Source organism: Acinetobacter sp. 789_lipA, from assembly GCF_058242845.1.
Genome location: NZ_JBZAYS010000001.1, coordinates 518828 through 980200, shown reverse-complemented (window position 1 = coordinate 980200; position 461373 = coordinate 518828). Strand labels below are relative to the sequence as shown.

Sequence of the window (461373 nt, the reverse complement as noted above, 5' to 3'; positions counted from 1 at the left end):
GTACACCTCGTTCTAACCCTGCAACCTATACGGGTTTGTTTACCCCGATTCGTGAATTATTTGCACAAACACCTGAAGCCAAAGCACGTGGTTATGCTGCGGGACGTTTCTCTTTTAACGTGAAAGGTGGTCGTTGTGAAGCCTGTGAAGGTGACGGTATGATCAAAGTGGCAATGCACTTTTTACCTGATATGTATGTGCCTTGTGATAATTGTCATGGTGAACGTTATAACCGTGAAACTTTAGAAGTGGGTTATAAAGGTAAGAATATTTCCGATGTTCTCAATATGACTGTTGAAGATGCCATGCATTTCTTTGATGCTATTCCAGTGATTCATCGCCGTTTGGAAACACTGAATCAAGTCGGTTTGGGCTATATTCGTTTAGGTCAGTCAGCAACGACACTGTCAGGTGGTGAAGCGCAGCGTGTGAAATTGGCACGTGAACTTGCGAAACGTGATACAGGCAAAACACTGTACATTTTGGATGAACCAACTACTGGTCTACATTTCCATGACATTGCTAAACTGTTAGATATCCTTCATGAGCTGCGCAATAAGGGCAATACCATTGTGGTGATTGAGCATAATTTGGATGTGATTAAAACTGCTGACTGGGTAATTGATTTAGGCCCTGAAGGTGGTGCAGGTGGCGGAATGATTATTGCGGAAGGTACACCTGAGCATGTGGTGAAATCTAAAGTTTCACATACAGCGAAGTTTTTGAAGCCGTTGTTGAAGTAACATTCACTTTTATGCAAACACATGATAAAACGGTAATAAATATATTGCCGTTTTTATTTATATGTCTAAAAAAATTAAAGATAATGAATCTATACAACCTTTAATCAACTTATTACAACTAGGAGAACTCAGCTTTTTTGTATTAGATAAAATTCCTTTTATTTATAAACTAAGTCCTAAAATAAAATCTTTTAAAGAACAATTTATAGAGATTCAGAATCAAAGTTCTATCCTTACTCTTCCTGATCAATTTAATGAATTATTTTCAAAAGAGGGTTGGATTTGTTACGGAGCTTTAAATAGATCAATTCTAGAAGAGTCAGTCAAACTGGGCTTAGAAAATAGAATTGAAGAAGCTAAAATACTCTTAATAGACTCAATTAATGAAGAATCTATAAATCAAATATTATTAAAATGCGAAACACGTAAACATTTTGAATCAAGAGTTACTTTGCTTGAATTATTAAAACTCGATTATCAAGCAGGTCGCTATCATGCATGCATTCCCCTTTTACTTGCACTTATCGATGGTCTAGCAAATGATATTTCAGCACATGTTGGTTTTTTTGCGGGAAAAACTGATTTAGAACTATTTGATAGCATAACTGCTCATGAAACGGGTTTACCTTTTCTAAAAACAATTATGAATAGCTCTAGAACGACTACAACTACTAAAGAAATATCTATTCCATATAGAAATGGAATACTTCACGGACGTGATTTAAATTTCGCTAACAAAGAAGTAGCATCTAAATGTTGGTGGGTTTTAGCTTCACTGATTGAGTGGTCTGATGAAAAACAATTAAATAAGCAAGCTAAAGAGCCTATGTCGTTCCAAGAAAGTTTTAAAAAGTATCAAAGAACACAAGATCTTTCTAAACGAATAGATTCATGGCAAAAAAGGCCAAATAAATCTGAAAGTTATTGGATAGAAAACACACTAGAGGCTATTGAAACTGACTCTCCTGAATATTTTCTACTTGTATTCTTAGAGGCATGGAAGGCTCAACAATGGGGGAAAATGACTCCATTACTTTTACATAACATTAGCAAGCATGTAGGAAAAGCAACAAAAGAAGTTGTAAATGATTATAAAAAAATTGAGTTACGAAGTTATCAAATTAAGTATTTAGAAGATCAAACACCATCTAGCACCAGAATTTTAACTCTTCTAGAGTTTATGAAAAATGAAGTACTCCACTCAATCGAAATAAATATTAGCCTGAATTATGCAGATTCAACCAATGGACTACCTGAATTACGAGGAGAAGCAAATGGTCAGTGGTATATTTTACAAGCATCATTAATTGATATTTTATTTTCATAATTCTTTTAATCACATGACAGGCGACATGGATGTCGCCCGTTTGACTGTGCACAAGGGACTGAGCATCAGTCAAACAAGTGGGTTTTGTCACTTTTACCCAGTCAAAAGTGAGGAAACACCTACTCAATGAAAAAATAAACCAACGATAAAATATTGAAATGCGCTAAAAACAAAGAATTTAAATATTCATTACGTATGAATGCGAGTAATTCATTTATATTCTTACTTATTATGTGGATGTGAATTTCATCAACTCGCCACTTTATTTTTACCCTGCTCTTTAGCTTGAAACAGAGCACGATCTGCTTTTTCTAACAGTGCCATCCAACTGGTCGCACCAATTGCCACCCCAATACTAATACTGACTTTCAAATCAGGGCAGCGTACATTATCAACTGACTTCGCTTCATAAATCTCAGAACGAATCTTTTCCGCAATTTTTAAAGCGCGCTCCATTCCAACATTTTCAATCAGTACGATAAATTCATCGCCACCGTAACGTACCAACAAGTCAGATGTCCGAATATTTTCTTTTAATTTTTCAGCCACAAACTGAATCACCTGATCCCCCATCAGGTGCCCATACACATCGTTGACCTGTTTAAAATGATCAATGTCGATCACCATTAAACAAGTCTCCGAAAACTGAGTCGGCTGATTTTCCAAAAGTTTAATGTATTCATTCAACGCATAACGGTTTGCAACCCCGGTTAATGAATCCAAATGTGCAATATTCTTGAGTCGAAACTCCAACGCATCTCGCTGCTGAAGTGTCTGTTTTAACTGCTGAATCGCTGTAAATAAAGAATACATATTGGCGGGTTGATCTTTGGTATCCATGGGGTTAGGCCGAATACTGGAATGGGATAAATCAAACAGAATTTTACGCGCTTGAATGAGTGGACTAAACACTCTCTTACGCGCATAGATCATGGTAAACAGTGCCGCAAAAATTGAAATGAGTGAAATACCCACCGTTGTGAGCAAAATATTTTGTGCTTTATGCTTTTCGATAATGGCTTTTTCAACGCTATATTTGAGTAAATAATTTTGCAATTCCACCACGGTCGAAAATTTATCAACGATTGCTTCGGTTAACTGTGTCCCCGTTAAATAGTACGGTCGATGGTAAATACTTTCATTCATCAAGCGCTCAACAATCAATAGCCCTTTGGCTAAAAACTCGTTATAAACCGCTTGATGCAGCACTTTAAATTCTTCGGTTTTATCACGCTCGGGCTGTAAGGTATCAATGAGTTCCCACAAATACATCACTTGCCTCCGAGTCTGTAAAGAACGCGCTAAATTGGTTTCAGGAATCGGTTGTTTAAAAGCTACATGCGCCATCACATTGGATACAGCACGACCAGCCTGATCGCGTAAATCCGCTAATAATAAAATTTGGACATAGAAGTTTGAAACAGCGGTGTCTTTGCCTTCAGATACAGCGATTACGTCTTTTAAAACATCATGACTACGATCCCAAGCACTAAACATTTTTAGGATGGCTTGATCCATGTTCTCGGCATTACGTTGCTCACGTGGTAGAGCTGCATAGGCATCTACCTGTTGTCTGCCTTGCGTTAAAGCTTCATCTAAACGGTCAACTAAACTTAAATCTAAATTTGGGAGGTTCGAGTGCTTTAAAACTTCTAAAGTCTTTTTCATCTGCTCATCCACCGTGAGCCGATATAGTTTTAACTCAAGCACGTGTTTGGCAAAGTCTTGTTGATTACTCGACATGAGTTTGTTGGCTGGCGCACGCTCTCGTGAAATCTTATTGGCCAAGTCTGCAACAGCCTGTAAGGCTTGTATTTCAGTTAAAGCTTGGTTGGTTTTGTTGTAATCACGATAACTTTTAACTATCAACGGAATGGATAAGCTGCACAATGACAAAATAATAATGCTCATTGCAATATACAGCTTTTGACTCAAATACTCAGAGCGTATTTCTCGCATACTTCAACCACGCCCCCATTCCCAAATAAAAGAAAACTAAATTAACTGTTTATTATACGAACAGTATATCGTGTATTTAAGTGATTAATTCTTTGTTTTGCATCGTTTTAAGATTTCATCATCCCCAAATGATCACAGCTAAACTTTCACTCACCTATGAAAGCTGAGTCAATCCATCCTTAATAATATTCATGTTTAGTGTGAATTTCATTCAATATTTTTAATTCCCATTTTTTAAACTGCCTATATTTACACATGCAACATTTAAGTGCATAATGCACAGTATTGGGGCGAATTAGAGTATATCCTCAGCAAATATTCTAATTTTCCCACAAATTTTGGCGGAAAAAACCAACTTCTCTTAGAAGTTGGTTTTTTTTTGCTCGAATAAAAGTTTTTAATGAAAAATACAGCCTCACATTTGCACCATTATTGTGCATTAAATTCCAATAGATTTTTATTAGAAAAAAGAAGATCTCGAAAATTTAAATAAAAAAAAGCCCAACCTTGGGGAAAGTTGGGCAGATAAACAAAAACTGTTTGAGGAGAATTAGCTTCTCACAAAACAACAATATTGTTAAATGATTCGCTAAAATCATTATGAAATAAATCCGTTCACTTGTAAAGCCAACTAAAGCACTATGGATTAACACAACGCTATAATTATCGTGAAAATTATCACAAATACTCAGAGGATATGTACATTATGCAAGCAAAAAACGAGCTTTTTGCGCTAATTTTAGGCGTTTTTTAGATTTAGGACACAAAAACGCCTATATTTGAGGTACCTTATTTAACTTTTTTACCGTTTATATCTATATATTCAATCTAATTTACCAATGAAAAATCAAGTTCAGTACAATTCATTTTCCTGCATTCTCTGTTTTCTAAATAGGTATACCCTATTGTTCTGCTGTAAGTTTTTTTTGGTTGACATGGATACACTCAATTGAGCACTTTTTAACCTCTAACACATCTAGAGTAATTACTCAATAATATAATACCATTAGAGCTCATTGACTTAATAAATTGTTACAATAGAATAGCATTAGTTTAATCCAATGTTAACAATCTGGTAAATATCATGAAAAAACTCGGTTTAGCCACTGCTTTATTATTAGCCATGACCGGTGCTCAAGCATACCAATTCGAAGTACAAGGTCAATCTGAATACATCGATGCATCTGATGCAAATGACAAAGATTTTACTGGCGGTTTACAAGGTACTTTCTACTTTAAAGATGTTGATTCATCTAAAGGTCCTTTAGCTGAAGCTGCTTTTTTAAACCAAGCTTCAAATGTTTCTTTGGCATATAACTATGCTGAATTAGGCACTGACGGTACTGATTTCATCGCACACAACTACGGCGCTAAAGCAGAAGCGTATATTCCTACTAAATTCGTTCCAGCATATGCAAGTGCGTCTTATAGCCACACACATTTCGATGGTAAAAACAGCGAAACGCCTGATGGCAATGGCGACCGTTATGCACTTGAAGTGGGTGCTTTAGCTGCTCCAAACTTCTTGGTTGCTGTAGGTTATACTAGCGTTGCTGACCAATTTGCTCTTGATGCGTTCAACGTAATGGGCAATGGTGTTGTTAAAGCTGTTGGTGAAGCTGCTACGATCGGTGAAGATCAAGACGCGGTTACTGCACGTACTAAATACGTAGGTAACATCGACGGTACAAACATGGCGCTCGGCTTAGAAGCTGGTCTTGTTTACGGTGAAGACACCGCTTACCAACTTAAAACTGACCTTTACTTAACACCTGCGTTAAGTGTTGGTGCTTCTTATGTTGAATCAAGCTTTGCTGGTACTCCAGATTCAGCTTGGGGTGCAAACGTTAACTACTTCATCACTCCAGCAGTTGCTGTAGGCGCAAGCTATGTAAATGCTAACGCTAAAGACAATACTGAGAATCTCGATACACAAACTGTTGGCGTAAACGCTAAATTCCGCTTCTAATTCAATTTAGAAACTGAATAGAAAAAAGGACGCTTTAAGCGTCCTTTTTTTAGTTTGTGGCTCTGACTAAATTTAAAAAATGTAAATGACGCTCATATTGGTCAATAATATCTTGCAAGAGATCATCTAAAGTCCAATCCATTACATCATAATTCTGCCCACCTTCTCTTAAGAAAACTTCAGCTTGATAAAACTGCTGTTCTTCAAGTCGATCTGCCAAAAACTAGGTGGCTGGGTTTCACGGGCAACCACCTGATAGATGAAGTTAATTTCATTATGGTGATCTACGCGTAACTGTAAGCCATGCTCAATCGGTTGGATGGTCACGTCTAGCTGACGGCGCTGAAATTCCTTTTGCACCGCTGAAAATGCATGTTGTACTTGCTGACCAATGAATTCTTCAACCTCAGACTGAGTATGTGGATAATGCATAATCAGACCTAGACGCTGTTGCCAACTGCGTGGATTTTGAATCGCACGTGGCGTGATTCGCGCATCTTGTAGTGCACGCATTTTGGTGACATCCAAACGCAGTGCTTTCACTAAGCCCCAACAGACCAGTAACATAATCAAAGTAAATGGTAAGGCACTCATAATTGTGGCCGATTGTAAGGCCGAAAGTCCGCCTGCCATCAGTAAGATAATCGACAGTAACGCAATCAAAATGGTCCAAAACAATCGTTGCCATAAGGGTGAATTTTCTGTTTCTGCGGTTAAGTAATCAATCACCAATGAGCCTGAGTCGGCAGAAGTCACAAAGAATAGCACCACCAGAACGGTCGCAATCAGGCTCGATATTTGAGAGAAAGGTAAATGGGTCAAAAATTCAAACAGTGCGACGGATGAATCTTGTTGTACCGCTGAGATTAAAGAAGTGTGCCCATCTTGAATAATACTGAACAGCGCTGCATTCCCCATGAAGCCCATCCAAATCAGGGTAAAACCTGTAGGAATAAACAACACCCCGACAATGAACTCGCGAATGGTTCGACCTTTAGACACTCGGGCAATAAACATTCCAACAAAAGGCGACCACGAAATCCACCAGGCCCAATACATAATGGTCCAACCACCAATCCAACCATTGGGTTGATAGGCATAGAGGTTGAAAGTCATCGTGAACAGATTGGATACGTATTGCCCTGCATTTTGAATGCTGGTTTGTAAGATATAAATGGAAGAACTGGCAAAAAACACAAATAACAGTAGAACCACTGCCAGCACCAAGTTCAATTCAGACAGCCGTTTAATGCCTTTGTCCAAACCAAACCCGACTGAGAGCGAAGCTAAAAAAGTGACAAAAATGATTAGCCCGACCTGAATACCAATACTTTGCTGGATACCAAAAAGATAATTCAGTCCCGAATTAATTTGGGTCACCCCAAAACCAAGTGTGGTCGCAACCCCGAAAATGGTGCCTAAGGTTGCAAAGGTATCAACTGCATCTCCCGTTGCACCATAGATTTTTTTGCCCACCAAAGGATATAAAGCAGAGCGAACCTTTAAAGGCAAATTATGTCGGAAAGAGAAATAGGCCAGTGACAATCCCACAAGTGCATAAATGGCCCATGCATGTAATCCCCAGTGGAAAAAGGTGATCCGCATCGCTTGTTGTGCGGCATCTACGGTTTGCCCGTCTCCCGTGGGCGGGTTGACATAGTGCATCACGGGTTCAGCGACACCGAAGAACATCAAACCAATCCCCATCCCTGCGGTAAACAGCATGGCGAACCAAGAACCACTGCTATATTCAGGCAGACTATGATCAGGGCCGAGTTTGATTTTCCCCATATCGGAGAGTGCAATAAAGATCAGTAAGATCAGAAATAACGCGACAGATAAAACGTAAAACCAGCTAAATGAGTCAATAATCCATTGATTTAAATGTTTGGTTAAAGCCTCAAAACCACTTGGGTCAAAAAGAATCAAGGCCAGAAAAAGCACCAGAATCACGACAGTGCTGAGAAATACATTCCGTTTGATGTTTGCAAACAGCGATGGCTTTATGGAAGGCATAATTCCCCCAGAAAATTATTTTTAGTACAAAGATATAACCAAAATGGTTAATTAGACGAGTCTAATAAAGAGTGAAGAATGAATAGCTTAAAATTTAACGATTCTGTTCCATCATAATTTATGTTGAAAAATAAGGCAGTGCGAATCCTGTAACAGTTTAATTTTCTTTATGATCATTGGGCCGATGCTGAATATACTGCAAGGCAATCAAGCGTGAGACGACTAAAGCCAAATACATCACCCCACAAAACATCTGTAACATCGCAATCATACGAGCCAGCGGTGTCAGTGGCATTAGATCGGACAAACCTGTCGCCGACTGCAAACTAAAACTTAAAAAAAGTAAATCGAGCCATGACTGTGCGCCCACCACATTAGGATTTAAAAAGCTATTGGGTTCTAAAATCTGGCAAATGCTATATAAAAAGGCAAAACCCCATGCAATAAGCGTAAACACTGCCCCTGCAGCAAATAGCTCATCTTTGGTCAAATAACGGTCTGCAAACATATAGCGCAGCAAGCCATAGGCCGCAATAAAATAGGCCATCGCCTCAAAGGCATGGCTAATCACCAACAGCATCGGATCTCGCGCACCCAGCAAAATCAGTAAGGAAAAGAACAATGCCCCACCAACAAAACTCAAGCCGAGGATGGTAAACACGGGAGTTTGACGAATGACCTTGGCAATGAGTAACAGGACCAAAACACCTAAGCCCCAAACCAATACACGTAAGGACAAGCTATGGCCGCTCAACAGCGCCAAAATCAGCATAATAAATTGCAACAGCAGTAACCATGCTGAAGGCAGTAGACGGAAGCCTTTCCAAAATTCGACAAATACTTGCATATGCAGCCTGTTATTTTTAAAGCCAAGTTTGATTGGTTCTTGTTCTCGCTTTTTAAACTTAGCATGAATAGCCACTGAAACCGATGCTTTTTATTCGTGTCAGTCGATTCATTTTGCCCAATAATTTGAGTACTGCTTGAGTACTGAATATCACAATCTAGGTCTTTCAGCATTCAAAGCCAACACAGTTAGGAGCGTCAACACCATAAAAAAAGCCCCAATGAATGGGGCTTTTTTTATTTCAGGTTCAGATTAGTGATCTGAAGCGCCTGAAATACCAATACCTGTTTGCGAACGTACATACTGCGCATCAAATGCTTTACGTTCTGCTTGTGCACGTGCTGAGTTATCAGTCACAGAGAACAACCAGCAGCAGAAGAACGCCAATGGCATTGCAAAGATTGCTGGACCATTGAATGGGTTCACTGGCGTTTCAGAAATACCCAATGTATCGACCCAAACGGCTTTAGATAAGATAATTAGTGTTACTGCAGTCACTAGACCAATCACACCACCAATCACCGCACCACGTGTGGTTAAACCTTTCCAGAACATTGACAGTACAAGCACTGGGAAGTTGGCACATGCTGCTACAGAGAATGCTAAACCGACCATGAAGGCAACGTTTTGTTTCTCGAACAGAATCCCTAAAATCATTGCAAAAATAGCAAGACCTAAAGTCGCGATTTTAGACATACGAAGTTCAGATTCAGGAGTCGTTTGACCTTTCTTGAATACGTTTGCGTACAAGTCATGCGAAATTGCTGAAGCACCTGACAAGGTCAGACCTGCAACAACAGCAAGAATCGTTGCGAACGCCACTGCTGAAATGAAGCCCATGAACAAGTCACCGCCCAATGCATCAGACAAGTGAACCGCTGCCATGTTGTTACCACCAACAAGCTCTAGCTTGCCAGTTACTGCCATTTTCGCGACATCAATGAACTGTGGGTTGTTCGATACATAAAGGATCGCACCAAAACCAATGATGAAAGTTAAAAGGTAGAAGTAACCAATGAAACCTGTTGCTACAACCACTGATTTACGTGCTTCTTTAGCATCTTTAACGGTAAAGAAACGCATTAAGATGTGTGGTAGACCCGCTGTACCGAACATTAAAGCCAAACCTAAAGAAATGGCATCAATTGGGTTCGCTGCAAGTTTACCTGGACCCATGATATTGCCCGCTTCTGCTAAAGAAATGTCATGTACTTTAGAGAAAACTTGAATTGACTGTGTGAACATTTCAGAGAAGCTGAAGCCTACGCCTTTCATGACCATGAATGCCATAAAAGTTGCACCAGACAAAAGCATCACAGCTTTAATAATCTGTACCCAAGTCGTTGCCAACATTCCACCGAAGATCACGTAAGCCATCATCAGAAGACCGACAATCACCACAGCAATGTTGTAGTTCAAACCGAATAATAGTTTGATCAACTGACCTGCACCCACCATCTGAGCGATCAGATAGAATGCAACCACCACCAACGAGCTCACTGCTGCAAGCGTACGTACCGGCTTTTCAGCTAAACGGAACGACACCACATCAGATAAGTTGAACTTACCTAAGTTACGTAGACGTTCAGCCACCAAGAACAATACGATCGGCCAACCCACCATGAAACCCAGCGAATACAGCAAGCCGTCAAAGCCTGAGCTAAATACTAATGCAGAAATGCCCAAGAATGATGCCGCGGACATATAATCACCCGCAATCGCTAAACCATTTTGGAAACCTGAAATACCACCACCCGCTGTATAGAAATCAGCCGTACTGGTGGTTTGCTTAGCTGCCCATTTGGTGATAAGCAAAGTAAACCCGACAAAGATACCGAACATGATAATGGCATGCCAGTTTGTTGCTTGCTGTTGAGCCTCACCTAGGTCTGGGCCTGCAAGTGCTAGGCTCGAAGCTAACAGTGCTGTAGCAGCGACTGCAAGCGCTTTCAATGAATTCCATTTCATTAGTGCTGTCCTTTCTCTTGCGCAATGGCTTCGACTTCACGCATTGCTTCTTCATTTAATGCGTCGAGTTTGTTATTCGAGATATACGAATAAACACCACACAAAACAAAAGATAGTACAATAATGCTTAGGCCCAATGGCATGCCAATCGTGGTCACCCCACCACTGACTGAAGTCATTAAAAATTCTTTGTTGTAGCCGACCAATAACATGAAACCAACGTACACGACTAACATAATAGCCGTCAGTGTCCAGCTCAATTTACTTTTACGACTAACCATTTCCTTGAATTTGGGATTTTGTAGAATCTGTTCTACTTGTCTCTCATCCATAACCATACTCCTGTCCGTATCCAACCGTAGATACCATTTTTAATTCGAATTATTACATTTGCTAAAGTAGCAAGCTTCTGTATTGGTTGTAATTTAGACTTTGGTCTGTAAATTTTAAACAAGCCAGCCGTCTCTGGCAGAGATACGTTATGATGGCAGGATAAAGGAAAAACTTTAGGTAAAATGAACAGCTGGCTCATTATCGGGGTATTGGCCCTCTACATCGTCTTACTCTTTATCTGCGCCTTTTTTGGTGAGAAACACGCCAGCCGCCTGAGCACGCGTGGGCGCATGCTATTGTTTAGTTTAACTTTAGGCGTCTACTGTTCGTCTTGGACCTTTTATGGCGCAACAGGTGCAGCGGTTCGTGAAGGGATTATTTTTCTCCCGATCTACCTTGGCCCACTGCTCTTCGTCGCACTGGGTTATGACATTTGGCGCCGTTTAGGTCGCGTTCGTCAGCACCATGCTATTTCATCGATTGCCGATTTTGTCGCTGCTCGCTACGGAAAAAGTGGGCCTTTGGCCTCCATGGTCACCATCCTTGCCGTCATTGCCATTATTCCTTATCTAGCCCTGCAATTACGTGCCATTGCACTCAGCGCCGCAGTAATTTTAGAGCCGACCGCAGGCAGTATCGCCTCAACCACAAATGGTGTGCTATTCCTCACGGGTATTTTGGCCATTTTAGCCATGATTTTTGGAACCAGACAGATTGCCAATACAGAACAACATGGCGGTCTGATGTTAGCGGTTGCCTTCGAATCTTTTGTCAAATTGTTCGCCTTGCTGTGTGTCGCAATCTTTTTTGTATTTGCAGCACCTGAAAATATTCATCAAATTTCCAAAGATGTCGCAGAGACTTTCCATCAAGTACAACTCATTGGGGTGCCCGATACATTTTGGATTCAAACCTTGTTGGCTGGACTCGCGATCATTTGCTTACCGCGTCAGTTCCACGTCGCTGTGGTCGAATTGCGTGATGAAAAGCATATTCGCGGGGCACGGCGCTGGTTCGCAGTCTATTTAGTTTTAACCATCATTGCTATTATCCCGATTGCCAGTTGGGCGCTGCATGCAACGCCAGGTTACTTAGCGATTCCCGATGTAGCGGTTTTGTCTTTACCTTTAAGTTATGGCCAAGACTGGTTAACCCTATTGGCCTTTTTAGGCGGCTTCTCTGCCTCTACGGGTATGCTGTTGGTGTCTTCAGTGGCACTATCGATCATGCTCAGTAATGACTTGATCATGCCTGCCTTATGGCGTACTAATTTACTGTCCCGCCACGATAAACGCTTACCTTTGGTGCTTAAATTTACCCGTCGGGTCTGTATTTTAGCCGTAATGTTATTGGGCTTTTTGTTCTTCCATTTTTTCAATGACATTGACCAACTTTCAGTCTTTGGCTTGTTGGCCTTTAGTGCGGTGGCTCAGTTCTCACCTGCCCTCATAGGTGGTCTGTACTGGCGTGGCGGCAGTAAACAAGGCGTCTATGCAGGTTTATTGGCTGGTTTTGGTATGTGGGCCTACACCCTACTGTTACCCACTGTACTGCGCAGTTTGCCTGCTGAATATTCACACTTTACCGAAAGCTTTCTCAATTTCGGGCCAATGGGCATTAACTGGTTACGTCCTGAAGCCCTGCTCGGTTTTGAATCCTTTGCCGCACTTACCCATGGGGTGGTGTGGGCACTGGGTCTGAATATTATTTTATACATTTGGATTTCCCGAATTTTCCGCCCCAGCGTGGCCGAACAAATTCAAGCAGAAAGCTTTTTCTATTATGAAACTAAGCCACTGCCAACACAGAGCACGTCAACAGACATCAACTACATTCATCACGATGTTGCACGCTTAAAAGTTGGTGATTTAATCACCTTAGCCAAACGGATTACTGGCGATGGCGCAACTATGCGCGCTTTCCAACAGTTCTGTGCCCAGAACAATGTGGTGCTGAATGAAAACAGCAATGCCAACGGCATGTGGTGGCGTTTTACCGAACAATATTTAGCAGGCACGATTGGCGCTGCATCGGCACGTACCCTGCTCACCACCGCAATGGTCAACAATGGCCTCGCTTTGGGGCAAGTGGCAAACATTCTAGACCAAGCCTCACAGTGGCAACGTTTTAATCAAAACCTGATCATGACCATGATTGACCACATGACCCAAGGGGTGAGTGTGGTCGATGAAAATATGTGTTTGGTGGCATGGAATAACCAATATTTAAAACTGTTTGATTATCCGAAGGACATTGTCTATGTCGGTTGTCCAATTTCCGATTTGATTCGGTATAACGCAGAGCGCGGCGAATGTGGCCCGGGTTCGGTCGAAGAACATGTACGGAAACGGATGCACTGGATGCAAGTCGGTAGCGCACACGAGTTTGAACGGATTCGTAAAGATGGTCGTGTCATTCAGATGCGCGGCAATCCAATTGAAGGCGGTGGCTTCGTCACCACCTTCGCCGACATTACCGCCTTCCGTGAAAACGAAGCCATGCTGGAGGCGCGTGTCCAAGACCGAACTCAACAGCTAGCAGATGCATTAACTGAACAACAACTAGCACGTGAGCAAGCCGATAAAGCCAATATGTCGAAAAGCCGCTTTATTGCCGCGGCCAGTCATGACTTATTGCAACCCATGCATGCCGCGCGTCTGTTCAGTACGGCTTTAGAACAAAGCGTACAAAGTGAAGAAGACCGTAAAACCCTACAACAGCTTGATCGTGCCTTACACGGTGCAGAAAGTATGTTGTCTGCCCTGCTGGATATTGCACGTCTTGAAGGTGGTACCATTCAACCGAACCGTCAGGCTTATCCGCTGCATGATTTACTCAGTGACCTCGAATTGCAGTTTAAATCCATTGCAGCACAGCGCAGTATTCGTTTCAGCGTACATGATGCTCAGTTCTGGATTGATACTGACCCACAGTGGATTCGCCGTATTATTCAAAACTTTGTCAGTAATGCCCTACGCTATACCGCCAAAGGCAAAGTGGTGGTGGGGGTACTCCGCTCCACGGACAAGCCACGCCATATTCGGATTGGGGTGTGGGATACAGGACCTGGGATTGCAGAAGAACAACGGATTAAACTATTCCAAGAGTTTGAGCGCTGTGGCCATACCTCACCGTGGGGTGAGCAAGGGCTTGGCTTGGGCTTGGCCATCGTACAACGGATGACCAGCCTGCTCGACTACCCAGTGCATGTCTATTCAGAGTATGGCAAAGGTTCATGCTTTATGATTGAAGTACCAATCATTGACCCACCAAAAGTCGTAGCAGCGCCTGTACAAGCAGTTCCACTCAAAACCAAAGCCTATAAGATTTTGTGTTTGGACAATGACGAAACCATTTTAGAAGGGATGTCGACTCTCCTGACCAAATGGGGCTATCAAGTGTTTAAGGCAACCGAACCTGAGCAAGCTTTTGAGATGATTCAACAAGAAAACATTCAGGTCTGGTTGGTCGATCAGCACTTAAATCATGACAAAATTGGTTTGGACTTTATTTTGGCCAATCGCCAAGAAAATGTCCCTGTCGCTTTGATCACCGCAGACTCAGATCCTGAACTGCCACAACGGGTCAAAGATATGAATATCGTGCTGTTGAAAAAACCATTAAAACCAGCCTCTCTAAGGGCATGGTTATCAGGTTTAAAAATTTCAAATCCTGAATAAATTCACTACATTTACTCACAAAACTCAAGTCATCTGACTTGGGTTTTTGTCTTTTTTAGGCCCTGTATATACGCAAACTGACTAAAGTTTTAAAGGTTTCGACCAAAGTGCTCATTTCCAGCTCTTTGAAGCCCCACAGTATTGGCTAAAAATTACACATCCATTTTTACTATGGCAAAATACACCACTTACATTAGTGAACACTTGTATACTTAGTTACAATTTTTCAAGTATTTGTTTTATTTAAACTAAATATACACAAAAACACAAACTACGACTTTAGTCGTATTCATCTCCACAGGGGATTGGCAGATAACTAGGACTAAGAAAAGATCAGTTTTTCTACCTATATACCCCCTCCTTCGCTGAAGAAACTGATCATCCTTCTCTTGGAGTTTTATGATGAACATTTCTAAAGCAATGCCACATGGCTCAGATCAGTCACAACAATTTTTGCGCCAGTATAGTGCCAATGCCTTTTTACCCAGTATTGACTGGGTCGAACTCTTTAAACAAAGTAGACTCAACGAGACTCATGTTCAGGCCTTAGATACGTTGTATCACACCGCTATTCCCCTCGCATTACAAGTGTTTGAACAACTCGACTTTGATGTGTTTCGCCCCGCGGCTTACCAACCGCAAGGTTTAGGTCTCTTTGAAAAACTTCAACAACAAGAAGACCCGTTCTTGCTGGCATTGGAAGCCGAATCCAGCGGACTCAGTGAAGATGTGCGCCATCAAATTTGGAGCATGCTCCTTCGCGGCGGTGCAGTTTTGGTGTTTAAAGCATGGCTCGGTAAAGTCAAAACCGATCAGGATCAACTCGACACCACCCAGTTTGACCATTTGTCGGATCTGCTCTTTATTAAAACACCACCGCAAGTCTTGGCGGATCGCTTAAGTATTGATGCCCAAGGAACACAAGACCATATTTTCCTCATGTATGACAACGAAATCTACTTAGACCGTTTCAACAGCTTGGAAACGGCGGCTTTATTTGTCGATCTTGGCGTGTATGATGCGGCCTTTTTAAGTCTGCGCGATGACCGCGTTGCTGCTTATTTGAAACAACAGGGCTATGTCTCTGAAGAGCAAATTGATGACTTGCAATGTGCTTTAAATCCTTTATTTTGTACCGATGTCACCAGCAAACAAAACTGCTTGGCTTAAACTGTCTTGTCCTGAAATAGATTGACAGTATTCCACTTCAAACCGAGTTAAGCAATTAGCTCGGTTTTAGTTTGCTCATACATCTGATTCGGGGTGTTCATATTTAAACTTAAATGTGGTCTATAGTAATTATAAATCATGATAGATTCCGTAATTAAGTGATCTAACTCCTTCATGGTTTGACATCGTGTAGTTAAAAACTCCTGCTTTAATATTCCATTAATCCGCTCTGCTAATGCATTTTGATATGAGAAACACTGTTTCGCAAGGTATCCATCTGTCATGGAAGGACATATCCCATAATGGTGCAATGCCGATTGATATAGCTCAGAGCAATACTGAGAGCCTCTGTCTGAATGATGAATCATCCTAGTCGCTCGATCCGTCACATGCTGCATCGCCATATGTAGAGCCTGCATAACATTCTCCGCACGCATATCATTCGATAACTTATAACCTTTAATCTGACGGGTATAAGCATCTGTCACCAATGATAAATAATGTACGCCTTCAGCACTCTCAACATAAGTAATATCACTAACAAAGACTTCGTTGGCTTGCACTGCTGAATAATCCTTTAATAAATTTGGATGCTTCTTCATCCAATGCTTGCTATCCGTAGTTTTTGTATAGCGACGCTTGGGGCGAATCAATAAATTATGCTCTTTCAATATTTTAAATAACTGATCCCGTCCACACTTTAAACCACGCTGCAACAATTTGCCTTTAATAAGCCAATACAACTTACGTGTTCCGATACTTGGCATGAGACAACGATATTCCATAACCAACTCAAGTATTTGTTCAGTTGCTTGTGCAGTCATTTGAGCACGTTTTTCTGCTTGATAATAAGCTTGTCGGGTGATTCCCAACCACTGACAATAACGTGAAACGCTTAGTCCTCTTTGGCTTTGCCAATCTTTGAAACGTGCTCGGTATACTTTTTTCCAAGATCAGTCCCACATTCTTTATCAATGTGATAAATCACATCCTGAATAAATTCAGTTTTAAGCTTTTCTGCGGCTAACTGCTTTTCTAATTGGCGGATTCGTTGTTGGGGTGTTAATTGGCGTTTAGAAGAAGGCGGCATATTCGAAGTCCAGTCCTGTTGTCCGTGCTTGCGTAACCATACCAGCACAGTTGATCTTCCTTGAATACCATATTTTGCCTGAGCTTGTTTATAAGTAATTTGCCCTTTTTCTACTTCATGTACAACCATCATTTTAAAGGCAAAGCTATAATCACCTTGTGTACGTTTAACTCTTTGTTCTCGTTCATGTTCCATAAAATAAGCCTCTTAAAGGTGTAAACTTATTTCAGGACGGGACAAACTTAAGACCGAAAAAAAGCGCTGATGATTCAGCGCTTTTTTTTAATTCAATAGATCAGCTTACATTCGTTTTTCTTCAATATTTAAAGCATTGATAGCAAGGACCGCTTGAGTTCGGTTTTGTACCCCGAGCTTACGGAAAATCGCAGTCACGTGTGCTTTAATTGTCGCTTCTGAAACATCAAGTTCATAGGCAATCTGCTTGTTCAACAAACCTTCTGCCACCATCATCAATACACGGAACTGCTGCGGCGTTAAGGATTGAATGCGCTCAGCCAGTGCAGTTTCATCGGCGGCACGTGGATCAAAGTTCATGTTAGCAGGTAAATTTGGCGGCAACCAAATTTCACCATCTAAGACTTCGCGAATTGCTTCGCCAATATGACTTGGATGTGCCGACTTTGGAATATAACCCATCGCACCATGTGCAATTGAACGCTGAATGATTGACGTCTCTTCATGCGCTGAAACGACAATGATCGGTAATGATGGATACTGGGCACGAACGTGTACCAATGCAGAAAAACCTGAAGCACCTGGTAAGTTTAAGTCCAATAGCACCAAATCAGGTTCAGGACCTTTTTCAAGGCGTTCATAAAACTCGTTTACTGCAGCTGTTTCATGAATTTGAGCTTGCGGTAAGCTATAACGAACAGCTTGGATTAACGCATGGCGAAACAGCGGATGGTCATCAACGATTAATATATTCATAAGCAACGAGAGATTTCGAGTGCACTAGTCTTGACTATTCTAACCATACAAGTGCCGATAAGGATATGCAAAGTCTAACTTTTTTTCACTTTATCACGCTTTAGGTAGGAAAATAGCCTCAATTCCAAGTCGATATTGAAATATAAATAACTAATCACATTTTGATATAAAATTTATCAGCACATCGAAAAAGGTTATTTAATTTAAATATATATAAAAAATACAACTATTTAATAAAAATTTTAGCAGCCTTTTTCAAGCTCAACAGATATATCTTAAAATCAGATAACTTAACGCTATTTCTTTATTTTACAGCCTTCGTTCAGATATTAGATAAATAAGCCCATTCCGAGATACAACACTTTAGGGCTTTCCTTATGTCTACTTTACTGCAAAAACCACTCAATATTGTCGCTGTGTCAGGCGGTTTAAATACCCCGTCTAAAACTGAGGCTCTAGTACAAGAAATATTAAATGAACTGGGCGATGCAACCCCAATCAATGTACATTTCATTAAATTCAGCGAAATTGGCCATTTACTCGGTGGCGCGATTTACCGCAACCAACTGCCACAACGTGTGCAAGATGACTTAGCCGCGGTCGAAGCTGCCGATGCGTTGATTGTTGGAACACCAGTTTATCGCGCCTCTTTTACGGGCTTGTTTAAACACTTTTTCGACTTTGTTGAGCAAACGGCGCTGGTCGATGTACCGGTACTGCTTGCAGCTTCAGGTGGCAGTGAACGCCATGCGTTGGTACTGGAGCATCAACTTCGCCCACTATTCAGCTTCTTCCAAGCGCAAACTTTACCTATTGGAGTCTATGCCACAGACAAAGACTTTACACCCGCGTATACCATCCACAGTGAATTATTACGAGATCGCATCACCCTTGCTGTGGCCCGTGCTTTACCCATTCTAGAATGGGCACCTGCCAAAGGTCAGCGTGCAGAAGTGGTGAAAGAAAAAACCCAACTTGCCAATCAGAACTTGGGTATCAACACACAAATCGAACAAGACGATGTACTGCCTTCAGCAGCAGTACCAAATTTAGATGCAGCCGAGTCTCGCTTGCATCAGAAAAAAGCCAAACCACAGGTCGCTTAACGCAAAAAGCATTGAGAGGGTTTTCACATGTCACAACAGAATAAAAATATTACGTTTGCTTATTGGGTTCCCAATGTCAGCGGTGGCTTAGTGGTGAGTAATATTGAGCAGCGCACAGACTGGAGTTACGACTATAACGTCCGTTTAGCGCAGGCTGCGGAAAAAAATGGCTTTGATTATGCTCTGACTCAGATTCGTTTTACTGCGGGTTATAACGCAGAAAACCAACATGAATCGGTCAGTTTTAGTCACGGTATCTTAGCTAAAACCAGCAAACTCAAAGTCATTGCCGCTATTTTACCTGGCCCGTGGAAACCCGTGCTTGCCGCAAAACAGCTTGCAACCATCGACCACTTAACCCAAGGACGTATTGCGATTAATGTGGTCAGTGGTTGGTTCCGTGGCGAATTTGATGCTATTGGTGAAGTATGGCCTGAACATGACCAACGCTATGCCCGCTCGGAAGAGTTTATTCGTGCATTAAAAGGCGTTTGGACCCAAGACAACTATAGTTTCAATGGAAAGTACTACCAGTTCAAAGACTACACCTTGTCACCCAAACCTGTGCAAAAGCCGCATATTGAAATTTTCCAAGGCGGCAGTTCACGCGCTGCACGGGATATGGCTGCACGGGTTTCAGACTGGTATTTTACCAATGGTAATACCCCTGCGGAACTCAAAAAACAGATTGATGATATTCATGCAAAAGCCCAACAGAATGGCCATCAGGTCAAAATTGGGGTCAATGCTTTCATCATTGCCCGAGATACAGAGGAAGAAGCGAAAACGGTTCTGCAAGAAATTATTGATAAAGCCAATATTCAAGCGGTTCATGCCTTTGGTGAGGCTACCTGTGAAGCGGGAGCAGCAACACTTGAAGGTGAAGGCAACTGGTCCAAATCGACCTTTGAAGACTTGGTTCAATACAATGATGGCTTTAAAACCAATTTGATTGGTACACCACGCCAAATTGCGGAACGTATTGTGGAATTAAAAGCCGTTGGTGTGGATTTAATCCTTTCAGGTTTTTTACATTTTATCGAAGAGGTTGAATACTTCGGTGCCAAAGTGTTGCCATTGGTTCGTGAGTTGGAAGCTCAGCAGCAATCCGTTGAGACTGCCAAATCTGCTTAGCTCGGTAAGCAGCAGACACGAACTAAAAAATAATAATCATAGGTGACTCTATTCTTCCCTCAAGGCTCGGCTTGAGGGTTTTTTTATTGGTGTATAATCCACACAAAGTAAAAAATAACCACTTTATATGAACAACAGCCAACCCTCTAAATTCATTAATCTCTCTTTGGCCTTTTTATGGGGCTATCAAGGTCTAATTCCTAAAATCCTTTTTATCAATCCCGATGAGATTGCCATTTGGCAAACTTTTGGGCTTTCCTACGCACAGGCCCAACTGGCAGGTCAGGGCTCAGGTGTGCTTGAGTGTGTTTTTGCTTTATTTTTACTTTTTAATTCCAGTAAATATCTGCATTACCTCAGTATTTTCAGCTTAGTGTTTTTATTCGCACTGGTCGCTTTTCTGATCCCAGATAGTCTCATTCGTGCTTTTAATCCTGTGGTTATGAACCTTGCAATGATCAGTCTATCCATTTGTTATTGTATGCTTCACAGTCAAAAAGCGACTTCCTTTAGTTCACAAAGTAAAGGATCCATATGAATTCAAAATCAGGTTGCATTGTCATTACAGGCAGTTCTAAAGGTATCGGCTTGGGTTTAGCTCAAGCCTTCTTAGAACAACAACAAGCCGTCGTGATTTCTGGCCGAAATAGCACAGATTTACAGCGCACCCTGCAACAGTTGCGACATCACTTTCCCACTGCGCTGATTCATGCCGTCACTTGTGATGTCACGCAGATCCATGAAGTACAAATGCTTTGGGATGAAGCCATTCAACAATTTGGTGCTGTTCAGATTTGGATTAATAATGCAGGCAGTTGTACAGCGACACTAGACTTTAAAGATCTCGCAGCAGCAGACATACAGACTGTGGTGCAAACCAATATTCTAGGCAGTATGTTCGGCTCACAAGTGGCCTTAAACGGCATGCTAGCACAAGGCTATGGTCAAATTTTCAATATGGAAGGTTGGGGTACTCGAGGTGAATGGAGTGCAGGCATGACCGCCTATGCCACCACCAAACGTGCCGTAGGGTACTTTAGTCAAGCACTGTTTAAAGAAACCAAACAGACCCACATTCAAGTCGGTACACTCAGTCCCGGAATGGTAGCAACTGACCTACTGGTATCCTCTTGGCAAAATGGCAATGTTCAGCACTGGAACAAAATGAAACGGCTTTTTTTGTTTATTATCGATCCTCCCGAAGTGGTCTGTCGCTATTTGGCTCAACGTATTTTAGAGAATAAACGTCGCCATACTCGAATCGTATGGATGACGCCCTTGCGTCTGTTGCTCCGATTTTTGCGGCCCTATTATTGGCGTCGCAATCCCATTAAAGATACAGCTTTAGCACACCTCAGCTCAAAATAATGCCACATCAAGTTGTAGATCATTTACATTAAACATAACCCCCGAATTAGGAAGACTTCTGATGTACACAGGTATCGTACAAGGCTTAGAAAAAATTCTAGATGTCCGTCAAGGTGACGGTTTTAGCACCCTTGTGGTTTCAAATACACACAACTTTTTCCACGATGTCTTCATCGGTGCAAGTGTAGCCATCAATGGCACCTGCTTAACTGCAACGCACATCGACCTTGCTGCCAACCAAGTCCATTTTGATGTCTCAGATTTGACTCGACGCCTGACCACTTTAGGGACTTTACAGACAGGTGATGAGGTGAATATCGAACGTTCAGCCAAAGTCGGGATGGAAAATGGGGGGCATAACCTGTATGGACATATCGAAGGAACGGCTACAGTAAAGCAGCTGAGCCGTCACGGCGAGACTCTACATGTGGATCTCCACATACCCGAGGGTAATATCAAATACTTTTTCTTAAAAGGTTTTATTGGTCTGAATGGTTGTAGCCTCACCGTCAACCGTGTTGATCGTAACAGCCATGAAATTTCAGTTGATTTGATTCCTGAAACCTTGCGTCTAACCACGTGGGGATCGGTACAAGTCGGCGATGCCGTCAATTATGAAATTGATCAGATGACACGGACCATGGTGGATACCTTAGAAAGCATCCATCAGCGTTAGAACTATTTAATTTCTAAACGTCTCGTACTTACAAATTTGTATACAGCAACCTGATATAGTCCATCAATATGTCAAAATAAAAATACCGTCTGCTTAAGACGGTATTTTTTAGGTTGATTTTATCCGTTTGGATATACTTCTTTAATCAACACTTCGACCACTTGCGGTTCAGCCAGCGTCGATGTATCGCCCAAACTATCTAACTCGTTCGCCGCAATTTTTCTTAAAATACGGCGCATAATTTTACCTGAACGTGTTTTCGGTAAAGATGGTGCCCAATGTAAGGCATCTGGTGTCGCCACAGGACCGAGTACCTTTCTTACCCACTGAATCAGTTCGGCACGGAGTTCTTCCGTTTGTGCAGTGCCCGCTTGTAAAGTGACAAAGGAACAAATTCCCTGCCCTTTGATTTCATGTGGCATTCCTACTACGGCAGCCTCAGCCACCGCCTCATGTGCCACTAAAGCACTTTCCACTTCAGCCGTGCCTAAGCGGTGCCCTGACACATTCAGTACATCATCCACCCGTCCTGTGATCCAGTAATAACCATCTTTATCACGGCGTGCACCATCGCCCGTGAAATACGTTCCCGGATAGGTTGCAAAGTACGCTTCGATAAACCGCTCAGGATCCCCCCAAATGGTTCGCATTTGCCCCGGCCATGAATCCTTAATCACCAGATTCCCTTCAGCCTCTCCTTCTAACTCGTTGCCTTCTGCATCGACCAAAGCAGGTTGAATCCCAAATAAAGGACGCGTTGCAGACCCTGGTTTAAGTGGTGTCGCCCCCGGAAGTGGAGAAATCAAAATCCCGCCTGTTTCGGTTTGCCACCAAGTATCCACCACTGGGCAACGGCTTTCCCCCACCACTGTGTAGTACCAATTCCATGCTTCAGGATTGATCGGCTCTCCGACGGAACCAATTAAACGTAAACTGCTACGGTCACTCTCACGGACAAAGGCATCCCCTTCACGCATCATGGCGCGGATCGCTGTCGGGGCAGTGTATAAAATCGTCACATTGTGTTTGTCGACAATGTGCCCTGTACGTGCCCAACTTGGATACTGTGGAATCCCCTCAAACATCACCGTTGTCGTTCCATTCGACAAGGGGCCATACAGCACATAAGAATGTCCCGTAATCCAGCCCACATCGGCGGTACACCAAAACACATCATCTTGTTTTAAGTCGAATACTTCACGGAAGGTACTATTCACATAAGTTAAATAGCCCCCTGTGGTATGCAGCACCCCTTTGGGCTTACCGGTTGAACCTGAGGTATATAAAATAAATAGGGGATCTTCGGCATTCATCGGTTCAGCTGGGCAAATCTCATTGACCGTCATGATTTCCATGTGATACCACAAATCACGCCCTTCTTTCAGCGTAATCGGATTGCCTGTCCGGTGCACCACAATCACGTTTTGTACCGAGTCTGTCCCGGGTAGATTCAATGCGGCGTCTACATTTTCTTTTAGCGGAATCGGTTTCCCCCCACGCATTCCAGAGTCTGCGGTAATCACAATTTTGGCTTGACTGTCATCAATTCGGCTCGCCAATGAGTCAGGTGAAAAGCCACCAAACACCACACAATGCACGGCACCGATTCGAGCACAGGCCAACATTGAAATGGCTGCTTCTGAAATCATTGGCATATACAGCACCACACGATCGCCTTTCCCCACCCCATGCTTTTTCAGGACATTGGCAAAACGACACACTTCGTCATACAGTTCTGCAAAGGAAATGATTTTATGGCGTGAGGGATGGTCACCTTCCCAAATAATGGCGGGTTTATATGGATGCTCTTTTAAATGGCGATCGAGGCAGTTGGCACTTAGGTTTAACTGACCATCGGCAAACCATTCAATTTTAAAATTATCTTTGTCATAACTGGTATTTTTAACTTGGCTAAAAGGCTTGATCCAATCGAGTTTCAACGCTTGTTCAGCCCAATACTCGTCAGGTTGTTCGATCGATTTTTGATAACGTTCAAAATATTCTTGTTCATTGGTGCGCGCAGTTTTTTCAAATTCAGCAGGTACAGGATAGACTTCTTTCATATCATACTTCCTTATATTCTGACTCTCATCGCGAGAGTTCATGCCACAGTTATTGGTTTATTATTGGACTGCATAACCACAGTATGACGATTGTTTTTTAAACAGATCAACACGGCTTTGGTCGTATATTATTTCTACAATTTAAAACACATTTTATAGTGATCTTTCAATGAGATCCTGTGTTTAATCCGTAACATGAACAAAGCTGAACTCAGTAAAGTCGCTCCAGTTAGGCTTTTTAAAGCATATTGTTACACTTCAGGCTGCGCTATTTCATACATAGGAGCATGACTCAGCGCCTTCATTCCAAAACTCAAGCATTAAAAAAACAGAGAGATAGATTTTTATCCGTCTATCAATCACCCAGAATGCGATAATTTCATACGCTTTTCTCTATTAAATACACACAATTTTCAGGCAAAATATGCCAAATTTTCAGCGATTGGAGCACCAGTGTCAGAACAAACCAATACCTTGAGCGAAGTTGCTCAAGGTACGTCAGAGATGCTACATGACGCGACAGCGAAAACCACGCAAAGTGTAATTGCACATACGGCAAAATATAATGACGCCTATTCCACCATCGACAAATTTGTCGATAGTTTTTGGGAGCGTATGCCTTATTTTTGTATTGCGCTGATTACCTTCGTCATTTTTTATTTGCTCTCCAAACTGTTTAAACTTTTTGTTCGTAAAGCACTGTCTGATCGTTCTTATACCAAGCAAAACCTTGTCCTTGTCCTAAACCGTGTCGGCAGTTCAGCCATCGTCTTTATTGGCTTCCTGATTGCCATGGTGATTGCGATTCCGGGTTTCACCCCTGGTCAGCTGATGAGTGCTTTGGGGATTGGCTCGGTTGCCATTGGTTTTGCATTTAAAGATATCTTCCAAAACCTACTTTCAGGAATCCTAATTTTACTGGGTGAACCGTTTAAGATTGGCGATGACATTATTGTCTCGGGTATGGAAGGCAACGTTGAAGATATTCAAATTCGTGCCACTTACTTACGTGCGCCAGATGGTCGTCGTATCGTGATTCCAAATGCAACTGTGTATACCAGTGCAGTCACCGTTAACACCGCCTATCCACGTCGTCGCTGTGAATTCTTGGTCGGTATTGGTTATGAAGATGACATCAAAAAAGCCAAAGATATTATTTTAGGTATTTTAGACCGAGATACGACTATTTTAAGTCAGCCGGGTTTTAGTGTGAACGTCGCTGCACTTGCAGATTTTTCGGTGAACCTCAAAGTCCAATGGTGGGTCAACACCACAGAAACTACGGTATCTGGCTCGATCAGTTCAGTACAAGAATATGTGGTTCAGGCCTTTGCCGAGCAAGGGATTTCTATTCCTTACCCAGTCCAAGAAGTTCGCGTTGCAAAAAATGACAGTTACCCGACAGAAACTTCAGCTGCTAAATAGGCGTCCTAAAACATAAGGGATCACGGTTTCAGTCCGAATAATACGGTTGCCTAAGCTCATCGCTTGGCAGCCATTTTTTACAAGTAATTCAACTTCGTAAGGGATAAATCCTCCTTCCGGTCCGATCACAACCGTACACGGATGCTGAATCGCAAAAGGCATTTTGGCATCGCTATAGGGATGTGCCACATAGGCAGGACAATCGGCTGAAATCAGGCTTGGCAATTGATCTTCAACAAAAGGCTTAAAGCGTTTATAAATTTCAATTTTGGGTGCAACCGTATCGCCTGCCTGCTCTAGCCCCAAAGTCACATATTGATCCAACTGTTGTAAGAACGGGGTTTGCCAATAACTTTTATCGACCCGATAGCTGTGCAGCAAAATGATTTTTTCAACCCCTAAAGTCACCGCATCCATAATCAAACGACGCAGAACTTTAGGACGTGGCATCGCGACAATTAAAGTCACTGGTAGTTTGGCTGGTACAGGTTCTTCATATAAGGGTTTTATACGTACAGCTGTTTCAGAAACCTCAACCACTTGCGTAAGATGACGCTTTCCGTTTTGTATCCCGACTTTTAACGTATCACCGGCTTTCAGCTCTAAATGATGATGCAAATGTTCAAGCTGACGCTTGGCGCTAATGGACCAGAGTTCAGATTCAGTTTGTCGCGGGTCTAAGAGAACAATATTCATAATAAATAGAAAAAATCCAAACAGTAGAGGCCTCATCAGCACATGTCATCGTGAAAGGCGACAAGGATGTCGCCCGCTGTGCTGAGGTACAGGATGTACCTTCAGCACAGCAAAAGATTTTTGTTACTTTTCATCTTTGAAAAGTAGGAGCCACCTACGCAAAGCCATCCATAAAATCTACAGTATTTGTAGTAATGACAAACTCACTCAAGTTTTATAAATAAGCATCAATCACTTGAATATGCTTTTTCAAAGAGCCCGTATTTAACTGCATAATCTTTTGTGCCGCTTGATTCAGTTTATTCGCCTGCTCAGTATGCTCTAACAGTATCATCAACACCGCAGCAGCTTGTTCAGCATCCTCAACAACTTTCACCGCATCGGCTTGTACAAATTCATCGACAATGGTTTGGAAATTAAAATAGTTTTTGCCCAAAACCGTCGGCACATTTAAAGCAATTGGCTCTAAAATATTATGCCCGCCACCGGGTTCATTCAATGATCCTCCAACAAAACAGGCATCAGATAAGGCATACCATAACCACATCTCCCCCATCGAATCGGCTAAATAGACTTGGGTGTCCGCCTCTACTCTTTGTCCCGTACTTCTGCGAGTGGTGTTTAAATTTAAACTTTGCGTAATGTTAAAGACCTCATCAAAACGTTCTGGATGACGCGGCACAACAATACACAACAGTTCAAACTGCGCATCCAAATATGGCTTAAGTGCATTTAACAATTTTTGTTCTTCGGGTGCATGAGTACTGGCAATAGTGATGATCTTACGCCCAGCGAGTGACCATTCTTGCTTGAGCTGAGCTGCCTGTTTGACAAACGATTCTGGCGCATGAATATCAAACTTAATACTCCCCACCACCTGTGTTAGCGATGGTGCTGCACCGAGCTGAATAAAGCGCTCTGCAGTTGCCTGATCTTGTACCAAAAGCTGATCTAGTCCGTGTAACATCGGCTGCGTAAGGCTAGATACTTTGGCATAGCCTTTGGCTGATTTTTCAGAAAGACGGGCATTAATCAAGATACATGGCACCTGACTCTGCCCCGCTTGAGCAATTAAATTCGGCCAGAGTTCAGTTTCAACCAAAGCCAAAAGTTTGGGCTGATACAATGCGAAAAACTGACGAACTAAAGGTTTTTGATCCGCAGGTAAATATACAGCTTGGAACAGGTCTAAATAAGGTGCTTTTAAGAATAGGGATTTGGCCCGTGCCTGTCCAGTTTTGGTGGTATTGGTCACCAAGACTGGATGACCGGCTTTTAAATAATGCTCGATGAGAGGCTGCGCTGCATTGGTTTCACCCACCGACACCACATGAAACCAAATCGCTTGGCGGTTTTTAACCGGTTGAAATGGCCCGAAACGTTCGAGACATTCTTGTTGAAATTGTTCTGTAGTCTCTGCACGTTTTTTTATTTTAGACTTATACAGCGGTTTGATCAGCGCAAGTGCTGCGTTATACCAAAAAGGAGTAGCCAAATACGTGCTCCAAAAATCAATGCAAAAATAAAACAGCGCAACTCATATTATCCCATGAATTGCGCTGTTATCTTGTCGCGAATTGAACGGAAAAGCAATTTAAACCGCAGCAGTTTCCATTTCAGCTAAAGTCGGATAGTCCACATAGCCTTCAGCGACATCCGTTCCAATCATATTTTCCAGTTTCAGTTCATTCAGTGGTGCATCTTGCAGTAAACGCTCATACAAGTCTGGATTGGCAATATACGCCTTACCAAAAGACACCGCATCAGCCTTGCCTGATGCCAACAGCTGAATCGCATCTTCACGACTCAGTTGCATATTGGCAATATAAGGCACTCCACCAGAACGCTCTTTCATATATTCAGAAATACTGTCTTCAGCCAGATATTCACGGGTAAAGAAGAAGGCAATCTTGCGTTTGCCCAGCTGCTCCATGGCATAGCCAAATGTTTCACGTGGATTATCATCGCCCATGTCATGGTCATCACAACGCGGCGCAAAATGCACCCCTACACGATCTGCGCCCCATACTTCAATCAGTGCATCAGTTGCTTCTAGCAGGAACCGTGTACGATTTTCCACTGAACCGCCGTATTCATCTTCACGCTGATTGGTTTTGCTTTGCAAGAACTGGTCAATCAGATAACCATTGGCAGCATGTAATTCCACACCATCAAAACCGGCTTCTTTAGCACGAATCGCGGCTTGCTTATATTGCTCGGTAATCGCGTGAATTTCAGAAACCTCCAAAGGACGTGGCAATACATAAGGACGTTTTGGACGTAGTAAGCTGACATGACCCGCCTGTTGTACTGCACTTGCAGAGACTGGTGTTTCACCATTTAACAGATCCGGATGCGATACACGACCAACATGCCAAAGCTGGGCAATAATCAGACCGCCCTTCTCATGAACCGCTTGAGTGACCTTTTTCCAGCCTTCGACCTGAGCATCGGTAAACAATCCTGGAGTATTCAAATAGCCATTGGCTTCTTCAGAAATCACTGTAGCTTCAGAAATGATCAGGCCAGCACTTGCACGTTGCGCATAGTACTCAACCATCATTGGGGTTGGAACGCGATCAGCAGTTGCGCGGTTACGGGTCAGCGGCGCCATGATGACACGGTTTTTAAGCTCTAACGCACCGAGCGTTAAAGGAGAATTTAATTCAGCCATCGTTACTCCCACCTGTTAAAGGTGTTGTTGTAGGTGTTCGATAAATTGCTGAATCAACGCTTCATTGCGAGAAAAATAAGACCATTGTCCATATTTTTCCACTTGAATTAAACCGGCCTGCTGTAAAACGGACAAATGGTTCGACATCGTCGATTGCGATACATTTCCCAACCGTTCGATATGACCTGCACATACGCCGCGTCTAAAGTCACCACATTCGTCACTCGATAAAAATTGTTCCGGTTTTTTTAACCATTCCAAAATTTGGCGACGCGTTGGATTAGCCAAGGCTTTAAAAATTAAATCTATATCCATACTCAAGACACGTTTAATGGGCAACAAAGCGTTGTCAGCTTGTTTTACTTAATATATCGCATTTTTTCGATTTTAATATCGTTTTTTTTAGATATATTGTAAAATAACTGATAACCCTTTGCTTTCATTCATCATTTAAATTACAAACCTTGTTTTAAGCTTGCTTCAATAAACTTATCAAGGTCACCATCTAGTACTGCACCTGTGTTGGAGTTTTCAACACCCGTACGTAAGTCTTTAATACGCGAGTCATCCAATACATAAGAACGAATCTGACTGCCCCAACCAATATCCGACTTCGAGTCTTCAAGTGCTTGAGCCGCTTCGTTACGCTTGCTCATTTCCAACTCATACAACTTCGCACGTAACTGTTTCCAAGCATGGTCACGGTTGGCATGTTGTGAACGTTGGTTCTGACATGCCACCACAATGCCTGTTGGCGCGTGGGTTAAACGTACAGCAGAGTCTGTTTTGTTAATGTGCTGACCACCTGCACCCGAAGCACGATAGGTATCGGTACGCACGTCAGATGGGTTGATATCAATTTCAATGTTGTCATCGACTTCAGGCGAGACAAACACAGCAGAGAATGAGGTATGACGGCGGTTACCCGAGTCAAATGGCGATTTACGCACTAAACGATGCACACCCGATTCGGTACGTAACCAACCATAGGCATATTCACCTTCAACACGAATCGTTGCAGACTTAATCCCAGCCACATCGCCGTCTGACTCTTCCATCAATTCAGCTTTAAAACCATGACGTTCAATCCAACGCATATACATACGCAGTAGCATTGAAGCCCAGTCTTGTGCTTCTGTCCCACCTGAACCAGCTTGAATTTCCACATAACATGGATTTGGGTCCATTGGGTTGCTGAACATACGGCGGAATTCAAGCTTCGCTAACTCTTCTTCTGCAGAAGTCAATTCAGCTTGGACATCAGCCAACAGACTTTCATCATCTGCCTCGACTGCCAAATCAAGCATCGCTTGCGCATCTTCAAGCTGCGTTGCCAAACCATCTAACACATTTAAGACGTTTTCAAGTTCGCCTTTTTCTTTGGCCATGGCTTGTGCACGGCTTTGATCATTCCAAATCGCGGGGTCTTCTAATTCACGGAGAACCTCTTCTAAACGCTCTTTTTTCAGATCGTAGTCAAAGATACCCCCGTAATGTGAGACCACGGTCGTTTAAGTCTTTTAATTGGTTTAGATACGGATTAATTTCCACGTGAATTACTCTCAATCAATATAAAGCGAAAAATAGCCGCTGATTATATCACAGTCGACGGTGGGGATTATTCATCTCAAATTCGACAAAATTACGCCTTCTTTCTAGTCCTTAAAACCGTTTAGTTTCCAAAAAAGCATTCTCTTCAACCGCAATCAAGCTGCATATAAATGCGAACCATCCCACAAAATACACACCTGAGAAGTGTTCTCAACAGACAAACGGACTAAACATTTTGAGTTAAAATTGGTTAAAATGGCGTCAAAAATTATGAACTCCACAGAATCTACACAATTTTAATAAAACAAAACATTATAAATTTATAATTTATTATCAATCATTTAAATTTAAAAAATTACACGATGTAACCTTAGATACAGAGCATTAACTTTCCTTTGGTTGACGCTTTTTTATTTTGCCCTAGACTGAAGTTGTAACAAAAAGTTAATGAAATACAGTTCCACTTACGAGGGGTACATACCATGAAAAAATTAGCAATTGCTTCAGCATTACTTTCAGCTCTAGCGATCACAGGTACTGCACATGCATACCAAGCAGAGGTGGGTGCTTCAGCTGGCCTAATTGATCCAGACAACGGTAGTTCAAGCGGCTCTTTTGGCGTAGATGGCACATACTATTTCAACCCAGTTCAAACACGTAATGCGCCACTTGCAGAAGCAGCATTCTTAGACCGTGCAAGTAACGTTAACGCAAAATACCAATACGACGAAGTAGGTGATAATGAACGTCATCGTTATGGCGTCGGTGCTGAAGTCTTTGTCCCTAACTCAGATTTCTATGTGAGTGGTAATGTTGGTCGCGATGATAGGAAATTTGACCGCGGTGGCGATTTTGATGAGACCGTTTATGGCGCTGAAGTGGGTTATTTACCAGCACCAGGTTTATTAATTGCTGCGGGTCTAAAAGGCTATGACAACGATTATGACGATGGCGTAGATCCTACTCTTCGCGCTAAATATGTCACTTCTTTAAGCAATGGTAAAGACATTAACTTAGAAGCAGGCGCAGGTTTTGGTGATTTAGACGAATATAATCTTGCAGCAGATTACTTCATCGATAAAACCTTAAGCCTAGGTGTAGATTACTACAGCAAAGACCGTGACTATGGTGATACTAACGAATTTGGTATCAATGCACGTAAATTCTTTACCCCGCAAGTCAGCCTTGAAGGCCGTGTTGGTTTTGGTGAAGATGGCAACAACGACTACAACAAATTCGGTTTAGCTGCGAAATATCGTTTCTAAAACCAATTAAAAACCTTGAATACTCAAAGCCCATTTTCGAATGGGCTTTTTGCACTCTGATAAAGCATTGTTATAAATAAAGATTGACTCCCTGCTACTTTTTCGTACACTTCGTTACAACTGTCATAGAACAATCATATTTTTATAACAAAGAGAGAACCTCTAAAATGCTTAAACAACTTGCACTTACTACCGCACTTATTGCGAGCTTCGGGACTGCACATGCTTACCAAGCGGAAATCAATGCAAACTACGAAAATACAAGCTTTGATGGTGACAGTGAAGACCTTGATACTTTTGGCATCAGTGGCAAGTACTACTTAAATGGAGTGAACACTAAAAATTCGCCACTTGCAGAGGCTGCTTTTTTAAGCAAAGCAAGCAACATTGGTCTTGGTTATGCGAACTCAAGTATTGATGAAGACGGCGCCGATTTAGAAATTGACACAGTCGGTTTAAATGGTGAATTTTTCATCCCAAACTCTCAATTTTATGTTTCTGGTAGCCTCAACCGCTCTGAAGTGACGGTTGAAAGTGAATTTGGTAAAGCATCAGATGATAATGTGGGTTATGCATTAGAAGCAGGTTACCTGCCTGTCGATGGGCTACTCATTGCGGCTGGTGTAGCCAAAGAAAATCTTGATCCAATGCATGTTTCAAAAAATGGCTTCATTGATACATTCTCAAATATCTCCGCAGTAGCAGACGATACAGCTGTAACCTTACGCGCTAAATATGTGACTCAAATTGGTAACCATTTTACCAATTTTGAAGGTGCAACATACTTTGGTGATGAAACTGCTTACCGCTTAGGTGCCGATTTATATATCGATCCAACCTTAAGTGTTGGTGTTTCATTTATGGATACAACATTCGATGACTTTGACACTGTTTGGGCTGTTCGCGCGCAAAAATTCTTTACGCCTGCTATTGCTGTTGGCTTGAACTACACAACAACGGAAGATGCTGATTCATACGGTATCAATGGTACATTCCGCTTCTAATTGAAACAAAAATGTATTAAAAAACCGCTCTATAGAGCGGTTTTTTAATGTTGTTCTAAATGCAAAATGCGAAGTTGTACGCTGACATTGCCACGAAATTCATTTTTATCCAGCTCATAGACCAAACGAATTTGATGGTTCATCTCATTGAACTGGTATTTGTCTGCAGCATTAAAAGCAATGGCATCTACAACCTGTCCATTGTCTAAAGCTATACGTAATTTTAAATGCACTTCTTTCAACCAGCGGAAATCTAAAATTTGAAAGTTTCCTTCAAAAATAGGTGCTGGAAACTTTTGCCCCCATGGACTAATCTGCTGTAGAAGATCGACCGTTTCAACCTGAATATTTTCTGCTGCTAACTCACCATCGGTCCATAAAGTCGCCGTAAATAAACCTTCATCCTGAGCTGCCATCAGTACTTCAAAGGCCTGCTTAAACTCTTCAAAATGGACTTTTTGAATGGTTAAACCCGCTGCCGCAGCATGCCCACCAAAGTGGCTGACCAAATGTGGATATTGCTCAGCAACACACTCAATGGCATCGCGGATATGCACTCCTTCAATCGAACGTGCTGAACCTTTAATATGTATCCCATCTTCATCTGCGGCAAATACAATACTCGGACGATGAAACTGTTCTTTTAAGCGTCCCGCAACAATGCCAATCACCCCTTGATGCCAATGCGGCTCGAACATAATTAAAGCCGTAGGTAAGACCGTATCATCCAGTTGAATTTGATCCAAGGCTATTAAGGCCTCTTGTTTCATCGTCGCTTCAACCTGACGACGTTCCACATTCAACTGATTCAGTTGTTCTGCCAATGGATAGGCAGAGGCAAAGTCCTGTGCCAATAGACATTCAATCCCGATATCCATGGTTTCCATACGACCTGCCGCATTAATACGTGGCCCCAGTACAAACCCCAAATCTTGCGCTTTTAAAGTTGCAGCCTCTCGACCTGCAATCTCCAGTAGAGCACTGATACCAGGGCGGCATAAATGCTGTTGAATGCGCTTCAGGCCAACATCGACCAAGATGCGATTGTTATAGTCAAGACTGGCAACATCGGCATAAGTGCCTAAGGCCACCAAATCCAAATACTGACTCATGAGTGCCGAAGACTTATTTAGTTTTTTACGATAGGTCGATAAATTGGCCAAGACATAAAAGGCCACACCCACCCCAGCTAAGGCTTTACTTGGAAAATCACACCCCAACTGGTTCGGATTCACTACCGCTTCAGCACTGGGAGTCGGTTTGGTGGTCAAATGGTGATCGGTAATAATCACCTGCATGCCATGATCTTGCGCTTGTTTCACGCCGTCATGACTGGAAATACCATTATCCACCGTAATCAATAAATCAGGTGTAAAGCTGGTAAATGCTAAATCCGCAATCGCAGGCGTTAAGCCATAACCATATTTAAAGCGGTCTGGAACCAGATACTCTACCTGCGCCCCCATTTCTCGCAAAGCCAAAATCATTAAAGCGGTGCTGGTTGCACCATCTGCATCATAATCACCCACAATGACAATTTTGTGTTCCTGATCAATTGCAGCATCCATCAACCGAATTGCTTCATTTAAGCCTTTCATGCTAGGGGCCAGTAAATGCTTGAGCTTTAACTCCAGCTCCTGCGTTGACGCCACCCCACGGCGGGCTAAAATTTCTGCAATAAACGCAGGAACGTCCTGAAATAATTCAGGACAGGTCATAAAGGGTCTTTGCTTAATTTGAATGGCTGACATTTATGGCATCAAACGTTTCAGCATCCAGACATCTTGCTGTTTTTCATAACTTAAACGGTCATGTAAACGGTTCGGACGCCCTTGCCAAAACTCATAATAGTCAGGCTCAAGGCGGTAGCCACCCCAAAAGACAGGTTTATTCAGTTCTGATTTACCTTCAACTTGGCTTTGCAATTGCTCAAAACGTTGTTGCAAGACTTCACGGCTTTCAATCACACCACTTTGTGGTGTACTGATATGTGCTGCAATTTGGCTATCTCGTGGACGCTTATGATAGTAGTCCGTCGATTCTGCTTCAGAAATTTTGACTACTTTACCGCCAATGCGAATCTGACGTTCCTGCTCTTGCCAATAAAACAGTAACTCTGCATATGGGTTTTCTGCCAGATCATTGCCTTTTTGACTGTCATAATTGGTATAAAAATCATAACCTGCTTCAGTTGCACCGCGCAGCAATACCGTTCGTACATGCGGCCGACCCTGCACACTTGCTGTCGCCAATGACATAGCATAAGGTTCGTGCAGTTGTGCTTCTAAAGCATGATTAAACCAAAGTAAGAACTGAGCATGTGGATGGGTTTCTACTCGATCTTCATGCAGCTCGCCTTTTTGATAACTTAAACGAAGCTCACTGAGATCTTTAATTAAATCACTCATTTTTCACTCCTTATTAAGCTGCATTCGCACGTACAGCATCAGCCAATGTATGGGCTAAAGTGCTGACTTCATCGAGATCATCTCCTTCCACCATGACACGAATCACAGGTTCAGTACCTGATTTACGAATCAACAAACGACCACGACCTTTGAGTTGTTTCTCGGCTTTATCAAATTCAGCCACCAAAGCAGGCACCGCATAAGGGTCAAACATCGCCTCTAAACGTACATTCACCAGCACATTCGGTAGAAGCTTAAAGTCAGCAACCAATTCATGCAGCGCTTTCTTCTGCTCGACCATCACCGTAAGCACTTGAAGGGCGGCAATAATGGCATCACCTGTGGTACTTTTATCCAAGGTTAAGATGTGTCCTGATGGCTCACCACCAACGACCCAACCTTTTTCTTCTAGACCTTGTAATACATAGCGATCTCCCACTTTGGCACGTAATAACACTACACCGGCTTTTTCCAAAGCCAGCTCTAAAGCCATATTTGACATTAAGGTACCCACTATTCCAGCAGGTTTTTTAGCGCTCTGTGTCGCCAAGATATATAAAATATGGTCGCCATCAATTAGCTTGCCATCTTTATCCACCAAAATAACACGGTCTGCATCCCCATCAAAAGCGATACCCAAATCTGCACCACTTTCAACTACAGCTTGTTGCAAACTTTCAGGGTGTGTTGAACCACATTGCTCATTGATATTTACACCGTTAGGCTCATTATGAATGGCAATGACCTTGGCGCCGAGCTCACGAAAGACCGATGGACCCACGTTATATGCAGCACCATTTGCACAATCCACCACAATGGTTAAATCATTCAAGTCTAAATGGTATGGAAATGTGGATTTACAAAACTCGATGTAACGCCCATTGGCATCTTTTACGCGGACACTTTTACCCAAGTTTGCCGTGTCTTCAATCACTAATTCTTTTTCAAGTTCTTGATTAATTTCTTCTTGAATAGCATCTGGTAGTTTCTTACCTTCACTGGAAAAGAACTTGATCCCATTATCAAAATAAGGATTATGTGATGCCGAAATCACAATGCCCAAACTTGCATGTAAAGCACGGGTCAAATGTGCAATTGCTGGGGTTGGCAATGGGCCTAGTAAATGTACATACACCCCTGCTGCGTTTAAACCCGCTTGTAATGCTGACTCTAAAATATAACCCGATAAACGTGTGTCTTTACCGAGTACCACCAATGGTTTTGATTTTTTACTGTGGCGTTTTAAAACTTTCCCTGCGGCAAAGCCTAACTTAAGGGCAAATTCAGGGGTAATAGGGAGGACGCCAAACTTACCGCGAATACCATCGGTACCAAAATAACTCATATTTTACTCACTTCTTAATGGTGATCTAAATCATCACTTTTTTACTGCCAACACTTTACACCAAAACGAAAAAGCCGTCATAAAAATGACGGCTTTTACTTTGAACAATTGGTATAGCTGAATTAGCCAACGCGATAGTTCGGTGCTTCTTTGGTAATCGTCACGTCGTGAACATGTGACTCCGACATACCTGCCGAAGTGATTTTCACAAACTTCGCATTTTGACGAAGATCTTCAATCACAGATGAACCTGTATAACCCATAGAAGAACGTAAACCGCCCATCATTTGGTGCACAATGTTGCCCATTGGTCCCTTGTATGGCACACGACCTTCGATCCCTTCAGGAACAAGTTTCTCAGCACCTGCTTTAGAGTCTTGGAAATAACGATCCGCAGAACCTGTTGCGCCTGCCATCGCGCCCAATGACCCCATACCCCGATACGCTTTATAGTAACGACCTTGGAAGAATTCCACTTCACCTGGCGCTTCTTCAGTCCCAGCAAGGAGTGAACCGACCATAATCGTACTCGCACCCGCGCCAATCGCTTTCGCCATATCGCCAGAGAAACGAATACCACCATCTGCAATTAATGGAATTTGATCTTTTAGTGCATTAGCCACGCTATCAATCGCAGAAATCTGCGGCATACCAATACCCGCCACAATACGAGTGGTACAAATTGAACCTGGGCCGATACCGACTTTGACCGCATCTGCGCCTGCATCAAGGAGTGCCAATGCAGCATCACCAGTTGCAATGTTACCGCCAATCACTTGGACTTGTGGGTAATTCGCTTTCACCCAACGTACACGCTCGATCACACCCGCAGAGTGGCCATGCGCCGTATCTACGACAATTGCATCTACACCCGCTTCAACCAAAGCCTCTACACGGCTTGGTGTTTCTACACCTGTACCGACGGCAGCGCCCACACGTAAGCGACCAAGATCATCTTTACAGCTACTTGGATAACTTTCCGCTTTACGGAAGTCAGTGACTGTAATTAAACCTTTGAGTTCGTTGTGTTCACCAACAACCAAAACTTTTTCAATGCGGTGCTTTTGCAGTAAAGCTTGAATATTTTCTTTCGACTCACCTTCACGAACCGTCACGAGACGATCTTGACCGGTCATAATGTTGCTTACAGGTTGCTCAAGGTTCGTTTCAAAGCGTGTATCGCGACCTGTGACAATACCGACCACTTTGCCATCTTTCACAACAGGTACACCGCTGATGTTGTTGGCTTGAGTAATCGAGATCAATTCGCGCACTGTAGTTTCAGGTGTCACAGTGATTGGATCTTTCACCATTCCTGCTTCAAATTTTTTCACACGACGGACTTCTGCAGCTTGTGCAGCAATATCCATGTTCTTGTGCAAAATACCAATACCACCGTTTTGCGCCATCGCAATCGCCATACGTGATTCAGTCACCGTATCCATTGCTGCTGAAACAAGGGGGATATTTAAATTAATGCCGCGCGTGAATCGTGTCTTTAATGAGACATCTTTTGGGAGAACAGTAGAATAGGCAGGGAGTAATAGGACATCATCAAAAGTTAACGCGTCTTGAACGATGGTCAACATGGCAGTCTCACTGGTAATTTCCGTGCGCTATTATAAACAAATATGAACTTAAATTTCATTTCAATTGAAAATTTATTTTTTTATCTTAGAAAATAAAGTGATAAAACCCATATTTTATTTGACACCTTCATTTTCACCTTTATTTTTTATTTCTTGTTTTAAGATGAATTTGATTTACTTTCTAAAACTAAAAAAGCAGAGCCTTGACTCTGCTTTTACCGATTAACACACTTGATCAAAACCTTCATCATTGACGGCAATGCTCGCTTCCAATTGCACAAATGGAATCATATTGTGCGCACGTCGCGCTTTGTTGCATTGATCATCAGCGATTTGAACTTCTTTACATGAAGAGCTACGCTGTTCATACATCCCACAACTAACTTGCTCACCAATGGTACCTTGCAGTGCAATACAGCGTGGGCTGGCTTGATTGGTTCCAGCCATGCATGAATACACAGCCGTCACTGGCTCTGTGTAATGTTCAGGCATTGAAATGCCTTCAGCCCAGTAAAATGAGACTCTAAAAAAGGCACAACATGCCCCGCAGCTTAAACAGGCATCTTCCGTTGGAACTTGAGACAACATCCTTTATATTCTCATTTTCAAAAACTTTTTTTGGAAGAAAATATTAAAAAAATTGTGGTTGCCAAACAAGCAAAATTTACGACTATTTTATCACTTAAGTTGGACAGGTAAAAACACTCTCATCCATCAAGTCTGTACCGCACTCCAAAGTCTCAATCCAGTCTAAAAATTGATGAATCTGCTCTTGCCCAATAAACGGTGTACCATGCTGCGGTACAATCATTTCGACATCCATCGTGCGGACCATATTGACCCATAAACGAATCACTTTGTTATTGCACATATAGCGCTGATGAAACCCTTTCATTTTAGGAATATGCGCAGCAAAGTTTTCCAAAGGTTTTGAGGCATCATCCACCATCGATGCCCCCATATCGCCTGAAAATAGAATCTTGGCAATTGGGTCATAAAACTGAAAATTGCCTACCGAATGTAGAAAATGGGCAGGCACAGCAATAATCGAAGACTGCCCCAACGTAATCACCTGACCGTGGTCAGGTAATTCCACCAATCGGTCCAACCAGTTGCCTTTCATCCGCTCACTCATAAAGGCAGAGTTCAAATGCGGTAGAAAGCGTGCCCAAAGTTTAGAAGCCACCACTTTCGCTTCGGTATAGACCAACCAACGCGGCATTGAGGTAATAATGTCAGGGTCTTGGTGTGAGGCCATCACAAAATCAAGATTGGTCAAACGGGTATATTTATTCAACTCCATGGTCAACGGTACATAGGTTAAGTCCCCACCGGGATCTAAGACTGCTGCACGCTCATGGTCAATAATTAAAAACTGATTTGCCTGTACACCCTCGCCTTTGACCAAGCTGGTAAAGCTAATACACTTATGTGTGCCATCATCATATAAAACCTGTGACGTTGTGCGGTCAAATGCCATGCCCATCCCCTCAAAATGCTGTTTTTCTTAAAAGACTTTTTAATACCTACAACATATATGGATTTACACAAACTTACAATGCATTTGCGACCAATATCATTTGATATATCAATAAATTGAAGATCATTTTTCAATAAAAAATCCCGATTTTTTAAGTCGGGATTCTTATTTTCTACGGTGAATTAGAAGAAATAATGCTGGATAAGTGTTGCAACACCAATGACCAAGAAAATGGCCGCACCAATTTTATGAATTAAGGCAATTGGCAACTTGGTCGCCAACTTATCGCCAATAAAGACCGCTGGCGCATTGGCCAACATCATCCCTAAAGTCGTACCCAACATCACCCAAACAATACTGTCAAAACGTGCTGCTAAAGCCACTGTCGCAATTTGAGTTTTATCTCCAATTTCGGCCAAGAAGAACAGCACAAATGTTGCGCCAAATACCCCTAGTTTCTGCCATTTCTTAATACTGCCTGACTCATCATCCAACTGATCAGGAATCAACATCCAACCTGCCATAGCAATGAAACCAATCGAGAGAATCCAGATCAGCGCATCAGGACTTAAAACTGTGGTGATCCATTGGCCTAAAACAGCAGAGACGCCATGGTTAATAATGGTCGCCAGCAAAATAGCCAATAGAATTGGGACGGGTTTACGGAAACGTGCAGCAAGTAACAATGCGAGCAGTTGGGTCTTATCGCCCATTTCAGCTAAAGCCACGATGGCTGTAGAGAGGAGGAATTCATACATGATGTCTTTCTCTGGCTAGCATAACAAATACCAATGACTCACCTCTCCTGCTAGCCAAAAATCTGCAGAGTGGTAAATCAAAGGTCTTGCCAACAAAAGAAAGCTCTTTAGAAGCTCATTTGGTTCTTTGCTATGATGACCATGCTCGTTTTAGAGCAAATATGTTGATCATCACCTGTTCTTAGGAACAGCGGCTACTCCCCAATGAAGTAACACAATGTTAGGCGAAAATACGTTTTTTGGCAATCTCTAAATACAAAAGACCCTGCCGAAGCAGAGTCTTTATTGAAGTATTTTTGCAGTGCTTCCAGCCGCTATTTTTCTCTTTTGAGAAGAGAAACCTACAGGCCAAAAAACCAGATCATCAGATCAGCAAAGTACGGATGTCTTTCAGCAACTTGGTCAGCTTATTGGTAAAGCGCGCAGCATCGGCCCCATTGATCACACGGTGATCATAAGACAGTGACAACGGTAACATCAGTTTCGGATCAAAACCTTGACCATTCCATACGGGTTGCATCGTCGCTGGAGAAATCCCCAAAATCGCGACTTGTGGCCAGTTCACCAATGGTGTAAATGCCGTACCACCAATTGCACCTAAGCTTGAAATCGTGAAGTTTGCACCTTGTAGATCTTTCGGCGAAAGCTTCTTATCACGTGCTTTCTGACCCAATACACCGAGCTCCACCGCAATGTCTTTAATCGATTTCTGGTCTGGATTACGGAGTACAGGAACGGTTAAACCATCTGGTGTTGCTACAGCAATGCCCATATGGATTTCGTTCCGCAAGAGCACAGACTTGCCATCATCAGCCAAGTGACTGGCAAAATCACGCTCTTCTTTCAGCAAATGCGCAACAGCTTTAATAATGAAAGCCATAATGGTCAAACTAATACCATCTTTCTTAAAGTTACCTTTAAGGTCATTACGCCAAGCTTCAAGCTCAGTAATATCCGCCAAATCAAACTGAGTTACTTGCGGAATATAGTTGTTTAAAGACAACTGCGGAATAGAGACTTGTTGCAGACGTGTCAGCACTTTCTCTTCTACACCACCAAACGCTGTGAAATCCGGAAGCTTTGGCAAGCCAGAAACTTGAGCAGCAGCCTGAGCGGCTGGAGCAGCCTGAGGCGCAGTTAAACGCGCTTTGACAAATGCTTTCAGGTCTTCCTTCATGACACGCGCATGCGGGCCAGATGCGCTTACTTCAGACAATACGACGCCTAATTCACGCGCCAGCTTGCGTACAGCTGGGCCTGCATAGACTTTCGCATTGGCGTCATTCTGCGCTTTCGTCAGCTTGTCTGCACCCTGTTCTGACACAGGAGCCGCAACTGACTGTGCTGCTGGCGCAGGCTGCGCTTTAACTTCAGCTTTAGGCGCTGGAGCAGAAGCCGCCGCAGGTGCAGCAGCGGGTGCTGATGAAGATTCACCTTCAATGGTCACCAAAGCCACACCTTCCGATACATTTTGTCCCAATGCAACATGAATGGCTTTAATCACACCTGCTGTTGTACTTGGTACTTCAACCGTTGCTTTGTCTGATTCAACCACGATGATACTTTGGTCTTTTTCAACCGTATCACCTACTGACACCAAAATTTCAGCAACAGCCGCTTTGTCCACACCCAAGTCAGGCACTGCAATTTCAACTGCACCTACAGGCGCAGCAGCAACTTGTGGCGCCGCTTCAGCAGGCTGAGCTTCAGTGGTGGCTTGAGGTGTTGCAACTGGCGTAGGCTCAGCAGTCACTGGTGCAACTGAAGCTGCTGTTTTTACAGTCAGAATCACCACACCTTCTTTAACACTGTCACCAACTTGAACGCTAATTGATTCCACTGTGCCTGAAATCGTACTCGGGACTTCCACAGTCGCTTTGTCTGACTCAACCACAAGGATGCTTTGATCAACGTCAATTTGATCGCCAACCGACACCAAAATTTCACCAACGGTTGCTTTTTCCACACCAATATCTGGCACTTGCACATCAATCACTTGTGATGCTGTAGTGGCAGCGGGTGCAACCGTTTCAGCAACAGCAGCGGGTGCAGTCTTTTCTTCAGCTTGTACAACGTCAGCCTGTGCTTGTACTGCTGGCGCTTCAGTTTGTCCCTCGGCTTCCAGCTCAATCAGCGCTGCACCTTCAGCAACAGAGTCACCTAAGTTTACTAAAATGCTTTTAACAACGCCTGCTGAAGTGCTAGGCACTTCAACAGATGCTTTGTCTGATTCTAATAGAACAACACTGTCATCAACCGCAATGGTATCGCCAACTTTGATCAAAATTTCAGCAACAACGGCTTTATCTACACCAATATCAGGAGTTGTAATTTGCATACTTATTTCTCCTCTTTGTAGTCAGCTACAGCGTGTACAGATGGCGTTGCTTGAGGAGCCCAAGCTACTGGACGGTCCGTATCTAATTCAAATGTAGAGATGGCATCTTTCACTAAGCGTGCATCCACCTCACCTTCATCAGCCAATTTCTTCAGTGTGGCAACCACAATATGTGCAGCATCTACACCAAAGTAGCTACGTAATTTAGCGCGTGAATCTGAACGACCATAACCATCTGTACCCAATGCTACGAATGGACGGTTGTCTGGAAGATATGCACGAATTTGTTCGCTATAAGCACGCATATGATCTGTTGCAGAAACTACGATCCCTTCTGTGCCGCGCAGTTGCTCAGTCACCCAAGCCTCTTTCACGTTCTCGCTCATTGGATGCAAGCGGTTGTATTCTTCACATGCCATACCATCACGTGCAAGTTCATTGAAACTTGTTACGCTAAATACATTTGAATGGATTTGGTATTCATCACGTAAGATTTGAGCAGCTTTAATGACTTCACGCAGAATTACACCTGAACCCATCAACTGAACAGTGGCTTTTTCATCTTTTTGAAGTAAGTACATACCACGTTTAATGCCTTCTTCAGCACCTTGTGGCATTTCAGGATGCTCGTAGTTTTCGTTCATTACCGTTAAGTAATAGAAAATACGCTCTTGGTTCACATACATGCGTTGTAAACCATCATGCACAATAACTGCTAATTCATAACCAAAACATGGGTCATACGACACACAGTTCGGAATCGTATTGGCTAAAATATGCGAGTGACCATCTTGGTGTTGTAAACCTTCACCGTTTAGCGTGGTACGACCTGCTGTTGCACCCAATAAGAAACCTTGTGCTTGTGCATCACCTGCAGCCCATGCAATGTCGCCAATACGCTGAAAACCAAACATAGAGTAGTACATGTACATTGGAATCATGGGTAAGTTATTGGTTGAATAACTGGTTGCCAATGCTGCCCAAGCGCTCATTGCACCTGCTTCGTTAATGCCTTCTTGAAGCATATGACCATCTTTTGCTTCACGGTAATGCATCAACTGTTCTTGGTCTTCAGGCGTGTAATGCTGACCATTGGCTGCATAAATACCTAACTGACGGAACATACCTTCTAGACCGAAAGTACGTGCTTCATCAGGAACGATTGGCACAACACGGTCTTTAATTGCTTTTTCTTTTAACAATGCAGCAATTAAACGAACCATCACCATGGTGGTTGATTGTTCTTTGCCTTGTGAGCCTTTTAATACTGCATCAAAGACAGAAAGTTCTGGAATAGCCAACTGTTCACTTTCTTTGCGACGTGCAGGCAAATAACCACCTAGTGCTTCACGACGTGCCTTCATATATTTCAATTCAGGCGAGTTTTCGCTTGGACGATAGAAAGGCACTTCTTCTAATTGCTCATCGTTAAATGGCAAATTGAAGCGATCACGCACATATTTTAAAGATTCGATTTGCATCTTTTTGATTTGATGCGTTTTGTTTACTGCTTCAATTTCATCAGACAAACCATAACCTTTTACAGTTTTCGCTAAGATTACAGTTGGTTGACCTTTGGCTGTACATGCTTCTGCATAGGCTGCAAAAACTTTATACGGGTCATGACCACCACGATTTAGATTATCAATATCTTCATCGCTTAAATCTTTAATCAACTCAGCCGCTTCTGGGTATTTACCAAAGAATTTTTCGCGTGCATATGCACCGCCCTTCACTTGTAAGCGTTGGTATTCGCCATCCAGTGTTTCTTCCATAACCGCTTTTAAAGCACCAGTGCTGTCTTTAGCCAGTAGTGGGTCCCAATGACGGCCCCAAACCACTTTAATGACACGCCAGCCCGCACCACGGAATAAAGATTCTAATTCTTGAATAATTTTACCGTTACCACGTACTGGACCGTCTAGACGCTGTAAGTTACAGTTTACAACCCAAATGAGATTGTCTAATTTTTCACGACCCGCAAGTGAAATTGCACCTGTGCTTTCTGGCTCATCCATCTCACCATCACCAAGGTATGCCCAAACTTTGCGATTTTCTTCTTTAATCAAACCACGGTTCATCAAATATTTTTGAATATGTGCTTGGTAAATCGACATGATTGGGCCAAGACCCATCGATACCGTTGGGAACTGCCAATAATCAGGCATTAAGTATGGATGCGGATAAGAAGGTAAGCCAACACCGTCCACTTCGCGACGGAAATTGTTTAGATGCTCTTCAGTCAAACGACCTTCAAGGAATGAACGCGCATAGATTCCTGGCGCACAGTGACCTTGATAATAGATCATGTCACCGCCAAAGCTATCACTATTCGCGCGGAAGAAATGGTTAAAACCCACATCATATAATGTTGCTGAAGATGCAAAACTTGCCAAGTGACCACCTAAGTCATCACCCGTTTTATTGGCACGGAGTACCATCGCTAAGGCGTTCCAACGAATCAACGCACGGATACGACGCTCCATGTCTTGATCGCCTGGCATTGCAGGTTCTTCAGCCACTGAAATTGTATTTAAATAAGGCGTGTTTAAACGCTGAATAGGGACATGTTTAGCGATTGCTTGTTGATACAGTTTTTCTAGTAGAAAAGCTGCACGCTCAGTCCCCATGTGTTGTAAAACGGAGTCAAACGCATCTTGCCATTCTTGCGTTTCTTGCGCGTCAGTATCACCATAAAACGCCATAATTCACCTATTTCGATATCCTAATCTTATACGCTAATATGTATCATACTTTCGTCCTATAAGAGTATCGCTACAGCTGAATATGGCTGAGCCATACTATTTAGCAACTAAATAGTCATTGACCATTCGTTACCCAAGATAACAAAAAACCGCCAATTTAGGCGGTTTTTTATACATTTAATGCTGCTTTTTGATGCTAACTTAGATTTCGTCAGAGCTGTATTCCTTTTTCAAGCATCAGACCAACGGTAAGTTCGGATCATCGATCAAATCGGATTTAAGGCAACATTGCTAGATAAGTCGATGGGTTTTTGCGTTGACCATCTTTAACTACTTCATAGTGTAAATGTGGGCCAGTACAACGACCTGTACAACCAACATTGGCAATATGTTCACCCGCGTCTACACGGTCGCCAACACGAGCAATTAAACGTGATGCATGGGCATAGCGCGTGATGTAACCATTGTCATGGTTAATTTCAACGTATTGACCATAGCCCGTACCCCAACCTGACTTGGTCACAATCCCTGGACCTGTCGCATAAATCGGTGTACCGCTTGGCGCAGCAAGATCTAGACCTGAGTGACGCTCAGCACGACCATTCATGGTACGGCCGCCATAACTTGAGCTAACACGTGCGCTTGGAAGTGGGTGTGTCACTAACCACGAATATGGATTATTTGAAAAACTTTTTGCAGAGGATTCCGAACCGTATTTTTTCGCCAGTGAAGCATTGTTAAGTTCAACCGTCTTTTCACGGAGCTGAACCGTCATTTTCGTTTCGGCAGGAACATCAATATCATTAGATTCAGTATAAGCACCTTCTGATAAAGTGCGTGTCAATTGCTCAATTCGATCCGAAGATGCATTATTTGTATTGAGTTCTACCAAATCAGCGAAGGCTACTGAAGCAGCCGATGCCGCAAAAGAAAAAGCCAACAAAATACGTCGCATATGCATAAAAAACCTCTTAAAACTGTTCTTACGAATGTTTCTTGCGTGATCTCGTCCTTGATATCTACCGAAAGAAGCGCATAAGATTAAGACATTAACATGAAGGAAATATGTATGTCCGAACCAGTGAATCTCTTTCAACAAACCAGAAAACACATAAAAACAGGAAACTTAACGTTTCTCTCAAAGCAAGTAACTGCATGGCAGAAACTTACAAAACTGATTCAACCTATCCTACCGCAACCAGAGCAGTGGCAGGTTGTTTGTTATCAATATGGTATTTTGACGATTACCGGCGAAAATCAAGCGATGATTAGTCAACTTGGTTACCTTCAAAAACAATATATTGCACAACTGTCGGAACTTGATGAGTTTAAAGACCTACAAAAACTCCAAGTTCGTTTGAGAATCCCCTCTCAAACACCCGCAAAGATACAATCTATTTCAAGATCGTTAAGCACAGAAACTCAAGACTTAATTCGAGATGCTGCTGACTTTGTGAGCGACCCTAAGCTTAGCCAAGCAATGCGCCGTTTGGCAAGCAAAAAAAAGTAACCTCGTCTCGACCCGCTTCAGAATTGCGTTTTTAAAATGATAAATTCATCACACTTAACATTGTTACAATATAACATCACACAATAAAGACAATGACTTAAGTCACACTCACATAAGGAATTGGACACTGATCTTCGTCATTAAATGTTACAATTTCATAGCTGCTTGGATCACTTTGGACATTGCGCAATAATTGATTATTCAAAGCATGCCCAGACTTATATCCATCAAATTTGGCAATAATTTGGTGACCGAGCAAGTAAAGATCCCCCACCGCATCTAATATTTTGTGACGAACAAATTCATCTGAGAAGCGTAAACCTTCTTCATTCACCACACCGGTTTCATCGACGCCAATGGCATTGTCTAAACTTGCCCCCAAAGCGAGATTATTGGCTTTGAGATAGTCCAAATCTTTCATAAAACCAAAAGTACGGGCTTCGCTGACTTCATAAACAAAGGTTTCGGTTGAAAAATCGATAGTGGCAGACTGATATTCTTTCTTAAAAGCAGGATGATCGAAGTCAATGGTGAAATTGAGTTGAAAACCTTCATGCGGGCGGAAAATGGCGCGTTTGTCGTCAATGAGAGCTTCAACAGGTTTGAGTATTTTTATAAATTTTTTAGGGGCATCCAGTTCTTTGAGGCCACCTTGCATGAGCAAGTAAATAAACGGACCTGCACTGCCATCCATAATTGGGACTTCAGAGGCAGACACCTCAATGATCAAGTTATCAATACCTAGACCTGCAATTGCACTCATGACATGTTCAATGGTACCGACTTTGGCATCTTCTTGAACCAAGTTTGAACACATGAAGGCTTCTTGGATCAACATCGCATTTGCACGAATGTCGACGGGTGGATTGAGATCGATACGACGAAACACAATTCCTCCGTCCGCATGATGTGGTACAAAGTTAATTAAGACTTTTTGACCACTATGCAAACCAATGCCGCTTGCTTTAACGACACGTTGTAGAGTTCTTTGTTTCAACATGTTTCATATCATCTCACCACTAAACCGCTATACGTTAGCATATTTAGCCATTGATAAAAAACAAAAAGGTAGTCAGAGACTACCTTTTCTTCATCACATGTGGCTTAAGCACATAGACAAATACTACTTACGTTGTTGATTTTTCAAGTAATCTTGAATACTCATTGGTGTTGGACGTGCAGCACTCACTGTCGATGCAGAACTCGCTGCAGCAGCCACGTCTTGGTTCTGACGCTGGATTGCAGGCACATCATCATCTTCAACAACCGCTTGCGTTGCATGCCCATGTTGTGCTACCTGCACATGTGCATTTGGACGCTTCACTGGCTCAGCAGAATCTGCTGAATTTCGAGTTAAACCTGTTGCAATGACAGTGACACTGATTTCATCACGCGCATCTGGATCAAATACGGTTCCATAGAAGACTTGGCCTTCGTCTAGATCGACAATTTGGTTCACAACATCAGTAATTTCTTCAATTTCGCCAAACGTGACGTCATCACCACCCGTCACATTAATCAGAATCCCTTTGGCATTCATAATGGTGACATTATCTAGTAATGGACTACGGATCGCTTGTTCGGCTGCTTGACGTGCACGGTTTTCACCACGACCTAAACCCGCACCCATCATGGCATAACCACGTGTGCTCATCGCAGTTTTCAAGTCAGCAAAGTCAAGGTTAATATGACCTGGGCGTACCACCAAATCAAAGATACTACGGACCGCATTTAATAAGACATCATCCGCTTTTTTGTAGGCATCTTTCATTGAGATGTCACGGAAAACTTTTAACAAACGTTGGTTTGGAATGATGATTAAAGAATCTACATGCGCTTCTAATGCTTCAATGCCTTGCTCAGCAGACTGAAGACGACGTTTACCTTCAAAGTTAAACGGTGTCGTTACCACGCCTACGGTTAAAATACCCATTTCTTTGGCAATTTCAGCAACCACTGGCGCAGCACCTGTACCTGTACCACCGCCCATACCAGCAGTGACAAACACCATGTCAGTGCCTTCAAGGTGTTGACGAATCAAGTCACGACTTTCTTCAGCCGCTGCTTGACCGACATTTGGATTGGCGCCCGCACCCAAGCCACGGGTACTTTGCTCACCCAACTGGATCTTGAATTGTGCATTCATACGGTCTAGCGCTTGCTTGTCCGTATTGGCACATACAAATTTTACACCTTGAATATCTGACTCAAGCATGTGTTGTACGGCGTTACCACCTGCACCACCAACACCAAACACAGTAAAACGGGCTTGACCGTTGCTATCGGTTTGATCATCTTCTAAAAATTCAAATGAGGCCATGACCTATAGATTTCCTAATTCGTTATTGGCAGTCACTTAAGCCCGTATACTGCCTTGATCTTAATAAACAAAATTGCTTTTAAGCATGCTGTGCAAGCCATAGCTTGTCAAGTTTAAGCGATGCGTTGTACAACTTCTTAACAATATTCCAAAAAAATTCAACTTAAAAAACAGATTTCAGCTTTTCATTGAGTCCAGACCAAGCACGTCCAACGCGTTTAATCAGGGACAGTTTTTCTGTATCTTCTGGTTCCACTATGGTTTCTTGTGTTTCGCTCTGACTAAACATCAATAAACCTGCGGCAGTGGCATACTGAGAGCGACGCAGTGCGGCAATATTTTGCTCATCTGCTGTCACTTGCACAGGTGGATTACCCAAATGCGCAGACACACCCAACATACGACGAGTCAACGTCACCATCCCTTCGATTTGACTGGCATCACCAGTTAACACCACACCGTGATACAAACCATGAATCGCACCATTACGCTCTAGTTCTTGGCGAACTTGGCCTAAGATTTCTTCATAACGCGCAATCACGATTTCAGTCAGCTCAATACGACTAATCGTTTGCGGACCATCAATCCCTTGGATCTGAATCATATGATCCGGTTTAACCGACTTAATGTCGACACACCCATAGAGTAATTTAATTCGCTCAGCTTCTTCAGTGGTGGTTTGTAACACAGCAGCAATATCACGGGTGACATGTTCGCCACCACGCTGCAACGTATGCGTCAAGGCTAAACGACCATCTAAATACACCGCAATGTTGGTGGTACCTGCACCAATATCGACTAAACAAACGCCATACTCTTTTTCATCTTTGAGTAGGCTCGCTTCTGCCGTTGCCAGACAAGACACCACCAGTTTCTCCACCCCGATGTTCGCGCCTTTTAATGCCCGATCAAGGTTTTGCATGGTACTAATCGGTAACATCATCAACTGATAATGACCAATCATGCTGTGTGCAGACATCCGTATTGGGTTTTGTACCCACTCAGTGGAGTCATCCAGCTCAAAGCCCAGTGGAACAGCGCTGACCAAATAATGATCCGAGGTCATGTGGCTGGCTTTGGCCAACTCTAATGCACGAACCACTTCACTTGTTGTAATTGTATGGTCAGTATTTTCAACTGGCGTTCGTCCAGAGGCATAAAAGCTTTTTAACTCGGCACTTGGGATTGAGACCCACGCGGAATGAACACGGCATTCAGCCATATCTTCTGCTTCTTGCACGGCATTTTTTATCGCTGTAATGACTTTATCAAGACTTACAATTTTTCCTTTATTCATGCCTCGGTTACGAGCAGTTGCCATTCCTATCACTTGGATATTGTCTGGCGCATGTACCTTACCAATCAAAACTGAAACTTTGTGCGTCCCAATGTCAATCGCAACAACTGAGGGAACCGCTTCATTCATTATTTACTACTACCATCACATGTTTGTTTAATTTATGGCTTTATGCCTCTGTTTTAAAGCCAAGTATTATGGCTTTGCTGCTGCTCCACCTGCAATGCTTGTGTCATCAATCGTTACAACAAAATGACCATTTGCTATCTTTGGTGCGGCAGCACTCTTCCATTGGATGGCCAAGCCATTCCGATAACGCAAATCAATGGCAGATACTTTGGCCCAAACTGGCTTCAAATCACTTTGAGCCAAATAACTCAAACGTTGCAGCTTACTCATGGTTTGATCCTGATCTACGATAACACGTAAACCTGAATCGAACTGCATAAACCAAGTCATACGCTCCGTTAAATATAGTTCTTTTAAACGAAGGTTGACTGGCTGGAATAATTGATTAATTTCATTATAACGGCGCATCATCATTTTAGACTGACTGATTGGGCCGTGTAATAAAGGCAAATTCTGATTATTTTTCGGCGTCACTTCGCTAAATACGTCACCACTGTCACTTAAGAGACGCCCCGTCCCCCAACGTGCAATTGCATGCCGTGGCATAACACGAACGCGAATCGCATTCGGCCATGCGCGCGAAACCACCACGCGATCGACCCAACCCAACTCTAAAGTACGATCACGAATTTCTTCTAAATCTGAGGTGAAATAATTATGAGTAATGGCTGCTGAAACATGTCCCATCACCTGATTTTTTTCCGCCTCAGAACGTACGCCTACCACATCAAGTTCGGCCACACGTGCATCTGTCATGACTTGATATAAGCCATAAATACCAACCAACAGCACCGCCACGGCAACGACCAACATCACCCAACCACCAAAGTTGGTAAGCTTTTCCTTACGCGTCGGTGGTTTATCGTGTATTGAAGTAATCGCTGCGCGTTTACGGCGCATAGAAGCAGGTAATTGCGCCATTTAGTGAGCCGCACCTGTCAGTGTTTGCTCTAAAATTTGGACACAAAGCGCATCAAAACTATAACCCACTGCATTTGCTGCTTTCGGCACCAAAGAGTGACTGGTCATCCCTGGGACTGTGTTCACTTCTAATAACCAGAAATTGCCTTGCTCATCTTGCATCGCATCAATACGGCCCCAACCACTTGCACCTACCGCTTGGAATGCACGGAGGCAAAGCGCTTGCAACTTTTGCTCTTCTTCAGCGCTTAAGCCACACGGAATTCCGTATTCCACATCATTACGCTGATATTTCGCTTCGTAATCATAAAAAGCCACATCCGCAGGCGGTTGTAGACGAATCACAGGTAGTGGTTGACCACTTAAAAATGAAATCGTGAATTCACGTCCGGTAATCCATTTTTCAGCCATCACCACAGCATCGTGTTGGGTCGCTTTGGCAATTGCCGCTGCCAAATCTTCTGCTTTTTCAACTTTACTCATGCCGACACTTGAACCTTCGTGTACTGGCTTGATAATCAGTGGAAGACCCAAATTCGCCACCACTTCAGTTAAATCTGACTCTTGGCTAATAATGCGATAGGGTGCTGTCGGTAAGTCTGAACCCTGCCAAACTTGCTTGGTTTTAACTTTATCCATGCCAATAGCAGAACCCTGTACGCCTGTTCCGGTATACGGGATATTGAGCCACTCCAAGACCCCTTGGATTTGACCGTCTTCTCCACCGCGACCATGTAACACAATAAACGCACGGTCATAACCGACCAATTCGGTCACACTACGCTCTTGCGGATCAAAAGCCTCTGCATTTACACCCGAACGAACCAATGCTTCAAGTACAGCTGCACCACTATCTAGAGAAACCTCACGCTCAGCAGACTTACCACCAAGCAACACCGCTACTTTGCCGAATTTTGAAGCATTTGACACGTTGATATCCTTAAACTTTATGACTGTTTTATTCATTGAGTAATCACAAAACGTGATTATTTTAAATATAAATGATTGCTTGCAAGCTCAACCGAGATAGCCCCCACATTACCTGCGCCTTGCGTCAATAACAAGTCATCCGCTTGTAACACTTTTTTCAACGCATGCTGCAAATTACCTTCGACTGGATCGATCAAAATCGGCTCTACATCACCACGTAAACGAATACTACGCGCCAATGATCGGCTGTCTGCCCCCACAATCGGTTTTTCACCCGCAGGATAGACTTCGAGCAGCAACAACTGATCGACATGTGACAGTACATCCACAAAGTCATCGAAACAGTCACGGGTACGGCTAAAACGGTGTGGCTGAAACATCATCACTAAACGGCGGTCTGGATGGCTTGCTCGTGCCGCTTTAATGGTCGCTTCAACTTCTTTTGGATGGTGACCATAGTCATCCACCAATTTCACATTACCGCCTTCAATGTCAAATTCGCCCTGTACTTGGAAACGACGACCTACACCGCTGAAACTTTCTAACGCACGTGCAATCGCAGCATCAGAGACACCTTCATCGGTTGCAATACCGATTGCTGCAAGCGCATTTAAAATATTATGCAAACCCGGCAAATTAATGGTTAAACGTAAAGGCTCACGATCTTTACGTAATACGGTAAAGTGCGACTGCATGCCTTCTTGTTCAATATCCACTGCACGAATGTCATTGTCTTCGTTAAAACCATACGTGATCAATGGACGACCAATACGCGGCATGATTTCACGAATGTTGGCATCATCGCCACACACCACAGCCAAGCCGTAAAACGGTAGTTTTTGTAAGAACTGTACAAAGGTATCTTTTAGGACATCGAAGCTACCACCATAGGTGTCCATGTGGTCTGCATCAATATTGGTCACGATGGTGGCCATCGGTTGCAAATGTAGGAATGACGCATCTGATTCATCTGCTTCTGCCACGATAAAACGACTCGCGCCCAGCGCAGCATTCACACCAGTACGGTTCAGCAAACCACCAATCACATAGGTTGGATCTAGATTTTCTTCTGCCAACATACACGTGACAAGGCTAGTGGTCGTGGTTTTACCATGTGTTCCTGCAACAGCAATCCCATGACGGTAGCGCATCAGCTCACCCAGCATTTCTGCACGGCGCACCACAGGTGTACGCGTTTCAATGGCTGCTTTGATTTCAGGGTTTTCTGCATCAATTGCAGTCGACACCACAATCACGTTTGCCCCTTGAATGTTTTCAGCCGTATGCCCGATATAGACTTTGATGCCGTTTTCTTCAAGCTGAGCCGTGGTTTTTGATGCTTTGATATCTGAACCTGAGACTTTGTAGCCTTGGTTCTTGAGCACTTCAGCAATACCACACATACCCGCACCACCAATCCCAATAAAATGGATGTGCTTAATACGGCGCATTTCTGGCACTTTAATTAACTTTTTTGCTTGATCAGCAGGCGTAGATGGCGACATAAAATACTCGGTTTACAATGCTTGAATTAAACGAACCACATGTTGGGTTGCATCGGGTTGTGCTTGCTGACGTGCTTTCACTGCCATTTCAGACAATAACTGACGGTTCATCAAGGGTAATAATAGTTCTTTTAAACTCTCGGGCGTCATGCTTGCTTGCGGGCAAATTTTGGCTGCACCGATATTGGCTAAAAACTTTGCATTGGCCGTTTGGTGATCATCTACTGCACTTGGCAGTGGAACAAACACCGCAGCCACACCCGCAGTCTCAATCTCGGTCACGGTTAACGCCCCAGCACGGCAAATAATTAAATCGGCATCGCTATAGGCTTGGGCCATATTTTCAATAAAAGGGCGGACTTCAACCTGAAGCTGTTCAGGGGCATCGGCATAACGCGCTTGGGTCGCCTCTGCATGGTTTTGACCACATTGATGATAAACGCTTAACGGCACATTCAATTGCTTCAATGCTTCAGGAACACGCTCATTTAACGCTTGTGCACCTAATGAACCACCCACAATTAAGACCCGAAGTGGCAGACCTGCTTTTTCACGTTCTTGATAACGCCAAGACGGATTTAAAATTTCCGTAATCTCTTTGCGGACGGGATTACCCGTGGTCACAATTTTATCTTGTGTCGCAAAGGTGTTTGGAAAAGCCTGACACACTGTTTTGGCAATACGTGATAACTGCGTATTGGTAAATCCAGCAATGGCATTCTGCTCATGAATAATGACAGGAATACCCAGTGCGCGCGCAGCCAATCCACCTGGCCCAGCGACATAACCCCCAAAGCCCGCGACGGCATCGACTTTGAGCTGCTTCATGTAACGCATTGCACTTAAAGTGGCTTTTAAAATTTTAAAGGGTGCCAATACTTTGCGGACTAAGCCATTGCCGCGCACACCTTGAATATCAATTTGATAAATTGGGATATCATGATTTTTAAGCAGGCGATTTTCCATACCTGTAGGCGTAGCAAGCCACGAGACTTGACAGCCTTGTTGCTGTAATTCCTTAGCCACAGCAAGTGCTGGAAAAACATGTCCGCCCGTTCCGGCAGCCATCATCATTACATGTTTCGGCTTTGTTTGTGTTGCTTCGGTCACAGTCTAATTCTTCAATTCTAAAAATATGGAAACAAAATTCAATTTTAAGCGATCAATTGTAATCACAAACGCATAGCCGCGAAAGATTATTTACTTTTTTTCAACAGGCATTTGATTGTTTTTTTCTACTGATTTTCAAGTTTAAACTAGATTTGTTATCAGATGTGCATTTTTACTCAAACTACAGCACACAATCAGGCTCAACAGTGCAATTGGAGATATTTAAAAATAAAACAATGAAGCTGATTTGAATCAAATATTTAACATCATTCTAAAGTGTAATTCACTTCATTTTAGCGGCTAGAAATACAATCTGAGTGCATACATTTGAACAGAATGAAAATTAGTGGTGTCTAGCAACATAATCCGCTTTATTTTCAACCAAATTGATACACTTTGCAGCAAAGTACAGCTCTATTTCAAAACCGACCACAACCATGAAAGAAAAAAGGAACCATTTCAGGTTCCTTTTCTGTCGTTTTAGCTGGCTTTGCCTGCTTCTAAGATATCAAATAAAGTATCGGCAATCGAGGTACCAAATTGCGCATCAATCTCACGAATACAGGTTGGACTGGTGACATTAATCTCGGTCACATAATTGCCAATCACATCAAGTCCGACAAAAACCAAACCTTTTTCACGTAAGAAAGGTCCCACTTTTGCGGCAATCGCCTTGTCGTTTTCAGTCAACGGACGTGCTTGACCCAAACCACCTGCGGCCAAATTCCCACGCACTTCGCCGTTTTGTGGAATACGCGCCAAACAGTACGGAATAGGTTCACCATTGACCAGCAAGATACGTTTATCCCCTTCCACAATTTCAGGAATATAACGCTGCGCCATAATCGGACGTGTGCCCATTTCCGTCAACATTTCCAAAGTTGAGCCAATGTTCACACCATCTTGATATAAACGGAAAATTCCCATGCCACCCATACCATCAAGGGGCTTCACAATCACATCACCATGTTCTTTAATAAATTCACGGATCAGGCTTTGTTGTGAAGTCACCAATGTAGGGACTTGGAGTTCTGGGAACTGCGTGGCAAACAGTTTTTCATTACAGTCACGTAAGGACTGTGGTTTATTGATAATCCACGCGCCTTCACGTTCTGCTTGTTCCAAAATATAGGTGGTGTAGACAAAGTTCATGTCAAACGGTGGATCTTTACGCATCAAGATCACATCGTAATCGGCCAAGGACTCTTTTTGCTGTTCGCCCAACTCAAAATAATGATCGTAGTCTTCAAACACTTTTAAGGGAGAAATCAGACCAAAGGCTTTGCCTTGATCGATATATAAATCGTGTTGTAATGCATAACCCAGCTCATGTCCACGACGGCTTGCTGCCCATAACATGGCCATGGTGGAATCTTTTTTCAGATTCACCGTTTCAATCGGATCCATCACTACCAGTACACGCATAATTCTCACGCTCATATTTTTTAAACTTGGCAAAAAGTATAGCGAAGTTTTCAGGTTTGGGTGCAACAAGTTGTGTAATAATTAAAGATTAAAAAATCTATTTTATTCAAATAACTACAACACATTGCAGTAACAAATCAGATACTAACTGCTCAATTCAACAAAGGAAGTATGCGCCTATTACCACGCGACAGCTCCTTTCCAAACCGTCTCCATTAAGCCAAAAGGCGTTGAATATCCTTGGCAATTTTTTCAGGTTTAACAATTGGCGCATAGCGTTTCACCACCTGCCCTTTTTGGTTAATGAGAAACTTGGTGAAATTCCACTTGATGCTTTGACTACCTAAAATGCCTTTCGCCTCAGACGTTAAATACTGATACAGCGGATGCGCTGTAGGACCATTCACGTCAACTTTGGCAAACATTGGGAAAGAGACCCCATAATTACGCTGACAAAAGCTGCCGATCTCTTCATTACTCGCAGGGTCTTGCTGCGCAAATTGGTTGCAGGGAAAACCTAAAATCAGCAGACCTTGCTGTTGATAGTCCTGATATAACTTTTCCAAGCCTTCAAATTGCGGGGTTAAACCACATTGGCTGGCGGTATTCACCACCAATAAAACCTTGCCCTGATAATCGGCCAGATTCTTTTGCTCACCTTCCAACAGTTCGGCCTGAAAATCATAAATTGTGGTCATTACATCTCTTCCATTCATCAAAATGTCATTACTTAAAGTCGCTTCAAGGACTGAAACGACCTTAGCCTTAGATAAATATCGCACACAATTAACTTGTGCACAAGATTATAATGCGCAATACACTTCCATCCCTATTTCATTTATACTGCTTTACAGACATTAACACCCCAAGGACATTCAACATGGCGGACACCCCTCTTTTAGAAAACCGCGTGTGTTTTGCCATGTATTCCGCAACCAATGCCATGGTTCGTCAATATCGTCCACGCTTACAGGTTTACGATCTGACCTATCCACAATTTATTGTTTTGTTGGCTTTATACGAGCAGGACAATGTGACGCTGACCGAGATTGGACAAAAAACCTTTTTTGACTCAGGCACCTTAACCCCAATTATTAAAAAACTAGAAGAAAAACAGTTTTTGAAGCGTGTTGCCGTCAAAGAAGATGAACGTATGAAAAAAGTCGTTCTGCTGGAAAAAGCACTGTTAGCCAAAGATAAAATTATGGCCATTCCTTTTGAGCTGGCATGTTCTTTAGGCCTAGATCCCGATGATTTGGTAGCCATCCATCAACTGTGTCAGCGTTTTTTAAACGGCTTAGAACAGCCTCAACACGCCAGTGGAGATACTTAAGTGCAACAAGCGATTGTTGGTTTTCATCTCGATGAAGAACATCATTGGGTGGCGGAACTAGCCTGTGGCCACACACAACATGTCCGCCATACTCCACCGTGGCAAAACCGCCCTTGGGTACAAACTGAGCAAGGACGCCAAGAAAAAATAGGCATTCTTTTAAGCTGTAAAAAATGCATGGAAAATCCACAAAAATAATTCTTTTGCATTTTTTTTAAATTTTAATGCTTATTTATCAATTTTTTAGAAAAATTAAAAAGCCTGTACAGCTGTACTTTTCAACCCAGTAAAACTATGTAGAAAAAATGAATATTACCATAAGTCTTGTTCATTTTTAGTAAATGATTATACTTCTCATTTTTATTGGCAATTCACTCTCTCCGAGCCTTAAATCATGATGAAATTTTCACCACAGCCGCTTTGTGGTTCTAACCTATTCAAATATAGCCTTCTCAGCTTTATGATTTTAAATGCGCATGCAGCCTATGCGGATGAAGCGACGCTACAAAATAATGAGAATCCCTCCTCTCAAGCGACGACAAACAAATCGGGCACAGCAGCAGTTTTGCCTACCTTGAAAATTGAGGCGATGAGTGAACTTGATCCAATCAAAAGCTATGTTGATTACGATCAGGCCAATGTCACACGGAATGGTTTAAAGAAAAAAGATATTCCTCAAACCATCGACACCATTGATGTACAGAAATATAAAATCTATGGCTCTAACGACCTCAGTGTGATGCTACAAGGCACACCAGGGGTATCCACCAGCTACGATATGCGCGGTGATGGCATTACCCTCCGTGGTTTCTCTGCCGACTCGGGTGATATTTACCGTGATGGTATCCGTGAAAGTGGCCAAGTGCGTCGTAGTACAGCCAATATTGAACGGATCGAAATTTTAAAAGGCCCTGCCTCGGTGTTATACGGGCGTAGTGCAGGCGGTGGTGTGGTCAATATGGTGAGTAAATACGCCAACTTTGACTCGAAAAGCTCAGTCGGTACTTACGTAGGCTCATATGATAACTACGGTGCAACCGCAGATATTAACCAAGTCTTAAATGACAACTGGGCTGTCCGTTTAACAGGTGAATACGGTGAAGCGGATAGTTTCCGCTCAGGCATCAACAGTAAAATTGAGATGATCTCGCCAAGTTTCACTTATAAAAATGATGATGAAACCCTTACGTGGACCACACAATATACCTATGACAAATTAGGTCGAGTACCTGACCGTGGTCCAAGTTATAGTGTTTTACCTGCTGGCACATCGATTAAAACGAGTTTTGCACAAAAAGGCGATTACGTTGATGATGTACTACAAGTCATTCGTTCAGATTTAAATTACGAATTTGCGCCGAATTGGAAATTCCATTGGGCAACAAGTTACCGCCAAGCAGATCAAGACTTTGATCATTTTTATGGTGGTACCTACTGTGCTTCAGATGCAACCACCAGTAATGGTGAAAGCGCTTCTAGCACTCCACTTACACAACGTCGCTGCTACAACAATGTCGGAAAAATTTCGCAAAACTATTACTGGCAGCAAACATCTAATCGAACCACCACCAATACGTGGGATATTACAGGTGAGTTTGATACGGGCGCTATTAAACATAATCTTTTAGTGGGTACCGATTGGACCTATGAACAAAGAGAGCCGAAACTTTCTAATAAAAACGCCAATGGCAGTCGAATTGATGGTTTTTATGACCCAATTACAGGTCAATTAACACAGAATAATCGTGATAACGGTGCTAAAACCATTACTCAGCATAATTATAATGAAGGCACAAGCTACGGCTTTTTCATTCAAGACTTAATTAGTTTTAATGAATATTTCAAAGTAATGCTTGGTGCACGTTATGATTATTACGATACATCAACCACCAACAAATTATTAGCTTCTTCCGACATCAATTACCATCGTAGTATCAATGATGAAAGCTTTAGCCCCAACATTGGTTTCATTTGGCAACCCACAGATCAACACAGCTTCTATGCTTCATACAATAAAAGCTTTGCACCGTTTGGTGGGCGTGTAGGTGTCAGTGTTGTATCCGCAAATACCAATCTGAATACCTTTGATTCAGAACCTCAATATAATGAGCAATATGAAATTGGGGTCAAAAGTGACTGGTTTGATGACCGTTTAAATACCCAACTCTCAGTTTTTGACATTCGCAAAAATAATATTCGTTATGTACCTGATGACACTAAACCTGAAGAATGGGCAACTGCGGGCGAACATCAATCTAAAGGTCTAGAGTTTAGTTTTATTGGTCGCGTATTGGATAATGTATTTGTCCGTGGTGGATATGGTTATCTACAAGCCGAAGTTAAAAAAGACAAGCAAAATCCAGATAATGTGAATAAAGTGCTAAATAATGCGCCTGAACATACGGGTAACTTATTTGTTCGTTACTTACCTACAGAAAAACTCTATGGTGAAGTTGGTGTGACTTATGTGGGTGACTACAAAGCCTACCCTAATAGCAATTTAAGCAACCAGCCCTTGGATATGAAAGCTTTCTCACGTGTCGATGCAGCCATTGGTTATAGTGCTGATCCATGGAACCTGACCTTAGCTGTCAGTAACTTGACCAATAAAGAATACTGGCGTTCAGACTCTATGCCTGGTACACCGCGTAGCTTCCTCATGCGTTTGAACTACCAGTTCTAAACCCCTTCAGTTAAAACGCCATCTCAAGCGGAACAGGTCACTGTTCCGCTTTTTTATGCTTATCAAGGAACGACTAAGTCAATCAATGCATGCTTCGAACCTTTTCTGATAAAGCGCAAGAAACGGATTTTCAGGCCTCGCTGGATTTGTTAGTGTTTTCTTAAGTTAAATGATTTCCGCGAGTAATCATGACAGAACATAGCAATTACGCACGTGTGGCAAAGGCAATTGAATACATTGAACAAAACTTCAAACAGCAACCCAGTTTGGCTGAGATTACAGAACACGTTCATTTAAGTCCTACACATTTTCAGCGTATCTTTAGCGAATGGGCAGGCATTAGCCCGAAGAAATTTCTGCAATATATTAGTGTGGAATATGCAAAGTCGGTTTTGAACAACCACACAGAAAATAATATTTTTGCAGCAACTTTTGACACTGGCCTTTCCAGTACCAGCCGATTGCATGATTTATTTGTCCAAATCGAAGGGATAACGCCCGCAGAATATAAACAGGATGGTGAAGCACTCCACATTCACTATAGTTTTGCAGAAACCATTTTTGGCTCCGTCATTATTGCCTCGACCCCTAAAGGGATTTGTCATATGGCCTTTACCGAAGCAGATCGGGATGCATTGACCTATCTGAAAAAACAGTTCCCACGCGCGACATTTATTGAAGATCAGGATGAATTACAACGCAAAGCGCTCGCAATTTTTCAGCACGATCAAAACAGCCTATCAGAGATTAAACTGCATCTGAAAGGCACCGACTTTCAGCTCAAGGTGTGGCAAAGTCTGCTTAAAATTCCCATGGGGCAGCTCAGCAGTTATGCGCATATTGCCCAAGAGATTGGGCAAGAGCGTGCCTCACGAGCAGTCGGAACAGCAATTGGCAGCAACCCCGTTGCCTTTTTAATCCCATGCCATCGGGTCATTCAGTCTTCAGGACAACGTGGCGGCTATATGTGGGGGACGACACGTAAAACTGCGATAATTGGTTGGGAAGGTGCGCATAGCCAAACGCCAACCGAATGAGAGAGCCAATAAAAAAGGAAGCCGAAGCTTCCCTTTTTTGTTTCAACGCTTAAACGCCATATTTCACGCGATAGGCTTCCATTTTTGCTAAAGCTTCTGTCTCACCTTTAGCCTCTAAATAATTCATCAAATCTTTCATGGTCACCAATGCATGCACAGGAATTTCCAATTCTTTTTGGACTTCTTGAATCGCAGACAGTTCACCTTGACCTTTTTCTTGGCGGTCTAATGCCACCAACACACCTGCAATCTGCGCACCTGCATTTTTCAAAATGGTGACTACTTCACGGATCGCTGTACCCGCAGTAATCACGTCATCAATAATCCAGACTTTTTTGCCTGCAACAGATGCACCAACCAAGACCCCGCCTTCACCATGATCTTTGGCTTCTTTACGGTTGAAACCCCAAGGCACACTTACCCCATGATTTTGTGACAAAGCCACCGCTGTTGCAGCAACAAAAGGAATCCCTTTGTACGCAGGACCAAAGACCACCTCAACATTGTTGCATTCTGTCAGTTTGGCTGCATAGCCAGACGCCAGTAATGACAAGGCTTCACCGTCATTAAGCAGACCTGCATTAAAAAAATAAGGACTCACACGACCCGATTTTAAAGTAAACTCACCAAATTTAAGCACACCACGTGATAATGCGAGTTCGATAAAAGCTTGAGGGTTAAATGTCGCTTGCGTTGTCATGCGGTGCTCCGTATTTTCAAATTGAGGTAAGACTTGCGCATGATACCAAAGAGTAGCTATCCAAGTGATCAAAAAATTTTACGTGTGGTTTCAATTAACGTAAATGGTCTACGTTCTGCAGAAAAAAAAGGGATTTTTGATTGGATTGCCACATCAGATGCTGATGTGATTTGCATGCAAGAATCTCGCATCACCCACGAACAATGGACCGATAAATTTAAACCTGAAGGCTGGCATACCCACCTGTTCCCTGCTGAACGTCCAGGGTATGCTGGCACTGCTATTTATAGCCGTTTACCATTTGTTTCAGTTACTGATGGACTTGGTTTTGAATTGGCCGATTCTCAAGGTCGCTTTATTTCGGCTGAGTTTGACTTAGGCTTAGACCAAAACGTGCATATTTGTTCACTCTATTTACCATCGGGTTCTTCTGGTGAAGAAGCACAAGTACGTAAAGATCACTTTTTAGAAGAATACAAACAAATTTTGAAACAATGGCGTGATGAAAATAAATCCGTGATTGTCTGTGGTGACTACAACATCGTGCATAAACGCATCGACATTAAAAACTGGTCAGGCAACCAAAAAGCCTCAGGCTGCTTACCGCACGAACGCGCTTGGCTCGATCATATTTATGATGAACTTGGCTATATCGATACTTTCCGTGAAGTGCGTCCAGAGGCTGAGCTTTATTCGTGGTGGTCAAACCGAGGACAAGCTCGTGCGAAGAACGTGGGCTGGCGCATTGACTATCAAGCTTGCTCACCTGACTGGAAAGCCCGTACAGTCAATGCTTGGGTCTATAAAGAAACATGGTTTAGCGACCATGCACCTGTCATTATTGACTACAAAATCTAGAAAAATTTAAGTATTTAGCTCATATTCAGTGAACATTTGTTTACTGAATATGAGCTCTTAACCTACATTATCTGCCGTTTTTTGAGTCTTTTTCTGATCAATCAATCAGTGCATTATGTTTCCACGGCAAAGGGACGATGTCAGGATGACAGCACAAGGACAGGACGCCGTAGGATGAAATTAAAACGAACTATGGAAATAGTTGGTTTTCAAGGATGTGACAATGGACGTTGTAATGAGACCCGCATGATCAGGATGATTAAATGCGGGTTTTCTCTTTTTTAGTCTCTGCCTTTTTTAATGCTTCTTCTTTTTATATTCTATTTTTCTTTGATTTAATTCTAAAACGCTTTTATGACAAGACGATGACGCTATTGGCTTAAATCGCGACACTAGAGCTGCTCTGCTTTTTCCGTTACTCTAAACCCAGCTTAAAATTCAGAAGGGTTTTCCATGTTAAACGTGTATGGCATTAAAAATTGTAATTCAATGAAAAAAGCATTCGACCTACTGAATGAGTTAGGTTTAGCGTATGAGTTTCATGATTATAAAAAACAAGGCATTGATGCTACGACTGTCAAAACATGGCTCGATCAGATTGGGGCAGATGTGGTCCTGAATAAGAAAGGTACCACTTGGCGTAAGCTGACTGAAGCAGAACAAGAGACTGCTTTAGCTTCAGAGCAAGGACTGATAGATACTCTCACGACCCATCACAGTCTCATTAAGCGCCCCGTGATTGCAACACCCGATGGTTTTATTGTGGGTTTCAATGAAGATGCAATTCGTGCCCTAAAGGCATTGTCTTGTCCTGAAATAGATTGACAGTATTCCACTTCAAACCGAGTTAAGCAATTAGCTCGGTTTTAGTTTGCTCATACATCTGATTCGGGGTGTTCATATTTAAACTTAAATGTGGTCTATAGTAATTATAAATCATGATAGATTCCGTAATTAAGTGATCTAACTCCTTCATGGTTTGACATCGTGTAGTTAAAAACTCCTGCTTTAATATTCCATTAATCCGCTCTGCTAATGCATTTTGATATGAGAAACACTGTTTCGCAAGGTATCCATCTGTCATGGAAGGACATATCCCATAATGGTGCAATGCCGATTGATATAGCTCAGAGCAATACTGAGAGCCTCTGTCTGAATGATGAATCATCCTAGTCGCTCGATCCGTCACATGCTGCATCGCCATATGTAGAGCCTGCATAACATTCTCCGCACGCATATCATTCGATAACTTATAACCTTTAATCTGACGGGTATAAGCATCTGTCACCAATGATAAATAATGTACGCCTTCAGCACTCTCAACATAAGTAATATCACTAACAAAGACTTCGTTGGCTTGCACTGCTGAATAATCCTTTAATAAATTTGGATGCTTCTTCATCCAATGCTTGCTATCCGTAGTTTTTGTATAGCGACGCTTGGGGCGAATCAATAAATTATGCTCTTTCAATATTTTAAATAACTGATCCCGTCCACACTTTAAACCACGCTGCAACAATTTGCCTTTAATAAGCCAATACAACTTACGTGTTCCGATACTTGGCATGAGACAACGATATTCCATAACCAACTCAAGTATTTGTTCAGTTGCTTGTGCAGTCATTTGAGCACGTTTTTCTGCTTGATAATAAGCTTGTCGGGTGATTCCCAACCACTGACAATAACGTGAAACGCTTAGTCCTCTTTGGCTTTGCCAATCTTTGAAACGTGCTCGGTATACTTTTTTCCAAGATCAGTCCCACATTCTTTATCAATGTGATAAATCACATCCTGAATAAATTCAGTTTTAAGCTTTTCTGCGGCTAACTGCTTTTCTAATTGGCGGATTCGTTGTTGGGGTGTTAATTGGCGTTTAGAAGAAGGCGGCATATTCGAAGTCCAGTCCTGTTGTCCGTGCTTGCGTAACCATACCAGCACAGTTGATCTTCCTTGAATACCATATTTTGCCTGAGCTTGTTTATAAGTAATTTGCCCTTTTTCTACTTCATGTACAACCATCATTTTAAAGGCAAAGCTATAATCACCTTGTGTACGTTTAACTCTTTGTTCTCGTTCATGTTCCATAAAATAAGCCTCTTAAAGGTGTAAACTTATTTCAGGACGGGACACATAACAAAAACAAAAAAGCCGAGCAATTGCTCGGCTTTTTTTGTTGGATGAGATTAGTTCGCGCGAATCCAAGTTTGGTTACGGCCAAGTGCAGCCACACCAATATAGCCACGAAGCTCTAGTTTTTTACCACCAGCAGCAATGTTGCCTTTTAATTTATAAGTTTTACCCGTTTGCGGATCTAAAATTGATCCACCTTCATAGCTTGTACCACCCGCGTTTTTCAGACCATGTACAATCGTTAAACCTTTCAACGATTTGTTTTTGTATGGGCCTTCACACTTGGTACATGCATTTTCTTCACCTGGTGTCAAAATACCTTGAATACTCGCAGTTAAAGTTCCATTTTTTTGCTCTGTGAATTTAACCAAAGCTTTCGCTTGTTTAGTTTTGTCATCAATCGTTTTCCAAACAGTGCCATTCAGCGGATCTGCTGCATGAGCTAGAGCGGTTAATCCTAGTACGCTTAGTGCAAGTGCAATTTTTTTCATTTTTGTCATTTCCCTAGTCTAGTATAGACGACTATCATTATTAAAAAGTCACAACAATTTTTCAATTTTTCAATGTGACCAATTAGTGTAACCTTGTAAATTATGTTGGTAAATACACAAACTCAAGGTAAAACAAATAACAAAATGGAATAACTATGAAGATTGCCGATCCATGGAAACAAATTTTTACGGAGCAGTTGTTAAAAACCACGATTCGAACCCCAAGTCGCTTTAGTCTCCCACCCAGTAGTCAGCGGTTTCTTCTTGAACAAATGTGCCGTGCATTTCCGCTCAATAAATCGATTCGGATTCGCCCTCTACGTCTTGCAGGCCTGCGTGCGGAAGAATTAAAACCTGAAACTGAAGCCACTCAGCTCATTTTGCACATTCATGGTGGGGCTTTCTTTTTAGGTTCAATGAATACCCATCGCGCGTTTGTCTCAGACCTTGCAGCCAGCACACAAATGCAGGTTATTCACCTTGACTATCCTTTGTCACCTGAACATCCCTATCCTGAAGCTATTGATGCGCTGTTTGATGTTTATCAGCTGTTATTGGAACAAGGTATACAGGCCAAAGATATTATTTTATCGGGGGATTCATGTGGTGCAAATTTAGCGCTAGCCTTAGCACTACGCATTCGTGATGAGCAACGTCCTCAAGTCAGTGGATTAATTCTACTTTCGCCGTTTTTGGATTTAAGCTTAACCAGTGAGTCTATTCGCTATAACAGCAAGCTTGATGCACTATTATCCGTCGAAGCCCTTGAAACAGGCATCGACTATTATGTCCCAGAACAAATTGACCCAGCGGACCCGCTCGTTTCACCTTTATTTGATGATTTAGCAGACCTCCCGCCAACCCTTGTACAAGTCGGTTCGAAAGAAATTCTCTTGGACGATGCGCAGCGGTTTAGAGATAAAGCGACCAAGGCAGGTGTAGATGTGACATTTAAACTATACACAGGCATGTGGCATAACTTTCAAATGTTTAATGCATGGTTTCCAGAAGCTAAAATGGCATTGGATGACATCGCAACGTTTGCTCAAGCGCTTGACCAAGACTAAACAAATTCCGCATAAAAAAAGGTCAGCTGAACGCTGACCAAATGAGGAATCATGGAACTACAGTTATTGTTATTAGATCGCTTGCACCTGCGCTAAAGCTGCTGCAATGGCTTTGTCTTTCAGCTCTGGGCCCATATTCACGCCTTCAGCACGAATGATTTCAACATCGGTCACACCAGTAAAATTAAAAACAGTTTTTAAGAAGCCTTCTTGGAAGTCAACAGGACTATTTTCACCATAGACACCACCGCGACTACTGGCAATATAGGCTTTCTTGTCACCAGCCAAACCGACAGGACCATTTTCCGTATATTTAAAGGTACGACCTGCAACACTAATGCGGTCAATCCATGCTTTTAAAGTCGAAGTAATCCCGAAGTTATACATCGCCGCACCAATCACCACAACGTCCGCATCTAAGTATTGTTGAATAATACGTTCGCCCAGAGCCGATTGTTCTACATTTTGACCCATTAAAATTTCTGCGTCTAAATGTGGAATCGGCTGCGTTGCCAAGTCCAAATATTCAACCTCAACTTGTGCATGCTTTTCGCTGAGTTGCGAAACAATGGCTTGGCTCAACTGACGAGATACAGAGGCATCCGCCATAATACTTGAATCAATGTGTAAAACTTTCATGGGATGTTCCCGCATAATCTTTATTGAATAGCTGCATCTTAAAAGAATCCCGCTCTTAGAATAATTGGTTTATTTAAAACACTATGTTGCAAAAATAGAACACTTTTCCCTTTTTATAGGGATATTTTTTCTATGATTTTAGATGCTATCTTTAAATTCAATTTTAAGAATTAATTACACTATTTAAATTTAAAAGAATATGAAAGTAGAGGATAAAAAGATTGAATGAATTCACTAGCCTCCAGCTCTAAAAAATTAAATAAAAAAACTTTATTAAATAAAAATAAACTTTCTCACTATTTACTGGAAGAGGAAGTCATCATGAATTGGAGCACCTTGAAAAAGTGCATTCTGATGTTGGTTTTGGCTTGCATTATTCATGTTGCTTGGCTCGGTTGGGATAGCTTTATCCTACTGAACCCGCAATATTGGCAGGTGGTCAATCTCGATATTGTACGCATCCAATTTGTACTGAACTCTATCTTTTTACTGACCTTGTCAGGACTGATTTATCCCTGCTATGTCCTACATGATCGCGTCTGGGTACAGCGTTTTTTACCCTATGTCGCGATCGGGATTTTTGTCATTTCTCTTTGCCAAGACAGTTATTTCGTCGGCGTATTAAGCCCAATGACTATGATTACCTACATGTGCTTGCTGACCGTGGGCTTAGTCCTGTTTAAACGCAAAATCATTTATATCATGCTGATTCCCGCAACCAGTTTTTTGGTCTTTTCAGGCTATCTCAGTTTTATAGATGTCATGCCCTACTCTCCACTTTTCACCATTAACGGCAAGCTGTTTTATAATGGGTTTTGGTTATTTTCAATGCTGTATTTCATTGCCCCTATTCTTGTCACTTGTCTGATTTTATTTGAAATCTTACTCAGTCAATGGCGGCATCGTGAGCGACTAATTCAACATTTAAGTCAGATCGACCCACTGACCAATACATTTAACCGTCGCCGTATTAGGCAAAGTTTAGAGTATTTGCATCAGCAAGATCCGCATAATCCCTATGCCGTCGTCCTCTTAGATCTCGATCATTTTAAAAGCATCAATGACCAATTTGGACATCATATGGGAGATAACGTGCTCATCGCCGTGAGCCAAGAATTAAATGACCAGATACAAAAACATGACCTAGTGGGGCGCTTTGGCGGAGAGGAGTTTATCCTTATTTTAAAACATGCTTCACTCCCTAAAGCCTATCAAATTGCGGAACGTTGTCGCACTACCATCGAGGCTTTAGTCATTAGCAATGATGAAGGTCAATCTATCCACGTTACAGCTAGTTTTGGTATTGCACAATCTCACCATGGACTCAGACCTCAGCAAGTTTTGAGTCAAGCAGACAAAGCACTCTATGCCGCTAAAGCCAGTGGACGTAATCAAATCAAATGCTATCTTGAAATCAATCCCGGTGAGATCAAATATAGCGCCGCATGTGCAGACACACAGCATATTTCACCTAACTAAACTGCTTCTGCCCGTGCCGCGTCGACCCATTGTTTAACCGCAGAATGCTGCATAATGTGTTGCATATACTGCTGGCTGCATTCAGATACAGGCAGTGCATAACTCTTGAAACGCATCACCACAGGTGCATAGAAGGCGTCGGCTATAGAAAAATCACCAAATAGAAAGGTATGCTCATCCGAACGCTGTGCCCAAATTTGTTCAATTCGTTCGACATCTGCTCTTAATTCAGCATGCTGCGCACACAAAGCTAGCCCCTCAGCTATGCTGTACTGCGCTTGAATATTCATCGGGCATAATTGGCGTAGTGCCATAAAACTACTGTGCATCTCACCACTGATACTCCGTGCTTCTGCTCTCAAATAGTCAAGCTTGGGCCACAGGGCTAAATCTGGATTTTGCTCAGCCAAATATTCACAGATGGCTAAAGAGTCCCAAACTTTAAATTCACCCACGTCCAATATGGGCACTTTAGCATTGGCATGAATGTGGGACAGTTGCTGCTTAAAGGTGGGGGCTTCTGCATCAAAACGAATGAGGATTTCTTCAAAATCCAGATCAAATGCAGTCAAGACCAACCACGCTCGCATCGACCAACTGGAGTAATTTTTATTGGCAATATATAAACGTTGCATCACCCTTCTCCCTCAGGTTTAAAAACGTTGTAATTGAGCTAAAAGTTCAGCCTCAGTAAATGCACCGGTTAAACGTAAACCACGAATTTCTTGTTGTGAGGCATCTAAGAATAAATAGGTCGGTGGTCCTAAAATATCCCACTGGTTTAAGAGCAGTTGATGGGTTGCATCGTAATGACTCAAATCTAATTTGATCAAATAATACGGCGCAAGCGCTTGCTGTACCGTTGCAGACTTTAATATACGGTGTTCAATCGGCTGACAAGCAACACACCAATCAGCATAGACATCGATAATGATCTTTTGACCTTTTGGTGCTTGTGCCAAGAGCTGCTTAAACTCCGTTGCCGTCGCTGCCACATGCCAACGTGCAGATGTAGCCACTGGCGCTTCAAAGAAACGCTGACTCTGCTGATATTGGCTATAGGCAATGTACGTCCCGCCAATGATTAAAGCCACAATGTACAGCATACGCAACTGAGTTTTATGCCACATCAAACGATACAACACATAAATAATAAAGCTCAAGCCTAGCAGCAGACTCAGTGCTTGCATCCATGTTTCAGAAAGCAAAGGACGCACAAAATACAGCGCTAAAGCCAACATGATGAAAGCAAAGAATACCCGAACCTGATTCATCCACAGACCAGCACGAGGCAATACCTTAGCACCCAGCACGCTTGCCAATAACAATGGTGTCCCCATACCAAAGCCTAAGGTGAACAGCAAAATGGCCCCTTGCCACTGGCTTTGTGTCTGTGAAATAAATAGTAAAGCGCCTGCCAAAGGTGCCGTCATACACGGTCCAACCAACAGCGCAGAGATCATGCCCATAATCGCGGCACTGATCAGGCTGCCACCCTTTTGCATAGACTGGATATGATCGAGTTTATTCACCACGGCTTGCGGCAGTTTAAGTTCAAACAAACCAAATAGATTGAGCGCGAATAAAACAAAAAGAATGCTAAAAGCAATCAGGGTAGATGGCTGTTGTAACCAACGCTGGAAGTTCAAACCCGCAGATGAGGCCACCAAGCCCAAAATGGCATAGACCATGGCCATACTGCACACAAAGACCAAGGCAATCATCCATGCTTTGAGGCCTTTGCTATCGCGAATAATTAATGAGGTTAAAATCGGCAACATCGGCAAAGAACACGGCGTAAACGCGAGTAATATCCCGAGGCCAAAGAACAGTAATAAACCATAGGCCAATGAGCTTTTGGCTAACTCTTCAGACCAAATTTGATCTTGCGCAGCCATCGCATCGGAAGCTGTTACGGCGGGTTCAGCAGTGACTGTTGGGTTGATCGGCTCAAATTGCGAATTCGACTGCGCGGCTAAATCTAACAGTCGTTTTGATCCACCCGCTTGATCTTGTAGGCTGACCAAGCCATTGACATCAGTTTTAAACTCAATACTTTGCGGTGGATAGCAAATGCGATCTTTGGCACAGCCTTGCCAAGTCACCTTATAAGTTTGTGAAGCCTGTGTGTCTAAGTCAAATTGCACTTGTTGATAATAAACTTGGGTGTGTCCATAGTTTTCATCATACAAATCATGCGCAGGCGGCAGCTCAAGCTTAAGGGGCTGACCCGCCTGCTGTACTTCAAATTTGTGCTGATACAGATAATACTGTTCAGGGATATTCCAGTGCAGTTGAGCGGTATGCTCAGTCGTGGATTCCACTGTAAATGGAAAAGCATTTTCAGCTGAAAGGAGTGGAGTTTCTGCATGAACGTTTAGGATACTGGCCCAGATACACAGATTGATGATCAATACTGACAGCGCCAGATACCACGTTTTGCCGCTCATCCCCTGTTTCAGATGAAGATGCTTTTTCATAATATGTTCTTTTTTCTAATTAAAATAAGTATGAAACGCCAAGGCCTGAATAATAACTTTTATCTGCACCATTTAAGTCGACACCAACACTTGCGTCCAACTGCATCCGATTATTCACCGCATACATGACACCTGTACCGAGCGCATATTCATTGTCTTGACTTTCTGCTTTACGATAAACCAATTCAGAAAAACCACTGAGTTTATCGGTAAATTGGTACTCTAAAGTCGGAATTGCAGAAATGGCCCAATCACTATTTTGCACTTCATAACGCATGGTGATGGATGTCGACACGAGGTCGCTATAATCGTATGCCACCACAGATGACAGGCTATAAATATCATCTTCATTGGTGAAACCATCATTACCTGTGGCAATAATTGCTTCAGCCAGTACCGCCATACTCAAGCGTTCATCATCCAAGGGAATCGCCGCTTTTACACCGACACTGACATCACCCAAACCGTCTGTTTCAGACTTATGGCCAGCCACTTTCACTTGTTGCCAAGAGGGTCCAGCCCAACCCAATTGCAATTCGATATTTTCAGCTAAACCTGTGCGCAATAACATATCTGCATTTAAGCTGGTGGTTTTGAATTTTTCACCATCAGCCGTAGTCGATTCAGCATAGTGCGCATTGGCCAAGCCCTGCTCCCAAGCCAACTGCCCCACAGGCGTAATCCCTGTGCCTATACCCGAACCTGGGCGGTCAAAGGAAAAATCTGTAGCCATCGCATTCATACTGAACCCAGTGGCTACACATAAACCTAAATGTTTTAATTGCATCATGATGATCTCGCTGTTTAAGCTAATTCTTTTGTCATTTTTGCACCATGCTGGCGAAGCAACTCTAAGGTTTGCTTTTCTTCAGCCAATGCTTCGGCCCAATTAATTTCGTCAAATTCACAATCAAAGAATAAATCGCTAATGGAGGATAAAATGGTTAAACCATCTTCATCTTTGGTGTTTGGATCGACTTTTTCGTCCAACAAACGTTTGACCGCGGGCGCACATGCAGCACTTGCCGCATCCCAAAGTGGGCCATAAATTTCTTCTGTATCCCACAAATGCAAGTTTGCTTTGCCATGAATCAGTTGTTCTAAAATGTCTAAATGTACCGCTAGAGTCTGTTGTTTTTCTTGTTCTGACAGCGGTGCGCCTGCTTCATACGCTTCGCAAATCGCTTCCCACCATTTGAATAAGCCGTCTGACCAAACAGAAATCACAGGTCCTTTTTCAGGATCGATAAAATTGAGACTTAACCCATCGGTCAATAGACGTTGAACTTGTTGAAGATCTAATTCTTCAAGTGCTTGCACGAAAGCTTGTTGTTGCGCGGTTAACATGGAGATGACGCTCTTCAATTCAGTTTATTCTATTATGCCGAATAAACGGGACATTTGTTATCCGTAATGTTGGATAAAAGTGAGTGTCCAGCATTAAAAAAGCCCCTGATTGAGGGGCTTCTTTAAATTCGGTGAGGTTTAATCTTCCTCATCATCAACTAGGCCATCATCCTGATCTGCATATACAGGTTGGCCAGCACGTGGTTTATCATTTTTTTCAAAGGTATGTTCTAAACTACGTTTAAGGCGATCGATCGCGCCATGAATCGCAGTATCGACATTATGACCTTTATGATTTACAACCACGGGTTTTAAACCTGCTGGACGCGCTTCAATCATACATTGAATGTCGTCATCTCCGCCTTTATGGCTATTGGCATCACTTAGATGCACTGAAAAGTGGGTAATGCGCTCACTGTGACGTTGAAATTCTTGATTCAGCTCTTCGCGTATATAACTAATTAAACGGTCACTATTTTGAATGTTTTTATCTGTACGGATTTCTATGTTCATAAAATAACATCCTCTCTCTTTCTTTATTCGACTCTTTTTTTGTACCAAGATTTTTATCTCTTGGCACACTTGTAACTTACTGTTTTAACAGTATTCGACCATCTTCAATTGCTTTGGAATGTAACCTCCATCGATTGAATGATGAACACTTTTGAGTCTGCAGATCTGTGTCCTTCTCCTTTGAATATCGGGCCTAACTGAAAATTATGCAAGTGATATTTTTAAAAAAATATGAAAAGGATACTTATTGTGACAAGCCCTTACTTACATGGCTAAAAACAGATGGATTTGATTCCATCTTCTAACTATTCACGTGACTTCATTGGCTAGAATGAACAAAAAAATCTAATGATTATGACAACTTCAATTACGGCAGGAATGACTCCACGCATCGATCATTCATTCTTTGCAAACATCCCCCAATAAGTGCAAACCCTGTTCCATTCTAGGATTCTCTCGAGCAGTATCATGTCGATATTGCTAAATTTATTATTCAATCACCTAACATTTTTTCCAAGAAGGTCCATATCAAATTAAGTGTCATGCCTGAAAGGCAACATTAAACCATTTGGTAAAAAAAGTATAAAAAATGGCTCATTTTGATATCTATTTTCCATGACGTTCGTCAAATTTGGCTTTATTTTTGCTTAATAATCGGTATCCTGTATCCGATTTTTTGGGGAAATATTCATGAAACTGACTCAAATTGCTGCTTTCGTAGCATTATCTTCTGCTGCGGCAATTTCTCAAGCTGCGCCGATTTGGCAAGACTTTAGCTTCACTGGTTTATATGGTGAAAACTATGCTCATCCTGTAAATATGGATGACAACAACCAGCAAACGACTGCAACTGTAGAATATACTGCTAAGTTAAAATATGGTGATTTTTTCGGCTTTGCTGACCGTGCTCACAATGACTTTGAAAACAGCACATATTTCGAGCTTTCTCCTCGTTTAAGCTTAAGCGCAGTGACAGGGACTAAATTAGAAGCTGGTCCGATCAAAGATATTTTAATTGCAGGAACATGGGAAGCGAACAGCTCTAACTACCCAGGTGCAGACTTCAATAACTACCTCTATGGTATTGGTTTTGATCTTGCTATTCCTTATTTCCAATATGCTCAACTTAACTTCTACAAAGCAGACAATGAAAAAGGGACTACTGATGACTACCAAATGACTGCTGCCTACGGTATCCCAGTTAAACTTGGTTCAGAAGATTTTCTTATTGACGGCTTCCTTGACTGGTCAACAGGTGAAAATGCAACTCATGCAAGTGAGTTAAACTGGACAACTCAATGGAAATGGAATGTAGGTAAACACATTTCTCCAGATACACGTCTTTATGTGGGTGTTGAGCACTCAGTTTGGAACAACAAATACGCCATCAAAGGTTTAGACCAAAATGACGTAAGTGCATTAATCAAATACCACTTCTAATTCACTTTTGTGAATATCCAAAAGCAAGACTTCTGTCTTGCTTTTTTTTATGCAAAAGCAGCATGATACCCCTACCAACGCATACAACCTTGCCTTCATGTCTTTTCTCATTCGTCCAGCCACTGAACACGATCTGCCCGAGATCCAAAACATTTATAATGCAGAAGTCTTATATGGTATGGCCACTTGGAATGAACATACCTATGATCTAGCGCATTTCCAAAAACAGCTACAACACTTTCAACAGAATCAATTTCCATTTTGCGTGGTGGAAGACCAAGAAACACAGGCCATTGCGGGTTTTGCAGACTATGCCACTTTTCGCAATTTTTCAGGCTATCGTTATACCGTTGAGCACTCGATTTATATTTCACCCAACTATGCTCGTCAGGGCTTAGGCCAGCAGCTTTTAGCCTATTTGATTGAACAGGCGAAATTGCAGCAAATGCATGTCATGGTTGCAGGAATTGACCACGCCAATCTGGCTTCAATTGCTTTACATCAAAAGTTTGGCTTTGTACAAACTGGCTATATGCCCCAAGTCGGACGAAAGTTTGGGCAATGGCGTGATCTGGTGTTGATGCAACTGCTGTTAAATCAGTGAGATTGGCGTTAGATTGTCACTGGTGACGCTGATCACGGCATAGGTATGCTTGGCCGCATGTTCATAAAAGTTTCTGAGCTGAGCAAAGACTAAACTCAACTCGGCAAATTGCAATTCAATCGATTCGGTCTGGATGCCATGTTCCTGTTCTAAGCGTTTCAAACATGTGGTTTGCATATGTTTTTTAAAGTCATCGATAGCCAGTTTTTCTAAAGCCTCTTGGACTTCAACGACACGAACCGCGGTGTTATAACGTACCTCTGTAAGTTGTTTTTGGCGCTCTGCCAAGTGATGCTCGGCTTGTACACTCAAAGCAAGTAATGAAGTGCCAGACTTAAAACTGCCTTGCAATAAGGTCTGTAAGATTTTCCAGTTTTTACCTAAAAGCAGATGCGACTCGATGTGCTCCGAATTCAGCACATCGTCGATAGAAATAGATTCTAAAATCAATGTTTCCAAAGCATTGGGGCGAATACTTAATAATAATGTGTCCATATGGCAGCTCTTATTTTGTTGTTGCTTTGCATTAGCTTAACGCGTCTAAAAGCAGATCGCTCAATCAATTTGTATGAGTAATTTTTCATACAAAGTGAAAGACGACCAACCTTTACTTCCAACCCAAAGACCGATCAACACAGACTAAAACTTACCCCTCCTCGCAGATGTATATATTGAGACTCAAACATTCGAATCCCCAAAGGAGTTTTCGGTTTTGATTGGATGAGGACAGAACACCATTGTGATATTTTTCAGCTTGATAATGTGATAATTGAGGGTAAAATCAAAACAGTTCAGAAAAATTATGAGTTTTTAATAAGCAGACTAATGGAAAAAGAAGATTATAATGAAAAATACATGTTTTTAGCTGAGATTGCTCAAAATGAATATAATTTTGAACTAAATAGATCATCTAAATTTGACGAGAAGATAGGTCGGCAGATTACTCTTCTTAGCGTAATCATCGTTGCTTTTACTACGATGATAGCATCTACGTTTTTCGCCACTATTTTAACTAAAGCACCTATATTGGTAGGGCCTTTGATTTTAATCAACCTCTTTCTCTTAGGGATATTTCTATCAGGAGCATGGTACCAACTTTATTTAGCTAGCAACTTACATAGCTCATCAAAATTCCCTATTGCAGAAGAGTCATTAAAGAATAAAGTTAAGTCAAAAGGTGAAATACCCGCAGCCACTTATTGGCACGTATATCTAACCTACGTTAATTGTATAAGTGACAATAGAGAGGCTCTAAAACAGCGGCTTGAGTTTATTAAAAAATCACAGAATTTCATTAAAGCGGCTGCAATTTCATTCATAATTCTTTTAGCGTTAATTTTTTTCGCACAACTTTACTTATTTCTAGTTCAAGGCGGTATAAAATGACACACTCCAAAGATGATAAAAAAATACAAAAAAAAGCATCTGCACGAAGAAGAATACATACTAGATCATTACCTGGTCACTATTTAGGCCTTGTCATAAGGCCAAACCAATCATATGAGTTTGAGCCAGATCCTAATGATAAAGGATCCAAGCCAACCAAAGAATTTGATCCAAAAAGAATAAAGGATTGATTTAAAGTGGCGATGTCAAATCGCCACCAATTCTCGAATACCTTTTGCAGGCATTTCACAGCCTGCCCCTTGCGCAATCACTTGCCCACGGGCCATAACGGTATATGCATCGGCCAACTCCTCGGCAAAATCATAAAACTGCTCGACCAAAACCACCGCCATGTCGCCGCCATCCGCCAGTTTACGAATCACTCGGCCAATGTCTTTGATAATAGAAGGTTGAATGCCTTCTGTAGGCTCATCCAAAATTAACACCCGAGGCTCTGATGCTAAAGCACGCGCAATCGCCAGTTGCTGCTGCTGCCCCCCCGATAAATCCCCACCTCGGCGGTGCTTCATTTCATCTAAAATTGGGAAAATTTCATACAAATGCTCAGGCACTTTTCGAGTTTTCGCCCCCTTAAACTTGGCCATGCCAATCAGGATATTTTCTTCAACCGTTAAGGTTGAAAAAATATCACGCCCTTGCGGCACATAAGCCAAACCCGCACGCACGCGTTGCTCGGGACTCATTTTTGAGATGTCCTGACCATCAAGTAAAATCTGTCCGGACTTGATCGGTAAAATCCCCATTAAACATTTCAGTAAAGTCGTTTTCCCAACGCCATTCCGCCCCAGCACCACGGAGCACTCTCCTACAGGTGCTTGAAAGGAGACATCTCTTAAAATATGGCTGCCACCGTAAAACTGATTGACGTCTTTGACTTCTAACATGGTCGGCTCCTTAACGTCCTAAATATTTCTCAATCACATCTTCATTGGCCTGTACCTCAGCCAATGTACCTTCGGCTAAGATCGCCCCTTGAGCCAGTACCGTCACTTTTTCACTGATGGTGTCGATAAAGCTCATGTCATGTTCAACCACCACCAAGGTGTGATTTTTCTTCAGCTCTAAACATAGCTCAGCGGTTCGTTCCGTTTCGGCATCGGTCATACCGGCCACGGGTTCATCAAGTAGAATCAGCTTAGGGCGTTGCATAAGCAACATGCCGATTTCCAACCATTGCTTTTGTCCATGTGACAACAGTCCCGCTGGTTTATGTACCCATTCTTCTAGGCGAATTTGCGCCAATGACTCATCCAAAGCCAGCTGTGCGTCTGGATCTAGTTTGCTGAAGAAGCTTTTCTTCACCCGCTTATCTTTGGGTGCAGCGAGTAGCAAGTTTTCCATCACGCTAAAGTTTTCAAATACCGTTGGTTTTTGAAATTTACGCCCAATGCCTGCTTCCGCAATTTGCTCGGTACTCATCTTGGCCAAATCATAGTTTTGCCCAAAAAAAGCGGAGCCTTCAGTCGGTCGGGTTTTACCCGTAATTACATCCATCAGTGTGGTTTTACCTGCCCCATTGGGCCCAATAATGCAGCGTAGCTCCCCTTCTTGAATGTATAGAGACAGATCATTTAAGGCACGAAAGGCATCAAACCAAACACTGACTTTTTCCAAGTACAGTGCAATCCCATGGCTAAAGTCGGCACCTTGTTCTTTGGGACGTCCATAGCCGTCTGAAGCATGGCCACCATGAGGTTGTATTAGCTCACTCATTCGCTACGCTCCTTTTTAAAACGGTCAAATAGACCAATGACACCTTTGGGTAAGAAAATGGTGACCACAATAAATAGAGCACCCAAGATCAATAACCATGCTTCTGGATAAGCCACGGTGAAATAGGTTTTCACGCCATTAATTAACCCTGCACCCAAAATTGGACCAATCAAGGTACCACGCCCACCCGCAGCCACCCACACCGCCATTTCAATCGAATTGACGGGGTTCATTTCACTCGGGTTAATAATGCCAGCCTGAGGCACATACAAGGCTCCTGCAATACCTGCAATCACTGCGGACAGCACCCATGCAGAAAGCTTGTACCACAACGTGCGGTAACCCAAGTACTGCAAGCGGTTTTCACTATCCCGAATTGCCCCCAGCACACGACCGTAGGGTTTATTCATGAGATGACGCAGACCCACGAAGCACAGCATCAACACCAAAGCCGTTAAGGAACATAAGGTGGCACGCATAGGTGCAGAAGTGATATCCATGCCTAAAATAGTCTTAAAGCCTGTAAACCCATTGTTTCCGCCAAAGCCTGTTTCATTGCGGAAAAATAACAGTGCCGCAGCAAATGTCATGGCCTGCGTAATAATCGAGAAATACACGCCTTTAATTTTGGAGCGAAAGGCAAAGAAACCAAAGATGAAGGCCACCACACCGGGAACCAATACCACCAAGGCCAAAGCCCATAAGAAATGATTGCTGCCCACCCAATACCACGGTAGTTCAGTCCAGCTTAAAAAACGCATAAAGTCAGGCAGGCTGTCACCCGCTGTCTGACGCATCAGATACATACCAAACGCGTAGCCACCAAGCGCAAAGTACAAGCCATGGCCTAGGCTTAAAATGCCTGCATAACCCCAAACCAAGTCTAGTGCCAAAGCCACCAGAGCCAAGCACATGATTTTACCAATCAAGGTGACCCAATACGCAGAGAGATGAAAGGCTGAATCGACGGGTAACAAATGTAACCAAGGCAGGATCAACATCACCGTAAAGCAGACCGCAATAGCGAATGCACTATAAGGTTTATCGGAAAATAAAGAAGTGATTTTCATGCGCTTACTCCACAAAACGGCCTTTGATGGCAAACAAACCTTGTGGACGTTTTTGAATAAACAAAATCACAAGAACCAGTAGAATAATTTTTGCAAGAACAGCCCCCATCCCAATTTCAAGGACTGTACCGCTGATCCCTAAACCAAGCGCCGCCAATACCGCTCCCCAAACTTGCCCGACACCACCTACCACAACGACCAAGAAAGCATCGATAATATAGTTCTGACCCAAATCAGGCCCAACATTGCCCACCTGTGCTAAAGCACAGCCTGCTAGACCAGCCAGCCCAGAACCCAGCCCAAAGGCCAACATATCGATACGGCTAGAGCGAATACCGACAGCACGTGCCATTTGACGGTTTTGTGTCACTGCACGAACAAACAGACCAAAGCGGGTTTTATTAAGCAGGTGAACCAACAGCAGTAGCACCGCAACCGTAAACACAATAATGGCAATCCGGTTATACGGCAGCATTAAACTTGGACTCAGCGCAATACCGCCCGATAACCAAGAAATATTCGAGACTTCAACATTTTGTGCGCCAAAAATCATCCGCACCAATTGCATCAAAATCAGACTGACCCCAAAAGTGGCCAACAAGGTTTCTAGCTGACGACCGTAAAGTGGACGAATCACCGTCCGTTCAATCAACATGCCAATTAAGGCGCTCACCAAAAAGGCCGCAGGAATTGCAGCAATCAAATACCAATCGACATAGCTACCCAAGTAGGTCTTAAACAGGCTTTGCACCACATAGGTGGTATAGGCCCCAATCATAATCAACTCGCCATGCGCCATATTAATCACACCAAGCAGGCCATAGGTAATGGCCAAACCGAGCGCTGCTAGCAGTAAAATACTGGCCGTACTGAAACCTGAAAACACATGCCCTGCCCATTCACTGGCTTGGATGCGGGTTTTAATCTGACTTTTGGCATCTACCAACACAGCTTTGAGTTCGGGGTTCAAATTTGATTGAGTTAAAGCCTGCTCAACCAGTGCCAGCACCTCGGGACGGTTGGAATCGGTAAGGACTTTAGCAGCCTGAATTTGGACTAAAACATCTGGACTTTCAAAGTCGAGGCGCGCTTTGAGCTGTGCCAAGCGCTGTTTAACTTTATTATTTTGTTCATGCAGATAGAGCTGATTAATCTGCGCAACATTCAGCTCAGACAAATTATTTTCTAAAATATCAATGGCTGCTAAACGTTGGGCAGATTCTTCAGATTTTAATTTGGCCTGTGCCTGTCCAAAGTTTAAGGCTTTACGTAAGGTGTTGACCAAAGTGACCTGAGACAAATCCCCCGGCCAAGTTTCAATCACTTGCTCATCGAGATAACGCAATAATTTTTCATTATTTTTTAAAATATATGTCGTGCCTGCGCTGTCCCGATACAGCTCATCATTGTCGATCAGTGCCACCAATCGATCAAATTCTTCAATCGTCCCCGGCCATTGGTTGAGCATGGCACGGCGCTCAGCAAACTCAGCTTTGACAAAACGTTGAATCGTATCATTCGATGCTGATACGCTTTGGGTCTGAGCAGAAAGTTGAGCCTCTTCAGCCCAAATACTGCTACTCACGAGCTGTGCCATTACGCACAGCAGTGCGGCACAAAAAAAATTAAGATTCATAATATGACGTCCTTAAGCTTGTTTAAAACACCCCACATCGGGATGTGCTTACTGAAAAGCCCACAGCGATCGCAGCAGGCTCAATGCTTAAGAAAATTATTTAGGAATGTACGGACTCCAAGGTTCCGCCTTAATCACATTTGGTGTTTTATACACCACATCAAACTGACCATCACCACGAATTTCACCAATCATCACTGGTTTTTGTAGATGATGATTTTCAGCATCCATTTTTAAGGTATAGCCTGAAGGTGCTTTGAATTCTTGACCTGCCATCGCAACGCGAACTTTATCAACATCGGTACTGCCTGCCTTTTCAACCGCTTGCTTCCACATATTGATGCCCACATAGGTGGCTTCCATCGGGTCATTGGTCACGATTTTGTCTGCATTCGGCAGCTTATACTGCACTGCATACTGCTTCATTTTATTCACAAATTCAGTATTGGTCGGGTTTTTCACCGACATGAAATAGTTCCAAGCAGCCAAATGTCCAACCAATGGTTTGGTATCAATACCACGGAGTTCTTCTTCACCCACAGAGAAAGCCATGACTGGAATATCCGAAGCTTTAATGCCTTGGTTACCCAGCTCACGATAGAACGGTACGTTAGAATCGCCATTGATGGTTGAAATTACTGCAGTTTTCTTACCCGCAGCAAATTTCTTCACATTTCCAACAATGGTTTGATAGTTACTATGACCGAAGGGGGTGTACTCTTCCATGATGTCCGCATCGGCCACACCTTTGGACTTCAAGAACGCACGTAAAATTTTATTGGTGGTGCGTGGGTAGACATAGTCCGTACCGAGTAGAACAAAGCGCTCTGCTTTACCGCCCTCTTCGCTCATCAAATATTCCACCGCAGGAATCGCCTGTTGGTTCGGTGCGGCGCCTGTATAGAAAATATTTTTCGACTGTTCCTGCCCCTCATATTGCACTGGATAGAACAATAAACCATTCAACTCTTCTACCACAGGTAACACTGACTTACGCGATACCGATGTCCATGAACCAAAAATCACCGCGACTTTATCTTGGGTAATGAGTTGTCGTGCTTTTTCAGCAAATAAAGGCCAATCAGATGCTGGATCGACTACGACAGGTTCTAATTTTTTACCCAGCACCCCACCATTGGCATTAATTTCATTGATGGTCATCAAGGCCGTATCTTTGAGTGAGGTTTCAGAAATTGCCATGGTGCCTGAGAGCGAGTGCAAAATTCCGACTTTGATGGTGTCACCACTGCTCACTGCCGCTGTTGGCTCAGACGTTGCTGTTTCCGCTTTCTCCGCAGGTTTTGAACAACCTGTCAAAGCAATAGTCCCCATCATTGCAGTTGCAAGGAATGTTTTCGTGAGTAATTTTTGTTGGAACATCTTGATTTTCTCCAAACTTGAAACTTAGGGTGCATTTTGCAATGCATGATTGTTATTCGCGCTATGAGTGCCAATTCAATTTCTATGCCAAGCAGGGTTTTACTATATAAAAATCATTGTAAAAATTTTAATTATTTTAATATTTTTCAATCATTTATTTATTTTTAAATGCACTGTATTTTAGGTAGATTTTCGCCCAAATGGCTACTTTTTTGCATACAAACTTGTATACATCATTTGTTCCAAATCAATTCATTTCGCCTAATTCAATTGATTGACTGAAAAATTGTGCACAGATTAAGCGCAATCTTATGGCCCATCTGCGCAACAAAAAGCCCGCAATGTACGGGCTTTTTATTTTTAGATTAAAAGGGCTTTGTTGCACAAAGATTTGAAATGCAAAGCGCCCCTAATTGAGCCAAATTTAAGGCGTAACTTGGGTAAGTGGTCGACCTAATTCCGTAAATCTGTTAAGGACTGCTACACGTGCATGGATCTCATTCACTTGGCTATCAAAACTCCTTGCACTGAGTTTATCTCCTAATAATTTGATGCAATGCATCTTAGTTTCAACCAAACTTCGACGATGATAGCCTGACCATTTTTTCCATAGTGTCCTGCCTAAACGTTTAATTGTTCGAAGTAATTCATTTCGCTCTAGCGAGCTACTCTTTGTATCTTTCCATTGTTTCGCATTTTTTCTAGGTGGAATCACCGCATGCGCTTGCCGATCTGCAATGACCTGACGGCATTGCTTGGTGTCATAAGCTCCATCGGTATAAACAGAGTCAATCCGCTCATCTTGTGGAATCTGATTAAGTAAATCACCAAGCACCTGTGAATCACTGACATTATTGGTTGTAAGCTGAACTGCTCGTATTTGTAGGGTTTTAGCATCTATACCAATATGAAGTTTACGCCATTGGCGACGATATTCAGGTCCATGTTTCTTGCGTTTCCATTCGCCCTCACCTAGAAACTTCATGCCTGTAGAGTCCATGAGTAGATGCAGCCCATCGCTACTTTTTTGGTAGCTGATTACAATATCAATATGCTTTTGTCTTCTACAAAGCGTGGTGTAATCTGGAGCTATCCAATTTAATCCGCAAAGTTTAATCAGACTTTGCACAAAGCCAGTAACCATACGTAAAGACAGACGAAATAAGGATTTAATCATTAAGCAGCATTGGATGGCTGCGTCGGAGTAGGTTTGATTTCGCCCTTGTTTGCCTTTTGATGGCGCATACCATTGCGTAGCAGGATCAAACCAAATGGCAATATTTCCGCGACTCATGAGTGCTCGGTTATATGCGGGCCAATTGGTTGTGCGGTAGATTTTGTGTGTAGGCTTCTTCATTTGAAAATTATATCGCTGAAAAACCCTTTACAGATAGGTTTGTGCAACAAAGCCTGTTCGAATTATAAGTCTTTTTATAAGCTTATCCTACATAATTTATAGACTATTCCTACAATTTTATAAACTTATCCTACAATCTACAATTAAACCACTAACTCGGCCAAGTTACCTTTCTGCTCTAACCATTCTTTACGGTCACTCGAACGTTTTTTTGCCAGCAATTTATCCAATAAACCTGCAGTAAAATGACTGTCATCCAAATCTAATTGCACCAAACGGCGGGTGTTTGGATCCAGCGTGGTTTCACGCAGTTGGCTTGCGTTCATTTCACCCAAACCTTTAAATCGAGTAATTTGCGGGTTCTTGGTTTTGCATTTTTTTAACATGCTTTCAAGCTCATCATCGTCCAAGGCATAGTGCACATCTTTTGCATCATCAATTCGATACAGCGGTGGCATCGCCACATACAGATGTCCCTCTTCAACCAAGATCGGAAAATGTTTCACAAACAAAGCACACAGCAGCGTCGCAATGTGTAGACCATCCGAGTCAGCATCGGCCAAGATACAGATCTTGCCATAACGTAATTCTGATAAATCATCCGACCCCGGATCGACCCCGATCGCAATGGCAATGTTATGCACTTCTTGCGAAGCCAAGACTTCATCAGAAGAGACTTCCCACGTATTTAAGATTTTTCCACGAATAGGCATGATCGCTTGGAAGTTTTTATCACGCGCCTGCTTGGCTGAACCACCCGCAGAATCACCTTCCACAATGAACAGTTCAGACTCTTCTAGGGTATGTCCAACACAGTCTGACAATTTTCCGGGTAAAGTCGGACCTGCCACAATTTTCTTACGTTCAACTTTTTTCGCAGCTTTCAGACGACGACCTGCTTTCGAGATCGCCATTTCTGCCAACTGCATGGCAATATCGGAGTTTTGGTTCAACCACAGTGCAAAAGCATCTTTAGCAATGTTCTGGACAATGCCCGATGCTTCACGGCTGGATAAACGCTCTTTGGTTTGGCCTGAAAACTGTGGCTCTTGGAACTTCAACGACAAAATATAGTTCACACCATCCCAAACATCTTCAGCCGACAGCTTCATATTGCGTGGCAGCAAATTACGCAGTTCACAAAACTCGCGCATCGCATCAGTCACACCTGAGCGTAAACCATTCACATGGGTTCCGCCCTGCGCCGTTGGAATCAAGTTCACATAACTTTCTTGGACCAATTCGCCGCCATCGACATTCCAACAAATGGCAAATTCGGCACTGGCACGCTCAGCATCTCCTGTTGCCACAAAGGCTGGATGAGGCAGAATCTCACGATCCTCAATTTCATCCATCAAATAATCGACGAGGCCATTTTCAAACTGCCAAACGATTTTTTCGTCATTGATTTGGTCGACATAATTGATTTGCAAACCTGCCGCCAAAACGGCTTTGGCTTTTAAGTTGTGCTTCAGCGCTTTCAGGGCAAATTTCGGTGAATCAAAATATTTGGCTTCAGGCCAAAAGTGAACGGTGGTTCCTGTCGCACGCTTCGGAGCTTTACCTTCTAATACCACCAAGGGCGCAGTCGGTTCACCCTGCTCAAACGCCATTTGGTAGAGGTTGCCTTGACGCTGAACTTCTACTTCGACTCGGCTAGATAAGGCATTCACCACGGAAATGCCTACGCCATGCAAACCACCTGAAAACTGGTAGTTGTCAGTACTGAATTTACCACCAGCATGCAGCTTGGTCAGGATGATCTCGATCCCGCTTTGACCATATTCAGGGTGAATATCGACAGGCATACCGCGACCATTGTCTTCGACTGAGAGTGAACCATCTTTATAAATGGTGACGGTAATTTTGTTGGCATGACCAGCCAGTGCCTCATCGACTGCATTATCAATAACCTCTTGCGCCAAATGGTTTGGGCGTGTGGTATCGGTATACATGCCAGGACGACGACGTACCGGATCTAAACCAGATAATACTTCAAGCGATTGAGCCGTATATTGAGACACGTTGTACTGTTTCCTTATTTTAAGCAGTCCGATAAAAACTGTAATGCCATCGGTATTTTGTCTGCGAAATCTTCCATCGCATGATTGCCTTGCGTTTCCGAGATCACGAGCGCTGCGCCATTATAATAGCGCTGTGCTTCACGATAATCCAAAACTTCATCGCCTTGTTGCAATAACACTAAAATTTTGTCTGCATCTTGCACAAATGGCAGCTCAATCTGCTCTAAATAGTCCAATTGCGCATCATCGAGCGTCCAATGTTCATTGACTTTATAGGGCAGTTGCGTCGCACCAAATAAATCTCGGAACAAATGCCATGGTTGCATAGCCGGATTGATCAGCACAGCCGGCACTGCCAACTTCGCGACCAGTTGTGTCGCATAAAACCCACCTAAACTACTGCCTACCAGCACCACCTGATCCAACTCCTGAATCAAGGCGGCCAATTTTTCTAAGGCCAAATGTGGCGGCATGTTCAAGTCTGGCAAATGCACATGCCACTGTGGACGAGATTCGCAATAGCGTTTCAGCAATTGACCTTTAATCGATAAAGAACTGCTTTGAAAGCCATGTAAATAAATAATATTCATGCTGTACATTTACTCTTCTACATCATTTTTATTGAACTCAAAAGAGATGACATCAGCCGACTGTATTATTTTGTATGGATATAAAAATTGTCAGACAAAAAAATAAGGTCATCTGTGTATTCATCGCTATTGTAAAAGTTGTTCGAGATGAATTAGATAAGCTAGAGTGCTAAGAATTTATACCGTGATCGTTGAAAAAAATAAAGTCCCTTTGGACACAGAAACACAAGGGTAGAAAAAATGCCAAGTTTAACGCCTCTGCACGAGACCTATTGTAAATGGGATCGTACTCCTCCCAGCCAAGCCGACCTGCTTGAAGGGATTGCTCAGTTGGTGACAACCCGCTTAGGCGATGTCGTCCACGATTTAATTCAGGCCATTCAGCGTGAAATTTTAATCAGTATATTTGGGATGAATGAAACCAGTTCCAAGAAGTTTCTGTCGACACGGTCAATTGAAAAAATTTACCAGTTTTCCTTCAATACCTTGCAAAACTACGGTAGCTATTTATTGGCGCCAAGTTTGCGTCATATCATTGAAAAATTTCCAAATTTGCATCGCAAACCCTTAACCCCAACCATGCATTATTTAGTTGGGGCGCTGAATGGTGTTTTGGGCGACTATTTACTGAAATATCACAACCCTGTGGCACTACCGATGGTGCTATATGATCATTATGGCGCTGTCCAACAAGGTGAGTTATCTGGCCGCGTTGTGATTATGGTCCATGGTCTATGCATGAACCATTTGTACTGGAGCACGGCGCGTTATGGTGGTATAGGGGAAAAGCTGCTGGCGCAACGTGCACAAAACACCATGCTATATCTCAACTACAACACAGGTCGTCGTATTTCAGCCAATGGGCGTAGCTTTGCCAACTCACTACAAGATTTACTCAACCGTAACCCACGGATTAGCTCGATTGATCTGATTGGGCACAGTATGGGCGGACTGGTTTCGCGCAGTGCGCTGTTCTACGGCAAACAAAATATGCAAAGCTGGATTCATGTGGTGGAAAACATGGTCTGTATTGGTTCTCCGCATCATGGTGCGGCTTTAGAACGTTTTGGCTTTCATTTGCAGGACAAATTGGGACGTTTCCCTTTTGTCAAAATTATTGGACATATCGTCAACATTCGCAGCAACGGTATTTTAGACTTACGTCATGGCAGTGTGCGGGATGATGACTGGGAACATAATGAAGCGCGTATTGGTCATGTTGATGACAATCGTAAGCCAGCCCCTTTACCCTCCCATATCAATACCTTCTTGGTGGCAGGTACCATTGAGTTTGAACATCGCAAATATCGCGCGCTCAATGTGATTGGGGATTATTTGGTCAGTGTGAAAAGTGCCTTAGGCGAGCATATGAATCCGCGCTTTCAACTAAAAGTCCCCGATTCACATAAAGCTATTTTCTATGGCTTAAACCATTTTGAGTTACACACCCATGCCAGTGTTGCCGAACAAATTGTCAATTGGTTCTATCCAAATCCAACTGAAACTGAATATGGTCAAGTGCATGAATACATGATCGGGTTGGATGACTTAGAAGGCATTGCACTCACCTAAACCACTGATACATCAAATAAAAAAGCCAACATGACGTTGGCTTTTTTTTATCTTTATTATTTTTTCTTCGCGTGGCTTGGATATTTACGCAACAATTGCCACAGACTAATCAACGCCAGTGCCACAAAAAACACCAAAGACCACACAGGTAAAGACTGACCCAAGAAAGTCCAATCTACCAGTGCACATTCACCTGAACCTGTTAAAACTTGCTCAAACACAGCACGCAGCGGCAACGTGTCTAACCAATAATCCAAGCCTGGGCCACAGCTCGGCACTTGATCAGGTGGTAAGCTCTGTAACCAAACGTGACGTGCTGCCACACCTGCGGACCATAAGATCGAGAGGCTGCCTAAAAATGCATAAAAACGTTTAAAACCATTCGATGCGGGGTTATGCAAAAAGGCAATCAGCGAAATAATCCCCAGTCCGATCAGTCCCACACGTTGGAACACACAGAGTGGACATGGGTTTAACTGTAGCGGGCCATGCTCTAAATACAAGGCAAAGGCCATCCCGATGATACTGGCTAAAACCAAAACACCACTCACGAAGCGATAACTCCATTGCATGGTCAATCCTCTTAATTTTTTATCTAAATTGTGCAAGGTACTGTTCAAAACTCAGTTGACTGTCTTGCTCTAATTGCTGTTGTTGTTGCAGTGATTGCGTGGCTAAATCGTCAAAATAAGCCCATGTCTCTGCACTCAACTGATGACGCTCATAACTCGATGCATGTTGTGCGGCCATTTGGCTACCAAAGCCCCATGTCCCACCCGCTTCCAGAGTATCTTCGATCATCTGCGCCGACAAAGTATCATCAACTTCAGCGACTCTCTGTTGCATGACTGTCATCGCTTTGCTATAGAGTGTGGTGCCATAGCACTGATCTAACAACACAACCAGTTCTTGCATCGCCTCTAAATGAGACTGACTCCATGCTTCAATTGGGAACGATTGCTCACCCACAGTAATTGCAGCATTCGGTGCACGACCACGATTGACCACTTCCGCTTGGTTTTTCTCGATTTGATCTTGCTCTGCAGGTAATAAATCTGGGCTATCCAGCAGTAAGCAATACAGCGCCAGCACTTCTAAGAAACCTGCGGTATCTTCATTGATCCCAATTGGGCTATACGGATTCACATCCACCGCACGTAGTTCCACATAACCGACACCACGATTGCTCAGCGCTTGTGATGGCGTTTCACCTGCTTGCGGTACTTGCTTTGGCCGTACCAAACTGTAGTACTCATTTTCAATTTGCAGGACATGATCATTAATTTGAATCGGTTCGCCCTGCGCATCATTGAGGCCTAAGCGACTAAATGGCGCATAAGCGGTTTTGACTGCCTTTTGTAGGCCTTCGAGATAACCATCGATATTGTTGTAATGAATACCGAGCTGCTTTTGTGCTGAGTTTTGATAACCAAAACGTCCCATGCGCAAAGCAGTTGCATACGGTAAATACAAGGTCCCGCGCAGCAATGGCAACAGATGATGTTCACGCCCTGTCATAAAACACTGGCAGACCGATGGACTTGCCCCGACCAAAAACATGACCAACGGCGTAAGGCGAATAAAGTTGCGGATCAAACCAAAATAGCGGTGACTACGATAGTCTTGTGCAGATAAGGCTTTTAGTGCCTCATCTGTTTCATGTTGTTGTAATTGTTCAAACAGCTGATCAGGAAAAGACAAGTTATAGTGTAAACCTGAAATGGTTTGCATACGGCGACCATAACGTACCCCTAAACCATGACGGTACAAGGTCTTGAACTTCCCGATATTTGAGCTGCCATATTGGGCTAAGCGAATTTTATCGTCATTGTCATCCAACATACATGGCATCGACAGCGGCCAGAGCTTTTCACCATGTTCCAAATGACGATGCGCCACACTATGAATGTCTTTTAAATAATGCAACGCCTCAGTAATGCTAGGCTGGGGCGGTGTAATAAATTCTAATAAAGCTTCCGAATAATCCGTCGTGATATGCGGATGAGTCAGCGCAGAACCCAAAGCTTGCGGATGATCGGCTTGTGATAAAAAACCATCACTTTGCATACGCAGACTTTCACGCTCAATCCCGCGTAACATCCCTTGCAAAAGTGATGAATTGACCCAAGTCGGTAACACAGCTGTAGATTTAGATGCGGGTTGACCCATTACAATCTCACTTTTTGGAAGAAACAATACAACGACGAATAAAATAAAATCATCAGTTTATATCAGTATAACGTGATTTTAATTCGGCACATTACACCCAGTCCTATTTTCAAGTAAACCATCTGTTCTATTTTTTCGGAAAATATTTATCACAAAGTTACGCTATTAGACATGTCAAAAGTGTGATTGTATTGAAGAATAAATGCTAAAGAATTGTAAACTTTATGAATTATCAAGAAATTTTAGATTTTTGGTTCGATCCCAAAAACCAAAGCTGGTGGTTTAGCCAAAATGATGCGTTCGATAAACTCATCGAAGAAAAATTTAAGACAATTCATCAACAAGCGGCGTATGCTGAGCTATGGTCTTGGCGCAGTAGTGCTGAAGGGCGTTTGGCTGAAATTATTGTGCTCGACCAACTGTCGAGAAACCTGTATCGGAACAGTCCTTTGGCCTTTGCTCAAGATGCCTTGGCCTTAGCTTTGGCGCAAGAAGCCATCACGCTAAAACTGGATGCAGCACTGCCACCCATACAACGTAGTTTTTTATATATGCCCTTTATGCATAGTGAATCGAAACTTATTCATCAATATGCTTTAAAATTGTTCGAAGACTTAGGCAATCCGATTAACCTCGATTTTGAACAGCGTCACAAAGTGATTATCGATCGTTTTGGACGCTATCCGCACCGGAACCAAGTCCTTGGCCGCAACTCAAGCCAAGAAGAACTGGATTTTTTGACTCAGCCCAACAGCCATTTTTAACTGTTCGGCTTCTCCCTCTGTGCTAAGGAGTCTATCTCATGAAGAAAATTTTAATCGCCTGTGCACTGGCGACGGGTCTGAGTTTAGTAGGCTGTGCCTCTACCCCCTCAAAGCCCTTAACCTTCGACCAGTTAGGTCGGTTTAGTAATACGCCTTTAAACACTTCGACTTATCGCATCAGCTTCCAAGCGCGTCCAAATATGAGCTATGGCACAGCTGAAGAAATTACCCTGGTCAAAGCCGCGCAAACTACGGTGCAAAATGGTTATCACTTCTTTAAAGTACTGAATGACCCGAGCAACCAAAACCAACCACCAAGGCAAGCCGTGGTGTATTCAAACCCAATGCCTTACTACCCATATGGTTATTATTCTCGCCATCCAGCCTTTTGGCCTGATCCGTTCTACGATGTACCACGTGTAGTCGACATTGACCCCGTACAAGTGTCATACAGCATTCAATGCTTTAAAGACCAAAAATCGGCACCAAGCGATGCCTTTGATGCCACGCTGATTTTAAAATCGCTGGGTGGAAAATATGGTTTGAGTCCAACTGGTGAAGTGCTCCCACCGCCTGAACCCAGCAGTCCAGCGTCGACCAGCAAATAAAGCATAGAGCCTGCCTATGAATGAGCCTCAAGCCGTCCCATCGAGTCTGAAACGCAGCAAACGTTTTGCCACCATTGCCCTAATCACGGCAGTGGTGACATGGCTGCTGCTGATGGTCGTTGCCAAGTTTGTCCCCACAGACAAAGTCTGGGTCATTCATATTTTAATGTTATCCGCCGAAGCAGGTGTGGTCGGCGGCTTGGCTGACTGGTATGCCATTACTGTGCTGTTCCGTAATCCCTTTGGGAAAATGCCAATTCCAAAGTTTTTACGCGATCACACCGAAATTATTCCCCGTAACAAAGACCGTATTGCAGAGTCTATGGGCCGCTTTGTACAAGAGAATTTTCTTTCTCCACAAGTGGTGGAAAAAAGCCTGCAAAGTACCGACCTGTCTTTGGCGGTTGGCCAATGGCTCGCCAACCCACAAAACAATCTGCAAGTCACTCAAGTTATTCAACAAACGGTGCCTAAAGTCTTTGAGTTTGTGGGCCAAGAACAAATCGGACGCTTTATCCAAAGTAACAGTGTGCAGTGGGTGCGCAATACTCAAGTCAATCATTTGGCCAGTGAAATGCTGCGTGCAGTGCTAGAAAATGATTTCCATCAAGATGTATTACAACGCGGACTCGACTTGGCGCATGACTGGATGACCCAACACCCTGAACAAAGTCGTGAGTTAACCCGAACCTTGTTCAAAGAACTCGGGGTCTGGAAACTGGCCAAAGGGGCCAGTTGGATTGGCATCGATGTGCAGCAAAGAACCATCGACTCTCTCATTCAACGAGTCGAGTCGATGTTGGCCGATCCTGAGCATCCGTGGCGTCAAAAGATTGAAGCGATAGGGCACGCGCTCATGCTCGAACTGGCAGACACAGACAGTAAAGCCAGCCAGCGTTTAAACCAAACCAAAGATGCCCTGCTAGATAGCCCACAAGTCCTGAATTTTATTAGCGGTGCAGTGGTCATTTTATGTGATGCCATTAAGCAAGACTTACAAAAACCAGACTCTGGCATTGCTCACAACATCCGTGTATCCATTCAACAAATCGGGGAAAACATCATCTCCAATCAAGCCGTCAGAGACTTGCTTAATCAACGCCTCAGCGGCATTGCGGTCAATCTCAGTGACCAATACAGCGAAAAAGTCATTCGTTTTATCAGTGAACGTATTCACGAATGGGACTCCAGTGTAATGATTGACAAGATCGAAAATGAAGTCGGTGGCGACTTGCATATGATTCGGGTCAATGGTGTGGTAGTCGGTGCATTTATTGGCTTAGCACTGGGGATTATTCGCGCGGCAGTTGAACAGCTCTTATAAAAGCAATCCATAAAAATGCATGCTTTACCCCTGTCCTACATGCAAAATTTGCATAAGTAAAAGGGGATGAATATGCTATTTTGGGCTGATATTTAGACACTTTTAAGCATTCATGATTCAGTTGCCTTCATCTAAACTGCCTGCACAAGGCGTCACTATTTTCAGCACCATGACTGCCATGGCACAGCGCTTAAATGCCCTAAATCTATCCCAAGGTTTTCCAGACTTTGAAGCTCCTGCTGAACTGCTGGATGCTTTAGCACAGGCCACTCAAAGTGGTTTCAATCAGTATGCTCCAGGCGATGGGGTCTGGTTATTACGCGAGCAACTGGCGCAGCAATTTGCGCAGCGCGATCAGATTCAGCTCGACCCGATGACTGAAATTACCATCACCCCAGGTGCAACGATTGGCCTTTATGCCACCATTCAAGCCGTAGTCCATGCGGATGATGAAGTTATCATTTTCGACCCCAGTTATGACAGCTATGCGCCAAGTGTGGCTTTGGTTGGGGGCAAAGCCATTCATATTGCGCTCCAGCCCCCTCATTTTTCGGTCGATTGGGAGCAGGTTAAATCAGCCATCACGGCCAAAACCAAACTGATCATTATCAACACGCCACATAACCCAAGTGGTGCCATTTGGAGCAAGCAAGATTGGCTCACCCTGATTGAACTGATTCGCGACAGCAATATTTTAGTCCTGTCCGATGAAGTCTATGAACATCTGGTATTTGATGGCCAACGTCACTATTCCGCGCTGTCTTTTCCTGAACTGCGTGAGCGTAGTGTAGTGGTGGGTTCCTTTGGTAAAACCTTTCATGTGACGGGTTGGAAAACCGGCTATTGCGTCGCTACACCTGCGCTGATGCAACTGTTCCGTCAGGTCTATCAGTTTGCCAACTTCTGCGGAGTGACCCCTGTACAACTGGCTTTGGCCAATTATATGCAGCAACATCCTGAGCATATTCAAAACTTAGCGGGCTTTTATCAAGCAAAACGCGATCGTTTTATTGAGGGTTTAACTGGTTCACGCTTTCAATGGTTGCCTTCGCAAGGCACTTACTTTCAAAATGTTGACTACAGCCACATTCGTCCCGATTTAAATGATGTTGAATTTTGCCGCTTTCTGGCAGAGCAGCATGGCATTGTTGGCATTCCTGTTTCCGTGTTTTATCAGCAGGCCCCAGAGGCTTTGCGCATGATTCGTTTTTGCTTTGCCAAGACCGATCAAACCTTGGCTCAGGCAGTTGAAATTTTGCAAAGCGTATAAATTTTTTTCAGCTTTGCTTATGCACAAGAACAGGCTTCGCTTACTGAAATACATCGGCTTTTCAACACTGAACTATGCTAGGGTAAGCCTTAGAAATGTAATAAAAATAACCTCAGGATGACTTATGTCAGCACACACCCCATTGGTGCAACAGCAAAAGCTATGGAAAGCCTTTTTTATTTTCCTGATGCCTTTGATTGCCACCAATATTCTGCAAAATCTGTCGGGTACAATTAATACCATCTTTGTCGGACAGATGATGGGTGTACAGGCGATTGCAGCGGTTGCGGTGTTCTTCCCCATCCTATTTTGCTTAATGGCCTTCGTAATTGGACTATCTGCGGGTTCTACCGTCTTGGTTGGTCAAGCATGGGGCGCACAGAATATTGAAAAAGTCCGTGCGGTGGTCGGCTCCACTATTTTTATAACTCTCATTGGTGGCAGCTTTATTGCATTTTTAGGGGTAGTTTTTGCGCGACCAATTTTATCGGCTTTGGGTATCGATGAAGACGTCATGCATCTCTCGTTACCTTATGTGCAATGGATGTTGGCAGGTAGTCCCCTACTGTTTGTATATATTATTTATACCTCAATTTTACGCGGTGTCGGAGACAGTACGACACCTCTAATTGCTTCTGGCATGACCATCTTGATTGGGCTTTGTGTCACGCCAGTTCTGATTGCGGGTTATTTTGGCTTTCCTAAACTGGGGATTGTTGCGCCTGCTATTGCGACCATTTTAGGCTTTGTTTCCGTGCTGACCTTTTTGTATTTCTATTTGAACTATAAACAGCACCCACTCCGACTCGATGCACAACTGCTACGTCATATTCGCTTTGACCGTCAACTGAGTAAAATTATTCTGCGCTTAGGGGTTCCAACGGGCATTCAAATGATCACCACCTCGGTTGCAGGTCTTGTGATTGTGGGTCTAGTCAACCGCCATGGGGCCGATGCGACCGCAGCTTATGGCGCGGTCAATCAGGTTCTGAATTATATTCAATTCCCTGCTCTATCGATTGCCATTGCTGCATCGATTTTTGGTGCACAAGCCATTGGCGCAGGCAAATCCGAGTTATTGGCCAAAGTCACGCGTACGGCACTCGGCATGAACATTATCATTACGGGCTCCTTGGTGGTCTTGGCTTATCTTTTCTCCAAATACCTCATGGCACTCTTTATCACGGACTATGCGGTGGTCGAGCTAGGGCAACAGCTGTTATTTATTGTGCTGTGGTCCATTTTATTCTTTGGTGCCAGTGCCATTTTTGCCTCTATTATGCGGGCCAGCGGTACGGTCACCATGCCCATGGTGATCAATATCGTTGCGATTATTGCGATTGAAGTGCCCTGTGCCTACTTATTTAGTGAATGGTGGGGACTGCAAGGGATTTGGTATGCTTATGCGCTGGCCTTTGTCAGCTTATGCATCATGCAAGGGCTTTATTATCAATTTGTTTGGAAGAAAAAGACCATTGAAACGCTCATTTAAAGCTAAACGGATATTTGATAGAACACGTTTTTGACCATAACACTCTTTAAAATAAAGCATAAAAAAACCCACCTTGGTGGGTTTTTTACATCATGACTTTAAGACTTTCTTTGGCTTAATTTGGTCGCAAAAGCAGTCACTTTTTGGTAGCCCGTCGGTAAGATACGCTGAATCAAATCTAGCGTTTTCGCATCATTGCCAATCAACAAACGACGCTTGTCTTTTTGTACCGCCTCTAAAATTTGACGCGCTGCTTCTTCGGGTGGACAGCGTAATAATTTATTAAAGGTCTGCGCAGATTTCTCAGGGTTCATCCCGATGCTACGCAAGCTGTCATTCACTTTGGCAGCATTGGCAATATTGGTTCGAATCCCACCCGGATGCACGCACAACGCGCTCACGCCACAGTTTTCCATATCTAACTCTTGGCGTAATGACTCGGTAAAGCCACGTACCGCAAATTTAGTGGCATTGTAAGCAGACTGGGTCGGTTGAGCCGTGAGGCCAAATAAGCTGGAAATATTGATGATATGCCCATCGCCTGTTTTTTTAATATAAGGCAAAAACTCTTTGGTGCCATAGACCACACCCCAGAAATTAATCCCCACGATCCATTCCAGCTCTTCATAGGATGCACCTTCTACGGTTGAACCCAAAGCAACGCCGGCATTATTAAAAATCATATTCACAGAACCATGATTTTGTACGGTTTCTTCAGCCCACGCTTGCATCGATAAACGGTCTGAGACGTCTAATTTTTTCGTGGTGACACGTACATTGCTGCCTTGTAGCAGTTCAACTGTTTTCGCCAACCCTTGTTCATTGACATCACTCAATGATACATGACAGCCCGCCTTGGCCAATAAAAGTGCCAATTGTTGGCCAATACCCGATCCTGCACCTGTAATTGCCGCAACTTTATTTTTAAAATTCTTCATGAGATTGTGGTTGTCCTTTATCTTTGTACATCGACTGTAGATGCTTTTTTTATAATTGACAATATCAATTGTCATAAATTTAATAGCCAAAAGTGTCAAGTCTATGAAAACCAGCTAGAGATTAAAGCCTACGCATAGGTAGAGTCGTGGTTTATTGCTAAACTATGCAAAACCTTGGCTTTCAAATAGGGCGATGAAATCTAATGACGGCATCTGAACCAGTACAAAAAAACAGCGATAATAATAAAACCAAAGAAAGACAATTCAAGGGCTTATCGCTTTCTGAACGTAAACAGCTGCGTCGTGAAAAACTCATTGAAGCAGGAATTGAAGCCTACGGTACTCACGGCTTTTTTGCCGTGACGGTGAAAGATATTTGTAATGAAGCCAAACTTACTGAACGTTATTTTTATGAGTCGTTTAAAAAAAGTGAGCAGCTGTTTCAAACCATTTTTTTAAAGCTGATCGATGAGTTACAGCACAATGTCATGCAAGCCATCATGCAAGCTTCTTCAGATCCATACAAAATGATTGATGCAGGACTGCGTGCCCTGCTCACTACCTTAAAAGACAATCCCCGCATGGCGCGTATTATTTATATCGATGCGATGTTGGTCCAAGAATTACATAACCAAGCCACCATTCATGAAACCATGACCCGTTTTGACCGAATGATTCAAGCCTTTGTCATGCTAATGATGCCGCAAATTAACCGGTCCGAACGAGAAATTTCGCTGGTCGCCACAGGCCTCAATGGCTATGTTACACAAATTGCGATCCGTTGGGTGGTCAGTGGGTTTAAACAATCCTTTGAAGAAGTTTTAACCTCCAGTCGTATTGTATTTATTTCACTCCTAGAAACCTTTTCAGACCCGAATACACGGGCAAAATTGGATGTCTAAGACTTTTCACTTGGATGAGATCGGCATTTTCGAATGCAATTTAGATTAAACTTCCATTAATTTTGAATCCCAATATGACGATTTTTTGTCACATTTTTTTGCAAATTTCATCAATCGTCTGTTTTTTGCAATGATACTGTCATAATTAATCTTTGTAATAAGCCTGTCATAAAATTAAAACGGCCTGCCGTTACCTACAATAGGATATTGCGTTGTGAAAGATGACTACATTTTAATCGTCGATGATGAACTTCCCATTCGAGAAATGATTCACACCTCGTTGGATATGGCAGGCTTTCAATGCTTACAAGCCGAAGATGCAAAACAAGCCCACCAAATGATTGTGGATCAGCGTCCTGCTTTGATCTTGCTCGACTGGATGATGCCTGGTGGCGTCAGTGGTGTAGACTTATGTCGTCGCCTCAAGCGCGATGAAAATCTCTCTGAAATTCCAGTGATTATGCTCACGGCACGTGGTGAAGAAGACCATAAAGTACAAGGTCTGGACGCTGGTGCAGATGACTACATGACTAAACCGTTTTCGACCCGTGAATTGGTTTCAAGGATTAAAGCGGTTTTACGCCGCGCTAACGCGCTCAGTGGTGAAAAATCGATTGATGCCAATGGCTTAATCTTAGACCCTGTCAGCCAACGGGTCAGCTTTGGCAATAATTTCCTCGACATGGGGCCAACCGAGTATCGTTTACTAGCCTTCTTCATGACTCATCCTGAGCGTGCCTATACCCGTGCACAACTTCTTGACCAAGTCTGGGGCGGAAACGTGTATATTGAAGACCGTACCATCGACGTGCATATTCGCCGCTTACGTAAAGTGCTTGAGCCTTATGCTGCAGATCGCTTTGTGCAAACAGTTCGGGGTACAGGCTATCGATTCTCTACACGTGCGGATATCGCCCTAGGTTAATTTTGTTTTATGTATGAACCCTACCCGGTCCCTGAACTTGCACGCGAGCATAAAAAAACGCGATACAGCAGTTTATGGGGCTTTGCCAAACAGGACTTACGTCTCCTTGCCTTTTTCTTGCTGATTGCAAGCTTGATTGGCTTTGGCGTCGGTTATTTTTGGACGTGTATCTCCTTTGCTTTTGCCGTTTTTTTTATTCTGCAAATGCGCTCTTTGTATTTGGTCAATGACTGGATTTCCAATCGTCCCTACGAAGTTCCACCCAACCTTGGGGGCATTTGGGGAGCATTATTGTTCAATGTCTATCGGGCACAGCGCCAAGAACGGATTGTACAAGCGGAAATGGTCGGGTTGATTGATCGGGCGCAGTCATCATTGGTCGCTTTGCAAGAAGCCGTGGTGCTGATCGATGACATGCAACAAATTGAATGGTGGAACCCTGCCGCAGAACGGTTATTAGGCATCGAACAAAATGACCGTGGCCGTAATATTTTGACTTTATTACGCCAACCGAGTTTTGTGGATTATTACAATAATATTGATGCGGCACCAGATGGCTTAAAAATGAAGTCATCCAGTTTTGATGAACATTATGTTCAAGTCAAAATGACCCGATTTGGTGGAGAAAGTCGCTTACTGGTCGCCTATGACGTGACCCGTATGCATAATCTCGAACAAATGCGTAAAGACTTTGTTGATAATATTTCACATGAACTACGTACACCACTGACGGTACTCAGTGGTTATATTGAAACCTTTACAGACCAAGAAGACCTCAACCCACGTTGGAAGCGGGCCTTTGACCAAATGCAAGCACAGGCCAAACGCATGAATGCCTTGGTGAATGATTTGCTCTTACTGTCACGCCTAGAAAATGACAAGCAAATTGCTAAAAATCAAATCATTGACATGCCTAGCTTAATGAACCAACTTTATGACGATGCACATGCCTATAATATTGATTATGGGCATACGCTCAATCTCGACATTGACAGTCACTGCGACTTAATCGGTTCAGATATGGAATTAGCCAGTGCTTTTAGTAACCTGATTACCAATGCCATCAAATACACGCCGAAAGGCGGAACGGTGACCATGGGTTGGCATGACAATGGTGAACAGGCTTATTTTACCGTGGAAGATACTGGTATCGGTATTGATCCTAAGCACTTGCCCCGTTTAACCGAACGCTTCTACCGTGTTGACAGCGCGCGCAGTCGACAAACGGGTGGCACAGGCTTAGGACTCGCAATTGTGAAACATGTGTTAATGCAACACCAAGCTCATTTAGAAATTGAATCCAAAGAAAATCAAGGCTCTATTTTTAAAGTGATTTTCCCCAAAGAACGCACCTATAATCCTGAATAAACCTCTTTCTTCAAAAGCATGAAAAAAGCACCGATATCGGTGCTTTTTTTGTCTCTCACCGTCCGTTTAACAAGGACGGTGACCTAGAGCTGACACGATTAAACTGTATGTCCCATCGCTTCACCCATCACCACAGTCGAGTTGGCTTTAAAGGCTGCATCCCACGTCATTTTGTCTTTTTCAAACAGTACCACAGCGGTTGAGCCTAGGTAGAAACGACCGAGTTCAGCACCTTTGTCCAAGAACAAGTCATGCTGATTTAGCTCTAAACGGCCAGTAGGCTTCACTTTTCCTGTCGCAACAGTTTCAATCCCCGCCACAATCATGGCGCCAACGAGAACCACGGCCATACGGCCGATTTCCGTATCAAATAAACAAACCATACGTTCATTGCGGGCAAACAGGCCTGGAATGTTTTCAGCAGTGGTTTGATTGACCGAGAACAATTCACCCGGCACATATAAGGTTTCCGTCAATGTGCCTGCAAATGGCATATGCACACGGTGATAATCTTTAGGCGATAAATACACCGTTGCAAACTGACCATTTTTAAACGGTTCAGCCAATTGCGGATCTGCAATTAAATTATCAACGGTGAATTTTTGTCCTTTGGCTTGGAAAATATCCCCTTCCACAATTGGACCCAACTGTGAAATCGCACCATCCGCAGGCGATACAATACTGGTCACATCGGTATCAATATCACGTACACCCTCTTTTAATGCACGGGTAAAGAATTCATTAAAGGACTTAAACTTCAGTGCATTGCTCTGCTCAGCAATCGACATATCAATGCCGTACTGCGCTTTAAACGCGGTGATGACCGCATTTTTCACAATCGGATTTTCGCTGGCTGCGACTCTGCCCACGACACGTGATAACTGATGTTGGGGTACAACACGTTGAGCTTGAATGAAAATTTGTTTTTTTAAGCGTGATGTGAGGCTCAAGACGGCATCTCTCCGGTAATGATAGGACTGTCGAGGCGGTTGCCCCATTCACTCCACGCACCGTCATACGCCTGAATATTCCAACCCAATAAACGACCTAAAATATAAGCCAGTCCTGAACGGTGATGTGACTGACAGTACACCACCACAGGTTCATTTAAGTTAAAACCCAATTGTTCTAAGCGTTGCTGCGTGCGTTCTAAAGGGTGCAATCTTAAATGATTTTCACGGTTAAGGGCAGTACTCCATTCAAAATGTAGTGCATTTGGAATGTGACCGCCGCGTCGCGCTGCAAGGCGCAGGCCGGTATATTCGTCTTCTGTGCGGCAGTCCCAGAGTTGGACTTGGCTGCTTTGAACTTTCTCTAATAACTCAGCATATTCAATTCGATACTGCTGTATTTTGGCTTGATCGACCTGTACTAAAGCACTGACAGGTTCAAACTGCTCCACTTCGGAAGTGGTTGGAAGTCCTGCTGCAAGCCATGCATGAATTCCACCATTCAGCAAGCTGGTATTTTCAAAACCTAAGCAGTGTAAATTCCAAATCAAACGCCCTGCCCATGCGCCACCTTCATCATCGTAAACCACCACATGATGCTCAGGTGAAATATTCAAATAACGAATCAGCTCTTGTAAACCTTCCACATCAGGAAGTAGACCGGTGGCTTGTTCATCTTGGCGCACCAAAAATTTTGGCTTTAAATGTAAAGCATGTGGAATATGCAATTGGTCATAGACTGAAGCTCGACTTAAATCGACGATGCGTAATTTGTCATTCCCTAAATGCGGAACCAACTGCTCTGCGTCTATCAACAAGCCAAAATCAAAGGCAGAATGTGTCATATTATTTCGTATGTTTTCAGATTATGCTTTGATCTTAGCACAACTCATTTTTACAATTATTCTGATTTTTTGCATTCTTTTAGCAGAATTATAGATATCACTATTCATCAATTTTTTAATACAACAATGCCAGAACAGATTCTGGCATGGTATATATTTTGGATTAATTGGCTTCTGCTTCAGCAATCTCAAAAACCTGACGTAAATACGCTAAAAAGGTGTCGTTATCCGTCATCGTTTTACCCGGACTGTCTGAGATTTTCGCAACCGACTGGCCATTACACTCGACCAGTTTAAGCACAATATTTAAAGGAGTTTGTCCCATATCATTGGTCAAATTGGTGCCAATCCCGAAGCTGACTTGGAAACGGTCTTTGAAATAATTGTGCAGATCCCACGCTTTCTCTAAATTCAGTCCATCACTAAAGGTCAGCATTTTGGTTTTACTGTCAATTTTCAGCTTTTTATAGTGAGCATAGGCTTTATCGCCCCACTCATACGGGTCGCCACTGTCATGACGCAAACCATCGAACAGCTTGGCAAAATACAAATCAAAATCACGCAGGAATGCATCCATCCCCACCACATCCGTCAAGGCAATACCTAAATCACCACGGTACTCTTGTACCCAGGTTTCCAGTGCTGATTTTTGGAAATTACGTAAACGTACATCCAACGCTTGGAATGCTTGTAGGAATTCATGTGCCATGGTGCCAATCGGGGTTAGGCCCAATTGCTTCGCAATTAAGACATTACTGGTACCACGGAAAATATGTGGTGCAGCTTGATTAAACACCTCAATCACATGTTTTTGCCACGCCAAACTATAACGTCGCCGCGTACCAAAATCAGAAACTAAAAATGGGGGATCATTTGACGTTTGCGATGTTTCATAGTGTTTTAATAAAGCCACTTTGGCCTGTAAGCGACGTTCGCCCTCAGCCATCACCTCTTCGCTTCGAATACGGCGGAAATACAGCTCATTGACGATGGCAAGCACAAAGATTTCAAACATCATGGCTTGAACCATCGGCCCTTCAATTCGAATGTCTAAACGGCCTTGATGATCAATACTGGCCACAATAAAGCGGCGTTTGAGCTGAAACAACTCTAAATAATCGACAAAATCACTTTTGATAAAGCGCAAACCGCGCAGGTATTGCAGTTCATCGTCTTGAAAACGTAATTGGCAGAGCAAATCTAATTGGTGGTTTAAATCATCGAGAATGTCGACCAAAGGATAGACGGTGTCATCCAAATTGCGACAACGGAACTGGTACACACTATGCGCTTGGGGAAACTTATGCAGGACCACCTGTAGCATCGTAAATTTGTACAGATCAGTATCTAATAAGGATTGGATGATGGCAGACATATCATTTTCGGTTTTTAGCAACTTATTGCATTAAAGCACATTTTTTTAAGCTGCATAGCCATGTTTTGGTAATTCGGTCTTGCTATTCGACCAATTACTCGGGACATTTCTTGTTTCTCTTGATTCAGAATCCAAGTGTTGATGTCTTTATTGTATCGCTCTTGGCCTATGTTCTTTTACTTAAACATTGCTATGGATATCAACGCAACGGCCTTGTTTTTTCAATCGATATCTCTCCTGTGCTGCACTTGGTTTGCTACAATTTCAGTCTGCACAATCAAATGGTAGATAAAATCAGTCATGCGGGCCTTATTACAACGCGTTCTCGAAGCCAAAGTGGTGGTCGATGGTGAAACCACAGGCGAAATTCAACACGGTATCTTGGTTTTCTTAGGTCTTGGGAAAGAAGACACTTTAGACAAAGGCAAAAAACTGATCGATAAAATTTTAAAGTATCGTTTTTTTGACGACGAACAAGGCAAAATGGGCTGGAATGTCAGCCAAGCTGGTGGTGGAATTCTTCTGGTTTCTCAATTCACCTTGATGGCGCACACCCAAAAAGGTTTACGTCCTGACTTTGGACCAGCCATGCCACCGAATGATGCCGAGGCCTTATACGAACAACTGGTTGAATATACCAAGACTCAGTTTGAGCATGTGCAAACCGGTATTTTTGCTGCTGATATGAAAGTACATTTGGTCAATGATGGGCCCGTAACTTTCAATTTAGAAATCGAATAAAAACACCATGCATAAAAAAGCCCTCGATAGAGGGCTTTTTCGATTTCATTGCGCTCAATCTGCCTTTTATAAAGGAGACGGAATCGAGATGTTTAAAAAATCTTTTTACTTACCGGTTTTTTCTTTCAAAAACGCGCGAGCGGCTTTAATTTTTGCTTTCACAGGCTTTGGTAGCTTGGGTGGAACCAATTTTGCAACTTGGTTAAACCAAACTAAGAGACCAAAATCACCTTCCATTTTAATGCTGCCGTTTTGCATGCCCGTCATAAATGCGGTTGGGTCACCTTTGATTAAAGTTTTCACACCCTGCTCACTGTCCGCAAACTGTAAAATAAAATCGGCTTTTTCAGCATCACCTGAAACGGTATCAATCTGACCATTGTTCACAATAATTTGGCGTGCCATACCCAGATCCGTACCAATTTGAATACGGAACTGACGTTCATGAACTAATTCAATAAATTTTGGACTGGTACGCGCCAGCTGTTTCATACGAAGTGCCAAACCAGTAACCATTAAATCCAGCGGATCCGTGCTGACATCAACCAATGGAAGTTTAACCACAGGAATTGAAGATAGTTTCATGACATGAAAGCCTATTGTAATTGTTGATAAATTGACTGTTTTCAATGCTACCACAAGTTGCCATTTTTACCGCTAGGCTTTGTATAACAATCATGTAAGAACGTAAAAAAGATGCTCTAGGCATCTTCTTTTACGGTATGAGGTTATGACTTAGCGGCTAGAACACTGCTGTTGGTCATCTTCATATACAGGTGTATGTTCAATACAACGGCGCTGCGCCAGTGCACGTTCTGCGCGACGGTCTTCACGTAGAAGCAACATCGTCACAATAAGCATCGCTGAAGTTAAAGCAGTTAAGTAGCTATAAGTGATCGGCATTTCAAACACTGCTTGCACACCTAGGCGAATGACTTCCAAGATTCCCCAAAACACCATACCCGCCACCATAAAACTCAACCAGCGACGATAAGGCGAAAAGAAAACAGCAATTAACGCAGCGGCGACTAAACTTAAGCCAACGATGGTTGCTAAATTCGCTGTTACCATAAAAACCTCCGTCTAAGATAAATTCAGGCGACTGATACACTGTGCTGAACTCATCCCCGATACCGTTTAAAATTAATGGATTGTGTAGCTTTCAAACTCTATGCATGCATTATGAGCAGTTTTGAAAAGAAAAAAAGGCTTGTATTTTTAGAATGCGACATACCTTGTCGCCATATTATATTGTCATTACATTTTTTTAGATTTGAACTTTTCCAAAACAAAGACGCGCTCAGTCTTGGCGTGTCATTACAAAATAAAACCCGTATTTTCAGCGCTTAAAAATATTTTTTCCAATTCTGTTGATCGTTGTTTTTATCGACATTTTTCACTAACCGCTCATCGTTTTTCGCTTAAATTTGCAACAAAAAAACGCAGCTCAAAGGCTGCGTTTTTGATAACACCTAGATGCTTTAAGCACGATTTAGGTCTTTATCGTGCACACCCAATAAATACAACACCCCATCTAAGCCGACACTTGAAATGGCTTGATTGGCGTTTTGTCTCACCAGCGGTTTCGCACGGAAAGCTACACCTAAGCCAGCAATCGACAGCATCGGTAAATCATTTGCACCATCGCCCACTGCAATCGCCTGCTCAAGAGAAATGCCCATCTTATCGGCTAACTCACGTAATAATAATGCCTTACGTGCACCATCCACGATGTGACCTTTAACTTCGCCCGTCACCACGCCATTTTCAACGTCTAAGACATTGGCATGAACTTCATCGATGCCAAGTTTGGCTTGTAGATACTCTGCAAAGTACTGGAAACCACCCGACAAAATAGCCGTGTGGTAGCCCAACGCTTTTAAAGTCGAAATTAAGCGTTCAGCACCTTCTGTAACGGTCAGACGTTCTGCAATTTTAGGTAGGACAGAGGCGTCCATCCCTTTGAGTAGTGCGACACGTGCACGGAAGCTTTGTTGAAAATCTAGCTCACCCTGCATTGCACGTTCCGTAATTTCAGCGACTTGTGCGCCGACACCCGCTTCAATCGCCAACTCATCAATCACTTCTTGCTCGATTAAGGTCGAGTCCATGTCAAAACACACCAAACGGCGGTTACGACGGTAGGCATTGTCTTCTTGTACAGCTACATCGACATTCAGTTCATGTGACAAACGTAAACAGGCTGCACGCATGGCTGCGGCATCCAGCATTTGACCACTTAAACCGAATTGAACACAGGCGCGTTTCGGTCCATCGACTTCGCCATTTAAGACTGGACGACCTGACAAACGGGTCACGGTTTCGATGTTGAAACCTTGGTTAGACACAATATTTGTAACTGCTTGTAAGTGAGACGCCTCAAGCTCTGGCGCCAAAGCCGTGACGATATAACGCGTCCGCCCACCTTCACTCACCCACTGGTCATATTCAGTTGTAGTGATTGGTTTAAAACGTACAGTTAAACCAATATCATGTGCTAAAATTAGAATTTCCTTCATCGCCAAAGCTGTTGCAGTTTGGTCGTCTGAAGAAATAACAATACCTAAGGTCAATTGGTTATGAATAACTGCTTGTCCGACATCTAAAATTTGTAATGAATGAGTGGACAAAACCTGCATTAATCGAGTGAACTGATTAGGTTGGTCTGGTCCTAAAAATGAAATAAGAATGATTTCTCGCATGAATTGACTCGGGTCTGAGCTACGACTATTGTTAGAATCATAATCGAAATTGAATATATTTTCTTTGGAAGTTTACGTTGAATGCGCCTAGACAAGGGCTATTTGCTAGCCTATTAATTGTAAGTTTTGCTTTACATACCTTTTTATTGGTATTGGCAACGACTCATCAACTGAATGAAAACCGTGCCAACCAAGGCCAACTGATGACCTCTCAATTGGTCACAGACAGTCTTGCAGAGCTGGAGCCTGCCAACACGGTTTCCCTTGCGCTTTTGGTGGATCGCTATGCGACCAACCCAAGCGTAGCTTCCATTCGTATTTTGGATGCCAACAATCAAGTCTTGGCGACAGGTGGACAAGTTCGAACACGTGATGGTGAAGTATTTGTCCGTGATGCGCTGCAAAATGAAAAGAAAGTGGGTAGCATTGAAATCACGCTCATTAAACCAAGTATGGGTGAGATTTTACGTACTCAGTGGTTAGCGATTTTATTGTCCTTAGCGATTCATGGTTTACTGTGGTTAGCTTATCGCGCCATTGCGCGCCCAAGCCGTACCGAATATTTGGCACGGATCAATAACGAATCCCGCTTAAAACATGAAATTCAAGTTTTAACCCAAACGCTTGAACAGGAAAAACACCATACTGCGGTCGCGATTGCTCAAGCACAACAACAAATCAAAACCAGTGCGAAACCTAAAGAACAAAAACCCGTGATCGTGGATAATCATTCGGTTGCACTCAATATTCAATTCTACGACCCGAAACAGTTGATGGACTCGGTGAATACAACCGTGTCTATTCCATACTTTAATTTGTGTCAGATTTTCCTCAATAAAAGCACAGAGCTCTGTTTAAAACACTACAAACTCAACAGCTCGGACATCACTACAGTTCAATCCTTTAATGAGCATGGTGCCACCCTCAGCATGTCGACAGACACACCCAATGCAGTGCCATGTTTAATGATGATCAGCAGTGTGTTCCAACTGCTTTCTGAGGTTTTGTATAAACGTTACCGCGAAGAAAAGCGCTTTGTTTTACAAACGCGTTGTGGCATTTCAACTGCAGTCGATGCGATGCAGCTGTCTGCAAATCAAGCTGCTGAGCGTTTGGTCCAACAGTTATCGGCCAAAGAAAGTGCCGTACATTTAAGCAACGAATTATTGAAAGACATTTCTGAAAGTTACCAATTGGTGAATTTACCTAATCCAACCAATGTCTTGACCCGTCATGCCTTTATGGTCAATGGCATGGGTGCTGAGTCTGCAGAGTTGGCGCAAAGCTTAAGAACGGAAATTTTAAAAGCAAAACAATCTAAAGCCTCTTAATTAGGTCCAACCATAAAAAAGCCTGACGCATGTCAGGCTTTTTTATGACAACTGTTAAATTTTAAGTTGCTTCTGTGCAATTAAATGTTGCTGCGCACTATACCTTTGCTCTGGATCGGTACAGGCCACTTTAAGCCAATGACCATCGGCTTGTAGCTCCCAAGCATTCAAACAATCATTTAAGTAACTGATTAATCCGTCTTTATAAATCTGCTTTTTCAAAACGCGATCTAATATTGGAAAGCAGGTTTCAACACGCGAAAATAAATTACGTCCCATCCAATCTGCGCTGGCACAGTACAGCTTTTTCTCACCGCCATGCTCAAAACAATACACGCGGGTATGTTCCAGAAAACGGCCCACAATCGAACGTACTCGGATATTCTCAGACATGCCTTGGACCTGTGGAATCAAACAGCAGATCGAACGGATAATCAGATCAACCTGTACCCCCGCTTGTGACGCACGATACAGTGCAGCAATTAACTGAGGCTCTGTCAAAGCATTGACTTTAATGATGATACGCGCCTTTTGACCGACTTGCGCAAACTGAATTTCTTGCTCAATCAGTTTTAACAGTTCACTGTGTAACGTAAAAGGCGCATGTAACAACGCCTTCAATTTGGCCATTTTGCCCATCCCCGTCAGTTCTTGGAACATACGGTGTACATCTTCACAAATATCAAGCTGTGTGGTCATCAACCCATAATCGGTATACATACGCGCATTACCCGCATGATAATTGCCTGTGCCCAGATGGGCATAACGGATCAACTGGGCATTTTCACGGCGTACGATCAAAATCATTTTGGCATGGGTTTTATAACCGACAATGCCATACACCACCACCGCCCCAGCTTCTTGCAAAATATTCGCCACGATAATGTTCGACTCTTCATCAAAACGCGCCCGTAACTCAATCACGGCTGTGACTTCCTTGCCATTTCGTGCTGCTTCTGCCAAGACCTGTACAATTTCTGAGTCAGGCCCACTGCGGTAAAGGGTTTGTTTAATCGCCAGCACATTTGGGTCTTTCGCTGCTTCTTTTAATAAACCAATCACAGGCTGAAAAGAATCAAAAGGATGATGCAACAACACATCCTGTGCTTTTAAGGTATCAAAGGTACTTTTTTGTTTACGCAAAACTTTGGGAATGACTGGAATAAACACTGGATGCTTCAATTCAGGTCGGTCACAACTGGTACTGAGGCGTGAGAGATTGATCGGCCCATCAATGCGATAAAGCTCCTGCTCAGTTAAATCAAATTCCTTGAGCAGATAATCAATCACCGCTTCGGGGCAGTCATCTTCGATTTCTAAACGCACCGCGCGACCAAAACGGCGTGAAGACAACTCATCTTTGAGTGCAACCGCCAAATCATCAACATCTTCCGACAAAATCAGATCGGCATTACGCGTCACACGAAAAGCATAACAACCCGTGGCTTTCATCCCTGGAAACAGATCGCTGATGTGCTGCTGAATCATTGCGGTTAAAAAAATCTGCGTGTCGATATTGCCTGCCACGTTTTTCGGCATCTGAATTAAACGCGGTAATGAGCGCGGCGCTGGGACAATCGCCATCTCAATGCTTCGTCCAAAAGCATCTTTACCTTGTAAACTCACAATGAAATTCAGGCTTTTATTCACGAGGCGAGGAAAAGGGTGTGACGGATCTAAGCTGATTGGGGTTAAAACAGGTTGAATTTCTTTAGCAAAATATTCTGCAATCCACACTTTATGTTTTTCTAAAATGTCTTGGAACTGGATGAACTGAATACCTTGCGCTTGTAACTCAGGCAAAATCGAATGATTTAAAACTTCAAACTGTTTTTTGACGGCACGATGAATGGATTGGGACAGGTCTTGTAATATCACTTCAGTGGGAACAGCATCAGGGGTCCGTGCTATCACATTCATATCACGTTGTTTCATCAAGCCCGCAATACGAATTTCAAAAAACTCATCCAAATTACGTGAAAAAATAATTAAAAAATTTAAGCGTTCTAGCACAGGCAAACTCAAATCTAATGCTTGTGCTAAAACCCGCTGATGAAACTCAAATAACGATAGCTCTCGGTTGAAATACGTCGCCGATGAATGCTGAAAATTATCCATACCCTCTCAATGCTGTTTAAAACAGTCTGTTATGAAGTGTTTGGCAGGGATGTTAGGCAGTCTTTATGACAGTTTAGTTACAATCACAGCCCAAATAGAAAGTTCATCCTGACTTTATGCTTAAAGCTTGAACAGCGTACAGTATTTAAACCGACATCTGTTCTTTTCTACTTTTTTTCTTGGCTGTAGCGTCTGCTTTCGCGGCCCAATAGCTGGCTAATATTGGCCCTGAAATGTTATGCCACAAACTAAAGATCGCACTGGGTACCGCCGTAATTGGTGAAGCGGCAAAATGCACAGCCGCCAAAGCCACGCCTAGTCCTGAGTTTTGCATCCCGACCTCAATCGAAACCGCTTTACAGTCGGCATGTGGCAAGTGAAACATTCGTGCTGCTCCAAAGCCAAGTAAATAACCAATCGCGTTATGTAACGCCACCACAGCTAAAATCAGTAAGCCTGATTCTAAAATTTGTGCTTTTGAGCCGCCAATAATCGCCGCCACAATCAGCACAATTGCGACCACTGAAATTAAGGGCATCACCGAAATATAGCTTTCGACTTTATGTTTCAGCACGGCACGTACCACTAGCCCTAAAATAATCGGGAACAGAACCACTTGCAAAATTGAACTCAGCATCGACCATGCATTAATTTCAATCCATTGGCTGGCCAACAGATAGAAAATCGCGGGAGTCAGAACAGGTGCCAATAAGGTCGATACCGTAGTACATGCGACAGACAAAGCCGTATTGCCTTTCGCCATATAAGTAATCACATTGGATGCTGTGCCACCCGGACAGCAACCCACCAAGATCACCCCGATCGCAATTTCAGTCGGCAAGCGAAACAATAAACACAACAAATAAGCCACGCTTGGCATCACCACAAACTGAGCTGCTACCCCAATTGCAACCGCTTTAGGGCTTTGCATCACCCCTTTAAAATCATCCAATGTCATGGTCATGCCCATACCAAACATGATTAGACCCAACATCCATGTGATATAAGCTTTCATCCAAACAAAAGTTTCAGGGCTCAGGAGCGCAATGCCTGCAAATAACACGACCCATAGAGCAAAGGTTTTTTGAATCCAAGCGGTAAATTTTAAAAAAGTGCCCATGACCTTTCCCTACTGCATGTTTTTATAATGTCGATATTGGTGATTGAGGTGAGCCGATTGGCTCAGCGCATCAATTCACGGCATATTGTTGCACAATATCTTTGCAATACAGACGTTTCACACCATGGGCCAGCATCTCTTGCCATGCATGTTGTAAAGAACCGTGTAAATCAATGCCTTTGGTGGCATCGGCAATCACATAAGTTTGAAAACCGAGTTTGCAGGCATCTATTGCCGTCCATGCCACACAAAAGTCAGTTGCAATCCCAACAATAAACACGGTATCAATCCCACGCTCTCTTAAATAGCCTGCGAGTCCCGTCTGGGTCTTATGATCGGCTTCTAAAAAAGCAGAATAACTATCAATATGCGCATGACATCCTTTACGAATGATCAACTGCGCTTTGGCAAGTTCAAGATCGGGATGCAGTTCAGCATCCTGTGTGCCTTGTACACAGTGACGTGGCCAGAGCACTTGTGTGCCGTAGTCCAATTCAATGGTTTGAAAGGCCTGTTGATCGGGATGGTTGTCTGCAAAAGAAACGTGATTTTCAGGATGCCAATCTTGAGTGAGTACAATAGTGTCAAAATAATCGCCAAGCTGATTAATTTTAGGAATAATTTGATCTGATCCTGCTACCGCTAAATTTCCACCAGGCGTAAAACCATTTTGTACATCCACCACAATCAATGCCATATTCTTCTGCATTCTTCTCTGTCCTTTTTGTTCTGCGCTCGAAGGCCAAGCTTAGCTTAATTTATAAAACAGTATTCATCCTCGCGGGTCAAAATTAAATGACCACAGCCTTGAGTGCAATGGATATTGCGGCAAATTGAAGCGAAGATAGAATATAGAACAAAATACTGGACATTGATCTATAACGTTAAAAGGACATGTCATCGCTGTTTAGAGAAATCGTGTAAGCGTTAAAATCCTGACCTTATATCCCAATATTTAGTTTGATCGACGTCTAATGCTCGATTGAGATGAAGAGCCTCTTTTTTTTAAATGCGTTAATCCATGGCCATAGGTTATGCAAAACGCTCTTTTCAGATGCAAAATAAGATGCATTTCTTTGTCTACCATTTGAACAAGCTGTATTTTTGTAGCGAATGATAAAGTTTTTATACACTTTGACTAAAGCATATTGTTCTTCATGTTGTGTTCGTTCATAATTTGCATAAGCATTATTCAATGCATCAGCGCTTTGAAAATGCTATAAATTAAAATACGCACCCATCCAATCTTATGTTTTTCTGGCCTAACTGGATGGACAAATAGGATATTTTTTTAAAATGACTCAGCAAGCACAGACCATCCAAGGCTCAATTGTCGCAATCGTCACCCCTATGTTTGAAGATGGCAGCGTAGATTGGAAGGGTCTAGAGAAGCTCGTTGAGTGGCACATCGCACAAGGCACAAATAGCATTGTTGCTGTCGGTACAACGGGTGAAGCGTCTACTCTAAGCATGAAAGAGCATACACAAGTGATTAAAGAAATCATTCGTGTCGCGAACAAACGCATCCCTATTATTGCGGGGACTGGCGCGAATTCAACGCGTGAAGCCATCGAGTTGACGAAAGAAGCCAAAGAACTCGGTGCAGATGCTGCTCTTCTGGTTACCCCTTATTATAATAAACCGACTCAAGAAGGCTTATATCAACACTATAAAGCTATTGCTGAAGCTGTTGATCTTCCTCAAATTCTGTATAACGTACCTGGTCGTACAGGTGTCGATATGGCGAATGAAACGGTCATTCGTTTGGCCGATATTCCTCAAATTGTGGGCATTAAAGATGCCACAGGTGATGTCCCTCGTGGCCAAGCACTGCTCGAAGGCCTTGCTGGCAAAGCGATGACCGTCTATTCAGGTGATGATGCAACGGCTTATCAACTGATTCTGTCGGGAGCAAAAGGTAATATTTCTGTGACTGCGAACGTTGCCCCAAAAGAAATGAGCGATGTTTGTGCGGCAGCACTGGCAGGCGAAGCTGAACAAGCTGAAAACCTAAATACCCAAGTTGCAAATTTACACGAAATTCTATTTTGCGAATCAAACCCAATTCCTGTGAAATGGGCACTTCATGAAATGGAGTTAATCGAAACGGGTATTCGTTTACCATTAACACCACTTGCAGAACAATATCGCACACCGCTCCGTGAAGCACTCACAACAGCGGGTGTCATTAAATAAAGAGCACATCAATATGCAATTACGTTTAGGTCTTACTCTCGCACTTTCAGTTGTCAGTTTAGCGGGTTGTAGTTCCCTTGCAGTCAATAACGGTAGTTTGGACTATAAAGAAACAGCAACCTTAGAACCTCTTAAGTACCCTGAAGGCTCTATGGTTCGACCTGCAACGCCGTTGTATCCAGCTCCAACGGTTGAAGCGCTCGCTCTTGAACATGCACCTGTACTTGAAAATAAGCGCGGAAACCGTTTTGCAATGCCGCGCCCTCAAGCTGCTCAAGTCATGTCGAATGCAGAATCAACGGAAACAGTTGATACAGCTGTGAGCCGCCCTCAATTGATTATTGACGGAAATAAGAATCCGCTGCTCAAAATTGAGGGAAATTCTGCTACAATTTGGCAATATACGCTTGCCACCCTCAGCAGCCTCAACCATCAAATTGTTGGTCAAAGCAAAAATGGTTATGAAGCAACCATTAAAATCGATCAACAGGTCTATGTGTTAAGACTAACCGCGGTCGGCAGCAGCAATAACCTCGCTGTGTTCAATGCCGATAACAGTTTTGCAGCGCCTGAAAAAGCCACAGAATTGTTAACCCAGATTTACCAAAATTGGCCAGCCTAGTCGTACTAGGCATTTTTTTTTGAAAAAGGTTCCCTCATGTTAAAACAAACCTTGCTCTATACTGGTAAAGCGAAATCTGTCTATGAAACAGACAGTGCAGACCACCTGATTTTAGTCTTTCGTGATGATGCTTCGGCATTCAATGGTGAAAAGATCGAACAACTAGATCGTAAAGGTAAGGTGAACAACCGTTTTAACGCCTTTATCATGGATAAATTGGCTGCGGCTGGCATTGAGACTCACTTTGAAAAACTTCTTTCTCCAACTGAAGTTCTAGTGAAAAAACTCAGCATGATCCCTGTTGAATGTGTAATTCGTAATTATGCAGCAGGTTCTTTATGCCGTCGCTTAGGTGTAGAAGAAGGTAAGGAATTAACCCCGCCGACTTTTGAATTATTTTTCAAAGATGATGCGCTTGGTGACCCAATGGTCAATGAGTCTCAAGCAATTGCTTTAGGTTGGGCAACTGCCGAGCAACTTGAGCAAATGAAAGTCCTCACTTACCAAGTAAACGAAGTGCTTAAAAACTTATTTGACCAAGGTGGCATGCTACTTGTGGACTTCAAACTTGAGTTTGGTGTATTCCACGACCGAATTGTTCTTGGTGATGAGTTCTCTCCAGACGGTTGTCGTCTATGGGACAAAGAAACCAAGAAAAAGCTCGACAAAGACCGTTTCCGCCAAGGTTTAGGCGGTGTGGTTGAAGCTTATGAAGAAGTTGCTGCACGTTTAGGTATCGACCTTTCTGATATCTAATCTGTTACAGATTCAAAAACCGAGCTTAATCGCTCGGTTTTTTTATGTTTCACATTTTAGATCAATGCCTTGTTATAACTGCAATACAAGCCTATAAGTTCTTTTTTAATCCCCCTCTACAACATAAATATTAAAGTTTCATGAAATTTTATTTATTTTTTTGTAAAATAGTCATTTCAATCACATGAAATATCACATTTCTAATGATGCTTTTCTTGTATATCTCCTGATAGAAGGCCCTATGATTTATCAATTAGATGAACTGCAATGTATCGGACAAGGCTGTTCAAAAATGGTGTTTAAGCATCCTGAGGATGAAAACAAAATCATCAAAGTCATGAATCCAAATCGAGTGGATGAAGATGGTGGCTGGAAAGGACATGGCAAACTTAAACGTAGAATGTCGCAAGGCGTTTATCGCCAATTCCGCCGTGAATTATTGCAATATCTACAGCTATGTAAAAATCATTATAAAAATAATATCTTTAGCTTTCCTGTCGAAATGCCTTATGGTTTTGTGAAAACTTCTGTAGGCTTGGGTTTTGTGACTGAAAAAATTGTCTGCCCAAGTGGTGAAGGTATGACTTTATTTGAGTTATGCAAATCACATCAATTTGAGGAAAAACACGCCAAAGCTCTAGATGACTTTTTTCAGCTTTGCTGCGACTTACACATTATCTTCGGTGAGGTAAACATCGCAGGAATTATGTATACAGAGCAGCGAAATAATAAGCCCGAATTTGTCTTGGTCGATGGTATGGGTGAGAAATTATTTATTCCAATCCGGGCTATGAGCAAAAGAATTAATGCACATAATGTACGAAAAACTGAGCGAAAAATTCGCGCCCAAATGCAGCAAATGCTGAACTTAAAAGATGAGCTTCTTCCTCTAAGCTAATACCACTCCTTTAAGTTGCGTCATTCAAAAAGCCGAGCTTAAACGTTCGGTTTTTTTGTTTTCAGATCCAGTGCTATTGCAGTACTTCAGTTTATTTGTGAGCTATTCAACACTGAAAAATAGTCTTGTAAAACACTGAGCCACTGTTAAAAAATCATCAATTCTGTACGCCATAGCGCACAAGACTTCAGGTATATTTCAGCTATGTCTCACCTTCATTTTTTCATATGATAAAAACATATGAACAGGACGTTCTCAGATAAAAATTATTCCAACCGAAAAAATACCCTTATTTCCTCATCTCTCATGGCGACAAGATCCATCGATCCCCTAAGAGCAGAAAGCTGGTATAGATGTTGCTTTTATTCAAAAGTACTCAGTAGGGTAAGTTCTATCTTCGTCTTATTTCCTAGATTTGATTTTTTATGGATGACTATATTTAAAATGAAAAACTGGCAAAAAAATTACTACTTTCCACTACATTCGTAGCCGTAGCACTAAGCAGTACTGTCCAAGCAAAAGAATGGAAAACCATTCGTTTTGGCACAGAATCTGCGTATGCACCTTTTGAATATAAAACACCAGACAATAAGCTGGTCGGTTTTGACATCGACTTGGGCAATGCCATTTGTGCCAAATTAAAAGCTAAATGTGTCTGGGTAGAAAACTCCTTTGATGGGATGATTCCTGCACTCAAAGCGAAGAAATTCGACGGTATCCTGTCTTCAATGACGGTCACTACGGATCGCGCAAAACAAATCGCATTTAGTAATAAAATTTACAACACGCCTACCCGCATGGTCGCAAAGAAAGGTTCTCCTTTGCTCCCTACACCAGCATCTTTGAAAGGAAAACGTGTGGGTGTACAACAAGGCACCATTCAAGAAGGCTATGCAAAAGCCTATTGGGCACCTAAGGGTGTCAATGTGGTTCCTTATCCAAACCAAGATGTGCTTTACCAAGACATGGTTTCTGGGCGTCTAGATGCAACATTACAAGATGCGATTATGGTCGATGCAGGGTTCCTGAAATCGGCGAAAGGTAAAGGCTTTGCTTTTGCGGGCAATAATGTTGTCGATGCCAAAACACTCGGTGTAGGTGCTGCAATCGGCTTACGTAAAGAAGATGCCGATCTGAAAAAGAATATTGATAAAGCGTTAGCTGAAATTATTGCCGACGGCACCTATAAGAAACTCGAGAAAAAATACTTCTCCTTCAGCATTTATTAATTTATAGGGTGTCGGTTCAACACCGACACCCTATATATATTGCTGATTTATAAAATTTTATATTTTTACTCGGGAGAAACTGAGTATGTTTCTGTCTGGCTATGGTCCCGTATTACTCAGTGGCACTTGGATGACCATACAGCTTGCTTTGTTATCACTGGTACTTTCGATCATTATTGGATTGTTTGGGGCAAGTGCCAAACTCTCTCGTATTCAAATCTTACGTCATGTTGCAACCCTCTATACCACGCTCATTCGTAGTGTTCCTGATCTGGTAATCATGTTGTTGTTGTTCTATAGCCTGCAACTTGGATTGAACTCGATTACCGAATCGATTCATATGGAGCAAATTGACATCAATCCCTTTGTGGCAGGGGTGATTACTTTAGCCTTTATTTATGGGGCCTATTTTACGGAAACCTTCCGTGGCGCATTTCAAGCCGTCCCCAAAGGTCAACTTGAAGCTGCATATGCCTATGGCATGACACCATTTCAAGTCTTCAGGCGTGTCCTCTTTCCACAAATGATGCGTTTTGCCTTACCGGGGATTGGCAATAACTGGCAAGTCCTCATCAAAGCCACTGCCTTGGTGTCCTTAATTGGTTTGACCGACATCGTCAAAATTACCCAAGATGCAGGTCGAAGCAGCATGCAAGTGTTCTATTTCAGTATTGTTGCAGCCGTCATTTATCTGGCCATCACCACCCTTTCGAATTTGATTCTCATGTGGCTGGAACGTCGTTATTCTGCTGGTGTGAAAAAGGGACAACTATGATTGAAATTATTCAACAATACTGGCAGTCCTATCTGTGGACCGATGGTTTTCAAATGACTGGGGTCGCCATGACCGCGTGGCTACTGGTCTTATCGATTGCGATTGGTTTTGTTCTGGCTGTGCCTTTGTCAATTGCTCGAGTTTCTGAGCATGCTTTTGTACGTGGACCTGTTTGGTTTTTTACTTATATTTTCCGTGGTACCCCCTTATATGTGCAGCTACTGATTATTTATACCGGAATTTATAGCCTTGAATTTGTGCATGCCCATGAACGGCTCGATGAGTTTTTTAGAGAAGGACTTAATTGCACCATTTTAGCGTTTGCACTCAATACAGCAGCTTATACCACTGAAATTTTTGCAGGGGCGATACGTTCGATTCCCTACGGCGAAATTGAGGCAGCAAAAGCCTTTGGAATGTCGCCTTGGAAACGCTATACCCGCATTATTATTCCGTCGATGCTACGCCGAGCATTGCCGTTTTATGGCAATGAAGTCATTTTGATGCTGCACGCAACCACCATTGCCTTCACTGCAACCGTGCCTGATATTCTCAAAATTGCACGGGATGTCAATGCTGCCACTTATGCCACGTTTGATGCCTTTGGCATTGCCGCTGTGCTATATGCCTGTCTGGCATTTATCCTCATTTGGATCTTTCGTAAATTGGAACAACGCTGGTTGGCGTTTTTAAAACCATCGAATCATTAGGAAAAACAATGGAAAATTCAGCAAAACTGGTGATTCGAGACCTTTGTAAAAGTTTTGGCGATCATGAAGTCTTAAAAGGGGTTTCACTAGAGGCACGCGCAGGTGATGTGATTAGTATTATTGGTTCCTCAGGTTCAGGTAAAAGTACCTTTCTTCGTTGCATGAATTTTCTAGAACAACCAAGCCAAGGCAGCATTCAGCTCAATGGTGAACAGTTAGAGACCACTTTAGATAAAAATGGCAATCTCAAAGCCACAAATCCCAAACAACTGCAAAAAATGCGCACTCAACTGATGATGGTCTTTCAACATTTCAATTTATGGTCGCATATGACGGTATTAGAAAATATTATTGAAGGACCCATTCATGTCTTGGGGCTAAAGCGGAGTGAGGCGGAAGAGCGTGCACGAAAATACTTAAGAAAAGTTGGGCTTGCTGAAAGTGTCGAAAAGAAATATCCGTCTTTTTTGTCAGGAGGACAACAACAGCGTGTTGCAATTGCCCGTGCCTTGGCAATGGAGCCTGAAGTGATGTTGTTTGATGAGCCGACCAGTGCTCTAGACCCTGAACTGGTGGGTGAGGTATTGAAAGTGATGCAAAGTTTAGCTGAAGAAGGCCGAACCATGATTGTGGTCACCCATGAAATGGGCTTCGCGCGCCACGTGTCCAACCATGTCATTTTCTTAGATCAAGGCAAAATTGAAGAACAAGGTGATCCAAAAGAAGTTTTGATTCACCCCAAAAGTGAACGCCTGCAACAGTTTTTAGAGGGTAACTTTAAATAATTGAATAGTCTTCAAGAGCTTGTCTCAGCAATGATTCAGCATTCAATGCTCTGTTGAAAAGATAAAGCGCCTTGTTTGATCTGATCCCGCGAAACTATATGCATACAGATGAAAAACCGAGCCATTTCACTCGGTTTTTCATCTTCCCATCTAAGCATTTATAGATTGGTATATCGATTTTTAGTGGTATCCATCACCAAAAAACTGGTGATCGAGCTAATGGATGGAATCGTTCCCAAAACATCGGTATGAAACTTTTTATAAGACTTGATGTCTGCCACTTCAACCCTAAGCAAATACTCAACCGAGCCTGTAATGGTATGACACTCAGTAACTTCATCCGTTGCAGTGATCACATCCTCAAACTGACTCAAGCTTTCTTTTGAGTGACAAGACAGCCCAATGGTCACTAAACCGTTAAACCAATCCCCAAAAGCGAACGGTCAATCACCGCTTTATAGCCTCGGATCACACCAATTCTTTCTAACTCTTGCACGCGTCGTAAACAGGCCGAGGGTGACAAACCCACGCGTTCTGCCAGTTTAATATTGGTTAAATGTGCATCGCGCTCAAGCTCACACAATATTTTTCGGTCTAATCGATCTAATTCAATCATTTATTGCATAAAATTCAGTATTAACGATCAATATACAACCAAATTGTGCTAGATCAACAATAAAATGATAGTTATTTGATTAACCCATCCCCTTTATGAACGCTTCACTGTTTGTCTCTTATCTGCTGTTCTGTGTCGTAATGACCTGCACCCCAGGACCCAATAATGCACTGGTCATGCTGTCTGGTGCACGATTTGGCATCAGTAAAACCCTACCTCTGGTTTTAGGCATTGCCTTTGGTGTGGCCGTGCAACTCTTCGCCATCGGCATCGGCTTAAATCAGGTGTTTCTGGCCCTGCCCCAACTCCAATTTATTTTAAGTTTAATCGGCACAGCTTATATTCTGTGGCTCGCATGGAAAATCGCGTCCAGTGGGCCACTCAACATCGAATTAGAACAAAAACCATCGATGGGTTTTCTACAAGGGGCTCTTTTTCAGTGGGTCAATCCCAAAGCGTGGATTATCTCCATCAGCACCATTGCCACTTATTTTGCTTTAAACCATCATGTCAGCGATATTCTTTATGCGGCCCTGATATTAATGTTAGTTTCCATTCCATGTGTCGGGGTTTGGGCTGTCGGTGGTCTTTTCTTACGCCAATATCTGATGAAACCACGCTTTGCCTTGAGCTTTAACATCACGATGGCAATCGCCTTATTGGTCGCTGTGTTACCTGCGACATTAAAATTGATAAATACGCACATCGGAACTTGACATCCTCCGCGACCTAAAGGACGGGGATTCCTACTGCTAGACGCTCATGTCCGAGCGCAAGAATATTCAGTGCGGAATTTATATCCCTATCATGGAATGTACCGCATTCCATGCACTGCCATTCTCTTATTCCAAGTCCCGTTCTACCTTTCGGACTACTACAGCGTGAGCCACAGCTCGAACAAGTTTGGGTGGTATAGGCTTCATTGACTTCTTTATACCATACACTTGCGTTCTCGCATTTATACTTGAGCATGGTTCTAAGTGTTGTCCAACTTGCATCTAATACAGACTTCGCTAGTTTAGTCCGTGCTAATGCCTTTGCATTCACATTACCAACGAAGATGGCTGCATGTTTATTCACCAATTTATGACTGAATTGATGTAGCGTATTTTGACGTATGTTTCTAATCTTGGCATGAATCGCTTTAACACGCTTTTTATTTCTAGCACGTTGAGCAATGCCAAGTTTTTGTTCGTATTGCCGATAGATTTGAGGGGCTTTGAGCTTTACGCCATCTGAACAGGTTGCAAGGTCTTTTAAGCCCAAATCTATACCGATTGAGGTATTACCCTTTGATTTAACTTGTTTTGTCTTATCAACAACTAAACAAACATACCAACGTCCACGACTGTCTTCTACAAATGAGCCTGTTTTGACGTTGTATTTTGATAGTCCATAGCTATCCCATAGCTTGAATTGATGCTTGCCATACTGCACGTAGCCATCAGCATATTTGATTGCAACCTTTTTGAAGGGTATCCAACCCAAAGAACGTCTTGCAGACTTCTTATTACTCACCCGCCATTTTAGCTTTGCTTTTTTAAACTGCTTTCTTCGAGTAACCAATTCTTCTGTTATCGCTTGAACAGTTTGACTATGCAGATTGCATTCTTTAGATGTGCCTTTCGTGTATTTAGCAATATCGTAAGCTGAAAGAAATTCACCTTTTCTTTTTAGATGTTTAAATCCTAAATCATTCACATAATTCCAAACAAAATTTACTTCCAATGCGAGTTGGTCTAGTACCTTGTAATGTTTGTCTTTTATGCGTAATTTAAGTGTTTTCATGATTAAAATATATTTGGTCTATGAGCAATAGTCAAGAGATTAGAACAGGTCGCCACTGTGTTTTTAATATGCATGTACATTTAGTCTTTGTGGCTAAATACCGTAGAGATGTTTTTACCAAAGCAATGCTTGAAACAATGCGTGAAGTGTTTGAGCGTATCTGCTTAGACTTTGAAGCCGAGTTGGTAGAGTTTGATGGTGAACACGATCATGTTCATTTGCTTGTGAATTATCCACCTAAAATAGCAATTTCTAGCTTAGTGAATAGTTTAAAGGGTGCTTCAAGTCGCATTGTAAGAACCAAACACCCTGAAATTAAAAACAAGCTATGGGGCAGTGCTTTGTGGTCGCCTAGTTACTTCGCTGCTTCATGTGGCGGTGCGCCAATTGGAATTGTTAAACAATATATTCAACAACAGCAAACACCGCATTAATGGCTTACGCCACTCGCTTATATCCTCGGGCTAAACCCCGAGGTTTTACGCTCCAATGGATAAAAACGCTACAGTGCTTAAAGAAAAAACTGCTCAATGAATGTGACTAAATCCTAAGCCCCAGAAACAAAAAGCCTGATTTGTGAATCAGGCTTTTTTATTACTGCTGCTGTTGCTGCTCTTGTTGCCAACGGCGTTGCTGTAAACGCTCACCCTCAACCTCACGCTTATTGCGTGCCGACTCATACAGCTTGGCGCCTTTGAGCTCAGGGGGTAAATATTCTTGCATCACAAAATGCTCTGGATAGTTGTGCGGATACAAGTAGTCGACGCCATAGCCCTGCTCTTTCATCAACTTGGTCGGTGCATTTCTTAAATGCAGCGGCACAGGTAAATTCGCTGTTTTCTCGGCCAAGTCCAAGGCTTTATTGATCGCAAGATAAGTACTGTTACTTTTGGCACTGGTCGCCAAATATACCGCACACTGCCCAAGAATAATTCGACACTCTGGCATGCCCACCGCTTGAACAGAACGGAAACATTCTCCAGCAAGCAGCAGTGCATTGGGGTTAGAGTTACCAATGTCCTCAGAGGCTGCAATCAACATCCGACGGGCAATAAAAACAGGATCTTCACCGCCTTTGAGCATACGTGCCATCCAATATAACGTGGCATCGGGATCACTCCCCCGAATCGACTTAATAAAAGCCGACACTAAATCATAGTGCTGCTCACCCGATTTGTCATAACGGGCGATATTTTGCTGTGCAACTTTGACCACCATTGCATTGGTCACGATATTTTCAACGTCAGGCTCGAAGGTGCCCGCAATCAGTTCAATTAAATTCAAGGCTTTGCGCGCATCACCTGCGGCAAACTGCACCAGTGCTTCAAATTCTTCAATTTGAATATAACGCTCTTTTAAAAACGGATCGTTCTTAATCGCTTGCAGTAATAAAGTTTGAATCGCATCGGCATCAAGCGCATTTAAGGTATAGACCTGACAACGCGACAACAATGCACTGTTGACTTCAAAAGAAGGATTTTCAGTGGTGGCACCAATGAGGGTAATTTTGCCTTTCTCCACAGCATTCAGTAAGGCATCTTGCTGCGATTTGTTAAAACGATGAATTTCGTCAATAAACACCACAGGTGGCATTAAATCTCCGCCATCAGCAATGATCTCACGGAGCTCTTTAACCCCCGTATTGAGCGCAGATAGACTGACAAATGGTCGATCAATCGCTTGCGCCAACAGTAAAGCAATCGTGGTTTTCCCCACGCCTGGCGGCCCCCAAAAAATGATCGATGGCAAATGCCCTTGATCGATCATTTGGCGGAGCGGTGCCTGCTCACCCAATAAGTGATCCTGCCCAATAATTTCAGATAAATCACGCGGGCGTAAACGTTCAGGCAGTGGAATATTGCTATCGGACATAGGGCTAGGACTTATCATGCGTTCATCGAATGCTTATGTTATGGCAAATTCAGGCAAATGACACAAGCTTTTCATGCAATTTGATGGTGCTTTTATGGACTAGCGAACCCAACGCACAATATAGTCTTCGATGTCGTCATCCTGAATCTCTTCTTCAGAAATACAACGTCCTGCCGCAGACTTTTTCGCTTTCAGAATACTTTGACGTGAGCCCGTGTTCAGATAGTGCCATCTGGGCAAATTTTTACCTTCATGCAGACGACGGTAAGCACAGCTCGGTGGTAACCAATGAATCGTGTCTAAAAGTTCGGGCGTAAGCTGGATACAATCGGGCACATGCTGCTTTCGGTTCGGATAATCCCGACAACTGGCCGTTTGACAGTCCAGCAGTTTACAGGCCACTTTGGTATAGGCGACTTCTTGGCTTTCTTCATCTTCAAGTTTCACCAGACAGCATAGACCACAACCATCACACAACGCTTCCCACTCCGCTGAGCGTAGCTCAGTGAGCGCATAATGCTTCCAAAACTCTGGTCTTAATTCGTTGGACATAACCACTGCCAATAAAACTGAATGCACTATTATAACCTATAGTCACATGGCTTTCAGAGCTATCTAAAGTGTCAATATTTACATCATATTCATAAACTTAAAATATAAACAGAACACTTTTTAAACAAAAGCAACACAGTGTGTCCGAACGTTGTTTCTATACTAATAGAGTAATAAATAAGAACATCTATGGAGAAAAATTATGTTTCGTTGGGCGATTATCTTCGCAGTGATTGCACTGATTGCAAGTTTACTTGGTTTTGGCGGCGTAGCAGGTTTATCCAAAGACTTTGCGATTATTTTATTGGTGATTGCTGTGATTCTTGCGATTGTCGGATTTTTATCCCGTGGCAAAGTCTAAAGTACACAACTCTTAATAAAGAAAAAGAAGGATTCAGATCCTTCTTTTTTTATATGTGCCTTTAAAAAATAATTTCTCACATTTCTCATGTACATCGGAATATTTTTCAAATCCTTGTAAAAGTTTTTATGCTTTAATCAGAGCAGATCATCTATCAGGATTTGAGCATGACAATCAGTATTCAAACTCGAGAAATTCAATATAACGCAGCCGATGGACAACGCTTAGTCGGTTATTTTGCAGCACCAAGCTCTCAAACACCGCATGCAGGTATCATCGTTGCACCCGAATGGTGGGGCCGAAATGAATATACTGAACAACGTGCTCGCGAACTGGCTGAACACGGTTATGCCGCACTGGCGATTGATATGTATGGTGATAAAAATGTCACCACAGATGCGAAACAAGCCTATGAATGGATGATGCAAACTTTTGCCGATGCAGACACCATCGTCAACCGGGCTAAAGCAGGTTTAGATACGCTTGCTGCCCAGCCTGAAGTGAATGCAGATCAACTGGCGGCGATTGGTTTTTGTTATGGCGGTAAAGTGGTTTTAGACTTAGCTCGCTCAGGTGCACCACTAAAAGCAGTGGCGACTTTCCACGCAACATTAGCACCCAAAACCCCTGCGGTCGAAGGTCAAATTCAGGGTGAAATTTTAGTTTTACATGGTGAGTTAGACAGCATGGTCACTTTGGATGATGTTGCCAGCTTCCGTGAAGAAATGCATGCGGCAAAAGTGGACCATGAAGTCATCATTTTTGAAGATGCCAAGCACGGTTTTAGCAACCCATTGGCCGATGAGCGTGCCAAAGCCAATGGCGTGGACTTGGGCTATAACCCAGAAGCAGAAAGACAAGGGCTAGATGCAATGTATGACTTGCTAGAACGCAATCTCAGTGCTTAACTAGAGCTGAGAATTCAAATATTTGATTTTTCAGATCCAACAGGATACATAATTAGATTTTAGAGGAGATAACAATGACTGAGACCCACTGCCAATATTGTAATTTTGATGAATATGACGTGCTTGATAAAAATGACTTTGGGGTGATTTTGCCCGAACCCAATGCATTGTCTAAAGGTCACTGTGTCATTATCCCTCTACGTCATGTGAGCTCATTTTTTGACATTACCGACAAAGAACGTAAAAGTTTAATGTCTTTGCTAGAACTGGCACGTAATGAACTCCAATTGCGTCATCAACCTTCAGGCTTTCATATTGGTTTTAATGACGGTGAAATATTTGGGAATGTATCTGAACACTTACATATCCATATTATTCCACGCTACAAAGACCAAGAGCTAAAACTCGATGCACGTTGGGGCATGACAAAAGACTAAGTTTTTATGGTTTTAAATGGCGCGTAAGCGCCATTTTTTATGCGCAAAAACTCGGGCTCAGAAAAGACATTCAGTTATACTAAGCCGAATTTCTTGCTTGTGCCTCAGATGTCTCCTTTCTCTTTTTCAGATGCGTTACTGACTTGGTTCGATGTTCATGGTCGACATGATCTGCCATGGCAAGTAGCCGATGATCCCTACAAAGTCTGGGTGTCTGAAATTATGCTGCAACAGACCCAAGTCAAAACCGTGCTGCAATACTTCGAGTGTTTTATCGAACGCTTCCCAACGGTTGCAGCTTTAGGGACAGCATCATGGGATGAGGTCGCACCTTACTGGGCAGGTCTGGGCTACTATGCCCGTGCACGTAATCTGCATAAAGCCGCAGGGGTTGTGGCACGTCAGGGACACTTTCCTCAAACTTTAGAGGACTGGATTGAACTACCAGGTATTGGTCCATCAACTGCAGGGGCGCTGATGTCTTTGGGTTTACGTCAGTACGGCGTCATTATGGATGGCAATGTAAAACGTGTGCTCGCGCGTTTTTTTGCCATTGAGGATGATCTAAGCAAACCTGTGCATGAACGCAGCATGTGGCAACTGGCCACTGAACTCTGTCCAACTGAACGTAACCACGACTATACCCAAGCCATCATGGATTTGGGGGCAACCGTCTGTACCCCTAAAAAACCGCTGTGTTTATACTGTCCAATGCAGCAACACTGTAAGGCTCATGCACAAGGGCTAGAAACTGAACTGCCTTTTAAAAAACCCAAGAAAGCTGTGCCTGTGAAGTCAGCCCAAGTTTTGGTACTGCGTCATCACAATCAATGGCTGTGGCAACAGCGTCCCAATAGTGGAATCTGGGGCGGTTTATGGTGTTTACCTATTTTTGAAAATCGTGATGAACTTACGCAACTGTGCCAAAGTCTAGGACTGAAACAAGTCTCGCAACACGCTGAAATTTCGCATAGTTTCACCCATTTCACTTGGCAACTTGAAGCACTTTGCTTTGAAGTGGATGCCGATCAACTCGAACATTTAAGTATAGAGTTGGCCAGCACATGGCTAGACATACAAAATGTCACAGAAATGGGCATCCCAACCGCGATGAAAAAATTGATCTCGGCAATTCAACTGTGACATAGTTGGGTGATCAATTGGGTTCACCCTGAGACTTTAAAATTAGATCACTGAAATAATAAAGGATTGTTCGTGCGTAATTGTTTGCCCCGCCTTTCTGCGCTTGCCAGTTTATGTTTTGTGATTCTGTTACTCGCAGCTTGCCGTACTACGCCGCCTGCGCCGAGTGGAAGCCATTTACCCGCCTCACAAGTCCAACAACTGAAAAACATGCGTTTAGCTCAGCAGCTGCCTGTACCCGTTCAAGGCATTAAACGTCAGGGACTCACAGATACTTGGGGAGCGTCTCGCAGTAGCGGACGGACGCATGAAGGCATCGACATTCTGGCTCCACGTGGAACAAAAGTTTTTTCTGCCACAGAAGGTCTCGTTGCAGACTTACGCAATAACAATTTGGGTGGTAAAGTGGTTTGGATTATGGGGCCAGCAGGCACTTGGCATTACTACGCTCATCTTGATGACCATAAACGTGGCTTAAGTGTCGGCGACTATGTCAAAAAAGGCGACCTGATCGGCTATGTCGGCAATACAGGCAATGCCCGGCACACAGCCCCACATTTGCATTATGGACTTTATTTACAAGGTAAAGGCCGTGGTGCAGTAAATCCCTATCCTTATTTACGTTAACTTTAGGAATTTTTCATGTCAGAAGCGTTGATCAACCGTCTGGTCGAATTTGCTGAATCAGGCAATCAACAAAAAATCATCTTGGCAGGACAAAACCACCAAGGTTGGATCATGGAAATTACCGAAGATGCGCTTTTAATCAGTACTGGATTTGCTGAAAAAACAGGAAAAGATGTTTGGATTAACTTTTCCGACCTCGAACACGCCCAATTATTTTATTGGGACAATCAACACGACCAATGGGCACCTTTTACCCTATAAAAAGATCAGGAGCATGTTCATGACCACTCAACGCTGCGGATGGTGCTCCTCAGACCCACTTTACATCGACTACCATGATCATGAGTGGGGTAAACCACTACATGATGAAAACCAATTATTTGCGATGCTCTGCCTCGAAGGTCAACAAGCGGGGCTGTCATGGATTACCGTTTTGAAAAAGCGTGAACATTATCACCGCCAGTTTTTCCAACATTCCATCGAGCAGATTGCGGCTTTAAGTGATACCGACTTAGCCGAAAAAGTCCAAGATATCGGCTTAATTCGCCATATCGGGAAGCTGACCGCCATTCGTGACAATGCGATTGCATGGCAAGCCCTGAAACAACAAGGCATTAACCCCGTTGAGTGGCTCTGGAACTTTGTCGAGCAACACGCCATCAACAATGATGTCCCTGACTACCGTACAGCACCTGCACAGACATCTCAAAGCCAAAATATGTCTAAAACCCTAAAAAAACAGGGCTTTAAATTTGTCGGACCCACCACCTGCTATGCCTTTATGCAAGCGGTTGGCATGGTCAATGATCACGAAAACAGCTGTCATTTTAAGTAAAAGTACATAAAAAACAGGAAAATAAGGATATAGAATATGACGGATAATACCATTCGTGCCTATGCGGCAATGCAAGCAGGCGCAGCGTTACAACCCTATCAATTCGATGCGGGTGAACTGCAACCACATCAGGTCGAAGTCCAAGTCGAATATTGTGGATTGTGCCATTCCGATGTTTCGGTCATTAACAATGAATGGAACTCTTCGGTCTATCCCGTTGTCGCTGGTCATGAAATTATTGGCACCATCAGTCGCCTAGGCTCCGAAGCCAAAGGGCTTAAACTTGGACAGCGCGTCGGTATTGGCTGGACGGCAGAAAGCTGCCAACACTGTGACCCCTGTGTATCGGGTCAACAAGTACTCTGTACAGGTGGGTCAACAGCAACCATCGTCGGTCATGCAGGTGGCTTTGCCGATAAAGTTCGCGCCGGTTGGCAGTGGATTATTCCTTTACCTGAAGAGCTAGATCCTGAGTCAGCGGGTCCTTTATTGTGTGGCGGTATTACCGTTTTTGATCCAATTTTAAAACACCAAATTCAAGCCATTCACCATGTTGGCGTGATTGGCATCGGTGGTTTAGGGCATATGGCTATTAAGTTACTTCGAGGATGGGGCTGTGAAATTACGGCGTTTACCTCGAACCTCGACAAAACGGAAGAACTCAAGGCCATGGGTGCAGATCATGTGGTGAATAGCCGTGATGTGGATGCGCTTAAAACCCAGCGAGGCAAATTCGATCTATTGCTCAGTACGGTGAATGTCACGCTCAATTGGCCTGCCTATATCAGTACACTGGCACCGAATGGCACGATCCATCTGCTAGGCTTGCCTCTAGAGCCCATCAAGTTAAATGCAGGTAGTCTGATTGCTGGAGCAAAATCTATCACGGGTTCACCCACTGGCTCACCTGCGGCATTACGTCAGCTACTCAAATTCGCTGCACGTAAAAACATTGCGCCACAAATTGAACTGTATCCTATGTCACAGTTGAATGAAGCACTGGAACGGTTACATTCTGGAAAAGCCCGTTATCGGATCGTCCTCAAAGCCGATTTTTAATCCATAAGCGCCTCAAAAGAGGCGCTTTTTATACCGCTTGTTTGAGCAACGTCGAACTGCTGAGTTGCGCTTTCACCCAATCGGCCAACAAAGTGACCGCTGCGCGAATATCTGTTGAAATTTCATGACCTGCATTGAGGCGGATACAGTTTTTATAACGCTGCCCTTCACCAAAGACTTCGCCTGGCACAATATTAATACCGTGCTGCTGAGCAAAATAGTACATATCTAAACCGTCAATACACTCTGGCAACTGTAACCACAGTGCATAACCACCAAAGGGTTGATTGATACGTAACTCAACTCCGTTAAAGGCATGCTGAATCATGTGTCGGTATTGCTCAACTTGCTGTTTCAAAATCGGCTTTAACTGCTGTAAATGCTCCCGATAAGCACGACTATAAATGAGATCGGCCAGTGCCAACTGCAAGGGTGTATTCACTGTAATATTTTGCATCAATAACGTAGCCTTCAAATGCGCTAAGCGCTGCGGAATACAAAACCAACCTACGCGATACGCAGTTGAAAGTGACTTGGAAACCGAACCACAGAAAATCACATAACCCTGCTGATCCCAATACTTAATCGGCAGCGGACGACTCGAGCTGAAACTACATTCACCATAAATATCATCTTCAATCACATAGCAATGATAGCGCGCCGCCAGTTGTGCAATTTTTTCTTTTTCTGCATTGCTTAAGCAAAACCCCAATGGATTTTGATAATTGGCCGTGAGTAAGCACGCTTTTGCGCCTGAACTTTGCATGACCTGCTCTAAACGTTCAAGATCAAAGCCTTGAGTATCGGCTGGAATTTCAATAATTTTTCGTTTTAACCCCGCCAACATTTGCAACTGACCATTAAAATTCGGGGTCGGTACAATTACGCTGTCGCCTTCCTTGCTGAGGTGTTGGATCATCACCGACAGCGCTGGCATACAGCCATTGCTGATGTAAATATCATCCTGCGAAATATAGAAGCCATCTTCAGCCCAATGCTCAGACAAGGCCTGCCGTAAGCGAATATGGCCCTGCTTATCGCTATATAAAAAATCTTCAGGTTGGCTGTGTTTTAAGGCGCGTTGAATGGAGCGGCGAAGCGCTTCTACAGGCACATGTTTTGGCGAAAGCTGAATCGCTCCCAAATGGATGAGACGGCTATTAATGGAAGACTGTTGAATTTCCAGCTGTAGCTCTAAGTTAGAAATATCACGAGCTTGAGACTGAAAATCAGGATGCTGTGGTACGGGAATAGATGGGCTGGTATTTTTTTGATAACTGACAAAATAACCCGACTTATTTTTCACATGAATATAACCCTGTGACTCAAGTAGCTCATAACAGCTCTTGGCGGTATTCAAGCTGACCTTTTGTAAGTTGGCAAACTGGCGTAACGACAACAGCTTTTGCCCTGCGGGTAATTCAGCATTTTGAATTTTTTCAAGCAACTGTGCAGCCAAGCTTTGATACTGGAATGCCATTCATCTGTACCTATTTTTTTAATTTTTATGTATCTGTATCCATTATGCCAACAGAATTATGCTTCTGTCATTCGTTCACAACCATAAATAGGCACTTTTATGAAAAAAATAATCATATCTCTCTTTTGCTTATTAAGCTTATCGGCTTGCCAACCGCCACATGTTTCACAGCAGGTACAACAGCAGCATTTTATTTGTAAAGCCCTGATTGAAGGGTTTCTGAAAACGCAAAATTTAACTGATTATCAGTTTTTAAGTTTAGCGCCGAGCTTGACTGAAACCTCGACCCAACGGACCTATCAATATCGGTTGAACAATGAACGTGAAATGCAGATGAACTTGCCCCGCCAGAAAAATTTACAGTTCCAATGTGACCAAAGCAGTGCTGAAAACTTCAAGATCTCGCTCGCTGGTGAAGGACATGCCATGCTCAGTTTAATCCAGTTAGACCTGCCTAAGGCTTCAACCTTAGAGCTGCTGAACGCTTATCAACAGCCTTAAGTTTTAAAACATAAAAAGCCTGCATTGCAGGCTTCTTCGTCTTTAAAATTAACGTAAGGCAGCTGGTAAATGGGCAGGAGTGTCTTCTTGTTCCAGCAATTGATTTTTCATTTTTTGCAGCATTTGATAGGGTTGTTGTTGGACAAACATATTCACAAACTTCAGTGGTATCGCCCCCTCAGGGTTAGCATAACCTGAGGTCGAAACCTTGACTTTATTTGATCCCAGTTTCTGAAAGGTCCAATCGCCCTCATAATAGTTTAGGCGCACATAATCTGGATTTATAAGAATGTTTTTATCAATCGCTTTATTTTTAATGCTAATAATGCCCTGACTGTCCTTGGTCATTTTCCCCTGCACCACCAAGTCGCGGTCTTTTAAAGGAAAAGGAAAATCCAGCACCATATACAGCTGAAACTCGCCTTTTTTATCATCGCGCGACAAGACTTTCACACTGCCCATATACGGCACCCATTTCACCGCATGGTCAACATCTAAGATCAATGACACTGCTTTTTCAATCGGCACACCAAACGTGGTTTCAGCCTTATATAAAAAGACTGGGTTTTGCGCATTTTGATAGGTCCAAACTTTAATATTATTTTTATGAATACTGAGTTTGGCTTGATCCATAGGTTTGGCCTGTGCTGTCGTCATCACGGCAACAACACAAGCCATATATATGACTTTTTTCATTCTATTCTTCGTCTTATTTTAGTTTTTTATCTTGTTTTTATGGTGAATGAAGCAGGTTTTTAAACTTGAATGTCGTTAAAACCCAGTACATCTTTCATGTCATATTTACGTGCTTCACGTCCTACCACCCAAGCCGCAGCACGTACCGCACCCGAAGCAAAGTTCATCCGGTTGGTCGCTTTATGAGTAATTTCAACACGCTCACCATCGGCAATAAACATAGCCGTATGTTCACCGACAATATCGCCACCACGAATGGTTTGGAAACCAATACTTTGACGCTCACGTGGTCCTGTATGACCTTCACGGCAATACACTGCATCGGTTTTCAAGTCACGACCTAAAGCACCCGCAATCGCCTCACCCATCATCAACGCTGTGCCTGATGGTGCATCGACTTTATGACGGTGATGCGCTTCAATCACTTCAATATCCACTGTGTCGCCAAAGACTTTAGAAGCCAATTCCAACAGTTTAATCGAAACATTGACCCCCACAGAATAGTTGGCTGCATAGACCACAGGTGTTTGAGTCGCAGAGTCATCCAAATAAGCTTTTTGTTCGTCATTCATGCCCGTGGTGCCAATGACAATGGCCACCCCAGCTTCACGACAAATTTTTAAATGCTGAACGGTCGCTACTGGTGCAGTGAAATCAATGATCACATCACAATCTTTCACTACCGCTTCCAGACTACCCACCACCTTCACGCCGAGGCTGCCAATACCTGCAAGCTCACCTGCATCTGTACCAACCAGTGAGCTTTCAGGGCGTTCCACTGCCGCAGCCAGTTGATAGCCTGCTTCGTGTACCGCTTGAATAAGGATGCGACCCATACGACCGCCGGCACCTAAGACACCAATGCGTGGAGCTGCTGACATAACATATTCCTAATCTAGCTTCAAAATTGCTCTTACTATAGCAAAACTGATTGCCCAGACTAAGGTTTGTTGGCCATTTTCATCGAAAAAATCGCTTTATTTTCAGACATGCTTTCTCATGCTTTTCACAAATTTGCAATCAATCTTACGCAGACTAGGTTCGCTTTTAAAAACAACTTTAAAATGAGGAAAATAGAATGAAAACCAAGGTACTTTTTCTAGCGATGGCGTTTGGGGGCAGTTGGGCACAGGTTCAGGCTGAACCCGCTGTTCAAGCAGGCGACACCTTAGAAAGTTTGTCACAGGTCAAGATCACTACTAGCACACATCCCAAAGCACAGGCCGAGCAACAAGTACAAGCCGCTGCACCTATGGCTGAAGAAATGGTGTCGGTTGAAGAGATCGATCAACCTGAGCTGCCAACAGAAGCGCAATAACATAAAAAAAGCGGGAAAATATTCCCGCTCTTTTCAACACCGATTCACACGTACCGTATTTAATTAATCAAACAGTCGGTCAAAGAAAGACTTCTTCTTTGGTGATGATTTGTGATCATCTCCATCCAAGGTCTCTTGCAACTCTTTCAACAGTTCACGTTGACGTGCTGTTAAGTTGACTGGCGTTTCAATCACGATACGGCAGAGTAAGTCACCTTGCATACTAGTACGTACAGGTTTAACCCCTTTGCCACGTAAACGGAACATTTTACCCGTTTGTGTGCCTTCAGGAATTTTCAAACTCACACGACCTTCGAGTGTCGGGATTTCAATTTCTTTACCCAAAGCAGCATCGGCAATGCTCACAGGGACATCCATATACAGGTCTGCACCATCACGTTGGAAGATTTCGTGCTCACGCACTACTACTTCTACGTACAAGTCGCCTGACTGACCATCACGAATCGCTTCGCCTTTGCCCGTTAAACGAACGCGGTCACCGTTGTCGACGCCCGCAGGAATCGTCACTTCTAAGGTTTGTTGACGGTCTTTAACACCTGAACCATGACAGGTATTACATGGGTTCTTAATGATCTTACCCTGACCGCGACAGGTGCTACAAGTCTGCTGTACAGAGAAGAAACCTTGCTGCATGCGAACCTGACCTGCACCATGACAAGTTTTACAGGTTTCAACATCGTTCGGGTTTTTAGAGCCTTTACCGTCACAGGTTTCACACGGCGCTGGTGCGGTAAAAGTAATGGTTTTTTTCACCCCTCTTACTGCTTCTTCCAACGTCAGTTCCATCACATAACGTAAGTCAGAACCACGACGTGCACGCTGTTGACCACGACCACCGCCGCCACCAAATGCGCCACCGAAAATGTCACCGAATTGATTAAAAATGTCTTCTGCGCTGAAACCACCACCGAAGCCGCCTCCGCCGCCCATACCACCTTCAAAGGCTTGATGCCCCATACGGTCATACATGCTACGCTTTTCGCTATCCGATAAAATTTCATAAGCTTCAGCCGCTTCTTTAAACTTCTCTTCAGCTTCGGCATTGTCAGGGTTGCGGTCCGGATGATATTTCATCGCCAACTTACGGTAGGCTTTTTTAATTTCATCATCACTAGCGGTTTTAGCAACACCTAAAACCTCATAATAATCACGTTTAGCCATGTCTGGCGATGCTCCTCACGGAATTTATTTAATACTCAACTGTGGTCTGAAATTGGGTTCAAACCAAGTTTTACAAGGGGGTGTTTGAAAAAAATCAGTAGAATTAGAAAACTGCTTTATTTTTCAAAAATTTAGACAGGCCTTTAAACCACGCATTTAGAAGGAAGAGAAATGCAATACAGCTAAAAACCACACCTGCAACAGTGCATCCAGTCACCCACAATGCACTGTCCCAAGTGAAGAAAATAAGAGGAATAAACCACAACGCTGCAAATAACGCCATAATGCTATAAATTACAATATTGCGCATGACCCAAAGTGCTTGCGCTTGTAACCATACTTCAGCATGATCAATTTGCGTGACTTTTCGGGCATACCAGTAAGAAAATGCGCCGCTAATCACAGTAAACAAAGCAAAAAACATGAAGACATAAGAAATCGCGATAGAGCGGCGATACTTGGTTACATTGTCTTGCATCATGCGTTTAACCCCATTTGCTACATCGTTTATTTTTTAATGTGTAGCAAAAAACTGCTTTATAAAAATGCCATAAATTTCAGGTGCTACTATATTGAAATTTTCAACGTTTCGCACCTGATATTGGCATAAATTTAAGGCTTATGGCTAATTTTTTTTACTTTAAACCACTGCGCATACAAGGCCGGTAAAAAGAACAGGATTAATAGCGTCGCCACAATCAGTCCGCCCATGATCGCAACGGCCATAGGTCCAAAGAAAATACTTCTAGACAATGGGATCATCGCCAGAACTGCTGCCAATGCCGTCAGCACAATTGGACGACAACGTCGCACCGTCGCATCGATGATTGCATCCCATGATTCATGCCCTGCTTGAATATCTTGCTCAATCTGATCAATCAAGATCAGCGAGTTACGCATGATCATGCCCGACAAGGCAATGGTCCCCAACATCGCAACAAAGCCAAAAGGTTTATTGAACAACAGCAGGAATAACACCACGCCGATCAAACCTAAAGGCGCAGTGAGTAAGACAATCGTGGCACGAGACATACTGCGCAGTTGAATCATCAGCAAAGTCATGACCACGGCCAAGAACAAAGGCATACCCGCTGCAACCGATTTACCCCCACGTGCAGACTCTTCCACTGTACCGCCGACTTCAACCAAATAACCATTCGGCAGTTCTGCACGCAGCTGATTCATCTGCTCAGCCATTTCATCCACCACCGTGGCAGGCTGTAACTTGGTCCGAATATCTGCACGTACCGTAATGGTTGGTAGGCGGTTACGATGCCAAATCAAACCTTCTTCAAAGCTATAATCAATTTTTGCAATTTGTGCCAACGGGACTGTTCCGCCATTTGAAGTTGGAACGGCAAGGCTCGCCAGTGATGCTACTTCAACCCGCTCGGCTTGATCACCACGTAAACGGATTTCAATCAGTTCACGTTTCTCACGGTATTGGTTAATGGTGGCACCCGAAATTGAGCTGTTCAAGAAATTGGCCAAATCTAAACTCGATACCCCCATTTGGCGGGCACGGTCTTGGTCAATCTCTAAATTGATCATCTTGCTTGGTTCACCCCAGTCCAAATGCACATTGGTGGTGTTGGGGTTAGCACTCAACATCGCCGCGACTTTATCCGCCCAAGCACGCACTTGGGTTAGGTCTTCACCCGATACGCGATATTGAAGTGGATAACCGACAGGAGGGCCGTTTTCAAGTAAAGAGACACGAGTACGTACATCGGGCAATAACTGACGGATTTGGGTGTCTAAGGATTTGCGAATTTCATTGCGATCATCCAGTGAAGAAGCCAAGACCACAAACTGAGCAAAGCTGGCTTGTGGTAGCTGCTGATCGAGCGGTAAATAAAAACGTGGCGAGCCTGTGCCCACATATGCCACATAATTATCAATGCCTTCTTGCTTCGACAGGAACTGTTCAACTTTTTTCACCGCATTTTCAGTTGCGGTTAAAGATGCTCCTTCTTCAAGTTTTAAGTCGACCAAAATTTCGGCACGATTCGAAGGCGGGAAAAACTGCTGTGGTACTAACTTAAACATCAACACCGAGAGTACAAAAATAGCCACAGTCGTCGCAATGACCGTTTTACGATAGGTCACACACAGATCGACCCAACGGCGAAAACCTTGATAGAACTTGGTTTGATAAGGATCGTGATGCTCACCTGCATGATGCACCATCGGCTGAGATTCTGGCTGTTTGCGCAAACGTGCCCACAAACGGCTATACCACGGCGCTTTTTGAATCAGCTCTTTATTAAAATCGGGCAGGAGTTTGTCACCCAAATAAGGTACAAAAAGCACCGCTGCAAACCATGACACAATTAAGGCAATGGTCACCACTTGGAAAATAGAACGGGTATATTCGCCTGTACTGGACGCTGCTGTAGCAATCGGTAAGAAGCCCGCAGCGGTAATCAAGGTTCCCGTCAACATGGGGAAAGCCGTCGTTCGCCACGCATGCCCTGCTGCTTGTAGTCGACTGTAGCCTTGCTCCATTTTGATCGCCATCATTTCCACAGCAATAATAGCGTCATCGACCAAGAGCCCGAGCGCCAAAATCAACGCACCTAAGGAAATTTTATGTAGACCGACATCAAAAATATTCATGCCTGCAAAGGTCATGGCTAGGACCAATGGAATGGAGAATGCCACCACCAGTCCAGTACGGAAACCCAGCGAGAAAAAGCTAACCAGCAAGACAATAATCACCGCTTCAGCCAAAACTTTCATGAACTCGTTGACACTACGCTTCACCGCGACAGGCTGGTCTGAAACTTTCTTCAGCTCCATACCTAAAGGCAAAGTTTTTTGCAGCTTGGAAAACTCAGTTTCTAAGTTTTTACCCAAAGCCAAGATGTCGCCACCTTTACGCATCGACACCGCAATGCCAATGCCATTTTCCCCCATAAAGCGCATACGGGGTTGAGCAGGTTCACTAAAGCCACGATAGACGTCGGCAACATCGCTGAGCTGGATGGTTTTTCCATTGACCAATAAAGGCATACGTTGCAGTTCTTCAACGCTCTTAATTTGCCCTGTGACTCGAAGTTGAATACGATCCGATTCTGTTTCAAAAAAGCCTGCACTGGCCATGGTATTTTGCTGTTGCAGGGCTTGTTGCACTGCTGTCACAGGAATGCCTAACTGTGCCGACTTGGTGTTGGAAATTTCAATCCAAATCTTTTGATCTTGCAGCCCAACCAAGTTGACCTTGGCGACATCTTTGACGCGTTGCAGTTGTAACTGTAGACGGTCGGCATATTCTTTCATCACCGCATAATCAAAGTCTTTACCAGTCAGTACATAAATGTTGCCGAAAGTATCGCCAAACTCATCATTAAAGAATGGTCCTTGTACCCCATTAGGCAGCTGATGTTTGATGTCTCCAACCTTCTTGCGTACGTCATACCACACATCCGGTATCTCACTGGAGCGCATAGCATCTCGTGCCACGAAAGTCACCATCGACTCGCCAGGTCTGGAGTAGGCCATAATGCGCTCATACTTACCCGTGGTCATCAGCTCTTTTTCAATACGGTCGGTCACTTGTTCAGACACTTCACGCGCCGTTGCACCCGGCCAATAGGTCTGTACCACCATCACTTTAAAGGTAAAAGGCGGGTCTTCGCTTTGTGCAAGTTTGGAATAAGACACCACACCCACGATGCCCAGTAACAACATCAAATAAAGGACCAAGCCCTTATTTTTTAAGGCCCATTCCGACAGGTTATAGTTCATGCTTAACTCCCTGTCGCAATCTTGACCGTTTTGTTGTCACGGCTAATCGGTTGAATTTTTTGTTTTTCACGCAGTAAATGCACCCCACCCACCACGACATAGTCCTTTGGCTGTAAACCTGAACGAATGGTAACGCTGTTTCGACCATACTCCCCCACACTGACAGGGACTTTACGAATGCTGTTGTCAGCATTCACCACCCAGACATAAGCATTTTTACCTGCAGCGGAAACACTGGCTAACGGTACACTCAACACATTGCTTTCAGTTGAACTGAAAAACACCCGAGCACTCTGTCCCAGTTGAATCGTATTTTGTCCTTCACGCAAAGCCACTTTGACACTAAAAGTACGTGATTGATCTGCGGCAGGCGAAATTTCACGGACGTAGGCAGCAAAACGCTCATCGGGTTTAGACCACAAGGTGACGATTGTATCCTGTCCGACTTTAATCTGAGCAATGGCTTGTTCAGGCACACCAATCACCACTTCACGATCACCTGAAATGGCCAGTTGAAACGCGGGTTGCCCTGCTGAAATCACCTGTCCAATTTCAATATTACGCTCGGTAATCACGCCGTTTTTATTGGCGATCAGTTGGTTATAACTGGTTTGGTTTTGCGTAACGTTATAATTGGCTTGTGCTTGTTTCAAGCTCGACAGTGCGGCTTTATATTGATTTTCAACGCTGTCGTACTGTGAACGACTCACCGCATTACTCGGTAATAATTGCTTAAAGCGTTTGAGTTCATCCTGCGCATTTTTTTCAGCCGCTTGGGCACTTTCTAACTGTGCTTTGGCTGCATTGAGTTGCAACTGGGCATCTTGTACATCTAAGCGTGCTAAAACTTGTCCGACTTTGACTTGGTCACCCACATCGACCAGACGCTCCGTAACTTGTCCCCCAACACGAAAGGACAGTGCCGTTTGTTGGCGGGCTTGCACTTCGCCTGCATAGCTTTTTTGTTCTAGATGCGTGGTATTCGGTTGGCTCACCATTACCAAAGGCACCGACTCTGGTTCGGTCGTGTCTTTGCTACATCCCCACAAGGTGATACTACACACCACCATCATACTTGCCACAAGGGTCTGAATTTTGCTCATGAAGTCTGCTCTTCTTCCATAACCACCAATTAATCAGGCACAATATCCAGACTTAACTTGGTTATTTTTTAATTAATATACTGCATAGTACACTAATTAAAGATATGCTCAGATGTAAATGACTTTTTGAACTTTTTTTAGGAAAATGTGTGCAAGCTTCAGCAGGACGTCCCAAAGATTTAGAAAAACGGCAACGTATTTTGGAGGTGGCACGTCAGTTGTTTTTACAACATGGCTACCACGGCTCCAGCATGGACCATATTGCCAAGGAAGCGCACGTCACCAAACTCACGGTATATAACCATTTTCAGGACAAAGCCAATCTGTTCAGTTGTGCAATTGAGGAAACCTGTGAAAAGCTGATGCTGGGTCGTTCATTTCAATTGCAACGTGCCGAAGACTTTGTGCCCATGCTCGAACAGATTTGTGCGCTATGGATGCATATTATTAACTTGCCTGAGGCCATCAAGCTGGAGTACTTACTATTACAGCTGGCCGCTGAACAAAACCCATTGCTAGAGAACTTCTATAAAGCCTCTCACCTCAAAATGCGGGCGATTTGGGAACAGTTCTTTGACCAAGCTCAGGCCTTAGGCGTTCTTCAGTTTGAACAGGTCAACGAGGTCATCACCTTATTAATGTCTTTGCTGTTTGGATACCGTCACCAAGAAATGTTGTTGGGGATGAATGAAGTGCCCAATGCCAAACAACGCGAGCAACTGATTCAAGAAGCCATTGCGATTTTTTTATTAAAATACCCCTTACAAAAACCTTAAGATTCGGTTAATTAAACTTATATTTTTTATAATTAATTCAAATGCTTGCAATTAAAAACCCTCTTTACTTTAAAACAATTGCTTGCCCTAAGTTGTTCATTTGCTTCTAAATTCAGCAATTAATCCCCTACTTTTGTCTGCCCCTACTTGGATTGTCATCGAATCGGGGTATAGTCAAATTAAGAACAACGAGGGAATAATAATCATGATTCAACAAATTGATGCTCCACTACGTGAAGATGTCCGATTACTCGGCAACCTATTGGGTGAAACCCTCAAGGAGCATGCAGGACAAGATTTGTTTAATCAGGTCGAGCAAATTCGGGCCTTATCCAAAGGGGCACGGGATGGGCAAGTTGAAGCCGAAAAGCAGCTGGAACAACTGTTTTTCAGCCTTGAAGATGATGAAATTCTGCCGCTGACGCGTGCCTTTACCCACTTTTTGAACTTTGCCAATATTGCGGAGCAATACCATGTGGTCCGTAGCCGTCGTCAAAGTGAATTTGATGAGACCGCACCCTCTCCAAATCCGCTCGACCACCTCTTTGCTAAATTTAAAAATAACGACATTTCAACCGATACGTTGTTCCAGCAAATCTGTGATTTAAATATTGAACTGGTTCTGACCGCTCACCCTACTGAAGTCAGCCGACGTACCCTGATCCAAAAATATGATGGTATTAACGATGCCTTATTTAAAATGGATCAGCAAAAACTGACCCCTCGTGAGCGCCAAACAGTCCTTGAAGACTTAAAACAACTAATCTGTTCGGCGTGGCAGACCGATGAAATTCGTCAACACCGTCCAACCCCTGTCGATGAAGCAAAATGGGGTTTCACCACCATTGAGCAAACCTTATGGAATGCCGTACCGAAGTTCATGCGTGAACTAGACGACATGGTGATTGAACACTGTGGGCAGCGTCTGCCTTTACATGTGGCACCTGTACGTTTCGCTTCATGGATGGGTGGTGACCGTGATGGCAACCCGAATGTGACACACAACATTACGCAAGAAGTCCTGTGGCTATCGCGTTGGAAAGCAGCTGATCTTTACTTACGTGACATTGAAGACTTGCGTTGGGAACTGTCGATTCAAAGCTGTAGCGATGAACTGCGTCAAGCCTTGGGCCAAGACCATCCTGAACCGTACCGTGAATATTTACGCGATACCCGTGAACGGCTGAAAGCTACGCGCCATTGGCTCGCAGAAAAACTGCGCGGTGCCGATGCCGATGACAGCTTGGTGATTAAAACCAAAAATGAACTGCTGCAGCCTTTACTGCTGTGTTATCGCTCTTTAATTGCCAGCAACCTGCCTGAAATTGCCAATGGCAAATTGCTAGACTTTATCCATCGAGTGAACTGTTTCGGGATTGAACTGCTAAAACTGGATATTCGCCAAGAGTCAGGACGTCATCGCCAAGCGATTTCGGCCATTACTGAATATTTGGGTCTGGGTAATTTTGAAACGTGGACCGAACAAGCGCGTCAAAACTTTTTATTGCAAGAACTACAAAGCAAACGTCCACTGTTGCCGAAGCATTTAAATGAACCTGCGCAAAGCTTAATTGAACAACCTGAAGTACAAGAAGTGTTTGCCACCATGCGTACTTTGGCGGCGCAGCCTCAAGAAAGTTTAGGTGCCTACATTATTTCGATGGCTGAATATCCTAGTGATGTGCTGGCGGTACTGCTTTTGCAAAAAGAAGCAGGCATCCAACATCCACTACGTGTGGTGCCATTGTTTGAAACATTGAAAGACTTAGATGGCGCCGCAGCCACCATGAATACCTTATTCAATATGCATTGGTATAAACAGCATATTCAGGGCAAACATGAAGTGATGATTGGTTACTCAGACTCGGCAAAAGATGCAGGTTTTATGTCAGCCAATTGGGCACAGTACCGTGCGCAAGAAGAATTAACCGCAATTGCGAAAACACATGGCGTACAACTCACACTATTTCATGGTCGTGGCGGTTCCATCAGCCGCGGCGGTGCGCCAACACAACAAGCCCTGTTTTCACAGCCACCCGGCTCGATTTCAGGTGCAATTCGAGTCACTGAACAAGGTGAAATGATTCGCTTCAAGTTTGGCTTAGAAGGCATTGCGCTGCAAAACTTAGAGATTTATACCGCTGCCACTTTAGAAGCCACCTTACTTCCACCGCCCGTCCCAAAACCTGAGTGGCGCGAGTTGATGCACAGCATGACCGATTTGTCGGTACAAGTGTATCGTCAGACTGTGCGAGAAAACCCGCACTTCGTAAAGTACTTACGTACAGTCACGCCAGAGCTTGAACTGCAAATGTTACCGCTTGGCTCACGCCCTGCAAAACGTAAAGTCACTGGCGGCATTGAGTCCTTACGTGCCATTCCTTGGGTATTTGCGTGGACCCAGATTCGTTTGATGCTACCCGCTTGGTTAGGTACAGGCGCAGCAATTAACCAAGTGATTGATCAAGGGCATAAAGCCACCTTAGATGAAATGCTGGTGGCTTGGCCGTATTTCCAAACCCTGATTGATATGTTGGAAATGGTGCTCTCAAAGTCTGATGCTCATGTGGCACTGTATTATGAGTCGCACCTGACCGATGATGAAGACTTGAAAGTGCTCGGTGAACATCTACGTCAGCGCTTAAAGTATGCGGTGCAAACCCTCTTGGCGCTTAAAGGTGAGTCTAAACTCCTCAGCAGTAACGAAGTTTTAGATCAGTCGATGAGAGTGCGCAAACCGTATTTATTGCCCCTGCATTTACTCCAAGCAGAGTTAATGAAACGTCGCCGCCGTTACCTAGAAGAGCGTCAGGAAACAAATACACCTGTAGATCATGCACTTATGGTGAGTATCGCCGGTATTGCTGCGGGTCTTCGTAACACAGGATAAAGTTTTAAGCCCGCTCCATTTAAAGCACATCAGCATGATGTGCTTTTTTATTGACCGCATGGTCAAACCTTTTATAATTTTTTTTATCAATCCAATCATAAATATTTATGAATGAGCGATTGGCTAAATTTACCAATTAAACCTTGATTTATCATTATTTTTAAAAATAAAAAGTTTTACCATGCGGTAAAAAGTTCTGAAAAGTCATGAGATTAGTTTGAACAATTTTTTGTATCACTGATTAAATCTTCTAAAAAACAAGAGTATGATGTGCACAATTTATCTTTAGAGTGCTCAAAAAATGTCCAATTGGTTTCCCAAATGGCGCCCGTACGAAGGCAATATCGATGCACGTCCTGTTGGCACAAGTGAATACCTCCCTGCTTCACAAAGTGCAATTTTAGGTGTGCAGCATGCCTTTGCCATGTTTGGAGCAACGGTTCTTGCACCTTTCTTAATGGGCTTCGATCCCAACCTTGCTATTTTAATGTCCGGGATTTGTACCATCTTGTTCTTTATTATGACGGGTGGACGTGTTCCAAGTTATTTAGGTTCAAGTTTTGCCTTTATTGGGGTCGTGATTGCAGCAACGGGCTATACCGCATCGGGCACAGGCGCACTCAATCCAAATTTGGCCATGGCGGGCGGCGGTATTATTGCCTGCGGTGTGCTCTATACCTTGTTTGGTTTTATGGTCATGGCAACGGGCACCAAGTGGATTGAAAAACTGATGCCGCCTGTGGTGACAGGTGCTGTGGTGATGATTATTGGTCTCAACCTTGCCCCAGTGACGGTCAAAGGCGTTGCAGGCAATCCCTTCAATATGTGGATGGCACTGGTGACCGTGTTATGTATGGGTTCAATTGCAGTCTTTACCCGTGGTTTATTGCAACGTCTCTTATTATTAATTGGTTTGTTACTGTCTTACTTGGTCTATTTCATCGTGACCAATGTTATGGGCTATGGCACAGCGATTAATTTTACCCCGATTCAACAAGCCGCTTGGTTTGGTTTACCGACTTTCCATGCGCCTGAATTTAATGCCAATGCCATGATGATCATTGCACCAATTGCGTTAATTTTGGTGGCAGAAAACCTCGGTCATATTAAAGCCGTGAGTGCGATGACCGGTGAAAACCTTGATCCGCACATTGGTAAAGCGTTTGTTGCCGATGGTGTCGCAACGACATTAGCAGGCGGTGTCGGCGCACCAGGCATGACCACCTATGGTGAAAACATTGGAGTCATGGCAGTCACACGAGTTTACTCGACCATCATTTTTGCCATCGCAGGTGTGTTTGCCATTTTCTTGGGTCTGTCACCGAAATTTGGTGCCATCATCCATACCATTCCGACCGCGATTTTAACCGGTGCGTCGATTGTGGTGTTTGGTTTGATTACCATCGCGGGTGCAAAAATTTGGATTGAAAACAAAGTCGATTTTTCACAGAACAAAAACCTGATGGTCGCAGCAGTCACCATCATTTTAGGTACAGGTGATTTTGCCTTACAAATTGGCAACTTTAACTTGGGCGGTATTGGTACTGCTACGTTTGCAGCGTTGTTATTAAACTGGTTCTTCAGCTTAGGGCAAAAAGATTAATCTGCCTTATCTTTTGAGTGTTCATTGTTGATCGCAGCCTTCGGGCTGCTTTTTTTGCTCTGATATTCTGACTCCGCTTACACACACCGCTACGCTAAAGGATGTCTCAAAACACAAAAAGGACTAAGATAAAGCAACATTTTCCGCTTTGACCCTGCCATGCGCCTTGATTTTTTTGATCTGCAATTGTTTATCAATATCCTGAGTACAGGCAGTCTGACCAAGGGCGCAGAACGCTCCGCCATTTCTTTACAGGCCGCCAGTGAGCGAATTAAAAAATTAGAACACCATTTTGAAGTCAGTTTATTTACCCGCCATGCAACTGGGGTAAAAGCGACCCTTGCTGGACAAACCTTTGCGGAACATGCGCAGCACTTACTGCAACAACAGCAGCAATTACAACAAGCCATGCTGCCCTTTGCTCACAGTGCAACTAGCAACATTATATTGTGGTGCAACTCATCGGCGCAGAGTGAGTATTTACCTCATTTATTGCCGCAGTATTTAATGGAAAATCCGAAGATTCATATTGAATTAAAAGAAGCCGAAACCAATGACATCATTCAGGCCCTCAGTACAGGTACGGCGCAGTTGGGGCTGATCTCTGGTTTTTTTGATGCAGGGCAGCTTGAAACTCAAGAGTTTGCTGAAGACCCGTTGGTACTGATCTGCCCAAGCCAGCATCCACTTGCCACTGCGGCACAACTAGAACTGGGAGAATTACTGCAACATCCATTTGTGGGCCTCATGCAATATCACTCCTTACAACAGTCAATAGAAGCTCAAGCCAAACGCTTAGGCTGTGACATCCACTATCGTCTACGGGTGCCGAACTTTGCCGCGATTGCCCAAGTCGTTGCCAATGGCGTCGGCATTGCAATTATTCCCAAACGGGCAGCCCTGCGTTTAAAAGCACAGTATGATTTTCAGCAAATTGAACTCTTAGGCAAATGGGCCAACCGCAAGTTGCTATTAGCAGCACGGTGTTTTGATCAGCTCCCCGCAGATTATCAACGCTTTAGTCAATTCCTCTTGAACCAACATGACCAACTCATTGCGCATTAAAGCCAGCCCAGTTGATGTAAAACCATATAACTGCCAAATAAGACTAGGCCCACAAAGAACACCTTACGAAAGGCTTGCTCAGGGATGCGATAGCGAATTTTGGTGCCCAACCACATTCCGAGCAATGCAGGCAGCAGTGCGATCAACGACAGTTGATAGTCAATTGGAGTGTCTTCAACAGGATTTAGATGTAAATACACGGCCAAACACAAAGTTGAAACGGTAAAGGCAAGGCCGAGTGATTGTACCAAATCATCCCGTTTCAAATGCAAGGACTGCAAATACGGCACCACGGGGATCACCACCACCCCTGTCGCCACCGTCAAAGCACCGCCCAAATAGCCCATGATCGGTGATAAATATTTTTCATACGGGGCTAAGTTGGGCATGTTTTTGGCAAACAAACCATATAGACCATAAATGGCCAGCATCCCGCCCAACAGCGCTTCACTTTGAAATTCGCCATGTCCAAGTGTAGGAAAAATACTCCAAACTGAACCAATGATCATGCCCACCAGCAACGGCCAAAAGCGTTGTACCAATCGCAGTACACGTCCTTCTGCAAACAATTGCCAGAAGTTCGTGACCATGGAAGGGATAATCAGCAAAGTTGCCGCTTGAAATGGACTAATCACCAAAGATAAAAGTCCCATCGACACGGCGGGCAAACCCAGACCAATGGTACCCTTAATCATGCCTGCGACAGCAAAAACAAAAATAACAAAAGCAAGCATGACGCTTCTCTCCAAACACTTAGCGCCATGCTATAAAATTTAAATCTGGGCTCATATCACTGTTTTTAGAAGTAAGCCTCAATCAAAGATTGAGGCTTACTGGAAAGAATGGTCTGGACTCAACTTTTATTGATTTAGGTATGATGTAGCGTGGTTTCGCTTAGTATTTAAAATTTAAGCTGAAGCGGAAAGTACGTGGATCGCCCCAATTCACCAATTGCGCATTTGGCGTGGTGCCGACTAAATACTCTTTATCAAACAGGTTTTTTACACTGAACTTTGCGCCCCAATTTTTAGCTTCATAGCCAGCACTGACGTCATAAAGCGTATAGCTCGATAGTGGCACATAATCAGTCCCACGTTGTGCTGTACGCTCGCCTTGATAATTCGCACTGGCACCAATATTCCAGCCCAATTGCTCATCTGCAAAGAAGTACTGGGTTGATAAAGAGGCGGCATTTTTAGGCACATGGTTAATTCGCTTGCCAATATCGCTGCTGGTTTCACTTTCAGTAATTTTTGCAGTTGGAATATAACTATAGGTTGCGGTCAAGTTCCATTGATCCGTCAATGCAGCGGATAATTCCGTTTCAAAACCTTTGGTCTTTTGCTCACCAATTTGTACGTGATGAGTATTTGTTGAATCTGGCTCTGTGACATTCTGACGGGTTAAATCATAATAAGCCACATAGCCTTGCAGCCGTTGATTCAGCCCTTGGAACTTAACCCCAACCTCAAACTGCTCTCCCTCTTCAGGGTCCAATAGTGTTCCGCCAGCGCCAGTGTCGCTCACAGGAAAGAATGAGGTTGCATAACCCACATAGGGCGCGAACTTATCATTGATTTGATACATCAAGGACGCATTACCCGTAAAAGCATTATCTGAATTTTTGGTCGTTGTATTCGTTAAAATATTATCAATTTCAACTTGCGTCCAGTCATGACGACCCGATAAGCCCAAGATCCAATGATCATCAATTTTAAAATTATTACGTAGATACACACCCATATATTGGGTATCTGTAATTTGGTGAGCAATCGTTGCTGTCGCTTTTTCTATCGGGGTGTAGATCGGATTATCCGCATCAAATGGCGACAAATTGCGACGACGGCGCTCATAGTCACTGCGCTCATGCATCATGTCCAAACCAATCATCAAATCATATTGGGTTTTGCCCCAATCAAAATGACGCGACAAATTATGATCCAGCGCAAAATTCACATCATCTTTAATCTGTCTTTCCACCGTCCGTTTGAAGGTTGGTAAAGAAGCGCCACTAGCTGCCAATACAGGATTGTTATCTGCATCGGTTTTGGTGACTGCAAAATTTTGCTTAAAGGTCCAGCCATTATCAAAATAATGCGCATAGTTCGACCCTAAGCGCAGAACATCGACCGTATTGCTTAGATTCGGCGCGCCAAAAAATAAGGTCTGTGAATAGTTTTTATAAGCGCCATTGCTATAGGGAATCCCCTGCTGGCGAATAAAATCCCGATGCTGATAGCTGGCAATCACAGACAATTCGTCTTTTTCACCTAAGTCAAAATTATAAGACGGTGCAATATAATAATTTTTATAATAAACATAATCGGTTGGATCATCTTGGTCAGAGGCATGACCCACCACACGAAACGCCCCTTTTTCGCTATCATTTGGCGCATAGTTGATATCAAATGTGCCATCCACAAAGGCATTGCTGCCATAGCTCACACTGCCCCGAGAAAAAGTTTCAGCTTCAGGACGTTTGGTGGTTAAGTTAACTAAGCCGCCCGGCAAGGCAAAGCCAAAACCAGTCGATGTCGGCCCTTTGACAACCTCAATTGACTGTAAACCACTGATGTCTTCTGAACGTAGGGCATTATCAGAAGTTTGAATACGCAAGCCATCGACATAGGTCTGTGCGCTGGAAACCTGACCACGAATAATAAAGTCATCCCAACCACGGCGACCATACTGTCCTGCGGTGACCCCCGCTACCCCCTGCAAGGCTTCAGACAGTGTTTTCGCTTGTTTCTGTTCGAGTTGTTTTTCACTAATCACGCTGATCGATTGTGCGGTTTCAAAAAGTGGGGCATCTGAACGCAAAACAGCTGATGCTGTTTTTGCTGCATATGCCGCTTTGTCATCAGCACCTTGGGCTTCAAATTGCAAAGTCGGTAAAACTTGGGATGATGCTGTTTCTTGTGTCTCGCCCTGAGCAAACGCTGCTGTAGTCATCACGGCCAGAATGGATAAACTCAAAGAAGAAATATGAAAACGCATAACATCGATCAATAGATAGAAAGAATGCCAATTATAATCATTTTCATTTGTAAGCCTATTTATTAATAAAATTTAACAATGAATTTAATTGTTAAACCTCATTAACATTATTAATAAGCACTTTCTCTGTACACGACAAATTTCACAGAACCCTTATCCTATCAGGATTCTGCCTTCTTAAAATTGCCAAAATTTCCTTAAACTCTTCTTTTTTCCCAAAACCAATTAAACGCTGAATCGCCATTTGAACATAGTCTAAACCATAGCGAAATAAACTCATTGAGAGTCGTCCATGCTTCTTTATTTTTATCGCTTTTTTTTGATCATGTTGCCATTCACCCGTTAAGTAACACCAACAGAAGCTTATAGCTAACACCGCAATCAATTTTTTCACTCGTCTAGGGTCTGTCAAGCGCGTATTTTCAAGATTAAACCCGCGTCCTTTGAGACAACTGAATAAGGTTTCAATTTCCCAGCGTAATGCATAATCCTGAATAGCATTGGCATTAAACTGAGGAGAAACGACGAGTAAAAGCTCTCCATTTTCTAACTGTAGTGCACTTATATATAGTTTCACCCGACCAACCAAAATCCGTCGTTTACGACATTCAATTTGACCAACTTTAAGATGGCGAAATAAATCACTAATTTTATGATTCTTTCCTAAATGATTGGTGACAATGAAGTTTTTTTAACACGAATGCAGAAGTTGATGTCTTGTTCAATTAACCATGTAAACCACTGCTCACCGATAAACTCTCTGTCTGCGAACACATTCACAATACGGTCTTTACCAAAAATGGCTATAAAGCGTTGAATCAAAGCAATACGCTCTTTCGTATCTGAATTTCCACGTTTATTAAGCAATGTCCAAAGGATAGGTATCGCTATTCCACGATAAACGATTGCGAGCATCAGGATATTAATATTTCGTTTTCCCCATTTCCAATTGGTTCTATCTAAAGTCAGTTGCACTTGGTCGAATGAAAACATATTGAAAATCAACTGAGAAATTTGACGATAATCAAAATACTGACCTGCAAAGAAGCGCTGCATACGTCGATAAAATGATTGTGGTAAGCACTTGATGGGCAAGGCTTTAGATGCAGAAGAAAGATTACATGTTTGCTTTAAAATAATCACAAGCATGATGAGCGCAAAGCACTTTAAATGTGACTTGTTCCATTTTAGAGATTTGTTTAAGATAAGATATAACTCATTGAGATGTGTCATAGTATTCGTCGTTAGAAAACAATTATTGTGACATTATTTCAATGAGTTATCTATTTTTGTCGTGTACAGAGAAGCACTTTAATAACTCAGCCTTCGCTTTCATCCACAGGGTCGGTTTTATATTAATCTTCCAGCACATTACTGAAAATACTTTCAATCATCCAGACGCGATACAGACTATTAAAGACATAGCTCTGCCCATCCACACGCAGTTCAATCACAGGGAAATCAGGCTGGGATTTCATTTCACAGAGCATGTCATTTTCTTGAAGCTTGGCTTCCACATCTTCGGTGATCAATGCTGTGATTTCCAATTCTTGCATCAGTTGATCAAAGTGCGATTTAAAGGATAAATCTTTGCCTTGGGTCCAAACGGCTTTCAAAATCCGATACATGGCATCAACGCGCTGCTCTTCAGGCACGCTATAAAATAACTGTGCCATTGCCAAAGTGGCTGCTTGCGTCGGACGGCAAAACGGTGTGAATTTGATTTCTGTCCGTTTGGATAAACGCGTTGCCAAACTCCAATCAAACCCATCTCGACCGTGATAACTGAGCGGGTAGACATTGAGCTGAATATTATAATAATCGGCCAGTTCTTCTTTAATATAAGCCAATAACAACCATGAAATTGGATCTTCCAACGCAACGTATAGGTCTAACTCTGGATCGAGCGCCTGAATTTCATTTAACTCTTCAGCATCACTAATCAAATGCTCACGCCAATCAATATGATTGATCAAGAAAATTGGGTTATCGGTAAATAATTTTTGTTGTTTTAACCGGCGCGTTAAACGCAGCAGATCATCGACGGCATGATACTGACGGTCACCGAGCTGGAAGTAACTGGCCAGTACCGCATCATCATTAAAAATACGTTCTGGAAAATGTTGCTCTTGATGATGACGGCTGGCCATCGCATATAAGGTGCGCAGCTTACCTTCTTGTTTTTGCCACAGCATGTGAAATACGTCTTCCAGCAAATACAAAAAGTCCTGCCCTCGCAGCGGCGTATGCCGCAAGATGGTTTCCGCTTGGCTCAGCGCCTCAGGACTGGGTTGTTCTGGCGTTTCATGAAAGCTAAAACGATGTTGACGCGACAGAATTTTGGCATCATTTAAACAATAAGTTTGCCACTCCAAAGCCGACATTTGATTCGGGGGGGCAGCAGCCTGACTGGAAATGACCACCTTCAATGGTTTCAGTTCGTCCGCTAAAATTTCTTCAATTTGTGGTAACTGCTGAACCGCTAAATAGCTATATACATCGTCGAGGCGTAAATGAATACTCAAGCCTTGTTCAGTAGATACGACCGTTTGACGAATCGGTTTTTGGTAAAACCAACGCGATCGAATCGGATCGAACCATCGACGCAACAGTGACATGAGCAAAGCCTCTAAATTAAACCCTTGAAAGTACTACAAGGGTTTATATCAATTCACAGCAAAATGATCAATTAGACATCTAAATTTAGATCAGTTACCGCGCCTTTTTCCGCACCAGTGGTCAGTTTTGCAAACTTGGCCAAAGCCCCATAACGATAATTCGGTTGCGGTTTCACCCACGCGGCTTGACGCGCTGCGATCTCTTCTGCCGAAACATGCCATGTCATTTCGCGAGTTTCTGCATCAATCGAGATTTTATCGCCATTTTGCACTAAACCAATTGGCCCCCCTTCATAGGCTTCTGGGGTCACATGACCAATGACAAAGCCATGACTGCCACCAGAAAAACGACCATCGGTGATTAAAGCCACAGATTTACCCAAACCTTTACCAATAATCGCTGAAGTCGGTTTCAGCATTTCTGGCATACCCGGCCCACCTTTAGGCCCTTCACCACGAATCACCACTACCTCACCTGCTTGAACTTCGCCATCTAAAATGCCACGCATTGCGCCGATTTCACCTTCAAAGACACGTGCTGGCCCTTCAAAGTAAAGGCCTTCTTTGCCGGTAATTTTAGCTACAGCACCTGTTGGAGATAGGTTACCCTTGAGCACCACCAAGTGAGAGTCTTTTTTAATTGGCGCGTCGAACGGTAAAATAATCTGCTGACCTTCTGGATAGTCTTCAACCTCTGCCAAATTTTCCGCCAAAGTCTTTCCAGTGACCGTTAAACATGAACCATCCAGCATGCCAGCATCCAGCATGCGCTTCATCAGCGGTTGAATACCCCCAATCGCAATCAGCTCAGACATCAAATATTTGCCAGATGGGCGCACATCAGCCACCACGGGAATATCTTGCCCGATACGGACAAAATCATCCAAACTCAGTTCAACTCCAGCGGTATGTGCCATCGCCAGTAAGTGCAGCACACCATTGGTCGAACCACCCAAGGCAATCAGCACTTTAATTGAGTTTTCAAATGCAGCTTTGGTCATAATGTCGCGCGGCTTTAGGTCTAAGCGCAGCAAATTCATCACCGCTTCACCTGCTTTTTGACAGTCGATCCGCTTGTCATCCGAAACCGCCTCTTGTGCAGAGGAGCCCGGCAAACTCATGCCCAAAGCTTCAATCGCAGAAGCCATCGAGTTTGCAGTGTACATGCCACCACATGAACCCGGCCCCGGCAACGCCACTTCTTCAATCTGTTTGACCTGAATGGCACTGATTTCACCTTTGGCGTGCTGACCCACAGCTTCAAAGACAGAAATCATGTCGGTATGCCCTGCGCCCGGCTTAATTGTACCGCCATAGACAAACAACCCCGGACGGTTTAAACGGGCCAAGCCCATGATGCAACCCGGCATGTTTTTGTCACAGCCACCAATCGCGATCACCCCATCATAGGCTTGGCATCCCACCACCGCTTCTATCGAATCCGCAATAATTTCACGGCTCAACAAAGAATACTTCATACCTTCGGTGCCGTTAGAAATACCATCTGAAATGGTGATGGTATTAAAAATAATACCTTTACCACCTGCTTGATTGACCCCTTTTTCGGCCTCACGTGCCAGTTCATTAATATGCATATTACACGGCGTGACATTGGCCCACGTCGAAGCAATACCGACAAAGGGACGAGTAAAGTCTGAATCTTTAAAGCCTGTGGCACGCATCATGGAACGTGCGGGTGCATTTTCAATTCCTTCATAAACAGGAGCTGAATGTTCGCGGATATTGTCTTTACTCATTGTATTTGTCCTTAGCGATGGCTGCGTATTGCTCTACAGTCTGGGCAATTTTTTCTGTTTTTATTGTATAGAAAGCAGGCTAGACATGAAAGCGACTCGCTGGGTATTACATGAACCCATTTATTGTGGTTCTACCCAAATCAGGTCAAATGATGAAGCGACATGGATGTCGCTGTTTCACTGTATGGTAGGGACGCCATATCAGGGGAACAAAGGCATTTTGTTACTTTTGTGCCGTCAAAAGTAAAACCTCGTCTACGTAATGACAGTGCAAACCATACTGTAAAATGCGATGTACTATTTTCATCAATCAATAAAAAAGCACCCCAAATGGAGTGCTTTTTTTTTACTCAGTCAAAGACTACAGCTTAAATTTCACGTACCGCACCTTTAGAGGCACTGGTGGTATGCATCGCATAGGCTTTTAAAGCTTTAGAGACTTTACGTGGACGCTGTTCAGCAGGTTGCCAGCCTTTGGCTTCTTGTGCTTCACGGCGCGCAGCCATGGTTGCTTCATCCACCGCTAAGTGAATACTACGGTTTGGAATATCGATTTCGATACGGTCACCATCTTCCACCAAACCAATTGCACCGCCTTCAGCTGCTTCTGGAGACACGTGACCAATGGATAGACCTGATGAACCGCCCGAGAAACGACCATCGGTGAGTAAAGCGCAATCTTTACCAAGCCCTTTCGATTTTAAGTAACTGGTTGGATACAACATTTCTTGCATACCCGGACCACCACGTGGGCCTTCGTAGCGAATCACCACCACATCGCCAACGGTAATTTTTCCGCCTAGAATCGCTTCTACCGCAGCATCTTGGCTTTCAAACACACGTGCCGTGCCGTTGAATTTCAAGATGGAATCATCTACACCCGCAGTTTTTACAATACAGCCTTCAAGCGCAATGTTGCCGTACAGCACAGCCAAACCACCATCTTGAGAGAAAGCATGTTCAGCATTACGAATGACGCCATTGTTACGATCACCATCTAATCGTGAGTAGTAACGGTCTTGTGAAAATGCAGTTTGCGTCGGTACACCGCCCGGTGCTGAACGGAAGAATTGATACACGTCTTCGTCTTCAGTACGGATGATGTCCCACTTGTCCAAAGCATCTTTTAAGGTTTTTTCATGCACAGTTGGCACAGACGTATCCAACAACCCTGCACGATCCAATTCACCCAAGATCGACATGATGCCACCTGCACGGTGTATATCTTCCATGTGCACGTCTTGTTTTGCAGGGGCAACTTTACACAGCACAGGCACTTTACGTGACAAACGGTCAATGTCGGTCATGGTAAAGTCAACTTCAGCTTCATGTGCCGCTGCCAACAAGTGTAGAACGGTATTGGTTGAACCACCCATTGAAATATCCAGCGTCATAGCATTTTCAAAGGCTGCTTTGGTGGCAATTGAACGCGGCAACAAGCTGTAATCGTTTTGTTCGTAATGGCGTTTGGTAATTTCAACGATCAATTGACCCGCTTTTTCGAATAATTTTTTACGATTGGCATGGGTTGCTAAAGTTGAACCATTGCCCGGAAGCGATAGGCCCAAAGCTTCGGTTAAACAGTTCATTGAATTTGCAGTAAACATGCCTGAACATGAACCACAGGTTGGACAAGCTGAACGTTCGTATTCAGCCACTTCTTCATCAGTGAAGCTGTCATCTGCTGCGACAATCATGGCATCAACCAGGTCAATCGCGTGTTCATTACCACGGATTTTCACTTTACCCGCTTCCATCGGCCCGCCAGAGACAAACACCACTGGAATATTCAAGCGCATAGACGCCATCAACATGCCCGGGGTAATTTTGTCACAGTTTGAAATACAGACCATCGCATCAGCACAGTGCGCATTGACCATGTATTCCACTGAGTCAGCGATGAGGTCACGTGAAGGCAATGAATACAGCATGCCATCGTGTCCCATCGCGATCCCATCATCGACCGCAATGGTATTAAATTCTTTAGCTACGCCACCTGCTTTCTCAATTTGACGTGCCACAAGTTGACCTAAGTCTTTTAAATGAACGTGACCCGGTACAAATTGAGTGAATGAGTTGACTACCGCAATAATCGGCTTACCAAAGTCTTCGTCTTTCATCCCCGTTGCGCGCCATAAGCCACGCGCACCCGCCATGTTTCTTCCGTGTGTTGATGTTTTTGAACGATAGTCAGGCATTGTACTTTTCCAACATAGTTGTGCTTGAGATGAATGTCCACATTCACTCTGGCTAAAATCTGAGTTCTGAGAGTGTCAAACTGTCAAAAATTTAAACATAACATATTCACATTCTGCGTAAATCTTGTTTTTAGGTATCTCGACCTAAAATACGGACGGCAGTATATTTGCGCGCTACATTTTAACCGATGAGCTGACATTCAATTGCATATGGAAACTACTATAACCCGTTCAATCGCCTTGCAATACAAAACTTCTATGAATAATTTTTAAATTTTGCATGAGTTTTATTTATATGAATTACAAATTTTGAGCGATATGCTATCAAGGATCCTTGCGCTATTTTTTGAATAAAACTCTCGCACATCATTCAGTTAGAACTGCTCTATCGGCTTTTTATGCAGGATAAATCTGTAGCTGCTCGAGTTTTGCTATAATTGTTTTAATCTTCTCCTTTTTTCCGAGTATTTCTTGAAAATCATCTTTGCAGGCACGCCCGAATTCGCGGCTGTGGCATTAGACGCTCTCCTAAAAACAGAACATGAAATTGTAGCCGTCTATACGCAACCTGACCGTAAAGCAGGTCGTGGGCAGAAACTTACCGCTTCGGCCGTGAAGCAGTTGGCTTTAGCACATGATATTCCTGTGTATCAACCGCTGCATTTTAAGTCCTCAACTGAAGAAGGTCTGGCTGCTCAAGCTGAACTCAAAGCCTTAAATGCAGATGTGATGGTGGTGGCTGCTTATGGCCTTATTTTGCCGCAAGTGGTTTTGGATACGCCTAAATATGGCTGTTTGAACATTCACGGTTCACTGTTGCCCCGCTGGCGGGGTGCAGCGCCTATTCAACGCGCAATTTCTACTGGAGATACCGAAACCGGGGTCACCATTATGAAAATGGCGGCTGGCTTGGATACGGGCGATATGATGTATAAAACCTACTGTCCGATTGAAGCTACCGATACCTCTGCAAGCTTGCATGATAAATTGGCACAACAAGGGGCTGAAGCGACGGTCAAAGTGTTAGCCTCTGAAAGCACATTGCAGCACTATTTAGACAACCGCGAAGTGCAAGATGAAGCTTTGACACTCTATGCACACAAACTCTCTAAGGCTGAAGCGCAAATTGATTGGACTTCAACAGCGGTGCAAATTGACCGTAATATTCGCGCATTTAACCCATGGCCTGTCGCATTTATCGCACTGGATGAAAGCAATAATCTGCGCGTTTGGGGTTCGATGTTGTCTCAAGAAAATGCCCAAGCTCAAGCTGCAGGGACCATTTTAGCCATCGATAAACAAGGTGTTCATGTGGCTTGTGGCGATGAACAAGCAGTGTGTTTAAGCTCTCTGCAATGGCCTGGTGGTAAACCCCTAAATGCCGTACAAATTTTACAAACCCAAAAACTAAATATTGGACAAATTTTATAATGAAACAATCTCCCCACGCCTCAGGTAAGACTCTAAACTTACGTGCTCAGGTTGTTAAAACGTTATTGGCTGTCCAAAATGGTCAATCACTGGCATCGGTACTTCAGCAACACATGGCGATTGTGTCTGACAAAGACCGTGCCTTGTACCATGAATTAGTTCTTGGCTGTTTACGCCAATGGCATGCGCTTAAACAAGTGACTTTACCGTTGTTGACTAAGCCACTGGAAAACCAAGTCGTTGAAACTTGTTTATATGTGGGTTTATACCAATTGCTGTGTACCCGCGTTGCAGCGCATGCCGCGATTTCTGAAACGGTAGAAGCAGCCAAACAATTGGGTATGGAAAGCTTAAGCGGTGTGGTGAATGCTATTTTGCGCCGTGCAACACGTGAAACTGAGCAGTTCTATGATGTTCTGGAACAAGCCTCAAATTTGCCAAGTTGGTTATCCAAACGTTTGAAAAAGGACTGGGGCGAGCAACTGGCTGAAATTAGCTACGAGCTGAAACAAGTTGCGCCCTTAACCTTGCGCGTCAACACCTTACAAGTTAGCCGTGACGAATATCTTGAAATTTTAGAAGATGAAGGCATTGAAGCACACGCGTGTGAACTTTCAAATGTTGGCATTGTGCTGGATGACAGTCTTCATATCCCAAGCCTGCCGGGTTTTGAGGTGGGTGGTTTTTCAGTACAAGATGAACATGCGCAACTCTGTGCAACCTTGTTGCCCGACTTAAATGGCAAATTCGTAATTGATGCCTGTGCAGCACCTGGCGGCAAGACAGCGCATATTTTAGAGATGTATCAGCCAAAAAAACTGATTGTACTCGACCAAGATGAAAAACGCTTAAAACGTGTGTCTGAAAACTTAGAGCGTTTGGCTTTAAGCGAAGAGCCTGTGGAAATTATCACTGCCGATGCGGTGAAGTGGACATCACCTGAACTTGCAGATTGTATCGTTCTCGATGCACCCTGTTCTGCCATTGGAGTAATCCGTCGCCATCCCGATATTCGTTTACTGCGTCAGTCGGGCGATATTGCTAAAACAGTACAACTCCAAAAGCAAATTCTTGAAAATATGTGGCAACAACTTAAAGTCGGCGGCACATTGCTATACATCACCTGCTCGATTTTGAAAGCCGAAAATGAACAGCAAATGGTCGACTTCTTTGTTGAACATACGGATGCGAAAGAAATTAAAATTGATGCCGATTGGGGGCTTGAGCAGATTCATGGTCGCCAACTACTCCCTCAAGTAGGGCGTGGCGATGGTTTTTATTATTGTCGCATTGAAAAGATTTAAAAATTAAAGGAGCTGAAAAGCTCCTTTTTTAATCGAGAACTGGTATGGGTCCAAATTTTCCTAAACTTATACTTTGAAGTGATGCAGTAAGTATTTTTGGTGGTGTATCAAAAAGTATGCTAAAAAAAAGCAGGTTGAATTTTGATAAAATAGAGAAATGCAAATAACTCTAGAAATCAAATGTCCAACCTGCCTCAGTGACAGTATAAAGAAAAATGGCATCAAAGTAGATGGGAAACAAAACTACCAATGCAAAGACTGCAAACGTCAGTTTATTGGTGACCATGCTCTGAGCTATCTAGGATGTAATTCTGGCATTACTCGTAAAATATTACAGTTAATGGTCAGAGGCAGCGGTATACGAGATATCGCTGAAGTTGAGCGCATTAGTATCGGTAAAGTCTTACGGACTTTAACTGAATCGGCCTATCAAATTCAGCCTAAACAAAGTCATTATGAATCTCTCGAAGTAGATGAATTCTGGACTTTTGTTGGAAATAAAAATAATAAACAATGGCTTATTTACGCCTACCATCGAGAAACAGGTGAGATTGTTGCTTATGTTTGGGGTAAGAGAGATTTAGCTACAGTCCAAAGGTTGAAGACAAAGCTTAAACAATTAGGTATTCACTACACCCGAATTGCAAGTGATCATTGGGACAGTTTCATCACTGCTTTTAAAAACTGCAAGCAAAGTATTGGTAAGTTTTTTACTGTAGGAATTGAAGGTAATAATTGCAAAATAAGGCATCGAATAAGGCGTGGTTTTAGAAGAAGTTGCAATTTCTCCAAAAAGCTTGAAAACCATTTTAAAGCCTTCGACTTAACCTTCTTTTACATCAATAATGGCTTCATTTAATGTCAGCATACTTTTTAAAACACCACCGGCTGGTTTAATTGACTAAAAGAGATTTTATTATTATTCAGGAATCGCCAAACAGCCTGTGTAGTTGAGAAACTCGACTTTTGGGTAGAGGCCAGGTCTTTGATTGCGGGAGCAAGTGAAGCAAGAGGATTCATATTGAGTTTTACAAGGCTGTTATAACGTTTGACAAGACGCTGATCCAGACCAGAGATGTTAAATTGAAGAGCATGCTCTTCAATTTAACGCAAAGCTCGGAAATTGTGTAGATACCTATGGGCTAAACCCCGAGGTTTTACGCTCCAATGGATAAGTGAAGTTCTATCTATGACTGAAAAATTACCCAATTTTAAATTTGAGATATTATAAGTGCCCTCAGCATTATTTAAACCCGATACCAAGATCCGGACTTTTTGTAATCGCAAGCCACGCGTATCACTGGTACCAGAATAGAGGGGCTTTGTTGCACAAAGATTTAAAAGATAACACTCTGCTCATTTGAACAGAATTCAAGTGACAACTTGGGTATGAGGACGACCTAATTCTGTAAATTTGTTCAATACGGCTATGCGTGCATGAATCTCATTCACCTGACTAGAAAAACTCCTTGCTGTTAATTTATCACCTAATAGTTTGATGCAATGCATCTTGGTTTCAACTAAACTTCGACGATGATAACCAGACCATTTTTTCCAAAGCGTTCTTCCTAAACGTTTAACTGTTTTCAGTAACTCATTCCGCTCTAAAGATCTCAATTTCTGATCTTTCCATGGTTTTGCATTTTTTCTTGGCGGAATGAGCGCATGTGCATCTCGATCTAGAATGACTTGTCTGCAGTGCTTCGTGTCATAAGCACCATCGGTATAGACCGAATCAATTCGTTCATCTAAGGGAATTTGAGCAAGTAAATCACCGAGTACTTGCGAATCGCTCACATTATTTGTAGTAAGCTGTACTGCACGTATTTGCAAGGTTTCAGCATCGATGCCAATATGAAGCTTACGCCATTGGCGACGATATTCAGGTCCATGTTTCTTACGTTTCCACTCACCTTCACCTAGAAACTTTAAGCCAGTTGAGTCGACGAGTAGATGTAGCCCATCACTACTTTTTTGATAGCTAATCGCAATATCAATATGTTTTTGTCTTCGACAAAGCGTACTGTAATCTGGTGCGGTCCAATTTAATCCACAAAGTTTAATCAGACTTTGAACAAAACCTGTGACCATGCGTAAAGAGAGTCTAAATAAAGATTTGATCATTTTGAAATTATAGGACTGAATAAACCTTATAGGCTAGGTTTGTGCAACAAAGCCGGTCAGTGCTACAGCTCTCTTAAAGCCGTCTAATTCTTACTTAAACCTGTTAAAAGTCCATAAAAAACCGAGTGACATTCACTCGGTTTTTTATCATTCACTGATTACAAATGAAATCAATGAATTGCCTTTTTCATCCAGTATTACAACGTATGCTGGTCTTTCACTTCTTCAAGAACATCATCGAGCTCTTCTGGATTTTTCATCAAGTGAAGAATAGACAATACAAGTCCACCCCAAACAAACAACATTGAAATCACCATCATTACGATTGCTGAAGTATTCATTTTTTTCTCCTAGCGATCTTTAACTTTGCTGAGTACGATTGCGAGGACAGCACAGAAAATCACACTGCCCCAACCAAATAGCCCTTGCAGACTCATGCTATAGGTATCGTAACCATTTTTCACCAAATTAAATAACGTCATGCTCAACGTCGTTAATAACACGAGTGAAGTAATCACGGTCAAGGTAAATGCCCAACCCTTACCGAGTTGAATTGTGGAAATACGGTTTACGTGATCACGCAACTCAATCAATGCTGAACGCTTAAACCAAGTAATACAAAGAATAGAAACAAGCGCGCCACCCACAATGCCAATGTTATTGATAAAGTGATCCACGATATCTACCAATTTAATCGCATTCACACTTGAGAATAAGATCACTGAAACCAGTGCACTACCACCACCAATAATGGTAACTGCTTTTTTACGGCTCCATTTTAACTTATCCTGCATTGCTGCAATCGGCACTTCCAAGATACTGACCATGGAAGAAATACCGGCAACAAATAATGATGAGAAGAACAATAGACCGAATAAATCAGCACCTGCACCAAGACTTGAAATGATTTTCGGGAAAGCAATAAATGCCAAACCGATACCACCACTCACCACATCTTGAACTTCTTTGCCTGCGGCATGCGCCATAAAGCCCAATGCAGCAAAAATACCAATACCCGCCAAGATTTCAGTTGAAGCATTGGCAAAACCAACGATTAAACCTGAGCCTGTCAAATTGGTCTTTGGCTTTAAGTAAGATGCATAAGTCACCATGATCCCGAAACCCACAGAAAGCGAGAAGAAGGTATGACCATACGCCGCCAGCCACACTTTATAGTCCATCATCGCAGACCAGTTCGGCGTAAAGAATGCATTTAAGCCTTCTGCTGCACCTGGTAAACGAAGTGATTGCACCACTAAAATGGTGAATAAAATGAATAGCAAAGGCATGAAAATCTTATTCGATAATTCAACACCTTTTTTAACCCCGCCAAACAGAATAATTAAGGTCAGTGCCCAAATTCCCACGATTGGCCAAAATAAATGGCTTACAAACTGTAAATCGAAACCTGTTGCTTTCGAAGTTTGTAAGTAGGTATTAAAGAAGAAACTTTCAGGGTCACTGCCCCAAGTCTGACCAATCGAGAAGTAAACATAGCTTCCCGCCCACGTCAGTACGCTGGCATAGTACAAACCAATGATGATACACACACAGACTTGCCACCAACCCAGCGTTTCACCGCCTTTAAACAAAGCCCGATAGGCTTTAGGTGGTGACCCCGAACTACGATGTCCCGTTGCATAATCTAAAAATAACAGAGGTAAACCAGCGGTAATTAACGCCAATAAATAAGGAATAAGAAAGGCACCGCCACCATTTTCATAAGCAACATAAGGGAAACGCCAAATATTACCTAAACCTACAGCCGAACCTACAGCTGCAATAATAAAACCAGATCGTGATGTCCAGTTTTCACGAGTTCCTGACATAAAACACCTAAACCTAGGTCCCTTTTAATTGCTTTTTATTTGGTTATCTCGCAATAGAAAAGAACCATTTAATATTAATCTTGAGTGTTTGATTTAGCTTCGACCTTTTGGGTGCAAGGTTCTAAATGACAAACAGAGGAGTTTTCACAAAACCTTGGTTAAAGTGTGCCGATTAAACTTCCCTTTTATATGGTTCAACAATACTCACTTTTATAAAAATATTCTGTAATTTCTGCTTCAAATATTCCATTTTTATAATGTGTGCTGATTCAACCGTTCAATTAATCAGCTTATTTATTGTACAAAATTAGTTATAAATTAACAAACTTTTTGGAATGATTTATTGCGCCTATTTTCCTTCATAAAATTTCAAGATCCTGCATCGATACTCAACCTACTAAAAAAATCAATCTAAAAGACGCTAAAGCTATCAATCTCCTGCATAAAAACATTACTTTTCACATTTTTATTCAAATATTCACTCCATCTAGAAAGATTGATCATCTTTCTGATGAACATCACATGCATAAATACGGCTTTTTAATCTTGTTCTGTATTTACAGCGCAGTCATATTTTCAACTGCGCTATATCAGTGATGCTCTATATTTAAAAGAGAACCATCAAAACCAGTCATTGCGTAGAACATCATCAGTTTCACTAGATCAATCCAGCATTCATCAGACTATTTAAAAGATGCTGATCTAAAGCACTAAGCAAAAATTATAAGCCATTCACTTTTGTCAGCTTAGGCTTACAAATAGCGTGGTTAAAATGCTGTATGAACAACAGCCATCGCCATGTATATTTAAATCATCAGGAAACAGGACGTTTCCCAAACTTAAAACAACAATAATCAGTTTGAGCATCAGGATGTGAGATATGACAGAAGTTGTATCTAAACACTGAAATACAAAGAAACCTCGACAGGATGTCGGGGTTTCTTTTTATCTCTATTCCACAGTTAAAGCTGAATATAAGTCCGAAATCCTCGACTCGCATAGTACGAAGCAGCGCCATTATGATAGGTAAACGTACGACCATAGCGCTGATCACAAAAAATTGCCCCGCCTTGCTGACGTAATTCAGCTAGAGTCTCAACCCAACTGGATGTTTTCAAGTCAAAATTAAAGATCTGCTGTAAAAGATAATACTGTTGTTCCGTCACTAAGCTTAAGCCATACGCCTGTACCCAATCGAGCACTGTATTTTCAGGCGGATGATCCTTGCGACTCAATAGTGCCTCTCGGTCATAACACATGCTCCGTCGCCCCTTCGGTGACTCAATCGAACAATCAAAAAAATACACATCTTGTGTATTCGGTAAAACCACGACATCAGGCTCACCTCTACTCATTTCCATTTGTTGTAAGACGTATAATTTTTCCGGAGACTGAAAAAGTTTTTCTCGGACAAATGCCCAACTAATTTGCATATGACGTTCAGTGTACTGCTGAAAACGCTGTTCTAGGATGTTGAATAAACGTTCACTTTGCTCAGGTTCGAGTTTTTTCTGCTGCTTAATCATTGTTATTGTACTGCCCTATTTAAAGCTGCCTTTAGCATAGCACTCTCCTTCAAACACGATCAAATACCATCCAACGGTACATCTATTTTGAAAAAAATAAAGGCCCTCACAACGAGAGCCTTTTATTTATTTAAGATTTAACTAAGAAGATGCTTTGATTGAACTTGAAACTTTCACCTGAGTTTTAACTGCTTCTTCAGCACTATTTAAACGGATAAAAGAAACTGCTATCGCAGCAAGTACCGCAGGAATTGCCACAGCAATAAAATTCAACTTATGTGGTAATTCCATGCCCAACAATACACCAATGACAATTGGACCCACGATTGCACCCACACGGCCAATTCCTGATGCCCAACCCAACCCAGTTGAACGAACAGCCAATGGATAATATTGCGCCACATAGCTATATAGTAAAATACTACAACCGATTGAAGCAGCTCCTGCAAGTGCAACCAATAAATAAATTACAGGTTGTGGTGAATTAAAGCCTAAACCCACCAATGCAAATGCCCCGACAGTCAACATGCTAATAATGACAGGTTTCAAGTGGAAACGATCCGCAAGCACACCACCACCAGCAGTGCCAATCACCGCACCAATGTTCAAGGAAAGGAGGAACATTAAACTGCTGCCCATCGAATAACCCGCAGCCATCATCAGTTTTGGTAACCAGCTTCCTAGGGCATAAACCATCAATAAGCACATGAAGAAGCAGCACCAAAATAAAACTGTACCCATACCACGGCCATTTTTAAACAAGGCAGCGACAGATGCATCAGGGACTTTCGCTTCGTTCAGCACTAGAACAGTATCTGAAGTTACAGTCTCTTCAGGTACCAGACGTTGAATAATGCTGCGTGCCTTTTCTGTTTGCTGGTCTTTCACTAAAAAAGTGACTGATTCAGGTAAGAATTTCCATAAAATTGGAATAAATAGTAATGGAATACCCGCAATGAAAAACATGATCTTCCAGCCGAAGGTCGGTGTAAACGCAACACCTAGCAGTGCTGCCATAATCCCGCCCATCGCATAGCCACTAAACATCGCGGTCACCAAGGTGCTACGAAACTTCTGCGGCGCATATTCCGAAGTTAAAGCGACCAAGTTCGGTAATACACCACCAATTCCAAGACCCGCAATAAAGCGTAAAATACCAAATTCAGTCGGGTTTGATGCGAAGCCACCCGCAAAAGTGAATCCACTGAACAACGTAACACAGATAATAATGACTTTTTTACGGCCAATTTTATCAGCCAGCATTCCAAATAACATTGCACCAAACATCATGCCTGCTAAGGCAGTACTGGCTAACATTCCCGCTTGAACGGCCGTCATGCCCCACTCTTTCATTAAAAGCGGTAAAGCCACACCGTTAATTGCTAAATCATAACCGTCAAACAAGACGACGAATAAGCACCACAAAACAACCGTTAAATGAAAAGGCTTAAACTTAGCCTGATCGATTACAGCATTTACATTCATTCTTGTCGCTGTCATTTTTCCCTCACCTCCAATTGTGAGCTTTATTATAAAAAATGAATTAAAATTCACTTTTACATAAAATGAATCATAATTCAGTTTTTGTCTATAAATAAAACGATTGAAACGGCTTTTTTTGAAAAAATTAGACTAAAGTTGTATGAAAATGACGAAAAATAATTTGCACTACATCAAATTCTTTGATAAATAATAGATGTTTCACATAATTTTAATTTATATAAATGTATTTTTGTATAATTTAGCGTGTATTCTCCGCTCTAATTCTCTTCTTTCCCACTTAATATTTCGCTTTTTCTTTATTATTTAATATTTTCATCATAAAAAAATCCCCCTCTGCTTTAAGCGGAGGGGGATTTAGAATTAATGAGCTGGCGATGACTTACTCTCACATGGATAACTCCACACTACCATCAGCGCTAAGAGGTTTCACTTCTGAGTTCGGGAAGGGATCAGGTGGTTCACTCTTGCTATTGTCGCCAGCACAACTGTTTATGACTATTCGTTGGGTCTAACCTCAGAGCAGTGCTCTTCGTGCCTAACTTTCATCAAATGAGTTATTAACAGGTATATTTGAGTTGGATATTGTATCTAGCTTTATAACTAAATCAAGTTGTTTGCAGTGATTTGAACCACAACACCAACTGTTTGGGTGTTGTATAGTCAAGCCTCACGAGCAATTAGTATTGGTCAGCTTCACATATCACTATGCTTCCACATCCAACCTATCAACGTCGTAGTCTTCAACGGCTCTTTAGAGGACATAAAGTCCTAGGGAAATCTTATCTTGAGGTAGGCTTCCCGCTTAGATGCTTTCAGCGGTTATCCCTTCCGAACATAGCTACCCGGCGATGCGACTGGCGTCACAACCGGTACACCAGAGGTTCGTCCACTCTGGTCCTCTCGTACTAGGAGCAGATCCTCTCAAATTTCCAACGCCCACGGTAGATAGGGACCGAACTGTCTCACGACGTTCTAAACCCAGCTCGCGTACCTCTTTAAATGGCGAACAGCCATACCCTTGGGACCTGCTTCAGCCCCAGGATGAGATGAGCCGACATCGAGGTGCCAAACACCGCCGTCGATATGAACTCTTGGGCGGTATCAGCCTGTTATCCCCAGAGTACCTTTTATCCGTTGAGCGATGGCCCTTCCATACAGAACCACCGGATCACTAAGACCTACTTTCGTACCTGCTCGACTTGTGGGTCTCGCAGTTAAGCGCGCTTTTGCCTTTATACTCTACGCGTGATTTCCGACCACGCTGAGCGCACCTTCGTACTCCTCCGTTACTCTTTAGGAGGAGACCGCCCCAGTCAAACTACCCACCAGACATGGTCCTCGTCCCGGATAACGGGACAGAGTTAGAACCTCAATATTACCAGGGTGGTATTTCAAGATTGGCTCCACCGAAACTAGCGTCTCGGTTTCAAAGCCTCCCACCTATCCTACACAAGTAAGATCAAAGTTCAATGTCAAGCTGCAGTAAAGGTTCACGGGGTCTTTCCGTCTAGCCGCGGGTACACCGCATCTTCACGGCGAATTCGATTTCACTGAGTCTCTGCTGGAGACAGCGCCCCCATCATTATGCCATTCGTGCAGGTCGGAACTTACCCGACAAGGAATTTCGCTACCTTAGGACCGTTATAGTTACGGCCGCCGTTTACTGGGGCTTCGATCAAGAGCTTCGCTTACGCTAACCCCATCAATTAACCTTCCAGCACCGGGCAGGCATCACACCCTATACGTCCACTTTCGTGTTTGCAGAGTGCTATGTTTTTAATAAACAGTTGCAGGGGCCTGGTTTCTGTGGCTGCCAATAGCTCAAGGAGTAAATCCTATCACCGTCGGCAGCGTACCTTCTCCCGAAGTTACGGTACCATTTTGCCTAGTTCCTTCAGCAGAGTTCTCTCAAGCGCTTTGGTCTACTCGACCTGACCACCTGTGTCGGTTTCGGGTACGATTCCTATGTAACTGAAGCTTAGAGACTTTTCCTGGAAGCATGGTATCAGCCACTTCACTGTACAAGTACAGCTTGCTATCAGTTCTCAGCATACAGTACCCCGGATTTGCCTAAGATACATGCCTACAACCTTCCACCTGGACAACCAACGCCAGGCTGACTTAACCTTCTCCGTCCTCTCATCGCATTACATAGAAGTATTGGAATATTAACCAATTTCCCATCGACTACGCCTCTCGGCCTCGCCTTAGGGGTCGACTCACCCAGCCCCGATTAACGTTGGACTGGAACCCTTGGTCTTTCAGCGTGCGAGTTTTTCACTCGCATTGTCGTTACTCACGTCAGCATTCGCACTTCTGATACCTCCAGCATACTTCTCAATACACCTTCATCGGCTTACAGAACGCTCCCCTACCACTTGCAATAAATTGCAAATCCGCAGCTTCGGCATATAGTTTTAGCCCCGTTACATCTTCCGCGCAGGCCGACTCGACTAGTGAGCTATTACGCTTTCTTTAAAGGGTGGCTGCTTCTAAGCCAACCTCCTAGCTGTCTATGCCTTCCCACATCGTTTCCCACTTAACTATAATTTTGGGGCCTTAGCTGGCGGTCTGGATTGTTTTCCTCTTGACTACGGACGTTAGCACCCGCAGTCTGTCTCCCGGATAGTACTCATTGGTATTCGGAGTTTGCATCGGTTTGGTAAGTCGGGATGACCCCCTAGCCGAAACAGTGCTCTACCCCCAATGGTATTCGTCCGAGGCGCTACCTAAATAGCTTTCGGGGAGAACCAGCTATCACCGAGTTTGATTAGCCTTTCACCCCTATCCACAAGTCATCCCCTGGCTTTTCAACGACAGTGGGTTCGGTCCTCCAGTTAGTGTTACCCAACCTTCAACCTGCTCATGGATAGATCACCCGGTTTCGGGTCTACACCCAGCAACTAAACGCCCTATTAAGACTCGATTTCTCTACGGCTCCCCTATGCGGTTAACCTTGCTACTGAATGTAAGTCGCTGACCCATTATACAAAAGGTACGCAGTCACCGAACATGTCGGCTCCCACTGCTTGTATGCATGCGGTTTCAGGATCTATTTCACTCCCCTCACAGGGGTTCTTTTCGCCTTTCCCTCACGGTACTGGTTCACTATCGGTCAGTCAGGAGTATTTAGCCTTGGAGGATGGTCCCCCCATATTCAGACAAGGTTTCACGTGCCCCGCCCTACTCGACATCATCATATAAGCCCTTTCGTGTACAGGACTATCACCCACTATGGTTGCACTTCCCAGAGCATTCCACTAGAACTTATATGACTTAATGGGCTTTTCCCCGTTCGCTCGCCGCTACTGAGGGAATCTCAATTGATTTCTTTTCCTAAGGGTACTGAGATGTTTCACTTCCCCTCGTTCGCCTCGTATGACTATGTATTCATCATACGATACCTGCCTTATGACAGGTGGGTTTCCCCATTCAGAAATCTCCGGATCACAGGATATTTGCCGCCTCCCCGGAGCTTATCGCAGGCTATTACGTCTTTCATCGCCTCTGACTGCCAAGGCATCCACCACATGCACTTAATTACTTGACTATACAACCCCAAACAGTCGTTAATCCCTACAAGTAGGATTAAGACAGTCTATGATGATTTCTCATCACTTCCTTACAGTTTGTTGCTCTGTGTACTTAAACACTGTACAGCTTCAATTCAATTCACATACCAAAACGCTTGATTCAGTTAATTTCGCTAGTAACTCATTTCTTCAACCTTCATCAATCAGTAATAAATCACTGTTAATGTCGATCTTAAAAACGAGTATGAACAAATTATTTCAACTCAAATATATTCTGTTAATGATTTTTCCAGCCTTCGTCAGGTCAGGAAACTGTGATAAATCACAGAAGTTAATAAGTTATCTACTTACTAATTTCTGTAATCCAACCTATCTGCGCGAAGCATAGCTTCTTGCTTAAATTTCAAGGAAAAGCATGCTTTTCTTGTCTTGAAATTTGGTGGAGACTAGGAGAGTCGAACTCCTGACCTCCTGCGTGCAAAGCAGGCGCTCTACCAACTAAGCTAAGTCCCCAGCTTATCAATAAGTCAATGTCTCTGTTTTTCTGTATTCAGCATTTAACAATGCTTGTTAGTCAGATTTGGTGGGTCTGACAAGACTTGAACTTGTGACCCCACGCTTATCAAGCGTGTGCTCTAACCAACTGAGCTACAGACCCTCAGATACATCGTCATGAAGAACAACTTGTTGTGGATTCTTACCAATCGTCAATCTTTCGTTAAGGAGGTGATCCAGCCGCAGGTTCCCCTACGGCTACCTTGTTACGACTTCACCCCAGTCATCGGCCACACCGTGGTAAGCGTCCTCCTTGCGGTTAGACTACCTACTTCTGGTGCAACAAATTCCCATGGTGTGACGGGCGGTGTGTACAAGGCCCGGGAACGTATTCACCGCGGCATTCTGATCCGCGATTACTAGCGATTCCGACTTCATGGAGTCGAGTTGCAGACTCCAATCCGGACTACGATCGGCTTTTTGAGATTAGCATCCTATCGCTAGGTAGCAACCCTTTGTACCGACCATTGTAGCACGTGTGTAGCCCTGGTCGTAAGGGCCATGATGACTTGACGTCGTCCCCGCCTTCCTCCAGTTTGTCACTGGCAGTATCCTTAAAGTTCCCGGCTTAACCCGCTGGCAAATAAGGAAAAGGGTTGCGCTCGTTGCGGGACTTAACCCAACATCTCACGACACGAGCTGACGACAGCCATGCAGCACCTGTATGTAAGTTCCCGAAGGCACCAATCCATCTCTGGAAAGTTCTTACTATGTCAAGACCAGGTAAGGTTCTTCGCGTTGCATCGAATTAAACCACATGCTCCACCGCTTGTGCGGGCCCCCGTCAATTCATTTGAGTTTTAGTCTTGCGACCGTACTCCCCAGGCGGTCTACTTATCGCGTTAGCTGCGCCACTAAAGCCTCAAAGGCCCCAACGGCTAGTAGACATCGTTTACGGCATGGACTACCAGGGTATCTAATCCTGTTTGCTCCCCATGCTTTCGTACCTCAGCGTCAGTATTAGGCCAGATGGCTGCCTTCGCCATCGGTATTCCTCCAGATCTCTACGCATTTCACCGCTACACCTGGAATTCTACCATCCTCTCCCATACTCTAGCTTCCCAGTATCGAATGCAATTCCTAAGTTAAGCTCAGGGATTTCACATCCGACTTAAAAAGCCGCCTACGCACGCTTTACGCCCAGTAAATCCGATTAACGCTCGCACCCTCTGTATTACCGCGGCTGCTGGCACAGAGTTAGCCGGTGCTTATTCTGCGAGTAACGTCCACTATCCTAGAGTATTAATCTAAGTAGCCTCCTCCTCGCTTAAAGTGCTTTACAACCAAAAGGCCTTCTTCACACACGCGGCATGGCTGGATCAGGCTTTCGCCCATTGTCCAATATTCCCCACTGCTGCCTCCCGTAGGAGTCTGGGCCGTGTCTCAGTCCCAGTGTGGCGGATCATCCTCTCAGACCCGCTACAGATCGTCGCCTTGGTAGGCCTTTACCCCACCAACTAGCTAATCTGACTTAGGCTCATCTATTAGCGCAAGGTCCGAAGATCCCCTGCTTTCCCCCGTAGGGCGTATGCGGTATTAGCATTCCTTTCGGAATGTTGTCCCCCACTAATAGGCAGATTCCTAAGCATTACTCACCCGTCCGCCGCTAGGTCGTATAGCAAGCTATACTTCCCCGCTCGACTTGCATGTGTTAAGCCTGCCGCCAGCGTTCAATCTGAGCCATGATCAAACTCTTCAGTTAAAAATCATTAGTAGCTTATGGCTACAAATCTTGGCTCATCAATTTTCTGACAAATATTTCTCAAATAAACTTCGAGTAATTCTTACCATCAATCAATGAAATATTTTCGATCGATCAATCAGTAAAAATCCACACAAGTTGTTCTTCATAATCTCTTAATGATCTTTCTAACACCTCGTCAGTGCTAGAAGCTGGACTCAATATACTTAACAACTCAGCACTTCGTGCTTCGTTCGTTTCCGTCTATCTCGTCGGTATGGGGTGCATTCTAGAGGATTTCTAAAGCTTTGCAAGTGCTTTTAACTGGTTGTTTTATCGGGTGTTGTATTTTTATGCACTAAAAAGGTTCAAAAACATGCAGTCACACACCTAACCTAATAATTTTAAAGCAGAAATATAAATTTAATATTTCTGCTCTCTTTTTTCATTACTTTTGCACTGCTGCTGCTTTAATATTCACACTGAGAATTTTAACAGGTTGTTTCGGTACATCTTGATGTGGCCCTGCACGTCCTGTCGGTACTTTAGTGATCTTATCCACCACATCCATACCTTTAGTGACCTGACCAAAAACCGCATAACCTGCGTTATTGGTACTTCTATCTAGAAAGTTATTATCCACCACATTAATAAAGAACTGACTGGTTGCAGAATGCGGTAGGTTGGTTCGTGCCATCGCCAAAGTGCCACGTTTATTAGATAGACCATTGCTTGATTCATTTTGAATGGCTGGTCGAGTTGGCTTTTCTACAAGGTCCGCAGTCATACCCCCGCCTTGTACCATGAAACCCGGAATGACGCGATGAAAGATCGTGCCGTTATAAAACTTAGCTTTCGTATAGTCTTCAAAGTTTTTTGCTGAGATAGGTGCTTTATCATTAAACAGTTCAATTTCGATGTTGCCCATTGATGTTTTCATTTCAACAATCGTGTTATTTGCCATGACCGCCATACTCATACATGTAGCCGCCACTGCAACTAAACTCTTCTTTAACATTTCTTTACTCACAGCATTCAGATGTTATTAGATTTCGGTATATTAATCGTTCAGTTTGACATCCTCCGCGACCTAAAGGCATAGGTATCTACACAATTTCCGAGCTTTGCGTTAAATTGAAGAGCATGCTCTTCAATTTAACATCTCTGGTCTGGATCAGCGTCTTGTCAAACGTTATAACAGCCTTGTAAAACTCAATATGAATCCTCTTGCTTCACTTGCTCCCGCAATCAAAGACCTGGCCTCTACCCAAAAGTCGAGTTTCTCAACTACACAGGCTGTTTGGCGATTCCTGAATAATAATAAAATCTCTTTTAGTCAATTAAACCAGCCGATTAAGCTTCTTGCATGCGAACAGATCAAGACATCACCGCATCAGTATGCATTAATCGTTCATGACTGGTCTCAACTGCAGTATGTGAAGCACAGTCATAAGGTTCGGCGTCTTCAAAGAACAGAGGCGAATTCAGGCTATGAATTGCAAAGCAGTTTACTTGTCGATGCGTCATCAGGGCTCCCAATTGCGCCATTAGCTCAGACGCTAACAGATGCATCCGGCTGTTATTCCACATTCAGTGAACAATACAGCGAGCGCAAGTCCCATTTGGACTCACTCGCAGAACAAATCAAAACGATTGAACAGTATCCGATTGAGAAAACAAAAGTCCATATCATTGACCGTGAAGGAGACTCGATTGCCCACTTGAGGGAAATCAGCAGCCATGGTTTCAAATGGTTGATTCGGGCCAAAGAAAGCCATCGGATTGAGCATCAAGGGGAAACCTACAAAGTTGCAGAAGTCGCAGAAAAAGTAGTAACTCAGCAAGTTAAGCCGATTGCTTATAAAGGAAACAGGCATATGCTGCATGTTGGAGAAACCGATATTCGGATAACGCGTGCAGCAAAACCGAAGAGAAAAGATGATTTAGGCCAACGGGTTGCTCCCCAGCCAGGCAAGGCAGTTACAGCCAGATTAATTGTTGCTGTGGTGAAAGATGCTCAAGGTAAAACAGTCGCGAGATGGTCGCTGATCAGCAATGTTTCTTCAGAGATTGATGCGGTTGAATTAACCACCTGGTATTACTGGCGCTGGACAATTGAGTGCTATTTCAAGCTTATCAAGCAGGCAGGCCATGACGTTGAATCATGGCTTCAAACCACACCTGCAGCGATTTTAAGACGGCTCCTGATCAGCAGTATGGCGTGTGTGCTGACTTGGCGAATACAGCGTTCTGAAGATGAACAAAATCAAAAAATTCGTATATTTCTGACCCGTCTTTCAGGCCGACAGCAGAAGAGAGGTAGGTTGGAAAGTGCACCTGCGATATTAGCAGGACTTTCGATTTTACTGAACACTCTTCAACTGCTCTCAGAATATTCAATAGATGAACTGAATGAAATCGCAACAATTGCATTAAGTACCTAAAGATGTGTAGATACCTATGGGCTAAACCCCGAGGTTTTACGCTCCAATGGATAAATAAAACACTACTTCTTCTAAGAAAACGAGAATAACGATGAATGAAGCTTTAGCCCTGTCTCAATTGAGTCAATTTCCACCTTGGCATTTACAAGGTGAAGCCTTTATTTTGAATTATTGGATCAGTCCGCAATTTATCCGACAATATAAAGCGTTTCGTATCGCCCCGTCCCCGATTGGTCGTGTGGTTCAAGTCATGTTGGTGCGTTATCATCAATCCCCTGTTGGACCTTATGATGAACTGCTTTTGCTCGACCACCCTTTACTGAGCAAACGGCGATTAAGCTCGATTCCTAAAATTTATGTGTCTACACAGATTTCAGTTGAACATGGTCAACAACTTTGGGGCATTCCGAAAGAGTTCGCTCAGTTTGACTGGCATACGCAGAATGAAACTACACAATGCCAGCTTAGTACTCAAAACCAAACGCTGTGTTTAACACTCACCCAATGTAAAAAGGCACGTCCGTTTTATATTAATAGTCATCACATTCCACGTTCTATGCTCAAAATACAGCAAGCATGGCAAGGTCAACGTTATGAGTTTTCTCCCCAGTTCCGCGCAAAGCTAATGAAGCTGAAAAAATTTGAATGGCAAAACCATACCACTCTCTTTCCAGACTTTGGCCAAGCCAAGGCTCTACAAAGTTTTTATGTCCCGAGCTTTCAGCTCGTTTTTCCAGAAGCCAAAATCCGCTCTAAATAAAAAAGAATGTTCCACGTGAAACATTCTTTTGAAAATTCATGCTTTTTTATTTGGCATTCTTATCCCAAAATTTTCTAAAGTTCTTTGCCATTTCTATGGTGATTTTTTTTGCTCGACGAGAAATGATGGTGAAGTTCACAAAGCCATGCGGTTGATCTAGATAATTCTGATAATAAACCTTATTGCCCTGTTGCTTTAATTTAATGGCATAAATTTCACCTTCATCATGCAATAAATCATGACCTGCGGTGATGACAAAAGCGGGGGCGACACTTTTTAATACGCCATAGGTTGGCGAAACAATAGGATCATCCAGAGCTACTTGATGTTGTTCAGCATACAATGACGTCACCCTATCGACATCTTGCCCCGTTAAGGTCAGTCCATCTTTATAAGCAAAGAACGATGGATGGCGACTTTTGAAATCGACCACGGGGTAAATTAACAGTTGTGCACTTGGCGCATAAGCTTTTGCAGCAGTTCGCTGCGCCACCACGGCACTGATATTACCACCGGCACTATCGCCAGCCACCGCAATTCGATTTTTCAAAATTTTGAACTGACGACGGTTTTGATAGACCCAAGCCAAAGCATCTTCACAAGATTGAATTAATAAATTCGGGCCAACTTCTGGCGCCAAAGGATAATCAATACTGAGCACCTGCACTTTGGCATGGATCGCCAGTAAGCGACAGACTTCATCATGACTGTCGAGACTGCCGACCACGAAGCCGCCGCCATGATAAAACACCAGCATCGGAAGTTTCTTATTCGGTGCAGGATGATAATGCCGCGCAAACACAGTTCCACTTTGTAAAGGTAGACGTAAATCCTCCACTTGTTTTACCGTGCTGGGTTTGGCGGTCAACATTTGAATTTGATGATCAAACAATTTACGCGAACGGTGGTAGTCTTCAAAAATAAAGCCCGATTTGCCTTGCTTATATTGAGCCGCCATTAAGCATTTAATAAAGGGGTCCAGTTGTTCAAACTGGTGAGGATAACCTAGTGCTTTCACCAGGCCTTCTTGTGCTACTGTCGGTAAGCGATCAATCATACGTGCCGCAGTGCCTTGGCCTTGTTCCATCCATTGTTGTAAAGTTTGATTCAACACGCCCATATCAATAATATCCTTTTATCGTTCTTCATATTCTCTACATGATCATCACTTATGTGACCATTCTCTTATATAAGTCTTCACATCAAGATACATAGCAATACGCCCTATACGCTAATCTTCTTTTAAGAGCTTGTCATTGACAATTTTTATGCCGATTTAGGAGTGTTTTGCTACTCCGTTTTATGAAGGAGACATGCCATGACTAAAAAAATACTCTGTACACGACAAAAATAGATAACTCATTGAAATAATGTCACAATAATTGTTTTCTAACGACGAATACTATGACACATCTCAATGAGTTATATCTTATCTTAAACAAATCTCTAAAATGGAACAAGTCACATTTAAAGTGCTTTGCGCTCATCATGCTTGTGATTATTTTAAAGCAAACATGTAATCTTTCTTCTGCATCTAAAGCCTTGCCCATCAAGTGCTTACCACAATCATTTTATCGACGTATGCAGCGCTTCTTTGCAGGTCAGTATTTTGATTATCGTCAAATTTCTCAGTTGATTTTCAATATGTTTTCATTCGACCAAGTGCAACTGACTTTAGATAGAACCAATTGGAAATGGGGAAAACGAAATATTAATATCCTGATGCTCGCAATCGTTTATCGTGGAATAGCGATACCTATCCTTTGGACATTGCTTAATAAACGTGGAAATTCAGATACGAAAGAGCGTATTGCTTTGATTCAACGCTTTATAGCCATTTTTGGTAAAGACCGTATTGTGAATGTGTTCGCAGACAGAGAGTTTATCGGTGAGCAGTGGTTTACATGGTTAATTGAACAAGACATCAACTTCTGCATTCGTGTTAAAAAAACTTCATTGTCACCAATCATTTAGGAAAGAATCATAAAATTAGTGATTTATTTCGCCATCTTAAAGTTGGTCAAATTGAATGTCGTAAACGACGGATTTTGGTTGGTCGGGTGAAACTATATATAAGTGCACTACAGTTAGAAAATGGAGAGCTTTTACTCGTCGTTTCTCCTCAGTTTAATGCCAATGCTATTCAGGATTATGCATTACGCTGGGAAATTGAAACCTTATTCAGTTGTCTCAAAGGACGCGGGTTTAATCTTGAAAATACGCGCTTGACAGACCCTAGACGAGTGAAAAAATTGATTGCGGTGTTAGCTATAAGCTTCTGTTGGTGTTACTTAACGGGTGAATGGCAACATGATCAAAAAAAAGCGATAAAAATAAAGAAGCATGGACGACTCTCAATGAGTTTATTTCGCTATGGTTTAGACTATGTTCAAATGGCGATTCAGCGTTTAATTGGTTTTGGGAAAAAAGAAGAGTTTAAGGAAATTTTGGCAATTTTAAGAAGGCAGAATCCTGATAGGATAAGGGTTCTGTGAAATTTGTCGTGTACAGAGAAAAAAATAATATTCCTCTCGCTCATCAGCACTTTGTTTGTTGGCTGTGTGGCTTTTCCTGAGGATGGCTATTATGACGGACGCTACGACCACCGCTATGATTATGATGATCGACGCTACGACCAGCATGATCGCTATGAACGTGAACGAGACCGCCAACGTTGGGAATACCAACAACGACAAAACCGTATCGAGCGCGAACGTCGCGAGGCAGACCGAAACCGCCAAAGACATGCTGAATGGGAACGTCAAAACCGTGAACAAGAACGGCAACGTATTGAAGCTGAGCGCAAACGGATCGCCAATCAACGTCATCACGATTGGCAACAGAAAAAGCGTGATCAAGAGCGATTAAACCAAGAACGTAAACGTTATGATGCTGAACGTCAGCAACGACAAAATGCCGAACGCCAACGTCGCGAGCAAGAGCGTCAACGGACTGAAGATCGACGCAAACAATCCCATAACGATCGTAAGCAACATCCCGATGATCAACGCCGCGATCAAAACAAAGGTTGGGATAACTCACGTCAAGAACGAGAAAATCGTCATCGTACATCAGACTGATGAAATAACACGGCTGAGCAGCTTTAGTGATTTACCCTCTAAAAAAAGACCTTCACGGCATCCGGTGAAGGTCTTGAACAAAGCGAGTGTAAGAGAACGTTCTCTTTTAAGCTTTATTGTTGTGTTGTCGCAGGTGTAGATTGGATGGGTTCAATCTGAGCCGCAGGATCTGCTTGAACCTCGACTCCAGCACTCCCCTCAACGGTTGCTGTTGCATCCGGTGCAGTGGTCACTTGAGCGGACTCAGGCGCTGTACTGGTTTCATTTGAGCTACAGCCCACAATGGCAAATGCTGAACCTAAAAGCGCTAGAGACAATAATGCAGTTTTCTTATTTAACATTCTTTCATTTCCTTTTACGTCATACAAAAATAGCAAAGCCAAACTTTGCCCTGCCTATCTTTGTCAAATCTGAAAACTTTTACACACGTGCTGAGTTGTAGTTTTTGCAGACTCGAGTACAACTTGTGCAATTTTTTATTAATTGCGCACAAATGCCGCCTTAGCACTACATCTCCACAGCAATGCAAGTTAATGTGCTGATTCTTCATTGTTTCTCTCTTCGATTAGCAGCACAAAAGGAAATCTATACTGAGCCTCTCAACTCTTCAGCATTGCAGAACTCTTGTATGCTGATACACGATTAAATAATGTTACTTTTAAATTTTAAGCAAAAAAAAAAGCTTAACCCAAGGCGGATTAAGCTTGAAAAAGCATACAAAAATAAAGAAACCACAGCCTTAAAAATCGAATTTTGAGCGCAAAGCTCGAATCATCCTGACAGCATTATACCTTTGCACTGAATAAAGTACTTTTGGGAGACGTACTATTCAAAAACCTAAATCTCTAAATGGGAGAGTTTCCCCAAGCTATGCAAATAGGTCGCAGTCACCATACTTTGCTCTCTCCACAAAGTATGATCACCGCTGATGAACTCATTATGTGGTCAAGCGAAAAATTAGTAAAACAGATAAATTTAATTAAAATAATTCAATGTAACGATTAGCCTTTTTCAACATAAAAAAACTCAAGCAGAATTGGAAATGGACCTTCGGACAGAATAAGCACCTAGAAAGCCTGATTTCAGCAATTTTTTACCAAAAATACATGAATTAATCACTGAAGCCGCTTGAATTTTTGGCTGTTGCCCCGACCTTTGTATTAATCATGAATTTTATCACTCATGGCAGTTCAGGATTAACCCAGTTAGCACTGAAGCCAAAAGGACTGTACATGTTTAAGAACCCATTTAAACGGAGTAAATCTATGGCGGCTGAGCAAAACGAACAAGCTCAAGATCTAGGGCAAGAGCAAGCTGATCAACAAACAGCACAAACTCAAGCTGAAACGGAGCAAGCTGAAGTTTCAGTTGAAGATTTACAAGCCCAGATCACTAATCTGGAAGAAAGTTTAAAACTTGAAAAAGCCCGCACTGCAAATGCTGTATACGAAGCACAAAAAAGTGTAGAGCGTATTCAACGTGAATCAGAGAAGCATAAAGACACCGTTCTCGAAAAATTCGCAAAAGAGTTACTGGACTCAGTGGATAATTTAGAACGTGCCCTTAGCGCATCGGGTGAGGAAAAAACACCAATGTTTGAAGGTGTGGAACTGACGTTGAAATCGTTACTGACTGCACTGGAAAAATTTGGTGTGGTCGCAGTTGATACAGCAAATGGTTTCAATGCGGACTTGCATCAAGCAGTCGGGATTGATCCAAATGCGAAAGCCAACGAGATCGGAACGGTATTACAAAAAGGTTATACCTTAAATGGTCGTTTGCTTCGTCCAGCAATGGTCATGGTTGGCGCATAAACTCTATAAATTCGAGAGTTTGTAAAATTTTTTCTTGATTATCACTTGAAAAAAATTGAACGGCTCTCATATCGAATAACAAGCAAAAACATTGCAAAAAATAATTTTGAGGAAGCATCCAAATGGCTAAAATCATTGGTATTGATTTAGGTACTACAAACTCTTGCGTAGCAGTACTTGAAGGTGACAAAGTTAAAGTTATCGACAACGCTGAAGGCACTCGTACAACTCCATCAATTATTGCGTACAAAGATGGCGAAATTTTGGTGGGTCAATCTGCTAAACGTCAAGCGGTAACCAATCCTAAAAACACATTATTCGCGATCAAACGTTTGATCGGTCGTAAGTACCAAGACCAAGCAGTTCAAAAGGACATCGGTCTTGTCCCTTACAAAATCATTCAAGCGGACAATGGCGATGCTTGGGTTGAAGTAAACGACAAGAAACTTGCACCACAACAAATCTCTGCTGAAATCTTGAAAAAGATGAAGAAAACAGCAGAAGATTACTTAGGTGAAACGGTTACTGAAGCCGTGATTACGGTTCCTGCTTACTTTAACGATGCGCAGCGTCAAGCGACTAAAGATGCAGGTAAAATTGCAGGTCTTGATGTTAAACGTATCATCAACGAACCAACGGCTGCTGCACTTGCGTTCGGTATGGACAAAAAAGAAGGCGACCGTAAAATCGCGGTTTACGACTTAGGTGGTGGTACTTTTGACGTATCAATCATTGAAATCGCAGACCTTGATGGCGACCAACAAATCGAAGTGTTATCAACCAATGGTGATACCTTCCTTGGTGGTGAAGACTTTGATAACGCATTAATTGAATTCTTGGTTGAAGAATTCAAGAAAGAACAAAGTGTGAACTTGAAAAATGATCCACTTGCGTTACAACGTTTGAAAGAAGCCGCTGAGAAAGCAAAAATTGAGCTTTCTTCATCAAATGCAACTGAAATTAACCTACCGTACATTACAGCGGATGCGACTGGTCCTAAACACTTAGTGATCAACGTGACACGTGCAAAACTTGAAGGTTTAGTGGCTGATTTGGTTGAACGTACAATCGAACCTTGCCGTATTGCACTTAAAGATGCAGGTCTTTCAACTTCTGAGATTTCTGATGTGATCTTGGTGGGTGGTCAGTCTCGTATGCCACTTGTACAACAAAAAGTACAAGAGTTCTTCGGTCGTGAACCACGTAAAGACGTGAACCCTGACGAAGCGGTAGCAATGGGTGCTGCGATTCAAGGTGCGGTATTGTCTGGTGACAAAACTGACGTACTTCTTCTTGACGTTACTCCGTTGACACTTGGTATTGAAACCATGGGTGGCGTGTTAACAGCAATTATTGAGAAAAACACCACGATTCCTGCGAAGAAATCTCAAGTGTTCTCAACTGCTGCGGACAACCAACCTGCTGTAGACATTTCTGTGTTCCAAGGTGAACGTAAAATGGCACAGCAAAACAAATTGTTGGGTAACTTCCAATTGGGCGATATTCCACCTGCTCCACGTGGTGTGCCACAAATTGAAGTATCGTTCGACATTAACGCTGACGGTATATTAAAAGTATCGGCTAAAGATAAGAGCACTGGCAAAGAGCAATCCATCCAGATTAAAGCAAACTCAGGTTTGTCTGATGCTGAAATCGAAGCAATGATCAAAGATGCTGAAGCGAATGCTGAAGAAGACCGTAAGTTCGAAGAACTTGCGAAAGCACGTAACGAAGCGGATGCATTAGTATCTTCTGCTCAAAAAGCAGTGAAAGATCTAGGCGAGCAAGTAACAAGCGATGAAAAAACTGCCATTGAAACTGCAGTCGCTGAGCTTGAAACTTCGACTAAAGAAAATGATGTAGAAGACATCAAAGCGAAAACTGAAGCGCTTCAAAACATCATCATGCCGATCACGCAACGCGCTTATGAAGCTGCGCAAGGTCAAGGCGGTGCTGAAGGTTTCGACCCGAATGCATTCGGTGGTGACGCTGGTCAACAACAGAAAGCGGACGATGGCGTTGTAGATGCTGAGTTCACTGAAGTAAAAGATGACAAAAAATAATTTGTCTCTTTAATAAAAAACCGCGCGAAAGCGCGGTTTTTTATTACCTAAATATTGTTGTTTCACTTTCTACTTTTACATTAGGCTGATAAAAAATTTAGATCTTAGCCACCATGAAAACTTTACAATTTGGACTCATCGCCCTCATTACAACCTTCGGTTCTGCATGTACCACAATAAGCCCCTCAGTAGAAACAGCTAAAAATCACCAGCAACAAAGCGCGCAGCAGCAGATCCAACAGGCCTTCGATCAACTCCAAACCACTGGGGTGATTGTCATTAAGGATAAGCATGGCTTACACAGCTACGGCAATGACTTGAGCCGTGCTCAGACACCCTATGTACCCGCCTCTACCTTTAAAATGCTGAATGCCTTAATCGGACTAGAACATGGTAAAGCAACCAGAACCGAGGTGTTTAAATGGGATGGTCAAAAGCGCAGCTTCCCTGCCTGGGAAAAAGACATGACTTTAGGGCAAGCCATGCAAGCATCTGCCGTTCCCGTTTATCAGGAGCTTGCACGGCGTATTGGTCTAGACCTGATGCAAAAAGAAGTACAGCGCATTGGATATGGCAATCAACAGATTGGCACCGTTGTCGATAATTTTTGGTTAGTCGGTCCACTGCAAATTACGCCTGTTCAAGAAGTCCTTTTTGTAGAGAAGCTGGCCAATACACAACTCGCTTTTGAGCCAGATGTGCAACATACCGTACAAGACATGTTGCTGATTGAACAAAAACCGAATTATAAACTCTACGCCAAATCTGGTTGGGGCATGGACCTAGAACCGCAAGTGGGCTGGTGGACAGGCTGGGTCGAAACAGCAACAGGTGAAAAAGTGTATTTTGCTTTGAATATGCAGATGAAAACAGGAATTTCAGCCAGCGTGCGTGAGCAACTGGTCAAACAAAGTCTGATAACACTGGGGATAATTTAAGCCTACAGAGAAGACGCATTTTTTATGTTGCAAAAGTATTTTTTACGCTAAAGTGGCTAAAAATAAAGATATATGAATGAAATATGCGTCAAAGTCTCTTGTTTGCTTTACTGGGCTTTTTAGGGTTGATTCTGTATCAAAATATGCAACAGCCCCAGCTGCGTCTCAATCCACTGCTGGATCGACTCACTCATCCATTCGATCAACGTATTCGCTATCGTATTACGGAAGTCGATCCGCGTTTTGGTCTTAGTGAACATGAGTTAAAGTACATTAGCCAGCAAGCCACGGATATTTGGAAACAGGGTTTAGGCCAAGACTATTTTGTCTATGACCCCAATGCTCGGCTCAGTATTCGACTCATTTATGACCAACGTCAAGATGAGTCGGTACAACGCCGTGATCAACTGTCTAAACTGACACAAAATGAACACGGGCTGAGTCAAAAAAATACTGAACTCAAAGCCATGCAACAAAATCTGGCACGTCACTCAGGGGCTTTAGATGTGCAAAAACAGAGTCTACAAGACCTTAGTCAAAACTATAATGCCATGATCCGTCAGTATAACCAGCACGGCGGAGTCCCTGCTTCGCAGCAAGCGGCCGTACAACAGAGTTTGGTGCAGCTGCGTCAACAGCAACACGTTTTAGACCAACAAATTGCCAGCTTTAACCTGCAAGTGAATGCCTACAATCAAAAGGTAGATGAACTGAACCGCTTAGATCAAGGCCATAATCTGGCCATCGACCAGTTCAACCAACGCTTCCAACCCCGTCTATTTGATAAAGGACTGTTCAATGGGCGTGAAATTCATATTTATGAGTTTGAGTCCAAAGAAGACTTACGTCTGACTTTAGCGCATGAATTTGGCCATGCCCTCGGAATGAAACATCATAATGATCCGAAAGCCCTGATGTACCCAATGCTAGAAGAGCAAGACATGCAGCATTTTCGTTTACAAAGTGCCGATATTGCCTTGTTCAATGCTCGTTGAAGTGCTGGATTGCTAAAAACAATCCCCTAATTTCAATATGTGTATGAAATACAATCACAGTACATCTTGACTCGGGTTCGTGTTATTGTAAATAATTGAATATCCACTAGAAGCTTTGGAGACGAATGTGAGTTACTACCATATCTTAATCGAAGTAAATGACCACATCAGTACGATTGAAGAAACTCGTGATATCGAAATCTTTGATATTGTTGAGATTCAACCTTATCTCCATTCTATTCTATTGCCCTATTTTAACGAGCAGCTGTTAGAACTTGAAGATGAAAATTTAGAGTTTAAGGATGTTTTACATCTGGAAGTTAAACAGACGCTTTTACCAATCAATGACTTGATTGAAGAAGAACAGAAACTGTTACCGAGTGACACCGATGTCACCATTACTGCCTATGAAGTTTTTAATAACCGTGACTTAAGCCAAGATGTCACCACGATTATTTTTGACTTACTGGATGCGATTAAACTCGATTGAAAGCGAATGATTGCACATAAAAAAGCCCTCATCATGAGGGCTTTTTTAATCAGATCAGGTTTAGATCGAGAAAGATGAACCACAACCACAGGTCGTCGTTGCATTTGGGTTTTGCACGATGAAACGTGAACCTTCCAAACCTTCAATATAATCCACCACTGAACCGACCAAATATTGATAACTCAATGAGTCAACCAACATTTTCACATCACCATTGATAAATTCTGCGTCGTCTTCATTTTGGTTTTCAGCAAAGTTAAAACCATAAGAAAAACCTGAACAACCACCGCCCGTGACATACACACGGAGCATTAAATCTTGATTCCCTTCACTGTCACGTAATTGACGTACTTTATTTGCGGCATTGTCGCTTAGTTCAAGTGCTTGGGCATTCATCTTAGATTCCTCAGTTCGGTTCAGCTGTCTTTCAAATCAAAAAGACCATATTTCGAGTATAGCATACTCAATATATGGTCCCTATTTGAATATTTAAAGTCAAATCAGACTAATTTCCTCAAGATTGTTTGTAATTTTCATCCTGTAGTCCACATTCAAAGTTTTTCGCCGCTTGCTTACAACGGAATTGCCATAACAGTTTCATCATTCGCTTATCGTAAATACCGCGGTTGGTGAGATCAATTCGTGCTTCCCGCATCATCTTTTGATAACCCGGTTGATCTGCAGCGGGCACCTGCATCCAATATTTTTGCGGAATTTCAGCTTTCATTTTACCCAAGATACCGAATGCACGCGGTAGCTGGCCTTTGACCCATTCCCGTGATTTTTGTCCATAACCTGCAGGGAATTTATCTGGTCGAATAATGATATTACCTGTGACCTGTAAAATCGGATAATTCACAATTGCCCCTTTCGTTCCCAAGCCTTTATGTAACTCTAAGGGCTTAAAAACCGCAGCAGGCGCACCAATAATGTCGACTTGACCATTATTGAACTTTGCACCAAAGTTAGTGACATCGGCACTCACAGCTTGCGCACCAATTTGTTGAACCATGACTTTTTGCGCTTGATCATAGTCTAAAACCGCAATTTTCTTGCCTGCGGCTTTCGCTACAGTATTGATGCTACGGTCATTCACCAATAAAAAGGCGTCCCCCACAGGAATCACACCTGCCACTTCATACTTACCATTGACCATATGTTTAGCAAAAGTTGGGCTGGCCAAGCCTTGCATCACTTTAACCGCTAAATTGAGATCGGGAATCGCACCAATCGCGTCAAGTGAACCTGTAAACGAATTAAATTGACGCCCGCGCATGCCCGTAACACTAATGGCATCGCATTTTCCTGCTTTAAAATCCTCAGCAATCACGGCTTCGTTTTGTCCGACCCGCAGTTCAATATCCGCGCCCCAGTTTTTAGCCGCCAACTGATAATCTTTCATCAAGCTATATACATCACCATTTTTACCGACTAAGTCGAATACACAAACCATTTGTTTGGCCTGTGCCATCGCTGTTGCAGAAATGACTAATGTCCCGACACTGAGGCTTTTCATCCACTGTTTCATATATCTTCCTTTTGACTTATTGTTGTTTGTTGTGATGAGCCATTCACTTGTGCTCTTTGTTATTTTTAATGCCCCGACTGACACTTCAATTGGTTCAAAACCACTCATTTCTTACGCGCTATACAAATTAGCTGCGTCAAATCCATTTAAATTGGTCGATTAAAAGCAAAAAAGAAAGCCCAATTTAAACTGAGCTTTCTTTGATTACACTCGGCAAATTACTCACCGCCCAGTGAGCATTCAAAGTTGGCTTTATCCACCGAGCAACGGGCTTTTTTCAAGACCGACATCATTGCTGGATCATAAATGCCTCGTTTGGTCATATCCATCCGACCATCGCGCAGCATTTTTTGATATTTGGTTTTGTCTTCTGCTGTAAGATTCATTTTGTATTTTGCAGGAATGCCTGCTTCTAAACGACCAATCATCGCGATGCTTTTCGGTAGGTTTTTCACAAACCAATCTCGCGATTTTTGTCCAAAGCCTGCGGGAAATTGATCTGGGCGAATCACAAAGTCAGCTGTCACTTGTAGTACAGGGAAGTTAAACATTGCGCCGTTCGTGCCTAAACCTTTATAAATTTCTAAAGGTTTATAAGCATAAGCCGGTGCCCCGACCATATCAACTTGACCATTATTAAACTTCGCCACAAAGTTAGACACATCGGAAATCACCGCTTGCGCACCGACGCGTTGTACCATGATTTTTTGAGCATCGTCATAGCCCAAGACTGCAAACTTTTTACCTGCTGCTTTTTCAATGGAATTAATACTTTTATCGCGTACAAAAATAAAAGCTGAACCTAAAGGTGCAATCCCTGCCACTTCATATTTTTTACCACCAAGATTGGTCACCATTTTTGCCGCATTACGCTGATCCAATGCAAAAGTAATCGCACGTTGTGCAATGGCATTGCTTGGCGCTCCGCCCAAAGCATCAATAGAACCGACAAATTTATTGTACTGGCGCGCACGCATAGCGGTCATAAACACGCCATCACACTTGCCTGCTTTAAAGTCGTTGTCGGCAACGGCTTCATCTTGACGAGGGATTAAATTAATTTCAGCCCCCCAGCCTTTTGCCGCCAAAGCCCATTCTTGCGCCATTTGGTACGACTCACCGGATTTGCCAAGCAAGTCAAATACACAGATGTCCACTTTAGCCGCTTGTGCTGTCGACGCTACACCCAAAGCAGAAAAAGCAGCGAGTGCGAGGGTTAATTTTTTCATTCTTGTGTCCTTGTTCGTTTTGTTATTTGACAGGTGTCCATACACATGCAAAATATTAAGCAAGTTAAAATTAAAAAAATAGAGCATTTACTCAAAAATTACTGTCAATTGGGCAAATTTTTTTCTTTTCTCTAATTTTTATTTTCAAAGGATTTATAAAAGCATTTTAAATTCATTATATTAAAATAAAAAGCCTGCATCATTCGTTTTACATGAACGATGCTTAATATTACAAAGAAATATAGATTTTCGCCTTATTCACCACCCAATGAACATTCAAAGTTGGTGCGTTCGACCGTACAACGGGCTTTTTTCAGCACGCGCATCATGCCTGGGTCATAAACCCCTTGTTTGGTTAAATCAATACGCCCATCCCGTAGCAAGCGCTGATATTTTTCTTTGTCTTCCTTGCTGAGCTGCATTTTGATTTTACTGGGAATGGCAGCTTCTAGTCGTTGCACCATAGCAAAGGATTGCGGAATTTTTTGTAAAAACCATTGCCGCGATTGCTCGCCAAATTGAGCAGGAAAACGCTCGGGTCTTACAATTAAATCTGCAGTGACATTGACCACGGGAAAGTTAAGCATAGCCCCTTTAGAGCCTAGACCTTTTTCAATTTCTAAGGGTTTATAGTCATATGCAGGTGCAGCAACCACATCGACTTCGCCTGTATTAAACTTTTTTATAAAGTTGGAAATATCCGACATCACAGGTACAGCGCCCACTCGCTCTACCATCACCCGTTGTGCGCGGTCATAATGCAGGATGGCAAATTTTTTGCCTTGTGCTTTTTCGATGGTATTCAGACTTCGGTCTTTTACAAAAATATAGGCTGAACCAATCAAGCCAATACCAGCCACTTCATAGTTTTCACCTTGTAATGTGGTGGTCATACGCTTGGTATTTCTAGGATCCAACACATATTCCACCGCCTTTTGTGCAATTTTATTGCTTGGCACTCCGCCTAAGGCATCAATCGAACCTGCGAACTTGTTATAGGCGCGCGCGCGCATTGAGGTCATATACACCGCATCGCATTTACCATTTTGAAAGGCTTTATCGGCCAAGTCTTCGTCCTGAAACGAAATCAACTGTACCTGTGCACCCCATTTTTTACTGACCAAAGCTCATTCTTCTAAAAATTTATAAGACTCCCCTGCTTTACCCAGTAGGTCGAAGACACACACCTGCTGCTTCGCTAGCACTATACTGGAGAAAGCGCACAGTGCTAGCGTCGATAAAATAAAAAATCCTTTTCTTTTCATTATTATCCCTTCATATTTTTTGTTTTACTGGGGAAATATATCTGTGTGCTATTCCTCAATATAGGTCAAAAAAGGTCAACTTTTAGCTTTCCGACCAAAGGTCAAATGGTTTCATTCTCCCCTTATAAAGAAACGCTGAGAGATTTCAGTTCAGATAAATTTTGAATGTTTAGTCTTTTGCTGACGCATCCATTAGAATAGGCGCACCTTTTTCTGATATTTGATAGTTCCATGATTCAGCTTGATCAAGTTTCATTGCGCCGTGGTGGACGAGTGTTATTTCAAAAAGCCTCCATGCAAATCCATCCAGGTTGGAAAGTTGGTCTCACTGGTGTCAATGGTGCTGGAAAATCAACCCTGTTTGCTGCGCTCTTAGGCTCGATAGGTCCTGATGATGGCACCCTGAGCCGCCCTGCCGTATGGACGGTGGCACACATGGCACAGGAAGTAAAAGCCTTAGATATGGCTGCGATTGATTTCGTCCTGACCGGTGATGAAGAATATTGGAACATTCAACAACAGCTCAACCATCCTGAACAGTTAACTGACACTGAACTGGCTGATTTACATGGCCGATTCGACGAAATTAACGGTTATTCCGCGCCCGCTAAAGCCGCTCAGCTTATGGCGGGTCTGGGTTTTATGGAACATCAAAACCAACTCTTGGTTTCGAGTTTCTCTGGTGGATGGCGAATGCGTTTAAACTTAGCGCGTACTTTGATGAGCCGTTCAGATCTATTATTACTGGATGAACCGACCAACCACTTAGATCTCGATGCTATTTTATGGTTAGAAGATTGGTTAAATGCCTATACGGGCACCCTGATTTTAATTTCGCATGACCGTGATTTCTTAGATGCCATTACCAACCGTATTTTGCATATCGAAAATCAAGAACTCACCCTCTATAGCGGCAACTATTCCACCTTTGAAACCACTCGTGCTGAACGTTTAGCCCAACAACAACAAGCCTATGAAAAGCAGCTCGAAACACGGGCGCATATTCAAAAATATATTGATCGCTTTAAAGCCCAAGCCACTAAAGCGCGTCAGGCACAAAGCCGAATTAAACAACTGGAACGGATGCAGCTGCTTGCTCCTGCACATGTCGATACCCCATTTACCTTTAGCTTCCGTGAACCCACCAAAATGAGTTCACCACTGCTCACTCTAGAACAGGCTGATATTGGTTATGGCGACAAACTGATTGCCACCAATATCAACATACAAATCACCCCGACGAGCCGGATTGGCTTATTGGGGATGAATGGTGCAGGTAAATCAACTTTAATCAAATCCTTGGTCGGTGATTTACCTTTATTGGCAGGACAACGCAAAGCCTCAGAACTGCTGAATATTGGCTATTTTGCACAGCATCAAATGGATTCACTGGATGAGTCGGCCAGCCCAATGCTGCAATTGGCACGCATTGCGGATAAAAAAATCAGTGAAGCGACCTTACGTGCCTTTTTAGGCAGTTTCGGCTTTAGTGGCGAGCGAATGGATACCCCTTGCGAGAGTTTTTCTGGTGGTGAACGTGCCCGTTTGGCATTGGCTTTAATCGTGTGGTTACGTCCCAATGTCTTGATTCTAGATGAACCGACCAACCATTTAGACTTAGATATGCGCCATGCCTTAACCATGGCTTTACAAGACTATGAAGGTGCTGTGGTCTTGGTTTCACACGAACGCCAACTGATTGCCAGCGTATGTGATGACCTCATTTTAGTCCATGCTGGAAAATCGACCGAATTTGAAGGCGATCTACACGATTATGCCAACTGGTTACGCCAAGCGCGCCTAGAGATGATTAAACAAGGCGGAATCGTAGCGCCGATCGTGTCTAAAGTCAGCACTCAAAAAACCATCGTTTCAAAGGTTGATAAAGAAGCGCAGCGTAAATTAGCTGCACAGCGCCGTGAACAAACGCGTCCGATTCGTAAAAATATCGAAAAATGTGAAAGCCTACTGGAAAAACACCAGCCACGTTTACTCGAAATTGAAAGTTTACTCGGTGATGCTGGCCTATATGACGCTGCACGCAAAGATGAACTCATGAAACTGATGAATGAGCAAACCGAACTTAAAAACCAAGTCAGTGAAGCTGAAGAACAAATGCTAGAGCTGATGATGGAACTTGAAGAGCTCGAAAGCTCATTCGAAAACGAATAATCTTTCCTCATACACCCTGCCCGCTCTGTTTATGCATGGCGGGCATTTTTATGTCTTAACCATTTTGATTGATTTACTTTGCTGCAACACCAATCGATCTCGAAAAACGTGCCTTTTCGGTCTATGCATATAACTCAATAGGAAATGCACCCAAATAGTCTGAGCATTTTAAGAAATCATAAGTGATTGAAATTAAAATTATTTCTTAATAAATAAATCAATAAATTGATTGTTTCTTATTGTTTAGATATTCTTAAAAAGCAAAAAATTAGATTGTTTAATTTAGCTTAATTAATTGAATATTCAACTATATACAGCCCTATTTCCATGCATTTCACAGCTTAAAGCCAAATACAACCTTCACAACAGACAGCGAATATCCATCATGTTCAGACACGCACCTTTCAACACAACAAGTTTTGAATTTAAAAAGAGGGAATAAATTTAAAAGATCCGATTTAAATTTAAAAAATAACGCATGGTTTTAAATTTAAAACCACACTTAAAGCAGCTGTGGATAAAATTATACGTATTTTAGCAACTGATATAAAGTGCTATTTTTATTTATCCACAGGCTAATGTTGTTTATTTATTCAGTTGTTTTAGGCAAATCCATCCTCTTTTTTGCGCTCTTTTTCCTTAATTTAATACAGCTCTTTGCGCCTTTAAAAAACGTAATTCTTGTATTTTCCATCCCTGATCGAAGACCCATGTTTCTTGGATTTGTTGGCGATTTTCAACCAAACCGATCAAGACCTGACAGCGTGTTTGGTCACGATCAAACTCAAATTCTTCAAATTCGACGTCGGGTTTTTGAGGTTTCCAAACGCCATTTTTCACAGCATGCGCGATCTTTTCATAGCGCGTATAGTTACTCTCTACACGATCAGCTTGTTCATAGACCACTTTAAAATGCTCATCTTCATATTGAGCTAAAACCTCATAATTACCTGTAAAAAAAGCATTCACCCAAATGTCGCGTACTTGTTCTAGTTGGTTATCCATCATAATGACCTCACATTTTGCACTGTGCAAAAGACTTGATACTCACATCATGACATCGCTATAAGTCAGTTTAATAACAGTGTGCACTGCTTATATTTTATTCAAAATCATAAAAAATGCTGTAAAAAAAAGCACCCCGTAGGGTGCTTTTTTGGCTTATTTTGTAAAGCGCTTAGGCATCAATGTCCGCATTCAATGCATTTTCCTCAATGAATGCACGACGTGGTTCCACATCGTCACCCATCAAACAAGAGAACATACGATCGGCTTCAATCGCATCCTGAATGGTAACTTGCAACATGTTGCGGTTTTCAGGATCCATGGTGGTTTCCCAAAGCTGGTCCGCATTCATCTCACCCAAGCCTTTATAGCGTTGAATCATCATGCCACGACGCGAATCAGACAAAATATGCTGCCATACCTGATGGAAGTTAGTGACTGCAATCTTGCGATCACCTTTTTGTAGGTATGCGCCATCTTCCAACAACGTGAACCAACTCTTGGAGTTTTTCAACAAACGTGCATATTCACCAGAACCCAATAAGCCTGCATCTAATAAGTAGCTGTGCGGCAGATTGTGTACATAGATGGTGATACGAGGCAAGTAAGTCTCGATCTTTTGACCATCTGCCAGTTCTTTTTCAAACGCTTCTAAGCTTAACTCAGGACGCAAGCTCGGTTGAATCTCTGCCACAGCACTGCGCACTTGTTCAGCCCACTGCTCAACATAAGCTCGGTCATGGTTTTGATCAAGCTTAAAGCCTTCAACCGAAATCAACGCATCTAAGACACTGGCAGGATAACGCACAGTTAAACGCTGTAAGCTCTTCTGAGACGTTTGATAGTCTGCAATCACATTCGCTAAAGCTTCACCACGGATTGCAGGTGCCGCATCGCTGATGTGCAATTCAAGCTCATCAATCGCATTTGAAATTAAATAGGTTTCAAGCGCATCATTATCTTTAAGATACTGCTCTTGCTTGCCTTTTTTCAGCTTATACAGCGGTGGCTGAGCAATATAGATATAACCACGCTCCACCAGCTCAGGCATTTGACGGAAGAAGAAGGTCAACAATAGGGTACGAATGTGCGAACCATCCACGTCAGCATCGGTCATGATGATGATTTTGTGATAACGCAATTTGTCCGGATTGTACTCTTCACGACCAATACCACAACCCAATGCTGTAATCAGCGTGCCGACTTCTTGAGATGAAATCATCTTGTCAAAACGCGCACGTTCCACGTTTAAGATTTTACCTTTCAACGGTAAAATCGCTTGCATCTTACGGTTACGGCCTTGTTTTGCTGAACCGCCTGCAGAGTCACCCTCGACCAGATACAATTCAGATAATGCAGGGTCTTTTTCTTGGCAATCTGCGAGCTTACCTGGTAAGCCTGCAATGTCTAACGCACTTTTACGACGCGTCATTTCACGCGCTTTACGTGCTGCATCACGAGCACGTGCCGCATCAATGATTTTTCCTGCAATTGATTTTGCAGCTTGCGGGTTTTCAAGCAAATATTCAGAGAATGATTTATTCATTGCCTGCTCAACCGCAGGTTTCACTTCACTTGAAACCAACTTTTCTTTGGTCTGAGAAGAGAACTTCGGATCAGGCACTTTCACTGAAACAATCGCAGTTAAACCTTCACGTGCATCATCACCAGAAACCGCTACTTTCTCTTTTTTGAGTAAGTTTTCGTTTTCCATGTAGCTGTTTAGACCACGCGTTAATGCCGCACGGAAACCCGCTAAATGCGTTCCACCATCTTTTTGTGGAATGTTGTTGGTAAAGCAACGTACGTTTTCTTGATAGGTATCATTCCACTGCAACGCCACTTCAACACCAATGCCATTTTCAGCCTGTACGGTGAAATGGAAAATGTCGTTCAGATGGGTTTTGCCTTGGTTAATATATTTCACAAACTCAGACAGACCGCCTTCGTAGTCAAACACATGTTCTGCATGAATACGCTCGTCACGCAAAACTATGCGCACGCCCGCGTTTAAGAAAGACAATTCACGTAAACGACGCGCTAGAATATCGACATTGAAAATGGTTTGGCTAAAAGTTTCAGCACTTGGCCAAAAACGGACAGTTGTTCCTGTGGTATCCGTATCCCCCACAACAGTCAGTGGGTAAACCGGATCACCGTGTTTATATTCTTGTTGATGAATATGACCTGCACGATGAATCGTCAGTTCCAACTTACGTGACAAGGCATTCACAACCGATACGCCTACACCATGTAGACCACCTGAAACCTTGTAGCTATTGTCATCAAATTTACCGCCTGCGTGCAGAATGGTTAAAATCACTTCTGCGGCAGAAACCCCTTCTTCAGGGTGAATATCGGTCGGAATACCGCGCCCATTGTCCGATACACTTACAGATTCATCTTCGTGAATCGTCACCAAAATTTCATCACAGTGACCTGCAAGCGCCTCATCGATCGCATTATCCACCACCTCAAACACCATATGGTGTAAGCCTGAACCATCATCCGTATCGCCAATATACATACCCGGACGTTTACGTACTGCGTCCAATCCACGTAATACTTTGATACTAGAGGAATCATAAGCTTTTTCTGTGGTTTGTTCCGTTTGAGAAGCAGCTTGTTGATCTTCTGAACTCATGGTTTCTCCCTAGCGAAAAATAGGTCTATCCCGTGATGGGTAAAATCTAAAATCATTGTGCGACAACTTGAACTTGACCGTTTTCAACACAGAATAATTGATAAGAAATAGATAAATCATGTAAGTGATTTTTGACTGATTCATACTCTAAAGTGGTAATAAAAACTTGACTACCCAGTTGGCTCAATCGCTCAATTAAACGTTGTTGTGCTGTTAAATCTAATTCTGCTGTCAGATCATCTAATAATACCACAGTTTCCTTATTACAAGCATGTAGCATTGCAATCTGTGACAGTTTTAAGGCTATGATTAACAGCTTTTTTTGTCCACGTGACAGTACGACATCAGCATCGCCAAGGCTTGTTTTTAAACGCAAATCTGCCTTGTGTGGACCATACTCGGTATAGCGCCGTTCAAGGTCTTTTTGATGATGACTTTGCAGGTCATTCAGTAACCCTAACTCGGTATGAAAGCCAGGGCTATATTCTAACTGAACCTCGATATCTGGCAGCAGGTGTTTTAAATCTTGCTCAAAAAAGCCCTTCCACTGCTCCACAATGCTGACGCGCTGCGAATGCAGCATTTCCCCATAATCACCAAGCATTTTGTTCCACGGCTCCAAATCTGCCAGACTTAGATTCCGTCGTGTTTTTAGTAAACTATTACGCTGTTTTAATGCCCGTGAATAATATTGCCATGCATGATAAAACTCAGGTTCCACGTGGAACATCAGCCAATCTAATAGTTGCCGTCTAGGCTTGGCACCATGATCAATAATATCGGTACTTTGCGGATCAATCAGTTGCAAAGGAAGGATTTTAGCTAATTGACCTTGAGTGGCAATATTGTCGCCATTGACCTTGATGAGCTGTTCACCAGACAACAGCTTTTGCATCCCTATTTTTTCAGAACTGGATTGGGCAAAGACAACCGCGTCTTGGGTATCGGTTTGAATATAGTGTTTCGGAATATGGGTGCGAAAGGAACGCCCTGTCGCCAGCAGATGAATGGCTTCTAAAATTGAGGTTTTACCTGAACCATTTTGTCCATAAAAAACATTAAACGGTTGCAATCCATGGAGAGCAACCGTTCTGAGATTTCGAACACGTTCGATGTTTAAACGCGTGATTTGCATGCCTAAACCTAGGGCTTAAACACGCATTGGCATGACCACATAGGTCTGATCTTGATGGGCTGGATCTTGCACTAGAACCGATTGATTTGCTTCGGTCATCGTCATTGATACATCATCACCATCCAATGCACCTAAAACTTCCAAGATGTATTGGGCATTAAAAGACATTTCCATTGGCGCATTATTATATTGAATCGCCAAATCTTCTACGGCTTCGTCTTGCTCTGGGTTATTGGCACGTAGCTGCAAAGTATCTGCGGCAAAGTTTAAGAACACACCACGTAGTTTTTCATTACTTAAAATCGAAACACGTTGTAAAGATTGCTTAAAGACATCATGTGCAATTAACACATTTTTATCCCCACCACGTGGAATCACACGACGATAATCAGGGAATTTACCGTCAATCAGTTTAGTGGTGAAACGAACCGTTGTATCCCCTTGTTCTTTGTCACGGCTGGCAATAGAAATGGTCACATTCAATAGTTCACGACCAATCAACAACGCCAATTGTTCATCTTCAATGCTCAATAAACGCTGTAGTTCACCCACCGCTTTACGTGGAACAATCGCTTGAATCAATTGAGTGGCATTTGAGCTAGCAACAGTTTCACACAGAGCTAAACGGTGGCCATCTGTGGTCACTGCACGCAGTTGATTATTATCAATTTCGAGCAAGGTTCCTGTGAGATAAAAACGTACATCCTGCACCGCCATAGCAAATGCAGTTTTTTCAAATAGACGCTTTAATTCACGCTGTGTCACCGCAACTTGCGTGCCTTGCGTGTTCTCTGTGGTCAATAACGGGTAATCTTCAGCGGGTAAAGTCCCCAACACAAAACGGCTATTACCGGACTTTAAGATACAACGTTGATCTTCAGTAATTTGTAGGTCTATCAGTGCTGCAGTCGGTAAAGATTTGCAAATATCCATCAGCTTACGTGCAGGAACTGTGGTTTCACCCGCTTGCAAACACGCCCCTTCCGCAAGCGTGGTACTTGCAACCAATTCGACCTCTAAGTCCGAACCTGTAATCGTCAACGACGCTTGGCTCACTTGCACTTTAACATTTGAAAGAATGTTTAAAGTATGGCGACGTTCAACCGCTCCTACGACATGTGATAGAACATTAAGTAAGCTTTCTTTCGCGATTTTTAAACGCACGATACATTCCTCGAAAAACTGAAGATAAAATAATAAATAAATGTGTTTTTAGCAGTGTACTATGCGGCAGAACATGCCGCATTGCAAGAATAGAATTTGAGCAATTTTGCTTAACTTTGCAGCAAGCGTTGCAAGTTTTTATAGTCCTCATTGAAGATCGGATCTTCATCGCGCAGACTTAAAACTTTTTCACAAGCATGCATGACGGTACTGTGATCTCGACCGCCAAAGGCCATACCAATTTCAGGGAAACTGTCTCCGGTTAGCTCCCGTGCCAAGCCCATTGCCAATTGGCGTGGACGAGCATAAATACGGGTCCGTTTAGGCCCAACCAACTCTTTGAGTGGGATTCTAAAGTACTCACTCACCACACGTTGAATATTTTCAGTACTGATGGTTCGTGCACGAATGGCCAAGACGTCTTTTAATGACTCACGCACAACATCCAAATCAATAGCTGTACCCTTAAAGCGTGAAATGGCCACCACTTTATTCAGCGCACCTTCCAATTCACGTACGTTTGCAACCACTTGTTGCGCAATAAATAACGCACAGTTTCGTGGTAATTCCACATCATTGCTTTCTGCTTTTTTCAGCAAAATTTCAATACGGGTTTCAATATCTGGTGGCTCAACCCCAACCGACAAGCCCCAAGAAAAGCGTGAAACCAAACGTGGATCTAATTCCGTTAATTCTTTTGGATAACGATCAGAAGTCAGAATAATTTGTTTTGATTCATCCAAAAGTGCGTTAAAAGTATAGAAAAACTCAACTAAACTCGCCTCTTTACCCGCCAGCAAATGAATATCATCGACCAACAATAGATCTAAAGATCGGCAATTTTTCTTAAATTCTTCTACTTTGCCTTGTTGTAAAGAACTAACAAAATCTTGAACAAAGCTTTCTGCCGTCATATACATGACACGTGCATTCGGTTTGGCTTGCAACAAGGCATTGCCCACTGCTTGCATTAAGTGTGTTTTACCCAATCCAGTCGGGCCATATAAAAATAAGGGATTGTGCTGAGAAGCACCTAACTGGGTTAAAACCTTACGACACGTTTCAGCAGCCATTTGGTTTGAACGACCTTCCACAAAAAGTGAGAAGGAAAATAAAGGATTTAACTGGCGTTTACGGCTGTTTTTAGAATTCCCCTCTTCTTTTTCTTTTTTCGGACGTACAACAGGTGCTGGAGCAGACTCTAAAGCCGCAGTCGTCGTTGCAGGTTGCTCACTCGCAGATAAAATTGCACCTGGGCGTGAGTCGACTAAAATTTCAACTTTACGTACACGCCCTTCAGAGAGCTGCTCCACTAAAATTGTAATCAGCTCTAGGTGATGTTCTTGAATGTAACGTGTCCAATAGGGATTCGGAGCATAAAGACGTAGTGTGTCATTTAACTCTTCTGCAACTAAAGGGCGTATCCACATTGTAAAGACATTCCCAGAGAGCTCTTGTCGCAAGCGAGTTAAGCAGTCCGTCCAAAGCATGTGAAACCCCTATTCATTCCATCGATAATTAATAAAAACACTATGTACCCACCGAAGCGGGTCGCCATTCTAACCAAGTTATCCACATCTGTCATGGAAAATTCTGCAGATATTGCTCAAAAAGCCTGCTTATGAAAATAAATTTAAATTCAAATACTGGTGTGGATAAGTTTATCCGCAAACTGTGGATAGAATATAGCACAAAGTTATCCACAAACTATTAATTTCATAAAAACAATCTTATCCACACCATATTTTATTGTTTTATAATTAAAAAAGTGTCATTTCCACAGAAAAAGACCACCCTAATAGTAATAAATTTAAATTTATAAATTTGAATTTATTTATAAGAGACCTGTTTTCTGGGGATAACTGGAGATCCAAAATGAATTTAAATTTAAAAACATGCACAGCAAGTGAATTTAAAGGCTTGTGGATAATTGTGTGGGTAATCTTGTTGGTAACTTATATCACTTTAATAAACAATAATCTAGGTTGTGTATAAGGAAAAAGTGCAGTTGTTTAAATGTTTTCGAGAAAAGAGCAAGCTCAAACTGCTGTTACAAATAAAAAGGCTTAATTTCACAAGAAAATCGGTTTTCCATTGACAGCTCAAGCAATGAACACTAAACTCGCGAACCTTCATTGAATGATCATTTTTGGAGTTTCGATATGAAACGTACATTCCAACCATCTGAATTAAAGCGTAAGCGCGTTCATGGTTTCCGTGCTCGTATGGCTACTAAAGCTGGTCGCCAAGTATTAGCTCGTCGTCGTGCAAAAGGTCGTCACAGCTTAACTGTTTAATCAATAGTTAACGCTTAAACGATTTTGGGTGTTATGACTACACTTTATGGCTTCAGCACAGAGGTTCGTATTCGCTGTGCTGCCGATTATAAGAGTGTCTTCGATGGTGCGCTTTTTAAAGTGCATCAGCCCCATTTCTTATTTCTAGCAAAACTGACCGAACAACCTCAAAGTCGTTTGGGTATTGTTGTTGCTAAAAAGAAAGTGCGTCGTGCACACGAAAGAAATAGAGTAAAACGTTTGGCTCGCGAAAGTTTTCGCTTGCATCAACAGCAATTAACTTTAGATATTGTGGTTATGCCTAAAATGGGGATAGAAACAGTGCCTAATGCAGAGTTGCACCAGCAATTACAATTTGCTTGGCAAAAATTACAACGTCTTGCCAAAAAGCATCAAAAAATAGCTCCCTCCCTGCAAAAGTAGAGATGGCCAATGGTCCGGTTACTGCATTGGTTAATTCGATTTTATCAAATTGCGATTAGTCCTTTACTTGGACCGCGTTGTCGTTATATCCCTACATGTTCTCAATATTCATTGGAAGCAGTCCATACACATGGTGCTGTGCGTGGTGTGTGGTTGGCTACTAAACGTATTTGCCGTTGTCATCCTTGGGGTGGTTCGGGGTATGACCCTGTTCCAAACAAAAGGATTCGTTTTATCTCTTTTCAGCAAATAGATTCTCAAAAGCATCTGGTTGCTGTACCCTTTCGTGATTGTTTCTTGAACCAAAATCACTCTAACCACTTGGGGTAATCGATATGCAACAATGGGCCAGGTTTGCCATTCTCGGGGCCATGTTTGTTGTCGCTTATTTGCTCATTTTGGCTTGGCAAAAAGATTATGGACATGCTGAAACTCAGCCACAGCCACAACAGGCTGCAGCAGTTTCACATGAAGTATCTGCAGATTTGCCAAATGCTCAAACGGCTTCAGCAGCGTCTGATATGCCACAAGCAAATATCGCGACTCAGCAACCAGCTACAGAAGCAAAAGCATCTGTAAATCAACAGCTTATTTCAGTACAAACTGACCTTTATCATCTTTGGATTAATCCTAAAGGTGGTGATATTGTTCGTATTGAATTGTTAAACCATGACAAGAGCAAAGACAGTAACGAAGCATTTGTCATGCTTGAAAGTGATGCAAAACGTACTTATGTGGCGCAGTCTGGTTTAATTGGTCTTAATGGTCCAGACAGTAACCGTAGCGGTCGTCCAATGTATGAGATTGAAAAATCTGCTTATACATTGAATGATGCCAAAGCGGTTCAAACTGAAGATGGAAAAAGCATCAAAGTGTTAACCGTACCGATGGTACTGAAAACAGCTGATGGTGTGGAAATCATTAAAACCTTTACCTTTAAGCAAGGTGAATATCCTGTTGTTGTGAACCATAAAGTGGTGAACCGCAGTGGTCAAAACTGGCAGGGTCAAATGTTTGGTCAACTCAAACGTGACAACTCTGATGATCCAGGCAAATCGGATCAAGGTATTTTCACGCTGGGCACTTTCTTAGGTGGTGCTTGGGGTTCGCCTGAAGAACATTATAACAAGCTTAAATTTGCTAACTTCAATGAAGAAAAATTGAATGTTGAAGCGAAAGGCGGCTGGGTTGCTATGGTTCAGCACTACTTTGTGAGTGCTTGGATTCCTGGTGACTTAAAATTGACGCAAGCCAATGGTCAACCTTATGTCGCGAAATTAGAGTCGCGTAAGTCAACGGATGATATGAATATCATTGGTTTTACTTCGCCGACGATTACTGTGCCTGCCGGTACAGTGGCTGAGATTGATGCGACTTTCTATTCAGGTCCTAAAGTTCAATCTGAGTTGAAAGAGCTGGCAACTGGTTTAAACCAAACTGTTGATTATGGTTGGTTATGGCCAATTGCGAAATTATTGTTCTTGGGTCTTGAGTTCTTCCACGGTTTAGTGGGTAACTGGGGCTGGGCAATTATTTTGTTAACGGTCTTGGTGAAACTGATTCTTTGGCCATTGTCGTCTAAGAGCTATCGCTCAATGGCGAAAATGCGTGTCATTGCACCTGAAATGCAGCGTATGAAAGAAGAGTTCGGTGAAGACCGCATGCGCTTCTCTCAAGAAATGATGGCACTGTATAAACGTGAACAAGTCAATCCGCTTGCGGGTTGTTTGCCATTGTTATTACAAATGCCAATCTTCCTTGCGTTGTACTGGGTGTTGATGGAGTCTGTTGAGCTTCGTCATGCGCCATGGTTACTTTGGATTCAAGATTTGTCAGCGATGGATCCGTGGTTTATTTTACCGCTGTTAATGGGCGCAACGATGTTCATTCAGCAGTCTTTAAATCCACAACCGGCTGATCCAATGCAAGCGAAAGTTTTCAAAATCATGCCGATTGTTTTCACAGTCTTTATGTTGTTCTTCCCTGCGGGTCTCGTGTTGTACTGGATTGTCAACAACAGTATCACGATTATTCAGCAGACCTTGATCAACAAATCTGTTGAAAAAGATCGTTTGAATAAGGAAAGTGCGTCGAGTTAATCGAGGCAACTTTTCGCGAAAAGCTGAATAAATCCGCTTAAGATGGTAATCTTAGGCGGATTTTTCATTGTGTGACTTTTAAGATTTTAGGTGAATGTTATGTACAACCGAACCACGATTGCTGCCATTGCAACACCACCTGGGCGTGGTGGTGTGGGGGTGATTCGCCTATCTGGTCCCAAGTCTTATGAGATTGCACAGGCCTTGACCCAAAAAGACTTGCCGAAAGCGCGTTTTGCTGGTTTTCGCCAGTTTTATGATGCCTCTGGTGAAGTGATGGATGAGGGCTTAGCGATTTGTTTTCCGAACCCGAACTCGTTTACTGGTGAAGATGTGGTTGAGTTGCAAGGTCATGGTGGCCCTGTCATTCAAAATGCTTTACTGGGGCGTTTGTTGGAGCTTGGTGCGATTGCAGCAAAAGCCGGTGAGTTTTCCATGCGTGCTTTTGAAAATGGCAAATTGGATTTGGTACAGGCTGAAGCGATCGCCGACTTGATTGATGCGACGTCTCAAGCTGCTGCACGTTCTGCGGTACGTTCATTACAAGGCGCATTTTCAACTAAAGTGAATCATGTGTTGGAGCAATTGATTCATCTACGTTTGCATGTGGAAGCTGCGATTGATTTTCCTGAAGAAGAAATTGATTTTCTTGCGGACGGGAAAATTTTAAATCTTTTAGATGGTGTTACAACTGCTGTGAACCAAGTGCAACAATCGGCTCGTCAAGGACAGTTGCTGCGTGAAGGTTTACAAGTGGTCATTGCAGGAAAACCGAATGCGGGTAAGTCATCACTGCTCAATGCATTAGCGGGCATTGAACGCGCCATTGTGACGGATATTGCAGGTACGACGCGGGATGTCTTACATGAAAAAATTACCCTGAATGGTTTACCCATTACCTTAACCGATACCGCTGGTTTACGTGAAACAGGTGATATTGTAGAAAAAGAAGGGATCCGTCGTGCCATTAAAGAAATTGAGCAAGCCGATCTGTTACTTTTGGTTTATGACCTAAGTCAAGGCGAAGACCCACTCAAACTGGCGCAAGCATATTTTGCTGAGCATATTGAACCGAAACGTTTAATGCTAATAGGCAATAAGTGTGATTTGATGGAAACGACATCGCATATCGAAGACTTTAACGGCTTCCGTCATATTATGGTTTCGGCAAAACAAGAAACTGGCGTTCAAGCGCTCATAGAAGCGATTACAGCGCATGCAGGCTTCCAGCCTGAAGAAGATACCTTTATTGCACGTACACGCCATTTAGACGCAATGAAACGCACTCAGCTTTACCTTGCTGAAGCGCGTGAACAATTGGTGGTGTATAACGCAGGTGAGTTGGTCGCAGAGTCGCTACGTTTGGCGCAAAATGCCCTTGGTGAAATTACAGGAGATTTTAGTGCGGATGATTTGCTTGGGAAAATTTTTGGATCGTTCTGTATTGGAAAATAACATCGCTAAATATCAAAAGCCCTGATCACAGGGTTTTTGATATTTAAATCAGACGTATACTGCTTTTATGCGCAAACCACAGATAAAAACACAATAAAGCGATGGCAATGCAAAAGCTAATGACCCCGAAACTTAATCCAAAGTGATCTGCCAGATAACCCACAGCTACAATAGGCACAATCGTACCCAAATAACCAATAAAAAGATAAGTCGACATCACCGCAGCACGATTCTCTAAGCTGGTCATGGCATGAATGAGACCAAAGGAACCAATCAAGGTCAGGCCATGTCCGACACCAACGAGAAAATCACTGATAAAGAAAAATGCACTCAGTTGAAATAGCATACACAGCGCCAAAATGCCTAAGCTTGCAATCAAGGTAATTAAGCCATAGTTGAGGCACTTATAAGCAGGAATACTTCTGGCAAAATACTGCACCACGGCAGAGACAATTAAAATACTGGTAATGGCTGAACCGCTAATGAGAGGGCCGTGCCACGGCAAAATATCCCGCACAAATGACGGGGATAAGGATGCAAATAAACTAAACGCGGCAAAGGCACTAAATGCGGTAAATCCAACGATCAAAAACAACTGATGATATTGCACTTCTGGTCGGAGTAGCTTTGGGGCAATACTAAAGGGCTGTGAGATAAATGTGGGAGACTCAACCCAAAATAAACCAAAGAAACACAGTACAGCACCAAGAATGACCGGTAGATAAGGGCTGACCAAAGGGTATTCTGAAAATTGAGCTATCAGGCCACCAATCAGCGGGCCTAAGCCAAAGCCTACTGCGGTAATAATCGAACTGAGTTGTGGTGCAATCTGTTGATGGCTTTTGGGCATGGTATACATCAGTCCCAGTAAGGCCGAAGTGGTCATCAAACCAGATGCAATACCAATAATAAAGCGCCCCAAAGATAAGATGAGAGCATCAGAAGCATAAGCGGAAATCACCAACCCGATGCTAATAAACACCAACCCTACTTGTAAGGTTCGTAAATAGCCAATGCTATTACTGGTCCGGCCGAGAAACAGTAAAGTAGCGAGACAACCAAACATATAAGCCACAAAAATATAGGTGATCTGACTCGGCACCAGATGCCATAAGGCTTGATACAGCGGGTAAAGTGGACTGGCTAAGGCAGTCCCCATCGTTCCCATCATTAAGGCGAGGCTGACCATACAAAATGGACGCCAAGAAGTGCTTGTTGTCATGCAAATGCCATGCGGCTCTCTCGGTCAAAACAAGAATATTTTGATGCCCAAGAGAAAAAGGATAGAGAGCAACAGTGTATCGGTTTGTGGAAAAAATGGTCAACTAAAAACTTGAAAAAGAACGCAATAAAACTTAGCCATAGCGTTTCAGCAGTTTTAAGAACTCAACCAACTCCTCTTCATTGACCTGTTCAGTTTGTGCTAATACATGATGGCGTAAGTGTGCTTCAACGAGTTCATTCATCAGCCCATTGACCGCGCCTTTAATAGCAGCGACTTGTTGTAAAACGTCGATACAATTGGCATCGGGATGTGTGATCGAGAGTTCAACGGCTTTGACCTGTCCTTGTAAGCGTTTCACCCGGTTTAAAATTTTTTTATCTTCATGCAAATGACTCAACACATTACTCCAAAAATAAATATACTAAGGGGGAGTATATTGGTGAATGATTTTAAATGCAAAATACCCCATCACGTCAGCATAAGCATCATTTTGATGACGGTAATCCACTGGCACAAAAACGGATTTTAATGGCGACCATTTTAACGGCAGTCATGATGTTATTAGAAGTGATTGGTGGATGGATTTTCCAATCAATGGCTTTGCTGGCAGATGGTTGGCATATGAGTTCGCATATGTTGGCACTGGGTTTGGCTTATTTTGCTTATCGTGCTGCACGGCATTATGCCCATGATCAGCGCTTTAGTTTCGGTACATGGAAAATTGAAATTCTTGCAGGCTACAGCAGCGCTATTTTGCTGATGGTGGTGGCGGGTTTTATGGCTTTTCACTCGATTCAGCGTCTATTCTCGCCTGTACAAATTCATTATAACGAAGCGATTCCAATTGCGATTTTAGGCTTATTAGTAAATTTAATCTGTGCATGGTTGCTGCATGATGGTCACCATCACCATCACCATCACCATCACCATCACCATCATGCATCAGAAGTACATAGCCATCATCATGATTTAAATCAGAAAGCTGCATTTATGCATGTGGTAGCGGATGCCGTGACTTCCATTTTTGCAATTATCGCACTGATTTTTGGTAAATATTTGGGCTGGGATTTTCTCGATGCTGCTCTTGGGATCGTGGGGTCAATACTGGTGGCTAAATGGGCATTGAGCTTAATGCAAGAAACGGGAAAAACCTTGTTAGATGCTGAAATGGATCATCATGTGGTGGATGAAATTCGCGAAGTGTTGGCAGAACTACCGCATACGACCTTGACCGATTTACATGTTTGGAAAGTAGGCAAAGGCAAGTTTTCCTGTATTTTGGCTTTAGAAACGACGGTAGACTTAACTGCGGATCGCGTGCGGGCAATGCTCTCGATTCATGAGGAAATTGTTCATGTCTCGGTGGAAATTAATAGCAAGGCTCTCACTGTTCCACGTGAAACTTTGGCCAGTTCATAAGCAAGGCGTGTTGGGTTTCGGTAAAGCCATGGAAAAAATGATTCAATGCTTGAATAATACGCTCTACACTAGCGCCGTGGTTCTCCGATTGAAAGAGCAAAAAGTGATGATAAAAAAACTGGGTTTGGCACTACTCACAAGTGCAATTGCAAGCATGAGTATGGCCAGTGTAGAAAGTGTTCAAGCTAACTTAAAAAAGAATTATCCAAATATTAATGTTCAAAATATTCAAAAAACAGAAATGTCGGGCATTTATAGCGGATCTTTAGATGGCGAAATTGTGTATTTAGGCGAAGCGGCTGAGCATGTGATTGCAGGTTCGATGGTGCGTTTAAAAGATCAGAAAAATTTAAGTGCTGCCTTATATGTGCAACAAAACTCGCTTGATTGGAACAAGCTGCCGCTAAAAGATGCCATTAAAAGCGTTAAAGGCAACGGCAAACGCCAATTGGCGGTTTTTTCAGACCCAAACTGTCCTTACTGTAAGCAGTTAGAGGCTGAACTGAATAAACTGAATGATGTGACCATCTACACATTTATTTATGCTATTAAGGCGCAATCGATTGCACCGTCGAAACAAGTGTTTTGTGAAGCAGACCCTGCCCTCGCATGGAAAAATTTGATTGCGAAAGGGACTCAACCGACGTTGAAAAAATCGTGTGCCAATCCAATTGAGCGCAACATTGAACTCGGTCGTAGTCTGGGTTTACAAGGGACGCCCGTGGTTATTTTCTCAAATGGCTTTAAAGTGAATGGTGCTATGCCTTCAACTACTATTGAAAATATGTGGCGTGAACTGGGCTTATAAGAGTTCAAATATACAGATAAAAAGCACCTGAAACGGTGCTTTTTTTAATGGCTGAGTTTAGGTTTTTTTGGTGACCATTTTGTAGATGAATAAAATAACAATGGCCCCAATAACTGACGCAATAAAGCCTGCGGCAGAGCCTTCACTATAGAGACCAAGTAAACGACCACCATAAGTGGCTACGAGAGAACCTGCAATCCCCAGTAAAGTGGTGACAATAAATCCCGCTTTGTCATCGCCAGGATGGATAGCACGTGCGATGAGACCTGCAATAAAACCAATCACGATTGCAACAATAAGTGACCACATGAGCCAGCTCCTTTTTTTATCATGTCTTTGTTTTTACATCATGTGCAAAAATATCATCAGGCATAATGCGACTGTGTAGTAGAGCGAATCTGCTAAAAACTGTATGTTTTATGTACTTAGCTCACGATAAAAATAAAAAAAGTGGCCTTCGGCCACTCTTTTATCGATTGATCTTAAAGACCAATTTCCCCAATAAATGGCAAATGACGGTACTTTTGGTCGTAGTCTAAGCCATAACCCACAATGAATCGATCTTCGACATTAAAGCCTAAAAACTTCACATCGAGTTCAATTTCACGGCGTGAAGGTTTGCTGACTAAGGTGCAAAGTTCAATTGAGTTGGGAGAGCGTGTTTCTAAAATTTCTAATACTTTGCTCAAGGTGTTGCCTGAGTCGATGATGTCTTCAATGACCAAAACATCTTTACCGCGAATTTCACCGTCTAAATCTTTTAAAATTTTTACATCACGTGAAGATACCGTACCGCCGCCGTAGCTCGAAACCGTCATGAAATCGAGTTCATGTGGTTTTGAAATGGTACGACATAAGTCTGCCATGAAAATGACTGAACCACGTAATAAACCAATCAGTACGAGTTCCTTATCACTGTTTGCATAATGCGCATCGATTTGTGCACCAAGCTCTTTTACTTTCGCTTGAATCTCTTCAGTAGAAATCATTACGCTCATTTGAACGGTCATGGGTAGATACCTAAAAATTAAAAAAATCAAAAATAAAAAAGGCGTTGACCTGCAACACCTCTATATATGCATTAATTTTAATATATCTCTAAACGAGATGCACCCCCTTTTGCCCGCTGAAAATGTAATCATTTCATTGCAGACGGGATGCAGCTTGGCTTAGAGGCGAAAATCAAAGTTGTTTCAAAACTCGATTAGCTGCTTAAATTTTCGCTATTTGCTACTTAGTTTTGCACATAGGCTTTCTGACCAAAAATATAAGTCGCATGAATATTACGGTCATCACCCATGGTCATTAGGGCAAATAACGCATCTTCAATCCCTTTTTCACGTTGCTGACGTAATGCTTGCAGCGCGGTTGCTTTAAGGTCGAGCACCACAAAGTCAGCTTCTTTGCCCAAATTAAAGTTACCAAGTTTATCATCCAAGCTCAGTGCTTTGGCACCGCCAAGCGTAGCGTGGTAGAGCGACTCAAAAGCAGACAGTTTATCACCTTGAAGCTGCTGTACTTTATAGGCTTCATTCAGAGTTTGTAGTTGGTTAAAAGAGGTCCCTGCACCAATGTCTGTACCCAGCCCAACTTTTACCTGCTTTTCCCAAGTCTTATTCAATGGAAATAAACCACTGCCTAAAAATAGGTTGGAGGTCGGACAGAAAGCAATGGCAGAGTCAGTCTGATGCATGCAGTCCCACTCAGCCTCTTCTAAATGCACGCAGTGGGCAAAGACCGAATGCGAACCGGTTAAGCCAAAGTGATGATAAACATCGAGATAACATTGCTGCTCAGGGAATAAGTCTTTCACCCAAGCGATTTCATTTTTATTTTCACTTAAATGCGTATGCACATACACATCTGGGTATTCAGCTTTGAGCTGGCCTGCTTTAGCCAATTGCTCTGGTGTTGAGGTTGGAGCAAAGCGTGGCGTAATCGCATACAGGTTACGGCCCTTGCCATGCCATTTCTCAATCAGTGCTTTAGAGTCCGCATAAGCACTGTCAGGTGTGTCGCACAGATCTTCAGGTGCATGACGGTCCATCATGACTTTACCTGCGATCAGACGCATCTGGTGCTGTCCTGCTGCTTCAAATAAAGCATCGACTGATTCGGTATGCACAGTACAGAAGACCAAGGCTGTGGTGGTGCCATTTTTTAGCAGTTCTTGCACAAAGAATTGGGCAATCTGGTCGGCATAGGCTTTATCGGAAAATTGTAATTCAGTTGGGAAGGTATAGGTATTGAGCCATTCGAGTAGCTGTTCACCATAGGCCCCCACCATTTCTGTTTGTGGAAAATGAATGTGGGTGTCGATAAAACCCGGCACAATCAATTGTTCAGGATAGTGCTGAACCTCGACGCCAACAGGAAGGTGCTGTTGCCCCTCCTGCCAAGATCCAAACCATTGGATTTTGCCATTTTGGCTAATCAGTAAACCATCTTCTACGTAACGCACTTGGTCGTGAATTTCACGCGCTTGGGCAACCGTATTCTGAATATCTAGGAAGCGACCGCGAACCGCCGTCGTTGCAACTACAGAAGACATTTTAAACCTGCGTTTTGACTTTTTTTCGATTGATTGTACCGTAAACTGGATTTTTTTCACGGCTATTTACTGAAGTTTTTATTTGGGTTGTGAACACTACATTTTAAATGAAAGACTGGAGGAGTATTTTCTTAAAAATTGAACTGTTTTAAGGCCAGACATGTACCTGTGCCATCGATAAGATCATGATTTTTTATGCAATGCATAAGCACAAGCTTTGAGCTTAAATGATTCAATCTATTCGCAAAATTTTGTTGAGAAAGTCTTTATCTTTAAATGCTGAGTCAGTACAGTGTCGACATTGATAAAATAAGAGACAATGACCCGCATGTATTTTTGGAATACCAAAGCATTAGCACATGAATTATCTAGCAATACCCTCGATAAAAAGCATTATAAAAATTATTACTTAGTCACCGCCTTACTGGTTTCAGTGGTGTATTACTACGGCATGTATTCACCCTATGGTGATGTCCGTGTGATTGGCGTTGAGGGACTTCTGACTTTATTGATTATGTTTATCGGGATTCAAAGTGCTTATAAAGCCAATGGCGGCGATGAGGGTGAGCATTTCCTAGGTCGAATCACAGCGTTGTCTTTTCCCATTTTGGTACAAACCACCGTGGCTGGTGTTGTGTTTGGTGCAGTGTTATTAGGCCTTTATTTTGCTTTTAATCTAGAAGGCACAGCGTTTGATAATTGGTATGAGTGGACTATTTCGCTATTTACCATCTTCCTGCAAATCTTGTTTTTCACGCGTTTGGTGTCTTATATGAAGCGGGTTAAAGCGCATACCATTTAAGCTTGAAAAAAATATTGTTTTCGAATGTATGCCTGTCAGTTTTAGAGTTGACAGGCATTTTCTTTTTCAATTTAAACTCTATTTGATACACGGAAGCGTCATCCGCAACCTGCGTAGTGTTTGGAATAGATTGTTTTTGCAACACAAATTTTTTTAATTATAGAAAGTAAACAGATTTTGCGGAGGACAAATGCTTTTCTTACGAAGCTTCGCTTCTCATTTGGTGAAACAAAAGAATAACTAAGCTCCCAGTATTGAACTTAAAAAAGATAAGACTCCGCCGTGAATAACCTAAAAGTGGTAGTACTCCTACTAAAACGCCTGAACAGACCCGTATTAATTTTTGGACAGCTATTTTAAATAGCTGATTTAGAGCGCCACTTTATTCCACAAAATAATGCGCAGCAAAATGCGCATCATTGCCGATCACATCAAATACATCTTCACGCAGTGACATCCCCGCACATTCATCTCCGACCATCCAAAGTCCCAAGGTGGGCAGCATGCCTTCATGCAACGGAGTTTTTACCCAGCGTTGCATAACATAGCCATATTTGTCGTAGTCATCAAAGTAAAAACTACCTGAAGCTGCGCCACAATCGACATTGTTTTGTAAGATATTAATATTTGCGCCTTCGCGCGCTAAGATGGGTTTACGCACCCATTTCCCTGCGTAGTGGGCGTGCGCATCATAAGCATGGGTTTCTAACAACAATGGATGATTTGGAAAGCGTTTCCATAGCTCGATCAACAGGGCTTTATTGGAGAGTAGCATTTTCCAACACGGCTCAATCCATTCAGTTTCGGGTTTAAGAAACTGTGAAAAATTTTCTTCCCAAATCCATTCCCACGGATACAGCTTAAATAAATGCTGAATCTCTTGCTGATGCAAATCGACAAAGGCTGTGCCATTCCAACCGATATTTTCCATCGACAGCTCGCTGACATTTAAGCCTGCCTGAAAAGCAGTATCCATGAGGTATTCTAAATTGCCCCAATCTTCACGCCCTGCTTCTTGGCAGGCTGCAAAATGGACACGGCTACGCGCAGGATAGAGCTGTTTCCAACGCTCGATCAGTTTTTCATGAATGCTGTTGAATTGATCACGGTTTGCAATGTTTTCGACTTGTTCAATCCAATGCCACTGTGCAACAGAGGCTTCGAGTAAACCCGTTGGCGTATCGGCATTGTATTCCAGCATTTTGATGGCTTGACCATCATAGGCAAAATCGAAACGGCCATACATCATCGGCGCTTGATTTTTCCATGAGTGCTCAATCAAAGGAATTGCTGCTGGGGGAATTTGAAAATATTCGGGATAATGACCGCGTTGAATCATATCCCCTGCCACTTCTAGGCACATCTGGTGTAATTCGTTCGAGGCATCTTCTAGCTGTTCAATTTGCTTGAGACTAAACTCATAAGCCACCCCTTCTGACCAATACATTGAACCATCCCGCGACGGCAAGTTGTAGTAGTCAAAACCAATCTCTTGATGCGCCTGTTGCCAGTTTGCACGCTCAGGGAATAGAACTCGTTTCATGTATTAACCTCCGAACGAGCCGCCGCCACGGCCGAAGCCTCCACGAATGGGCTGGGATTTGGCATGGCTAAAAACATGAGTCGAGATTTTAGGTGCGCCTGTCGAATGTCGTCCGCGTGCTTTCAAGACTTGACCCAAGTAACGGACTTTACGGTTATTTTTATAATATTGTGGGCCGATATAAACCCCAGTAGAGCCACTATAGCTCGATTCGCTATTTTCGTTAGCAGGTTCGCACAGTTCAAAATGCCAGTCTTGGTAGCAGTTGTATTGGTTATTGTAAACATCCTGTTGTAGGGTTTTAGAACCGCTACATGCCGTGAGTAAAACTGGCACTACAACAAGAGTTAATTTTTTGGTACGCATGGATGAGCAACCTTCAGGTTCTTTTATTTTTACAGGTAAAACCAAGGGTTTTAAGCCCGCTTATCATAGGGAGCTGTTTGCATAAAGTACAGTGCATTTGCACCGAAAATCATAGGATTAAGTCTTGCGCATACTAAAATTTGGTCATAAAAAAGCCTTCTCAGTGGAAGGCTTTTTTAAAACATTAGAGGGTGGTTTGATGATGTTTCTTACTGTATCGAATTGACAAGATCGCAGTGATGGTCAGCACCAACACAATAAAGCCCAGTGAAATCCAAATTGGCATATGGAACACATCTAGCATGAGCATCTTAAAGCCGATGAATACTAAGATAATGCCTAAACCGTATGGGAGATAATGCATCTTGGTTGCTGCACCAGACAACAAGAAGAACATCGCACGTAGACCCAAAATCGCCATTAAGTTTGCAGTCAACACAATAAACGGATCAGAAGTCACCGCGAAAATTGCAGGAATGGAATCCACCGCGAAAATCACATCCGATGCTTCAACTAAAATTAACACCAAGAACAGCGGCGTTGCCCACAACATCCCGTTTTGACGGACAAAGAACTTGTTGCCATGCAGTTGCGGGGTAATCCGCATATGTTTACGTAGCCATTTTAATATCGCCATATCTTCGATATTGGTTTCTTCTTCGTTTTGTCCTTTGAAGAATTTGAAGCCCGTATACACCAAGAACGCACCGAAGATATACAGAATCCATGAGAACTCTTGTACGAACCACGCGCCAATAAAAATAAAGATGGTACGTAGAATAATCGCACCCAAGACACCGTAAAGCAGTAATTGGCGTTGTAATGCAGGTGGGATGGCAAAAGCAGCAAAGATCATCAGCCAGACAAAGACGTTGTCAACGGCTAAAGATTTTTCAAGTAAATAACCTGCAAAATACTCCATGACCTTTGTATTGGCCACAGTAACACCTGCAGTTTGTTGTAAATACAGCCAGAGACCTGCACCAAAGAGTGATGCGACGGAAACCCACGCAATACTCCATAACGCGGCGGTTTTGATTTTAACTTCTTGACCTTCTTTTTGTTTAAAGCCTAAAAAGTCAATCAGTAGCATCACGGTAACAATGCCGAAAAAAGCAATGTATAGCCATAAATTGCCGATAGATTCCATGAAATCCTCCACATCCAGCAATCGGCCACAAAAAAACCTTGACCTGCTGCCAGATGAAATAAAACATCTGTGACAACATGATCAAGGTCTTGCCTACATTTTAGCGTATGTATTTTGTGCGCTAAAATGCTCAGATACCGACTTTTTGCAAAGTGTAATGACGATAATCTGACACGTGAAAGTGATGCATGGCATTGATTTTTCACGTTTGGAGGAGGCTACTCCCCTTGTTCAATATAAATTTGGTTTTGGATTTGATCCAAAAGTGAGCTAAGCATCGCATATTTTTATGGTTTGAGCAAATATTAAAGAAAATTGTAGATGAAATATAAATGAGACAAAATTTTGCTTCAATTTATGGCAAGCTAAAAAAACAGTAAACAAAAGAGGAATAATAATGAAAATTCAACATCAAGAAACAGATAGTAAAGGCGAAGTTTTTGTCGAACAAGAAAACGAGCGTGTGGCGGAAATGACCTATAGTTGGGCTGGGGACGATAAATTTATTATTGATCACACTTGGGTCAGTGAGTTGCTGCGTGGGCAACATGTGGGGCGTCAGTTATTGGATGTTTTGGTTAACTTTGCCCGTGATAAGGGTGTGAAAATTTTACCCTTGTGCCCTTTTTCCAAATCGGTATTCGACAAAGATCCATCTATTCATGATGTTTTATTCCTCTAAGATAGATAACCATCAATCCATTCAATGAGTGTGCTATGCAATTTCAACATGTAGATCGTGATCAAAAAGGTGAGTTTTTCTTAAATAATGCAGACGGTCAGCGTATTGCTGAAATTAGCTATATTTGGCGGGACGAGACAACCATTGATGCCAACCATACTTGGGTCGATGATTCACTGCGGGGGCAAGGCGTAGCACGTTTACTGTTAGATACTCTCGTTGATTTTTCGCGTGAGAAAAACCTGAAGATTATCCCGACCTGTTCTTATGTCGATGTGATGTTTCGCCGTGAGAAAAGTTTTGAGGATGTTGCGGCTTAATTGTTCGCCATTCATCGCAATTCTAAAGGTTAAGCTAAATGAGATCGATATAGCTGCCATTACAGTTCTATTTTGTGTTTTGCAGCGCTGAATGATGGTGAAATTAAAGTATATGAAGACGCTTTTATCTATTGCCCTATTCTGTTCAGTTGCCCCTTTATTGCATGCTGAAGATTGTGTAAAACTTGAGGAAAAGGCAGAACAAAAAGAAGTTCAGATTATTCCACTTTGGGGCATGAAAGTGACTGCTCCAACCAGAGTATATTTTCATTCAGCACCGAGCAATGCTTGTAAAATCAAAGATCTGTTTATGATTAAAAATGACCATATCACTGCTTATAGCACCTATGATGATGGCCAAGAACAGTGGGTTTCGATCATGTATTTCAGCAAACGCTTGGGAGACACGGTTCAAGGTTGGGCAAAACTAAAAGACTTTGAATATACGGGTACGATGTCTGGTTTTTGGTGGTGTATCAAAAAGTATGCTAAAAAAAAGCAGGTTGAATTTTGATAAAATAGAGAAATGCAAATAACTCTAGAAATCAAATGTCCAACCTGCCTCAGTGACAGTATAAAGAAAAATGGCATCAAAGTAGATGGGAAACAAAACTACCAATGCAAAGACTGCAAACGTCAGTTTATTGGTGACCATGCTCTGAGCTATCTAGGATGTAATTCTGGCATTACTCGTAAAATATTACAGTTAATGGTCAGAGGCAGCGGTATACGAGATATCGCTGAAGTTGAGCGCATTAGTATCGGTAAAGTCTTACGGACTTTAACTGAATCGGCCTATCAAATTCAGCCTAAACAAAGTCATTATGAATCTCTCGAAGTAGATGAATTCTGGACTTTTGTTGGAAATAAAAATAATAAACAATGGCTTATTTACGCCTACCATCGAGAAACAGGTGAGATTGTTGCTTATGTTTGGGGTAAGAGAGATTTAGCTACAGTCCAAAGGTTGAAGACAAAGCTTAAACAATTAGGTATTCACTACACCCGAATTGCAAGTGATCATTGGGACAGTTTCATCACTGCTTTTAAAAACTGCAAGCAAAGTATTGGTAAGTTGTTTACTGTAGGAATTGAAGGTAATAATTGCAAAATAAGGCATCGAATAAGGCGTGGTTTTAGAAGAAGTTGCAATTTCTCCAAAAAGCTTGAAAACCATTTTAAAGCCTTCGACTTAACCTTCTTTTACATCAATAATGGCTTCATTTAATGTCAGCATACTTTTTAAAACACCACCTGGTTTTTAATTGGATAAGTTTGTAAAAAAAACCGCCATATGCGGTTTTTTTCATCTAAGTGGGAACAAATTATTCTGCGTTTAAGGCACTGATCAATTTTTGGTGTAAACCACCAAAGCCACCATTGGACATGATCACGACAGCATCACCCTCGCCTGCTTCACTGACGATGGTATGGATAATGTCATTCAAAGTGCGTGCAACCACGGCCTTGTTGGGTGCAGCCGCAATGACAGGTTGCAAGTCCCAGTCCAAACCTTCTGGTTGATACCAAATCACTTCATCCGCCAAACGTGCAGAGTGTGCGAGCCCATCTTTATGGCTTCCCATACGCATGGTATTTGAACGTGGTTCAATAATCGCCCACAACTTACGCTCGCCTAAACGCTTACGTGCACCTTCCAGCGTCGTATCTATTGCGGTTGGGTGATGGGCAAAGTCATCATACACTTCAATGCCACGTACTGTGCCTAAAAGCTCCATACGGCGCTTCACGCCGCCAAAGTTAGACAGTGCTTCGCACGCTGTTTCAATGCTCACGCCGACGTGTTCAGCCGCAGCGATAGTCGCCAAAGCATTGGCTACGCTGTGCTGCCCTGTCATGTTCCATTGCACCGTGCCTTTCACCACGCCGTGTTGGAGGACTTTAAAGTGTGAACCATCAGCACTGAGTTGTTCGGCATACAATTCAGACTTGTCTTGGGCCTCTAAAGAGGTACGAACCACAGGTGTCCAACAGCCCTGCTCTAAAACTTCATCAATATTGCTTTCAGTAATTGGCGCAATGATACGACCCTCACTTGGAATGGTACGAACCAAGTGATGGAATTGTTTTTGAATCGCTGCTAGATCATCAAAAATATCGGCATGGTCAAATTCAAGGTTATTTAAAATGGCTGTTTTTGGGTGGTAATGCACGAACTTCGAACGTTTGTCGAAAAAGGCAGAATCATATTCATCGGCTTCGACACAGAAGTATTTGCCACCACCTAAACGCGCACTTTCAGAGAAACCTAAAGGTACACCGCCTATCAGGAAACCTGGCTCTAAACCCGCCTGATCCAATACCCAAGCCAACATGGTGGTGGTGGTGGTTTTACCATGGGTTCCTGCTACGCCAAGTACGTGTTTGCCTTGGAGCACATGATCAGCCAAAAATTGTGGGCCTGAAATATATGGCAAGCCTTCGTTGAGCATGTATTCAACGGCATCAATCCCGCGTTTCATCGCGTTGCCGACGATGACTAAATCAGGATGTGGTTGTAAATGACTGCGGTCATAACCTTGCATTAAGGTAATGCCTGCATTTTCGAGCTGGGTGGACATGGGAGGATAAACGTTTAGATCCGAACCCGTCACTGTGTGGCCAAGATCACGTGCTAAAAGCGCTAAAGACCCCATAAAGGTGCCACAAATACCCAAAATATGCAGATGCATTCCGCCTCACTCCACTGCTTTTATAGACACATCACGTATTATTGGTGCTGTTGTCGTGATTAATTCGATGTGAAAGCAACCATAGCAAGGCGCTTAGCGAAAAGATAGTGATTCTTGTATCTAATCGTTTAATTATTCTGCGGCTTGAACAACGCTTTTATTCTATAAAAAAGTCGGCTGAAAAGTGCAATATTTGCTGAATTTCCTCGCAAAAAACGTAGAATAAAATGCTCCTAAATTTGGCGATCTTGCTTCATGTCCCTGCCCTTTATTTTATTGATTATTGCCAACTGTTTTATGACACTTGCATGGTATGGACACTTAAAATTTTTGCCGGGTGTACCGCTTTGGCAAGCCATTTTATTTAGCTGGTTCATTGCATTGGTGGAATACAGTTTTATGATTCCTGCGACCCGTATGTTGTCACAGCAAGGCTGGTCAATGGGCGAAATGAAAATCACTCAAGAAGTGGTGACGCTCTTGGTTTTTGTACCGTTTATGATTTTCTTATTTAAACAGCCTTTTAAGCTCGATTATTTATGGGCAGGACTGTGTTTATTTGGTTGTGTGTATTTTGTCTTTCGCAGCCAATAAATCAAAAAGTGAGGCTACAGTCCTCTTTTTATTTAAGTTTTATGCTACGCCATAAAAAAACAAGAAAAATCTGCATTTAGTTGTACGGTTAAATTTTGGAGAGCTGAAAAATCAGTCTATAATACGGGGCTCTTATTAAAGCTTGGCGCTAGTCGAGATTTATCTCTCTTAACTATCTCTGGAAACATTGCAATGAATGCGGCCGCTTCACAAGACACTCCTCTCGTTGGAATTATCATGGGTTCTCAATCAGATTGGGCCACTCTCGAACACACTGCCAATATGCTTAAGCAACTTGGTGTCCCATTTGAAGCGGAAGTTGTGTCTGCGCACCGTACGCCAGATCGTCTTTTTGAATATGCTGAGCAAGCACGTGACCGTGGTATCCAAGTGATTATTGCGGGTGCAGGCGGTGCGGCGCATTTACCAGGAATGTGTGCGGCGAAAACTGATTTGCCTGTACTTGGTGTGCCAGTGAAGTCTTCGATTTTAAACGGTGTCGATTCACTGTTATCGATTGTGCAAATGCCTGCAGGTATTGCAGTGGGTACTTTGGCAATTGGTCCAGCAGGTGCAACCAATGCCGCGATTATGGCTGCACAAATTTTAGGTCTGACACGTCCTGAAATTGCAAAAAATGTAGCCGATTTCCGTGCTGCACAAACCGACAAAGTCGCAAGCAACAATATTCCAGGCCAAGCTTAATACGGGGCATTCCTCATGAATAAAACTATCGGCATTTTTGGTGGTGGGCAGCTGGGTCGCATGATGGCGCAAGCGGCTTTGCCACTAAATATTCAATGTACGTTCTTTGATGTGAGTACAGACTGCCCTTCAGCGGCTTTAGGAACTGTGATTTCAAGTAAAACTGAAAACGGTTTACAAGAATTTATTGTCAGTGCAGATGTCTTCAGCCTTGAGTTTGAAAATACGCCTTTGTCTGATGTTGATGTTTTGACCAAGCAAAAAGATATGCATCCGCCGCGTCAGGCCTTAGCCATTGCACAGCATCGCTTGTCTGAAAAAGCATTATTTGATGAGCTTGAGATTCCTGTTGCGCCTTATAAAGCGGTAGATTCCCTAGAAAGTTTAAGCGCTGCTGTTGCTGAGCTGGGTTTACCGATTGTGCTGAAGACAGCCACAGGCGGTTATGATGGTAAAGGTCAGTTCGTATTGCGTTCTGAGCAGCAAATTGAACAAGCATGGGCTGAATTAGGCCCTGCTGGAAGTTTAATTGCAGAAAGCTTTGTGACCTTCTCGCGTGAAGTTTCGATCATTGCGGTACGTGGTCAAAATGGCGATGTGAAAACGTGGCCATTGGCTGAAAATCATCATCATCATGGTATTTTGTCGCACTCGATTGTTCCTGCACCGAATAGTGCGGACTTACAACCCGTTGCACAAGACTACATCACTCGTCTATTGAATCATTTGAATTATGTTGGCGTATTGACTTTAGAACTGTTTGTCACAGACAAAGGTTTATATGCCAATGAAATGGCGCCACGTGTGCATAACTCAGGACACTGGTCGATTGAAGGCGCAGTATGCTCTCAGTTTGAAAACCATATTCGTGCAGTCGCAGGCTTACCCTTGGGTTCAACTGAAGTGGTTCGCCCTACGGTCATGATCAATATTATTGGTCAGTATCCACAGTCTGAACAAGTCTTGGCCTTAGAAGGTGTACATCTACACCTTTATAATAAGGAAGAACGTGAAGGCCGTAAGATTGGTCACCTGACTTTAATGCCGAATGATACCGCTCAACTCACGACGCTGTGTCGTCAGTTAGCGAAAATTTTACCGAACCCATTGGCACTGAGCGAAGATATGACCATCTAAAGCTTCAGTTGTTGTTAAAAAAAGCGATCACAAGAGTGGTCGCTTTTTTATTTAGATTCATTCAGGCATGATTGCGCCTCTTTGAAAAAAGTGACCGTTAATCGGATCAAAATTAAAATAAATTGCGTGTTTTTTATCCGTTTAGATAAAATTAGCGCATAGAAAAATAAACTGAAAGCAAAATAAAGCGAGTTTTGTGCAGTGAAGCACGTTTAAAACAGAGCCCACAATTGAATGTGACACTGGTTTTCACCTAAAAGAAAGTGAAACAGCAGAGATCTCTATCAACTTGGGTTTGTGGATATCTTTTTAAGTCTATTTTGAATTTAAAAGTGAGTTTTAAATTTAAATCGAGTGTTTAAATTCAAAGTTCTGATGCTATTTGAATTTAAATTCAAAACAATAAATTTAAAGACTACTGAATGAATTTAAAGTTTTGAATTTAAAAATATTGAGCTTGGGTTTTGATGTCTTATTCTCTGTATATTATTGATTATTAATATTAAATATAAATGTGGATAAAATGAATTTAAAACAAGATGATTGAATTTAAAGTGCTTGCTGAACTAGAGGTTGTTTTTGAATTCAAAAGTTGAGATGTGGGGTGCTGTGGATAAGTGGTTTTAAATTTAAAAGATGGTTTTGAATTTAAACCAGAATGAATATTCATTTACGTTTTGATTCAGAAAAGTGAAATCGAAAGTGTTAAGGTAAAAAGCATAATTTAGAGATAAAGAATCATTAGGGATTTTATGCACCGTTTTGCTTTTCTATTAGGTTCATTTTTTTTAGCGGCGACTCAGGCGAATGCTGAGCTCATTATTAATGGTCAAAAAGTTACAGGCAGTTCAAATGTCGCAACTTCCGATTATAGTCCTCAGAACTCATTTCAAAGCTGTATTGCCAATTTAAAAAGCCAAGCGATGGCGAATGGTGTGTCTGCATCCACTTATGATCGCTACACGCAAAATTTAGCGCCTGATTATTCTGTGATTGAAAAATTAAATTACCAACCTGAATTTTCCACGCCAATCTGGGATTATTTGTCGGGTTTGGTGGATGACGAGCGCGTTGCCATGGGTCAGCAAAAATTGGTGCAGCATCGTGAAGTGCTAAATCGCGTTGCGGCAGCGTATGGTGTGCCTGCGGAGACCGTGGTTGCTGTGTGGGGTGTTGAAAGTAATTTTGGCGATATTTCAGGTAAATACCCATTATTACAAGCTTTAGGCACATTGAGCTGTGAGGGGCGCCGTCAAAGCTATTTCCGAGGTGAGTTTTTTGCCGCGATGCGCATTTTACAGCGTGGTGATTTAACGGAGTCACAACTGAAAGGCTCGTGGGCAGGCGCATTTGGCCATACCCAGTTTATGCCATCGACGTATGAAGAGCTGGCCGTTGATTTTGATGGCGATAGACGCCGTGATTTGGTGTCGAGTACCACAGATGCTTTGGCATCAACAGCTAATTTCCTCAAAAAACGCGGTTGGCAAACTGGGCAACCTTGGGGATTTGAAGTGAAAAATCCCCAAGCGATCTCTCTGAGTGGTGAAAGTCGTCGCAATAAGAAGTCCTTATCTTACTGGATGCAGAATGGTGTGGTACGCGCAGATGGCTCAGCGTTAATTCAAGATAATTTATCCTCTAGCTCGCAAGCGGGGCTGATGGCACCTGCTGGTGAAAATGGTCCACTGTTTTTAGTGTTTAAAAACTTTGATGCAATCTATAGTTATAACGCAGCAGAAAGTTATGCATTAGCGATTGCGCATTTGTCAGACCGTTTACAAGGGCAAGGCGGTTTTAGTACAACTTGGCCAACCGATGATGCAGGTACTTCGCGTTCTGAACGTCGTGAAATTCAGCAGTTTTTACTGAATCGTGGCTATGATATTGGCGCGGTGGATGGTTTGATTGGTGATAAAACTCGTCAAGCGATTCGACAGGAGCAAATCCGTTTAGGTTTAAGTCCTACTGGACGAGCGGGACAGCAAATATTAAAAGCCTTTCGGCAGGAAAATGCCAAGTTGATGATGCGTTAACATTAACAGCAAAAAATCGCTGATATAGATAAAAAGCCAGTCGGTTATTCACCAGACTGGCTTTTTTGATTTGCTCGGCTTGCGACTAAAAGGTCAGAAGCACTGTGATGTTTAAACTGCGGTAATTGTCCCGAGAATACGATCACCCTGTGCACCTGTCACTGTCGGTAAGTTGCCACTGAGTTGCTGGATAAAGCGCATGGCCAACCAAGCAAAGGCGGTTGCTTCCACCCACGTTGGGGCTAAGCCAATCGCGGAGGTGGTTTGTACAGACCAATTGTGCTTACGTAAGCGCCAACGTAATTGTTCTAAAAGGTGTGAATTATAGGCACCACCACCACAGACGTAGACTTCACCGGTATCCATGTCGGAGCGATAGATGGCTTTTTTAATGGCGCGCGTGGTGAGCTTCATTAAGGTAGCTTGAACATTTTCAGGACTGTCTTCAAGCTCGTCGTATTCAAGGTCATTGCGCCAGTCGGCAATTTGTTCATCTAACCATTCGAGGTTAAAGTCTTCACGGCCAGTGCTTTTTGGTGGTTCTTTAGAAAAATACTCATGGGATTGGAGCCGATCGAGCAGGCTGCGAATCGGATGGCCGTAAGCTGCCCAATTGCCATTTTCATCATAGGGCTGTCCAGTAAAACGTTCACACCAAGCGTCCATTAAAATGTTGGCTGGGCCTGTATCAAAACCGTAGACCTGATCAGGTTGGCCTGCGGGCAACATGCTGACATTGGCGATGCCGCCTAGGTTTAAGATGACACGATGTATGCTCTCATGTTGGAACATATCTTGGTGAAAAGCAGGAACCAGTGGGGCACCTTGTCCACCTGCGGCCATATCACGACGTCGAAAATCTGAAATCACAGGAATTTGGGTGATTTCAGTGATGATGTTTGGGTCACCAATTTGCAAGGTAAAACCGTGCTCTGGACGGTGGCGAATGGTTTGTCCATGTGAGCCAACAGCTTTGATTTGACTACGATCTAAATGACTTTGCTCAATCAGCTGATTGATGCCTTCGCCAATCATCTTTGCTAAAGCCACATCTGCCTTGCCCATACGGTCGATTTCGTTGTCACCGGGCAAAGTGAGTGCCATCAGTTCATCGCGTAAATCAGGGTCGAAAGAAAGAGTGAGGGTGGCGTGAAGCTGCAATGGATCAAAAGAAGCAGCAACAATATCAACACCATCCATGCTGGTGCCGGTCATTACCCCAATATAGATCGCTGTCATGATTATTCTAAAGCCTGCAATGTGCTGAAAAAGTGTTAGTATATCGCACAAATTGAATAACTGATGTGTTTGGGTTTTGTGATGTCAAATTTCCTGCCAGCTGAAGAACAACTTGCTCTCATTCAACGAGGCACGCATGAAATTATTTCTGAAGAAGATCTTCTGAAGAAATTAAAAGAAAATCGTCCTTTAAAAATTAAAGCGGGCTTTGACCCGACTGCGCCTGACTTGCACTTGGGGCATACGGTTTTAATTAATAAACTGAAAACTTTCCAAGACTTGGGTCATGACGTGACCTTCTTGATTGGGGACTATACTGCGATGATCGGTGACCCGACTGGAAAAAGTGCAACACGCCCACCATTGTCGCGTGAGCAAGTGCTTGAAAATGCAAAAACTTATCAAGAACAGGTGTTTAAAATTCTTGATCCAAATAAAACCAAAGTGCGTTTTAACTCAGAATGGTTTGCCGAAAAAACGGCTGCTGACCTGATTCAGTTGGCATCACAGCAAACGGTTGCACGTATGCTTGAGCGTGATGACTTCACCAAGCGTTATAACAACCATCAACCAATCGCAATTCATGAATTTTTATATCCATTGGTTCAAGGTTATGACTCGATTGCCCTTGAGGCGGATGTTGAGTTGGGTGGCACAGACCAAACCTTTAACTTATTGATGGGGCGTACACTTCAGGGTCGTTATGACCAAGAAGCGCAAGTCTGCATTACAGTGCCAATCCTTGAAGGTTTAGACGGTGTGAACAAAATGTCTAAGTCTTTGGGTAACTATATTGGGGTATTTGATGCACCAGGGGCGATGTATCAAAAAGTTCTTTCGATGCCAGATGCTTTAATTGAACGCTATTTCGATTTACTCAGCTTTAAATCCGTTGAAGACATTAAAGTCCTGCTAAACGAAATTGCTGAAGGGCGTAATCCACAAGAAGTGAAGAAAATTCTAGCCCTTGAGTTGGTAGAGCGTTTCCACGGTGCAGAAGCAGCAGAAAATGCACATAAAGGTGCAGGCAACCTGATTACTGAGGGTGAACTACCCGAAGGGACACCAGAAGTGACAATTTCACGTGCAGAATTTGGTGGCGAGTTGTTTATTGCAACGATTCTTCGCGTAGCGGGCTTAAACCCAAATGCTGCAGCAGCAAAAGATGCTGTTGGTCGTGGTGCGGTCAAAGTTGATTGGAACGTGGTCGATATGAGTTTCTCTGTTAAAGAAAATGTCACTTTAATTATCCAGTCGGGTAAAAAAGCCATTGCGAAAGTCACTTTTACAGATTAAGTCAGTGAATATATATGCTTTAAGTTATTGATATAAAAGCAGGCTTCGGCCTGCTTTTTATTTTTTAATCTTTATAAAAAAATCAAATAAGTAAATTCAAAAAAAACCTTATAAAAACAATGTTTAATTTTTTCCAAAAATATTGCAATTTAAAATGAGTGTGTATAAGATTTCAACGTCTAGTTGATGTTTTTAACATCGCTAGAAGGGTCAATAAGAATAACTCTCCACAGTTTTCAAGTCTCTTCCCCAAGGGACTTTTTTTAAGATAACTATAATAATGACATCTATGGATCAGATAACGATCTAACTCCGAGGAAGAGGTTTTGGGAGAGATCTCTTCCTTTTTTATTGGCAAAAATTTAGTTTTTAAAATCAGTTTCTCGCAGACAAATAACGAGTTGTCATAAAAGTTAGGTGCAACAGACTTTTCAATAAAGATGGTCATTACCTTACAGTATATAGCACAGCGTTTTCTACTTATATCCAGATGCTCTGTATCATTAAGCTTTATCGTGGCTGTTATTTCAGCTCTGTCTTGAATTATTTTGATTGAGATGTGCATAGAAGAGGGTTTTGCTATTTATGCGAATGAAATAAAAACAGACTAAGCACTCCATTCTTGTTAAATAATTAGGTGCCTTTGTAGCGATGTGGCAGTTTTTCAGCTTAGGCATGTATCAAATATAAAAGAACTACGTCTTTAGAAAGATGATTTATCAAAAATACAGGGATGAACGGAATACAGAGTGATTTTAAGTCTGAAAACAACGTTGCTAGAAGATTGGTAAGACTCTGCTGAAAGAAAAAATAAATGCTAAGGCTTAAATTTCAAGCTTAAAAGACTTTTAAAGATTGGAAATGAAATGCTCATGTTGAAAGAAATAAGAGAAAAAATGATAAATATGATCAAAAAATAGATGAAAAATACGATTTTTCTTAAGTTTTGTAGAAAAAACCAACGCCCGTTTCAAATAAGTGAATTTGGGGGTTGCAAAGCTTTAGAAATCCTCTAGAATGCACCCCATACCGACGAGATAGACGGAAACGAACGAAGCACGAAGTGCTGAGTTGTTAAGTATATTGAGTCCAGCTTCTAGCACTGACGAGGTGTTAGAAAGATCATTAAGAGATTATGAAGAACAACTTGTGTGGATTTTTACTGATTGATCGATCGAAAATATTTCATTGATTGAATGGTAAAAATTACTCGAAGTTTATTTGAGAAATATTTGTCAGAAAATTGATGAGCCAAGATTTGTAGCCATAAGCTACTAATGATTTTTAACTGAAGAGTTTGATCATGGCTCAGATTGAACGCTGGCGGCAGGCTTAACACATGCAAGTCGAGCGGGGAAGTATAGCTTGCTATACGACCTAGCGGCGGACGGGTGAGTAATGCTTAGGAATCTGCCTATTAGTGGGGGACAACATTCCGAAAGGAATGCTAATACCGCATACGCCCTACGGGGGAAAGCAGGGGATCTTCGGACCTTGCGCTAATAGATGAGCCTAAGTCAGATTAGCTAGTTGGTGGGGTAAAGGCCTACCAAGGCGACGATCTGTAGCGGGTCTGAGAGGATGATCCGCCACACTGGGACTGAGACACGGCCCAGACTCCTACGGGAGGCAGCAGTGGGGAATATTGGACAATGGGCGAAAGCCTGATCCAGCCATGCCGCGTGTGTGAAGAAGGCCTTTTGGTTGTAAAGCACTTTAAGCGAGGAGGAGGCTACTTAGATTAATACTCTAGGATAGTGGACGTTACTCGCAGAATAAGCACCGGCTAACTCTGTGCCAGCAGCCGCGGTAATACAGAGGGTGCGAGCGTTAATCGGATTTACTGGGCGTAAAGCGTGCGTAGGCGGCTTTTTAAGTCGGATGTGAAATCCCTGAGCTTAACTTAGGAATTGCATTCGATACTGGGAAGCTAGAGTATGGGAGAGGATGGTAGAATTCCAGGTGTAGCGGTGAAATGCGTAGAGATCTGGAGGAATACCGATGGCGAAGGCAGCCATCTGGCCTAATACTGACGCTGAGGTACGAAAGCATGGGGAGCAAACAGGATTAGATACCCTGGTAGTCCATGCCGTAAACGATGTCTACTAGCCGTTGGGGCCTTTGAGGCTTTAGTGGCGCAGCTAACGCGATAAGTAGACCGCCTGGGGAGTACGGTCGCAAGACTAAAACTCAAATGAATTGACGGGGGCCCGCACAAGCGGTGGAGCATGTGGTTTAATTCGATGCAACGCGAAGAACCTTACCTGGTCTTGACATAGTAAGAACTTTCCAGAGATGGATTGGTGCCTTCGGGAACTTACATACAGGTGCTGCATGGCTGTCGTCAGCTCGTGTCGTGAGATGTTGGGTTAAGTCCCGCAACGAGCGCAACCCTTTTCCTTATTTGCCAGCGGGTTAAGCCGGGAACTTTAAGGATACTGCCAGTGACAAACTGGAGGAAGGCGGGGACGACGTCAAGTCATCATGGCCCTTACGACCAGGGCTACACACGTGCTACAATGGTCGGTACAAAGGGTTGCTACCTAGCGATAGGATGCTAATCTCAAAAAGCCGATCGTAGTCCGGATTGGAGTCTGCAACTCGACTCCATGAAGTCGGAATCGCTAGTAATCGCGGATCAGAATGCCGCGGTGAATACGTTCCCGGGCCTTGTACACACCGCCCGTCACACCATGGGAATTTGTTGCACCAGAAGTAGGTAGTCTAACCGCAAGGAGGACGCTTACCACGGTGTGGCCGATGACTGGGGTGAAGTCGTAACAAGGTAGCCGTAGGGGAACCTGCGGCTGGATCACCTCCTTAACGAAAGATTGACGATTGGTAAGAATCCACAACAAGTTGTTCTTCATGACGATGTATCTGAGGGTCTGTAGCTCAGTTGGTTAGAGCACACGCTTGATAAGCGTGGGGTCACAAGTTCAAGTCTTGTCAGACCCACCAAATCTGACTAACAAGCATTGTTAAATGCTGAATACAGAAAAACAGAGACATTGACTTATTGATAAGCTGGGGACTTAGCTTAGTTGGTAGAGCGCCTGCTTTGCACGCAGGAGGTCAGGAGTTCGACTCTCCTAGTCTCCACCAAATTTCAAGACAAGAAAAGCATGCTTTTCCTTGAAATTTAAGCAAGAAGCTATGCTTCGCGCAGATAGGTTGGATTACAGAAATTAGTAAGTAGATAACTTATTAACTTCTGTGATTTATCACAGTTTCCTGACCTGACGAAGGCTGGAAAAATCATTAACAGAATATATTTGAGTTGAAATAATTTGTTCATACTCGTTTTTAAGATCGACATTAACAGTGATTTATTACTGATTGATGAAGGTTGAAGAAATGAGTTACTAGCGAAATTAACTGAATCAAGCGTTTTGGTATGTGAATTGAATTGAAGCTGTACAGTGTTTAAGTACACAGAGCAACAAACTGTAAGGAAGTGATGAGAAATCATCATAGACTGTCTTAATCCTACTTGTAGGGATTAACGACTGTTTGGGGTTGTATAGTCAAGTAATTAAGTGCATGTGGTGGATGCCTTGGCAGTCAGAGGCGATGAAAGACGTAATAGCCTGCGATAAGCTCCGGGGAGGCGGCAAATATCCTGTGATCCGGAGATTTCTGAATGGGGAAACCCACCTGTCATAAGGCAGGTATCGTATGATGAATACATAGTCATACGAGGCGAACGAGGGGAAGTGAAACATCTCAGTACCCTTAGGAAAAGAAATCAATTGAGATTCCCTCAGTAGCGGCGAGCGAACGGGGAAAAGCCCATTAAGTCATATCAGTTTTAGTGGAATGCTCTGGGAAGTGCAACCATAGTGGGTGATAGTCCTGTACACGAAAGGGCTGATATGATGATGTCGAGTAGGGCGGGGCACGTGAAACCTTGTCTGAATATGGGGGGACCATCCTCCAAGGCTAAATACTCCTGACTGACCGATAGTGAACCAGTACCGTGAGGGAAAGGCGAAAAGAACCCCTGTGAGGGGAGTGAAATAGATCCTGAAACCGCATGCATACAAGCAGTGGGAGCCGACATGTTCGGTGACTGCGTACCTTTTGTATAATGGGTCAGCGACTTACATTCAGTAGCAAGGTTAACCGCATAGGGGAGCCGTAGAGAAATCGAGTCTTAATAGGGCGTTTAGTTGCTGGGTGTAGACCCGAAACCGGGTGATCTATCCATGAGCAGGTTGAAGGTTGGGTAACACTAACTGGAGGACCGAACCCACTGTCGTTGAAAAGCCAGGGGATGACTTGTGGATAGGGGTGAAAGGCTAATCAAACTCGGTGATAGCTGGTTCTCCCCGAAAGCTATTTAGGTAGCGCCTCGGACGAATACCATTGGGGGTAGAGCACTGTTTCGGCTAGGGGGTCATCCCGACTTACCAAACCGATGCAAACTCCGAATACCAATGAGTACTATCCGGGAGACAGACTGCGGGTGCTAACGTCCGTAGTCAAGAGGAAAACAATCCAGACCGCCAGCTAAGGCCCCAAAATTATAGTTAAGTGGGAAACGATGTGGGAAGGCATAGACAGCTAGGAGGTTGGCTTAGAAGCAGCCACCCTTTAAAGAAAGCGTAATAGCTCACTAGTCGAGTCGGCCTGCGCGGAAGATGTAACGGGGCTAAAACTATATGCCGAAGCTGCGGATTTGCAATTTATTGCAAGTGGTAGGGGAGCGTTCTGTAAGCCGATGAAGGTGTATTGAGAAGTATGCTGGAGGTATCAGAAGTGCGAATGCTGACGTGAGTAACGACAATGCGAGTGAAAAACTCGCACGCTGAAAGACCAAGGGTTCCAGTCCAACGTTAATCGGGGCTGGGTGAGTCGACCCCTAAGGCGAGGCCGAGAGGCGTAGTCGATGGGAAATTGGTTAATATTCCAATACTTCTATGTAATGCGATGAGAGGACGGAGAAGGTTAAGTCAGCCTGGCGTTGGTTGTCCAGGTGGAAGGTTGTAGGCATGTATCTTAGGCAAATCCGGGGTACTGTATGCTGAGAACTGATAGCAAGCTGTACTTGTACAGTGAAGTGGCTGATACCATGCTTCCAGGAAAAGTCTCTAAGCTTCAGTTACATAGGAATCGTACCCGAAACCGACACAGGTGGTCAGGTCGAGTAGACCAAAGCGCTTGAGAGAACTCTGCTGAAGGAACTAGGCAAAATGGTACCGTAACTTCGGGAGAAGGTACGCTGCCGACGGTGATAGGATTTACTCCTTGAGCTATTGGCAGCCACAGAAACCAGGCCCCTGCAACTGTTTATTAAAAACATAGCACTCTGCAAACACGAAAGTGGACGTATAGGGTGTGATGCCTGCCCGGTGCTGGAAGGTTAATTGATGGGGTTAGCGTAAGCGAAGCTCTTGATCGAAGCCCCAGTAAACGGCGGCCGTAACTATAACGGTCCTAAGGTAGCGAAATTCCTTGTCGGGTAAGTTCCGACCTGCACGAATGGCATAATGATGGGGGCGCTGTCTCCAGCAGAGACTCAGTGAAATCGAATTCGCCGTGAAGATGCGGTGTACCCGCGGCTAGACGGAAAGACCCCGTGAACCTTTACTGCAGCTTGACATTGAACTTTGATCTTACTTGTGTAGGATAGGTGGGAGGCTTTGAAACCGAGACGCTAGTTTCGGTGGAGCCAATCTTGAAATACCACCCTGGTAATATTGAGGTTCTAACTCTGTCCCGTTATCCGGGACGAGGACCATGTCTGGTGGGTAGTTTGACTGGGGCGGTCTCCTCCTAAAGAGTAACGGAGGAGTACGAAGGTGCGCTCAGCGTGGTCGGAAATCACGCGTAGAGTATAAAGGCAAAAGCGCGCTTAACTGCGAGACCCACAAGTCGAGCAGGTACGAAAGTAGGTCTTAGTGATCCGGTGGTTCTGTATGGAAGGGCCATCGCTCAACGGATAAAAGGTACTCTGGGGATAACAGGCTGATACCGCCCAAGAGTTCATATCGACGGCGGTGTTTGGCACCTCGATGTCGGCTCATCTCATCCTGGGGCTGAAGCAGGTCCCAAGGGTATGGCTGTTCGCCATTTAAAGAGGTACGCGAGCTGGGTTTAGAACGTCGTGAGACAGTTCGGTCCCTATCTACCGTGGGCGTTGGAAATTTGAGAGGATCTGCTCCTAGTACGAGAGGACCAGAGTGGACGAACCTCTGGTGTACCGGTTGTGACGCCAGTCGCATCGCCGGGTAGCTATGTTCGGAAGGGATAACCGCTGAAAGCATCTAAGCGGGAAGCCTACCTCAAGATAAGATTTCCCTAGGACTTTATGTCCTCTAAAGAGCCGTTGAAGACTACGACGTTGATAGGTTGGATGTGGAAGCATAGTGATATGTGAAGCTGACCAATACTAATTGCTCGTGAGGCTTGACTATACAACACCCAAACAGTTGGTGTTGTGGTTCAAATCACTGCAAACAACTTGATTTAGTTATAAAGCTAGATAAAATATCCAACTCAAATATACCTGTTAATAACTCATTTGATGAAAGTTAGGCATACACAATGTGTAAATAAGACCCAACGAATAGTCATAAACAGTTGTGCTGGCGACAATAGCAAGAGTGAACCACCTGATCCCTTCCCGAACTCAGAAGTGAAACCTCTTAGCGCTGATGGTAGTGTGGAGTTATCCATGTGAGAGTAAGTCATCGCCAGCTCATTAATTCTAAATCCCCCTCCGCTTAAAGCAGAGGGGGATTTTTTTATGCTGAATATATTAAATAATAAATGAGAGACAAGAAAAATATTAGCTAAAAATAGCCGTTAATATTTAATAGGTTTAGTTTTTATCACTTGAATTTGATGGTTTCTTCTTCACTAAAAGAAATTTTAACTAAGTATTTGTGTATATTTTGAGCATTTAAACAGCTATTTCATCTATATCCGTTGGAAAAGAATGGCTATAGTTAACTCGTGATCATGCAAAATATGCCAAAACAGGTTTTGATTTAGATTTTAATGTGCTCAATAAAAAAGAAACCCCGACATCCTGTCGAGGTTTCTTTGTATTTCAGTGCTTAGATACAACTCCTGTCATATCTCACATCCTGATGCTCAAACTGATTATTATTGTTTTAAGTTTGGGAAACTTCCTATCTCCTGATGTATTTAATATATGCTGTAAGCTGTTTTAAGGCTAGTGGTCACTTTCCTCAGTTTTTGTAAGCTTTGGCTTACACAGATTCATCTTGTTACCAAAGCGGATAACCTTGTACTTATGATTTCTCTACAATGAATGGTGATCGTGCATTTAATGGGGAAGGCAATGCTGAGAAAAAAAGCTTTTTGTTTGTTGATGGCAGTGAGTGCATTTTTTGGATTAATGGCATGTCATGCACAAAGACCAGCGGAGTCAGCAGCACATGAACAACAGGACAGTTCTGCTTCTTTAGGCAAATCTATGCAGTTAAAGCATATTGCTGAATTTAATGAGCCATGGGCATTAGCGGTATTGCCTGATGGGCGATTATTAATTACTGAAAGATCAGGACAGTTGATTTTATTTAATCCTATAGATCAGACAAAGACTCTCATTAGGAATATACCTAAAGTGGCTTATGGTGCCCAAGGCGGATTAGGTGATATTGTTTTACATCCTGAGTTTGCACAAAACCATCAAATTTATCTTAGCTATGCAGAAGCAGGGCAAGGTAGTTATGGTGCGGTCGTGATTCGTGCTGATTTGAATTTAGATCAGGCGCAACCACAATTAGACAACCTTAAAACGATATGGAAACAAGTACCCAAGGTGCGCGGGCAGGGACATTATGCACATCGGATATTATTGGATGGTGCAGGGAAATTATGGATTAGTTCGGGAGAACGGCAAAAGTTTGAGCCTGCACAAGATTTAACATCGAACCTTGGAAAAATGATTCGCTTGAATGATGATGGTTCGGTTGCTTCAGATAATCCATTTCAGATGCAGGGTGATGCCGCAAAACAAATATGGAGTTTGGGGCATCGTAATCCTTTAGGAATGGCTTTGGATGCAAAAAAACAACTTTGGGTGGTTGAAATGGGCCCGAAAGGTGGGGATGAGCTTAATTTAATTCAAAGGGCTAAAAACTATGGTTATCCAATCGTTTCGAATGGTGATCATTATAGTGGTTTGAATATCCCTGACCACGCCACACGACCTGAGTTTGAAGCGCCGAAATTAGATTGGACCCCTGTGATTTCTCCATCGAGTTTGATTTTTTATACGGGACAGATGTTTCCAAAGTGGCAGGATAAAGCCATCATTGGTGGGCTTTCATCTGAAGCATTAATTATTGTAGACACCACAGCACAGCCAGTAAAAGAAATTCAACGGATAGATATGAAAGAACGTATCCGTGGTTTACAACAAGCGAAAGATGGCAGTATTTGGGTGATTGAGGATGGAAAACATGCAGATTTAATTCAGCTGCTTTCACATTAATCACCCAAACAGAGTGTTGCTAAGAAAGGCGGTCTTAAAGCGCAGCATGTCGATCGGCATTTAAGACATTGGCTTGGATCTGCATCAGTTTTCGTTGTCCTTGTTTGCCATTCATCCGCCAATGGGCAATTTTAATATTATCGACCAAGGCGACATCCCCTTTTTGCCACTGGAGCAAGAGTGCATCGTGATATAAGGCTTCAAAGAAGTGTTGTTTTTCCTGATCCGTCCATTCAATTTTTTCACCTTCATGGGTAAAAAGTTCCCATGACAGTTGCATGCAATGAGCCGTAGTGTCTGGTAGAAGCTTTCCTCGATGCTTAAAGCTTTTTTGTGCAGCTTGATGGGCAAAAGAATTGGTATTGTTTGCAAAAGCCCACGGCTGGATCATCAACTTTTGCGTGTTCGGGTGTATGACAACGAAAGGTGAGCGTTTTAAGGTAAGTTTGCTTTCTTTATTTGATTTTTTCTGGAAACCAAATGAGCTTTTATTGAAGGTCAAGCGATCAAATAGATTAAGCTTACGTGTTGAAATATAAGAAAAATGGTTCCATGCGCCTAAGTATTTTTGTTGTACGCTGACTGGAAAATGAGCCCAAATTTTTTCGAGGTTATTAAACCCTGTTTCGAGCACATGGTTCGCAGGTTCTTGGCAAAACAAGGCAATATAACGTGAGCGGGTCGAATGTAGGCCACCTTCGACATGTGGACCTTGAATTGAGTTTTCAACAGAGCCTAATTGTACCGTATTGCAGTTGAGGTAAGGTCTATCATCACCTGTACGATTCTCGCTATATTTACGAATGAAAGAGGCAAACCAACCTGATTTTTTAGGCGTAAATGTATGCCAAGGTTCAAGCTGAAAATGATGTTCGATCAACTCATGAAATTCATAGTGACGTTGTAATTTAAAGCCACGAAATAATAAGATGCCGTACTGATGCAACGCTTGCATAAGTTCTGTGCGATGGACTCTAACATAGGCGGCTAGAGCATCTAAATCTGTATATTCGGGGTCAGCGACATAAATTTTGCAATAATCATTTAAAAGTATGGTGTTTAGTTACATGTGAATGGTCTCTATTGTTGTTTTTTTAATTTATTGTATGGACTGAAGCATTTTGGTTGAAGCAGCAGATGTTCAGTCGGCGAGAGTATAAAGTGTAGTTCGAACAGCAGATGTAATATTTGGTTGTGCAGAAGAACATGCCGACAAACGGTGAAGAGGATGATGGTTTATGCATCATAAAAGTATGATTATATGAACCGTTCAAAGCATTGAAAATAATAATGGAGTGGGGAATGCCTAGTACACAAATTCATGTTCGAAAAAAATATAGTGTCGATGAAGAGCAAGCCATAATGGAGGCGGTTCATAGTACTTCCTCAATATGATCGTAATATTCGTTTAGTCGTACATGAACCAGACCACTTTGCTTGTCCTCTTCATTTAACACAACCAGCTTCTTTTACTTGGATTGAAATTGATTGCTTCGTAGGAAGGTCGATAGAAACCAAGCGAAAACTTTATCAGCAATTGATACATCATTTAGCACAGTTAGGTATCCCAAAAGACGATGTCTCTATCTTAATTCGAGAGTTTCAGCTAGAAAATTGGGGAATACGTGGTGGTAAGGCAGCCTCTGATGTTGACTTGGGGTTTGATGTTAAAATTTGAAGATAATTAAAAAGCCCTCGACATCCTGTCGAGGGCTTTTTAAATTCTTTCAAGCGGTATAACTCCTTCCTGTCCTACCGATCAGCATCCTACTGTGTATGTTGTTATTTTTGTTTTTCATCTGAGACATCCTGTCTCTGTATGATTTAACTATAGCGTCGATGCTGTTTATTGAAAAGCCGACAAATATTTAAGTTACTGTAAGCAATAGCGTACAGAAGAATCTCATGCTTATGCACTGACATATTTAATGAGTTTATCAATTGCTGCTTTTAGATTCTTCTCATCAAAAGGATTTGGTTCAAAATCTTCGGTTTTATTGCGTGAAAAAATATCTCGAATTTCAATCACCGCATTGGTATCGACCAGACCGAGCTGAGTACCGACTTGGCGAATTTGGTCGATGGAGCGTGAGCCATTGGTACCACCATAACTGATATAGGCCGCAGGTTTACCTTGCCATTCTTTGCCTAAGTAATCTAGGGCATTTTTAAGCGCAGGGCTATAACCATGATTGTATTCGGGGCTAATGAAAATAAAGGCATCACCTTGGGCAATGTGGTCGGCCCATGCTTGTTGTTTGGGTTGATCATAAATCCCTGTCATTGGGGGATTTTCACCTGAAAAAATTGGCAAATCCCACTCTTTTAAGTCGACCAACTCGAGTTGGTCCGTATTGAGTCCAAGTTGTTCAAAGCCTTTTTGTACCCATCGCGCAACTTTAATGGCAGTCCGACCTTCGCGAACACTGCCTATAATGACCTGAATTTTCATGAAAAATCCTTGGGAAATAAATGTGATTACGCTACGGTAGTATGAAAATTAGGCTTTGCATAGATTGAATATGTATCTGATTGACCAATGTTTGAGGCATTAAAAAAGCCCCCGAAGGGGCTTTGGCTGACACACAGATAATCGATCTGTGGCTTTACATAATTTTGATGCCTTGTTGGCCAGCAGGCGTCACTTTGAAGATTTCAACTTCAAAGGTAATATCTTTACCTGCCAATGGATGGTTAAAGTCGACTTCGGTGATGTCATCACCTACAGTTTTAACCACACCATAAAGACTCTGTTTAGCTTTGTCCTCAAATTCAATCATGTGCCCTTCAATAGGACGCTGTTCAAATTTGACCGTATCAAACTGTTGTACGTTTTCAGGATTCCACGGGCCAAAAGCATCTTCTGGTGGTAGGCTCACCGTACGACGGTCGCCAGCACGTAAACCGAACAGGGCTTTTTCAAAACCAGGAAGTAAGCTGCCATCACCCATCACTAGGCTTACAGGCTCTTCACGGCTACGTGTGTTATCAATTTCTACGCCATTTTCAATACAAACAGAAAAATGTAACTCTACTTTTGAACCTTCGCTCACGCGAGTTTCTTCATTGGGATTAATAAAATCAGTCATGGTTTACTTCGGCACGTTGGATACGGTTTTTTTCGAGAAAAAAGGTATCGATCAACAAAAGGATCGTTCCTAGCGTAATCGCACTATCTGCAATATTAAACGCAGGGAAGTGGCTGTTTTGATAGTACACATGAATAAAATCAACCACATAGCCTAAGCTTACACGGTCAATTAAATTCCCTATAGCACCACCTAAAATTAGGGCAATCGCGATGGGCAGCACTTTCACGGTTTTAGGCATACGCATTAGCCAAAACAGAAAAATGACAGACACAATACCTGCAAGAGAGGTAAAGAAATAACGTTGCCAGCCGCCCGCATCGGACAAGAAACTAAAGGCTGCGCCATAGTTATGCAATAAAGTCCAATTTAAAAAGGGCAGGACTGGTACTGGATCTGCATAATTCAGATGGGAACTTGCAATCCATTTGGTCCATTGATCTAAGACAATCGCTAGAATAGCCAAACCTACCCACACCAAATTGTGCGGATAGAATTGGAATAAGCCCTTTTTTTGTTGAGGGTTAGGCATACTTTCTCTCTTCGCCTTGGCCTGTAGGAAGGTTGATAATACAACGACCACATAGACCTGGATGTGTAACATGTGTATTTACATCTGGCAGAACATGCCAGCAGCGTACACATTTTTCACCATCAGCCGCCGAGACTTGCACATTCAGACCCGCCAGATCAGAGGCTTCACCTTGAGTTGCATCGAATGCATTGACCAAGACTTGTGAAGTGATCATAACAAAACGAAGTTCATCATCTAAACGATCCAGTACGTCCTTGAGTTCTGCATCTGCCCACAGTTCAACTTTGGCAGAGAGATTTGAACCCACAATTTTCGCGGTACGCGCAGTTTCGATGAACTTGTTCACAGCAGACTTCACTGCAATCAGGGTTTGCCAATCGGCTTCAGACAATAAGTTTGCTTTTGAAGCCATAGGAATGTCATACCATTCCGCAGTGAACACATATTTCTCAGTTTGTTCTGGAATGAGTGGCCATGCTTCTTGAGCGGTAAAGCTTAAGATTGGTGACATCCAACGTACAAAGGCTTGGACCAAATGATACAGCGCAGTTTGAGCTGAATGGCGCGCTTGTGAATCGGCTTTGGTGGTGTACTGACGGTCTTTGATGATGTCGAGGTAGAAACCACCCAAGTCATTGATACAGAAGTTGGTCAGCGCATTTGCCACGATATGGAAGTTCATATCTTCATAGGCTTGCTGAATGGTTTTCTGTACGTCCGCTGCACGTTGCAAGATGTATTGATCAAGTGCGATCAATTGATCTACAGGCAGTGCATCCGTCGATGGTTTGAAACCATTGAGGTTCGCTAACAAGAAGCGCAAAGTATTACGAATACGGCGGTAGCCATCTGATGCACGGTTAAAGATTTCTTTACCTGCAGTCATTTCATAACGGTAATCGGCCGATGCAATCCAGAAACGTAAGCCGTCTGCACCCATATCTTTAATGATGTCTTGTGGGGTGATGATGTTGCCCAAAGATTTTGACATCTTACGGCCTTTTTCATCCACCACGAAGCCATGGGTCAGTAAACCTTTGTACGGCGCACGTTCATTGATCGCAATCGAGGTGAGCAATGAAGACTGGAACCAACCACGGTGTTGGTCTGAACCTTCAAGGTATAAATCGGCTGGATCGGTGAGTTCTTCGCGTTCACGCAACACGGCATAGTGCGTTGTGCCTGAGTCGAACCACACGTCTAAAGTGTCACGCACACAGTTGTACTGTTCCGCTTCATCCCCGATAAAGTCTTTCGCTTCACGGTTATACCAAGCGTCAATCCCTTCTTGTTCGATCAATTTCGCGACTTCTTCGATCAACTCGGCTGTGCGCGGATGGAGCTCGTTGGTGTCTTTATGCACGAAGAATGGGATTGGCACACCCCACGTACGTTGACGTGAGATACACCAGTCTGGACGACCTTCGATCATGGCTTGAATACGATTTTTACCCCAATCAGGCACAAAGCTGATCTCGTTTTCGATCGCATTTAAAGCGTTTTGACGCAGACCTTGTGCATCCATGCTGATAAACCACTGTGGGGTCGCACGGAAGATAATCGGTGTTTTATGGCGCCAGCAGTGTGGGTAGCTATGTTTGATCGGTTGATGTGCCCATAAGCGACCAACTGCATCCAAAGCTTCAATAATCTTTGGATTGGCTTTGTAGATGTGCTCGCCTGCAAAAATCGGTGAAGTTGGTAAATACACACCATTACCACCCACTGGGTTTTCAACTTTTAAGTTGTACTGTAAGCCAACTTTATAGTCATCTACACCATGGCCAGGTGCAGTATGTACCGCCCCTGTACCGCTGGTTGCAATGACATGTTCACCCAAAATCACAGGCACTTGACGATCGGTCAGTAACGGGTGTTGTAATAATAGGTTTTCGATTGCTGAGCCGTTAAAATCAGCGAGAACCACAGGGTTTTCAAGCTTATAACGCTCAACTGCCGACTCAACCAAGTCTTTAGCTAAAATAAAGTTTTGCACGCCACGGTCGGTGCTAACTTGAACAAGTTGATAGTCAATTTCAGCATGGACGGCAACCGCTTGGTTTGCAGGCAAAGTCCAAGGCGTGGTGGTCCAAATTACGATATCTGTTGCAGCGTCTACGTTGATATTTAAACGTGCGCTTAAGTCTTTTAAGTCGACAACCGTAAAGCCAACGTCAATCGCGTCAGATTTTTTATCTTCATATTCCACTTCGGCTTCAGCCAAAGCTGAACCACAGTCTAAACACCAATTCACAGGTTTAAGACCTGGTTCGATATGGCCTGCTTTTGCAATCGCGCCAACAGAGCGCACAATGTCCGCTTCCTGCTTGAAGTTCATGGTCAGGTAAGGATTGTCCCAGTCACCAAACACGCCCATACGTACAAAGTCTTTCTTTTGCAGTTCAACTTGGGTGTAAGCATATTCACGGCAGGCTTTACGGAAAGTAGAAGCATCCACCTTCACGCCCACTTTACCGACTTTCTCTTCTACTTTCAGTTCAATTGGAAGGCCGTGACAGTCCCAACCCGGTACATAAGGGGCATCGAAGCCGTCGAGAATACGACTTTTAATAATGATATCTTTTAAAACTTTATTGACCGCATGACCCAAGTGAATTTGGCCATTTGCATAAGGAGGGCCATCATGCAGAACATATTTTTTTTTACCAATACGCGACGCACGAATCTGCTGATAAATGTTGTCGGCATACCACTCTTCTAACCATTTTGCTTCACGCACCGCAAGGTTTGCTTTCATAGCAAATTCGGTACCTGGGAGGTTGAGTGTGGCTTTATAATCCACTGCATTTTCAGTAGTTTGCTTATCGCTCATGCAAGATGTCTTCCAATTTAATCAGCGGCTCGGCTGACGCGTTTTACATAAAATTGATTGGTATTTAAAAGGGAAATGTGGGGGTGTTTTGGCGGAACTCAAGCAGTTTCACCACATCATCATCAATTCCCGCTTTTAGTGCTTCCAGCGAAGGGTAGTTCTTTTCACCATGTAAGTAGTTCAAGAAAGTGACCCGCATTAACAAGCCATACAGATTAGCAGAAACATCAGGGAAATGTACTTCTAATCGCCATTCTGGCTGTGCTTGTTGAATGGCTGGACGTGTTCCGACATGACCCGCACCAAAAAGCGCTGAATGGTCATATCCTGCAACCCCTAATCGATCAGGGTGGTCTGCTTTCACTTTGTCGCGTAAAGACGTGGTTTCACACATCACATCTACACCATAAATGCCGTTTAAACAGGGTTTATGTCGGTTTAAACGTACATTAATGGTTGGAAAATCAAGGGTTCGGCCAATTTGGTCGCCATATTGTACGCGACCCGTAATACTATAAGGGCGCCCCAATAACTGAGCAGCCAGCGCCAAGTCCCCTGCGGCTAGTGTTTGGCGAATCCGAGTTGAACTGACGCGTTCACCTTCTGAGAGGATGGTTTCTAGATTGTGGACTTGAAAACCATAGTTTTCGAGAAACTCACTGTTGCCTTGGCGGTTTTTACCAAAGTGAAAGTCATCACCTAAAACCAAACTTTGGGCATGGAGTTTTTCTTTTAAAATATCGGCAAATTGTTCTGCACTTAAACTTCGGAAGCTGTTGTCAAATTTTGCGACCGCAATATAGTCCACACCTAGCTCAGTTAAATATTCGACTTTCTCACGCAATGATGAAATACGCGGTGGAGCATCATAACCTTTAAAGAATTCAAGTGGTTGAGGCTCAAAAATCATCACCACTGTTTTTAGATTTTGTTGTTTTGCAACGGCTTTGAGCTGATGAATCATGGCTTGATGACCCAAATGCACCCCGTCAAAATTACCGATGGTGACAGCGGTTTTTTCTAATTGGGTATTTGAGGGCAAAGCATTTAGACGGAGCAGCTTCATGGGCAAATCAAGTGCTTGGAATTAAGAACGGCTTATATATTGCCATATTCTTGGGCATTCGTCTTGTGGTTGTTTTTTGACAACGCAAAATTTAGTGCAAAGTATATTTATATCAATTTTATTGATTTATTTAATATAAATTAATCAATTTTCCTTATTTGTTGATTTGATTAGTATAAATGTAGATTTTAAATGAGGCCGAACTCATGCAAAAACCATTTACACAACTTGGACAGCGCCACAATATCATTCGTCAGTTCACTCCCAACTGGTTCACTGTCAGTATGGGAACAGGTGTTGTGGCGTTAATTGTATCAGAGTTTCCGATGTTAAAGGCACTCACATGGCAACTTGGCACAGGGCTGTGGTATTTCAATATTTTATTGTTCGTACTTTTTAGTGTGCTATATGGCTTACGTTGGGCATTTTATCCGCACGAAGCCAAACAGATTTTTCAACATCCAAGCATGAGCCTATTTTTAGGTACGATTCCGATGGCGCTGGCCACCATCCTCAATGGCTTTTTAAAGTATGGTCAGCCTATTTATGGCGACACAGCTGTACAGATTGCGCAAACGCTCTGGTATGCCGATGTGGTCTTGGCGCTCTTGGTGGCGTGGGCAGTTCCTTTTGCCATGTATCGACATCAGGAGCATGCTTTACAGCAGATGACCGCGGTGTGGTTATTGCCAATCGTGGCCTGTGAAGTTGCAGCCAGCAGTGGTGGTTTATTACTGGGGCATTTGGCAGCTGATACTCATGCCGTTGCGATTTTATTGGGTAGTTATGTGTTGTGGGGTGTTTCAGTATTACCCGCCTTTGCAATTTTAACGATTTTAATGTTGCGATTGGTCTTACATAAACTGCCTGAAAAAGAGTTGGCGGTCAGCAGTTGGTTGGCTTTGGGACCGATAGGCACTGCTGCTTTGGCATTATTGGTTTTGGGGCATCAGGCACCGACGCTGATGGCAAGTTTGGGCTTAGCACAACTGGGTCAGTTATTTCATCAGGCAGGGATTTTGGCCAGTTTAATCCTGTTGGGCTTTGGACTGTGGTGGTTGGGGATTGCGGTACTGACGACTTTGCACCATGCCAAACAAGACTTGCCGTTTAATTTGGGCTGGTGGGGACTGACCTTCCCATTGGGCGTATATACGCTCGCAATCTTAACCTTAGCCCAACAACTCAATTTGGCCTTCTTGTATGCTGTTGGCTATGCTTTTGCAACCATACTGATGTTGTTATGGAGTTTGGTCGCAACCAAAACGGCACAGGGTTTTTATCAAGGTCATTTGTTCTTTTCGCCGTGCTTAAAAACCTATTTAGAACAGCAGTATAAATGAGGTCTACAATCCTTTCAGTTTAAAGTGCCATCTGATCTTATGTCGGTTGTTTGAGTAGAGATCAGAGGCGCTTTTCTTTCGGATCGATTTGTTTTCTAATGGCACGCATGAAGTCTGTTATTTGGGTATTTTATGTCGGATGTTGCACTAATCATGGCTTTGCCGAATGAGTCTAAAGGATTGTTTGAGCAAGCAGGGATTGAAGTTCATTACAGTGGTATTGGTAAAGTCAACGCGGCCTATAAAGCATTTGAAGTGATTCAAAAAACAGGCTGTAAAACCCTGATTAATTTAGGTACAGCAGGCAGTACTTATTTTGATAAGCATGAATTGGTTGAAGTTTCTCAATTTGTACAACGCGACATGGATGTCTCTCCACTGGGTTTCGCTGTCGGCTTTACCCCATTTGACACCATGCATCCTGCGGAAATTCATTTAGAACCGTTTTTCCAACAACTCCGCACTGGTATCTGTGGAACAGGGGATAGCTTTGAAACGGGTGAACCCAAAGTACCGTGTCATTTGGTTGATATGGAAGGATATGCGCTGGCAAAGGTCTGTAAAAAACAGGGTGTCCGTCTGATTTCGGTCAAATATATTTCAGATGGTGCCAACGACACCGCGCATTTGGACTGGGAAGACAATTTGTTATTGGGAGCTCAGAAATTATTAGCATTATTTGAAAGTATCTGAGGCTTTGATTCTGTCTTTTTCAATTCGGCGACCATAGAGTGCTATGGTCGTATGCCAAAATTACTCAGCTTTGAATAATGCAGACGGTGTTCGCGGGATCACGCCATACAGCATCATATGCACGGTATGTTGAATGACTCGTTGTTGCATGCTGCGGTTACGTAGGGTTTTACCTGTCACCATTTCCATTTGCGTGGCAAAGTCAGCATAGTTTTGTGTTAAGGCCCAAATGTTGAGGATTAACAGCTCAGGGTCAATTTCAGTTGAAATTTTACCTTGCTCTTGCCAATTGCTAATGACTTTGGCTTTACGTTTGACCAACTTCTTTAAAGGCCCTTTAAGGATTTCCAAAATATGCGGAGCTCCTTGGATCACTTCTAACGCAAACAAGCGAGACGCTTTCGGTTGAGTCCGAGAAACCTCAATCTTTTGCAATAAGTAGTTGGTGATCGCTTCTTCCGGCTCTAAGTCAGCTTCTAACATTTGTAGTGGGGCTAACCATTTTTGTAAAACCGTCGTTAAAACTTCAACGTACAAAGCTTCTTTATTTTCATAGTAATAGAAAATATTCGATTTGTGCATTTCAGCAATCTGTGCGATTTCATCTAAGCTTGCTCCATTAAATCCATAGAGCGAGAAGACATCTAGTGCAGCATTCAGCAGCTGGTGGCGTTTTTGAGTACTCTTTTTCTGTTCCATTCTCTAATTTAAAAAACAATAAAAAGGGGGAAGGACAAATTGTACGGCAAATCATCAGATTTGTGCACAAAGTGGAAATTTAATTTTTTGAATAATGATCATTTATTCTGTAGATTGGCTCTTAAATTGCGATAAATTCTAAAAGTTGTCCAATAAAATATAATTATATAAAAACTATTTTGTCTAAACTATATGAAATGATTCAATGTGAAGTGGCATGTTTTGATAAAAATAACGTGAAATTTATTACATTATTTAAACTAAAGTATGCTTAAGTCATATGACAGTCTTCTGCTTTTTTTACTGAAATTCAGCCTAAAAAATCCTTAGCCCCCCAAGCTAAGGATTTTTTAGTCTACTTATGTGGCTAAAACCGCATTTAACACCTGCTGTTCAAGGGTATTGAACTGCATATCTTTGACACGAGGGCGGGGCAGGTCGACTTGAAACTCTTTGGCAATATGGCCACGGTCTAGCAAAATAATCCGATCGGCCAGTTGAACAGCCTCACTAACATCATGGGTGACTAAAATGGCGGTAAAGCCCTGTTCCGTCCATAATTTTTCAATCAAATTCTGCATGTCTAAGCGGGTTAAGGCATCGAGTGCTCCCAAAGGTTCATCGAGCAATAAAATCCGTGGTTTATGCGATAAAGCGCGTGCCAAAGCGGTCCGTTGACGCTGTCCCCCAGAGAGCTGCGAAGGCCAAAGTCCCGCTTTTTCTTTGAGTCCGACTTTTTCGAGCAAACCCGAGGCAGTGGCATGTTGTTGTTTAGGCAACCCCAGTTGTACGTTTTGTTCAATTGAACGCCATGGTAACAGTCGTGGATCTTGGAACATGACCCGTATATCGTCTGCGGTAATCCCTTCGCGGAGGTGTCGTGCGGACTTAAACTTAATTTCGCCGTAGCTTTGTTGTTCTAAGTTGGCAATCAGGCGCAGCAGGGTACTTTTACCACAACCACTGCGTCCGACAATGGCTAAAAACTCACCCGGCTGAATATGCAGATCTAAGTCTTCAAGGACTTTAACTGAACCATAAAACTTATGCAGTTGTTCGATAATAATTTCGGCCCCAAGCACCGCTTGAGGATTGATGTCTTGATTATGATTTGGCGGCGACGGAATATTGGCATGGCGACCAAGGCTTAAATCAGTCATCTCAAACTCCTTATTCTTGGTATCCTGCATGCCAGCGCAGCAGGTATTTTTCTAATGTGACGGCCAGTACATCAGCCAATTTTCCAAGTAGGGCATACAGTAAAATCCCCACCAAAACGATGTCAGTCTGTAAAAATTCACGTGCATTCATGGTCATATAACCGATGCCGGCTTGGGCTGAAATGGTTTCGGCAACGATCAGCAGGACCCATACCAAACCCAGTGAGAAGCGTAGACCGACTAAAATAGAAGGCATCGCACCCGGTAAAATAATTTCTTTATACAGTTGCCAACGGGTCAAACCATAGCTTTTCCCCATTTCAATCAGTTGTGGATCTACCGAACGTATGCCGTGATAGGTGTTGATGTAAATGGGAAAAAACACCCCGACCGCGACCAAAAACAGCTTAGCGGTTTCATCAATCCCGAACCATAAGATCACCAACGGAATAAGTGCCAGTGCAGGAATATTTCGGATCATCTGTAGAGTGGTGTCGAGCAGAGTTGACGCCGTTTTCGATGAACCATTTAACAAACCCAGAAATAGACCTAGACCCCCACCCACCAATAGGCCGAGTAAGGCACGGCCTGCACTGACTTGCACATGCTTCCAAAGCTCTCCACTCAGCAGCAAGTTCCAGAAAGCGCTAACCACCGCCGTTGGTGCAGGTAAAATCCAACTTTCTAAAAGTCCCGTGCTGGAGGCAATTTGCCAAAGCACAATCAAGCCGATAGGAAAGAGCCAAGGCAGCAATAGCTGCCCTAACTGAGTTCCACGTGAAACCTTTTCTTGCTGGAGGGTTTGCACTGAACCGATTTTGGACATTAGGCAGGCTCCTGAATCACTTTTGTTTTTTTGTTTTCATCGGGTGTGTAGTTGTTTGCCACAATCTCACCAAAGGGGCCTGTTAAATTTGGTTGTGCTAACTTTGCTTGAGTTTCGAGCGGCAGGAGTGGAAACACCAACTCGGCAAAACGAATCGACTCTTCAAGATGTGGATAGCCTGAGAAAATAAAGGTGCTGATGCCCAAGTCGGCATATTCTTGAATACGGGCTACAACCGTTTCAGGATCGCCGACCAATGCCGTACCTGCACCCCCACGAACCAGACCTACGCCAGCCCAAAGGTTTGGGGACACTTCAAGTTTGCTGCGGTCACCATTGTGTAGTTCAGCCATGCGACGTTGACCGACCGAGTCCATGCTCTTAAATTTAGCCTGTGCCGCAGCAATGGTGGCATCATCGACATATTGGATGAGTTCTTCCGCCGCTTGCCATGCTTGTTCATTGGTTTCACGCACAATCACATGCAGACGGATGCCATAGTTGAGCGTACGGCCTTTGGCTTCGGTTTTGGCACGGACAGCGTCAATTTTGTCTTTAACAGCAGCAGGAGGTTCACCCCATGTCAGATAAGTGTCGACCTGATCAGTGGCTAACTCGATAGCATCATCCGATGAGCCGCCAAACCAAAGTGGAGGGTAGGGGTGTTGCACAGGTGGATATAGCAGTTTGGCATCATCTACGTTTAGACGTTCGCCGTGAAAGGTAAAGCTTTCACCTGTATGGGAGCGGGTTAAAATCTCACGCCAAATTTTGACGTATTCATTGGCAGTTTTATAGCGAGTGGAGTGGTCTTCATAAACACCATCGCCTTGCAGTTCTTTTTCATCGCCACCTGTCACCAAGTTCAATAAAACCCGACCATTGGAGAGACGGTCAAAGGTGGCTGCCATCCGTGCAGCCAGTGCCGGAGTGGTCACGCCTGGACGCAGTGCAACTAGGAATTTTAATTTTTTTGTGGCATCAATCAGGCTGGCTGCGGTCAACCATGGATCTTCACATGAACGACCTGTTGGAATCAACACACCTTCATAACCCAAATTATCCACGGCAACAGCAATCTGTTTCATATAGGCATGGTCCACTTGACGCGCACCTTTGCTGGTACCTAAGTAGCGACTGTCACCGTGAGTTGGGATAAACCAGAAAATTTTCATTTTAAAAATCCTTAGATAGAGTCGTTTAAGGTTTGCTCGGTGCAACCCAAACGGTACTTTGAACTTGAATGTGTTTCGGAATGAGCTGGACTTGTTGGAACAAATCTGCAATTTGTTGTTGGGCTTGCACCACTTCAGGCGTCAGGGTTTGAATTGGTGAAGGCTTCAGACGTTTGTCGATGACGCGTTGGGCAATAGAGGACTGTAAACCTGTACTTTGGGTATAGACGGAAAGTGCTTGCGGTTGGTTTTTTAGCACCCATTGATCGGCCTGATTCAGCCCGTGAATGAACTGAGCGGTGGCCTCAGGATAAGTCTGAATGAACTTGGGGTTGCCAATATAAAAAGAATAGGTTTGCGGAAATGCTGTGCCATCAATCAAGACTTTGGCATGTGCATCCTGCTCTGCTGCACTGAGGTAGGGTTCCCAAATGGCCCATGCATCGATGGATTGTTTATCAAACGCGGCACGCGCATCCGCAGGGGGCAGCCAAATTGGTTGAATGTCCTGCCAACTGAGTCCTGCTTTTTGTAAGACTTTCGCCAACAACTCATGCGCGCTTGAGCCACGCTGAACGGCAATGCGTTTGCCTTTTAGGGCTTGAATTGAACCAATGCGACTATTTTTAGGAATTAACAGGGCTTGAGAGTTAGCGGGTACTTGTTCGTAGCCGACATAACTGAGTGCTTTGTCAGCAGCTTGGGCAAAGATCGGTGGGGTATTGCCCACTGCACCAAAATCGACAGCACCAACGGATAATGCTTCTAACATTTGTGGGCCAGCGGGGAACTCTTTCCATTCAATTTTGGCTTGAGGAAATTGTTGCTCAAATAATTTTTGCTCACGTGCGACCAACAGGTTCAACGACGACTTTTGATAGCCAATCGACAGGGTTTTAACTGGATCTGCTGCCTGCTTTTCAGAAATATTTGTTGCTGCCGTGTCTTGCTTTTGGCATGCCCCCAGTCCAAGACTCAAGCTAACGATGCCAATACTGGAAACTGTTTTCAGTATTTTCATAATGATCTCTATATTTTTATTTAATAATGGCAGCGTCAATATTCAGCTTGTTTGGAATGAGTTTTTGTTGATAGAAAGCATCGGCAACGTACTGCTGTTTTTTTGCGACTTCGGCTGAAATGGGTTGAACGCCAAAGCCCATACGACCAATCGAGGTTTGTAAAATGTCTAAAGGCAAGCCTGTCGGTTTTTCTAACAACTGGGCAGCTTGTTGTTGATTTTGTTTAACCCACTGTGTTGTGGTATTTAATTCTTTCACGACTGTTTTTAAGACTTCTGGGTGAGCTTCCGCAAACTTACGATCGGCCAAATAGAACTGATGATTACTGACCAAGTTTTCTCCAGTAGCAATCACACGTGCCGAAATTTGATGTTCAGCGGCCGCAAAGAAGGGATCCCAAATGACCCATGCATCGACTGCACCTCGTTCAAACGCAGCACGTGCATCTGATGGGGGTAGATAGACTGCTTCAATATCAGAAAGTTTGAGGTTATTCGCTTCTAATACTTTAAGTAGCAGGTAATGCACATTTGAACCTTTGTTGAGTGCGATCCGTTTGCCTTTTAAATCTTGAATGCTCTGAATCTTTGAGTCTTTTTGTACGATCAGTGCTTCTGCTTTAGGTGCAGCAGGTTGGTTGGCAATGTAAACCAAGTTCGAATTTGCAGCTTGTGCGAAAATTGGAGGCGCTTCACCTGCTTCACCAAAGACCACACTGCCGACATTTAAACCTTCGAGGAGTTGTGGACCTGCAGGAAACTCGACCCATTTGACTTGGACATTTCGTGCTTTAAGCACCGTTTCTAAAGTGCCACGCTCTTTGACGATGGGCAAAATGCCATATTTTTGAAAGCCAATATTCAGTGTGACGGTTTCAGCTTCTTTTTTCCCACATCCAGATAACATCATGGCACCCACGACTGCTGCAGAAAGAACGCTTGTTTTGATCCAGAACTGTGCTCGAGAAGTGCTCATGTGTTTCATAACTCCAAATAAATAAGGTGAGTGAGTTGGTGAACACATACGCTAATGGGCATTTCTTTTCAGAAAAAATAAGAAATCGGGCTTTAGACATGAAAAAAAAAGATAAAAACAAAAGTGCAAAACTTATGCAAAAAACAGCAATATAAAAAACATAAAATATAAAATTTATTGAGATTAACTGATTGATATTTATTATTTAAAAGGTATTTTTATTTTTGGAATAAGCTTAGTGTTTCACGCAATATAGATTTGAGCGATTTTTGCGGTGTTTTCTAGATAAAGATATGAGAAATAAAGATATCCATAATCCTGCAAAAGCCACTTAAAGTGGCTTTTTAAAGACGAGCGAGTTGCGCTGATAGTTGTATAAGGCTTGGCGTGCATTGGGAAGTTCATCGACATTGGCCGTTTCAAAGCCATGTTCTAAGAACCAATGTGCAGTACGTGTGGTCAGTACAAACAACTGTTGAATGCCCATACTGCGGGCTTTACCTTCGAGATAATGCAAAATTTGGCTACCGCGATTAGATTTGCGATAGCTAGGATCGACTGCGACACAGGCAATTTCGGCACTGCGGATTTCACCCTCTGCCGCTGGCAGTGGGTAGAGCGCAGCACAGGCCAAGATCATGCCATCACGTTCAATTACCGCAAATTGACCAATTTCGTTTTCAAGACGTTCACGTGAGCGATAAACCAAAATGCCTTCTTCTTCAAGTGGGCGTAATAGGTTAATCAGTCCGCCGACATCTTTAATGTTGGCCATACGGACTTCTTCATAATGGGCATCGGTAATCATAGTGCCCGAACCATCACGCGTGAAGAGCTCCTCAACCAAGGCACCATCATAAGCATAGGAAATCAGATGGACGCGATGGACGCCGTGCGTCGAGGCTTTTTTGGCACCGCGTAAATGTACCGCAATGTCTGGATTCGAATCTTGGTATTTTTCAATTTGTGCATCGAGCTTGTGTGGCGAAATTTCGCGTTGCAACTGACCATGTTCATTGAGCAGACCATGTTGTTTACCCAAGAAAATCAATTTGTCTGCTTTAAGATGAATCGCTGTGCGGGTCGCCACTTCTTCAGCCAGAAGATTGAATACTTCGCCTGTGGTGGAATAGCCTGTTGGCCCGAGCAGCACAATATTGTGATTATCCAAATGGCGTTGAATGGCATCGGTATCGACCGTACGGACTTCGCCGGTTAACTGAAAATCGACCCCATCGCGAATGCCATAGGGCTTGGCTGTGACAAAATTCCCTGAAACCACATCAATGCGTGCGCCGTACATCGGTGAGTTGGCTAGTCCCATCGACAGTAAGGCTTCAATTTGCAAACGAATCGAGCCCACCGCGTTCATCACACAGCCCAAAGATTCTCGGGTGGTGACGCGACGATACTGATGAAATGGCGTTTGTAGTTGGCTTTGTTTTAAGTTGTGGTTGATTTGCGGACGCGCTCCATGCACCAAGATCAGGCGAATCCCGAGTGAATGCAGCAGGGCAATGTCGTGAATAATATGTTGAAAGTTATCATGCTGAACGGCTTCACCATCGAACATAATCACAAAGGTTTTATTACGGTGAGCATTGATATAAGGCGCAGAATGTCGAAACCAATGCACATACTGCAAAGTTGTACTGTGATGTGTTTCGATCGAATTCGTTTGCATGCCTGTCTCAAAATGAACTGCTTAGCATGATTTTAATCAAAAAATGCAGAAGAGGAAGTCTTAAATAGAAAAACACCTGAAGCAACGTTCAGGTGTTCTATCGGTTTTGCGACACAAGTCAGAATTAACCGATAATACGCAGGATACGGTTATTACGTTCATTGACTAAAACATAGTCACCATTGACCTTATACCATTGTTGGTAGCGTCCAGTGTTGGGTAGGCGACGTGCTTCGCGGTCACTGACATGGTAACGCGATGAGTCATAGCCTCGTGGTAAGGTTTGACCTGAGCGCCAGTCACGGCTTGGGTTAACACGTTTGTTTTGGTAGCGGTTGTTATTGTCCCAACGGCGGTCATCGCGATGATCCCAACGTGAGTCATGATCATGCGAGCGGTCATAGTACTGTGGTGCTGCCATTGCAGATGTGGCCATGAGTGCGCCTAAAGAGAGCGTGATTGCAGTCAGAATTTTTTTCATTGCTTTCGTCCAGTATTAGTCTTGTTTCGATCATTCAAAATTAGCGAATAACTCTAGAGAAAGCGTGAGGGCTATTTAGGTGAATTGTGAAATGTATGAAGAGACTGAGGAGATTGTTGTTTTTCTGCAATGTTTTCAAACAAAAGCTTTGGCGCATAAAAAAACCTGAAACAACGCCTTCCATGCTGTGCCTGACTGTGGTCTCTTAAGAGGAGTATGCAGTCGTACTAAAGCGGGTGAAAGGGTGTTGATTCAGGTCTCAAGAATAATGTCGAGGAGTTGTACAAAATGAAGCGCAGATTAAAGCCCCATAATGCGCAGAATATTGTTGCTGTCTGCGTCGACTAAGATGTAGTCATTGTTGATTTTGTACCACTGCTGGTTTCTGTTTGGCTTTGGAAGATTATGGTCTTTATATTCGACTTTATAGCCGTTACCACGGTAATGCTGTGGCATGACATAACCTTGTTGCCATTTATGCTGTTGTAAACGTTTGACACCGCGCTCTTCGCGCATACGTCGACGATCTTGCTGATCGTCATTACCTGAATCGCGAAAGTCACGTCCGCGTGGCTCATTGCCATAGCGTGGATGATCGTGGTCAAACTGAGGGGCAGCGGTACTGAGACTGCTTGCCATCAAAGCACTGAAAGAGATTGCCAATACTGTCAAAATCTTTTTCATGTTGAATCCTCATTAAGGTAAGTACATTCTTTCCTATAATGTACGAAAAAAATGCAGAGAAACTGTGAAGATGAATTGGGTATTTATTAACAAATGCAGAGATATTAAGAAGATTATGCCCAATTCTAAGCCTGAATTAAATCATCAATTGCGCTAAAGTCCAAAGCAAACAGTCTGTATCTTCTGATTTTTGACTCATTTTGAGGGCTCAGATCTCCCTTTGTCAAAGAATGCATATAGTCAAACTACTTTATTATCCATACAGGATTCTAAAAAATTCGAAATAATTCATTGACTTATTTGTATTGGTTTTATAGTGATTTGACTATAGTGCATTATTTAATTCCACTGCTGCGTTAGATGTTGTAATGAACCGATTGAATGAACCACTGCTTCAGCTTGTTTGGCATCCTCCAAAGCACAAATCAGGCTTTCGGGTAGTTGTAAATTATGGATATGACGAATGGTGTCATGTTTACGTTGCAAATCAGCCATGCTGCATCCTTATTTTCAATTCTTGATCAATCAGAATGATAAATAGGAAATATTGATCTTAAAAACCGAATATTTTTATTAAAATAATTTAAAAATACGATTTAAAATATCCAACTAGCCAAGCTGAGTTTTCAGCTTGGCTGATTCGGCTTAACTAACTGTGCGAAATTCTCCATCTATAATCTGTGATTTAGATTGTGATGGATAGCACGACTTTTCGTTATTCAGGTCTTTCTTGATTTTTTATATATTCCCGAATTACATCAATTGTAGCCCCGCCTGTTGTAAGTAGACAGTATGCTCTCGTCCAAAGTACAGGCTTCCAATAATACGGTTTTAGTTCTTCCTCAAATTCTTTGCGTATCAGTCGGCTTGACACTGTTTTTAGATTGTTAATGAATTTGCTTGGCATGATATTCGGGTGCATTTCTAGTAATAAATGAATATGGTCAGCTTCACCATTAAACTCAAGCAACTCAATTTCCCAATCGGCACAGTTCTTTTTTACGATTTCTTCAAGCCGATTGAGCATTTCATTTGAAAGGCATTTCTTGCGATATTTTGTTACTAACACTAAATGATATGTGAGCTTATAAACACAGTGATAATGTGATTTCATTATATTTACACTAAGTAATTAATTTGTTAAATTATAACTATGAAACAACCTTTTTTGAAAGCGTATAAATATCGCATCTATCCAAATTCTCAACAGAAAGTGCAGTTTGAAAAGCACTTCGGATGCACTCGCTTTATTTTCAATTGGGCTTTAGCTCTTCAAACCAAAGTCCATTCAGAAACTCAAAAATTATTATCAAAAAAGGATATTCAAGACCAATTGGTTGCAATGAAGAAGCAACCTGAATTTGAATGGTTGAATGAAGTAAACAGTCAATCACTTCTTAGTGGATTACTTCACCTGCATACTGCTTATAACAATTTTTTTCAGCGATTGAAGAAAGGCAAGATTGAATTCAGGAAAATTAAAGGCTACAAGCCAAAACTTGATGAAAAACGCCCATTGAGTCATATTGTTGGCTATCCACGGTTCAAATCCAAGAAAGTACCTCAACGGTCTTATCAATGCCCTCAGCACGCAACGGTGAGCTTTGAGCATGGTTTACTACATCTACCTAAAATTAAAGGGATAAAAACTGTATTTAGTCGGACATTTGATGGGAAAATTAAAACTGTCACCATTAGCAAAACAGCAACAGGTAAGTATTATGCTTCTATCTTAGTTGAGTCTGAGTTAGAGCTTGTTGCACCAACAACAGTTCAACCCGATCAAACTATTGGAATTGATATGGGTTTGAATCACATGCTCATTCAATCTAATGGTGATAAAGTTGAAAATCCAAGACACTTACGGCAGGCTCAAAACCGCTTAGCTATACAGCAAAAGATATTTGCCCGAAAACAGAAAGAATCTAAGAATTATCAGCGTCAAAAGTTAAGTGTTGCATTCATCCATGAAAAAGTGCGTTTGCAACGCTTAGACCTACATCATAAACTAACGCATCACTTGATCTGTGAAAACCAAGCGACCACGTATGCAGTAGAAGATTTAGGAATTAAAAACATGGTAAGGAATCGAAAATTAGCGAAGTCTATTTCAGATGTAGCTTGGGGTCAATTTCTTACGATATTGCAATACAAGGCAAAATGGTTTGGCAAGAATATTCTACAAATTGGAAGATTTGTTCCAAGTTCAAAAACTTGTTCTTGCTGTGGCTATAAGATGGAAAAGTTACCGCTAAGTGTCAGATTGTTTGAATGTCCAAATTGCAATTTGGTTGAAGATCGTGATGTGAATGCGAGTATAAATATCCGTAATTTCGCTTTAGCTGATGCACTAGGGCTTCGTGCTGTGTAAAGAGTTCCTATGCCACAATACTTGTCAGCGCAAGTGTGGCATCGAAAGGTGTAATCAATTTGATTGCATAGGTCGCAAAGATTCCCCCACCATAACTCTTAGTTTGGTGGTGGGAGTATGTCAATAGGCGTAGTTGAGGTCGGTATAATCAGTCAATGATTTCTGTACATGCGCTTGGATAAATTCACGTACATCGGCTGCAGTCATCGGTTCACCATTTTTGCTGATGGCATGCTCAATGTCGGGCTGACCGTCAATTTTGATGCGATAAACAAAGCTTTTCTTTGCTTTATATTGTTCATCATTCTTAGCAATGACCGTGACGTAGTGATAGCTATGTTCAAAGTTCAAGTCGGTATGGGCAAAAACAAACTGGTCGAAAAGTTTAAGTGTGGCGCCATTTTCCAGGGCTTGAAGTTCCTCCACAATACTGGCTTCAAACTTCATTCCATATTTTTCTGAAATCGGCTGTTGGTCAATCAACAGGCTAACCATACCATCTTCAGTGGGTTGTACAGTGATGTTACTCAAGTCCGTCATGGCATATGCTTCAAAAATGGAGTTGGGCATCAGTATCCGCAAAAATTGAAAAAAGACAACCTTTTCTGAACTTGAGATCATGTTGCAGATGACTAAGCTTCAGTTTGACGCATAAAAAAAGGAAGCCGAAGCTTCCTTTTGAATGACACATTTTAGTCTTGTGCATCAATACTTTGACCATTCATATGTAAACTATCATCGCCCATTAGGTACAGATAGGCAGGCATGATATTTTCAGGTGTTGGCAATGTTTTTGGATCTTCATCGGGATAGGCTTTGGCACGCATTGCAGTGCGGGTCGCCCCCGGATTGATACAGTTAAAGCGGATATTCGGTGAGGTATTTTCTTTGGCAAACAGTTGGCTGACCGCTTCAATCGCGATCTTAGACACAGAATATGCGCCCCAACGTTCACGCGTTTCACGTCCGACACCTGAGCTGGCAAAAACCACGGAGGCATGCTCAGATTTTTTCAGTAGGGGCATTAGCTCTTGAGTCATAACGAATGGCGCACGCAAGTTGACAGCCATGACATCATCCCAGACATCGACAGGATAATTTTCCAGTTCTGTGCGCTCACCCAAGATGCCCGCATTATGCAAAATGCCATCTAGGCGCCCAAACTGACGCTCTAAGGTGTCGACCAGTAATTCATAATCACGAGGAGAAGCGCTCGACAGCTGCAAGGGTAAAATTGCAGGTTGCGGCGCACCTAAGCCTTCAATTTCATCATAAATGACTTCGAGCTTATTTAAGGTACGTCCATGCAGCACCACAGTTGCGCCGTGTAGGGCATAACTTAATGCAGCAGCACGACCAATACCATCGCCCGCACCTGTAATTAAGATGATGCGATCTTTGAGCAGATCGGGGCGAGGTTGATATTCTGAATATTTCATCATTACCTCCTCGTTATTTTGATTTTTTAATTGTGATCAAGTCAGTGAATTGGACGGTGTAGTTTGACTCACAAGAGATTGAATAACATCGTCCAATTCAGCCACAGTCTTCACTATACAATCTGCCTGCCACGCTGTTAAGTCATCTTTGTGCGCGAATGGTAAATAACCATAAGCCGCCAAAATGGTATACATCTGCGCATTACGACCCGCATCGATGTCACGTGGATGATCGCCGACATAGATACAGTCTTGAGGTGCAATCGCGATGTGCTTGGCAGCCAAATACATCGGCTCAGGATCAGGCTTGGTCTGTGAGACATCCTCTGGGCAGACTAAAACCGCACAGCGCTCTGTCAAATTCAGCGCATCTAATAATGCTTCACTGAGCCAGCGCGGTTTATTGGTGACGATGCCCCAAGGAATCTCTTGGTTTTCAAGTTTTTCAAGTAGCGGATACATGCCCGAAAACAGGTCAGTATCTACTGCGATATCGGCACCGTAGATATCTAAAAAACGCTGACGATGTGCCAGAAAAACCGGGTCTTCGACTTCCAGTTCTGGATAAACCAATTTCACCATCGCCCGTGCACCTTCCGAGACTTGGCTACGGATCAGGTCTGCATCGACCACAGCGACGCCTTTTTCACGGCACATGTCTTGAATAATGCGAATAAAGTCGGCGGCAGTGTCGATCAGTGTGCCGTCAAGGTCGAATAAGACGGCTTTCATGCAGCACCTTCTTTGACGGTGTAGACCATATAATTGACATCGACATTTGGCGCTAACCAATAGCGTTTGGTTAATGGATTGTAATGTAAACCCGTCATGTCTTTCAGTTTTAGCCCTGCGCCGCGAATATCATGTGCCAGTTCTGAGGGCTTAATGAATTTTTGATAATCGTGAGTGCCTTTGGCTAACATACGCAGTACATATTCAGCGCCAATAATAGCAAACAGGTAGGCTTTTGGATTACGGTTAATGGTGGAGAAGAATACATGACCACCTGGTTTCACCAGTTTATGGCAGGCTTCAATGATTGAGGCAGGATTGGGTACGTGTTCCAACATTTCCATGCAGGTCACGACATCGTATTGTCCTGGTTGTTCTTCTGCGAGCTGCTCCACTGGAATTTGGCGATATTCAATATGCTCAACACCTTCTTGTTCTGCATGTAAACGTGCCACATTTAGGGGGGCTTCGCCCATATCAATGCCGAGCACATCTGCTCCACGACGTGCCATACTTTCAGCTAGAATTCCGCCCCCACAGCCGACATCAAGAACTTTTTTCCCATTGAGTCCACCTGCATGTTCATCAATCCAGTTTAAGCGTAGTGGGTTGATCATATGTAAAGGGCGGAACTCCGAGTGCTGATCCCACCATATGGCAGCAAATGCTTCAAATTTGGCAATTTCTTGTGGATCAACATTCAGTTGCGACATCGTCGGCACCTCAATTTAAGTCATGATATTTAAAACGTTCAATAGGGCTTAGTGTAGCGTTTATTCTAGAAAAAGCGATAAAAGCCTGAAAAAAGTTCACAGAATGAAAACGAATTTGGCAGATTTGATTTATAGTATTTGCATAAACTTATCATAATGATTTTGAGGACAATAAGTTCAATGAAAAAACTCCTTTTGAGTGGATTAGCAACCGCTGTTTTTGCTATTTCTGGTAGCGCATTGGCTGCAAATTTTGTGGCAGGTCAGGATTATATCGTCGTACCAACACCTGTACAGGTGGAAGTGCCAGGAAAAATTGAAGTCCGCGAATTCTTTTGGTATGGCTGTGGTCACTGTTTTAAACTTGAACCCCATATGCAGACTTGGTTGAAAAAACTACCGAAAGATGTACGTTTTGTGCGTACGCCAGCAGCCATGAATCCAGTGTGGGAACAAGCGGCGCGAGCTTATTATGTGTCTGAGGCTTTAGGTGTACGTAAAAAGACCCACCTGACGTTATTCCATGCCATTCATGATCAAAATCAACCAATTCTAGAGCAACCTGCTTTAGCCAAGTTCTATACTCAGTTTGGTATTCCAGAAGCGAAATTTAACAGTACTTATAAATCATTTGCGATTACTTCAAAAATTGCACAAGCACAAGACTTAGCCAAGCGTTATCAACTCAGTGGTGTTCCTGCGGTGACGGTGAATGGTAAATATATTGTGCAAGGTGAAGATGCTAAAGTGACTCAAGTCGTGGATTACTTGATTGAAAAAGAACGTGTTGCAAAATAAGCTGAATCTGTTTTAAGTCCTTATTCAGTTAAAAAGCCTGCTGATCAGTTAAAAAAGCCTGCTGATGCAGGCTTTTTTTATGGATTAATGATGTTTATTGCGCAGCTGATGCTGGCTGCAATAAATCCTCATAACGCAGCTCAATTTTTCTTAAGGTTTTTAAGCGCCACAGTTGATGATGAGCTTCGGCTTCATAGCCATTAAAGGCCAAGAGTTTGGCAAATTTGGTCAAATCATAGGGAATCGGGTAGTTTAGCACCATTTCCTCATAGTCACGTATTTGCTCAGGGCTGACTTTGCTGTACGGATTTAACTGAATCCATTCAATGCGGCGGTTAAACTCCGACAGCAGTAAAATGTGATCTTGATTGGTGAACTTTTCAGGGGTTTGTTCATAACGAGAAGCTTGATTCAGCTTTGGTACCATCAACTCATAGTCACGAATAATCAGTGCGACCAAGACCACACAAACAGTATATGTGATCGGCATGGCAAAGCCCGGTAAAGTCCACGTTTTCATTTTTTGCTGGGATTGAATAATGCCTAGAATCAACCCGAGTGGTAGTAAGAAATAAGCGTAGAACAACGGAAATTCGAGCATACCGTGAATCAGTAAAGCACCGACCATCAGCAGTCCAATCACAGATTCGAGTGATGTCGCATGCTTTTGCAGTTGATAGCCCCAATAGCTAAGATAGGCAAAAAATGGAATCGCAATCACTAATCCATTCCACAATATAAAGTCGAGAATGAAGTTGTGCGCACTTTTCACCCAAACTGGGCCTTGGAACTGATCACTGATTAGGGTGTAAGCCACACTAGTTTGATGCCAACCATAACCAAACCAAGGTCGTTCAGCAATGGCATGGAGCATCTGTTGCCAAATAGCAAGACGCGACATATCGCCCGTTGCTCGCGCAACTGCATCACGGGTTTGGGTCACTTCGACATTAGACAGCTGAGCCAACAGGTGATTGAGCTGTGGAATAAACGCAGTAAATGCAATGAACAACGCAAACCATGCGAGGGCACTATACCACTTCAGTTCAACCACACCCTTGTACTGCTGATAGAGCAAATACAGCAGTACACAGATACTTGCGACCCATGATGTGCGGGACTGACTCAGGGCTACCGCAAATAACATCAATGCAGCACTGACGCATAGCAGAATCGAGTTGAGTTTTTTCTTTTCAAATAGGTACAGTGTGCCGAGTAAGGACAGCATCAGAAAGCTTGCCATATTGTTCGGCTGAGCAAAGTTGGCATAAGGACGATCGCCTTTTAAAGTGGTCATACCGGGAATGTACTGTTCAATATTGAGCCATTGGCAAGTGGCGATGAGCGCTGTTACCAGACCGACCGACCAAAATACACTACACAGACCACTAAATAATTGCTCACGTTCCAAGGGTTTTTGGCTCAGGTTAAAACCTAAAACCATACTCAGCCAGAATGCAAAGATATATAAGCCACACATCAGTGCTTTGCTGAAAAAGAACAGCTCGCCAAAACCGTACTGAATGAAGGGCACGAGGCTCAACAGCAATAGCGGCAGGCTCACTTTCGGGAGCAAGAGTTTTTCTTTTAAAAATAAGGCAGAGAGTGCAAATAAAGATAAAAATGCAAATAATTCACCTGTATAGGTGACCCAAGGTCGATAATGAATGGGCAATAGCCATGCCAAGGCAATACAGACACTCGCCGCTAAAAAAAGAAAAAAACGCATAGGAGCTACAGATGAAAAAACTGGCTCTATGATAGTGAAAAAGCATCCAAGTTTGAGTAAAGCGCATTAAAAATTTTGTAATACGGCAAAAATTACGTCTGCAAGCGTCTTAATGTAAGGTCGGATTGGCGTGTTTGGTTTGAGCAGATGGTCGTTGCCAATTGGAGATTCCACGGAACATGAGTTGAATCTGCACGATGGTTTGCAGTTTAAATGCAGCCTGCTGCTGTTGGAGTTTCTCGAGAGCTACATCTCGACTCAAACCAATCCAGCGCATGGCCCAGTTAAAGGAGGCATCCATTAAAATATTGGCCAAAACTTTGAGGTCTTCGCTGTCATGAATATGTTGCATGCTTTCAATACGGGTTAATTCATGGGCGAAGTCATCGATTAAAAAGGCAATTTCTCGCTCAACAGCAGCACGGATCAAGGCTGACCCACCCCAGCGTTCTCCAATCAAGAAAATCCACTGTTCAGGATGTTGCTCTACAGCATGAAAAAATAAATCTAAACTGTGCTCAATCGTAGCATGTGGACCATAAACATAGCTTTGCCCCAATTGGGTTAACATGCTTTTGATGTGGAGCGCTGCTTGATCGACCAGTTCAAGTCCTAACTCATCCAAATCATTAAAGTGGCGATAAAAGGCGGTCGGTACTAAACCCACTTGCCGAGTGACTTCACGGAGACTAATGCGAGCAAAGGAACGTCCCGAGGTGCTGAGTTGTAATGCAGCATTTAGCAAAGCTTGGCGGCTTTGTTGTTTACGTTCTTCCCGAATCGACATAGATGATTGCCTCAGCCTCTTTTAAGCTCCAGTTTAACAAAGAATATGGATGGGTAGGGAAGCAGGCGATCAATTACAAATGCAATGCAGTCAGACAAATGCTTTGGGTCTGCTTCTGCTATACTATGCGCCAACCTATTTAGTCAGATGAAGGGCGTATTATGCGTATCGACCAACGAACATTAGATCAATTACGTGATGTCACCATTACTCGTAACTACACACGTTATGCGGAAGGTTCGGTATTGGTTGAGTTTGGTCATACCAAAGTTCTTTGTACGGCAAGTATTGATAACTCCGTACCACGCTTTTTAAAAGGCAAGGGTCAGGGCTGGGTAACCGCTGAATATGGCATGTTGCCGCGTTCGACGCATACCCGTAGTGACCGTGAGGCTGCGCGTGGTAAGCAAAGTGGTCGTACTCAAGAAATTCAACGTTTGATTGGTCGTAGTCTACGTGCCATGGTGGATTTAAAAAAACTCGGTGAAAATACCATTACCATTGACTGTGATGTGATTCAGGCGGATGGTGGTACACGTACTGCTGCGATCACTGGTGCTGCGGTGGCTCTCATTGATGCGATGAATACGTTGCTTGAGAAAAAGAAAATTAAGCAAGATCCATTAAAAGGCTTAGTGGCTGCCATTTCAGTCGGTATTTTCCAAGACGAAGTACTTTTAGACTTGTGCTATGAAGAAGACTCAAACTGCCAAACGGATTTAAACGTGGTCATGACCCAAGCTGGCGAGTTTATTGAAATTCAAGGCACGGCAGAAGATAAACCCTTTACCCGTGTACAGTGCAATGCCATGTTAGAAATGGCGGAAAAGGGCATTCAAGAATTGGTGAAAAAACAACAGCAAGCACTGGGCTGGTAAGTTTTAACCCAATAAAAAACGCACTTGAGAGTGCGTTTTTTATTGTGTGTAGTTTGAATATAAACTATTGAAATTAAGCATTAAAACGCATAGAAAGGTCGACTGCTTTGACATCTTTAGTCAATACACCCATCGAAATATAATCCACGCCTGTGGTTGCCACTTCACGCAAGTTGGCAATGGTGATATTCCCTGACGCTTCCAATTTACACCGTCCTGCAACATGCTTGACCGCATCAATCATTTGTTGCTGGCTAAAGTTGTCTAACATCACGATATCAGCTTGGGCTTCCAAGGCTTGGTCTAATTCAGCCCAAGTTTCAACTTCGACTTCGACAGGTTTGCCTGGGGCAATTTGATGCGCTTTGGCAATGGCTTGAGCAATGCCACCTGCCGCCATGATGTGATTTTCTTTAATTAAAAAAGCATCGAATAAACCTAAACGATGGTTTTGACCGCCGCCGACCGCGACAGCATATTTTTGGGCAATACGTAGACCAGGCAGGGTTTTGCGGGTGTCGAGCAACTTGGTGTTTAAGCCATCGAGCTGTTTGACATATTCCGCAGTTTTGCTGGCTACAGCAGATAGTGTTTGTACAAAGTTGAGTGCAGGGCGTTCAACCGTAAGTAAGCTGCGTGCTGAACCCGCCAGTTTAAAAATGGTTTCATTGGCAAGAACCAAATCGCCATCGTTTTTTAGCCATGTGATTTGCACACTGGAATCAAAAGCCGCAATTAATGCATTGACCCAAGGTTGACCTGCAAGAATCATGTCTTCACGGCTAATAATGGTCGCAGTCGCTTGTTCATCTTCAGGCGTCAAAAGTGCCGTAATGTCACCATCACCGATGTCTTCTTGTAATGCCTGTTGAATATTCAGTTGAATAGATTGTTCAAGCAGTTGCTGCGATATGCTCATCCGATTGTCCGTATCTTTATAGAAGCCATGAAAATTGCGCAATATATTAGCATTTTTCCTGAAAAAGGCGTGAAAATTTCAGAATCAAATGCTGAGCAATTTGAGAAATGACGGGGAAAGATTTAGCATGAGAGACATTAAAAAAGATTGCCCAAAGGGCGCAATGGGTTTGAGGAATAAAAATATGCAGGTCATTCCGTCGTTTCAAGTGCAAGCAGGGCAACTGCTGGGAGCGAGACAAATTCCGTCGCCTAATTTTAACGCACGTCCTGCTGATACTGAGATTCAACTGATTGTCATCCATAATATCAGCTTGCCTCCCTCACAGTTTGGCGGCGGCTATATTGAACAATTTTTTCAGAATCAGTTGGATTGGTCAGTACATCCGTATTTTCGAACCATTCAAGGCATGCAAGTCTCAGCGCATTTACTGATTTTAAGAAGTGGCGAAGTCTTACAATTTGTCAATTTTAACGACCGTGCATGGCATGCAGGACACTCAAGCTATCTGGCTAAAAAAGAGTGCAATGATTATTCGATTGGTATTGAGCTTGAGGGCAGTGATGACTTGCCTTTTGAAGATGCCCAATATGAAACATTGGTACACGTGACGGCTTGTTTACAACAGGCCTATCCTCAAATTCAGCAGCATTTGGCAGGACATTCCGATATTGCGCCAGGACGTAAGACCGATCCAGGACCATTTTTTGATTGGTTAGGCTATCGAAATCGTTTGCAGCAGTTAAAAAGTCAATGAATTGAGAGCCAACAACAACATTAAACAATCAAATAATCGCTGAAGTTTCATTACAATAGCGGCAAATGAAAAACTAGGTGGATACGATGGCGCTGTGGCGGTCAACCGTAATTGTAAGTGCAATGACCATGCTTTCTCGGGTCTTGGGTTTGGTACGAGACATTGTCTTACTAAATGTCTTTGGTGCGGGGAAAGATTTCGATACCTTTGTGGTGGCCTTTCGTATCCCGAACTTCTTCCGTCGGCTGTTTGCTGAGGGAGCATTCTCACAGGCGTTTATTCCAGTACTGACCGAATATAAAACTGGGCGTACCCATGCGGAAGTTCAGATTCTGATTAGCCGTGTCTTTGGTTGTTTGATGACGGTTATGACGGCTTTAACCTTCATTGCCATGGTTGCAGCTCCAGCGGTGCTATATATATACGCACCAGGTTTCCATGCCGATCCAGAGAAGTTCGACCTCGCGGTTTCAATGTTCCGCCTCACCATTCCTTACTTATTGTTTATGTCGTTGACGGCATTTGCCAGCAGTATTTTAAACAGTTATGGTTCCTTTGCTTCGCCCGCCTTTTCACCAGTATTGCTGAATGTTGCGATGATTGCGGGGGCATGGTGGTTGACGCCGTATATGGCAGAACCAATTATGGCACTCGGTTGGGCGGTGATTGCTGCGGGTGTATTGCAACTGGCGATCCAAATTCCTGAACTGTGGCATAAAAAGTTACTGATTCCGCCGAAAGTCGATTTTAAACATGAAGGGGTGGATCGCATCATGAAATTGATGCTGCCTGCGCTATTTGGTGTTTCTGTCACGCAAATCAACTTACTCCTGAACACCATTTGGGCTTCGTTTATGCAAGACGGTTCAGTGTCATGGTTGTACAGTGCGGAACGCATGACTGAGTTACCTTTGGGCTTGATTGGGGTGGCGATTGGTACGGTGATTTTACCTGCCTTGTCGACCCGTCATGCAGAGCAAGATATGTCGAAGTTCCGTGGCATGATGGATTGGGCTGCGAAGGTCATTGTTTTGGTAGGGGTGCCTGCCAGTATCGCGCTGTTTATGTTATCGACCCCCATTATTCAGGCCCTGTTCCAACGCGGTCAATTCACCCTTGAAGATACACAAATGACGGCTTTAGCACTGCAATGTATGAGTGCTGGGGTGATTTCATTTATGTTGATTAAAGTCTTTGCACCCGGATTTTATGCGAAGCAAGACACCAAAACACCAGTCCGTGTCGGTTTAATGGCCGTTGCCGCAAATGCGATTTTAAACGTGGTGTTTATTGGCTTCTTTAAACTGATTGACTGGCAGGCAGAGCATATGGCTTTAGCTTTAGCTTCTTCGGGTTCTGCTCTGGTGAATGCGGGGATGTTGTATTTCTATCTACACAAGCGTGATATTTTCCGTTTTGGCGTACACTGGAAAAAACTGTTTATCCAGTTTGGTATTTCTAACGCCGTAATGATTGTGGCTTTGTGGTATGCATTGACTTGGTATAAGGGTGACGTGTCACAGTGGATTCGCGTTTCCGAAGTGATCGGGCTGTGCGTGGTCGGCGTTGTGGCTTATGCGGTTGGTTTGCTCCTTACTGGGTTTAGACCACATCACCTCAAACATGAAGCCTAAAACAAGGTACTTCTTTGTTTTATGCTTCAAAAGACAAGCGAAGCACTTAACTTAAAAATAAGCAGTGCTTGATTTGAAAATAGATTGAAATTAATAAAAAGCCTGATCACGAAGATCAGGCTTTTTATTTTGTATATAGCATTATCTTTGCATTGCTACCTTATTTTGGCAACACTTCAATCAGTTCCACATCAAAAATCAAGGTGCTATTCGGTTCAATCACATCGCCTGAACCAATTTGGCCATAGCCCAGTTTAGCGGGAATAAAGAAGCGATATTTTGCGCCTTCTTTCATTAGCTGTAAGCCTTCAGTCCAACCTTGAATCACTTGGCTGACTTGAAACTCCGCAGGCTGCTGACGTGCAATCGAGCTGTCAAAAACAGTTTGATCAATCAAACGTCCTTCATAATGGACTTTGACTTTGCTGTTGGCCTTAGGTGACTTGCCTTGGCCTTGTTGTAAAACCATATACTGCAAGCCTGAAGCCGTAGTTTTTACATCTGCTTTTTTCGCATTTTCAGCTAAAAAGGCTGCACCAATTTTGGCATTTTTATCTGCCAGTTGTTTCACTTCTAATAACTGTTTTGCCTCGGCTTGGCGTTTATATTGGGTCAATACACGCGCCATGTCTTCATCGCTTAATGACGCAGCTTGGCCTTTAGATGCTTCACGTAACCCTTGCACAAAAGCATCGAGATCGAGATCTTGAATTGATTCGGCATTGCTACGACCCATGAGATAGCCAAAGCTATAACCGACTTGTTGGTTGATGCTGCTTTTATTGTTAATCGGCGCTGCAAAAACAGGTGTAGAAAGTAACAAGCCGCAGAGTAATGTTGTTTGAATTTTCATATCGTATTCTCAATAAAAAGAGGAGAGCAAAAGCTCTCCTTTGATTGACTTGTCTTATTTTACTTTGATCAGTTCAACATCAAAAACAAGCGTGCTGTTGGCTGGGATCATGCCGGGTACACCTTGTGGGCCGTAACCTAAGTTCGAAGGAATGTAGAGTGTCGCTTTCCCACCTTCTTTCATGAGTTGTAGACCTTCCGTCCACCCTGGAATCACTTGGTTTAAAGGGAACTCAATCGGTTCGCCACGTTCAAGTGAACTATCAAAGACTTTACCATCGACCAGTTGGCCTTTGTAATGCACGGTCACGACAGAGCTGGCAGTGGGTTGCTTGCCTGTGCCTTCTTGCGTAATTTTGTACTGTAAGCCTGACGCTGTGGTTTTCACCCCAGGTTTTTTCGCATTTTCAGTTAAGAAGCTGTCACTGGTTGTTTGTGCTTGCTTCGCATCATTGGCCTGCTTTTGCTGCATTTCTTGTTGGAACTGCTCATAGGCTTGTTTTAATTCTTCTTCGGTATAGGCGGGTTGGCTACGGGCATGACCAGCACGGACACCGGTTACAAAACTGTTAATATCGAGTTCTGGTGGAGTTTGATGAGCAACCTCATAACCCAGTGCATAGCTAATTTTTTCTACGGCAGATGCATTTTTTGAAACTTGGGCTTCGGCTGAAGCTGGGTGTTGAGATGCATAATAAACGGGAACAAGTGCAGCACCGCCTAGAATAACAGCTACAGCAATGGGTAAGGCTTTACTCATGTGAAATTTTTCCTAATTCTATTACATTCAAAAAGTTTTTTAGCATCTTAGCAGACTTCATGAATGACGTGTTTTGTACCACCAGTACATTTTCAAATTAATATATGCTGAAGTCCTTAAAAAAACTATAAGGATTTGAATATATAAACGTTTGTCATACAAAATAAAAAGCCAGAAATCAAGTTCTGGCTTTTTATCGGTTAGAGAATGTATTTAGTCTGATTCTTTATTGGCTTTATAGGCATAAGCATAGTTATAGCCATAGCCATAGCCATAGCCTGCACTTGAACGCTGGATATCATTTAGAATGAATCCATTCACTTTCACGCCGGCTTGTTCGAAGCGATTCAGGGTCAATTCAAGCTCCTTCATTTGTGTTTTCGCATAACGGGCAATCACTAAGTTAACGCCTGTGTATTGAGAAATAATGATGCCATCCGTCACGGCTAAGACTGGTGGAGTATCGATAATCACATGATCAAATTTCTCTGACATTTGCTCTAATAGATTTTTGAACTGGTTAGAGCTTAGTAGTTCAGAAGGATTCGCAGGACTTTTCCCGCGAGAAATTACACTTAAGCCAGGTACTTCTGTATGACGAATGACTGTTTCTAAACTTTGTTGACCATTGAGTAACTCTGTTAAGCCAGGTTGTGTGTCGAGATTAAAATACTTGTGTAAATAACCCCGACGTAAGTCTGCGTCTATGATTAATACACGTTTATCGCTTTGCGCCAAAATTGTGGCTAAGTTGGTTGAGATAAAGGATTTACCAACTTCTGGCGCAGGGCCTGAAATTGTGATTAGATTATTTCGGGCAGAGCTTAGCGCGAAATGAATGGCTGTACGCATACTTCTTAAGCTCTCAATAGCGATATCATCACTATTTTTAACAGCCAGAATAGGAATATTCTTTTTCTTCTTTAAAATATTAATACGGCTTTCTTGTACAGGTGAACGAGGAACCGTTGCATACACGGGCAGATCCAACTCATTTTCGATTTGAGTGGAGTCTTTGATCCCTGAACGCATCATGTTGCGAACAAGTGCAATTAATACACCAATAAAACCACCTACAAATAATGATAAAATCAAAATGATTAATTTTTTAGGTTTGATTGGTCGTTCAGGTTCAACAGCTGTATCGATGATACGGACATTACCAATTTCCCCAGCATTTGCAATTTTGAGCTGTTGGTAGCTGTTAAGAAGTGATGTATAAAGCTCAGTATTTACTTTGACATCACGATAAAGTTGTAAGTACAGGCGCTGTGTTTCTGGAAGTTGTTTAATAGACTTGTTTAATTCTTGAGTCTTTTGATTTAAAGAATTTACCTGTGCATTAATTTCAGCCATCAACGGATGATCAAGTGTATATTTAGCAGATAATTCGGCTTGTTTCTGTTTTAACTCAATACGCATTTTCTCAAGTTCAATATTTTGCTTGAGCATGAGTTCAGCTTCTTGAGTGACATCTACCGTATTGTATTTTTCACGAAACTCATTAAATTTAATTTCAGATTGTTCAAGTTGTTGCTTTAATTCAGGTAATTGTTGATCTAAGAAATTGAGGGTTTGTTTTGATTCTAACGATTTACGCTCAATATTTTGTTGGTGATAAATTTCTAAAATATGATTCAGCACATTAGTAATATGCTGTTTATCTTCTCCAGCATAATTTAAACCAATGACACCTGTCATTTTCCCTTTTTCTGCTACACCATAATTTAATTTTAAGTTTTTGACAGCTGAAGGCAGTGAGAGTTTAGATAATATAAAAGCGTGTTCAAATGGCTGTGTACTTGAAATATTAATTTTCCAAGCTCCATAGCCGTCAACAAATTGATTGAGTTGATTTAAACGACCCTCAAAGATCACTTTATCTTTATGACTTAGGGTAAATTTAGAGTCTGCTTTGAAATCTAAAGTCAGTTTTTTATCTAAATAATAATTTGGAACACTGAACTCTTTAACTAAAAAATTATTTTGCTTGGTGCTATAACTAACGCCTTGGCCATCAAATTTCAATTGGCCTTTTTCTGAAGAGAGAAGTTTTTTAAAGAAGCTATTATTTTGATCTTGAATACTGATGTTCAGATTGAGGTCGTCAATCACTTTGCCTAACACCATTCGAGAATTTAAGATCTCAATCTCTGCATCGGCAGGCGATTTTTGACCAAGACCACCAGAGACTTCTTTGAGTTCGCCTAGTAATGCAGCAGACGCAGCACTTTTGCCATCTTCGACTTGAACTAAAGCATCCGTAGAATATATGGAAGGTGTGGTGCGAATATAGAGTAAGGCACAGATTAAACTTAATATGATGCAAAGAGCGATAATTTTCCATTGAGCAATCAGAGAAAAAAAGAGCTCTTTTAAATCAATAGTATCATCTTCAGTTTTTGAGGTTTGAGTCATAGTTTAACAACTGATTATTCAATAATTTATATTAAAAATGTGGCATCCAATCCTGAACATAATTGCTTATGTTTTTACAGGACTCATTAAAAAAGTCTTGATCGTGTTGATAAGGGTCAGGGACATTTTTTCCTTGCCAGTGGCCTAATCTAAAGACCTTACCTTTTGCAAACGGCCATTGTTTTTCTATATGCTGAGCCTGATTCGTACTCATTACTAGAATTAAATCTGCTTGCTTAATTAAAGATGCATTGATCTGTTTTGCAATATGTGAACGCATATCAATATTAAATTGGTCCATACAATGAATTGCTTTTTCATCTGCATGATGTCCTACCATTGCAGACAATCCTGCAGATTCAATGTGTTGGTTTGGGCAATTCGTCTTTAGGAAATATTCTGCCATCGGGCTACGGCAAATATTTCCGACACAGACAACGAGTATATTTTTAAATGCCATAATTATTTCCCAAGCTGATCAAAACTATAAAGTGCGCTCGAGAATGGAATGATCTGATTGACTACACGCTGCCAACGAGTCAAACCAGTTGCATCAATGTATACAATGTCATTCTTTTTCATGGAAAATTGATTGGCTAATGCTAGATTACCAATACTACTCAAATTTAAGTGATAGATAGTTGACTGCTTCTGATCTAAATCTGTACGCATGACATAAATTCTAGCTGCACTAGCTGAGTAAGGGTTAATCCCTTCACTTTCACCCAATACATCACTTAAAGACATCCCTTGATCGCGTAAGTTAATCGCTTGGCTTTTACTTGATTCACCCATGACATACAGTTTTTGATCTTGTTTTGTATTTACAAAAATTGTGTCATTCGGGCGAATTAATAAATTATGTAGTGATAAACCATTTTTTTCGAGTTGAATGGTATTTAAATTATACGTAGCGCCATTACGAATGAGTTGAATATTAGTGGTGTCGCCAGTTTTGGTATCAATACCACCGGCTTGACCTAGTGCGGTATAGAGGCTGATGGGTTGATCATTTAAAGTGTATTGGCCACTTTTAAGTACTTGACCATTTACGAAGTATCTTTTGCCTTCGTAAGATAATACTCTAACGACAACATCAGGGTGTTTTAAATATTTACTAAATTGACTACGCAAATATGTATTCGCTTGAGCAAGTGTTTTCCCAGCAATTTTAACTGACCCGACTAAAGGAAGCTGTACATTACCGTTAGGATCAATGGGATAACCAACAGCTTTTACATTAGTTGCATCTTGAATTGGTGGTGTAATTTCAGGATAAGCCCAAAGTTGGATCGATAGAACATCACCTGCACTTAATTTATATATGGATTGCTGATGCTGAAATAACGTTTGAATTTGAGCTAAATTTTGCGAATTCGCTTGAGAAATAGCAGGAATATTATTTTGTGTCAAAGGTACAACACTTAATTCAGCACCTTGATCTGTTTTATAGGAACCTTGTTGTGGTAAATCATATGTCTGAAGTCCAGGGGTCATTGCACATCCTGTAATTCCTAAACTCAAAACCAGCATAACGCTATAACGATAGTAATTCACTCGAATATAAATCCTATTTATAAATTTGAATGTTTTTGAACGGGCCAATGAACCCTAATTGTACGTTTCGGACTGCAAAATTCTATACTATTCGCGCTATTTAATATAGTTATTGATGTTTTAAAACGTAATTCGATTAGGTTTTTTATAAAATATAAAAAATGTACCTGAGACTTTGATCTTAACAAAATAGCATATAGAAAAAAAGGACAATAGATTTGATCTATTTGAATCGGGAAGTATGACTTTTTATGTATGTTTAGAACATCATTACACAATCGAAATTTGATTTTCTGATATAATTTAACGCTATTTACAACATAACGATGATTGATGATTCATCGATGACATAGGCTTCAGTATGTTACAACTCTCCGAATTAAAAATTGCCATCATCGGATTAGGTTATGTCGGTTTACCGCTAGCTGTTGAGTTTGGAAAAAAAGTTCCCGTGATGGGCTTTGATATTCACCAGAAGCGTATTGATGAGCTACAGAGCGGACAAGATCATACTTTAGAAGTTTCACCAGAAGAATTAAAGCAAGCAACGCATTTAAGCTACACCACAAACTTACAGCAGTTAGCAGACTGTAATTTCTTTATTGTGACAGTGCCAACCCCGATTGATGAATTTAAACAACCCGATCTCACCCCATTAATCAAAGCATCACAAAGTATTGGTCAGGTATTATCTGCGGGTGATATCGTTGTCTATGAATCGACCGTTTACCCCGGTGCAACAGAAGAAGCCTGTATTCCTGTTTTAGAAAAAGTATCAGGTTTAACATTCAATCAAGATTTTTATGCGGGTTATAGTCCTGAGCGTATTAATCCGGGTGATAAACTGCATCGTGTCACCAATATTTTAAAAATTACTTCGGGTTCAACACCTGAAGTCGCTGATTATGTCGATCAAGTCTATAACTTGATTATTGAAGCGGGCACACATAAAGCAGCCAGTATTAAAGTTGCAGAAGCGGCGAAGGTAATTGAAAACACTCAGCGCGATGTGAATATAGCTTTAATTAATGAATTGGCGTTGATTTTTAATAAAATGGGCATTGATACTGAAGCGGTATTACAAGCGGCTGGTACTAAATGGAATTTCCTTCCATTCCGTCCGGGTTTAGTCGGTGGTCACTGTATTGGTGTTGACCCGTACTATTTAACCCATAAGGCCCAAGCGATTGGTTATCACCCTGAAATTATTTTGGCAGGCCGCCGTTTAAATGATGGTATGGGTGCTTATGTGGTGACTCAACTTGTTAAAGCCATGTTGAAAAAACGTATTCAAGTTGAAGATGCCAAGGTACTGATTTTAGGCTTAAGCTTTAAAGAAAACTGCCCAGATATTCGTAATACACGCATCATTGATATCGTCAATGAACTCAAGGAATACCACATTCAAGCGGACGTCTATGACCCATGGGTAGATGTATCGGAAGCGGAGCATGAATATGGTATTACCCCAGTGCAAACACTGGAAAATGGCAAATATGATGCTGTGATTCTTGCAGTTGCCCACCAGCAATTTAAGGTGATGGGCGCTGATGCAATTCGTGCTTTGGGTAAAGCTGATCATGTGCTGTATGACTTGAAATATGTGTTATCTCAAGCCGAATCTGATCTACGTTTGTAAGGAGCATACCATCATGAATCAATATCAACAGGTATGTGACAAGCTCAAAACTGCACCTAAAACTTGGTTGGTGACAGGTGTAGCAGGTTTTATTGGCTCGAATCTTTTAGAAACTTTACTCAAGCTCAATCAAACTGTGGTGGGTTTAGATAACTTCGCCACAGGGCATCAGCATAATTTGGATGAAGTGCATAGCTTAGTGACTGCGGAGCAATGGGCAAAATTCAGCTTTATTGAAGGTGATATCCGTCAGTTTGCAGATTGCCAAAAAGCATGTGCAGGCGTAGATTATGTCTTGCATGAAGCCGCTTTAGGCTCAGTACCACGTTCAATTGCCGATCCAATCACCACCAATGAAACCAATATCAGTGGTTTCTTAAATATGCTCACTGCTGCGCGTGATGCGGGTGTTGCAAGCTTTACTTATGCAGCCAGCAGTTCGACTTATGGTGATCATCCCGCATTGCCAAAAGTGGAAGAAAATATTGGTAATCCGCTTTCACCCTACGCAGTGACGAAGTACGTCAATGAGTTATACGCAGACGTATTTGCGAAAACTTATGGGTTTAAAACAATTGGCTTACGTTACTTTAACGTGTTTGGTCAACGCCAAGATCCGAAAGGCGCTTACGCAGCAGTGATCCCGAAATGGACATCATCAATGATTGCTGGTGAAGATGTGTTTATTAACGGTGATGGTGAAACCAGTCGAGATTTCTGTTTTATTCAAAATGTTGTGCAAGCGAATATTTTAGCTGCGACAACGCAAAGTGATGAAGCAAAAAATCAGGTCTATAATGTTGCACTAGGTGACCGAACAACTTTGAATGAGTTGTACCGTGCGATTCAGGCAGCGCTGGCGACAAATGATGTGAACTTTGAGCGTGATCCTGTTTACCGTGAGTTCCGTGCAGGTGATGTACGTCATTCACAAGCGAGCATTGCCAAAATTGAGCAAGGCTTGGGTTATGCGCCACAGTTTAAAATTGCTGAAGGCATTCAACTTGCAATGCGTTGGTACGTAAACAACTTAAAATGATATTGAACAGATGATTGCGAAACTGTTCGCAAAATATCAGTCGATTGGGCTGATTACCTTAAGTTTACTGGCAGGTGCGATAATGACATTTATCGCACTTCCTGTTTTAACACGCCTATATTCTGTTGCTGATTTTGGCGCGTATGGCATTGCTTTGGCGATTGTCAGTGTACTTTCAACAGTAGCCAATATGCGTTTGGATCAAGCGTTGTTGGTCGCTGACGAACAAGATAAAAAAAGTCTGATTTTTGAAGGGGCTGCATTCTCAACTGCGATTGCTGTCATTAGCGGCATCGTCATCAGTGCAATTTTAAATGTTGAAATGGCAGGGGCAGTTGCTACAGGTGTGCTTGCCAATACCCTGATTCAAAGTCTGTATAATTATCAGTTTTCAGCACATCAAGAATATTTCTGCGCAGGCTTAAATATTTTTAGAAGTGCTATTGTGGTAGCGGTTCAACTGTCCTTACCGCTCGTGATGCAAATTAGCTTGGTGAACAGTTATAACCTCAGCTCGGTCATTATGATTGTGGCGGTGCTGATTTATTTAGTGAAGCATCAGCTCTATCAAGTGAGTTGGCAGGCATTTAAACATTACAAAGATTTTATTTATGCCAATACATCACATGCCTTGCTGAATAGTTTTTCACATAATTTGCCTTACTATGTGGTGTCGCATTTTGTTGGTGTGCAGGCGATGGGCTTCTATGCCATTGTCGAACGGACTTTGCGTGTTCCGATTAATCTAATCTCACAAACTTTGCGTCAGTTTTTTATTCGCAAATTTAAAGATGCGGATTCAAGTCAAAATGCGTTAAAAGCCAGTGTGCTACTGAGTTTAGTTTCACTGCCATTATTTGCCTTGGTCTTTGTATTGCCTGAATCTTTATATTTATGGGTTTTTGGCAGTGAATGGGTGGGTATTTCGAGTTATTTCCAAATTTTAGCTTTGGGTTATTGGGCGATTTTCTGTAATCCACCAAGCTCCGCTTTTTTGATTGCTAAGCGTAACAGCCAAGTGCTATTCAAGTTGCAAATCGTTGAACTCATGATTAAGTTCGCTTTATTTGCAGGCTTCTATGCAGTCTTTGCTGATAAAGTGTATATGTTACTTGCGGTACCTGTAGCATTAATTTTCTATAACTTTGCCATTTTGTATGTAGTGTGGAGAAACAAAAACTGATGTTTTTTAAAATCTTAAAATACATGAATTGGTTTACTTCACAGTGCCGTAAAGTGATGTACAACATGGCATTTGGCACACAATTCCGTTACTTCGGCAAAGCCTGTACCCTAGAGATTAATGGCCAAGTGAAGATCGGCAAGAATGTCTATATTGGCGATCATGTCAGTTTAATTGTCGAACAAGGTGCGATTTTAGAAATTGCAGATCACAGTTTTATTGGTGAAAGCTGTTATATCAAATGCTTTGGTGGCAAGGTGTCGATTGGTCAAGATGTCAGCATTAATTCTAAGTCTTTTATTAATGGTTGTGGTGGTGTAAGTATTGGTGACAATACCCGTATTGGTACGCAAAGTATTTTGATTGCCAGTAACCATAAATTTGGTGAGCCTGATCTGTTAGTGAAAGATGCAATTACCAAGCAGGGCGTGAGTTTAGGGCAAAATATTTGGCTTGGTGCACGGGTTACGGTACTTGATGGTGTAACTATTGCCGATGACAGTGTAATTGGTGCCTGCAGTTTAGTGTCAAAACCTCTCTCTGAATCAGGGGTGTATGTCGGTATTCCGGCCAAAAAAATCAAATCTGTGTAAAGTGCTATGCATATCGTAAAACATATTTTCAGCGTAAAATATTCAGCTTAATTTTCTCCCTTTTGATTTTCTGATCCTGACATAGGTCATGCGTATGGCATTTATGGTTTCTGCTCTTCGACAGCTGTTTGATCTTGCTTATTTTATGGCGAAGGGCAGTGTGGCTTATGCACGTAAAAAAGGTGTGAAAGTTGGTGAAAACTGCCGAATTTATATTAAAAATTGGGGCTCAGAACCGTTTTTAATCTCAATTGGTGATCATGTCACGGTGACTTCAGGCGTGAAATTTATTACCCATGATGGCAGTACCTGCTTGGTCAAAGATGAGCAAGGGAAACGCTATCAACGCTTTGCCCCGATTCAAGTAGGTTCGCATGTGTTTATAGGTGTGAATAGCATTATTATGCCGGGCGTGAGCATTGGCTCAAATGTGGTGATTGGTGCAGGTTCGGTGGTGACCAAAGATATTCCTGACCATAGCGTGGCGATTGGTGTGCCTGCCAAAGTGGTATCCAGTTTTGCTGATTATCAAGCCAAAATTCAAAGCACCTGTGCCAGTGATACTGACTTAGCTGGTATTACGGATTATCGTGCGCGCGTGGAACGTGCCATGGCGACTCAAGCCTCAAAAAGCTCGCATTAATATTCTCCCATTTTATAAAATTTAGGTCTGCATATGTTGAATAAAGTCATGTTCTTTTTGCCAAGCTTGGGCGGTGGCGGTGCAGAACGTACGGTCATTCAACTGGCGAACAGCTTTGCTGAGCAAGGACTCAAAATTCATTTGGGTGTATGTGATCTTAATGGTGACAAAGCAAAGCTGTTACCAGAAGTGAGCTCTAAAATTGAATTGGTCAATTTTAATTGCGGTCGGGTGATGAATAGCATCACGCCCTTAAAACTGAAAATGAAAGCTGAGCAATACGACTGCTTGGTTGCAACACAAACCCATACCAATATTGTGGCAGGGATTGCGAAAAAACTCGCAGGTGTTGCAACACGTTTGATCTTCCGTGAAGTATCTACGCCGTCAAAAAATATGAAGTTGCAAGGTGTGGCTAAATTTGTGCTGAAAACTTTGGTGAACTGGACCTATCCCATGGCACAGCAAGTGGTCTGTGTTTCCAAAGGGGTGGAAGCCGATTTTCGTGAATATTATGCCTATAAAAATAATAATCTGAGTACCATTTATAACCCAGTATTGGACGATGCCTATTTTGGAAAACTCAAAGCGCCAGTCACACATCGCTTTTTTAATAATGACCATAAAGTGATTTTGGCAGTGGGGCGTCTCACTGAAGCAAAGAACTTTGGTTTTCTGATCCGCTCCTTTAAAGCCTTGCATGATCAGCATCCTGAAACCCGATTATTGATTTTAGGTGAGGGTGAACTGCGTGCAGAGTTTGAGGAGCTAGTGGCTGACTTGGGTTTAAACGATGTGGTGGATTTACCGGGCTTTGATGCTAATCCATACGCTTATTTTAAATATGCATCGCTGTTTGTTTTAAGTTCCAATTGGGAAGGTTTGCCTGGAGTACTCATTCAGGCGTTGGCTTCAAAAGTAAAAGTGGTCAGTACCAACTGTCCAAGTGGACCAATGGAAATTCTAGAAAACTCTAAGTTTGGTTTATTGGTCGAATGCAATGATCAGGCAGGGTTAACTCAAGCCATGCAACAGGCGATTTTTGCCGATTATGTACATTATTCAGAAGCTGATTTTGAAGCGCATATTCAGCAGTTTCATAAGCAAACCGTACTTAAGCAGTATTTGCGTATGATGGAGTCTGCAGCATGAGCAAACCGTTGATGGTGCATGTGATTACCAACTTTGCAGGCGTGGGCGGTGCAGAGATGATGCTGGCACGTTTGATTCAATACACTGAACACCAATACGAACATGTGATCATTGCTTTAATGAAAACATCAGAGGTGTATCAAAGTACTTTAGATCGTTGTCAGGCGCATTATGCACTGGATTGGAATGGCATAAACACATTGGGTACGGTAAGCAAACTGCGTACATTGCTTAAAAAACTACAGCCTGCAACGGTGCAATGCTGGATGTACCATGCCAATGTGTTGACCAGTCTCAGTATCATTGGTTTAGCCCAAAAACCAAAAGTAGTTTGGGGTATTCATCATTCGCTTGCTTCTCCCAAAGATGAATCGATCAGTACCAAGATTGCCTTGGGCTTAAGCAAAATACTGTCCCAACAAGCCAGTGCCATTATTTATTGTGCGCATTCGTCTATGCAGCAGCATCAGGCCTTTGGCTTTAAAAATGGCAATAGTCAAGTGATTGCCAATGGCGTGTTTTTAGATAAATTTCAGCCTAATCCCCAATTGCATGAACCAACCGTGATTGGTTTCGCTGGAACATATAGACATGCTAAGGGTTATCCTTACCTGTTTGAAACGATAGGCTTGCTAAAAGATAAAAACATCATCTTTAAAATTGCTGGTAGCGGTGCGAGTATAGACAATCCTGAAGTCAAAGCCTTATTTCATCAGTATCAACTAGATGCTGAAAAAGTCCATTTAATCGATCAAATTTCAGATATGCCTGCTTTTTATCAATCGATTGATGCTTTTCTGATGACTTCAATTACCGAAGGTTTTCCGAATGTGTTGGTCGAAGCCATGGCATCAGGTTTGCCTTGTATCAGCACCGATGTGGGCGATGCCAAATATATTGTGCAGGATTTAGGAAGTATCGTTCCACCACGTAACGCGCAAGCTTTGGCGGATGCCATTTTAGCCTATACACAAAAATCAGAAGCAGAAAAGCAAAGCTTAAAACAGGCGACGCGTGAACGGGTTGAGCAGAACTTCACTATTGAAACTGTCAGTGGTCAATATATGCAGGTGTGGAGCCAACAGGTATGAAGTTTTTAATGATCAGCAGTTTTTTGCCTTCTGTTTTAAATTTCCGCGGGAAAATGTTGGAAGCCATTCATGCGCAAGGCTATGAAATTCACATCATGGCGCCTGAATTTGCAAACTTTCCTGAAGAACAGCAAAAACTGCAAGCCCTTGGCTATCATCTGCATGAAATTCCCATGCAGCGCACAGGCACCAATCCGCTGGCGGATTTAAAACTGTTAAAACATCTCTATCAGCAAATTCGTCAAATTCAGCCTGAGTATGTGCTGTCCTATACTATTAAACCTGTGATTTATGGCACGCTCGCGTCATGGCTGGCGAAAGTGCCACATCGTTTTGCTTTAATTACTGGTCTGGGTTATGCCTTTCAAAATGTAGAAGCGGGTAAGCGCAGTCTGTTTCAAAAACTGGTGCATGGCTTATATGCGCAAGCATTAAAACGTAGCGACAAAGTCTTTTTCCAAAATCCAGACGATTTAAAGCTGTTCCAAGACATGCATTTGCTTGATGCCAATAAAGCAACTGTGGTGGTAAATGGTTCAGGGGTAAATGTGCAAGACTTTCATGTCATGCCTTTACCAAAGAATGAACAAGGGCAGGTCAAAGCCTCATTCTTGCTCATTGCTCGATTACTTGGCGATAAAGGCGTACGTGAATATGCTGAATCTGCACGTATCATCAAAGCACAGTTTCCTAAGGCGGAATTTCATTTGGTCGGCTGGATTGATGATAATCCTTCGGCCATTTCACAAGCTGAACTTGACACGTGGATTGCCGATGGTCGCCTCAAATATTGGGGCAAGCTCAGTGATGTGCGTCCTGCAATTAGCCAAAGCTCGGTCTATGTATTGCCATCGTATCGTGAAGGCACGCCACGTACGGTATTAGAGGCGATGGCTATGGGACGGGCGATTATTACCACTGATGCACCAGGTTGTCGTGAAACGGTATCGCACGGTGTAAATGGCTATTTGGTTGCAGTGAAATCAGTCGATGAGCTGGTGCAAAGCATGCAGTATTTTATTGAAGATCCAAAACTGATTGAGTATATGGGACAGCGTTCGCGAGAAATTGCGCTGAATAAATATGATGTGCTTCAAGTAAATAAGCACATGATGGCTGAAATGGATATTCATTAAAGGCGATATACCCAATTTTAGAGAAGATCCAAATGACCTTAAAATATATAAAAAGTGATTTATACCGTTATACCGGCCATGTCAGTTTTAAAACATTTTTTAAAACTTATTTTTTCAATCGCGGTTTTAATTTTTCATTTTGGTTACGTTTAGCTAGCGCTCAAAGCAAGTGGGCAAAACTGGCCTATCCTATTTATTATTATAAAAAAAAGCAGTACGGCATTGATATTCATACCACGACTCAAATTGGCTACGGCTTGTTTATTGGGCATGGCGGGCCGTTGGTCGTTAATCCGACAACCGTGATTGGCAATAATGTGAATTTATCGCAATTTACCACCATTGGTGCAAATGGCGGCCGTCAAGCCGCAGAAATTGGTGACAATGTTTATATTGGGCCCAATGTCTGCATCATTGAGCATGTCAAAATTGGTAATAATGCCACTATAGGTGCAGGAAGCGTTGTGACAAAAGATATTCCTGAAAATGCAACTGCGGTAGGAAACTACGCGAAAGTGATCAGCATAAATAATCCGGGTCATGCAGTTAATCGTCGTTGGACAGATTTCTAAAAGGCTATATGGTTTGACAGCTTTTAGAATGGGGAATACTTGAGTCCCTTTGACCGTTGAAATATTTTACAAATTTGATGGTAGCGAACAGGGTATAATCATTGCTAGAAATGAATATTGACTCCGCCATTTTTATCTAACCTCAAGAGTGAACCATGTTAAAGCGCTTATTGGATATTGTGATTGCATCATCTGCACTGGTGCTGCTGTCTCCTGTATATGCTTTTGTGGCATATAAGGTGCGAAAAAATTTGGGTTCACCCGTGTTGTTTCGTCAGGTGCGTCCGGGGCTCAATGGCAAACCTTTTGAAATGATCAAATTCCGCAGTATGAAAGATGCGGTCGATGCACAAGGCAATCCTTTGCCAGACAGTGAGCGTCTGACGCCTTTTGGTCAAATGCTGCGCTCCAGCAGTTTGGATGAAATGCCTGAACTGTGGAACGTGATTAAAGGCGATATGAGTATTGTCGGACCACGACCACTGCTGATGGAATATTTACCCCTCTATAATGAGCAACAAGCCAAACGTCATAACGTGCGTCCGGGCATCACAGGGTATGCTCAAGTGAATGGCCGCAATGCCATTTCATGGGAAAAGAAATTTGAGCTCGATACTTGGTATGTCGAAAACCGTTCATTATGGCTAGATTTTAAAATCATGCTGAAAACGGTACAAAAAGTACTGTCGAAAGATGATATTAGTGCCAAAGGTGAAGCGACCATAAGTAAATTTACGGGTACTTCGGAGCCTAAAGATGACTAAGCTCTATGCCATTTATGGCGCTTCAGGCTGCGGGCGCAGTTTAATGCCTGTTGCACGTCAGCAATTAGCACGTGAAAGCGATGCTTCAGAAATCGTATTTATTGATGATGCCTTGGAATCGGTTGCAGAAGTAAACGCTCATCGTGCCATGAATTACCTCGCATTTTTAAATGAAACGGCTTCAGAAAAATACGTACAAATTGCCATTGCCAATAGTCATGTACGAGAAAAGATCGCTCAGCGTTTAAAGATGGATGGCATTCAGCTTTGGTCGATCATCGCGGACAATGTAGTTCTAATGGATCAGCTCGAGCTCGATGAAGGCTCTGCTTTAAGTCCATTTGTCACCATTGGCTCAAATGTAAGAATCGGTAAGTGTTTTCAAGCCAATTTATACAGTTATGTTGAACATGATTGTGTGATTGGGGATTTCGTTACTTTTGCGCCAGGCGTAAAATGCAACGGCAATATTCATATTCATGACTATGCCTATATTGGTGCGGGTGCGATGATTAAGCAGGGTACACCCGATCAACCACTCATCATTGGCGCAGGTGCGGTTGTGGGTATGGGTGCTGTCGTGACTAAAAGTGTCCCAGTAGGCGCAACAGTGGTGGGCAATCCTGCCCGTATTGTGACGAAAAAATAGATTTTTAAACTCGATTTTGAGACTAGGAAAACTCCATGTTAAACAGTGCATTTGAACCTTGGCCAAGCTTTACTCAAGCAGAAGCCGATGCGGTATCAAAAGTCCTTTTATCTAATAAGGTGAATTATTGGACCGGTCAAGAATGCCGTGAATTTGAAAAGGAATTTGCACAGTTTGCAGGAACCAAGCATGCAGTTGCCGTGGCCAATGGTACAGTTGCGCTGGATGTAGCCCTCAAAGCCTTAGGTATTGGCGCAGGCGATGATGTGATTGTTACCTCACGCACGTTTTTAGCTTCAGCAAGTTCAATTGTCACTGCAGGTGCCAATCCTATTTTTGCCGATGTTGAACTGGATTCACAGAATATTTCTCTCCGTACCATTGAAGCAGTGATAACACCGAATACCAAAGCGATTATCTGTGTGCATTTGGCAGGCTGGATGTGTGATATGAACCCAATCATGCGGTTGGCTGAGGAAAAAGGCTTTTTTGTGATTGAGGATTGTGCCCAAGCGCATGGTGCAATGTACAAAGGAAAATCAGCTGGTTCCATCGGTCATATAGGCGCATGGTCTTTCTGCCAAGACAAAATCATGACCACGGGCGGTGAAGGCGGCATAGTCACTACCAATGATGAAAGTCTGTGGAAAAAAATGTGGTCGTATAAAGATCACGGCAAAAACTTTGATAGCGTATATAGCAAGCAACATCCGCCAGGATTCCGCTGGCTGCATGACTCATTTGGCACCAACTGGCGCATGATGGAAATGCAGGCGGTGATTGGCCGTTTACAGCTCAAACAAATGCCAAAATGGACTGCAAAACGTAATGCCAATATGGCGCGTATCCAAGCGGCGTTTGAAAATAGTCCGTATTTTACTGTAGCAAAACCATCAAAAGATTATGTGCATGCAGCCTATAAATGCTATGTGCAAGTCAATGCTTTAGCCTTGCCTGAAGATTGGTCGCGTGATCGAATCATGGCTGAAATCAATGCATTGAATGTGCCTTGTTTTAGCGGTTCGTGTTCAGAAGTGTATTTAGAAAAAGCATTTGATGGTACGCCTTGGCGTCCTGCACAGTCTTTGCCGCAAGCTAAACAGCTTGGTGCATCAAGCTTAATGTTCCTTGTACACCCAACATTGTCTGAGCACAGCCTGCAGAAAACCGTGGATGCGATCCAAGCGGTGATAGCAAAAATCTAAACCTGAAAAGAGCGTATAATATGCGCTCTCATTCGCTTTATTGACCCTATTTGAGCATCTTGTGAAAGACTTTATCCGTTCTATAGCATCATTACCGCGTCGCCAAAAACAAATCGTTTTGGTGCTGATGGATATTTGTGTTTTACCGTTAATGATGTGGCTTGCTTATGCCATACGTTTGGCGCGTCCCAATGTACAGGTCATGCAAGGACTGGATGCTTGGTATATTTATGTCGGTATTTTTGGCATTGCTATTTTTGCTTTGCTCGGAATTTACCGCGCAATTGTGCGTTCATTTAATGAAGACTATCTGCTGCGAATTTTAATCGGAACATTTATTCAAATCGTGGCCTTATACACGATTAAAAAATTAAATGTTGCATTTATTCCCATGAGTATTCCGCTCATGTATGGCTTTATGTTGTTTTCATACATGTGGTGGAGCCGTGCTGTTATTCGCTACGCTACTCTTAAAACTTTTGCCAAAAAACAAAGCCGTAAACGTGTAGCAATTTATGGGGCGGGGCTAGCAGGTCAGCAAATTGCCGCAGCTTTAAACCGTTCAGATGATTATTTGCCTGTGTGTTTTATTGACGATAAGCGCTCCTTACAAGGTCAGTCACTGAGTGGTTTAAAAATTTATGCACCCCAACGTGCAGCAGCTAAATTGGGTAAATTTGGTATTGAAGAAGTATTACTTGCCATGCCTTCCGTTGGTCGTGGACGGAAAAAAGAGATTATTGAGTCTTTTGATTCGACAGATGTAAAAATCATGGAACTGCCAGGGGTCACGCAATTGGTCGATGGTCAAGTCCAAGTTTCAGATATTCGTGAAGTGGATATTATTGACCTATTAGGCCGTGATCCTGTACCACCTAAAGCTGAATTGTTAGAAAAGAATATTAAACATAAAGTGGTCATGGTGACAGGGGCAGGAGGGTCGATCGGCTCTGAACTTTGCCGTCAGATTGTGAAGCATCAGCCGAAATTGCTGGTGCTGTTTGAAATGTCTGAATTTGCCTTATATTCAATCGACCGCGAATTGCAGGCTTCTGATATACAAATTATTCCAGTGCTAGGTTCTGTCACCAATCAGCAAAAATTAGAACGTATTATTCAAGAGTACAAAGTGAAAACAGTTTATCACGCTGCAGCTTATAAACATGTACCACTTATTGAAGCAAACCCATTTGAAGGTATTTATAATACGTCCATTGGCACACAGCGTAGTGTAGATGCAGCGGTGAATCAAAATGTTGAAACTTTTGTTTTAATTTCAACCGATAAAGCGGTACGTCCAACCAATGTGATGGGGGCGTCTAAACGTATGGCAGAATTGTATTGTCAGGGCCTAGCGTCGACGAATCCAAAAACGCAAATTAGTATTGTACGCTTTGGGAATGTACTTGGTTCGTCAGGTTCTGTCGTCCCTTTGTTTAAAAAGCAGATTGCTCAAGGCGGGCCTGTTACAGTAACGCACCTAGAAGTCACGCGTTATTTTATGACGATTCCTGAAGCAGCTCAGCTCGTGATTCAAGCAGGTGCGATGGGGACAGGTGGTGATGTATTTTTATTGGATATGGGCGAGCCAGTTAAAATAGTAGACTTAGCTAAACAAATGATTCGTTTGAGTGGTTTTCGAGCTATAGATGAAAATGGTATAGGTGATATTGAGATACAATTTACAGGTCTACGTCCGGGTGAAAAGTTATATGAAGAGTTGTTAATTGATGCTGAAAATGTTGAAAAGACGGAGCATGAAAGGATATTAAAGTCTTATGAAAAATATTATGGATATTTAGAGGTTTCTGAAATATTTATACAGCTTAAAAATTACAAGTATCGTGATGATTTAAATGAATTATTTAAGATACTAAAAAAATATGTGGATGGTTATTGTTCAGCATCTATAGATAAGTAATTTTAATAGTAGTATTAAAGTTAAATTTAATTTAATTTAACTAGATGATATAATTAAGGATAACAATATTAAAGCTATACCTTAATAGAGTGAATTTTAAAATTTAGGATATTTATGAAGATTATAGTAACAGGTGGAGCAGGTTTTATTGGTTCTGCCGTGATTCGACATATTATTAATCATACTAATAATGAAGTTTTAAATGTTGATAAGTTGACCTATGCTGGCAATCTAGAATCTTTAGAAAGTATTGCTGACAGTGAACGTTATCAGTTTTCTCAAACTGATATTTGCGATCGTATTGCATTAGATCAAATCTTCGAAAGTTTTCAACCAGATGCTGTGATGCATTTGGCAGCAGAGTCCCATGTAGATCGCTCAATTACAGGTTCGGCTGCGTTTATTGAAACCAATATTATTGGTACATATCATTTATTGGAAGCTACCCGTCATTATTGGAACGGTTTAAATCAAAATAAAAAACAAGCATTTCGTTTTCACCATATTTCAACAGATGAGGTTTATGGTGACTTAGAAGGTACAGAGGACTTGTTCCTGGAGACAACACCCTATGCTCCGAGTTCGCCATATTCTGCAAGTAAGGCCAGTTCAGATCATTTAGTTCGAGCTTGGCATCGAACTTATGGACTACCAACAATGATTACCAATTGTTCAAATAATTATGGTCCTTATCATTTCCCTGAAAAATTGATTCCTTTAGTGATTTTGAATGCTTTAGAAGGTAAGACACTTCCAATTTATGGTAAAGGTGATCAAATTCGCGATTGGTTATATGTAGAAGACCACGCTAGAGCATTATATAAAGTGGTGACTGAAGGCATTGTGGGAGAGACGTACAACATTGGTGGACACAATGAAAAACAAAACATTGAAGTCGTGAAAACGATTTGTAAGATTTTAGATGAGTTAAAGCCCCAGTCGAATGGACAAGCTTATGAGTCACTGATCACATTTGTACAAGATCGTCCTGGTCATGATTTACGTTATGCCATTGATGCAACAAAAATTGGCCATGAATTAGGCTGGAAACCTGAAGAAACGTTTGATACAGGTATTCGAAAAACAGTTGAATGGTATTTAAATAATTTAGAGTGGTGTCGTCGTGTTCAAGATGGCAGTTACCAACGTGAAAGATTAGGTGTGAATGCATAATGAATACAAAAGGTATTATTCTCGCAGGTGGATCGGGTACACGTTTATACCCAATTACAAAGGGTGTATCTAAACAACTACTCCCAATTTACGACAAGCCAATGATTTACTATCCAATTTCTGTACTTATGTTGGCAGGAATTCAGGATATTCTGATTATTACGACACCTGAAGATAAAGAGAGCTTTGAACGCCTGCTTGGTGATGGTTCTCAGTTTGGTGTTCGTTTGCAGTATGCCATTCAACCTAGTCCGGATGGATTAGCTCAAGCGTTTATTATCGGCGAAGATTTTATTGGGGACAGTAATGTTTGCTTAGTGCTTGGCGACAATATTTTTTATGGTCAAGGTTTTACCCCAATGCTACGTCAAGCCGTCGCACGTCAAAAAGGTGCAACGGTATTTGGCTACCAAGTGAAAGACCCTGAGCGTTTTGGTGTGGTTGAATTTGATGAGCAGAAACGTGCAATTTCTCTAGAAGAAAAACCGAAAGATCCAAAATCACACTTTGCCGTAACAGGTCTATATTTTTACGATAATGATGTGATTCAAATTGCGAAACAAGTGAAGCCTTCTGAGCGTGGAGAATTAGAAATTACCACAGTTAATCAGATGTATTTAGAGCGCGGTGATCTAAGTGTGGAATTGCTCGGACGTGGTTTCGCATGGTTAGATACAGGTACACATGCAAGTTTACTGGAAGCCGCACAGTTTGTAGAAACGATTGAAAAACGTCAGGGTTATAAAGTGGCGTGTTTAGAAGAAATTGCACTTAATAATAGCTGGCTGAGTAAAGAACAGGTTTTAGATATTGGTCAAAGCATGAGTAAAAATGATTATGGTCAATATTTGATTTCATTGGTGAATGAATTAACATGAATTTAATAAAACTAATTGATTTACCGAGCTTAGGAGATCAGCGAGGTGGACTGGTTGCGATAGAATCCAATCAATCTATTCCTTTTGAGATAAAGCGTTTGTATTATATTTTTAATACAACTCATCAGTCACGCGGCTTTCATGCGCATATCGATTTAAAACAAATTGCGGTGTGTGTTAAAGGGAGTTGTCGTTTTATTTTAGATAATGGGCATACTAGAGAAGAAGTAACGCTTAACTCACCAACACAAGGTCTTTATATTGATGCGCTAACTTGGCGAGAAATGCATGATTTTTCAGAAGATTGTGTATTGCTGGTGATGGCAAGTGAACATTATGATGAAAATGATTACATTCGTGATTACACTCAATTTAAAAAAATATTAGTGAGAAATTAATAATGGCAAAAATTTTAATTGCTGGAGCTGGTGGTGCACCATCAGAGGGCGTGATTTATTCGTTAAAAAAAAATCCTAACAATGAAGTCATTGGAATGGGTTCAGAGCCAACGGATTTAATTTTATCAAAAGCGGAAAAAAAATATTATATTCCTTATGCAAATACAGTTGAATATAAAGAATCGCTATTAAACATACTACAAAAGGAAAAGCCAGATTTAGTTCATTTTCAGAATGATTTAGAAATTTACTATGCTTCATTAATAAGAGATGAGATTCAGGCAACTGGTACTAAGATATTTATGCCGGAGCATGCTGTGATCGATACATGTGTACATAAATATAAGTCCTATCAAGCTTTTAAAAAAGCTGGAGTGATAGTTCCAGAAAATATAGAAATTAATAATGAAAATGATCTTAAAAAAGCATTTAAAGAACTAAGTGACACTAAGGGTAAAATTTGGTTAAGAGATAGTGGCATTGGTGGCGGTGGTAAGGGAGCCCTGCCAACGAGTGATTATAGTTTAGCTAAATCTTGGATCGATCATTATGATGGTTGGGGTAATTTCATAGCAGCAGAGATGCTTACGCCTAAAACGGTCACTTGGCTCTCAATTTGGTATGAAGGAGAGCTTGTAGTTGCACAAACACGTGCTAGGGAGGGGTGGACACATGCTAATAGAGCTATTTCTGGTATTACAGGGGTTACTAAAGTAGGTATTACAGTTTCTGATGATCAAGTAAATAAGATTGCTATGAATACGGTTAAAGCAGTCAGTGATAAACCACATGGCATTTTTGGGGTGGATATGGCTTACGATACTAATGGCATTCCTAATCCAACAGAAATTAATATATCTAGGTTTTTTACCACAGTAAGATTTTTCACAGAAGCGGGTGTAAACTTCCCAGAGATTTTTAAGAAATTAGCTTTGGGTGAGAAGATTAGTGTAGGTGAAACAACAGTAAATCCATTGCAAAGTGGTTTAATGTGGGTGCGTGGTATGGATACTGAGCCAAAATTAATATTAAAAGAAAGTATTGAAAAGGAGATTATATTTTAATGAAGATTTTATTAACTGGTGCTTCGGGCTTTATAGGTGGTCATCTTTTAACTCAACTCACTAATAATCTTGGCTATGACTCCGTGATAGCTTTAACTAATAAAGAAATACCTAATACAAACTGTATTTTATATGAAAAAATTCAAAAATTTGGATTGGAGAAAAATTACTTTGATGAAGTCACTCATATAATTCATGCAGGGGCTTTTACACCCAAAGATGCTCAACAAGCTAATGATATAGACAGATGTTTTGGAAATATAGAATACACAAAAGAATTGGTTTCTTATGATTATAAAAAGTTAGAAAAGTTTATTAATCTTAGTACCTTAGATGTTTATGAGGCTACAAGTACAGTTCTTTCAGAAAAATCAAAAATCCAACCAGTAAGTTTATATGGATCATCTAAACTATATTGTGAAGCTATGGTAAAAGCTTTTACTGAGCAAAGAAATATAAACTGTATAAATTTACGTATTGGTCATGTATATGGACCAGGAGAAGAAAAATACAAAAAAGTATTACCTATTGGTATGAAAAATATATTAGAAGGGAAACCATTAGAGCTTTGGGGGGAAGGTGATGATTTACGGAGCTTTATTTTTATTCAAGATGTAGTACAAGCTATTATAAACTCACTAGAGGTTTCAGTGCAAACTATGGATATAAATGTCGTTTCTGGAGTATCTGTTTCAATCAAAGAACTTTTAGAAAAAATGATAGAAGTGAGTGGAGAAAATATAAAAATTAATAAAAGAGAATCTAACTACGAAAAAAGAGACTTGGTTTTTGACAACAGTCTTTTACTTAGTACCATTTTAGAAAAAGAAACGGATTTATTAGAAGGCCTTAAAATTGAATATAAATACATGAAGGACAAGTATGAAAATAATATTCGATCTTGATGGTACTTTAATCTGCTCAAAAAAAAGGCTTTATGAACTTTTTTGTAATCTTATCCAAAGTCGAGATTTAAGTTTTTCAGACTATTGGAATTTGAAATATATCGGTAATAGTAATCAAGATATCTTAAGAGAAAGATTTGATTACACTAAGGCTGAAATATCAAATTTTGTTAATGGCTGGATGAAAAAAATAGAAAGTGACTATTATTTAGAAATGGACACTTTATTTGATGGTACAATTGAGTTTTTAGAAAGAATTATTCAAAATAATTCACTTTATATCTGCACAGCTAGGCAATCTACTGGCCAAGTAGCGAAGCAGTTAGAAAATCTATCTATTTCGAAATATTTTGAAAATATTTTTGTTACTGAACAAAAAAATAGCAAAGCAGAATTGCTTAAAAATAGTGGATTAAAATTTACTAAACATGATTGGATAATAGGAGATACAGGGCACGATATTATCACGGGTAAAGAAATTGGTATTAATACATGTGCTGTACTAAGTGGGTTTATGTCATTAGATGCTTTAATAGGTTATTCTCCTGATATTATAGTTGCCAATATTGCTAAAATAGACTTTATATAGTTTGAATTTTTAATATTTTTAATTGGATGAAAAAATGATCTCTTTTCTAGACTTGAAGGCCATCAATATTCAATACCGTGATAAATTAATTGATGCTTGTGCCCGTGTTATTGATTCAGGTTGGTATATTGGTGGTAAAGAGTTAGAAAGCTTTGAAAACAACTTTGCTAAATATTGTGGTACACAATTTGCGATAGGTGTTGCAAACGGCTTAGACGCCTTGATTCTTACGCTTCGTGCGTGGAAAGAACTAGGCAAGCTTCAAGATGGTGATGAGGTTATTGTTCCATCGAATACTTATATTGCCAGTATTCTTGCCATTACGGCTAACAATTTAACACCTGTATTAGTTGAACCTGATATTAATACTTATAATATTCACCCTACTCGAATTCAAATGGCTATTACAGCTAAAACTCGTGTCATTTTGCCTGTCCATTTGTATGGTCGACTTGCGCCAATGCCTGAAATTATGGAAATTGCAAAAAAATATAATTTGTTGGTGTTGGAAGATTCAGCACAATCCCATGGTGCGCAAATAGAAGGTAAAAAAGCAGGTAATTGGGGAGATGCTTCAGGTTTTAGTTTTTATCCAGGAAAAAATTTGGGTGCACTAGGTGATGCTGGGGCAATTACAACAAATGATGATGAATTGGCACAAACGTTAAGGGCCTTGCGCAATTACGGATCACACGAGAAATATAAGAATTTATTCGTGGGTGTGAATAGTCGATTAGATGAAATCCAAGCGGCAATGCTCGATGTCAAATTAAAACATTTAGATGCTGAAGTGAAACATCGTCGAACAATTGCAAAAATGTATCTTGAAGGGATTAAAAACCCTGAATTAAGCTTGCCTTTGACAGATACAGATGCTTCGCAATATGACCAACATGTTTGGCATTTATTTGTCGTTCGTTCAAGCAATCGAGAAGCATTACAGCAATATTTAGCAGAAAATGGCGTACAAACGTTAATCCATTATCCAATTCCACCACATAAACAGCAAGCATATAAAGAATGGAATAATTTGAGTTATCCAATCTCAGAGAAGATTCATGATGAAGTAATGAGCTTACCTATGGGGCCAACGCTGAGTTTGGAAGAAGTAGAAAAAGTAATTCAGCTTTGTAATTGTTTTAACGCCTAAAATGAATTTGCTTAAGACCAGTGTACTAAATGGAGTGGCTGTTTTAATCAAAACAGCCACGATGTTTTTATTGAATAAAATATTAGCCGTATACGTCGGACCTGCTGGTTATGCTGCTATTGGTCAATTCCAAAATTTTATTCAAATGATCACGACTTTTGCTGGGAGTGCGGTGAATACAGCGGTGGTCAAGTACACAGCAGAATATTATGCTGATGAAAAGAAACAAAGAACGGTTTGGCAAACAGCTGGAAGTATTGTTTCAATCTTTAGTTTTATTTTTACTTTTTTGGTCTTAATCTTTCATCAACAATTATCATTTTGGATTTTTAAAACAGACGCGTATGGGGCTGTTTTAATATGGTTTGCAGTATTTCTTATTTTCTTTAATTTGAATGCACTTTTGCTAGCCATCTTAAATGGTAAAAAGGAAATACTGAAACTTGTTTTTGCAAATATTGCAGGTAGTTTATTTTCTCTATTCGTGACGGGATTACTTGCTGTCAAGCTAGGCTTGTATGGCGCACTAGTTGCATTATGTATTTATCAATCCTTAAACTTTATTGTCACGTTGTATCTAAGCTATAGGTCAGAGTGGTTCAGTTTTTCGTATTTTTTTGGCAAAATTGATTCAGATGTTGCAAGAAAGTTTTTGGCATTTGCTGCTATGGCCTTGGTGAGTGCCATTTGTATACCCTTATCTCAAATGGTGATTCGTAGTTATTTGGTTCATGAATACAATGCTACATATGCGGGTTACTGGGAAGCGATGATTCGCTTAAGTGCTGCATATTTGATGTTGGTGACGACTACCTTAAGTGTATATTATTTACCCAGGTTATCTGAACTTTCAAATATACAAGAAATAAAAAAGGAAGTTTATTTAGGTTATAAATTTATTTTTCCTTTGGCAGTGGTTGGTGGCGTTTTAGTATATCTGCTGAAAGATTGGATTATTCCGTTACTTTTTAGCTCTGCCTTTTTACCAATGAGAGAGTTGTTTCTATGGCAGATGATTGGTGACTCACTCAAAATAGGCAGTTGGATTTTAGCTTACCTGATGTTGGGTAAAGCAATGACAAGACTATTTATAAGCACTGAAATTATTTTTGCATGCACTTCTATAGTTTTAACTTATGTATGCACAAAAATATTTGGTTTTAAAGGTGTATCTATTGCGCATTTAGTCAATTATGCATTGTACTGGAGTGTAATGGGTTATTTTGTATTTGCGGTATTAAAAGATCGAGAGAGTCGTTTTGGAAAAGAATAATCAACCTTTAGTATCTGTAGTTATACCTTGTTATAACCATGAAAACTTTGTTCAAGATTGTATTCAGAGTGTTATTGATCAGACATATGAAAATATTGAACTGATTATTATAGATGATGGTTCTAAAGATAATTCTGTAGGAGTTATTCAGAAATTGCTTCCGATATGTGAAGAACGGTTTTCTCGCTTTGAATTTAGAACTCGTTCTAATAAGGGGCTATCTGCAACATTAAATGAAGCTATAAAATGGTGTAAAGGTGATTATTTCTCCATAATTGCATCTGATGATATTATGCTTGAAAGAAAGACAGCTATTCAGGTTGATTTCCTGGAGAGGGATTTACATACAGTAGCACTATTTGGAAGTGCGGATTATATCGATGAAAATAATAATATAAAAGCGCAAAACTCACTAAAAGAAAAAGAATACATTTTTGATAAAATTTTTCTTAATGAGTGTCCTTTTTTTGCACCAACACAGATGCTACGTATGAGTACGCTTCTAAAAATAGGAGGATTTGATGAAGATATATTAGTGGAAGATTGGTATATGTGGCTTAAAATGGCTGAAGAAGGTAGAGTTTATTGTATTTCAGAAAAATTGGCTAAGTATAGAATTCATTCAAACAACTCAACTAAGAATGCAAAATTTATCTATGATAATAATTTAAAAACTTTAAACTATTATAGAGGTCATAGACTATATAGTAAGGCTTATAATAAAATACGTTGGATATATGTCACATGGACTGGTCAGGTTGATAAGAGAAAGTCTGTGGAGCTAATGTTAGACTTTCTTAGAGAAAAACCCAGCGCAATTTTTTCGATTTATTTCCTGATGTTTTGTAAGTACTTTATATTTAAAATGAAAAAATGGTTTTAAAATAATTTATGGCTAAAAATGTGTATTATATGTTAAATAAAATCAATGTTAAAATAGCTAGTTTGATGTACTTTATTTTAGCCTTTATTTTTATGCTGATAGCTGCATTTAGAGGTGCTACAAGAGACACGCAAAATTATAAAGACGTGTATGATAAAATTTTTTCATACCCATTAACCAATTTCTACGAGCATACCGGTATGGAGGTTGGTTTTGGGTTATTGTCGTATTTTTTTAATTTAATAAATTTCCCTTTTTCTGTTTTTCTACTTTTCTTTTCTTTTCTAACTTTTTATTTTTTAAAGAAAACTGCGGACAATTTAAATATTAACCCTATCTTTGTTTTATTGTGTTATCTTCCAGTTTATTTTATAAATCATCAGTTGATGCAAATAAGGCAAGGGCTTGCAATTGCTTTAGCTTTTTATTTTCTCTCTGCGGTATTAGCTAATAAAAATAGAGTCATTGCTTGGTTTTTGCTAGGATTTGGTTTTTTTATTCATAATGTCGTAGCTATATTTATATTTTTTTCTAGCAAGCGGATCAATGATTTTTTTATCAAAAGCAAGATTAGTTTACTTCTAAAAATACTGTTAACGGTTTCTTTAGTTTTTATTTTGTGTCGCATTTTTACAAGCTTAGGGTTGTTGGATTTCACAAATCGGATATCAAACTATTCTGATTCAGAGTATTCAGAGGCAAGGTCATTTTTACATCCTGCTAATCTTAGATCAGTAGTTTTATTATTATTCTTTTATTTTTTAAGACCCAAGAAAGAAAATTACTTTTTTAACGCTTTAATATTGTTTTATTCAATTGGTGTTGGTTTGAGATTAGGATTTTTTGATTTTTTGATTTTAAGTGGAAGAATTTCAACTTTATTTACATTTGCTGAAATATTTATTTTGCCTTTAGTTTTGAGTTTAAGGTTTTCAAAAACGTCATCAATTATATTGTTGTTATTTTATTTTTTTATCAATTTATATATTGGTCTAGTTTATCAAGTTCCATTTATTTTTTCTGACTACATAAAGCCTTTAATTTAGTTTCGGAGTTGAAATGAAAAAAATTGCTTTTCTTATACCTGAATTGGTAAATAGTGGGCCAATTAATGTGGTTTTAAGCATAATAAAAAATTTAGATAGAGCTAAGTTTTCTCCAGTAATTATTTCTGTTCGACATAGCGGTAACTTGGAATATGAAAGTAATTTATCGATAAGTTTTAATATAGAATTATTTTTCTTGAGTGAGTATGGTTCTGCAGAGTTGGGTTTAAAAACTATTATAAAAGAGAATAGTATTTCCTGTGTTCATTCTCATGGTTATTATCCTGATAAATTTTTATCTAAAGTAGATGGTGTTCGTAAAATATCTACAATTCATTGTATGCTCTATAATGATTATATTAAAGAGTATGGTGTATTAAAAGGAAGCTTTGCCGCTTTTTCACATTTTGGTAATTTAAAAAAGGGTGGATTTGACTATATTGTAGGTTGCTCGAGTGCTGTAGCTCGGTATTGTAAAAGATTTCTACATAAAAATAATATAGTAAGTATTAATAATGGTGTTGACCAAGTGAAGTATTGCTTTTCTTCTAATAGTGAAAAAAAATACTTAAAATATGCTAGCGGGCTTGAAGGTAAGTCTTTATTTATTTATTCAGGTCGCTTTATTAGAAGAAAAAAAGTTCCTGAATTAATAGAGTTTTTTTTAAAAAATACTCCAGATAGTTGCTATTTGTATTTGCTTGGTGATGGCCCTGAAAGAGTAGATTGTGAAGAGAGGTTTAGCTCAAATCGAATTAAATTTATAGGACAAATTATGAATCCTGAAGAATATTATAAGATGGCAGATTTTATAGTTTCTAATTCTAGTGCGGAAGGCTATCCTATGAGTATAATCGAAGCTGTCTCTTGTGGATGCTATGCATTTTTATCAAATATACCTCCTCATGATGAATTTATTATAAATAATCCTAATAGTGCATCTTACTTAAGTGAAATATCACTTAAAGATTTTTCTGAGATTAAAGTTTCTCATTTTGATGTTGAAAATTTATCTGCCAGAATTATGACAAATAAATATAGCTATTTATATATTGAATGAGTGTTTTATGAATTTTTCAGTTCTTTTATCATTGTATTTTAAAGAAAATGTTTCGTTTCTTAACGATTGTTTTAAAAGTATTTGGGATGATCAAAGTATCAATCCAAATGAAATTGTATTAGTTCTAGATGGACCGATTGGTCAAGAGTTGCAAGATTGTGTAAATTTATGGCACGTGAAAATTGGTTCTATTCTGAAAGTAATACCATTATCTACAAACATTGGTTTAGGGAAAGCATTAAACGAGGGCTTAAAACATTGTTCAAATGAGTGGGTGTTTCGTATGGATACAGATGATATTTGTAAACCTGATCGCTTTGAAAAACAAATTCAATTTATCAGAGAAAACCCAGAAGTGGTTTTATTCAGTGGACAAATTTTAGAGTTTAAGGAAAATCCTTTAAATGCAAATATACTGAAATCTGTCCCTACTACATATTCTGATATTGTTAAATTTTCTCAAAAAAGAAGTCCTTTTAATCACATGACTGTGGCATATAAAAAATCAATCATTGAGGCTGTTGGTGGATATCAACATCATTTATTTATGGAAGATTATAATTTATGGTTACGTGTGATTGGTGCAGGATATATGGTAGGAAACCACCCAGATATTTTGCTTTATGCACGTGTTGGTAATGGTATGCATGCGCGCCGTAAAGGTTACGAATATATTAAAAGTGAAAAACAATTACTAAAATTAAAAAAAGAACTTAAGCTACAAGATCCAATACATGCTAACATTCTTTTCTTATTAAGATCTTCATTTAGACTTTTGCCTAGTGCGTTATTGGGTAAAATTTATAATACTTTTCTACGAAAAAAAAGTTCATAAATAAGAGTGGTAATTTTAGTTATGAAACGTTTAGTTGATGTTGTTATCTCACTAATAGCACTAATCCTTTTATCACCAATTTTTTGCTTGGTTGCTTTTAAGGTCCGTAAAAATCTAGGTTCTCCAATCTTTTTTTTCCAAGAACGTCCGGGTAAAGATGGTAAACTTTTTAAAATGATGAAATTTCGTTCTATGAAAGATGCATTTGATAAACAAGGAAATCCTTTGCCAGATGATCAACGAATTACCCCCTTTGGTCATAAATTACGTGCAACAACATTCGATGAAATGCCACAGCTCATTAATGTACTAAAAGGTGACATGAGTATTGTAGGGCCACGTCCACAAATGAAAGATTTTCTGGAACACTATACTCCTGAGCAAATGCGAAGACATGAAGTAAAGCCAGGTATGACAGGGCTTGCTCAAGTCAGTGGGCGTAATAACCTGTCATGGGAAGAAAAATTTGAGTTAGATGTACAATATGTCGATACGCATACGATATTGCTTGATTTTAAAATTATGTTTAAAACAGTTGAAGTCATGTTAAAGAAAGAAGGTATTAATGCTCCTGACCAAGAGGTTGGAGCTTCCCGTTTTTCAAGTCAAAATGATTCCCAGTCTGAATCAATTCGTAAATAATTTATTTTTATCACAATGAGTCATATGATCAAAAAAGCCATTCTCCCAGTCGCAGGCCTTGGTACACGTTTTTTACCTGCGAGTAAATCCATTCCCAAAGAAATGGTCACAGTGGTTGACCGCCCTGCGATTGAATATGTGGTCAAAGAAGCGGTTGCTGCTGGCATTGAACAGATTATTCTTGTTACCCATTCCTCAAAAGCATCCATTGAAAACTATTTTGATCGTAACTTTGAGCTGGAAACCACTCTAGAACATAAAAAGAAATTTGATTTGCTCAAAGAAATCACTGAAATTTTACCGCCACATGTGAGTGTGATTAGCGTACGTCAACCACAGCCACTTGGTTTAGGTCATGCTGTACTGTGTGCTAAAGCTGTAGTAGGTGATGATGATTTTGCTGTGCTATTACCAGATGTTCTAGTAAAAGATTCATCAGAAACCAATGATTTGAGTTTAATGATTCAACATTTTGAGCAGGTTCAAGCAGCACAAATTATGGTTGAAGCTGTACCAGATCACATGGTAGATCAATACGGCATTGTGGATGTAGCTTCTATACCTGCCGAAGGGCATAGTATTCAAATGCAAGGTATCGTGGAAAAACCTGCCGTCGGCACTGCACCATCAAATTTATCGGTAGTGGGTCGCTATATTTTACCTGCCAAAATTATGCAATTACTTGATAACACGCCGAAAGGGGCAGGTAATGAGATTCAGTTGACCGATGCAATTGCAGCTTTGCAAGCAACTGATACGGTGGAAGCCTATCGCATGAAAGGTCAAACGTTTGATTGCGGCAGTAAATTGGGCTATCTCAAAGCGGTTTTACATTATGGCGTAGACCATCCAAAATTAGGTGAAGAATTTAAAGCACTGATCAAAGAGCTAAAACTATAAAAAGAGATTGATATGAAGGTTGCAGTATTTGGACAAACACTCTTTTCAGGTGTATTTGCTGCTTTGCTAGCAGAATGCGGTCATCACGTTTTTTGGTATGAGCCACTGAAAACGTATGAAAGCGAACAAATGTATATGCAAGATGAAGCTGTAAAAAATCTACTGAATAAACAACAAAGTAGTTTCTTAAAATACTGCGATTTGAATGATATTCCATTAGACGCAGATGCCTATTTCTTCAGTTTTAACCCAGCTGAAGAAAAGCAATGTATTGAGATTCTTCAAAACATCAAAAAACGTCCCATTATTCACCCTAAACTGATGATCAATGCATCTACTTTAGGACTGCATGGAACAGAAAAGTTTGTAAAAAATTTGTATGAAGATGAGTGGGTCTATTTACCCGACATGATTCAGGAAGGAAACGCTTTACAAAGCTTTGCCCAAGCCAAGCAGTTGATTGTTGGAACTGCATCTGATATTGCTCAAATTAAAATTAAGGAACTCTTACGCCCTTTATTCCCACGTCAGCAGCAGTATCTTTTTATGCCTATTTTAGATGCTGAATTTACCAAGTTGAGTATCTCTGGCATGTTGGCGACACGAATTAGTTATATCAATGACTTGGCAATGGTTGCTGAGAAATTAGGCATTGATATTGAGTCAGTTCGTCAGGGGATGGCTGCGGATAATCGTATTGGAGGATCTTATCTCTATCCGGGGGCAGGCTTTGGTGGAGAAAACTTTTCACATGATATTCAGACCCTAACGCATACGGTGTCAGGTGTGGGCGCAAATAGCCAGCTCCTTGCTCAAGTTTGGGATATTAATGAGCAGCAAAAAGAAGTTTTATTCCGCAAATTATGGAATTATTATCATGGTGATTTAAAAGGAAAGACTGTTGCGATATGGGGCGCTGCATTTAAAGAAAAAACGCACAGTACGCGACAATCTCCTATTCATGCCATGTTGGCAGCACTATGGGCTCAAGGTGTAAAAGTTAAATTACACGACCCTCAAGCCTTGGATGAAATTAAAAAAATATATGGTGAGCGACCTGATCTTATATATTGCATAGAGCAATATGAGGCAGTACAAGATGCACATGCTTTGTGTTTATTGACTGCATGGAAACAATATTGGAGTCCAAATTATACCGAATTGCTTAAAACCATGCAGCATCCGCTTATTTTGGATGGGCGCAATATTTATGATCCAGCATATGTGAAGTCTCAAGGTTTTGCATATATGGGGGTAGGACGTTAATGGTTATGAAAACTCAACCCTATACGGTCGAACATTTAGATTCAGTTTTAGGAAGTCTTCATAGTTTGAAAACTGAATTTGAAAATAAGCATTTAACAGAACTCTTTGCTGAAGACCCTCAGCGATTCGAAAAATTCTCTGTGCCTTTAGAGCCGGTGGTTTTTGATTTTAGTAAACATAGAGTCAATCAGCCCGTTGTCAAAAATCTAGTCCAGTGGGCGCAGACACAAGATTTAACGTCGTGGATGAAACGTTTATTTTCTACTGAAGAAATTAACTATACCGAACAGCGTGCAGCCATGCATTGGGCGCTACGGTTGCCTAAAGATGATCAGTCTCATCCTGAATTAGCAGAACAAGTGCATACACAACTTGAGCGTATGTATGCTTTGGTAGAAAAAATTCATGCTGGCCAGTGCCGCGGCGCAACTGGTGAAGTCATTCAAGATGTGGTCAATATTGGTGTCGGAGGGTCAGATTTAGGACCACTGATGGTGAGCCATGCCTTATCTGATTTCAAAAAATCCACATATAAGCCACTCGATGTACATTTTGTTTCGACCATTGATGGTAGTCAGCTTTCAGATTTATTGCATCAACTTCGCCCCGAAACCACGCTATTTATTATTTCTTCAAAATCGTTCGGGACCATTGATACCTTATCCAATGCGCAAACAGTTCGTTTATGGCTCGAAAAAGCACTTGGACAAGAATCACAAATTTTAAAGCATCATTTTATTGGCGTATCTACCAAAGCAGATAAAATGACCGAATGGGGTATTGCAGCCGAAAACCAATTTTTGCTCTGGGATTGGGTCGGCGGTCGCTATTCACTTTGGTCATGTATCGGTTTACCGATTGCACTGACAATTGGAGTTGATGGCTTTAAACAACTGTTAGCTGGCGCATATGCGGTAGACCAGCATTTTCAGTCGGCACCTTTCGAACAAAATATTCCTGTATTAATGGGCTTATTGGGTGCATGGAATAATAATTTCCTTGATATTCAGACTCATGCAGTGCTGCCCTATGATGGGCGTTTGAAATATTTCGCCTCTTATTTGCAGCAGTTGGAAATGGAGTCGAATGGTAAATCGATTCAGCGTAATGGTCAAAAAGTGGACTGGGATACTTGCCCGATTATATGGGGGGAAGTGGGACCGAATGCACAGCATGCTTTTTATCAATTGCTGCATCAAGGTAGTCAAGCAGTGAGTTGTGATTTTATTGCGCCAGTGCAGCGCTATCAGGCCCAACAATTTACCTATGTCGATAATGCAGAGGCGCTGGTAGAACAGCATCATTTGGCCTTATCCAATTGTTTGGCTCAATCGCGCTTATTGGCGTTTGGCAATCAAGCGCTTGATCAAAATGAAATCAAAGATTTACCTGAATATAAAAAATATGAGGGTAATCAGCCGAGTTCAACTATTTTATTGCAAGAGCTTAATCCGTATAGTTTGGGTATGTTGATTGCAATGTATGAGCATAAAGTATTTGTTCAGTCTGTACTTTGGAATATCAATCCTTTTGATCAGTGGGGGGTTGAAAAGGGTAAAGAAATTGCGAATCAACTGCTTCCGATTCTAAATGGTGATCAGACAAATATTTCTAATTTAGATAGCTCTACACAAGGTTTATTACAGATCTTATTAGGAAAGAATAATGGCTAAAATTTTAGTGACTGGCGGAGCTGGCTACATAGGTTCTCATACTTGTATTGAACTTTTAACAGCGGGGCATGAGGTTATCGTGTTGGATAACTTATCTAACAGTTCAAAAGAATCATTAGCTCGAGTACAACAAATTACGAATAAAACATTAGATTTTGTTGAAGGTGATATTCTCGATCAGCAAATTTTAGATCAAATTTTTCAGCATCATTCTATTGATGCAGTGATTCACTTTGCAGGCTTAAAAGCTGTGGGTGAAAGCCAAAAAGAGCCACTAAAATATTTTGAAAATAATATCTCAGGTTCTATTAGCTTAGTTAAAGCGATGGAGCGTGCTCAAGTTTTTAAGTTGGTCTTTAGTTCATCTGCAACAGTTTATGATGAAGCCAATATTTCACCCTTGAATGAAACCATGCCTACAGGTATGCCAAGTAATAACTATGGCTATACCAAACTGATTGTCGAGCAATTACTTGAGAAATTGGCATTAGCAGATGAGCGTTGGTCAATCGCATTGCTGCGTTATTTTAACCCTGTAGGGGCACATCAAAGTGGTCAAATTGGTGAAGACCCACAAGGGATACCCAATAATTTGATGCCTTATGTCACACAGGTGGCAGTCGGCCGTCGTGATAAATTATCGATTTTTGGCAATGATTATGAGACGGTAGATGGTACAGGTGTGCGTGATTATATTCATGTGGTTGATTTGGCGAATGCACATTTATGCGCCTTGAATCATCGTTTAAAAACGCAAGGATGCCGTGCTTGGAATATTGGAACGGGTCAGGGCTCATCTGTTTTGGAAGTGGTGAAGACTTTTGAACGGGTGAATCAGATGCCCGTTGTCTATAACATTGAACCCCGTCGTGCAGGGGATGTTGCAATTTCGTTTGCAGATAATGCGCGCGCAATTGCTGAGTTGGGTTGGCAACCCAAATACAGTTTAGAAGATATGTTGGCGGATAGTTGGAACTGGCAAAAACAAAACCCGAATGGTTTTACTAAAGATTAACACTTGACTTAACAATAAGTTAGGTTGGGATGTGACATCGATTTCGAGAAGTATAAAGATAGCGCTGTTTAAAACGATGAGTGAATAATGTAGTGATTATGCAAACCAGCATATGCATATTCTGAAATTGTAGATAAAACTCGCTATGATGTTGTTAAAATACGCTAAATTGAAGAATAGTTATGAAATATCAAAGCATTAAGGTTTTGTCATTTGCCATTTTATCTGCTTTAGCACTGCCTGTAGCAGCTCAGGGGATTGTCTTAAATAATGAAGATTTACGCACGGATTTAAATTGGTTAAACCAACAAGGCGTGATTCAAATTAGTACTTCAACATGGCCTTTGAGTGGTGAAGAAATTCAGCGTGCATTATCTACTGCGAAAATTGAAAACACTGCTCAGCAGAAAGTTATCAATTCAGTTATGGCAAATTTAGAAGCAGAAAATACCTCTATTAAGTTGGCTTTATTTGCTGAAACAGATCCACAAAACATCCCGCAAAAATTTGCAGATGAGCAAAAATCTCAATATCAAGCAGCACTTGAACTAAATGCAGGTGGAGCTCAATGGGATGCACGACTTCGTGTAAATGCCGAAAAAGATCCAATTATTGATAACGGTCATGATGTCAATGTAGAAGGCTCATATCTTGCGGGAAAATTGTGGAATCAATGGTTGATTGCTGGTCAAATCCCTACCTATTGGGGTCCTGGACATGAGGGTAGCTTAATTCGTGGTGATGCAAGCCGTCCAGTCTATGGTTTTACCATGCAGCGTGCTGAACAACAAGCATTTGAAACAAAGTGGCTGTCTTGGATCGGGCCTTGGCAATACCAAGCTTTTGCGGGGCAATTGGATGATTATGAAGCAGTCCCAGATACCAATATATTGGGATTACGTTTAACGGCCCAACCTTTGCCTTATCTTGAACTGGGTGCATCGCGTACATTCCAAATTGATGGTCAGGGGCAACCTGATAGTTTAAAAGCCTATTGGAATGCTTTTATTGGTAAAGATAATGCATGTGATGATAACGGATGTACAGGGGAAGGGAATGCATCCAATCAAATTGCTGGTTTCGATGCACGTTTAAATCTACAGCAGTGGTTTAAGGTTCCACTGAGCTTATATGGTCAATTTGTCGGTGAGGATGAGGCAGGATTATTGCCTTCTAAAAAGATGTATTTGGCTGGGATTGATTATTCTTCACAATTCAAGAATATGCCTTTCCAGATTTATACGGAATGGGCAGATACACGCACGAATGGTGAGGTTCAAGGAATTTCCTACAATCATCATATTTATACCGATGGTTATTACCAACATGGCTTTCCTTTAGGCCATGCGATGGGGGGGGATGGTCAAATGTACAGCTTGGGTGGTGACATTCGCTTTGACCATATGAACCGTTTAAAGGGCCGCGTGTTGTTGGCGAAAGTGAATCAGTCAGGACTTGAGATTAATCAAGCATTTCCACAAAAGGATGAAGTGAAAGCTTTAGATTTAACATGGACACATTATATCCGCCCAAATACACCTCTGAAATTGAGTGGATGGGTCAGTGATTCTGATGTGTATGGTGACGATAGTGGTGTCTCTTTAGGTGTTGAAATACCTTTAGATCGTTCATTATTTTACTAAATTGAGAAAGCTGTCTTAAAAAATCTGTTAAAAAGCCACTCAATTGCTTGAATGGCTTTTTATTTTAGGATGAATATACTTAACTTTGAATCAACCGAGTCAATTCATCCACATAGTCTTGCATCGGCTTTGGATGTCGATCTAAACGACTTTCAATATTTAATCGCAATAATGGCTCTGTATTCGATGCTCGAACATTAAAGCGCCAAGCACCAAAATCTAAACTTACGCCATCTGTGTGGTCAATACTTGGATTTTGATTTGAGAAGTGATCAAAAAGCTTTTGAATCGTGGCTTGAGTATCTGCAACTTTAAAATTGATCTCACCCGAGCAAGGGAACTTTTCAATCATGCCTTCAACCAGTGAAGACAGGGTTTGTTGGGTTTCTGAGAGTACGGAAATTGCCAATAACCATGGAATCATACCGCTGTCACAGTAAGCAAAATCACGGAAATAATGATGCGCACTCATCTCGCCGCCATAGACAGCATTATGCTCACGCATTTTTTCTTTAATGTATGAGTGCCCTGATTTAGACTGAATCGCTTCACCTTGGTATTGTTCAATCACATCAAAGGTATTCCAAACCAGGCGAGGGTCATGCACAATTTTCTCACCAGATTGTTTCAGTAAGAATGCTTGTGCCAATAGACCGACAATATAATAGCCTTCAATGAATTGACCTTTTTCATCAAATAAGAAGCAGCGGTCAAAGTCACCATCCCACGCGATACCCATATCCGCAGCATGTTCAAGCACTGCATTTTGAGTACTGTCACGGTTTTCAACTAAAATCGGGTTGGGAATACCATTCGGGAAAGTACCATCAGCATCATTATGAATTTTAATCAATTCTACTGGAAGGTTAAGTTGTTTGAACTTTGCTTCAATGGCATCAACCACATGACCAGCAGCGCCGTTGCCCGCATTCATGACTAATTTGAGTGGGCGAATTTTTGCAGGATCAATATACGACATTAAATGATCAATATATTCAGGCAGAATATTGTATTTTTCAGTTTTGCCTTTAGTGATGACTTCATTAAAGTTGCCTGATTCAGCCAATAAACGAATTTCTTTTAACCCTGAATCCGCTCCAATCGGACGTGCATTTTCGCGGACCAATTTCATGCCGTTATAGTCCATCGGGTTGTGGCTTGCCGTGATTTCGATCCCACCTTGAACATCGAGATGAAAGGCACCGAAATAGACTTCTTCAGTCCCCGTCATACCTAAATCTAAAACATCAACACCCGCATCATTCAGACCTTTGATGGTGGCTTGTTTTAAATCTTCACTGCTGAGACGGATATCGCAGCCGATGACCACCGTTTTAGGCTGATAAATCTGTCCATAAGCACGGCCAATTTTATAGGCAATCTCTTCATTGAGCTCGGTGCCGAGTTTGCCGCGAATGTCATAGGCTTTGAAGCAAGTCAGTTCTGTCATCTGAATTCTCTAAATAACTTCTGAGAAGTGAGGGAAGTATAATTATAGGAGGAAAATAGTTCCTATATGCCAAGTTACTGGTTAACTTTTATATCTTCTTTAAAAATAGATGTTTAAGTGTATAGAGTGCTCTTTCATCTAATTTTTAAAGTTTGGTACTTCAGCATGCTATTTTATATGTTAGCCCTTAGTGAAATTTATATCGATTTTACCTTTGCCAAGATCCGCTCCGCCCAGTCAGTGTAATAATTTACATCTTCTATTTCTTCCTTTTTGGAAGGATGATTAATTGTAGTTATTGCAGTAATACCTCTCACTTCAGATAGAAACTTTTTAGGCCAACTGAGTGATTGAGACAGTATCGAATTGTTTAATATATCCAAATCTGTCTCAATTAATCGTTGAGTTTTTTCTTCATATGGGAGTAATAAGGTGGAGATATTTTTTTTACCATCTGAAGTATCAATTTCACACAAATAAAATTGATGGTTATTTTCTATATTAAAAATTTTATAGACATAAAAGTAGCGTAATTGATTGTTTGCAAACTTATGGCCTCTGAAACGTTTATATATTTTAAAAGGTGAGTTCTTGATTTCTTTGGTTTTATATCCCTTTTCTTCAATTTGCTCCAATAGTTTAATCAAGTCTTTATAAGTGACTCGCTCTAGTTGAATTTCTGATTCTGTTGTAAATCCAGACACTGTACCCTCTATATCTCCTTCTCCACCAGCAAATCCTTCTTCTTGATTTTGATCTTTATCCATTTGCTTTCGTCTTATACGTACTACAGTTTTAGCAGGAGGTTTCTCTAAAGAAATTTTTAATTCTTCAATTGTATAAATTTCTCCAGGTAGGTTTCTTAGCTTGGCCAGTAGTTTATCGATATCTGCCTCAGCATTTTTATTCAATTTCTCTTTAGGTTGACTCGCTGGTTTTGGTTTGTTTGAACCTTGCCCTTGAGCATTTTTGACCTGTTGTATGATTCTTTTTGAAGTGAAATGAAATTGAATAGGGCGGTTGATAGCTGTATCAAGATTTTTGAAAGATGTAATGCGCTCAATTCTGTAAATACCTGTTTCTTTATCATAAATTCCATCTACTGTTAGATCAATATTTCTGATATCAGGAGCTTCCATGTCAAAATTAAAACTTTTAGCGCCTTTTTGATCAATAATTGTTTTCTGATAAATACTAAGGAAGGCTTTATTTAAATCAGGCTGTAATAAAATTAAAGCGAGCTTCTTCAAAAAATGAGGATCAGAGACATCTGCGTTCATAATTTTTTTGTTTTTTGCTATATTAATATGAATAGCCTTTTCATCATTTCTATCCACTAAAACATCGGTTGAATAATTTTCTGCAAAAAGTGCCGCCCGAATTAAATAAGGATGAGAGAAAAATAAATCGCGGGCCAAGATAAGCTTAGGTATTTGAATAGTTATATTTTTCTTTAAAACTGTTGAGTAGTAATTAAATTCAAAACATATCCGGCCTTCATGTATTTTTTGATCCTCACCCTCCGGTAAAATAATAGTTCTAAATGTTGTGAAATTTACATGTTCAAGTGTGTGAGTGAATAATTTTGTAGGAGAGGCATCAATTTGGGTTCTATAGCGGTATGGAAGAACACTCTCAATCGGTAATTTAAGTTGAATAGGACGTTTAATAATAGGGTTAAACAAATGAGTATCAATATCAAACCGAGTTTGACCGCGTCGACTAATTTTTGTCGCAGTATAGTAAATCATCTCTTTTGGTAAAAAGTCGGTTGAACAATCACTCATTTTTTATTTCTTCCCAAATATTATTAAAAAATCGATGTGCTTCTGGCGTTAATCGTTGCTCACTTAATCCTGATTTACGTAAAAAAACACTCGATGGATAGTATTTATTCTTACTTTGTTGACGAATATATGTTCGAGTCAGACGACGTATTTGATAACAGTCCACCGACTCAGCGTAGCGCTCCAAAAATGCTTTGGTCAACGGCAGAAAATGCCAGTTTTTTTCAATTACGCTGACATGCCCGAGTTGTTTAATTAAAAACTTTTTGGTCCATTGTGGGGAGTCTAAGTCTTCTAATAATTCATCACGTATTTTAATCAATTGTTTCATAAACTGACGATCCCGAATACTCCAATCGACACGTGGTTTGGGTAGAGAGAGTGGTGTCATGATAGCGGTTTGATTGATTTGTAACAGCCAATCTTTATGATTGCGATATAAACGTGCGTACAGTGCACCATCATGTTTACGAGCTAGTTTGACTGACATATCCTGAATCAATTGTATCCATTTCAGTTGATCATCTGACAGGACTTGGTAAGTCTTGTGTTTTACAGTGACAGGAATGGCTTGTTCCTCTATACCTACTGTCGCTAGATCCAAATACTGTTGGTATGTATAAATAGGACTTTGTTCGGAAACAAGTGCCTTTAATACGATGAGATGCTCAAGATAAGAAAATGCTTTACGATGTTTTCTACAGATATTCTTGAGCCAGCAGTTCTCAGAGCTCAGATCACCTAATTGATAATATTGAAGAAATCTTTCGCCCCAATAATCGACAACAAGCTGACGGACTTTTTCGTAATTGATATTTTTTTGACCTGACAGTAAGCCTCTGTCTTTCAATAGATTGAAGTAGGCATTTGATAAAATCGATACATCTTGTACTGCAATATGGCTCGATTGAATAAGTAGATCCTCGATTATTTTTGCTAACTCTAGATGACGCTTTAAGTCTTGTGAATTAATAAAAAGTTGTGAGGAGTCAATAAGGACATTTAAATGAGCATTATAAAATCTTCGGTCTAGCCCATTGCAAGGAACAGCGCTGACAAAAAGGGCAGATTCATGCTTTATACAATATTCATATCCTGTAATCTGCCAGCTACGTTTCCAATACACTTCACCATATTGTTCCATCTGTTCTTGCCAACAATGCGGACAGAACCGAAAAAAATTCACAGATTTAATTCGCGACGCATTTTTTCCCAACTTGGTATGTAATGATTGATACTGTTCACCCTGCAATACATGTACAGCATAACGCATCACTGTATCAGGTTGAAATGGTTGGTAAATTGGTAATAAGGTGTGCTGGTTGATTAAATGGATTGCATCATAGCAATCGGGTAGATAACTGGCCAATTTGTCTATGTAAGACGGTAAATCGTAAGTTGGCGTCAAATTTCTATTATTGAATAATTCTTCAGTAAGGTATTTGGGACTTAAAATTCCATTGTGAATAGCATAACGTGCAATCACACTGTAAATTAACTCATCTGGATATGGTATTGGAAAATTTGAAATCATAATACACTTACTCTCTATTTTTGTTTAATGCAACACAGGAGAGGTGGGATCAAACAAATAGTGAGATGATTTTAATAGCTCATAAACATCGACTTCCTTTTCTTGTGCTTGACTGAAAAAATTTCTTAAGTCATTGGCTTCAGTGCTCTTCCATTCCTCCGGCTTCATGACTTTACGAGATGTACGTGGCTTCCTTGCCAGAGTCGTGGTTTGATGCTGTTTAAACTTATCTTCTGCTACAGGGCTGTCTAATACATCCAGAATATGCTGGAAGAGTGTCTTTAATTTTTCGTTTGGATATCGTTTTAATGTAGAAGTAACATACTGTTCTATTGTAGCAGCCGGGTAATCAAAGGCTGTCAGCATACCAATGAGGGTAGAATAATGCGGTCCTAGATCTTTACGCTGTATTTCCGTTTTTAATGCAGCTTTGAAACGTTGTTGTTCAACATATTCCTCAATTTGAACTTGAGGGATCGTTAAGTCAGAATATCGTGCAATACGTGTGGGGTTGCCTGAGCGGAGTGCATCCAAAATATCGTGGACTGGCTGTAATTGTTCTTCGTAGACTTTTTTAAAAAGTTCAGATGTAATTTTTTCCAGACCAATGGTGATGGCATGAATCTGCATCAAGCAGAACAGTTTAACCACTAAATCTGGAATGCCCTGCGTATAATAATACCAAGTGTTTCTTAATTCATCGGTCAGTTCAGCTGGTTGTTGAACCCATTGATATTGCCACAGCGTGTTGGTGAAAGCATACCATTCAGAAATGATCATTTGATCAGGGGTGCTAAGATCGGGAGTGGGTGCTTCATTGCGCATAGGTTCCCAGATTAAAGAGCCTAATCCTGCACTGCGTCTAGCTGATCTTAAATCTTCTTGCAGAATTTCATTGGCTTTGGGTGTCCCAATCATCACAATTGGAATGGATGCCACATTCACAAGGGTAACAAAGAAATTAAGAATGATTTCAGCCCCGCCAGATTTTTTTGTATTCAAATGCTGGATTTCATCAATGATTAAAAGTCCAATAGAATAATTATTTGCGATAATTTTCATCTGCTGCAGCATAGCATTCACATTTAAGCGACTTCTGGTGAAACGATGCTCGAAGTTTGTATCTCCTAATGCTAAATCTACTGCTCTAAAAAAGTTTGAGCATAAGTTTTTTAAAGAGCTGTCATGCGGACAATCAATTTTAAGGTAAACAATTTGTTTTAATCCCAGCTCTCTATGTTCAATCACTTGCGGGTAATAACGCAAAATTTTGTTCATTGTCGTTGTTTTACCGCTTCCCGAACATCCTATAATTGACATGCTAGTTGCAGTCGACTCTGGAGGTGCGTAGCGATAAGAGCTTTCATTTGATGGTTCTAGTTGCTGAAAAGCAGCGTGTAAATGTCGATTTCTATCCCCATTAGTGATGTTTCTACTCACATAACCTTGCCGAATCATAATAGAAATTTTTTGCTCAAGGGATAAATGTTTAGTCAATGGCTGGAAAAAATCATGAGGTAATTGAGCGATTAAATGGATTCTTTCTTGTTGCGCATAAAAGCGCTGTTTTGGAAGAAATTTCAGTTTCCCTCGTAGGTGTTTAATTACCGACTTCGTATCAAGGATAGGCGGTAATTGAGTAATGAGAGGATTATCCCCATAGATATCTTCTATCGATGTGTTGACCGCGACTTCATTATTATTCATTCTTCATCGTCCTCTTCAAATAATTGTCTCATTAAGTCTGGTTGACTGGTCAAATCCAGATTGCTGCTGTGAGATGGGGGTGTTGGAGGGTTGTCTTGGTTGGGATGGATAGTCCGGATAGAATTGACGGACCTATTTTGGAGATGTTCCTCACGTTCTACTTGAATTGCTTCTTGTTTGTTTTGACGGATATCCCGAGTACGTTGTGCTTTAGAAAGTTGGTGAACTCCTGCTTGAGCCTGCCGGCTCTGTGCTGTGTGGATGATTTTGTCAGTAAAATCCTGCAATTCACTGATGGCTACGGACTTTAGTTGTGAATGCTGTTTTTCAACAGTTTTGATTGCTTTTTGAATTTGTTCAGCTTCCCACCAGGTCAGATGCTGATATTGACGTGAGGCATCACTTAAGTGCGCTTCCCAGTATTCCAACTTATTTTCATCAAAGAAAACATAAATGGTATTTACTGAGTATGGGTCAAAACCAATCCGCAACTTTTTCGGGCGGGATTTGGTCGTGTTACGAATAAACCAGCTTTGTTGATGCATTTCCAGACATTGATAGAGTAAGCCTTTGACTTTAAGTCCCTTGTCACTTAAGGAGGCGTCGGTCCTAGGTAACAAGCCAACATATAGTGATTTGTTATCCACTTGTCTTAACATCCCAGTACGATGCTGTAGGCCCCACTGCCAGAGCTTAATAGGGATAGAAGGTAAGTCAGTCGGCATATCTGCACTGCGATCATATTTAGTCAAGACATCAAAATTATTGCGTAACAAGACGCAGCTTAATATGATTTTTCTGAACTCTTCTAAAGTCAGACAAGCTTCTAGCCGATAATCATGTCCGCCTTTCTTTTTTTCCTTGAATCCAGAGACAACACCAATATTATCGTAGGATTTAAAACGTGACTGAATAATTCCGAAAGCCCTCTCTACAATACCTTTAGCATCGCTTCGATACGGTGGTGCATTTTCAATTCGAACAGAAAAGTTTTTTTCAAGAAGTTCAATTTGATAACCAATGAGTTCACCGCGGTCTGCAAGTATGGCACCAGGTAAACCATAAATAGGCCAGTCTTCCGGTTGTATTTGCAAGCCATAACTCTGACAGAATGTCACTTTATCTTGGATTGCAACGCTGAGGCATTGTATGGCTGTATTAAATGAACTGTTTTCCATACCGACATAAAGCCCAGTAATCATCCGGCTGAATACATCGATAACAATATATACGGTAGGTCGGCCAATAATCTGTGATGGATCTCGTGATGATACAAGGTAGATGTCAGCGATTGTTGAATCTATCTCATAACGTGCGCCAGGGCCATTTGCTTGCTTGGTTGCTGTTGAAGTTAGAGGTTTGTGATCTTTCAGAGTTTTCTGATTCGTCAGAATTTCCTTGGAATTGTTCTTATTTCTATATCGCGTATTATAAAAATAATAGAATTGAGCATAGGTTGGAATATCTGAGGTTTGCACTTGATGAAAGTGCTTAGAAAATACACTTTTAAACCGAAGATAAGTTTCGTTAATGGATTGTTTTTTGACAGGAACTAAATACTCTTCGATGGCTTTCTTAAAATATAATTCAACCTGTTCAGTGACATTCTTACCTCCATTCGATTCATAGATGCGTGGTCTGCCAATTTTTTTATCACCTATAGCTCTTTTTTGACCTTTTCCACCTGAGTTTTCATAGTCCGGTACCAAAGCATTTATAGTTTGACCACGCTGCCAGTAGCGTCTTAGGAGTCGTAGAATTTTATTAATTGATACTTCTTTCTCTAGATGTAGAGTTTTAATTTTTGCAGTCCTGATTTTTGTATTGATAAGAACTTGTTCATCATTAATTAAATCTTGAATAATTAAAAAGTTTTCATCTCTTTTTTTGAGTTGAATAGAATCTTCACTCAAGTTTAATCGTTTTAAGTATTCATAAGGATCTTGCGCTGGTATCAGGCTTTGATCATCTGAGAGAGTTTGAAGTTCCTTAGACAAAATGAGTTCAGGAAAAGCATTTTTATTATCAATCGCAATCCATACCGTATACTGCGGTAAGAATTTGAGTATTCGGTATTGTGTTGAATTCAAGATGTAAACTGAATTAATTAGTTGCATGGACTGTATTCTCATTCTGGAGCAAATTACTTGCATGAATATCAGAGAGTTTAAGCTCCAAGTACGAAATTTCTAGATTAAATTGAAGTATTCGCAGTGCAAATAATTTTCTAAACAATGCGAGCGTCGCTCCGATACCCATTTTTTGAGTTTGGTCAGAATGCTTACAAAATTGGATTAATGAGCTTTGAGGGTACTGGCTAATTTCTTCCATAAAATAAACTGCTTGATCAATCATGTGATTTGTTATTTCAAGGTCATTTTTTTCTACATACAGCCATTTAATGTTCTCTAGTACCGTAGCAGGAATGTCTTTTTCAGTGATCAGTTTGAACGGCGTATTGTGCTCTTCTTCCCAGTAACGACGTTTAATTTCTAATGACTCAATAACATGAGCTTTATTCAGATCCTTGCTGTAAAGAGTGTCAAGGGCTATAGAAAACTTACCAAAATCTACTAAAAAATCTGATGATAGGGTAAAAGGCATATAGTCAACCGATACTTTTTTCATTCGGAAACGAGAACAGATGGAGTTAAGATCATAGATATCCAAAAGATAATGTTCGCGAATATCTGTAACGTTCTGATTCCAATCAAGCAGTAAAAAGGTAGATAGCTCTAGATCAGAAAACAAGTGGTGAAGACGTTGACTCACACGACCTTGTACTCTATGAGAGCGACCAATTGAACTGAAGTTATGAACAGTTTTGCAAGGTTTATAATCGCGTCCATGGCCTTGGCAATATCCTTCTTTTACTAATTCCTCATAGTTTTTTATAATTTTTGTCATACAGAAGACCTGTGGAGTTTGGTGGATAATTAATCATATCTGAAGGGGGGTAATTTTGTATTTGGCAAAAACATACAAACTTAAATATATTTATATACAAACAAAATTTTATAATTTTTTATTTAATTATTCTTTTAATTCATTAACTTAATAATTAATCTGGTATTTTAGTACTCAATTAATGAGTTTAAAAAACGTTAATGATAGGCAAAAGTATTCAAATTACATCTTAGTAAACATCGTTGCATATTCTTATGTAAACCAACTGCATATTCATACTCAAACCCGACCATTCATTCTGGTTCATAGTAAAATGTTTATTTTCTATTCCAAATATTTTAGAACAAAATATGTAAATTTGGATCTTAAAGTACTACCTTAATCTGCTATAATTTGTACATCATTATGATGTACAAATTGGTGGAAAATATGGCTAACTTAGCAACAGAACGAATCAATGTTCGTTCAACCGTAGATGCAAAGATTGTAATTGAGCAAGCTGCGAATTTATTGGGTCTTAGTGTGAGTTCCTTTATGATCCAATCCTCATTTGAACGAGCAAAAGAATTACTTAAATCTAATCACGAGTTAAAAGTAAATAATGCTGATCGTGATATGTTAATGAATTTGCTTGAAAATCCGCGCCCTGCAAATGATGAGATGAAAAATTTAATGAGTTTATTGGATGAAAATTGAGGTTTTACAAGCCCATCATCAGAAAAAATCATTTAATTGTGGGCAAGATGATTTAAATAAGTTCATAAAACAATACGCATCCCAACATCAGAAATCAGGAACAAGTAAAACCTATGTTGCTATTGATGATGATGCACAGGTGAGGGGGTTTTATTGTCTATCAAGTACCTCTATAGGATTTGATGGGATTGATGCTGTTCTCACTAAACGATTACCTCGTTATCCCTTACCTTGTGTGGTTGTGGGTCGCTTTGCCGTTGATCAAGCAGCACAGGGGCAAGGAGTTGGAAAAGTACTTTTAGCACATGCTCTTAAACAAGTTTCAAAAGTTGCTCAAATTATTGGTGTTAATTTTGTTGTAATACATGCTAAGGATCAAAAAGCTATGGAGTTTTATCAGCGGTTTGGCTTTATCTCATTAACATCAAATCCATTAACATTAATATATCCAGTGAATGAAATACCTCATTTTAAATAAGGTGGGCTGCTAGTAACAGGAATAGCTAATAGACTTATTCAGAGTTTGCACATAGTTCCTTAACCCTTATTTTGCTTTATGACCAAATACTGCGTCTAATTATGGTAATTTAATTAAGTTTGTTTTATTTTTTATCTTAAGTTGTTGATATATATTATTCATTGTTTTTTGGTTTTAAAATTAAGTTTGTATTAATATTTACTATCTTTAATTTTAGATGAAATTAAGTTTGTATAAGATTCTTCCGCTTTAAAATGCGAATTCTTGCCCAGAAAGGCGAAGCATACTTTAAATAAAATGAAATGTTTTCAAGGTGAGGTCAAAAAGGAATGCTTTTTGAATCTAGGGTGGGATTTTTTCCATATTTATATTATTGAATATATTGGTAATAATTTTATATTTCTGGTGTGATGCTAATTTGAGTTTAATTATATTAAAAACCCTGTAGACTTGGTGTAGAACCACTAGGTCTACAGGGTAGGGTTTTGTTTGTTCATTTCATTAATGTACAAACTAAAATAATTAAATCTAAACTTAATTATTTGATACAAACTTAATTATACGAACACAACAACAACCCAGCCTTTATTTAAATAATTATTCTACAGTGACCGATTTAGCGAGGTTTCGAGGTTGGTCGACATCCGTACCACGAAGGACTGCAACATGATAAGACAGCAGTTGTACAGGCACGCTATAAACAATTGGCGCCAGTATTGGGCTAATGCTTGGTACATAAACCACATGCTGACGGTCTTTGGCTTTAATGCCGCTATTTTCATCGGCAAAGACAAAGAGTTCACCACCACGGGCTTGAACCTCTTCCATATTCGATTTGAGTTTATCGAGCATGTCATCTTTCGGTGCGAGAATGACCACAGGCATGTCATTGTCGACTAAAGCGAGCGGACCATGTTTAAGTTCACCTGCGGCATAGCCTTCAGCATGGATATATGAAATCTCTTTGAGTTTTAACGCCCCTTCAAGTGCGATCGGGAAATTCGTGCCACGACCTAAGAATAAGCAGTGCTGCTTCTCTACGAAGAGTTCAGATAAACGTAAAATTTCAGGGTCATTACGTAAGGTATCTAAAATTACTTTAGGGGTATGCCAAAGTTCAGCCGTAATATCAGCCACATGCTGTACAGAAATGCTCTTCTTGACTGTACCGATTTTTAGGACCAATAACATCAGTGCTGCAAGCTGCGTGGTAAACGCCTTGGTCGATGCTACACCAATCTCAGGACCCGCCAGTGTAAGCAAGCTATGATTGGTCTCACGTACCATAGATGATGTTGCGACATTACAAATAGTCATGGTGGTGATGTCAGCACCTTTTGCTGCAGCACGCTTTTGGGTATCACGCAGTGCGGCTAAAGTATCAGCGGTTTCACCAGACTGTGAAATGCAGACATAAAGCGTGTGATTGACAATGACAGGGCTGCGATAGCGGAATTCGCTCGCAATTTCTACTTGGCACGGTAAATCAATCAGTTGTTCAAACCAATATTTGGCAATCATGCCTGCATGGTAGCTGGTCCCGCAGGCAATGATTTGGATTTGCTGAATTTTTTGAAAATCAGCGACTGCATTGGCAAGAAAATCTTCACGCAGTGCATTGCCATCTAGGGCTTGAGAAATGGTTTGTTGAATTGCTTCAGGTTGCTCATAAATTTCTTTGAGCATGTAGTGCTTATATTCACCTTTAGATGCATTACTGACGGCAGCATCTAATTCTTTGATTGGGCGCTCGACCCGTTGACCAGCGACAAAAACTTCAATGCTATTGCGGGTTAAACGAGCAATATCACCTTCTTCAAGGTAAATAAAACGATTGGTAATCGGCAGTAAAGCCAATTGATCTGAACTGATAAAGTTTTCGCCAATGCCGACCCCAATGACCAAAGGTGAACCTTCACGCACAGTAATCAGTTCATCTGGATGGTCAGTATGTACGATACCCAGTGCATAAGCCCCTTTAAGCTGAGGCACGACTTGTTGCACAGCTTCCAGCAAGCTTGGAGTTGACTTTAAGGCATCCTTCACCAAGTGAGCGACCACTTCGGTATCGGTCTGTGAGGTAAATACATAGCCTAAAGCTTCAAGATCATCTTTGAGTTCTTGATAGTTTTCAATAATACCGTTATGGACTACAGCAACATCGCCTGAAATGTGCGGGTGTGCATTATCTTCAGTGGGTTTGCCATGGGTTGCCCAACGTGTATGTGCAATACCCAGAGAACCTAGAATACCCGATTGATTAACGGCTTCTTCTAAATTGGAAACTTTACCGACACGTCTTTCGCGTAAAACTTGGCCTTGATTGACCAGCGCTAAACCCGCAGAGTCATAGCCGCGATATTCAAGGCGCTTTAAACCTTCAATTAAAATATTGGTAATACTACGTTCTGCAACGCCACCGACAATACCGCACATAGTCTAATCCTCTTATTTCTTCATCTTTTGTGGACGTTGATAGTTTTCTTTTGCAACTTGCTTAGAGCGTTCTACCGCTAAACTATTCTCTGCAACATCACGGGTGATGGTTGAGCCAGCCCCGACAGTTGCGCCATTGCCAATGGTGACAGGTGCAACCAATGAGCTGTTGGAGCCAATAAATGCAGCATCACCAATGATGGTTTTAAATTTATTTGCACCATCATAATTACAGGTAATAGTCCCAGCACCAATGTTCGAGCCTGCACCAATTTCAGCATCACCTAAATAGGTAAAGTGGTTGGCTTTTGAACCGAAGCCAACGCTGGTGTTTTTGACTTCAACGAAGTTACCAATATGCACTTCAGCAGCCAGTTTTGCACCTGGTCGTAAACGAGCAAAAGGACCAATCTGCGCATCTTCGCCGACCATAGCATTATCAAAGAGGCTATACGGCTGAACTTTTGTACCTGCTGCGATCTTGGTGTTTTTGATGATACAACCTGCACCAATTTCTACATGGTCGCCAAATTCACATTCGCCTTCAATAATCACATTGATGTCGATGCGTACGTCTTGCCCAACGGTTAAATTTCCACGAAGGTCAAAGCGACTTGGGTCAATCAGATGAACACCCTGCTGCATCAACTTTTTGGCTTGATCGGTTTGGAATTGGCGTTCTAATGCGGCGAGCTGAATACGATCATTCACTCCTTCAACTTCGAAGGCTTGTTCAGGCTCAACCGATGCGACTTGCATCCCATCAGCTAAGGCCATTGCTACAATATCAGTCAGGTAATATTCACCTTGTGCATTGTTATTGCTGAGTTTAGGTAACCATTCGTGCAATTTGGCATTGCTGACACAGTAAATACCCGTATTAATTTCTTTAATCTGATGCTGCTCTGTGGTCGCATCCTTATGTTCAACAATCGCTTGAATTTGACCATTCTCACGTACAATACGCCCATAACCTGTTGCATCGGCTAAAGTTAAAGTCACTAAGCCAATGCTTGTCTCGGCAGTTGCATTGAGTAATTTTTGTAGCGTGTTTTGAGAGATGCAAGGCACATCACCTGATAAAATCAGTGAGCTACCTTCCTGTGGAAGGACAGGGAGTGTCATTTGCACCGCATGACCTGTTCCGAGTTGCTCTGCTTGTTCCACCCATTCAATCTTTTCATGAGTAAACGTTTCTTGAACTCGTGCACCGCCATGCCCATAAATTGTAATAATATTGGCTGCATTTAATTTTTTTGCAGTGTCGATGACATGACCAAGTAAAGGACGTCCTGCAAGTGGTTGTAATACTTTGGGTAAAGAAGAACGCATACGTGTTCCTTTACCTGCAGCAAGAATAATAACAGTCGTTGACATGTTCTAATCCTAAAAATGGCCTAAGCCACAGTGAAATAAAAATAAATCCAAATACAAAGCGCAGCCCATAGCCCTGCAATCAGGTCATCGAGCATAATGCCAAAACCACCCTCGACTTTTTGGTCAATGACGCGAATTGGCCAAGGTTTCCACACATCAAAAATACGAAATAAAACAAAACCCAGCAGTAGCCAGAGCCAATTCATTTGCCCTAAATACAGGACAGGTAAAAAGGTGATGGACTGGCCAGCAAACTCATCCCATACAATACGCCCATCATCATGTACGCCCATCACTTTGGCGGTATGCCCACAGATATAAATGCCAATCAGAGACATGAGGATGATGGCAATAATGGTGTTCGATAAGCCAATTGCAAGCCAAATCGGGACGAACAGCAGCGCGAAGGCAGAACCAAAGGTACCCGGTGCTTTGGGTGCTAACCCTGAGCCAAACCCTACACCGCAAAACACGATGAAACGGTCATACCAAGACATCTGACGAAAGAGGATAGGGGGCTTATGCAAAGTGTTGATATCCATTAAATTGCAAGGAATGGTCTAAGCCATTTTGTTGAAAACGCAGACCACTTTCGGCATCAATTTTTCCAATGACACTGATGCTGCTATGGTTTTGTTGTTGCAAAAGTTTTTCATAATTCTGCGGGCTTATTGTAAAGCATAATTCATAGTCATCGCCACCCGCCAAAGCATATTGCCATTGTTGTTCTCGTGTTAAATCTTGTAGCGTGGTGTTGATGGGCAATTGATCAAGCTGTAGGGTCGCGCCCACATGGGATGCTTTTAAAATATGACTTAAGTCTTGTGCTAAGCCATCTGACACATCAATCATACTGTGCGCTAAGCCTTTGAGTGCTTGCCCCAGTTCACAGCGTGGGGTAGGGTAGTCCAAACGGTGTTGGAGAGGGTGCCCCAAGTGTTGCAGGGCAAAAGCAGCATCGCCGACCGTACCACTGACACAAATCAAATCACCCACTTGAGCGGCAGAGCGAGTGATGGCTTGATCGATATCGACCCAGCCTAGTGCAGTCACGGAAATAGTGAGATGTGGGCTTTGGGTGGTGTCTCCACCAATTAAACTCACGCCAAATTGATCACAGCAATCATATAAACCCTGACTAAAGCCTTTGAGCCAGTCATGATCAATTTGGGGTAAGCTCAAGGCCAGTAAAATACTCTGAGGTTTCGCGCCCATTGCGGCGATATCAGATAAATTGACCGCGACAGATTTCCAGCCAATCGCATGGGGGTTGGTATCAAGCGGGAAGTGACGTCCAGCAACCAGAGTATCGGCGCAAATGACCAGTTGTTGCTGTGGTGGTGGGGTGAGCAAGGCTGAGTCGTCACCGACGCCTAAATCGACAGAATGAAGACTCTTACGATTAAAATAGGTTTCAATGATCGAAAACTCAGCCATACAACAAATCTACAACTGTGAGTTCGCTTGTTGCTTTTCTGCTGCACGTAAAGTCGTCGCTAAACGATCTAATACACCATTGATGTATTTATGGCTGTCGGCACCGCCAAAATGCTTAGCAAGCTCGATCGCCTCATCTAAAACCACGCGATATGGAATTTCAAGGTGTTCCTTGAGTTCATATGCGCCTAAACGGAGGGTCGCAAGTTCAACGCCGTCAAGCGCAGAAACTTCGCGATCAAGCACAGGGATTAAGAGCGCATCCAATGCTTCATGATTGGCAACCACTTGGGTTAACAATTCATGATAATAGCTCAGATCCACTTTGTGCATGGCATTTTCCACACGCGTACGTGCTTCAATCTCATGGACTGGATTGTGGCTCATTTGCCATTCGTAAATTCCTTGTACAGCAAAGCGACGTGCTTTACGTTTTGCTGCATAAGTTGCTTGCAATGTTTGCGACATAGCGTTAAATAGCCTTTAACAAGTTAACCATTTCAATTGCAGTAAGAGCAGCTTCGCCGCCTTTATTACCTGCTTTTGTACCCGAGCGTTCAATCGCTTGTTCAATACTATCCGTAGTCAATACACCATTAATCACTGGAAGACCAGATTCTAGGCCAACCACGCCTAAACCTTTGGCACATTCACCTGCAACAAAGTCGAAGTGCGGTGTGCTACCACGAATCACAGCACCCAGTGCAATGATGGCATCGAAGCGTTTAGACGCCACTAATTTTTTAGCCACGACTGGAAGTTCCCACGCGCCTGGTGCATGAACAACAGTGATATTATCCTCTGATACACCATGACGTTTCAATGTATCAATTGCACCTTCTAATAGATGTTCGACAACAAAACTATTAAAACGACCCACTAAAATCGCATAACGGCCTTCGCTAGCGAGATGTAACATACCTTCAATACGGCGAATTGCCATAGCAACCTCGATGATTTTTTAAGTTGTTTGATGTGCGGTGATATATTCCACCACTTCTAAATTAAACCCAGAGAGTGCATTAAAGCGTAAAGGTGAGCTCAAAAGCTTCATCTTTTCTACGCCTAAATCACGTAAAATTTGTGCGCCCACCCCAATGGTTTGGTACTGCTGAGATAAAGCAGCATTGGATTTGGTTGTTTTTGGTGCTGTAAGGCTGTCTAAGGCTGGGCCTAAGTCTTGTAAATGACGCTGACCAATCCAGACTAAAACACCCCGATCGCTGCTTGCGATTTCTTGCAGCGCTTTGTCGAGATTCCATGCGGGCTCGCCGTCTTTTTTGTTGAGCTTGAGCAGGTCACGAACAGGGTTGAAACCATGGACACGAACGGTGGTTACCCCTTCTTTTGGTTCACCTTTCACCAAAGCCAAGTGTATATCTGGATTACCTAATTCGCGGTAACGGTATAAGTCAAACGTGCCATATTCGGTATCAATGCTTTGCTGATCAATCCGTTCAACCGTTTGCTCGTTGGTCATACGGTAGTGAATCAGATCCGCGATGGTGCCAATTTTTAAACCATGCTTTTCAGCAAAAATTTCAAGATCGGCACGACGCGCCATCGTGCCATCTTCATTGATGATTTCACAGATGACCGATGCAGGCTCTAGACCTGCTAGGCGAGATAAATCACAACCTGCTTCGGTATGACCTGCGCGGTGTAGAACGCCACCAGGCTGAGCCATCAATGGGAAAATATGTCCTGGTTGAACGATATCTGATGGTTTGGCATGTGCCGCTACTGCCGTTTGAATGGTATGCGCACGTTCTGCAGGTGAAATTCCTGTAGAAATACCTTCAGCCGCTTCAATGGAAAGCGTGAAGTTGGTGCCATGTTGTGCGCCATTGGCATCGACCATCAATGGAAGATTCAATTGTTTACAGCGATCACGGCTGAGCGTTAAACACACCAAACCACGTGCGTGGGTGATCATAAAGTTGATGTCTTCTGCGCGAACATGGGTCGCTGCGATAACTAAATCACCTTCATTCTCACGATCTTCGTCATCCATCAGGATGACCATTTTACCTGCACGGATATCTGCAACTAGCTCTTCAACGGTATTGAGCGGCATCAACCTTCACCTTCATCGTTGTCGCCATGGACGACATATCATTTGTTTTCATTGGCACATAGTTTAAGCTTTTTTCAGGCTTTTGCCTATGTGCGAATCATTTCCTTGAGTCGTCCATTGTTATACACAGTCAGTCCCAGCTTGAAAAGATGCCTTTATTTTAAAAAGCTGAAATATGCTTAGTCTTTAAGCGATTGAAAAGCATAAAAAAGAACAATCTTATCGAAAATAAGTCAATCGGCGCAGTAAATAAGGGGTCTAGACAAATGTTGCACTATTGATGGCTTATGGTTGAGCGGTAAAGTCGTTCTTTTTTGAATTTGACCATCAGGTTCAGTTTTAGCAGGGTACTGCAACTAATGAATCAGACCGGGGTGGATATTTGAGTTCACTCATGGGGTAGGGGGTGGTCCAAAAATATATTGAATATGCCGTAGCGAACAACCAGACGATTCGTCATCTATTTTTGATTTTTTGATATAATTCTTCTTTTTTAATCCTCTGGATTATTTCTTCTGTGATGTCCTTACTTGCTCAATATTTTGCACAGCAACAATTTTGCGTATTGGTTGAATACTTAAGCGCACACCAAGCCCAGTGGTCTGTGAAAACTCAATTTGCAGGCTTTCCTGCGGCTATGACGCTGGCCGATCGGGTGCATGCAGATGACGATGAAGCGCCTTTGCAAGTCGCCAAACAGTATCCACAAGAGATTGAGAAAGTCATTCACTTTTCGGGGAAAGCGCGTGATATACAAGACTTTGAGCAGTTTTTGAAAGATGCAAAAACACAGGGTCAAAAGAACCTGTTGCTTTTAACAGGCGATAAATTAAAACAGCACCACTATAGCCATGACCTAAAGCCACGAACACGTTATTTGGAGTCGGTGAATGCTGTCATGGAAGCCAAACGCCAAGGCGGTTTTCATATTGGTGTGGCGTTTAATCCGTTTAAATATGCGGAAGCGGAAAAAGAGGCGCAATATCTGAAACTGCATAAAAAGATGAAAGCAGGGGCTGATTATGTGATTACCCAATTGGGCTATGACATGACTGCTTTGCAAGATGCACATGCATTTTTGGTGCAGCATCAGTATGCTCAGAAAATTTTAGCCTGCGTCATGCCACTGACCTTGGCACGGGCTAAGTTTATGCTGAAGCATAAAGTGGCGGGTATAGTGATCACCCCGCATATGTTGCAGGTATTGCAACAGGAAAAAGAACAGGGTTTAAGTGATCGCGTTTATGTGCGCTGCGCATTACAGATTCTAATGTGTCGACATTTGGGTTTTGCGGGGGTGCATTTATCGGCTTGCCATCAGCCTGAAGAACAAAGCTTACTGGAGCGTTATATTGAAGAATATCGGCATTTGAGTTTTGCTGAGTGTGAACGACTTTGGAATACGCTTTGGCAGGTGCAAACAGGCACAGAGTTTCATCCGAAGCTGGATTGTTATTCGCGACCTGCGACCTCAAGTCAGATTATTAAGTACCAACATCTGCATCTGATGCACGATGCTTTATTTGAATCTAAACTGGCCAAAGGCGTGGGGCGGTTTATTTTCAATTTCAATGTTTGGGATCGCTCGCGTGCCAATCAAGTACTACTGAAAACAGAACATTTGAGTAAACATGCAGTGGTGGGCTGTGAAAGTTGCGGTCAATGCCGTTTAGGCGAGACTCTGTATATTTGCCCAGAAACTTGCCCCAAAGGCTTGGCCAATGGGCCCTGTGGTGGAACCAGCTTAGACCGCTGTGAATTTGGTGACCGTGAATGCATTCACTCAGTCAAAGCACGCTTAGCCAAAGCCGTTGGACAAACCAAGATCTTAAAAGAAAAGCTGATTCCGACCGTGTCGATTGCGGTGCGTGGAACCAGCTCTTGGAAAAATTGGTATGTGGAGTCTACTGGCTGAAATCAGCTGTCCTGATCCATGGCATTGGAATAGAACTTTTGTCCGAGTTTGATCCGTTCACGGCCTTGACTCATGCGCCAACGGTTGCTATCCCGCAGTGAATACACACAGCCGCAGTACTCTTGTTGATAAAACTCTTCACGTTTGCTGATGTCCAGCATGCGTACCGCACCGCCATGCTTGCGCCAGTTGTAGTCCCAGTAGTGAATGCCTGCATAATGTGAAGCAGAACGGTGGCCGCACTCATTGATCTGTTGCATATTCTTCCAACGGGAAATACCGAGAGAGCTGCTGATTAGACTAAAGCCATGTTCTGCCGCATATAACGCTGTCCGTTCAAACCGCATATCAAAACACATGGTGCAACGGATCCCTTTCTCTGGCTCATTTTCCATACCTTTAGCGCGTGCAAACCAGTTGTCTGTGTCGTAATCACAGTCAATAAATGGAATGTGATGTTTTTCTGCAAAGCGAATATTTTCTTCTTTGCGAATCAGATATTCCTTTACAGGATGAATGTTGGGGTTATAGAAAAAGATAGAAAAATCGATACCTGATTCAATCAGGGTTTCCATGACTTCACCTGAGCAAGGCGCACAGCAGGAATGCAAGAGCAGTTTGTCATGACCTGTGGGGAGGCTAAGTTTCTGACGTTCGAGCTTCGACATATTGAATGGTTTTTATCTATTTAAACCAGACAGTTTAAAACGTCTAACGAGTGGATCAACGGCGATTAGATGAAGAATTCTCAGGATGAGCTGATGAATTTTCATGATTAAAATCGACTTTGGCCGATGAATAAGACCTGTATTGAGCGCTGTAGATGAGTAGAGAGAGAACATTTGAGAGGCCCAAACTTGCATAATGGAGCGAGATTCGTCATCATTTACACAAAGGGTGTTTAACAGTTGTGTTAGATAGGTATTCGTTGAAGGCGGGCCACTTCAACAGCATGAAAGAGAGTATCTAGCTGTGCTTCATTTTTTTACTACGCCTTCCAATAAGGAATTGGAGTGTCGTCATAACTTTCAGTATGAGACCGATATGCGTTTGATCCAACGCTGTAAATTCCTTGAAGATCAAGATGAGAAAAAAGCCATTCAACATCTTTTAAAAGAACGGGGTTATACCAAAGCTGAGATTTTAAAGCTCACCATTGATGGTTAAATCTAAGATTTAAAAAAAGCTTCCTATTTTGGAAGCTTTTTTGTTTTTACATGTTCTGTTTGGCTTCTCACCAGTTTGAGAGACAAGTGACTTTGATTCGATATTTACATAATGCTTCACGTGGAACATAAAAAAGCCCGAAGACTAGGGTGGTGAGAAGTTCTGCTGTCAGCACGGTATGCTTTTTCAGCGCTTTAGCTTGCTCAATTTGGATAGAAGATCAGAATCATCAGTTCTCAATATTTGAGCTGAATTTAACTCAGGTACAAGAGCATGCTGCTTGCTGTCAAATGATTTCGCTATATCAAAGTAGAGATATCACAAGAGTTCGATGCATAGCCACGAGTTAAATAGGACCGTTGGTGGGCTGGATTCGGTCGTTGTACCTCTCAAAAACTGAAGGGATCACGCTTCAACCTAGGCATGACCAAGAGATAGTCTTAAAAGTCATCCACAGTTATAAAAGAAAGCCTTACTTCGATTAGCGCTCATGCACGGATCATGAAGATTATGAATTTAAATGCTTAAATTTTTCATTTTCTGTAAATTGGGCGAATATTTTCGTTGTGGATCATAAATATTAAAGTGAAATAAACTAATTAAGTAGAAATTAAGATGAGAAAAAATAATCAAATGTGGCTTTTATAGGTTAAGCTATACCGTATTCATCAAGATTAAAAAATTGGGCTGTGCCAGATGTTAGAACTCCGCCATTTAAAAACCTTAACCGCTTTAAGAGAGCATGGCTCATTGGTGGCTGCTGCGGGAGACCTATGCTTAACGCCTTCTGCTTTATCACACCAGTTGCGTGAGTTAGACCAATGGTTTGGGGTAGAGGTGGTGAACCGTCGTAGCCGTCCAGTTAGCTTTTCTAATATTGGACAGCGTTTATTAAAACTAGCGGATGAAGTATTGCCGCAGGTACAAATTGCACAAAGCGACATCACCCGTATTGTGCATGGTCAAACTGGACGAATTACTTTTTCCTCCGAGTGTCATAGCTGTTTCGATTGGTTAATGCCGTTGTTAAATCAATATCGCCAACAGTATCCAGATGTTGATCTGGACTTCGCTTCAGGTTTTGAGGCCAATCCGCATGAGTTATTGCAGACAGGTGAATTTGATTTATTAATTACGGCCGACCCGATTGCGTTAAAAGGGGTGGAATATTTCCCGATTTTTGAGTACGAATCGCGTTTGGTTTTATCCAACACCCATCCTTTGGTTCGTGCCAAAGATATTACCGTGCAAGAACTTGCAGAAGAAACCTTGGTGACTTATCCAGTAGATAAGCACCGTTTAGATATTATGTCGCGTCTGTTTATTCCGGCCAATATTCTGCCGAAACAGATCCGCACCACCGACCTCACCCAAATGCTGATTCAGCTGGTAGCCAGTGGGCGTGGTATAGGGGCATTACCCGATTGGGTGGTGAACGAATATGAACAAAAGGGTTGGGTGACTTCGCGTCGTTTGGACTGCGTAGCGCCTGAAGGTTTGCGTAGGACTCTTTATGCAGGCTATCGCACTGAGGAAAAAGAGAAAGATTATTTCGAAGGCTTTTTAAAACAATTGGATAAATTTGCCAAAAAAAGAACGCAATATTACCTCTAGTCACTCTTATTTTATGGAGGAGGATCAGTGTTGCTGTATCCTCCTTTTTTGAACATATCAGCGCTTGTTATTTTTTGTGAAAAATGTGGCTCAGTGCTATAATTGCGCGCCTGATAATTTATCAACTTTTAAACACTGATCATGATGATGCAACTCCACGTATCCCGCTTGAATATGAGCTTGGTTGATCAAGAATTATCAGCTATAGAACACATTCCTGCGATGCAACGCCGACGCTTATCGCGTCTGGCAAAGCTGGCTTTGAATAGCGCAATGCAGACTTTAGCCACCCGCAAGGTCGATTATATTGTTTGGGTGTCGCAATATGGCGATGAAGCAAAAACACTGAATATTTTAGAAGATGTGTTACGCGAGCAAACCCCTTCACCGACTCAATTTTCAACCTCAGTACATAATGCAATTTCGGGCTTATATTCTATTTTATGTCAGGATGCGACACCTGCGACCAGTTTGGCGGGTTCGTGGAATGATGGACTGATTGAAGCCTATGCGTGGCTAAAAACAAGGCCAGAAGCTCGTCAGGTTTTGCTGGTGTATTATGATGAAGCCTTGCCAGACATTTATGCCGAGCATCAGCCATTTGCTGCTTTTGCGATGGCCACGATGATTTCATTAGCGCCTGCCAACTTGATGTTGACGCCAAAGCATACGGATGCAACGCCAGCCTATCAGCAGGCTTTGGCATTTAACGCATTTTGGAATAATCCTGAGCAAACTGAATCTGAAGCGTGGACGAAATGCTGAACTTAAACCGAATCAAGCAGAAAGCAAACTATGTCTGGCGTGTTGGAGCGACAGGGTTTAGTTTTGCCAGCTTTGGCTTAGGCGGCGTGGCGATTGGTGGTTTGATTGCACCCTTGGTCAAGCTGAGTTCAGCAGACCCTGAGCTGCGAAAGCAGCGTACTCAAAAGGTGATTAAACACAGTTTTAAAGGTTTTACCGAAATGATGGTGAAACTGGGCATTATGACCTATACGGTTGAAGGTTTAGACAAACTACAGCACAGTCAACAAGAGTTGGTGATTGCCAATCATCCGACACTGATTGACGTGGTGGTTTTAATTGGTTTAATGGAACAAGCAAACTGCGTGGTCAAGCAGGCACTGTGGTCGAATCCTTTTACCAAAGGTCCTGTGCAAAGCGCAGGCTATATTTTAAATGCAGGTTCTGAACAATTTATTCAGGACTGCGTACAAAAATTACAGCAGGATCATGCGGCGTCCTTGTTGATCTTTCCTGAAGGGACACGGACAGCCAAAGGTGAGCAGCTGAATGACTTTCAGCGTGGTGCGGCCAATATTGCCCTGCGTGCAGGTGTGCCGATCCGCCCTGTGCTGATTAGCTGCACGCCATCGACCCTGACCAAAAATGAAAAGTGGTATCACATTCCAGAACAGCCTTTTCATATCCATGTGAAAGTGTTGGATGCGATCCGAGTGGAAGACGTATTGGATGATGTAACGGTCAATCCCAAAAATGTGCGTCAATTAAATCAACAATTACAATGGTTTTTTAACCAAGAGTTATCCGTAAATGAGCAATCTTGCTGATGAATTAAAGCAAATGATTATTGATGTCCTCGCCCTTGAAGACATCCGTATTGAAGACATTGATACAGACGCCCCTTTGTTTGGTGATGGTCTGGGTTTGGACTCGATTGATGCTTTAGAACTGGGTTTGGCATTGAAAAAGCGCTATGGCATTCATCTAAATGCAGAGTCTGCAGAAACCAAAGAACATTTTAAATCAATTCAAAGCTTAGTGGCTTTGGTTGAAGCACAGAAAACAGCATAAGAGGTTGCTATGCTTGCACAAGAAACCGTGTTAGAAAAATTACGTGAGTGGATGGAAGAGCTGTTTGAAATTGCGCCTGAAGATGTGCAGTTAGAATCAAACTTAGCTTCAGACCTCGATGTTGACAGTATTGATGCCATTGATTTGGTCGTAAAAATTAAAGAGCTGACAGGCAAACAAGTCAATCCTGACGACTTTAAAAATGTACGTACCGTACAAGATGTGGTGCTCGTGATTCAGAATATGTCTGCTGCATGAACAATATTTTAAAAGGGATAGCAGGGGTCGGATTGATCCTCTATCCTTTTTTTGTAGCTTATGCTTTGGCGCATGGACAGTATGTCTGGGTCAGTGCTGTACTGATTGTGCTAGGCATCCTGCGCTTATTGAGTAAGGGCAATGCCTTGCTGTGGCCATTGACGGGTTTTGCCATTTTATGTGGCGGGCTGAGTTTGATTTTAAAAGATCATGCGTGGCTTAAACTCTATCCTGTCTTTATGAGTCTCGGGGCACTATTTATTTTTGCCAGTACCTTGATTCGACCGCCTTCAATGATTGAACGTTTTGCACGTTTGGCAGAACCTAATTTGCCCGAAGAAGGGGTAGAATGGACCCGTCAAGTGACCAAAGTTTGGTGTGGTTTTTTCTGCATCAATGCGGTCATTGCCCTGATCACTGTTTTCTTTGCACCGATGAAGATTTGGGTGCTGTATAACGGCTTGATCTCTTATGTCTTGATGGGTGGGTTGTTGCTGGGTGAATTTGTGTTGCGTAAACGCCAGCAGCGACTGCATCAGGCACAGAAATAACAGCATCTTCGTCAGGGCAACTGAAATAGTGGCCTCGAACTATCGCGATTAGAAAAACGGTTTTAAAAACAAATTATATGTCTTGTCATTTTCAACACCATCTCCATTCATCACGTCCCTTGTGTATTCAGGCGGACTCTAGTTTTGTGTCCTTTCACACTTTTTGGTTGGATGTGGCTGAACAGGCTGCGCAAATTCAGCAGTTGGAACAGCCGGTATGGGTGCTTTGGCAAGAAGACAGTTATGAGTTTTTAGTATTGTTGTTTGCAGCCTTGCAAGCAGGTAAACAAGTGCTATTGCCGCCGCATCGGGTCAGCGACTTAGAAAAAGAATTGGCTGAACAGCAGATTTACTTTTTAAAACGTTTGCCGTCAACAGTAACGACAACCTTCGAGCTTCAATTTGATGCGGCCTTTTTCAATCAGGCGCAGTTGTATTTTTATACTTCGGGCTCAACTGGGCAGCCGAAAAAGATTCCGCGCACTTTGCAACAACTGTTCAATGAAGTCTGTGGTTTAGAAGCCAGTTTTGATTTGCCTGAGCAAGCGGTTGCGATTGCCACGGTGAGCCATCAACATATTTATGGTTTGTTGTTTAAGTTGTTGTGGCCCTTAGCCAGTGGACGCAGTTTCTATCAAAAACAACTGGCTTTCCCTGAAGATGTGGTTGATGTTCAAAAGAAAATCACCTGTGTGCAGTTACCTAATTATGTGATTTCCAGCCCCGCTTTGCTGAAGCGCTGGACCACAGATGTGGTATTGCAAGACTGTCATATGGTCTATTCTTCTGGTGGAAAGTTGGATGCTGGTGTGCGTCCTTTGCTGAACCGTCCGATTACCGAAGTGTTTGGCAGTTCTGAAACAGGCGGGATCGCTCACCGTCAGGCAGATGATGCGCTATGGACACCCTTCGCCAATGTCGAAATCGAGTGTGCCGAACAGCAAGAGTTAGCCGTTAAAACTGATCATGCCTTTAGCGCGGATTGGATTTTGACAGGGGATAAAGTGCGGCTCGTGGATGCAGATAATCTCAAAAGTCCATTTCAGCTATTGGGACGTTTGGACCGCATTGTCAAACTTGAAGAAAAGCGGTTAAGTCTCGATGCGATTGAAGCGAAAATCGCTGAATTGGTCGAAATACAGCAGTGTCATGTTTTAATTCATGAAAAAGAACAGCGCCAGATTTTGACGGTGGTAGCGGTGCTGACCGAGGAGGCAAGGGTACTGCTCACCGAAAAGGGTAAAGCCGCCTTTACTGCACAACTGAAAAAACAATTACAACAAAAACTGGAAAGCATTGCGATTCCGCGGCAGTGGCGGTTCTTAACGCAAATGCCACAAAATGCACAATCGAAGTTGAATCAACAGTATTTAAAATCACTCTTTCAACCGATGATCTTGCCTGTGGTGTTGATGCAGCAATCTCAGGATACGCAGATCAGTTATGCTTTGGAATTTATTCCAGAGCTGGAGTGTTTTAAAGGGCATTTCCCTAACTTTCCGATTTATCCGGGCGTAGGGCAAATTGGATTTATTCAACATTTTGCCAAACAAAACTGGGCGGATTTACTGTGGTGTAATGGTTTTGAGCAGTTAAAATTTCAGGGATTGATTCAACCCTATCAAGCGGTGGAACTGCTGCTTAGCCGTAAAGCGCATAAGGTCAGCTTTGAGCTGAAAAATCATGACAAAATATTGGCATCAGGACGTTTGCTGTTTGCTGTGCCTGTAGACGTTTAAGCCGAGAGACAAAAATGAAACACTGCTTTGTGATTCCTGTGTATAACCATCCGCATTATTTGGCCGCGTTATTATCACATTTAAGCTCTTTTGAGTTGCCGATTATTATGGTGAATGATGGCAGTGATGCCGATTGTACGGCGGTGTTACATCAGCTCGCGCATGACTACCCAAGGGCCGATTTGGTTGAACATACCCACAATCAAGGTAAGGGGCAGGCGGTGATCACAGGTCTCAAGCATGCCTTTCAATCTGGTTATAGCCACGCCTTGCAACTAGATGCTGATGGACAACATGACTGGCAGGATGTGCAACGCTTTTTAGACACCTCTATCCAGCATCCCGAAGCCATGATTATTGGTCAGCCGATCTTTGATGCGACTGTTCCAAAAAAACGTCTCTATGGCCGTTATGCAACCCATATTTGGGTGTGGATTAACAGCCTGTCTTTTGACATTAAAGACAGCATGTGTGGCTTCCGCATTTATCCTTTGGCGCAGACGGTGAACATTTTAAATACAGCCAAGTTTCAACCGCGGATGGGCTTTGACTCGGAAATTTTGGTGCGTTTGAAATGGGACAATGTATCGTTTATCAATCTGCCCACGCATGTGATTTACCCTGAAGGCGGCATTTCACATTTTGATGTTTGGCGTGACAATTTGGGCATGGCACGCGCGCATAGTCGCTTATTGGGTGGCATGCTGCTGCGGTTCCCCAAGCTGATTTATCAGAAAGTCAAAGGCTAAGGCGGTCAGAGAAGCATATGCAGAAATGGAGCGCCGTGAAAGAGCGGGGTGGGATGTTACCGCTGATGCTGATGCTGGGTTTCTACCGTTTAGGTGGGCGCTGGCTGTGCCGAGTCATCTTATACTTTGTGATTTTATGGTATTGGCTTTTTTCCAATACTGCGCGTCAGGCTTCCCTGTTGTACTTAAAAAAACTGCATCATTTTGCAGGTGCACAGTCGCCATTTCAGACTGAGCCACAGCTGTGGAACAGCTATACGCATTTGATGCAATTTGGCGAATGTATTTTAGATAAAATTGAGGGCTGGCTCGGGCATATTCCTGAGCAGAACTTAAAGCTACATGGTCATGCGCACTTTCGTTCGCACTATCAAAAAGGTGCGGTGATTGTGGTGTCACACTTTGGCAATATTGAATTGTTACGTGCCATCAAAGCAGAGCATTCGCAGAAAATTAATGTGTTGGTCTATCAAAAGCATGCCACCAAGTTCAATACATTTTTAAAAAAACTGAATGAACATGCCGATGTTAATTTGGTTTCGGTGGATGAGCTAGGAATCGAAACAGCACTGATTTTGCAGGATAAATTGGAACAGGGTGAATGGGTGATTGTGGCAGCAGACCGCGTACCCGTGCAGTCAGATCGGGTACAATCGGTTGCTTTTTTAGGCGAGCAAGCGCTGTGGCCGCAAGGTGCGTGGATTTTGGCCAGTTTATTGAAAGCTCCTGTGTTGGCAGTGTTTTGCTATAGAGTCAATACACATTTTGAAGTGCATATTCATCAAGTCGCGGAGCAGTTAAATTGGCCGCGGAAAGAGCGTTTACAAGCCATGCAACAGACCACACGACAGTATGTGGAACTGTTGGAACAGCATTGCATACGTGCGCCCTATCAATGGTTTAATTTTTATAATTTTTGGAATAAAGGATAAGTTTTGTGTTAATTGTTGGGGAAGTTCCGCTCAGTATTGAAGATGTTGTGGCTGTAGCGCGTAAAGAGAAACAGGTGGCATTGCCTACCTCTGCTGAATGGACAGCATTGATTCAACGTGGCGCAGATTTCCTTGATCAGCTGTTGCAAGACGAAGGCGTCATTTATGGCGTGACCACGGGTTATGGCGACTCGTGCTTGGTTGAAATTCCAGCCCACCAAGTGCATGAGTTGCCGCTGCATTTGTCGCGTTTTCATGGCTGTGGCATGGGACAAAACTTAGACCTAATTACAGCACGTGCTGTCGTGGTGGTGCGTTTATGTTCTTTGGCACGTGGCTATTCGGGTGTCTCGCATGCCTTGTTGCAGCGGTTGGTCTGGATGTTGAATGAAGATGTGATTCCTGTGATTCCCTCGGAAGGTTCGGTTGGTGCCAGTGGGGATCTGACGCCTTTGTCTTATATCGCTGGGGCCTTGGTTGGTGAGCGCGATGTGTACTATCAAGGTCAGATCGTGCCGATTGCGCAAGTGTATGCCGAAAAAGGTGTGCAGCCTTTGGTGATGCGTCCTAAAGAAGGCTTAGCTCTCATGAATGGTACAGCGGTGATGACTGCTATCGCTTGCCTGAATTATAAAAAAGCCGAACAGATTTCTTTTGCCAGTACTTTGATCACCGCATTGAATGTATTGGCTTTAGAAGGGAATCCAAGCCATTTTGATGAAGTCTTGTTTGCACAAAAACCACATCCGGGACAGCAACATATTGCAGCTCAGTTACGTGACTGGTTAAACAGTGAAGTGCAGACCGAACACCAAAGTTCACGCCTGCAAGACCGTTATTCACTACGCTGTGCACCGCATGTGATTGGGGTGTTTGAAGACTCCAAAGTGTGGCTGCGTCAGTTTATTGAAAATGAGCTGAACTCAAGCAATGACAATCCATTGATTGACCCTGTGAACCTGCGGGTACTGCATGGTGGACATTTCTATGGCGGACATATTGCCCAAGCCATGGACAGCCTGAAAATTATGATTGCGAATATTGCCGACCTGATGGATCGTCAATTGGCGCAGTTGGTTGATTATAAAATGAACAATGGCTTGCCACGCAATTTAACCGGTTCAAGTGCTGAGCGTTTACCACTGAATCATGGCTTTAAAGCGGTGCAAATCGGGGTTTCGGCATGGACGGCAGAAGCTTTGAAACAGACGCTTGCTGCGTCGATTTTCTCACGCTCAACCGAATGTCATAATCAAGATAAAGTCAGCATGGGCACCATTGCTGCGCGTGATGCCAGCCGTGTGATTACTCTGACCGAACAAGTGATTGCGGCACTCAGTTGTGCAGCGGTTCAGGCGGTCAAACTCAAAGGTGTAGATACAGAACTCAGTCCTGTTTTAACCGCATTTCAACACTGGGTGCTTCAGAGCTTCACCTATGTAGTGGAAGATCGTCCTTTGCAACAAGAGCTTCAAGCATTGGTTAATCGCTTTGAGCATTTAGAACTGTTAGACAGCGTTGCTGTTCAATATTCATAGGAAATGAGCATGCATGCTGATGTAATCATTGAAGTGCCTTTTCATGATGTTGACACCATGAATGTGGTGTGGCACGGGCATTATTTAAAATATTTTGAAATTGCGCGCTGCAAACTGCTGGATCAATTTCACTATAATTATAACTAAATGCGCGACTCGGGCTATGCATGGCCAGTGATTGAAAGTCATGTCCGCTATGTACAAGGCATTGAGTTTGAGCAAAAAATTCGCGTGCGTGCCATTTTAAAAGAATGGGAAAACCGCCTGAAAATTGAATATCTGATTTTCGATGCAGTTTCGGGCAGAAAGCTGACCAAGGGCTATACCTCGCAAGTGGCGGTGCACATTGAAAAACGTGAAATGTGCTTCCAGTCGCCACAGGTGTTGTTGGACTGTTTAAATGCATGGCCTGAGTTTAAGGCGGAGTAATGCAAGCATGATTCGAGACAAATTTTCTAAGGCGATTGTCGTTGCGTGTACAGCCAGTGTCATGACTGTGCTTGCTCCCGCAGTGAATGCACAAAATACTGAATTGAAACAGGTGTTTGCTCAGCTCGGTGCAATGCCTGTGGTGCGTGCTCAATTTGAGCAGCAGAAAAAACTGGCTGCTCTGAACAAAACTTATGTGTCCAGAGGCACGGTACTGTTCAGCAAAAACCAAGGGGTACTGTGGCAAATTCAAAGTCCAGTCAAAGCCGATTTGGTGGTGACACCGCGTAAGTTGGTACAAAAGACACAGCGTACTAGCAGTCAAATTGAAGTCGATAAGACTCCTTATGGCTCTGTAGCGACGATGTTTTTACAGTTGATGTCGGGCAATGAAGCGGCGCTCGCTAAAAACTTTAATGTGGTGTCTGCCAACTACAGCCCGACGCAGTGGAATGTCAGCTTGACGCCGAAAAGCAGTCTATTTAAAAAGCTTTTTGTCCAAGTCGATGCGCAAGGTCAGCGTTATGTGGACCGTATTACGATTTTGGAACAAGCCAATAACCGCACCATCATTCGTTTTAGTCAGCAAACGGCTCAACCTCAAACTTTAACGGCTGCGGAAAATGCGCTTTTCCAATTGGCAAAATAAATTTAGCGCCCTGTGGCTGTTGGTGTTGTGTGTCATTGCTTTGGCACTGGGCGTGGCGTGGCTGAATAAAGGCATTAAGATTGAGACCAATATTTTTGCTTTGCTGCCGGAGGCCCATCAAGATGCGCATCTGGAACAAGCACAGCAATATGTCAGTCAGCAGTTAAATGACAAAGTTTTTGTAGTGCTAGATGCCAAAACGGATCAGCAACTCGAACAGGCAACGCAAGTACTCAAAACCCAAGCCGACCAAAGTCAGCTGTTTTTACCGGTTCGGCCGCAGCTTGATCCTGATCAATTTGCTCAAGCGCTGTATCAACACAAAGCAGGGCTATTATCCAAGACCGATCAGCAGATTGTGCAGGAGCAGGATGATGCCGCACTGGCAGAGCAAAGCTTATTACAACTGATGAGTCCCGGCATGCCGATCACGGCTGAAATGCTCAAGCAAGATCCCTTGCTGCTGTTTCCGCGTTATGCAGTCGGTTTAAGTACCTTACAAAGCAATGCTGATATCAATTTAGAACAGGGTTTTGCCACGATTCGTGATGCGCAGGGTATCTCGCGCCTGATGGTACTTCAGCTCAACAATAGTCCCTATAACATTGCCTACCAAGAGCAGACCGCTGCATTTATTCAACATATCAATTCGCAGTTTAGCCAGTTGCAGGTCAAACCGCACTGGACAGGTACGCTGCTGTTTGCACAGTTCGGCACTAACTCTGCAAAAGAGGAAATCTCGACCATTGGCGTGGGTTCGACCATCGGGATTTTGCTTCTAGTCTGGTTTGGCTTCCGTTCGATCAGACCCATGCTAACGGAAATGGTTGCGGTCGGCACAGGCAGTCTGGTGGCCTTTGCTGTGACCTATTGGGTTTTCGGCGAAATTCACCTGATGACACTGGTCTTTGGTGCTAGTTTGATTGGGGTCTGCGTCGATTTTTCATTTTACTTTATGGCCATGCAGTCTCAGCACCGACAGGTGGATGGATTTGCTGTCTTAAAGCCATTATTGCCGAGTCTATTTGTGGGGCTAATGACCACGCTGTTGGCCTATGTAGTGCTGAGCTTTACCCCATTTCCGGGCTTCAAACAGATTGCAGTCTTTTCTATGGTTGGACTGAGTGCCGCATGGGTGACCAGTATTTTACTGCTGCCACGTTTGCCTGCGCTGAATGCGGAACCTGCGATACGTGCTTTGGGCTTTATTGGCAAAGCACGCAGTTATGTGCAGAGTCGAAATACGCTGCGCTATGGCATGATGGCACTGATTCTACTGGTGACGGGTAGTAGTCTCGTCTTCCTGAAAAGCAATGATGACATCCGCAATTTGCAAAGTATGGATGCTACCTTAAAGCAGGAAGATCAATATGTTCGTTCGCGTTTTATGCAACAGCAAAGCAGCGAATATTTTGTGGTACAGGGCAGAACCCCAGCAGAGTTAGAACAGCGCGAACAGCAACTGTTGGCAGAGCTTACGCCCTTGCAGCAGGCTGGCAAGTTGGATGCTGTGCAGGCTTTAGGGCAGTGGATTCCCTCGCTTGAGCAGCAAAAACACAATATTGCGATGTTACAGGCGATTCCTCAGCCCGCTTTAGTCGAATATGCGCAAGCGTTACAGCTCAATACAGCCGATGTTTTAGACTGGCAAGCACGTTTAAAAGATCAGCCGTTGCTGACCGAAGCAGTTTTTAAAGATCATCCACTGCATTTTTTGCAGATGAGTCCGACGCAGCGTTTGGTGATGCTGCAAAATGTGCATGACGTCAAAGCCGTGCAACAGCTTGAAGATGCGGATGTACAACTGTTACGTCCCGTTCATCAATTATCTGAGTTATTCAAACAGCATCGTGTGCAGGCACAGTGGCTATTGCTCAGCGCTTTGCTGATGTTAGCTGTTGGCTTAGGCGCACTTTATGGCAAAAAATCCATTCTGCCTTTGGTGTTGCCTGTCAGTATGGCTCTAATGACCACGTTTGCGATTCAGGCATGGCTGGGTGTCGAGATTAATTTATTCAGCATTATGGGTACCTTCCTGATCATTGGAATTGGGGTGGACTATGCGATCTTCTACCGCCACGGACATGATCACCCGCAGGTGGTGGGTATGGCTTTGTTCCTGTGCATGATGTCGACGTTTTTTAGTTTTGGTTTGCTGTCTTTTAGTCATACCTATGCCATTCACAGTTTTGGCTTAACGGTGTTGCTGGGCGTTATTTTTTCATTTATTTATGCCACACTTTTTACATCCTCCGATGCAAAACATGTGGTGGTTCAACAATATCAGCCAAAGAGCTGAGTCAAAGGGTACAGTGCAATGAGCACCATGCAACAGACAGATGTTTTAATTATTGGGGCGGGGCCATCAGGTAGCTCGGCCGCAGCTTTGCTGCGCCAAAAAGGTTACCAAGTCACGGTCATCGAAAAGCAATTTTTTCCGCGTTTTTCCATCGGTGAGTCTTTATTGCCACAGTGTATGGTGTTTTTAGAAGAAGCGGGTTTGTTGGAGACAGTGCGTACCCATGCTGATGAATATGCCTTTCAGTTTAAAAATGGCGCAGCTTTTTTAAGAGGCACACAGCGTAGTTTTTATGACTTTACTCAAAAGTTTAGTGAAGGCCCAGGCACTACATGGCAGGTACGACGTGCCAACTTTGACCAGCTTTTGGCGCAGCAAGCCGAAAAAATGGGGGCAGATATCCGTTTTGGTCATGAAGTTTTGGTGGTCGATGTGGCATCCACACAGCCGATTTTGACGGTGGAAGATGCGCAAGGTGACAGCTATCAAATTCAAGGCAAGTTCCTCTTAGATGCCAGCGGCTTTGGCCGCATTCTGCCGAAGTTTCTTGACTTAGAAAGCCCATCGGACTTTCCCGTGCGCCGTGCGGTCTTTACCCACATTGAAGACGGTCTATTGAATGACCCTGAGTTTGACCGTGAGAAAATCTTAATTACTGTGCATGAAAAAGACCACCGTGCATGGTATTGGCTGATTCCCTTTACTGATGGACGTTCTTCATTTGGCATCGTGGCGGAGCAAGATTTCTTTGAAAAATACGGCTATGACGGCAGTGCAGATTATGATTTAGAAGCCTTACAAAAACGTATTTTAGCCGATGATGCCAGCTTGTCGCATGTGCTACGTCACGCCAAACATGACACGCCTGTACGCACTTTGGTGGGCTACTCTGCCGATGTGAAACATTTGGCATCAAACAACTATGCGCTACTCGGTAATGCTGGCGAGTTCCTAGATCCCGTCTTTTCTTCAGGGGTGACCATTGCTTTGAAATCTTCCAGTCTAGCGGTGCCTTTGGTCGAGCAAGTGCTGCAAGGTCAGGCGGTTGATTGGATGGAGCAATATGAAAAGCCGCTACGTAAAGGCATTCAAGTGTTCCGTGCCTATGTCGAATCATGGTATTCGGGTGAATTTCAGGATGTGGTGTTTTCAAAAAATCAAGATGAGAAAATCCGCCGTATGATTGCATCTTTATTGGCAGGTTATGCATGGGACACGACTAACCCGATTCATCGTAATGCCAAGCAACGCTTAAGTACTTTGGCAGAATATTGCCGAGAAGAACAACCCCAAAAAGAGTCGCTGACCGATGAAACTTAAGCTGCGTTTAAAGACCGTCAGTTGGGTTTTAGTCAGTGCTCTGCTTTGTAGTGCCTGCCAAAGTTGGATCCCCAAGGCGCAGGGACTCGCGACCCCGCAGTGGGCTGCGCAAAATTACCAGCGTCAAGATCAAATTGAAGTACAGTGGAAAACCCAGAGCTTCAGTTTTTTACTGTATCAACAGCAACGAGGACAGTCGCTTGACATGTTGGCGCTCAGTCTCACCGGACAGCAGTTGTTTAAGCTCAGTTTTGATGGTCAAAAAGTACATGTGGAGCAGCGGATTGAGCCGATGAAATTATTGCCTTTTGATTATGTAGTACGCGATATTTTGTATGCGACCTATCCAAATTTTGCTGCGTTACATGCTGCTCAAAGTAATGTATTACAGAAAGCCGATACCATTTATATGCAGCAACAGCCCGTGTTGAAAATTCAGCAAAATGAGGGGGCAATTGAGCTAGATAATTTGCAAGTGCCTTATCAGATGGTCATCAGTGCGGTGAGCAATACTTTAGAAGATGATCAAGGTGACCATCATGACTAAAAATCTACAGCATGCTTCAGCCGTTGGCATTCAGTTCAGTGCGGCGCTGTCGGCTTTGGGACAAAATGCCGCTGAACTTCAACATGCCTTAACATACACTGAAAACACCTTGTCGCAACGAGAGGATCTGATCGCGGGGCGCACGGTTTGGGTTGGTGCATCTGATCAAGCCTTGCTTCAACAAGTTCCTGAAAGCTTGAGCGGTGCAGACTCACGGAATTTACGCTTTGCGCTGACGGCTCTGTCGCAGATTGAAACCGAGATTCGTGCCTATACCGCACAGTTTTCCAAGCAGCGCCTTGCAGTGATTATTGGCACGTCAACCTCAGGCATCGCGGATAATGAGTCTGTGTTAAAAACGCAGTTTCAACAGCCAGCGCCGCAGTCTGTACAGCACCAAAAACAAGAAATGGGCAGTTTAGCGAAAGCCTTACAACAGTATTTGGGCTGGGAAGGGCCTGCCTATACCATTTCTACCGCTTGTTCCTCGGCAGCCAAAGCACTTGCAGCGGGGCAACGTCTGCTGAATGCCGATTTGGCTGATGCAGTCTTAGTGGGTGGAGTCGATACCCTATGCAAGCTGACCTTAAATGGTTTTGATAGTTTAGAAAGCTTATCGAGCGGAATTTGCCAGCCCTGTGGTGCCAACCGTGACGGTATTAATATTGGTGAAGCCGCAGGGCTGTTTTTATTGTCTAAAGCACCTGCAGCTGTGATGTTGCTGTCGAGTGGCGAGTCAATGGATGCATGGCATATTTCAGCACCACATCCAGAAGGACGAGGGGCTGCGGAGGCGATGCAAAAAGCATTAGACGCTGCACAGCTGCAAGCAAGCGATATTGATTATTTAAATTTGCACGGGACTTCTACACCGCAAAATGATGCGATGGAAATGAAGGCGGTACAGACTGTTTTCTCTGATGCAGCTGTGGCCTTGAGCAGCACCAAACATAAAACGGGGCATTGTCTGGGGGCAGCGGGTGCAATCGAAGCTTTTATTTGCCAGCAGGTTTTATTAGATCAATCTTGGTTGCCGCTGCATCATGCAGGTGAATTGGACGATGCTTTGGCTGGGCAAAACTATGTGTTTACACCGCATTTGAATACACCCATTCGCTATGCGATGAGTAATTCTTTTGCTTTTGGCGGCAGCAATATCAGTTTAATTTTCGGGACAGCTTTGCCATGATGGATGCAGTACAGTTTATTCCGCATGCGAAACCGATGGTTTTCGTGAGCCATTTGATTGAAGCCAATGATGAATTTGCTATTGCAGAACTTCATATCACGCCAGATTTGATGTTTTGTGAGCCAGAAGGCTTGCCAACATGGAGCAGCATTGAGTTGATGGCGCAGACCATTAGTGCCTATGCCGGTTATAAAGGACAAACTCAGGGCTTGCCACCGAAAATTGGCTTTTTATTGGGAACGCGTAAAATGCAGTTGCCTTGTGCTTATTTTAGTTTGGGCACAACCGTGCGGATTCGAGTAGAACAAAGTTATCTGCACGAAGGTTTGGGGCAGTTTAATTGTGAAATTGAATATCAAGAACATCGGTTCAGCGCCATGTTGAGCGTATTTGAGCCTGAAAATATGAATGAAATCATTGGAAAATTAGTGTGAACAGAAGAGTTTTAGTCACGGGTTCGAGTCGTGGAATAGGTAAAGCGATTGCTTTGGAGTTGGCAAAGGCAGGCTTTGATGTCACGGTCCATGCTCGTTCAAGACAGTCTGAGGCCGAAGCGGTGGCTCATGAAATTCAAGCGCTTGGACAGGCCAGCCATGTACTGATGTTCGATGTGAATGAGCGTGAAAAGATTGCCGCTATTTTAGAGCAAGATATGGCACAGCATGGCGCTTTTTACGGTGTGGTGTTGAATGCAGGACTGACCCGTGATGGTGCTTTTCCAGCACTGACCGATGAAGACTGGGATGAAGTGGTTTCAACCTCTCTGAACGGTTTTTACAATGTGCTGAAACCCTTGATGATGCCGATGATCCGCTTGAAAAAGGGTGGACGTATTGTGACCTTGTCTTCAGTGTCAGGAATCATGGGTAACCGTGGTCAAGTGAACTATAGTGCTGCCAAAGCAGGCTTGATTGGTGCGACCAAAGCATTGGCACTGGAATTGGCCAAACGTAAAATTACGATGAACTGTGTGGCTCCGGGCTTGATTGAAACCGAAATGGTCACGGAAGAAGTTAAAGAACACGCCTTGAAAATGATCCCGATGCAGCGCATGGGACAGGTAGAAGAAGTCGCAAAAGCGGTGAAGTTTTTATGTAGTGATGATGCCAGTTATATCACCCGCCAAGTGATTTCAGTCAATGGAGGCCTAATTTAATGAAACGTGTTGTCGTAACAGGCATGTCTGGGATTACCTCTTTGGGTGAAACTGCAGAGCAAATTTTTGAGCAATTTGCACTAGGTAAAAGCGGCATTCGCTATATGCCTGACTGGGAAATTTATCCTGATTTACGCAGTAAATTGGCGGGCCCTGTGGAATCCTTTACTGTACCGAAGCATTTTAACCGTAAGGTGACCCGTGGCATGGGCCGCGTTGCTTTAATGTCTGCCGTATGTGCTGAAAAAGCATTGGAAGATGCAGGTTTACTGCATGCGGATATCTTAAAAAGTGGTGATGCAGGCGTGGCTTTTGGTTCCTCTGCGGGCAGTATGGATGCGGTGCGTGAGTTTGGCTCGATGTTGATTGAGCACAATATGAGTCAACTGAATGCCACGACCTACATTCGTATGATGTCACATACCAGTGCAGTCAATATGACGGTGTATTTTGGCCTAAAAGGTTTAACGTTGCCGACCTCCAGTGCTTGTACTTCAGGTTCCATGGCCATTGGTCAAGCCTATGAAGCGATTAAATATGGCAAACAAACCGTAATGATCGCAGGCGGAGCAGAAGAGCTCAGTGCTGCCGGTTCTGCCGTGTTTGATGTGCTGTTGGCGACCAGTGTGCAAAATGATCGACCTGAGACAACGCCACGCCCGTTTGATGCAGGCCGGGATGGTTTGGTGGTGGGTGAGGGCGCAGGCTGTTTGATTTTAGAAGAATATGAACATGCTCAAGCGCGCGGGGCCACCATTTATGCCGAGATCGTTGGCTATGGCAGTAATACCGATGGTCAGCATGTAACCCGACCTGATTCTGAAATGATGGGCTGTTGTATGCGGTTGGCATTGAAAGATGCACGGCTTACTGCCGCGGATATTGATTATGTCAATGCGCATGGCACTTCGACCGATCAGGGGGATATTGCAGAATCACAAGCAACCGCGCGCATCTTGGGGAAAAAGCCGATCAGCTCATTAAAAAGTTATTTTGGGCATACGCTCGGGGCGTGCGGCGCCATTGAGGCATGGCTGAGTATTGAAATGATGCGACGCAATCAGTTGGTGCCTACACTGAATTTAGATCAGATTGACAGCGCTTGTGGTGATCTGGATTATATCGTTTCAGATATGCGTTCAGCAGAAACGCAAATGGTGATGAGCAACAATTTTGCTTTTGGGGGGATTAATACCTCCCTGATTTTTAAACGTATCTAATAAGATAAGGGTAGAACCATGTTATTCAAAAATATTTGTGCAGTCGCTGTGTTGTCTTTAGGAGCGATTGCATCAGCTCAGGCTGCCGATAAAATGTATGATTTTAAGTTTCAAGAAGCTGTAAACCGTGCTGTTGCAGATGGGGTACTCGATGGTTCAGTGAAGTTTTATTTGGCTGGAACCAAGTCGGGCGGCAAGGTGATTGAAAAGGGCTTAGTGACCAATAAAAAGACCAATGGTTTTGCCAAATCTGCGGAAACTTCATGTGATCATGTACTTCGTTCAGCATTGATTCAATTCCAAAATACTGCCAAAGCCAATGGTGCAAATGCTGTGACTAATCTGGTGAGTTTCTATAAGTCGAATGAAACACGGAGTACCACCACCTACCAATGCGCGAAAGGAACTGCGATGGCGGGTGTTGCGTTGAAAGGGGATTTGGTGAAGTTTTAATTTGTTTGGAGACGTGAGATGAGTTTTCAAATAAGAACAATCTAATTCCAAGTTCGTTGCACAGCAATAGTATTAGGATGGATTCTTACAACGAGGGATGCTCTATTTTTAGACACCCCTTGTTGGTTTGATGTCTCCATTTGGTATTTTTGATTGTCGGAGTTAGTATTGGTAATTTGAGTAATATTCAGAAATGTATAAAAAAGCCCCCATCTTTCGATCAGGGCTTTTTGAATCTGGAGCGGGAAACGAGACTCGAACTCGCGACCCCAACCTTGGCAAGAGTCACCGACATAAAATACACTAAATAACACAATTGGTACGTTAATAAACTCTATATATAACAGTTATATAGAGTTTTTATTTTGTGTGACGTAATTTAAGATGGGGTGGGGTACTTTTATTTTTGGTCACTAATTTATTGTGATAATCAACAATAATAACCAACATACATATGCTTAATCTAAAGGTATTTTACTGACTGGTATAATTTTATGATGAGAGGGGTGTTGCCTGAGGCTACGGTTTCTGTTTGGCCTTTTGGCGTAAGACGTACAAATATAAGCTTTCTACTTTTTCACGTGCCCATGGTATGGTACGCAAGAATCGTAATGATGATTTAACACTTGGGTCTATGCAAAAACATCTAGGTGTTTAGTCCCAGATTTTAATGGTGCAATATTCTCAGATAAATGGAAGGAAGCACTATGGGACAAGTTCTACACAGCAGCGCCACAACGACACAGGCAGTGCGTCGAGCAATACAAAATAGTCAAGAGAGCTTAAGAACGCTAGCCAAGCGTTACGGCATCAATCAAAAGACCGTCGCAAAATGGAAGAAACGTACTTCAGTAGATGATCTTACAACCGGCCCAAAGAATTCTCGCTCAAGCGTGTTATCGCCTGAAGATGAGGCGGCAATTGTTGCTTTTCGAAAACGCACTTTGTTGCCGCTAGACGATTGCCTTTATGCATTGCAGCCGAGTATTCCTTATCTGACACGCTCGTCGTTACACCGCTGCTTACAGCGGCATGGTATTTCACGACTGCCTGAGGTACAAGGTGATCGCCCTGTCAGGAAGCGCTTCAAGAGCTACCCCATTGGTTACTTTCATATCGACATCGCTGAGATGCAAACAGCACAGGGTAAGCTTTATCTCTTCGTTGCCATTGATCGCACTTCCAAGTTTGCGTTCACTGAATTGCATACTAAAGCCAGTAAGATGGCAGCCGCGGAGTTCATGCGCAATCTGGTTAAGGCTGTGCCCTATAGAATCCATACGGTGCTAACAGATAACGGCATCCAGTTCACGAACCGCACCTGTGATCGCTACGCCTCTGAGCACATCTTTGATCGGGTTTGTACTGAATGTGGCATTGAACATCGTCTTACCAAGGTTAAGCATCCATGGACCAATGGACAGGTCGAGAGGATGAACCGAACGATTAAAGAAGCTACTGTCAAACGGTTCCATTACGACGATCACACTCAGCTATGCATTCACCTTGCTGATTTTATTGCTGCATACAACTTCGGCCGCAGACTCAAAACACTCAGGGGCCTGACTCCCTACGAATTCATCTGCAAACAGTGGACAGATGAACCTGAACTTTTTAAAATTGATCCGATCCATCAAATGCCGGGACTAAACATATTTAAAAGCAGATTGGCAAGGTTTAGCAGATGTACAACTTGCGACACTAAACTGGGTAGATTGGTTCAATAAAAAGCGTGTACACAGTGCACTGGGTTATGTATCGCCTTTTGAGTTTGAAGCAATGTACTATGATAAGATTAACCCGTTAGGTCAGGTGGCTTAACTTAAATAAAAAAGTCTCCGACAAAAATAAAAAAGTCTCCGACAAACCCGGTACGGTTCAGTTTATACCGATGGAGCTTATGACACCAAGCAATGCCGTCAGGTCATTGCAGATCGGCAAGCGCATGCGGTGATTCCACCTAGAAAAAATGCGAAACAATGGAAAGATACAAAGAGTAGCTCGCTAGAGCGAAATGAATTACTTCGAACAATTAAACGTTTAGGCAGGACACTATGGAAAAAATGGTCAGGCTATCATCGTCGAAGTTTGGTTGAAACTAAGATGCATTGCATCAAATTATTAGGAGATAAACTCAGTGCAAGGAGTTTTGATAGCCAAGTGAATGAGATCCATGCACGTGTAGCAGTCCTTAACAGATTTACGGAATTAGGTCGACCACTTACCCAAGTTACGCCTTAAATTTGGCTCAATTAGGGGCGCTTTGCATTTCAAATCTTTGTGCAACAAAGCCAATCGGTAGTGTTCCTGTTGCATTTGCACAGGATGAAGGAGAGCTATGTCCATTTATTGGGCAGGCTTCATTCAAGACAGCAGAATCAGAAATTATTTTACTCTTACCGCCTTCATATCAATTTAGTTCTCAGGACTGTGTCACTGGACATTTGTCAAATGCTTTTGGCCAACATGTTTATAAGGCGAAAGGTGATATTGAAATTATAGGCGTGGTCTAAAATCCTAGGACCACATCATTTTATGGCTCGCAGATTCAAATCCCAAGTGCAACACATTTGTAGTTAGTTGAAAAAGTTAGGTGTATTCATAGAATCATTAGACTTTTTCAACTCGTAATTGGAAAGCACACAATGAAGAAATACACCCAACTTTCTCAAGATGAAAGATACGAAATTTATGCTACTTTGAAAAGTAAAAGTTCAATCGCTACCCTTGCTCGGGAATTAGGACGTTCACGATCAACCATCTACCGTGAATTAAAAAGAAATACTGGGCAACGTGGATATAGAGCTCAACAGGCAGCTAAATTTGCAAGTCAAAGACGGTACCGTCCTTCATCATCAATGACAGCATTTGCCTTCGCTTATATTGATTATTTGATTGGTTTGGACTGGTCACCCGAACAAATTTCAGGTGCTTTAACACAACGCGGTTGGCTGGATGTACCTTCACATGAGTGGATTTACCAGTACATTTATCAAGATAAATCAAAAGGCGGTAAACTTCATCTACATTTAAGGCATCAGAAGAAATATCGAAAACGCGGTTACAAAAACACGGATCGTAGGGGTCAAATCATTGATAAAACAAGTATTCACTGCCGACACCAGGTCATTGATCAACGACAACGTTTAGGAGATTTCGAAGGTGACACGGTGATTGGTAAACATCATAAAGGTGCTTTATTGACTCTCGTTGATCGAAAGAGCCTGTATGTACATATTGTTCATTTAGGGCCAACAAGAGCATCCTCTCAAACGATTACTTGTGCATTAGATCGTTTACAAATGAGCCATGCTTATAGTGTGACATTTGATAATGGCAAAGAATTTTCCGAACACAAAAGAATTACTGATGCTGGCATAGAGACGTATTTTGCTGATCCTTACAAGTCTATTCAGCGAGCTAGAAATGAAAATACGAATGGTTTAATCCGTCAATATCTGCCAAAATCATCATCGTTTGATGGCGTGTCAAACGAACAAATAGAGCAGATAGAATTTGCACTCAACCATCGTCCTAGAAAAACACTAGGTTGGTATACACCGAGTGAAGTTATGGCTGGTTTTTATACTGTTGCACTTGCCGCTTGAATCCGCCGCTTATAATATGAGAAATTAAACACATTATCTTTATTTTCATAAGTTATAAATCATATAAAGGGTGTAAGTATGAATAGGATCTATAGAGTAGTTTGGAATGCTTCGATAGGGGCATGGGTTGCGGTTTCTGAAAATGCAAAAAGTAAAACGAAAACAAAAACGGTGAAAGTTGTATCAGTAGCTATAACTATTGCGTCAAGTGCGGTGATGCCAGTTTACGCTGATGTTTTGGCAGGAAATAATATTACAATCACACCTAGTGGCACAGATTTTGTAGTTGCAACAACGGATGACGTAAGTCTGAATAAAGTTACGGTAGGCAGTGTTGAATTAGATAAAACCACCAGTACAGTTAAAGTCGGGACAAATACGACATTAAGTACTGCAGGTTTAGATACGGACGGTTCAGTTAAGACAGGTACATTAACTACAACAGGCTCAGCAACGATTGGAAATGGTTTGACTGTAGCAAATGGTACGACGGCTCTTAAAAACACCAGCATTACAGGTACTTTAATAACTACAGGAAATACGACTGTAGGCGGTACTTTGGGAGTAACAGGTGCAACGACACTTAATAACACGTTAAATGTCGTTGGTAATACGACACTCAGCAATGTTACGACGACAGGCTCAGCAACGATTGGAAATGGTTTGACTGTAGTAAATGGTACGACGGCTCTTAAAAACACCAGCATTACAGGTACTTTAATAACTACAGGAAATACGACAGTAGGCGGTACTCTGGGAGTAACAGGTGCAACGACACTTAATAACACGTTAAATGTCGTTGGCAATACAACACTCAGCAATGTTACGACGACAGGCTCAGCAACAATTGGAAATGGTTTGACTGTAGCAGATGGTGCGACGGCTCTTAAAAATACCAATATTACAGGTACTTTAATAACTACAGGAAATACAACTGTAGGCGGTACTTTGAATGTTAATGGATTAGCGACATTTAATAATGGTGCGAATCTCAATAATAAAAAAATTACTGGATTAGCCGCAGGAAATATTAATAGTGCGACCAGTACGGATGCAGTTAATGGTGGGCAGCTTTATACTGTCAATAAAAATATTGCAGATGCCCTAGGAACACAACTAGATGCAAATGGAGCCTTAGAAAGGCTAACTTATACGGTGAGTGATGGTAAAGGCGGTACACAATCTTTTAATAATATAAGGGAAGCTATTGAATATATTACAGGGGTTGATACTACTGGAACTGGAGGAGTCGGGGTCGGTATTAAATATTTCCATACCAACTCTGCTGCAGCTGATTCACAGTCAAAAGGTCTAGAATCGGTTGCTATAGGACCTCAAGCAATTGCAAATGGTACAAGTTCAATTGCTATGGGCGACCAGGCGCGCGCAGAACAAGAAAATGCAGTTGCAATTGGTAAAGAATCCGCAGCAATTGGTTTAAATAGTACAGCAATTGGTTCAACCACAGGGACACCGCGCCAGCCTGTTTACACAAGAGATGCAAATAATAAAATTACTGCAATAGATGGCATCTCTGTAACTACGACAGGTACGGGTACGAATTTAACAGATATTACTGAAATTAATGGGGTGCCGGTTACAAATACTGAAGTTAATAGCTTCGTGGCATCGTTAAGCAGCGGTGCGAATCTTTCTCTTGGAAAGAATAGTATGGCTTTGGGCACTTCTAATTTTGCAGCCGGTGAATCTAGTGTTGCTCTTGGTGACTCATCTAAAGCTGTTGCAAAGGATGCGATTGCAATAGGTCGAAATGGTAATGCTTCAGGAGTGCAAGCAATTTCGATTGGTGCTGGAGCTCAAGCAGCTGCAAGCGGTGCACTGGCTGCCGGCGGAGCATCTAGTGCGGGCCGTGATGGTGCTGTTGCATTGGGTCAAGGTGCTTTTGCAAATACAACAGCTGGTATTTCAATTGGTCAGAATGCGGGAGTGGGTACATCACAAGGTGCAACGAATGACCGTACAGACCACATTGCTATTGGAAGTAATAGCGGTCAAAATGTTATTGGCAATCGAAATATTGCTTTAGGTGTTGGCGCTGGTTCCAACCTGTCAGCGGACGATAATGGCAGCTCAGATCACAATATTGCAATTGGGGTAAATGCAGGAAGCAATTTAAGTGGTGATGATAATATTGCGATTGGCCGGGATGCAAATAAAAATATAAAAGCAGTTGCTGAATCTGTAGCAATTGGTTCAGGTGTGGATGCGACAACAGGTTCGACCGTGCTGGGTAAGGATGCCAAAGCTTCTGGCGGTGAGTATGCAACTGTTCTAGGCCATAAAGCAAAAGTGACAGGCACTTCTGGAACGGCATTGGGGCGTGATTCGGAAGCTAGTGCCAACAATATTGCTCTAGGGGCGTCCAGTGTAGCCAATGGAACTTCAACTGCTGCGGCTTATTTGACAGCTGATACAAAAGCGGGCGGCTATAATATAGTTTCTGTTGGTCAAACTGGACAAGAGCGTCGTATTACGAATGTTGCAGCGGGTGCCAATCCTACAGATGCAGTCAATGTCAAGCAATTACATGAAGCGCAAAAAAATGTAGCAAGCCTGATTGGTGGACAAACAGGCGTCGATCCAGCTACAGGAGCATTTAAAGGCCACATTATTGAATTGACAGATACAACAGGCCAGACTCATCAATATAAAGATGTTGCGAGTGCAATTAATGCAGTGTCATCTGGTGCAATTAGTGTTTTACCTGGTAACGCTGTCATGTATAACGCTGATGGAGGTATATCAAATGTTGCTGCAGGAACAAATGCTACAGATGCTGTGAATTTGGCACAGCTTAATCAAGCTATTGCAAAAAATGGACAACATCATGTCTCCATTAATAGTAAAAATCCAGCGAATGAAAATAATATGGGAGCAACTGCTGACGAGTCGCTAGCAATTGGTGCTGGCGTCACAACAAGTAATGCAGGTGTAAAAAGTGTTGTTATCGGTTTTGATGCTGCAACTAATGCAAAAGAAAGTGTTGCAATTGGTAATACCAGCACGCATGCAAATGGTGATGCATCTATTGCGATTGGTAAGACTGCTTTAGCAAAAAGTACAAACAATATTGCAATGGGTACGAATGCCAGCAGTAATGGTATGGAAAGTATTGCAATAGGTACCAATATTCAAGTTGATATAACCACTGGTAATTCTGACTATGCAGTGGGTATTGGCAGTTATTCAGAAGTACAGAATGCTGATCAGGCCATTGCAATTGGACGTAAAGCAGTTGTACAGGGCGATAATGGAACAGCAATTGGCCATGAGTCACGAGCAGCAAAAGAAAATGCGAGTGCATTGGGTAATTTTGCTAAAGCAACTGCAGTAAGTGCTAATGCTATTGGTAACTATGCAACAGCAAGTGGAACAAGCGCCAATGCAATTGGTGATAATGCAAAAGCGACTGCTGGTAATGCCAATGCGATGGGTAAAAGTGCAGAAGCAACAAGCACAAGCAGTAATGCGATTGGTGATAGTGCAAAAGCTAAAGCTGATAATGCCAGTGCAATTGGTACCAATGCGCAAGCAACAGGAGTTAATGCGAATGCTATGGGTAAGGGTGCAAAAGCATCTGAACAAGATGCAAGTGCACTTGGTACAGGCGCTCAAGCATTAAGACAGGATACGCTTGCGTTAGGTACAAGTGCCGTTGCAAGTGGCCTCAATGCATCTGCTATAGGTAAAAGTGCAGACGCAGCAGGTTTAAATGCGAATGCATTTGGTAATGGGGCTAAAGCTGGTGCTGAAAGTTCGAATGCTATAGGGACAGGTGCTAATGTATCTGCAACCAATGGTTTTGCTTTAGGTACTAATGCAACAGTTACACATACAAATGCAATTGCCTTAGGTAGTGGATCGATTTCTGGTAATGCAACACCAACAGCAAGTGCAATTGTTAACGGTAAAACCTATAATTATTCAGGCATAAATCCAACATCAACTGTGAGTGTGGGCAGTTTAGGCAATGAACGTCAAATCATTAATGTCGCTGCAGGTCGAGTATCTGCTTCAAGTACTGATGCAATTAATGGTAGCCAGTTATTCCAAACCAATGAAGAATTAGCCAACCTAGCGAATAAAACAGCACAAGCATTAGGTGGTGGGGCATTAGCCAATCAAGCTACTGGAGCAATTAGTGCGCCAAGTTATACCGTCACAACTAACCCGGCAGGAACAGGTACAAAAACTACGGTCAATAATGTAGGTGCAGCCTTAACTGCATTAGATACCGCAGTGAATCAACCATTAAGCTTTGCTGGTGATACGGGGGCTCAAATATCCCGTAAACTTGGTGAAACGCTCAATGTGAAAGGCGGTGCAACAGGTACACTCGCTGGCACCGGAAATATAGGTGTGGTTGCCAATGGAACAAATCAGCTAGATATTCGTCTTGCTGAAACAATAAATCTTGGTGGCAATGGTAGTGTGACAACAGGCTCTGCGAGCATAAAAAATAATGAAGTTAAAGTCGGTACAAATACTTTAACGGATACTGGATTAAAAGCCGGTAATGTGAAGGTAAATACTTCGACAAATGATGTTACTGGGTTAAGCAATATAACGTGGAATCCTGCAGGCACTTACAATAGTGGTCGAGCAGCGACCGAGGAACAGTTGCTTTCTGCACAAAATCAGCTAAATACAACTTTAACTGATAAAGGTTTCAGTATCTCAGCCCAAGGTGCTAATTCAGATAAAGTTAAGCTAGGTGAAACAGTTGATTTCCGCAATACAGATGGAAATTTAGTTGCTACCCGCAGTGCGGATAATACTATTAACTATGATTTAGCCAAAAATATTAGTGTTGACAAAGTGACTCTTGGGAACATTATTATCGACAAAGCGACAGGGATCAATGCAGGCAATCAGAAGATCACCAATGTTAAAGCTGGGGATGTCAATTCAACATCTACAGATGCCGTGAATGGCAGTCAGCTATATACAGCACAAAACAATGTGAAGAATGTATTGGGGAGCAGCACACAGATTGATGCTGCTGGCAATTTAACTTCAACCAATATTGGCGGAGTTACAGGAGCCAATACGGTTCACGATGCAATTCAGCAGGTAAATAACACTGCGACTAATGCGAAGACTCAGGCAGATAAAGGTTTGAATTTTGCAGTGAATGGTGTAACTCCAGCAGACAATGTACAGCTGGGAGAAACTGTTAACTTCGCAAATGGTACAAATACAACAGCAACCTATGATGCGGCGACGAATACCTACAAATACAGCCTGAACGATACATTGTCCTTAAGCAATGCGGGCAGTCTATCGATTAAGGATAGTGCTGGTACAGGTACAGTCGTTTCTGTTGACAAGACAGGGGTACAGTCAGGCAGCATTAAGCTAGATGCATCGACAGGTAAGATCACAGGAGTAACAGATGGTCTTGTTGCTGCAGGATCTAAAGAAGCAGTAAATGGTGGTCAGCTTGATGCAGTAAAAGCGATAGCGAATACAGGCTGGAAACTGACGACAGATAAAACTGGTACGGGTGCAGTGGCAGGTAGTTCAGTTGAACAGATCACGCCAGATGAAACAGTAACGTTTATCGCTGGTGACAACATTGCGGTTGAACAGGCAGGGAATAAGGTCACTGTAGCAACGAAGAAAGATGTGGTATTTGACAGTGTAACTGCAGGTGGCACAGTCATCAATAATTCTGGCTTAAGCTTTGTTGATAGTACAGGCACATTGGTTGCGAACAGCCCAAGCATCAGCAAAACAGGGATCAATGCAGGCAATCAGAAGATCACCAATGTTAAAGCTGGGGATGTCAATTCAACATCTACAGATGCCGTGAATGGCAGTCAGCTATATACAGCACAAAACAATGTGAAGAATGTATTGGGGAGCAGCACACAGATTGATGCTGCTGGCAATTTAACTTCAACCAATATTGGCGGAGTTACAGGAGCCAATACGGTTCACGATGCAATTCAGCAGGTAAATAACACTGCGACTAATGCGAAGACTCAGGCAGATAAAGGTTTGAATTTTGCAGTGAATGGTGTAACTCCAGCAGACAATGTACAGCTGGGAGAAACTGTTAACTTCGCAAATGGTACAAATACAACAGCAACCTATGATGCGGCGACGAATACCTACAAATACAGCCTGAACGATACATTGTCCTTAAGCAATGCGGGCAGTCTATCGATTAAGGATAGTGCTGGTACAGGTACAGTCGTTTCTGTTGACAAGACAGGGGTACAGTCAGGCAGCATTAAGCTAGATGCATCGACAGGTAAGATCACAGGAGTAACAGATGGTCTTGTTGCTGCAGGATCTAAAGAAGCAGTAAATGGTGGTCAGCTTGATGCAGTAAAAGCGATAGCGAATACAGGCTGGAAACTGACGACAGATAAAACTGGTACGGGTGCAGTGGCAGGTAGTTCAGTTGAACAGATCACGCCAGATGAAACAGTAACGTTTATCGCTGGTGACAACATTGCGGTTGAACAGGCAGGGAATAAGGTCACTGTAGCAACGAAGAAAGATGTGGTATTTGACAGTGTAACTGCAGGTGGCACAGTCATCAATAATTCTGGCTTAAGCTTTGTTGATAGTACAGGCACATTGGTTGCGAACAGCCCAAGCATCAGCAAAACAGGGATCAATGCAGGCAATCAGAAGATCACCAATGTTAAAGCTGGGGATGTCAATTCAACATCTACAGATGCCGTGAATGGCAGTCAGCTATATACAGCACAAAACAATGTGAAGAATGTATTGGGGAGCAGCACACAGATTGATGCTGCTGGCAATTTAACTTCAACCAATATTGGCGGAGTTACAGGAGCCAATACGGTTCACGATGCAATTCAGCAGGTAAATAACACTGCGACTAATGCGAAGACTCAGGCAGATAAAGGTTTGAATTTTGCAGTGAATGGTGTAACTCCAGCAGACAATGTACAGCTGGGAGAAACTGTTAACTTCGCAAATGGTACAAATACAACAGCAACCTATGATGCGGCGACGAATACCTACAAATACAGCCTGAACGATACATTGTCCTTAAGCAATGCGGGCAGTCTATCGATTAAGGATAGTGCTGGTACAGGTACAGTCGTTTCTGTTGACAAGACAGGGGTACAGTCAGGCAGCATTAAGCTAGATGCATCGACAGGTAAGATCACAGGAGTAACAGATGGTCTTGTTGCTGCAGGATCTAAAGAAGCAGTAAATGGTGGTCAGCTTGATGCAGTAAAAGCGATAGCGAATACAGGCTGGAAACTGACGACAGATAAAACTGGTACGGGTGCAGTGGCAGGTAGTTCAGTTGAACAGATCACGCCAGATGAAACAGTAACGTTTATCGCTGGTGACAACATTGCGGTTGAACAGGCAGGGAATAAGGTCACTGTAGCAACGAAGAAAGATGTGGTATTTGACAGTGTAACTGCAGGTGGCACAGTCATCAATAATTCTGGCTTAAGCTTTGTTGATAGTACAGGCACATTGGTTGCGAACAGCCCAAGCATCAGCAAAACAGGGATCAATGCAGGCAATCAGAAGATCACCAATGTTAAAGCTGGGGATGTCAATTCAACATCTACAGATGCCGTGAATGGCAGTCAGCTATATACAGCACAAAACAATGTGAAGAATGTATTGGGGAGCAGCACACAGATTGATGCTGCTGGCAATTTAACTTCAACCAATATTGGCGGAGTTACAGGAGCCAATACGGTTCACGATGCAATTCAGCAGGTAAATAACACTGCGACTAATGCGAAGACTCAGGCAGATAAAGGTTTGAATTTTGCAGTGAATGGTGTAACTCCAGCAGACAATGTACAGCTGGGAGAAACTGTTAACTTCGCAAATGGTACAAATACAACAGCAACCTATGATGCGGCGACGAATACCTACAAATACAGCCTGAACGATACATTGTCCTTAAGCAATGCGGGCAGTCTATCGATTAAGGATAGTGCTGGTACAGGTACAGTCGTTTCTGTTGACAAGACAGGGGTACAGTCAGGCAGCATTAAGCTAGATGCATCGACAGGTAAGATCACAGGAGTAACAGATGGTCTTGTTGCTGCAGGATCTAAAGAAGCAGTAAATGGTGGTCAGCTTGATGCAGTAAAAGCGATAGCGAATACAGGCTGGAAACTGACGACAGATAAAACTGGTACGGGTGCAGTGGCAGGTAGTTCAGTTGAACAGATCACGCCAGATGAAACAGTAACGTTTATCGCTGGTGACAACATTGCGGTTGAACAGGCAGGGAATAAGGTCACTGTAGCAACGAAGAAAGATGTGGTATTTGACAGTGTAACTGCAGGTGGCACAGTCATCAATAATTCTGGCTTAAGCTTTGTTGATAGTACAGGCACATTGGTTGCGAACAGCCCAAGCATCAGCAAAACAGGGATCAATGCAGGCAATCAGAAGATCACCAATGTTAAAGCTGGGGATGTCAATTCAACATCTACAGATGCCGTGAATGGCAGTCAGCTATATACAGCACAAAACAATGTGAAGAATGTATTGGGGAGCAGCACACAGATTGATGCTGCTGGCAATTTAACTTCAACCAATATTGGCGGAGTTACAGGAGCCAATACGGTTCACGATGCAATTCAGCAGGTAAATAACACTGCGACTAATGCGAAGACTCAGGCAGATAAAGGTTTGAATTTTGCAGTGAATGGTGTAACTCCAGCAGACAATGTACAGCTGGGAGAAACTGTTAACTTCGCAAATGGTACAAATACAACAGCAACCTATGATGCGGCGACGAATACCTACAAATACAGCCTGAACGATACATTGTCCTTAAGCAATGCGGGCAGTCTATCGATTAAGGATAGTGCTGGTACAGGTACAGTCGTTTCTGTTGACAAGACAGGGGTACAGTCAGGCAGCATTAAGCTAGATGCATCGACAGGTAAGATCACAGGAGTAACAGATGGTCTTGTTGCTGCAGGATCTAAAGAAGCAGTAAATGGTGGTCAGCTTGATGCAGTAAAAGCGATAGCGAATACAGGCTGGAAACTGACGACAGATAAAACTGGTACGGGTGCAGTGGCAGGTAGTTCAGTTGAACAGATCACGCCAGATGAAACAGTAACGTTTATCGCTGGTGACAACATTGCGGTTGAACAGGCAGGGAATAAGGTCACTGTAGCAACGAAGAAAGATGTGGTATTTGACAGTGTAACTGCAGGTGGCACAGTCATCAATAATTCTGGCTTAAGCTTTGTTGATAGTACAGGCACATTGGTTGCGAACAGCCCAAGCATCAGCAAAACAGGGATCAATGCAGGCAATCAGAAGATCACCAATGTTAAAGCTGGGGATGTCAATTCAACATCTACAGATGCCGTGAATGGCAGTCAGCTATATACAGCACAAAACAATGTGAAGAATGTATTGGGGAGCAGCACACAGATTGATGCTGCTGGCAATTTAACTTCAACCAATATTGGCGGAGTTACAGGAGCCAATACGGTTCACGATGCAATTCAGCAGGTAAATAACACTGCGACTAATGCGAAGACTCAGGCAGATAAAGGTTTGAATTTTGCAGTGAATGGTGTAACTCCAGCAGACAATGTACAGCTGGGAGAAACTGTTAACTTCGCAAATGGTACAAATACAACAGCAACCTATGATGCGGCGACGAATACCTACAAATACAGCCTGAACGATACATTGTCCTTAAGCAATGCGGGCAGTCTATCGATTAAGGATAGTGCTGGTACAGGTACAGTCGTTTCTGTTGACAAGACAGGGGTACAGTCAGGCAGCATTAAGCTAGATGCATCGACAGGTAAGATCACAGGAGTAACAGATGGTCTTGTTGCTGCAGGATCTAAAGAAGCAGTAAATGGTGGTCAGCTTGATGCAGTAAAAGCGATAGCGAATACAGGCTGGAAACTGACGACAGATAAAACTGGTACGGGTGCAGTGGCAGGTAGTTCAGTTGAACAGATCACGCCAGATGAAACAGTAACGTTTATCGCTGGTGACAACATTGCGGTTGAACAGGCAGGGAATAAGGTCACTGTAGCAACGAAGAAAGATGTGGTATTTGACAGTGTAACTGCAGGTGGCACAGTCATCAATAATTCTGGCTTAAGCTTTGTTGATAGTACAGGCACATTGGTTGCGAACAGCCCAAGCATCAGCAAAACAGGGATCAATGCAGGCAATCAGAAGATCACCAATGTTAAAGCTGGGGATGTCAATTCAACATCTACAGATGCCGTGAATGGCAGTCAGCTATATACAGCACAAAACAATGTGAAGAATGTATTGGGGAGCAGCACACAGATTGATGCTGCTGGCAATTTAACTTCAACCAATATTGGCGGAGTTACAGGAGCCAATACGGTTCACGATGCAATTCAGCAGGTAAATAACACTGCGACTAATGCGAAGACTCAGGCAGATAAAGGTTTGAATTTTGCAGTGAATGGTGTAACTCCAGCAGACAATGTACAGCTGGGAGAAACTGTTAACTTCGCAAATGGTACAAATACAACAGCAACCTATGATGCGGCGACGAATACCTACAAATACAGCCTGAACGATACATTGTCCTTAAGCAATGCGGGCAGTCTATCGATTAAGGATAGTGCTGGTACAGGTACAGTCGTTTCTGTTGACAAGACAGGGGTACAGTCAGGCAGCATTAAGCTAGATGCATCGACAGGTAAGATCACAGGAGTAACAGATGGTCTTGTTGCTGCAGGATCTAAAGAAGCAGTAAATGGTGGTCAGCTTGATGCAGTAAAAGCGATAGCGAATACAGGCTGGAAACTGACGACAGATAAAACTGGTACGGGTGCAGTGGCAGGTAGTTCAGTTGAACAGATCACGCCAGATGAAACAGTAACGTTTATCGCTGGTGACAACATTGCGGTTGAACAGGCAGGGAATAAGGTCACTGTAGCAACGAAGAAAGATGTGGTATTTGACAGTGTAACTGCAGGTGGCACAGTCATCAATAATTCTGGCTTAAGCTTTGTTGATAGTACAGGCACATTGGTTGCGAACAGCCCAAGCATCAGCAAAACAGGGATCAATGCAGGCAATCAGAAGATCACCAATGTTAAAGCTGGGGATGTCAATTCAACATCTACAGATGCCGTGAATGGCAGTCAGCTATATACAGCACAAAACAATGTGAAGAATGTATTGGGGAGCAGCACACAGATTGATGCTGCTGGCAATTTAACTTCAACCAATATTGGCGGAGTTACAGGAGCCAATACGGTTCACGATGCAATTCAGCAGGTAAATAACACTGCGACTAATGCGAAGACTCAGGCAGATAAAGGTTTGAATTTTGCAGTGAATGGTGTAACTCCAGCAGACAATGTACAGCTGGGAGAAACTGTTAACTTCGCAAATGGTACAAATACAACAGCAACCTATGATGCGGCGACGAATACCTACAAATACAGCCTGAACGATACATTGTCCTTAAGCAATGCGGGCAGTCTATCGATTAAGGATAGTGCTGGTACAGGTACAGTCGTTTCTGTTGACAAGACAGGGGTACAGTCAGGCAGCATTAAGCTAGATGCATCGACAGGTAAGATCACAGGAGTAACAGATGGTCTTGTTGCTGCAGGATCTAAAGAAGCAGTAAATGGTGGTCAGCTTGATGCAGTAAAAGCGATAGCGAATACAGGCTGGAAACTGACGACAGATAAAACTGGTACGGGTGCAGTGGCAGGTAGTTCAGTTGAACAGATCACGCCAGATGAAACAGTAACGTTTATCGCTGGTGACAACATTGCGGTTGAACAGGCAGGGAATAAGGTCACTGTAGCAACGAAGAAAGATGTGGTATTTGACAGTGTAACTGCAGGTGGCACAGTCATCAATAATTCTGGCTTAAGCTTTGTTGATAGTACAGGCACATTGGTTGCGAACAGCCCAAGCATCAGCAAAACAGGGATCAATGCAGGCAATCAGAAGATCACCAATGTTAAAGCTGGGGATGTCAATTCAACATCTACAGATGCCGTGAATGGCAGTCAGCTATATACAGCACAAAACAATGTGAAGAATGTATTGGGGAGCAGCACACAGATTGATGCTGCTGGCAATTTAACTTCAACCAATATTGGCGGAGTTACAGGAGCCAATACGGTTCACGATGCAATTCAGCAGGTAAATAACACTGCGACTAATGCGAAGACTCAGGCAGATAAAGGTTTGAATTTTGCAGTGAATGGTGTAACTCCAGCAGACAATGTACAGCTGGGAGAAACTGTTAACTTCGCAAATGGTACAAATACAACAGCAACCTATGATGCGGCGACGAATACCTACAAATACAGCCTGAACGATACATTGTCCTTAAGCAATGCGGGCAGTCTATCGATTAAGGATAGTGCTGGTACAGGTACAGTCGTTTCTGTTGACAAGACAGGGGTACAGTCAGGCAGCATTAAGCTAGATGCATCGACAGGTAAGATCACAGGAGTAACAGATGGTCTTGTTGCTGCAGGATCTAAAGAAGCAGTAAATGGTGGTCAGCTTGATGCAGTAAAAGCGATAGCGAATACAGGCTGGAAACTGACGACAGATAAAACTGGTACGGGTGCAGTGGCAGGTAGTTCAGTTGAACAGATCACGCCAGATGAAACAGTAACGTTTATCGCTGGTGACAACATTGCGGTTGAACAGGCAGGGAATAAGGTCACTGTAGCAACGAAGAAAGATGTGGTATTTGACAGGGTGACATCGACAGATATATTAGGTAATACATCTATTCTGAGTGCAACAGGCATAATTACACAAGACAAGGATGGAAAAAAATCTGCATCATTAAGTAATACGGGTTTATTTGTAGCTGAAATGAATGCAACTGGAAATACCTTGAGCAGCAGTAGTCTTGAAGCAGGTAAATTGACTGTAAAAGGCACTAACACACTGGTGCTAGATTCAGTGAAAGGTACATTGACTGGTTTGAGTAATAAGACACTTGGAAGTGGTGATTTTGCATCTCAAGGCCGCGCAGCGACTGAAGAGCAGCTGAACCGGGCGCAAAGTAATGTCGCATCTATTTTAGGCGGTAATGCAGCCAATAACGGTGGCCTGCTCAGCATGTCGAATATTGGTGGTACTGGTGAAAGTACTATTGATGATGCAATCAAATCAGTCAATCAAGTGGCTAATAATGCCAATAAAGGCTGGAATGTTAGCACCAATGGCGGTACAGCAAACAATGTGAAGCCAAACGATACTGTTGATTTCAGTAATAAAGATGGCAATGTCACAGTTTCAAATCAGGGCAATAACATTACTGTCGATTTAAACAAAGATATTGATTTGGGTGCAGCTGGTAGTGTAACGACCGGAGACACCAAAATTGATAATAATGGTTTAACGATTGCGGGTGGTCCAAGCGTAACCAAAAATGGTATCGATGCGGGCAAACAAAAAGTGACCAATGTTGCTGACGGTAAAATTACTGCCGATTCTCAAGATGCTGTGAATGGTGGTCAAATTCACGACATGATGGGTGCTGGTGCTTATGACACCAATGGAAATCTCAGTAATATTGGTGGTACAGGTCAAAGCAATATTAACGATGCTATTGCAGCAGTAAACAAAACCGCAGTTCAATCTAAATCGACTGTGACTGAAGGCAGCAATATCAAAGTTGTGAGCAATTCAAATGCAGATGGCAGTACTAATTATACGGTGTCAACAGCTGATGATATTACGCTGAACAGTGTTACAGCGAAGGATATTAATGCAGGTACTGTAACGACTGATAAGGTGGTTGCTGGCAATACCACTGTTGATAGCAGTGGCTTGAGCATTAAAAATGGTCCATCTGTGACCGCTTCCGGTATTGATGCAGGCAGTAAAGTAGTGAGTAATGTCAGCAATGGCGTGCAAAACAGCGATGCTGTGAATATGGGGCAGTTGTCTCAATACCTAGGCGGCGGTGCTGGCTATAACAACATCACGCAAAGTTTTGATGCGCCAAATTATCAAGTCAATGGTGGTTCTTATAACAATGTCGGTGATGCATTAGGTGCGCTAAATCAGGCCGATCAGGCATTGGGTAACCGTATTACAAATTTGGGTGATCAGTTACAACAAGCATTCTACTCAACAAATCAACGTATTGATGATGTTGAGAAAAAAGCCAATGCAGGTATTGCTGCGGCAATGGCATTAGAAAATGCACCGTACATTCCAGGTAAATACACTTATGCGGCAGGTGCTGCCTATCATGGCGGTGAAAATGCAATTGGTTTGACTTTACGTAAAACTGCGGATAACGGTCGCTGGTCATTGACTGGTGGTGTTGCTGCCGGTTCATCAGGTGATCCAAGTGTACGTGTTGGTATCAGTGGTGTAATTGATTAATGCATGGTGGGGAAAGAGCATGGTGGCTCTTTCCCACTTGTTTTTTAAATTTAATCAAGAATTGAGATGACAATGAAAACTTTATTAAAAACAATTGTAAGCTGTGTATTTTTAACTGGTGTGTTGAGTGGTCTAACACATGCAAAAGAGCAGATTAATTTACAGATGGCTGATGAGTCCGTTTCTTTTCCAGAAGTGAAAAAAAGTTACCTAGATCAAGTTCACCGTTATGAATATGATCAGGTACTGCGTCTGGAAAATGGCTTAACCAAAGACCAAATTCGTTATATTTTGGGCCATCCACATTTTAGCGAAGGCGTGTTTGGGGTTCGTGAATGGAACTATGTATTGGATATCCGTGTGCCTGAAACCCAGCAATACAAACGCTGCCAGTTACGTATCGACTTTGATAAAGACTACTTGGCCAAGGCATATTATTGGAAGGGTGAAGCCTGTCAGGGCTTGGCGCAATATGGTGCCAACAATCAACCTGTAGATAAAAATGCATTGGTTGTTGGAGGACTGAATGCCCAAGTTGCACAAGCTAGCGTACTATTCGCCTTTGACCGTTATGATGAGTCTGCGATTAACCGTGACTTTAGCCGCGTGGAAGAAATTGCAGAGGCCATTAAGCAGTCCGGCAGCCAGCGGGTTACTGTGACGGGTTATGCCGATAAATTGGGTAACTTTAACTATAACCAGGTTTTATCTGCACAGCGTGCGAATACCGTGGCTTATTTGCTAGCTCAACTGGGGATTGATCCGAATTACATTAAAGTCGATGCCAATGGAACAACCCGAATTTATAAAGAGTGTGAAGGTCAAACCAAATCTACTTCAACTGTGGAATGTTTAGCACCAAATCGCCGAGTAAATGTTAATTGGTAATAAGAATTAATGGAGTATATTGTGCTGATAAAGTAACTATATACTCTTTTTCCTTAAAATTAAGAGGTTTAGAAAGTAAAAATGATTTTAACCAAGGCAGTTTAAGCAAATTAAGATACAAACTAGGTAATCCTCCCATAAATAACCGAAGTTAAGAGTAGAGGTTAAGCAGCCATTAGAGGAGGCCTTCCTTTGTTGGCCTGGTGTGGTCTTTCATGATTGTAATGCCACAGCCAATTTGCTGCATAATCTTGTACTTCATCCAAAGTATCAAATGAAATATATGGCTCAACGGGCAAAAGCTAGTCCTCTGAGAATCAGCTTTCATATTGCATCCATTAGTATTCTGAATATTTAAAGATTCACTTCATTGGATTCAGCAGGTAATTTATCCAAGCATTTTGAAAATTTACTGGAAAAGCCAAGAAATACATTTTACCTGAGAGAAGAGCGAGAAGTTGCCCTAGGGTTGTGAAGGGAAAACCGCAGAAATACCCAAGAGAATACCAGTCAATTTCTTAACTGACTAGCATTAGGCCGTGTCGAGGTATTTCAATTAATGCCATTTCGCACTTGTTGCAAAATCCAATCCTCATATTCTTGTAGTGTTTCTTGTAGCATATCCATAGGTCGTACGATGTAGTGCCTTTCAACTAATGCACTTGGTTTATGACCTGATATCTGTGCTAAAGATCCTTCATTGATTTTTGCCCAAATAGCTAACGTTTTATATGATCTCCTCAATCCATGGGGAGTAAGTTCAATATTTAGTTTTTTACATATTTTCTCGGCTTTGTTGCACAAAGATTTGAAATGCAAAGCGCCCCTAATTGAGCCAAATTTAAGGCGTAACTTGGGTAAGTGGTCGACCTAATTCCGTAAATCTGTTAAGGACTGCTACACGTGCATGGATCTCATTCACTTGGCTATCAAAACTCCTTGCACTGAGTTTATCTCCTAATAATTTGATGCAATGCATCTTAGTTTCAACCAAACTTCGACGATGATAGCCTGACCATTTTTTCCATAGTGTCCTGCCTAAACGTTTAATTGTTCGAAGTAATTCATTTCGCTCTAGCGAGCTACTCTTTGTATCTTTCCATTGTTTCGCATTTTTTCTAGGTGGAATCACCGCATGCGCTTGCCGATCTGCAATGACCTGACGGCATTGCTTGGTGTCATAAGCTCCATCGGTATAAACTGAACTGTACCGGGTTTGTCGGAGACTTTTTTATTTAAGTTAGGCCACCTAGCTTAACGGGTTAGTCTTATCATAGTAGACCAATAAATAATCTCTTAGATAGGCTGTCTGATGTTTTTAAAATGCTATAACGCCCGGAGCTTTCTTTCCAAATTCGTTTAATTTATTCAGCATGATGCAAATCATGTAGATCTCGCTTAGTTTGATGTTCCCTTGCGAAGCGAAGCTTCCCATCAACTAGATCTAGGGGTAATACCCCCATTTTTAATTAAATTAATAGGTAGAAGCTGCGATCGGAAAAATCTTACAAATCGCCTCAACGCCATATAAGTCTTTATTGTTATGGATGAAATCCAGCATTATTTGTGTGGGCGTTCGAGCTCCACCTGGGCGAAAAAAGTGGCTGCTTTAAGGAGAATTTCATTCGCACGTTGCACTTCTTTATTTTCACGTTCGGGCTGTTTAATACGTTCTTGATATGGAAGTTGCTGTACTTTAATTGAATTTTGTTGATCTAAATATTTTTGATACCAAACTCGTAAAGTTTCAGGAGTGCAACCAATTTTAGGCGCAATCGCAGCCCAATTCGATGGATAATCTTTTTCAAATTCAATCAATAATTGAACCGCTCTATCTCTGATTTCAGGGGTATATTTAGGTTTTTCATCGGATCACTACGCTTCGCTACGTCTTGCGAAGCAATGCGTCTCATCTCAGAAAGTTTGGTCTCCGACAAACCCGGTACGGTTCAGCTTTGTAAAAGCTATTTAGTGCAATAAATTGATATTATGCTCAATCCTATTTTGGATCATTTGGATAGTCTCTGTTTGAATTTGTCCAGGTAATAGATCATGAGCGATATTGCTGAATCGGATTGCAACCTTACAAATCGAACTAATAATTTCATCGACTTCTTGGGCAGAAAGTTCCGCTTCCTGAGTACCAAGTTTTACAAGAGCTTGTCGGGGAATATCCAGTGCCTCACCCATGATATCCATTTGATGATATCCACCTGGCCCTTCACAGAAAGTAACATCATAGGCAGGGGAGAGTTTCCATTGCCCATTTTGGGACATCAGAAATGAAAAGTTTTTGCAATGATCATCTCGATTATTGAAGACTACATTGAAAACAGCTCGCTTGAATGCAATTGCTTTTTCGCGAACATCATTGGTGCAAAAGTGTGCAGCGCGAAGAAAGTTACTGTAGTCTAAACTCCCTGGTGATTTAAAATCAGCTCCGGTGAAGGCCGCTAAACTTTGCATAGGGATACGCATGCCATCGTGGCGGTCAAATCTCTTTGATGCAAATGCGGTTAATCCATTCGGAAGAGTAAAATATTGAGTGTCAGGGGTATCAATATGACAATGACGCAAACATTCTGCATAAACAGCTTCAATTGCACAAACTTCAGGATGCTCTTGCTGAGCGGGAAATTTGATCAGCCAAGCTTCATGTTGATGTGAGCTAACTGTTGAGAATTCATTGGTGACAGGATCACGATAGATGAGCGCTTTTGGCCTTGCACCTTGTGGAGATCCACCCATAATTAATAAATGCTGTAAAAATTCTGCACCTTCTCCTTTGAGAACTTCCTGAACTTCTTGAGCGAGTTTAATCAGTGGGATATTTTCAGTTAATGCTAACTCAGTTGCTGAAGGTTCAAAGGATAATGCTCCCATCGCATGTGTATTAATATACGTGAGTCTTTCTAATGGCCCAATCCGTGCAGGATTAAATCCATTTTTTTTAAATAAGCGATCCATAAGAAGCATGCCCCAACCATCGGGCAAGGCATCATATATAGGACCTGGCAATCCCATTTGATGTGCAGGAAAGTTCGTTCTTAATGGGTCACCTTTTAACGGGAGTAGGTAAGAGGAAAGTTCTAAACCTTTACTGATCGCTTCTGCACTGTATTCAAAGGCGATTAATGGCCGACCTGTGATTGCGGTTGAGGAGACCAGTGTACCCCAAAGCCAATATTCACCCCATCCATTGTAGTAAACATTAAGTTTTTTGAGCATGGACTTATTTCCTTTTGATACGTTGGCGAGCCGTATTGCTCTCATAGCGGAGAATGTCATTTACACTGTTTAAATGAGGTTTAAAGAGTTCCTCTAAATCTTTTAATCGGCCTAATACCATGGCAACACGTACTAAATTTTCAAATGAAACATTTCGACCAGCTTCCAGATTAGATACTGTATTCACACTAACACCAGCACGTGTAGCGACGTCTGCCTGAGTCATTTCCAGATAAAGTCGTTCTTTGCGAAGCCTTTCACATAATGAAGTAACAACCTCTTCAGGTTTTTTGAATTTTAAATCCATAATATTGTATCTTATGTCTATATATACGTATTAAACCACAAAATAATGGAGTTATTAACTGTGCTAGTTGATCGGTAATGAGGTGCTTAATGGGCTGATTAGATCCTATTAGATTAAAGAAGTCTAATTAGATATTTAAAATCTAAAGGAATCTAATACGTAAGCGTCCGCTGAACCCCATAGCTATTTTTTAATTCGGTTCAGGTTTCCAGCGGTGTGTTAGTAATTCTTCTATTTGGGTCATTTATGTGTCGGCGGCCTTTTCAGCACATCATTTAAATAGGCATACGGATCTAGGCCATTCAGCTTTGCTGACTGTATTATTGACGGAATTAGGTCAGACATATACATCTTGAAAAGAAGAGGGGATTCTTATACCTCGCATTTGAATTATTGGAGAGGACTATCACTTTCAAATTTTTCTGTAATACTTTGCTTATCTTAAAGTTTAGTCTGAAGGCCTTCCACCAATTGTAAAACAGAGGCCAATCCCTGAGGGTTCTGAATCTGTTCTATTGGAATACAACTCAACAATTTATTGGGTGACATTCATAAAATGTTGCATCCATTTAGCCTCTCCACCTGTTAGAGCATCTAATGATATCGCAATACGAATTAAAATAATTGCGAGTTCTCCCTGACTTGAATCGGGATCTAACTCAAGCGAATTTAAAGTTTCCACTGAATCTAAATTGAGAACGATAGCAAGCTGGTCCTGTGTCAAACCAAGTTGTTTTGCAGCTGATAAAACAGATTTAGCCAATACCTTTTTTTGTTTTGCAATTTTTTCTAATGTTTTACGCATAACTGATCTCTGTTTCAGAGGTTACTGATACATAGAATTTATACTATTTTCTTATTGTTTTTTAGACATCCAATTTTTGCTAAAGATATATTAAATGTGGCTTTAGATAAGGAAGCAACGGTTAAATTATTTAACCGCATGTAGTGATTTTTAGACCTTCAACTTGCAGTTCAAGAGATCGAGGTCTGCCAATACAAGCTAGATGTAAGCAAAATTTAAATGCAGCAAGAGCATGACCATCTTTTACTGAGTAGAGTTGTAGACGAGGAAACTCCTCTTGAGTTGGTGGATGTTTATCTGTTGATGCTTTTGCTAATTTGAAAAGTTGAGGCTGTTGTTTAGCATCTAACTTTGTTTGCAAATCTTGTCCAAGTAAGTGCCAAAATTTGGCAGGAAATAAAGCCTTAACTTGGGAGTAAAAATGTTCGAGTTGATCGATATCCTTCCAGCGATAATGGATACCGGTATGTGAAGCAGTCACTCGATTTAAAAATACATTCAGGATGTATGCAATTTGTGTTAGTTTTTTACGAGCTATTTTCTGTAGATGTTCAAAAAAATAAGTCACTGCATGAAGCTCTTCAGCGCTATCAAGCATTGCTGGTTTTAAGTGGGTTGAGCTATCAATACTAAATAAACGGGGATTCCCTTTTTTTGATTTAATGTTTGCTAAATTTAGGGCATTTTCATACCAACAATTGACAAGCTCTTCTGGTAAGCACATACGTTGAGCTGCACTTTTAGGATCGTTAGTAGTCTCCAATATATTGAGCGTTTCATAGAAGCGTTGAAGTGAAATTTTAGAATCTTCTGTTCCAACAAAGAAAGCAAAAAAATCATGGGATTGATCTATTTGTAACGACAGTTCATCTAAAATGTCAGTAGCATTACTTTGAAGCCATTTTGTTTGATCGTTTAATAATATAGTTGCTAGAACGGCCTGGTTTTTTTCAAAATTAAAGTCTTTTTCATCATTTGTTATTTGCAAATTTTTAAACGTTGCATTGTGGCCCATAATTTTTTTAGCCAATTCATTAGGCATATCTGGATGATATTTTAGTAGTTTTTGACCAGCTATGAGATAACTTAAATGAATATAGCTTTTGAATGTTTCAACTGGCTCTATATGTCCTAAGAGATGTGCAATAACAAACCAATGGTTTTGTCCATGTTGATTTTGAAGTAGCTCAGCTCGAATTTTTTGATATTCGTTTTCGCTATAGTCGGTTAGCTTTTGCACAAGTGGTGCATATTCACAGTTCAGTAAAAGCGATAAATGATTCGCTGCAGTGTGACGAAAAGAGTGAAAGGAGTAATGATGCCCTTTAAAGACCTGATTTAATATCAGTTTTAGGGGTACGGTGATAGTGTGTTTATTCAGTTTTTTATTTTCATTCAAGTTGCTGAATAAATATAAACTTTTCTTATTTTCTAAGCGTTTTTCAACAACAAAATCGCTAAAGAATTGGTACTCATCATCTTTTAGCAAAGCGTATGCAGGCACAATCCGTTCCGCACTATCCGTTTTGAGAAGATGTTGATTCCCTTGTTTTTTTGAACCATAAGGTTGAACCCAGATAGAAAATTGATTTAAACCCTCGATATCTTTTACACGTAACCCGAGTATTTCGTTAATACGCATACCAGTACGGTAAGCCAAAATATAAATGATTTTTAATAATTTATAGTGATGGTCTGAGATGGATTGGTCATGTAAGAGCTGATTTAACTTCTTTAATATGACCTGGAAGGCTGTGTGGCCTATGATGCGTGCCCGTGGTCGACTTTGCGATGCAATAAATTCAAGTTCGAAATCTTCTGCTTGAAAAACAATTTGTTGAAAGGTATGAAAGCGTTTCAACATGTGGATTGTTTGGTCTTTAGATTTTTTAAACTCAGATTGATCTACTTCATCAGCAAGTCGTGTATTGCTAATGATTTGTTGATAGATTTTGTTCAGCAGATCATTAATGTCATCGTCGGCATCGATGTATTGTAAGGCATGAGTTAAAAACGGTTCTGCGATCCGGGTGTAATATGTATAGATTGAACTATCTGCGAGTTTTTGATTGTCTTGAAATGCCTTCGTGTACTGAGTTGTATCAAAATCAAAGGTGGTTGATAATTCTTTTATTTGCTCTGAATTTGGTTGATAGAGACTGATGAGCCATAAGATAATGCGCTTAGAAAACTCATTAAACTGCTCTTGGTGAAGCAGGCAAAAATCAATAATGAGTTTAGCAGTGCCTTGGTCCGTTGATGTGCGCATAATTTTCAGCAAGTTTTTATGAATAAATATCACATTTTCTACTGCTTCAGACGTATTGAGATCTGGTAGGACTTTGGCTGTAGAAGAGACATTTCGTTCGATTTCAGCACTTAATTGAGTTTTAAATTTTGGGAATGCAAAGTTTTCAAACTCATGTTCTGATAAACCACACGTGAGAGTGTTTTCTAACAAACATTGTGAGAGGGCAGAATCAATATCTGCATTCTGTAGTTGTAGCCAATTAAAATTGGCGTAGTCACTTAAAAACTCAAAAGTCTTGTTGGTGTATGGATGTTTTATTTTTTGAAAAATGAGGTGTAGATACACATTCACATCTAGACTGATGTCACGAATTTGTCTTGTATTAAAATGAATGAGCCAAAGTCTTGTCAGCTGATCTGGGATAAAATTACGTGATTTTCGAATTGTTTTTTCATCAACAAATAGATCGCCATAGCTTGGAGAAAGTGGCTCTAAAAAGATGATATTAAAATCGCAAATTTTTTGGATTTTTGCAGGGTTTTTTAAATGTTCGAGCAAAGCATTTAATGAAGATATTTGATTTAATCCACCGTATAACATTGAGCAAAGCAGAATATTCCCAATAATTTCATCATCAGAAAAAGCGGAACTATCTTGAGCAAGAATCCAGTAATCCCAAAGTTTTTCTATAAAGATGTCAATTTCATGACCGGCCTGGATCCAATCCAAAGTGAAAATTGGTTCATCGCGTTTCATCTCAAAGGTGAGATAAGGTAATGGGAAGTCTAGGTTATTGCTCTTATTGAGATCTTTGATATATGTTCGGAAGAATTTATGTGCATATTTTTTCCAAGCCAAATTTGGTGCTTTACGTTTAATAAACTCATAAATCGCAGGGTACGCTTGAATTAATTCGTCATTTGAGAATTTTTGCTCATCAAAGTACTGTCGGAGCTCTTGTTCTGCATCAGCTCGTAGGTTCTTTTCTAATTCATTACGTTGAAGTTGACGTCTATCTTCAGCATAGCGTTTTTTTTGGATTTTTTTATTGAATGATGACATTTACTTCAATCCCGCTAATTTTAAATTGATCCTTCATTTGCTCTAAAACATTCGCAATTTTAGAAAATTGAGATAGGGATAAACTGGAAAAAGGATGTGCTGCTTCTTGTTGCATGAGCTCATGTCCAAAGAGAGCTAAAATCTCAGGTTCGGTAATTTTATGAGTCAAAAATGCACGAGCTATATGGCGATGCCAATTTGCATGATCAAGTCCTAATTCAGGATGGAAATTTTTGACTGTAGAAGGACTTAGTGGTTTCCACTCATCATCTTGGTTGATTCCCAAAAAGGGCAGCTTACTTGCTTCTATTTGTTGTATAACATCATTTAAAGCTGGATGACTCATCATGATTTGAGTCGAAAAATATTCTAAAAATTTAAGGAATTTTTTTATCTCTTCAACTAAAAATGAACAAAGTGGGATTAGACGTCCGAATCCATTGCGGCCGCCTACTTCTTTGTCAGAAACCATCAAAATTTGGCGTTTTAAATTAAAGTTTTTAAGAAATCCAGGGAATTCAGCAACGGGGCGTGCTGCTGTAAAAAGAAGGAGGATATGCCACATCCATATGTTGTAGTGGTTGTATATAGCAATCAGATCGTCTTCAGCTTGTGAAAAAATATTAAATTTCAATACAGCAAAAATCTCTGTAATGACCTGTGGTTTTGGAGCTTTACGACTACCAAAATGAATTATTGAAGCAGGGAGCGAAGGTACACAACTTTCATATGTGCTTGCTACATCTGCACAAAGTGATTTTAGAATATCAACATATTGTGCATGTAATCGTGGAATATTCTGATGACAATAAGAAACAGATGATGACTGATTGGCATCAATCCCTGTGATTAAATCTGCGAGTTGTTTATTCCCTGTTTTTGCAAGAACCGTATGATGCAGTAGAGAACTCACCTTTACGACAGACAGTTTTGGAATCAATAATTCTTGTCTTAATTTGCGTAAATATTGCTGTATATCATCGAAACTAACCGAATCCATTTTGCGCAGATCCTCAATGAATAGATTCGGGATTGGAATGTCTAAATAGATCGTCTGATTGAGCAAGTTGTCTGAATACTCAAAATTGCGGTTCTCAAATACATTAAAGTGACTGTTTAAGAAGAACTGATCATTTTTATAGATCAATTTTTGGCGGTTATTTAACTTTTTAGCTCGCTTGCTTTGTATATATAGCCACTCATTCACACTGTTGCCTGTTAAAAATGCGAGCATCAAGATCAGAGCACTTTTATTTTGATGTTCAGAGTAGTCCACATGAAGTCTTTTCAGTAGATGGTTCATACTAGATGGGTTCGGGAAAAAACTACTCGACGTAAGTAAATGTTCTTTGCGTTGAATATGTTTTGCAACAAGCGGTAGAATATAAATTTGACTTGTTTCTGAATGTGCTGCGAGTGGTGTGACGTCAGTTGGATTGACAACAATTTGCCGATGAAGCGGCTCATCAATTAACGTTTCTATACTCAGTGCCTTAGGCGAGGCCCCTTTTTTTATTTCGATACTTTCTTCAATGAATTGTTCTTCATCAAGAAACTGATATTGAAGCTGTGTATCGATACTGGCACGTGCAATCTTCGCTTTGTTTTTTAAAACATAGTTAAAAGTAATGCGAATATCATTGAGTAGATTGCGATCAAACTCAGGCAATTCATCCGTATCTAATGTGATCAGATGTTGAATAAATTGCTCTAAGCTCAGCGTTAGATCTTTAAGATAGACATTCCAGAGGCGTTTATATTCTTCTGTATTATGATATTTTTTTTCAGTATCTAAATTTTTATTTGCAGTTCTAAAACGTTGGAATAAGCGCTTTACTGTATTGAAGTGTTCGGCGTGCGCTTGTTTAAAAAGATCTGGCTTGAGCTCAGGAAGAGCAATTAAATAAATTGCTGCTTTTAAAACTAGAATATTCCAATTTTTTGCATGCGTCTGCGATTCAGATAATTGCGAAATTGAATTGACATATGAAGTAATCGGTAGATCACTAATCTTAACTTTTTTCGTGAAAGGGATTACCGGAGGTGTCGGCAGCTGCGAATCAAACTCTATATCGATATTAAAGTAATCGAGATTGAGACCAACCAGAAAATTGTCAGTCTGTTGAGAAGACAATAGTTTAAGCACAAAGTTGATATGTTGCGTACGTTCAAATTGCTCATCACCAAACAGTTTTTCTAGTGTTTTTTGCAGTGAAATTGAAATAACTGGCAAATCAATATGCTCGTTTAGATCGTTCGACACTATGATCTCCAAAATTTTTCTGTACTTATACAACTATCAGAGTGATCAACGAGTTCTTTTACACATCTGCTGTTGAGTGATAATTCATTAAAAATATGTGTACGCTGTTGTTTGATATTTTTAGTACGCTGATTCAGTTGATTTCGAGAACATGAAAGTAGTTGTGCTAGCAGTTCCAGACTCATTTGATGATGTGGCTTTAAAGATGATTCTTTGTTAAGGGTCAATAGTGTTTGACGTGAAAGATGTGTGTTAATTAAATGCAATGTTTTTCGTGGATTTAACGAACGAATATCAAATTTTGTAGATTTGATGAATTGAATAAATTCACGACTGCATAACTCCATCAGAAATGCTAACTCATCCTCTGAAAAAGATTGTTGATGATGAATAATTAAAGTGACTTCATTAATATCTTGCTTTAAATAGCTAAGATATAAGTTAATATTATTGAAAATGGAGTAGCCATCAAATTCTGAAGTTTTCCACACATGGAGTTCTTTTATGCGATTAGAAATATCTAAATCTGCAGTGAGATTTTTAAACATATTTAAGTAGCATAAGTTGAAACCATACGCTTGTGGATGAATGGTGATTCTTCTTTTTTTGAAATTTTTTAGAGTACTTATCTGTGTTGCTGGAAACTTCAAAAGTAGTTCAGATGTCAGATCCATGTGTGCTATTGAATAAAAATAATACAGCAATATTCACGTATATTTAGAGTTTTTGAATATGGCAGGAGGTATCATTTTTTCCTTGTTTTTAAAGTTTATTTATTATTGAAAGTTTCAAATTTTCCTCCTCGATTAGATACTCACTATTAGTTAGCTATATTTGTGAGTTGGCAAAAAATATCATGTTTCTATTATGATGTTCACATAGCAGATTACAATGAATACAGTAGGGATGAGTATAGTTGATTATTACAATAACAATGCTCAAATTTGATCTTTTTTAATGGTAATTAAAACCAAACAGGAGTCAATTTTTGATAAGTATGTAGACAAATTTAACTTGATTGATATCGGGAGCCGTATATGGAAATTAAACAACTGAAACAGGTAGAAGTCATTACAGATGTTATATGTGATGTATGCAACCAATCAACGAAACTGGAGTTTGGCACTTTATCGGCGCATTGGGGCTATGGTTCCAAGCATGACGGGGAAAGATATGAATTGCAGTTATGTGAAAAATGTTTCTTTTATGCCCTGACGACATTAAAAAAAGAGCGAGCAGATGAGTTTATGTTTGATGAAAACTTTGACCCTTCAACCCTAGATGGGTTTGGGTTGAAGTGAACCTATCATCGCGACAGGTTCTAAGAATCCAGAAAATAATGATTCAGATCCACGCCAGCAACTTCATTTTTAATGGCGAGTAAGGGATTCAGGAAAAATATTTTTCTTTGCTTCGAGGTCACTGATTTCGGAAAAGGCTTGAATACCGCCTGCGGCTTTAATTCCATCTAAAGCGACAGATAGAGCTTCCTGATCTGACGGGAATGTTTCATCCCATACCGTAGAAGTACCATTTTGGTTTACCACTTCCAGTGTCCAGTTACTATCAGGTAATCGATAAATGAGAATTTCAACTTGCTCATTATCCTCTTGTAAAATTTGAGACAAGGGAGAATCGATTAAATCATTTTCATCATAATCCATAGTACTGTCATTATCAGACATCAGTGGCAGCCTTTATTGTATTTAACATCTGTCCATAGTAATGAATGAATTAAATTTTGCCTAGCAGTGGATATTATGGGGTACAAAGAATGGCTAAATTCAAAAAATAATTGCCCCGACAATAAAACAAAATAATCCAAAAATTACCCAAATCCAGACATTCGATTTGGGTTGCTCGGTATCTGATGTATAGAACGGTTGTTGTTCCTGAGCAGGATTCTCTGGGTTGCCAGCTCTATTTTTATAGGGTTGGCGCTTGGAATAGGATAGGCCTGTGCCAGGAATACCAATGCTGGTTCGGGTGCCTTTTTTGCCAATATTTAAAGAAGCACCAGGTTTGCCAATGCTTGCACTGCTGATGCCTTTATGCGTCAGATTGATTTTTAATCCAGGTAATATTTTAATACTCTTGCGAAATCTGAAGCCCATATTTTTTCCATTTACAAGAACCAGTTTGGTTTCTATCTGAGTTGTCCGGATACAGTGAAGTAAGAGTTTGATTCATTCATAGGACTGAACCGTACCGGGTTTGTCGGAGCCCAAACTTTCTGAGATGAGACGCATTGCTTCTCAAGACGTAGCGAAGCGTAGTGATCCGATGAAAAAAGTAAAATATACCCCCTGAAATCAGATAGAGCGGTTCAATTAGAACTAAACCCAACTATCGCAACACTGAGCTCTGGAGAATCTCGTCGTTTCTTAATTGCGTCGTAATGATGATTATCAAGATAAAATCAAAATATACAGATTTTTGTGTAAATCCTGAGTAGAATTCGACTTTTATTTTTTCTCCAGTAAAAAAGGCATGGCTTCTCACTATGCTGCTTTGCAAGGACGTTTTATGCTCGCGCTAGATATACAACATGTTCGAATGAAACAACACGCCACTGATAAGGCACAAGCGTTGCAATGTCTAGTCGATATCTTAGTCGAAGACCAATTGGTTACCCCTGATTATATTTATGGCTTGACCGCGCGCGAACAACAAAGTGCAACATATTTAGGGCAAGGAATTGCCATTCCGCATGGGACGCCTCAGTCTCGCCAATGTATTTTAAAAACTGGTATTCGTCTGGCGCACTTTCCTGAAGGAGTTGTTTGGGACGGTGAAAATAAAATTTATTTAGCAGTAGTGATTGCTGCGAAATCAGATGAGCATTTGCAAGTCTTACAAATTTTGACGCGGGCTTTAATTAATGATGTCGCTGATCAAGTGAAACAGGCTCAATCCGCAGAGCAAATTATTGCATTATTACAAGCTCAACCCGCATCTTTGGCATTGCATGAAAATTTAATCGCCACCCAAGTTCCCGCACTTGATGTAGAAGATTTAATTTGGCAGGCAACACAGCTGCTGAAAAAGCAAAAAATGGTGGAGTGTGGTTTTCTGTCGGGTTTAAACCTAAACAGCATGATTCATTTAGGGGAGGGGGTCTGGTCGATCACTTCTAACCAGCATGTTTTGAGCCCAGCTGTAAGTTTGGTAAAAGCGGAACAGGTTTTAAGCCATCAGCAGGAAATGCTCAAGACTTTGGTGTGTATTGCCAGTAATGAGCAACTGGATATGCAACGGTTTCAACGGTTAATGGATATTTTGTTTGATACTGAACAAGTTCTTACCCTCAACCAAGAGCAAGATAGTCACCAGTTGGCGCAGTTAATTGGTGCTGAACTGATTCCTGATTGGCCATCTCGTCGTATTGTCTTAGCTAATGCTCATGGTCTACATGCGCGTCCTGCGACATACTTGGTCAATATGACCAAGAAATTTGCAGGGGATATTCTCATTGCTGTAGATGATGGGGCATACGTTTCGGCAAAAAGTTTAACCAAATTATTAGCCATGGGATGCCGTCGTGGTCAAACTCTGACTTTTATTGCACAACCTGATACCGATGCTGTAGCAGGCTTAGAACAGATTATTGATGCAGTTCAACAGGGCTTAGGAGAAGATGTTGAACCTGTTGATCTTGTATCTCATCAGCACAGCAGTAGTGACCCAGTCGTAAATACTTTGGAATTAATGCCTTTTGAATCACATGGCGATACGGGTAGCTGCGGTATTGCGGCATCAACTGGCCTTGCTTTTGGTCCTGCTCATGTGGTGAAGCCACGTGAATTCAGTTATGAACGTCGCGGACAGAGTTTTAAAGCTGAGAATGAAAAGCTTGAAATTGCGCTTCATCAGGTGAAAAATAGCTTACGTCAATTCATTACACATACTGAATCTACTGCCATTAAGCAGATATTCATGGCACATTTGGAAATGCTGGATGATCCAGACCTCCTCCAAAGTGTACAACGCGGTTTAAAGCAAGGGTTGTCTGCTGCTGCAGCTTGGCATGATCATATTGAAGTGGCTGCTACCGCACAGGCTGCACTTAGCGATCGTTTACTGGCAGAGCGTGCGGCTGATTTAAGGGATATTGGTGAGCGTGTTTTGGCTGCTTTGTGTGGTGTGGCCGATGTCACAGAACCCGAGCAACCTTATATTTTAATTATGCATGATGTTGGTCCGAGTGATGTCGCGCGTCTGAATAAAGATCGTGTTGCAGGCATTTTGACCGAGGTTGGTGGAGCGAGTGCCCATAGTGCCATTGTGGCACGTGCTCTGGCTATTCCAGCAGTCGTAGGTGCGGGTGTAGCTGTTTTAAATATTGAGAACCATGCCACAGTGCTAATTAATGGGGATACTGGTGAGTATGTGGTCTCACCCGAGCAAAGTCAGATTGATCATGCCATTGCAGAGCGCCAACGCCAGCGTGAGTTGCGAAAACAAGCGGAACAGCATTGTTTAGAGCCTGCCATCACACTGGATCAACATCAAGTTGAAATCGCAGCCAATATTGGCAAAGTAGGCGCTACGATACAGGCTGTGGCCGATGGGGCAGAAGCAATTGGTTTGCTACGCACAGAATTGGTCTTTATGTCACACAGCAGTGCGCCTGATGAGGCTACACAGGAAGCTGATTATCGGGTGGTGTTAGATGCTTTAGCGGGTCGTCCATTGGTGGTACGTACACTTGATGTGGGCGGGGACAAACCTTTACCGTATTTGCCTATTGAAAAGGAAGAAAATCCATTCTTGGGCTTACGTGGTATTCGTCTGACTTTACGTAAGCCAGAGTTGTTACGTCAGCAATTGGTTGCTTTACTTAAAGCAGCGGATAATCGCCCATTAAGAATTATGTTTCCGATGATTGGGCGGGTTGAAGAATGGCGAGCAGCAAAAGCAATATTAGATGAGGTTCGCATACAGCATCCATGTGAAAACTTACAAGTCGGTATTATGATTGAGGTTCCTGCGGCAGCATTGTTGGCTCCAATTCTTGCTCAAGAAGTTGATTTTTTTAGTATTGGAACCAATGACTTGACTCAATATACTCTGGCGATTGACCGTGGTCATCCACTGTTGTCTGCTGAAGCTGATGGCTTACATCCGAGTATTTTGCTATTGATTGATCAAACTGTTCGGGCAGCACATCAGCATGGTAAATGGGTGGGCATTTGTGGTGAATTGGCTGCTGATCCAAAAGCTGTGCCTGTATTGATAGGCTTGGGCGTGGATGAGTTGAGTATGTCGAGTACCAGTATTCCATTGGTGAAGGCGCAAATTCGTGGTTTGAACTATATAAATTGCCAACAGGTCGCACAGCAAGCCTTAAGTTGTGACAGTGCGTCTGCCGTACGTGCATTGGTGGAGTAATTACGAATGGCTAAGATATTAAGCATTACTCTGAATCCTGCAATTGACCTCACCGTGCAATTGGATCAACTAAAAGTTGGCGAGGTCAATCGTCAGTTAACGGCCCAAAGCCATGCAGCAGGTAAAGGCTTAAACGTGGCACAGGTCCTTAAGGATTTGGGACATGAACTGATTGTGAGTGGCTTTTTGGGGCAAGAAAACCGTCAAATTTTTGACCATCATATCCAGCAAGAGCAATTTGATAACCAATTTATTTATGTTGCAGGTGAAACACGACAAAACATTAAAGTTGCAGAAGCTTCTGGTCAGATGACTGACATCAATGGCAAGGGCTTTTTTGTAGATACCTCAGCAAAACAACAACTACGTGAATGCCTATCTCAACTGATTTTAGAGGTTGATGTGATTGTGATTGCAGGTAGTTTGCCACAAGGTTTTTCTGCAGAAGAGCTTTCAACACTGATTCTATGGTTACAGTCTGCGGGTAAAAAAGTCGCAGTAGATACCAGTGGTGTTGCGTTGAAAGCAGCAATTGCTGCCCATCCTTGGTTGATTAAGCCTAATACAGATGAGTTGACGGAAACCTACCATTTGCCAGCAGAAACGTTTGCAGAACAGCAGCATCTTTTTGCCAGTTTAAATAGTCAGATCGAACATATTGTGGTCTCGATGGGTGAAAACGGGGTGAACTGGCTTCACCGCACGCAACCCCTGCATGCTACTGCACCGAAGGTCACCGTCCAAAGTACGGTGGGTGCGGGAGATTCCTTGCTAGCAGGTATGATTCATGGCTTGTTGAGTTCAACTTCCCCAGAAGAAACATTGAAAACAGCAACCGCAATTGCGAGCAATGCTGTGACCCAAATTGGGTTTGCCCTTCCAGACTTTGCTGTTATTGAAGATTTGAAATCGCAAATCTCAGTCCAATCATTGAGTTAATACGATGCAAGAGATAAAACATATTTTATTTGTGCCACATAGTCCCGAGCAGCCGATTAATGCAGTGATTTTGGCCAAAAAACTCTCCAAAGCAGCAACAGCACTTGGCATTTCCAATGATGTGGCGACATCAGTCGAGCATCTCGATTTATCAAATGTTATTGATACGGTTGTTTTTGTTGGACAGAAGTCGGCAGATGCGGATCAACTGCGTGACAAGGTTGTGAAAGTCATTGGTTTGAATAATGCACAACACGATGCGATCATGCTTTTGCAACAAGTTCTTGAGCATTCAGATGCTTTAGATGAAACTATTGCAGCCAATGAAGGGGTTACACGGTTTGTCGCCATTACAGCATGTCCAACTGGTGTTGCGCATACGTTTATGGCGGCCGAAGCCTTACAACAAGGTGCAGTAAAGCACGGGTATCAGATTGATGTTGAAACCCAAGGATCGGTTGGGGCTAAAAATGTTTTATCGGTAGAAAGTATTGCCAAAGCAGATGTCGTGATCTTAGCAACGGATATTGAGGTCAATACAGATCGCTTTGTAGGCAAACGTGTATATCGCTGTAGTACAGGATTTGCCCTTAAGCAAACGGATAAGACTTTTGCAAATGCAATTGCTGAAGCCAAAGTGCTTGAAACGGGTAAGCAAACAGCCACTAAGACTGAAAATGAAAACAAAGAAAAAAGTGGAATTTATAAACACCTTTTAACAGGGGTGTCTTTCATGCTGCCGATGGTTGTGGCGGGCGGTTTGATCATTGCCATCTCGTTTATGTTTGGCCTCAATCCTGTTGAAGGAAGCTTTGCCGCATCCTTAAAGCAAATAGGTGCTGCAGCATTTACTCTTATGGTACCTATGCTGGCAGGTTACATTGCTTATTCTATTGCGGATCGTCCGGGTTTAACTCCAGGTTTGATTGGCGGTTTACTTGCTACACAATTAGAGGCAGGCTTTCTCGGTGGATTAGTTGCAGGTTTTATTGCAGGTTATATTGCGTTATTTTTATCGAAACAGCTTAAACTCCCAAGTAGCCTAGAAGCATTAAAACCAATTTTGATTATTCCACTATTGGCCAGTTTAGCTGTTGGTTTAATCATGATTTATGTGGTTGGACAGCCTGTTGCACAATTGTTTGAATTACTCACACACTTCCTTGCCAATATGGGGACGACCAATGCCATGATCATGGGGGTTATCCTTGGGAGTATGATGTGTATTGATGTTGGGGGGCCAATAAATAAAGCGGCTTATGCCTTTACGGTGGGCTTACTTACGTCACAAACATACGGACCGATGGCGATTACCATGGCTGCGGGTATGGTACCACCGTTGGGTATGGCAATTGCAACTTTTCTGGCAAAGCATAAATTTGCCAAACCTGAGCAAGATGCAGGGAAGGCTGCTGTAGTTCTGGGCCTATGTTTCATCTCGGAAGGGGCTATTCCGTTTGCTGCCAAAGACCCGATTCGAGTGCTTCCATGCGCGATCGCAGGTGGTGCTGTAACTGGGGCTTTGGTTGCATTATTTAAATGTGAACTAGTCACTCCTCATGGCGGTGTAATGGTACTGATCATTCCGAATGCGATGAATTATCCATTAAAATATTTATTGGCGATTGCGATTGGAAGTGTGGTGACTGGTGTAGCTTATGCCGTGATAAAACAACGGTTAGAATAAGCCCTTCATAGGAGCTTTGTGAAAGCTATTTAGTGCAATAAATGAATATTATGCTCAATCCTATTTTGGATCAGTTGGAGTCTCTGCTTGAATTTGTCCAGGTAATAGGTCATGAGCGATATTGCTGAATCGGATTGCAACCTTACAAATCGAGCCAATAATTTCATCGACTTCTTGGACACAAAGTTCCGCTTCCTGAGTACCAAGTTTCACAAGAGCTTGTCGAGGAATATCCAATGCCTCACCCATGATATCCATTTGATGTGCAGGAAAGTTCTAAACCTTTACTGATCGCTTCTGCACTGTATTCAAAGGCGATTAATGGCCGACCTGTGATTGCGGTTGAGGAGACCAATGTACCCCAAAGCCAATATTCACCCCATCCATTGTAGTAAACATTAAGTTTTTGAGCATGGATTTATTTCCTTTTAATACATTGGCGAGCAATACTGTTCTGAAATGACAGCTTTGTCCGTTATAATTGTATAAACATTTTTGGTTTCTGGTAATTATGTCCTCATTGATCAATTTTCTATCTCGCTTTAGTACTGCAACTCTTCAGCGCAGTCTGAGCTATGCTAAACACATTGATAGGGAAACAATTGAGTTCTTTGAGGAAAATGAAGATGTCACGATGTATGCTCAAATTGAAGGGACAGATTATTACGATACCGCGATTACCTATAATCTTAAAAAAGACCGTTTAATCGATGACGACTGCACTTGTCCGGTTGGATATAACTGTAAACATGCTGCTGCTTTAGCGCGGTTATTCTTTCAGGAATATCGCCAAGAATTTCAGCAGCGTTATGCTGACTCTCAATCCCCGCAGGGAATCGCAAAACGCCTACGGGGGGATGATCAGGCACAGCGCTGGTTGAATGATTTTAAACGGTATTTACAACAGACTGAACCAGAGCAATCTGTCAAAACAAACAATTATTTAATTTACCTGCTAGATCAGTCTGTCAGCTTAAAGAAATTGACAGTTGATGTTCAGAAGGCCAGACGCAATAAAAACGGCTCAATTGCGGGGGAAAGTTATTATACCCAATATGAAAATATCACCAGAAAGCATCTGACTTTACCTGAACAAAAACGACAATTATTTAACCAGATTTATTATTATGCCAAAATAAACAGTGACGAACGATTTTATCAAAGCAATCTTGATATCTCCGGAATTTTATTGGAGCATTTCAAATCTTTTATTCAAAGTGGCGATGTGTACTGGCAAAAAAAGAGCCATACTGCACTTCAATGGTCAGAACAAGGCTATCACATCGAACTGATCTGGCAACAAGGTGTAAACAAACAGACAGAGCATTTAAACATTGAATTGGTCAATGGTGATATTCGACTCGATTTGAAATCAAATCCACATATTCAGATTCTCGCGAGTCATCCACCATGTTATGTGGATATTCAACAGAACACGGTGGGCCAGTTATATGGTGAATATACGGCAAATCTTCTGTACCATTTTTTACAGATGCCTGATCTTCCATCTATGCTCTTGCCAGAGTTTGAGAAACTGACTCATCAATATTCAGACGTGAAAAATCTGCCTCAGCCCGAGTCTATTCAGCATATTGATGTCCTTGAGGGTAGTCCCCAGCCAATTTTACGCTTCGGTGTTTTAGATAAATTTGATTGGAAATGGGAAGAGTCTGTTTGTGCTGAAATTGAATTCTCCTATGCAGGCGGAAGAATAAAAGCAGGTACATCAGGCGACAGTTTTATTGGTGAGCAGCATGACAAAATGGTACGACAGCTTCGGGACTTAGTTCAGGAACAACAGTCAATCCAACGTTTACAGCTATTGGTCGAATCACTGAAGTGGGTGAAAGATCTTAGTTATGACCATCAATTAAAACTGAATAAACAACGTCTTGATTCTATGGTTTTTGCTTTCTATGGAGATTGGATCAAACAGCTGATGCCCATCAATCAAATTGAGTTGATGGGCTGGCAGATAGAGCATCTGGAAAACAGCCCCTTTAATCTGCAATATGTTGAAAATTTAAATATTTCTATCACTGAATCTGAAGGTCAGCAGGACTGGTTCAATATCGGGGCGACGGTTCAAGACAGTGCAGGCAATTCTTATAATTTGCTTGATGCGCTCGTAGCTTTGGTGCGAGTAAATCCTGATTTACTTGATCCGCGGACTTTTATTCATCTGCATGACAGTCAAATTTTCACCGTGAAAACTGCAGTTGATCAACCTGATTTGGCTCTATCCGCTAGGGATATTAAGCCGGTATTGTTGCATCTGCAGAGCATTTTACAGCAAGAAGAGCGCAGTATTGATCGCTATGATGCGAGTCAATTATTAGAATTGCAGCATAATCTTGGGATGACATGGCAGGTCAGTGATCGCCTGCAGCAATTTGTACAGAAATTCAAACAAGGCTATCAGCAACAACTGCCGACACCACAAGGTTTTCAGGGAGAGTTGCGTCCATACCAGCAGCAGGGCTTAGGCTGGTTGCAGTTTTTAAGGGAAACCCAGCATGGCGGGATTCTGGCAGATGATATGGGCTTGGGGAAAACAGCACAAACTTTAGCCCATTTACTCATGGAAAAGCAGGCTGGATATTTGCAGGACAGTCCCGCCTTAATTGTTGCACCCACATCGCTGATGCATAACTGGTTCAAAGAAGCGGAGAAATTTACCCCTGAGCTCAAGGTATTGCTGCTACAGGGGCCCGATCGCCATCAGTATTTTGAGCAGATTCCGCACTATGATATTGTGTTAACCACCTATCCGCTTCTGGCGAGAGATGAAGAGCAACTAAAGCAATATGAATATCATCAACTCATTTTGGATGAGGCGCAGAATATCAAAAATCCGCGTGCCAAAGCTGCACAGGTAGTAAGGCAATTAAAAGCACGACATCGTTTGTGTCTAACAGGTACCCCGATGGAAAATCATTTGGGTGAGCTGTGGGCACTATTTTATTTCCTGATGCCAGGATTCTTATATTCACAAGAAATTTTTAATAAAAAATACCGTCATCCGATTGAAAAACGCGGTGATCAGCAGTTAAGACAAAAGCTGGTCAACCGCATTAAACCATTTATTTTACGTCGCTTGAAAACTGACGTAGCCAAAGAGTTGCCAGAAAAAACCACGATTGAAGTCAATATTGACATGAATGAGCAGCAATCCAAGCTATATGAGGCTGTTCGCGCCACGATGCAGGCAAATATTCAGAAAATTGTGGCAGAAAAAGGCTTTAAGCGTAGTCAAATCCAAATTTTAGATGCCTTGCTGAAGCTGCGTCAGGTCTGTTGTCATCCTAGCTTGCTGAAACTGGATTCAGTTAAAACCGGGCAGGCGTATTCTGCCAAACTTGAACAGTTGATGGATATGGTTGTTCCAATGGTGGAAGAGGGACGAAAAATTCTTATTTTCTCTCAGTTTACCTCAATGTTGGAACTGATTGAACAACAGCTCTATCACGCAGAAATTGGCTATGTGAAGCTGACTGGAAAGACCAAAAAGCGAGATGAAGTCATTACAGCATTTCAGTCTGGACAAGTGCCGGTATTTTTAATCAGTCTGAAAGCAGGAGGGGTCGGTCTGAATCTAACTGCCGCAGATACGGTCATTCACTATGATCCATGGTGGAACCCTGCTGCTGAAGATCAAGCTTCAGATCGTGCATGGCGGATTGGACAGGACAAGCCGGTATTTGTGTATAAGCTGATTACCAATAAAAGCATAGAAGAAAAAATTATTGCCTTGCAGCAGAATAAAGCAGAACTGGCACAGTCTATTCTAAGCACAGATCATGAGGGAGAAGCGAAACTGACGGAAAATGACGTGATGAACTTGTTTGAGAAATTTTAGTTTGGTTTCAGATTACCCTCATCATCTATAAGTATTTGAAAGTTAGATGTAATTTTTCAAAACCGCCAACCTTGGCAAGAGTCATCGACATAAAATATATTAAATTACATAATAGAAATTTCAATAAAACCTATATATAACAGCTACATAGGGTTTTTATTTTGTGTGGTGTAGTTTGAGGTAGGGAGGATGAACAAATCAGCTTTATGGAGTATCAGGGGCGTATCAAGCTCAATGGGATGAGCGCAGAAGCCTTTGAGATAGCTTCAAAATGAGGCTGTCTCGTGTCTAGGATACTGGGAGCAGTCCAGTCCTGATTAGTTAAATATTTAAAATGGCGGATTAAACATCGCATAAAGAACAGTTAACGCCGCGGCAATTATGTAAAACCGAGCTGCGTGCGCTATTTTTATTGGTACCGGGTCCTTCTACCAGAGGCCCTGCAAGTTGTTCTGCGCCAGAAGAGGGGCGCCATTTACTTTTCATATTGATTTTTTGATGAGCGGTGATCATCGGTTTAGCTAAAGTCTGCTGTTTGCAATAATTACATTCAATCGTATCGGTTGAGATACGGGCAATTGGAACACGTTGTTCAAAAATTCCCTCGCAATGCTCACAGCGGAAATCATATAACGGCATTTCTGTACTCCTATAGCACAAAGGGCTCAAATTAAAAAGACGGGTAGCCGAAGGCTTTAGGTTGGATGACTACCCGTTGTGAAGCTAAAACAACAATAAACTGTAAAACTAGCGTTTATGCCCCCAGAATTTGTCATCGTTCAGCGCACCTTGAGGCAGGATGTTCTGTTCGAAAATTGAAGTTGGCAGAGATACGGTACATGCACAGTTTGGAATATCCACGATACCGCCGATACGGCCTTCAACTGGTGCCGCAGTCAGTAACATATACGCCTGTGAGCCGGTAAAACCAAAATTCTCAAGGTATTTAATCGCTTTTAAACACGCCTGACGATAGGCCACAGTGGCATCCAGATAGTGGTTTACGCCATCTTCAACGCTGATGCCTTCAAAGGTCAGCCACTGGTCATAAGCCGGACGGACATTACTTGGCACAAAGATTGGAGAATCGATATTGTATTTTTCCATACCGCCCTTGATCAGATCGAAGCCCACACGGGTAACACCATCCATTTCGATCGCGCCACAGAAACCGATTTCACCATCTCCTTGAGAGAAGTGCAGATCGCCCATCGAGAAGCCAGCACCTCTCTGATAAACAGGGAAGTAAATACGGCTACCGGCTGCCAGGTCTTTAATGTCCGTATTTCCGCCATGTTCACGTGGTGGAACAGTGCGCGCAGCTTCTGCTGCCATACGGTCGAATTCAGCACCTGTTACGCCACGCAGAACAGCAGTACGCGGATCAGGCGGATTAGCCTGACCTTTAGGAACCAGTAAAGCTTCACGGCGATTCCATTCCTTTAGCAAATCATGCGATGGCAAAGTTCCCATCAAGCCAGGGTGTTTTAAGCCAGCAATACGCACGCCCGGAATATGACGTGAAGTCGCAAATAAGCCTTTTAAGTCTCAGATAGCTTTGTCAGCTTCAGGGAAATAGTCAGCCAGGAAGCCACCGCCATTTTCCTTGGCAAATACGCCAGAGAAACCGACATCTGAAATTGGCTGAATGTCGAGCAGGTCGATTACCAGCAAGTCACCTGGCTCAGCACCTTCTACATAGAAAGGTCCGGTTAATGGATGGGCACGGGTCAGGTCGACATTTTTGACATCAGAAATGTCATCGGTATCTTTAATCTGCGCATCCAGGAAATCCAGACTTTCAATCAGGATTTCTTCACCCGGTTTTACCGAAGTCAGAAATGGCAAATCCGGATGCCAGCGGTTATGTCCAATTTCCGCCTGTTCTGCCAGCGGAACCCCCGGTTTAATTTTAATATGTTGCATGGTTTATCCCCCTATGTTGAGGTCGAATAAAGCTAGTTTTTGATGTTATTGCCCGTGTCATCCATGATGAACAGCGGATCTTCGATCACGCTTTCAACAGGAACTGACTGAACCTGGATCGTTTTGCCGTCATAATCAATGATGATTTGACCGGCTTCTGGATTCTGAATAAAAAATCTGGCGAGTTGTGGCTCAACCAAAATCCGAAAGCGGCGACTCAAGCCTCGTGCACCGAAGCGAACATCGTGTCCGGTAGACAGAAACTGGGTGGCAGCGGGTGTAAGTTCAACCGTGCGGCTCTGCTTACAGAGTCGCTGATTCAGTTTCTCGATTTCCAGACTGACCAGTGTTGGCGCGAAATCAGCTTCTACCGCTTCATAATTCAGAATGCGTTCAATACGATTCAAAAATTCAGGATCAAATTTCTTGTACAAGGCGCGTTCGGTAATCTGGCTGTCATCCAGTTTGGCCAGTCGGGCCAGTTTCTGAATAGGCTTTGGAAGCTTGGCCAGCTGTCTTAAGCGTGCCTGAGCATCTTTGGCGCCGACGTTACTGGTCATAAAGATCATGCAGTTTTTGAAATCCAATACTTTAGTACCCGCGGTCAGCTTTAAGGTTCCGGTTTCCAGAACGTTGAGCAGACCCCGAATGACTTCGGTACTGGCTTTTTCAATTTCATCAAACAGCACAATACCTGGCTTGGAAAAACTGCCCTGAATATGGGCTTCATCAAACAGGGTATTGCCTTCTTTAGAGCCGACATAGCCTGGAGGGGCACCTGTCAGTGCTGCAGCATAATGTTCCTGTGCCAGTGTGTTCATGTCGATCCGGCAGAATGCATCTGGCTTGCCATGGATCGCCTCAGCAATCAGCCGAACCGTTTCGGTTTTCCCCACACCCGTCGGTCCTAGCATCAAGGTGACTGCCAGTGGCCGGGTAGGAGCATTAAAATCTGCCTTGACGGTTAAGAGCATGTTTTCAATTTCATCCAGTGCGGCACGCTGCCCAATGATATGACCACGGACATGCTGCATGACTTTTTCAGGATCAAAGCTAAAGCGAGAGGTACGCGCAATACGTTCTTTGCTCTGCATCTCATAGCGCTGTTTGGCCAGAGTTTCCTGATTGGCACTGATGCGGTCGCTGGCAAATGTCATATCGAATACCTCCTCTCAGACCAAACTTAAGATGCTTCTTTTTCCAAGCCTTCATGTGGCAGATTGCCGATTGGGCATTCCGCGACACCGATGGTAGAACGGGTAATTTTTTCCACGTTCTCTTGCGCTTTTTGAGCATCCAGAACCCATGTCTTGTAGAAGTCGAATGGACAGTCCGCAACGCCTTTATCGCCGTCACCATTGTTATAGACACCGGTATAGCCGCGGTGCAGTAATTTAAATAAATGGTTTTGTGACTGGTCGTATTTACGTGCATCACGAATTTCATGCAGTGACAATTGCGCGTATTGGATGCCGTTTTCTTCCGTACCACATTCACCCAAGGTACGGCCGTCGAAGCCGACTACCGCAGAGTGACCGAAATAGGTGTAAACGCCGTCGAAACCGGTACAGTTGGCAACAGCAACATAAACGTTATTTGCCCATGCCATGCATTTCGCCATGTTGATCTGCTGATCTGCAGCCGGGTACATATAGCCTTGGCAACGCACCACCAGTTCAGCGCCTTTCATGGCACAGTCACGCCAGATTTCTGGATAGTTACCGTCATCACAGATGATCAGTGACATCTTGATACCCTTTGGTCCTTCAGTCACATAAGTAGTGTCACCTGGGCACCAGCCTTCAATCGGGCACCATGGGATAATCTTGCGGTATTTCTGAACGATTTCGCCCTTGTTATTAATCAGGATCAAAGTGTTATAAGGCACCTTATTTGGATGTTCCTCATGTTGTTCACCGGTAATCGAGAACACGCCCCAGACGTTGGCTTCAATACAGGCTTGCGAGAAAATCGCGGTTTCATCGCCTGGAATGGTGGCAGCGGTTGCCATCATCTCGTCATGGTCGTACATAATGCCCATGGTGCTGTATTCGGGAAAAACAATCAGGTCCATACCCGGAATACCCTGTTTGATTCCTTTCAACATTTCAGCAATTTTTTTTGCGTTCTTAAGCACTTCCGCTTTGGTATGCAAACGAGGAATTTTGTAGTTTACAACTGCTACACCTACTGTATCTGGGCTGCTTGAGATATCACCGTGACGCATTCAAATTTCTCCAACTCTTTTATCGATTCAACTTTATGATTCGAGTGTCGCGTGAAATGCGTTACAGCAAAATACGTTGAATTGCGTATATGGAGGCGTAGACTGAAAAGAATTTTTAAATGTGAATAATCAAATAAAATATTAAAATCAGCTGCCGATTAATTAAGTGAAATAGAAATTAAAAATCCCCCGACGAATCGGGGGATGTAGAGAAAAATTACAGCCAAATTAAACCAGGAAGACTAAACAGACAGGTATTTACTGATGGTGGTCTCATCGACATTTTCACGGACATCTTCGTAGGCAAAGCGACCTTTGTCGATCACCAGGAAGCGATCTGCCATCGCCATGGTGAAACTCAGTACCTGCTCAGAAACCACAATGGTTAGATCACGCTGATCCCGAATTTCTTTCAGAGTTCTGGCAATGTCCTTGATGATAGAGGGCTGAATCCCTTCCGTCGGTTCATCTAGCAGCAGTACTTTAGGGTTGGTCGCCAGAGCACGGGCAATTGCTAATTGCTGTTGTTGCCCACCCGATAAGTTTCCGCCTTTACGTTTGCGCATATCCCAAAGTACAGGAAACAGCTCATACAGGTCATCCGGTACTTTGCCGTGCGCAGAAGCCGGTAAACCGGTCTGGATATTTTCCAGTACGGACATGGTGGAGAAAATCATCCGACCTTGCGGCACATAAGCCACACCATTTTCTACGCGCTGGTAAGGATCCATCTTTTCCAGATTCTTGCCATCCAGCTTGATTTCACCTTTGCTATTTTTAATATCACCAATCAGGGTTTTGAACAGGGTGGTTTTACCCATGCCGTTACGGCCCATGATTGCCACAATTTCCTTCGGCTGGATCTTCAGTTCCAGGTCGTGAATCACCTGACTTTGTTTATATCCTGAACACAAAGCATTAATTTCTAATAATCCGCTCATAGTGGCCTCCTTAGTGTCCTAGATAAACTTCAATCACTTTTGGATCATTTTGCACATCGTCCATTTTGCCTGCTGCCAGAATTTTGCCCTGGTGCAGTACCGTGACTTTGTCCGCAATGGTTTTGACAAATTCCATGTCATGTTCAATCACCAGCACAGAACGTCCTTTGCTAATCTCCCGCAACAGTTGCGCCGTCTGCTCACGCTCTGACACACTCATCCCTGCGACAGGTTCATCCAGCATGAGCAGCTCAGGGTCTTGCATCAATAACATGCCAATTTCCAGCCACTGCTTCTGGCCATGAGAGAGCAGACCGGCGGAGGTATCCAGCAGGTCAGTCAGGAAAATCTTGCCAGCAACTTCACGAATACGCTCATCGACATCTTTGGTGCGTCTGAAGAACAGCGCACCAAAGACATTACGGCCACGCGGGAAGGACATTTCCAGGTTGTCATAGACCGACAGATTTTCATAAATATTCGGGTTCTGGAATTTACGCCCAACCCCTTTACGGACAATGTCGAACTCTTTCAGTTTAGTCAGTTCAATATCATTAAATTTGATCGTGCCTGAAGTTGCTTTGGTCTTGCCGCAGATCAGATCCAGCACTGTGGTTTTGCCGGCTCCATTGGGACCGATCACCACATGGACTTCGTTTTTATCCAGATAGAAGTTGAGATCACTGACTGCCTTGAAACCGTCGAAGGACACGGTGAGATCTTCAATGACCAGAACCGGTTTATTCATTTCTACGCCGACTTTATTCATTTCACGCCTCCTTCCACAATTGGATCGATCGTTTTATCCGGATCACTACTTGGCGGCGGCGAAGTGCTGTCGATCGGTTTCTTTTTCAGGAACAATGGACGAACATATTTTTCATATAAACCCGCTAAGCCATTCGGTAAGAACATGACCACACCGATGAACAATGCACCGAGGAAATATAACCATACTTCAGGAAAGGCTTCAGAGAAATAAGTTTTACCCAGATTCACCAGAACAGCACCATACACTGCCCCAATCAGTGACAGACGACCACCGACTGCAGCCAGAATGACCATTTCAATCGAAGGTACGATGCCGATAATCGTTGGTGACATGAAGCCGACTTGCAGGGTAAACATCGCACCACCAATAGATGACACCACAGCTGCGAAACAGAAAATGAAGACTTTGTACATGGCCACGTCATAGCCAGAAAAACGTACACGTTCTTCTTTGTCACGCATCGCAGAAAGCAGACGACCGAGTTTAGAACTGAGGACAAAACGGCTGATCATGATCACTGCAATGAGCAGCAGGGCATTGATGTAGTACAGGACATATTTGGCTTCATCGGTACGGATATCCCAGCCATGCAGGGTTTTCAGGTCTGTAATCCCGTTAATGCCGCCAGTGAAACCTTGTTGACCAATAATCAGAATGGTCAGGATCGCTACAATCGCTTGCATGATGATCGAGAAGTACACATCACCGACACGACGGGTAAACATCGCGAAACCGATGATGAAGGCAAGCAAGATTGGAATGATGATGATGGCAAACAAAGTAAACCCGAAGCTATGGAAAGGTTCCCAAAAGCCTGGCAAGCTGGTGATCTGGTTCCAGTCCATAAAGTCTGGAATTCCTGGCGTGGTTTGCGCTGCTGTAGATTGCATGTCTGAAGCTTCAAGTTTCAGGAACATGGCCATGCAGTAGCCGCCAATGCCAAAGAAAATCCCTTGACCTAAACTTAAGATACCACCGTGTCCCCAACACAGAACCAGGCCGATTGCGACAAAAGCAAAAGTCAGATATTTACCCATCAGATTCAGACGGAAAATATCCAGGAACATTGGCATGACCAGCAGGATCAGCACGGCAAGAATCACCAGACCAATCGCACCTTCTTTACCGCCTAAAAAGGCATTCATTAGATTTTTCATAATACCTCTCCTGAATCCCTATTTACGCACTTTGATTGAGAAGAGACCCTGAGGACGCAGCATCAGGATAATAATGACTGTAGCCAGTGTCAGGACTTTAGCGACAGAACCAGAAAGGAAGAATTCCAGAATAGATTGTGCTTGCGCGATACTGAATGCAGAGGCAACAGTGCCAAGCAAGCTTGCAGCGCCGCCGAAGACCACGACTAAGAATGTATCGACGATATACAGCGAACCGGCTGTAGGACCAGTAGAACCGATGGTTGTGAAGGCTGCACCCGCAATACCTGCAAGCCCACAACCCAAGGCAAAGGTTAAGCTGTCAACACGTTTGGTATTTATCCCGACAGCACCACTCATAAAGCGGTTCTGGTTGGTTGCACGAAGTTGTAAACCCCAGCGTGAACGGTAAATCAGAAAGTAGACAAATGCAGTGACACAGAGGGTAACGCCCACCAGGAACAGACCATTGATAGGAATATCGATGGCTTCCGTCGGTTGATAAGAACCCATTAACCAGTCAGGTAAAGTCGGGCTGACTTCCTTAGGTCCGAAAATAGAACGGAACAACTGCTGCATGATGAGGCTCAAGCCCCATGTTGCAAGAAGTGTATCGAGTGGCCGTTGATAGAGCCGGCTGATCATGAGTCGTTCCACCATGTAACCGATAATGCCTGCTGTGAGGAAGGCTGCAATGATTGCGATCAGGAAATAGTAGGGTAAGAGTTGAGGGAAAAAACTTTCAGTCAGTGTGGAAATGAAAAATGTCGTATATGCACCAATGGTCAGAAACTCACCATGTGCCATGTTAATTACGCCCATTTGCCCAAAGATAATTGCAAGGCCGAGCGCCATCAATAACAGCACACAGAACACAGAGAGACCATTAAAGCCTTGCATGGCAAATATTGCACCGAATTCTGCAAATGATAGATCCATCGCATCATCCTCCAAGCTTTAAAAAATTGTGTGGAATAAAAAGATCAGGAGAATGGCTTCCCCTGATCATGTGGCTGTTAACTCAGTAACCTTTAGGGAATGGGTTTGGTTTGATTAGACCTTTAGACTCGTAAACAACTTTGAACTGACCATTTGGTTGCACTTGACCAATACGTGATTTGCTCCATAAATGGTGGTTCGGGTCAATTTTTACATAGCCTTCAGGTGCAGTTTTCATTTCTAGGCCTTTAGATGCGGCAGTCACTTTCGCGACATCGAAGCTACCGGCTTTTTCAACTGCGGCTTTCCATAACCATGGACCAAGGTAGGCTGCTTGTGTTACGTCACCTACCACCGCTTTAGGGCCATATTTCGCTTTAAAGGCTTTTACGAATGCAGCATTATTGGGGTTATTCAGGCTTTGGAAATATTTCATTGAAGAGTAGAAGCCCTTCATGTTTTCGCCGCCAATCCCCAGCAATTCATCTTCAGTCACTGAAAGGGTAAGCAGTGTCTGTTTGTCGCCTGTTACGCCCGCAGCTTTCATTTGTTTGTAGAAGGATACGTTTGAACCGCCCACGACTGCTGCAAAGATGGCATCTGGTTTACGCAGTTTGGTTTTGTTGATGAGGGAACCGAATTGTGTATGGCCCAATGGATAGTATTCTTCGCCAACCACTTTACCTTTCAGTACTTTCTCGATGTGGGTACGGGCAATTTTCATGGTGGTACGCGGCCAGATGTAGTCAGAACCAATCAGATAGAAGGTTTTGGCTTTTTTCTCTTTTGCCAGCCAGTTCAGTGCTTCAAGTACCTGTTGAGTTGCTTCCTGACCGGTGTAGATCACGTTTTTAGATTGTTCTAAGCCTTCATAGAAGGTTGGGTAATAAAGTAGAGAGTTGTTGCGTTCAATAATCGGCAATACGGCTTTACGAGAGGCTGAAGTCCAGCAACCGAAAATTGCAGCAACACGGTCTTTTTCAGATAATTTACGTGCTTTTTCTGCAAAGGTTGGCCAGTCAGAAGCACCATCTTCCTGAATAATTTTGATCTGTCGACCAAGTACACCGCCCTTTTTATTGATCTGTTCAATGGCCAGACGTTCTGCCTGGATTGAACCGGTTTCAGAAATTGCCATGGTACCGGTTGCCGAATGTAGCTGACCCACATATACAAACTTGTCATCGACTTTAAGTTTCGTGGTATTGACCTTTGCCGTTGCAGGTACGCTGGCATTGGTTAGTGCGGGTGCCAGCAAGAATGGAACAGCAAGTAAACCTGCCAGTAATCCAGATGTCTTTACTTTTGATTTTAAGCTCATGTCGGGTTCTCCTATAGAATTAGATGTGCTGATGCGCTTAATCATAGGTTTGCGCTTGGTATGCAACTAAGCCTAAGGGGAGTTAAAAATTGAGCATATACGTCACTTTACGTATATAACCTTCAGTCGGATTATTTTTAGATACTGATAGGCTGGGCATAGTTATTGCATTGTAATAGCAGATATTTAGCTTTATTTGATCTGTATGGACCCAACAGCGAATACCAGTCAGGCACCGCAGCGCGTCATTCATACCCGACGTAAATACAATACCTGGGTGGTCGATGAAAGTATTGAGGATTACGCCCTGCGCTATGCGCCTAAATCCGTCCGGAAATGGTCGCTATGGACAGTGACCAATACGGCGCTTGCGGCTGTCAGTTTCCTGGCAATGGAGACACTTGGAGCAACCATGCTCTGGCAATACGGTTTCAGTAATGCTTTCTGGGCACTGGTGGTTGTGGCGATTATCATTTTCCTGACCAGCTGGCCGATTGGTTATTATGCTGCCCGTTATAATGTCGATATTGATTTACTGACCCGTGGTGCCGGATTTGGTTATATTGGCTCCTCCATTACCTCGGTCATCTATGCCAGTTTCACCTTTATCTTTCTCGCCTTTGAAGCTGCCATCATGGCGCTGGCATTGGAGCTAGGCTTAGGGATACCCCTGAGTATTGGCTATCTGATTTCAGCACTGGTGATTTTGCCATTGGTGGTCAAAGGTATTGGCTTCATCAATAAGGTGCAGGCCATCACTCAACCACTTTGGTTATTTCTGCTTTTATTACCATGGTGCTTTGTGTTGGTGAAGCAACCTGATTTGATCAGCAATCTTGCATTGATTGAGGGCGCAAAAAGTCAGAGCGCTGCCTTTAATCTGTCTTTTTTTGGTGCATCCTGCACGGTGCTCTTTGCCTTGATCACCCAGATCGGAGAACAGGCGGATTATCTGCGGTTTTTACCCGATAAAAAACATATTCAGCGTAAATGGAATTGGGCAGTCTTTTTAGGTGGACCAGCTTGGATTCTGGGCGGATTTATCAAGATATTCATGGGTATGCTACTTATGGCGCTGGCAATGCAGTATCTGGTTGCCGATTCCGAACTGAGTAACCCCAATTATCTGTACTGGATTGCCTATCAACAGGTGGTCAATCATCCCGGCATCGCTTTATTTCTGACTGTTCTATTTGTCTGCGTCGCTCAGATCAAGATTAATGTTACCAATGCCTATGCAGGGTCATTGGCTTGGTCGAACTTTTTTGCGCGTCTGACGCATAGCCATCCAGGGCGCGTAGTCTGGCTGGTATTCAATATCTTTATCGCTTTGCTGTTGATGGAACTTGGGGTAATCCATGCGGTGGAGCGTGTGCTTGGCTTATACAGTAATGTGGCCCTTGCTTGGATCGGTGCCATTGTTGCGGATCTGGTGATCTGTAAACCACTGGGACTGAGTCCAAAAGGAATTGAATTTCGACGGGCCTATTTATATGACATTAATCCGGTTGGAGTCGGTAGCCTGATCATTGCATCGGTCTTATCCATGCTGTGTTACTGGGGAGTTTTTGGAGAGATTGCCCGGTCCTTGGCCGGCTTTATCGCACTCGGTACGGCGGTGTTATGTGTACCGCTAATTGCCTGGTTTACCAAAGGTAAATACTACTTGGCACGTCAAGAAAAGCCTGAGCTGAAGTTGGTCGAAACCCAAACCTGTGTAGTCTGTGAGCATGATTATGAAACTGCAGACATGGCCAGTTGTCCAGCCTATAGCAGTCAGATCTGTTCTCTGTGCTGCACGCTTGAAGCACGTTGTCATGATCTGTGTAAGCCGCATGCACGCTGGTCTTCACAGCTAAGAGTTTTTGCAGCCTGGTTCCTGCCGAAATACTGGGTACAACATATTAATACCCGTTTAAGTCTGTATATCCTGCTGATTTTTGTCTTGGGCGTGGTGTTGGCAGTTAGTCTGAGCCTGATTTATTTACAGGAGTCTGCCAGCCTGGGTGCTTTGTCACAGCAGCAGGATGCGCTGACAATGTTGTTCGTCAAAATCTATGCCGTACTGTTTCTGCTACTGTGTGTAGCCGCCTGGTGGTTAGTGCTGAATGATGAAAGTCGACGTCAGGCACAGCTGGAAAGTAATACCCAGACTCAACTGCTGATGGATGAGATTGAAGCGCATAAAGTTACCGATCGCCAGTTGCAGGATGCCCGCATTCAGGCTGAAAAGGCCAATGAAGCCAAAAGCCGCTATGTGATTGGCATCAGTCATGAATTACGAACACCGTTGAACAGTATTCTCGGTTATAGCCAGCTACTGCAGAAACAGGAAAAACTGTCTGAACAGGGCGAATCTGCCCTGGGCGTGATTAGCCGGAGCGGTCAGCATCTGACTTCTCTAATTGATGGTCTGCTGGATTTGGCACGGATTGAAACTGGTAAGATTTCTTTGGAAAATTCCAATATCGACCTGCCAAAATTTCTTAAACAGATCGTGCATATATTCGAGCCACAGTTTGCCCAAAAGCAGCTGAAGTTTGATGTGGAGATCAGTAGCAAGATTCCACAGTATGTCCGTATTGATAAAAAACGTCTGGAACAGATACTGATTAATCTGTTGGGTAATGCTTTGAAATTTACCCTGGAGGGGGGAGTCAAATTTAAGGTCGATTACCGTTTTCAGACCGCTTATTTTGAAATTCAGGATACTGGTTGTGGGATTGCTGAGTCGGATGTTGAGCGGATCTTCCAGCCTTTTGAACGTGGTCGTAATGTGGTACAGGGCAGTTTTGCCGGCACGGGTTTAGGGCTGCCGATCGTGAAGCTTCTGGTTGATATTCTTGGTGGCGAGCTGACCTTGAGCAGCCAGTTAAAACAGGGTTCAGTATTTAAAATAAAACTGTATTTGCCTTCTAAATCCCTGATCCATCCGATCGCTGACGTTGCCTCTAATACTGTAACCGGTTATACCGGAGAACGCCGTAAAATACTGGTGGTTGATAATGAAGCGACCGACCGTGGCCTGGTTCTGAATTTTCTTAAACCCTTAGGTTTTATTTTAGAAGAGGCAGAATCAGGTTTAGCCTGTTTGCGTCAGGTTCCAGAATTTAATCCTGATCTGATTTTGATGGATTTGAGCATGCCTTTACTGGGCGGCTGGGAAACGGCGAAATTGCTGCGCCAGAATAAAATCACCAATGTACCGATTATTATTATTTCCGCAGATGCCAATGAGCGGATGATCAATCCGGAAACCGATGTTCTCAACGAAGACTTTTTAGTAAAGCCGGTCGATCTCAATTTATTATTGAACAAAATTGGTGATAAATTGGGCTTAAGCTGGCTGCATCAGCATGAGCAAAATCCAGAACAAGAACAAGCTGCTGATCAGGAAGCCCAGATCCCCACGGTGGTGGTTGAAAGCAAAAATGAAGTGCACCCATCCATTCCATTGTTGAACGTGGCAGAGGCGGTCCTTCAGCTGGAACAGCATTTAAGTATTGGTTTTATCCGGGGGGCAAAAGATGTACTGCATGAATGTGGCCAGCACTTTGAACAATATAACGATATATGGCATCAGATTGAGCAGGATTTAAAACAATTTGATTTTAAAAGAGCAATTCAGCGACTTCATGAGCATGCAGATGTGCTGAAGTAGGGGTAAGGTGGACATGTTGGAAAGTATTTTGATTGTGGATGATATACCTGAAAATCTAAGTCTATTGCATGAGAGCCTGGATCAGGCTGGCTATCAGGTACTTGTGGCGACCAATGGATTTGATGCAATTGAGATTGCGCATCGCATTCAACCCGACATGATCCTGCTCGATGGCAGTATGCCGGAAATGGATGGCTTCGAAACCTGCACTCAGCTTAAAGCCAGTCCAGTGACTGAACATATTCCAGTAATCTTTATGACCGGGCTGACAGAAACCGAACATATCCTCAAAGGCTTTCAGGTCGGTGGGGTAGACTATGTCACAAAGCCTTTAAATATTGATGAAGTTCGGGCACGAGTAAAAACCCATTTGTTACAGGCTCGTTTAATGCATCAGCAGCGACAAATGCTGGATGCTACAGGTAGTGCGATTTTATCGCTGAATCTGGAAGGTGAAATTATCTGGCAGACCCCAATCGTCAGTGAATTACTGAAAAATCATCAGGTGGATGTACAGCATTTTCAGTCCAGTTTGAATAAGTGGCTACAGGACTTGCTCAAGCAGCCAGATCAAGCACATTTACTGCATGGTCAGTATGGTCATGGACATCAGGAGTTACAGCTTAACCTGCTTACCAAACTGTATGCAGGGCATATCTCTAAACATGTCTTGGTACAGTTGAAAGAGCAGACCCAAATGCCGAGCGCAGATGAAATCGCGCAGGCCTGTCCAAACCTGACGCCGCGTGAAGCAGAAGTGATGCATTGGGTCACGATGGGGAAGACCAACCGGGATATTGCCGAGATCTTACAGCTCAGCCCACGTACAGTGAACAAACATCTTGAGCATGTCTTTGAAAAGCTCTATGTGGAAACGCGGACAGCTGCGGTATTGCATGTCATGTCAGCCTATCAAAATCAGGCAGTGGCTTAGTTTTCCCTTAGTAGAGGAATCCTAGGAGGATCTGCGACCTCTCCCCAACCCTCTCTGACTTGGAAGTGTCTGGTCTATGATGCACATCCACATCTGATGTGTGCTGAAAAAACAGGAGGTTTTAACTTGGTAAACTAAACACACTCATCAGGAGTTTACCATGAGCAAGAAACACAAGACTTACACCACAGAATTTAAAGCTGAAGCCATCAAATTAATTGAAGCCAATCAAGGCAATGTCTCGGAAACAGCTAGACAACTTAGCATTTCAATGCAAACTCTTTCAAATTGGAATACCAAAGCAAAGGCTGGAACTTTAGCAGGTACAAAACAGTATTCACCTGATCTAAACGCTCTACTCGAAGAAAATAAAAAACTCAAACAACAGCTCAAAATAGCTGAAATGGAACGTGAATTTTTAAAAAAGGCAGCAGCGTACTTTGCCAAAGAAAGTCAGTAAGGTACGCCTATATGAAACAAAAAAGATATTCTTTTCCAATTACCTTAATGGCTCGATTACTTCATGTTTCAGTTTCATGTTTTTATGATTGGCTCAAGAGAGGCGTGAGCAAAAGAACGATTCAACGAAATCAACAGACGATATTGGTGAAAATAGCCCATGAGGAGACAAGGCAGAGCTATGGTTATATTCGATTAACCAAATACTTACAAGCTCAGGGTATAAAAATGAGTATGTACGCTGTACGTCAGATAAAAGCGCTGAACCACCTGTATTGTAAGCGACACAAGCGTTTTAAAAGGACTACGAATAGTGACCATAATCGAGCGATCTATGAAAACCTGCTGGAGCAACAATTCTCAATGACTAGACCAAATCAAGCATGGTCAAGTGATATTACGTACATATGGACTGTTGAAGGATGGCTGTACTTAGCAGCGGTAAAAGACCTTTACACGAAGCAAGTGGTTGGCTATAGCTTAAATGAGCGCATGACAGCACAGCTTGTTTGTAATGCGCTAAATATGGCTATTCACAATCAAAAACCAACCAAAGAACTGATTGTGCATTCAGACAGAGGAAGTCAATATTGCAGCCATGAATATCGAAATATACTTGAGCAATATGGTTTTCAAGGTTCAATGAGCAAGCGCGGAGACTGTTACGATAATGCACCGATTGAAAGCTTTTGGGGAATACTGAAAAATGAGTTAGTGCATCATTACAACTATCAAACCAGAGAAGAAGCCAAAGCAGATATTATAAAATACATTGAATTATTTTATAATCATCGAAGAATTCAAAAGGGTTTGGGTTTTAAGACACCAAATCAAATGGCCGAAGACTTTTATAAGTTGGCTGCCTAGAATCTCCCAAGGGAAAGTCTCCTGATAATTCAGCGTATATCATAACAAGTCGAGTTGTTAATCCATTAGCATTGATTTTAAAACAAAACCCTCTCATCCAACACCATTTCTGATGCGATATAGAGAGGATTTGTTTTATCGTAGCGCTATGCTAAAAATTATTTTTTCGGCATAGGTCCAAGTTTTACGCCATCCGGATAATATTTCCAGCCATCACGAATTTTGATTTTGTCATCCCAAGGTAATTTATACTCTCCTTTGGCCAGATCTTCCACCCAAGTCAGGTAGTTGGCTTTTTCACCACCAGGTTTTCCGACATAAGCGCGGCAACCCAGATTGAAAATATTATTTTCAAGTGCCCAGTTCTCACGTGCCTGATCTACCAAACGTGGGAAAAGTTCTGCGGTCACAATTTCCCAGGGGTTACGATGGCCTTGCTGAATGACATTACCATCATAATTGCAGATAGTACCTTCACCGAAGTAATAGAATACATTGTCATAACCTGCGAGATTGACAGAGACAGTGTACATTAGGTTTTGCCAAGCATTGGTTCTATTGGTCCAGATCCACTGATCGTTGACTTGTGTAGAATAGCCGGAAATCCGAATATAGACATTACATCCTTTATAGGCTGCTTCACGGGCCAATTCTGGGAACATGCCGTCATGACAGATACATACTGCTAGTTTTGAACCTTTTGGTCCATCACATACCGGCATACCGTAATTGCCAGGAGACCACGGTTCAATCGGTACCCATGGTTGTAATTTGCGGTAATGTAATGCAATTTCCCCTAGATTATTGACAATAATGGCTGTGTTATAAGGTGCTTTGCTCGGATCTTCATTTTTTTCCATCAAGGAAAATACTGCCCATACATCATTTTTCTTACAGGCATCTTTGAATTGCTGGATTTCCGGGCTTTCGATGGTTAATAGCATTTCATCATAAGTCCAGATTGCCGTATTTAGGCCCTGAGTTGAATACTCTGGAAATACAATTAAGTCGAGATCTGGATAGCCTGCCTTGGTATTGGCCAGTGCTGTACAAATCCTGTCAACTTGCACTTGTATATCTTCAGGTCCCTTGATCACAGGTACTGGATATTGGATTGCTGCAACAAGTAGGGCCTCTTCTGAAGCACTTACACTTCCGGTACTCGCCATGAGAATTCTCCTGTTTTTGGTCTACACTTTTGAAATAAGGTGCGTTGTTTACCTATGCAGTTAAATTCTCATTTTTCTATTATTTTGATAATACGTAATATGACTTATATGGGTGAAAATTTAGTCTTATTATTTTTTAATTATTTCAAAGCATTGGGTGATAGAAAATCACTTAAGAAATACAAAAAAACTGCCCCAAAATGATTTTAGGGCAGGGTATTCGTGGGAAAAATTTAAAATTGACCAGAGCCAGATTTACAGCTCATTTGCCTCAAGACGACCATTTTTATTGGCATCAAAATGCTTGAACAATAGTTTTGCATAGGCATCTACATCTTTACTGCTGATGGTTGCCTTATTATTTGCAATGGCTTTGAATTGTTCGGTGAAAATAGTTTGATATTCTGCTTTTGCTTTTTGCAGATTTTCATCATAGCGTTGCATGAACTCTGTGACATATTCCTGTTCAGATAAAGTCAAATCGTGGTTTGCATCGGTATGGAAATATTGCTGATCGCGTTCTTTTAAATAATCGCCTAAAGTCACAAAACCTTTATCGCCACCATACATCTGGATAAATTCGGCAATACTATTTGCCATTGGCATAGCCAACGGTGTGGTAATACGTAAACCATCATGTGTACCTTGTGCAGCCGGTGCAAGTTTCTGGTCTTCGGCATTGATAATCCCATCCTGATTTTTATCAAATCCGCCAAATGTTTTTAACCCTGTTTCCTGAAACTCCTTCAGTGTGATTTTGTCATCTTTATCCTGATTAATCACACCAAAACGTACATGTGCCTGTTTTAAAGACATTTCACGACGTTGATCGATAATAGACTGTAATCGGGCATTTTCAAATGCTAGATACTGTTGTAAATCAACTTTACTATGTTGTTGAAATAATGGCTGATAATCTGCAACGAAGTTTTTAACAAAAGTGGCTTGGGTACTGTCCTTGAGTTCGCTATGACTTAAGCTATAAAAGCCCAGACTTTGTTTATAAAGATCAGGTTGGGGCGCAGCTGCAAAACTTATGCTAGTGCATAAAGTCAAAGTAATCAGTGCTGAAAGAGAACGTTTTTCATATCAAATGTTCCAGAAATATCAATAAGGATGTTTAAAATTTAAATTCAAGACTTGCAACGACATTACGGCCTGGCTCGGCAGCACGGTCAATTAACGTTGCCTGATCAGTACCTGATCCTATCAGTGTACCGACACTTGCATAGTTCCAATAGGTTTTATCAAACATATTGTTAAATGCCACATTCAGCTTGGTATATTTATTAATATTCCAATAGCCGGATAAATCAAAAATTGTCTTTGTACACGACAAAAAAAGATAACTCATTGAAATAATGGCATAATACTTGTTTTCTGACGACGAATATGATGACACATTTCAATGAGTTACATCTCATCTTAAACAAATATCTAAAGTGGAACAAGTCACATGTAAAATGTTTTACACTGATTATGATTGCATTAATTGTAAAACAGACATGTAATCTTTCTTCTGCATCTAAAGCCTTACCCATCAAGTGCTTACCACAATCATTTTATCGACGTATACAACGCTTCTTTGCAGGTCAGTATTTTGATTATCGTCAAATTTCTCAGTTAATTTTCAATATATTTTCATTCGACAAAGTGCAACTGACTTTAGATAGAACCAATTGGAAATGGGGAAAACGAGATATCAATATCTTGATGTTAGCCATCGTCTATCGTGGAATAGCGATACCTATTGTTTGGACATTGCTCAATAAACGTGGAAATTCAGATACAAAAGAGCGTATTGCTTTGATTCAACGCTTTATCTCTATTTTTGGTAAAGACCGTATTGTGAATGTGTTCGCAGACAGAGAATTTATCGGTGAGAAATGGTTTACATGGTTAATTGAAAATGACATTAACTTCTGTATACGTGTTAAAAAAACTTTATTGTGACCAATCACTTAGCCAGGAATCATAAAATTAGTGATTTATTTCGTCATCTTCAAGTTGGTCAAACTGAATGTCGTAAACGACGTATTTGGGTTGGTCGAGTAAAACTGTATATTAGTGCGCTACGATTAGAAGATGGAGAACTTTTACTTGTTGTTTCTCCTATGTTTAATGCTTCTGCTATTCGTGATTATGCATTACGCTGGGAAATCGAAACCTTATTTAGTTGTCTCAAAGGACGTGGATTCAATCTTGAAAATACTCGTTTAACAGACCCTGGACGAGTCAAGAAATTGATAGCAGTGCTAGCTATCGGTTTCTGTTGGTGCTATTTAACAGGTGAATGGCAACATGATCGAAAAAAAGCGATAAAAATAAAGAAGCATGGACGACTTTCAGTAAGTTTATTTCGCTACGGTTTGGACTATGTTCAAATGGCTATTCTACGTTTGATTGGTTTTGGAAAAAAAGAAGAATTTAAGAAAGTGCTAGCAATTTTAAGAAAGAAAAAGCCTGATAGGACAAGGATCCTATGAAATTTGTCGTGTACAGAGTAAATTAAATTAATACGAGCATTAATGGTTCACTGCCGCATAGGCAGCTTAGAAGTGTGGAAAGATCGGCATTAGTTTCGCATACCAGTTCACTGCCGCATAGGCAGCTTAGAAGAATTAAAAAACTCCGATATATGGAACGCCTATGTTCACTGCCGCATAGGCAGCTTAGAAGTTTCAAATGATTCATGCATAACAAGCTCCTTTGTTCACTGCCGCATAGGCAGCTTAGAAGATAAAAAAACCGCCCTTTCGGACGGTCTCTAGGTTCACTGCCGCATAGGCAGCTTAGAAGACCAATAATGCATATTGAGTGGGGTTCTGTTTGTTCACTGCCGCATAGGCAGCTTAGAAGATAGGTGGGCCATGTTGAGAGTGATGTATAAAGTTCACTGCCGCATAGGCAGCTTAGAAGACTAACAGCACCTTCGGGTGCTTTTTTAATGTGTTCACTGCCGCATAGGCAGCTTAGAAGAAGCCTATGTGCATTCACACCCAAACACATCAGTTCACTGCCGCATAGGCAGCTTAGAAGTACCAGCTATTGCTAAGTTTTTAAATGTTGATGTTCACTGCCGCATAGGCAGCTTAGAAGTATTATTTTCAGTTATACTTATGGAAGCGAGATATTCTGTAAGTAATTCTTGTAATAAAAAGCCAATTATCTCGGAAGATAATTGGCTTGAGCAAAGAGTTTGGCTATCCGATTATTCGTCGATCATCCCAATAACACGGTACTACAATCAAATTGTTTTCATGTAATCGTGACCATAATCGGATACCTAAATCCCGCTGCATATTTTGGACTGTGAAATTGGAAATTAGTAGAGTCGACTTCATACTGTCATAACGGCTATATAAAACCTTATGTACCATTTCTAGACGTTTTTCATGCCGGTCATGCAGGCCATATTCATCAATCACTAATAAATCAAAACTGGAGAAATGGTCGATAACTTCCTTCTCAGAACGTGAAGGATCAGACCAGGTATCCATCATTTTTTGAGCAATTTCTGCACTGGTATAGTAGCGTGCAGATTTTGTACTGTTATGCAGAATGTTGCGAATGATTGATGCACTCAGGTGGGTTTTGCCTGTACCCGGTGTACCAATCATCAACATGTTCGGGTTGTGGTCAGAAATAATCTGCTGTGCAAAAGCCTGACATAGTTTGATGGCATTGTCTTGTGCAGTACATGCAACTACATAATTCTTGAAGCCACGATCCAGGTAGCGTTTATTGAGTCCTGAATTTTTAATTTTCTGCTGTAGTAATCGCTGTTGCAGTTCATTCTCATAAGCCGCATGTGAGTGATGGGCGGTTTCTTTGGCACACAATTTACAGAGCCTGTGACCTGCAATTTCTATCATGGGTATATGATGGGCAGGGCAAAGTGTTTCCGTTGTTTCTGCGCGAAACTGGAGTGTTTTAAGGATGGTATTCATGGCTGATCTCCTAAATCCATTTTGAATTTTCTAAAAAACTCTCATTTTTTTCTTCAAAATTTGAAGATGAAGATGAAGATGAAGATGAAGATGAAGATGAAGGGCATGATTCAAGTATAACTTGAGTAATACTCGAGCTCTTCTCAGGACCTGCTTGAGCATTTACTTTTTGTTGCTTAGTTGATGCTTGAGCATTACTTGCGGATTTCCCCCAACGTGCTTGAGCTGCATTTTTAGCTTTATCAGATTTCATTTGCTGATTTTGCAATGCCTGGCTTTTTAAACTGGTTAAAAAATTTGAATGAATCTGCTCAGATTCGACTTCAAACAATTCAAGGGCCAACAGCGTATTCAATAAAGTTTTAGCTTTGGTATGTTGCGATAATTTTGTGATGCTACATACAGTCGCTAGGTCATGAGGAATGGCACCATTTTTCCAGAAATCCATCATTAACAGCAGTGTTGCACCGATTTGTTCTACAGTCATTCGTGCGAATTTTGCCTGTAAGTCGCCAATATAAAGTGGCATCCAAATTGAAATATCTTTATGCATGGGTTTACCTTTTTATGGGTATAAGGGGCTAAGGTCATCAATTTGATGACCTTGTATATTTATTAGATCAGGGAGCTAGATTTATTAACCGGATACGGGCTTGTTGGGCTAAATCATCGTAATGGGCTTGTCCATCATCTAGCATTCGCTGTAGCCAAAGTCTCAACGCCTGATGGTCATCGAAACATTTGTTAACTTTCAGCAAAAAGGCCAGATTGTGCAGTTTGGGAATTTGTAGCTCATAGATTAATTCACGAGCGACCATATCTGCTTCTGGGCTGACGACCACACCACCAAAGAAAGCCTTACTATTCATGTGCAAGCTCCTCTGTATTGAGTTTTTCTAGCATGGCTTCAAAAGCACTGCCATCGCGACGTGTAACATTGGGGATGTAACGGCTATAGACCCGAAACAGCATTTCAGTGGTTGAATGTCCCAGCTGGCGTGCGATCCACTCCGGGTTCTCGCCTGCCGACAGCCAGAGTGTTGCTGCTGTATGGCGTGTTTGATAAGCACGACGGGGCTTTAGCCCTAAAAAGCGTAACAGGGGATGCCAGACACGCTTGCTTACCAAGCGATAATCGAGAGGCCCACCATCACGATTACAGAAGACAAAACTGGATTTACCATTATTTAAGCTTTTCTGTTGTAGAAAGGCCTGATAAACCCGATCACTCATTTGTATGGTACGGTCAGAACCATAAGTTTTGGTTCCACCAAGTTCCCCATTTACTAACGCTTCTCTGATATGAATTTCACGGCGTGGTAAGTCAATGTTCTTCCATTGAAGGCCATCAATTTCACTAGTACGCATGCCCGTAAAAAAGCGGATGGTGTAATAAGGTTTAAAGTCATCACGTACCGTGGTGATAATTTTATGTACATCCTCCAGAGAAAAAGGTGTGACTTCAATTTTACTTTCTTTCAGATTGTTAATATTTTTCTCTGTACACGACAAAAATAGATAACTCATTGAAATAATGTCATAATAATTGTTTTCTAACGACGAATACTATGACACATCTCAATGAGTTATATCTTATCTTAAACAAATATCTAAAATGGAACAAGTCACATTTAAAGTGCTTTGCGCTCATCATGCTTGTGATTATTTTAAAGCAAACATGTAATCTTTCTTCTGCATCTAAAGCCTTGCCCATCAAGTGCTTACCACAATCATTTTATCGACGTATGCAGCGCTTCTTTGCAGGTCAGTATTTTGATTATCGTCAAATTTCTCAGTTGATTTTCAATATGTTTTCATTCGACCAAGTGCAACTGACTTTAGATAGAACCAATTGGAAATGGGGAAAACGAAATATTAATATCCTGATGCTCGCAATCGTTTATCGTGGAATAGCGATACCTATCCTTTGGACATTGCTTAATAAACGTGGAAATTCAGATACGAAAGAGCGTATTGCTTTGATTCAACGCTTTATAGCCATTTTTGGTAAAGACCGTATTGTGAATGTGTTCGCAGACAGAGAGTTTATCGGTGAGCAGTGGTTTACATGGTTAATTGAACAAGACATCAACTTCTGCATTCGTGTTAAAAAAACTTCATTGTCACCAATCATTTAGGAAAGAATCATAAAATTAGTGATTTATTTCGCCATCTTAAAGTTGGTCAAATTGAATGTCGTAAACGACGGATTTTGGTTGGTCGGGTGAAACTATATATAAGTGCACTACAGTTAGAAAATGGAGAGCTTTTACTCGTCGTTTCTCCTCAGTTTAATGCCAATGCTATTCAGGATTATGCATTACGCTGGGAAATTGAAACCTTATTCAGTTGTCTCAAAGGACGCGGGTTTAATCTTGAAAATACGCGCTTGACAGACCCTAGACGAGTGAAAAAATTGATTGCGGTGTTAGCTATAAGCTTCTGTTGGTGTTACTTAACGGGTGAATGGCAACATGATCAAAAAAAAGTGATAAAAATAAAGAAGCATGGACGACTCTCAATGAGTTTATTTCGCTATGGTTTAGACTATGTTCAAATGGCGATTCAGCGTTTAATTGGTTTTGGGAAAAAAGAAGAGTTTAAGGAAATTTTGGCAATTTTAAGAAGGCAGAACCCTGATAGGATAAGGGTTCTGTGAAATTTGTCGTGTACAGAGAATATTTTTATAAGGCGACTCAAACTCGTATCGTTCAGCCGCATCATTCAGTATCATACGTAAAGGCGTCATGATTTGATTAATCCTAGATGCTTTCAGACTTGTTTGATTTTTTCCGTGTGTCACTTTGGCGAGAGAGGCACGGAAGTTCAGCAAGTCTGACTTCTTAATTTTTGTTAAAACAAGATTACCAAAAGCAGGTAACAAGTAATTTTTAATGACAATCGCTACTTTTTGTTGATAAGAACCTCTCCATTCAATTTGTTTCTGTTTAAACCACAAAGCTGTAAAATCTTTGAAAAGTGGCACTTGTGTTTGTACTGCAATTTGTTGACTACGTTTTTCTTTGAAGTCATCAATTTTTTTACTTTTAGGAAAATATTTTTCATATTCAAAAGTACCTAAAGTGATTTCAGCTTCCAGTTGTTCTAGACGCTTCTTTAGTACTCTTCGGTTGTATGCGTTATCTTCAAGGCTCGTTGTTTCTCTGCATCGAATACCCATATAACGGAAGTCAGCAATGAGCCTTCCATTTCGTTCGCGGATGCTAGCCATATTCATAGTTCCTCTATAGTCAATTATTGAAGAGCATCCATGCTTAAACCTGTAAATTTCAGCATTTCCTTTTCGATACGCTCCCAGACAAAGAGAATCTTGCGTCCACCAAAAGGACGAATATAGTGAACACCTTCAATGAAGACGCTATCTTTAAGTTGATTGCGAATAGTACGAGCGTCGTACTGAATTTTTTCAGCCAGCTGTTGGGCTGTAAGATAGGTATATGACATAATAAAAGCCTCTGATTTTTTACTAGTTAAATAGGAAAAATTATCCCTAAAACGTAAATTATCATATTTTTATGTCTTTGCAAGTACTTTTTATTATCTAACTAGGAAATTTTATGATTATTTCAAACTTGGCAGTTTTGTTGGCAGAAAGAAAACTAAAAGTTGCTGATCTGGTTAGAAGCACTGGAATTAATAAATCTACTTTACATAAACTTTATAATGATGAGTCTGTAAGAATTGATTTTGAGACAATTGATAAGATTTGCACAGCACTAGAGGTAGAGGTTGGAGATTTATTGATTTTTAAAAAAAATATTAATAATCAGTCCAGTGAAGAGTAGTTTGGTCACCGATGGTCACTTTGAAATCTTGATTGGTCACAAAGTAGATATGAAATTTGAACGATCGTTAAAATTTATCTAGATAATTTGAATTGATTTATTTAAAACTTAGACGAATATCTAAAAATGAGCTTTTTTAGGTAAAAATTTTGGTCACCGATGGTCACTTTAGAAAAGTGATTGGTCACAAACTTAAGAAATAAGTTCAAATTTTTTTTTGGGGGGATTCGATTTTTTAGGCCTCTATTTTAAATCTAAACAGTCTAAAATTGTATGTAAGTGAGTAGCGTTTGAGGTCATTTAAGGTGATTTATATACGGTGTGGCACATAATGGTCACATTTTGGGCACTGAATATAGAGCTGGGCAGTAAAATTTATAAGTAGGCTTTAGTAGATAATTGTAATTAGATGAATAAATATCAATTAAATCAACAATAAAAAAGCCCTAATCTTTCGATCAGGGCTTTTTGAATCTGGAGCGGGAAACGAGACTCGAACTCGCGACCCCAACCTTGGCAAGGTTGTGCTCTACCAACTGAGCTATTCCCGCGTATTGAGCAGTTTTTGCTAAAACTTACACTAAAAAATGGAGCGGGAAACGAGACTCGAACTCGCGACCCCAACCTTGGCAAGGTTGTGCTCTACCAACTGAGCTATTCCCGCGTATTGAGCAGTTTTTTCTAAAACTTACACTGAAAAAAATTTGGAGCGGGAAACGAGACTCGAACTCGCGACCCCAACCTTGGCAAGGTTGTGCTCTACCAACTGAGCTATTCCCGCATAGCGCTGTATGATACAGCAAGCAAGTTCAGGGTCAATAGCTTTATGAAAAAGCTGAGTTTAATTGCATAAAATAAAGCCAGTTTTAGACGATGCCTTGAGGTTTTTTTAACTTTTACTCGCGAAAAGTTGTACCTCATGCTGTCTGAAAGGGTTTTACACATTCAACATCCTGAAGGAACAGGTATACTCTGAACGAATCATCATTTTTTGGAGACAGGTATGAGCTTGGAGCAGCAACTGATTGAACGCTTACAACAGCTTTCCCCATCGCATTTAGAAGTCGTGAATGAATCTTCTGGTCATGGCGGCTATTTTCCGGGTAAAGAATCACATTTTAAAGTGATCGTGGTGAGTGATATTTTTGCGGGATTACGTTTAGTTCAGCGCCATCAAAAAATTTATGCAGTAGCAGGAGACTTACTCAGTCCTGGTAAAATTCATGCTTTGGCTATACATGCCTTTTTACCCGCAGAATGGCAAGGACAAAACACTTCTAGTCCAAATTGCGCACATGCCCCGAAAAGCTAAGCAGAGATTCAGTCATGGAAACACAATTATTGATTAAGATCGTGCATATGAGTGCGGTCAGCTTGGCATGTGTCGTGATTTTGGCGCGTGCCATTACGCTATTTAAAGGCATCCAAGGCAATCAGCCCAATCCAGCAGGTCGAACAGCTTTTATAGCCATTCAGCACTTAAGCATGCTGGTGATTGTACTGACTGGGGTTGCACTTTTAGTGATGAAAAACTTTGATGTGCAAACATGGTTTTATGCCAAAGTGGTTTTATTTTTAGTGATGTTATCTTCTTTGTCGAAAGCTTATAAAAAAGAAGACAGCATTTTACTTACACAGCGCCGAGTGGGGTTATTCTTGGCGGTGGTAGCGATGATATCCATTTTAGGTTTAGTCATGATTAAACCAAACTTTGGCTAATTGTTAGACATAATCATCGGCACAGCGATTGTTCTGCGCTACACTGCTATCTATAGCGGAAAAATAACAAGAGGGAGGGGATTTCATGCATACACGTGTGGTATTTAATCAAAAAGGTGGTGTCGGTAAGTCCAGTATTGCAGTAAATTTGGCGGCAATTAGTGCATATCAAGGCTTAAGAACCTTATTGATTGATCTCGATCCGCAAGCGAATTCGAGTCAGTATGTATTGGGCGATGACGCAACGTATTCTGCAGATAAACCAGCTTTAGAACCCAATATTGAAAACTATTTTGAAGAAGTGCTTGGAACGACTCAAAATAAAAGTCTATTGGGCAGTGCCATTGGTTCGATCCTCAAAGGACGAGCTAAAGGCTTAGAAAGTTATGTACACCAATCCCCTTTTAAAAATTTGGATGTGATTCCAGCCAGCCCAAGCCTCGGGGCATTGGCTTATGCTTTAGAGTCAAAACATAAAATTTATAAACTGCGTGATGCGTTACAACAGCTTGCTGGAAAATATGATCGTGTTTATATCGATACACCACCAGCCTTTAACTTCTTTACTTTGTCGGCACTGATTGCAGCCAATAAAGTCCTGATTCCGTTTGATTGTGATGTCTTTTCTAAACGTGCATTGCAAACTTTGATCGAAAATGTGCTCGAAACTCAAGACGATCATAATGATCATTTGGAAATTGAAGGCATTGTGGTGAATCAGTTCCAAGCGCAGGCCAAACTTCCGCGTGAAGTGGTGCAACAGCTGAAGGATGAAGGTCTTCCTGTACTAGAAAGTATGTTGCCCCCATCGGTGCTGATGAAAGAATCGCATCACAAAAATTTACCCTTAATTCATTTGGCACACGATCATAAATTGACGCAGGCCTATCAATCATTGTTCAATGAGATTGAGAATAATAAATTGCGAGATTCAGCATGAAAAAGATCACAATTGCTTTTTTAATGGGCAGTATGCTGTTATTGAGTGCCTGTGCCACAACGGTTAAACCGACTTATGTCTCTCCTACACAGTATCAAGCTTTGAACTGCCAACAGTTACAAGCAGAATATAATCGGATTCAGCAACATTTAGATGAAGGTGTACCTACTGCGAAACGCACGGGTGTTGGCGTGGGGCTAGGTCTGGGTGGTGGATGGAGTCATGGTGGCGGTTGGGGCTTTGGTCCAAGCGTTTCAGTGAATATGGGACAATCATCGAACACCAAAAAAACTGAAATTTCACGACTTTTGGGTCAGCAAGAGGCGATTGTACAGGCTGCAAAATTCAAAGGCTGTGCGATTACCGTGCAAAATAAGACGAATTAATGCCGCATTTATTCATCCTGCTGAAGGGTTCATCCTTTCAGCAGGATTAAAATCTTAGCAAAATGTTTCGAAAATAATTTCAATAAAACAATGGATTATCGTTTTAGCACGCACTTTTCTACCTCATGGGTTCTGTGTTTTTTTCGGCTTTGACTTGAGGAAACAGCTCTTTTTCGGCTAAATTGCGCATCTTTAATGCTGTTGTTGGATGTCTATGATTGAGAGTTGGCTGTTTGTATTGGCAATGATTGCTGTCTTGATGATTCCGGGACCAACCAATGCTTTACTCGCAAGCTCTGCACATCAGCAAGGTCTGGCGAAGACCAGCTTACTTGTACCCGCAGAACTGTTTGGGTATTTCTATGCCATCAATTTATGGGCACTCCTGATTCATCTTAGCACCCCGACTTGGCCTTATCTGATAGACCTTTTACATGCACTCAGTACAGTCTATGTGTTCTGGCTGGCTTTTCATTTGTGGAAAAGCTCACACTTAGAAAAACATAATCAACGTTTTACCTCGATTCGACCTAAACAATTATTTTTTTCTACTTTGAAAAATCCGAAAGCAGTCTTATTTGCTGCGGGTATTTTTCCCTATGAAGCCTGGGATAATCCAACCAATTTCTTTTTGGTCTTTGCGGTGTTTAGTCTAGTGTTATTGCCAACGGCACTGTTCTGGATGTCTTTTGGCCGTGCCATTTTATCGGGTGAGTCCAAACAAATAAAAGCCGATCTCTTATATAAAGGATCGGCCATGTTGTTGGTGGTGTGTATGTTTCCCGTGATTCTACGCTTTTTTGCTTAAGCTTCAGTGGTTGATTTTTTCTTTAATTTGGCACGAATAAAACCAATAATCCCCGGCAAGACACTAATAATAATAATGCCGAAAATCAGATGCGTGAAATTGTCTTTGACCACAGGCACATTACCAAAAATATAGCCTAAAGTAATGAATGATCCAATCCAGCAGAATGCTCCAATCAAGTTATAAGACAGGAAAAATTTGTAGTCCATTTTTCCTGCACCTGCTACAAAAGGTGCAAAAGTCCGCGCAAAAGGAATAAAACGCGCAAAAATAATAGTTTTACCACCATGTTTTTCAAAGAATTTTTGTGTATTAATTAGGTGTTGTTTATTGATGAAACGTGACTCGATTTCAAAAACACGCGGTCCAATATAACGGCCAATGTGATAATTCAGCGTATCGCCCAGTACGGCCGCGATAAAAAGTAAAACACCAAGAGTCCACGGATTCATTGCACCTGTGGATGCTGCTAAGGCACCTGCGGCAAACAATAAACTGTCGCCGGGTAGGAACGGCATGACCACCAAACCTGTTTCCACAAAGATGATGAGAAACAAAATTGCATAAATCCAAACCCCATAGTTGGTGATAAACTCAAGCAGATGGTCATCGACATGTAATATAAAATCAATCAGTTCCATGGGGCACAAATAAGCAAAAGAGTGCGGAAATCCTAGCAGTCTCGTTATCAGAAGTCAGTATTAAAACGTAAATAAATTTAGCTACTGGTGTTCTTATTTTGAAACGATGCGTGATGAAAATGGATATTTATTCTAAAAATAGAGAACATTAAGATAGCTACAACTTCAAATAAAACGTATTTAAAGGTGTAAAAATATTTAATCGAAATGTTGTGGCCAAAAATATTATCAATCAACCCAATACAGATGTAGTTTTAGCTTTAATTCCCCGTGTACTGATGGCTTATATTTTCCTTGTTGCAGGCTGGGGAAAAATTTCAGCTTATAGCGCAACTGTAGGGTATATGGAGTCTATGGGTGTTCCCGGAGCGCTATTACCTTTAACCATTTTAGTTGAGTTTGGTGGTGGCTTAGCGCTGTTATTTGGTTTTCAAGCCCGCTTTGGTGCGTTTGGCTTAGGTCTATTTAGTGTTATGACCGCGTTTATTTTTCACGATGGCGCGCAAGACAGCATTAATTTTATGAAAAATTTTGCCATGGCAGGTGGTCTATTTTTTCTAATGCTGCATGGTGCAGGAAAAATGAGTCTAGATCATCTGATTGAAAAATAATTCAAAATGAAAAGCAGCATTCACGATGCTGCTTTTTTATTTACAAAAAAGTACGGTGTGGACGTCCATTTTTTGTTTTGATCAAGATCAATAAAACATGAGGAAAATAAGATGAAAAATCTTTTTAAAATAGGGTTATGTATTACAAGTTTAAGTCTTGCCGCAGGTGCATGGGCCAAGGATGACCATATCATTTTACAAGCAGCAGCAAAGAATCATGTCTCTGTTTCAGCGATTGCAAAGCTCAAAGATGAAACGGCGGTCACTTTAAAAGGGACACTGCTGAAACATCTCAATGAAGACCACTACGAGTTCAGCGATGGTACAGGAGTTATTTTGCTGGATATTGATGACGATTTATGGAAAGCATCCAATATTAAAGCAGGCGATAAGGTGCAGGTTGTGGGCGAGGTGGATACACATCGTTATAAACCGACCGATATTGAAGTCGTTAAAATAGAAAAATTTTTGAAATAAACATCAGGCACGCGAAAGCGTGCTTTTTGATATAAAAACTATTGGGTTTTAAGCATTGTATAAAGCTTGTCCGAATTATGTGCGTTATGCGCGGAAAAATGCTAGAATACGGCGCTTATATTCGTTTGCCTTTCATAGTTGTTTGTCATGACTACCAATACTCAAATTACTGAAGATCGTATCCTTATTTTGGATTTCGGTTCTCAATATAGCCAGCTTATTGCACGCCGCGTACGTGAAGCTGGTGTATATTCTGAAATGTATGCCTATGACATGTCTGAAGAAGACATTCGTGCATTTAATCCAAACGGTATCATCTTATCAGGTGGTCCTGAGAGCGTACACGAAGAAGGCAGCCCACGTGCGCCAGAAGTTGTGTTCAACTTAGGTGTACCAGTTTTGGGTATTTGCTATGGCTTACAAACCATGTCTGCACAGCTTGGCGGTAAAGTTGAGCCGGGTACTGTACATGAGTTCGGTTATGCCGAAGTAAACATCCAAGTTCGTGACAAGTTGATTGGTGATCTTGAAGACACCAAAGACCAACTTAAAGTTTGGATGAGCCATGGTGACAAAGTGACAGTGATTCCTGAAGGTTTCCAAATCACTGCAAGCACACCAAGCTGTCCAGTTGCGATGGTTTCTGATGAAACGCGTCGTTTTTACGGGATTCAGTTCCACCCAGAAGTAACGCACACTGCAAAAGGTGCAGAGTTATTATCGAACTTTGTACACAGCATTTGTGGCTGTCGTAGCCTGTGGAACTCTGAAAACATCATTGACTTACGTGTTGAACAATTACGTCAACAAATTGGCGATCAAAAAGTTCTTTTAGGTCTGTCTGGTGGTGTGGATTCATCAGTTGTTGCTGCGCTTTTACACCGTGCGATTGGCGATCAATTGACTTGTGTATTCGTTGACAACGGCTTGCTTCGTTTGAACGAAGGCGAACAAGTGATGGATATGTTTGCGAAAAACATGGGTATCCGTGTGATTCGTGCCGATGCTGAAGAGCGTTTCTTGACTGCTTTAGCGGGTGAAGTTGATCCTGAGAAGAAACGTAAAATCATTGGTCGTGAGTTCATTGAAGTTTTTGCTGAAGAAGCGCGTAAACTTGATGGCGTAAACTTCCTTGCTCAAGGTACGATTTACCCAGACGTGATTGAATCTGCTGCAACCAAAAATGGTAAAGCTCATGTGATTAAATCTCACCACAATGTGGGCGGTTTGCCAGATGACTTAGCTTTTGAATTGGTTGAGCCAATACGTGATTTATTTAAAGATGAAGTGCGTCGTTTAGGCACAACTTTAGGTTTACCGTTTGAAATGCTATATCGTCATCCATTCCCAGGTCCAGGTTTGGGCGTGCGTATTTTGGGTGAAGTGAAGAAAGAATATGCAGACATTTTACGTCTTGCAGATGATATCTTCATGCAAGAGCTTCGTGCCAGCGGTTGGTATGATAAAACTGCGCAAGCCTTTGCTGTATTCCAACCTGTGAAATCTGTTGGCGTCGTAGGTGATGGTCGTCGTTATGCATGGGTGATTGCACTTCGTGCCGTTGAAACGGTTGACTTTATGACAGCACGCTTCGCACATCTTCCTTATGATCTTGTCGATAAAATTTCGACACGTATCATGAACGAAATTAAAGATGTTTCTCGTGTGGTTTATGACGTGTCGTCTAAGCCACCAGCAACGATTGAATGGGAGTAAAACTGGGCTTTCATGAAGCAACGCTTCATGCCAGTTTTACGCCAAAGGCTACGTCTGCGGCAGAAAGGCTTTCAAGAAGCGAAGCTTCTTGCCTAAATTACGCCAAGAGCTATGCTCGCGGTAGTTGACGAAAATTATCTTAAAAAAAGAGCGCTTAGGCGCTCTTTTTTTATGGTGTTTGATTATTTGGATGAAGTGAGTCATTCGGAATCGTAATATCTATACTTTCTAATAAAGTTTGAGTAGATGCGTATGAACTCCTAAGGCATATAGGGAGAAAGATGTAACAACATTTTTACATCCACGCATTGCCTTGTAGTTAGATTCTGAAAATACAAGATATTGTCCCAAGTTTAAGAATCAGCATTCTATTTTTAGGGATGTGCAGTTGGGAATCTGCTTGTTATGATCTAGGACATATGGATCTGTAATGAGTAAGCACATGACGAATAATAACTATACTGAACTTTCACATTCGGATGACTGTGAAAAATACGTAAATCAATTCATTCAAGAGTTTCCACTGAGAAGTGCTGAAATAGGCCAAGGGACGGCCATCAAACGAGCGCTGCCAAGTCGCCATAAACGAATGATTGGTGCATGGTGTTTCTTAGATCACGCGGGCCCTGTAACCTTCCCTCAAGGGGACGGTTTAGATGTTGGCCCACATCCACATATCGGTTTGCAAACCTTTACATGGATGATCGAAGGCACCATGATGCATACCGATAGTTTGGGTAGCAAACAGCTGATTCGTCCAAAACAGGTCAACCTCATGACCGCAGGACATGGGATTTCCCATACGGAAGTTGCACCAGACACAGAAACCAAAATGCATGCGGCGCAATTGTGGATTGCATTGCCTGATGCACAAATTGCCGTTGAACCCCGTTTCGATCACTATCCCGAACTACCAGTGGTGGAAAAAGATGGGGTGGAGTTTACCGTTTTGGTCGGAGAGTTTTTAAATACTACCTCACCTGTGAGTGTTTATACCGAGCTGTTAGGAGTGGACTTAAGCGCAACAGAAAGCACCAAAACCCGTTTAACACTCAATCCAAACTTTGAATATGGCTTTATGGCTTTAGAAGGAACGGCCACGGTTAATGGGCACGAACTGACAGAAGACAATATGGTGGTACTCGAGCAGGGTGTTAGTGCGATTGAAATTGAAATCCATGCTGGTAGCCGCTTGTTACTGTTAGGTGGTGAGCCATTTGAAAGTCCAATTTTACTGTGGTGGAATTTTGTTGGTCGTACTCAAGAAGAATTGAAAATTGCACGTGATCAGTGGATTGCACAAGATGAACGTTTTGGTTCGATTCCTGACTATGAAGGTCCGCGCTTGGAAGCTCCAGCATTTCCAGACCAAATGCGCGCTTCAAAATAAAGGGAATACTGCGACAAGTCGTTCAACAACAGAATAGGTGGACAGTTTCAAGACTTGAAACCTATTCAAAATAATATCAATGAAAAATAGGATAATAAAAAAATGGCAATCATTGCGAATGCGGAAGTCAAAACATGCGTCGAAGCATGGTCTGGTAAAGTAAGCAGTGGGCGACATCAATTCATTACCGATAAACCAGCGTCTTTTGGCGGTCAGGACAAAGGCCCTGCACCTTATGACTTTATTTGTACAGGTTTGATTTCCTGCACCATGATTACCCTACGTATGTATGCGCAGTACAAAGGTATTGAATTGGGGACTTTTAGTGTCGAAGCAGATTTTAATGCCAATAAAGAAGGCCGAGAATGGATCAGCCGTCGTTTGTCGTTTGAGCAAACATTGACAGAAGAAGCACGCCAAAAAATCTTAGACATCTGTCAAAAAACACCAGTCACTAAAACCCTATTACGTTCCGTCGAGATTGAAACCTCAATTGTTTAACTCGCTTGAAGGTTTTTTATAGGTGGTAAAGGATTTTGCGCGACTGGGTATTCATGTATATCGACAGGTGCAAAATCCAAATTTTAGCGTAAAGTGGGTGCTAGATTTCAATTAAAAAAGGTAAAACAATGATCACCCTGCACCATTTGGAACATTCACGCTCTTTACGCATTTTATGGGCTTTGGAAGAATTAGGGCTGGAGTATGAGGTGAAGTTTTATAAACGCTTACCGACCTATGCTGCGCCACCTGAGTTAAAAAACATTCATCCCTTAGGTAAAGCCCCCGTTTTGACCGATGGTGATTTGGTCATAGCAGAATCTGCGGTGATTTTAGAATACTTGCAAGCCACCTACGATACAGAACACAAGTTTAAACCGAAAAATCCAAAGGACTTAATGCAATACAACTACTGGATGCATTATGCCGAAGGTTCGTTGATGCCATATTTGGTTATGACCTTGGTGATGAGTAATGTACCGAAGCATGTTCCATTTCTAATTAAACCGCTTGCCAATAAAATTTGTGATGGGGTGAAAGGTAGCTTTATTAATCCACGCTTGAAAGAGCACAGTGCATATTTGGAAAATTATTTATCTCAACATGACTATTTTGCAGGTGATTTTTCCTTTGCTGATATTCAAATGAGCTTTCCTGTGGTGGCGATGCAAGAGCGGGTAAAAGCCCATAACCCTCAAATGGTGGCTTATGCACAGCGTATTCAGCAGCGACCAGCCTTTAAAAAAGCCAAAGAGCTCAGTGTGTTCTAATGGGTGGTGATGGTTTGAACTTGATTTTCTTACCCGGTGCATCGGGCAATACGGCATTTTGGCAACCTATCATCCAACGCCTACAGGACAATTCAACCATGGTCGTCGCTTATCCGAGCTTTGGTGACTATCCTGATGATGTGGATGTACAGAGTTTTGAAGGCTTACAAGCCTATGTGTTGAATCAAATCCAACAGCCTTCTGTGGTCGTTGCACAATCGATGGGCGGCATTTTTGCAGTACAAGCTGCCTTACAAAAACCTGAACAGGTGCAGGCTTTGGTACTCGTGGCAACCTCAGGTGGCATTGATTTAAGTTTTTTTCATGTGGCGGATTGGAGAGAGGATTATCAACAGAGCTTTACGGTTCCTGATTGGTTTGTTCAGCATCAGTCTGATTTGACAGACAGTCTGGAGCGTATCCAGTGTCCAGTTTTGTTGATTTGGGGCGATGTAGATCCGATTAGTCCTGTTGCGGTGGGGCAGGCCTTACACCGTCAAATAGCACATGCAGAATTGCACATCGTGTCACAGGGACAACATGATTTGGCTTATGTGCATGCAGAGCATGTTGCGCAATTGATTCAAAATTTTCTCACCAAACTCAGAGTATAAAAAAGGATGCCGAGGCATCCTTTTTTTGTTTTAGCGTTTGACCACAATTGAGTCAATGCCACTATGTTGTAGGGTTTGTTGCGCAATCACTGCGGCTTCTTGCGAGTCATATGGCCCTGAAATCACGCGATACCATGTTTGGCCGCCTTCAACGGTTTTGACTACATCGGCAGAGAGGCCATTTAAGATAATTTCTGCACGACGTGCATCGGCACTGTCTGGGTCAGGGTAACTGCGGACTTGCAATATAAAACTTGGTGCTTGTGGTACTGGCGCTGTTTCGGTTAAACCCGGTTCAGTAGGGGTACTTTCTTCGGCAGCAGGTGCTTCAACAATCACCACGGTGCTTGGATTATCTTTAGTTTCAGGAATGGCTTGATCAGGAATCGGCGTCACTTGCTGCTGTGGCAGTAGGTCATAGAAACGGTAGTCTTTATTGGTTTCTTCTTGATAATGTTCCGAAGTGATTTGCCCTTTCGGCTTCACTGGTGCCCAAGGTTTCCACAGTAACAGTGCTACAGCAAAACAGAGCACGATTAAAATGACTACAAGTGTACCGAGCCAAGCTGGAATCAGTGGCTTTTTGGGTTTGTTCGGTCTTTCAGATACACCGCGCTGCGTTTTTCCAAACACGTGGAAACCTCTTTTCTTTTAATCAATATGAGGGACTGGCCCATTCTTTTCTTTATTTTAATACTTGGCCTCAATGGATTCAAAGAGGTATCATCGTAAAATAAAGAATCGCTTTGCAAAATTCAAGTTTCGCAAAGCGAGCAATACATCGGGGTTGATATGGCTACTTCAGGCAAAGCCCTTCATCTTGTGACGATGTGCAAAGCGTTGCTTTTTACATCGTTACCTCAAGCATAGCTTTCGGTCTTGCAGCCATACTTGAAGCTTTGCTTTGCTGGTTACATCGTCTCAGGTGCAGACACACCTAGTAACTCTAAACCATTACGCAAAACTTGTTGTACGTTTATTGAAAGTAATAAACGGGCTTGCGAAAGGGCAATATTCTGTTCGTCGATAATTCTTGTATTATCCAAGTTATACCAACCATGGAATAACGCTGCGAGTTCTTTCAAATAGTTACCCACTTGGTGTGGTTCATAGCTATTTGCAGCACGAAGCACAATTTCAGGATAGGCCGCAAGTTTGGCAAGAATTTCAGTTTCAGCATCAAGAGTTAATAAGGTCGCATCGTAATCAGCTGCTTTGCTACGATCAAAACTAATGCCTTTTTCAGGTGCTTTCACATCGACCATACGATTGACACGTGCATGCGCATACTGGATGTAGTACACCGCATTGTCTTTGCTTTGTGAAACTGCAAGGTCTAAGTCAAAGTCAATATGTTGCTCAGACTTACGCATCACGTAGTAGAAACGCGCAGCGTCGTTGCCCACTTCTTTACGCAGGTCGCGTAAAGTCACGAACTGACCAGAACGAGATGACATTTGTACCATCTCACCACCACGCCATAGGCTGACGAACTGAACCAATAGAACGGTGAGTTTTTTCGAGTCATAACCCAAGGCATCAATTGCGGCTTTGACCCGTGAAATATAGCCATGGTGGTCTGAGCCCCAGATATCAATGATATCGGTATAGCCACGTTGTAATTTGTTCAGGTGATAAGCAATGTCAGAAGCAAAGTAAGTGGTTTGTCCATTACGACGCTTCACAACACGGTCTTTTTCATCGCCAAATTCAGTCGATTTGAACCAAATGTTGCCGTCTTTTTCGTATAAGAAACCACGTTGTTCTAAAGTTTCTAAAGCTTCATCAATTTTGTCTGTCAATGAAGCTTCACTGAACCATTGGTTAAAGGTTACGCCAAACTCGCCCAAGTCATCTTTGATGTCATCTAAGATCGCATTCAGCGCTGCTTGGTGGAATACGCGGTAAGCTTCACCGATTAAGCTTTGTGAATTATGGATTAAACCATCAATGTGCTTTTCTTTGTCGCCTGAAAGGACAACTTTATTGCCTTCAGCATCGAGTTCTTCTGCATATTGCACATCTTCAGGGACATCTTTATAGACGTCTGCTACAGGGCGGACGTAGGCATCGCCATCAGCATCGATAATACTTTGCGCGATTTCTTTAACATAATCGCCTTGATAGGCATTTTTAGGGAAAACCAGTTCTTGGCCTGTTAATTCGAGGTAGCGTAAATAGGTAGATGTTGCAAGGATGTCCATTTGACGGCCTGCATCATTCACATAATATTCACGGTCTACGGTTGCACCTGTTGCTTCAAGCAAGGTTGCAACCGTCATCCCATAGGCTGCTCCACGACCATGACCAACGTGCAAGCTCGACGTTGGGTTGGCAGAAACGAATTCTACTTGGATTTTTTTCGCAGCATTGGCTTGAGTGCGACCAAATTGCTTGCCTTGCGCTTGAATTTGATCAAGTACAGCAAAACGTTGGTCAGCATTTAAGAAGAAGTTAATAAAGCCAGGGCCTGCGATTTCTGCTTTGCTGATGTCCGCCACTTCAGGCAGTGCAGCAAGAATTTTTTCGGCTAAATCACGTGGCTTCATACCCGCAGCTTTAGAAGCAATCATCGCGATATTGGACGCGAAGTCACCATGGCTTCGGTCTTTGGTACGCGTCAAATTGCTGCTGTTGTTCCAGTCTGTTGGAAGGACGCCTTCAGCTTGAAGGTTTTGCACTGCGTGCTCGAGAGCTGCTTGGATTGCCGTGTTCATATTCAGTCGAAAATTTGATGTCGCAGAAAAACGCTAAATATAGCAAATTTCCACGTCTTTAGGTGAATCCATTTTCATAGAATAAAAAATGTTCGAAAACTGCTAACGATTGCGCTGCAATAAACATGAAAAGCGCAGTATGATGAAAACTAAAACGCATACTTTTAAGGATAAAACGTGTCTGAACAGCGGCCCATGATCATTGGGAATATTCCCAAGTTACCAGCAAAATATGCCATGTTTATTTTGCCATTTTTTATCTCATTTTTTATGAGTGGCATTATCTCAATGATCAATCTTTGGCGCAATTTGGGCTGGGTGGACAATTTCCTACAGGTTTGGCTGTCCGCATGGATGATGTCTTGGGTGGTGGCTTATCCTGTAGTGCTCATTGTGCTGCCGATTGTGCGCCGTTTGACTGGTGTGTTTGTCGATATGTCACATTTGAACCCACCCAAATAAGCCCCATTTTAGCTATTTTCACGGCATGAAACAGGTTTGCTGAGGAGTTCTGCATTTTGGTTTTGAAAACGATACAGTTTGCCTGCATGAAAGAGTTTAATCACTTTGGCGCTGGCAAGCTGTTGTTGAAAACGACTTAGGGTTTGGCGTTGAAATGGATCAAAGGGATTGCCGTAGTTTTTGTTGTCGAGTAAAAACTGAATCTGTCCTGCTTCTTTATCATAGCCATATAAAATACGTTTGCCTTGTGCATCTTGAAGCTCAAACGTAGGGGGATGACTGCTGATTTTACAATTCAGACGCAGTGAGAGCACAAAGCCTTCAGTTGATTTGTTTTGTAGCTGATAAATCCCTTGTTTTTCATTCTCCAAATAGACCCATTGGTTCAAGGGTAAATTTGCACTGAGTTGTTCATATTGCTCGATGGTGGCTTTACTGATATCGACAATGCCTTTGGGATCGATTTCAGGCAGTTTTTCGTTATGACCAAATAGTCCTGTAATTTTATCACTCACTGTAGTTTGCGCCGTAGAAATAGATTGGCATGCTGTCATTTGCGTGAGGTAAAGACACGTGAGGCTTAACAACATCAGTTTTTTGATGATCATTTTTAATATAAAGAAAAAATAAAAGCGCTAGCTTAGCTTGAGCTTTATTTAAGTTCAAATTTTATCCATACGCTATTTGGCTGAAAGATTGCCGCAAACTTGATTTTTATTTTCAGACTAAATCGCTTTGATAATTGCATCACGCTTATAAATATCAAAAGACGCGCAAATGGCGCTAAGCTAGTAGCCGAATTAGATGCATAGATTCTCCCCATAGGTTCATCTAAATCTATGTATAACGAGATAGGTAATGACGACAGAATATTTAAAGACAAAACAACCCTTATACATCCCTTATGCGGGCAATACCTTACTTGAGTTGCCGCTGTTAAATAAAGGATCGGCATTTACGGAAGAAGAGCGCACTCGCTTCAACTTGCATGGTTTAATTCCACATGTTGAAGAAAGCATTGAAGAACAAAGTCAGCGTTCTTATCAACAATATTGTGCTTTTAATGATGCGATCAATAAGCACATTTACTTGCGTAACATTCAAGACACCAATGAAACCTTGTTCTATCACCTCATTGAAAACCATTTAAGTGAGATGATGCCGATCATCTATACTCCAACGGTGGGTGAGGCTTGTCAGCGTTTCTCGGATATTTATCGCCGCCATCGTGGCACATTTATTTCCTATCCAGACCGTGCGCATATTGATGACATCTTGCATAACATCAATAAGAAAAATGTCAAAGTCATTGTGATTACCGACGGCGAGCGTATTTTAGGCTTGGGTGACCAAGGCATTGGCGGAATGGGTATTCCGATTGGAAAATTGTCGCTATATACCGCGTGTGGGGGTATTAGCCCAGCTTATACGTTACCAATTACCCTCGATGTCGGTACCAATAATCAGCAGTTACTCAATGACCCGATTTATATGGGTTGGAATCAACCGCGCATCAGTGGTGATGAGTACTATGCTTTTGTTGATGAAGTGATTGCTGCGATCAAGCGTCGTTGGCCGAAAGCCTTAATTCAATTTGAAGATTTTGCGCAAAATAATGCCATGCCGTTATTGAATAAGTACCGTGATGAAATCTGTTGTTTTAATGATGATATTCAAGGTACCGCAGCCGTTTCTGTGGGCAGTTTGATTGCTGCATCACGTGCGGCAGGTAAACAGCTCAAAGATCAAACCGTTGCCTTCTTAGGTGCGGGTTCAGCAGGCTGTGGGATTGCTGAGCAAATTGTTGCACAGATGAAAGTTGAAGGTTTAACTGATGCCGAAGCGCGTGCACGCGTGTATATGGTCGATCGTTTTGGTTTAATCACTGAAAATCAGCCCAACCTGCTCGATTTCCAACGTAAATTGGCACAAAAACCAGACGTGATTGCGGAATGGGGCAATGCTGAAGAGGTGATTTCGCTGCTTGATGTCGTGAAAAATGCCAAACCTACCGTGTTGATTGGAGTATCAGGTCAGCCAGGCTTATTCACCGAAGAAGTGATTCGCACTTTGGCGTCGAATTGTGATCGTCCAATTGTATTGCCACTGTCTAACCCAACGTCGCGTGTCGAAGCAGTACCAGCGGATATTATTCACTGGACAGACGGCAAGGCTTTGATTGCGACAGGCAGTCCTTTTGCTCCAGTTAACTATCAAGGCAAAATTTATAATATTTCGCAGTGCAATAACTCGTATATCTTCCCGGGCATTGGGTTGGGCGTGATTGCGGCCAATGCAACCCGTGTGACCGATTCGATGCTGATTGCATCGAGTAATGCTTTGGCAGATTGCTCACCGATGTTGACCAACCCTACAGCAGATTTATTGCCTGAGATTGATGAAATTCAGAAAGTCTCTAAGCTGATAGCCTTCAAAGTGGCCAAAGCAGCAATGGATGCAGGTGTAGCTCCGATTATTAGTGATGAACAATTGCAATACGCGATTGAGAAAAACTTCTGGAAGCCAGAGTATCGTCACTATAAACGTGTCGCCTTCTAAAGTTTAAAATGAGATCGAACAAAAAGGAGCATGCTGCTCCTTTTTCTTTTCTGAGAGCTGCGTTTTCATTAACATTATTTTACTAGATTAAAAAAAAGACATTTTGTACACTCCGCGCACAAGTATAAAAACCAATAACTTCATAATGATCATGTTCAATTCTATTTATAAAATGCTGGAATCCTTTGGATTTGGCTCACAAAAACGTGCTCTGCATATTCATTTTTCCAATGTGGCTTTGAACACACAGGCGTTTATTCAGCGCATTGAGGGCGAGCACCGAATCAATCAAGGCCTAAAAGCTGAAATCCTATGTCTATCGACCAATGCTTATTTGCCTTTAAAACAGTTCATTGGTGGGCGAGTCGCGGTTGATCAGGTCACGGATGTGGGACAGCTTTCTCGTCTGACGGGGGTGATTACCAGTGCCAGTCAGGGGCAAAGTGATGGTGCACTAACTGTTTATAAACTCACTATTGAAGATGCAACAACGCTGTGGCATAAGCGCAGAAACAGTCGTGTGTTTATGAGTAAAAGTGTTCGTGAAATCACAGAAACTCTGTTTAGCGAGTGGCAAAGTCACAGTACATTATTTGCAGCCAGCTTAAGCCTGAACTTAGACGGTTTGAGTCGTGATTATGATGTACGCCCCTTTGTCATGCAGTCCAATGAAACCGATGCTGAGTTTCTCACTCGACTATGGCGGAGTGAAGGGGCGAATTCAAACATGAGGTGCGACAGTTTCAAAAGCCTTATGATAATCAACAAGCTGAGCAAATTTCTCTAATGGTGTAAGCCAATCTAACGCTTTTCTAGGACGAGTATTCAGTGACATGGCAACTTGATTTAAATAATGCTGATCTGCCTGATTTAAATCAATCCCTTTAGGTAAATATTGCCTAATTAAACCATTCATATTTTCGCATGTGCCTTTTTGCCAGGGTGAATGTGGGTCACAGAAATATACATCTATGCCTAAATCTTCTTCGAGTATTTTATGTTCTGACATCTCACGTCCACGGTCATAGGTCAACGTTTTACGCAGTTCTGCAGGTAAATATTTCAGAGCTTCAGTTAAAGCCTTGCGCACTGATTCTGCCTTTGCATCAGGTAATGTTGCCAAGATACAGAGCCGTGTATTTCGTTCAATAAGTGTTGCTATCGAACTTTTATTGTCTTTACCTTTAATTAAATCAGCTTCCCAATGACCCGGTATTTTTCTTTCTTGAACTTCGGCTGGGCGCTCATGAATAGTTTTAATATCCTGTAATATAGAATCTTTTTTAGGTTCACCGTTAGCTTTTCGCTTTTTATTTTCATGACGCAGACAGGATAATAAGTCTTTTTTCAACTCACCCTTTGGTAATGCTCGTATCGTTGAATAAATCGTTGTATGGCTTACATTCATTGTTTGATCCAAATCAGGAAATGTCTTTAAACGCTTTGCTATTTGCTGAGGAGACCATAAACAACGGATCGCTTCAACAATAAATTTCCAGAGGATTGAATCGATTTTGAGTTTTCTGTGACCACGTCTACGTCTAGCAAAAGTGTTATCAGAAGCATATCGAGCTTGATAAACGTCATTGATGCTATTTCTTTTAAGCTCACGATAGATCGTACTAGGATGTCTTTTAATAAGTTCAGCAAATTTTCTGGCTGAAAAGCCTTCTTTTCTTGACTCAAGCATTAATGCAGTACGATCTTCAAAGTTAAGATGATGGTATGACAATTTTATATACTCCATAAACCCTTTAAATTAATTAGGTGGTTTATGTCGCACTTCAAGTTTTACTCTGCCCTCTCTCACTTAAATGGTGAAAATGGAGACTTTAGGTATATTGCTATTAATAATAGACATATGAATGAACTAACTTATACAAGCCATAAACATTTTGATTGGGATAAAAATGTTGGTTTCTTAAATGCATTATATAAATTTGGATATAAACTATTTGGTTCTAATCCTGTTAAAATTAAAGAAAATAAATTGTTACCACATTCCAAGAGTTGGAGTGGACATAATAACCATGTTCACCTGCATAATTTTAATCCAAATTTAGAGGATATATAATGTTTTTTATGAGATATATAAAAGAAGATAGACTTTTAAAAATAGTGTGTTTCTGTTTTTTATTATCTGCATGTAATACTTTTGATAAAAATGGAAATTCTTTAAGTGGTTTTAGTAGACTTCCTTCATAAATCATTTTTCAATCAATTTAATTGTTTATCTTTCACCCAATCTAAATTGTATATGCCAGCAAGTAAATTAAACCGCAGGTTTAATCTTTTACGACGATTTCTATATACACAAGATAAAATCTTAAAACATTTCATCCTTCCAAATACATGCTCTACTTGAATTCGTCTACGACCAATCTCTCTATTTAACTTTTTTAATTCAGAATCTAGTTTTTCAGTTTTCTTTGCTTTAGATGGCATGAGGCATCCAAAACCCAATTTCTTTATCCCTAAATACCCCTTATCAACGATAAAAAAGGGCTTAAATTTTAATTTCCTCATGCTTTTTTTAAATATTTTAAAATCATGCATGCTTCCATGACTTCCACATACACTCAGTATTTCACCTGTTGTATAGTGCATAGATAGCTGAAATTTAAAGGTATGTCGCTTTTTTTTACCGCTATACCATTTCTTCTGTTTTTTTTGGACGTTGAACTAATATTTCAGTGGCATCAATCACAACAACTTCCCAATCCACTTCATCTCGATTAGGAAGTTGTTTTGGCAAGTTAAATTTTCCAGAACCGATTAAGGTATCTTCAATAACACGTGTGATACGAATTGCACTCGTTTCAGATACACCGTAACTCATACCAAGATGGAAAAATGTTCGATATTCTCTCCAATATTCTATACATAAGAGCAAACGATCTTCCAACGGTAATTTATGCGGTCGTCCTTTACCAATATGACGAGGTAAATGCTTATTTAGCTCGGCCAACATGAGGTTAAATGTAGCCCAACTAACACCGGTAAGCCTACGAAACTTAACGTCTGATAATTTTTGAATATCTTTGAATTTCATCCAAGGATTATCTCTTGAATTAAATAATTTTGCTGATTAATTTAAGATCAAATAAATTGTGCGTTTTTTGATTTATGACGGAAGTCTAATGAAGATGGATTTGAGAATTTTAAAATTGGAGATAATGTTCAAAATTTGACAGAGGTTGATGGTAGTCGTGTAGGTGATTGTTTTATTGCAAAGGATAATAAGAACGAGGATATAGAATTTCAAATCATGAATAATAGGATTTCAATTATTTCCTCTATAGACAGTAATAGAAGATCCTATAATGGCATAAAGGTAGGTGCGCCAGAAGAAGAGATATATGAAAAATATACAGGAAAGAATTTAGATAAGAGAAAAAATCCCTATGGTGATCCTAAAAAAGACTATTCGCTTATTCATTGGAATGATAGCGCTAAAAAATTAGGAACACGTTATGATGTTGAAAATGGTGTTGTTGTCGGTATTAAGGTTGGAAATAGCAACTTAACTTTAATGGAAGGTTGTGCTTAGTAATGTAGCTAAAACTTAATCTTACTTATTATGTAAAAATGTGGGTAATAGTAAGATTAAGTTTTTGAGGAAAAATTTTCAACTTTAGATACAGGCTTTAAAAATCACCCTTGCAACACTGCTTCCAGCAATTCCTCGCTCGGCGCAAAATAATAAGCACCGTCCACAGGAGCAACAAAATGAAGCATACGGTCATGAATTCCATCACCACTGGTACCGAACATACGCAGTAACATCGCATCAATAATGCTTAAGTCTTTCGTATAGGCAATAAAAAATAAACCTTGCTCACCTTTACCATCGCCATAAGGAAGCGAGTGACGTAGGATTTCCATTTCCTCGCCTTCATCATCTTCAACCACGACACGTGCAATGTGAGAATTTTCAGGTTTAACGTCATCATCTAGTTCAATACTTTCAAGCTTTGTTCGGCCAAAGACTTGCTCTTGAGCATCAACTTTTAATTTTTTCCACTTTTCCAAATCATGACAATAGCGCTGTGCAAAGATAAAAGAGCCATCTGCGAATATTCCTGCATCTTCACTTAATAAGGTCGTTGCAGCACGATCATCGGGAAACTGTGGGTTTTCAGTACCATCAATAAAACCAGTCAAATCTCGACCATCAAAATTGCGGAAACAGACTCGTTCATCTAAAACATCAACTTTATCTTGGATGCCTTCAAAGAAGGATTGGCTAAGGGCAAAACAAATATCGGTACGCTGAGCCGCTATATGAATTAAAACATCCGCAGGTGAAACAGGCATATTGAAGGAGCCATAAATGGGCTCTAGCTGTTTAAACCCTGCAGGCGCTGTAGGATGAAGTTGTGCCCAAAGTTCAGGGCCAAAAGCAACAGCTGTTTTAATCTGCGCATGTGGATGTTGGGTAATAAGACGATCACGAGTTGAAAATAAATCTTCTAATTTTTCTTTAAGTTCATCAATACTTAAATCTTTTAAACGTAAAACAATAAAACGGGCATGATCTGAAGGTAATGGCAGAATTACAGATTGGGCGGTCATTCATGGCTCCTAAAAAAATTGTTATTTCTATTGGCTGCACTTATTGTGCCTTATGCAGTTTCAGCTTCATAGCTTTAAGTGATAATTCATTGATGAATAATAAACCCTAAAAGCATGAAAGATCATATAATTGAGTGGTCATTTTATCTCAATATCTTTTATGTCATTTCAAATTTGGCTGGGCTTTGTACTCGCATGTTGGATCATTAGTATTTCTCCAGGGGCAGGGGCCATTGCGTCAATGTCGAGTGGCCTTAACTACGGTTTTCGGCATGGTTATTGGAATGCGCTGGGTTTACAACTCGCCTTATTGGTGCAAATCGGTATTGTGGCGGCTGGGGTAGGGGTACTCTTTGCCACAACGCCTTGGGCATTTTGGGCCGTGAAGTGGTTTGGTGTGGCTTATTTATTGTATTTGGCTTATTTACAATGGATGGCACCCATCCAATCGATTGAAATCCAACAAGAACAACCAACTAAATCGCGCTCCAAATTGGTGATGTATGGCTTTTTGATCAATATGAGCAATCCCAAAGCAATCGTCTTTTTATTGGCAGTTTTACCGCAATTTTTGGATTTGTCTAAACCACAGTGGAGTCAATATGTGGTGATGGCCGTCACGATGGTCGCGATTGATTTGATTGTGATGGCGGGATATACGGGGTTGGCAGCGAAAGTTTTAAAACTCTTAAAATCTCCGCGACAGCAAAAATATCTCAATTGTACTTTCGCAGTGTTGTTCAGTTGTGCGGCTGGACTGCTTAGTTTGGTTCATCAGTAAGTTTAGTCTGTGTCAGTTCTGCTAAAAACTGTTGTTCGGTAACCACATGTATACCGTGTTGACGAAATAGGACGGCAGTAATTCCTTCCCCTGCAATTTTTTGTCCAGTAAATGAGCCATCATAAATACCATCACTGCCACAGGATGGGCTATTGGCTTTGAGCACAGCATGGGTAACGTGATTGGCTTGCGCCAATGCTAAAGCTTTGTAAGCACCTTGAATAAAGACATCGCTAATCTGATGGCCATCTGAGGAAAAAACCTGTGCGTGGCCTAATAAAACATCAGCACCTGACCCGTGGCGAATTTCTGCTGCGGGACGCGGGGTTGGAAGTCCTGCACTGACTTCAGGACATAAGCTGACATAATTTTTATCGAGCAAAGCTTGAACTAACTCAGAGACTAAGCAGTCTTTGCCGTCATAACGGACTTTTTGTCCGAGTAGACATGCACTGATAAAATAACGTTTATGGCTCATTTAGTTATGTCAATTTTTTAAACTTCTGCGCGATAAAAATCAACGCAAACAGAATCGACATGGTTAAAACAATGCTGAGCCCTGTAGAGGTATTCAGTCCTGCACTGGACCATAAACCAACCGTCACCCCAATTTGCGCAATCACAAAGGCCCAAATCACCATTTGTTTTGGAGAGTGGGCAAGCAGTCGAGCGGTGAGTGCTGGAATGACAAGCAAGGCACCCATCAGTAAAGAACCCACTGCACGAAGCGCCAAAATGGTAAATAAAGCCAGTAGCAACATAAAAATCAAACGTTGCCATTTCGCACTGACACCTTCACTGACGGCCATATCAGGATCGATCGCGATTTGAATTTGAGCCTGCCAACTTTTATAAAGCACTGCCAATGCAACAACAATAACAGTGGCAAAAACGGGCAGGTCTGTCCATGTGATCGTGAGCAAATCACCAAATAAATAGCTGAGTAGCTCAGGTCTTAAGCTTGGAATATGTTGAATAAACATTAGACCCGAGCAGAGCAAGGTCGCAGAACAGAGTGCGAGTAATGCGTCATTAGGTAACCGTGGATCATGCAAAACCCAAAGGATTGCCACCAACAGCCCCGCAATAAAAGCCACACCCATCCACAGGGGCAACGCCATTGCTCCTGCAATCGCGACACCCAGTAACGTGCCATGTGCCATGGTGTCGGCAAAGAAAGACATGCGACGCCATAGCATCAAACAGCCCAGTGGTGCAGTCAAAAAGACCAGAAGCGTGCCCATAATCCATGCAGGCAACAGCAGTTGTAACCATTCCATCATGACTTAAGCTTCCGGTTCAGGGTGAATGTGTGGGCGAGCGTCATGCTGACAAGGCGTTGCACTATCACCATGTGCGCAGTGATCATGATGATGTTGATAGAACACGCGGTTAGTACCAAAAATGGCTTGATACTCAGGGTGTTGTTGCACACTTTCAGGCAGGCCACTACAACAAATGTGTTTATTCAAACACACCACACGATGAGTTCCTTGCATGACCCACTGCAAATCATGTGAAACCATGAGCACAGCACAACCATATTTGGCGGGTAAACTGCGCACATAGTCGTACAGCTCAGCCTCAGACTGAATGTCTAAGCCTTGCATCGGTTCATCGAGAACTAAAATATCGGGTTGACGTAACAGCGCACGAGCCAGTAAAACGCGTTGTCGTTCTCCACCTGAAAGCTGCTGTACTTTAGAGTTTTCAAGTTTGCTGATCCCAGTATCGTGGATAATTTCTTGCTTGATTACAGGATCGCATTTTTCCAAAGCCAAAAGGTCTTTCACCCTAAGCGGTAGGCTATGTGAGGGATTAAACTTTTGGGGTACATAAGAAAACTTGAGTGGCTTTGTTGTTTTAATGTCGCCAGCATTAGGGTGCACAATACCCAACAACACTTTAATGAGCGTGGATTTTCCTGCACCATTTGGGCCAATCAGGGTCACAATTTCCCGTTCATGTAAGACAAAATCGACATGCTTTAAAATCTCGCGTTCATCGATACGAACACTAATTTGGGAGAGTTCGACCAGAACAGGATCGAGGCTTATTTGTGGCGACACTGCTGACAAATTCCTGAAATTTCGATAATGCTATGTTGTGCCGTAAAACCATCGGCTGCGGAAAGTGCATCGAGTTGTTGTAATAATCCTTGTGCAGAGGCCTCTGTCACTGATTTGCAATCAGTGCAAATGAGAAAGGCAGCTTGATGGCCTTCACGGGGATGGCAACACGGAATATAGGCATTAATCGAGGTGAGTCGGTGAATGAGGCCTTTTTCTAATAAAAAGTCTAAGGTGCGGTACACCGTCGGTGGGGCAGCAGGGCGGTCGGCATTGCTTTTAATTTTAGCCAACAAATCATATGCACCCATCGGGCCTGTCGCATTTAGGATCAGTGCCAAAACTTCTTTTCTTAAGGGGGTTAAGCGCGCACCAGTTGCTGCGCACAAGACTTCTGCTTCAGCCAAACGCGTCTCAACGTTGTGATGACCATGCACATCATGTAAAGCATGGTGGTGTTCGTGAGAACAAGCGCTCATAACAAACCTCAAGTGCAAAATTTATAAAAGAAAAACGACATTAAATCTTAACATGAAGCGCAGAGAGTTTCGATTAGGCATAGGTATTTTTGTTGATTTGTTATATTATAACACTAATTGTATTTCTAGTGATTGCTCCCCATGTCCCGTTTCTTGGCTTTTTTTGCGTTTGCGCTGTTTAGTAGTGTTGCTTGGACGCAAGACTTGGTTGTTTCTACACAGCCGATTTACTTGATTGCACAGGAAGTGACTAAAGGCATTGAAAAACCAACCTTATTGTTAGCCGATCAATCTGGACATGATGTGAGTTTGACCCCAATGCATCGTAAAATCATTCAGGATGCAGGCTTGGTTATTTGGTTGGGACGAGCACATGAAGCACCGCTGGATAAACTCCTGACCCCCAATGATAAAGCAGTTTCTATTTTAGATTCAGGCATTATCAATACCTTACCACTACGAAATACCCGTGGTGATGCCTTAAAAAATACCATTGATACCCATGTTTGGCTTGACCCAAACAATGCGGTACGTATCGGTTTCTTTATTGCAGGCCTGCGTTCACAGCAGATGCCTGAGTATAAGGAGCGCTACTGGAATAATGCCAAAATCTTTGCGCAGAAAATGTTGCAAGCTTCAGCTATATATAGTCAAAGTACCCAAGCTCGCCCGTATTGGTCTTTTCATGATGCCTATCAATATATTGAGCGACCTTTAAACTTACGCTTTGCAGGCGCCTTGACAGATGACCCACATATTGCGCCTACGGTTGCGCAAATCAAATACTTAAATGACAGCCGCCCTTACTCAAAGATGTGCCTTTTGGCTGAAGTGCATGCGAGTCAAGCACAATATCAAAAGTTGAACCCATTGGTTTTCCAAGCGGTTGATGAAAGCATGACTGGGGCAGGGGATTTTGTCAGCGCGTGGAAGCAATTGGCCGAACATGTGCATAAATGTGTGCTAAATGCGCGAAAGTAACGCAAAAATTAAACAATAATTGATTAGTTTAAAAGCAATTTAAACATAGAAAAAAACTCGACTTAGGTCGGGAAAAGATTGCATGTTCAGGGGTGTAACTCTATAATGCCTGCGATTAAAAATAATCATCAGCTAAACTTGTCAAGCATGATTGTTGTGAGTGAATAAATAATGAGCCGAACTAGTCGCTTGATTGACCGACGATTAGCGAAAGCTTTAGTCCTCTTACAAGCATGTATGATTCCTGTTTCAGCCTTGATCGGCTGGGTCGTGAAAGACCCAACCGCAGCCCTGAGTGCAGCATTAGGTGCGCTCGTGTGTTGGCTTGCGACTTGCTATTTTTCATGGCAGTCGTTTCGAGCAGCAGGAGCTCGCGCTTCTAAACAAGTTCTTGCGAACATGTATAAAGGCATGATGGGTAAGTTTGCAATTGTGATTGTTGGTTTCATTTTAATTTTAAGCAATGTCAAACCGTTGTCAGCGGTGGCATTGTTTTGTGGTTTTATGCTCGTTCAAACCATGACGTGGGTTGCTCCATTTTGGGTGTCGCGTCAACAAAAACGAGTTTAATAAGCACTACAAAAAATTGAAAAGTTTTTTAGGAGATGGACGAGATATCAAGCAGCACGCGATGTTCGTTCTCTCTATTTGTATTTGACATTGACCAGGTGTGATTTATGGCTGCTGAAGAACATGCCCTTACTTCGACCGAGTATATCAAGCATCACTTGACGAATATGACTTATGGCAAAATGCCAGACGGTTCATGGAAGTTGGCTGAGACTGCTGAAGAAGCTCAACAGATGGGGTTCACTGCTATTCACTTGGATTCAATGGGTTGGTCTATCACTCTTGGTGTGATTTTCTGTTTGTTGTTCTGGTGCGTAGCGAAAGCTGCAAACTCTGGTGTTCCAACCAAGTTCCAGTCTGCAATTGAAATGATCATTGAGTTTGTGGACTCAAGTGTTCGCGACACTTTCCATGGCAAATCACGCTTAATTGCGCCACTTGCATTGACCATTTTCGTGTGGATTTTCCTCATGAACGCAATGGACTTAATCCCAGTTGACTTTATTCCGTATACAGCTCAACTGATTGGTGCAAGTGTATTTGGTATGGATCCTCATCACGTCTACTTCAAGGTTGTACCTTCTACAGATCCAAACATTACCCTAGGTATGTCTTTATCTGTATTTGTACTGATCTTGTTCTACAGTATTCGCGAAAAGGGGATTGGTGGTTTCGTTGGCGAATTAGCACTTAACCCATTTAACCCAAGTAACCCAGTTGCAAAAGCGTTATTGATTCCAGTGAACTTAATTCTTGAATTAGTAACATTCCTTGCACGTCCAGTTTCATTGGCTCTGCGACTTTTCGGTAACATGTATGCAGGTGAGTTAATCTTCATCCTTATCGCATTATTACCGTTCTGGATCCAATGGGCGTTGTCTGTGCCTTGGGCGATCTTCCACATTCTTGTTATCACGCTACAAGCATTCATCTTTATGATGCTGACTATCGTATACTTGAGCATGGCAAGCGAAAAGCATTAATGGTAATGCCCAACTATCACTGGATGGTTGGGCGCACAATTTTTTAATTTAATTTGGTATAAACCTAACCTCTGAGGAATTATCATGGAACTCACTTTAGGTCTAGTTGCAATTGCATCTGCTATCTTGATCGCTTTTGGTGCTTTAGGTACTGCGATTGGTTTTGGTCTTTTAGGCGGTCGCTTCCTTGAAGCTGTTGCACGTCAACCAGAATTGGCTCCACAACTTCAAACTCGTATGTTCTTAATCGCGGGTCTTCTTGATGCTGTGCCTATGATCGGTGTTGGTATTGGCTTGTTCTTCATCTTTGCTAATCCATTTGTAGGTTAATCAGCTTAATTCCTAAATTAAACTATTGAGGAATAGCAATGAATATCAACCTCACATTGATTGGCCAAGCGATTGCATTTGCGATGTTTGTCGCATTCTGCATGAAATTTGTATGGCCACCACTAATCAATGCGATTAGTGAGCGTCAGCGTAAAATCGCTGATGGCTTAAACGCTGCTGAAAAAGCAAAAGCTGATCTTGCGGATGCGCAAGCTCAAGTGAAAGCTGAATTAGATGCAGCGAAAGCGCAAGCGGCTCAATTGATCGAACAAGCGAACCGTCGCGGTGCACAATTGGTAGAAGAAGCTCGTACTCAAGCGTCAGCTGAAGGTGAGCGTATTCGTCAACAAGCAAAAGAAGCTGTTGATACAGAAATCAATTCTGCTCGTGAAGAATTACGTCAACAAGTTGCTGATCTTGCAGTAACAGGTGCTGAGAAAATTCTTAGCCAAAAAGTTGATGCTGAAGCTCACAATGCCATGCTGACTCAGCTGGCTGCTAAACTTTAAGAGAGGCGGATTATGGCTGAACTCTTGACGTTGGCACGCCCGTACGCTAAAGCAGCATTTGCTTACGCTTCTGAGCAAAATGCAACTGACTCTTGGTCATCTGCATTGAACTTGCTCAGTGCTGCGGTGCAAGACGAAGCATTTTCAGCTTTCTTAACTCGCCCTGAGCTTACTCCTGCTGAGCAGGTAAGTCTTTTTGCAAAAGTATTAGGCGAAGACCAAACTGCAGCAGTGTCAAACTTTTTGACATTGCTTGCTGAAAACAACCGTTTGGCGCTTCTTCCTGAAATTTCTGCTGAATACGAGCAGCTCAAATCACAGAATAACAATACTGTGGATGTAGTGATTGAATCTGCATTCCCATTGACTTCTGTACAAGAACAATTACTTGCACATGCTTTAGAGAAAAAATTCGAAGCTGCGGTAAATGTTTCTGTAGAAGTTAAACCAGAGCTTATTGCTGGTGTTGTTATTCGTGCAGGCGACCAAGTGATAGATGATTCTGCGCTTAACAAGCTAGAAAAAATGCGGACTCGTCTTCTTGCTTAATTGCATATGAAGACTGAACTTTAAAAAGATTGAGGTATAGCGCAATGCAACAACTGAATCCATCCGAGATCAGTGCGCTCATTAAACAGCGTATCGGCGATCTGGACACCAGCGCGACCGCTAAAAACGAAGGGACCATTGTTATGGTTTCCGACGGTATTGTGCGTATTCACGGCCTTGCTGATGCAATGTACGGTGAAATGATCGAATTCGACGGCGGCTTATACGGTATGGCACTGAACCTAGAACAGGATTCAGTGGGCGTCGTTGTTTTAGGTAACTACTTAAGCCTTCAAGAAGGTCAAAAAGCGCGTTGCACAGGTCGTGTATTAGAAGTTCCGGTTGGTCCAGAACTTTTAGGCCGTGTAGTAGATGCTTTGGGTAACCCAATTGATGGTAAAGGCCCAATTGATGCAAAATTAACTGATGCTGTTGAAAAAGTAGCACCAGGCGTAATTTGGCGTCAATCAGTGGATCAACCTGTACAAACTGGTTATAAATCAGTAGATACAATGATCCCTGTAGGCCGTGGTCAGCGTGAGTTGATCATTGGTGACCGTCAAACTGGTAAAACAGCTATGGCGATCGATGCGATCATCGCTCAGAAAAACTCTGGCATTAAATGTGTATACGTAGCTATTGGTCAAAAACAATCGACTATTGCTAACGTTGTGCGCAAGCTAGAAGAAACTGGCGCTATGGCGTATACCACTGTTGTAGCAGCAGCTGCAGCCGATCCAGCAGCAATGTTGTACTTGGCTCCATACTCTGGCTGTACAATGGGTGAATACTTCCGTGACCGCGGTGAAGATGCACTAATCATTTATGATGATTTGTCTAAGCAAGCTGTTGCTTACCGTCAAATTTCATTATTGTTACGTCGTCCACCAGGTCGTGAAGCGTATCCAGGTGACGTATTCTATCTTCACTCACGTCTTCTTGAGCGTGCTTCGCGCGTTTCTGCTGACTACGTTGAGAAATTCACGAATGGTGAAGTTAAAGGCCAAACTGGTTCATTAACTGCATTACCAATCATTGAAACTCAAGCGGGTGACGTATCTGCATTCGTACCAACGAACGTAATTTCGATCACTGACGGTCAGATCTTCCTTGAAACATCATTATTCAACGCAGGTATTCGTCCTGCTGTGAACGCGGGTATCTCTGTATCTCGTGTTGGTGGTTCAGCGCAGACTAAGATCATCAAAAAATTGTCTGGTGGTATCCGTACTGCTTTGGCGCAATACCGTGAATTGGCAGCGTTTGCTCAGTTCGCTTCTGACCTTGATGAAGCAACTCGTAAGCAACTTGAACATGGTCAACGTGTAACTGAATTAATGAAGCAAAAACAATATGCTCCATATTCAATTGCTGACCAAGCTGTTTCAATTTATGCATCTAACGAAGGCTACATGGCTGACGTTGAAGTGAAGAAAATCGTAGACTTTGATGCTGCGTTAATCTCTTACTTCCGTTCAGAAAATGCTGCGTTAATGCAAAACATCGATGAAACTGGTGATTACAACAAAGACATCGAAGCTGCAATCAAAGCAGGTATTGAAAGCTTTAAAGCGACTCAAACTTACTAATTTCAACTTCAGTTGGATTTAGTTTTGGTTTGGTTCACGGATCAACCTTCGAGGGCTCGAAAGGGCCTTCGAATACTAGGTTAAGCGTATGGCAAATTTAAAAGAAATTCGCGCCAAAGTAGCTAGTATCAAAAGCACGCAGAAAATTACTCGCGCGATGCAGATGGTAGCAGCTTCTAAGATGCGTCGTGCGCAAGAGCGCATGGCTCAAGGCCGTCCGTATGCCGAAAATATGCACCGTGTAATTGCTCACTTGGTTCAAGCGAATCCTGAATACAAACACCGTTATATGGTTGAACGCCCGGTTAAGCGCGTTGGCTATATCATTGTGTCTTCAGATCGTGGCCTTGCTGGTGGTTTGAACATTAACTTGTTCAAAAAAGTGGTTAAACACGTACAACAGCAACAAGAGCAGTCAATTGAAGTTCAATTTGCTTTAATTGGTCAAAAAGCGGTTTCGTTTTTTAAAAACTACGGCGGTAAAGTGCTGGGTGCTACGACAAATGTCGGTGATACACCAAGCCTTGAACAGTTATCTGGTTCTGTACAGGTGATGTTAGACGCATTTGATAAAGGCGAGTTAGATCGTATTTATCTTGTGTCAAACGGCTTTGTCAATGCCATGACTCAAAATCAAAAGATCGAACAACTTGTTCCTTTGGCTGCTGCTGAAGAAGACAAGACCCTTAACCGTCAATACGGTTGGGATTATATCTATGAGCCTGAAGCTGAAGAGCTTTTAAATGGTTTATTGGTTCGTTATATCGAGTCTGTGGTATATCAAGGCGTGATCGAAAACATCGCGTGTGAGCAGTCAGCTCGTATGGTTGCAATGAAAGCTGCAACGGACAACGCAGGTGATTTGATCAAGAGCCTACAACTTATTTATAACAAGCTGCGTCAAGCCGCGATTACTCAGGAAATTTCTGAGATCGTTGGTGGTGCCGCTGCCGTTTAACATTATTTTGAATTGAGGAGACAGCAATGAGTAGCGGTCGTATCATTCAGATCATCGGCGCGGTTATCGACGTCGAGTTTGAACGTAACAGCGTTCCTAAGATCTATGACGCTCTCCACGTTGATGGCACTGAAACTACATTAGAAGTTCAGCAACAACTTGGTGATGGCGTAGTTCGTACTATTGCAATGGGTTCTACTGAAGGCCTTAAGCGTGGTTTGAACGTAACGAATACTAACGCACCGATCTCTGTACCAGTGGGTACAGCGACTCTAGGTCGTATCATGGACGTTCTTGGTCGCCCAATCGACGAAGCTGGTCCAGTTGCGACTGAAGCGCGTTTGCCGATTCACCGTCAAGCACCTTCTTATGCTGAACAAGCAGCTTCTACTGACCTTTTAGAAACTGGTATTAAAGTCATCGACTTACTATGCCCGTTCGCTAAAGGTGGTAAAGTTGGTCTGTTCGGTGGTGCCGGTGTTGGTAAAACTGTAAACATGATGGAGTTGATCAACAACATCGCTAAAGCGCACTCAGGTTTATCTGTGTTCGCTGGTGTTGGTGAGCGTACTCGTGAAGGTAATGACTTCTATCACGAGATGAAAGACTCAAACGTTCTAGACAAAGTAGCAATGGTCTACGGTCAGATGAACGAACCACCGGGTAACCGTTTACGCGTAGCGTTGACTGGTTTGACCATGGCTGAGTATTTCCGTGACGAGAAAGACGAAAACGGTAAAGGCCGTGACGTACTATTGTTCGTAGACAACATCTACCGTTATACACTAGCAGGTACTGAAGTATCAGCACTTCTAGGTCGTATGCCATCTGCAGTAGGTTACCAACCGACACTTGCAGAAGAGATGGGTGTTCTTCAAGAACGTATTACATCGACTAAGTCTGGTTCGATTACGTCAATCCAAGCGGTATACGTACCTGCCGATGACTTAACAGATCCATCGCCTGCAACTACGTTTGCTCACTTAGATGCAACTGTAGTATTGAGCCGTGACATCGCATCTTCTGGTATTTACCCAGCGATCGATCCACTTGACTCAACTTCACGTCAGTTAGATCCACTCGTAGTGGGTGCTGAGCATTACGAGATCGCTCGTTCAGTTCAAAACGTTCTTCAACGTTATAAAGAATTGAAAGACATCATCGCGATTCTTGGTATGGACGAACTTGCAGAAGAAGATAAGTTGACTGTTTACCGTGCGCGTAAAATCCAACGTTTCTTCTCTCAACCGTTCCACGTAGCTGAAGTGTTTACTGGTGCTCCTGGTAAACTTGTACCGCTTAAAGAAACGATTCGTGGCTTTAAAGGTCTTTTAGCTGGTGAATATGACCACATTCCAGAACAAGCGTTCTATATGGTTGGTGGTATTGACGAAGTAATTGCTAAAGCTGAGAAACTTTAATTAGTTACCTAATTTAGGAGATTCTCATGTCGACTATGCAGTGTGATGTTGTAAGTGTTCAAGAGTCTTTGTACTCTGGCGCTGTAACGATGCTAATTGCTAAAGGTGCTGGTGGTGAATTAGGTATTATGCCTGGTCACGCGCCACTAGTAACTTTACTCAAGCCGGGTACAATCCGTGTTCTGCTTGAAAACGGTACAGAAGAGTTAATCTATGTATCTGGTGGTGTTCTAGAAGTTCAACCGCATGTTGTTACGGTTCTTGCAGATACTGCAGTCCGTGCAGAAAACTTAGATGAAGCAGCAATTCTTGAAGCGCGTAAACACGCTGAACAATTGCTTGCAAATCAAAAGAGCGATTTGGACTCGGCTGCTGCTTTGGCTGCTCTCGCAGAAACTGCTGCTCAGTTGGAAACCATCCGCAAAATCAAAAACCGCGCTCAATAAGAGACGGTTTGAGATTAAAAAAAGCCACCGAAAGGTGGCTTTTTTTATGTCTGTTGATAAAAATGCGTCAATTGCTTATTTCATGATGAGTTTGTTGGTTTCTTAGTTGTCATTGTTCAAATGGACTGGATTGGTCTGCTGCATACATGCAATCTTTGTTTTGCATGATAGTGCTTCGTCTTTTAACTGTACGCTGGCTTGTAGAATATTTTGAATACACAATTTTTAAAATTCATCTGAATCAATGCTCCTATGCTTGATATATTTCGTTAAGCAAGGACATAGCTATCTAAAGTTGCATATCTTTTATTCAACAGAAGTTATATTTTGAAAGCTTCTCTGTAAGCGAAGATGAAGATGAACCTGATTGCGCATGAATCCCACTTTTGGGAACTTTACCAAGATTTTGAGCATTATTATCTGAGTATTGCAGTCGACATGAGCTCAGTGGTGTCGTGTTGGGACTTGGTGCTGACTTCAGAAGAAATATTACAATATGAACATCGGGGTCGCGCGAGTATTCAGGAGCTGACCAAAGCCATGATTGACGCAGCTTATAAGGGTGATTTTTCAATGATGGAAGCACGTTTAGCCAAGCCATATGAGCGTCACGCCATGCAAAAGGCTTTTAAAGAATGGTTAGCACAGAGCAAAACTCAGGAACAGTCTTCGTTTTGATGAGGTGTGAGCTCAAAGCATTATTTTAAATTTATTGCAAAAAGCTTTGACGCAATTGGCTGAACATCATGCGGCTAACGCTATTGTGTTGAGTCTCAATCAACTTTTTGATTTGCTCAACTTGAGGTTTATCTTCAGGAATCACAATCTCTGAATCGATTTCGATATCCGAATTGGGCATGGTATTGGATGGTTGCTTAAGTAAATTTGAAGATGGGTGTTCGGCATGCCAAAGCTGTGTTTCGAGTGACATGATGTACTTATATTCATCGGTATTGGGGTTAAACCGCTTATAAAGTCTTAAGTCTTGCATTGCATCTTGACGGCTTCGTCGAGGCATATCTGTTTCGACTTCTAACCATTCAGAGATAACCGGATGAATTTCATGTTGCATCAGTTGGTAATAAAGCCAATCGCTGAGTAGGCTATGATCGATGTCAGACAGATATGGGCTGTTGTGTTGCAGCAATTGTTGTAAGTGTTCGAGGACCAAAACTTCTTGCTTTTGTAAGGCATAGCGCGCTTCAGCATCAAATTGTTGGTATTCTTCGGCTGGAATTTCAGTGAAATGTTGCTGTTCAATGAAGGCATCTACAATATGCGTTTGAAATAAGGTATTCCATTGCTCTAGCGCATGAATTTCAAGCTGTTGTAGCTCTTTAAACGCTTTGGTTTGATAGCGAGTAAGCTGAAGGCGTTGAATATTTTGCTGGTTGAGCTCAATTTTTTGTTTGATGTATTCAGCATAAGCGCCTTGTTGTTTGGGGCTGACAGGGCTTGCAACATCGACCAAAAGTAACTGCTGCTGTTGTTTGTATTTGAGCCAGTCCTGAATACGTTGAACTTCTTTATGCTCTTTAGAAAAAAACTGGGTTAAGTGTGGCATGGTTTTTTCAGGCATTAAAAAGTGCATCCCGCCAAAGACGATGATTGCTAAACAGGCGATCACAAGAATGACTTTTTTCATTATAAAAATGTTTTTCTGTGTTTCTTATTTGTACATGGTAGCTTAAAAATGAGAAATAGTTAATGTTTTTTCATTAAAGCTTCAAATCTGTATGGGTGAAATTGAAAATTCACCTTGCCCGAGAATACGAACTTTATACAGTGTATCAAAGCCTTCAGCATAGTGTGGAGGTTCAAACTTTTGAGCGGTGGCTCTGATTCCGACTTCAGGAATGCGGGCTTTGCCTTCACGTAGGCGGTTGCGTTCCAGTGCACCTTTAAGCTCAGTCTCAAAGAAATAGCCAACAATTTCAAAGCCTGCGGCCTGAGCACTGGCAATATAACGCGCACGATCGGCTGGCGTAGGGTTGGTATTATCAACCACCATTTTGGTTTTTGAGGCCAGTCCTGCTTCAAAAATGATTTTTTCACGATGCCGTGTTTTCAGCATATCGAGGTTGATGCGCAAATGGCTATGTGCCAAATTCAGCAGATAATAGCTCGATTTTCCCGAAGCTTGGATACCCATAAAAATAATCAGCTGCATGTGTGAAATCGTGCCTCAATCAAATTAGGAGAAAATGGTTGCAGTCATTTTCTCCTACTCTATTGTTGAAAGCACCACTATTTAAATGTTTTAAGATTGGTTTGTGTTTGAGCTATCATTCTCAGCTTGCTGAGGAATCATCATTGAAGCCAATTTCAACATTTCAGATTGAATAGTGCCCATTTGCTGTTGCATCTTTTTAAAGTCGACTTGGCTAAAATCCACCTGTCCATTTAAAAAAGGTGAATCTAACACTTGTTGGTTGGCAGACAGTAATTTTTCACGGATATCATTGATTTCTTGGGTTTTAAGATTCAGACCATTCAAGGCATTATTGAAACCTGTGAGCTGTTGTTGTAAAGCTGTCGCGGCGTGTTGCAACTGTTGCTGATCGTGCTGTTCAATTGCGGACTGCAAGTCACTTTGGGTTTCTTGCAGCTGAGTGACATATTCGCCTGCTTTTAATTGCATATCTGCCACATCACGCACGATATAGAGCATGTTGCCACTTTTCAGTTCAGCTTTTTCAGGACTTTGTGTATTCGCTGATTGGTGTTGCTCAGATGACTCAGTCTGGATGTCTTGCTGATTCGGCTCTGTTGCTTGCTCACAGCCAATGAGTAGGATGCCTGAACTAAACAGTGCAAAAGGAAGAACCAAGTTTTGTAAAAGCTTTTTCATCATCAAATCAATATTGGGCTATGTGTTTTTTAATATAAGGGCAAAATGTGTAGATAAAATGCTGGGTTTCAAAGTCATAACAAAACTTTTTAAAATAAAAAGAGTGCCTGAGCACTCTTCATTTACAGCAGTTTAGCCAGCAATGATTTTAATAATGGAATGATTGCGAATGTCTGTCAGTACATAGTCGCCATTCACTTTAATCCACTGTTGGTTTTTACCGGGTTTGCTGAGTTTTTTGTATTTTTGGTGATCTACTTTATAGGCATTGCTATGGTAAGCGCTTGGGAGTTTTTGACCTGCTTTCCAGTCTTGAGATGGACGGTTGGCTTTTTTGGCAGTGGCATGGGTTGGTTGTTGATGTCCATTTGAAGTTTGCTTTTGTGCATGTCCATGTGACTGAGCGGTTTGATGTTGCTGATGTTGTTCTTGTGGTGCTGCTAGTGCAGGCAGGGCAATCAATGCGGTTGAGATAGATAAAACAGCTGCTTTTATAAAGGTATTCATGAGCTTCACTTCGGGTTGTCTTGAGCGGATAGATGCATCATAGAGTGAAGTGTTTGATTGATCGTGAATGAAGTGTTGTAAAATTATAAAAATAAAGAAAAAATTATGAAGATCGAACCGATTCGAGTGTCATTACTCATTTAAAAAAATAAAAATATAAGCAGCCGTTAAATTCGACTGCTTATAAACAGCTCTAGGCTTATTTGGCCAATTCGGCATTGATGGCATCGACAATACGCGGATCATTGGCCGTAATGTCCGGTGCAAAACGCGCAACCACTTCGCCATTTTTATTGATTAAGAATTTCTCAAAGTTCCACAGCACTTCAGGTGGTTCGTTCGGTGTTAAACCATAGTCCACCAAGTCTTTCCACCAAGGGCCTTCACCGATACGTTCAGGCACCGCGTGGGTGAGCGTTTCATATAATGGATGCTTATCATCCCCTGCGACCGAGATTTTTGAAAAAAGCGGGAAATCTACTTGATAGTTTAAGGAGCAGAATTCTTGAATTTCAGCATCTGAACCTGGTTCTTGTGTCAAGAAATTGTTGGCAGGAAAACCTAGAATCTCTAAACCCTGTGATTTTTTGTCTTGATAGAGTTTTTCTAAACCTTCGTACTGCGGTGTGAGGCCACATTTAGATGCCACATTCACCACCAGGAGAACTTTACCTTGGTATTGGTTTAAGTTGATGTCTTCGCCCTGAATGGTTTTGACAGGAATGTTATAAATCGAAGTGCTCATTTGCGTGTCCTTATACGATGTGCATTTTATTGTGTTGGAAGCGTTCGACAAAGTCACGCCCATTTGCAGATTGATCGCAACAAAAAAGCAAGCCAAGGCTTGCTTTAAAGGGTGGGGAGGTCATTAAGGTGCTGGAGCCGCTTTGACTTTAGCTTCCAAAGCCGTTACGTCAGCAATGATCGATTTCTGCAGTTCAGTCGCTTTGTTTTGGAGTTCGGTGATTTTCGCGCTATCTGGCGTTGTTTTTGTACTTTCTTTGGTGAGCTCAACCCCCAGATCATTGGCGTCCTGCATTTTTTCACGTAAAGCATCTACTTCAGCACTTTTTAAGGTTAAGGCATCTAATTCATCATTAAATTGCTTCACATAGGTTTCTGTTTTTTCAACCATAGCTTTAATTTGAGCGGGATCCTTTTTCTCTAAGGTTGCACTCACTTCTTTTTGAAACGCGGCGGCTTCTTGAGCTTTGGCATTCGATAGCGTTTGTACGGCTAACAAATCGGCTTGAATATCGGCAATATTATTATTGCTATGATTAGCAACGATAGTGGTCGCTTCGGTTGAGGTCGCTTCAGATGCAGACGTCGTTTGTTCAACGGCTGGCTCAGTTCCTTTTTTTTCGCACGCAGCCAAAGTAAGTGTGGCCATACAAACTGTGGTTAAAAGTAACTTTTTCATAACGACATCCTTCTATCGGGAAATATGTTTTTGTAGGCCAGAGTCTAAGAGCAATGACCAATCAATTAAAAAATACGTTCGCTAGAACAGCATCAATACGATGCAGAGATCGTTGACATTGTTCTATGGTGTTTTTGTAGAGTGAAGCTGCTGAAATGCATCAGTTTATTGAAATGTATCGTTTTATATTGTCTTAATATTATGTTTTTTATGAATTTTATATTTTAAGATAAATGTATCAATTATGTGTGATACCCAAATGATATTCGAATAAATCATAAAAATGTTTTACCATTCATTTAAATTTTGCAAACAAAAGCTAAACGGGGAAAAGAATGAGTACCACATCACAACGTATGTATTGGGCTTTGAGTCTCCCTATCATTGCTGTACTCATTTGGTCGATCAATATTGTCGTTACGCGTTATGTAGCTGATTTCATTTCGCCAGTCAGTATTAGTTTTTATCGGTGGTTCTTTGCCTTCATTCTGTTAACACCTTTTGTTGTGCGACCATTATGTCGGCAGTGGGCATTAATCCGAGCGCATTTGGGGCAGTTGGCAGTGCTAAGTGCATTTGGTCTGGTGTTGTATCAGGGCTTAGCTTACACCGCAGCGCACTATACGACCGCGACCAATATGGGACTGATTAATGCCTTTATTCCGATCTTTACCATTTTTGTTTCACTGCTGATTTTAAAAGATATTCCAAATCGTTTTGCGATGATTGGTAGTATTTTATCTTTTGCAGGTTTGGTTTATATCATTGGGCAGGGCAATCTTGCAGGGCTAGTTCAATCGGGCGGGCATTTGGGAGATGTCCTGATGGTGGTTGCGGTATTCTTCTATGCCTTTTATGGGGTATTTTTGAAAAAGTGGCAATTGCAAATTCCCTTGATGTTGAGCCTCTATGTGCAGATCTTTTTTGCACTGCTTTACCATTTACCTTTTATTGCCTATTTCGGTCTCGATTCAATCAATAGTCAAAATGCGGCAAGTGTTATGTATGCCAGCATTTTCCCTTCCTTAGTTGCCCCTTTACTGTGGATGTTGGCCATTACCCATTTAGGGCCGAATCGAACCAGTATTTTCATGAACTTGATGCCAGTCTTTACCGCAGTGATTGCCTATGTCTGGTTGAAAGAGGCGTGGACGGTTTATCATACGGTCGGTGGAGTGGTCATTATCTGTGGTATTTTACTTGCACAGCGTAAAACATCATTAAAAACGCCACCTTTAGCAAACTCGATGGATTGATTTTGATTAAAAAATAACCATTTAAATTATTTTTTTAATAGAATAATTCATTAATAAGTTAATTTATTAATGCTATTTTAGATGGTGAATGTATTTAATGTATGCAAAAGCTGATTAAAAATAGGTAGATAATTTGAATTATATTTTAATTATCTCCATTAATCAGCGTTTTAACGCTGTTTTTAATATAAAAAATCTATTTGTTTAGAAATGCAATTTGCTACATAATACGCGCACTGCAAACTTAGGCCAATGTCAAAACGGGTATTAAGTGTTTGCTCATCAGTTTTCAGACCCTCTGGATGTGATTACACATCCTTTTTTATGCTCAGCCATCCCTATATGGCTGAGCTTTTTTTTATCTATTTTTCAGTAAAAATTCTGAGAAAGAGCATGCTTTTAAGCACGAACCACGGCTCCAGTTTCGGCATCGAGTATGCGACTCGGTTCTTGGCTCAAGCCTAGGTCACCATTCAGATAATTGACCTGTTGGGCAAAGTAGTGGTTGGCATCTTGTAGTGAACGGGCAGGTGATAATCCAGCGGGGTTGGCACTGGTGGAGACTATGAAGCCTTGAAAGGCATTGCAAAGCGCCACACAAATCGGATGCGTGGTTACCCGTACAGCAACTTTAGGGTGATTGCCTTTAATCCATGTCGGAATGTGTTCATTTGCCGGTAGTAACCACGTGGTTGCGCGTTCTGATGGACTGCGATCGCTCCAACTCTCGATCACTTGTTGACGGATGTGGGGATCTAAATGTTCTAAAAGCGGTTCAACTTGAGCAATTTGCCCAGCCAGTAAAATTACCCCTTTTTCAATCGGGCGTTGCTTAATCTGCAAAATATCTAGAAAGGCCTGTTCGTTATACGGATCACAGCCTAAACCCCATACTGCTTCTGTTGGATATGCTAAAACTTGACCTTGTTTTAAGCATTGCGCCGCTTCAGTCACAGAGGTGGTAATCATTACACTTAGTACCTTTTATTGATTCATAAAGGGTTATTGTGAACCTTATTGGCTGGAACGGCAACGCAGATAATTGCCAGCCTGTTGTTGTGCGAGCCCCAAAATTTCCAGTTCCATTAACTGGCTAGTGAGTGTGGCAATATCGGTGTTAAGTTTGAAATTAAGTTGATCCATATTTTGTCCCACCCAATCCAGTTGATTATAAAGTTCGAGTAAATCAGATGGGATATCAATACTAGCGCTTGGGGTGTTTTCTTGCGACTGGGATTGGCTATGCCATTGAGTGGGAAGTGCCAAGTCTTCAATGATTTGCTCAGGATGATCGACCAAAATCGCCCCTTCTCGGATTAGTTGATGACAGCCTTGATGGTGTTCACTGTAAATATGACCGGGGATCGCAAAAATGGTTTTCCCTTGTTCAGCAGCAGATTTGGCTGTACCAAGAGAGCCACTTTTGAGTGCGGCTTCTGCAACCACAACCCCTAAACTCAATGCACTGACGATGCGGTTCCGCCGTGGAAAATTATGCTGTAAAGGCGGTGTATGTGGTAAAAATTCAGTAATAATACAGCCATTATTTTCTAATATTTGCGTACGCAGTGTTTGATGTTGGGAAGGGTAAGTGAGATCTAAGCCCGTGCCCATCACTGCAATGGTACGTTGATATTTTAAGCCGCCCTGATGTGCCGCTGCATCAATGCCTTCAGCCAAACCACTGCAAATATAAAAGCCCTTTTCGGCGAGGTAATAGGCAAAGTCATAAGCCACTTGTTTGCCGTGTGGACTGGGTTTTCGACTGCCGACGATAGCAACTTGAGGTTGGAGTAAACTTTGTGGATCGCCCTGACCAAATAAAATCGGTGGTCGGTCAGAATAGGGCAGCAGCTGCGAGGGATAATGACTTTCACTATCAAGCAAAATAAAATCGCAACTGGCTTGGACGTCATGCAATAAAGTTTGTAGTTTGTTTTGTCCAGCAGGTGTTTGAATTTCTACGACACGTTGTAGATGGCTTTTGTGTAAGCCAAGATTTGGCCAGATCTGAAGATTGGAGGCAGTAACAGCTTTTGTGCTTGTGCCAAAATGCTGCTGTAGTTTTTGAAAGCTGGATAAAGAATGCTGAACTAAATACCACAGGGTGATTGTTGCAATCTGTTCATGTGATAAAGAGTTCAGCATATATACACCTTAAGGCAACGGATTATTCATCCACTACAGAGGGAGAAATTTTCGCGCCCAAGTTCATTGGTAGTTCGCTGTCGAGCACATAAGCATAGCTGACACGGTCAAAGGTTTTAAAGACCATGATGTTGCCGATACGCTCCGTTGGAAGGGTCAGTTTTTCATTGGTTTTCGGATCACGAATTTCTTGACCTTTTTGACTAACCGAGAACACATAACCCGATTGAACGCCATCCACTGTGCCACGGTCAATCGTCACAACTGAATGCTTTGCAGCTAGACCAATCGAACCTTGAACACGAATCACTTGTCCACCCTCAGTCACATCTTGTGCATGTGTTGGGTAGAACAAGGTTGGAAGCATGGCGTCGTATTCAGGCAGTACGCGATAACCACGACGTACTTCAGAATTATACGAATCTGTGATTTCTAAAGTAGACATGTCATTTTCACCACGAATGGCAATGGCTGAAGCAACCTGAGTCAATTCTAGACCTAGATTTTGTTTTTTACCCTCTGCATCCGTCACAATGTACGGTTCGCCTTCACGGTAAATCGCGTAGCGTTGACCGGCTTCAATGCCTTGGCCACGTGCATAAACGGTTTGACCTTTACCTGCAATCACACGCTGATCGGCAGCACCAACGATATACGGTGTACCTTCCAAAGATTCCTCTGAAAGAATAGTGCTGTGTTCAAGCCAGTTTTTAATGTATTCCAGTGGAATGACAGGAATGGCATTGTTTAAAGACTCAACGCGTGCTTGAGGTTGAAGTTTAGTGCCGCCTGTATAACGACGAATAATCCCTTCACAGCCATCACCTTCGTCTTTACCAATAATTGGACGGCCTTCATGAGTACACATCAGTAAGCGGTCACCTGGGAAAATCCAATGCGGATTTTTGACGTGTCTATTGCTGGCCCAAATTTCAGGCCAACGCACAGGATTATTTAGAAAACGTTTAGAAATATCCCACAGGGTATCGCCTTTTTTCACCACATAAACATTCGGTGCATTGGCTTTTAAAGCAGGTGGATTGTAATTTCGTGTAGGCGCAGCTTGAGCTGTTGAAATGACGCCAGCGCCAACACTTAGACAAACCGCAAGTGCTAACATGTGTTGCTTAAACCCCAAGGCACTAAAAGATGGCATGCCCATAAAAACCTTTTTCATTATCATAATTCCTAAAATTATGTATGTAGTTGCGTTATAATAACGATATTACACACATTTTTTTGATCAAGCATTCCCTTCATTTGGTTTTTTGATCAATGGCATAATTGAGGACGCAGTATGGCCTTATTACCTATTTTAAGTTTTCCTGATCCCCGTCTTCGTACCATTGCAGAACCCGTCGAAGAAGTTACTGATGAAATTCGTCAGCTGGCTGCAGATATGTTTGAAACCATGTATGAAGCGCCAGGCATTGGACTTGCCGCGACACAAGTTGATCGTCATATTCAGTTGATTGTCATGGACTTATCTGAACATAAAGATCAACCTTTGGTATTCATTAACCCCAAAGTTACCCCATTGACTGAAGAAACGCAGCCCTATGAAGAAGGCTGCCTATCAGTTCCCCAAATATACGACAAAGTTGAGCGCCCGTCACGCGTAAAGATCGAAGCAATTAACCTTGAAGGTCAAGCATTTGAGATCGAAGCTGACGAACTTCTCGCTGTTTGCATTCAACATGAAATGGATCACTTAAATGGCAAATTGTTCGTCGACTATTTGTCACCATTGAAGCGTCAACGTGCACGTGAAAAAGTGGAAAAATTGACTCGTCAGCGCCAAAGAGACAAAGTAGCTGTAAAACGCGGTTAAGTTTTTTTGCTTAAAAATCATCTTTAAAGTGAGCCCAATTTCGATTGGGCTTTGTTATACTGGCCGCGTTCTCAATTCGGATGGAATGGATTGTTTTTTAGAGCTGCGTTGCTACTGTCTTGTGTAGCCGTGTTTTTACAGATTGCTGTTTTTTTACAGCCTTTACTACCGACGCAATATCAAATTGCGCCAGTCTGTGAAACCATTTCGCGTGCGCTTTTACTTAAACCAGTTGAACATCTCAGTTCTCATGCTGAAAAGCATTCCACACATCATCATGAAATGCAGGCTCAGCATGAACTCAGTTCACAACCTGCTGAACACAATCATCATGATGCAAGTCATCAATGCCAATACTGTACGGTATATGGCAATCTTGTGTTACCGCCAGATTTAGAGTTAAAAGCGGTACTTGACCGTATTCAAGTTCGTTTAATTGCATTTCAAAAAGCCTTTGCGCATGTTTGGTTTGCACTGCAACAACTCTTCTTACTACCTCAAGGGCGTGCACCGCCACTGTTTGTATAAACCTAGACATATATTTTTCGGGTCTTAACGGACTCTAGCCTAGTTGTATTTATAGATTCAGTGAGAATAAAAATGGCTCAGCCTACATTCTTTTTACAGCCTCTTGCGGCTGCGATTTCTCTTGCTTGTTTTTCAAGCGTAGTATTTGCCGCTGAAGTAGACAGTGCGCACATTTTAGCGCCTATCGTGGTGACGGCTCAGCAGGGCAATGATGCCCATGGTCTGATTGTACATGCTGACCCTAAACAACCCACTCAGCCGATTCCTGTGGTTGATGGTGCAGCCTACCTACAAACTATTGTGGGTTTTAACCAAATCAAAAATGGCGGGGCGAATGGTGATGTCACCTTCCGTGGTATGTTTGGCTCTCGTATTAAAATCCTCACAGATGGTACGGAAAATTTAGGTGCATGCCCAAGCCGTATGGATAATCCTGCTTCTTATCTTTCTCCTGAAAGCTATGACAAAATCACAGTCGTGAAAGGACCACAAACTGTTCAATATGCGCATACCGGTTCAGCCGCAACCGTTATTTTTGAACGTGAGCCTGAACAGCTCACTTCGGCGAAACCTTATCGCGGACAAGCCAGTGTCATGCTTGGTTCTTACGGTCGTTTGGATCAGAATGTTGAAGCCGCTGTTGGTGATGAAACGAAATACGCACGTTTAAATGCCAATCGTTCGATTGCAGATAGTTATCAAGATGGAGCTGGCAATACGGTTCCGTCCGATTGGGAAAAGTGGAATGCAGATCTCGCGCTGGGCTGGACTCCAAATGAGGACACATGGGTAGAGCTGAAAGGTGGGAAGAGTGATGGTGAGGCTGTTTATGCTGGACGTAGCATGGATGGTTCTAAGTTTGCTCGTGAAAGTCTAGGTTTACATGTTGAAAAGAAAAACATTAGTGAGGTGATCAAGAAAGTCGAAGCGCAAGTGGACTATAGCTATAACGATCATGTCATGGATAATTTTAGTTTGCGAAAATTTAATCCCGCAGATGGTATGTCAATGCCGATGGCTTCAAATGTTGCTCGTAGGACTTTAAATGCACGGGTTGCTATGACGCAGGACTGGGGGAAATTGCAACTTATTTCAGGTATTGATAGTCAAAAAAATGAGCATACTAAACGTAGTGGCAGCTTAATGTCTCCTTATCAAAATAAAGCTCGTGTCGGAGATATGGATTTTGAGTCTTATGGGGCTTTCGGTGAGCTGAGTTATGCATTCAATGATCAGCATAAACTGGTGACAGGTGCACGCCTCGATCAAGTGAAGATCGATAACTTAGCCACTGATACAGAGCGTAAAGAAACCCTGCCAAGTGGTTTTGTTCGAATTGAAAGTGAACTTGCGGAACATGTTAAAACTTACGCAGGATTAGGTTATGTAGAGCGTGTGCCTGATTATTGGGAATTGTTTAGTACCAAATACCATCAAAGTACAGGTACGACCTTTGCCAATTTAGAGAATGAAAAAACCGCACAGTTTGATGCAGGTTATCAATATGAACAGGGTGCATTTAAATCTTGGGCTTCAGTTTATGCAGGTTTGATTCAAGACTATATATTAGTGGCATATACTCCGACAGGCTCAATGGGGCGGTTGGAAGCCAAAAGCCGAAATGTCGATGCAACCATTGCGGGTGCTGAAGCAGGTTTGGCTTACCAGTTGACGGATCAAATTCAAGCGGACATCAGTGCCATGTATGCATGGGGTGAAAATACAACGGATCACACCGCTTTACCGCAAATTGCACCATTAGAAGGACGTTTCAATCTACGCTATGTGCAAGAGAAATATAATCTCGGTTTGTTATGGCGTGTGGTGGCAGCACAAGATCGTACCAGCTATCGAGAAGGCAATATCATTGGATACGATTTAGAAGAGAGTAAAGGTTTTGGAACTCTGTCTTTAAATGGGACTTATAATATCCAAAAAGATTTAGACCTTTCAGTCGGAATAGATAATGTGCTGAATAAAAACTATGCCGAGCATTTGAATAAACTTGGAAGTTCAGGCTTTGGTTATGCTGCAACAGAACAATTTAATAATATTGGACGTAATTATTGGGCGCGTATCAGTATGAAGTTCTAAATCTATTCTGGTGATCGGAAACAGCCATTCTAGAAATAGAATGGCTGTTTTGGGTTCTAAGATAGAAATTGACTGAGAAAACAGCATTTTGAGTGGATATTCACCATAAAAAGTAGAAAGAAACAGCGATTTAAATAAAGTATTTAAATATTATTTCGATATATTGTTATTTAAATGAATTAAAACAATATATTAAGTTTAATTTGTGCGAATGTGATGGTGCGGTTTAAGGCGCTAACTAGGAAGTAGATAAATTTATTAAAAATATTTTACATAAATAACAGTAACTTATAATTTTATGAGTTTGAAAAATAAACATGCAGAAATATTTATTGAGAAAAGGTGTTGCAAGGGATGTGAAATGCTGTAGAATGCACATCCATCGGCGGTGATGTTGATTAAAACTTGTTGAGAAACAAGGATTTAGCCCAAGCGGTAGAATCTGAAAGTCTTGAATAAGTTTAAAAATAATTAACAAAACCAGTTGACTTCTTCTTGAAAGAGAGTAGTATAGCCGACCTAGCTTGCTGATGACGAATCAGTAAGAAGATCATTAAGAGATTATGAAGAACAACTTGTGTGGATTTTTACTGATTGATCGATCGAAAATATTTCATTGATTGATGGTAAGAATTACTCGAAGTTTATTTGAGAAATATTTGTCAGAAAATTGATGAGCCAAGATTTGTAGCCATAAGCTACTAATGATTTTTAACTGAAGAGTTTGATCATGGCTCAGATTGAACGCTGGCGGCAGGCTTAACACATGCAAGTCGAGCGGGGAAGTATAGCTTGCTATACGACCTAGCGGCGGACGGGTGAGTAATGCTTAGGAATCTGCCTATTAGTGGGGGACAACATTCCGAAAGGAATGCTAATACCGCATACGCCCTACGGGGGAAAGCAGGGGATCTTCGGACCTTGCGCTAATAGATGAGCCTAAGTCAGATTAGCTAGTTGGTGGGGTAAAGGCCTACCAAGGCGACGATCTGTAGCGGGTCTGAGAGGATGATCCGCCACACTGGGACTGAGACACGGCCCAGACTCCTACGGGAGGCAGCAGTGGGGAATATTGGACAATGGGCGAAAGCCTGATCCAGCCATGCCGCGTGTGTGAAGAAGGCCTTTTGGTTGTAAAGCACTTTAAGCGAGGAGGAGGCTACTTGGATTAATACTCTAGGATAGTGGACGTTACTCGCAGAATAAGCACCGGCTAACTCTGTGCCAGCAGCCGCGGTAATACAGAGGGTGCGAGCGTTAATCGGATTTACTGGGCGTAAAGCGTGCGTAGGCGGCTTCTTAAGTCGGATGTGAAATCCCTGAGCTTAACTTAGGAATTGCATTCGATACTGGGAAGCTAGAGTATGGGAGAGGATGGTAGAATTCCAGGTGTAGCGGTGAAATGCGTAGAGATCTGGAGGAATACCGATGGCGAAGGCAGCCATCTGGCCTAATACTGACGCTGAGGTACGAAAGCATGGGGAGCAAACAGGATTAGATACCCTGGTAGTCCATGCCGTAAACGATGTCTACTAGCCGTTGGGGCCTTTGAGGCTTTAGTGGCGCAGCTAACGCGATAAGTAGACCGCCTGGGGAGTACGGTCGCAAGACTAAAACTCAAATGAATTGACGGGGGCCCGCACAAGCGGTGGAGCATGTGGTTTAATTCGATGCAACGCGAAGAACCTTACCTGGTCTTGACATAGTAAGAACTTTCCAGAGATGGATTGGTGCCTTCGGGAACTTACATACAGGTGCTGCATGGCTGTCGTCAGCTCGTGTCGTGAGATGTTGGGTTAAGTCCCGCAACGAGCGCAACCCTTTTCCTTATTTGCCAGCGGGTTAAGCCGGGAACTTTAAGGATACTGCCAGTGACAAACTGGAGGAAGGCGGGGACGACGTCAAGTCATCATGGCCCTTACGACCAGGGCTACACACGTGCTACAATGGTCGGTACAAAGGGTTGCTACCTAGCGATAGGATGCTAATCTCAAAAAGCCGATCGTAGTCCGGATTGGAGTCTGCAACTCGACTCCATGAAGTCGGAATCGCTAGTAATCGCGGATCAGAATGCCGCGGTGAATACGTTCCCGGGCCTTGTACACACCGCCCGTCACACCATGGGAATTTGTTGCACCAGAAGTAGGTAGTCTAACCGCAAGGAGGACGCTTACCACGGTGTGGCCGATGACTGGGGTGAAGTCGTAACAAGGTAGCCGTAGGGGAACCTGCGGCTGGATCACCTCCTTAACGAAAGATTGACGATTGGTAAGAATCCACAACAAGTTGTTCTTCATGACGATGTATCTGAGGGTCTGTAGCTCAGTTGGTTAGAGCACACGCTTGATAAGCGTGGGGTCACAAGTTCAAGTCTTGTCAGACCCACCAAATCTGACTAACAAGCATTGTTAAATGCTGAATACAGAAAAACAGAGACATTGACTTATTGATAAGCTGGGGACTTAGCTTAGTTGGTAGAGCGCCTGCTTTGCACGCAGGAGGTCAGGAGTTCGACTCTCCTAGTCTCCACCATATATTGTTCTTCAATATATAAGCTAAGTAGTTAGATTATAGAAATTAGTAAGAGGTAGACATTGGTTTACATTTTATTAACTTCTGTGATTTATCACAGTTTCCTGACCTGACGAAGGCTGGAAAAATCATTAACAGAATATATTTGAGTTGAAATAATTTGTTCATACTCGTTTTTAAGATCGACATTAACAGTGATTTATTACTGATTGATGAAGGTTGAAGAAATGAGTTACTAGCGAAATTAACTGAATCAAGCGTTTTGGTATGTGAATTGAATTGAAGCTGTACAGTGTTTAAGTACACAGAGCAACAAACTGTATGATCGAGCAATCGATCTGTCCTAGTACTACTTGTAGGTGCTACGACTGTTTGGGGTTGTATAGTCAAGTAATTAAGTGCATGTGGTGGATGCCTTGGCAGTCAGAGGCGATGAAAGACGTAATAGCCTGCGATAAGCTCCGGGGAGGCGGCAAATATCCTGTGATCCGGAGATTTCTGAATGGGGAAACCCACCTGTCATAAGGCAGGTATCGTATGATGAATACATAGTCATACGAGGCGAACGAGGGGAAGTGAAACATCTCAGTACCCTTAGGAAAAGAAATCAATTGAGATTCCCTCAGTAGCGGCGAGCGAACGGGGAAAAGCCCATTAAGTCATATAAGTTCTAGTGGAATGCTCTGGGAAGTGCAACCATAGTGGGTGATAGTCCTGTACACGAAAGGGCTTATATGATGATGTCGAGTAGGGCGGGGCACGTGAAACCTTGTCTGAATATGGGGGGACCATCCTCCAAGGCTAAATACTCCTGACTGACCGATAGTGAACCAGTACCGTGAGGGAAAGGCGAAAAGAACCCCTGTGAGGGGAGTGAAATAGATCCTGAAACCGCATGCATACAAGCAGTGGGAGCCGACATGTTCGGTGACTGCGTACCTTTTGTATAATGGGTCAGCGACTTACATTCAGTAGCAAGGTTAACCGCATAGGGGAGCCGTAGAGAAATCGAGTCTTAATAGGGCGTTTAGTTGCTGGGTGTAGACCCGAAACCGGGTGATCTATCCATGAGCAGGTTGAAGGTTGGGTAACACTAACTGGAGGACCGAACCCACTGTCGTTGAAAAGCCAGGGGATGACTTGTGGATAGGGGTGAAAGGCTAATCAAACTCGGTGATAGCTGGTTCTCCCCGAAAGCTATTTAGGTAGCGCCTCGGACGAATACCATTGGGGGTAGAGCACTGTTTCGGCTAGGGGGTCATCCCGACTTACCAAACCGATGCAAACTCCGAATACCAATGAGTACTATCCGGGAGACAGACTGCGGGTGCTAACGTCCGTAGTCAAGAGGAAAACAATCCAGACCGCCAGCTAAGGCCCCAAAATTATAGTTAAGTGGGAAACGATGTGGGAAGGCATAGACAGCTAGGAGGTTGGCTTAGAAGCAGCCACCCTTTAAAGAAAGCGTAATAGCTCACTAGTCGAGTCGGCCTGCGCGGAAGATGTAACGGGGCTAAAACTATATGCCGAAGCTGCGGATTTGCAATTTATTGCAAGTGGTAGGGGAGCGTTCTGTAAGCCGATGAAGGTGTATTGAGAAGTATGCTGGAGGTATCAGAAGTGCGAATGCTGACGTGAGTAACGACAATGCGAGTGAAAAACTCGCACGCTGAAAGACCAAGGGTTCCAGTCCAACGTTAATCGGGGCTGGGTGAGTCGACCCCTAAGGCGAGGCCGAGAGGCGTAGTCGATGGGAAATTGGTTAATATTCCAATACTTCTATGTAATGCGATGAGAGGACGGAGAAGGTTAAGTCAGCCTGGCGTTGGTTGTCCAGGTGGAAGGTTGTAGGCATGTATCTTAGGCAAATCCGGGGTACTGTATGCTGAGAACTGATAGCAAGCTGTACTTGTACAGTGAAGTGGCTGATACCATGCTTCCAGGAAAAGTCTCTAAGCTTCAGTTACATAGGAATCGTACCCGAAACCGACACAGGTGGTCAGGTCGAGTAGACCAAAGCGCTTGAGAGAACTCTGCTGAAGGAACTAGGCAAAATGGTACCGTAACTTCGGGAGAAGGTACGCTGCCGACGGTGATAGGATTTACTCCTTGAGCTATTGGCAGCCACAGAAACCAGGCCCCTGCAACTGTTTATTAAAAACATAGCACTCTGCAAACACGAAAGTGGACGTATAGGGTGTGATGCCTGCCCGGTGCTGGAAGGTTAATTGATGGGGTTAGCGTAAGCGAAGCTCTTGATCGAAGCCCCAGTAAACGGCGGCCGTAACTATAACGGTCCTAAGGTAGCGAAATTCCTTGTCGGGTAAGTTCCGACCTGCACGAATGGCATAATGATGGGGGCGCTGTCTCCAGCAGAGACTCAGTGAAATCGAATTCGCCGTGAAGATGCGGTGTACCCGCGGCTAGACGGAAAGACCCCGTGAACCTTTACTGCAGCTTGACATTGAACTTTGATCTTACTTGTGTAGGATAGGTGGGAGGCTTTGAAACCGAGACGCTAGTTTCGGTGGAGCCAATCTTGAAATACCACCCTGGTAATATTGAGGTTCTAACTCTGTCCCGTTATCCGGGACGAGGACCATGTCTGGTGGGTAGTTTGACTGGGGCGGTCTCCTCCTAAAGAGTAACGGAGGAGTACGAAGGTGCGCTCAGCGTGGTCGGAAATCACGCGTAGAGTATAAAGGCAAAAGCGCGCTTAACTGCGAGACCCACAAGTCGAGCAGGTACGAAAGTAGGTCTTAGTGATCCGGTGGTTCTGTATGGAAGGGCCATCGCTCAACGGATAAAAGGTACTCTGGGGATAACAGGCTGATACCGCCCAAGAGTTCATATCGACGGCGGTGTTTGGCACCTCGATGTCGGCTCATCTCATCCTGGGGCTGAAGCAGGTCCCAAGGGTATGGCTGTTCGCCATTTAAAGAGGTACGCGAGCTGGGTTTAGAACGTCGTGAGACAGTTCGGTCCCTATCTACCGTGGGCGTTGGAAATTTGAGAGGATCTGCTCCTAGTACGAGAGGACCAGAGTGGACGAACCTCTGGTGTACCGGTTGTGACGCCAGTCGCATCGCCGGGTAGCTATGTTCGGAAGGGATAACCGCTGAAAGCATCTAAGCGGGAAGCCTACCTCAAGATAAGATTTCCCTAGGACTTTATGTCCTCTAAAGAGCCGTTGAAGACTACGACGTTGATAGGTTGGATGTGGAAGCATAGTGATATGTGAAGCTGACCAATACTAATTGCTCGTGAGGCTTGACTATACAACACCCAAACAGTTGGTGTTGTGGTTCAAATCACTGCAAACAACTTGATTTAGTTATAAAGCTAGATAAAATATCCAACTCAAATATACCTGTTAATAACTCATTTGATGAAAGTTAGGCGTACACAATGTGTAAATAAGACCCAACGAATAGTCATAAACAGTTGTGCTGGCGACAATAGCAAGAGTGAACCACCTGATCCCTTCCCGAACTCAGAAGTGAAACCTCTTAGCGCTGATGGTAGTGTGGAGTTATCCATGTGAGAGTAAGTCATCGCCAGCTCATTAATTCAAATCCCCCTAACTTAACGGTTAGGGGGATTTTTTTATGCAAGGAAGGTTAAAATAATAAATGAATCAATCGTCTAATTTATATTTAGGATTGCTTTATACATACTGATTTACTTATTTATCGATCATGACATTTAATCTACCCAACATTTTTGCTTTAAGATTTTAAAAATATTGGATAGTCGATCAAATGTTCATAGTTTGTTAGTAATATCTTTAAATGGAATAATGAGTATGTCTAATAAAATTCAATATCAACTGAAAAAACTTCCTTTAATTTCATGTGCGTTGTTGAGCTGTTTGGCTTTTGGGCAAGTACATGCTGTATCTAATGATCAGGTCAAACAACTGGTTGAATCAGAAAAAAAGAATTATTTAAATACTCTAGAGGCTTTAGTCAATATTGAGTCGGGGAGTAAAGATCTTGTCGGCGTGAATAAGATCGCTAAATATGTCGCCGAACAATTAAAAATGACAGGTGCTGAGGTCAGTATTGTAGAAGCTAAAGATATATATCGTATGGATGATACACCCCAACAGACTGGTCCAATGGTAAAAGCTGTTTTGAAGGGTAAAGGCAGCAGTAAAATTATGCTAATTGCTCATATGGATACGGTGTATTTAACAGGGATGTTGAAAGACCAACCTTTTAAAATGGAAGGGGATAAAGTTTTTGGTCTCGGAATTTTAGATGATAAACAGGGGGTTGCTGCGATTATTCATACGCTTGATCTTTTGAAAAAGTTGAATTATCAAGATTATGGCACGATCACAGTCTTACTTAACTCCGATGAGGAGATCAGTTCGCCAGGTTCACGCGAACTGATTACTGAGACTGCACAAGACCAAGATGTGGTTTTGTCATTTGAAGGTGGTGGTAAAGACGGCAGTTTACGTTTAGCCACCAGTGGGATTGGTGCAGCATATTTAGAGGTTCAAGGGAAATCTGCACATGCAGGGGTTAAGCCTGAAGCAGGCATAAATGCACTAACAGAATTATCACATCAAATCTTACAGTTACAAGACTTATCCAATCCTAAAACGGGGTTGAAATTAAACTGGACGGTGGCGAGTGCAGGTAAAGTGCGTAACGTGATTCCAGACCTTGCAACTGCACAAGCAGATGTTCGTGCCTTGCAAGTTAAAGATTTTCAGCAAGTGGAACGTGTATTACAGGAAAGGATTAAACATAAAAAGTTAGCTGATAGTGAAGTTAAGTTAAAGTTTGAAATGCGTCGCCCACCTTTAATGGCAAACCCACAGGCAAAAAAATTGGCTGAACAAGCACAGCTTATTTACAAAACTGATTTTAATTTACCAATGAAAGTATTGTCTGAAGCAACAGGTGGTGGTACAGATGCTGCATTTGCTGGCTTAAATTCGAAAGCAGCGATTTTAGAAGGCATGGGCTTATCTGGTGATGGTGCACATTCGAATAATGCTGAATATATTCTGGTCGAAAGTATTGTGCCGCGTTTATATTTAGCGACAAAGTTGATTATGGACTTATCGACCGCTCAAAAAGAATAAAGTTGGTATGAAAGAACTCAACTGATTTGAGTTTTTACATGATGAAAGATGGTGTTTATTTTTAGCAGCATCTTTCATTAATCTAAATATTAGAATCTTAAAAGGAAATGGATGAGATCTTAAATAAAAGCGTCATAAAGTGAGGGATATTCTGAGAGATTGGCATAGCCATAGTTGATGTTAATTTTTCATTCTTTGCTGGATAATTCAGCTGAGTCAGTTGGGTCTCGATGTATTGCTTACTGTCCCAAGTGATTGGACATTGGTCTTTATTCTTTAAGGAATGAAGGGCCAGCTTTTGTCTCTTCACTGTCAAATTGTTTCTTTTTAAATAAAAACTTCGAAATTACGTTTGCATAAAAAAATAAATGATAACGTGCTGTATATGATGCTTTTTTAACCAAGCAAGCTGAATGTAATTCATGGTAAAATGATCGGCTTTCATCTTTGATCTTTATTTGAGATCTTTCATCTGCCAGCCGAGAATTGCTAGCCATGTCTACTGCTTATACTATGCAGACCGCGCCTAAAGCGTTGTTTGATTACGACAAATATTGGGCGTCATGTTTTGAACCTGCGCCATTTTTGCCGATGTCGCGCGAGGAAATGGACCAACTCGGTTGGGATAGTTGTGACTTTATTTTGGTCTGTGGTGATGCGTATATCGATCATCCATCCTTTTGTTCGGGCATTATTGGCCGTACGTTAGAAGCACAAGGTTTCCGTGTCGGGATTATTGCACAACCGGATTGGACTAATGTTGAAGCATTCCGCGTTTTGGGTAAGCCAAATATCGCTTGGGGTGTGACTGCTGGGAACATGGATTCGATGATCAACCGTTATACGGCTGATCGTAAAATCCGTTCTGATGATGCCTATTCACCAGATAATTTACCTAATAAACGTCCAGACCGTGCAGCAACGGTGTATTGCCAACGTGTGCGTGAAGCATTTCCAGATGTACCTGTATTGTTAGGTGGAATTGAAGCGTCTTTACGTCGTATTGCACATTATGACTATTGGTCAGACAAAGTTCGTCGTTCAGTGTTGATGGACTCAAAAGCCGATCTTTTGATGTATGGTAATGGTGAGCGTTCAATTACTGAGGTGATGCATCGCTTAGCCAAAGGCGAAAAAATTCACGAAATTACCGATGTTCGTGGCACGGCATTTATCGTGAATAAGTTAAACCGTCCATCTAAAGCCAAGTTTGTGGAAATTGCATCAAATGATGTGGATACCATTGGCCGTGTTGATCCGATTATCAATCCATATGTGATGACTGAAGATTTAGATGGCTGTGAAATTGAAAAAGATAAGGGTAATTCTTTAACCCAATACCAAAATTTCCAAAAAGAAATTGTGACGAATCAAATTGTTCGTGAAGGGGATCAACTTGATCCTGATACACAAATTGTGCAATTACAGCCATCTTCAAAGGCAATTAAACATAAATTACCGCCGCGTGAACTGGCTGTGATTCGTTTGCCTGCATTTGAAGCAGTGGCAGATGATCCCGTTTTATATGCACATGCCAACCGTATTTTGCACCTTGAAACCAATCCAGGCAATGCGCGTGCTTTGGTACAAAAGCATGGCGAACGTGATGTTTGGTTAAATGCACCGCCGATTCCGTTAACCACGGAAGAAATGGACTATGTGTTTGATTTGCCTTATGCACGTCTACCACATCCTGTCTATGGGGAGGCGCGTTTCCCTGCATTTGACATGATCAAATTTTCGGTCAACATTATGCGTGGCTGTTTTGGCGGGTGTACCTTCTGTTCGATTACAGAACATGAAGGACGCATCATTCAAAACCGTTCAGAAGAATCAATTTTACGTGAAGTTGAAAAGATTCGTGATACTGCACCGGGTTTTACTGGCATCATTTCTGACTTGGGTGGGCCTACAGCAAACATGTATCGTTTGCACTGTAAAGACCCTGAAATTGAAAAGAACTGTCGTAAACCATCGTGTGTTTATCCGGGTGTTTGTCAAAACTTACATACGGATCATGCACCTTTAACGCAGTTATATCGTAAAGCACGCGCCATTAAAGGCATCAAAAAGATTCTAATTGGCTCAGGTTTACGCTATGACTTGGCGGTACTAAACCCTGAATATGTCAAAGAATTGGTTCAGCATCATGTCGGTGGTTATTTAAAAATTGCGCCTGAACATACCGAAAAAGGTCCATTGTCTAAGATGATGAAACCGGGCATCGGAACCTATGATCGTTTCAAGCAAATGTTTGATCGTTTCAGTAAGGAAGCAGGTAAAGAGCAGTATCTTATCCCGTACTTTATTGCAGCACATCCGGGTACGACTGAATATGACATGATGAATTTGGCGATTTGGCTGAAGAAAAATGGTTTCCGTGCCGATCAGGTACAAACTTTCTATCCATCACCAATGGCCACAGCGACCACCATGTATCACACGGGTAAAAACCCATTAGCCAAAGTGGCGCGATATACTGAAGATGTGGATATTGTGAAAGGTGAGAAGCGTCGTCGTCTGCATAAAGCATTCTTACGTTATCATGATCCAAACAACTGGCCTTTACTCCGCGATGCTTTAAAAGAGATGGGCCGCCAAGACTTGATTGGTAACTCGAAACAGCATTTGATTCCAACCTATCAACCGCAAGGGACAGAAGGTCAGTATCAGTCTGCTCGGAAGAAAAACTCAACCGTGGATGGTGATTCGCAAAAACGTAATTGTGATAGCCGTAACCAACAAGCGAAAAATCAATCTCGTCCATCAAATACCAAGAAGCGTCCTGAACGTGGTCAGATTTTAACGCAGCATACAGGTTTGCCGCCGCGTGAAACAGGTGACGCCAAGAAGCCATTTGGACATTCAAAGTCAAAACCAAAGTCTAAGTCACGTGCTTAATGGCAATTGAATATAAAAAAGGATGCTACGGCATCCTTTTTTAGGATCGATCTTTTTTATTGCGTTAGAAAAATAGCTCAAAGATTGGCTTTTCTGCCATCCGTCGGGAAAATTGGGTCAATCCGAAGAATCATATTGCACGTGAATGAATCACTCTATTACAGTGTAGATAGGCTACAGAGCCAAAATGTCATTCGGATTAAAACAAAGCGTGTTACAACGGATGACATTGCAAAAAATTGTTTAGTTTTATCAGCGTTTGTTTGATTTTAGCTTTAGTTTTTTTATTGCGTGGTTTGGGTAAATGGTCAGTAGGTTATACTGATCGGATAAAAATCGGTGTGATACCGAAAATTATAATAAAGATGAAAAGGATACAAATATGACAACTTATATGGTAATTGGTAGCGTGTTGTTGATACTGGTCATGATTTTAGCGAGTAAAGCGTTGATCCCTAAGACCAAGCAGCAAGATAGTGCATTAAGACAACGTGCTATTTTTAGTATGCATGAGCAACTGACTTATACTCGTTTGAAAGAAATTTTACCGCATCATACTGTGCTGGCGCATGTATCTTATGATGCCTTACTCACGACAAAATTTTCACGTACACGAAACAAATACCGCAATTTGGTGGCTGATTTTGTGATTATGGATAGTGCACAACAAGTTTTGGCAGTGGTTGCTTTAGAAGATCCGCTTTCATTGAAACGTCCACAAAAGGCACAGTTTCAGGATGCGATCCTCGATATGGCTGGCTATAAAGTGATTCGTTATGAAGAAGTGCCTGACTATCATCAGTTACGTGAAGATTTTTATGGCGATCTTTATGCTTCGTCGCGTTTGACTAAAGATACGCGTGTAGCCAAAAAATATGATTACTATAATGCAGCACAAACTCGAAAATTACGTCTGATCGGCTAACTGAATCTCAGCACGTATCATAAAAACATGAAAACTCATGTTTTTATGATGAGTGTATTTTTTATGCAGGTTTCACTGCAACAACGGTTAACTCTACCAATACTCGTGGATCATAAAGTTTAGCTTCAACACAGGTACGGGGTAATGCATCAATATCTGCAACCCAAGCATCCCAAACTTCATTGAACGCTGCATAGTCTTGTTCAATATTCTTCAAATAAATCGTTACCGATAAAATCTGGCTTTTATCTGTGCCTGCATCAGCTAAAAATTGGTCAATCATGTCGAATGTTTGTTGGGTTTGACCTTTAATATCGAGATCAAAGTCAGACGCCAATTGTCCTGCTAAATGAACCAAATTACCTGAAACAGCAATTTCAGAAAAACGATTTGAGACATGCAAACGTTGAACCGTCATGATGTATGCATCCTGTGTGATGAGTATAAAAATAGAACATAAAAATGTAGTTCAATAGCCTACCACAAACTCATGTATGACAGATGGCTACGATGTTGGCTTTCAATCAGGTGCAGAATTTTACAGCGTGAAGAACTCTATTTATTGTTATAAGTGCATGTGAACAGAGGATGGATTCGATATTTCGACGTGGGAATTACAAAAGATGAAGGAACGCGATTAATAGGTCAATCTTATGCGGACTTTATAACAGTATATTTTAAAATATTGGATTATTCTGATGCTACTAGAGCGCTGCTCTGAAATATAGAGGGGGAATACCATGATAAATATCAGAGATGTCCTGTAATCTTCGGATTTGATCGTCACGCCAATCACAGGACGTATGCTAAAAGTAAAGGTAAGTTTTAGCATCTCAGCGGTTACATGGATAAATGCAGCGCATCATTAGATTACTCTAAAAACACAGTTTGTGAATGCTAAATTGCATTATTTTTGTTCTTTTGGTTAAAAAATGACTGATTGAGCAATCAGTCCGACCACAAAGAGAGCTGGGGTAGAGGCTCTTGAGTCGAAAGTGCA

General features: G+C 42.2%; 396 protein-coding genes, 9 tRNA genes, 9 rRNA genes, 21 pseudogenes, 1 CRISPR repeat array, 1 riboswitch and 1 other annotated feature (2 of these 438 only partly in view). Of the genes and pseudogenes, 220 read left to right on the top strand and 215 right to left on the bottom strand.

Features of this window, described 5'->3' with window-relative positions:
- On the top strand, positions 1-743 hold the 3' portion of the coding sequence (uvrA, locus tag AC4CUZ_RS04585) for an excinuclease ABC subunit UvrA (RefSeq protein WP_339422038.1). Its footprint begins 2089 nt before the window's first position; only the last 743 of its 2832 coding nucleotides appear in the window; its start codon lies off the left edge, out of view; its stop codon occupies positions 741-743.
- Positions 744-804: 61 nt separating this feature from the next.
- On the top strand, positions 805-2070 hold the full coding sequence (locus AC4CUZ_RS04580) for a hypothetical protein (RefSeq protein ID WP_490747327.1): 1266 nt from the start codon (positions 805-807) through the stop codon (positions 2068-2070).
- A gap of 249 nt (positions 2071-2319) precedes the next feature.
- On the opposite strand, the gene AC4CUZ_RS04575 is transcribed toward AC4CUZ_RS04580, so the two are convergent.
- Positions 2320-4029, bottom strand: coding sequence for a GGDEF domain-containing protein (locus AC4CUZ_RS04575; protein ID WP_490747326.1), 1710 nt, complete (start codon positions 4027-4029; stop codon positions 2320-2322).
- 1084 nt (positions 4030-5113) lie between these two features.
- Between AC4CUZ_RS04575 and omp33-36 the strand changes: the two genes are divergently transcribed.
- Entirely contained in the window at positions 5114-5998 is an 885-nt protein-coding gene (gene omp33-36 / locus AC4CUZ_RS04570; RefSeq protein ID WP_490747325.1) for a porin Omp33-36, read from the top strand.
- A gap of 49 nt (positions 5999-6047) precedes the next feature.
- On the opposite strand, the pseudogene AC4CUZ_RS04565 reads toward omp33-36, so the two are convergent.
- The 4 genes and pseudogenes from AC4CUZ_RS04565 to AC4CUZ_RS04550 all read right to left on the bottom strand — a co-directional run bounded on the left by AC4CUZ_RS04565 (position 6048) and on the right by AC4CUZ_RS04550 (position 11161).
- Positions 6048-8014: pseudogene (locus AC4CUZ_RS04565) on the bottom strand (glycine betaine transporter).
- Positions 8015-8171: 157 nt separating this feature from the next.
- Positions 8172-8861, bottom strand: a complete 690-nt coding sequence (locus AC4CUZ_RS04560) for an ion channel (RefSeq protein WP_176538412.1) — start codon at positions 8859-8861, stop codon at positions 8172-8174.
- A gap of 252 nt (positions 8862-9113) precedes the next feature.
- On the bottom strand, positions 9114-10829 hold the full coding sequence (locus AC4CUZ_RS04555; RefSeq protein WP_490747324.1) for a cation acetate symporter: 1716 nt from the start codon (positions 10827-10829) through the stop codon (positions 9114-9116).
- Positions 10829-11161 carry a DUF485 domain-containing protein gene (locus AC4CUZ_RS04550; protein WP_332476327.1) on the bottom strand — a complete coding sequence of 111 codons (333 nt, stop codon included), beginning with the start codon at positions 11159-11161 and terminating at the stop codon, positions 10829-10831. Before AC4CUZ_RS04550 ends, AC4CUZ_RS04555 begins: the two co-directional genes overlap by 1 nt.
- 183 nt (positions 11162-11344) lie before the next feature.
- Here AC4CUZ_RS04550 and AC4CUZ_RS04545 point away from each other — a divergent pair, with 183 nt between their 5' ends.
- Both AC4CUZ_RS04545 and AC4CUZ_RS04540 read left to right on the top strand, forming a co-directional pair.
- On the top strand, positions 11345-14842 hold the full coding sequence (locus tag AC4CUZ_RS04545) for a hybrid sensor histidine kinase/response regulator (protein WP_490747323.1): 3498 nt from the start codon (positions 11345-11347) through the stop codon (positions 14840-14842).
- Positions 14843-15244: 402 nt separating this feature from the next.
- Positions 15245-16012 carry a hypothetical protein gene (locus AC4CUZ_RS04540; protein WP_125280687.1) on the top strand — a complete coding sequence of 256 codons (768 nt, stop codon included), beginning with the start codon at positions 15245-15247 and terminating at the stop codon, positions 16010-16012.
- Between the two features lie 47 nt (positions 16013-16059).
- On the opposite strand, the gene AC4CUZ_RS04535 is transcribed toward AC4CUZ_RS04540, so the two are convergent.
- Together AC4CUZ_RS04535 and AC4CUZ_RS04530 are read right to left on the bottom strand one after the other, a co-directional pair.
- Positions 16060-17297, bottom strand: a protein-coding gene (locus AC4CUZ_RS04535; protein ID WP_100222789.1) for an IS3 family transposase whose coding sequence is annotated in 2 segments (ribosomal slippage) — positions 16060-16961 and positions 16961-17297 — 1239 coding nt in all. Because the reading frame shifts where the segments join, the coding sequence is not laid out codon by codon here.
- Positions 17298-17402: 105 nt separating this feature from the next.
- Positions 17403-18053 (bottom strand): response regulator, encoded by a 651-nt coding sequence (locus tag AC4CUZ_RS04530; protein ID WP_004691689.1) that lies wholly within the window; start codon positions 18051-18053, stop codon positions 17403-17405.
- A 377-nt stretch (positions 18054-18430) separates the two neighbouring features.
- Here AC4CUZ_RS04530 and msuE point away from each other — a divergent pair, with 377 nt between their 5' ends.
- From msuE to AC4CUZ_RS04505, 5 genes are all read left to right on the top strand, one after another.
- The gene (gene msuE / locus AC4CUZ_RS04525; protein ID WP_004691693.1) at positions 18431-19159 is read left to right on the top strand and encodes an FMN reductase; all 729 of its coding nucleotides are present in this window, start codon (positions 18431-18433) and stop codon (positions 19157-19159) included.
- 27 nt (positions 19160-19186) lie between these two features.
- The gene (gene sfnG, locus AC4CUZ_RS04520) at positions 19187-20293 is read left to right on the top strand and encodes a dimethylsulfone monooxygenase SfnG (RefSeq protein ID WP_490747322.1); all 1107 of its coding nucleotides are present in this window, start codon (positions 19187-19189) and stop codon (positions 20291-20293) included.
- Between the two features lie 127 nt (positions 20294-20420).
- The gene (locus AC4CUZ_RS04515; RefSeq protein ID WP_348927149.1) at positions 20421-20831 is read left to right on the top strand and encodes a DoxX-like family protein; all 411 of its coding nucleotides are present in this window, start codon (positions 20421-20423) and stop codon (positions 20829-20831) included.
- Complete coding sequence (locus AC4CUZ_RS04510) at positions 20828-21661, top strand: SDR family NAD(P)-dependent oxidoreductase (RefSeq protein WP_490747321.1); 834 nt, start codon at positions 20828-20830, stop codon at positions 21659-21661. Before AC4CUZ_RS04515 ends, AC4CUZ_RS04510 begins: the two co-directional genes overlap by 4 nt.
- 61 nt (positions 21662-21722) lie before the next feature.
- Positions 21723-22337: a riboflavin synthase subunit alpha gene (locus AC4CUZ_RS04505; RefSeq protein WP_490747320.1), complete on the top strand. Its 615-nt coding sequence runs from the start codon at positions 21723-21725 to the stop codon at positions 22335-22337.
- A 119-nt stretch (positions 22338-22456) separates the two neighbouring features.
- Here AC4CUZ_RS04505 and acs read toward each other — a convergent pair whose 3' ends face one another.
- Positions 22457-24400, bottom strand: a complete 1944-nt coding sequence (acs, locus tag AC4CUZ_RS04500) for an acetate--CoA ligase (protein WP_490747319.1) — start codon at positions 24398-24400, stop codon at positions 22457-22459.
- A gap of 453 nt (positions 24401-24853) precedes the next feature.
- On the opposite strand from acs, the gene AC4CUZ_RS04495 reads away from it, so the two are divergent.
- Positions 24854-25825, top strand: a complete 972-nt coding sequence (locus AC4CUZ_RS04495) for a mechanosensitive ion channel family protein (protein WP_279681564.1) — start codon at positions 24854-24856, stop codon at positions 25823-25825.
- Here the strand turns inward: AC4CUZ_RS04495 and AC4CUZ_RS04490 are convergent.
- The 5 genes from AC4CUZ_RS04490 to prfB all read right to left on the bottom strand — a co-directional run bounded on the left by AC4CUZ_RS04490 (position 25811) and on the right by prfB (position 30746).
- Positions 25811-26521: a 16S rRNA (uracil(1498)-N(3))-methyltransferase gene (locus tag AC4CUZ_RS04490; RefSeq protein WP_490747318.1), complete on the bottom strand. Its 711-nt coding sequence runs from the start codon at positions 26519-26521 to the stop codon at positions 25811-25813. The genes AC4CUZ_RS04495 and AC4CUZ_RS04490 overlap by 15 nt on opposite strands.
- A 214-nt stretch (positions 26522-26735) precedes the next feature.
- Positions 26736-28016 (bottom strand): 3-deoxy-D-manno-octulosonic acid transferase, encoded by a 1281-nt coding sequence (locus AC4CUZ_RS04485; RefSeq protein ID WP_490747317.1) that lies wholly within the window; start codon positions 28014-28016, stop codon positions 26736-26738.
- 99 nt (positions 28017-28115) lie between these two features.
- Positions 28116-29195 (bottom strand): alkene reductase, encoded by a 1080-nt coding sequence (locus AC4CUZ_RS04480; protein ID WP_419275413.1) that lies wholly within the window; start codon positions 29193-29195, stop codon positions 28116-28118.
- A 15-nt stretch (positions 29196-29210) separates the two neighbouring features.
- Positions 29211-29510 (bottom strand): ArsR/SmtB family transcription factor, encoded by a 300-nt coding sequence (locus tag AC4CUZ_RS04475; RefSeq protein ID WP_004978252.1) that lies wholly within the window; start codon positions 29508-29510, stop codon positions 29211-29213.
- A gap of 140 nt (positions 29511-29650) precedes the next feature.
- Positions 29651-30746, bottom strand: a protein-coding gene (gene prfB / locus AC4CUZ_RS04470) for a peptide chain release factor 2 (RefSeq protein ID WP_100222790.1) whose coding sequence is annotated in 2 segments (ribosomal slippage) — positions 29651-30673 and positions 30675-30746 — 1095 coding nt in all. Because the reading frame shifts where the segments join, the coding sequence is not laid out codon by codon here.
- Positions 30747-31228: 482 nt separating this feature from the next.
- On the opposite strand from prfB, the gene AC4CUZ_RS04465 reads away from it, so the two are divergent.
- Positions 31229-32011, top strand: a complete 783-nt coding sequence (locus tag AC4CUZ_RS04465) for a putative porin (RefSeq protein WP_130235401.1) — start codon at positions 31229-31231, stop codon at positions 32009-32011.
- A gap of 167 nt (positions 32012-32178) precedes the next feature.
- Positions 32179-33015, top strand: coding sequence for a putative porin (locus AC4CUZ_RS04460; RefSeq protein WP_490747316.1), 837 nt, complete (start codon positions 32179-32181; stop codon positions 33013-33015).
- Positions 33016-33059: 44 nt separating this feature from the next.
- On the opposite strand, the gene recJ is transcribed toward AC4CUZ_RS04460, so the two are convergent.
- The 10 genes from recJ to AC4CUZ_RS04410 all read right to left on the bottom strand — a co-directional run bounded on the left by recJ (position 33060) and on the right by AC4CUZ_RS04410 (position 46599).
- Positions 33060-34766, bottom strand: coding sequence for a single-stranded-DNA-specific exonuclease RecJ (gene recJ, locus AC4CUZ_RS04455; protein WP_490747315.1), 1707 nt, complete (start codon positions 34764-34766; stop codon positions 33060-33062).
- On the bottom strand, positions 34767-35423 hold the full coding sequence (gene pdxH, locus AC4CUZ_RS04450; RefSeq protein ID WP_490747314.1) for a pyridoxamine 5'-phosphate oxidase: 657 nt from the start codon (positions 35421-35423) through the stop codon (positions 34767-34769).
- A 13-nt stretch (positions 35424-35436) separates the two neighbouring features.
- Positions 35437-36768, bottom strand: a complete 1332-nt coding sequence (glmM, locus tag AC4CUZ_RS04445) for a phosphoglucosamine mutase (RefSeq protein WP_490747313.1) — start codon at positions 36766-36768, stop codon at positions 35437-35439.
- A 122-nt stretch (positions 36769-36890) separates the two neighbouring features.
- Positions 36891-38357 (bottom strand): IMP dehydrogenase, encoded by a 1467-nt coding sequence (guaB, locus tag AC4CUZ_RS04440; protein ID WP_004691717.1) that lies wholly within the window; start codon positions 38355-38357, stop codon positions 36891-36893.
- 222 nt (positions 38358-38579) lie between these two features.
- Entirely contained in the window at positions 38580-38945 is a 366-nt protein-coding gene (locus AC4CUZ_RS04435; RefSeq protein ID WP_078388319.1) for a YkgJ family cysteine cluster protein, read from the bottom strand.
- 94 nt (positions 38946-39039) lie between these two features.
- Positions 39040-39837, bottom strand: coding sequence for an oxygen-binding di-iron domain-containing protein (locus tag AC4CUZ_RS04430; protein ID WP_004691719.1), 798 nt, complete (start codon positions 39835-39837; stop codon positions 39040-39042).
- Positions 39838-40019: 182 nt separating this feature from the next.
- Positions 40020-40595 carry a TMEM165/GDT1 family protein gene (locus AC4CUZ_RS04425; protein WP_490747312.1) on the bottom strand — a complete coding sequence of 192 codons (576 nt, stop codon included), beginning with the start codon at positions 40593-40595 and terminating at the stop codon, positions 40020-40022.
- A gap of 75 nt (positions 40596-40670) precedes the next feature.
- A riboswitch (yybP-ykoY riboswitch) is annotated at positions 40671-40820 on the bottom strand.
- A 139-nt stretch (positions 40821-40959) separates the two neighbouring features.
- Positions 40960-42933: a 2-oxo acid dehydrogenase subunit E2 gene (locus AC4CUZ_RS04420; RefSeq protein WP_490747311.1), complete on the bottom strand. Its 1974-nt coding sequence runs from the start codon at positions 42931-42933 to the stop codon at positions 40960-40962.
- 2 nt (positions 42934-42935) lie between these two features.
- Positions 42936-45638 carry a pyruvate dehydrogenase (acetyl-transferring), homodimeric type gene (gene aceE, locus AC4CUZ_RS04415; protein WP_058951535.1) on the bottom strand — a complete coding sequence of 901 codons (2703 nt, stop codon included), beginning with the start codon at positions 45636-45638 and terminating at the stop codon, positions 42936-42938.
- Positions 45639-45915: 277 nt separating this feature from the next.
- The gene (locus AC4CUZ_RS04410; RefSeq protein WP_490747310.1) at positions 45916-46599 is read right to left on the bottom strand and encodes a M23 family metallopeptidase; all 684 of its coding nucleotides are present in this window, start codon (positions 46597-46599) and stop codon (positions 45916-45918) included.
- A gap of 108 nt (positions 46600-46707) precedes the next feature.
- Here AC4CUZ_RS04410 and AC4CUZ_RS04405 point away from each other — a divergent pair, with 108 nt between their 5' ends.
- On the top strand, positions 46708-47148 hold the full coding sequence (locus AC4CUZ_RS04405) for a hypothetical protein (RefSeq protein ID WP_004691724.1): 441 nt from the start codon (positions 46708-46710) through the stop codon (positions 47146-47148).
- A gap of 97 nt (positions 47149-47245) precedes the next feature.
- Here AC4CUZ_RS04405 and lpxC read toward each other — a convergent pair whose 3' ends face one another.
- From lpxC to AC4CUZ_RS04360, 9 genes are all read right to left on the bottom strand, one after another.
- On the bottom strand, positions 47246-48148 hold the full coding sequence (gene lpxC, locus AC4CUZ_RS04400) for a UDP-3-O-acyl-N-acetylglucosamine deacetylase (RefSeq protein ID WP_062031958.1): 903 nt from the start codon (positions 48146-48148) through the stop codon (positions 47246-47248).
- Positions 48149-48271: 123 nt separating this feature from the next.
- Positions 48272-49468 (bottom strand): cell division protein FtsZ, encoded by a 1197-nt coding sequence (gene ftsZ / locus AC4CUZ_RS04395; RefSeq protein WP_004691726.1) that lies wholly within the window; start codon positions 49466-49468, stop codon positions 48272-48274.
- A gap of 163 nt (positions 49469-49631) precedes the next feature.
- Positions 49632-50894, bottom strand: coding sequence for a cell division protein FtsA (gene ftsA, locus AC4CUZ_RS04390; RefSeq protein WP_004691727.1), 1263 nt, complete (start codon positions 50892-50894; stop codon positions 49632-49634).
- A gap of 66 nt (positions 50895-50960) precedes the next feature.
- Positions 50961-51815, bottom strand: a complete 855-nt coding sequence (locus AC4CUZ_RS04385; protein ID WP_490747309.1) for a cell division protein FtsQ/DivIB — start codon at positions 51813-51815, stop codon at positions 50961-50963.
- The gene (locus AC4CUZ_RS04380) at positions 51816-52745 is read right to left on the bottom strand and encodes a D-alanine--D-alanine ligase (RefSeq protein ID WP_490747308.1); all 930 of its coding nucleotides are present in this window, start codon (positions 52743-52745) and stop codon (positions 51816-51818) included. It abuts the gene before it with no gap.
- Positions 52746-52801: 56 nt separating this feature from the next.
- Positions 52802-54250: a UDP-N-acetylmuramate--L-alanine ligase gene (gene murC, locus AC4CUZ_RS04375; RefSeq protein ID WP_004691731.1), complete on the bottom strand. Its 1449-nt coding sequence runs from the start codon at positions 54248-54250 to the stop codon at positions 52802-52804.
- A gap of 12 nt (positions 54251-54262) precedes the next feature.
- Positions 54263-55360 (bottom strand): undecaprenyldiphospho-muramoylpentapeptide beta-N-acetylglucosaminyltransferase, encoded by a 1098-nt coding sequence (murG, locus tag AC4CUZ_RS04370; RefSeq protein ID WP_017396895.1) that lies wholly within the window; start codon positions 55358-55360, stop codon positions 54263-54265.
- 480 nt (positions 55361-55840) lie between these two features.
- Positions 55841-56785: a glutathione synthase gene (gshB, locus tag AC4CUZ_RS04365; RefSeq protein WP_004691734.1), complete on the bottom strand. Its 945-nt coding sequence runs from the start codon at positions 56783-56785 to the stop codon at positions 55841-55843.
- Between the two features lie 215 nt (positions 56786-57000).
- Positions 57001-57483 (bottom strand): glutathione peroxidase, encoded by a 483-nt coding sequence (locus AC4CUZ_RS04360; RefSeq protein WP_004691735.1) that lies wholly within the window; start codon positions 57481-57483, stop codon positions 57001-57003.
- 182 nt (positions 57484-57665) lie between these two features.
- On the opposite strand from AC4CUZ_RS04360, the gene AC4CUZ_RS04355 reads away from it, so the two are divergent.
- The 4 genes from AC4CUZ_RS04355 (at position 57666) to AC4CUZ_RS04340 (ending at position 61838) form a co-directional block, all read left to right on the top strand.
- The gene (locus tag AC4CUZ_RS04355; protein WP_004691736.1) at positions 57666-58118 is read left to right on the top strand and encodes a MarR family winged helix-turn-helix transcriptional regulator; all 453 of its coding nucleotides are present in this window, start codon (positions 57666-57668) and stop codon (positions 58116-58118) included.
- Complete coding sequence (locus AC4CUZ_RS04350; RefSeq protein ID WP_004691738.1) at positions 58119-58316, top strand: DUF3565 domain-containing protein; 198 nt, start codon at positions 58119-58121, stop codon at positions 58314-58316.
- Positions 58317-58515: 199 nt separating this feature from the next.
- Positions 58516-60801, top strand: a complete 2286-nt coding sequence (locus AC4CUZ_RS04345) for a TonB-dependent receptor (RefSeq protein WP_428872128.1) — start codon at positions 58516-58518, stop codon at positions 60799-60801.
- A gap of 188 nt (positions 60802-60989) precedes the next feature.
- Entirely contained in the window at positions 60990-61838 is an 849-nt protein-coding gene (locus AC4CUZ_RS04340) for a methylated-DNA--[protein]-cysteine S-methyltransferase (RefSeq protein WP_004691741.1), read from the top strand.
- A gap of 49 nt (positions 61839-61887) precedes the next feature.
- On the opposite strand, the gene pyrE is transcribed toward AC4CUZ_RS04340, so the two are convergent.
- Entirely contained in the window at positions 61888-62538 is a 651-nt protein-coding gene (gene pyrE / locus AC4CUZ_RS04335) for an orotate phosphoribosyltransferase (protein ID WP_004691742.1), read from the bottom strand.
- A 39-nt stretch (positions 62539-62577) separates the two neighbouring features.
- Between pyrE and AC4CUZ_RS04330 the strand changes: the two genes are divergently transcribed.
- Together AC4CUZ_RS04330 and AC4CUZ_RS04325 are read left to right on the top strand one after the other, a co-directional pair.
- Positions 62578-63396 (top strand): exodeoxyribonuclease III, encoded by an 819-nt coding sequence (locus AC4CUZ_RS04330; RefSeq protein ID WP_004691743.1) that lies wholly within the window; start codon positions 62578-62580, stop codon positions 63394-63396.
- A gap of 453 nt (positions 63397-63849) precedes the next feature.
- Positions 63850-64221 (top strand): Spx/MgsR family RNA polymerase-binding regulatory protein, encoded by a 372-nt coding sequence (locus AC4CUZ_RS04325; RefSeq protein WP_004691744.1) that lies wholly within the window; start codon positions 63850-63852, stop codon positions 64219-64221.
- Positions 64222-64243: 22 nt separating this feature from the next.
- Here AC4CUZ_RS04325 and AC4CUZ_RS04320 read toward each other — a convergent pair.
- Both AC4CUZ_RS04320 and AC4CUZ_RS04315 read right to left on the bottom strand, forming a co-directional pair.
- Positions 64244-65481, bottom strand: a protein-coding gene (locus AC4CUZ_RS04320) for an IS3 family transposase (RefSeq protein WP_100222789.1) whose coding sequence is annotated in 2 segments (ribosomal slippage) — positions 64244-65145 and positions 65145-65481 — 1239 coding nt in all. Because the reading frame shifts where the segments join, the coding sequence is not laid out codon by codon here.
- A gap of 98 nt (positions 65482-65579) precedes the next feature.
- Entirely contained in the window at positions 65580-66017 is a 438-nt protein-coding gene (locus tag AC4CUZ_RS04315) for a DUF2147 domain-containing protein (protein WP_004691748.1), read from the bottom strand.
- A gap of 155 nt (positions 66018-66172) precedes the next feature.
- Between AC4CUZ_RS04315 and AC4CUZ_RS04310 the strand changes: the two genes are divergently transcribed.
- On the top strand, positions 66173-67084 hold the full coding sequence (locus AC4CUZ_RS04310) for an alpha/beta hydrolase (protein ID WP_004691749.1): 912 nt from the start codon (positions 66173-66175) through the stop codon (positions 67082-67084).
- A 72-nt stretch (positions 67085-67156) separates the two neighbouring features.
- Here the strand turns inward: AC4CUZ_RS04310 and AC4CUZ_RS04305 are convergent, their stop codons facing one another.
- Positions 67157-67723, bottom strand: coding sequence for an FMN-dependent NADH-azoreductase (locus AC4CUZ_RS04305; protein ID WP_004691751.1), 567 nt, complete (start codon positions 67721-67723; stop codon positions 67157-67159).
- A gap of 225 nt (positions 67724-67948) precedes the next feature.
- Here AC4CUZ_RS04305 and AC4CUZ_RS04300 point away from each other — a divergent pair, with 225 nt between their 5' ends.
- Complete coding sequence (locus AC4CUZ_RS04300; RefSeq protein ID WP_490747307.1) at positions 67949-69202, top strand: GGDEF domain-containing protein; 1254 nt, start codon at positions 67949-67951, stop codon at positions 69200-69202.
- Here AC4CUZ_RS04300 and AC4CUZ_RS04295 read toward each other — a convergent pair.
- The 5 genes from AC4CUZ_RS04295 to AC4CUZ_RS04275 form a co-directional block, all read right to left on the bottom strand.
- A complete protein-coding gene (locus AC4CUZ_RS04295; protein ID WP_004691754.1) occupies positions 69199-69837 on the bottom strand; it encodes a glutathione S-transferase family protein in 639 nt (212 codons plus the stop codon). The genes AC4CUZ_RS04300 and AC4CUZ_RS04295 overlap by 4 nt on opposite strands.
- Before the next feature lie 18 nt (positions 69838-69855).
- The gene (gene dsbD, locus AC4CUZ_RS04290) at positions 69856-71682 is read right to left on the bottom strand and encodes a protein-disulfide reductase DsbD (protein ID WP_490747306.1); all 1827 of its coding nucleotides are present in this window, start codon (positions 71680-71682) and stop codon (positions 69856-69858) included.
- 19 nt (positions 71683-71701) lie between these two features.
- Positions 71702-72472 carry a transporter gene (locus AC4CUZ_RS04285; RefSeq protein WP_004691756.1) on the bottom strand — a complete coding sequence of 257 codons (771 nt, stop codon included), beginning with the start codon at positions 72470-72472 and terminating at the stop codon, positions 71702-71704.
- A gap of 14 nt (positions 72473-72486) precedes the next feature.
- A complete protein-coding gene (locus tag AC4CUZ_RS04280; protein ID WP_004978318.1) occupies positions 72487-73029 on the bottom strand; it encodes a hypothetical protein in 543 nt (180 codons plus the stop codon).
- Positions 73030-73167: 138 nt separating this feature from the next.
- Positions 73168-73542: an HPF/RaiA family ribosome-associated protein gene (locus AC4CUZ_RS04275; RefSeq protein ID WP_004691760.1), complete on the bottom strand. Its 375-nt coding sequence runs from the start codon at positions 73540-73542 to the stop codon at positions 73168-73170.
- A gap of 330 nt (positions 73543-73872) precedes the next feature.
- On the opposite strand from AC4CUZ_RS04275, the pseudogene AC4CUZ_RS04270 reads away from it, so the two are divergent.
- From AC4CUZ_RS04270 to AC4CUZ_RS04260, 3 genes and pseudogenes are all read left to right on the top strand, one after another.
- Positions 73873-74079: pseudogene (locus AC4CUZ_RS04270) on the top strand (purine permease); the annotation flags it as partial.
- Between the two features lie 153 nt (positions 74080-74232).
- Complete coding sequence (locus tag AC4CUZ_RS04265) at positions 74233-74982, top strand: outer membrane protein OmpK (RefSeq protein ID WP_004691761.1); 750 nt, start codon at positions 74233-74235, stop codon at positions 74980-74982.
- 49 nt (positions 74983-75031) lie between these two features.
- Positions 75032-75586 carry a GNAT family N-acetyltransferase gene (locus AC4CUZ_RS04260; protein ID WP_004691762.1) on the top strand — a complete coding sequence of 185 codons (555 nt, stop codon included), beginning with the start codon at positions 75032-75034 and terminating at the stop codon, positions 75584-75586.
- On the opposite strand, the gene AC4CUZ_RS04255 is transcribed toward AC4CUZ_RS04260, so the two are convergent.
- Positions 75575-76081, bottom strand: a complete 507-nt coding sequence (locus AC4CUZ_RS04255) for a DUF1877 family protein (RefSeq protein ID WP_004691763.1) — start codon at positions 76079-76081, stop codon at positions 75575-75577. The genes AC4CUZ_RS04260 and AC4CUZ_RS04255 overlap by 12 nt on opposite strands.
- A 225-nt stretch (positions 76082-76306) precedes the next feature.
- On the opposite strand from AC4CUZ_RS04255, the gene AC4CUZ_RS04250 reads away from it, so the two are divergent.
- Together AC4CUZ_RS04250 and AC4CUZ_RS04245 are read left to right on the top strand one after the other, a co-directional pair.
- Positions 76307-76972 carry a hypothetical protein gene (locus tag AC4CUZ_RS04250; protein ID WP_017397097.1) on the top strand — a complete coding sequence of 222 codons (666 nt, stop codon included), beginning with the start codon at positions 76307-76309 and terminating at the stop codon, positions 76970-76972.
- Positions 76969-77163, top strand: a complete 195-nt coding sequence (locus tag AC4CUZ_RS04245; RefSeq protein WP_017397098.1) for a hypothetical protein — start codon at positions 76969-76971, stop codon at positions 77161-77163. Before AC4CUZ_RS04250 ends, AC4CUZ_RS04245 begins: the two co-directional genes overlap by 4 nt.
- A 15-nt stretch (positions 77164-77178) precedes the next feature.
- Here the strand turns inward: AC4CUZ_RS04245 and urtE (AC4CUZ_RS04240) are convergent, their stop codons facing one another.
- The 8 genes from urtE (AC4CUZ_RS04240) to AC4CUZ_RS04205 all read right to left on the bottom strand — a co-directional run bounded on the left by urtE (AC4CUZ_RS04240) (position 77179) and on the right by AC4CUZ_RS04205 (position 86763).
- The gene (gene urtE / locus AC4CUZ_RS04240; protein WP_004691766.1) at positions 77179-77877 is read right to left on the bottom strand and encodes an urea ABC transporter ATP-binding subunit UrtE; all 699 of its coding nucleotides are present in this window, start codon (positions 77875-77877) and stop codon (positions 77179-77181) included.
- A gap of 10 nt (positions 77878-77887) precedes the next feature.
- Entirely contained in the window at positions 77888-78706 is an 819-nt protein-coding gene (gene urtD / locus AC4CUZ_RS04235) for an urea ABC transporter ATP-binding protein UrtD (protein WP_004691767.1), read from the bottom strand.
- Positions 78703-79776: an urea ABC transporter permease subunit UrtC gene (urtC, locus tag AC4CUZ_RS04230; protein ID WP_004691769.1), complete on the bottom strand. Its 1074-nt coding sequence runs from the start codon at positions 79774-79776 to the stop codon at positions 78703-78705. Before urtC (AC4CUZ_RS04230) ends, urtD (AC4CUZ_RS04235) begins: the two co-directional genes overlap by 4 nt.
- Positions 79777-79780: 4 nt before the next feature.
- Positions 79781-81412: an urea ABC transporter permease subunit UrtB gene (gene urtB / locus AC4CUZ_RS04225; protein WP_004691770.1), complete on the bottom strand. Its 1632-nt coding sequence runs from the start codon at positions 81410-81412 to the stop codon at positions 79781-79783.
- 96 nt (positions 81413-81508) lie between these two features.
- On the bottom strand, positions 81509-82792 hold the full coding sequence (gene urtA / locus AC4CUZ_RS04220; RefSeq protein WP_004691771.1) for an urea ABC transporter substrate-binding protein: 1284 nt from the start codon (positions 82790-82792) through the stop codon (positions 81509-81511).
- A 424-nt stretch (positions 82793-83216) separates the two neighbouring features.
- On the bottom strand, positions 83217-84149 hold the full coding sequence (locus tag AC4CUZ_RS04215) for an IS5 family transposase (protein ID WP_326942862.1): 933 nt from the start codon (positions 84147-84149) through the stop codon (positions 83217-83219).
- Positions 84150-84292: 143 nt separating this feature from the next.
- Positions 84293-86173 (bottom strand): DNA topoisomerase IV subunit B, encoded by a 1881-nt coding sequence (parE, locus tag AC4CUZ_RS04210; protein ID WP_490747305.1) that lies wholly within the window; start codon positions 86171-86173, stop codon positions 84293-84295.
- Positions 86174-86187: 14 nt separating this feature from the next.
- Positions 86188-86763: a YqiA/YcfP family alpha/beta fold hydrolase gene (locus AC4CUZ_RS04205; protein ID WP_201701906.1), complete on the bottom strand. Its 576-nt coding sequence runs from the start codon at positions 86761-86763 to the stop codon at positions 86188-86190.
- A 240-nt stretch (positions 86764-87003) separates the two neighbouring features.
- On the opposite strand from AC4CUZ_RS04205, the gene AC4CUZ_RS04200 reads away from it, so the two are divergent.
- Positions 87004-88335 carry a PGAP1-like alpha/beta domain-containing protein gene (locus tag AC4CUZ_RS04200; RefSeq protein WP_490747304.1) on the top strand — a complete coding sequence of 444 codons (1332 nt, stop codon included), beginning with the start codon at positions 87004-87006 and terminating at the stop codon, positions 88333-88335.
- A 56-nt stretch (positions 88336-88391) separates the two neighbouring features.
- On the opposite strand, the gene AC4CUZ_RS04195 is transcribed toward AC4CUZ_RS04200, so the two are convergent.
- Positions 88392-88907, bottom strand: a complete 516-nt coding sequence (locus tag AC4CUZ_RS04195) for a disulfide bond formation protein B (protein ID WP_058870537.1) — start codon at positions 88905-88907, stop codon at positions 88392-88394.
- Between the two features lie 19 nt (positions 88908-88926).
- Positions 88927-90504 carry a glutamate--cysteine ligase gene (gene gshA, locus AC4CUZ_RS04190; RefSeq protein ID WP_004691780.1) on the bottom strand — a complete coding sequence of 526 codons (1578 nt, stop codon included), beginning with the start codon at positions 90502-90504 and terminating at the stop codon, positions 88927-88929.
- Positions 90505-90728: 224 nt separating this feature from the next.
- Here gshA and AC4CUZ_RS04185 point away from each other — a divergent pair, with 224 nt between their 5' ends.
- The 5 genes from AC4CUZ_RS04185 (at position 90729) to AC4CUZ_RS04165 (ending at position 95962) form a co-directional block, all read left to right on the top strand.
- Positions 90729-91268 carry a DUF924 family protein gene (locus tag AC4CUZ_RS04185; protein ID WP_004691781.1) on the top strand — a complete coding sequence of 180 codons (540 nt, stop codon included), beginning with the start codon at positions 90729-90731 and terminating at the stop codon, positions 91266-91268.
- Between the two features lie 38 nt (positions 91269-91306).
- Complete coding sequence (locus AC4CUZ_RS04180) at positions 91307-91876, top strand: CC0125/CC1285 family lipoprotein (RefSeq protein ID WP_004691783.1); 570 nt, start codon at positions 91307-91309, stop codon at positions 91874-91876.
- 16 nt (positions 91877-91892) lie between these two features.
- Positions 91893-93200, top strand: a complete 1308-nt coding sequence (locus tag AC4CUZ_RS04175; protein ID WP_004691784.1) for a DUF445 domain-containing protein — start codon at positions 91893-91895, stop codon at positions 93198-93200.
- Positions 93201-93312: 112 nt separating this feature from the next.
- Positions 93313-94470 carry a methionine aminotransferase gene (locus AC4CUZ_RS04170; protein ID WP_004691786.1) on the top strand — a complete coding sequence of 386 codons (1158 nt, stop codon included), beginning with the start codon at positions 93313-93315 and terminating at the stop codon, positions 94468-94470.
- A 124-nt stretch (positions 94471-94594) separates the two neighbouring features.
- Entirely contained in the window at positions 94595-95962 is a 1368-nt protein-coding gene (locus tag AC4CUZ_RS04165; protein ID WP_004691787.1) for an MATE family efflux transporter, read from the top strand.
- Between the two features lie 98 nt (positions 95963-96060).
- Here AC4CUZ_RS04165 and AC4CUZ_RS04160 read toward each other — a convergent pair whose 3' ends face one another.
- On the bottom strand, positions 96061-96900 hold the full coding sequence (locus AC4CUZ_RS04160) for an SDR family NAD(P)-dependent oxidoreductase (RefSeq protein ID WP_004691791.1): 840 nt from the start codon (positions 96898-96900) through the stop codon (positions 96061-96063).
- Between the two features lie 203 nt (positions 96901-97103).
- Here AC4CUZ_RS04160 and AC4CUZ_RS04155 point away from each other — a divergent pair, with 203 nt between their 5' ends.
- From AC4CUZ_RS04155 to phoR, 3 genes are all read left to right on the top strand, one after another.
- Entirely contained in the window at positions 97104-97802 is a 699-nt protein-coding gene (locus AC4CUZ_RS04155; RefSeq protein ID WP_004691792.1) for a TetR/AcrR family transcriptional regulator, read from the top strand.
- Between the two features lie 214 nt (positions 97803-98016).
- Positions 98017-98727 carry a phosphate regulon transcriptional regulator PhoB gene (phoB, locus tag AC4CUZ_RS04150; RefSeq protein WP_004691794.1) on the top strand — a complete coding sequence of 237 codons (711 nt, stop codon included), beginning with the start codon at positions 98017-98019 and terminating at the stop codon, positions 98725-98727.
- Positions 98728-98736: 9 nt separating this feature from the next.
- On the top strand, positions 98737-100095 hold the full coding sequence (gene phoR / locus AC4CUZ_RS04145; protein WP_004691795.1) for a phosphate regulon sensor histidine kinase PhoR: 1359 nt from the start codon (positions 98737-98739) through the stop codon (positions 100093-100095).
- 98 nt (positions 100096-100193) lie between these two features.
- On the opposite strand, the gene asd is transcribed toward phoR, so the two are convergent.
- From asd to pncB, 3 genes are all read right to left on the bottom strand, one after another.
- Positions 100194-101045, bottom strand: a complete 852-nt coding sequence (gene asd / locus AC4CUZ_RS04140; RefSeq protein ID WP_004691797.1) for an archaetidylserine decarboxylase — start codon at positions 101043-101045, stop codon at positions 100194-100196.
- Positions 101042-101890, bottom strand: coding sequence for a sulfurtransferase (locus AC4CUZ_RS04135; RefSeq protein ID WP_004691799.1), 849 nt, complete (start codon positions 101888-101890; stop codon positions 101042-101044). The genes asd and AC4CUZ_RS04135 overlap by 4 nt, the downstream gene beginning before the upstream one ends.
- A gap of 163 nt (positions 101891-102053) precedes the next feature.
- The gene (pncB, locus tag AC4CUZ_RS04130) at positions 102054-103265 is read right to left on the bottom strand and encodes a nicotinate phosphoribosyltransferase (RefSeq protein WP_004691800.1); all 1212 of its coding nucleotides are present in this window, start codon (positions 103263-103265) and stop codon (positions 102054-102056) included.
- A 300-nt stretch (positions 103266-103565) separates the two neighbouring features.
- Here pncB and dtd point away from each other — a divergent pair, with 300 nt between their 5' ends.
- Positions 103566-104006: a D-aminoacyl-tRNA deacylase gene (gene dtd / locus AC4CUZ_RS04125; RefSeq protein WP_004691802.1), complete on the top strand. Its 441-nt coding sequence runs from the start codon at positions 103566-103568 to the stop codon at positions 104004-104006.
- A gap of 105 nt (positions 104007-104111) precedes the next feature.
- Here dtd and AC4CUZ_RS04120 read toward each other — a convergent pair whose 3' ends face one another.
- The 3 genes from AC4CUZ_RS04120 to serB all read right to left on the bottom strand — a co-directional run bounded on the left by AC4CUZ_RS04120 (position 104112) and on the right by serB (position 106708).
- The gene (locus tag AC4CUZ_RS04120; protein WP_004691804.1) at positions 104112-104591 is read right to left on the bottom strand and encodes an SCP2 sterol-binding domain-containing protein; all 480 of its coding nucleotides are present in this window, start codon (positions 104589-104591) and stop codon (positions 104112-104114) included.
- Between the two features lie 150 nt (positions 104592-104741).
- A complete protein-coding gene (gene aciT, locus AC4CUZ_RS04115; protein WP_004691806.1) occupies positions 104742-105077 on the bottom strand; it encodes a ciprofloxacin tolerance protein AciT in 336 nt (111 codons plus the stop codon).
- A gap of 410 nt (positions 105078-105487) precedes the next feature.
- A complete protein-coding gene (gene serB / locus AC4CUZ_RS04110) occupies positions 105488-106708 on the bottom strand; it encodes a phosphoserine phosphatase SerB (RefSeq protein ID WP_004691808.1) in 1221 nt (406 codons plus the stop codon).
- Positions 106709-106785: 77 nt separating this feature from the next.
- Here serB and AC4CUZ_RS04105 point away from each other — a divergent pair, with 77 nt between their 5' ends.
- Positions 106786-108039, top strand: coding sequence for a hypothetical protein (locus AC4CUZ_RS04105; protein WP_004691810.1), 1254 nt, complete (start codon positions 106786-106788; stop codon positions 108037-108039).
- Between the two features lie 54 nt (positions 108040-108093).
- Here AC4CUZ_RS04105 and ppk1 read toward each other — a convergent pair whose 3' ends face one another.
- From ppk1 to pncA, 3 genes are all read right to left on the bottom strand, one after another.
- Positions 108094-110157 (bottom strand): polyphosphate kinase 1, encoded by a 2064-nt coding sequence (ppk1, locus tag AC4CUZ_RS04100; protein WP_490747303.1) that lies wholly within the window; start codon positions 110155-110157, stop codon positions 108094-108096.
- Between the two features lie 145 nt (positions 110158-110302).
- Positions 110303-111277 carry a bile acid:sodium symporter family protein gene (locus tag AC4CUZ_RS04095; protein WP_058951491.1) on the bottom strand — a complete coding sequence of 325 codons (975 nt, stop codon included), beginning with the start codon at positions 111275-111277 and terminating at the stop codon, positions 110303-110305.
- A gap of 70 nt (positions 111278-111347) precedes the next feature.
- Complete coding sequence (pncA, locus tag AC4CUZ_RS04090; protein ID WP_279732444.1) at positions 111348-111986, bottom strand: bifunctional nicotinamidase/pyrazinamidase; 639 nt, start codon at positions 111984-111986, stop codon at positions 111348-111350.
- Positions 111987-112573: 587 nt separating this feature from the next.
- Here pncA and dapA point away from each other — a divergent pair.
- From dapA to AC4CUZ_RS04050, 8 genes are all read left to right on the top strand, one after another.
- A complete protein-coding gene (gene dapA / locus AC4CUZ_RS04085; protein ID WP_039890664.1) occupies positions 112574-113473 on the top strand; it encodes a 4-hydroxy-tetrahydrodipicolinate synthase in 900 nt (299 codons plus the stop codon).
- A gap of 13 nt (positions 113474-113486) precedes the next feature.
- Complete coding sequence (locus AC4CUZ_RS04080; RefSeq protein WP_005401459.1) at positions 113487-114095, top strand: hypothetical protein; 609 nt, start codon at positions 113487-113489, stop codon at positions 114093-114095.
- A gap of 36 nt (positions 114096-114131) precedes the next feature.
- Positions 114132-114851 (top strand): phosphoribosylaminoimidazolesuccinocarboxamide synthase, encoded by a 720-nt coding sequence (gene purC / locus AC4CUZ_RS04075; protein WP_004691818.1) that lies wholly within the window; start codon positions 114132-114134, stop codon positions 114849-114851.
- A gap of 241 nt (positions 114852-115092) precedes the next feature.
- On the top strand, positions 115093-115749 hold the full coding sequence (locus AC4CUZ_RS04070; RefSeq protein WP_005401458.1) for a YrbL family protein: 657 nt from the start codon (positions 115093-115095) through the stop codon (positions 115747-115749).
- Positions 115750-116201: 452 nt separating this feature from the next.
- Positions 116202-116978, top strand: coding sequence for an ABC transporter substrate-binding protein (locus tag AC4CUZ_RS04065; protein ID WP_279681600.1), 777 nt, complete (start codon positions 116202-116204; stop codon positions 116976-116978).
- Between the two features lie 85 nt (positions 116979-117063).
- Positions 117064-117753 carry an ABC transporter permease gene (locus tag AC4CUZ_RS04060; protein ID WP_004691820.1) on the top strand — a complete coding sequence of 230 codons (690 nt, stop codon included), beginning with the start codon at positions 117064-117066 and terminating at the stop codon, positions 117751-117753.
- A complete protein-coding gene (locus tag AC4CUZ_RS04055) occupies positions 117750-118463 on the top strand; it encodes an ABC transporter permease (RefSeq protein WP_004691821.1) in 714 nt (237 codons plus the stop codon). The genes AC4CUZ_RS04060 and AC4CUZ_RS04055 overlap by 4 nt, the downstream gene beginning before the upstream one ends.
- 8 nt (positions 118464-118471) lie before the next feature.
- Positions 118472-119248, top strand: a complete 777-nt coding sequence (locus tag AC4CUZ_RS04050) for an ABC transporter ATP-binding protein (RefSeq protein WP_005401456.1) — start codon at positions 118472-118474, stop codon at positions 119246-119248.
- 158 nt (positions 119249-119406) lie between these two features.
- Here the strand turns inward: AC4CUZ_RS04050 and AC4CUZ_RS04045 are convergent, their stop codons facing one another.
- Positions 119407-119622 carry an Lrp/AsnC ligand binding domain-containing protein gene (locus AC4CUZ_RS04045; protein ID WP_236769952.1) on the bottom strand — a complete coding sequence of 72 codons (216 nt, stop codon included), beginning with the start codon at positions 119620-119622 and terminating at the stop codon, positions 119407-119409.
- A gap of 35 nt (positions 119623-119657) precedes the next feature.
- Positions 119658-119864, bottom strand: coding sequence for an Lrp/AsnC family transcriptional regulator (locus tag AC4CUZ_RS04040; RefSeq protein WP_005401455.1), 207 nt, complete (start codon positions 119862-119864; stop codon positions 119658-119660).
- A 95-nt stretch (positions 119865-119959) separates the two neighbouring features.
- On the opposite strand from AC4CUZ_RS04040, the gene AC4CUZ_RS04035 reads away from it, so the two are divergent.
- A complete protein-coding gene (locus AC4CUZ_RS04035) occupies positions 119960-120580 on the top strand; it encodes a LysE family translocator (protein WP_171054271.1) in 621 nt (206 codons plus the stop codon).
- 13 nt (positions 120581-120593) lie between these two features.
- Here the strand turns inward: AC4CUZ_RS04035 and AC4CUZ_RS04030 are convergent, their stop codons facing one another.
- Positions 120594-121652: an RNA-guided endonuclease InsQ/TnpB family protein gene (locus AC4CUZ_RS04030; RefSeq protein ID WP_058951462.1), complete on the bottom strand. Its 1059-nt coding sequence runs from the start codon at positions 121650-121652 to the stop codon at positions 120594-120596.
- Between the two features lie 20 nt (positions 121653-121672).
- Between AC4CUZ_RS04030 and tnpA (AC4CUZ_RS04025) the strand changes: the two genes are divergently transcribed.
- Positions 121673-122086 carry an IS200/IS605 family transposase gene (gene tnpA, locus AC4CUZ_RS04025; RefSeq protein ID WP_005402021.1) on the top strand — a complete coding sequence of 138 codons (414 nt, stop codon included), beginning with the start codon at positions 121673-121675 and terminating at the stop codon, positions 122084-122086.
- 160 nt (positions 122087-122246) lie between these two features.
- Here tnpA (AC4CUZ_RS04025) and AC4CUZ_RS04020 read toward each other — a convergent pair whose 3' ends face one another.
- Together AC4CUZ_RS04020 and AC4CUZ_RS04015 are read right to left on the bottom strand one after the other, a co-directional pair.
- Entirely contained in the window at positions 122247-123524 is a 1278-nt protein-coding gene (locus AC4CUZ_RS04020; protein ID WP_005401453.1) for a replication-associated recombination protein A, read from the bottom strand.
- Between the two features lie 99 nt (positions 123525-123623).
- Positions 123624-124076 carry a YcgN family cysteine cluster protein gene (locus AC4CUZ_RS04015; RefSeq protein ID WP_039890724.1) on the bottom strand — a complete coding sequence of 151 codons (453 nt, stop codon included), beginning with the start codon at positions 124074-124076 and terminating at the stop codon, positions 123624-123626.
- Positions 124077-124278: 202 nt separating this feature from the next.
- Here AC4CUZ_RS04015 and AC4CUZ_RS04010 point away from each other — a divergent pair, with 202 nt between their 5' ends.
- The 8 genes from AC4CUZ_RS04010 to ahr all read left to right on the top strand — a co-directional run bounded on the left by AC4CUZ_RS04010 (position 124279) and on the right by ahr (position 129446).
- Positions 124279-124437: a DUF1328 domain-containing protein gene (locus tag AC4CUZ_RS04010; protein ID WP_004647174.1), complete on the top strand. Its 159-nt coding sequence runs from the start codon at positions 124279-124281 to the stop codon at positions 124435-124437.
- Positions 124438-124604: 167 nt separating this feature from the next.
- A complete protein-coding gene (locus AC4CUZ_RS04005; protein WP_126034759.1) occupies positions 124605-125345 on the top strand; it encodes a dienelactone hydrolase family protein in 741 nt (246 codons plus the stop codon).
- 74 nt (positions 125346-125419) lie between these two features.
- Entirely contained in the window at positions 125420-125782 is a 363-nt protein-coding gene (locus AC4CUZ_RS04000; protein ID WP_004691832.1) for an HIT family protein, read from the top strand.
- A 108-nt stretch (positions 125783-125890) separates the two neighbouring features.
- On the top strand, positions 125891-126925 hold the full coding sequence (mutY, locus tag AC4CUZ_RS03995; protein WP_126034757.1) for an A/G-specific adenine glycosylase: 1035 nt from the start codon (positions 125891-125893) through the stop codon (positions 126923-126925).
- 84 nt (positions 126926-127009) lie between these two features.
- Positions 127010-127552, top strand: coding sequence for a M23 family metallopeptidase (locus AC4CUZ_RS03990; protein WP_171457133.1), 543 nt, complete (start codon positions 127010-127012; stop codon positions 127550-127552).
- 15 nt (positions 127553-127567) lie between these two features.
- Positions 127568-127813, top strand: coding sequence for a hypothetical protein (locus AC4CUZ_RS03985; RefSeq protein ID WP_004691836.1), 246 nt, complete (start codon positions 127568-127570; stop codon positions 127811-127813).
- Positions 127814-127832: 19 nt separating this feature from the next.
- Positions 127833-128387: a DNA-3-methyladenine glycosylase I gene (locus AC4CUZ_RS03980; RefSeq protein ID WP_058951485.1), complete on the top strand. Its 555-nt coding sequence runs from the start codon at positions 127833-127835 to the stop codon at positions 128385-128387.
- Between the two features lie 36 nt (positions 128388-128423).
- Positions 128424-129446 (top strand): NADPH-dependent aldehyde reductase Ahr, encoded by a 1023-nt coding sequence (gene ahr, locus AC4CUZ_RS03975; RefSeq protein WP_411935205.1) that lies wholly within the window; start codon positions 128424-128426, stop codon positions 129444-129446.
- A 28-nt stretch (positions 129447-129474) separates the two neighbouring features.
- On the opposite strand, the gene AC4CUZ_RS03970 is transcribed toward ahr, so the two are convergent.
- The gene (locus AC4CUZ_RS03970) at positions 129475-130926 is read right to left on the bottom strand and encodes an aminotransferase-like domain-containing protein (protein ID WP_490747302.1); all 1452 of its coding nucleotides are present in this window, start codon (positions 130924-130926) and stop codon (positions 129475-129477) included.
- A gap of 99 nt (positions 130927-131025) precedes the next feature.
- Here AC4CUZ_RS03970 and AC4CUZ_RS03965 point away from each other — a divergent pair, with 99 nt between their 5' ends.
- Positions 131026-131427 (top strand): hypothetical protein, encoded by a 402-nt coding sequence (locus AC4CUZ_RS03965; protein ID WP_125280873.1) that lies wholly within the window; start codon positions 131026-131028, stop codon positions 131425-131427.
- 48 nt (positions 131428-131475) lie between these two features.
- Here AC4CUZ_RS03965 and AC4CUZ_RS03960 read toward each other — a convergent pair whose 3' ends face one another.
- Together AC4CUZ_RS03960 and dapB are read right to left on the bottom strand one after the other, a co-directional pair.
- Positions 131476-132123, bottom strand: coding sequence for an SRPBCC family protein (locus AC4CUZ_RS03960; protein ID WP_490747301.1), 648 nt, complete (start codon positions 132121-132123; stop codon positions 131476-131478).
- A gap of 59 nt (positions 132124-132182) precedes the next feature.
- Positions 132183-133004, bottom strand: coding sequence for a 4-hydroxy-tetrahydrodipicolinate reductase (dapB, locus tag AC4CUZ_RS03955; protein WP_062031806.1), 822 nt, complete (start codon positions 133002-133004; stop codon positions 132183-132185).
- A 197-nt stretch (positions 133005-133201) separates the two neighbouring features.
- Here dapB and AC4CUZ_RS03950 point away from each other — a divergent pair, with 197 nt between their 5' ends.
- Entirely contained in the window at positions 133202-133441 is a 240-nt protein-coding gene (locus tag AC4CUZ_RS03950) for a hypothetical protein (protein WP_490747299.1), read from the top strand.
- A 63-nt stretch (positions 133442-133504) separates the two neighbouring features.
- Here the strand turns inward: AC4CUZ_RS03950 and dnaJ are convergent, their stop codons facing one another.
- The 4 genes from dnaJ to AC4CUZ_RS03930 form a co-directional block, all read right to left on the bottom strand.
- Positions 133505-134623, bottom strand: a complete 1119-nt coding sequence (gene dnaJ, locus AC4CUZ_RS03945; RefSeq protein ID WP_490747298.1) for a molecular chaperone DnaJ — start codon at positions 134621-134623, stop codon at positions 133505-133507.
- Positions 134624-134726: 103 nt separating this feature from the next.
- The gene (locus AC4CUZ_RS03940; RefSeq protein ID WP_490747296.1) at positions 134727-135104 is read right to left on the bottom strand and encodes a hypothetical protein; all 378 of its coding nucleotides are present in this window, start codon (positions 135102-135104) and stop codon (positions 134727-134729) included.
- A gap of 131 nt (positions 135105-135235) precedes the next feature.
- A complete protein-coding gene (locus AC4CUZ_RS03935) occupies positions 135236-138373 on the bottom strand; it encodes an efflux RND transporter permease subunit (RefSeq protein WP_490747294.1) in 3138 nt (1045 codons plus the stop codon).
- A 2-nt stretch (positions 138374-138375) separates the two neighbouring features.
- A complete protein-coding gene (locus AC4CUZ_RS03930) occupies positions 138376-139476 on the bottom strand; it encodes an efflux RND transporter periplasmic adaptor subunit (protein WP_419275318.1) in 1101 nt (366 codons plus the stop codon).
- A gap of 149 nt (positions 139477-139625) precedes the next feature.
- On the opposite strand from AC4CUZ_RS03930, the gene AC4CUZ_RS03925 reads away from it, so the two are divergent.
- The 4 genes from AC4CUZ_RS03925 to AC4CUZ_RS03910 all read left to right on the top strand — a co-directional run bounded on the left by AC4CUZ_RS03925 (position 139626) and on the right by AC4CUZ_RS03910 (position 145810).
- The gene (locus AC4CUZ_RS03925; protein WP_490747292.1) at positions 139626-140252 is read left to right on the top strand and encodes a TetR/AcrR family transcriptional regulator; all 627 of its coding nucleotides are present in this window, start codon (positions 139626-139628) and stop codon (positions 140250-140252) included.
- Positions 140253-140457: 205 nt separating this feature from the next.
- On the top strand, positions 140458-143142 hold the full coding sequence (gene ppc, locus AC4CUZ_RS03920; RefSeq protein WP_490747290.1) for a phosphoenolpyruvate carboxylase: 2685 nt from the start codon (positions 140458-140460) through the stop codon (positions 143140-143142).
- A 301-nt stretch (positions 143143-143443) separates the two neighbouring features.
- Positions 143444-144745: a solute carrier family 23 protein gene (locus AC4CUZ_RS03915; RefSeq protein ID WP_490747289.1), complete on the top strand. Its 1302-nt coding sequence runs from the start codon at positions 143444-143446 to the stop codon at positions 144743-144745.
- 159 nt (positions 144746-144904) lie between these two features.
- Positions 144905-145810, top strand: coding sequence for a LysR family transcriptional regulator (locus AC4CUZ_RS03910; RefSeq protein ID WP_490747288.1), 906 nt, complete (start codon positions 144905-144907; stop codon positions 145808-145810).
- On the opposite strand, the gene AC4CUZ_RS03905 is transcribed toward AC4CUZ_RS03910, so the two are convergent.
- The 6 genes from AC4CUZ_RS03905 to ilvD (AC4CUZ_RS03880) all read right to left on the bottom strand — a co-directional run bounded on the left by AC4CUZ_RS03905 (position 145807) and on the right by ilvD (AC4CUZ_RS03880) (position 155380).
- Entirely contained in the window at positions 145807-146544 is a 738-nt protein-coding gene (locus AC4CUZ_RS03905) for a sulfite exporter TauE/SafE family protein (RefSeq protein ID WP_490747286.1), read from the bottom strand. The two genes, AC4CUZ_RS03910 and AC4CUZ_RS03905, sit on opposite strands and share 4 nt — an antisense overlap.
- A 160-nt stretch (positions 146545-146704) precedes the next feature.
- A complete protein-coding gene (locus tag AC4CUZ_RS03900) occupies positions 146705-148807 on the bottom strand; it encodes a TonB-dependent siderophore receptor (RefSeq protein WP_490747284.1) in 2103 nt (700 codons plus the stop codon).
- Positions 148808-148949: 142 nt separating this feature from the next.
- Positions 148950-150040, bottom strand: a protein-coding gene (locus AC4CUZ_RS03895; RefSeq protein WP_085947913.1) for an IS4-like element ISAba1 family transposase whose coding sequence is annotated in 2 segments (ribosomal slippage) — positions 148950-149500 and positions 149500-150040 — 1092 coding nt in all. Because the reading frame shifts where the segments join, the coding sequence is not laid out codon by codon here.
- Between the two features lie 122 nt (positions 150041-150162).
- Positions 150163-151425, bottom strand: a complete 1263-nt coding sequence (locus tag AC4CUZ_RS03890) for a hypothetical protein (protein WP_490747282.1) — start codon at positions 151423-151425, stop codon at positions 150163-150165.
- A gap of 71 nt (positions 151426-151496) precedes the next feature.
- A complete protein-coding gene (gene ilvD, locus AC4CUZ_RS03885) occupies positions 151497-153182 on the bottom strand; it encodes a dihydroxy-acid dehydratase (RefSeq protein WP_490747280.1) in 1686 nt (561 codons plus the stop codon).
- A 368-nt stretch (positions 153183-153550) separates the two neighbouring features.
- Entirely contained in the window at positions 153551-155380 is a 1830-nt protein-coding gene (gene ilvD, locus AC4CUZ_RS03880) for a dihydroxy-acid dehydratase (protein WP_490747278.1), read from the bottom strand.
- Positions 155381-155851: 471 nt separating this feature from the next.
- Between ilvD (AC4CUZ_RS03880) and fmt the strand changes: the two genes are divergently transcribed.
- From fmt to AC4CUZ_RS03865, 3 genes are all read left to right on the top strand, one after another.
- The gene (gene fmt, locus AC4CUZ_RS03875; protein WP_178896404.1) at positions 155852-156811 is read left to right on the top strand and encodes a methionyl-tRNA formyltransferase; all 960 of its coding nucleotides are present in this window, start codon (positions 155852-155854) and stop codon (positions 156809-156811) included.
- A complete protein-coding gene (gene rsmB / locus AC4CUZ_RS03870) occupies positions 156811-158115 on the top strand; it encodes a 16S rRNA (cytosine(967)-C(5))-methyltransferase RsmB (RefSeq protein ID WP_178896405.1) in 1305 nt (434 codons plus the stop codon). Before fmt ends, rsmB begins: the two co-directional genes overlap by 1 nt.
- A gap of 157 nt (positions 158116-158272) precedes the next feature.
- The gene (locus tag AC4CUZ_RS03865) at positions 158273-158974 is read left to right on the top strand and encodes an IS1 family transposase (protein ID WP_004282344.1); all 702 of its coding nucleotides are present in this window, start codon (positions 158273-158275) and stop codon (positions 158972-158974) included.
- A gap of 512 nt (positions 158975-159486) precedes the next feature.
- Here the strand turns inward: AC4CUZ_RS03865 and AC4CUZ_RS03860 are convergent.
- The 11 genes and pseudogenes from AC4CUZ_RS03860 to AC4CUZ_RS03810 all read right to left on the bottom strand — a co-directional run.
- Positions 159487-160239 (bottom strand): annotated as a pseudogene (locus AC4CUZ_RS03860) (IS5-like element ISAha2 family transposase); the annotation flags it as partial.
- Between the two features lie 197 nt (positions 160240-160436).
- On the bottom strand, positions 160437-160580 hold the full coding sequence (locus AC4CUZ_RS03855; protein WP_004691882.1) for a methionine/alanine import family NSS transporter small subunit: 144 nt from the start codon (positions 160578-160580) through the stop codon (positions 160437-160439).
- 9 nt (positions 160581-160589) lie between these two features.
- Complete coding sequence (locus AC4CUZ_RS03850) at positions 160590-162068, bottom strand: sodium-dependent transporter (protein WP_178929020.1); 1479 nt, start codon at positions 162066-162068, stop codon at positions 160590-160592.
- Between the two features lie 962 nt (positions 162069-163030).
- Positions 163031-163594, bottom strand: a complete 564-nt coding sequence (locus tag AC4CUZ_RS03845) for a DUF4256 domain-containing protein (RefSeq protein WP_490747275.1) — start codon at positions 163592-163594, stop codon at positions 163031-163033.
- Between the two features lie 141 nt (positions 163595-163735).
- The gene (locus tag AC4CUZ_RS03840) at positions 163736-165094 is read right to left on the bottom strand and encodes an MFS transporter (RefSeq protein WP_078425160.1); all 1359 of its coding nucleotides are present in this window, start codon (positions 165092-165094) and stop codon (positions 163736-163738) included.
- A gap of 369 nt (positions 165095-165463) precedes the next feature.
- A 5S ribosomal RNA gene (gene rrf / locus AC4CUZ_RS03835) occupies positions 165464-165578 on the bottom strand.
- A gap of 175 nt (positions 165579-165753) precedes the next feature.
- Positions 165754-168647: ribosomal RNA gene (locus AC4CUZ_RS03830) — 23S ribosomal RNA — on the bottom strand.
- Between the two features lie 420 nt (positions 168648-169067).
- Positions 169068-169143 (bottom strand) — tRNA-Ala (locus tag AC4CUZ_RS03825).
- A gap of 68 nt (positions 169144-169211) precedes the next feature.
- A tRNA-Ile gene (locus AC4CUZ_RS03820) sits at positions 169212-169288 on the bottom strand.
- A 61-nt stretch (positions 169289-169349) separates the two neighbouring features.
- Positions 169350-170887: ribosomal RNA gene (locus tag AC4CUZ_RS03815) — 16S ribosomal RNA — on the bottom strand.
- Positions 170888-171314: 427 nt separating this feature from the next.
- Positions 171315-171884 (bottom strand): peptidylprolyl isomerase, encoded by a 570-nt coding sequence (locus tag AC4CUZ_RS03810; RefSeq protein WP_005402030.1) that lies wholly within the window; start codon positions 171882-171884, stop codon positions 171315-171317.
- Positions 171885-172083: 199 nt separating this feature from the next.
- Between AC4CUZ_RS03810 and AC4CUZ_RS03805 the strand changes: the two genes are divergently transcribed.
- Positions 172084-173310 (top strand): transposase, encoded by a 1227-nt coding sequence (locus tag AC4CUZ_RS03805; protein ID WP_490747273.1) that lies wholly within the window; start codon positions 172084-172086, stop codon positions 173308-173310.
- A 91-nt stretch (positions 173311-173401) separates the two neighbouring features.
- Positions 173402-174070 carry an acetoacetate decarboxylase family protein gene (locus tag AC4CUZ_RS03800; protein WP_224467928.1) on the top strand — a complete coding sequence of 223 codons (669 nt, stop codon included), beginning with the start codon at positions 173402-173404 and terminating at the stop codon, positions 174068-174070.
- Between the two features lie 46 nt (positions 174071-174116).
- Here AC4CUZ_RS03800 and AC4CUZ_RS03795 read toward each other — a convergent pair whose 3' ends face one another.
- Positions 174117-175190, bottom strand: coding sequence for an alpha/beta hydrolase (locus tag AC4CUZ_RS03795; protein WP_490747272.1), 1074 nt, complete (start codon positions 175188-175190; stop codon positions 174117-174119).
- 284 nt (positions 175191-175474) lie between these two features.
- Here AC4CUZ_RS03795 and AC4CUZ_RS03790 point away from each other — a divergent pair.
- Positions 175475-176565 (top strand): IS4-like element ISAba1 family transposase gene (locus AC4CUZ_RS03790; RefSeq protein WP_085947913.1). Its coding sequence is split into 2 segments (ribosomal slippage): positions 175475-176015 and positions 176015-176565, totalling 1092 coding nucleotides; the frame shifts between segments, so codons are not numbered across the junction.
- 66 nt (positions 176566-176631) lie between these two features.
- On the top strand, positions 176632-177150 hold the full coding sequence (locus AC4CUZ_RS03785; RefSeq protein ID WP_490747269.1) for a hypothetical protein: 519 nt from the start codon (positions 176632-176634) through the stop codon (positions 177148-177150).
- Between the two features lie 113 nt (positions 177151-177263).
- Here AC4CUZ_RS03785 and AC4CUZ_RS03780 read toward each other — a convergent pair whose 3' ends face one another.
- Positions 177264-177491 carry a hypothetical protein gene (locus tag AC4CUZ_RS03780; RefSeq protein WP_004697397.1) on the bottom strand — a complete coding sequence of 76 codons (228 nt, stop codon included), beginning with the start codon at positions 177489-177491 and terminating at the stop codon, positions 177264-177266.
- A 924-nt stretch (positions 177492-178415) separates the two neighbouring features.
- Here AC4CUZ_RS03780 and grpE point away from each other — a divergent pair.
- The 5 genes from grpE (at position 178416) to AC4CUZ_RS03755 (ending at position 183450) form a co-directional block, all read left to right on the top strand.
- Positions 178416-178964, top strand: a complete 549-nt coding sequence (gene grpE / locus AC4CUZ_RS03775) for a nucleotide exchange factor GrpE (protein ID WP_004697399.1) — start codon at positions 178416-178418, stop codon at positions 178962-178964.
- A 122-nt stretch (positions 178965-179086) separates the two neighbouring features.
- Positions 179087-181027: a molecular chaperone DnaK gene (gene dnaK / locus AC4CUZ_RS03770; RefSeq protein WP_004697401.1), complete on the top strand. Its 1941-nt coding sequence runs from the start codon at positions 179087-179089 to the stop codon at positions 181025-181027.
- Between the two features lie 113 nt (positions 181028-181140).
- Positions 181141-181965, top strand: coding sequence for an OXA-211 family carbapenem-hydrolyzing class D beta-lactamase OXA-281 (locus AC4CUZ_RS03765; RefSeq protein ID WP_004697403.1), 825 nt, complete (start codon positions 181141-181143; stop codon positions 181963-181965).
- 83 nt (positions 181966-182048) lie between these two features.
- Positions 182049-182960: a matrixin family metalloprotease gene (locus AC4CUZ_RS03760; protein ID WP_004697405.1), complete on the top strand. Its 912-nt coding sequence runs from the start codon at positions 182049-182051 to the stop codon at positions 182958-182960.
- A 115-nt stretch (positions 182961-183075) separates the two neighbouring features.
- Positions 183076-183450, top strand: a complete 375-nt coding sequence (locus AC4CUZ_RS03755) for a hypothetical protein (protein ID WP_005401765.1) — start codon at positions 183076-183078, stop codon at positions 183448-183450.
- 60 nt (positions 183451-183510) lie between these two features.
- Here the strand turns inward: AC4CUZ_RS03755 and erpA are convergent, their stop codons facing one another.
- The 4 genes and pseudogenes from erpA to AC4CUZ_RS03735 all read right to left on the bottom strand — a co-directional run bounded on the left by erpA (position 183511) and on the right by AC4CUZ_RS03735 (position 187472).
- Entirely contained in the window at positions 183511-183846 is a 336-nt protein-coding gene (erpA, locus tag AC4CUZ_RS03750) for an iron-sulfur cluster insertion protein ErpA (RefSeq protein WP_004697409.1), read from the bottom strand.
- Between the two features lie 118 nt (positions 183847-183964).
- Entirely contained in the window at positions 183965-184966 is a 1002-nt protein-coding gene (locus AC4CUZ_RS03745) for a putative solute-binding protein (RefSeq protein ID WP_406935418.1), read from the bottom strand.
- Positions 184967-185196: 230 nt separating this feature from the next.
- Positions 185197-186207: a putative solute-binding protein gene (locus AC4CUZ_RS03740; RefSeq protein ID WP_004697413.1), complete on the bottom strand. Its 1011-nt coding sequence runs from the start codon at positions 186205-186207 to the stop codon at positions 185197-185199.
- Between the two features lie 254 nt (positions 186208-186461).
- Positions 186462-187472 (bottom strand): annotated as a pseudogene (locus tag AC4CUZ_RS03735) (putative solute-binding protein).
- 231 nt (positions 187473-187703) lie between these two features.
- On the opposite strand from AC4CUZ_RS03735, the gene AC4CUZ_RS03730 reads away from it, so the two are divergent.
- Positions 187704-189644 carry an ATP-binding cassette domain-containing protein gene (locus AC4CUZ_RS03730; protein WP_058951452.1) on the top strand — a complete coding sequence of 647 codons (1941 nt, stop codon included), beginning with the start codon at positions 187704-187706 and terminating at the stop codon, positions 189642-189644.
- 639 nt (positions 189645-190283) lie between these two features.
- Here AC4CUZ_RS03730 and AC4CUZ_RS03725 read toward each other — a convergent pair.
- The 5 genes from AC4CUZ_RS03725 to dnaA all read right to left on the bottom strand — a co-directional run bounded on the left by AC4CUZ_RS03725 (position 190284) and on the right by dnaA (position 197082).
- Positions 190284-190652 (bottom strand): hypothetical protein, encoded by a 369-nt coding sequence (locus AC4CUZ_RS03725; RefSeq protein WP_004977712.1) that lies wholly within the window; start codon positions 190650-190652, stop codon positions 190284-190286.
- Positions 190653-190821: 169 nt separating this feature from the next.
- Positions 190822-193293 carry a DNA topoisomerase (ATP-hydrolyzing) subunit B gene (gene gyrB, locus AC4CUZ_RS03720; protein ID WP_058951451.1) on the bottom strand — a complete coding sequence of 824 codons (2472 nt, stop codon included), beginning with the start codon at positions 193291-193293 and terminating at the stop codon, positions 190822-190824.
- A gap of 52 nt (positions 193294-193345) precedes the next feature.
- The gene (gene recF, locus AC4CUZ_RS03715; protein WP_058951450.1) at positions 193346-194428 is read right to left on the bottom strand and encodes a DNA replication/repair protein RecF; all 1083 of its coding nucleotides are present in this window, start codon (positions 194426-194428) and stop codon (positions 193346-193348) included.
- A 15-nt stretch (positions 194429-194443) separates the two neighbouring features.
- Positions 194444-195592, bottom strand: coding sequence for a DNA polymerase III subunit beta (gene dnaN / locus AC4CUZ_RS03710; protein WP_004977721.1), 1149 nt, complete (start codon positions 195590-195592; stop codon positions 194444-194446).
- A 110-nt stretch (positions 195593-195702) separates the two neighbouring features.
- Positions 195703-197082: a chromosomal replication initiator protein DnaA gene (dnaA, locus tag AC4CUZ_RS03705; protein WP_004697428.1), complete on the bottom strand. Its 1380-nt coding sequence runs from the start codon at positions 197080-197082 to the stop codon at positions 195703-195705.
- A gap of 672 nt (positions 197083-197754) precedes the next feature.
- Between dnaA and rpmH the strand changes: the two genes are divergently transcribed.
- The 5 genes from rpmH (at position 197755) to mnmE (ending at position 201866) form a co-directional block, all read left to right on the top strand.
- Positions 197755-197889 carry a 50S ribosomal protein L34 gene (rpmH, locus tag AC4CUZ_RS03700; protein WP_000831329.1) on the top strand — a complete coding sequence of 45 codons (135 nt, stop codon included), beginning with the start codon at positions 197755-197757 and terminating at the stop codon, positions 197887-197889.
- Positions 197890-197922: 33 nt separating this feature from the next.
- Positions 197923-198312, top strand: a complete 390-nt coding sequence (gene rnpA, locus AC4CUZ_RS03695; RefSeq protein WP_039890852.1) for a ribonuclease P protein component — start codon at positions 197923-197925, stop codon at positions 198310-198312.
- 9 nt (positions 198313-198321) lie between these two features.
- Entirely contained in the window at positions 198322-198642 is a 321-nt protein-coding gene (yidD, locus tag AC4CUZ_RS03690; protein WP_004977726.1) for a membrane protein insertion efficiency factor YidD, read from the top strand.
- 5 nt (positions 198643-198647) lie between these two features.
- Positions 198648-200411 carry a membrane protein insertase YidC gene (gene yidC, locus AC4CUZ_RS03685; protein WP_004697434.1) on the top strand — a complete coding sequence of 588 codons (1764 nt, stop codon included), beginning with the start codon at positions 198648-198650 and terminating at the stop codon, positions 200409-200411.
- Between the two features lie 99 nt (positions 200412-200510).
- Complete coding sequence (gene mnmE / locus AC4CUZ_RS03680) at positions 200511-201866, top strand: tRNA uridine-5-carboxymethylaminomethyl(34) synthesis GTPase MnmE (RefSeq protein ID WP_058952482.1); 1356 nt, start codon at positions 200511-200513, stop codon at positions 201864-201866.
- Positions 201867-201909: 43 nt separating this feature from the next.
- Here the strand turns inward: mnmE and AC4CUZ_RS03675 are convergent, their stop codons facing one another.
- Together AC4CUZ_RS03675 and AC4CUZ_RS03670 are read right to left on the bottom strand one after the other, a co-directional pair.
- Positions 201910-203088, bottom strand: coding sequence for an MFS transporter (locus tag AC4CUZ_RS03675; RefSeq protein WP_431605572.1), 1179 nt, complete (start codon positions 203086-203088; stop codon positions 201910-201912).
- A gap of 133 nt (positions 203089-203221) precedes the next feature.
- Complete coding sequence (locus AC4CUZ_RS03670; RefSeq protein ID WP_490747266.1) at positions 203222-203488, bottom strand: metal/formaldehyde-sensitive transcriptional repressor; 267 nt, start codon at positions 203486-203488, stop codon at positions 203222-203224.
- Between the two features lie 56 nt (positions 203489-203544).
- Between AC4CUZ_RS03670 and dmeF the strand changes: the two genes are divergently transcribed.
- A complete protein-coding gene (gene dmeF, locus AC4CUZ_RS03665; protein WP_490747265.1) occupies positions 203545-204510 on the top strand; it encodes a CDF family Co(II)/Ni(II) efflux transporter DmeF in 966 nt (321 codons plus the stop codon).
- Between the two features lie 106 nt (positions 204511-204616).
- Complete coding sequence (locus AC4CUZ_RS03660) at positions 204617-205318, top strand: DsbC family protein (protein WP_159151812.1); 702 nt, start codon at positions 204617-204619, stop codon at positions 205316-205318.
- A gap of 57 nt (positions 205319-205375) precedes the next feature.
- On the opposite strand, the gene AC4CUZ_RS03655 is transcribed toward AC4CUZ_RS03660, so the two are convergent.
- The 3 genes from AC4CUZ_RS03655 to guaD all read right to left on the bottom strand — a co-directional run bounded on the left by AC4CUZ_RS03655 (position 205376) and on the right by guaD (position 207869).
- A complete protein-coding gene (locus AC4CUZ_RS03655) occupies positions 205376-205627 on the bottom strand; it encodes a GlsB/YeaQ/YmgE family stress response membrane protein (RefSeq protein ID WP_159151800.1) in 252 nt (83 codons plus the stop codon).
- A gap of 173 nt (positions 205628-205800) precedes the next feature.
- Positions 205801-206328 carry a hypoxanthine phosphoribosyltransferase gene (hpt, locus tag AC4CUZ_RS03650; RefSeq protein WP_004697480.1) on the bottom strand — a complete coding sequence of 176 codons (528 nt, stop codon included), beginning with the start codon at positions 206326-206328 and terminating at the stop codon, positions 205801-205803.
- Positions 206329-206552: 224 nt separating this feature from the next.
- On the bottom strand, positions 206553-207869 hold the full coding sequence (guaD, locus tag AC4CUZ_RS03645; protein WP_490747263.1) for a guanine deaminase: 1317 nt from the start codon (positions 207867-207869) through the stop codon (positions 206553-206555).
- 328 nt (positions 207870-208197) lie between these two features.
- Between guaD and AC4CUZ_RS03640 the strand changes: the two genes are divergently transcribed.
- Entirely contained in the window at positions 208198-208671 is a 474-nt protein-coding gene (locus AC4CUZ_RS03640) for a hypothetical protein (protein WP_159151802.1), read from the top strand.
- A 382-nt stretch (positions 208672-209053) separates the two neighbouring features.
- Here the strand turns inward: AC4CUZ_RS03640 and AC4CUZ_RS03635 are convergent, their stop codons facing one another.
- The 3 genes from AC4CUZ_RS03635 to AC4CUZ_RS03625 form a co-directional block, all read right to left on the bottom strand.
- On the bottom strand, positions 209054-210214 hold the full coding sequence (locus AC4CUZ_RS03635) for a glutathionylspermidine synthase family protein (RefSeq protein ID WP_490747261.1): 1161 nt from the start codon (positions 210212-210214) through the stop codon (positions 209054-209056).
- A 3-nt stretch (positions 210215-210217) separates the two neighbouring features.
- On the bottom strand, positions 210218-210580 hold the full coding sequence (locus tag AC4CUZ_RS03630) for a hypothetical protein (RefSeq protein ID WP_490747259.1): 363 nt from the start codon (positions 210578-210580) through the stop codon (positions 210218-210220).
- A 184-nt stretch (positions 210581-210764) separates the two neighbouring features.
- The gene (locus tag AC4CUZ_RS03625; protein WP_078390285.1) at positions 210765-211730 is read right to left on the bottom strand and encodes a TerC family protein; all 966 of its coding nucleotides are present in this window, start codon (positions 211728-211730) and stop codon (positions 210765-210767) included.
- Between the two features lie 397 nt (positions 211731-212127).
- Between AC4CUZ_RS03625 and AC4CUZ_RS03620 the strand changes: the two genes are divergently transcribed.
- The 4 genes from AC4CUZ_RS03620 (at position 212128) to AC4CUZ_RS03605 (ending at position 213960) form a co-directional block, all read left to right on the top strand.
- Entirely contained in the window at positions 212128-212412 is a 285-nt protein-coding gene (locus AC4CUZ_RS03620; RefSeq protein ID WP_005401786.1) for a GNAT family N-acetyltransferase, read from the top strand.
- Positions 212413-212447: 35 nt separating this feature from the next.
- Complete coding sequence (locus tag AC4CUZ_RS03615; protein ID WP_004697494.1) at positions 212448-212732, top strand: GNAT family N-acetyltransferase; 285 nt, start codon at positions 212448-212450, stop codon at positions 212730-212732.
- 91 nt (positions 212733-212823) lie between these two features.
- Positions 212824-213246: a hypothetical protein gene (locus tag AC4CUZ_RS03610; RefSeq protein ID WP_490747257.1), complete on the top strand. Its 423-nt coding sequence runs from the start codon at positions 212824-212826 to the stop codon at positions 213244-213246.
- A 12-nt stretch (positions 213247-213258) separates the two neighbouring features.
- Positions 213259-213960 (top strand): IS1 family transposase, encoded by a 702-nt coding sequence (locus tag AC4CUZ_RS03605; RefSeq protein WP_005005861.1) that lies wholly within the window; start codon positions 213259-213261, stop codon positions 213958-213960.
- 97 nt (positions 213961-214057) lie between these two features.
- Here the strand turns inward: AC4CUZ_RS03605 and mpl are convergent, their stop codons facing one another.
- A complete protein-coding gene (gene mpl / locus AC4CUZ_RS03600) occupies positions 214058-215425 on the bottom strand; it encodes a UDP-N-acetylmuramate:L-alanyl-gamma-D-glutamyl-meso-diaminopimelate ligase (RefSeq protein ID WP_490747256.1) in 1368 nt (455 codons plus the stop codon).
- A gap of 255 nt (positions 215426-215680) precedes the next feature.
- On the opposite strand from mpl, the gene AC4CUZ_RS03595 reads away from it, so the two are divergent.
- From AC4CUZ_RS03595 to AC4CUZ_RS03580, 4 genes are all read left to right on the top strand, one after another.
- Positions 215681-216019, top strand: a complete 339-nt coding sequence (locus AC4CUZ_RS03595; protein ID WP_104221713.1) for a DMT family protein — start codon at positions 215681-215683, stop codon at positions 216017-216019.
- Positions 216020-216211: 192 nt separating this feature from the next.
- On the top strand, positions 216212-216724 hold the full coding sequence (gene purE / locus AC4CUZ_RS03590; RefSeq protein ID WP_004697498.1) for a 5-(carboxyamino)imidazole ribonucleotide mutase: 513 nt from the start codon (positions 216212-216214) through the stop codon (positions 216722-216724).
- 15 nt (positions 216725-216739) lie between these two features.
- On the top strand, positions 216740-217861 hold the full coding sequence (locus AC4CUZ_RS03585) for a 5-(carboxyamino)imidazole ribonucleotide synthase (RefSeq protein ID WP_490747254.1): 1122 nt from the start codon (positions 216740-216742) through the stop codon (positions 217859-217861).
- A 752-nt stretch (positions 217862-218613) separates the two neighbouring features.
- On the top strand, positions 218614-219897 hold the full coding sequence (locus tag AC4CUZ_RS03580) for a lytic murein transglycosylase (protein ID WP_490747253.1): 1284 nt from the start codon (positions 218614-218616) through the stop codon (positions 219895-219897).
- 111 nt (positions 219898-220008) lie between these two features.
- Here AC4CUZ_RS03580 and AC4CUZ_RS03575 read toward each other — a convergent pair whose 3' ends face one another.
- Entirely contained in the window at positions 220009-221136 is a 1128-nt protein-coding gene (locus AC4CUZ_RS03575; RefSeq protein WP_224467897.1) for an anhydro-N-acetylmuramic acid kinase, read from the bottom strand.
- A 63-nt stretch (positions 221137-221199) separates the two neighbouring features.
- Here AC4CUZ_RS03575 and tyrS point away from each other — a divergent pair, with 63 nt between their 5' ends.
- The 7 genes from tyrS (at position 221200) to AC4CUZ_RS03540 (ending at position 230902) form a co-directional block, all read left to right on the top strand.
- Complete coding sequence (gene tyrS, locus AC4CUZ_RS03570; RefSeq protein ID WP_101495492.1) at positions 221200-222432, top strand: tyrosine--tRNA ligase; 1233 nt, start codon at positions 221200-221202, stop codon at positions 222430-222432.
- A gap of 1285 nt (positions 222433-223717) precedes the next feature.
- Positions 223718-225255, top strand: a 16S ribosomal RNA gene (locus tag AC4CUZ_RS03565).
- A 61-nt stretch (positions 225256-225316) separates the two neighbouring features.
- A tRNA-Ile gene (locus AC4CUZ_RS03560) sits at positions 225317-225393 on the top strand.
- A gap of 68 nt (positions 225394-225461) precedes the next feature.
- A tRNA-Ala gene (locus AC4CUZ_RS03555) sits at positions 225462-225537 on the top strand.
- A gap of 420 nt (positions 225538-225957) precedes the next feature.
- A 23S ribosomal RNA gene (locus tag AC4CUZ_RS03550) occupies positions 225958-228851 on the top strand.
- 170 nt (positions 228852-229021) lie between these two features.
- Positions 229022-229136 (top strand): 5S ribosomal RNA (gene rrf, locus AC4CUZ_RS03545).
- Positions 229137-229744: 608 nt separating this feature from the next.
- Positions 229745-230902 carry a PQQ-dependent sugar dehydrogenase gene (locus tag AC4CUZ_RS03540; RefSeq protein WP_490747252.1) on the top strand — a complete coding sequence of 386 codons (1158 nt, stop codon included), beginning with the start codon at positions 229745-229747 and terminating at the stop codon, positions 230900-230902.
- 34 nt (positions 230903-230936) lie between these two features.
- Here the strand turns inward: AC4CUZ_RS03540 and AC4CUZ_RS03535 are convergent, their stop codons facing one another.
- Positions 230937-231932 (bottom strand): TauD/TfdA family dioxygenase, encoded by a 996-nt coding sequence (locus AC4CUZ_RS03535; protein ID WP_490748045.1) that lies wholly within the window; start codon positions 231930-231932, stop codon positions 230937-230939.
- Positions 231933-232204: 272 nt separating this feature from the next.
- On the opposite strand from AC4CUZ_RS03535, the pseudogene AC4CUZ_RS03530 reads away from it, so the two are divergent.
- Positions 232205-232580 (top strand): annotated as a pseudogene (locus AC4CUZ_RS03530) (tautomerase family protein).
- A 231-nt stretch (positions 232581-232811) separates the two neighbouring features.
- On the opposite strand, the gene AC4CUZ_RS03525 reads toward AC4CUZ_RS03530, so the two are convergent.
- The 5 genes from AC4CUZ_RS03525 to ribF all read right to left on the bottom strand — a co-directional run bounded on the left by AC4CUZ_RS03525 (position 232812) and on the right by ribF (position 238425).
- Positions 232812-233354 carry an NADPH-dependent FMN reductase gene (locus AC4CUZ_RS03525; protein ID WP_490747251.1) on the bottom strand — a complete coding sequence of 181 codons (543 nt, stop codon included), beginning with the start codon at positions 233352-233354 and terminating at the stop codon, positions 232812-232814.
- Positions 233355-233508: 154 nt separating this feature from the next.
- Positions 233509-233991: an FKBP-type peptidyl-prolyl cis-trans isomerase gene (locus tag AC4CUZ_RS03520; RefSeq protein WP_004684162.1), complete on the bottom strand. Its 483-nt coding sequence runs from the start codon at positions 233989-233991 to the stop codon at positions 233509-233511.
- Positions 233984-234523: a signal peptidase II gene (lspA, locus tag AC4CUZ_RS03515; protein WP_490747250.1), complete on the bottom strand. Its 540-nt coding sequence runs from the start codon at positions 234521-234523 to the stop codon at positions 233984-233986. The genes AC4CUZ_RS03520 and lspA overlap by 8 nt, the downstream gene beginning before the upstream one ends.
- A complete protein-coding gene (ileS, locus tag AC4CUZ_RS03510; protein WP_490747248.1) occupies positions 234516-237359 on the bottom strand; it encodes an isoleucine--tRNA ligase in 2844 nt (947 codons plus the stop codon). Before ileS ends, lspA begins: the two co-directional genes overlap by 8 nt.
- Before the next feature lie 64 nt (positions 237360-237423).
- The gene (gene ribF, locus AC4CUZ_RS03505; RefSeq protein ID WP_104221859.1) at positions 237424-238425 is read right to left on the bottom strand and encodes a bifunctional riboflavin kinase/FAD synthetase; all 1002 of its coding nucleotides are present in this window, start codon (positions 238423-238425) and stop codon (positions 237424-237426) included.
- Positions 238426-238631: 206 nt separating this feature from the next.
- On the opposite strand from ribF, the gene AC4CUZ_RS03500 reads away from it, so the two are divergent.
- Both AC4CUZ_RS03500 and AC4CUZ_RS03495 read left to right on the top strand, forming a co-directional pair.
- A complete protein-coding gene (locus AC4CUZ_RS03500; protein WP_178928698.1) occupies positions 238632-239768 on the top strand; it encodes a TDT family transporter in 1137 nt (378 codons plus the stop codon).
- A gap of 132 nt (positions 239769-239900) precedes the next feature.
- On the top strand, positions 239901-240461 hold the full coding sequence (locus AC4CUZ_RS03495; RefSeq protein WP_004684171.1) for a phosphorylase family protein: 561 nt from the start codon (positions 239901-239903) through the stop codon (positions 240459-240461).
- 60 nt (positions 240462-240521) lie between these two features.
- On the opposite strand, the gene AC4CUZ_RS03490 is transcribed toward AC4CUZ_RS03495, so the two are convergent.
- The 11 genes from AC4CUZ_RS03490 to tnpA (AC4CUZ_RS03440) form a co-directional block, all read right to left on the bottom strand.
- Positions 240522-241160 carry a TetR/AcrR family transcriptional regulator gene (locus AC4CUZ_RS03490; RefSeq protein WP_058868590.1) on the bottom strand — a complete coding sequence of 213 codons (639 nt, stop codon included), beginning with the start codon at positions 241158-241160 and terminating at the stop codon, positions 240522-240524.
- A gap of 359 nt (positions 241161-241519) precedes the next feature.
- A complete protein-coding gene (locus AC4CUZ_RS03485) occupies positions 241520-242320 on the bottom strand; it encodes an ABC transporter ATP-binding protein (protein WP_004684173.1) in 801 nt (266 codons plus the stop codon).
- Positions 242321-242330: 10 nt separating this feature from the next.
- A complete protein-coding gene (gene ssuC / locus AC4CUZ_RS03480) occupies positions 242331-243146 on the bottom strand; it encodes an aliphatic sulfonate ABC transporter permease SsuC (RefSeq protein ID WP_490747247.1) in 816 nt (271 codons plus the stop codon).
- Positions 243146-244321: an FMNH2-dependent alkanesulfonate monooxygenase gene (gene ssuD / locus AC4CUZ_RS03475; RefSeq protein ID WP_490747246.1), complete on the bottom strand. Its 1176-nt coding sequence runs from the start codon at positions 244319-244321 to the stop codon at positions 243146-243148. Before ssuD ends, ssuC begins: the two co-directional genes overlap by 1 nt.
- 25 nt (positions 244322-244346) lie before the next feature.
- Complete coding sequence (locus AC4CUZ_RS03470) at positions 244347-245342, bottom strand: aliphatic sulfonate ABC transporter substrate-binding protein (protein ID WP_490747245.1); 996 nt, start codon at positions 245340-245342, stop codon at positions 244347-244349.
- A 16-nt stretch (positions 245343-245358) separates the two neighbouring features.
- Positions 245359-246318 carry a sulfonate ABC transporter substrate-binding protein gene (locus tag AC4CUZ_RS03465; RefSeq protein WP_490747244.1) on the bottom strand — a complete coding sequence of 320 codons (960 nt, stop codon included), beginning with the start codon at positions 246316-246318 and terminating at the stop codon, positions 245359-245361.
- Between the two features lie 331 nt (positions 246319-246649).
- A complete protein-coding gene (argA, locus tag AC4CUZ_RS03460) occupies positions 246650-248002 on the bottom strand; it encodes an amino-acid N-acetyltransferase (RefSeq protein ID WP_490747243.1) in 1353 nt (450 codons plus the stop codon).
- 124 nt (positions 248003-248126) lie between these two features.
- Positions 248127-248483 (bottom strand): RcnB family protein, encoded by a 357-nt coding sequence (locus AC4CUZ_RS03455; RefSeq protein ID WP_184119194.1) that lies wholly within the window; start codon positions 248481-248483, stop codon positions 248127-248129.
- Positions 248484-248783: 300 nt separating this feature from the next.
- Positions 248784-249167, bottom strand: coding sequence for an RcnB family protein (locus AC4CUZ_RS03450; RefSeq protein WP_004684183.1), 384 nt, complete (start codon positions 249165-249167; stop codon positions 248784-248786).
- A 339-nt stretch (positions 249168-249506) separates the two neighbouring features.
- Entirely contained in the window at positions 249507-249662 is a 156-nt protein-coding gene (locus tag AC4CUZ_RS03445; RefSeq protein WP_490747242.1) for a hypothetical protein, read from the bottom strand.
- Positions 249663-249882: 220 nt separating this feature from the next.
- On the bottom strand, positions 249883-250281 hold the full coding sequence (tnpA, locus tag AC4CUZ_RS03440) for an IS200/IS605 family transposase (protein WP_490747241.1): 399 nt from the start codon (positions 250279-250281) through the stop codon (positions 249883-249885).
- Between the two features lie 39 nt (positions 250282-250320).
- On the opposite strand from tnpA (AC4CUZ_RS03440), the gene AC4CUZ_RS03435 reads away from it, so the two are divergent.
- Positions 250321-251538: an RNA-guided endonuclease TnpB family protein gene (locus AC4CUZ_RS03435; RefSeq protein ID WP_436905660.1), complete on the top strand. Its 1218-nt coding sequence runs from the start codon at positions 250321-250323 to the stop codon at positions 251536-251538.
- A gap of 120 nt (positions 251539-251658) precedes the next feature.
- Here AC4CUZ_RS03435 and AC4CUZ_RS03430 read toward each other — a convergent pair whose 3' ends face one another.
- The 4 genes from AC4CUZ_RS03430 to ubiG all read right to left on the bottom strand — a co-directional run bounded on the left by AC4CUZ_RS03430 (position 251659) and on the right by ubiG (position 254422).
- Complete coding sequence (locus AC4CUZ_RS03430) at positions 251659-252078, bottom strand: hypothetical protein (protein WP_026056511.1); 420 nt, start codon at positions 252076-252078, stop codon at positions 251659-251661.
- 152 nt (positions 252079-252230) lie between these two features.
- The gene (locus AC4CUZ_RS03425) at positions 252231-252977 is read right to left on the bottom strand and encodes a YciK family oxidoreductase (protein ID WP_005401600.1); all 747 of its coding nucleotides are present in this window, start codon (positions 252975-252977) and stop codon (positions 252231-252233) included.
- A 36-nt stretch (positions 252978-253013) separates the two neighbouring features.
- On the bottom strand, positions 253014-253709 hold the full coding sequence (locus tag AC4CUZ_RS03420; RefSeq protein ID WP_058868597.1) for an HAD family hydrolase: 696 nt from the start codon (positions 253707-253709) through the stop codon (positions 253014-253016).
- A complete protein-coding gene (gene ubiG, locus AC4CUZ_RS03415; protein ID WP_490747240.1) occupies positions 253706-254422 on the bottom strand; it encodes a bifunctional 2-polyprenyl-6-hydroxyphenol methylase/3-demethylubiquinol 3-O-methyltransferase UbiG in 717 nt (238 codons plus the stop codon). Before ubiG ends, AC4CUZ_RS03420 begins: the two co-directional genes overlap by 4 nt.
- Positions 254423-254602: 180 nt before the next feature.
- Here ubiG and AC4CUZ_RS03410 point away from each other — a divergent pair, with 180 nt between their 5' ends.
- Complete coding sequence (locus tag AC4CUZ_RS03410; RefSeq protein WP_490747239.1) at positions 254603-255220, top strand: thiol:disulfide interchange protein DsbA/DsbL; 618 nt, start codon at positions 254603-254605, stop codon at positions 255218-255220.
- A gap of 94 nt (positions 255221-255314) precedes the next feature.
- Here AC4CUZ_RS03410 and AC4CUZ_RS03405 read toward each other — a convergent pair whose 3' ends face one another.
- Together AC4CUZ_RS03405 and AC4CUZ_RS03400 are read right to left on the bottom strand one after the other, a co-directional pair.
- A complete protein-coding gene (locus tag AC4CUZ_RS03405) occupies positions 255315-256949 on the bottom strand; it encodes an O-antigen ligase family protein (RefSeq protein WP_490747238.1) in 1635 nt (544 codons plus the stop codon).
- 109 nt (positions 256950-257058) lie between these two features.
- Positions 257059-257736 carry a TetR family transcriptional regulator gene (locus AC4CUZ_RS03400; RefSeq protein WP_279701243.1) on the bottom strand — a complete coding sequence of 226 codons (678 nt, stop codon included), beginning with the start codon at positions 257734-257736 and terminating at the stop codon, positions 257059-257061.
- Positions 257737-257897: 161 nt separating this feature from the next.
- Between AC4CUZ_RS03400 and rph the strand changes: the two genes are divergently transcribed.
- Positions 257898-258614 (top strand): ribonuclease PH, encoded by a 717-nt coding sequence (rph, locus tag AC4CUZ_RS03395; protein WP_004684198.1) that lies wholly within the window; start codon positions 257898-257900, stop codon positions 258612-258614.
- 73 nt (positions 258615-258687) lie between these two features.
- On the opposite strand, the gene nadC is transcribed toward rph, so the two are convergent.
- Positions 258688-259533: a carboxylating nicotinate-nucleotide diphosphorylase gene (nadC, locus tag AC4CUZ_RS03390; RefSeq protein WP_490747237.1), complete on the bottom strand. Its 846-nt coding sequence runs from the start codon at positions 259531-259533 to the stop codon at positions 258688-258690.
- 184 nt (positions 259534-259717) lie between these two features.
- Here nadC and ampD point away from each other — a divergent pair, with 184 nt between their 5' ends.
- Together ampD and murJ are read left to right on the top strand one after the other, a co-directional pair.
- Positions 259718-260290, top strand: a complete 573-nt coding sequence (gene ampD / locus AC4CUZ_RS03385) for a 1,6-anhydro-N-acetylmuramyl-L-alanine amidase AmpD (RefSeq protein WP_490748044.1) — start codon at positions 259718-259720, stop codon at positions 260288-260290.
- Positions 260291-260367: 77 nt separating this feature from the next.
- Positions 260368-261924, top strand: coding sequence for a murein biosynthesis integral membrane protein MurJ (gene murJ / locus AC4CUZ_RS03380; protein WP_490747236.1), 1557 nt, complete (start codon positions 260368-260370; stop codon positions 261922-261924).
- A 160-nt stretch (positions 261925-262084) separates the two neighbouring features.
- Here the strand turns inward: murJ and bamJ (AC4CUZ_RS03375) are convergent, their stop codons facing one another.
- The 5 genes from bamJ (AC4CUZ_RS03375) to AC4CUZ_RS03355 all read right to left on the bottom strand — a co-directional run bounded on the left by bamJ (AC4CUZ_RS03375) (position 262085) and on the right by AC4CUZ_RS03355 (position 267487).
- Complete coding sequence (gene bamJ / locus AC4CUZ_RS03375; protein WP_005401609.1) at positions 262085-262777, bottom strand: BamJ family beta-barrel-assembly machinery protein; 693 nt, start codon at positions 262775-262777, stop codon at positions 262085-262087.
- 54 nt (positions 262778-262831) lie between these two features.
- Positions 262832-263536, bottom strand: coding sequence for a BamJ family beta-barrel-assembly machinery protein (gene bamJ / locus AC4CUZ_RS03370; protein ID WP_490747235.1), 705 nt, complete (start codon positions 263534-263536; stop codon positions 262832-262834).
- Between the two features lie 213 nt (positions 263537-263749).
- A complete protein-coding gene (locus tag AC4CUZ_RS03365) occupies positions 263750-265954 on the bottom strand; it encodes a polysaccharide biosynthesis tyrosine autokinase (protein ID WP_490747234.1) in 2205 nt (734 codons plus the stop codon).
- Positions 265955-265985: 31 nt separating this feature from the next.
- A complete protein-coding gene (locus AC4CUZ_RS03360; RefSeq protein ID WP_201706990.1) occupies positions 265986-266414 on the bottom strand; it encodes a low molecular weight protein-tyrosine-phosphatase in 429 nt (142 codons plus the stop codon).
- 2 nt (positions 266415-266416) lie between these two features.
- The gene (locus AC4CUZ_RS03355) at positions 266417-267487 is read right to left on the bottom strand and encodes a polysaccharide biosynthesis/export family protein (protein ID WP_201704305.1); all 1071 of its coding nucleotides are present in this window, start codon (positions 267485-267487) and stop codon (positions 266417-266419) included.
- A 385-nt stretch (positions 267488-267872) separates the two neighbouring features.
- Between AC4CUZ_RS03355 and tviB the strand changes: the two genes are divergently transcribed.
- From tviB to AC4CUZ_RS03200, 31 genes are all read left to right on the top strand, one after another.
- Positions 267873-269150, top strand: coding sequence for a Vi polysaccharide biosynthesis UDP-N-acetylglucosamine C-6 dehydrogenase TviB (gene tviB / locus AC4CUZ_RS03350; RefSeq protein ID WP_201702034.1), 1278 nt, complete (start codon positions 267873-267875; stop codon positions 269148-269150).
- A gap of 13 nt (positions 269151-269163) precedes the next feature.
- Positions 269164-270189, top strand: coding sequence for an NAD-dependent epimerase/dehydratase family protein (locus AC4CUZ_RS03345; RefSeq protein WP_201702037.1), 1026 nt, complete (start codon positions 269164-269166; stop codon positions 270187-270189).
- A gap of 10 nt (positions 270190-270199) precedes the next feature.
- Complete coding sequence (locus AC4CUZ_RS03340) at positions 270200-271372, top strand: oligosaccharide flippase family protein (RefSeq protein WP_125274492.1); 1173 nt, start codon at positions 270200-270202, stop codon at positions 271370-271372.
- A 23-nt stretch (positions 271373-271395) separates the two neighbouring features.
- Positions 271396-271965: an acyltransferase gene (locus AC4CUZ_RS03335; RefSeq protein ID WP_490747233.1), complete on the top strand. Its 570-nt coding sequence runs from the start codon at positions 271396-271398 to the stop codon at positions 271963-271965.
- A 94-nt stretch (positions 271966-272059) separates the two neighbouring features.
- Entirely contained in the window at positions 272060-272608 is a 549-nt protein-coding gene (locus AC4CUZ_RS03330) for an acyltransferase (RefSeq protein ID WP_490747232.1), read from the top strand.
- A gap of 33 nt (positions 272609-272641) precedes the next feature.
- Positions 272642-273760: a glycosyltransferase gene (locus tag AC4CUZ_RS03325; RefSeq protein WP_490747231.1), complete on the top strand. Its 1119-nt coding sequence runs from the start codon at positions 272642-272644 to the stop codon at positions 273758-273760.
- Complete coding sequence (locus tag AC4CUZ_RS03320) at positions 273757-274851, top strand: glycosyltransferase (protein WP_490747230.1); 1095 nt, start codon at positions 273757-273759, stop codon at positions 274849-274851. Before AC4CUZ_RS03325 ends, AC4CUZ_RS03320 begins: the two co-directional genes overlap by 4 nt.
- Positions 274848-275987 carry a glycosyltransferase family 4 protein gene (locus AC4CUZ_RS03315; protein ID WP_490747229.1) on the top strand — a complete coding sequence of 380 codons (1140 nt, stop codon included), beginning with the start codon at positions 274848-274850 and terminating at the stop codon, positions 275985-275987. The genes AC4CUZ_RS03320 and AC4CUZ_RS03315 overlap by 4 nt, the downstream gene beginning before the upstream one ends.
- A 32-nt stretch (positions 275988-276019) precedes the next feature.
- Positions 276020-276559 carry a serine O-acetyltransferase gene (locus AC4CUZ_RS03310; protein ID WP_490747228.1) on the top strand — a complete coding sequence of 180 codons (540 nt, stop codon included), beginning with the start codon at positions 276020-276022 and terminating at the stop codon, positions 276557-276559.
- A 155-nt stretch (positions 276560-276714) separates the two neighbouring features.
- Positions 276715-277323 carry a sugar transferase gene (locus AC4CUZ_RS03305; RefSeq protein ID WP_490747227.1) on the top strand — a complete coding sequence of 203 codons (609 nt, stop codon included), beginning with the start codon at positions 276715-276717 and terminating at the stop codon, positions 277321-277323.
- Positions 277316-277972: an acetyltransferase gene (locus AC4CUZ_RS03300; RefSeq protein WP_490747226.1), complete on the top strand. Its 657-nt coding sequence runs from the start codon at positions 277316-277318 to the stop codon at positions 277970-277972. Before AC4CUZ_RS03305 ends, AC4CUZ_RS03300 begins: the two co-directional genes overlap by 8 nt.
- 35 nt (positions 277973-278007) lie before the next feature.
- Entirely contained in the window at positions 278008-279177 is a 1170-nt protein-coding gene (locus tag AC4CUZ_RS03295) for a DegT/DnrJ/EryC1/StrS family aminotransferase (RefSeq protein WP_490747225.1), read from the top strand.
- 61 nt (positions 279178-279238) lie between these two features.
- Positions 279239-281098 (top strand): polysaccharide biosynthesis protein, encoded by a 1860-nt coding sequence (locus AC4CUZ_RS03290; protein WP_490747224.1) that lies wholly within the window; start codon positions 279239-279241, stop codon positions 281096-281098.
- A 114-nt stretch (positions 281099-281212) separates the two neighbouring features.
- Positions 281213-282271, top strand: a complete 1059-nt coding sequence (gene rfbB / locus AC4CUZ_RS03285) for a dTDP-glucose 4,6-dehydratase (RefSeq protein ID WP_419325248.1) — start codon at positions 281213-281215, stop codon at positions 282269-282271.
- The gene (rfbA, locus tag AC4CUZ_RS03280; RefSeq protein WP_490747223.1) at positions 282271-283149 is read left to right on the top strand and encodes a glucose-1-phosphate thymidylyltransferase RfbA; all 879 of its coding nucleotides are present in this window, start codon (positions 282271-282273) and stop codon (positions 283147-283149) included. The genes rfbB and rfbA overlap by 1 nt, the downstream gene beginning before the upstream one ends.
- Positions 283146-283547 (top strand): sugar 3,4-ketoisomerase, encoded by a 402-nt coding sequence (locus tag AC4CUZ_RS03275; protein WP_160362231.1) that lies wholly within the window; start codon positions 283146-283148, stop codon positions 283545-283547. Before rfbA ends, AC4CUZ_RS03275 begins: the two co-directional genes overlap by 4 nt.
- A 2-nt stretch (positions 283548-283549) precedes the next feature.
- A complete protein-coding gene (locus AC4CUZ_RS03270) occupies positions 283550-284611 on the top strand; it encodes an ATP-grasp domain-containing protein (RefSeq protein WP_490747222.1) in 1062 nt (353 codons plus the stop codon).
- Positions 284611-285516 (top strand): NAD-dependent epimerase/dehydratase family protein, encoded by a 906-nt coding sequence (locus AC4CUZ_RS03265; protein ID WP_490747221.1) that lies wholly within the window; start codon positions 284611-284613, stop codon positions 285514-285516. The genes AC4CUZ_RS03270 and AC4CUZ_RS03265 overlap by 1 nt, the downstream gene beginning before the upstream one ends.
- Entirely contained in the window at positions 285494-286105 is a 612-nt protein-coding gene (locus AC4CUZ_RS03260; protein WP_490747220.1) for an HAD family hydrolase, read from the top strand. The genes AC4CUZ_RS03265 and AC4CUZ_RS03260 overlap by 23 nt, the downstream gene beginning before the upstream one ends.
- Before the next feature lie 34 nt (positions 286106-286139).
- Positions 286140-287255: a DegT/DnrJ/EryC1/StrS family aminotransferase gene (locus AC4CUZ_RS03255; RefSeq protein ID WP_490747219.1), complete on the top strand. Its 1116-nt coding sequence runs from the start codon at positions 286140-286142 to the stop codon at positions 287253-287255.
- Position 287256: 1 nt separating this feature from the next.
- Complete coding sequence (locus tag AC4CUZ_RS03250; protein WP_490747217.1) at positions 287257-288528, top strand: O-antigen translocase; 1272 nt, start codon at positions 287257-287259, stop codon at positions 288526-288528.
- Entirely contained in the window at positions 288515-289411 is an 897-nt protein-coding gene (locus tag AC4CUZ_RS03245; RefSeq protein WP_490747216.1) for a glycosyltransferase, read from the top strand. Before AC4CUZ_RS03250 ends, AC4CUZ_RS03245 begins: the two co-directional genes overlap by 14 nt.
- A gap of 29 nt (positions 289412-289440) precedes the next feature.
- Positions 289441-290457 (top strand): EpsG family protein, encoded by a 1017-nt coding sequence (locus tag AC4CUZ_RS03240; RefSeq protein WP_490747214.1) that lies wholly within the window; start codon positions 289441-289443, stop codon positions 290455-290457.
- Between the two features lie 13 nt (positions 290458-290470).
- Complete coding sequence (locus AC4CUZ_RS03235; RefSeq protein ID WP_490747213.1) at positions 290471-291517, top strand: glycosyltransferase; 1047 nt, start codon at positions 290471-290473, stop codon at positions 291515-291517.
- Positions 291518-291524: 7 nt separating this feature from the next.
- Entirely contained in the window at positions 291525-292352 is an 828-nt protein-coding gene (locus AC4CUZ_RS03230) for a glycosyltransferase (protein ID WP_490747212.1), read from the top strand.
- Between the two features lie 21 nt (positions 292353-292373).
- A complete protein-coding gene (locus AC4CUZ_RS03225) occupies positions 292374-292994 on the top strand; it encodes a sugar transferase (protein WP_490747211.1) in 621 nt (206 codons plus the stop codon).
- A 24-nt stretch (positions 292995-293018) separates the two neighbouring features.
- On the top strand, positions 293019-293894 hold the full coding sequence (gene galU / locus AC4CUZ_RS03220) for a UTP--glucose-1-phosphate uridylyltransferase GalU (RefSeq protein WP_490747210.1): 876 nt from the start codon (positions 293019-293021) through the stop codon (positions 293892-293894).
- A gap of 12 nt (positions 293895-293906) precedes the next feature.
- Positions 293907-295160, top strand: coding sequence for a nucleotide sugar dehydrogenase (locus AC4CUZ_RS03215; RefSeq protein WP_490747209.1), 1254 nt, complete (start codon positions 293907-293909; stop codon positions 295158-295160).
- Between the two features lie 5 nt (positions 295161-295165).
- A complete protein-coding gene (gene pgi / locus AC4CUZ_RS03210) occupies positions 295166-296833 on the top strand; it encodes a glucose-6-phosphate isomerase (RefSeq protein ID WP_490747208.1) in 1668 nt (555 codons plus the stop codon).
- Positions 296826-297848: a UDP-glucose 4-epimerase GalE gene (galE, locus tag AC4CUZ_RS03205; protein WP_490747207.1), complete on the top strand. Its 1023-nt coding sequence runs from the start codon at positions 296826-296828 to the stop codon at positions 297846-297848. Before pgi ends, galE begins: the two co-directional genes overlap by 8 nt.
- A gap of 182 nt (positions 297849-298030) precedes the next feature.
- Positions 298031-299491, top strand: a complete 1461-nt coding sequence (locus AC4CUZ_RS03200; protein WP_201702082.1) for a capsule assembly Wzi family protein — start codon at positions 298031-298033, stop codon at positions 299489-299491.
- Between the two features lie 79 nt (positions 299492-299570).
- Here the strand turns inward: AC4CUZ_RS03200 and AC4CUZ_RS03195 are convergent, their stop codons facing one another.
- From AC4CUZ_RS03195 to AC4CUZ_RS03170, 6 genes are all read right to left on the bottom strand, one after another.
- A complete protein-coding gene (locus AC4CUZ_RS03195; protein ID WP_490747206.1) occupies positions 299571-300941 on the bottom strand; it encodes a phosphohexomutase domain-containing protein in 1371 nt (456 codons plus the stop codon).
- A 197-nt stretch (positions 300942-301138) separates the two neighbouring features.
- Positions 301139-302728 (bottom strand): Tn7-like element transposition protein TnsE, encoded by a 1590-nt coding sequence (locus AC4CUZ_RS03190; protein ID WP_490747205.1) that lies wholly within the window; start codon positions 302726-302728, stop codon positions 301139-301141.
- On the bottom strand, positions 302721-304262 hold the full coding sequence (locus AC4CUZ_RS03185) for a TnsD family Tn7-like transposition protein (protein ID WP_490747204.1): 1542 nt from the start codon (positions 304260-304262) through the stop codon (positions 302721-302723). The genes AC4CUZ_RS03190 and AC4CUZ_RS03185 overlap by 8 nt, the downstream gene beginning before the upstream one ends.
- Positions 304263-304286: 24 nt before the next feature.
- Entirely contained in the window at positions 304287-305969 is a 1683-nt protein-coding gene (locus AC4CUZ_RS03180; protein WP_125274161.1) for an AAA family ATPase, read from the bottom strand.
- The gene (locus tag AC4CUZ_RS03175) at positions 305966-308086 is read right to left on the bottom strand and encodes a TnsB C-terminal domain-containing protein (RefSeq protein WP_490747203.1); all 2121 of its coding nucleotides are present in this window, start codon (positions 308084-308086) and stop codon (positions 305966-305968) included. Before AC4CUZ_RS03175 ends, AC4CUZ_RS03180 begins: the two co-directional genes overlap by 4 nt.
- On the bottom strand, positions 308073-308876 hold the full coding sequence (locus AC4CUZ_RS03170; RefSeq protein ID WP_348960185.1) for a TnsA endonuclease C-terminal domain-containing protein: 804 nt from the start codon (positions 308874-308876) through the stop codon (positions 308073-308075). Before AC4CUZ_RS03170 ends, AC4CUZ_RS03175 begins: the two co-directional genes overlap by 14 nt.
- A gap of 429 nt (positions 308877-309305) precedes the next feature.
- Between AC4CUZ_RS03170 and AC4CUZ_RS03165 the strand changes: the two genes are divergently transcribed.
- Together AC4CUZ_RS03165 and AC4CUZ_RS03160 are read left to right on the top strand one after the other, a co-directional pair.
- Positions 309306-309572, top strand: a complete 267-nt coding sequence (locus AC4CUZ_RS03165) for a type II toxin-antitoxin system TacA family antitoxin (RefSeq protein WP_017396924.1) — start codon at positions 309306-309308, stop codon at positions 309570-309572.
- A complete protein-coding gene (locus AC4CUZ_RS03160) occupies positions 309562-310050 on the top strand; it encodes a GNAT family N-acetyltransferase (RefSeq protein ID WP_005401637.1) in 489 nt (162 codons plus the stop codon). Before AC4CUZ_RS03165 ends, AC4CUZ_RS03160 begins: the two co-directional genes overlap by 11 nt.
- A gap of 597 nt (positions 310051-310647) precedes the next feature.
- Here AC4CUZ_RS03160 and glmS read toward each other — a convergent pair.
- From glmS to ribBA, 7 genes are read right to left on the bottom strand one after another with little or no spacing between them, the layout of a single operon-like run.
- Positions 310648-312486 carry a glutamine--fructose-6-phosphate transaminase (isomerizing) gene (glmS, locus tag AC4CUZ_RS03155; RefSeq protein ID WP_490747202.1) on the bottom strand — a complete coding sequence of 613 codons (1839 nt, stop codon included), beginning with the start codon at positions 312484-312486 and terminating at the stop codon, positions 310648-310650.
- Between the two features lie 12 nt (positions 312487-312498).
- Positions 312499-313863, bottom strand: a complete 1365-nt coding sequence (gene glmU / locus AC4CUZ_RS03150; protein WP_419380904.1) for a bifunctional UDP-N-acetylglucosamine diphosphorylase/glucosamine-1-phosphate N-acetyltransferase GlmU — start codon at positions 313861-313863, stop codon at positions 312499-312501.
- Positions 313864-313883: 20 nt separating this feature from the next.
- Positions 313884-314405, bottom strand: a complete 522-nt coding sequence (locus AC4CUZ_RS03145; RefSeq protein ID WP_201707024.1) for a phosphatidylglycerophosphatase A family protein — start codon at positions 314403-314405, stop codon at positions 313884-313886.
- Entirely contained in the window at positions 314383-315300 is a 918-nt protein-coding gene (gene thiL, locus AC4CUZ_RS03140) for a thiamine-phosphate kinase (RefSeq protein ID WP_419380903.1), read from the bottom strand. The genes AC4CUZ_RS03145 and thiL overlap by 23 nt, the downstream gene beginning before the upstream one ends.
- Positions 315301-315309: 9 nt before the next feature.
- Positions 315310-315768: a transcription antitermination factor NusB gene (nusB, locus tag AC4CUZ_RS03135; RefSeq protein ID WP_005401642.1), complete on the bottom strand. Its 459-nt coding sequence runs from the start codon at positions 315766-315768 to the stop codon at positions 315310-315312.
- A gap of 4 nt (positions 315769-315772) precedes the next feature.
- A complete protein-coding gene (ribH, locus tag AC4CUZ_RS03130) occupies positions 315773-316243 on the bottom strand; it encodes a 6,7-dimethyl-8-ribityllumazine synthase (protein WP_419380902.1) in 471 nt (156 codons plus the stop codon).
- 18 nt (positions 316244-316261) lie between these two features.
- On the bottom strand, positions 316262-317377 hold the full coding sequence (ribBA, locus tag AC4CUZ_RS03125; RefSeq protein ID WP_178895906.1) for a bifunctional 3,4-dihydroxy-2-butanone-4-phosphate synthase/GTP cyclohydrolase II: 1116 nt from the start codon (positions 317375-317377) through the stop codon (positions 316262-316264).
- Positions 317378-317897: 520 nt separating this feature from the next.
- Here ribBA and AC4CUZ_RS03120 point away from each other — a divergent pair.
- Positions 317898-319292 (top strand): methylenetetrahydrofolate reductase C-terminal domain-containing protein, encoded by a 1395-nt coding sequence (locus AC4CUZ_RS03120; RefSeq protein ID WP_419380900.1) that lies wholly within the window; start codon positions 317898-317900, stop codon positions 319290-319292.
- A gap of 2 nt (positions 319293-319294) precedes the next feature.
- On the opposite strand, the gene AC4CUZ_RS03115 is transcribed toward AC4CUZ_RS03120, so the two are convergent.
- Entirely contained in the window at positions 319295-319960 is a 666-nt protein-coding gene (locus AC4CUZ_RS03115; protein WP_010325597.1) for an epoxyqueuosine reductase QueH, read from the bottom strand.
- Between the two features lie 376 nt (positions 319961-320336).
- On the opposite strand from AC4CUZ_RS03115, the gene AC4CUZ_RS03110 reads away from it, so the two are divergent.
- The 21 genes and pseudogenes from AC4CUZ_RS03110 (at position 320337) to AC4CUZ_RS03010 (ending at position 338917) form a co-directional block, all read left to right on the top strand.
- Complete coding sequence (locus AC4CUZ_RS03110) at positions 320337-320459, top strand: hypothetical protein (protein ID WP_004684300.1); 123 nt, start codon at positions 320337-320339, stop codon at positions 320457-320459.
- A 696-nt stretch (positions 320460-321155) separates the two neighbouring features.
- On the top strand, positions 321156-322073 hold the full coding sequence (locus tag AC4CUZ_RS03105; protein ID WP_078389415.1) for a LysR family transcriptional regulator: 918 nt from the start codon (positions 321156-321158) through the stop codon (positions 322071-322073).
- A gap of 144 nt (positions 322074-322217) precedes the next feature.
- Complete coding sequence (locus tag AC4CUZ_RS03100) at positions 322218-322838, top strand: beta-ketoacyl synthase chain length factor (protein WP_419380931.1); 621 nt, start codon at positions 322218-322220, stop codon at positions 322836-322838.
- Positions 322832-323644, top strand: coding sequence for a lysophospholipid acyltransferase family protein (locus tag AC4CUZ_RS03095; RefSeq protein ID WP_419380899.1), 813 nt, complete (start codon positions 322832-322834; stop codon positions 323642-323644). Before AC4CUZ_RS03100 ends, AC4CUZ_RS03095 begins: the two co-directional genes overlap by 7 nt.
- Positions 323628-323888, top strand: a complete 261-nt coding sequence (locus tag AC4CUZ_RS03090; protein ID WP_005012584.1) for a phosphopantetheine-binding protein — start codon at positions 323628-323630, stop codon at positions 323886-323888. The genes AC4CUZ_RS03095 and AC4CUZ_RS03090 overlap by 17 nt, the downstream gene beginning before the upstream one ends.
- Before the next feature lie 9 nt (positions 323889-323897).
- Positions 323898-324146: an acyl carrier protein gene (locus tag AC4CUZ_RS03085; RefSeq protein ID WP_419380898.1), complete on the top strand. Its 249-nt coding sequence runs from the start codon at positions 323898-323900 to the stop codon at positions 324144-324146.
- Positions 324143-324697 (top strand): COG4648 family protein, encoded by a 555-nt coding sequence (locus AC4CUZ_RS03080; protein WP_490747201.1) that lies wholly within the window; start codon positions 324143-324145, stop codon positions 324695-324697. Before AC4CUZ_RS03085 ends, AC4CUZ_RS03080 begins: the two co-directional genes overlap by 4 nt.
- 77 nt (positions 324698-324774) lie before the next feature.
- On the top strand, positions 324775-326436 hold the full coding sequence (locus AC4CUZ_RS03075) for an ApeI family dehydratase (protein ID WP_490747200.1): 1662 nt from the start codon (positions 324775-324777) through the stop codon (positions 326434-326436).
- Between the two features lie 14 nt (positions 326437-326450).
- Positions 326451-327185 carry a glycosyltransferase family 2 protein gene (locus tag AC4CUZ_RS03070; RefSeq protein ID WP_490747199.1) on the top strand — a complete coding sequence of 245 codons (735 nt, stop codon included), beginning with the start codon at positions 326451-326453 and terminating at the stop codon, positions 327183-327185.
- A gap of 17 nt (positions 327186-327202) precedes the next feature.
- Complete coding sequence (locus tag AC4CUZ_RS03065; RefSeq protein WP_490747198.1) at positions 327203-328117, top strand: lysophospholipid acyltransferase family protein; 915 nt, start codon at positions 327203-327205, stop codon at positions 328115-328117.
- Between the two features lie 5 nt (positions 328118-328122).
- On the top strand, positions 328123-329655 hold the full coding sequence (locus AC4CUZ_RS03060; RefSeq protein WP_201707032.1) for an HAL/PAL/TAL family ammonia-lyase: 1533 nt from the start codon (positions 328123-328125) through the stop codon (positions 329653-329655).
- 9 nt (positions 329656-329664) lie between these two features.
- A pseudogene (locus tag AC4CUZ_RS03055) lies at positions 329665-330084 on the top strand (acyl-CoA thioesterase).
- Positions 330085-330091: 7 nt separating this feature from the next.
- Positions 330092-330733 carry a LolA family protein gene (locus AC4CUZ_RS03050; protein WP_490748043.1) on the top strand — a complete coding sequence of 214 codons (642 nt, stop codon included), beginning with the start codon at positions 330092-330094 and terminating at the stop codon, positions 330731-330733.
- Positions 330708-333032, top strand: a complete 2325-nt coding sequence (locus tag AC4CUZ_RS03045; RefSeq protein ID WP_490747197.1) for an MMPL family transporter — start codon at positions 330708-330710, stop codon at positions 333030-333032. Before AC4CUZ_RS03050 ends, AC4CUZ_RS03045 begins: the two co-directional genes overlap by 26 nt.
- A gap of 18 nt (positions 333033-333050) precedes the next feature.
- On the top strand, positions 333051-334352 hold the full coding sequence (locus AC4CUZ_RS03040) for an NAD(P)/FAD-dependent oxidoreductase (RefSeq protein WP_490747196.1): 1302 nt from the start codon (positions 333051-333053) through the stop codon (positions 334350-334352).
- Positions 334342-334899 carry a DUF3261 domain-containing protein gene (locus AC4CUZ_RS03035; RefSeq protein ID WP_490747195.1) on the top strand — a complete coding sequence of 186 codons (558 nt, stop codon included), beginning with the start codon at positions 334342-334344 and terminating at the stop codon, positions 334897-334899. Before AC4CUZ_RS03040 ends, AC4CUZ_RS03035 begins: the two co-directional genes overlap by 11 nt.
- Positions 334892-336088, top strand: coding sequence for a beta-ketoacyl-[acyl-carrier-protein] synthase family protein (locus AC4CUZ_RS03030; protein ID WP_490747194.1), 1197 nt, complete (start codon positions 334892-334894; stop codon positions 336086-336088). Before AC4CUZ_RS03035 ends, AC4CUZ_RS03030 begins: the two co-directional genes overlap by 8 nt.
- Complete coding sequence (locus tag AC4CUZ_RS03025) at positions 336085-336522, top strand: hotdog family protein (RefSeq protein WP_151836316.1); 438 nt, start codon at positions 336085-336087, stop codon at positions 336520-336522. The genes AC4CUZ_RS03030 and AC4CUZ_RS03025 overlap by 4 nt, the downstream gene beginning before the upstream one ends.
- Positions 336519-337244, top strand: a complete 726-nt coding sequence (locus tag AC4CUZ_RS03020; protein ID WP_490747193.1) for a 3-ketoacyl-ACP reductase FabG2 — start codon at positions 336519-336521, stop codon at positions 337242-337244. Before AC4CUZ_RS03025 ends, AC4CUZ_RS03020 begins: the two co-directional genes overlap by 4 nt.
- Positions 337244-338464, top strand: a complete 1221-nt coding sequence (locus AC4CUZ_RS03015; protein WP_490747192.1) for a beta-ketoacyl-ACP synthase — start codon at positions 337244-337246, stop codon at positions 338462-338464. Before AC4CUZ_RS03020 ends, AC4CUZ_RS03015 begins: the two co-directional genes overlap by 1 nt.
- 18 nt (positions 338465-338482) lie before the next feature.
- Positions 338483-338917, top strand: coding sequence for an excinuclease (locus AC4CUZ_RS03010; protein WP_087013779.1), 435 nt, complete (start codon positions 338483-338485; stop codon positions 338915-338917).
- Positions 338918-339436: 519 nt separating this feature from the next.
- Here the strand turns inward: AC4CUZ_RS03010 and AC4CUZ_RS03005 are convergent.
- Positions 339437-339565, bottom strand: a pseudogene (locus AC4CUZ_RS03005) (VF530 family DNA-binding protein); the annotation flags it as partial.
- A 59-nt stretch (positions 339566-339624) separates the two neighbouring features.
- Here AC4CUZ_RS03005 and AC4CUZ_RS03000 point away from each other — a divergent pair.
- The 7 genes and pseudogenes from AC4CUZ_RS03000 (at position 339625) to tpgA (ending at position 357804) form a co-directional block, all read left to right on the top strand.
- Positions 339625-340644, top strand: coding sequence for an IS481 family transposase (locus tag AC4CUZ_RS03000; RefSeq protein ID WP_050674840.1), 1020 nt, complete (start codon positions 339625-339627; stop codon positions 340642-340644).
- A pseudogene (locus AC4CUZ_RS02995) lies at positions 340571-340738 on the top strand (integrase core domain-containing protein); the annotation flags it as partial. The gene AC4CUZ_RS03000 and the pseudogene AC4CUZ_RS02995, both read left to right, overlap by 74 nt.
- 57 nt (positions 340739-340795) lie before the next feature.
- Positions 340796-341158, top strand: a pseudogene (locus AC4CUZ_RS02990) (IS5 family transposase); the annotation flags it as partial.
- Positions 341159-341160: 2 nt separating this feature from the next.
- Positions 341161-341430 carry a hypothetical protein gene (locus tag AC4CUZ_RS02985; RefSeq protein ID WP_032048810.1) on the top strand — a complete coding sequence of 90 codons (270 nt, stop codon included), beginning with the start codon at positions 341161-341163 and terminating at the stop codon, positions 341428-341430.
- 132 nt (positions 341431-341562) lie between these two features.
- Complete coding sequence (locus tag AC4CUZ_RS02980; RefSeq protein WP_004691346.1) at positions 341563-342525, top strand: IS30-like element IS18 family transposase; 963 nt, start codon at positions 341563-341565, stop codon at positions 342523-342525.
- A 78-nt stretch (positions 342526-342603) separates the two neighbouring features.
- Positions 342604-356916, top strand: a complete 14313-nt coding sequence (locus tag AC4CUZ_RS02975; protein ID WP_490747191.1) for an ESPR-type extended signal peptide-containing protein — start codon at positions 342604-342606, stop codon at positions 356914-356916.
- A gap of 72 nt (positions 356917-356988) precedes the next feature.
- Positions 356989-357804 (top strand): trimeric autotransporter adhesin/peptidogylcan-associated protein TpgA, encoded by an 816-nt coding sequence (gene tpgA, locus AC4CUZ_RS02970; protein ID WP_004681119.1) that lies wholly within the window; start codon positions 356989-356991, stop codon positions 357802-357804.
- Positions 357805-357968: 164 nt separating this feature from the next.
- Here the strand turns inward: tpgA and AC4CUZ_RS02965 are convergent.
- From AC4CUZ_RS02965 to AC4CUZ_RS02915, 11 genes and pseudogenes are all read right to left on the bottom strand, one after another.
- Positions 357969-358079: pseudogene (locus tag AC4CUZ_RS02965) on the bottom strand (integrase core domain-containing protein); the annotation flags it as partial.
- A 277-nt stretch (positions 358080-358356) separates the two neighbouring features.
- Positions 358357-358596: pseudogene (locus tag AC4CUZ_RS02960) on the bottom strand (integrase); the annotation flags it as partial.
- Positions 358597-358645: 49 nt separating this feature from the next.
- Positions 358646-359008, bottom strand: a pseudogene (locus AC4CUZ_RS02955) (IS5 family transposase); the annotation flags it as partial.
- A 79-nt stretch (positions 359009-359087) separates the two neighbouring features.
- A pseudogene (locus AC4CUZ_RS02950) lies at positions 359088-359646 on the bottom strand (transposase); the annotation flags it as partial.
- Positions 359291-359407, bottom strand: a sequence feature (AL1L pseudoknot). (Overlaps the previous pseudogene by 117 nt.)
- A 126-nt stretch (positions 359647-359772) precedes the next feature.
- Entirely contained in the window at positions 359773-361032 is a 1260-nt protein-coding gene (locus AC4CUZ_RS02945) for a type II toxin-antitoxin system HipA family toxin (protein ID WP_031996090.1), read from the bottom strand.
- Between the two features lie 4 nt (positions 361033-361036).
- A complete protein-coding gene (locus tag AC4CUZ_RS02940) occupies positions 361037-361339 on the bottom strand; it encodes a helix-turn-helix transcriptional regulator (protein WP_004684350.1) in 303 nt (100 codons plus the stop codon).
- Positions 361340-361529: 190 nt separating this feature from the next.
- Positions 361530-361672: pseudogene (locus AC4CUZ_RS02935) on the bottom strand (transposase domain-containing protein); the annotation flags it as partial.
- A 108-nt stretch (positions 361673-361780) separates the two neighbouring features.
- A pseudogene (locus tag AC4CUZ_RS02930) lies at positions 361781-362144 on the bottom strand (antitoxin Xre/MbcA/ParS toxin-binding domain-containing protein).
- Between the two features lie 130 nt (positions 362145-362274).
- On the bottom strand, positions 362275-365457 hold the full coding sequence (locus AC4CUZ_RS02925) for a site-specific integrase (protein WP_490747190.1): 3183 nt from the start codon (positions 365455-365457) through the stop codon (positions 362275-362277).
- The gene (locus AC4CUZ_RS02920) at positions 365441-367720 is read right to left on the bottom strand and encodes a hypothetical protein (RefSeq protein ID WP_490747189.1); all 2280 of its coding nucleotides are present in this window, start codon (positions 367718-367720) and stop codon (positions 365441-365443) included. The genes AC4CUZ_RS02925 and AC4CUZ_RS02920 overlap by 17 nt, the downstream gene beginning before the upstream one ends.
- Positions 367720-368394 carry a hypothetical protein gene (locus AC4CUZ_RS02915; RefSeq protein WP_490747188.1) on the bottom strand — a complete coding sequence of 225 codons (675 nt, stop codon included), beginning with the start codon at positions 368392-368394 and terminating at the stop codon, positions 367720-367722. The genes AC4CUZ_RS02920 and AC4CUZ_RS02915 overlap by 1 nt, the downstream gene beginning before the upstream one ends.
- 363 nt (positions 368395-368757) lie before the next feature.
- Here AC4CUZ_RS02915 and AC4CUZ_RS02910 point away from each other — a divergent pair, with 363 nt between their 5' ends.
- A complete protein-coding gene (locus tag AC4CUZ_RS02910) occupies positions 368758-369021 on the top strand; it encodes a hypothetical protein (protein ID WP_004684355.1) in 264 nt (87 codons plus the stop codon).
- A gap of 69 nt (positions 369022-369090) precedes the next feature.
- Here AC4CUZ_RS02910 and AC4CUZ_RS02905 read toward each other — a convergent pair whose 3' ends face one another.
- Both AC4CUZ_RS02905 and AC4CUZ_RS02900 read right to left on the bottom strand, forming a co-directional pair.
- The gene (locus tag AC4CUZ_RS02905; protein ID WP_004684356.1) at positions 369091-369405 is read right to left on the bottom strand and encodes a hypothetical protein; all 315 of its coding nucleotides are present in this window, start codon (positions 369403-369405) and stop codon (positions 369091-369093) included.
- A 99-nt stretch (positions 369406-369504) separates the two neighbouring features.
- A complete protein-coding gene (locus tag AC4CUZ_RS02900) occupies positions 369505-369834 on the bottom strand; it encodes a DUF4236 domain-containing protein (protein WP_490747187.1) in 330 nt (109 codons plus the stop codon).
- A 412-nt stretch (positions 369835-370246) separates the two neighbouring features.
- On the opposite strand from AC4CUZ_RS02900, the gene ptsP reads away from it, so the two are divergent.
- From ptsP to AC4CUZ_RS02885, 3 genes are read left to right on the top strand one after another with little or no spacing between them, the layout of a single operon-like run.
- Positions 370247-373111, top strand: a complete 2865-nt coding sequence (ptsP, locus tag AC4CUZ_RS02895) for a phosphoenolpyruvate--protein phosphotransferase (RefSeq protein WP_490748042.1) — start codon at positions 370247-370249, stop codon at positions 373109-373111.
- A gap of 6 nt (positions 373112-373117) precedes the next feature.
- A complete protein-coding gene (pfkB, locus tag AC4CUZ_RS02890; RefSeq protein ID WP_180056354.1) occupies positions 373118-374050 on the top strand; it encodes a 1-phosphofructokinase in 933 nt (310 codons plus the stop codon).
- A gap of 4 nt (positions 374051-374054) precedes the next feature.
- Positions 374055-375737: a fructose-specific PTS transporter subunit EIIC gene (locus AC4CUZ_RS02885; protein WP_180056355.1), complete on the top strand. Its 1683-nt coding sequence runs from the start codon at positions 374055-374057 to the stop codon at positions 375735-375737.
- Positions 375738-375766: 29 nt separating this feature from the next.
- On the opposite strand, the pseudogene AC4CUZ_RS02880 reads toward AC4CUZ_RS02885, so the two are convergent.
- Positions 375767-376001, bottom strand: a pseudogene (locus tag AC4CUZ_RS02880) (hypothetical protein); the annotation flags it as partial.
- 247 nt (positions 376002-376248) lie between these two features.
- Between AC4CUZ_RS02880 and AC4CUZ_RS02875 the strand changes: the two are divergent.
- A complete protein-coding gene (locus AC4CUZ_RS02875; RefSeq protein ID WP_411691781.1) occupies positions 376249-379596 on the top strand; it encodes a DEAD/DEAH box helicase in 3348 nt (1115 codons plus the stop codon).
- Between the two features lie 342 nt (positions 379597-379938).
- On the opposite strand, the gene AC4CUZ_RS02870 is transcribed toward AC4CUZ_RS02875, so the two are convergent.
- The 9 genes and pseudogenes from AC4CUZ_RS02870 to urtA (AC4CUZ_RS02830) form a co-directional block, all read right to left on the bottom strand.
- On the bottom strand, positions 379939-380235 hold the full coding sequence (locus AC4CUZ_RS02870) for an FmdB family zinc ribbon protein (RefSeq protein ID WP_115736227.1): 297 nt from the start codon (positions 380233-380235) through the stop codon (positions 379939-379941).
- Positions 380236-380343: 108 nt separating this feature from the next.
- Positions 380344-381522 (bottom strand): annotated as a pseudogene (gene fmdA, locus AC4CUZ_RS02865) (formamidase).
- 32 nt (positions 381523-381554) lie between these two features.
- Positions 381555-382679 (bottom strand): AAA family ATPase, encoded by a 1125-nt coding sequence (locus tag AC4CUZ_RS02860; RefSeq protein ID WP_004777705.1) that lies wholly within the window; start codon positions 382677-382679, stop codon positions 381555-381557.
- A 26-nt stretch (positions 382680-382705) separates the two neighbouring features.
- Positions 382706-383749 carry an aliphatic amidase gene (locus AC4CUZ_RS02855; protein ID WP_004777704.1) on the bottom strand — a complete coding sequence of 348 codons (1044 nt, stop codon included), beginning with the start codon at positions 383747-383749 and terminating at the stop codon, positions 382706-382708.
- Positions 383750-383991: 242 nt separating this feature from the next.
- A complete protein-coding gene (urtE, locus tag AC4CUZ_RS02850) occupies positions 383992-384690 on the bottom strand; it encodes an urea ABC transporter ATP-binding subunit UrtE (protein WP_490747186.1) in 699 nt (232 codons plus the stop codon).
- A 10-nt stretch (positions 384691-384700) separates the two neighbouring features.
- Entirely contained in the window at positions 384701-385459 is a 759-nt protein-coding gene (gene urtD, locus AC4CUZ_RS02845) for an urea ABC transporter ATP-binding protein UrtD (protein WP_048882155.1), read from the bottom strand.
- The gene (urtC, locus tag AC4CUZ_RS02840; RefSeq protein ID WP_004813838.1) at positions 385456-386619 is read right to left on the bottom strand and encodes an urea ABC transporter permease subunit UrtC; all 1164 of its coding nucleotides are present in this window, start codon (positions 386617-386619) and stop codon (positions 385456-385458) included. The genes urtD (AC4CUZ_RS02845) and urtC (AC4CUZ_RS02840) overlap by 4 nt, the downstream gene beginning before the upstream one ends.
- An 18-nt stretch (positions 386620-386637) precedes the next feature.
- Positions 386638-387558 (bottom strand): urea ABC transporter permease subunit UrtB, encoded by a 921-nt coding sequence (gene urtB / locus AC4CUZ_RS02835; RefSeq protein ID WP_000365952.1) that lies wholly within the window; start codon positions 387556-387558, stop codon positions 386638-386640.
- A gap of 82 nt (positions 387559-387640) precedes the next feature.
- Positions 387641-388879: an urea ABC transporter substrate-binding protein gene (gene urtA, locus AC4CUZ_RS02830; RefSeq protein ID WP_115736226.1), complete on the bottom strand. Its 1239-nt coding sequence runs from the start codon at positions 388877-388879 to the stop codon at positions 387641-387643.
- 205 nt (positions 388880-389084) lie between these two features.
- Here urtA (AC4CUZ_RS02830) and AC4CUZ_RS02825 point away from each other — a divergent pair, with 205 nt between their 5' ends.
- From AC4CUZ_RS02825 to AC4CUZ_RS02815, 3 genes are all read left to right on the top strand, one after another.
- Positions 389085-392540, top strand: coding sequence for a hybrid sensor histidine kinase/response regulator (locus AC4CUZ_RS02825; protein ID WP_180056357.1), 3456 nt, complete (start codon positions 389085-389087; stop codon positions 392538-392540).
- A 13-nt stretch (positions 392541-392553) separates the two neighbouring features.
- The gene (locus AC4CUZ_RS02820; protein ID WP_419381058.1) at positions 392554-393474 is read left to right on the top strand and encodes a response regulator transcription factor; all 921 of its coding nucleotides are present in this window, start codon (positions 392554-392556) and stop codon (positions 393472-393474) included.
- Positions 393475-393634: 160 nt separating this feature from the next.
- Positions 393635-394800, top strand: a protein-coding gene (locus AC4CUZ_RS02815; RefSeq protein ID WP_085944217.1) for an IS3-like element ISAba22 family transposase whose coding sequence is annotated in 2 segments (ribosomal slippage) — positions 393635-393893 and positions 393893-394800 — 1167 coding nt in all. Because the reading frame shifts where the segments join, the coding sequence is not laid out codon by codon here.
- Between the two features lie 158 nt (positions 394801-394958).
- Here the strand turns inward: AC4CUZ_RS02815 and AC4CUZ_RS02810 are convergent.
- The 3 genes from AC4CUZ_RS02810 to AC4CUZ_RS02800 form a co-directional block, all read right to left on the bottom strand.
- Positions 394959-395969 (bottom strand): formamidase, encoded by a 1011-nt coding sequence (locus AC4CUZ_RS02810; RefSeq protein WP_004756684.1) that lies wholly within the window; start codon positions 395967-395969, stop codon positions 394959-394961.
- A 255-nt stretch (positions 395970-396224) separates the two neighbouring features.
- Entirely contained in the window at positions 396225-397025 is an 801-nt protein-coding gene (locus AC4CUZ_RS02805) for an EF-hand domain-containing protein (RefSeq protein WP_004756685.1), read from the bottom strand.
- Positions 397026-397089: 64 nt separating this feature from the next.
- On the bottom strand, positions 397090-397323 hold the full coding sequence (locus AC4CUZ_RS02800; RefSeq protein WP_004756687.1) for a TonB-dependent receptor: 234 nt from the start codon (positions 397321-397323) through the stop codon (positions 397090-397092).
- Between the two features lie 41 nt (positions 397324-397364).
- Between AC4CUZ_RS02800 and AC4CUZ_RS02795 the strand changes: the two genes are divergently transcribed.
- A protein-coding gene (locus AC4CUZ_RS02795; RefSeq protein ID WP_115736667.1) for an IS4-like element ISAba33 family transposase occupies positions 397365-398455 on the top strand; the annotation gives its coding sequence in 2 pieces (ribosomal slippage) (positions 397365-397905 and positions 397905-398455; 1092 coding nt in all).
- Between the two features lie 45 nt (positions 398456-398500).
- A CRISPR array of direct repeats spans positions 398501-399069; the repeat unit is 29 nt; unit sequence GTTCACTGCCGCATAGGCAGCTTAGAAGA.
- A gap of 103 nt (positions 399070-399172) precedes the next feature.
- Here the strand turns inward: AC4CUZ_RS02795 and AC4CUZ_RS02790 are convergent.
- From AC4CUZ_RS02790 to AC4CUZ_RS02775, 4 genes and pseudogenes are all read right to left on the bottom strand, one after another.
- On the bottom strand, positions 399173-399919 hold the full coding sequence (locus tag AC4CUZ_RS02790; protein WP_004756692.1) for an ATP-binding protein: 747 nt from the start codon (positions 399917-399919) through the stop codon (positions 399173-399175).
- A 10-nt stretch (positions 399920-399929) separates the two neighbouring features.
- Positions 399930-400472, bottom strand: coding sequence for a DUF1376 domain-containing protein (locus AC4CUZ_RS02785; RefSeq protein ID WP_262471444.1), 543 nt, complete (start codon positions 400470-400472; stop codon positions 399930-399932).
- A gap of 67 nt (positions 400473-400539) precedes the next feature.
- On the bottom strand, positions 400540-400788 hold the full coding sequence (locus tag AC4CUZ_RS02780) for a hypothetical protein (RefSeq protein WP_114836484.1): 249 nt from the start codon (positions 400786-400788) through the stop codon (positions 400540-400542).
- Positions 400781-401416: pseudogene (locus AC4CUZ_RS02775) on the bottom strand (site-specific integrase); the annotation flags it as partial. The gene AC4CUZ_RS02780 and the pseudogene AC4CUZ_RS02775, both read right to left, overlap by 8 nt.
- Before the next feature lie 71 nt (positions 401417-401487).
- Between AC4CUZ_RS02775 and AC4CUZ_RS02770 the strand changes: the two are divergent.
- A protein-coding gene (locus AC4CUZ_RS02770) for an IS4-like element ISAba1 family transposase (RefSeq protein WP_088631513.1) occupies positions 401488-402578 on the top strand; the annotation gives its coding sequence in 2 pieces (ribosomal slippage) (positions 401488-402028 and positions 402028-402578; 1092 coding nt in all).
- On the opposite strand, the pseudogene AC4CUZ_RS02765 reads toward AC4CUZ_RS02770, so the two are convergent.
- Both AC4CUZ_RS02765 and AC4CUZ_RS02760 read right to left on the bottom strand, forming a co-directional pair.
- Positions 402558-403151: pseudogene (locus tag AC4CUZ_RS02765) on the bottom strand (Arm DNA-binding domain-containing protein); the annotation flags it as partial. The gene AC4CUZ_RS02770 and the pseudogene AC4CUZ_RS02765 sit on opposite strands and share 21 nt — an antisense overlap.
- 23 nt (positions 403152-403174) lie before the next feature.
- A complete protein-coding gene (locus tag AC4CUZ_RS02760; protein ID WP_005401915.1) occupies positions 403175-403384 on the bottom strand; it encodes a hypothetical protein in 210 nt (69 codons plus the stop codon).
- Between the two features lie 113 nt (positions 403385-403497).
- Here AC4CUZ_RS02760 and AC4CUZ_RS02755 point away from each other — a divergent pair, with 113 nt between their 5' ends.
- A complete protein-coding gene (locus AC4CUZ_RS02755) occupies positions 403498-403725 on the top strand; it encodes a helix-turn-helix domain-containing protein (RefSeq protein WP_005401914.1) in 228 nt (75 codons plus the stop codon).
- Positions 403726-404200: 475 nt separating this feature from the next.
- On the opposite strand, the gene AC4CUZ_RS02750 is transcribed toward AC4CUZ_RS02755, so the two are convergent.
- The 3 genes from AC4CUZ_RS02750 to AC4CUZ_RS02740 all read right to left on the bottom strand — a co-directional run bounded on the left by AC4CUZ_RS02750 (position 404201) and on the right by AC4CUZ_RS02740 (position 404506).
- Positions 404201-404276, bottom strand: a tRNA-Gly gene (locus AC4CUZ_RS02750).
- 37 nt (positions 404277-404313) lie between these two features.
- A tRNA-Gly gene (locus AC4CUZ_RS02745) sits at positions 404314-404389 on the bottom strand.
- Positions 404390-404430: 41 nt separating this feature from the next.
- Positions 404431-404506: transfer RNA gene (locus AC4CUZ_RS02740), tRNA-Gly, on the bottom strand.
- Positions 404507-404728: 222 nt separating this feature from the next.
- Between AC4CUZ_RS02740 and AC4CUZ_RS02735 the strand changes: the two genes are divergently transcribed.
- The 5 genes from AC4CUZ_RS02735 to AC4CUZ_RS02715 all read left to right on the top strand — a co-directional run bounded on the left by AC4CUZ_RS02735 (position 404729) and on the right by AC4CUZ_RS02715 (position 407578).
- Positions 404729-405037: a BolA family protein gene (locus AC4CUZ_RS02735; protein ID WP_419381238.1), complete on the top strand. Its 309-nt coding sequence runs from the start codon at positions 404729-404731 to the stop codon at positions 405035-405037.
- Positions 405038-405051: 14 nt separating this feature from the next.
- On the top strand, positions 405052-405444 hold the full coding sequence (locus AC4CUZ_RS02730; protein WP_490747185.1) for a SirB2 family protein: 393 nt from the start codon (positions 405052-405054) through the stop codon (positions 405442-405444).
- Positions 405445-405529: 85 nt separating this feature from the next.
- Positions 405530-406384, top strand: a complete 855-nt coding sequence (locus AC4CUZ_RS02725; protein WP_010325621.1) for a ParA family protein — start codon at positions 405530-405532, stop codon at positions 406382-406384.
- Complete coding sequence (locus tag AC4CUZ_RS02720; RefSeq protein WP_078390335.1) at positions 406381-406770, top strand: hypothetical protein; 390 nt, start codon at positions 406381-406383, stop codon at positions 406768-406770. The genes AC4CUZ_RS02725 and AC4CUZ_RS02720 overlap by 4 nt, the downstream gene beginning before the upstream one ends.
- A gap of 214 nt (positions 406771-406984) precedes the next feature.
- The gene (locus tag AC4CUZ_RS02715) at positions 406985-407578 is read left to right on the top strand and encodes a LysE family translocator (RefSeq protein ID WP_279045542.1); all 594 of its coding nucleotides are present in this window, start codon (positions 406985-406987) and stop codon (positions 407576-407578) included.
- On the opposite strand, the gene AC4CUZ_RS02710 is transcribed toward AC4CUZ_RS02715, so the two are convergent.
- Entirely contained in the window at positions 407575-408219 is a 645-nt protein-coding gene (locus AC4CUZ_RS02710) for a DedA family protein (protein ID WP_004684377.1), read from the bottom strand. The two genes, AC4CUZ_RS02715 and AC4CUZ_RS02710, sit on opposite strands and share 4 nt — an antisense overlap.
- A 194-nt stretch (positions 408220-408413) precedes the next feature.
- Here AC4CUZ_RS02710 and AC4CUZ_RS02705 point away from each other — a divergent pair, with 194 nt between their 5' ends.
- From AC4CUZ_RS02705 to AC4CUZ_RS02675, 7 genes are all read left to right on the top strand, one after another.
- On the top strand, positions 408414-408830 hold the full coding sequence (locus AC4CUZ_RS02705) for a DoxX family protein (protein WP_490748041.1): 417 nt from the start codon (positions 408414-408416) through the stop codon (positions 408828-408830).
- 111 nt (positions 408831-408941) lie between these two features.
- Positions 408942-409307 carry a NirD/YgiW/YdeI family stress tolerance protein gene (locus AC4CUZ_RS02700; protein WP_436905456.1) on the top strand — a complete coding sequence of 122 codons (366 nt, stop codon included), beginning with the start codon at positions 408942-408944 and terminating at the stop codon, positions 409305-409307.
- Positions 409308-409454: 147 nt separating this feature from the next.
- Positions 409455-411023, top strand: a complete 1569-nt coding sequence (gene guaA, locus AC4CUZ_RS02695; RefSeq protein ID WP_436905455.1) for a glutamine-hydrolyzing GMP synthase — start codon at positions 409455-409457, stop codon at positions 411021-411023.
- Between the two features lie 442 nt (positions 411024-411465).
- Entirely contained in the window at positions 411466-412413 is a 948-nt protein-coding gene (locus AC4CUZ_RS02690; RefSeq protein WP_436905454.1) for a pirin family protein, read from the top strand.
- 102 nt (positions 412414-412515) lie between these two features.
- Positions 412516-412914, top strand: a complete 399-nt coding sequence (locus tag AC4CUZ_RS02685) for an OsmC family protein (RefSeq protein ID WP_436905453.1) — start codon at positions 412516-412518, stop codon at positions 412912-412914.
- Positions 412915-413042: 128 nt separating this feature from the next.
- Complete coding sequence (locus AC4CUZ_RS02680) at positions 413043-413684, top strand: glutathione S-transferase family protein (protein ID WP_436905452.1); 642 nt, start codon at positions 413043-413045, stop codon at positions 413682-413684.
- A gap of 14 nt (positions 413685-413698) precedes the next feature.
- Positions 413699-414298: an alpha/beta fold hydrolase gene (locus AC4CUZ_RS02675; RefSeq protein WP_436905458.1), complete on the top strand. Its 600-nt coding sequence runs from the start codon at positions 413699-413701 to the stop codon at positions 414296-414298.
- A 30-nt stretch (positions 414299-414328) separates the two neighbouring features.
- On the opposite strand, the gene AC4CUZ_RS02670 is transcribed toward AC4CUZ_RS02675, so the two are convergent.
- Positions 414329-414931 (bottom strand): SPOR domain-containing protein, encoded by a 603-nt coding sequence (locus tag AC4CUZ_RS02670; RefSeq protein WP_125274328.1) that lies wholly within the window; start codon positions 414929-414931, stop codon positions 414329-414331.
- A gap of 278 nt (positions 414932-415209) precedes the next feature.
- A complete protein-coding gene (gene argS / locus AC4CUZ_RS02665) occupies positions 415210-417015 on the bottom strand; it encodes an arginine--tRNA ligase (protein ID WP_436905451.1) in 1806 nt (601 codons plus the stop codon).
- Between the two features lie 177 nt (positions 417016-417192).
- Between argS and AC4CUZ_RS02660 the strand changes: the two genes are divergently transcribed.
- Positions 417193-417477 (top strand): DUF2798 domain-containing protein, encoded by a 285-nt coding sequence (locus tag AC4CUZ_RS02660; protein WP_004684392.1) that lies wholly within the window; start codon positions 417193-417195, stop codon positions 417475-417477.
- Positions 417478-417485: 8 nt separating this feature from the next.
- On the opposite strand, the gene AC4CUZ_RS02655 is transcribed toward AC4CUZ_RS02660, so the two are convergent.
- Positions 417486-418085: a YfjT/YkfB family phage-associated protein gene (locus AC4CUZ_RS02655; RefSeq protein WP_436905450.1), complete on the bottom strand. Its 600-nt coding sequence runs from the start codon at positions 418083-418085 to the stop codon at positions 417486-417488.
- 250 nt (positions 418086-418335) lie between these two features.
- On the opposite strand from AC4CUZ_RS02655, the gene AC4CUZ_RS02650 reads away from it, so the two are divergent.
- Complete coding sequence (locus AC4CUZ_RS02650; protein WP_436905449.1) at positions 418336-420036, top strand: NAD-dependent malic enzyme; 1701 nt, start codon at positions 418336-418338, stop codon at positions 420034-420036.
- A 151-nt stretch (positions 420037-420187) separates the two neighbouring features.
- Positions 420188-420757: pseudogene (locus tag AC4CUZ_RS02645) on the top strand (phage late control D family protein); the annotation flags it as partial.
- Here AC4CUZ_RS02645 and AC4CUZ_RS02640 read toward each other — a convergent pair.
- Positions 420758-421783 carry an IS30-like element ISAba125 family transposase gene (locus AC4CUZ_RS02640; protein ID WP_081405716.1) on the bottom strand — a complete coding sequence of 342 codons (1026 nt, stop codon included), beginning with the start codon at positions 421781-421783 and terminating at the stop codon, positions 420758-420760. It abuts the pseudogene before it with no gap.
- Positions 421784-421810: 27 nt separating this feature from the next.
- Here AC4CUZ_RS02640 and AC4CUZ_RS02635 point away from each other — a divergent pair, with 27 nt between their 5' ends.
- Entirely contained in the window at positions 421811-422110 is a 300-nt protein-coding gene (locus AC4CUZ_RS02635) for a hypothetical protein (protein WP_490747184.1), read from the top strand.
- 143 nt (positions 422111-422253) lie between these two features.
- On the opposite strand, the pseudogene AC4CUZ_RS02630 reads toward AC4CUZ_RS02635, so the two are convergent.
- Positions 422254-422646, bottom strand: a pseudogene (locus tag AC4CUZ_RS02630) (transposase family protein); the annotation flags it as partial.
- 37 nt (positions 422647-422683) lie between these two features.
- Positions 422684-423088: a transposase family protein gene (locus AC4CUZ_RS02625; RefSeq protein WP_017395860.1), complete on the bottom strand. Its 405-nt coding sequence runs from the start codon at positions 423086-423088 to the stop codon at positions 422684-422686.
- Between the two features lie 135 nt (positions 423089-423223).
- Here AC4CUZ_RS02625 and AC4CUZ_RS02620 point away from each other — a divergent pair, with 135 nt between their 5' ends.
- The gene (locus AC4CUZ_RS02620; RefSeq protein WP_490747183.1) at positions 423224-423586 is read left to right on the top strand and encodes a hypothetical protein; all 363 of its coding nucleotides are present in this window, start codon (positions 423224-423226) and stop codon (positions 423584-423586) included.
- A gap of 104 nt (positions 423587-423690) precedes the next feature.
- Here AC4CUZ_RS02620 and AC4CUZ_RS02615 read toward each other — a convergent pair whose 3' ends face one another.
- Positions 423691-424611: a Dyp-type peroxidase gene (locus tag AC4CUZ_RS02615; protein ID WP_436905446.1), complete on the bottom strand. Its 921-nt coding sequence runs from the start codon at positions 424609-424611 to the stop codon at positions 423691-423693.
- A 160-nt stretch (positions 424612-424771) separates the two neighbouring features.
- Between AC4CUZ_RS02615 and AC4CUZ_RS02610 the strand changes: the two genes are divergently transcribed.
- A complete protein-coding gene (locus AC4CUZ_RS02610; RefSeq protein ID WP_436905445.1) occupies positions 424772-425392 on the top strand; it encodes a LysE family transporter in 621 nt (206 codons plus the stop codon).
- Here the strand turns inward: AC4CUZ_RS02610 and AC4CUZ_RS02605 are convergent.
- The 4 genes from AC4CUZ_RS02605 to AC4CUZ_RS02590 are packed head-to-tail and all read right to left on the bottom strand — an operon-like array spanning position 425373 to position 427940.
- Entirely contained in the window at positions 425373-425870 is a 498-nt protein-coding gene (locus AC4CUZ_RS02605; protein ID WP_436905444.1) for a 2-thiouracil desulfurase family protein, read from the bottom strand. The two genes, AC4CUZ_RS02610 and AC4CUZ_RS02605, sit on opposite strands and share 20 nt — an antisense overlap.
- A gap of 4 nt (positions 425871-425874) precedes the next feature.
- On the bottom strand, positions 425875-426675 hold the full coding sequence (gene znuB, locus AC4CUZ_RS02600) for a zinc ABC transporter permease subunit ZnuB (RefSeq protein ID WP_010325641.1): 801 nt from the start codon (positions 426673-426675) through the stop codon (positions 425875-425877).
- Positions 426676-426678: 3 nt separating this feature from the next.
- Positions 426679-427461, bottom strand: a complete 783-nt coding sequence (gene znuC, locus AC4CUZ_RS02595) for a zinc ABC transporter ATP-binding protein ZnuC (protein WP_004684411.1) — start codon at positions 427459-427461, stop codon at positions 426679-426681.
- The gene (locus AC4CUZ_RS02590) at positions 427446-427940 is read right to left on the bottom strand and encodes a transcriptional repressor (protein WP_058868677.1); all 495 of its coding nucleotides are present in this window, start codon (positions 427938-427940) and stop codon (positions 427446-427448) included. Before AC4CUZ_RS02590 ends, znuC begins: the two co-directional genes overlap by 16 nt.
- Before the next feature lie 141 nt (positions 427941-428081).
- On the opposite strand from AC4CUZ_RS02590, the gene AC4CUZ_RS02585 reads away from it, so the two are divergent.
- From AC4CUZ_RS02585 to AC4CUZ_RS02535, 11 genes are all read left to right on the top strand, one after another.
- Positions 428082-428921: a metal ABC transporter solute-binding protein, Zn/Mn family gene (locus AC4CUZ_RS02585; protein WP_436905443.1), complete on the top strand. Its 840-nt coding sequence runs from the start codon at positions 428082-428084 to the stop codon at positions 428919-428921.
- A gap of 171 nt (positions 428922-429092) precedes the next feature.
- Positions 429093-429491, top strand: coding sequence for an ATP synthase subunit I (locus AC4CUZ_RS02580; protein ID WP_436905442.1), 399 nt, complete (start codon positions 429093-429095; stop codon positions 429489-429491).
- Between the two features lie 107 nt (positions 429492-429598).
- Positions 429599-430474, top strand: a complete 876-nt coding sequence (gene atpB, locus AC4CUZ_RS02575; protein ID WP_004684418.1) for a F0F1 ATP synthase subunit A — start codon at positions 429599-429601, stop codon at positions 430472-430474.
- 84 nt (positions 430475-430558) lie between these two features.
- Positions 430559-430804, top strand: coding sequence for a F0F1 ATP synthase subunit C (gene atpE / locus AC4CUZ_RS02570; RefSeq protein ID WP_000424060.1), 246 nt, complete (start codon positions 430559-430561; stop codon positions 430802-430804).
- A 38-nt stretch (positions 430805-430842) separates the two neighbouring features.
- Complete coding sequence (locus AC4CUZ_RS02565) at positions 430843-431313, top strand: F0F1 ATP synthase subunit B (protein WP_004684420.1); 471 nt, start codon at positions 430843-430845, stop codon at positions 431311-431313.
- A 12-nt stretch (positions 431314-431325) separates the two neighbouring features.
- A complete protein-coding gene (locus AC4CUZ_RS02560; protein WP_004984037.1) occupies positions 431326-431862 on the top strand; it encodes a F0F1 ATP synthase subunit delta in 537 nt (178 codons plus the stop codon).
- A 44-nt stretch (positions 431863-431906) separates the two neighbouring features.
- Entirely contained in the window at positions 431907-433451 is a 1545-nt protein-coding gene (atpA, locus tag AC4CUZ_RS02555; RefSeq protein WP_004684423.1) for a F0F1 ATP synthase subunit alpha, read from the top strand.
- 88 nt (positions 433452-433539) lie between these two features.
- Positions 433540-434409: a F0F1 ATP synthase subunit gamma gene (gene atpG, locus AC4CUZ_RS02550; RefSeq protein WP_436905441.1), complete on the top strand. Its 870-nt coding sequence runs from the start codon at positions 433540-433542 to the stop codon at positions 434407-434409.
- A gap of 26 nt (positions 434410-434435) precedes the next feature.
- Positions 434436-435830: a F0F1 ATP synthase subunit beta gene (gene atpD, locus AC4CUZ_RS02545; RefSeq protein ID WP_004684425.1), complete on the top strand. Its 1395-nt coding sequence runs from the start codon at positions 434436-434438 to the stop codon at positions 435828-435830.
- Between the two features lie 26 nt (positions 435831-435856).
- Positions 435857-436276, top strand: coding sequence for a F0F1 ATP synthase subunit epsilon (locus AC4CUZ_RS02540; protein ID WP_004684427.1), 420 nt, complete (start codon positions 435857-435859; stop codon positions 436274-436276).
- Between the two features lie 357 nt (positions 436277-436633).
- Positions 436634-436954, top strand: a complete 321-nt coding sequence (locus AC4CUZ_RS02535) for a hypothetical protein (RefSeq protein WP_035327186.1) — start codon at positions 436634-436636, stop codon at positions 436952-436954.
- 31 nt (positions 436955-436985) lie between these two features.
- On the opposite strand, the gene AC4CUZ_RS02530 is transcribed toward AC4CUZ_RS02535, so the two are convergent.
- From AC4CUZ_RS02530 to AC4CUZ_RS02505, 6 genes are all read right to left on the bottom strand, one after another.
- Positions 436986-437921: a hypothetical protein gene (locus AC4CUZ_RS02530; protein WP_436905440.1), complete on the bottom strand. Its 936-nt coding sequence runs from the start codon at positions 437919-437921 to the stop codon at positions 436986-436988.
- A gap of 81 nt (positions 437922-438002) precedes the next feature.
- The gene (locus AC4CUZ_RS02525; protein ID WP_184118735.1) at positions 438003-438446 is read right to left on the bottom strand and encodes an AAA family ATPase; all 444 of its coding nucleotides are present in this window, start codon (positions 438444-438446) and stop codon (positions 438003-438005) included.
- Positions 438447-438536: 90 nt separating this feature from the next.
- Positions 438537-439127 carry a PM1805 family lipoprotein gene (locus AC4CUZ_RS02520; protein WP_346312644.1) on the bottom strand — a complete coding sequence of 197 codons (591 nt, stop codon included), beginning with the start codon at positions 439125-439127 and terminating at the stop codon, positions 438537-438539.
- A 132-nt stretch (positions 439128-439259) separates the two neighbouring features.
- Entirely contained in the window at positions 439260-439634 is a 375-nt protein-coding gene (locus AC4CUZ_RS02515) for an RcnB family protein (RefSeq protein WP_317110891.1), read from the bottom strand.
- 199 nt (positions 439635-439833) lie between these two features.
- Positions 439834-440379: a glutathione peroxidase gene (locus tag AC4CUZ_RS02510; protein WP_436905439.1), complete on the bottom strand. Its 546-nt coding sequence runs from the start codon at positions 440377-440379 to the stop codon at positions 439834-439836.
- Positions 440380-440502: 123 nt separating this feature from the next.
- Positions 440503-441057: a PM1805 family lipoprotein gene (locus AC4CUZ_RS02505; protein WP_058868686.1), complete on the bottom strand. Its 555-nt coding sequence runs from the start codon at positions 441055-441057 to the stop codon at positions 440503-440505.
- 335 nt (positions 441058-441392) lie between these two features.
- On the opposite strand from AC4CUZ_RS02505, the gene AC4CUZ_RS02500 reads away from it, so the two are divergent.
- Positions 441393-442313: a DMT family transporter gene (locus tag AC4CUZ_RS02500; RefSeq protein ID WP_178928534.1), complete on the top strand. Its 921-nt coding sequence runs from the start codon at positions 441393-441395 to the stop codon at positions 442311-442313.
- Positions 442314-442712: 399 nt separating this feature from the next.
- Here the strand turns inward: AC4CUZ_RS02500 and tsaC are convergent, their stop codons facing one another.
- From tsaC to AC4CUZ_RS02485, 3 genes are read right to left on the bottom strand one after another with little or no spacing between them, the layout of a single operon-like run.
- Entirely contained in the window at positions 442713-443282 is a 570-nt protein-coding gene (gene tsaC, locus AC4CUZ_RS02495; protein ID WP_126038729.1) for an L-threonylcarbamoyladenylate synthase type 1 TsaC, read from the bottom strand.
- 45 nt (positions 443283-443327) lie between these two features.
- On the bottom strand, positions 443328-444461 hold the full coding sequence (gene dprA / locus AC4CUZ_RS02490; RefSeq protein WP_178928535.1) for a DNA-processing protein DprA: 1134 nt from the start codon (positions 444459-444461) through the stop codon (positions 443328-443330).
- A 22-nt stretch (positions 444462-444483) separates the two neighbouring features.
- Entirely contained in the window at positions 444484-445638 is a 1155-nt protein-coding gene (locus AC4CUZ_RS02485; RefSeq protein ID WP_178928536.1) for a LysM peptidoglycan-binding domain-containing protein, read from the bottom strand.
- A gap of 120 nt (positions 445639-445758) precedes the next feature.
- Between AC4CUZ_RS02485 and def the strand changes: the two genes are divergently transcribed.
- The 9 genes from def to AC4CUZ_RS02440 all read left to right on the top strand — a co-directional run bounded on the left by def (position 445759) and on the right by AC4CUZ_RS02440 (position 456547).
- Complete coding sequence (gene def / locus AC4CUZ_RS02480; RefSeq protein WP_348958854.1) at positions 445759-446292, top strand: peptide deformylase; 534 nt, start codon at positions 445759-445761, stop codon at positions 446290-446292.
- Between the two features lie 90 nt (positions 446293-446382).
- Complete coding sequence (locus tag AC4CUZ_RS02475) at positions 446383-446820, top strand: DUF2946 family protein (protein ID WP_078389804.1); 438 nt, start codon at positions 446383-446385, stop codon at positions 446818-446820.
- A gap of 72 nt (positions 446821-446892) precedes the next feature.
- Positions 446893-448914 carry a TonB-dependent copper receptor gene (locus AC4CUZ_RS02470; protein WP_178928537.1) on the top strand — a complete coding sequence of 674 codons (2022 nt, stop codon included), beginning with the start codon at positions 446893-446895 and terminating at the stop codon, positions 448912-448914.
- 712 nt (positions 448915-449626) lie between these two features.
- Positions 449627-451164 (top strand): 16S ribosomal RNA (locus AC4CUZ_RS02465).
- A 61-nt stretch (positions 451165-451225) separates the two neighbouring features.
- Positions 451226-451302, top strand: a tRNA-Ile gene (locus AC4CUZ_RS02460).
- A gap of 68 nt (positions 451303-451370) precedes the next feature.
- Positions 451371-451446: transfer RNA gene (locus AC4CUZ_RS02455), tRNA-Ala, on the top strand.
- Between the two features lie 384 nt (positions 451447-451830).
- Positions 451831-454724 (top strand): 23S ribosomal RNA (locus tag AC4CUZ_RS02450).
- Between the two features lie 170 nt (positions 454725-454894).
- Positions 454895-455009: ribosomal RNA gene (rrf, locus tag AC4CUZ_RS02445) — 5S ribosomal RNA — on the top strand.
- Positions 455010-455251: 242 nt separating this feature from the next.
- Positions 455252-456547, top strand: coding sequence for a glutamate carboxypeptidase (locus AC4CUZ_RS02440; RefSeq protein ID WP_178928450.1), 1296 nt, complete (start codon positions 455252-455254; stop codon positions 456545-456547).
- 269 nt (positions 456548-456816) lie between these two features.
- On the opposite strand, the gene AC4CUZ_RS02435 is transcribed toward AC4CUZ_RS02440, so the two are convergent.
- Positions 456817-457044, bottom strand: coding sequence for a hypothetical protein (locus AC4CUZ_RS02435; RefSeq protein WP_010325666.1), 228 nt, complete (start codon positions 457042-457044; stop codon positions 456817-456819).
- Here AC4CUZ_RS02435 and AC4CUZ_RS02430 point away from each other — a divergent pair.
- Both AC4CUZ_RS02430 and AC4CUZ_RS02425 read left to right on the top strand, forming a co-directional pair.
- Positions 457043-459448 carry a YgiQ family radical SAM protein gene (locus AC4CUZ_RS02430; RefSeq protein WP_178928449.1) on the top strand — a complete coding sequence of 802 codons (2406 nt, stop codon included), beginning with the start codon at positions 457043-457045 and terminating at the stop codon, positions 459446-459448. The two genes, AC4CUZ_RS02435 and AC4CUZ_RS02430, sit on opposite strands and share 2 nt — an antisense overlap.
- Before the next feature lie 382 nt (positions 459449-459830).
- On the top strand, positions 459831-460373 hold the full coding sequence (locus AC4CUZ_RS02425; RefSeq protein ID WP_004692898.1) for a DUF2726 domain-containing protein: 543 nt from the start codon (positions 459831-459833) through the stop codon (positions 460371-460373).
- A 61-nt stretch (positions 460374-460434) separates the two neighbouring features.
- Here AC4CUZ_RS02425 and AC4CUZ_RS02420 read toward each other — a convergent pair whose 3' ends face one another.
- Together AC4CUZ_RS02420 and dinB are read right to left on the bottom strand one after the other, a co-directional pair.
- The gene (locus AC4CUZ_RS02420; RefSeq protein WP_436905379.1) at positions 460435-460791 is read right to left on the bottom strand and encodes a RidA family protein; all 357 of its coding nucleotides are present in this window, start codon (positions 460789-460791) and stop codon (positions 460435-460437) included.
- Positions 460792-461321: 530 nt separating this feature from the next.
- Positions 461322-461373, bottom strand: partial view of a DNA polymerase IV gene (gene dinB / locus AC4CUZ_RS02415; RefSeq protein ID WP_436905378.1) — the 3' portion only. 1010 nt of this gene lie beyond the right edge of the window; the window shows 52 of its 1062 coding nt (coding positions 1011-1062); its start codon lies beyond the right edge, outside the window; its stop codon occupies positions 461322-461324.

Bases quoted from the DNA above. Each gene is read 5' to 3' on its own strand.
- AC4CUZ_RS03070 (WP_490747199.1), top strand. From the start codon at position 326,451: ATGAAACACTGCTTTGTGATTCCTGTGTATAACCATCCGCATTATTTG.
- AC4CUZ_RS02755 (WP_005401914.1), top strand. From the start codon at position 403,498: ATGATTATTTCAAACTTGGCAGTTTTGTTGGCAGAAAGAAAACTAAAA.
- AC4CUZ_RS03105 (WP_078389415.1), top strand. From the start codon at position 321,156: ATGTTAGAACTCCGCCATTTAAAAACCTTAACCGCTTTAAGAGAGCAT.
- AC4CUZ_RS03780 (WP_004697397.1), bottom strand. From the start codon at position 177,491: ATGTTAAATAAGAAAACTGCATTATTGTCTCTAGCGCTTTTAGGTTCA.
- mutY (WP_126034757.1), top strand. From the start codon at position 125,891: ATGTCTCCTTTCTCTTTTTCAGATGCGTTACTGACTTGGTTCGATGTT.
- AC4CUZ_RS04010 (WP_004647174.1), top strand. From the start codon at position 124,279: ATGTTTCGTTGGGCGATTATCTTCGCAGTGATTGCACTGATTGCAAGT.
- ssuC (WP_490747247.1), bottom strand. From the start codon at position 243,146: ATGTCCAAAATCGGTTCAGTGCAAACCCTCCAGCAAGAAAAGGTTTCA.
- AC4CUZ_RS04420 (WP_490747311.1), bottom strand. From the start codon at position 42,933: ATGCAAATTACAACTCCTGATATTGGTGTAGATAAAGCCGTTGTTGCT.
- AC4CUZ_RS02535 (WP_035327186.1), top strand. From the start codon at position 436,634: ATGAACCTGATTGCGCATGAATCCCACTTTTGGGAACTTTACCAAGAT.
- pdxH (WP_490747314.1), bottom strand. From the start codon at position 35,423: ATGAGTGATTTAATTAAAGATCTCAGTGAGCTTCGTTTAAGTTATCAA.
- AC4CUZ_RS02945 (WP_031996090.1), bottom strand. From the start codon at position 361,032: ATGCTCAAAAAACTTAATGTTTACTACAATGGATGGGGTGAATATTGG.
- AC4CUZ_RS02905 (WP_004684356.1), bottom strand. From the start codon at position 369,405: ATGTCTGATAATGACAGTACTATGGATTATGATGAAAATGATTTAATC.
- serB (WP_004691808.1), bottom strand. From the start codon at position 106,708: ATGCGAGAAATCATTCTTATTTCATTTTTAGGACCAGACCAACCTAAT.
- AC4CUZ_RS02860 (WP_004777705.1), bottom strand. From the start codon at position 382,679: ATGACATTTGCCAGCGACCGCATCAGTGCCAATCAGGAAACTCTGGCC.
- tpgA (WP_004681119.1), top strand. From the start codon at position 356,989: ATGAAAACTTTATTAAAAACAATTGTAAGCTGTGTATTTTTAACTGGT.
- AC4CUZ_RS04515 (WP_348927149.1), top strand. From the start codon at position 20,421: ATGAACAACAGCCAACCCTCTAAATTCATTAATCTCTCTTTGGCCTTT.
- AC4CUZ_RS04050 (WP_005401456.1), top strand. From the start codon at position 118,472: ATGGAAAATTCAGCAAAACTGGTGATTCGAGACCTTTGTAAAAGTTTT.
- AC4CUZ_RS04260 (WP_004691762.1), top strand. From the start codon at position 75,032: ATGCAAAAGCAGCATGATACCCCTACCAACGCATACAACCTTGCCTTC.
- guaB (WP_004691717.1), bottom strand. From the start codon at position 38,357: ATGTTGACCATCGTTCAAGACGCGTTAACTTTTGATGATGTCCTATTA.
- galU (WP_490747210.1), top strand. From the start codon at position 293,019: ATGATCAAAAAAGCCATTCTCCCAGTCGCAGGCCTTGGTACACGTTTT.
- AC4CUZ_RS02800 (WP_004756687.1), bottom strand. From the start codon at position 397,323: ATGAGTTATCTTTTTTTGTCGTGTACAAAGACAATTTTTGATTTATCC.
- bamJ (WP_005401609.1), bottom strand. From the start codon at position 262,777: ATGAAAATTCAAACAACATTACTCTGCGGCTTGTTACTTTCTACACCT.
- AC4CUZ_RS03080 (WP_490747201.1), top strand. From the start codon at position 324,143: ATGAACAATATTTTAAAAGGGATAGCAGGGGTCGGATTGATCCTCTAT.
- tnpA (WP_490747241.1), bottom strand. From the start codon at position 250,281: ATGAAATCACATTATCACTGTGTTTATAAGCTCACATATCATTTAGTG.
- guaA (WP_436905455.1), top strand. From the start codon at position 409,455: ATGACTACCAATACTCAAATTACTGAAGATCGTATCCTTATTTTGGAT.
- AC4CUZ_RS04340 (WP_004691741.1), top strand. From the start codon at position 60,990: ATGACAGAACATAGCAATTACGCACGTGTGGCAAAGGCAATTGAATAC.
- AC4CUZ_RS04490 (WP_490747318.1), bottom strand. From the start codon at position 26,521: ATGAATATTGTTCTCTTAGACCCGCGACAAACTGAATCTGAACTCTGG.
- AC4CUZ_RS03000 (WP_050674840.1), top strand. From the start codon at position 339,625: ATGGGACAAGTTCTACACAGCAGCGCCACAACGACACAGGCAGTGCGT.
- AC4CUZ_RS03660 (WP_159151812.1), top strand. From the start codon at position 204,617: ATGATAAAAAAACTGGGTTTGGCACTACTCACAAGTGCAATTGCAAGC.
- AC4CUZ_RS04505 (WP_490747320.1), top strand. From the start codon at position 21,723: ATGTACACAGGTATCGTACAAGGCTTAGAAAAAATTCTAGATGTCCGT.
- AC4CUZ_RS03050 (WP_490748043.1), top strand. From the start codon at position 330,092: ATGATTCGAGACAAATTTTCTAAGGCGATTGTCGTTGCGTGTACAGCC.
- ftsZ (WP_004691726.1), bottom strand. From the start codon at position 49,468: ATGGCCTCATTTGAATTTTTAGAAGATGATCAAACCGATAGCAACGGT.
- AC4CUZ_RS03340 (WP_125274492.1), top strand. From the start codon at position 270,200: ATGATTGCGAAACTGTTCGCAAAATATCAGTCGATTGGGCTGATTACC.
- AC4CUZ_RS02870 (WP_115736227.1), bottom strand. From the start codon at position 380,235: ATGCCGTTATATGATTTCCGCTGTGAGCATTGCGAGGGAATTTTTGAA.
- AC4CUZ_RS03120 (WP_419380900.1), top strand. From the start codon at position 317,898: ATGTCCTTACTTGCTCAATATTTTGCACAGCAACAATTTTGCGTATTG.
- AC4CUZ_RS03905 (WP_490747286.1), bottom strand. From the start codon at position 146,544: ATGCTTGCTTTTGTTATTTTTGTTTTTGCTGTCGCAGGCATGATTAAG.
- atpB (WP_004684418.1), top strand. From the start codon at position 429,599: ATGGCTGCTGAAGAACATGCCCTTACTTCGACCGAGTATATCAAGCAT.
- AC4CUZ_RS02690 (WP_436905454.1), top strand. From the start codon at position 411,466: ATGACGAATAATAACTATACTGAACTTTCACATTCGGATGACTGTGAA.
- AC4CUZ_RS03090 (WP_005012584.1), top strand. From the start codon at position 323,628: ATGAGCAATCTTGCTGATGAATTAAAGCAAATGATTATTGATGTCCTC.
- AC4CUZ_RS03795 (WP_490747272.1), bottom strand. From the start codon at position 175,190: ATGGGCGTGTTGAATCAAACTTTACAACAATGGATGGAACAAGGCCAA.
- phoR (WP_004691795.1), top strand. From the start codon at position 98,737: ATGTATGAACCCTACCCGGTCCCTGAACTTGCACGCGAGCATAAAAAA.
- AC4CUZ_RS03940 (WP_490747296.1), bottom strand. From the start codon at position 135,104: ATGATGCAAGACAATGTAACCAAGTATCGCCGCTCTATCGCGATTTCT.
- AC4CUZ_RS03490 (WP_058868590.1), bottom strand. From the start codon at position 241,160: ATGGAACAGAAAAAGAGTACTCAAAAACGCCACCAGCTGCTGAATGCT.
- AC4CUZ_RS03180 (WP_125274161.1), bottom strand. From the start codon at position 305,969: ATGAATAATAATGAAGTCGCGGTCAACACATCGATAGAAGATATCTAT.
- guaD (WP_490747263.1), bottom strand. From the start codon at position 207,869: ATGTCTTCTGTAGTTGCAACGACGGCGGTTCGCGGTCGCTTCCTAGAT.
- AC4CUZ_RS02810 (WP_004756684.1), bottom strand. From the start codon at position 395,969: ATGGCGAGTACCGGAAGTGTAAGTGCTTCAGAAGAGGCCCTACTTGTT.
- AC4CUZ_RS03315 (WP_490747229.1), top strand. From the start codon at position 274,848: ATGAAGTTTTTAATGATCAGCAGTTTTTTGCCTTCTGTTTTAAATTTC.
- AC4CUZ_RS04435 (WP_078388319.1), bottom strand. From the start codon at position 38,945: ATGTTGTCTCAAGTTCCAACGGAAGATGCCTGTTTAAGCTGCGGGGCA.
- AC4CUZ_RS02975 (WP_490747191.1), top strand. From the start codon at position 342,604: ATGAATAGGATCTATAGAGTAGTTTGGAATGCTTCGATAGGGGCATGG.
- AC4CUZ_RS02530 (WP_436905440.1), bottom strand. From the start codon at position 437,921: ATGAAAAAAGTCATTCTTGTGATCGCCTGTTTAGCAATCATCGTCTTT.
- AC4CUZ_RS04510 (WP_490747321.1), top strand. From the start codon at position 20,828: ATGAATTCAAAATCAGGTTGCATTGTCATTACAGGCAGTTCTAAAGGT.
- AC4CUZ_RS04040 (WP_005401455.1), bottom strand. From the start codon at position 119,864: ATGATTGAATTAGATCGATTAGACCGAAAAATATTGTGTGAGCTTGAG.
- AC4CUZ_RS03745 (WP_406935418.1), bottom strand. From the start codon at position 184,966: ATGAAAAGCCTCAGTGTCGGGACATTAGTCATTTCTGCAACAGCGATG.
- AC4CUZ_RS03270 (WP_490747222.1), top strand. From the start codon at position 283,550: ATGGCAAAAATTTTAATTGCTGGAGCTGGTGGTGCACCATCAGAGGGC.
- ftsA (WP_004691727.1), bottom strand. From the start codon at position 50,894: ATGAATGAAGCGGTTCCCTCAGTTGTTGCGATTGACATTGGGACGCAC.
- pfkB (WP_180056354.1), top strand. From the start codon at position 373,118: ATGGCTAAGATATTAAGCATTACTCTGAATCCTGCAATTGACCTCACC.
- AC4CUZ_RS04155 (WP_004691792.1), top strand. From the start codon at position 97,104: ATGACGGCATCTGAACCAGTACAAAAAAACAGCGATAATAATAAAACC.
- AC4CUZ_RS04460 (WP_490747316.1), top strand. From the start codon at position 32,179: ATGCTTAAACAACTTGCACTTACTACCGCACTTATTGCGAGCTTCGGG.
- AC4CUZ_RS03405 (WP_490747238.1), bottom strand. From the start codon at position 256,949: ATGCGTTTTTTTCTTTTTTTAGCGGCGAGTGTCTGTATTGCCTTGGCA.
- AC4CUZ_RS02820 (WP_419381058.1), top strand. From the start codon at position 392,554: ATGTTGGAAAGTATTTTGATTGTGGATGATATACCTGAAAATCTAAGT.
- ampD (WP_490748044.1), top strand. From the start codon at position 259,718: ATGCAGGTCATTCCGTCGTTTCAAGTGCAAGCAGGGCAACTGCTGGGA.
- AC4CUZ_RS03805 (WP_490747273.1), top strand. From the start codon at position 172,084: ATGAATCCTCTTGCTTCACTTGCTCCCGCAATCAAAGACCTGGCCTCT.
- AC4CUZ_RS03250 (WP_490747217.1), top strand. From the start codon at position 287,257: ATGAATTTGCTTAAGACCAGTGTACTAAATGGAGTGGCTGTTTTAATC.
- AC4CUZ_RS03035 (WP_490747195.1), top strand. From the start codon at position 334,342: ATGAAACTTAAGCTGCGTTTAAAGACCGTCAGTTGGGTTTTAGTCAGT.
- rfbA (WP_490747223.1), top strand. From the start codon at position 282,271: ATGAATACAAAAGGTATTATTCTCGCAGGTGGATCGGGTACACGTTTA.
- ileS (WP_490747248.1), bottom strand. From the start codon at position 237,359: ATGAGCGATAAGCAAACTACTGAAAATGCAGTGGATTATAAAGCCACA.
- AC4CUZ_RS03325 (WP_490747231.1), top strand. From the start codon at position 272,642: ATGTTGAATAAAGTCATGTTCTTTTTGCCAAGCTTGGGCGGTGGCGGT.
- AC4CUZ_RS04215 (WP_326942862.1), bottom strand. From the start codon at position 84,149: ATGAAGAAGCCTACACACAAAATCTACCGCACAACCAATTGGCCCGCA.
- urtD (WP_004691767.1), bottom strand. From the start codon at position 78,706: ATGAGTGAGCTAATACAACCTCATGGTGGCCATGCTTCAGACGGCTAT.
- AC4CUZ_RS02825 (WP_180056357.1), top strand. From the start codon at position 389,085: ATGGACCCAACAGCGAATACCAGTCAGGCACCGCAGCGCGTCATTCAT.
- acs (WP_490747319.1), bottom strand. From the start codon at position 24,400: ATGAAAGAAGTCTATCCTGTACCTGCTGAATTTGAAAAAACTGCGCGC.
- aceE (WP_058951535.1), bottom strand. From the start codon at position 45,638: ATGGCGTTTTATGGTGATACTGACGCGCAAGAAACGCAAGAATGGCAA.
- AC4CUZ_RS04315 (WP_004691748.1), bottom strand. From the start codon at position 66,017: ATGAAAAAAATTGCACTTGCACTAAGCGTACTAGGATTAACCGCTCTA.
- atpA (WP_004684423.1), top strand. From the start codon at position 431,907: ATGCAACAACTGAATCCATCCGAGATCAGTGCGCTCATTAAACAGCGT.
- AC4CUZ_RS04005 (WP_126034759.1), top strand. From the start codon at position 124,605: ATGACAATCAGTATTCAAACTCGAGAAATTCAATATAACGCAGCCGAT.
- dsbD (WP_490747306.1), bottom strand. From the start codon at position 71,682: ATGAAAAAGCATCTTCATCTGAAACAGGGGATGAGCGGCAAAACGTGG.
- AC4CUZ_RS03765 (WP_004697403.1), top strand. From the start codon at position 181,141: ATGAAAACTTTACAATTTGGACTCATCGCCCTCATTACAACCTTCGGT.
- tyrS (WP_101495492.1), top strand. From the start codon at position 221,200: ATGTGTTTGGGTTTTGTGATGTCAAATTTCCTGCCAGCTGAAGAACAA.
- AC4CUZ_RS03175 (WP_490747203.1), bottom strand. From the start codon at position 308,086: ATGCAACTAATTAATTCAGTTTACATCTTGAATTCAACACAATACCGA.
- AC4CUZ_RS03655 (WP_159151800.1), bottom strand. From the start codon at position 205,627: ATGTGGTCACTTATTGTTGCAATCGTGATTGGTTTTATTGCAGGTCTC.
- galE (WP_490747207.1), top strand. From the start codon at position 296,826: ATGGCTAAAATTTTAGTGACTGGCGGAGCTGGCTACATAGGTTCTCAT.
- AC4CUZ_RS02715 (WP_279045542.1), top strand. From the start codon at position 406,985: ATGATTGAGAGTTGGCTGTTTGTATTGGCAATGATTGCTGTCTTGATG.
- AC4CUZ_RS03915 (WP_490747289.1), top strand. From the start codon at position 143,444: ATGTCCAATTGGTTTCCCAAATGGCGCCCGTACGAAGGCAATATCGAT.
- AC4CUZ_RS02425 (WP_004692898.1), top strand. From the start codon at position 459,831: ATGACAACTTATATGGTAATTGGTAGCGTGTTGTTGATACTGGTCATG.
- purC (WP_004691818.1), top strand. From the start codon at position 114,132: ATGTTAAAACAAACCTTGCTCTATACTGGTAAAGCGAAATCTGTCTAT.
- msuE (WP_004691693.1), top strand. From the start codon at position 18,431: ATGTCTACTTTACTGCAAAAACCACTCAATATTGTCGCTGTGTCAGGC.
- rfbB (WP_419325248.1), top strand. From the start codon at position 281,213: ATGAAGATTATAGTAACAGGTGGAGCAGGTTTTATTGGTTCTGCCGTG.
- AC4CUZ_RS03345 (WP_201702037.1), top strand. From the start codon at position 269,164: ATGAATCAATATCAACAGGTATGTGACAAGCTCAAAACTGCACCTAAA.
- AC4CUZ_RS04385 (WP_490747309.1), bottom strand. From the start codon at position 51,815: ATGGCGCAATTACCTGCTTCTATGCGCCGTAAACGCGCAGCGATTACT.
- AC4CUZ_RS03500 (WP_178928698.1), top strand. From the start codon at position 238,632: ATGCAAAAACCATTTACACAACTTGGACAGCGCCACAATATCATTCGT.
- lpxC (WP_062031958.1), bottom strand. From the start codon at position 48,148: ATGTTGAAACAAAGAACTCTACAACGTGTCGTTAAAGCAAGCGGCATT.
- tnpA (WP_005402021.1), top strand. From the start codon at position 121,673: ATGAGCAATAGTCAAGAGATTAGAACAGGTCGCCACTGTGTTTTTAAT.
- AC4CUZ_RS04175 (WP_004691784.1), top strand. From the start codon at position 91,893: ATGAATGAGCCTCAAGCCGTCCCATCGAGTCTGAAACGCAGCAAACGT.
- AC4CUZ_RS03065 (WP_490747198.1), top strand. From the start codon at position 327,203: ATGCAGAAATGGAGCGCCGTGAAAGAGCGGGGTGGGATGTTACCGCTG.
- AC4CUZ_RS03640 (WP_159151802.1), top strand. From the start codon at position 208,198: ATGTATTTTTGGAATACCAAAGCATTAGCACATGAATTATCTAGCAAT.
- AC4CUZ_RS03970 (WP_490747302.1), bottom strand. From the start codon at position 130,926: ATGGCATTCCAGTATCAAAGCTTGGCTGCACAGTTGCTTGAAAAAATT.
- mnmE (WP_058952482.1), top strand. From the start codon at position 200,511: ATGTACAACCGAACCACGATTGCTGCCATTGCAACACCACCTGGGCGT.
- AC4CUZ_RS03620 (WP_005401786.1), top strand. From the start codon at position 212,128: ATGAAAATTCAACATCAAGAAACAGATAGTAAAGGCGAAGTTTTTGTC.
- dprA (WP_178928535.1), bottom strand. From the start codon at position 444,461: ATGCTGAACTCTTTATCACATGAACAGATTGCAACAATCACCCTGTGG.
- purE (WP_004697498.1), top strand. From the start codon at position 216,212: ATGAATGCGGCCGCTTCACAAGACACTCCTCTCGTTGGAATTATCATG.
- AC4CUZ_RS04275 (WP_004691760.1), bottom strand. From the start codon at position 73,542: ATGAACATAGAAATCCGTACAGATAAAAACATTCAAAATAGTGACCGT.
- dnaK (WP_004697401.1), top strand. From the start codon at position 179,087: ATGGCTAAAATCATTGGTATTGATTTAGGTACTACAAACTCTTGCGTA.
- AC4CUZ_RS03960 (WP_490747301.1), bottom strand. From the start codon at position 132,123: ATGAAAAAAGTCATATATATGGCTTGTGTTGTTGCCGTGATGACGACA.
- AC4CUZ_RS04120 (WP_004691804.1), bottom strand. From the start codon at position 104,591: ATGAAACTATCTTCAATTCCTGTGGTTAAACTTCCATTGGTTGATGTC.
- AC4CUZ_RS03215 (WP_490747209.1), top strand. From the start codon at position 293,907: ATGAAGGTTGCAGTATTTGGACAAACACTCTTTTCAGGTGTATTTGCT.
- AC4CUZ_RS03525 (WP_490747251.1), bottom strand. From the start codon at position 233,354: ATGAAAATTCAGGTCATTATAGGCAGTGTTCGCGAAGGTCGGACTGCC.
- AC4CUZ_RS03225 (WP_490747211.1), top strand. From the start codon at position 292,374: ATGAAACGTTTAGTTGATGTTGTTATCTCACTAATAGCACTAATCCTT.
- AC4CUZ_RS04580 (WP_490747327.1), top strand. From the start codon at position 805: ATGTCTAAAAAAATTAAAGATAATGAATCTATACAACCTTTAATCAAC.
- urtD (WP_048882155.1), bottom strand. From the start codon at position 385,459: ATGAATAAAGTCGGCGTAGAAATGAATAAACCGGTTCTGGTCATTGAA.
- AC4CUZ_RS03760 (WP_004697405.1), top strand. From the start codon at position 182,049: ATGCGTCAAAGTCTCTTGTTTGCTTTACTGGGCTTTTTAGGGTTGATT.
- rsmB (WP_178896405.1), top strand. From the start codon at position 156,811: ATGAAACAATCTCCCCACGCCTCAGGTAAGACTCTAAACTTACGTGCT.
- gshB (WP_004691734.1), bottom strand. From the start codon at position 56,785: ATGCGTGTACTGGTAGTGATGGATCCGATTGAAACGGTGAATCTGAAA.
- pgi (WP_490747208.1), top strand. From the start codon at position 295,166: ATGAAAACTCAACCCTATACGGTCGAACATTTAGATTCAGTTTTAGGA.
- AC4CUZ_RS03850 (WP_178929020.1), bottom strand. From the start codon at position 162,068: ATGTCAGGAACTCGTGAAAACTGGACATCACGATCTGGTTTTATTATT.
- ahr (WP_411935205.1), top strand. From the start codon at position 128,424: ATGACGGATAATACCATTCGTGCCTATGCGGCAATGCAAGCAGGCGCA.
- ubiG (WP_490747240.1), bottom strand. From the start codon at position 254,422: ATGTCGCAACTGAATGTTGATCCACAAGAAATTGCCAAATTTGAAGCA.
- urtC (WP_004813838.1), bottom strand. From the start codon at position 386,619: ATGAAAAATCTAATGAATGCCTTTTTAGGCGGTAAAGAAGGTGCGATT.
- AC4CUZ_RS02560 (WP_004984037.1), top strand. From the start codon at position 431,326: ATGGCTGAACTCTTGACGTTGGCACGCCCGTACGCTAAAGCAGCATTT.
- AC4CUZ_RS04295 (WP_004691754.1), bottom strand. From the start codon at position 69,837: ATGCAACGTTTATATATTGCCAATAAAAATTACTCCAGTTGGTCGATG.
- grpE (WP_004697399.1), top strand. From the start codon at position 178,416: ATGGCGGCTGAGCAAAACGAACAAGCTCAAGATCTAGGGCAAGAGCAA.
- AC4CUZ_RS03485 (WP_004684173.1), bottom strand. From the start codon at position 242,320: ATGACTGATTTAAGCCTTGGTCGCCATGCCAATATTCCGTCGCCGCCA.
- AC4CUZ_RS04355 (WP_004691736.1), top strand. From the start codon at position 57,666: ATGGCGGACACCCCTCTTTTAGAAAACCGCGTGTGTTTTGCCATGTAT.
- AC4CUZ_RS03840 (WP_078425160.1), bottom strand. From the start codon at position 165,094: ATGACAGCGACAAGAATGAATGTAAATGCTGTAATCGATCAGGCTAAG.
- AC4CUZ_RS02650 (WP_436905449.1), top strand. From the start codon at position 418,336: ATGACGACAGAATATTTAAAGACAAAACAACCCTTATACATCCCTTAT.
- AC4CUZ_RS03100 (WP_419380931.1), top strand. From the start codon at position 322,218: ATGATGCAACTCCACGTATCCCGCTTGAATATGAGCTTGGTTGATCAA.
- gyrB (WP_058951451.1), bottom strand. From the start codon at position 193,293: ATGAGTTCAGAAGATCAACAAGCTGCTTCTCAAACGGAACAAACCACA.
- AC4CUZ_RS04560 (WP_176538412.1), bottom strand. From the start codon at position 8,861: ATGCAAGTATTTGTCGAATTTTGGAAAGGCTTCCGTCTACTGCCTTCA.
- AC4CUZ_RS03435 (WP_436905660.1), top strand. From the start codon at position 250,321: ATGAAACAACCTTTTTTGAAAGCGTATAAATATCGCATCTATCCAAAT.
- AC4CUZ_RS03470 (WP_490747245.1), bottom strand. From the start codon at position 245,342: ATGAAAATACTGAAAACAGTTTCCAGTATTGGCATCGTTAGCTTGAGT.
- AC4CUZ_RS02900 (WP_490747187.1), bottom strand. From the start codon at position 369,834: ATGGGCTTCAGATTTCGCAAGAGTATTAAAATATTACCTGGATTAAAA.
- AC4CUZ_RS03145 (WP_201707024.1), bottom strand. From the start codon at position 314,405: ATGGATATCAACACTTTGCATAAGCCCCCTATCCTCTTTCGTCAGATG.
- bamJ (WP_490747235.1), bottom strand. From the start codon at position 263,536: ATGAGTAAAGCCTTACCCATTGCTGTAGCTGTTATTCTAGGCGGTGCT.
- AC4CUZ_RS03190 (WP_490747205.1), bottom strand. From the start codon at position 302,728: ATGAGTGATTGTTCAACCGACTTTTTACCAAAAGAGATGATTTACTAT.
- AC4CUZ_RS03310 (WP_490747228.1), top strand. From the start codon at position 276,020: ATGACCTTAAAATATATAAAAAGTGATTTATACCGTTATACCGGCCAT.
- AC4CUZ_RS02785 (WP_262471444.1), bottom strand. From the start codon at position 400,472: ATGCATAAAGATATTTCAATTTGGATGCCACTTTATATTGGCGACTTA.
- urtA (WP_115736226.1), bottom strand. From the start codon at position 388,879: ATGAGCTTAAAATCAAAAGTAAAGACATCTGGATTACTGGCAGGTTTA.
- gshA (WP_004691780.1), bottom strand. From the start codon at position 90,504: ATGGGTCAACCCGCATCTAAATCTACAGCTGTGTTACCGACTTGGGTC.
- ssuD (WP_490747246.1), bottom strand. From the start codon at position 244,321: ATGAAAATTTTCTGGTTTATCCCAACTCACGGTGACAGTCGCTACTTA.
- AC4CUZ_RS03015 (WP_490747192.1), top strand. From the start codon at position 337,244: ATGAAACGTGTTGTCGTAACAGGCATGTCTGGGATTACCTCTTTGGGT.
- AC4CUZ_RS02915 (WP_490747188.1), bottom strand. From the start codon at position 368,394: ATGGATCTGACATCTGAACTACTTTTGAAGTTTCCAGCAACACAGATA.
- AC4CUZ_RS03040 (WP_490747196.1), top strand. From the start codon at position 333,051: ATGAGCACCATGCAACAGACAGATGTTTTAATTATTGGGGCGGGGCCA.
- AC4CUZ_RS02885 (WP_180056355.1), top strand. From the start codon at position 374,055: ATGCAAGAGATAAAACATATTTTATTTGTGCCACATAGTCCCGAGCAG.
- AC4CUZ_RS03025 (WP_151836316.1), top strand. From the start codon at position 336,085: ATGATGGATGCAGTACAGTTTATTCCGCATGCGAAACCGATGGTTTTC.
- ppc (WP_490747290.1), top strand. From the start codon at position 140,458: ATGATTCAACAAATTGATGCTCCACTACGTGAAGATGTCCGATTACTC.
- AC4CUZ_RS03185 (WP_490747204.1), bottom strand. From the start codon at position 304,262: ATGATTTCAAATTTTCCAATACCATATCCAGATGAGTTAATTTACAGT.
- AC4CUZ_RS03845 (WP_490747275.1), bottom strand. From the start codon at position 163,594: ATGATTAAGCAGCAGAAAAAACTCGAACCTGAGCAAAGTGAACGTTTA.
- AC4CUZ_RS03320 (WP_490747230.1), top strand. From the start codon at position 273,757: ATGAGCAAACCGTTGATGGTGCATGTGATTACCAACTTTGCAGGCGTG.
- rnpA (WP_039890852.1), top strand. From the start codon at position 197,923: ATGACTACACTTTATGGCTTCAGCACAGAGGTTCGTATTCGCTGTGCT.
- rpmH (WP_000831329.1), top strand. From the start codon at position 197,755: ATGAAACGTACATTCCAACCATCTGAATTAAAGCGTAAGCGCGTTCAT.
- AC4CUZ_RS02790 (WP_004756692.1), bottom strand. From the start codon at position 399,919: ATGAATACCATCCTTAAAACACTCCAGTTTCGCGCAGAAACAACGGAA.
- AC4CUZ_RS03910 (WP_490747288.1), top strand. From the start codon at position 144,905: ATGCGCCTTGATTTTTTTGATCTGCAATTGTTTATCAATATCCTGAGT.
- AC4CUZ_RS03740 (WP_004697413.1), bottom strand. From the start codon at position 186,207: ATGAAAAAATTAACCCTCGCACTCGCTGCTTTTTCTGCTTTGGGTGTA.
- AC4CUZ_RS04185 (WP_004691781.1), top strand. From the start codon at position 90,729: ATGAATTATCAAGAAATTTTAGATTTTTGGTTCGATCCCAAAAACCAA.
- AC4CUZ_RS04465 (WP_130235401.1), top strand. From the start codon at position 31,229: ATGAAAAAATTAGCAATTGCTTCAGCATTACTTTCAGCTCTAGCGATC.
- dtd (WP_004691802.1), top strand. From the start codon at position 103,566: ATGCGGGCCTTATTACAACGCGTTCTCGAAGCCAAAGTGGTGGTCGAT.
- AC4CUZ_RS03610 (WP_490747257.1), top strand. From the start codon at position 212,824: ATGATGGTGAAATTAAAGTATATGAAGACGCTTTTATCTATTGCCCTA.
- AC4CUZ_RS04325 (WP_004691744.1), top strand. From the start codon at position 63,850: ATGTTAAACGTGTATGGCATTAAAAATTGTAATTCAATGAAAAAAGCA.
- murC (WP_004691731.1), bottom strand. From the start codon at position 54,250: ATGTCGCCATCTACGCCTGCTGATCAAGCAAAAAAGTTAATTAAAGTG.
- AC4CUZ_RS04180 (WP_004691783.1), top strand. From the start codon at position 91,307: ATGAAGAAAATTTTAATCGCCTGTGCACTGGCGACGGGTCTGAGTTTA.
- AC4CUZ_RS04195 (WP_058870537.1), bottom strand. From the start codon at position 88,907: ATGCAATGGAGTTATCGCTTCGTGAGTGGTGTTTTGGTTTTAGCCAGT.
- atpD (WP_004684425.1), top strand. From the start codon at position 434,436: ATGAGTAGCGGTCGTATCATTCAGATCATCGGCGCGGTTATCGACGTC.
- AC4CUZ_RS03400 (WP_279701243.1), bottom strand. From the start codon at position 257,736: ATGTCGATTCGGGAAGAACGTAAACAACAAAGCCGCCAAGCTTTGCTA.
- AC4CUZ_RS04345 (WP_428872128.1), top strand. From the start codon at position 58,516: ATGAAATTTTCACCACAGCCGCTTTGTGGTTCTAACCTATTCAAATAT.
- AC4CUZ_RS03430 (WP_026056511.1), bottom strand. From the start codon at position 252,078: ATGACGGACTTGAGTAACATCACTGTACAACCCACTGAAGATGGTATG.
- AC4CUZ_RS02435 (WP_010325666.1), bottom strand. From the start codon at position 457,044: ATGGCTAGCAATTCTCGGCTGGCAGATGAAAGATCTCAAATAAAGATC.
- AC4CUZ_RS04250 (WP_017397097.1), top strand. From the start codon at position 76,307: ATGAGGACAGAACACCATTGTGATATTTTTCAGCTTGATAATGTGATA.
- AC4CUZ_RS03260 (WP_490747220.1), top strand. From the start codon at position 285,494: ATGAAAATAATATTCGATCTTGATGGTACTTTAATCTGCTCAAAAAAA.
- omp33-36 (WP_490747325.1), top strand. From the start codon at position 5,114: ATGAAAAAACTCGGTTTAGCCACTGCTTTATTATTAGCCATGACCGGT.
- ribH (WP_419380902.1), bottom strand. From the start codon at position 316,243: ATGGCAATTCGCCGTATTGAAGGTATGTTACATCTCGCTAGCGAAGGC.
- AC4CUZ_RS02610 (WP_436905445.1), top strand. From the start codon at position 424,772: ATGTCATTTCAAATTTGGCTGGGCTTTGTACTCGCATGTTGGATCATT.
- AC4CUZ_RS03335 (WP_490747233.1), top strand. From the start codon at position 271,396: ATGAATTGGTTTACTTCACAGTGCCGTAAAGTGATGTACAACATGGCA.
- AC4CUZ_RS04015 (WP_039890724.1), bottom strand. From the start codon at position 124,076: ATGTCCAACGAATTAAGACCAGAGTTTTGGAAGCATTATGCGCTCACT.
- ribBA (WP_178895906.1), bottom strand. From the start codon at position 317,377: ATGCCGCTCAATACCGTTGAAGAGCTAGTTGCAGATATCCGTGCAGGT.
- AC4CUZ_RS04055 (WP_004691821.1), top strand. From the start codon at position 117,750: ATGATTGAAATTATTCAACAATACTGGCAGTCCTATCTGTGGACCGAT.
- AC4CUZ_RS02980 (WP_004691346.1), top strand. From the start codon at position 341,563: ATGAAGAAATACACCCAACTTTCTCAAGATGAAAGATACGAAATTTAT.
- AC4CUZ_RS03595 (WP_104221713.1), top strand. From the start codon at position 215,681: ATGTCCCTGCCCTTTATTTTATTGATTATTGCCAACTGTTTTATGACA.
- AC4CUZ_RS04405 (WP_004691724.1), top strand. From the start codon at position 46,708: ATGTCCGAACCAGTGAATCTCTTTCAACAAACCAGAAAACACATAAAA.
- AC4CUZ_RS04135 (WP_004691799.1), bottom strand. From the start codon at position 101,890: ATGACACATTCTGCCTTTGATTTTGGCTTGTTGATAGACGCAGAGCAG.
- AC4CUZ_RS02525 (WP_184118735.1), bottom strand. From the start codon at position 438,446: ATGCAGCTGATTATTTTTATGGGTATCCAAGCTTCGGGAAAATCGAGC.
- AC4CUZ_RS03240 (WP_490747214.1), top strand. From the start codon at position 289,441: ATGTTAAATAAAATCAATGTTAAAATAGCTAGTTTGATGTACTTTATT.
- lspA (WP_490747250.1), bottom strand. From the start codon at position 234,523: ATGCCTAACCCTCAACAAAAAAAGGGCTTATTCCAATTCTATCCGCAC.
- AC4CUZ_RS03900 (WP_490747284.1), bottom strand. From the start codon at position 148,807: ATGCGTTTTCATATTTCTTCTTTGAGTTTATCCATTCTGGCCGTGATG.
- AC4CUZ_RS04425 (WP_490747312.1), bottom strand. From the start codon at position 40,595: ATGTATGAATTCCTCCTCTCTACAGCCATCGTGGCTTTAGCTGAAATG.
- AC4CUZ_RS02725 (WP_010325621.1), top strand. From the start codon at position 405,530: ATGCATACACGTGTGGTATTTAATCAAAAAGGTGGTGTCGGTAAGTCC.
- AC4CUZ_RS03425 (WP_005401600.1), bottom strand. From the start codon at position 252,977: ATGAAATATTCAGAATATCAACCTCGCCCCGATCTGCTCAAAGATCGC.
- AC4CUZ_RS03265 (WP_490747221.1), top strand. From the start codon at position 284,611: ATGAAGATTTTATTAACTGGTGCTTCGGGCTTTATAGGTGGTCATCTT.
- AC4CUZ_RS03540 (WP_490747252.1), top strand. From the start codon at position 229,745: ATGCTGAGAAAAAAAGCTTTTTGTTTGTTGATGGCAGTGAGTGCATTT.
- AC4CUZ_RS03935 (WP_490747294.1), bottom strand. From the start codon at position 138,373: ATGAACTATAACCTGTCGGAATGGGCCTTAAAAAATAAGGGCTTGGTC.
- AC4CUZ_RS04165 (WP_004691787.1), top strand. From the start codon at position 94,595: ATGTCAGCACACACCCCATTGGTGCAACAGCAAAAGCTATGGAAAGCC.
- rph (WP_004684198.1), top strand. From the start codon at position 257,898: ATGCGTATCGACCAACGAACATTAGATCAATTACGTGATGTCACCATT.
- atpG (WP_436905441.1), top strand. From the start codon at position 433,540: ATGGCAAATTTAAAAGAAATTCGCGCCAAAGTAGCTAGTATCAAAAGC.
- atpE (WP_000424060.1), top strand. From the start codon at position 430,559: ATGGAACTCACTTTAGGTCTAGTTGCAATTGCATCTGCTATCTTGATC.
- AC4CUZ_RS03045 (WP_490747197.1), top strand. From the start codon at position 330,708: ATGCGCTTTTCCAATTGGCAAAATAAATTTAGCGCCCTGTGGCTGTTG.
- glmS (WP_490747202.1), bottom strand. From the start codon at position 312,486: ATGTGCGGTATTGTCGGTGGCGTTGCAGAACGTAGTATTACCAATATT.
- tviB (WP_201702034.1), top strand. From the start codon at position 267,873: ATGTTACAACTCTCCGAATTAAAAATTGCCATCATCGGATTAGGTTAT.
- AC4CUZ_RS04410 (WP_490747310.1), bottom strand. From the start codon at position 46,599: ATGCATATGCGACGTATTTTGTTGGCTTTTTCTTTTGCGGCATCGGCT.
- AC4CUZ_RS03800 (WP_224467928.1), top strand. From the start codon at position 173,402: ATGAATGAAGCTTTAGCCCTGTCTCAATTGAGTCAATTTCCACCTTGG.
- thiL (WP_419380903.1), bottom strand. From the start codon at position 315,300: ATGGCTGAGTTTTCGATCATTGAAACCTATTTTAATCGTAAGAGTCTT.
- AC4CUZ_RS03095 (WP_419380899.1), top strand. From the start codon at position 322,832: ATGCTGAACTTAAACCGAATCAAGCAGAAAGCAAACTATGTCTGGCGT.
- AC4CUZ_RS03305 (WP_490747227.1), top strand. From the start codon at position 276,715: ATGTTAAAGCGCTTATTGGATATTGTGATTGCATCATCTGCACTGGTG.
- AC4CUZ_RS03615 (WP_004697494.1), top strand. From the start codon at position 212,448: ATGCAATTTCAACATGTAGATCGTGATCAAAAAGGTGAGTTTTTCTTA.
- AC4CUZ_RS02640 (WP_081405716.1), bottom strand. From the start codon at position 421,783: ATGGAGTATATAAAATTGTCATACCATCATCTTAACTTTGAAGATCGT.
- AC4CUZ_RS03420 (WP_058868597.1), bottom strand. From the start codon at position 253,709: ATGAAAGCCGTCTTATTCGACCTTGACGGCACACTGATCGACACTGCC.
- yidC (WP_004697434.1), top strand. From the start codon at position 198,648: ATGCAACAATGGGCCAGGTTTGCCATTCTCGGGGCCATGTTTGTTGTC.
- AC4CUZ_RS04430 (WP_004691719.1), bottom strand. From the start codon at position 39,837: ATGGCATTTGACCGCACAACGTCACAGGTTTTATATGATGATGGCACA.
- AC4CUZ_RS02635 (WP_490747184.1), top strand. From the start codon at position 421,811: ATGTCGCACTTCAAGTTTTACTCTGCCCTCTCTCACTTAAATGGTGAA.
- aciT (WP_004691806.1), bottom strand. From the start codon at position 105,077: ATGGTAACAGCGAATTTAGCAACCATCGTTGGCTTAAGTTTAGTCGCC.
- pncB (WP_004691800.1), bottom strand. From the start codon at position 103,265: ATGTCTGCCATCATCCAATCCTTATTAGATACTGATCTGTACAAATTT.
- AC4CUZ_RS04095 (WP_058951491.1), bottom strand. From the start codon at position 111,277: ATGGGCACTTTTTTAAAATTTACCGCTTGGATTCAAAAAACCTTTGCT.
- AC4CUZ_RS03255 (WP_490747219.1), top strand. From the start codon at position 286,140: ATGATCTCTTTTCTAGACTTGAAGGCCATCAATATTCAATACCGTGAT.
- AC4CUZ_RS02485 (WP_178928536.1), bottom strand. From the start codon at position 445,638: ATGAAAAAGGTTTTTATGGGCATGCCATCTTTTAGTGCCTTGGGGTTT.
- recJ (WP_490747315.1), bottom strand. From the start codon at position 34,766: ATGTCAGCCATTCAAATTAAGCAAAGACCCTTTATGACCTGTCCTGAA.
- AC4CUZ_RS04530 (WP_004691689.1), bottom strand. From the start codon at position 18,053: ATGAATATATTAATCGTTGATGACCATCCGCTGTTTCGCCATGCGTTA.
- AC4CUZ_RS02505 (WP_058868686.1), bottom strand. From the start codon at position 441,057: ATGAAAAAGTTACTTTTAACCACAGTTTGTATGGCCACACTTACTTTG.
- recF (WP_058951450.1), bottom strand. From the start codon at position 194,428: ATGCAAATCACGCGTTTAAACATCGAACGTGTTCGAAATCTCAGAACG.
- AC4CUZ_RS03360 (WP_201706990.1), bottom strand. From the start codon at position 266,414: ATGGCATTTAAAAATATACTCGTTGTCTGTGTCGGAAATATTTGCCGT.
- AC4CUZ_RS03010 (WP_087013779.1), top strand. From the start codon at position 338,483: ATGTTATTCAAAAATATTTGTGCAGTCGCTGTGTTGTCTTTAGGAGCG.
- AC4CUZ_RS03355 (WP_201704305.1), bottom strand. From the start codon at position 267,487: ATGCTGGTTTTGAGTTTAGGAATTACAGGATGTGCAATGACCCCTGGA.
- AC4CUZ_RS03235 (WP_490747213.1), top strand. From the start codon at position 290,471: ATGAAAAAAATTGCTTTTCTTATACCTGAATTGGTAAATAGTGGGCCA.
- AC4CUZ_RS03170 (WP_348960185.1), bottom strand. From the start codon at position 308,876: ATGACAAAAATTATAAAAAACTATGAGGAATTAGTAAAAGAAGGATAT.
- glmU (WP_419380904.1), bottom strand. From the start codon at position 313,863: ATGTCAACGACTGTTATTATTCTTGCTGCAGGTAAAGGAACACGTATG.
- AC4CUZ_RS02625 (WP_017395860.1), bottom strand. From the start codon at position 423,088: ATGAAATTCAAAGATATTCAAAAATTATCAGACGTTAAGTTTCGTAGG.
- AC4CUZ_RS04080 (WP_005401459.1), top strand. From the start codon at position 113,487: ATGCAATTACGTTTAGGTCTTACTCTCGCACTTTCAGTTGTCAGTTTA.
- nadC (WP_490747237.1), bottom strand. From the start codon at position 259,533: ATGAGCATATCGCAGCAACTGCTTGAACAATCTATTCAACTGAATATT.
- sfnG (WP_490747322.1), top strand. From the start codon at position 19,187: ATGTCACAACAGAATAAAAATATTACGTTTGCTTATTGGGTTCCCAAT.
- AC4CUZ_RS03580 (WP_490747253.1), top strand. From the start codon at position 218,614: ATGCACCGTTTTGCTTTTCTATTAGGTTCATTTTTTTTAGCGGCGACT.
- AC4CUZ_RS02580 (WP_436905442.1), top strand. From the start codon at position 429,093: ATGAGCCGAACTAGTCGCTTGATTGACCGACGATTAGCGAAAGCTTTA.
- AC4CUZ_RS04540 (WP_125280687.1), top strand. From the start codon at position 15,245: ATGAACATTTCTAAAGCAATGCCACATGGCTCAGATCAGTCACAACAA.
- AC4CUZ_RS02585 (WP_436905443.1), top strand. From the start codon at position 428,082: ATGTCCCGTTTCTTGGCTTTTTTTGCGTTTGCGCTGTTTAGTAGTGTT.
- AC4CUZ_RS03075 (WP_490747200.1), top strand. From the start codon at position 324,775: ATGTCTTGTCATTTTCAACACCATCTCCATTCATCACGTCCCTTGTGT.
- mpl (WP_490747256.1), bottom strand. From the start codon at position 215,425: ATGCATCTGCATATTTTGGGTATTTGTGGCACCTTTATGGGGTCTTTA.
- dnaJ (WP_490747298.1), bottom strand. From the start codon at position 134,623: ATGGCTAAACGTGATTATTATGAGGTTTTAGGTGTTGCTAAAACCGCT.
- AC4CUZ_RS02540 (WP_004684427.1), top strand. From the start codon at position 435,857: ATGTCGACTATGCAGTGTGATGTTGTAAGTGTTCAAGAGTCTTTGTAC.
- ppk1 (WP_490747303.1), bottom strand. From the start codon at position 110,157: ATGGATAATTTTCAGCATTCATCGGCGACGTATTTCAACCGAGAGCTA.
- AC4CUZ_RS03635 (WP_490747261.1), bottom strand. From the start codon at position 210,214: ATGAAACGAGTTCTATTCCCTGAGCGTGCAAACTGGCAACAGGCGCAT.
- AC4CUZ_RS03115 (WP_010325597.1), bottom strand. From the start codon at position 319,960: ATGTCGAAGCTCGAACGTCAGAAACTTAGCCTCCCCACAGGTCATGAC.
- AC4CUZ_RS02680 (WP_436905452.1), top strand. From the start codon at position 413,043: ATGATCACCCTGCACCATTTGGAACATTCACGCTCTTTACGCATTTTA.
- erpA (WP_004697409.1), bottom strand. From the start codon at position 183,846: ATGAATGCCCAAGCACTTGAACTAAGCGACAATGCCGCAAATAAAGTA.
- AC4CUZ_RS03365 (WP_490747234.1), bottom strand. From the start codon at position 265,954: ATGACTCAAACCTCAAAAACTGAAGATGATACTATTGATTTAAAAGAG.
- AC4CUZ_RS02605 (WP_436905444.1), bottom strand. From the start codon at position 425,870: ATGAGCCATAAACGTTATTTTATCAGTGCATGTCTACTCGGACAAAAA.
- yidD (WP_004977726.1), top strand. From the start codon at position 198,322: ATGGTCCGGTTACTGCATTGGTTAATTCGATTTTATCAAATTGCGATT.
- AC4CUZ_RS02700 (WP_436905456.1), top strand. From the start codon at position 408,942: ATGAAAAATCTTTTTAAAATAGGGTTATGTATTACAAGTTTAAGTCTT.
- AC4CUZ_RS03730 (WP_058951452.1), top strand. From the start codon at position 187,704: ATGATTCAGCTTGATCAAGTTTCATTGCGCCGTGGTGGACGAGTGTTA.
- nusB (WP_005401642.1), bottom strand. From the start codon at position 315,768: ATGTCGCAAACATTGCAAGCAACTTATGCAGCAAAACGTAAAGCACGT.
- hpt (WP_004697480.1), bottom strand. From the start codon at position 206,328: ATGACCGTTCAAATGAGCGTAATGATTTCTACTGAAGAGATTCAAGCG.
- AC4CUZ_RS03330 (WP_490747232.1), top strand. From the start codon at position 272,060: ATGGCATTTATGGTTTCTGCTCTTCGACAGCTGTTTGATCTTGCTTAT.
- AC4CUZ_RS03630 (WP_490747259.1), bottom strand. From the start codon at position 210,580: ATGCGTACCAAAAAATTAACTCTTGTTGTAGTGCCAGTTTTACTCACG.
- AC4CUZ_RS02470 (WP_178928537.1), top strand. From the start codon at position 446,893: ATGGCTCAGCCTACATTCTTTTTACAGCCTCTTGCGGCTGCGATTTCT.
- AC4CUZ_RS03965 (WP_125280873.1), top strand. From the start codon at position 131,026: ATGAAAAAAATAATCATATCTCTCTTTTGCTTATTAAGCTTATCGGCT.
- AC4CUZ_RS03625 (WP_078390285.1), bottom strand. From the start codon at position 211,730: ATGGAATCTATCGGCAATTTATGGCTATACATTGCTTTTTTCGGCATT.
- urtB (WP_000365952.1), bottom strand. From the start codon at position 387,558: ATGGATCTATCATTTGCAGAATTCGGTGCAATATTTGCCATGCAAGGC.
- AC4CUZ_RS03450 (WP_004684183.1), bottom strand. From the start codon at position 249,167: ATGAAAAAGATTTTGACAGTATTGGCAATCTCTTTCAGTGCTTTGATG.
- ptsP (WP_490748042.1), top strand. From the start codon at position 370,247: ATGCTCGCGCTAGATATACAACATGTTCGAATGAAACAACACGCCACT.
- AC4CUZ_RS03980 (WP_058951485.1), top strand. From the start codon at position 127,833: ATGACCACTCAACGCTGCGGATGGTGCTCCTCAGACCCACTTTACATC.
- AC4CUZ_RS04475 (WP_004978252.1), bottom strand. From the start codon at position 29,510: ATGGATATAGATTTAATTTTTAAAGCCTTGGCTAATCCAACGCGTCGC.
- AC4CUZ_RS04035 (WP_171054271.1), top strand. From the start codon at position 119,960: ATGAACGCTTCACTGTTTGTCTCTTATCTGCTGTTCTGTGTCGTAATG.
- AC4CUZ_RS03890 (WP_490747282.1), bottom strand. From the start codon at position 151,425: ATGTCACTGTTGCGTCGATGGTTCGATCCGATTCGATCGCGTTGGTTT.
- ilvD (WP_490747280.1), bottom strand. From the start codon at position 153,182: ATGAGTAAAGACAATATCCGCGAACATTCAGCTCCTGTTTATGAAGGA.
- AC4CUZ_RS04020 (WP_005401453.1), bottom strand. From the start codon at position 123,524: ATGTCCGATAGCAATATTCCACTGCCTGAACGTTTACGCCCGCGTGAT.
- AC4CUZ_RS04170 (WP_004691786.1), top strand. From the start codon at position 93,313: ATGATTCAGTTGCCTTCATCTAAACTGCCTGCACAAGGCGTCACTATT.
- dmeF (WP_490747265.1), top strand. From the start codon at position 203,545: ATGCAAAATACCCCATCACGTCAGCATAAGCATCATTTTGATGACGGT.
- AC4CUZ_RS03410 (WP_490747239.1), top strand. From the start codon at position 254,603: ATGAAAAAACTCCTTTTGAGTGGATTAGCAACCGCTGTTTTTGCTATT.
- urtB (WP_004691770.1), bottom strand. From the start codon at position 81,412: ATGAATCTTAATTTTTTTTGTGCCGCACTGCTGTGCGTAATGGCACAG.
- AC4CUZ_RS03865 (WP_004282344.1), top strand. From the start codon at position 158,273: ATGCAAATAACTCTAGAAATCAAATGTCCAACCTGCCTCAGTGACAGT.
- AC4CUZ_RS03725 (WP_004977712.1), bottom strand. From the start codon at position 190,652: ATGATGGATAACCAACTAGAACAAGTACGCGACATTTGGGTGAATGCT.
- AC4CUZ_RS03295 (WP_490747225.1), top strand. From the start codon at position 278,008: ATGTTAAACAGTGCATTTGAACCTTGGCCAAGCTTTACTCAAGCAGAA.
- AC4CUZ_RS03675 (WP_431605572.1), bottom strand. From the start codon at position 203,088: ATGACAACAAGCACTTCTTGGCGTCCATTTTGTATGGTCAGCCTCGCC.
- AC4CUZ_RS02615 (WP_436905446.1), bottom strand. From the start codon at position 424,611: ATGACCGCCCAATCTGTAATTCTGCCATTACCTTCAGATCATGCCCGT.
- AC4CUZ_RS04000 (WP_004691832.1), top strand. From the start codon at position 125,420: ATGACTGAGACCCACTGCCAATATTGTAATTTTGATGAATATGACGTG.
- ilvD (WP_490747278.1), bottom strand. From the start codon at position 155,380: ATGCCTGACTATCGTTCAAAAACATCAACACACGGAAGAAACATGGCG.
- dapB (WP_062031806.1), bottom strand. From the start codon at position 133,004: ATGTCAGCAGCTCCACGCATTGGTGTCTTAGGTGCCGGCGGTCGTATG.
- AC4CUZ_RS03085 (WP_419380898.1), top strand. From the start codon at position 323,898: ATGCTTGCACAAGAAACCGTGTTAGAAAAATTACGTGAGTGGATGGAA.
- AC4CUZ_RS04300 (WP_490747307.1), top strand. From the start codon at position 67,949: ATGAATTCACTAGCCTCCAGCTCTAAAAAATTAAATAAAAAAACTTTA.
- AC4CUZ_RS03465 (WP_490747244.1), bottom strand. From the start codon at position 246,318: ATGAGCACTTCTCGAGCACAGTTCTGGATCAAAACAAGCGTTCTTTCT.
- urtE (WP_004691766.1), bottom strand. From the start codon at position 77,877: ATGTTAGAAGTCAAAGACGTCAATCAGTTTTACGGTGGCAGCCATATT.
- AC4CUZ_RS04160 (WP_004691791.1), bottom strand. From the start codon at position 96,900: ATGAAGAATTTTAAAAATAAAGTTGCGGCAATTACAGGTGCAGGATCG.
- AC4CUZ_RS02780 (WP_114836484.1), bottom strand. From the start codon at position 400,788: ATGAATAGTAAGGCTTTCTTTGGTGGTGTGGTCGTCAGCCCAGAAGCA.
- AC4CUZ_RS03300 (WP_490747226.1), top strand. From the start codon at position 277,316: ATGACTAAGCTCTATGCCATTTATGGCGCTTCAGGCTGCGGGCGCAGT.
- AC4CUZ_RS02910 (WP_004684355.1), top strand. From the start codon at position 368,758: ATGGAAATTAAACAACTGAAACAGGTAGAAGTCATTACAGATGTTATA.
- AC4CUZ_RS04310 (WP_004691749.1), top strand. From the start codon at position 66,173: ATGAAGATTGCCGATCCATGGAAACAAATTTTTACGGAGCAGTTGTTA.
- urtC (WP_004691769.1), bottom strand. From the start codon at position 79,776: ATGAAAATCACTTCTTTATTTTCCGATAAACCTTATAGTGCATTCGCT.
- AC4CUZ_RS02440 (WP_178928450.1), top strand. From the start codon at position 455,252: ATGTCTAATAAAATTCAATATCAACTGAAAAAACTTCCTTTAATTTCA.
- AC4CUZ_RS02430 (WP_178928449.1), top strand. From the start codon at position 457,043: ATGTCTACTGCTTATACTATGCAGACCGCGCCTAAAGCGTTGTTTGAT.
- pyrE (WP_004691742.1), bottom strand. From the start codon at position 62,538: ATGACAACGCAAGCGACATTTAACCCTCAAGCTTTTATCGAACTCGCA.
- AC4CUZ_RS04550 (WP_332476327.1), bottom strand. From the start codon at position 11,161: ATGGATGAGAGACAAGTAGAACAGATTCTACAAAATCCCAAATTCAAG.
- AC4CUZ_RS04480 (WP_419275413.1), bottom strand. From the start codon at position 29,195: ATGGCTGAATTAAATTCTCCTTTAACGCTCGGTGCGTTAGAGCTTAAA.
- AC4CUZ_RS03605 (WP_005005861.1), top strand. From the start codon at position 213,259: ATGCAAATAACTCTAGAAATCAAATGTCCAACCTGCCTCAGTGACAGT.
- AC4CUZ_RS04200 (WP_490747304.1), top strand. From the start codon at position 87,004: ATGCCAAGTTTAACGCCTCTGCACGAGACCTATTGTAAATGGGATCGT.
- dapA (WP_039890664.1), top strand. From the start codon at position 112,574: ATGACTCAGCAAGCACAGACCATCCAAGGCTCAATTGTCGCAATCGTC.
- AC4CUZ_RS03195 (WP_490747206.1), bottom strand. From the start codon at position 300,941: ATGACAGAACTGACTTGCTTCAAAGCCTATGACATTCGCGGCAAACTC.
- AC4CUZ_RS02420 (WP_436905379.1), bottom strand. From the start codon at position 460,791: ATGACGGTTCAACGTTTGCATGTCTCAAATCGTTTTTCTGAAATTGCT.
- AC4CUZ_RS02685 (WP_436905453.1), top strand. From the start codon at position 412,516: ATGGCAATCATTGCGAATGCGGAAGTCAAAACATGCGTCGAAGCATGG.
- pncA (WP_279732444.1), bottom strand. From the start codon at position 111,986: ATGCAGAAGAATATGGCATTGATTGTGGTGGATGTACAAAATGGTTTT.
- tsaC (WP_126038729.1), bottom strand. From the start codon at position 443,282: ATGATTACCACCTCTGTGACTGAAGCGGCGCAATGCTTAAAACAAGGT.
- dnaA (WP_004697428.1), bottom strand. From the start codon at position 197,082: ATGCTTTGGACGGACTGCTTAACTCGCTTGCGACAAGAGCTCTCTGGG.
- AC4CUZ_RS04305 (WP_004691751.1), bottom strand. From the start codon at position 67,723: ATGAAAGTTTTACACATTGATTCAAGTATTATGGCGGATGCCTCTGTA.
- AC4CUZ_RS03950 (WP_490747299.1), top strand. From the start codon at position 133,202: ATGAAAACCAAGGTACTTTTTCTAGCGATGGCGTTTGGGGGCAGTTGG.
- AC4CUZ_RS03230 (WP_490747212.1), top strand. From the start codon at position 291,525: ATGAATTTTTCAGTTCTTTTATCATTGTATTTTAAAGAAAATGTTTCG.
- AC4CUZ_RS03855 (WP_004691882.1), bottom strand. From the start codon at position 160,580: ATGAATACTTCAGCAATCGTAATGATGGTGATTTCAATGTTGTTTGTT.
- AC4CUZ_RS03585 (WP_490747254.1), top strand. From the start codon at position 216,740: ATGAATAAAACTATCGGCATTTTTGGTGGTGGGCAGCTGGGTCGCATG.
- AC4CUZ_RS04060 (WP_004691820.1), top strand. From the start codon at position 117,064: ATGTTTCTGTCTGGCTATGGTCCCGTATTACTCAGTGGCACTTGGATG.
- AC4CUZ_RS04245 (WP_017397098.1), top strand. From the start codon at position 76,969: ATGACACACTCCAAAGATGATAAAAAAATACAAAAAAAAGCATCTGCA.
- AC4CUZ_RS04280 (WP_004978318.1), bottom strand. From the start codon at position 73,029: ATGTTAACCGCGCAACAACAAGCTTTCGTGCAAGCACTTGAAGAATTA.
- urtE (WP_490747186.1), bottom strand. From the start codon at position 384,690: ATGAGCGGATTATTAGAAATTAATGCTTTGTGTTCAGGATATAAACAA.
- AC4CUZ_RS02500 (WP_178928534.1), top strand. From the start codon at position 441,393: ATGAGTACCACATCACAACGTATGTATTGGGCTTTGAGTCTCCCTATC.
- AC4CUZ_RS03520 (WP_004684162.1), bottom strand. From the start codon at position 233,991: ATGACTGATTTTATTAATCCCAATGAAGAAACTCGCGTGAGCGAAGGT.
- argA (WP_490747243.1), bottom strand. From the start codon at position 248,002: ATGCAAACGAATTCGATCGAAACACATCACAGTACAACTTTGCAGTAT.
- AC4CUZ_RS03985 (WP_004691836.1), top strand. From the start codon at position 127,568: ATGTCAGAAGCGTTGATCAACCGTCTGGTCGAATTTGCTGAATCAGGC.
- AC4CUZ_RS03445 (WP_490747242.1), bottom strand. From the start codon at position 249,662: ATGGCTGATTTGCAACGTAAACATGACACCATTCGTCATATCCATAAT.
- AC4CUZ_RS03200 (WP_201702082.1), top strand. From the start codon at position 298,031: ATGAAATATCAAAGCATTAAGGTTTTGTCATTTGCCATTTTATCTGCT.
- glmM (WP_490747313.1), bottom strand. From the start codon at position 36,768: ATGAGTTATTTTGGTACCGATGGTATTCGCGGTAAGTTTGGCGTCCTC.
- AC4CUZ_RS02655 (WP_436905450.1), bottom strand. From the start codon at position 418,085: ATGATCATCAAAAAACTGATGTTGTTAAGCCTCACGTGTCTTTACCTC.
- AC4CUZ_RS02565 (WP_004684420.1), top strand. From the start codon at position 430,843: ATGAATATCAACCTCACATTGATTGGCCAAGCGATTGCATTTGCGATG.
- AC4CUZ_RS03160 (WP_005401637.1), top strand. From the start codon at position 309,562: ATGAAAATTGAGGTTTTACAAGCCCATCATCAGAAAAAATCATTTAAT.
- AC4CUZ_RS03165 (WP_017396924.1), top strand. From the start codon at position 309,306: ATGGCTAACTTAGCAACAGAACGAATCAATGTTCGTTCAACCGTAGAT.
- AC4CUZ_RS03275 (WP_160362231.1), top strand. From the start codon at position 283,146: ATGAATTTAATAAAACTAATTGATTTACCGAGCTTAGGAGATCAGCGA.
- AC4CUZ_RS03455 (WP_184119194.1), bottom strand. From the start codon at position 248,483: ATGAAAAAAATTCTGACTGCAATCACGCTCTCTTTAGGCGCACTCATG.
- AC4CUZ_RS02730 (WP_490747185.1), top strand. From the start codon at position 405,052: ATGGAAACACAATTATTGATTAAGATCGTGCATATGAGTGCGGTCAGC.
- AC4CUZ_RS02940 (WP_004684350.1), bottom strand. From the start codon at position 361,339: ATGGATTTAAAATTCAAAAAACCTGAAGAGGTTGTTACTTCATTATGT.
- AC4CUZ_RS02515 (WP_317110891.1), bottom strand. From the start codon at position 439,634: ATGAATACCTTTATAAAAGCAGCTGTTTTATCTATCTCAACCGCATTG.
- AC4CUZ_RS04255 (WP_004691763.1), bottom strand. From the start codon at position 76,081: ATGGACACATTATTATTAAGTATTCGCCCCAATGCTTTGGAAACATTG.
- AC4CUZ_RS03810 (WP_005402030.1), bottom strand. From the start codon at position 171,884: ATGTTAAAGAAGAGTTTAGTTGCAGTGGCGGCTACATGTATGAGTATG.
- znuB (WP_010325641.1), bottom strand. From the start codon at position 426,675: ATGATGGAATGGTTACAACTGCTGTTGCCTGCATGGATTATGGGCACG.
- AC4CUZ_RS04265 (WP_004691761.1), top strand. From the start codon at position 74,233: ATGAAACTGACTCAAATTGCTGCTTTCGTAGCATTATCTTCTGCTGCG.
- AC4CUZ_RS03030 (WP_490747194.1), top strand. From the start codon at position 334,892: ATGACTAAAAATCTACAGCATGCTTCAGCCGTTGGCATTCAGTTCAGT.
- AC4CUZ_RS02925 (WP_490747190.1), bottom strand. From the start codon at position 365,457: ATGTCATCATTCAATAAAAAAATCCAAAAAAAACGCTATGCTGAAGAT.
- AC4CUZ_RS02590 (WP_058868677.1), bottom strand. From the start codon at position 427,940: ATGAGCGCTTGTTCTCACGAACACCACCATGCTTTACATGATGTGCAT.
- AC4CUZ_RS02760 (WP_005401915.1), bottom strand. From the start codon at position 403,384: ATGTCATATACCTATCTTACAGCCCAACAGCTGGCTGAAAAAATTCAG.
- AC4CUZ_RS02855 (WP_004777704.1), bottom strand. From the start codon at position 383,749: ATGCGTCACGGTGATATCTCAAGCAGCCCAGATACAGTAGGTGTAGCA.
- AC4CUZ_RS04070 (WP_005401458.1), top strand. From the start codon at position 115,093: ATGATTTATCAATTAGATGAACTGCAATGTATCGGACAAGGCTGTTCA.
- AC4CUZ_RS04575 (WP_490747326.1), bottom strand. From the start codon at position 4,029: ATGCGAGAAATACGCTCTGAGTATTTGAGTCAAAAGCTGTATATTGCA.
- argS (WP_436905451.1), bottom strand. From the start codon at position 417,015: ATGAACACGGCAATCCAAGCAGCTCTCGAGCACGCAGTGCAAAACCTT.
- AC4CUZ_RS03495 (WP_004684171.1), top strand. From the start codon at position 239,901: ATGTCGGATGTTGCACTAATCATGGCTTTGCCGAATGAGTCTAAAGGA.
- AC4CUZ_RS02735 (WP_419381238.1), top strand. From the start codon at position 404,729: ATGAGCTTGGAGCAGCAACTGATTGAACGCTTACAACAGCTTTCCCCA.
- AC4CUZ_RS02710 (WP_004684377.1), bottom strand. From the start codon at position 408,219: ATGGAACTGATTGATTTTATATTACATGTCGATGACCATCTGCTTGAG.
- AC4CUZ_RS04330 (WP_004691743.1), top strand. From the start codon at position 62,578: ATGATACCAAAGAGTAGCTATCCAAGTGATCAAAAAATTTTACGTGTG.
- AC4CUZ_RS04030 (WP_058951462.1), bottom strand. From the start codon at position 121,652: ATGAAAACACTTAAATTACGCATAAAAGACAAACATTACAAGGTACTA.
- AC4CUZ_RS02510 (WP_436905439.1), bottom strand. From the start codon at position 440,379: ATGAGCACTTCGATTTATAACATTCCTGTCAAAACCATTCAGGGCGAA.
- urtA (WP_004691771.1), bottom strand. From the start codon at position 82,792: ATGTTCCAACAAAAATTACTCACGAAAACATTCCTTGCAACTGCAATG.
- AC4CUZ_RS02875 (WP_411691781.1), top strand. From the start codon at position 376,249: ATGTCCTCATTGATCAATTTTCTATCTCGCTTTAGTACTGCAACTCTT.
- AC4CUZ_RS04555 (WP_490747324.1), bottom strand. From the start codon at position 10,829: ATGAAATGGAATTCATTGAAAGCGCTTGCAGTCGCTGCTACAGCACTG.
- AC4CUZ_RS04205 (WP_201701906.1), bottom strand. From the start codon at position 86,763: ATGAATATTATTTATTTACATGGCTTTCAAAGCAGTTCTTTATCGATT.
- AC4CUZ_RS03575 (WP_224467897.1), bottom strand. From the start codon at position 221,136: ATGACAGCGATCTATATTGGGGTAATGACCGGCACCAGCATGGATGGT.
- def (WP_348958854.1), top strand. From the start codon at position 445,759: ATGGCCTTATTACCTATTTTAAGTTTTCCTGATCCCCGTCTTCGTACC.
- ribF (WP_104221859.1), bottom strand. From the start codon at position 238,425: ATGAAGCTGCTCCGTCTAAATGCTTTGCCCTCAAATACCCAATTAGAA.
- AC4CUZ_RS03110 (WP_004684300.1), top strand. From the start codon at position 320,337: ATGCGTTTGATCCAACGCTGTAAATTCCTTGAAGATCAAGATGAGAAA.
- AC4CUZ_RS04545 (WP_490747323.1), top strand. From the start codon at position 11,345: ATGAACAGCTGGCTCATTATCGGGGTATTGGCCCTCTACATCGTCTTA.
- AC4CUZ_RS02520 (WP_346312644.1), bottom strand. From the start codon at position 439,127: ATGAAAAAGCTTTTACAAAACTTGGTTCTTCCTTTTGCACTGTTTAGT.
- AC4CUZ_RS03930 (WP_419275318.1), bottom strand. From the start codon at position 139,476: ATGAGCAAAATTCAGACCCTTGTGGCAAGTATGATGGTGGTGTGTAGT.
- AC4CUZ_RS04285 (WP_004691756.1), bottom strand. From the start codon at position 72,472: ATGATGCAATTAAAACATTTAGGTTTATGTGTAGCCACTGGGTTCAGT.
- AC4CUZ_RS04360 (WP_004691735.1), bottom strand. From the start codon at position 57,483: ATGACCACAATTTATGATTTTCAGGCCGAACTGTTGGAAGGTGAGCAA.
- AC4CUZ_RS02720 (WP_078390335.1), top strand. From the start codon at position 406,381: ATGAAAAAGATCACAATTGCTTTTTTAATGGGCAGTATGCTGTTATTG.